Consider the following 448,247-nt stretch of genomic DNA (forward strand, 5'->3'; position numbering starts at 1 on the left):
GTCAGTGCTTTTCCCGCTTCCAGGGCTTCCCGGGCGCAAGTGTCATAGGAAATCGCGATGTCACCCAGCGGGATTTCCCCTGTAAAATCAGCCTCTGGCGCCAGCGGCGTGCCGCCGTCCTCCTCGGCCGCCAGCTCTTCCGCCGGCCAGCTGAGGACATTTGTAGGCTGCGGTTTACTGCGAAATTCGGCGTTAAGTTCAGCAATGCGCGGATCATCACAGGCCAGCAGCGAAATTTCGCAATCCTCCGGGTCCAGTGCAAAATGAGCCAGCACGGCAGCAATGGCCTCTTCGGCCAGCGCCTCAAGCCCGGCATCCTGCCAGCGGCTGTCTTCGATAGTGATATCGAGCGTCATGGTTCGGCTGCACATGCGGGGGGCAGCCCCCGCACCCCCGGAGTATTTTTGCATAGATGAAGCCCGGCGGTTTGTTCGTCAGGCGGGTGGCGTGTCCGCGTCATAAGCCTCAATGATGGCAGCCACAAGCGGGTGACGCACCACGTCGCGGGCCGTGAAATAGTTGAAGCTGATCTTGGGGATTGTTTTCAGCAGCCGTTCGGCGTCCGCCAGTCCGGACTGCACCCCGCGCGGCAGGTCGACCTGCGAGCGGTCGCCAGTTATCACCATGCGCGAACCCTCACCCAGCCGGGTCAGGAACATCTTCATCTGCATGGTGGTGGCATTCTGCGCCTCATCCAGCACCACAAAGGCATTGGACAGAGTGCGGCCGCGCATGAAGGCCAGCGGTGCGATTTCAATCCGCTTGTCCTCAATCAGCTTGGCCAGTTGTTTGCCCGGCAGAAAGTCGTTCAGCGCGTCATAGAGCGGCTGCATGTAGGGGTCGACCTTGTCCTTCATGTCGCCCGGCAGGTAGCCAAGTTTTTCGCCGGCCTCCACCGCAGGGCGGGACAGGATGATGCGGTCGACATGGCCGGTGATGAACATCGAAACGCCCACAGCAACCGCCAGGTAGGTCTTGCCGGTACCCGCCGGGCCGATACCGAAGGCCAGTTCGTGCTCGAACAGGGACTGCACATAGGCCTTCTGCGCCTCGGTGCGCGGCTCCACCAGTTTCTTCCGGGTCTTGATCTCCACCCGGCCGCCGCGGAACATTTGCAGCTGTCCGTCGGGTTCAGCATCGTCGGTGTCCGGCCCCATGCGCAGTTCCCGGTCGATGTCGCCGCTTTCGACGCTGCGGCCGGTTTCAAGCCGGTCGTAAAGCGCGGTGAGCACACCCGCCGCCTGCTCCCGCGCCGAATCCTCACCCATCACTGACAGCTGATTGCCGCGGCGGACAATCTGCACGCCCAGTTTTTGTTCGATGTCAGCCAGGTTGCGGTCATATTCGCCGCACAGGTCGATCAGCAATCGGTTGTCAGGAAATTCCAGCAGCACTTCGTGGGTTGCGGTCTGGGTCTGCGGGTCATTCAGGGCACTGATGGCCAAGCTGATCTCCTCAATCTGGCGTTGCCCTTTCAGTCTGCCTCCGCCGCAGCATTTGCGCAAGCAGGCGCTGCATAAAATCACTTCATTGAAACAAAACAGCCGCCCCGGACGGGCGGCTGCAATTCACGCTGTATGCAATTCTCAGATCGGGTCGCCGAAGGTCGATCCCTTCTTGAATGGGCCAGTTGCCACATTACGCGGGAGGTCACTGTTGCAGACCGGCTTGCCGTCAGGCGTGCGCCGCAGGTCTGCATAACCTTCCAGGCCATCATCGATGATCCAATGCTCGCAGCCTTGGGGATCGACCCAAATACCAGCTTCGAGATTGGACAAATGTTGAGACTTGCCATCAGCGACATGACCGTCGGTAGTCTTGTTAACCGCCGGAGTACAGGCGGAAACACCTGCGACTGCGGCAAGGAGAACGGCTGCTTTCACTGTTTTCATCATCCCTCTCCCTCAGCGCAGGCAGTAAATTTCGACGCGGCGGTTTTGCGCCATGTTGGCCGCGCTGGTGTTGGGCACCCGCGGGTCCCGTTCACCATAGGCGCGGACATCATTTATCCGGGCGCCAACCGATCGGGCAACCTGGGCCACAGCATTGGCACGGCGCTCTGAGAGGCGAATATTGTATTCATCGGAAGCGCGGCTGTCGGTGTGGCCCGCGATCACAAAGGACCGTGCACCATTCGACCTGGCCTGCTGGAAGAATTCGCCCAGCCGCTGCCGGCCGGCGGCATTGATAAAATGCTTGTCAGTGGCAAAGAATTGATCGGTCGGCATCACACCGCAGATTTTCCCGCGGCGGCAGACAGGCTTGCCGTCCGGAGTCACATGCGGCGTCATGAACCCCTCGGCCCCGTCATCCATCACCCAGTGTTCGCAGCCGTCCGGATCAACCCAGATCGTGGGCACATAGCGTTCGCCCTTGATCGTGCGCTGCCCGGTTTGCGCGCTGGCAGGCGCGGCAGCGATGCTGAGCGCAGCCGTGGCAGCGGCAGCCAGCGCCATCGCATTGTTCAGTTTGAGTATCATCACAACCACAATTCCTTTACCTAAAGTTCCCCCCAGGGTGTAGCCGCGCACAAGCGGCCACCGTTCAGGCCATAAGAGCCAAAATACCTGATAGGGACCGCGTATACATGCTAATTTTATTAATATTCCGCGCAAATTAGGCACCCACCACAAACACTCAATGAATTTTTGAAAAATTGTTTACAAGAGCAAAGCAATGAAGAATCGCCTGAATAAGGCGGCCTGTCACGAGAGGACGGTCCACGAAAAAGCCGCCAAGGGATTCGGCCGAAATCCTGCTGATTAGCCGATCAGTTCACCAGCAAGAGAATTGGCGCCGGAAGACACGATCCGGACCCGCGCAAGATCACCAACCTGACGGCTGCAATCAGCAACATGAACAGCGTGCAGATAATCGGACTTGCCGACCATTTGACCCGGCAGGCGGCCTGCCTTCTCAAACAGCACACCAACCTCTCTGCCGACCATGCTGTCCTGAACCTCGCGCTGCTGCCTGGTGAGCAGGGCCTGCAAGCGCTGCAGCCGGTCATCTGCTACCGCCGGGTCGACTTGCGCGCGCTCTGCAGCCGGCGTGCCGGGACGGGTCGAGTATTTGAAGGAATAGGCGGTGCCGTATTTCACCTCCTCAACCAGATCCATGGTGGCCTGGAAGTCTTCCTCGGTCTCTTCCGGGAAGCCAACAATAAAGTCTCCGGAGATCAGGATATCCGGACGCGCGGCTCGAATGCGCTCGATCAGCCGGATGTAGCTTTCGGCGGTATGTGAGCGGTTCATCCGTTTGAGGATCTTATCGGACCCTGCCTGCACCGGCAGATGCAGATACGGCATCAGCTTGGCGCAAGTGCCGTGCGCCTCAATCAGGTCGTCCTGCATGTCGTTGGGGTGCGAGGTGGTGAAACGGATCCGTTCCAGACCGTCGATTTTGTCCAGCTCCCAGATCAACTGTGCCAGGGTCAGGTCGCCGTTGGGACCGGCGCCGTGGTATGCATTCACGTTCTGGCCCAACAGGGTGATCTCACGCACGCCACGCTCCACCAGGTCTTGTGCCTCACGCAGGATGCGGTCCGCAGGGCGCGAGACCTCGGCTCCACGGGTGTAGGGAACAACACAGAAGGCACAGAATTTGTCGCAGCCCTCCTGCACCGTCAAAAACGCGGTTGGGCCGCGTTTGGCCTTGGGCCGGTTCTTGAGCTTTTCGAATTTGTCTTCCTCGGGGAAATCGGTGTCCAGCACCTTTTCCCCTTCACGCGTCTTGGCTTCCATTTCCGGCAGCCGGTGATAGCTTTGGGGGCCAACCACCAGATCGACCAGCGGCTGACGGCGCATGATCTCTTCGCCTTCGGCCTGGGCAACGCAACCGGCAACACCGATCTTCAGGTCCGGTTTTTCAGCCTTGAGCCCCTTGAAGCGGCCAAGTTCGGAATAGACTTTTTCAGCCGCTTTTTCCCGGATGTGGCAGGTGTTGAGCAGGATCATGTCGGCGTCATCTGCCGATTTGGTCTCCACGTACCCCTCACCGCCCAGCGCCTCGGCCATACGTTCGCTGTCGTAGACATTCATCTGACAGCCATAGGTCTTGATAAACAGCTTCTTCGGGGCGCTCATGCGGGTCAGCCTTCCAGCCAGGGTGGGTAAACAGCGGCTTGCAATACAGGCAAATGCCGTTGCTTGCAATGCAGCGGGATTTACCCGATTTTAGCAGCAAAGGCCAGAAAGGCAGGGCAGACCGGCATGATGTATTCTTCGCTGCAGGATTTCCTGAAAGAGGGCAAGCCGCTGCTGGCCAAAGGGCCGGTTGCACTGGTTTTCATCGAAGACGAGGTGGAAATCGCCACCACCCTGCGGCACCATTTGCAAAGCGGCTTCAAGGCGGTCGTAGCACTGATGCCGGATGCCTTTGACCTGCCGCAGGATGTGCGTGCAAGAGTCCACCGGGTCCCCTTTGATTGCGGACCTGAGGGGGCGGTGACCAGCGCCGTCAATGCTGTCATTGCCAGCGCGCAGCCGGGCTGCTGGCTGTACTACTGCTACAATGCGGAATACCTCTTCTATCCATTCTGCGAATCCCGAGGCATCGGCGAGATGCTGACATTCCACACCGAGGAACGCCGCGATGCGATGCTCACCTATGTCATAGACCTTTATGCCGGCGATCTGACTGAGAGCCCCACAGCGGTATCGCTGGAGAAGGCCTATCTCGACAAGTCAGGCTATTACGCACAGTCACGCAAGGATCCGGAAACGGGTCATCCGCGTGAGCGGCAACTGGATTTCTTTGGCGGTGTGCGCTGGCGCTTTGAAGAGCACATTCCAGCCGCCAGCCGCAAGATCGACCGGATTTCACTGTTCCGCGCTAAGCCTGGCCTGCATCTGCAGCCGGATCACACCTTCGACAATCAGGAATACAATACATACGCTTGCCCCTGGCACCACAACCTGACCGCCGCGGTCTGCTCCTTCCGCACTGCAAAGGCTCTCAAGCGCAACCCTGGCTCCACTTTTGATATCGAATCTTTCCGCTGGCATAACTCGGCACCATTTGAATGGCACTCGCGCCAATTACTTGACCTAGGACTGATGGAACCAGGTCAGTGGTTCTGAATGGGCCGGAAAGCCGGAGGTTTCGCACCCTGCATTATGAAGAAGCCAATCACAGAGAGTTTCGCCTGGTACCGCACGGTCCAGCGGCCAAACTTCGGCTATTGCTGATGAATTTGGCAGGTGGTTTGGATCCGCAGGAGCACGCCAAGTGACGCTCTGCATAGCAACTTGCAGCTGTGATGATGCTTCCTCAGACGGCAGCTGAGCGAAGGCAGAATGCAACAATTGATGAGCAGGCACGCCGCGCGCCTGCCACCAGGCTAACCTGCTTGCAGCGGCTTTCGCTCCGCTTGCCAATCACGGGCCCATGCCAGGAATCGCTTGCGGTCCATTGGGCGTCCAAAGGCATAACCTTGCAGGATGTCAGCGCCGATTTCAGAAAGAACCTCCGCCTCGCCGGCGGTTTCCACCCCCTCCACAACCGCTGCCGCTCCGGCGCTGGCGGCCATCTCGATCAGTCCGCGCATCAAGTCGCGGCGGGCCGGTTTGCAATCAATGCCTGTCGTGAACATGCGGTCGATTTTCAACCTGTCGGGCTTAAGCGCCAGCACCCCTGCGATGCTGGCATGTCCTGTTCCGAAATCATCAATCTCAATGCCGATACCCATCGCCTTAAGAGCGTCAATCTGCTTGCCATAATCGTCATTAACATGATCAAGAAAAACCGTCTCAAGAAGCTCGAAGGCGAGGCCGCTTGCCGGGATGTCCGTGCGCTGCCGCAGCTCCTCGATCAGACCGGGGTGGCCAAGCCGCTCTGCAGAGACATTCACTGAGATACTGGGCATTGCAACCCCCTGTTGCTCAAACTCCCAGTAGGCGGCCAAGGCGATATCCAGCACCCGCCGGTCCAAGTCCGCCAGCATGTTCACCTCCCTGGCGATCGGCACAAAGACGTCAGGGCCGACAATGCCGCGGCGGGGGTGGTTCCAGCGCGCCAGGGCCTCGCACCCTGCTAGCACCCCTGTTTTCCCGTCGATCTGCGGCTGAAAAGTAACTTCAATCTCGTTATTGACGAACGCCTGTTTAAAGTCCCGGATGAGGTCCATCTTCTCATCATGTGCAGACCCGATAGAGGCGGAGTATGCGTTCACGCAGGATCGCCCGTCGGCCTTCGAGGCATACAGCGCCAAATCAGCCCGCCGCAGCGCGGACAGCAGGGTTTCATGCGGTTCGCTAAGAGCAAAACCAATGGACGCCCCGACCTGGAGATCGGCATCCTTGTATCTTACCGGCTGAAGCAGCTCGAACAGAAGATCCGAGCAGAACTCAAATGCCTCCGCTTCGCTGCCGGCAAACTCCATCAGCATCGCAAATTCGTCCCCGCCGATACGGAAAGCAAAGTCGCGCCCGGCGTGGATCTTACCGGAAATCCGCTGCGCCGCGTGTTCCAGAACCAGATCACCGGCCTCATGCCCGTAAGTGTCATTGATCTCTTTGAACCGGTCCAGGTCCAGCGCGACAACCAGTGTGCCCGCCTGCTGATCCGCCGCCGGAGCGGAAGCGATTTCCTCCAGGTGCTTACGGTTTCCCAGCCCAGTGAGTTTGTCATGCCGGGCCGACCAGGCGCTTTCCTCCTGCGCCTCCCGCATCGCCTCAAAGGCCTCTTCCGCCAGCACCCGGCTCATCCGTTCTTTGCGGATCGAGTCCACACGCAGGCTGATTTCATCTTCGACCCGGTCCAGCACACGGTTGTAACGGAACGCCAGCACTCCCAGATCAGTGGACCGTTCGACACGCACTCGGCTGCTGAAAGACCCGGACCTCTGATGCCGCTTCATCTCCTCCAGCATTTCCAGCAGCGCATTGCGCTGGTTGTTTTCAGCCAAGTTCAACCCCCGCACCTCGTCTCTGGGACGCGCTCGCAGCAGTCCAGCAGCTTTGAGAATTATAGCAAGCGGAACCGTGCACGAGATAACCCAGGCTGCTACAGCAGAAGCCCCCAAGGCCTGAATTCCGAGCTGGCCCAGCCTGCTCCCGGCAGGGAGCAGCTCCAGCGGGACCGTGAATGCCACCGCGAGCGTGCCGACCAGCCCGGCTGCCAGATGTACCGGTACCGCTCCCACCACATCATCAATTTTCAGTGCATCCAGAATGTCCCGTGCGACGATCACTGTCACCGAACCGACGACCCCTATCAGGAAGGCCATCGGCCCTGTCACAAGATGGATACCCGCGGTTCCTGCCACCAGCCCGCCGAGAAAACCGTTGACCAGGATTTCAGCCCGGACGCAACGGAACAGCCCTAGTCCTATGATTATGCTGGCAATTCCCGCTCCCGCTGCCGACAGCATAGTGCGGGCGATCACCGGACCCACATTTGTGCTGAAAGCCAAAGCTGAGCCGCCGTTGAACGCACCCCATCCGACCCACAGCAACAACCCGCCAAGGGTCACGAGGGAGATGGAGTTCTCTTCGAAAAACCGCTTCTTCGGCCCATAGCGGCCCAGCCGCGGCCCCAAGAGAACGACTGCCACCAGCGCTGTCCAGCCTCCGACACTATGCACCACTGTCGCGCCGGCAAAGTCGATGAAGCCAGCCTGCCGCAACCATCCGGCCTCATTCCAGACCCAATGCCCGGCAACAGGATAAATAAAGGCCCCGAGCATCACGGACATCACTAAGTAGCCCAGAAACCTCTCCCGCTCGGCCACGGCACCGGACACAATCGTTGCAGCTGTGGAAGCAAAAGCCATCTGAAACAGGAAAATTGCGGCTGAATGGCCTGCGGAGTTGTCGAGCTGTGGCCAGAAGCCGCCGGTCCCGAACAGGCCGCCCAAGCTGGGGCCAAACATCAGACCGAATCCGGTCAGCCAGAATGCAGTGCTGACCACGCAGACATCTGACAAGTTCTTGAGTGCGACATTTGCCGCATTCTTTGCCCGTACCGTGCCAGATTCCAAGCATAGAAACCCAGATTGCAGCACAAGCACAAGAAGCGCGGAAAACAGTATCCAGACAGCGTCGGCCTCAGACATTAAACAACCCAAAGATTAAAAATAACACTCGCTAAAGACGTATATTAAATATCAGACGTCAAAAATTGGTTTCCATGATTTAGCACAGCTCAGGCCGGCCCTGGACTTCTGTGTTCATTTTTACTTGCCGGAATTCCACCCAGGCGCTTCCCGCACAAATCCGGCACCTGGAGCCGCTTAAGTTGCGGCAAATGGCAGCTCCACCCAACTCCCGGACGGCCGTGGGCAGCCACGCAACTAACGCCCGCCTTTGCACCGGCAAAGCGCTGCTGTACATGCGAAAGGCGGGCTACCAGCCGGCAATCACAAGGAACTTATGGAAACAAATAGAAATACGCAGAGGAGACACCTATGCCGACCGCGCAGGGCTCCCTACAAGCCTATTTTGTCCGCACTACGCCAAGAGCTTGCCGACAGGGCACCGGCGGCCAAAAGTTCACCACGCGAATCGTGAATTTGCCCGCCAAGTTGGCAATCGCGAAAAGGGTAGCAGCACTTGAAACCCCGAGATCATTTCAAAAAAGAAGACCCCAGTGCATCCAGAAACTGCCTACCCTTTACCGTATGCGAGACCCAAAACTATGGACAATTTGCGCAATAGTATGGGTCAAAAACACGCTGTTGGGCGATCCTACAACGGCCTCAGAAATCCAGATTTTCCACGCTAAGGGCGTTCTTCTGAATAAACTCTCGGCGCGGTTCCACCACATCGCCCATTAGCTTGGTAAACAAATCGTCCGCTTCGACCATATCATCAATACGGACCTGCAGCAGCGTGCGGGCATCCGGATCAAGTGTAGTTTCCCAAAGCTGATCGGGGTTCATTTCGCCCAACCCCTTGTAGCGCTGCAGAGTAAGGCCCTTTTCGCCCTCTTCCAGAATCGCCTGCAAGAGGCCCAGCGGGCCATGGATCATCTGGCTGCGGTCGCGGCGGACCAGTTGGGCGGTGGTGCCGTAAACTTCCTGCAGGCTTTTGGTGAAACTGCCGGTCTTGCGGGCTTCACCCGAGCGCAGCATCGGACCATCCAGGGTACGTACTTCCTCGACTCCGCGCAGGATGCGGGCCAGGCGGATGCCGTGGTCCTGGGTGATCCGGCCCTGCCAGCCGCGTTCATATTCCAATGCGATCAGGTCCAGCCGTTGGGCAACTTTGTCGGCCACGCCCTGCAGGTCGGAATCCACGGCACCGGGTACAAAGGCGCCGGCCACGGCAGCCTGCTCCAGGATGTGGCGCGGGTAATGGGTCGGGAAAGCATCCAGCACGCGTTTGAGCTGCCGCGCCTCGTCCACTACGCGAGTGAGGTCGGCACCGGCCATTTCAGACCCGTCACCCAGCTTGAGAACCGCGCCGTCAACGCCCTGGTTGATCAGGTAATCGTCCAGCGCCGCCTGATCCTTGAGGTAGACCTCTGACTTGCCGCGCGCGACCTTATAAAGCGGCGGCTGGGCAATGTAGAGGTAACCGCCCTCGATCAGCTCAGGCATCTGGCGGTAGAAGAAGGTCAGCAGCAGGGTACGGATGTGGGCGCCGTCGACGTCGGCGTCGGTCATGATGACGATCTTGTGGTAGCGCAGCTTCTCGATGTTGAATTCATCACGGCCGATGCCAGTACCAAGCGCCATCACCAGATTGCCGATTTCCTGAGAGGACAGCATCCGGTCAAACCGCGCACGCTCCACGTTCAGGATCTTGCCGCGCAGGGGCAGGATGGCTTGGGTCATCCGGTCCCGCCCGGTTTGGGCGGAGCCGCCGGCCGAGTCACCCTCGACCAGGAAGACTTCAGTCTTGGAAGGGTCTTTCTCGGAGCAGTCCTTGAGCTTACCGGCTAGGTAGTTCACGTCCATCGCGGTCTTGCGGCGGGTCAGCTCGCGCGCTTTGCGGGCAGCTTCGCGGGCCAGAGCGGCCTCGACAATCTTGCCGACGATCTGCTTGGCCTCGTTCGGGTTTTCCTCGAACCATTCGGCCAGCTTTTCACCCATCAGGCTTTCGACCACCGGGCGCACCTCGGAGGACACCAGCTTGTCTTTGGTCTGGCTGGAGAATTTCGGGTCCGGCACCTTGACCGACAGAACACAGGTCAGCCCTTCGCGAGCATCGTCGCCGGTGAAAGAGACCTTCTCTTTCTTGGCGATGCCCGACGTCTGCGCGTAGTTGTTGATGGTCCGGGTCAGCGCACCGCGGAAGCCCGCGACATGAGTGCCTCCGTCGCGCTGCGGAATATTATTGGTGAAGGGAAGCACCGTCTCGTGGTAGCTGTCATTCCACCACATGGCAATCTCGACGCCAATGTCGTCCTTCTCCCCCACGATGTAGACCGGAGCGTCCATCACCGGGGTCTTGTGCCGGTCAAGGTATTTGACGAATTCCTTGACGCCGCCCTCGTAGAACAGCTCCGCCGAGAGCTTCTCTGCCGGGCGCTCATCCTCCAGAATGATCCGCACACCGGAGTTCAGAAAGGCCAGCTCGCGCAGGCGCTTTTCCAGCGTCTCAAAAGAGTATTCCAGGTTCGAGAATGTATCGGTCGACGCCATGAACCGGACTTCGGTGCCGGTCTGGTCACCACAATCGCCGACCACTTCCAGATGCTTAACGGTATCGCCGCGTTCAAACCGCGCCACGTGCTCCTTGCCGTTGCGCCAGATGCGCAGCTCCAGCCAGTCAGACAGCGCGTTCACCACCGACACGCCCACGCCGTGCAGGCCGCCCGAGACCTTATAGGAGTTGCTGTCAAATTTACCACCAGCGTGTAGCTGGGTCATGATGACCTCGGCTGCCGAAACGCCTTCCTCGGCATGAATATCCACCGGAATGCCGCGGCCGTTGTCGCTGACGGAGACGCTGGAATCCGCATGAATTTTCACGGTTACATGGTCAGCGTGGCCTGCCAGCGCCTCGTCGATGCCGTTGTCCACGACCTCGTACACCATATGGTGCAGGCCCGAGCCGTCATCCGTGTCCCCGATATACATGCCAGGGCGCTTGCGAACCGCCTCCAACCCTTTGAGAACCTTGATGGAATCCGCGCCATATTCTGCGGGGGCCTGCTCGTTTCCGGACATTCACATCTTCCTGTTTTAGCTTCGGGATTTTATACGAAACCCGGGGAGGAATGTCACGAGCAAGCCCCCTTTTTTCATGGGCCCGTCAGGCGATTACGCACCCAGCGCCCCGAGTTCCGCCGCTGTGCGTAGCCAGGCTTTGCGCTCCTCGCTGCTTGACCCCTGCAAAGCGCCGAAATGGCAGGTCTCAACCGGGTCAATTCCGACAAAATTCAGGATCTGGCGTTCCACCTGAACATGCGCGGCATTGTCGTAGTATTGCGCCATCAAATCGGGCGGCGTGTCTGACGCAATCAGGACCCGTCCTGACTTTCCCGTCAACAGCGGCTTGGGCAGGCCATCGGTGACAATGCGGGGATCAAAGGTGCGGCCGGGCAGCAGGATCCGGTCGAACAGCCCCTTCAATTTACCCGGCATGCCGCCCCACCACAGGGGAAAGGCAATGACCACATGGCCCGCCCATTCGAAATCCGAAAGCACCGCCTCAATTTGGGGCTCCAGCTTCTTTGCACCGGAGAACCCGGCCTGCCCGAAATCCGCATCGAACTCCAGCTGCGACAGATTGTGCATGCGCACGTCATGACCGGCGCCGCCAGCGGCAGACGCATAGCTGCCGCACAGCGCCCCGGTAAAGGTATTGGCAGCCGGGTGGCCGTTTAGAATCAGGATTTTCCGGGCAGACATTTCACTCTCCATTGGATAAGTTGACCATGGTCACTTTATTGAATCAAAAATGACCGCGGTCAATTATAAAAATGACCGCGGTCAAAAAATAGCTTGTGAGGCTGATAATGACGCGTGCACCGCAGAAACGGCGGCTGGAAACCAGGGCAAGACTGCAGGAGGTGGCAGCCACCATCGTGCAGGAGCAGGGCTACAGCGGATTGCGGGTGGAGGATGTGGTCGCCCGCGCCGGTGTGGCCAAAGGCACCCTGTTTTCGCATTTCAAGGACAAGGACGGGCTGCTGGCCGTGCTGATCGGGGATGAGGTCATGCGCCTGCTGGACGGGATGGAGGCAGGGGACCCTCCCCAGGATGCGGATGAACTGACCGCCCGACTGGCGCCGCACCTGGACTACGTCGGCCAGGACCGGGTGATCTTTGATCTGCTTTTGCGCTACTCCGGCACCACAGCGGCGGAACCGGATGAGGTGGTCACCGCCAGTTTCATCCGGCAGGTCACGCTGCTGACGCGCTGGCTGCAGGTTCTGCAGACGGCAGGCCAAATTCGCCAGGATCAGCAGCCGGAACTGTTAGCAGAAGGCATTCAGGCCTTCCTGAACCACGTCCTGGGCGTGTGGTTTTGCATGGAACACGATGATGAAACGCCGCCTGCCCGGGCGCTGGCGTCATACCTGAAAGCCTGGCTGCAGCCCGCCCCTTAGGTGAAGGGAATCACCAGCCCGACACAGATCAGCAGCCCGCCGGACACCAGGTTGATCCGCCGCCGGATCCGGGTGGAGGTTACCGCCCGGCGCACGCGGTGCACCATCCCCGCCAGCGCCAGGTTGCCCAAAAGCGGAACCAGGAAGGACAGGGTCACAATTGCAGCGATGTCGCTCCCGGAGATGCCCGACAGGTCAAAGAACCCGGGCAGCACGCCCATGTAGAACAAGATCGCCTTGGGGTTGCCGAGGATCACCGCGATACCGGCCATGAAACCGGCCCAAATGCCGGGACGGGTCAGGGCGCGGTTTTCCTCCACCGCGTCGCCGGCATGGCGGATCAGCAGATACCCCATGCCCAGGAACATCGCGCAGGCCACCCAGCGCAGCACGGTCATGATGCCCTCGATCTCCGAAACCACCCAGGACATGCCCGCAACTGCAATCAGCGGCCAGAAGATGTCGCCGCAGGCGACGCCAACCGCCAGCGGCCAGGCCGCTGGGAACCCGCCGGAAACCGAGCGCGCCATCAGGGCCAGCCACACCGGGCCGGGGGTCAGGAACAGGATCAGCAAGGCCCCGGCATAAAGCGCCAGGTCCCAGGGCGTAACGGTCATTTCTGGGAAACCTCCGATACGCCCTCGTTTTCCGACACTTCCAGCACCTGCGCCCGGCCGCCCAGCTCCGTAAACAGCTCTGGGCCGGTGCCTGTCATCCAGGCCTGGGTGCCAAGCGCGCAGATCTCATCATACAGCGCAGCGCGGCGGCCCGCATCCAGATGCGCCGCAACCTCATCCAGCAACAGAATCGGCGGCGCGCCCTCGCGCTCGGCCAGCGCCCGCGCATTGGCCAGAATCAGCGACACCAGCAACGCCTTCTGCTCTCCGGTGGAGCAGTCCTTGGCCGGGATGCCCTTGGCGCGGTAAGTGCCAATCAGATCGGTGCGGTGCGGCCCTACCAAGGTACGGCCTGCGGCCAGATCGCGGAACCGGCTTTCCTCCAGCGCCTCTTTGAAATCAGCCTCCGAGAACGGCATGCTGCCCTCCGACTGCAACAGTTCCAGCTCCGCAGCCGGAAAGGCGGTCTCCGCCTCGGCCTGTGCCAGCTGCAGCAGCTCCACCGCCTGCACCCGGGCCGCATGAATCCGGTGCCCGGCGGCAGCCATGCGATCCTCCAGCACCCGGTACCAGGCTGCATCGCGGATCTGTTCCTTCAGCAGCCGGTTGCGCTCGCGCATTGCCTTCTCATACGCCAGCGAGGCCTCAGCATGACCCGGCTCGAAACTCAGCGCGATCCGGTCCAGAAACCGCCGCCGCCCCTCTGCAGCCTCAATCCACAGCCGGTCCATTGCCGGAATCAGCCACACCACGCGCGCCACTTGCCCCAGCGCCAGTTGGCTGGCGGACTTGTTGTCGATCTTCACCTGCCGGGCATTACCTCCCTCGGACCAGGTTTCCACCTCGTAAGCCTGCGACGGCGCCTGCAGCTCGCCTCTCAGCTTCCAACCCAAAGCCTCTGGCTGGCGCGCCATATCGGCGGCACTGGCCCGGCGCAGGCCGCGGCCCGGGGAAAACAGAGACACTGCTTCCAGGATGTTGGTCTTGCCCGCGCCGTTGTTGCCGTGAATGGCCACCGGACGCCCGTCCAAACGCAAATCCGCCCGCAAATGCGAGCGGAAATGGGAAAGGGTCAATGCGGTCAGAGCCAGCATGAAGCGCGCGCCCTTTTTCTTCTTTGCAAAATTACTCGCGCTGCAGGCATCGCCGTCAGGCGATCAAACCCGCATCGGCATCACGACGTAAACGGCGCTTTCGTCGTTGCCTTCGCGCATCAGGGTCGGATCGCCGGAGGAGTTGAACATGAACACGGCGTTTTCGCGGTCCACCTGGTTGGCGATTTCCAGCAGGTACTTTGCGTTAAAGCCGATTTCCAGCCGCTCGTCGTTGTAGGCGACGGCCAGCTCTTCCTCCGCCGCACCGCTGTCGGGCGCGTTCACCGACAGGATCAGCCGATCCTCTTCCAACTGCAGCTTCACCGCGCGGGAGCGTTCAGAAGAAACAGTGGCAACCCGGTCAACAGCCTGTGCGAACTCGGCCGCGTCCACTTCCAGGCGGCGGGTGTTTCCGGCCGGGATCACGCGGGTGTAGTCGGGAAAGGTCCCGTCGATCACCTTGGAGGTCAGGGTGATATTCGGGGTGGCAAAGCGCACCTTGGTTTCAGAAACCGAGACCGCGATATCCATGTCGTCATCATCCAGCAGCTTGCGCAGCTCGCCCACGGTCTTGCGCGGCACGATCACGCCGGGCATGTCCTCGGCGCCCAGCGGCAGCTCCGCGTCGATGCGGGCCAAGCGGTGGCCGTCGGTGGCCACGGCGCGCAGAACCTTGCCGCCATCCCCCGACGAAACATGCAGGTAGACACCGTTCAGGTAATACCGGGTCTCCTCGGTGGAGATCGCGAATTTCGACTTGTCGAACAGGCGGCGCAGCACCGCGGCCTTGGCGGCAAAGTTCGAATGGTATTCCGACGAGGCCATCACCGGGAAATCCTCGCGCGGCAGAGTCGCCAGAGAGAAATTGGAGCGCCCGGCCTCGACCGCCAGACGGCCGGTTGCGGCATCGGCGGTCAGGGTGACCAGCGCACCATCAGGCAGCTTGCGGACAATCTCGTGCAGGGTGGTGGCAGCGACGGTGGTCGCGCCGGCGCGTTCCACCTGCGCGGGGGCCTTGTCGACCACCTCGATATCCAGGTCGGTGGCGCGGAACTGGACGCTGTCGCCTTCGGCTTCGATCAGCACATTCGCCAGGATCGGAATGGTGTTGCGGCGCTCGACCACAGACTGCGCCTGGGCCACGGCCTTGAGAAGCGTGCCGCGTTCGATGCTGATCTTCATGTCCCAAATCCTCTTCGTCAGGCGCCCGTGTCACATGCCGGGACAAGCAACCTACCTGTTTACCCCTGCCGCACAAGGCTTTTTATGGATTTCTCCAAGGGATTTCAGGCGGGGTCAAGAGGGGCTGAACGGCTAGGCCGTGAAACCGGGGGAAACGTTGCAGCAGAACCCGGGTCTGTCCCCGCGGGGACAGCAACGAAAAACGCCCCGGCACAAGGCCGGGACGCGATACGGGCAGGTGAATGCACTGGAGAGGTGCTTAGGCCTTCACCCGCTCCGATTTCGGATCGTACATCGGCTTGAGCGAGGCTTCCGCCTGCACCTTCACGCCGCAGACGTCGATCTCATAGGTCGAACCCAGCACATCCGCCGCGCTTTCGCCCTCGCAAGGCACATAGCCCATGCCGATGGCGGCACCCAAGGTGTGGCCGTAGTTGCCGGAGCTGAGATAGCCCACATACTTGCCGTCGCGGATGATCGGTTCGTTGTGGAACAGCAGCGGCTCGGGATCGGTCAGCTTGAACTGAACCATGCGGTTCTTGGGGCCGCTCTCCTTGCGCTCCAGCACCGCGGCCTTGCCGATGAAGTCGTCCTTGCCGGTGGCAACCGCAAAGCCGAGCCCTGCGTCGATCACATTGTCCTCGCAGGTGATGTCGTGGCCGAAGTGGCGGAAGCCCTTCTCGATCCGGCAGCTGTCCATCATGTGCATACCGCAGAGCTTGAGCCCCATATCCTGGCCCGCCTCCCAGAGGGTTTCGAAGGCATGGCCGGACATTTCCGCCGGGATATAGATTTCCCAGCCAAGCTCACCCACATAAGTCACCCGGTGCACACGGGCAAGCCCCATGCCAAGTTCGATCTCTTGCGCGGTGCCGAAGGGGTTCACCTCGTTGGAGAAATCATTGGGCGACACTTTCTGCAGAAGTTCACGGGAGTTCGGACCCATCACGGCCAGCACGCCCTCGCCTGCGGTCACATCGGTGAGCACGACGTTGAAACCGCCCTTGTTGCGCATCATCCAGGTCTGGTCGGCGAGGCGGGTCACCGCGGGAGTCACCACCAGATAGACAGTCTCGCTCAGGCGGGTGACGGTCACATCCGCCTCAATCCCGCCGCGGCTGTTCAGGAACTGAGTGTATACGATCTTGCCCGCCGGGACCGAGACATTGGCACCGCAGATGTAGTTCAGGAACTTCTCCGCATCCGGGCCTTCGACGCGGATCTTGCCGAAGGAGGACATGTCGTACATGCCGACGTTTTCCCGCACGGCACGATGTTCGGCGGCGGAATTCTCGAACCAGTTCTGGCGCTTCCAGCTGTACTGGTACTCGCGCTCCTGGCCGTCGTTGGCAAACCAGTTGGCGCGCTCCCAGCCGCCGATTTCGCCGAATACGGCGCCCTGTTCCTTAAGGTGATAATGGAACGGGGTGCGGCGCACGCCGCGGGCCGTGGCCTTCTGGCGGTAGGGGAAATGGTCTGCATACAGCAGGCCCAGGGTCTCTTTTGAACGCTCGAACAGATAGTGCTTGTTACCCTGGAACGGGTGCATGCGGGAGATGTCCACATCGCCGAGGTCAAACGGCTTCTGGCCGTCTTCCATCCACTGCGCCAGCGCCATGCCGGCGCCGCCTGCGGACTGGATGCCGATCGAGTTGAAGCCTGCGGCAACCCAGAAGTTGTCCATCTCCGGCGCCAGGCCAAGGTGGTAGGCGTCGTCCGGGGTAAAGGATTCCGGGCCGTTGAAGAACGTGTGAATACCGGCCTCCGCCAGCATCGGCATCCGGTTGCAGGCGGCCTCCAGGATCGGCTCGAAGTGGTCGAAGTCCTCGGGCAGCTGGTCGAACTCGAAGCTGTCGGGGATGCCGTTCATCGCCCAGGGTTTGGCGTTGGGTTCAAAGGCACCCAAAAGGATCTTGCCTGCGTCTTCCTTGTAGTAGGCGCATTCATCCGGCACCCGCAGCACCGGCATCTGGGACAGGCCTGCGATGCCTTCGGTCACGATGTAGAAATGCTCACAGGCGTGCAGCGGCACGTTGACGCCTGCCATGCGGCCGACCTCGTGGCCCCACATGCCGGCACAGTTCACCACCATGTCGGCTTCGATGTGGCCTTGGAACTGGCCATCATCGCTGGCCCAGTCAACACCGGTGACGCGGCGGCCGTTTTTGGAGATGCCGGTGACCTTGATCCGTTCCTTGACCAGCGCGCCGCGCTGGCGGGCGCCCTTGGCCAAGGCCAGCGCGATGTTGGCCGGGTCCGCCTGCCCGTCGGTCGGCAGCCAGACACCGCCGGTCACGCCGTCCAGATTGATGTGCTCGTAGCGCTCCTTGACTTCCTTGGGCGACAGTTCCTCCACCGGCACGCCAAAGGCGCGGGCCATTGCGGCGTTGCGATAGAGTTCTTCAAGCCGTTCGTTGGTCAGCGCCGCGGACACCGAGCCGACCTGGCGCATGCCGGTGGCGACGCCGGTTTCTTCCTCAAGCCCCAGGTACAGCTCCGCCGAATAGCGGGCGAGCTTGGTCATGTTGGAGGAGGCGCGCAGCTGTCCGATCAGGCCCGCGGCGTGCCAGGTGGTGCCGGAAGTCAGCTGCTTGCGCTCCAGCAGCACCACATCCTTCCAGCCGAGCTTGGTCAGGTGATAGGCCACCGAACAGCCGATCACGCCGCCGCCGATAATCACCACGCGGGCCTTGTTGGGAAGATCGCTCATGTCATCGCTCCTGAATGAGGGTTTGCGCCTGATTATCACGAACAGGCGGCGCAAAATGCATCAAAAACGTCAGACTCCCGGAGCTATTCTCCGGCCTTTAGGATTTTTTCTGAACCATCCTCGCCCAGTCGGCGGCGCTTGCGCAGAGCAAAGGGAGTAATTCCGAAGAAGCTCTTGTAAAGACTGGAGAACCCATTGGGAAATCCACAGGCAAGACCGATCTCGCGGACGCTCATGGTGGTATTGAGCAACAAGTTGTTGGCCTTGGAAAGCCGCATTTCCCGGTAAAACCCATTGGGAGTGGTCCCCAGGAAAGTCTTGAACTTGCGCTCCAGCGAGCGGGTGGAGATGCCTAGCTCCCCGACGATGTCGCTGATCGGCACCGGTTCCTCGATGTTGTCCTGCATGATGCGGATGCAGTGGTCCAGATCGCTGTCTCCGGTGATGGTCGGCTTGGCGCCGGCAAAAGGCTGCAGCGAGGAGAAATCGCGCACCTGTTCGTGCAGCATGATGTTGCCCACGGTCATCTGCGCCGCAGCAGAGGTCAGCCTGCCGACCAGCGCCAGGATGATATCGACGGTGGACCCCATGCCAGCGCAGGTCACCACCAGCCCGTCCTCGCTGGCCAGCGCGTGGCTGGAATCGTTCAGCCCCATCCGCTCGCGCAGCAGGGCGGAGTTTTCCCAATGAGTCGTCAGCCGCCCGGCGGCGCCACCCTGGTCACGGATATAGCGCGCCGCGGCCTCGGCCAGCAGGTAGACCTTGATATCGCGGCAGGTGTAGCTGGAAATCACCCGTCCCAGGCTGAGGCCTGGATGGTCCGGGTCCGAGTTGCCAAGGAAGAAGGCGAAATCCGCGTCCGGCTTGGCCGCGAAGGGTTCAGTATCCACGCTTAGGCCCGCCCGGCAGCCCACCCGGCCACCCTGCAGCGAGCGGACGGTCCATTTGAACGGCGGCTGGGCCAGCACGCGGTTGGCGATCCGCAGAACCTCCAGGATCGCCGACATCTCGATCAGGACAAATCCTTCGGTGACGATGATGTCGATGTGCCAGACCCGGGCCGGGTCTGCCGCTTTGAGTTTTTCCGGAGCTGCCATGCTGATCCCCTCCCCTGGTCAGACGATCCGATGCCCGGCCGCGCGCAAACAGCGGGCCAGTTCGGCAATATGGTCCGGGCCGACTTCACAGCAGCCGCCGACGATCGTGGCGCCTTGGGCAACCCAGCCCATGGCAAATTCCGCGTAGGCCTTGGGCCCCAGATCCTGACGCTGCTCCAGCGCGTCCACGGTGGGGGCATCTTTCAGAAACCCCTCGGAAATCCGGGTGAACCCGTTGGCATATGCGCCGCAGGGCTTGCCGAAGGTTTTGACAATTTCCAGGCCTGCGCCGACGACCTCGGGGCGCGAACAGTTGAGCAAGACCGCCTCCGGCTGGAAATCCTCGACCACCGCCGCGAGATCCGCCAGCGGCTCGCCGGAACGCAGCAGCGTTCCGTCTTCATCAGAAACAGAAGCCGCCAGCCACACTGGTTTCGCCGTCCCGGCGCAGCCAAGCAGCGCCCCCCTAGCGTGTTCGATAGATGACACGGTTTCGATCAGGTACAGATCCGCCTGCGGGTCCAGCAGCTGAACAATCTCTGCGTAGACCGGTGCGGCCTCCTGGTGCGGCGGGCAGATATCCGGGCGGTAAGAGGCAATCAGCGGCCCCAGCGCAGCGGCGACACGGCCTGAGCCGTGGGCGTCCCGTGCAGCGGTTGCCTGAGCGGCCGCCGTGGACAGCAGTTCTTCGAAATGCTCCTCGATGCCTGCGCGGACCAAGCGGTCGCGCAGCACCGCATAGGTATTCATGGTGGCCATTGTGGCCCCGGCAGCAAAGTAGTCCGCGTGAATGCCGCCGACCACATCCGGCTTTCCGATCATCACGGAGGTTGACCACAGCGGCGTCGCCCGGTCGCCGGACCGCTTGACAACTTCCTGCCCGATTGAGCCGTCAAGAAGGATGATATCTGTCATGGGGCCTCCTGCGGGGGAATCAGGACCAGTTTGCCCGGAAACGCCTTGCTCATGAAATCGGCTTGCGCCCGAGCGATGTCCTGCAGGGGATAGGTTGCCGAGACCAAGGGACGGATTGCGCCGGAATTGATCAGCTCCACCAGTTCAGCAAAGACCGTACGGGGGGAGAAGGTGCAGCCGTGGACAGTGATGTCGCGCAGGTAAATCTCGCGCAGGTCCGCTGTGACGATCGGGCCGGCAATGGCGCCGGAGACCGCGTAATGCCCGCCGGGCCGCAGCGCCTGTATCAGCGCGGGCCAGGCCGGGCCGCCGACCACGTCTATGACGGCGTCGAAACTGCCTGGTTCAGGTGTTTCCACGCGGCCAATGATGCTGCAAGCCCCCATCGCGGTCACCGCATCCGCTTTGGCGGGCGATGTCTGACCAGTCACTTGCGCGCCAAGATGGGCCGCCAGCTGGACCGCAGCCAGCCCGACCCCGCCGGAAGCGCCGGTCACCAGCACCCGGTGGCCACCGGAGACACCAGCACGGTGCAGCAGGTTCCAGGCGGTTCCATAGGCACAGGGCATCGCCGCGATCTCGGTATCGGACAAGGGAGAGGCGCTGACATCGAACAGCTCTGCCGCCTCCATCAGGCAGTATTGCGCGAAAGCGCCATCAAGTTCTGACCCCAGAGCAACGAAGGCCACCGGGTTGTCCGGCTGCGGCCGGGGAATATTGATCTGGCTGGTGACCCGCTGCCCCACGTGGAAGTCACCAACATCTGGGCCGGTCTGAACTACTAGGCCACACAGGTCGCCGCCCTGGATACGGGGAAAACTCAGGGAGCCGCCCCAGCCGCCAGCTTCGACCTCTGCGTCATCGCCCACCGCATCCGTGGCCCCAGTCACGTCTGACGAATACCAGCCGATCCGGGTGTTGATGTCGGTGTTGTTGACGCCAGCCGCCAGAACCTTGACCAGCACCTGCCCCGGCCCTGGGACCGGAACAGGAATGTCTTCACGCCATTTCAGCGCATCCGGCCCGCCATGCCGGGTCAAACAGACGCCTTTCATCATCTTGGCCATCGCTGAAGCCTCCTGAATTAAGCGTGACGGGCCGACCCTAGCACATCAGGCGCGCAGGCGCTCGTTGGCCGGATCCCACAACGGTTCGTCCTTCTGAACCACCGCGCGGCACTTCTCGCCGTAGATCTCTACCTCCAGTTCGGTACCCGGAACGGCCAGCTCAGGACGCACCATGCCCAGCGCGATGGAGGCATTCACACGGTAGCCCCAGTCGCCGGAAGTGGTTTCACCCACGATCTCGCCATCTTTCCAGATGCAGGACATGTAAGGCGCGTCTGCCTCGCCAGCTTCGACAATCAGGGTCACAAAGGACTTTTTCACGCCCTGCTGCTTTTCGTTCTGGATTGCAGCCTTACCCGGGAAATCCTGCGGCTTGTCCAGTTTGACAAACCGCTCCAACCCGCCTTCGAGCAGCGAGTAGTCGGTCGACAGATCACCCTTCCAGGTGCGGTAGCCCTTCTCGATGCGCAGGGAATTCAGCGCATACATGCCGAACGGCTTGGCGCCGCCTGCGAGCAAGGCATCATAGATTGCCGGCTGATGCTCATTGGCGCAGTGCACCTCCCAGCCCAGTTCGCCGGCAAAGGACACCCGCGCCAGGAAGGCGGGTTTGCCCGCGACCGTGGCTTCCTGGTGGGTCAACCAGCCAAGCGACAGGTCGGCGTCGGAGATACCTGCAAACAGCTCACGCGATTTCGGGCCGGTGACGATCATAGTTGCGAATTCGGTGGTGTGGTCGGTCAAGGTCAGGCCGTCAGGCAGCGCCTTCTTCAGGATTTCGAAATCGTGCCACTGGGCCGAGCCTGCGGTGATCATGGTAAAGTGGTCTTCGCCATGACGGACACAGGACATCTCGGTCAGGATACGGCCGCGGTCGTCCGAGAAGTAGACCAGGTTCATCCGGCCCACCTTGGGCAGACCGCCAGTCACCAGGCCGCGCAGGAATTCCGCAGCGCCTTCACCGCTCAGGTTGAAGCGGGAGAAGCCCGGCAGGTCAAGCACACCGGCGCCGTCACGGACCGCTTCGCATTCTTCCTTGATGCGCTGCTGCCACGGGCCGGAGCGGCCCCAGGTGTGGGTGGCCTCTTCCGAGGTATCGTCACCCGGCTGCGCGAACCAGTTGGCGCGTTCCCAGCCGTTGTAGGCGCCCATCACGCCACCCAGTTCTTTGATCTTGGCATGGACCTGGCTGACCTTCTTGTCGCGCGCGGCCGGCCACTCGTGGTGCGGGAAGTGCATGGCATATTCGTTGCCGTAAACTTCCATGCCTTTCTGGTTGCAGTAGTCCTGATCGGTGTAGTCGGTATAGCGGCGCGGATCGACGGCCCACATGTCCCACTCAGTGTGGCCATCGATGATCCATTCTGCCAGCACCTTTCCGGCGCCGCCGCCCTGGGCAATGCCGAAGGTGAAGCTATGCGCTTCGAAGGCGTTTTTCACACCGGGCATCGGGCCGATCATCGGCAGACCATCGGGCGCATAGGGGATCGGGCCGTTGATCACGCTGGAGACACCGGAAGTCGCCATCAGCGGCACCCGCTCCATCGCGTCGGTGACGATATCCTCGATACGGTCTAGGTCTTCCTGCCACAGCTGGAACGAGAAGTCCTCAGGCATCGGATCGTCTTCGGTCAGCCAGTGGCCTTTGCAGTTCGGCTCATAGGGGCCGAGGTTGTAGCCGTGCTTTTCCTGACGCAGGTAGTAAGACACATCCACATCACGGATCAGGGGCAGCTTGCCGCCGTGTTCCTTGGACCAGGCTTCGACCTCGGGGATCTGTTCGGTCAGCAGGTACTGGTGCTCCATCACCATGGCAGGCACGGTCCGGCCGCCGTAGGGCTTGAACATCTCGCCCACGCGCTGCGCGTAGTATCCGGCGGCGTTCACCACATAGTCGCAGTCGATGTCGCCTTTTTCAGTGTGCACGGTCCATGTTCCGTCTTCGTGCTGGGTCACACCGGTTGCCGGGGTGAAGCGCAGGATCTTTGCGCCCATATCGCGCGCACCTTTGGCCAGGGCCTGGGTAAGCTGTGCCGGGTCGATGTCGCCATCGGTCGGGTCATAGAGAACACCTGCCAGGTCATGCGTCTCCAGGAACGGATAGTGTTCCTTGGTTTCTTCCGGGGTCCACATCTCCATCGGGATACCCTGGTAACGGCCCATGGACATGGCGCGTTCGAATTCCTGCATCCGCTCTTTGGTGTGTGCCAGACGGATCGAGCCCGAAACATGGTAGTTCATCGGGTAGTCGACCTCTTCGGCCAAGCCTGAATACAGCTCAGTCGAGTAGCGCTGCATGTTCATGATCGCCCAGGAGGTCGAGAAGGTCGGCACGTTGCCGGCCGCATGCCAGGTCGAACCGGCAGTCAGCTCGTTCTTCTCCAGCAGCACACAATCGGTCCAGCCTTTCTTGGCCAGATGATAAAGCGACGAGCAGCCGACGACGCCGCCGCCGATGATGACCACACGGGCCTTGGTTGGAAAATCAGACATGTTCGCTCCCTAGTCTCAGTCTTCTTGCGGCACGCCGTCCGCAATCCGGTAGTAGTCGCCCTTGGAGGCGGTAAAGATGTGCTTTTCGACGCTGAGACCGGTGTTCCCGTCGACAGCGCCCAAAGCGAAACTGGTGGTGTCTTCCCCCGTCCCCTTCCAGAACAGGAAGGAGCCGCAGCGCGGGCAGATCCCGCGCTTGGCCTGCGGCGTTGCCTCGAACCAGCTCACCGGTCCGGTGATCGTGAGGTCTGCGTCGCGCACCTGCGCAGAGACCCAGATGCCGCCGGATTGCTTGCGGCACTGGCTGCAATGGCACATTGAGGCATTTTGCGGTTTGGCCGCAGTTTCAAAACGGATGTCGCCGCAGAGGCAGGATCCCTTGATCATAACCTTCCTCCTAATAGACCGGCGGCGCGATAACCCAGACAGCCACCGCGGGCTCTTCATAAGGGTTTGACCACTGATACGGCTCATGCTTGATCCGGAAACTGTCGCCAGGGCCAACAGTAAAGCTGCGGCCTCCGATCAGCAGATCCAGCTTGCCCGAGATCATGTAGCCGACCTCCTGTGTCGGCCGGTTCGCCGGGGTCTGCATCCGCGAGTTGGGCTGGAAGGTGGAGTGCACCATCTCGAAATCGTCGGTCAGGTCGGGGGAGAGCAATTCCTCGATCAGCCCTTCCTCACCGGAGCCCATCGGGCGGCGGGAGCCTGCACGCACGATATAGCCATGTTCATCTGCCGGGGCGCCGGAGTGGGCAAACAGCATCGACATCGGTACGCCCAGCGCTTCGGCAATCTGCCGCAGGTCGGAGATCGAGGGCTCGGACATGTCCCGTTCAACTTGGCTCAGCCAGCCGACCGAGCGGTTCAGCATCGCGGCAATATCCGACAGGGTCAGACCGCGCGCCTTGCGCAAGGCCCGGATATCCGCCCCCAGTGTCGCCGTTGCCACCGTCTGATCGTTCACCGGCTCTCTCCCCGCTCCGTGAAAAAATCCTCTCGTTTTTCACGATGGACCGAGTTCGTGAAATTTCCAAGCCCTTTTTCACGGGGCGGAAGAGTGCCATGAAAAAACCCAGCGCCATCAGGCGCCGGGCGGCTTTTTCTGGTCGATTGTCCCTTGGAAGAAGGCTGCAAGGCCGGGGGCAAAGCCCCGAATATGCGAATCAGCCGCGGCTGAACACCTGCCGCAGGATTGCCTCCAGCTGGTCAGCGTCTTCCTGAGTGAAGGCATCGGGCTTGTCGCTGTCAATGTCAAACACCCCGATCAGTTCTCCAGCACCGTTCCAAACCGGCAGCACCAGCTCCGAGCGTGTAGAGGACGCGCAGGCGATGTGGCCGGGAAAGGCATCGACATCCGGTACCAGTTGCACCACACCAGTGCGCGCCGCTGCGCCGCAAACGCCGCGGGAGAATGGGATCTGCAGGCAGCCATGGCCGCCCTGATAAGGCCCGATCTTCAGCAGCTCCGGTGCCACGACGCGGTAAAAGCCGGTCCAGTTGAAGCGGCCGTCCGCGTGGTGCACCTCGCAGGCCACGGTGGCCATCAGCGCCACTTCATCCGTTTCGCCTTCGGTCAGCGCCGCGATGGTCTTGGCCAGGGTTGCGTATTCGACCTGCATGTGCAGCTCTCCTGAAACGTATTGAGGGGGCTGTCTGCCCCCTCTTGACCTCACGGTCAATTCACCCCCGCGAGTATTTCGCAAAAGTGAAGATCAGACCCGCTCAATCGCAATTGCGGTACCTTCGCCACCGCCGATGCAAATCGCTGCCACGCCGCGCTTGAGGCCGCGTTTTTCAAGAGCGTTCAGCAGGGTGACCATGATCCGCGCGCCGGAGGCGCCGATCGGGTGCCCCAGCGCGCAGGCGCCGCCGTGCACGTTCACCTTATCGCGTGGGAGGCCCATTTCATGCATGAAGGCCATCGGCACCACGGCAAAGGCCTCATTCACCTCCCACAGATCAACGTCTTCGACGGTCCAGCCGATTGACTTGAGCAGTTTCTGAGCAGCCGGCACCGGAGCGGTGGTGAACCAGCCCGGCGCTTGGGCGTGGCTGGCGTGACCTAGAATGCGGGCGCGGACTTTCAGGCCTTGCGCTTCGGCAGCTTCAGCGGAGGCCAGTACCAAGGCCGCAGCTCCATCAGAAATGGAGGAGGCATTGGCTGCGGTCACTGTACCGTCCTTGCGGAACGCCGGTTTCAGCGTCGGGATCTTTTCCGGGCGTGCGGATTTTGGCTGCTCATCCGCATCCGTGATGACATCGCCCTTGCGGGTTTTCACGGTCACGGCTGCGATTTCACCGTCAAACGCACCGCTTTCCTGCGCTTCCAGCGCATTGGACAGCGATTTCAGCGCATATTCGTCCTGCGCCTCACGCGTAAACTGGTATTTTTCGGCGCAATCTTCGGCAAAGGTGCCCATCAGGCGGCCCTTGTCATATGCGTCTTCCAGACCGTCCAGGAACATATGGTCGATCACCTGGCCATGGCCAATGCGGGCGCCGCCGCGCATCTTGGGCAGCACGTAGGGCGCATTTGTCATGCTCTCCATGCCTCCGGCAATCATCGTGTCCGCCTGGCCCAGCGCAATCTGGTCAAATGCGATCATCGCCGCCTTCATACCCGAACCGCACATCTTGTTGAGCGTGGTGGCTGGCACTTCTTCGCCCAAGCCAGCAGAGAAGCCTGCCTGGCGCGCCGGTGCCTGACCCTGCCCTGCCGGCAGCACGCAGCCCATCAGCACCTCGTCCACGGTGGCAGTGCCGGCCCCTTCCAAAGCAGCCCGGATTGCCGCGCCGCCCAGCTCTGCAGCCGTCACCCCGTCATACATGCCCTGGAACCCGCCCATAGGCGTCCGGGCCGCTCCGGCGATAACAACATCTTTCATGCAATTTTCCTCCAATCGTCAAAATTATACCTACAGAAAAGTAAGCTTTGCGGTCTAGAGTACAGCCTAATGACGTTACATCCCGGGGGACTAAAATGAGCCTGACCACCACCATGACGGACGGTGCACAGATCGTCAAAGTCAATGCAGAGCGCATTGATGCCGCCATGGCCATCCAGTTCAAGGAAGACATGCGCACCGAAACCGAAGCCGGGGCCGAGCGCGTCATTCTGGACCTGTCCGAGGTGCAGTTCATCGACTCCAGCGGACTTGGCGCGATTGTTGCGGCCATGAAGCAGCTGGGCGGTGGCCGTAAGCTGGATCTGGCCGGGCTGACCCCCATGGTGGAGAAAGTCTTCAGGCTGACGCGCATGGACACGATCTTTGATCTGTATAGTTCGCTGAGTGAAGCAACCGCCCCGGCCAGCGCAAATTCCTGAAGACGACTGCGCTGGCGGCGCAAAGCGAGAAATTGATGGTAAAAACCTTTGCTTGCTCGTTCACAGCCACGAATACAGATGCCCGCTCCAGCATCTCATCGGTCGTGGCCCGGCTGCGGACCTTGGGTATCCCCTCGGCCCGCGCTGACGAGGTGCAAATTGCTTTAACTGAAGCCGTGAACAACGTGGTAGAGCATGCCTATGCAGACGCAACACCTGGGGATGTTCGTATCAAAGCGGAACTTACCCACGATCGGCTTTGGATCAGCATCCAGGACGCTGGTTCTCCTTTCCCGAACGGGCAACTGCCTGAAGGCAAGCCCGCCGATGTCAATGTTCCGGTCAAGAGCCTGCCCGAGGGCGGATTTGGCTGGTTCCTGATCCGGGAATTGGCCAGCCAAGTCCAGTATGAGCGGTCCGAAGGAAGCAATAATCTGACGCTCTGCTTCGAGATTCAGGTTACCAGTCCCTCTGCCGAGGCTTGAACCTGATCTTGCGTTGACGGCCTCCAACACCACTTAAACGCAACTTTAACGTTTCGCCACAATAGCGCCGCATTTCCGGCCCGCCACGGCCCAACAGGTATGCGAAACGTTACTTGTAGCTGAAACGAGCTTCCCCTGGTGCCGTGTGTTCTTGCCCCCACCAGAGCACGGCACCGGGGACATCTCTTTTCAGCGCTTCCTATTCCCCCTCACCACCGTATCTCCAGTTCCTACACCCTCGCTGAGGAATTGGCTTGTTTTCCGGCGCGTGTTGCCTAGGCTCTCGGCGTCAATACGGGAAGCAAGGCCATGCGAGATTTTCATTTACCCGGACGCTCGGCAGTTTTTGCTTCCGCCGGCATGTGCGCCACCTCTCACCCGCTGGCTGCCGGTGTGGCGCTGGACATGCTAAAGCGCGGCGGCAACGCCATGGACGCTGCAGTGGCCGGGGCGGTTCTGCTGGGGATCTGCGAGCCGCAAATGACCGGGATCGGTGGCGACTGCTTTGTGCTGTTTTCGCGCCCGGGGCAAGGAATTCAGGCGCTTAACGGATCCGGCTTCGCCCCAGCAGGAGCCAATGCAGCCGCTCTAAGAGCACAAGGTCTTGGCGCGGTTCCGCTGGGCAGCGCGGATGCCGTTACCATCCCTTGCGCCATTGATGCATTCTGCCGCCTGGCGGAGTCCGAAGGCTGCCTTGGGCTTGATGTCCTGCTGCAACCTGCCATTCAGTACGCAGAAGAAGGCGTGCCCGTAGCGGCACGCACAGCATTTGACTGGCAGAACAGTGCCGGAACCTTAACCGGTGCGGCGCGTGACCACTTTCTGAAAGACGGAAAACCGCTAAACTCGGGTGATCTGTTCCGTGCACCCGGCCAAGCCGAGGTGCTTCGCAGGATTGCAAAGCACGGGCGTGACGCGTTTTACTTAGGTGAAGTAGCTGACGACATGGTGTCAGCACTATCGGCTGTTGGAGGCACGCACTCGCTGCAGGACTTTGCCAGTGCCTGCAGTTTCTTTACCCAACCGGTTGAAGGCTCCTACAAGGATATGGGGTTAGCCGAGCATCCTCCCAACGGCCAGGGCGCTACGGCGATCCTTCTGCTGAATATTCTTAAGCAATTTGACCTTGCAGGATTGGATCCTTTAGGTGTGGAACGCGCGCACATCGAGGCTGAGGCCGCCAAGCTGGCATATGACGCGCGCAACCGGTTTTTAGCAGATCCTGACCACACCTCCCGGCTGGAGCACATGCTGGCGCCGGAAACTGCCTCACGTCTTGCCGCTCTGATCGACCCCAAGCAGGCCATACCTGCCGCCGCGCCACTGACGGAAGCGGTTCACAAGGACACAGTTTACATCACGGTGGTGGACAAAGACCGGATGGCGGTTTCGCTGATCTATTCCATCTTCCACGGCTTTGGCTCTGGAATCGCGTCAGAAAAATTTGGCATTCTCTTGCAGAACCGCGGCGCGGGTTTCACTCTCGAAAAAGGCCACCCCAACGAGCTGGGGCCCGGCAAGCGACCAATGCATACCATCATTCCGGCAATGCTGACGCAAGATGAAGAAGTGACTATGCCTTTTGGCGTGATGGGCGGTGGATATCAGCCTGCAGGTCACGCCCGTCTGGTGTCGAACCTTCTGGATTTCGGCATGGACCTGCAATCCGCCATTGATGCCCCGCGCTGCTTTGCCGATGCTGGCTTGCTGAAGGTGGAGCGAGGCTACTCAGATGCGGTCCGCCAGCAGCTGACGGATTTGGGCCACAAAGTCGAGGTTCCAGACACTCCGCTGGGAGGTGCACAGGCAATCCGCATCCATGCTTCCGGCGTACTGGAAGGCGCCAGCGACCCGCGCAAGGACGGCTGCGCACTGGGATACTGAAAACCCGGCGTCAGACAGGCCCCTCTGAAAAATTCAGTTCAGTTGATAGTGCAGCGCATAGGCGCCGCCATCGAAGTTTCCGAACATTTCAGGCACATCAGGGTGACCAACAGGCTCTCCTGAATAGTCCGCAACCAAGTTCTGTTCGGAAACGTAGGCCACATAATAGCTTTGGTCGTTCTCCGCCAGCAAATGGTAGAAAGGCTGGTCCTTAACGGGACGGCTGTCTTCCGGGATCGCCTCATACCATTCCTCGGTATTCGAAAATTCCGGGTCAACATCAAAGACGACGCCGCGAAAGGGATGCTTCCGGTGGCGGACGACCTGCCCAAGATTGTATTTTGCGCGTGTTCTCATCATGGTCTTTATGCCCCCGTCTTTTCTAAATAGCGCGCGCTTCGGGGAAATGTCCAACTGTTGAGGCAAATTTTCGGGGAAACAGACTGTGGACTCCATTTTGACAGTACCCGGAGACGCCGTCGTGAAACGTGCAGGCAACTGACCTGGCGGATCAACCTCACAGCTGGAACTTTTCCCCGCGTAGCAGACGGCGGAACAGGCAGTTTCACCCCGAAATCACCGATTTTTTTCACCACCGCAGCTGAAATCGTTTCAGGAAATGTGATTTCCTCGCCTGCTGCAATCGGCTAAACTCGCCGCAAAACATACCCAAAACAAAATGGGCAGAGGCAATGAGCAGACTTATCAGCGCCCTCGTTCTCCTCATGGCGGTTGCGTCTTGCGGAGGCGGGCACAAAGCGCCGCCGCGCAATCTGGACAATGCTTGCAGCATCATCCAGCAGCGGCCTGAATACCTGAAGGCATTTCGCGCAACCCAGCGCCGCTGGGGCGTTCCAGTGCATGTGCAGATGGCCACGATTTATCACGAAAGCCGGTTTCGTGGTGATGCCCGCACGCCGCATCAGTACCTTCTGGGCGTGATCCCGATAGGCCGGCAATCAAGCGCCTATGGCTACAGCCAGGCGTTGGACGGCACTTGGGACGATTACCGCCACGACACTGGCCGCCGCCGTGCCAAGCGCGACCGGATCAGCGATGCCACCGACTTCATGGGCTGGTATATGCGCAAGAGCTTGGAGAAGAACGGCATCCCTCTTTATGATGCGCGCAACCAGTATCTGGCCTATCATGAGGGCCACTACGGCTACTCCCGAGGAAGCTACCGATCCAAAGCTTGGCTGATGCGCGTTGCAGGCCAGGTCGAGGCACGCGCACAAACCTATCAAGCACAGCTGGCAACCTGCCGCAAATTCCGGTGACCCGGGCCAAAACTGGATATTGAACGCCTCTCCCCTAACATTCAGGGGGGAGGACACAGAGTATGGAACGCAGGCTCGCTGCCATTCTGGTCGCCGATATGGCCGGATACTCCCGCCTCATGGAAGAGGACGATGAGGGCGTTTTGACGCGGCAGAAAGGCCATCGCAAGGAGCTGATCGATCCCCAGATCGCGGCACACCGCGGCCATATAGTGAAAACCACCGGTGACGGCATGCTTGTTGAGTTTGCCTCTGCGCATGATGCCGTCCGTTGCGCCCTGGCGATCCAGAAGGAGATGGCGATCCGTGAGGCGGATATGCCTGAGAAAATCAGGATCCGCTACCGGATCGGGATCAACATCGGCGATGTGGTCTTCGACGGTGCGGATATCTTCGGCGACGGCATCAATGTGGCTGCCCGGTTGGAAGGTCTTGCGGAACCCGGCGGCATTAGCATCTCTGGTATCGTGCATGAAACTGTGACTGGGCAGCTTGGGGAACGTTTCCGCGACATGGGTTCACAACGGGTCAGGAACATCTCCCGTCCAGTCCGGCTTTGGCAGTGGGTTCCCGAAGCCCGTCCCGAACGTGAACCGCCGGAAGCGGCGCTGCAGCAAAGGGTCAAGTATTGCTCCTCTCCCGATGGAACCCATTTGGCCTATACCACGATCGGTCACGGGCCGCCTGTGCTGAAGGCACCGAACTGGATCAACCATATTGAATACGAGTGGCAAAGCCCTGTGTGGGGTCAGTTTCTGGCTGAATTTGCAGGCAAATGCAGCCTGACCCGCTTTGATCAACGCGGCAACGGGCTGTCGGATTGGGAGGTGGACGAGATTTCCGAAGACCGGATGATCGACGACATGTTCACCGTTGCCAATGCCGCGGGCCTGGACCGGTTTGCCTTGTTTGGAATCAGCCAGGGCGCAGCCTTTTCCATGCGGTTCGCGGCGCAGTACCCGGAGCGGGTCAAATGCCTGATCCTGCTGGGCGGCTATGTGCGCGGACGGATGCGGCGCAAGGACCCGGAGGCGGACCGGTTCTATCAGATCGGCTACAACATGATCCGCGACGGCTGGGGATCACCCGATTCCATCTACCGGCATTTCTTCACGACCACTTACATTCCTGATGCCACTGCGGCGGAAGGTGAGTCCTTCGATGAGTTGCAGCGGCTTTCAACCAACACAAAAAATGCGCTTCGCATAGTGGAGATGAACGCGGAAATCGACGCTGCCCCTCACGCAGAAAAGGTCCGGGTCCCTACCCTTGTTTTGCATTGCGGCGGCGACCGGGCGGTGCCGGTTTCGGAAGGCCGGCTGGCGGCAAGGCTGATCCCAGGTGCCAGCTTTGTAGAACTGCCCGGCAACAATCACGGCATGGTCGGCGGGCACCCGGGATTTCAGGAATTCTTTGACGAGGCTATGCCCTTCATTCACCGCCACGCTTAACAGAGATAAGTCGCTGTTCAGCGGGACCGGCCAGTAGTCGTGAACAAGCTGGAGGACAGCTTTACGCCAGTTTCCATCGCCCCGAGAATGACGGTTGTTTTACCACCTGCGCCGTCGTGGATAACCCATTTGCGCAATTCCACGGGGCTGCCGGTGAACATCATCTCAATACTGCCATAGTCCGGATGCTCCGGGTCCTGCGCCCGCACGATGGTCGAGGTGCCGTCAAAGCTGTGCCCCACCACCATGTTGGCCCGGCCCAAGTCCACCCTGCGGTCCAGAATAATCGACAGCGGCGTCCGCTTCAGCGGGTAGGTTTCAGGCGGCTGGTTCGATTTCGGGTCGTGGATCACCACCGCACCGCCGCCGGCCACCACAGTGCCGCCTCCGTTGCCATCATATTCAAACCGCATCCGCCCTGGCCGGTGCAAATACAGTTTGCCTGTAGACAGGCTGCCATCGTCATTGATTTGCGTGAAAGGCGACGACGCCGTGGAAATCCCGTTCAGATAGCGGGAGATCTCGTTAAGGCTCAGTTTCTCTGCCGCCCAGGAAGCCGGGGCAATGAGGGTCAGCGCAAGCGCAAGTGCAATCCGTTTCATGGGCTCAACATAGGTACGCTGCTACAGAAGTGAAGATGCCGGACCTGCAAGGATCCGGCATCGGCAGTTTTTTGTCAGCTCACTGTTCGGGAACCAGAATTTCCCGTTTACCCACGTGGTTGGCTGCGGAAACGACGCCCTCGTCCTCCATCTGCTCAACAAGCCGCGCGGCCTTGTTGTAGCCGATTGCCAGCTTCCGCTGGATATAGGAGGTGGAACACTTGCGATCCTTGGTGACGATGGCAACAGCCGTGTCATAGAGGGCATCCTCGGTATCGGTATTGCCACCGGTGTTCAGGCCCAGAACCGCATCGATATTGTCGGCCTTGTCCTCATCCGGGCCATCCAGAACGCTTCCGACGTAATCCGGCGGACCGAATTGCTTGAGGTGGTTCACCACTTCCTCGACCTCTTCATCCGAACAGAACGGGCCGTGGCAGCGGGTGATCTTGGCGCCGCCCGCCATATAGAGCATGTCGCCCATGCCCAAAAGCTGTTCAGCACCCATCTCGCCCAGGATGGTGCGGCTGTCGACTTTTGAAGTGACCTGGAAGGAAATCCGGGTCGGGAAGTTTGCCTTGATAGTGCCGGTGATCACGTCGACCGAGGGGCGCTGGGTTGCCATAATCAAGTGGATGCCAGAGGCCCGCGCCATCTGCGCCAAACGCTGAATGCAGGCCTCGATCTCCTTGCCAGCAACCATCATCAGGTCGGCCATCTCATCGACGATTACAACGATATAAGGCAGTGCCTTGGGTTCGAACTCTTCGGTCTCAAACACCGGTTCGCCCGTATCGTCGTCAAAACCGGTCTGCACCGTACGGCTGAACATCTCGCCTTTGGCCAGCGCCTCTTTCACGCGGCCATTGTAGCCCGCGATATTTCGCACGCCCATCTTGGACATCTTGCGGTAGCGATCCTCCATCTCGCCCACCACCCACTTGAGGGCCACGACGGCCTTCTTCGGATCGGTCACAACGGGCGAGAGCAGATGCGGAATGCCGTCATAGACGGAAAGTTCCAGCATCTTGGGGTCGATCATGATCAGGCGGCATTCATCTGGTGTCAGCTTGTAAAGCAGCGACAGGATCATGGTGTTGATCGCCACCGACTTACCGGAGCCGGTCGTACCCGCGATCAGCAGGTGGGGCATTTTAGCGAGGTTCGCGACCATGGCGTCGCCGCCGATGTCCTTACCCAGCGCCAGCGGCAACGCATGGTTGCCGTCGCCGAAGTCGCGGGAGGACAGGATTTCGCGCAAAACCACCTTCTCGCGTTTCTCATTCGGCAGTTCGATGCCGATCACCGTGCGGCCAGGGACGGTCGAAACCCGAGCCGACAGCGCGGACATGGATCGCGCGATGTCATCCGCCAGGCCGATCACGCGGGAAGCCTTGAGGCCCGGCGCGGGCTCCAGCTCATACATGGTGACAACAGGGCCGGGGCGAACCGAGACGATTTCGCCCTTCACGCCATAGTCGTCCAGCACTGTCTCCAGCATCCGGGCGTTTTCTTCCAGCGCCTCATCACTAAGATGGTGGCGTTCGATGCTGACCGGGTTGGTCAGCAGGTTCAGCGGCGGCAGTTCAAAATCGCTGCTGCTGTCATCAAATGCCAAGTTGGGCTGGGCTTCCGCCTTGGCGCGTGCTGAAGGCTGTACCGGCTTCCGCACCGGTTTTTCCACCACCGCCTTGCGCGGCTCTGCCACTGGCAGATCAACGGTCAGCCGCGGTCCGGGAGCCTTGACTGTTTCCCGCGTATCCTGCACCGGAACCGCAACATCTGGGAGCTTTTCGGCCGGCACCTGGTCCGGCGTCAGCATCCGAGGAACCTCATCAAAGTCGCTGCGGGTGTCCTCTTCCTGCGCAGAAACATCCGGCGCCTGAGGGACAAAGGTTTCTTCCATAGGTGCCTGCCAGGACAGCGGCGGTTCTTCCGGCATCGGCGTCACTGCCATTTGCGCAGCAGTCAACGGCGGCTCGACAGGCAGGCCGTCCTGGGCCGCAGCTGGGTTGAAGATCAGCGGTGCCGGACGCTGACCGCGGCCCTTAGTCAGCGGCAGGTTCGGGTCCAGTTCCGGCGGCGTGTCCGCCGCCCGGCGAATCCGCACGGCGTTGGCAATTTTCTGTGAAATCCTGTCTTCGCCCGTGGCGCCATCGGCAAGGCTATCTTCTTCGCCCGCGTACTGCGCTTCTTCCGCATACACATCTTCTGACGCAGCACCAGCCGGCGCGGCCCGGCGGATTAGGCCCGGTACACGCGACAGCAGGCCACCCTTGGCCGGTGTTGCAAATTCTTCCCGATAAGAATCTTCTGCATAAGCGTCTTCCGGATAGTCCTCAAACATATCCGGATCAGCGCCCGCATTAGCGTAGACATCTTCATCCTCGGAACCCGCGCGTTCGGCCCGCTCCTTGCGGTAGGTCATCGCGGCCTGCAACCCACTGGAGGCACCTCGGCCAAGCAAAGCAGCAACTGCGCCATAGCCCAGAATGAGGCCTACCATTACCTTGTGCAGGCCTTTCTTCACCTCAGACCAGGTGAAGCCCAGTACCACGCAGCCGAGCGCAATCATTCCTGCCGCACTCAGAAGGGACATAATCTTGACCATGAAATGCAGGCCAACCGGCAGCAGCGCCAGCAGCGCGCCCAAGAAAGTGTAGCCAACCATGCCGCCAAGGCCGAAGTCATAATTCTGCTGCCAGCTGGTGCTGGCATTCAGGGTCTCCATGTGCAGGGCCACCACAAGCAGCCATGGCACCGACAGCAAAAGCGGCCAGACCACGCGGTCCTCGCCCCGGTGCAGCACAAAGCGCAGGCCCCAAGCCGACAAGAACAGCGGCATCGCCCAGCTTGCCTTGCCGAAAAGGGTGATCAGGATAAAGGAGACAGAAGCGCCCGGGCGGCCCAGCCAGTTCTGTACCGGCGCGTCGGTGGACACCGTCCAGTTCGGGTCCTCGGGCGTGTAAGAACCCAGCATGGCCGCAACCATCAGCCCCACCAGGATCAGGGCAATCCCGATCAGTTCCTTGCCACGCTTTTCAATGGCCGCCTGCATATTGCTGTCGAGCAGCGGATCGCGGCTGCGGGTTTGAAATGCCATGCCTACCTCAGTTCCGTTTCATTTGCCCCTGCCCCGCTGTTCACCGCGGGGTCACGGGCCTGTCCGTTCTTGGTTTTGGCTGCACGGCCCCCAGCCAAGGGCCGCTCAGCAGAATTCAGTAAAGACAGCCGCGCAGCGTGCTCAACGCTTTGCGGGTGTCCTCAGCAGGGGCGACCAGCGCCACCCGGATGTAAGTCTCGCCCGGGTTCTGGCCGGTCGCGCCTTGCGCCAGATAAGCGCCGGGCAGCACCCGCACCCCGGTTTCCTTCCACAGCTTCAGCGCGGCCTGCTCGCCGTTTTCCACCGGAAGCCAAAGGAAGAAGCCCGCCTCGGGCGCCATGTAGCCGTTGAGGCCGTCAAAGACCTCATCCGCAATTTTGTATTTTTCCTGATAGAGCGCACGGTTCTCCGCCACATGCGTCTCATCCGCCCAGACCCTGGCAGCGGCGGCCTGCAAGGGCGCTGGCAGAGGAGCACCTGAATAGGCCCGCAGCTGTTTAACCCGCTTAATGGTCTCCGGTCCGCCTGCAATCATCCCGGAGCGCAGCCCCGGCAAGTTCGAACGCTTTGAGAGCGAGTTGAACAGCACCACCCGCTCGGGATCGGCGCCCAGTTCCTGCGCAACGGTCAGCGCTCCCACGGGAGCTTCATCGCGGTAGATCTCGGAGTAGCATTCATCCGCAAAGATGCGGAAATCATACTTGTCGGCCAGCTGAATCAACCGTTTCCAGTATGCACCTGAGGCCACTGCACCCTGTGGATTCGCGGGAGAGCAGATGTAGGCCACGGCGGTTCGGTTCAGTATTTCCTCTGGCAGGTTCTCATAGTCCGGTAAATGACCTGTTGCCGCGGTCGCGGGGACAAACACAGGCTCTGCCCCAACGGAAATCGTCGCCACCATATAGACTTGGTAGAAGGGGTTCGGGATCAGCACTACGGGCTTTTTCCCGTTCTTCTGCTCCGGGCACAGCGCCATGGCGGCATTGTATAGCCCCTCGCGGGTGCCGTTCAGCGCCATGACCTGCGTTTCGGGGTCAGCGGTCACACCATAGCGGCGGCTGATCCAGTCCGAAATCGCACCGCGCAGTTCCGGCGTGCCGTCGTTGTTGGGGTATTGGTTAAACCCGGCGGCATTTTCTGCGATGACATCGGTGACCCAGGCCGGAAACGCATGTTTCGGCTCGCCAATGGTCATATGCACCACATCCCCGCCAGGGGTGTGATGATCCAATAACGCCCGCAGGCGCGGAAACGCATAGGCTGGCAGGTTCGAAAACCGCTCAGGAAAATCCATATCTTATGCCTCGGTCACGGGATCATTGGCGCCCCGTTTGCGCCTCAGGTTACAGGGGGCGGGCGGACGCGTCCACCCGGTGATGCGGCCGATGGGCCGAATGTGGCTTTCAGGCCAAGGCAGCCTCGATCGCGGCGCCGGTGCGCAGCAGGGCTTCCTCGCAGTCCGGCTGCCCCAGCACCTGCAGCCCGCAGCTGGGGGTGCCGGTGGGCAGCGACAGGCCGCACAGCCCCATCAGGTTGCCGATCCGGGTGTTACGCAGCGCCATCAGGTTGGACTGGATGTAATAGTCGTGGTCGCTCTGCAGCCGGTCCAAATTGGGCGGCAGAATGGGCGAGACAGGGCTGACGATCGCTTCAAATCCGACCACCGCCTGATCCCAGGCCATCCGGCACTGCTCCAGCTTGGCCCAGGCCGCAACATAGTCCGGGCCGCTGAACTGCGCACCGGAGCGGAAGCGTTCCAGGATCTCCGCGTACATCAGCTGCGGAGACGCCTCGATCACGTCCTTCCACAATCCATAGGCCTCTGTCGTGTAGAGAATAGGGCTGAGGCCCATCGCCTCGTCCAGCGCAGGCACCTCCAGCGGCACGATCTCTGCCCCGGCGTTCCTCAGCCTCTGCAGCGTTTCGCAGTGGGCGGCGGCAACTGTTGGATCGAGATCGTCCTGCGCCACATTCTGGAGATCGGCGAAACGGCGGCCCTTAAGGGAGCCAGGATTGCGCAGGTCAGGACCCGCAGTCCCTTCCAGAACGCCCAGCAGCAACCCGGCATCTTCGACTGACCGGGCCAGCGGACCGATGGTGTCGAACTTCAGGCACAGGGGCACGACGCCCTCCAGCGTGATCCGGCCTGAGGTTGTCTTAAGCCCAACAAGATTATTCCACGCAGAGGGAATGCGGACAGAACCGCCCGTATCAGAACCTATGCCGCCCGCCGCCAGCCCATAAGCCACAGAGGCTGCCGCGCCGGAGGACGACCCTCCTGGAGCGGCGTCTTGGTCGTTCACACAGGGCGGTGTTTCCTTGACCGGGTTGAAGCCCAGACCAGAGAACGCCAGCTCGCTCATGTGGGTTTTGCCGAGGCAGACCGTGCCCATGAGGGTTGCATTGGACAGAACGGCCGCATCTTGATCCGGCACCCGTCCTTTCAAGAGGTCAGAGCCGGATTCGGTTGCTGTATCTGCGCTGTCGAACAGGTCTTTCCAGCTGATCGGCACCCCATCCAAGAGCGAGCGGCGCAAACCCAAACGGGCACGCTGCTCAGCCGCTTCCGCCTCCGCCAGCGCGCGGTCATGGGTCACCTGCGTGTAGATCCGGTCTTTCAGGGGATGCGCGTCGATAGCATCCAAATAGCAGCGCGTCAGTGCCACCGGGCCGATTTCACCGGCCGCAATCCCGCGTCCCAGATTGGCGGCACTCATCGTCAGCCAGTCTTGCATCAGCATCTCTCCCCTTAGCAGTTGCCGGTGACGGTAGCGGCAGCGGGACGCAGGCACAATCCCGCGCTTCCTGCATGGACAATCCCGCCAGCAGGCGCATATTGCGGGGCATGAAAAATACGTCCGATATCCTGATCGTAGGCGGCGGGCTGAATGGTCCGGCCCTGGCCCTGGCCCTGGCTCAGACCGGCCACAGCGTTACCGTGGTCGACTCGCTGACTCCAGACAAATTGGCCGACAAGTGTTTCGACGGCCGCGGCTATGCGCTGGCGCTGGCCTCGCAGCGGCTGCTGCAGCAGACCGGTGTCTGGCAGCATGTCGGGGACAACGCGCAGCCCATGCTGGAGATCAAGGTAACGGACGGCCACGCGGGCCACGGGCCATCGCCGTTCTTCATCCACTTCGATCACGCCGAGCTGGAAGAAGGCCCGATGGGATACATGGTTGAAGACCGCTTCCTGCGCCGCGCCTTCCTGCAGGCGATGGAGGATGCGCCCGGGATTACTTTGGTATCGGGCCGCACAGTTGTCGGACAGGCGCCGGATCAGACCGGCGTGACAGTCACTCTGGATGACGGCGGAGAGCTGCGCGGCCAAGTGCTCGTCGGCTCCGACGGGCGCCGCAGCGGCACCGCGCAACGGGCGGGGATCAAGCGCACAGGTTGGGACTATGGCCAGACCGCGCTGGTCTGCGCCATCGACCATGAAAAACCGCACCACGGCATTGCCCACCAGTTCTTCATGCCGCCCGGGCCGCTGGCGATTCTGCCGCTGCCAGGCAACCGGTCGTCTATTGTGTGGAGCGAACGGACCGAAACCGCCAAGGCGATCCACGCGTTGGACGACGCGGATTACATCCAGGCGCTGCGGCCCCGGTTCGGCGATTTCCTGGGGGAGATTTCCCTGGCGGGAAAACGCTTCACCTACCCGTTGAACCTGACCATCGCCAACAGTTTCATCGGCGACCGGATAGCGCTGATCGGCGACGCCGCGCACGGGATGCACCCGATTGCGGGTCAGGGGCTGAACGCGGGCCTGCGCGATGTTGGTGCGCTGGCTGAGGTGATCACCGAAGCCACCCGGCGCGGCGAGGACATCGGTTCCTCTCTGGTGATGGAGCGCTACCAGCAATGGCGCCGCTTCGACACTGCCTCTCTGGCTGCGGCGACAGACGTGTTCAACCGCCTGTTCTCAAACGACAACCCGCTGCTGCGGCTGGGCCGGGATATCGGCATGGGACTTGCGGGCGCGGTCCCCGGCTTGCGCCGCGGTTTTGTGCGCGAGGCAGCGGGCTTGACCGGTGATCTGCCGAAGCTTCTGAAAGGGCAGGCGATTTAAGGGGAATTGGGGCCGCTGGCCGGATCAGTCCAGCTCGCGCGCCTCATCCACCAGCATCACCGGGATGCCGTTGCGGATCGGGAAGGCCAGATTGGCTGCACGCGAAACCAGTTCCTGCGCCTGAGCATCATACTCCAGCACGGCCTGGGTCAGCGGGCAGACAAGTGCTTCCAGCATCCGCCGGTCAAAGGCAGGCGCCTGTGTCTCGGTCATTGCAGGGTTTCCTCCTGAGAGCCGCCGCGCAGGGCAAACTCGATCAAAGTGACAAGTGTTTCCCGCCTTGTGGCAAGGCAAGGCGCCTCAAGCAAGGCCTGTTTGTCCTCAGGGTCGAATTCCAGCAGCATCGCCAGCGAGTTGATCAGCAATTCGTCATCCGCATCCTTCAGCGCTTCCCAGTCCGTGGACAGGCTGCGGGCTGAAAAGAAGCGCTCCAAAAGATCCAGAAAGGAGGGCCGGTCCAAGGTTTCATCCGCCTCGCAGCGGCCCAGATCCCTGTCAAACCCCGCCCAGCTGACGTCACAGCGCCGGTAAGGCGTAAACCCATTGGCCTCCCGGGTGATCCGGAACCGGGAAACTCCCGACAGCGTGACAAGATACCGCCCGTCCTCAGTTTCAGAGAACTGGGTAACACGCCCGGCGCAACCAATGTTATGGAGGTCTTCTCCGTTGCCGTGAGGCGGGGGGCAGGGCTGGACCATGCCGATCAGCCTCTGCCGCGTTTTCAGCGTGTCTTCAAACATTTGCAGATACCGAGGCTCAAAGATGTGCAGCGGCAGGCGTGACCGGGGCAACAATAGCGCCCCGGGCAAGGGAAACACGGCAATCGTGTCCGGCAGATCGGCAGGCTGGATCATGGGACAGAGTGTAGTGCTACCCCGGTTTTAGGCAAATATCATTGAGCTGAGCTTGCGGCGTCCGTTCAGCACCACCGGGTCATTCGGTTTCAACGCATCAAAAATGGTGAACAGCTGCGTCTTTGCGGCACCGTCATTCCACTCGCGGTCGCGGCGGAACAGCTCCAGAAGCTCTGTCACGGCAGCCTCAGCATCGCCTGCCGCATGCAGTGCCTGTGCCAGTTCGAAACGGGCTTGCAGATCGTCCGGGCTGGCATCCACTGCGGCGCGCAGTTCGGCCACTGGTCCGGCATTTTCTGCCTGCCGTGCCAGTTCGATCTGGGCATGGGCTGCTTCAATTTCTGCTGCAGTGGAAATTTCCGCGGGTGCGCCGTTCAGCACCGCCTCTGCCTGATCCAGATCACCCAGCGCGATGTGGGCGCGGGCCAGACCGCCATAGGCGGCAGCATTCTTGTCATCCTCACCCAGAATAGCTGCGAAGGTCTGGGCCGCATCCGCCACCGCGCCTTCGGCCAGCATCTGCTCCGCCGCTTCCAGCGCCTTTCCTAGACCGCCATCGGCAGTGCCGCCTGCGGCTTCGATCACCTTCTTCACAAAGGCATCAATTTCGGACGCCGGCAGCGCGCCCTGGAACATGTCGATGGGGCGGCCCTGCACGAAGGCCACAACTGTCGGGATCGACTGCAGTGGCAAGCCCTGCTGAGCCAGCGCCTGGGCCAAGCGCTGGTTCTCATCCACGTTGATCTTGGCCATAGTGGCCGCACCCTTAGCTTTGGTAACTGCAGCCTCCAGCATCGGGCCGAGGGTCTTACACGGGCCGCACCACGGCGCCCAGAAGTCCACGATTACGGGGGCCTTCATGGATGCGTCTACGACATCCTGCATAAAGGTGGCTTCGGTCACGTCTTTGATCAGGTCATCCGCCGGTGCGGCATTGCCAAGAATTTCGCTCATCAGTTTGTTCTCCGCTAGGAACTTGCCCCCTATATGGAATCCTGCGCGCCGGAAACCAAGAGAGGAGTTTGCCGATGGTCAGCCGCAAGTTTGATATCTTCGCTGCATCAGAGCGGTTGATGAAGATGGATGACGCCGCTTGGGCGCGGCACGCAAACCCGTGGAGCGTCTACAGCCGGATGTCGGTACTGCCACTGATGACACTTGCCGTCTGGTCCAGAGTCTGGCTGGGCTGGGGTGCTCTGCTGCCGGTTCTGCTGGTGCTGGCGTGGATTTGGTGGAACCCGCGCGCCTTTTCCCGGCCTGCCGGCACGGACAATTGGGCCTCTCGCGGCACATTCGGCGAACGGGTATTTCTAAACCGGAAACACGTCCCTATTCCGCCCCATCACGAAAAGTGGGCAAAGGGTCTCGCCTTGGCTTCAGGCGCCGGCGTGATTCCTTGGGTTCACGGCCTGTGGGCTTTGAACCCGGGAACCGCTCTGGCCGGGCTGGTTTTGATGCTTGGCGGCAAGCTGTGGTTCGTGGACCGGATGGCCTGGCTGTATCAGGACATGCAGGATAAACATCCCGACTACGCACGATGGCTGCGCTGACCCAGACTGCTTACGCCCCCGCTGAAGGAGCGGCACAGAACGTCAGCGCAGTACCATGCCCAACTGTCACAGATCGAAGGTTGCAAAAACCGGAGCATGGTCGCTGGGCTTTTCCCAACCGCGGGCAGTTCGCAAAATTCGGCTGGAGTGGGCTGCGTTGCTGATATCAGGTGTCGCCCAGACGTGGTCGAGCCTGCGCCCTTTGTCGGCGGCATCCCAATCCTTGGCCCGGTAGCTCCACCAGCTGTAAAGACGTCCATCGGGGATATCTGCCCGCGTTACATCCGACCAGCCGCCCGCCTCCATAACTTCAGCAAAATGCTCGACCTCAATCGGGGTGTGGCTCACAACTTTCAAAAGCTTCTTGTGGTCCCAGACATCATCCTCGCGCGGGGCGATATTGAGATCGCCAACCAGGATGGACTTCTCAGGCTTCTCCGCGTGGAACCAGTCGCGCATGTCCGTGAGGTAATCCAGTTTCTGGCCGAATTTTTCGTTCTGCTCCCTGTCCGGCACATCGCCGCCCGCAGGCACATAGAAATTGTGGATAACCACTCCGTTCTCCAGCCGGCCCGCAACGTGGCGGGCATGGCCGAGACCGGCAAAATCCTTGTCGCCGGCATCCTCGATCGGCAGCCGAGACAGGATCGCGACACCATTGTAGCCCTTCTGGCCACGGGCAATCATGTGCGTATATCCCAACGCCGCAAAACCCTCCATCGGGATCTTCTCCACCGGGCTCTTGCACTCTTGAAGACACAGCACATCCGGCCCTTCCTCCTGCAAAAGCTTCTGCACAATCGGCTCGCGCAGGCGGACAGAGTTGATGTTCCAGGTGGCAAGAGTAAATGGCATCGCGCGCCTCGTCATGTGATCCGGGTTCAGCGGCGATACTGCCTGCGCGGGGCTGGAAGCGCCAGAGACGTTTTGCAGGCAGCCCTTACAAAAAAGGCCGGGCAGGCAGCCCGGCCAAGTCCAACAGGGAGGTGCATATCGTGACCCGGATATGCGCGGGTTCGGGGTTACTCTAAATATGAACCTCAGGTCCCTCTTTGATCTGGCTCAACGCCAGCCGCATCAGGCAACTAAGCGGTAGCCGCCAGATTCTGTCACCAGCAGGCGTGCATTCGAGGGATCAGGCTCAATTTTCTGCCGCAGGCGGTAGATGTGTGTTTCCAGCGTATGGGTCGTCACGCCTGCGTTATACCCCCAGACTTCATGCAGCAGCACATCGCGCGGCACCACCCCGTCGCTGGAGCGGTACAGAAACTTGAGAATATTGGTTTCCTTCTCCGTCAGCCGGATCTTGCGCTCATCCTCTGTGATCAAGAGCTTCATCGAGGGCTTGAACGTATATGGGCCAAGCGCAAAGACAGCATCCTCTGACTGCTCGTGCTGGCGCAGCTGTGCCCGGATTCTGGCCAAAAGCACAGGAAACTTGAAGGGCTTGGAGACATAGTCGTTTGCGCCAGCATCCAGACCCAGGATCGTGTCCGCATCAGTGTCGTGGCCGGTCAGCATCAGGATCGGCGCTTTTACGCCTTGCTTGCGCATCAGGCGGCACAACTCGCGCCCGTCAGTATCGGGCAGGCCGACATCCAGGATAATCAGGTCGTACAGGGCTTCCTTCGCACGCTCCATCGCGCTTTGACCATTCTCGGCCTCGAACACATCGAAGTCTTCGGTCATCACCAGTTGCTCGCTCAAGGCCTCGCGCAGGTCCTCGTCGTCATCAACCAGCAGAATTTTCTTCAGTTGCGCCATCGGCTCGCCCTCCTGTTCTCCTGACCACACATGCGCATCCCTTGCGCCCGCGGCAAGATTTGCTGCAAAACTCTCACGCCGACGTGTCCATGGCATGGAAAATGTTTCACATCCGTTGCATTTAGGCGTAAAGACAGCGAGCTTCTGTTACAAAATAACACCAGGACCCCCGCATGAGCCTGATGCCCACCATGATCGAACTGCTGGCCCGCGCCCGGGTCGATCTGCGCATGGGTCTTCCGGTAGTATTGACGGACGGCCGCGAGGCTGCGCTGGCAATTGCAGTGGAAGCTTTGACTGAGACGCGCCTGTCTGACATGCGGTCTTTGGGCCCGTTGTCTTTGGCGCTAACGGCCCGCCGGGCGGAAACGCTGAAGGCGCGGGTTTACGACGAGGACACCGCCCGTGTATGCGTCCCGGAGACCGAAGGGCTGAACTGGATCCTGGCCCTGGCAGACCCGGCAGATGATCTGAACACGCCAATGAAAGGCCCGCTGTCCAGCCAGCGCGGCGGCAGCGCGGACCTGCACCGGCTGGCGATTGCCCTAGCGAAATCCGCCCGCCTTTTGCCTGCTGCCGCGCTGGTGCCCATCAGTGATCCGTCGGCCTTTGCTGCATCCCACGGCCTGACCGCCGTTTCACGACTGGCAGCTGAACCGCTGCTGAGCGAAAGCTCTCCGCTGCATCCGGTAGCAGCAGCCCGCTTGCCGATGACGGCCGCCGAAGCTGGCAGGCTCCATATCTTCCGCCCTGAAGATGGCGCTGAGGAGCACTATGCGGTGGAAATTGGCCGCCCCGACCGCAGCAAACCGGTGCTCGCCCGGCTCCATTCCGCCTGTTTCACCGGCGACGTTCTGGGGTCCCTCAAATGCGACTGCGGTCCGCAGCTGCACGGCGCACTGGCACAGATGGGCACCGAAGGCGCAGGCGTACTTTTGTACCTCAACCAGGAGGGCCGCGGCATCGGCTTGGCCAATAAGATGCGGGCCTATTCGCTGCAGGATCAGGGCTTTGACACAGTGGAAGCCAACCACCGACTGGGCTTTGAGGATGACGAGCGGGATTTCCGGCTGGGCGCGGCCATCCTGAAGAAGATGGGCTTTTCACAGGTGAAGCTGCTAACCAATAACCCGAACAAGATCGCCATGATGGAGAAAACGGGCATTCAGGTGGCCGAACGGGTGCCGCTGAAAGTTGGTGAAAATGCCCATAACCAGCATTACCTTGCCACTAAAGCCCGCAAGTCAGGACACATGCTGTAATGACTCCTGCGGATCTTGTCCTGACCCGGGCCGGCGTCCGGTTTATGGGCCGTGTATTGCCCTGCGCAATCGGTAAGGGCGGGCTGTCAGGCAACAAGCGTGAAGGCGACGGCGCAACGCCGGTCGGCACGCACAGAATCGCTGCAATGTTCTACCGCCCGGATCGCTTGTCCCGGCCGGCGCAATGGGCAAAACCCATCGGTCCCAGGGATTTATGGTCGGATGATCCCCGCCATTGCAGCTACAATCTGCAAGTGCGGGCTCCCTACGGTTTCAGTCATGAAAAACTGCGCAGGGCAGATCCGCTGTACGATCTGGTTCTGATTACCGACTGGAACTGGCCGGATGCCATTCCAGGCAGAGGGTCGGCCATTTTCATCCATCAGTGGCGCCGCCCCGGTTACCCCACCGAAGGGTGTGTCGCCTTTTCCAGACAGGACCTCCATTGGCTCGCCGCCCGGGTTCAAATTGGCACACGGGTCATAGTTCCAGAACTGGCCGGGACTTGAAGCAACCCCGGCCTTTCAATGTCTTGGCAAAAGTGTTCTGAGAACTTTTATAACTCAGTAGGTGCGGTCGCCGAAAATTGCCGACCCGACCCGAACGTGCGTTGCACCAAGGGCAATTGCTGACTCGAAATCTCCACTCATACCCATCGAGAGACCTTGCAAGCCGTTGCGCTCGGCGATCTTGGCCAGCAGCGCGAAATGCAGACTCGGCTCTTCATCCACCGGCGGGATGCACATCAAGCCTTTAACCGGCAAGTCCAGCGTGCGGCACTCGGAGATAAATGAATCTGCATCGGCCGGCATCACGCCAGCCTTCTGCTCTTCTTCGCCGGTATTCACCTGCACAAAAAGGTCCGGGCATTTCCCCAGTTCCTGCGCCAGCCGGGCGATTGTATTGGCCAGCTTTGGACGGTCCACTGAATGAATGCTGTTGAACAGCTCCATCGCCTGGCGCGCCTTGTTGGTTTGCAAGGGGCCGATCAGGTGCAGATCAATTCCGTCGAACTGCTCGGCGAACCCCGGCCATTTTCCGGCCGCTTCCTGCACCTTGTTCTCGCCAAAGCAACGATGGCCTTCCTCCAGCACCGCCTGCACCCGCTCGTTCGGCTGCACCTTGGACACCGCAATCAGCTGCACGCTGCCCGGAGCGCGCCCTGCCTTGCTCTCGGCCTTGGCAATTCTGGATTTAATCTCTGCAAGCGGCATGGGTCCGGCCTCATCACTGTTTGGCCGCAAAAAACACTGTTTGGCTGGAAATGTTAAGGGGCAAAAGAAAAGGGCGGATCCCGAAGGAACCCGCCCCGAAAGTCACGCTAGGCGTGCTTCAGCTTAGAAGCTGAAGTGCAGACCTGCCTGCAGGGAGTTTTCGTTGGTCGCAGCTGCGGTCTGAACGTAGCCAGCAACGAAGGTCACGCCGCCGCCGAGGTCATACTCGTAGTTGATGCCGAAGGCGGTGCCGTCGGTGCGGTCCATGCCGGCAACAACGTCGGTTTCGATGTCAGTGGAGTTCACCCAAGCAACGATGGTCGAGGCTGCGCCGATTTCAGCTTCACCCGCCAGAGTCACAGAGTCAGCTGTTTCGGTGGTGCCGTAGGACAGAGTTGCGCCGAACTGGCCGAAGTCACCGCCGACAGCAAAGAAGCCCATGCCGTCACCGGAGCTCTCGGTGGCACCGGAAGCTTTGGTCACAATGGCGCCATTGTCTTCGGACTGGTACGCACCGGTCACGAAGTAGTCACCGAAGGAGTAGCTCAGCATGATTGCGGTGCGCTCCAGGCCCTGTGCGGAACCGGCAACGGTGCCGCCGTTGGACTGCGAGTAGGACACATGGCCGGTGAAGCCGCCAGCGGAGTAGATGGCTTCAATGCCGTTACGGCCGGCACCTGCGGAGGTGAAGGTATCCCAGTTGAAGTTGTTACCGATGGCCAGGGAGTTGAAGCCCATGCCGTCGATGCCGGTGCCAACGGAGGTGGTGTTCAGGTACAGACCCGGTGCGGAGTCGATCGCGCCCCAGATGTTGCCAACGTTCACACGCAGGCCGCCGTATGCGACGTGGAACTGCGGTGCGGACCATGCTGCGGTGCCCGGAGTGCCGTCACGGCTTTCAGCCTGGGCACGGATACGGCCGCCAACGGTCACGCCGCCGTCGGTTTCGGTCGACGCGTCGAACTGCAGACGGAAACGGCTGGTGATGTTGGTGTCGGAACGGCCGGCAACAACGTCGTTTGCTTCGTTCCAGTCCAGACCAAAGCGGCCATAGCCGGACACTTTGACTTCTGCCGCGGCCATGCCTGCGGTGGCGATCAGCGCGGTAGTCGCGAAGAGAACCTTTTTCATGTTTTTCCCTCGGTTTTCTAATCCTATGCCCAAACCGGGGAATCCGGCGTGGGTATGCCAAGGGGTTTCGCTCTTTCACCCCCGTTTTGGCAAGGCTTGGGAAAGTCAGGTGAAACGATGCGGTCCGGGATGGTGCAGCTTTGCCACAGTCCGCCCCGTTCGAGCGCCGGAAACGGCCCTGATCCGCACGCAAGCAAGCTGGTTAACCCGAAAATGCCTCACAGGAGCAGAGTCATAGAAGCCAAAGCCCTTGCTCAGCCGGCGCGGCTTGCGTTAGGTGTTCGCGCAGAAATTGGCTCCGGGAGCGGTTATGAAATACGGAAAGACCCTGCGGGTAACAGTGATCAGCGCGATCTGTCTCAGCCTCGCGGCTTGCGGCGGCCGGGGCGGAAAAGCACCAGCAAGCACGGCCCGGACAACTAGCCACAAGGAAGAGGTGCAGGGTGCTGCCACCAAGTCCTCCGTCTTTGACTTTCTGAATGCCAAGCCGGACCAGACTGTGCAGGTGAACCGCTACCTTTGGACGGCCAGCCTGGATGTGCTGAGCTTCCTTCCGGTGCAGTCGGTTGATCCATTCACTGGTGTCATCGTGACTGGCTATGGCACCCCGCCTGGCGGCGGCCGCTCCTATCGGGCGACGATCCATATCAAGGACCCGGCTTTGGACGCGCGTTCCCTGAATGTCGCGCTGCAGTCCAAGGGCGGTCCGGTCAGCGCCAGCACCACTCGCGCTGTCGAGGACGCGATTCTGTCCCGCGCGCGCCAGCTGCGGATTGCAGACAAGAAACTCTGACCCCGCGCCCTCTGGAAACGCCAGCCAAACCCCATTATCAGAAGCGCCGGGCCCGAAGCCCGGCGTTTTCATGCAAAGGACAGCTCTGATGCCGCGTTACATAGCTCCTGAAATCGAAGCACGATGGCAGAAGGCCTGGGACGAGGCCGGAATATTCCAGGCGAAGCGTACCGGCGGCAAGCCCAAGTATTATGTGCTGGAGATGTTCCCCTATCCGTCGGGCAAGCTGCACATGGGCCATGTGCGCAACTACACGATGGGCGACGTGATCGCGCGTTACAAGCTGTCCACCGGCCATAACGTACTGCACCCGATGGGGTTTGACGCCTTCGGCATGCCGGCAGAAAACGCCGCGATGGCCTCTGGCGGGCACCCCAAGGACTGGACCTATTCGAACATCGACACGATGGTCGAGCAGATGAAACCGCTGGGCCTTTCCCTGGACTGGTCCCGCATGTTCGCAACTTGCGATCCGGAGTATTACGGCCAGCAGCAGGCGCTGTTCCTCGACTTCCTGGAAAAGGGCCTTGTCTACCGCAAGAATGCGGTGGTGAACTGGGACCCCATCGACATGACCGTGCTTGCCAACGAGCAGGTCGAGAACGGCCGCGGCTGGCGGTCCGGCGCTCTGGTGGAGCGGCGCGAGCTCACCCAATGGTTCTTCAAGATTTCCGATTTCTCCGAAGAACTGCTGTCAGCGCTGGACAGCTTGGAGAACTGGCCCGCCAAGGTCCGCCTGATGCAGGAAAACTGGATCGGCAAATCGCGCGGGTTGCAGTTCTCGTTTGAGCGCACTGATGGCGGCGAGCCGATTGAAGTCTATACCACCCGCCCCGACACACTGAATGGTGCGTCTTTTGTTGGCATTTCTCCTGATCACCCGATTGCCAAGACGCTGGAGGCCGACTCGGACGAGGTTGCCGCGTTTGTCGCCGAGTGCCGCAAGGGCGGCACCACTGAGGAAGCCATCGAGACCGCCGAGAAACTGGGCTATGACACCGGCATCCGTGTGAAGCATCCGCTGAACCCGGAGTGGGAACTGCCGGTTTGGATCGCCAACTTCATCCTGATGGATTACGGCACCGGTGCGATCTTTGCCTGCCCGGCGCATGACCAGCGCGACCTGGATTTCTGCCGTAAGTATGATCTGCCGGTCGTCGACGCGTTCTTTGCGCTGGACAACGGCACACCTGTCGAAACTGAAGCCTTTGTACCGGCGAAAACCGAAAAGGTGCGGTGGGTTGATCACTTTGCGGGTCTGACCGAGGCCACCGGCGAAGAGGCGATCAACGCCACTGTCGATTTCGCCGAAAAGGCCGGCTGGGGCCAGGGCGTCACCAAATACCGCCTGCGTGACTGGGGCCTGAGCCGCCAGCGCTATTGGGGCTGCCCGATTCCGGTAGTTCATTGCGAAGACTGCGGCGTGGTGCCGGAAAAGAAAGAGAACCTGCCGATCGCACTGCCCTATGACGAAGACGGCAAGGCCATTGATTTCTCAGTGCCCGGCAACCCGCTGGACCGCCACCCGACTTGGCGCAACTGCGCCTGCCCGTCCTGCGGCAAGCCTGCGCAACGCGAAACAGACACCATGGACACTTTCGTCGATTCCTCCTGGTATTTCGCCCGTTTCACCGCTCCGCGCGCAGAAACCCCCACCGACATGGCCGAGGCCGAATACTGGATGAACGTCGACCAGTACATCGGCGGCATCGAGCACGCGATTCTGCACCTTCTCTATTCGCGCTTCTTTGCCCGCGCGATGCAGATCTGCGGTCACCTGCCGGAGAAATCCATCGAGCCGTTTGATGCGCTGTTTACGCAGGGCATGGTGACCCACGCAATCTACAAGACCACCGGTTCAAACCACCGCCCGGTCTACCACTACCCCGAGGAAGTGGAGCTGCGCGACGGCAAGGGCTTCCTAAAGGACGGCACAGAGGTAGAAATCATACCCTCCGCCAAGATGTCCAAGTCCAAGAACAACGTGGTGGACCCGCTGCACATCATCTCGTCCTTCGGTGCTGACACCGCGCGCTGGTTTGTACTGTCTGATTCCCCGCCCGAGCGTGACGTGGAATGGACCGCAGCAGGCGCTGAGGCGGCCTACAAGCACCTAAACCGGGTCTGGAACCTGTGCGACCGTATTGGGGAGATGGACCCGGAAGCGGCTGGTGAAGGCGACCAAGAATTGCTGCGCGAGATGCACAAGTGCATCCGGGACGTGACCCTGGGTGTTGATTCCTTCGGTTTCAACGCTGCAATTGCCAAGCTCTATGCCTTCACCAACACGCTCGCCAAATCCAAAGCCAGCGCCAAGATTCAAAAACAAGCGATCATGACGCTTGCGCAGCTGATGTCGCCAATGACCCCGCACCTGGCGGAGGACATTTGGAACCATCAGGGCGGCGAGGGCCTTTGCGCCACCGCGCCTTGGCCTGTTGCCGACGAATCGATGCTGGTCGAGAACACAGTCACCCTGCCGATCCAGATCAACGGCAAACGCCGCGGCGAAATCGAAGTCGCCAAGGATCTGGACAAAGCCGAGGTTGAAAAACTTGCACTGGCACACGAAGCTGTGCAGAAGGCGCTGAATGGCGCCGCGCCGAAAAAGGTAATTGTGGTGCCAGGCCGGATTGTGAATGTCGTTGCTTAACTGCAGAACCCTGCTGCTGGCCCTGCCCCTGGTGGCAGCGGCCTGCGGCTTCACTCCGGTTTACGCCCCCGGCGGAACCGGGGCAGAACTGCATGACAATATCGAAGTGCAGGCACCGGAAGAAATCAAAGGCGCAAGCGGCTCTGATGCCTATTTTCTCGTGCAGAACCTGGAACAACGGCTCGGCCGCGGCAGTGGTGCCGCGTACAAGCTGGACCTGACACTCAGCACCCGGGAAGAGGGGCAAGCGATCACAGCGGACAATGAGATCACCCGGTATTCGGTGATCGGCACCGCAGCGTATTCGCTGACCCGTCTTTCGGATGGCAAGGTCACCTCCAGCGGCACAGTTCGGAACTTCACCGGTTACTCTGCTACCGGTTCCACCGTGGAAACACTGGCCGGGGAACGGGATGCGCATGAACGGCTTATGGCCGTACTGGCCGATCAGATCACCGCACAGATCCTGGCAACCGCGGATCTCTCCGCTGCGGCTGAATGAAGCTCTCACCACGCGAAGCGGACGGCTATTTCGCCAAGCCGGATCCGGGCAAGACCGGCATCCTGATCTATGGCGCCGACGCAATGCGCGTGTCCTTGAAGCGGCAGCAGGTGCTGGCGGCGTTGCTTGGCCCCGGCGCAGAAGAAGAAATGCGCCTGACGCGCCTGCCCGGCAGCGACCTGCGCAAAGATCCGGCGCAATTGCTGGACGCGGTCAAGGCGGTCGGGTTCTTTCCCGGTGTCCGTGCGGTGTTTGTCGAGGGCGCAAATGACACAGCCACCCCCGCAATCACTGCAGCGCTTGAAGAATGGCAGCTCGGCGACGCCCAGATCGTGGTTACGGCAGGCCAGCTGAAAGCGTCCTCCAAGCTGCGCAAGGCGTTTGAGGGCCACAGCAACGCCTATGCGGTTGGCATTTACGACGACCCGCCTTCGCGTGCCGAGATCGAACGCATTCTGGGCGAGGCTGGCATCCGCGACGTGCCCGGCGACAGCATGTCGGCGCTGACCGACATCGCCAATGACATCGGCCCCGGCGACTTTTCCCGCATGATCGAGAAGCTGGCGCTTTACAAGCACGGCGACAGCAGCCCGCTGTCACTGGACGACATCGGCGCCGTGGCCCCGCAATCAACCGAAGCTGCGCTGGATGACGTGCTCAATGTGGTGGCTGAGGGCCGCAGCCCCGAAATCGGACCGCTGATCCGCCGTCTGCAGGCGCAGGGCACCAACGCCGTAACCCTCTGCATTGGTGCCACCCGGCATTTCCGCACGCTTTACACCATTGCCTCGGCACCCGGCGGCCCGGCCCAGGGCATCGGCCAGCTGCGCCCGCCGCTTTATGGCAAACGCCGCGACCGGATGCTGCGGCAGGCGCAAAACTGGGGCGCAAACCGGTTGGAAACAGCGCTGACGATCATTACCGACACCGATCTGGCGCTGCGCTCTGCCGGGCAGACTGCCCCAGCGCTGGCATTGATGGAACGCGCCCTGATCCGGCTTGCCATGCTCAGCCGCGCCCGCTGAGCTGCCAACGCTCCGTCCTGCTTGATCCTCCCGCTGTTGCTGCCCATCTTGGACGGGAACCAACAGGAGAAGAATGATGTATACGGTCATTGGCACCCCTCTCACCCGCACTTTCCGGGTGCTGTGGGCGCTCGAGGAGCTTGGGCAGCCCTATCAGCTGAACCTGCATGGGCCCCGCAGCCCTGAAGTGCAGGCGCTGAATGTCTCGGGCAAGGTGCCAGTGCTTCAGGCTGAAGGTGAAGTTATCACCGATTCCACAGCCATTCTTACCTACTTGTCTGACAAACACGGCGCGCTGACGGCTCCTGCGGGAACGATTGCGCGCGCAAGACAGGACGCAATGACCCATCTCCTGCTGGACGAGATCGACGCCGTTCTTTGGGCCGCGGCCCGGCACAGCTTCATCCTGCCTGAGGAGCAGCGGGTGCCGGAAGTGAAAGGCAGCCTGAAGTGGGAATTCGCCCACAACCTGGCCCGTCTCGAAGACAAAATGGCCGGCCCCTTCCTGATGGGGGAAGAGTTCACCATCGCCGATATCATCTGCACCCATTGCCTGAACTGGGCGCGCAGCGCCAAGTTTCCGGTCGAGGGTGAAAAGCTGCAGGACTACGGCAAACGGATGCGGGAACGCCCTGCGTTTCAGCGGGTTGCGGCACTGGCCAAATAATCCGCAGCCCCCCGCCCCGCCCAGCGCCCAGTCGCCAGGCAGGCGGTCAGCAAATAACCGCCCGTCGGGGCTTCCCAATCAAGCATCTCCCCGGCGCAGAAAGTTCCGGGGATTTGTTTCAGCATCAGGTTGCCATCCACAGCATCGCGGCTAACGCCGCCCGCGGTCGAAATCGCCTCGTCCATCGGGCGCAAACCTGCGTGTTTCACCGGCAGCGCCTTGATCAACCGCGCCAGTGCCGCTGGCTCTTGCGGCAGCGGTCGCCCGAATTCCTGCAGCAGCGCCACAGCTGACGGAGCCAGCTTCAAGGTCTTGCGCAGGTGGTTCGTGAAACTCGCCTTGCCACGCTGGCGCGACAGGCGGCGGGCGATTTCCGCCTCTTCCAGATCCGGAAACAGATCCATATGCAGCACCGCACCCTCCCGCACTGCGGCACAGACGGAATAGATGCCGCCGCCCTCCAGCCCGCGCTGCGAAATTACCGCTTCACCGCGCGAAACCTGGCCACCCGCCCGCAGCGCAATCCCTTTAAGCGGCTGGCCGAATTGCGGTGCCATATGCCTGGACCACTCCACCAGCAGCCCGGCATTGGCAGGCTTGAATAGCGAAACTTCTACTGATCGTTCCTGCAACAGCGGCCGCCACGCCCCGTCCGACCCCAGCCGCGCCCAGCTTGCGCCGCCAAGCGCAAGAACGGTAGCGCCTGCCTCAATCCGCACCGAACCACTTGGTGTTTCAAATACAAGAGCCGCGCCGTCCCAACCGGCCCAGCGCCAGCGGGTACGAATCTGCACGCCATACCCGCCCAAGCGCCCCAGCCAGGCCCGCAAAAGCGGCGATGCTTTCATCACCGTCGGGAACACCCGGCCGGTGGAGCCGGTGAACAGCGCGCTCCCCAGCTCCTGCGCCCAGGCCTGTACTGCCTGCGCATCAAAGGCCTGGATCATCGGCGCCAGCCAGTCCGCGGCCTCTCCATAAGATGCAATCAGCTGCTCGAAAGGCTCGTCCTTGGTCAAATTCAGACCGGATTTGCCCGCCATCAGGAACTTTCGGGCAGCTGACGGCTTGGCCTCAGCCACCAGCACCCGGTGCCCGGCGCGGCCCAGTTCTTCGGCAGCCATCAGCCCGGCTGGCCCGGCTCCGATCACCACAGCGTCCCACGCCTCTGTCATGCCATCCCCTTGCCAGCCCTTGCCGCCGACGTGTCTAGTGCCCGCACGAAACCAGCTGAGGCCTGTGCATGTCTGATCCGAACTGCCCGCTGTGCGGCCGCCCAATCCCAAAGGGCGCGCCGCAAAGCCTGCACCATCTGATCCCAAAACTGAAAGGAGGCAAGGGCGGACCAACCGTTCTGCTGCATGACATCTGCCATCGCGAGATTCACGCCACGCTGACCGAGGCGGAGCTGGCCCGCGACTTCAACACTCCGGAAGCGCTGCAGGCCCACCCCCGGCTGGCGAAATTCATCGCCTGGATCCGGAAACGCCCGCCCGAATTCCGCTCCCGCGTGCCCGGCAAACGGCGCAAGCGCTAACTGACCTCAACCCCCATGAAGGCCGGGCTGTCGCGAAACTGCGCCCCGGGAATGTGCTGGAACTCCAGCGTTGTATAGGAGCGCCGCCACAGCCATTCCCGGTTCGCCACGGACTGCAGATCCGGGTTTGGCGGCGTTTCTTCGGTAAAGGCAAGGAAATGCAAGTCAAATCCGAACTCCGCTACATCCTGAACTGACAAGAGTTTCATGTCGGCACGCAAGGCAAGCTCAGCCGCGATGTCTCCGGTCCGCAAAGTGATCTGCCCGACATGCGCACCGCCGCCCAGCGGAAGCGCCGGATCACCAGCGCCGTCTGGCCGGTTGCCTTGGAAATCATGCTGCAGGAGTTCTACCGAAAATCCTTCGGGATCGTGCAGATGCGCCATATAGCCAATGTCGCGGAACTGATGCGGCGCTGACACCTCAATGCCCTTTTGCCGCAGGTGTTCACACGCAATGTCCAGATCGGGCAGGCAAATACCGATCTTCCAGTACCGTTCATCGCGCGTATGCGGAGCCCGTGTGCCGCCAGGCAGCAATACCAGATCCGCATCCTCACCCGCATACCCGGCCCGCCAGGTCTCACCTTCAACCCGCGCTTCCATGCCAAACACATCCGCATAAAATGCAGCCAACCGCTCAGGGTCTTCGACCTGCAACTGAAGTCCGGACAGCCGCTTCACCGGCACATCCTAAGGATCCCGGCCGCAATTTCCGGTTTGGCCTCCAGCGAGTGTGCCAGCATGTCCTCCGCCGTTTCCAGCAAGGCCTCAGGCTCCACAATCCGGTCTACGAGGCCGTAGTCGTATGCCTCCTGCGCGATGATCTTCTGCCCGGCCGCCAGGATCACCTTGGTCCGGGCAGGCCCGATCAGTGCTGCCATCCGGCCCGCGTCCGAAGGCTGTGGCAAATAGCCAAGCTTCATCACAGGGTAGAAGAATTTGGCCGACGGCACCGCAATGCGGATATCGCAAGCCAGCACCATGCCATTGGCGCCGCCCGCCAAGGTACCGTTCAGTGCAGCCACCTTAAGGCAGGGAACAGCAGCCATTGCCGCCGACAGCCGCTCCCATACCGGCGAGGTCGCCAGGCCCGCCCGCGCTTCGTCCAGGTCGGCCCCGGCGCTGAACACCTTGCCGGTTCCGGTCAGGATCAGCCCGCGGGCCTCCTGCGCGCGTTCGGCGATTTCCGCCAGTTCCGTCAGCATCGCTTCTGTCAGCGAGTTCGCCTTGTCCGGCCGGTTGATGGTAACAGTCCACAGACCGTTTTCCGCGATCTCCAGCCCGATCATACCAGGCCCACCCGTTGGCGGATGCTGTCTTCTCGCAGAGAGACTTCCTGACCTATGCAGTCATCCGCATCCGGTCTGCACATCCACATTAGGGTCCGGGCCGGCCATTCAGCCGGAATATGATCCTCCCAGTCCAGCTCGCTCACCGGGTTGATGCCGCTGGCCTTGATCTCGCGCTGCATTTGGGTCGCGACTGTACCCGGCGACAGGCCCATGGCTCGGATGCCATTGCCGCGTTCTTCCAGGTCGAGCGCAGAGGTCAGCATCGCCGCGCCTGCCTTCGACGAACAATAGGCACTCCACCCCTCCAAAGGCCGGTGCGCGGCGCCCGAGCTGACGGTAATTATGGTCCCGCCGCCCGCCGGCTTCATCAGCGGCAGCGCGGCCCGCATCCCGTTGAACACACCTTTCAGATTAATGTCGATCAGCTTACCCCAATCTTCAGGCGAAGCGTCCTCCAGCCTGGCAATCGGTTCAATTACACCCGCGTTGTTGATCAGAACGTCCAGGCTGCCGAATTCCTGATTTGCCTTGCCCAATGCGGCCTCCACGGAAGCGTAATCAGAAACGTCGCATGCAAATGTCAGCACATTTTTGCCGATCTCATCCGCAAGGTCCTGCAGTGCGCCCGCACTCCTTGCCAGCAATGCCAGATTGGCGCCAGCAGCGGCAAAAACACGGGCCGCATCCGCCCCGATGCCGCGGCTGGCGCCTGTAATTGCAACTGTTTTTCCGTTGAATTCCATGCCCGCAACCTCCAAGTGACTGATAACCCAAGTGGTAAAGCGGTTAGGGGGAACGGTCCAGCCCAAGGCCCCCTTGACGGCACCGCCCGCCGGGCCGACGATGCGTTCAATTATCTCTCAGAGAAAGGTTCTCTAATGTCCGTAATTTTTGCGCGCGGCGGTGCCGCAGCGGCAATTTTGGTTGTTTCCGCTCAAGGCGCCCTCGCCGATCTGAGCGCCCAGGACGTCTGGGCCGACTGGAAGGCGTATCTGACCAGCACCGGATACACCGTATCCGGGACTGAGGCCGTTTCGGGCAGCACCCTGACCGTTTCCGATGTGTCGATGGCCATGCCGATCCCCGAAGAAGACGGCTCCGGCACCATCAGCTTCCCGGAAATCCAGTTCGTTGAGAACGGCGATGGCACCGTCAATGTCATGCTGCCTGCCGAGTTCCCGATGGGCTTTGAATTTTCCGGCGACGGCGAAACCTTTGCAGGCAAACTGATCTATGCGCACGACGGCTCGCCGATGAAAGTCGCAGGTGATGCAGAAAACATGAGCTATGACTACAGCTCCTCCACGGTGACCATGACGCTGGATGAACTGTCTGCGGACGGCGAGCCTGTGCCTGCAGAAGTGGCGAAAGTTCAGGTCGTAATGAACGACGTGACCACCAAAAGCACCATGAAGGTTGCAGAGGGGCGCAGCTACGACCAGACCATGACCGCCTCCAGCCTCAGCTATGACATGGGCTTCAACGATCCCGAGGGCGACGGCACAGGTGCGTTCAAAGGCGCCCTGCAAGGCCTGAGCTTCACCGGTACCGGCACCGTTCCAGACGGGCTGGAAAGCCCCGACATGGCCGCGCTGCTGGAAGCCGGCTTTGCCTTCGACGGCACCTTCACCTTCACCGGTGGCAATGGTTCCCTCTCTGGCGTGGACGGCAGCGAAAGCTTCGCCATGGAAAGCAATTCCCAAGGTGGTGCTTTCACCGTTTCGATGGACAAGCAGCACCTGACCTACGATGTGTCGCAGGTTGCAACCAACGTGAACATTTCCGGTTCCGAAATCCCGTTCCCGTTGGCGCTCAGCATGGCGGAGACCGGCTTCAAACTGATGATGCCGCTGGCCAAGTCCGAAGAAGAGCAAGACTTTGCCCTGGGTGTGACCCTGCGCGACTTTGCAGTTCCGGAAATGCTGTGGGGCATGGTCGACCCGACCGGCCAGCTGCCGCATGACCCGGCAACCGTCATTCTGGACCTGGCCGGCAAGGGCAAGGTGCTGTTTGACCTGTTCGATCCGGAAGCCATGGAAGCCGTGGAAAAAGGTGAGGAACAGCCGGGTGAGCTGAACGCGCTGACCGTGAAGCAACTGCAGGTCTCGGCGGCTGGCGCCGAGCTGACCGGCACCGGTGATTTCACCTTCAACAACGAAGACCTGACCAGCTTTGACGGCATGCCGGCACCGGCAGGTGAGGCCAACCTCAAACTGGTCGGCGCCAACACCCTGATTGACAAGCTGATTGGCATGGGCCTGATGTCCGACAGCGACGCTATGGGAGCGCGGATGATGATGGGCATGCTGGCAGTCCCTGGCGAAGGTGAGGACACCCTGACCTCCAAGATCGAAGTCACCGAAGACGGCCAGGTGCTCGCCAACGGCCAGCGCATCAAATAACCGTCAAATCCCGAACCGGATCTCGAAAGGGGCCGCCTGGCGCGGCCCCTTTTTTGCACCCCGCACTTGCGGCATGGCGCTGCACTGGATAGCTCTTTTAGAGAGCAGAACAGAAGGTGCCCATGACCCAGTCCCCCGAAGCGCTTTGCCACGCCCTGATCGACGCCGCCCGCAAGGCCGGCGCAGATGCCGCCGACGCCATGGCCGCTGAGGGCAGTTCTCTCAGCATCGAAGTCCGCGAGGGCAAGCTGGAACACGCGGAACGCTCCGAAGGCACCGATCTGGGCCTGCGGGTGTTTATAGGCAAGCGCCAGGCGCTGGTCTCCTCCTCCGACATGCGGCCCGAAACCATTGCAGCGATGGCCGAACGCGCCGTTGCCATGGCTAAGGAAGCACCGGAAGACCCTTATGCAGGCCTCGCTGACCCGTCTCAGCTTGCGAAGGATTGGAATTTGGCTGCGCTGGAGCTGGAAGACCCGAGCGGCGAGCCTGAGCCGGCAGCCCTGCAAGAGGACGCGCTTGCCGCCGAAGCCGCCTGTCAGGCGGTGGACGGCATCACTCAGGTGCAGTCCGCGGCCGCAGGATATGGCCGCCATGTGGTGCATCTGGCAGCCACCAATGGTTTCTCAGGAGGTTATCAGCGCACTGGCCGGTCCCTGTCCTGCACCGGAATCGCGGGCACCGGCACAGGAATGGAGCGGGACCACGACGGCGATTCCCGTACCTTCCAGTCTGATCTGCGCAGCGCTGAAGAGATTGGCCGCACTGCAGGTGAGCGCGCGGTCGCCCGGCTGGGCGCCCGCAAGCCCAAGACCGGCAGTTTCCCGGTCCTGTTCGACGAACGCATTTCCTCCTCTCTGATCGGCCACCTGATGTCGGCCGCCAATGGCGCCGCAATTGCCCGTGGCTCCTCCTGGCTGAAAGATTGCTTGGATCAGCAGGTTCTGCCAGAAACGCTCTCTGTCATCGAGGACCCGCACCGCCCGCGCATTTCCGGTTCCCGGCCGTTCGACGGCGAGGGGCTGGCGACCCGCAAACGCACCGTGGTGGACAACGGCGTGCTGACCGGCTGGACGCTGGACCTCGCCTCCGCCCGCAAGCTGGGGCTGGACAGCACCGGCAACGCCGCCCGCGGCATCGGCGGGGTGCCCTCCCCCTCGACCTGGAACATCGCGCTGACCCAGGGTGATGCCAGCCGTGAAGACCTGATCGCACAGATGGGTACCGGCCTGCTGGTCACTTCGATGATCGGCTCCACCATCAACCCGAACACCGGCGACTATTCCCGCGGCGCATCCGGTTTCTGGGTGGAAAACGGCGAGATTGCCTATCCGGTCAACGAATGCACTATCGCGGGCAGCCTGCACGATATGCTGCGCCGGATTATCCCGGCCAACGACGCGCGCACGCATTTGTCCACCGTGGTGCCGTCGCTTCTGGTCGAAGGAATGACCCTTGCCGGCAACTGACCTATCCCTGCTTGTAAAAGCGGCGGAACAGGCCGGAGACATTGCGTGCCGCTACACTGGTCCCGACGCCAAGCGCTGGGACAAGCCAGGCGGTGCGGGTCCGGTGACCGAAGCCGACCTGGCCGTTAACACCATGCTCGAGGACATGTTGCAGCAAGCGCGGCCCGGCTACGGCTGGCTGTCGGAGGAGACCGAAGATAGCCCAGCCCGACTGACTCGCGAGAAGGTTTTCATCATAGACCCGATCGACGGCACCCGCAGCTTTGCCGAAGGTTCCCGCACCTGGGCGCATTCCATCGCGGTTGCCGAAGCAGGCGAGGTCACGGCTGCGGTGATTTTTCTGCCGCAACGTGAGCTTATGTATACTGCCGCCAAGGGAAAGGGTGCAGCCTGCAACGGCAGCCCGATCGGGATCTCGGCTGCGGCAGAACTTGCAGATACTGAGGTTCTGGCCGCCAAGCCAAATCTGCAACCGCACCACTGGCAGGGTGGCACTCCGCCTGCATTCATCCGCAGTTACCGGCCCTCGCTGGCCTACCGGCTGGCCAAGGTGGCCGACGGCCGGTTCGGGGCCATGCTGACGCTGCGCCCCAGCTGGGAATGGGACATTGCCGCCGGCGATTTGCTGGTGCGCGAGGCAGGCGGCACCATCTCAGACAGGTCAGGCAAGCCCCTGCGCTTCAACAACCCGCATCCCCGCCTGAACGGCGTGGTTGCCGGAAATACGTCTCTGCACACGGCGCTTATCGCAGCCCTGGACCCGGCAGGCCCCGGCATCGCTGGACATTAAACCTGCCCCGGCTTAAGCGGTCTCAGCTGTCCTGCAATGGCTGGACGTAAACTTTTCACAGACAAACCCGCATGTTGCAGCTACCTTTGGCCGGAAAAATCAAATCGAAACAGATGCAACGGCGAAGCACAAATTCCAGCCGCTCTGCGGTGCTGCAACCCCGTCCAAAGGGTGAAGTGCTCTGGGTGCACGCGACAACACCAGAGCGCTACCTCGCGCTCTGCGACATAGGCCGCCGTCTCAAAACCCTGCGCCCGGACCTCTCTGTGCTGGCCAGCTGGGAGCCTGATCTGAGACTGACCGGCACTGTCGGCTGCGACATTCCAGTTGGCCCGCTGGCGGAGGACACATTGGCAGAAGCCCGCGAATTCGTGGCGCACTGGCGGCCCGATGCCTGTATCTGGACAGGCCCGCCAGCCCGCCGGACCCTGCTGCGGCATCTGCGTGACCAGGGAACCGGTGTACTTCTGGCCGATCTTCTTGACGCTGAAATGCCTCACCGCACCAGCCGCTGGCTGCCGGATCAGCGCCGCAGGATGCTGGAAGGGCTGACATGTATCCTGACGCCATCCAAAACTGTGCGGGACCGGCTGATCAGGCTGGGCTTTCCCGCGGAACGGCTGGAAGTGGCTGGCAAGCTGCGCGTATCGGCCATTCCGCCCGGGTGCAACGACGACGAACTGGCCGCCATGCAGCAGACCCTGGGCAGCCGCCCGGTCTGGCTTGCGGCCCACGTCAAACTGAATGAACTGTCCCGCGTTCTGGACGCTCACCGCAATGCCCTGCGTCTGCTGCACCGCTTGCTGCTGGTCGTTGCGCTGGACGATATTGCGGATCTGGAGGCGGCCCGCGGCCTGCTGCAGAAAAGCGGATTGTCCTTTGCCGACTGGGAAAACGGCGGAGAGCCTGAAGACTTCAACCAGGTTCTGCTCACCGGCGGCGAGGACCTCGGCCTCTGGTACCGGTTGTCACCGGTCGCCCTGCTCGCAAACAGTCTCGATCCGGCTGCCCAGGGTCAATCCCCCCTGGATGCCGCGGCTCTGGGCTCTGCGCTGCTGCATGGCCCCGGCATCCACGCGCACCGTGAACTTTATGACAGGCTGACCAAGGCCGGTGCCGCGGTTCAGGTGCAGACCCACAACGAGATGTCAGACACCGTTGTTGCCTTATCAGCTCCAGACAGAGCCGCCGAAATGGCCCTGGCCGGCTGGCAAAGCGTCACCGAAAGCGCTGCAACCACTGACACACTACTGGAGAAGATCCAGAGCCTTCTTGACCAGCGCGAGGACACAAATGCGGGCACCTGATTTCTGGCACAAGCTGCCGGGGGAATTTGACTTGCGATCCGCCCTGCTGGCACCACTTGGCTGGGCCTATGCCCGTGCAACTGCCTCCCGTCTGTCCAAGGGTAATCCGGTTGCACCCGGTGTGCCGGTTATCTGCGTGGGCAATCTGAATGCCGGCGGCACTGGCAAAACGCCAACCGTGATCTGGCTGCTGGAAGCCCTGCGCAGCCTTGGCCATGATCCGCATGTGGTCACCCGCGGTTATGGCGGAACGCTGGAGGGGCCGGTGCATGTGATGCCCGGAAAGCACAAGGCAGCACAAACGGGAGATGAGCCGCTGCTTCTGGCAGCCTTTGGCGAGGTCTGGGTCGCCAAGGACCGCGCCGCGGGCGCCCGCGCTGCAGCCAACGCCGGGGCGACGGTCATTGTACTGGACGATGGCTTTCAGAACCCTGCGGTCGCCAAGGACCTGTCACTTGTTGTGGTCGACGCCCAGCACGGTTTCGGCAACGGCCGCTGCCTGCCGGCCGGCCCGCTGCGCGAACCGGTTGCCATAGGGCTGAAACGCGCCGGCGCGGTGCTGTCGCTGGGGCCGGAGCCCGCCCAAAAAGCATTCACGGACGTTTGGGGCAGCCATCTGCAGGGGCTGCCGCATTTCACCGGCGCGCTGGAACCGTTGCAGACCGGGATGCCCTGGAACGGCACCCGCGTGCTGGCCTTTGCCGGCATCGGCCATCCGCAGAAGTTCTTCAGCACCCTGCGCAACCTTGGTGCCGAAATAGCCCGGGCCGAGGCGCTGGATGACCATCAGCCGCTGACCCCGGCGCTGCTGAACCGGCTGGACAATGAATCAAAGCTTCTGAACGCCCAGTTGGTCACAACGGAAAAAGACGCCGTCCGTCTGCCGGACAGTTTCCGATCCAAGGTGATCACTCTGCCTGTCCGCCTGCAGATCGCCCGTGACGAAAGCCTGAAAGACATGCTGAAAGCAGCTGCTCCTGCGCCTTGACCGCCGAAAAGAAAGCAATTGCTCAAACAAAAAAGCCCAGGCACATGGCCCGGGCTTTTGCTTATCAGCTTACTGCCGCTCAGCTTTCCAGTTCGGCATCCAGCAGTTTCTTGAACTCGTCGTAGGACTGGTTCGAAACTTTCTCGCCGTTCAGGATGAAGGACGGGGTGGATTCGATCCCATGCTCAGTCGCATTTTCCTGATACCAGGTCACCAGAGTTTGCGCCTTCTCGCCGTCCTGCAAACAGGCCTCCAGCTGGTCGTTTTCGATACCGGCCAGGCGGCCGATCTTGCGCAGTTCATCAATGATCTCGGGTGCACCGCCGGCCCGCGCCCATTCCGACTGCCCTTTGTAGATCAGGTCGGAAATGCCAAAGAATTTCTCCTGTCCGCTGCAACGCGCAATCATCGAAGCCCACAGCCCATAGCGGTCGAAATAGACCTCGCGGTAAATGAACTTCACCTTGCCGGTATCGATGTAATCCGCTTTCAACTGCTTGAAGGTGTTGTTGTGGAAATTCGCGCAGTGCGGGCAGGTGTAGGAGGCATATTCGATCAGCGTGACCGGCGCATCCTCCGCCCCCAGGGTCATTTCGGTGATGGTTGAGGTGTCTACTTCTGCTTCCTGTGCGACCGCCGCGCCGACCAGCGGGTTTGCAGGCAGATTGCTCTGGCTGCCCAAACCCGACAGGGCATAACCGCCCGCAACCACCGCAACCGCGGCCAAGACACCAGACATCAAACGGGTCATTTGAACCCCTTTCCTTGCGTTTTCTGTTTTGTCAGCACATTGCGCCCCAGGCGTTCCAAGGCGGCGCGCAAATCATCGTTTTCCACCCCTTCGGCAGCCTTGCTGGCCTCTGCCGCATCCTGCGGATCCGGCTGCAGCGGCGCTTGCACTTTGGGGGCATATTTGAATTCCACGCGGCCGTCGGAAAATCCCGTCGGTGCCGTTTGCGTGATCCGCACCTTGGAAATGGCGTTAAAGCCATAGACCGCATTCACCCGCTCGCGCAGGCGTTCCTTTTGCATTTCCAGCATTGGCGCATTGGCCCCGGTGGTCAGAACCGTCAGCGTCGCGCCAAAAGAGCCCCGCCCGTAGCCGATGTTCACTGGACGCGCCATCGCAGCGATATCCGGCCCGGCGATCTCCTCCCAATGGGTGAGCAGCCGGGACACCGCGAATCCGCGGCTTTCCCCCGCTTTGCGGATCTGCTCGCTAAGGAGCTTGGAGGTCCGGGAGAACCCGCGTGTGGTGCTGCGCCTGAATGCCATGATCTAGGTTTTGCTCGACTGCCCGCCCTATTGTAAAGAGCGGTTATGCAGGCGCCAGCCAAACCGCCGCCCAAGGAATAACGAATGCGTGACTTAAAGAGCGATTCCGCCACGATGAGCGAAGAACTGCTCGCGTGGTATGACGTGCATGCCCGCGAGATGCCCTGGCGGGTAGGTCCGGCAAGCCGCGCTGCAGGCATCCGCCCGGATCCTTACAGGATCTGGCTTAGCGAGGTGATGCTGCAGCAAACCACTGTCGCCGCAGTGCGCGATTACTTCCTGCGCTTCACCAGCCGCTGGCCATCGCTGCTGGACCTGGCCGCCGCGGAAGACGCAGACGTGATGAGCGAATGGGCCGGCCTCGGCTATTACGCCCGCGCCCGCAACCTGCTGAAATGCGCCCGCGCGGTGGCACAGGATCACGGCGGCAGCTTCCCAAACAGCTACGAGGGTCTGCTCAAGCTGCCCGGCATAGGCCCCTACACCGCTGCGGCCATCGCCTCCATCGCCTTTGACCGGGCTGAGACCGTGCTGGATGGCAATGTGGAGCGGGTGATGGCCCGTGTTCACGACATCCACGACCCGCTCCCAGGTGCCAAACCGGTGCTGAAAGACCGTGCAGCAGAGCTCACTCCGGTGCAGCGGCCCGGCGATTACGCGCAGGCGGTGATGGACTTGGGCGCCACCATCTGCACCCCCCGCAACCCGGCCTGCGGCATTTGCCCCTGGCGCGGCCCGTGCGCGGCCCGCGTTGCCGGAACAGCGGCTGAACTGCCCAAGAAGACACCAAAGAAACCCAAACCCACCCGGCAAGGAATTGTCTATCTGGCGGAATCCGCCGATGGAACCTGGCTGCTGGAACGGCGGCCGGACAAGGGGTTGCTGGGCGGCATGCTGGGCTGGCCCGGCTCGGACTGGAGCGATGCGCCCGTCCCGAACCCGCCCTTTGAAGCAGATTGGCAGGAACTGGCTGGAGAAGTGCGGCACACCTTCACCCATTTTCACCTGATCCTGCGTGTCATGACCGCAGAACTGCCTGGCGGGTTCAATCAAAATGCGGAACAGGAATTGATTTCACGCCACCATTTCCGCCCTTCCAGCCTGCCCACGGTGATGCGCAAAGCCTTCGATCTATACAAAGGCCGCTAGGTTACCCCCTGCCCCTATTGGGTTTTCAAATGTCTGAGCATAGGGTTTCCCCAAACGCGCGCTGACTGATTTGGGAGACCTGGCATGATTGCCCCCGAAACTCTTTCCCGCTGGCAAAGCGCCCTGCCGTTCTGGATGTCATTTCTGCTGCTGCCGCTGGTCTGGATCGCGGCGTTGCAGGGCGGCTGGGCGCTGCTGCTGCCGCCACTCGTGACCTGGCACCTGTTTGCGGTGCTGGATGGGGTGTTCGGGCTCAATCTGAAAAACGCCGACCCGGAAACACCGGACAGCGATCTCAAGTGGTACAAGGCACTGACCGCGGCCTGGGTGCCGCTGCAGTTCATCACGCTGTTCGGCCTGATCTGGTACGTCAGCGGTGCAGAACATCTAAGCGCGTTCGAGAAATTCGCAGCCTTCTTCGGCGTCGGCGTTGTGACCGGCGCCGTCGGTATCAACTACAGCCACGAGCTGATGCACCAGTCCAGCCGGATGGAACGCTGGCTGGGGGACATTCTTCTGGCGATGGTGCTGTACTCGCATTTCCGCTCCGAACATCTGCTGGTGCACCACCGCTACGTCGGCACCCCCCGCGATCCGGTCACTGCACGCTACAACGAGGGTTTCCACCGCTTCTATCCCCGGGTGCTGCGGCAATGCTGGCATTCTGCCTTCCGAGCCGAAAAAGAGAAACTTGCCAAGAAGAACCGCCCCTGGACCGACCGCTCCAACCCGTTCTTCCGCTACTGGGCATTGCAGGCCGCAATGCTGCTGCTGGCACTGATGCTCGGCGGTCTGACCGGTGTCCTCCTCTTCCTGGTTCAGGCAGGCACCGCGATCTGGCAGCTGGAAGTGGTCAACTACGTCGAGCACTACGGTCTGACCCGCAAACACCTGGGCGAGGGCAAATACGAGCCGGTCCAGCCGCGCCATTCCTGGAACGCGGCGCACAAGGCATCGAACTGGCTGCTGATCAACCTGCAGCGCCACTCAGATCACCATTATAAGCCTAACCGCCGCTTTCCGCTGCTGCAGAACTACACCGAGGCTGACGCACCGCAGCTGCCATACGGCTATCCGGTAATGACCATTGCCGCGATGATCCCGCCCTTGTGGCGGCGGGTGATGAACCCGCGGGTGCGCCGCTGGCGGCAGACGTATTATCCCGAAATCACCGACTGGCACGCCTATAACAAGGCGCAGAACCCGATGCCGCGCTAAGGGTCAAGCCCAGGCCAGAACTGTCATCGGCTGATCCAGCCCGCGCACTTCCTGATCCGGATGGCGGGCTGCACCGTCCAGCAGGTCCAGCCCTGCCAGCTCAGCCTTGACTTGCGCGGCCATCGTTTCACTGACAACAATGCCGGCCTGCAGCTTGCGGGTCAGGTTCTCAAGCCGCGCGGCGATATTCACAGTCATGCCCAAGACCGCATATTCCAGCCGGTTGGCACCGATATCACCCAGCAACGCCTCGCCATAATGAATACCGATCCCGGCCCGGATCTCGGGCTTGCCCTGTTTTGCACGGTCCCGGTTCCATCTCGCAAGCGAAGCCCGCATCGCGTGGGCGCAGGCCAGCGCATTCGTGGCGTCCTGCTTGCCAGCCACCGGCGTGCCAAAGGTCGCCATCAGCCCGTCTCCTAGATACTTGTCCAGCGTGCCGTGATGGCGGAACACCTCCCGCTCCATCCGGCCATGGAATTCACGCAAAAGATCAATCACCGCGTGCGGATCCATGCCTGCTGACAGCCGGGTAAAGCCGATAATATCGATAAACAGAACCGCCACGTTCTCGCTGCGCACCTGCTTCAGCGGCTCATCGTTCTGGGACAGCTGTTCCACCACGTTGGGTGAAAAGTAACGCGACAGGTTCGCCCGCTCCCGTTCCAGGCTGGCATTGCTGCGCAAAAGCCCGTTGAACCGGCGCACCGAGAAACCCAGCGTCACTGCCACCAGCACAAAAACAAGCGCTTCCTGCACTCGCAATTTGACCACAAAGCTGTTAGGGTCAAAGAACAGTGCCAGTTCCGGCTCAAAACTAAGGGCGTCGCCAACAGCCTCTGTCAGGCCGGGAACCGGGCTGGAGAACCACCAGACCAGCCCCAGCGTACTCAGCCACATCATCGCGGTCCAGGTTCCGATCGCAATCACCGTGCGCCAGGAATAGGCCATGGTGCCCGCTGCAAGAATGATAAAGAAATACTGAAAGTTGTCGAACCTGTAGTGCATCGCCGCCGGAATTTCGCGGAAATCGAAGGGATTCGGCACGATAAACCCGAATGTCATGATTGCCAGGTCTAAAAAGATCAGGAACAGCTCCAGCCTCGATTTGCCGACCTTTCCGGCGCGGCTGATCAACCAGCCGTTCAGGCACAGAAGCGCAAGAAGCCCGTGGTAGTAAAGGACACTCCAAACGGGATTCAGAAAGACGATGAATACCGCGACTATCGGCAACGCAATCCAACGCGCCCGCACAGCCAGCTGCAGCCCGCGCCGCTTGTGCGCGTCCAAAGCAGCTTCCGCAAACCTGCCTTCCGCAGCAGAGAGCTCCTTGCTGCTTGCTTCTGCTGCTCTGGCAGCTCCGGTTCCAGTTGCAAACGCCGTATCGGTCATTGGTTCTCCCTCTTCCCGCTGGCTGCAGCAGCATTCCTGCTTCAGATAGTCACCTCGCCTCAAACAGGGAATAGCCCATCAGGCCGCAAACATGCAAAAAACCCCGCCTGATCCAGGCGGGGCAAGGTGTGCGCCTGCGCAATTTGCACAGGCACCTGCAATAGACTGTTGTGTTCTGAATAGCTCCGGGGGCGTCAGTTCTGCATTTCCGCCCGGATCTGCTGGCGCAGCACATCGATCGGCACGGTCTTGCCGTCGCGCTTGAAGCACCAGTAGGTCCAGCCGTTGCAGGACGGAGCATTCTCCAGATGCGCACCGACCTGATGGATGGACCCCTTGATGTTGTCGCCGATCAGGGTGCCGTCTGCCCGCACCTTCGCCTTGTGGCGGCGGTTCATCGAGTACAGCTCTTCACCCGGGCGCAGCATGCCGCGCTCGACCAGCTGGCCGAAGGGCACCCGCGGCGCCGCGCGCTTGCTGGCGGAAACCTCCAGCGCCTCGCGGTCGAACTTGCGCACTGCCTTGATCCGTTTCTCTGCTACCTTGCGGTAGGCTTCTTCACGTTCAATGCCGATGAATTCGCGGCCCAGCATCTTGGCGACCGCGCCAGTGGTGCCGGTGCCAAAGAACGGATCCAGCACCACGTCGCCCGGGTTGGTCGCGCCCACCAGGATCCGGTGCAGCAGCGATTCCGGCTTCTGCGTCGGATGCGCCTTGTCGCCGTTTTCGTCCTTCAGCCGCTCATGGCCGGTGCAGATCGGCAGCACCCAGTCGCTGCGCATCTGGATGCCCTCGTTCAGGGCCTTCAGCGCTTCGTAGTTGAAGGTGTACTTCGCGCCCTCGGACTTGGACGCCCAGATCATCGTCTCATGCGCGTTGGTGAAGCGTTTGCCGCGGAAGTTCGGCATCGGGTTCGACTTGCGCCAGATGACGTCGTTCAGAACCCAGTAGCCTTCGTCCTGCAGCACGGCGCCAACGCGGAAGATGTTGTGGTAGGAACCGATCACCCAGATAGAGCCATTCGGCTTTAGTACCCGGCGCGCCGCCTTCAGCCACTCACGGGTGAACTGGTCATAGGCCGCAAAGCTGGAAAACTGGTCCCAGTGATCATCCACAGCATCGACTTTAGAGTTGTCAGGGCGGTGCAGCTGGCCTTTCAGCTGCAGGTTATACGGCGGATCCGCAAAGATCAGATCAACCGAATTGGCCGGCAGACTGTTCATCGCTTCGACGCAGTCACCGCCAATAATCGTGTTTAAAGGGAGCGCTGCCGCGCCCTTTGTCATGGTTTTATTCATTGCTCTGCCTCATAACCGCGGCGCATTTTTGCGCTCATTAGGTTGTCAACAGGATGAGTCATCGCGGATTCGAGGTCAATTTGTTTATTACAACAACGCCTTACGGTTCACTCTTGATACAAGATATTGTGTACCGGTTTGAATGAGCGCCGATGATGTGGGGTTATCCCCAGCTGAACTAGCGCATCCCGATGCTGTTTCGAGGGGTAGCCTGCGTTTTTCTCCCAGCCATATCCCGGAAACTGTTGCGCCAAATCCACCATGATCCGGTCGCGAGCCAGTTTCGCCAGGATCGAGGCTGCGGCGATCGACACCGATTTGGCATCGCCCTTCACCACGGCCTCAGCCGGCAAGGCCAGTCCCTTGGGGATCAGGTTGCCATCGATCAGCAGGTAATCCGGTGCCGGATCCAGCGCTGCTACGGCGCGCTCCATTGCCAGATGCGATGCGCGTAAAATGTTCAGGGAATCAATCTCTTCAACCGTCGCATGAGCAATCGCCGTTTGGGCCGAAGACAGGATATCCCCCTCCAGTGCCTCCCGCTTCTTCAGGCTCAGTTTCTTGGAGTCATTAAGACCCTCAGGAATTGCGCTGATATCCAGAACCACCGCGGCAGCGGTCACCGGGCCGGCCAGCGGACCGCGGCCCACCTCATCCACACCTGCAATTCTAAGGAACCCTTTTTCATGGGCTGCGATTTCGAGACTGTAATCTGGCTGTGTCATGGTTCTGACAAAGCCAATCCCGGCGCCGGATGCAACCCGCACAAAAAGAGGGGGCCGAAGCCCCCAAGTTTGCTGCTGCTCGAAACCGTTGTGCGGGTCACCGGTTCACCATCCGGTAGCCATGTCTTTTCAGGCAGCCGGGTTTAAAGCCGGTGCGGTTGCGCTGGCCGTTCCAGAACGTCACCTTACAGGCCCGCGGCAGTTTGTGCGTGTAGCCATAGTTGCGGTCCAGGCAGCGCTTTGCGGCCAGCGGATAGTTCTGGCTGTAGCGCGGGAAGTAGCGGACGCAATGCGCGGGCAGATCATAACGGCGCACAGATTGCGGCAACGGTTTGACGTGGCCGCCGTGACGGTTGTGCCCGCGGTACTTATTGCCGCCGTGCGAATGGTTCTGCGGCGGATTGTACGTGCGGGTCACCGTACGGTCATCCCGATCCCGGGAATGCTTGATGGCTGCGCCCAGGATCCCGAGCAGCGCCAGGCCACCAAGGATTTTCGCGACATCGTCGTCAGCGCGGGCAGGCGCCGCAGAGAAACCGGTAATGGCAATGGCGGCAGCGACAATTATTGCAATGAATTTGCGGTGCGGCTGGGGGCGGTGAATCTGGGTCATGTCGGGACCTTTCTTTTGAATATGCAGAACACTTGATGCCGCCAGCCTGTCCCGGCCTCTTTCAGACAGGCAATATCTGCGGGTTGTTATCAGATATCAGCTGCTCCAACCCCCTGCGGTTATTGAATTTCACGCACCGCGAACGCAGGATGGCCCCATGAAACAGCACCTTCTGATCCCCGCCCTTGCGGCCGCCCTTCTGGCGCTTTCCTCGCCCGTGTTGGCCGCAGACTGCTATGCCGACTACAAGGCCAAGCAGGACAACCCGCTGCGGCTGCACTATGGTGTGATCCAGCTCTCCGGCGCCTGCCAGAAACAGGCCGCCCGCGGTGAAATCCAGGCCCGCATCGCACCCGCTGGATGGACGCTCCTGAATGTCCTCTCCGTCTTCGGCCCCGAAGGCCTGCAGCAAAGGAAGGCCAATGCCGGACCCTACTATCTCCGTTTCTGAGGCCCGTGCGGCCGGCAGCAAGGTCATCGGCTTTGGCATCGCTGTCATCGTGGCAATTCTGGCCGCGGCCGGCACGGTGCTGCTGCTGACGCTGCCCGATGCAAATGCCTTCAACGCCCGGGTCGAACAGCTGTTTATCGAAAACGACCTGACCACCCAGGCCGAGATCAAGCTGCTGGAAATCCTGGCACAGTCCGGCACCGCCTTTGCCGACACGCTGACCAGCTACCGGATGGTGATCTTTGTGCTGCTGGTCTTCGCCGCGGCGATGATGGTGGCGGCGCTGGCAGTTCTGGGCATGCTGGTGATGCTGAACCGCCGCATGGCCCAGATCGAACGCTCCGGCATCCAGGTGAACGAGCTGCTGATCAGCCGCGATGAAAACACCGTCTATCTAAACAACATGGGGTTCAAGCTGACACCCGCCGCGATGGAAACCCTCTCGGTCCTGGCCGAGGCCCGGCTGGACGACGATGTGCTGTCCGGCGCCGAGATTGAGGCTGTGATTTCCGGCCGCACCTCCGCCGATTGCGAGGAGGCCGCCGGCGCCACCCGGATCAAGCGCCTGCGTGATACCCTTGGGAACCAGATGGTCAGCGAACTGCTGGTGAAGAACATTGCCAAGCGCGGCTATGTGCTGGCCATCAGCAAGGACGTGATCCGCATGGTCTGACCCTTCCGCTCCGTTCTGCTCAATATCCTGTGTCCGGCTCTGGATTTTTCCGGCACAGTCCCCAGATAGTTCAGAACCGGCCTGCGCCGGCCGGTCCTGTTTCCGCCGCCTGAACGGCACATAGGACAAGGATCTCTGGGATGGACACACAGGTGCAGACCCGCAACCGGGGCTACGGCATTGTTGTCGAACCGCTGCAAGGCCTGGTCACCGCCCGGCGCAACGGCACAGTTGTGGCGCAAAGCTCACATGCCAAGGTGATGTACGAAACCCGGCTCCCGCCGGCGGTCTACTTCCCCGCGGCAGACGTGACCGCGCCGCTGTCAGCCCATACTCCCCTGCAAACTTTCTGCCCCTTCAAGGGCACCGCCAGCTACCGCGACATCCTGCTGCCCGGCAGCACAGTGCAAAACGGCGTCTGGGCCTACGAAGACGCAATGCCGGAGGCCGCCGCCATTTCCGGCCACATCGGCTTCATGCCCGGCGCCGAAGTTGAGTTCGACTTTGGCAGAAACACTGTTGAGATGCCGGATTACGGCAATATCTCCGGCCCGGTGATCGACTGGCTGCTGCGCGATGCCTCGATGGTGGCAACTCCGGAAGAGCTGACCGCCGCCTTGGCAGAGAAGTTTGTCGAGCAGGGTATCTACCTGTCCCGCCTGTCGGTCATGGCCTGGTCGCTGCACCCGCTGATCGCGGGCAAGAACTACATCTGGCAGAAGAAAACCGGCGAGGTTACCACCTACGCGCCGTCTTATGAAATCCACGACCATCCCGCGTATCAGAACAGTCCGCTGCGCCATGTCTCCAATGGTCTGGGCGGGGTGCGGCACCGGCTGGACGCCTGCTGCACCGACGATGCCTTTCCCATTCTTGAGGATCTGCGCAAGGAAGGCGCCACCGACTATGTCGCGATGCCGCTGCGGTTCTCCGACGGGCGCATCAATGTGCTGACGCTGACCAGCGATCACCCGAATGGTTTCTCCACCGCCAACCTGGGCCTGATTTTCGAATGCTCCGGGGTGATCGCCCGCTACTACGAGATTTTCATGCAGCGCGAAAACGCCCAAGCGCTGCTGGAGACATACGTGGGCAAACGCACCGGCGCCCGGGTGCTCGGCGGCGAGATCCGCCGCGGTGACGGTGATGAGATCGACGCCGCCATAATGTTCTGCGACCTGCGCGGCTCCACCCGGCTGGAGGAACAGCTGGGCCGCCGGGATTACATCGCGCTCTTGAACCAGTTCTTCGAGACCGCCTCTACCATCGTGCACGATCACGGCGGCGAGGTGCTGAAATTCATCGGTGACGCTGTACTCGCCGTCTTCCCGGCCGGCAGCGACCCGGAACAGGCGCGCACCCAGGCCTTGGGCAGCGCCCGCGCCATCGTTGCCCGGCTGGAGGAAATCGCCCAGGAAGAAGACGGCCACCGCTGCGAGGCCGCCATCGGCATTGCCTATGGCCGTGTGACCTACGGCAACATCGGCTCGCGCGAGCGGCTGGACTTCACGGTGATCGGCCAGGCCGCCAATATCGCCGCCCGGCTGGGCGACTACGGCAAAACCGCCGACCACGCGATTGTCGTCAGCCGCGACATCCTGGGCGACACCTCGCAGGGCGTCTCGCTCGGCGCTGTCAGCCTGCACAATGTCTCCCAGCCGGTCACCTGCTTTGCAATTCAGCCTGCCCGGAAATCCCAAGCAGCCGCCGAGTAGCCCAGCCTTTGCTCAGCACCGGGTAAAGGGCGGCGCAGCCGCCGCTTGCCTCTCGATCAGCCCGCGGCCAGGGACCGCTGCGCCGCATCCCCCATCGAAACCAGCAGGGGCGCCTCCTCCTGGCGCGCCTTGAAATCCGCCTTGGAAGTCATCCCCTGCCAGCCCGCCTGCACCAGCGATTGCGCCACCGCGCCGCCCAGCGTGGTGCCCGGACCGGTTACGATGAACAGATCCGGCGCAAATTCATGGGCGGCATTCTGCACCGCAAGCGTGAAATCATAGGGCTCCACCACCTGATGCCCCAACGTGTAGTCCCGCAAGGCCTGCGTATCCGTGGCACCAGGCCACCAGATCTGCCCGCGCCCGTCGATCAGCGGCACTTCTGGCTGGGTGAACATCCCTTGCCCCAGACGCTTGCGCCCTTCCGCAGCCACCGGTGCCTGCAGGCTGGTGTGAAACGCCGCGTGGTTGGCCAGTCGCATCGGGAACCGCTCCTCGACCACCGGTACCGCGCGCACAAACGCCGCCAGACCGGCCTCGTTCCCAGCCAGCACCAGCATCCCGCCCAGATCAATCGACAGCGCCAGGTCATGCCTCTCGCGGTCATTTATCTCTGCCGCCAGCGCCAGCAGCTCTGCCTTGCGCGCGGGGTCGTTCTGCCAGTCCGGCCCAGCAAAGGGATAGACCAGCTGGCCGCCGATCAGCTGCTCCTGCATCAGCGTGCCCATGGTGTTCACAATCTTGAACCCGTCATCAGCGCTCAGCGCCCCGCCCGCCGCCAGTGCGATATACCAGCCCATCGAATTGCCGGTGACAGCAACCACCTCGATGTCCTCCGCCAGAGACTGCGCATCCGCCAATGCCGAGGCGTAGATCAGCGGCGAGGCAATATCCCCGCGCGAATATTTCGACACGGAAAACCGCGTGGCCCTGTCCAGCGCGGTGACCTCTTCCTGCCCGGCGTCCCGGCGCTGCGCGTCAAAACCCGCAAACAGCGCCGCCTTGTCCGCATGATGGCGGTGCAGATACCCCAGCTCCGCCTTGTTGTAGGTTCCCCGGCCCGGGCAGATCAGAACGGCAGTGCGGGTCATTTCTTGCCTCCTGCCAGCTGCAATGCGGCCGCAACAATGCTGTCCTTCGATGGCAGCGTCGCGCCATAGGCCGGCCCGGTAGCAATGAAGCAGTCGCTGGCGGCTATCCTGGCGGTTGGGATATCGCTCTGTTCAGAAAACAGCGCCATCAGCGCCTCGGACTGGCTGCCGGTGACACGGCATTCATCGACGATCAGCACGTTCTTGCAGCCCTCGACCGCATCAAGCAGCGCCGCCTCCGGCAGGGGCGCCAGCCAGCGCAAATCGACGATCCGCGCATCCACGCCCTGCGCCGCCAGCTCCGCCTGCGCCTGGGCCGACAGGTAGCGCCCGTTGCCATAGGTCACGATCGCCAGATCGCTGCCCTCCCCATGCACGCCAACCTCGCCCAAGCCGATGCGGCGGTCCGGAGAGGGATAGCTGCGCATCCAGCCGCCATCTTTCGCCTCATGCAGGTCCCGCATCGGATACAGCGCAATTGGCTCGACAAAGACCACCACCCGCTGCTCCTCGCGCGCCAGCCGTACTGCCTCGCGCATCATCATCGCAGCCTCCGCCCCGTCCGACGGGCAGGCAATCACCAGCCCCGGAATATCGCGCAGCACCGCCAGCGAATTGTCGTTGTGGAAATGGCCGCCAAACCCCTTCTGGTACCCCAGCCCGGCAATCCGCAGCACCATCGGATTGGAAAACTGTCCGTTGGAGAAGAACGGCAGCGTCGCCGCCTCGCCGCGCAGCTGGTCCTCGGCGTTGTGCAGATAGGCAAGGAACTGGATTTCCGGGATCGGCAGGAACCCGTTGTGCCCCATCCCGATCGCCAGCCCCAGGATTGACTGCTCATCCAGCAATGTGTCGATCACCCGGTCCGGCCCGAACCGCTGCTGCAGCTTCTGGCTGACGCCATAGACCCCGCCCTTGCGGCCCACATCCTCGCCCATCATGACGATTTCGCCGTGCTCCAGCATCAGGTCGGTCAGCGCCCAGTTGATCAGGCGCGACATCGGCTGCGGCTCTTCCATTGCCCGCATGTCGCTGCCAAAGGCCGCGGCGCGTGCCTCGGCACTGGGGCCATTGGTGGGCGCACACTCCCGCTTGGGCGGGATCAGGCTGGCCACGACATCGTTAGCCGTCCGCAAATGCGGCCGGGTCACCGCCTCAGCCCGGATCCGCTCCACCCGCGCGCAGGTGTCCTGGTAGATCTTCAGCGCGTCCTCGGGACGCAGCGCCCCCGCCTCATCCAGCAGCCGCACCGAATGCAGCAGCGGATCATTGGCCTCATCCGCCTCCACCTCGGCCTTGGCCATATAGGTCGTCGGCACATCCGCCCCGGCATGACCGTACAGGCGCACGGTGCGCAAATGCAGGAACGCCGGCTTCTTGCGCGTGCGCACATACTCCGCCGCCTCCTGCGCCACCGCGTAGGCGTTGTAGATATCCAGCCCGTCCGCCTTGAAATACTTGATGCCGGGCCGCCCCGCCATCGAGGCCTCGATCCAGCCTTTCGGCGTCTTGGTCGAAATACCGATACCGTTGTCCTCGCAGACAAACAGCAAGGGCAGCGGCGTCGACTGCACCGAGGTCCAGCCGGCCGTGTTGAACGCTCCCTGCGCTGTCGAGTGGTTGGCAGATGCATCGCCGAATGAACACAGGACAATGGCATCCTCCGGCAGCAGCTGATGCTCCGGCTGGTGCCGTTTGGCGGCACCGATGGAATAGGCTGCGCCCACTGCCTTCGGCAGATGCGAGGCAATGGTCGAGGTCTGCGGCGGGATCATCAGCGCCTTGGACCCCAGCACCTTGTGCCGCCCACCCGAGGTCGGGTCTTCGCTAGAACAGGCAAAGGACAGCAACATATCCCAGGCAATCCGCTGCCCCGGCACCTGATCGGCGCGGGCAATCTGAAACGCTGCATCCCGGTAATGAAGAAACGCCATATCAGTGGGGCGCAGGGCGCGGGCCACCGCTGCCATCCCCTCATGCCCGGAGGAGCCGATGGTATAGAACCCCTGCCCCGCTTTCTGCATGTCCCGGCTGGTCAGGTCCAGCGCCCGGCTCAGCACCTGCGCGCGAAAGGTGAAAACAGCCTCAGCCGCCGCCAGCGTCCCGCTTGGTGCAGCACCTGCGGGGAGCTCCCCGGCCTTGACCCGGTCCAGGAAGTTCTGATGCACGATCTGGGCGCGGTCCATGCGGCCTCCTTACGCTGATTGACCATGTCCTTATCCGCGAATCCGGGACGTGAAGCCAATGAGTTTGCGTACTGGCATCATTCCAAAACGGAATGCCAAATCCGCCAATCAGTCCGGATCGTCACAAAATGGCCGGAAGTGCCGCGCGCACGCCCAAGGCCGCAGACCAATACGCGCGCCACTGTTGGCTTTGCCCGTCTTTTCCGTTTGACGGCCCCGGCAAACCATCTTATACGCCCTCTCCACGACACCTGCCCAGGTGGCGGAATTGGTAGACGCGCTAGCTTCAGGTGCTAGTGTCCGTATGGACGTGGAGGTTCGAGTCCTCTCCTGGGCACCATTCCCCAAGAATGACAATCCGCAGCCTCCTTCGGGTCTCATTGCGTGGATAATCGGCCCGCGTAAACCAGCCTGTCTTCGCGCAGTTGAGTTTGCAGGCCAAAGCGCCTATTTCCTCTGCAACAGCTCCGGTGCGGTGAAAATCAAAAGGGAATTCCAGTGGCCAATTACCTATACAAGAGCGACCTGCCCGACGGGCTGGATCTCGGTCCCGTTGTCGCCATTGACTGCGAGACCATGGGTCTGAACCCCCACCGCGACCGTCTATGCGTGATCCAGATGTCCGGTGGCGACGGCAATGCCCATATCGTGCAGGTGGAAATCGGCCAGACCGATGCCCCCAATCTTTGCCGGATGCTGGAAGATCCCAATGTGCTGAAGCTCTTCCATTTCGGCCGCTTCGACATCGCTGCGATGTACCACGCCTTTGGCGCTTTGGCTGCACCGGTTTACTGCACCAAGATCGCCAGCCGCCTGGTACGCACCTACACCGACCGCCACGGGCTCAAGAACCTGACCCAGGAACTGATTGGCATCGACATCTCCAAGCAGCAGCAGATGAGCGACTGGGGCGCCGAAGAACTGACCGAGGCTCAGCTCGACTACGCGGCCTCCGACGTCCTGCACCTGCACAAGCTGCGCGATGCTCTGAATAAACGCCTGGCCCGCGAAGGCCGCACTGAAATGGCCCAGGCCTGTTTCGACTTCCTTCCCATGCGCGCCAAACTGGACCTGGCCGGATGGCCCGAAACTGACATCTTTGCCCACTCATGACCGATACAGAAAAATTCCTCGTCACCGCCCGTCAGGTGATCACCGATGAAGCCAAGGCACTCAACGCGATGGCCGAAGGCCTGGATGAGCGTTTTGCCGAAGCCGTGCGGCTGATCCTTAAGGCCAAGGGCCGCATCATCGTCAGCGGCATCGGCAAGTCCGGCCACATCGGCCACAAGATCGCGGCAACGCTGGCCTCCACCGGCACGCCTGCTTATTTCGTACACCCGGCCGAGGCCAGCCACGGCGATTTGGGCATGCTGTCGGAAGGCGACGTGGTGCTGGCCATCTCCAACTCGGGCGAGGCACCGGAGCTGGCAAACCTGCTGGCCTTCACCCGCCGCTTTGCCATTCCGCTGATCGGGCTCTCCAGCAAAATGGACAGCACCCTGATGAAACAGGCGGATGTCCACCTGCAGATCCCCTCGATGGGCGAGGCCTGCGGCTTTGGCATGGTGCCCTCAATCTCCACCACGCTGACGCTGGCAATGGGCGACGCACTGGCGATTGCGCTGATGAAACACCGCGATTTCCGCCCTGAGAATTTCCGCGATTTCCATCCGGGCGGCAAACTCGGCGCCCAGCTCAGCAAGGTGCGCGACCTGATGCATGCAGAAGACGCGCTGCCGCTGGTTTCCGAGACAACCCCGATGGCCGACGCGCTGATCGAAATCAGCCAGAAAGGCTTCGGCGTGGCAGGCGTTGCTGCCGCCGATGGCTCCCTCGCCGGCATTATCACCGACGGCGACCTGCGCCGCCACATGGACGGGCTGCTGGACAAGACGGCGGCCGAGGTCATGACCACTGGACCGGCCACCATTGCCCCCGGCGCAATGGCGCAAGAGGCCGTCGCAGTGATGAACCAGCGCAAGATCACCTGCCTGTTTGTGGTCGATCCTGACAACGGGCAAAAGGCCGAGGGGCTTCTCCACATCCACGACTGCCTGCGTGCAGGATTGGGCTGACAAGGGGGCCTGAAAGGAAACTATGGACAGCCATTCCAGAGCCGTCGCCTACCTCAAGGTGCTGCTGCCGCTGGCCGCCCTGGTCCTGCTGTCGACCCTGTTCCTGATTTCCCGCGGCGTAAACACCGATGCGGTAATCCCCTTTGCGCAAAGGGATATCGAGGACCGGATGAAAGGCCAGCAGGTCACCTCGCCCTTTTTCTCGGGCACCACCGCGAAGGGTGATGAGATTATGGTCACAGCGGCACTGGCCCGCCCGGGCGGCGAAGGCGCACCCGCGGTTGCAAGCGACCTATCGGCGGAGTTCAGACTGGCGGAAGGCGGCAAGATCACCCTTGCCTCCGACTCCGGTGCCATCCACCCCGGCCAGGATATGGCGCGGTTTACCGGCCATGTGACCATCACCTCTGCGGACGGCCTGATCGTCGAGACGGAAGAGCTCAATACAGCCCTCAGCGGACTGGAAGCCAGCAGCCCCGGTCCGGTCCGCGCAACCGGTGTTATCGGCGAATTGACCGCAGGTAACATGCAGATCCGTGCAAAAACAGAGGGCGGCCCGGTCCATATGGTGTTCAAAAACGGGGTGAAGCTGCTATATGATCCCCAGCAACCGGAAAGATAACCTGTGTCCTATTTGCGCGCATTGATTTTCTGCCTGCCCCTTGCGGTGCTTCCCGGCCTCTTAATGGCACAAACGGCCTCCGTCGCCTTTGGCGCCGTCAAGGCCGACCCCAGCCAGCCGGTTGAGGTCACGGCCGACAATCTGGCAGTGAACCAGGCAGACGGCTCCGCCGAATTCACCGGCAACGTCCTGATCGTGCAGGGTATCATGCGGCTCTCTGCCGACAAGGTTCTGGTGATCTACAAAACGGCAGGCGAAAGCGGCGGCGAGGCCGGGATCGAACGGCTGGAGGCCACCGGCAATGTGATCCTGGTCAGCGGCCCGGACGCAGCCGAGGCGCAGCGCGCCGAATACACCATCGACCGCGGCACCATCGTGATGACCGGAAATGTGCTGCTCAATCAGGAAAACGGCACCCTGGCCTCCAACCGGCTGGAGGTGAACCTCACCTCGGGCACTGCCCGCATGGCCGGCCGGGTGAAAACCATCCTCAATCCAAACGGCGGCAGCAACTGATGGCGAAACCGGACCTGAAAGTGACCGAGGGCTCCTCCGGGCTGCGCATCGAACGGCTGCGCAAATCCTACCGCAAGAAGGTGGTGATCCGGGATGTCTCCATGTCCCTGAACCGCGGCGAGGTGGTGGCGCTGCTCGGTCCCAACGGCTCCGGCAAGACCACCAGTTTCTACACCATTGCCGGGCTGGTGTTTCCGGAGGCCGGCACCGTCAGCATCGACGGCCAGAACGTGACCGGCCTGCCGATGTACCGGCGCGCGCGCCTGGGCATCGGCTACCTGCCGCAGGAAATGTCGATCTTCCGCGGCCTTTCGGTGGAGGACAACATCTCTGCCGTTCTGGACATCTCGCAAAAGCACGAGCACAAGCGCCGCGAACGGCTTGAAGAACTGCTGTCAGACTTCTCCATCGAACACCTTCGCCGCGCCCCCGCGCTGGCACTGTCGGGCGGTGAAAGACGCCGGGTGGAAATCGCCCGCTGCCTGGCCGCCGACCCCAAGTACTTGCTGCTCGACGAACCCTTTGCCGGCGTCGACCCGATCTCGGTCGGAGACATCCGCCACCTGGTCGCAGACCTCAAGAAACGCGGTATCGGGGTGCTGATCACGGACCACAACGTGCGCGAGACGCTGGAGATTGTGGACCGCGCCTACATCCTGCATGACGGCCAGGTGCTGATGTCCGGCAGCCCCGAAGAAGTGGTGGAAAACGAGAACGTGCGCCGCGTTTACCTGGGCGACAACTTCCGTATTTCCTGATCCTTTTCACGCCTCCGCGGCAGCAAATAACCGCCGCAAACCCAGGCTTCTTTTTTCGCGTTATCCATTGACTCTCCCGCTGTCTTGCCGTGGAATTGACCCATGGCATACGCGCAGTCCGATGCAGTCCGAACACCAGCCTTGGCGACAAGGCCCGGACGGATGCAACCGGACCGCTGGCCTGCCCCCCGGTTCCGGACCTGACGTGACACCGCCAAGGATTGCCTTGGCGGCAGGCCCGGCCGCAATAAATTGTGAAGGAGATCACATGCGTTACAAAATCAGCGGCAAACAGATCGACATCGGCGACGCTCTGCAGGTTCATGTGCAGAACGAGCTCGGTTCGGCCGTTCAAAAATACGCCGAACGGCCCACCGACGCGACTGTGGTCTTTTCCCGTTCGGCGCATGAATATGTGTGTGAAGCCACCGTCCATCTGTCGACCGGGCTGAGTGCTCAGGCGAAAGCCCACGAAACCGAAATCTATGCGGCCTTTGATGCCTGCTGCGAGAAAATGGAAAAGCAGCTGCGCCGCTACAAGCGCCGTCTCAAGGATCACCACAAGGACCGCAGCGAGCCGGTTGAACATCTGGGCGCCAACTCGTATATCCTCGCCTCTGAGGAAGCGGATTCCGAACCGGACTCGCTGCAGCCGATCATCGTCGCCGAAATGGAGACCCGCATCCCCTCCCTGTCTGTCGGGGAAGCAGTGATGCAGATGGAGCTGGCAGGCGCACCGGTGCTGGTCTTCCGCAATGAGGGCAAAGACGGATTGAACGTGGTCTACCGCCGTGAAGACGGCAACATCGGCTGGATCGATCCGTAAACACACTTAAGGCATCGGCGCCCCCGCAGGGGCGCCGGAACGGAGCAGACACATGCAGATTTCCAGCATCCTCAAGCCAGAGGCCGTCCGGGTAATCGGAGCGGTCTCAAGCAAGAAGCGCTTGTTTCAGGAAATCGCAGAGGTCGCTCAATCCGCCTACGGGCTGGATGCCCAGCCCACACTCGAAGCGCTGCTGGACCGTGAAAGCCTCGGTCCCACCGGTGTCGGCCACGGCGTGGCTCTTCCGCATGCCCGGCTCGACACCATCAGCGAGGTCTGCGGCACATTCCTGATCCTGGAGAAACCACTGGATTTCGGCGCGGTTGACCGCCAGCCGGTGGACATCGCATTTGCCCTGTTTGCGCCCGAAGACGCCGGTGTCGAACATCTGAAGGCGCTGGCGCTGGTGTCGCGCACCCTGCGGGAGCAAAGCTTCTGCACCAAGCTGCGGGCCAATCACGACCCGGCCACGCTCTACACCATCCTGACAGAAGGCCAGTCCGTCCAGGCGGCCTGAGGCACGGGCATCGACGATGCTACGGCTCCGGCGCGCAACAGCGGCCGCAGGGCATGTGTTCTTGAAAACCGGCAGGCAGAGCGCCAATCCCGCGCCGCACCCCGTGCGGCGCCCGGCCCAAGGCCGTTCCGGCTGGTCAGCCTGCTGAACATCCGGCGGGCGCGGGAGTACTGAGTTTGCAGCGGGAACGGAAGGGTCAGCCCTGCCGCCAGGGCCCGAACCCAAAGGCCAAGTAGTCACGCTGGTAAACCGAGGCGATCAGCGCCTCCAGTTCCGCATCATAAATATCCGCCAGTGCAAACGGCGTTTCCGGCTCTGCTTCAGGCACTGCACCCGGCTCCATCCGGCCCAGTTTGCGGGCCAGCGCCACCAGATCCTCGCCCATTTCCTCTTCGCGGATCAGCAAATCCGGCGGACCCAGTTCGGCAAATCCGGCCAAAGCCTGGCTCTGGGTTGCCCATTCCGCATCCAGCCGGACTGAGGTCTGCCCGGCCAGGCTGGACCTCACAAACTCCAGAAATCCGGTAAATGCTTCCCGGTGCTGCGACCGGGAATAGCCCGCGTCCGGCCCTTGCTCCGGCAACGGCAAGCCAAACTGCCGCCGCAGCGTATTGCGGATCTGCCGGTAGCTGCCCTCGCCTGCATTCAGGATCCGGCGGCAGAACACCGCATGGGCCCGCGCCGCCGGGTGGCGCAGCACCGTAAAGCTGCGAAACCCCTTGTTGCCGCGCTTCCATTGGCGCAGCTGTTTCTGGTTCATGCCCTGGATCAGCCCCTCTGGTGCCACGTGGTCCAGCCCGGCCATCCAGCGTACCACCTCCGCCTCCGGCCCGCCTTTCAGCGGCAGGTACAAGAGCGGTGTCACCACCCCTGCCGCATATCCTGGCACGGCCGGGCCGCGGCGCGGCTCGAAGTTCGGAGTCCGGGTCAGGTTGAACCGGTCCATGCCGGCCAGCGCCTCCTGCATCTCCTCAGGATTGGCAACCTTGGCCAGCACCGGCGCCGGGTTCTGCCGCTTGAGGCTGCCATCCAGAGCTTCCAACTGGTGCGGCACCCCCAGCCACCGGGCCAGCCCGTTCATCACCTCAACGCTCTGCAGGTCCTCATAGGCCACATAAAACGCTGTCTGGCCCAGCGCCTGCAGCCTGTTCAGCAGTGTGACCTGGAAATCCTGCAGCGCGCCCACATGAGCTGCAAACTCCGCCGCGTCAAACCGCGCCTTGGCATCCTTGCGCCGCTTCACATCGGTCAGCTTCCACTGGCCGGTCTCCTTGGCAATTTTCCACGACACATAACTGTCCAGCGGATTGCGGGTCAGGATGATCTTGGCACAGCGCGGATCCTCCAGCATCAGGTCCAGCACCCGCGGGTCATGATCGTGGAAGTAGCGGAAGCCCCCCAGCGCGCGCGGGTCTTCCTTGATCTTCCGGACCAGCCGCGCCGGGTCTGCTTCCCGCATGGACCGGGTCACGCCCAGGATGTCCGTGCTGTTGGGATAGCCGATAAAATGCGGATTGAAAGCCTCGCCATGACAGACCAGCCCGTCAAAGGCATTCAGGTTGGTCTCCAGGAAATTGGAGCCGGTCCGCATTTCTGCAAAGACAACAAAGTAATCAAAGGAAGAAGGCATCAGGAATTATCGCACCAGATAGGGTTTACGCTGCGGCTTCGGTGGGCTGGCAGGGCTTTGCCCGACCGGGAAATCCCCCATCAGATAGGGATGCATGCCCTGGTTTTTCAGATTCTGCAGGAACTGCCCGAAGCCTTCAAGATCTGTCATCCTCGGCGCCTCACCCAGATGCCGCGCGGCCAGCGGGCCGATCTCGTCAATGATGGTCTGCAAGGGCTCCATCGGCGCCTCGACAAACTCTGCCATCGTCCAGATCCGCACCCGCGCCTTGGTCCATTGCGAGCGCAGGATCTGCAGCTGCTCGGCTTCGCGCTGCTGCAGCCGGGCCGCTTCCTGGCGCAGCTCCGCAAAGCTGCGGCTGGACTTGAACAGCGGAACCGCCCAGGCGCCGCTGATGACCGATACCTGCGCATTGGTGTCCCGCGCCACCAGCCAGTTCACAGCCTGGTTGTCGCGCGGGCCGAACTGGAAACACTGGCGCTCGCCGCGGGTGTTCCAGATCAGGCTGGTCAGAAAGCTCTCAGGATTGTAGTCGCGCAGCTTCGCGTTGCCGTTCAGGCAGCCGTTGATCAGGGTCTGGCCTTCAGAAAACGCCGCCCCCTCGGGCGCAAAGATATGCCCGTGCACCCGGGCGCCGGTTGTCCGGGCCAGCCAGATCTCGAAATCCTCGAACAGCTCGGCAAATCCCTGGAACACCGAATAGGGGCTGGAAGTGATCCCGTTCTCCGATCCGTGGCCGGGAAAACGGCTCTGCATATAGAGGCCCGGCCGCCCGCGGGTGCGCCGCTCCACCGCCTTGGCAAAGATCCGGTCGATCTTGCCCGGATTGGGCTCCGCGCCTTTCATCGCCCCGGCCGGATCAGTCAGAAACGCCTGATAGAGCCGTTCCGCATGGGGCCAGATCTTGCGCGCCACAAAGCAGTCGGAGCGGCGCAACAGCTGCAAGTGGTCGTCATAGAAAATATGCGGCTTGCCCTGGAAATCGAACTTGCTCAGCGTCAGCGAGCGGCTCTCGATATTGCTGGAATACTGCCGCGCCAGGGTCTGAAAGTAGCTTTCATCCGGGATCCACACCTTGCGGAAATAGGCATCATAGGCCGGACGTTCCGGGTCCTGCAGAATTGCCGCCAGGGTCCGCCGGGTCAGGCACCACCATTGGCTGCCCATATGCGGCACCAGCCCCGCCGGGATCCGCCGCTTGAACCGCAGCTTGCGCTGCAAGTTCACGTAGCGGTCGAACAGATAGCGATGCTTCTTCCAGGAAAACGGGAACCGCAGCGTGAACCGCTCATGGCTCAGGCCGCCAACGATCCAGGGCACATCCGCGGTGGTGGCGCTTTCAATGAAATCGGTCTCCGGACGCGCCGCCAGATAATCCGCCAGCTCCTGCACCGGCCTCAGCGGCAGGCATGAGCCGGAGGCCAGATAGACATGCCGCACATCCGGAAACTCCGCCAGCATCACCTCGGAGGCCGACTGCGAAGCCGCCACGATGCCCCAGGTGCCCCATTCACAGCGGTGGCGGGCAGAGAACCGCACCAGCGGGCTGCCATCCAGCGACTGCCGGAACCGGTCAAACACGTCACGCCTGACATTGCGGTCCACATGCAGCACCACCGGGCAGCCCGCTGCGGTCCAGTGGCGCACCACCTGCGCCGCCCGGTCCAGCGCCGTGTGCACCAGCATGACAATCCCAACCGTGCTCATGCCCAGTTCCCCTTGGACATCAGCCCCAGGATCTCAAGCTGGCGCCAGTTGATGTATTTCTCGCTCCACTTGCACCACAGCTCCGGCTGCTCCGCCATCTTGGCGGCATAGGCCTTGTATTCCGCCGACCCGCCATAATGCTGGCCGCGCACCAGCTCCTCTTCAGCCTTGGCGGTGAAGGTATCCAAAAACTTGGTGTGCAGCAGCGCGCCGCTGGCTTTTTCGCCGCCATCACTTTCATAAACCTGGTTCAGCCCGCGCGGCAGCAGCGCGTGGGTGGAACTGGCATAGGCATAGCGCCGGTGCCATTTGACCAGCGGAATCTTGTTCAGCGCCGGTGCCTTCTTGGGCTCATCGGCGAAGAACACCCGCGCCCGCGGCCCGCCCTGGATCCACAGGTTGCCGTATTCCTTGTTGCGGCTGATGGTGTAATTGCCGCTGTCGAACCAGTGGGCAATCTCCAGCGGGTTTTGCCCGGGCTGATACGGCACCTCGCCGATCCGGCCCTTGGGGTACACATCCAGCAGCATCGCCGAGAAGCTGCGGATCGCCGAATTGTCCAGCCAGTCGGTCAGCGCCCGGATCGGCCGCGTGTCGCAGAACGGGTAGATAAAGAACTCATCCGGGTCGACCACCAGCACCCAGTGATCATGCGCGTACTTGCGCTTGAGGTAGTTCATCCAATCGATGCCGAAACCCGCCCGCCTGTAACTGGCGGTGGTCTGCCACAGCGAGACATCTTCCATTCCCTGAAGATAATCTGTGGTGCCATCGGTAGAGCCATTGTCCACGAACAGGAAATGATTGACGCCCAGGCCGCGGTAATACTGCAGGAAGTAGGGCAGGCGTATCTGTTCGTTGCGCATGGTGCAGACCAGCAAGATATCCCCCGGACGGATCGCCCTTGTGTTGTCCTGCACAGGCGACAGCTCACCGGACTTGCGCACCGCGCGGACCAGCCGCCGTTTGCGCCGCAACCGCATCCGGTAAGAATCCCAAAGCCCCACGTCTACTCCAAACCGCTATCCAAGGAGCGCACCTGCCCGGTCCAGCCTTCTGCCAGCGGCAAGTTTCCGCGCAATATGTCACGCACGTAGTCTATTAACAACGGATTTAGAAACAGTTACGCGGGCGCACGGCGCAGTTGCAACAGTTCAGGCGATGCCGCCCAGGCGTCACCAGGCCAGCGGTGTCATCAACCCCAGCGCCGCCAGCTGGTCCGGTCCGCGGTACCGGACCGACCCGGCGTGCCACATATCCGGCGCCTCCGTGATCCGGTCGTAATACACATCAAATTCCTGCGGTGTATGGAAATGCTGCTGGCGCTGCTTTTCCGTTGCCGATTTGGAAACAATCTCCGGCAGGAACTTCGTATGCAGCAGCACGCCGGACGGCGCCTCGCCGCCGGGTCCGTCATACAGCATGTTCAGCTGCCGCGGCAGCATGGAATGGGTTGAATTGATATAGGCATAACGCCGGTTCCAGCGCACCAGCGGCAGCTTGTTCAGCGTCGGCGAGCGTTCCGGCTGATCCTGGAAGAACACTCTTTCCCGCGCCCCTCCCTGTACCCACAGGTTGCCCTTCGGCTGCTGCCGCACTGCCCGGTAGGGGCCTTCGTCGAACCATTGCAGCACCTCGCCGGGATCTTGCCCCGGCGCATAGGTCCGGGCGCCCAGCGGCCCCTTGGGGTAAAGGTCCAGCATCAGCGCCCCGAACCCCGCGCGCCCTTGCTGCTCCAGCAGCCGGGTCAAATCGTCCAGCCCGTGCGCGTCCATGCCGGGGTAGACCAGCAGCTCATCGGCATCCACGGTCAGGCACCAGCGCCCGTGGCCATGGCGGATCAGCAGCCAGCCCAGCCAATCCAGGCCAAAGCGCGTGTCCCGGTAACTGCCCTCAGCGCGCCACAGGGAGACATCCGGCTGCTCCGCCAGCAACTCCGCACTGCCGTCATCGCTGCCATTGTCCACCACAAGGAAATGCGCGGCGCCCAGCCGCCGGTAATGCTCCAGGAAATAGGGCAGCCGGGTGATCTCATTGCGCAGAACGGTAAAAACCAGAACGCCGGCATTGGGGATCTGCCGGGTGCGGTCCGCCGTTTTCTGCATCTGCCGGCGGGCACGCAGCGCCCGCCACAGCATCCGCCGCCGCTTCCACCGCATCCGGTAAGCCCCGGTGAGGCCCAGCGGCGGCAGATCAGGAGCGGCGGGGCCAGTCATGCTTAGCCCTCGTAATGGCCCGTCTTATGCCATTTCCAGGCATCAGCAATCATCGTTTCCAAGGTAGAGCGGCGCGGCTCCCAGCCCAGATCGGTGACCGCGCGGGTCGATCCCGACACCAGCTTGGTGCAGTCGCCCGCCCGGCGCGCGCCGGTGTTGCAGGGCACTTTCTGCCCGGTCACGGCTTCCGCCTTGTCCATCACCTCGCGCACCGAAAAACCGCTGCCGGTGCCCAGGTTGAACACTTGGCTGCCCTTGCCGCCTTCCAGCCACTTCAGGCCCAGCACATGCGCATCCACCAGGTCGCAGACATGCACATAATCGCGGATGCAGGTACCGTCCGGGGTGTCATAGTCAGTGCCGAAGATGGTCAGCGCATCGCGCTTGCCCGCAATCGCATCCAGCACCAGCGGCACCAGATGGGTCTCGGGGCGGTGGAACTCGCCCACCTCGGCCTCAGGATCAGCGCCCGCCACGTTGAAATAGCGGAAGATCACCGACCGCAGCCCGTGTGCAGCGCCGAAATCCTTGAGGATATCTTCAACTGCCCGCTTGGAAGCGCCATAGGCGTTCAGCGGCAGCTGCGGAGTGTTTTCGTCCAGCACCACATTGTCATGCTCGCCATAAGTGGCGCAGGTCGAGGAGAACACGAAATCCAGGCATCCCGCCGCCACCGCAGCCTCGACCAGATTGAGCGACCCGCCGGTGTTGTTGGCCCAGTAGCGGCCCGGCTCGCTCATCGCCTCGCCGACCTGGCTCAGCGCCGCGAAATGCATCACCGCGGCCGGCTGGTACTTGGCAAACACCTCATCCAGCCGCGCGCGGTCGTTCAGATCGCCTTTCTCGAAGGGTCCGAATTTCACCGCATCCTGCCAGCCGGTCACCAGGTTGTCATAGGTCACCGGCGTATAACCCGCCGCCTTCAGCGCCTTGCAGGCGTGCGAGCCGATGTATCCGGCACCGCCGGTCACGAGGATATTGATCACTGTCTCTGCCCCATGCTGGGCCGCCCCGGACGGGCGGCCAGTTTGGTTACTGCGCGGCCTTGCCGACCTGCGCGATCTCGGTGATGTAGCTCATCAGGTCATCCCGCAGCTCATCGCGCGCCAGCGCAAAGGCGACGGTCGCCTGCAGGAAGCCCGCCTTGGAGCCGCAATCGAACCGCTGCCCGTTGAAGCGGTAGCCGTAAACCGGCACGTCCTGGGCGATATCCTCGGCAATCGCATCGGTCAGCTGAATCTCGCCGCCGGCGCCGGACTTCATCTTGTTGAGGTTCTTCAGAACCGACGGCGACAGGATATAGCGCCCGATCACCGCCAGATTCGACGGCGCGTCTTCCATCTTGGGCTTTTCCACCATGCCGTTGGCGGCGACCACCCGGCCCATGTCCTCTTTCACGTCGAGCACACCATAGGAAGAGGTCTTCTCCGGCGGAACCTCCATCGCGGCAACCATGTTGCCGCCGGTTTCTTCATAGGCCTCGACCATTTGCTGCAGGCAGGGTTTCTCTGCCGCAATCACGTCGTCCGGCAGGATCACCGCAAAGGGCTCGTTGGCGATCAGGCGGCGGGCGCACCACACCGCGTGGCCCAGGCCCAGCGCCTTGTGCTGGCGCAGATAGGCAATGGCACCGGATTCCATGTCGGTGCTCTTCAGGATCTCCAGAAGCTCATCCTTGCCCTTCTTGCGCAGCTCCTGTTCCAGAACCGGCGAGTGGTCAAAATAGTCTTCCAGCGCACCCTTGCCGCGCGACGTGACAAAGATGAATTCCTTGATCCCGGCAGCCCGTGCCTCGTCGATGGCGTATTGCACCAGCGGCCGGTCGACCAATGTCATGATTTCCTTGGGCACGGATTTGGTTGCCGGCAGGAAACGGGTTCCCAGACCCGCAACGGGAAAAATCGCTTTGGTTACTTTTTTACGCATGTGGTTCTCTCTGCACTCAAATTCCGGGCTGGCCGCCGCAGCCGCCAAACGGCGCTGATAAGCTGGCGCGCATTATGCCCGGCTGTCTCCAACAAAATGTAAAGCAACTGCCCGTTGCCCCCAGCTGCCGTCTTGCAGCAGCGCCCTTTTCATTCGGCTTCTCTTTAACATAATTCACTCACTCGTGCCGCATTTTCTTCATCATGGCTTCCAGCCGCGGCACATCCTCCGGGTTGTTCAGCTCCCAGAATTCACGGCCGCGCGCCTCAACTTCAACACAGAGCACCTTGCGCCCGTTCTCCAGGAATCGCAGCTGCTCCAGCCCTTCGAGCTGTTCCAGCGGCCCTGTATCCCAATCAGGATACGCTGCCAAGGCATCCGGCCGGTAGGCATAGACCCCGACATGGTGAAAGACCGGCGTGTTTTCGCCATCCCCGTAGACATGCCCGCAATAGGGCACCACCTCCTTGGAGAAATAGAGCGCACTGTGGTCCGCGGCAAATACTGCCGTGGTGCCACCGACCCGGCCGTCTTTCCGGTCCGCCAGCAGGCTGTTCAGCGTTTCGCCGTTGCAACGCAGCACCGGCGTTGCCAGCCCCATTCCGGGAGCAGCCTTAAGCCCGGCCACCAGGTCCTCGACAAACCAATGCGGAGTCAGCGGCGCATCGCCCTGCAGGTTCACCACCACCTCATAGCCGCCGCCCAGCGCCGCATGCGCCTCGGCACAGCGCTCGGTGCCGTTGGCGCACTCCGGCGAGGTCATCACCACCTCGGCCCCGAACGCTTCCGCCGCCTGTTTGATGCGATCGTCATCCGTAGCCACAACCACCCGGTCCACACCCTGCACCGAACAGGCCGCCCGCCAGGAACGCTCCACCAGCGAGCGCTTTTCGCCAGTGGCGCCGGTCAGCGGCACCAGCGGCTTGCCGGGATAGCGGGTCGAGGCATAGCGGGCGGGGATGACAATCAGGACGGACATCAGGCTTCCTTCAGTTCCACAGCTGGTGCATAGGCGATGAAGAACGGGTTGGCATAGCCCTCTTTACCGTATTTCAGCAGGGAATGATCGTCAAAACGCACCACTTTGCCGCCAGCGCCTGCAAGCACCGCATGGCCCGCGGCGGTGTCCCATTCCATGGTGCGGCCGACACGCGGATAAATATCCGCTTCGCCAGTGGCAACCAGGCAGAACTTCAGCGAGGAGCCGGCGCTCTTGCTGTCCTTCACATTGTACTTGCCGATGTAGTCGTCGGTGGCCTGGTCGCGGTGCGATTTCGACGCCACCACCATCAGCGCGGAATTGTCGCTGTCTGCGACCCGGATCACCCGGGTTGCGCCGATGGTTTCCGGATCAAAGCTGCCGGTCTCCTCCACCGCGCTGCCGTCAGCCAGAGTAAAGAACATCCGCTGCCGCGCCGGCGCATAGACCACGCCGCGGGTCGGCACGCCGTTTTCCACCAGCGCGATGTTCACCGTGAAATCGCCGCGGCGGTGGATGAACTCCTTGGTGCCGTCCAGTGGATCGACGATCAGGAAGGTGTCGCCGCGCTCCTTGTGCGAGGCCGCCTGCTCCTCGGTGACCAGCATCACGCCCGGAAATGCCGCCCGCAGACCGGCCGAGATCAGCGCATCCGCCGCTTCATCCGCTTCGGTCACCGGGCTGTCGTCGGATTTCACCTTCACGTCGAAATCGTCGGAATTGTAAATCTCCATGATCTTTGCACCGGCCTCGATGGCCAGCTTGCGGATCACGGGCACCAGGTCTTCATAAGTCACGCAGGTCTCCCCAACACGGGTTTAATTGAAAATTTGCCTGTTGCCCCTTATGATGCGCAGACAGCAGAACGGCAAGCAGCCGCATCAGATAAGAGCAGAGAACGCAGGTTCATGTTTCAGCAGCGCACGCAGCAATCGTGGATGTCCGGATTTCTTTCCCTGAGCGAAGTGGTGTTCCACTCCGCCGTGCGCAGCGTCCGCTCCAAGCACAACAACGCCTTCATCGCACTTGGCCTGAACCTGCTGCAGACGATTCTGTTCGTGCTGGCCTTCTATGTCATGTTTGCGGTGCTGGGCCTGCGCGGCTCCGCCATCCGCGGCGATTTTCTGCTCTATGTGATGTCCGGCGTCTACCTGTTCATGGTGCACACCAAGACTGTCAGTGCCGTTGCCGGCGCTGAGGGCCCCAGCAGCCCTATGATGCAGCACGCGCCGATGAACACGATGGTGGCGCTGCTGTCCGCCGCCATCGGCGCGCTCTATATTCAGGTTCTGTCGCTGATCATCATCCTGTTTGCCTATCACGTCGCCTACACGCCTGTGCATATCGAGGAACCCATTCCCGCCTTCGGCATGGTGCTGCTGGCCTGGATCACCGGGTTCGGCGTGGGGCTGGTGTTTCTGGTTCTGAAGCCTTGGGCGCCAAGCTTTGTCAGCATCCTGATGATGATCTACCAGCGCGCCAACATGATTGCCTCGGGCAAGATGTTCCTGGCCAACACGCTGCCCAGCTTCATGCTGGCAATGTTCGACTGGAACCCGCTGTTCCACTGCATCGACCAGTCGCGCGGCTATGTCTTCATCAACTACAACCCGCATTTCAGCTCCTGGCAGTATGCCGCCTGGGTGGCGCTGGTTCTGATCGTGATCGGCCTGATGGGCGAGTTTTACACCCGCCGCCATGTCTCCCTCAGCTGGAACGCGCGCCGGTGAGGGGGCGGCACGCTGCTGCCCTTCTTTGGCTGGCCTTGCTGGCTCTGCCCGCCGCAGCGCAGGAGTATCCCGCGCTCCACAGTGTCACCGGTGTTGCAGCTGATGACGTGCTCAACATCCGCAGCACCCCCTCCGCCAGTGCTGAAGTCATCGGAACCCTGGCACCGGATCAAACCGGTGTGGAAGTGATTCTAGCGGATGAAAGCGGTAAATGGGGCCAGGTGAACAGCGGCGAGCAATCCGGCTGGGCCGCCCTGCGGTATCTGAGCCTGCAACCCCAAAACGACTGGCGCATGATGCACGGACAGGCGCTGGACTGCTTCGGCACCGAGCCCTTCTGGTCCCTGACCCTGGATGACACCGCCCGCATGACCACCCCGGAGGGCCCGGTCACCGGCTTCACACTGCTGGCAAGGCAGCGGGCAGCAGGCCACAGCGGCAAATCCGGCTTCCACGCTGTCCACCACCCCAGCAACGAAACGTCCGTACCAGGAACCGCCAGCCTGTCCGGCACCCTGACGTCACAACACTGCACCGACGGCATGTCGGACCGCAGCTATGGCATTTCGATCGACCTGCTGCACCTGCGCGGCACGGGCCAGCTCGACGTCCTGACCGGCTGCTGCTCGCTGGTGCCCTAGCCGCCGGCCCCAAGACTTTTCAGCAAAAGTCTTGGCAAAAGTTTTCGGCAAAACTTTTGCGCCCCGCCAGCGTCACGTCACCACCCTGAGCGTCAGGTTGATCCGCCCGCCCTTGGGCAAGAGCCGCGACGACTTGAACCGGATCCGGTCCACCCCGTGATAGGTCAGCCGCGCCTCGCCCCCCATCACCACCACGTCGCCGGAACTCAGCCAGAGCGATTCCGTCCTGCCGCCCCGCGTCTGGCTGCCGATCCGGAACAGCCCGTCATCGCCCAGCGAAATGGAAACCACGGGAAAGGAGAAATCCGCCTCATCCTTATCCTGGTGCAGCCCCATCTTCGCACCCTCGCCATAATAGTTCAGCAGGCAGCATTCCGGCTGCCGCTCCAGCCCGGTCAGCTCCGCCCAGATTTCCAGCACCTCCGCCGGGATCGCCGGCCAGTCCCGCCCCGCCGGGTGCTGCTCCGCATAGCGGTAGCCCTTGGCATCCGAATACCAGCCGAACCGTCCGGCCGAGGTCATCCGCACCGACATCTGCCCGCCGCCCGGCACCTTGGGCGAAAACAGCGGCGCCGCCTTCAGCACCCCCCGCAAGGCCTCGATCAGCGCCGCCTGCCGGACGCCATCGAGATACCCCTTGTGAACATCAAATCCGCGCACCCGCAGCAGGGTCATTGCCGTTCATCCATCCTTAACCATAGCCCTTGCAAAAAAGCGCATTGATTCACGCCTCCGGGCGTGCACTGGCGCTTGCAGGGCCGTTTTCACGTCCCTATATACGCCGGGACGCGGCAAGGTGCAGACCAAACCGCAAAACAATCGGGGCCAGGATGCCGCAACGGGTTCAGGCCTCGGGTAATCGCCTTGAGTAGTAAAAAGGGATCGCAAATGAGCAAAGTTATCGGCATCGACCTGGGTACCACCAACTCCTGCGTGGCCATCATGGATGGCTCCCAGCCCCGCGTGATCGAAAACGCCGAGGGCGCGCGCACCACCCCGTCGATCGTTGCCTTCACCGACGACGAGCGCCTGGTCGGCCAGCCGGCCAAACGCCAGGCCGTCACCAACCCCGACAACACCGTGTTCGGCGTCAAGCGCCTGATCGGCCGCCGGTTCGACGACCCCGCCGTCGAAAAAGACAAGAAGATGGTGCCGTTCTCCATCGTCAACGGCGGCAACGGCGACGCATGGGTGGAAGCCAAGGGTGAGAAATACTCCCCGTCGCAAATCTCCGCCTTCACCCTGGGCAAGATGAAGGAAACCGCGGAATCCTACCTGGGCGAGGAAGTCACCCAGGCGGTGATCACCGTGCCTGCCTACTTCAACGACGCCCAGCGTCAGGCCACCAAAGACGCCGGCAAGATCGCGGGCCTCGAAGTGCTGCGCATCATCAACGAGCCGACCGCAGCTGCGCTGGCCTATGGCCTGGACAAGGAAAACACCCAGACCATCGCCGTATATGACCTCGGCGGCGGCACCTTCGACGTGACCATCCTGGAAATCGACGACGGCCTGTTCGAAGTGAAGTCGACCAACGGCGACACCTTCCTGGGCGGCGAAGACTTCGACATGCGCATCGTCAACTACCTGGCGGATGAGTTCAAAAAGGAAAACGGCGTCGATCTGTCCAAGGACAAGATGGCCCTGCAGCGCCTGAAAGAAGCCGCTGAAAAAGCCAAGATCGAACTGTCCTCCACCTCGCAGACCGAGATCAACCAGCCGTTCATCTCGATGGACCCGTCCTCGGGCCAGCCGCTGCACATGGTAATGAAGCTGACCCGCGCCAAGCTGGAAAGCCTGGTCTCCGACCTGATCAAACGCTCGATGGACCCGTGCAAGGCGGCCCTGAAGGACGCAGGCCTGTCGGCTTCCGACATTGACGAGGTGGTTCTGGTCGGCGGTATGACCCGGATGCCGAAAGTCATCGAAGAGGTCTCCAAGTTCTTCGGCAAGGAGCCGCACAAGGGCGTGAACCCGGATGAAGTGGTTGCCATGGGCGCTGCCATCCAGGCCGGCGTTCTGCAGGGCGACGTCAAGGACGTGGTGCTGCTCGACGTGACCCCGCTGTCGCTCGGCATCGAAACCCTGGGCGGTGTCTTCACCCGCCTGATCGACCGCAACACCACCATCCCGACCAAGAAGTCGCAGGTGTTCTCGACCGCGGAAGACAACCAGAACGCCGTGACCATCCGCGTGTTCCAGGGTGAGCGTGAAATGGCGGCCGACAACAAGATGCTCGGCCAGTTCAACCTCGAGGAAATCCCGCCGGCACCGCGCGGCATGCCGCAGATCGAAGTGACCTTCGACATCGACGCCAACGGCATCGTGTCGGTCGGCGCCAAGGACAAGGCGACCGGCAAGGAACAGCAGATCACCATCCAGGCCTCCGGCGGTCTGTCCGACGACGACATCGAAAAGATGGTCAAGGACGCCGAGGACAACGCCGAGGCGGACAAGGAACGCCGCGAGCTGATCGAAGCCAAGAACCAGGCCGAATCGCTGATCCACTCGACCGAGAAATCGGTGGAAGAGCATGGCGACAAGGTCGACCCGTCCACTGTCGAGGTGATCGAGCTGGCCGTGGCCGCGCTGAAGGACGAGCTGGAGAACGAGAAGGCAACCGCCGACAAGATCAAATCCGGCATCCAGAACGTCACCGAAGCTGCGATGAAACTGGGCGAGGCGATCTACAAGGCGCAGGCCGAAGAAGGCGGCGACGACGAGCCGGCAGCAGCTGACGAAGCCGCAGGCCCGGCAGATGACGACATCGTCGATGCCGAGTTCGAAGACCTGGACAACGACAAGCGCTAACGCCTGAGCACTCAGGCCAAGGCGGGCCGGTCCGACCCCGGACCGGCCCATTTTCGTTGAGGCAGATGGGGTAACCGATGTCAAAACGTGACTATTACGACGTTCTGGGCGTGGCCAAAGGCGCCACCGCAGACGAAATCAAAAAAGGCTTTCGCAAGAAGGCCAAGGAACTGCACCCCGACCGGAACTCCGACAATCCGGACGCCGAGGCGCAGTTCAAGGAAGCCAACGAGGCTTATGACGTCCTCAAGGACGCCGAGAAAAAGGCGGCCTATGACCGCTTTGGCCATGCTGCCTTTGAAAACGGCATGGGCGGCGGCCAGCGCGGCGGCGGCGGCCAGGGCTTTGGCGGCGGCGATTTCTCCTCCGCCTTCTCCGACGTGTTCGACGACCTGTTCGGCGATTTCATGGGCGGCCAGCGCGGCGGCGGTGGCGGACGCCAGCGCGCATCGCGCGGCGCAGACCTGCGCTACAACCTGCGCGTCTCTCTGGAGGAAGCCTTCAGCGGGCTGCACAAGACCATCAAGGTCCCGGCCTCCGTTTCCTGCACCTCCTGCGAGGGCACCGGGGCTGAGGGCGGCGTCGAGCCCACTACCTGCCCGACCTGTTCCGGCATGGGCAAGGTCCGCGCGCAGCAGGGCTTCTTCACCGTTGAACGCACCTGTCCGACCTGCTCGGGCCTGGGCCAGATCATCAAGAACCCGTGCAAATCCTGCCACGGCCACGGCCGGGTGGAAAAAGACCGCTCGCTGTCGGTGAACATCCCGGCAGGGGTGGAAACCGGTACCCGCATCCGCCTCGCGGGCGAAGGCGAAGCCGGCCTGCGCGGCGGCCCTCCGGGCGATCTCTACATCTTTGTCGAGGTCGGCCCGCACAAGCTGTTTGAGCGCGACGGCAACAACCTCTACTGCCGGGTGCCGGTCAGCATGGCCAAGGCATCGCTTGGCGGCTCCATCGAGGTGCCGACCATCGACGGCGGCCGCGGCCGGGTGCAGATCCCCGAGGGCAGCCAGTCCGGCCGCCAGATGCGCCTGCGCGGCAAGGGCATGCCGGCGCTGCGCGGTGGCGCCACCGGCGACATGTTCATCGAACTGGCGGTGGAAACCCCGATGAACCTCACCGCCCGCCAGAAGGAGCTTCTGCGCGAGTTCGAGGACATATCCGAGGAAAACACCAACCCCGAATCCCGCAGCTTCTTCTCTTCGGTGAAAAGCTTCTGGGATGGGATGAAGGGGTGAGGCCCGTCTAGGAAACCGTCCGGGGGACGGTTTCAGGGCCGAACGGGCGGAGCCCCGGGCATTGCCACCTCTCCGACTTTCTGAAAGCGTCCCAGCCGGGGCGCTTTCTTTATAAAGAGGTTCAGTAGTGGCCAACAAAGAATGGAAGATCATCGACGGCAAAATCCCTGATGACGCCATGGCATTTATGGAGGATGGCATCGCCAAGGCGAATGCCGCGTGGGACAAGCGCGTCAATGAAGGAACAATCATACCGCCCTGGTGCGAGATCCCTGGTTACGGCCATACTTCGATGTGCTGGCGCATGGGCGGCGGAGAAGACTACATGAGAAATTTTCGCGCGTGGTTTTCGCAGCTGGAAACCAACGACAGAATTCAGTTTGAAACTAAGTTCCCAGAACCTCAGGATTGGTCTGGGTTCTACAAATCCATCGAAACGGGATCATAGACGCCCGCTCACTATCCCCCACGCCGCGCTGCGGCGGTGCACAGGGGGTGCACAAGGGGTGCACGCCTGTCACCCCCTTACAGCCGCCCCTCCGCCACTCTCGCAGGGCATCCATTAACACTTCCTCAACCATGATGGCGGCACCATGGCGCCATGGCACAGGACCCCGCATTCGAGGACGTCTCCCTGCCGCTGTTTCCCGGCAGCGAGGAGGCCCCTGCGGCCCCGCTCTCCCCCGGCCGCCTGCCCTCCTACATCAAGGACCACCGCGCCCGCCTGCGCGAGCGTTTCATGGCCGGCGGCGCCGCCGCGATGCCCGATTACGAGCTGCTGGAACTGGTTCTCTTCCGCTCCATCCCGCGCCGCGACGTGAAACCCTTGGCGCGTCAACTGCTTGATACCTTTGGTGATTTCAACCGCGTGGTGGCAGCCGCACCGGAACGGCTGGCGCAGGTCAGGGGCATCGGCGACGCGGTCATCACTGACCTCAAGGTGCTGGAGGCCGCCGCGCACCGCATGGCCCGCGCCCGGGTGATGCAGCGCCAGGTGATCTCCAGCTGGGACGCGCTGCTGGACTATTGCCACACCACCATGGCGCATCGCGAGACAGAGCAGTTCCGCATCCTGTTCCTGGACCGCAAGAACGTCCTGATCGCCGACGAGGAACAGGCCCGCGGCACCGTCGACCACGTGCCCGTCTACCCCCGCGAGGTCGCCAAACGCGCCCTGGAACTGAACGCCAGCGCCTTGATTCTGGTGCATAATCACCCGTCCGGAGACCCCACGCCCTCGGACAGTGACATCGGTATGACGGATCAGATCCAGGCCGCCCTCAGCGCCTTGGGAATCACCCTGCACGATCACCTGATCATCGGAAAATCCGCCGAACTCAGCTTCCGCGCTCAGGGATACCTGTAGCGCATTTCTCAGTCATCATCAGCGGTTTTGGGAGGAAGTGGTGAGCCGTGCAGGATTCGAACCTGCGACCCACTGATTAAAAGTCAGTTGCTCTACCAACTGAGCTAACGGCCCACTTCTTCGTCGCGGTCTAAGTGTTTTTCCCAGAAGGTTCAAGCACTTATTTCGCTTTGGTCCGGCGTGGCGGTGTGTGTCACGCTGTCCCGATAGGCGGCGTATCTAGGGCCAGTGCGGCGGGGGGTCAACCCCTTTTTTCAACTTTTCTCACCGAAGGCTGGATTCATCTCCGCGCCGGGTCTATATGCCCGCCATGAGCACCTCGGCAGACATAAAAATCCCCTTCATGAAGATGCACGGGCTGGGCAACGACTTCGTCGTTGTCGACGCGCGCGCGCAGGACATTGCCATCACCCCGGCGATGGCCAAGGGAATCGCGCACCGCCAGTTCGGCGTCGGCTTTGACCAGCTGACGGTGATCTCGAACGGGCCGGGCGACGCGCATCTGACCTTCTACAATGCCGACGGCTCCACCTCTGCGGCCTGCGGCAATGCCACCCGCTGCATCGCCCGCCACCTGATCCTGGAGACCGGCAAGCCGGAGCTGCACCTGACCACGGACCGCGGCGACCTTTATGCCCGCGACGCCGGCAACGGGCTCACCTCCGTCAACATGGGGGCGCCGCAGCTGGACTGGCAGGACATTCCCCTGGCCGAGGAAGCGGACACGCTGGAACTGCCGATCGAGGGCGGGCCCACCGCCACCGGCATGGGCAACCCCCACTGCACCTTCTTTGTCGAGGACGCCGAGGTCATCCCGCTGGCGGAGTTCGGTCCCCGCTACGAGCACCACCCGCTCTACCCGCAGCGCACCAATGTACAGGTCGCCCAGGTCACCGGCCCCGACCGCATCCGCATGCGCGTCTGGGAGCGCGGTGTAGGCGTGACACTGGCCTCCGGCTCCTCCTCCTGCGCAACCGCCGTTGCAGCCGCCCGGCGCGGCCTGACGGGCCGCAAGGTGCAGATCGATCTGGATGGCGGCACCCTGTGGATCGACTGGACCGAGGACGGCGTCTGGATGACCGGCCCGACCATGCATGTGTTCGACGGCACCTTCACCCGCAAATTCCTGGAGTCGCTGGCATGAGCGTGCCCAAGTTCACCACCCTCGGCTGCCGCCTGAATGCCTATGAGACCGAGGCGATGAAGGAGCTGAGCCAGCAGGCAGGCCTGGAGAACGCCGTGGTGGTCAACACCTGCGCGGTAACAGCCGAGGCCGTGCGCAAGGCGCGCCAGGAGATCCGCAAGCTGCGCCGCGAAAATCCGGAGGCGCCGATCATCGTGACCGGCTGCGCGGCCCAGACAGAGCCGGAGACCTTTGCCGCAATGGAAGAGGTCACCCGCGTCATCGGCAACACCGAGAAGATGCAGCCCGAGACCTGGCAGCAGATCGCCAAGGGCCCGGATTTCATCGGCACCACGGAGAAGGTCCAGGTCGACGACATCATGTCGGTGACAGAGACCGCAGGCCACCTGATCGACGGTTTCGGCACCCGCAGCCGCGCCTATGTGCAGGTCCAGAACGGCTGCGACCACCGTTGCACCTTCTGCATCATCCCCTACGGCCGCGGCAACTCCCGCTCGGTCCCCGCGGGCGTGGTGATCGACCAGATCAAGCGGCTGGTGGACAGGGGCTACAACGAGGTGGTTCTGACCGGCGTGGACCTCACCTCCTGGGGCGCTGATCTGCCCGCACAGCCCCGCCTGGGCGACCTGGTGATGCGGATCCTGAAGCTGGTGCCGGACCTGCCGCGGCTGCGCATCTCCTCGATCGATTCGATTGAGGCGGACGAGAACCTGATGCAGGCAATCGCCACCGAGCCGCGGCTGATGCCGCATCTGCACCTGTCGCTGCAGCATGGTGACAACCTGATCCTGAAACGCATGGCCCGCCGCCACCTGCGCGACGACGCCATCGCGTTTTGCGAGGAGGCCCGCCGCCTGCGTCCGGAGATGACATTCGGCGCCGACATCATCGCAGGCTTCCCGACCGAGTCCGACGCCCATTTCGAGAACTCGCTGAAACTGGTCACCGACTGCGATCTGACCTGGCTGCACGTCTTCCCCTATTCCAAGCGCGAGGGCACCCCGGCGGCGAAGATCCCGAACCAGGTGAACGGCAACGTGATCAAGGAGCGTGCTGCCCGCCTGCGCGCGGCCGGCGATGCGCAAGTGGAACGCCATCTGGCAGAGCAGGTCGGCAAGACCCACCGCATTCTGATGGAAAACCCGCATATGGGCCGCACCGAACAGTTCACGGAAGTGGCGTTCGCAGCCCCCCAGGAAGAAGGCCGGATCGTCACCGCCGCCATTACCGGTACGGCAGGCAGCCAGCTGGTGGCCTGACCCAGAGGGGAATTGCTTTCCCCGCTCCTACCCGCTAAATCTCACAACACAGGTCCCGGATACCTGCCGCTCGCGGCCGCTGGCCATGGTGAAATCCGGACAAGGTTTATCCTGACGCCTGGGTGCACGCCCAGACAGCAATGCGAGCCCTGTCTGCAACGGCACATGCACTCTTTCGCGAAAGGTACATCCATGCAGACCAACTCTGCCCTTCCTTCTGTTGCGCAGCTCAAGGCCGAGGCCCGGCTCTTGCGCAAGCATTCCAAAGCCCAGGGCCAGCCCATCCCCCACAGCACCGCCCTGGAGCGGATCGCCCAGTACTACGGTTTCCGCGACTGGAACACGCTCCACGCCCGTGCCTCCAACGCGCCGGAGCTGCAGGTGGGGATGCGGGTCGAGGGGCGCTATCTGGGCCAGCCCTTCACCGGCTATGTCCACGGGCTGGCCGCCTGCGGCGGCAATGGCCACCGGCGGATCACCCTGCAATTCGACGCGCCTGTGGACGTGGTCCAGTTCGACAGCTTCTCCTCCTGGCGTCAGCGGGTGTCCGCGGTGATCAATGCGGACGACCGTTCGCCGCAGAAGACTTCCAACGGCCTTCCGCATCTGACGGTCAGCCCGCTGGCCTAGGCTTCCGGCTTCTTTCTGGTCCGAAATACCCCGGGGTGAATGCGCGTCCGCGCGCAGAGGGGCAGCGCCCCTCCCCGTCAGCAACGAAAAACCCCCGCAAGCATCACTTGCGGGGGTTTGATGTTTCCAAGCTTTAGTCAGCTGCCAGGGATCAGTGCTTGCCCTTGTGCGGCGCCCAAAGGCGCTTGTTGGTCAGATACAGCATCACCGACAGCAGGGTCAGGAACAGCACGCCGACAAAACCGGCCTGCTTGCGCGCCATCATCTTGGGCTCTGCGGTCCACATCAGGAAGGCCGCGACGTCCTGCGACATGGCTTCCACGTCGTTGGCGTGGCCGTCGGCAAATTCCACCTGCTCATCGGACAGCGGCGGCGCCATGGAGATCCAGCCGCCCGGGAAGGCAGTGTTCTCATAGAAGGTGGTGCCTGCTTCTTCCTTGGACTCACCGGTGTAGCCGGCCAGCAGCGAGGCGATGTACTCGGCACCGCCCATGCCCTTGAACAGCTGGTTGATGCCCAGGCCATAGGGGCCGTGGAAGCCCGCACGCGCCTTGGCCATCATGCTGAGGTCCGGGGCGCCGGCGTTGTTGTTCTCCGGGAAGTGATCGACCGGCTTGGCCGGGCGGTCCTCATCCAGTTCCGGATCGTAGACGCTGAAGTTGTCAGCTGCGTAGGCACGCACCTGATCCTCCGGCAGCTGCGGGCCGCCCTCGTCTGCCAGGGTGCGCAGCGGCACCAGCTTCAGCCCGTGGCAGGCCGCGCAGACTTCGGTGTAGATCTGCAGGCCGCGCTGCAGCTGGTTGCGGTCGTAAGTGCCGAACGGGCCTTCAAACGAGAAGGCGTAGTCGGTGATGTGCTGCTCGCCGCCGCCTGCTGCGTAAGACGCAGCAGGGATCATGGCCAGAGCGAAGGCGGCACCGGTTGCCAGTTTCTTGAACATTGTCAGGTGTTCCTTCTTCTTACTCGGCAGGAGTGGCGTCAGCAGAAGACTTCTTGCCGTAGTGGGCGTCGAAATCCTCTTCGATGGTTGCAGGCTGAGCCAGCGGCTTCTCGATCACGCCCAGCAGCGGCAGGATCACGAAGAAGTAGCCGAACCAGTAGGCCGATGCGATCAGCGAGAACGATGCATAAGGCTCTTCCGCCGGCATCGCACCCAGCCACATCAGGGCAAAGAAGTCGACGACCAGCAGCGCGAACCACCATTTGAACATCGGGCGGTAACGGCCCGAACGCACGTTGGAGGTGTCCAGCCAGGGCGCCAGCGCCATGGCCAGGATCGCGCCGAACATGGCGATCACGCCAAAGAACTTCGCATCCACAATGCCGCCGGTCACGAAGGACGCGAACTGCACCACCCAGACCTCGGAGGTGAAGGCACGCAGGATCGCGTAGAACGGCAGGAAGTACCATTCCGGAACGATGTGCGCCGGGGTCACCAGCGGGTTGGCTTCGATGTAGTTGTCCGGGTGGCCCAGGTAGTTCGGCATGAAGCCGACGATGGCCCAGAACACAACCAGCACAACGGCCAGGCCCAGGAAGTCCTTGATCACGAAGTACGGCCAGAACGGCAGGGTGTCTTTCTTGGCTTCTTCCTTGGACCCCTTGCGGACATCAACACCGGTCGGGTTGTTGTTGCCGGTGGTGTGGAAGGCCCAGATGTGCACGATCACCAGCGCTGCAATCACGAAGGGCAGCAGGTAGTGCAGCGAGAAGAAGCGGTTCAGGGTTGCGTTGTCCACTGCGGGCCCGCCCAGCAGCCAGGTCTGGATCGCTTCGCCGATGAACGGGATCGCGCCAAACAGGCCGGTGATAACGGTGGCCCCCCAGAAGGACATCTGGCCCCAGGGCAGAACGTAGCCCATGAAGGCGGTGCCCATCATCATCAGGTAGATCAGCATGCCGACAATCCAGGTGACTTCGCGGGGCGCCTTGTAGGAGCCGTAGTACAGGCCGCGGAAGATGTGGATGTAGACGGCAACAAAGAACAGCGACGCGCCGTTCATATGCAGGTAACGCAGCATATGGCCGCCGTTCACGTCGCGCATGATATGCTCGACAGAGGCGAACGCCAGATCAACATGCGGGGTGTAGTGCATCACCAGGACGATGCCGGTGACGATTTGCAGCGCCAGGCAGAAGGCCAGGACGATGCCCCAGATCCACCACCAGTTCAGGTTCTTGGGGGTGGGGATCATGATGGTGTCATAGATCAGGCCGACGATGGGCAGGCGGCTGTGCAGCCACTTTTCTGCGCCTGTCTTCGGCTCGTAATGGTCGTGCGGAATACCGGACATGAGCGCGTTTCCTTATCCCAGCTTGATGGTGTTGGCGTCGGTGAACTCAGCCACCGGCACGTGCAGGTTCTCCGGCGCCGGGCCTTTGCGGATGCGGCCTGCGGTGTCGTAGTGCGAGCCGTGGCACGGGCAGAACCAGCCGTTGAATTCGCCGGCACCGTCGCCCAGCGGCACACAGCCGAGGTGGGTGCAAACACCCATCATCACCAGCCATTCGCCGGCGTCGTCCATGGTGCGGTTGACGTCAGCCGCGTCGGTGCCCGGCTTGTTGGCGTTTTCCGACCGCGGGTCGATCAGTTCGGACAGCTCCACGGCACGGGCTGCCTCGATCTCTTCCTGGGTGCGGCGGCGGATGAACACCGGCTTACCAAGGAACATGACCGAGATCTGCGTGCCAACTTCCACGCCGCTGACATCGACCAGGATCGAGGACAGCGCTTTCACGTCGGCGGAGGGGTTCATCTGGTTGACCAGGGGCCATACGGCGGCACCCGCGGTCACTGCCCCGGCGCCGGCAGTGGCGTAGTAGAGGAAATCTCTCCGGGTTCCTTCGTGGTCTTCTGCGTGGGACACGAGGTTTTCTCCAATTCCAGCGCCCGTTTAGGGCAAACATGCGCATGCACCGCGATTGCTCGCAGTGACTCAGGCGCGTGTCTAGCGGGGAGAAGCCGCTTCGTCCAGCGGTCATAGGCGCGCAGAAAGCCGCAGACGGCAATTCTGTCACGCCTGTGTGACAGTGCCGCACCCATATCGGCGCGACACCTGTCTGTTTCAAGGGGCCTGCTCAGGCCGCGGGTGGTTTTGTCGCCTGCATCGCGGGGCGCGATTCGAAATCCGCGAACCAGTCCGCCAGCGCCTCATTACCCTGGCGCCAGTTGGTTTCGGGGTGGCGGAAATCCACATAAGCCAGGGCGCAGGCCACCGCGATCTGGCCGATATCCAGCGGCCCCTGCAGGTGGCTCATCCAGCGCGCATTCAGCGCCGCGCAGCCGCCCAGCACCTTGCCCCGCTGCGCGTCCAGCCAATTGTCCCACTGTTTATCTTCGGGACGCAGCCGTTTTTCATAAGACATCAGCACCGCCGCATCCATGATTCCGTCGGCCGTGGCCTCCAGCACCTTGCTGTCCCAGCCGCGGCCGTACAATTTGCCGCCTGCGCGCTCATCCAGGTAGGCGCAGATCACCCGGCTGTCATACAAGGCCGGCCCGTCATTGCGCTCCAGCGCCGGGATCTTGGCCAGCGGGTTGCTGGCCTTCACATCCGGGCTGGGCTTCAGGGGCGTGGTGGTGACGTCCATAATATCAACATCCTCCAGCTGCCCGGTTTCATGCAGCAAAACCACAACCTTGCGGGCAAAGGGGGATGCCTGGGAAAAAGTGAGCTTCATGGAAAATCCTCCGGTGTTTGGCCGCAGCCTACTGCAAGCGGGCCTGAGGGGAAGGGGCAAATGCAGCACTGTGCTAGACTGGGCCCGTGTAACAAGTGACAGGAGCCCCACAATGATCATGCGGATATTCCAGGTTACCATACGGCCCGGCAAAGAAGCCGAGTTCAGCAAGTTCTTTCACGAAACCGCAATCCCGCTGATGAAGGGCACCGAGGGCATCGTCTCGGTCCTGCCCGGCGCGCCGCGCTCTGAGACCCCGCGGGAGTTCAGCTTTGTGATGGTCTGGAGGGATCTGGCCTCGCTCAAGGCATTCGTGGGCGAGGATTACACCAGTCCGCACATCGACCCGGCCGAGGCCGAACTGGTCGAGTCGCGCACCATCAAACACTATGATCTGGTAGAAGCCTGACGCATCAGCACCGCCAGCTCCTCCAGCTCCGCGCCCATGCCGCCGGCTATGGCCTCTGCGGCTCCGGCGCGCGCGGCGTCCGGTTTGTTCTGGCTCAGCTTCCAGGTGCCATCAGAGCCCGTGATCCGCATCCGGGCGGGCACGATCATCCGCATCATCCGCGCCAGCGCCGCTGCATCCATCTTGGCCGTCGTCCAGGGCGGCTTCGGCGCCAGCCGCGCCTCATAGAACGCCGACTGCCGGTCCAGCAGATCGCGCAATTCCTCATCCGGACGCAACTCCAGCTCGCCAGTCAGATGCACCGCGACATAGTTCCAGGTCGGCACCTGATCTGGCACCCCGTACCAGTCCGGCGAGACATAGCCATCCGGCCCGCTGACGGCGATCCTGGCCGGGCGCGCTTCCTTCAGCATCCGCACAATCGGATTGGAGCGCACCAGATGCAGATCCGCCCATTCCCCGTCTTCGGAAATCAGGAACGGCACATGGCTGATCAGCGGCGCCTCCTCCGTGGAGACCGCCAGAACGCCAAAGGCCCGCGCACGGGCAAACGCCAGGTTCTGCGCGGTATCCGCATCGTGAAAAACCGGATTGGGGTGCATGAAAATTCTCCTGTGCCTGCCCGTCCCCCGTACCATGGAATGGGGTCCTGCAATTTGAAAAGCTCCACTTCCCGGCCAAGGAACAATACCAATTTCACTTCCCGGACGGGCCCCCAGCGTTCCGATCTTGAAATCGGCTGCGCCGCTTGGCAATGTCCGCGTGTTCTCAGGGCGGGGCGGAATTCCCCACCGGCGGTAAGCGGGCCAAGTCCCGTAAGCCCGCGAGCGGCTTCCAAGCTTTTGGAAGTGTCAGCAGATCTGGTGCGACTCCAGAGCCGACGGTCATAGTCCGGATGGAAGAGAACGTGCAGGCGAGCCACGGATACGTGCGCCCGTCTGTTCGTGATCGCCTTGGGTGACGTGTCATGCCGTGCTGGCAGCGAAAAGTGGACACCGGTTTTCGCGGCCGCCAGCAGGCCACCAAACTGTATAGGAGATTACGAAATGACACACACCCGCTATGCCTTCATCAAGGCGCAATGGCATGCCGATATTGTCGACCAGGCGCTGGAGGGCTTCCTGCAGCTGATCCCGGCGGAGCAGGTCGACGTGTTCGACGTGCCCGGTGCCTTTGAAATGCCGCTCTTGGCACAGGAGTTGGCAAAGACCGGAAAATACGCCGCCGTGGCCTGCGCTGCGCTGGTCGTCGACGGCGGCATCTACCGGCATGATTTCGTGGCGCAGGCCGTGGTTGACGGTCTGATGCGCGCCGGCATGGATACCGGGGTGCCGGTTCTGTCGGTCTCGCTGACACCGCATCATTTCCAGGAAACGGAGCATCACATGGCCATCTACCGCGCGCACTTCGTGCAAAAAGGCAACGAAGCCGCCAGTGCAGCGCTGATGATCACCAAGACGCGGGAGGCGGCGCTGGCCGCATAAACGCAGCACTTACAGTGCATTATCCCCTGCACCAGCCCGCCGCACCGGCGGCGGGCATCCGGCAAAAAGGCCAAAAAATCAGCTTAACCATTTGTTTATAAACAAGGTTTCGTAGCGAAACCCCTTTTCACTTACACGCCTCCGAAACCGGCTCCCGGCGGCGCGTCAGGCAGATCCCAAATAAGCCTTCAAGGCCGGCGGCGGGTTGTTCAGCAGCTCCGCCGTTGCCTGCGGCTCATGCGCCCTGCCCTCCGCCACCAGCACCACCTGGTCCGCTATCCGGCGGGCGTCATTCGGATCATGGCTGACCATCAGCACCGTGGCGCCGCTTTCGCGGGCCAGTTCCGCCACCAGGTCCAGCATCTCTGCCTTCAGCGCCGGGCCCAGCGCGGCAAAGGGCTCATCCAACAGCAGTATGTCCCGCCCCTGCACCAGCACCCGCGCCAGCGCCACCCGGCTTTGCTGCCCGCCGGACAGGGCCGCAGGCTTGCGTGTGCCCATGCCGCCCAGGCCAACCCGCTCCAGCGCGGCCTCAACCTGGCGCCACTCCGCCGCGCTCAGCCGCAGGTTTGCATGCAGCCCCAGCGCCACGTTCTGCGCCACGGTCAGATGCGGGAACAGGTTGCCGTCCTGAAACAGCATTGCCACCGGCCGCTTGCCCGGCGCCTGGCGGGTCAGCTCCGCGCCATTCCACAAAATACGCCCGCGGGTCACCGGCAGGAAACCGGCCACGGCCTCCACCAGCGTCGATTTCCCGGCGCCAGAAGGGCCGATCACCGCGACGCAGGCGCCGGGCGCGATCTCCAGATCGGCTTCCACCGCGTAGTCGCCGTTCATGATCCGGCAATTCTCAAGCCTCAGCATGCCAGCGTCCCCCGCGGTCCAATATCCAGAATGCGCCCATCGACAGCATCAGCAAGAGCAGCGCCGCACCTGCCGCCGCCTCCATCCGGTAAGCGCCCATCAGCCGGTAGATCTGCAACGGCAGCGTAGCAAAGTCCGGATCGGCAAACAGCGCCACCACACCAAGGTCGCCCATCGACAGCGCCGCTGCTAGCCCGGCCGCAAACCCTGTCTGTGCCCGCATCCGCGGCAGGTAGACCCGGCGCACGAACGCCCATCCCTGCATGTCCAGCGACAGCGACAACCGGCCATAGCGCCCCAGAACCTCCCGCGCCCGCGGCACCAGAATGCGCATGGCAAAAGGCAGCGCCATCACCGCATTGACCAGCGCCGTCACCGGCAGCGCCAGCGCAAACGGGTCCGCAATGGGATAGATCAGAATGAACAACCCGGTGCCGATCACCAGCGGCGAGGCCGCAAGGCCGAGGATACCCGAAAGTTCGGCGATGCCGCTGCGCCCCGCGGCAGCCGCAGCGGCCATCGGCAGGGCCAGCATCAGCAGAATCACGGTGCTGAGCGCGGCAACCAGGATGGAGTTTCCGGCGGCCTGCCAAACGGAGCCTTTTAAGGCAGCCAGCCCCGGCAGACCCGCCAGCACGATTGCCGCCAGCGGCAGCAGCAAAAACGCCGCCGACAAGACAATCCAGAACCCGTCCAATCCGCGCGCCAGCAACCCCTGCCCGTCCCAGCGCTGCACAGCCCGGTCAAGCCCGGCCCCAAATCCTTCGCCCGCCGACACCCGCAACGCCACCAGCGCGGCGGCACCGGTCAGCAGCAGCTGCAGCCCCGACAGAAGCGCCGCGCGGCCGAGGTCGAAATCAAAGCGGAACGCCTGATAGATGGCGAGTTCGATGGTGGTCGCCCGGGGGCCGCCGCCCAAGGTCAGCGCCACCGCGAAGCTCGACAGGCAAATGGCAAAGACCACCGCCAGCGCGCCGGGCGCCACCCGCCGCAGCATCGGCCCTTCCAGCAGCCGCCACATCGCCAGCGGCCCGGCATCCAGCTGCGCCGCCAGACGGAAACGCTCGGCAGGAATTTCCTGCCAGCCCTGCAGGATCAGACGCGTCGCCAGCGGCAGGTTGAAGAACACATGCGCCAGCACCACCCCGTGCAGCCCGTAGATTTGAACAGGCTCTAACCCAAGGAAAATCAACCCTTGGCTCAGCCAGCCGGCCCGGCCAAAGACAGCCAACAGACCAAGGATCGCAACAATTACAGGAAGAATGAAGGGCGCGCCCAGCAGTGCAATCAGCAGCGTCCGCCCCGGGAACCGCCGCCGCGCCAGCCCGCGGGCGACGGGAATGGCAAGGCCGACGCTCAAGAGCGCCGACAGACTCGCCTGGGTCAGCGTGAACCGCAGCGCCGCCCAGTCGCTAACGCCAAACCCGGTGCCGGCCTCGGCCCGCAGGGCAACAGCCCCCAGCGTCCCCAGAATCAGCGCCGCCACCAGCAGGGCAGCGGCGCTTCCGGGAAAGGCGCTTACTGGCTGAGCGCGTCCAGCCATTCGCCCAGCGCCGCATCGCGCACTTCTGCCGCTTCCGTTTCGCTCAGCAGCAACGATTTTTCAGGCGCGATCAGGGTGCCGAATCCTTCCGGCAGGCCTGCCGCCGGGGTCACCGCCGGATACATCCAGTTGGTGGTCGGAATGATCGACTGGAACGCATCCGACACCATGAAGGCCAGGAACTGGTCGGCCAGCTCCGGCTGGTCGCTGTTCGCCAGTTTGCCGGCCACCTCCACCTGCATGTAATGCCCCTCATCAAAGGCCGCTGCCGCCTTGGAGCCGTCTTCCTCGGCAATCAGGTGATAGGCCGGCGAAGTGGTATAGGACAGCACCATGTCGGCCTCACCCTCCAGGAACATGCCATAAGCCTCGGACCAGCCCTTGGTCACGGTCACGACGTTGTCAGACAGGCCCTTCCAGATCTCCGGCGCCTCGTCGCCATAGGCGGCCTTGACCCACAGCAGCAGGCCCAGACCGGGGGTTGAGGAGCGCGGATCCTGGATGACGATCTTCTTGTCGCTCGCCGCCAGCGCCTTGAAATCCGCAGGCGCCGCGGCATCGGCGTTATGGACAAAGGCAAAGTAGCCCCAGTCATAGGGCACAAAGGTCGCGTCGTTCCATTCCACCGGCAGCGCAAACTCGGCGCTCACGGAATGCTCTGCAAACAACCCGGTTTCCTTGGCCGCCGCGGTCAGGTTGGTATCCAGCCCCAGCACCACGTCCGCGTCCGAGCGTTCGCCCTCCAGCTTGACCCGCGCCAAGAGCGCCGCGCCATCGCCTGCGCCAACCAGTTTCAGGTCGCAGCCGCAAACCTCCTCAAACGCCTTTTCCACTGCCGGGCCTGGGCCCCAGTCGGAAACAAAGCTGTCATAGGTATAAACGGTGAGTTCGGGCGTTTCGGCAAAGGCTGCCGAGGCGCCAAGCAGTCCCGCTGCAAATGCAAGATGTTTCATGCCATCCTCCTTTGCGGCTTTGGGCAAGGGTGGAGGCTGTCCAGTACCTTCCCTCCGCCGGTGTGATCCGGTTCAGGTTCAACGGGTGTCATCTCAGCGCTTGCGCGCACCCCGAGGTGGCGCGGACATTATGCCCCGGGCGCGGCAATGACAAGCCAAAGCCCCGTCAGGACCTATGACCCTTTGCAAACTGGACCGCCGCCCGCGCCGATCCTGTGTTCTTCCAGCTGAAAATATCCCGGGGGAGCCGCCCCAGGCGGCGGGGGCAACGCCCCCTCTCGCCTTTGCCGCAGAGGAATCCGCTTGAGGCACAGGCCCCTGCCCGCTAAGCACGTCCCGCAAAGGAGACCGCGCCTCATGTCGATGAACAGCTTTGGACACCTCTTCCGCGTCACCACCTGGGGCGAGAGCCACGGGCCCGCGCTAGGCGCCACCGTCGACGGCTGCCCGCCGAACGTGCCGCTGGAGCCGGAAATGCTGCAGCAGTGGCTGGATAAGCGCCGCCCCGGCCAGAACAAGAATACCACCCAGCGCAATGAGCCGGACGCGGTGAAGATCCTCTCCGGCGTGTTCGACGGCATGTCCACCGGCACCCCGATCCAGCTGATGATCGAAAACACCGACCAGCGCTCCAAGGACTACGGCGAGATTTCCCAGACCTTCCGCCCGGGCCACGCCGACATCACCTATTTCCAGAAATACGGCAACCGCGACTACCGCGGCGGCGGCCGCTCCTCGGCGCGCGAGACCGCGGCGCGGGTGGCAGCCGGCGGTGTTGCACGTGAAGCAATCAAGGCACTGGTGCCGGGGCTGGAGATCAAGGGCTACATGACCCAAATGGGCGAGCTGGAGATCGACCGCAGCCGCTTTGACTGGGACGCGATTGAACAGAATGATTTCTGGATCCCCGACGCTGGCGCAGTGCAGGAATGGGAAGACTACCTGCAGGCCCTGCGCAAGGCGCATGATTCCGTTGGCGCCGTGGTTGAGGTTGTTGCCCGGGGTGTCCCCGCAGGCATCGGCGCGCCGGTTTATGGCAAGCTGGACACCGATCTGGCCGCCGCGATGATGTCGATCAACGCCGTGAAGGGCGTCGAGATCGGCGAAGGCATGAACGCCGCGCGCCTCAAAGGTTCGGAAAACGCCGACGAGATTTTCATGGGCGAAAACGGCCCTGAGTATTCCTCCAACCACGCCGGCGGCATCCTCGGCGGCATCTCCACCGGGCAGGATGTTGTGGTGCGCTTTGCGGTCAAGCCAACGTCGTCAATCCTCACCCCGCGCAAATCGATCCGCAAGGACGGCTCCGCCACCGAGGTGATCACCAAGGGCCGCCACGACCCCTGCGTCGGCATCCGCGCGGTGCCGGTGGCCGAGGCGATGATGGCCTGCGTAATCCTCGACCACCTGTTGCTGCACCGCGGCCAGATCGGCGAAAACCAGGGCCGGATCGGCTGAAGGTAAGGCTCTAATAAGCGCCAATTCGCATTCTCAAGGGTGAAGCGTGCAGATGCAGGCTTCGCCTTTTTCGTTCCTCAGCCGTGGTCGCTGCCGCATTGCCCGTGATCGCCCAGCGCCGACAGCACCTTGCAATCTCCGCCCTGCCCGTGGCCGCACAGATGGGTGATGCGCTCCAACTCCCCCGCCAGCCGCTCCAGCCTGGTTATCCGCGCCCGCACCGCATTCAGCTGCGCCTCGGCGATGCGGTGCACCTCTGAGCAATCCTCTCCCAATTGTCCCTCGATCGACATCATCACCTTGATGTCCTCCAGCGAAAACCCAAGGTCGCGGGCATGTCTGATAAAACCCAGCGCGTCCATGCCGTCCTGCCCGTAGCGGCGCTGGTTGCCGGCATTGCGGCCCGGTTGCGGCAGCAGGCCGATTTCCTCGTAATAGCGGATGGTGGGCACCTTCACGCCGGTGGCCTTGGACAGCTGGCCGATGGAAAACATCGCAATGACCTCTTGATGCTCTAGTGACTAGAGGCCCTACATTGATATCGAATCAGGAATGAGGACAAGAGCAATGGCAGGCTGCTGCAATCACAACGCAAGGTTCGACGGGGTATCGGACGACTACAAACGCAGGCTTTGGCTAGTGATCGCCATCAACGCCGGCATGTTCGCGGTGGAAATGGGCGCGGGGCAGATGTCCGGCAGCCAGGCGCTGAAGGCGGACGCGCTGGATTTTCTGGGTGACGCGCTGACCTATGGCATCTCATTGGCGGTGATCGGCGCCACCCTGCGCACCCGCGCGCTGGCGGCCCTGGGCAAGGGCATCAGCCTGTTGCTGATGGGCGCCTGGGTGTTTGGCTCCACAGTGTACCAGGTGTTTTACGTCGGCGTGCCGCAGGCGCAGATCATGGGTGTGATCGGCTTCATGGCGCTGGCGGCCAACCTGATCTCGGTCATGCTGCTGGCCCGCTACAAGGACGGGGACGCCAATGTGCGCTCGGTCTGGCTCTGCTCGCGCAATGATGCGATCGGCAATGTGGCGGTGATGATTGCCGCCCTGGGGGTCTGGGGCACCGCCACCGGCTGGCCGGACCTCATCGTGGCCGGCATCATGGGCGGGCTGTTCCTGAGCTCTGCCTTCCAGATCCTGGTGCAGGCAGTGCGGGAATGGCGCGAGGAAGAGGCACACGCAGAAGCGCACCAACACTAAGGGCAGCGCCCTCCCGTGGAGAGGGGCGGGCGCGGACCGGTATGCCGGCCGGACGGAACAGTGCTTCAGCCAAACAGCCCTGCGTATTCCTCACGCAGGGCTTTCTTCTGCACCTTGCCCATGGTGTTGCGCGGCAAGGCCTCCAGCAGGATGATCTCCTTGGGCTGCTTGAACTTGGCCAATTGCCCCATCAGCGCCGCCTTGATCGCCTCTGCACTGGTGCCCTTGCCTTCCGGCACAACCACCGCCACCACTGCCTCGCCAAAGTCGGGATGCGGCACGCCAATGACGGCGCTTTCCAGAACCCCCGGCAGATCGTCGATCAAGCTTTCGACCTCCTTGGGATAGACATTGAATCCGCCGGTGATGATCAGATCCTTCTCGCGCCCGACAATGGTGACATAACCGTCAGCGTCGATCTTTGCCATGTCGCCGGTGATGAACCAGCCATCCGGCTGCAGCTCCTCCGCCGTTTTCTCCGGCATCTGCCAATAGCCCTGGAACACATTGGCCCCGCGCACCTCCAGCACGCCGATCTCTCCGGCCGGCACCTCAGAACCGTCCCGCATCACCCGCGCCTCCACCCCCGGCAGCGGGAAACCGACGGTGCCGGCCCGGCGCTCTCCGTCATAGGGGTTGGAGGTGCTCATATTGGTTTCGGTCATCCCGTAGCGTTCCAGGATGCGGTGGCCGGTGCGGGCCTCCCACTGCTCGTGGGTATCGACCAGCAGGGGTGCGGAGCCGGAGATGAACAGACGCATGTTTGCAGCGCGCTCCGGCGTCAGCCGGTCATCCGACAGCAGGCGGGTGTAAAAGGTCGGCACCCCCATCAGCGCCGTGGCCTTGGGCATCGCCTCCAAAATGGCATCCCCATCGAACCCCGGCAGGAACACCACCTGGGCGCCGGCAAACAGCGCCACATTGGTTGCCACAAACAGCCCGTGTGTGTGGAAGATCGGCAGCGCATGGATCAGCACGTCGTCCTTGGTGAACCGCCAGCAATCCCGCAGCGTCAGCGAGTTGGAGGCCAAATTGTCATGGCTCAGCATCGCACCCTTGGAGCGCCCGGTGGTGCCGGAGGTATAAAGGATCGCCGCAAGATCATCCGCCTTTCGGGCAACCGCTTCAAATCCGTTCTGCCCGTCAGCCAGATCGCGCAAGCTCCCCTGCCCCGCCGCATCCAATGTCAGCACCTTGGCCGCGCCGGAGACCGCGCTGATCTCCTCCAGCCGTGCAGGATCGCAAACCACCACCCGGGGCGTTGCGTCGCCAACGAAATAGGCGACTTCCGGCCCGGTATAGGCAGTGTTCAAGGGCAGAAAGATGCCGCCCGCCATCACCGTGCCCAGGTACAGCTCAATCGCCTGAATGGTCTTCTGAACCTGCACCGCCACCCGGTCGCCGGGCTGCACCCCCTGGGCCGCCAAGGCTGCCGCCATCCGCTCCGCTCCGGCAAACAGCGCGCCGAAGGTGACCGTGCCGCCCTCCGGGAGCCGGGCAAAAACATCCTCCTCGCGCCCCAGCGAGGACTCGCGCAGCTGGCGGATCAAGTGGTTGGCGTCATACATCGGCGGCTCCTTCATCTGGCGGCGCCATTTGCGCGGCTTGGCCAGCCAAAATCAAGCCATTGATCTTTGCGGCGCTTGGGCGCAGGGTCGCGCCATGGCAAAATCCTTAACATCGCATCGGCCTGTGCTGGCGGTCCTCTTGAAAGTGACCGCGATTGCGCTGTTCACCGCATTGTCCGGGATCATCAAGGCCACCTCGGAAACCGTGCCCGCAGGAGAGGCGGTGTTCTTCCGCTCCTTCTTTGCGATCCCCGCAATTGTGGCCTGGCTGGCGGCGCGCGGCGAGCTGCGGCACGGGCTGATCACCAAGAAGCCGATGTTTCACGTGTGGCGCGGACTGGTCGGCACCTCGGCGATGGGCATGACCTTCATGGGGCTGGCGCTGCTGCCGCTGCCGGAAGTCACGGCCATCGGCTATGCCACGCCGATCTTCACGCTGCTCCTGGCGGCGCTGTTTCTGGGCGAGACCATCCGGCTGGTGCGGATCAGCGCCGTCGCCATCGGCCTTCTGGGCGTTCTGATCATGATCTGGCCGCGCCTGGGCGGCGATCTGGGCGATGGTGCCATGCTGGGGGTGCTGCTGGTGGTCGGGGCCACCGTGGCCCGCGGCTTTGTGCAGATTCACATCCGCCGCATGGTGCAGTCGGAGCATACCGCGGCCATCGTGTTCTATTTCTCGCTGACCGCCTCGGCCCTCGCGCTGCTGACGGCACCTTTCGGCTGGGTGATGCCGGATGCGCAGACCGCCGCGCTGCTGGTCAGCGCCGGGCTGGTCGGCGGCGTGGCACAGATCCTGGTCACCTCCTCCTACCGCTTTGCGCCCGCCTCGATGCTGGCGCCTTATGACTATGCCTCGATGATCTTTGCCATCGTGATCGGCTACGTCTGGTTCGATGAATGGCCGACGCTGGTGATGCTGGCCGGCGCCGCACTGGTGATTGCCGGCAATGTGCTGGTGATCTGGCGCGAGCACCGGCTGGGCCTGCGGCGCGGCAAGGCCAAGCCGCTGATCGACCCCAAGGGCGGATAACAGGCTCTACCAAGGAGTTTTCCGACAGCTGGGCCTGCTTCCCAATCAGCCTGGCTCAGATTGCGCGGGTCAAACCGCCGTCCACGCGAATGTTCTGCCCGGTGGTATAACCCGCATCATCCGAGGCCAGATAGGCCACCAGCGCAGACACCTCGCGCGCAGTGCCATAACGCCCCATCGGGATCCGCGCCTTGCGGTCCTCAGTCTCCGGCAGGCTGTCGATGAAGCCCGGCAGCACGTTGTTCATGCGCACACCCTGGGCCGCGAACTTGTCGGCAAACAGCTTGGTAAAGCTTGCAAGCCCCGCCCGGAACACGCCGGAAGTCGGGAACAGCGGATCCGGCTCAAACACCGCAAAGGTGGAAATGTTGATGATCGACCCCTTGCCCTGCGCCGCCATGATGGGCGCCACCAGCCGCGCCGGGCGGATCACATTCATCAGGTAGAACTCCATCCCCAGATGCCAGTCCTCGTCACTGATTTCCATGATGTCGCCCTTGGGCCCGTGACCTGCGGAATTGACCAGCACGTCGATCCGCCCCCAGCGGTCCATTGCCTTGTCCACCAGCGCCTGCAGATCGGATTGCTCCAAATTAGAGCCAGTGTGGCCCACCCCGCCCAGCTCCTGCGCCAGCGCCTCGCCCTTGCCGGAGGACGACAGGATCGCAACCTCATACCCTTGTTCGTGAAGGTGGCGGGCGGCATCCGCGCCCATGCCGCTGCCTGCGGCGGTGAAGAGAGCAACCTTGGTCATGTCCATACTCCTTTGCTTGCCTCCAAGATGGCGGTTCAGGCCGCGCTTGACCAATCATGTCTCATCGCGCCAGACTGTAGAAAAACTACTGGCTGTAACCTGATGCGCCTGCCCAACCTCAATGCCCTGCGGATGTTCGATGCCGCCGCCCGCCACCTGAACTTCGGCCGCGCTGCGGAGGAGCTGCACCTGACCCAGGGCGCAGTGGCGCAGCAGGTGCGGCGGCTGGAGGCCGATCTGGGCCACAAACTGTTCCACCGCCACGCCCGCGGGCTGACCCTCACGGACACAGGCCGCAGCTATCATGCGCCAGTCCGGCAGGCGCTGATGCTGATCCGCGAAGCCACAGACCAGCTGGCACCCGCGGTGCAGCGGGTGACGCTGTCGGTGCCGCCTTCCTTTGCCTCGAAATGGCTGGTGCCCCGGCTGCCGGAGTTCGAGGCCCGCCACCCCGGCATCGACCTGCGGGTTGTGGCCGAGGAAAGCCTGACGGATTTCAAGCGCGACGGCATCGACATCGCCATCCGCCAGGGCGGCAAGCCGCAGGAAAGCAGCCTGAACTCTGCGCTGCTGTCGCTGGTGGACCTGGTGGCAGTGGCACGCCAGGATTCGGCTCTAACAAAAGAGGATTCTCCCGAACTGGAGGATCTGGCGCAGCACACGCTGATCCAGGACGGGCACCACCACTGGGACCTTCTGCTGCGGCAGGAGGGTCTCTCTGCCACGGGCCGGGTGCTGCAATTCAACCAGACGGCTCTGGCGATGGATGCGGCAATGAACGGCCAGGGCATCGCCCTTGTGCCCCGCATTTTCCTGGGCAGCCAGCCGCTGGCAGAGCTGTGGCAGGCCCCGCGGCTGGGGGATCAGGGCTTCTATGTGCTTTGGCCCAGCACTCAGGGCCGGGCCAAGACGGTGGTGGACTGGCTGCTGCGCCAATAACATTCAGGCAGAGGCGGCCTCAGCTTCTTCCGGCGCGCTGAGCGAGATCACAGCAACAACCGCCGCGCCATTCAGCCAGTAGAAGGCCGCATCCAGCCCGGCAAAGCCAAAGACAAAAGGCGCCGCCAGAAAGATGAGGCCAACAATCAGGTCAACCGTCAGATGCAGCTTGTAAGGCAGCACCCGGATCAGGCCGAGGTGATGGTCCGTCAGCACCGTCAGGACAAATGCGGCGATGCCGGTTGCCACCGACAGCCACAGCGCCAGCGGATTGCTTTCACCGAGGCCCAGCAGGAACGGCAGCCCCATCAGGGCAATGGCCACCGGGTAGTCGAGATAGGCGTGGATGGTGCGCGTCAAAAAACGGAGGGGCATGTGTCAGGTCCTTTTCTGTTTTTCAGGACCGCAAGGTTTGCGGCCATGAACCCAGAGTGGACTCAAAATCAGGAACGAATAACTCTAGCTAAGACAAGAAACCTTGCAGATCGTTCACATGTGCGACGTTTCGGAAAAATCGACATTGGCATGCTTCTGCCGGTACGCCGCCGGAGAGAGGCCAACCTGCTTGCGGAACACCCTGGAAAACGCAGCTTCGGAAGCGTAGCCCGCCAGTTCCGCCGCGTCGGCGACATTCAATCCCTGCTCCGCCAGCCCCTGGCAGGCAATTTGCATCCGCCAGGACGTAAGATACTGCATCGGCGTCACCTCCATCTTGGCAGTAAAGGTTTGGGCAAACCCGGTCCGCGACATTCCCGCCGTCCGGGCCAGGTCCTCCACCGACCAGTTTGCTGCCGGATTTTTGTGAAACGCCGTCAAGGCGCGGTGGAGCCGGGGGTCTGCAAAACCGGCCAAGGCGCTGTCATCCGACGTCAGGCTTTCCAGGTGCACCCGGATCGCCTGCGCAAAGATCGCTTCGGACATTTTCAGCGCAATCAGGTCACCGCCCATGCGCGCCTGCCCGGCTTCCGCGGCAATGACCCGCAACGTTGCCTCCAGCCAGGCACCGCGGGCTTCGCCATAGTCCTGAATATGCATATAGGGCGGCAAACGGTCCAAAAGCATATGCCCGGCACCGGTATGCCCTTGCGCGCCATAAGAAATATGCCCGCAAATCAGCTGCGTATCCCGGTCGTCCTCATCCCCGCCGTAAACCAGCACGCCTTCGCCCTGATACCCGGACAGCTCCAGCACCCGCTCCAGCGTCAGGACTGCCTCTTTGCCGGTGGTGGAGCAAAACAGCATATGTTCCGCCCCATGCGGGATCACCACCAGATCCCCCTGCGCCAGCCGGATCGTGTCACCGGTCTGCGGCAGATGCACCAGGCATTCACCGCGATGGGCAAAATGGAACCGCGCCACATTCTGGAAGGACGGCACATGCACCCCCCACGGCGGCGTGAACGAGGTGCGGAAATAGAGCGTCCCCTTCAGGGAAAGCCGCGTGAGAATGTCGCTTAACAGATCCAGCATGGCAGGAGGATACCCCTTCGGTGCCACGCGTCCAGAGTGCTGGACGATCTGCAATATCTTTCGGCCTATCACGCATTCAACGCCACAACGTTTTCACGGATCAAGGTGGGACTGACAAAACAAGGAGTCGCAAGATGACATTCCGTTTGCTTTCCGCCGCTGTTCTCGCTGGCGCCGTGGTCCTGCCGGCCCATGCCGCAGAGCCGATGAATGACCTCGAAATCGCCCATACCGCCTATACTGCAGGCCAGCTGGACATACGCTATGCCCATCTCGCACTGGCGGTATCTGAAAATGCCGACGTGCGCAGCTTTGCTGAAACCATGATCCGCGACCACTCCGCGGTCAACTCAGCTGCAGTTGATCTGATCACCGAATTGAACGTCACGCCTCAGGACAACGACCTCAGCCGTGCCCTGGTAAAGGGGGCCGCAGACAAGCGGGCAGAGCTGATGGGCCTCTCCGGCAACGCCTTCGACTGCGCCTATGCCCAAAATGAGCTGGGCTACCATCAGGTTGTCAACAAGACCGTCGAGGAAAGCTTTCTCCCGGCAGTCACGGTTGCGCCGCTCAAAGAGCTGCTGACGGATGCGCTGGCGACATTCAAGGTGCACGAAAGCCATGCGGAACAGATGGTCAGCAATCTGCAATGCAGCTGACACGGCGGCGGCTGATCGCAGCGGGCGGACTGACGGCGGCCGCAGCAGCCTTGCCCGCAGCGGCCGCACCAACAGTCCGGGTCCGGATCCGGAAGTTCGCATTTGACCCGAAAACAGTCTCTATTAAGGCTGGTCAGCGTGTCGAGTGGGTGAATGAGGACATTGCCCCGCATACGGCGACTGAAGATAATCATCTGTGGGACACAGGCGAACTGGAAAGGAACGGGTCTGCCACGCTCACCTTTGATACACCGGGAACGTATGCCTATTTCTGCGCCTTCCATCCAAAGATGAAAGCGCAAGTGATCGTCACCGCGTGACAGGCTGCAACGAAAACGGGCGCCCCGCATCGGGACGCCCGTATCTTCTGTGCAGGTCGTGATCTGCCTCAGGCGCGGACCAGCGCCTCATAGTCTTCGGCGATCTCGCGGGTCAGGTCACCAACTTCAAAGGTATAGTCGCCGATCTGCCCGACCGGCGTGACCTCTGCGGCGGTGCCAGTCAGCCAGCACTGCTCAAAGCCTTCCATCTCTTCCGGCTTGATGCGGCGCTCGTGCACGGTGATGCCCTTGTCCTTCAGCATCTGGATCACGGTCTGACGGGTGATGCCGTTGAGGAAGCAATCGGCCAGCGGGGTGTGCACCTCGCCGTCCTTCACAAAGAACACATTGGCGCCGGTGGCTTCGGCCACATAGCCGCGCCAGTCCATGAACAGCGCGTCAGAGCAGCCCTTGGCCTCTGCCTTGTGCTTGGAGATGGTGCAGATCATGTAGAGGCCCGCCGCCTTGGCGTGAACCGGGATGGTTTCCGGGCTCGGGCGCTTCCATTCCGCAATGTCGAGCTTGGCACCCTTCATCTTGGCGTCGCCGTAATAAGCGCCCCAGCCCCAGACCGCGACCGCCATACGCACCGGGTTCTTGGCCGACGCCACGCCCATGTCCTCACCCGAGCCGCGCCAGACCAGCGCGCGGACGTAGGCGTCCTGCAGGCCGGAGGCTTTCAGCGCCTCTTCCTTGGCCGCCTCGATCTGATCGACGCTATAGGGCATCGGCATGTCCAGCGCTTCTGCGCTCGCGATCAGGCGCTCGGAATGTTCGCGGCTCTTGAAGATCTTACCGTTATAGGCGCGCTCGCCCTCGAACACGGAGGAGGCGTAGTGCATCGCATGGGTCAGGATATGCACCTTGGCATCCCGCCAGTCGACCAGCTCCCCATCCATCCAGATCACACCGTCGCGGTCGTCGTAACCAGCCATGCCGCACCCTCCTGATTTCTGCGGTGATTTTCATTTATTGCGCAAGTTAAGGCCGAACCGGACACAATCTTGCGCCAAAGCTGCGATTCGATACATCTTCACCCTTGGAATGTCAACAACACTGACATAAACTGACCGGTAATACAGACGAGGGGGCACCACATGCCTGAGGGCCGGACAGGGCAGGGATACAGCGGCGAAAGCCTGCTGTTTCTGACAGATGAGCAGCTGCGTCAGGGGATCGAGGCAATGTTTTTTGCCTACCGCGGCTTTACCGCCGATCCGGACCGGATATTGGCCGAAATGTCCTATGGCCGGGCGCATCACCGGGCGATCCACTTCATCAACCGCTCGCCGGGCACCACGGTGAACAACCTTCTCAGCATCCTGGGCGTGACCAAACAGTCGCTGAACCGGGTTCTGCGCACTCTGATCGGCGACGGGCTGGTGATCTCCAAAGTGGGGGAGCTCGATAAACGCGAACGCCACCTCTACCTGACCGACCAGGGCGCAGCGCTGGAGGCGACGCTGTCCGATGCCCAGCGCGCCCGGATGCGCGCTGCGTATAAGGACGCAGGCCCCGAGGCGGTGCAGGGTTTCAAGACGGTGCTTGAGGCGATGATGGACGCGGACATGCGCCGCGCCTATGCCAAGCTGCGGGACTGATCAGGCATGACCACCCATGACGCTCATCTGCTGATCGTCGATGACGACGAGCGCATCCGCGGCCTCTTGAAGAAATTCCTGATGCGCTCCGGTTTTCTGGTGACCGCTGCGCGCGATGCCGCCCACGCGCGCCGGGTGCTGGCGGGGCTGGATTTTGACCTGATCGTCATGGATGTGATGATGCCGGGCGAGGACGGTGTGTCGCTGACCCGCTCCCTGCGCGAAACCATGACCACCCCAATCCTGCTGCTGACCGCCAAGGGCGAAACCGAGGACCGGATCGCGGGGTTCGAGGCCGGGGCGGACGACTACCTGCCCAAACCTTTCGAGCCCAAGGAACTGCTGCTGCGCGTCAACGCGATCCTGCGACGGATGCCGGACACGGTTGCACAAGAGGCCGCGCCCAAGGTGCTGCACCTGGGCGCCATCCGCTATGACATCGAGCGCGGCGAGATGTGGCAGGGCGACGAGCTGATCCGCCTCACCGGCACCGAAAGCCAGCTGATGAAAATCTTTTCTGCCCAGCCGGGTGAGCCGGTCTCCCGCACCAAGCTGGTCGAGGATCTGGGCCGCGACCGCGGCCAGGCGCAGGAACGCGCGGTGGACGTGCAGATCACCCGCCTGCGCCGCAAGATCGAGCCGAACCCGAAACAGCCGCAATACCTGCAAACCGTCCGCGGCGCTGGCTACATGCTGGCACCCGACTAGAACCGGCCCGCCTCTTCTTCTGGCCGGAAATATCCCGGGGGGGTGAGGCCCAGCGCCCCTCCCTTTTCGCCCAAATGCTGCCAAGGCGGTGCACAGGGGGTGCACACCCGGTGCACGCATGTCACCCCCCGGTTTTCCCTTGCAGCCAGACACCGCCCCCACCTAGTGTCGCGCCAAGTCCCGCAGCCGGAGGAACGCGCTTATGACCACCGCCCTGATCACCCACGCGGATTGCCTCAATCACGTCACACCCGAGGGCCACCCCGAACGTGTCGCCCGGCTGGAACACATCCTGCACGCGCTGGAGCCGTTGGACCTGAAGCGGGTGACAGCCCCGATGGCGGCGGAGGATGACATCCTGCGCATCCACCCCGCCGGCTACCTCTCGGACCTGCGCAAGGCCTCCCCGGCAGAGGGCTGGGCACAGATCGACGGAGACACCTTCCTGTCTCCCGGTTCCCTCGACGCCGCCTTCCGCGCTGCGGGGGCCGTGGTACGCGGTGTCGACATGGTGCTGGGCGGCGAGGTGCAGAACGCCTTTGCCGCGGTACGCCCGCCGGGCCATCACGCCGAAACAGACACTGCAATGGGGTTTTGCCTGTTCGGCAACGCCGCGCTGGCGGCCAAGCACGCGCTCGATCACCATGGCCTCAGCCGCGTTGCGGTGGTGGACTTCGACGTCCACCACGGCAACGGCACTCAGGACCTGTTGTGGGACGAGCCGCGCGCGCTGGTGATCACCAGCCAGCAGATGCCGCTCTGGCCCGGCTCCGGCCGCCCGGATGAGGACGGCGCCCATGGCCAGATCCTCAACATGCCGCTGCCGCCGGGTTCGGGCCGGACAGAGATGCAGGCGGCCTATGAGGGCCAGGCCTTCCCGCGCCTGCGCGCCTTCAAGCCGGAGCTGATCATTATCTCCGCGGGCTTTGACGCCCATCAGGACGACCCGCTGGCCAGCCTCAACTGGGCCACCGCCGATTTCGCCTGGATCACCGCGGAACTGGGCAAACTTGCCAGTGAGCTGTGCCAGGGCCGTATCGTCTCGACTTTGGAAGGCGGATATGATCTGAACGCGCTGTCCGCGGCAACCCGCGCGCATGTGGAAGAATTGATGAAGGCACCGGCATGACTGAGACCCCCGTAGACCAGATGAGCTTTGAACAAGCGATGCGCGAGCTGGAAGGCGTGGTGGACCAGCTGGAGCGCGGCGACGTGGCGCTGGACGCCTCGATCGCGCTCTATGAACGCGGCGCGGCGCTGAAGAAACGCTGCGAGGACGAGCTGAAGCGCGCCGAGGAGAAAGTCGCCGCCATCACCCTGGACGCAAACGGCACCCCCAAGGGCACCCAGCCATTGGACGCCGGCTGAGCCATGAGTGCCGCCGCAGACACCCAGTTTTCCCTTGAAACTGCGCGCCCCTTTCCGGAGGCGCTGAAAGACGCACAGACCCGCATCACCGCGCATATGGAAGCGCGGCTCGCAGGCGGTGACGAACTGCACGCCGCGATGCGCTATGCCATTACCGGCGGCAAGATGCTGCGCGGCTTCCTGGTGCTGGAAAGCGCCCGGCTGCATGGGGTCGCGGCAGAGGCCGCACTTGACGCCGCGCTGGCCATCGAATGCATCCATGCCTACTCCTTGGTGCATGACGACCTGCCCTGCATGGATGACGACGACCTGCGCCGCGGCCAGCCTACGGTCCATAAGAAATGGGACGAGGCGATGGCGGTTCTGGCAGGCGATAGCCTTCAAACCTTTGCATTTGAGCTGCTGGCAGACCCCAAGGCTGGCCCCCATGCACTGGAGCTGATCCGCAGTCTGGCGCAATCCTCCGGCAAGGACGGCATGGTCTCCGGCCAGATGCTGGATATTGCGGCAGAATCTGCGGCCGCACCGCTTACACTCGAACAAATCACCAAGCTGCAGGGCCGCAAGACCGGCTGCCTGATCGAATGGTCCGCCACCGCCGGCGCGGTGCTGGCAGGCGGCAACCTGGCCCCGCTGCGGCAATACGCACGCGCCCTCGGCCTTGCTTTCCAGATCGCCGACGACATCTTGGATGTGGAAGGTGATGCCGCCAAGGTCGGCAAGGCCGTGCGCAAGGATGCCGATGCCGGCAAGGCGACCTTTGTCTCATTGCTGGGACTGGCAGAGGCAAAAGCCCGCGCACAGTCGCTTTGCGAGGATGCCTGTGCCGCGCTGTCACCCTATGGTGAAGACGCCGCAACCTTGAAGGAAGCCGCGCGTTTCGTTATTGCGCGCGACAGCTAACCCCGCGCCACGCCGCTAAAAGGCGCAGCCCAAGGAGACACCATGCCCGACCGGCCCAAGACCCCGCTTCTGGACCAGATCACGCGCCCCGCGGATCTGAAGGGGCTGACGGATGCGCAGCTGGTGCAGGTGGCGCAGGAGCTGCGGCAGGAAACCATTTCCGCCGTCTCCGTCACCGGCGGCCATCTGGGTGCCGGCCTTGGCGTGGTGGAGCTGACCACCGCCCTGCACGCGGTGTTCGACACCCCGCGGGACAAGGTGATCTGGGACGTTTCCCACCAGTGCTACCCGCACAAGATCCTGACCGGGCGCCGCGACCGCATCCGCACCCTGCGGATGAAGGACGGGCTCAGCGGCTTCACCAAACGCTCCGAGTCACCCTTTGACCCCTTCGGTGCCGCCCACAGCTCCACCTCGATCAGCGCAGCGCTTGGCTTTGCCGTCGCCCGTGACCTTGGCGGGGTAATCCCGGAGGGCAACGGCGACGCCATCGCGGTGATCGGCGACGGCTCGATGTCGGCCGGCATGGCGTTTGAGGCAATGAACAACGCAGGCCACCTGGGCAAGCGCCTGTTCGTGATCCTGAACGACAATGAAATGTCGATCGCCCCGCCGGTCGGCGCGCTGTCCTCCTACCTGTCCCGCCTTTATGCAGGCGAGCCGTTCCAGGAATTGAAAGCCGCCGCCAAGGGCGCGGTCTCACTGTTGCCCGAACCCTTCCGCGAGGGCGCCAAACGCGCCAAGGACATGCTGAAAGGCATGGCGGTCGGCGGCACCATGTTCGAGGCGCTTGGCTTCTCTTACCTCGGCCCCATCGACGGCCACGACATGGACCAGCTGCTGCCGGTCCTGCGCACCGTCAAGGCCCGCGCCACCGGCCCGATCCTGATCCACGTCCTCACCAAAAAGGGTAAGGGCTACGGCCCCGCCGAACGCGCCCGCGACAAGGGCCACGCCACTGCCAAGTTCGACATGGTGACCGGCGAGCAGAAGAAAGCCCCCTCCAACGCTCCTTCCTATACCTCTGTCTTCGGCAACGAACTGGTGAAGCACGCCGCCAAGGACGACAAGATCTGCGCCGTCACCGCGGCGATGCCCGATGGCACCGGCCTCAATCTGATGGCGGAACGCTACCCCTCGCGCACCTTCGACGTCGGCATTGCCGAACAGCATGGCGTGACCTTTGCCGCCGCATTGGCGGCGGGCGGCATGAAGCCCTTCTGCGCGATGTATTCCACCTTCCTGCAGCGCGGCTATGACCAGGTGGTGCATGACGTGGCGATCCAGCGGCTGCCGGTGCGCTTTGCCATCGACCGCGCCGGTCTAGTCGGTGCCGACGGCGCCACCCACGCCGGCAGCTTTGACATCGGTTTCATGGCCAACCTGCCCGGCATGGTGGTGATGGCCGCCGCCGACGAAGCAGAACTGGTGCACATGGTTGCCACCGCCGCTGCGTATGACGACGGCCCCATCGCATTCCGCTACCCGCGCGGCGAGGGCGAAGGCGTCGAAATGCCGGAGATCCCGGAAGTGCTGGAAATCGGCAAGGGCCGGATGATCCAGGAGGGCAAACGCGTGGCGCTTCTGTCCTTCGGCACCCGCCTGGGTGAGGTCCGCAAAGCTGCCGAGGCACTCTCCGCCAAGGGCATTACGCCGACCATCGCCGACGCCCGCTTTGCCAAGCCGCTGGACCGCGGCCTGATCCTGCAGCTGGCCGCGGACCACGAAGCGCTGATCACCATCGAGGAAGGTGCGGTGGGCGGTTTCGGCTCCCACGTGGCGCAGCTCCTGGCGGAGGAAGGCGTGTTTGACAGCGGCCTCAAATACCGCTCGATGGTGCTGCCTGACACCTTCATCGACCAGGCCAGCCCAGCGGATATGTACGAAACCGCCGCAATGAACGCGCCGCAGATCGAAGCGAAGGTGCTGGATGTTCTGGGCGTGGCGACGATAGGCGAGAAGCGGGCTTAAGCCTAGTCTCTCAGCCTGTCAGTTTCTGGAAAGTCCAGTCAGCCGGCTAAGCAACCGATAGCCCGGCGCTGACCAATGCCTGTTCAAAGCAAAGACAAGCTGCGCAATGGTTTCGTCTCCCATCCACGCGGGCCGTATCTCATCCTGACGGGCAACAAATAGATTCAGCAATGCCGCGCGGTCGGAAACCACGGTAAAAATTGACGGTGAAAACGCAATATCGAGCCTTCTGGTGAAACCCAAATCAGACCAGATTGTTTCCAAGCTGTTTGGATAAACCGCTCTCAATCGCCGACGCAACCGCCCCAGCCTGCGAAACTGCAGGAAAACAAACAGAAGGTGCCAGCTTCCCAAACCCTAAACCCCCGGCGGCTCGGCTGGCGGCACAAAGCTCTCCATATCCTCGGCCTCCAGAACCGCCCTCAGCCCCTCCCGGTAGGTCGGGTAAAGAAGCTCCACCCCCAGCTCATCCTTGATCCGGCGGTTGCGGACCCGCTTGTTCTCCCCATAAAAACTGCGCGCCATCGGCGTCATGCCCGCCTCGTCAAAGGGCACCTCGGCCGGCATCGGCAGGCCCAGAAGTTCGGCGGCGTGGCCCAGCACATCCTGCGGCGGCGCCGGGTCGTCATCGCAGACGTTGTAAATGGCGCCCGGACGCGGCTGCGCAATGGAGGCCGCCAGAACCTGGGCGATGTCGTCCACATGGATACGGGAAAAAACCTGCCCCGGCTTGATGATCCGCCGCGCCTTGCCCGCCATCAGCTTGGCAAAGGGGCCGCGGCCGGGTCCGTAGATGCCGGCCAGCCGGAAGATGTGCAGCGGCAGGTCAGGGATCGCCTGCCATTGCATCTCCGCCAGGGCGCGCCAGTCGCCTCGCTGGCTGGAGGGCTTCACCGGCGTCTCTTCATCCACCCAGGCGCCATCGTGGTGGCCGTAGACGGCTGTGGTCGACAGGTAGCCGACCCACTCCAGATCAGGCGCGGTGGCAATCCGGTCCCCCATGGCTGCCAGCACCGGATCCCCATCCGCATTGGGGCCGATCGAGTTCAGCACATGCGTCACGCCGTCCAGCAGCACGTCCTGCCCGGGCCAGGTGATCATCTCAACACCATCAGCCGCCGCCACCTCACGCGAGGTGCCGATGACACGCCATCCCGCCGCCATCAGGCGCGGGGCAAGCGCCCGGGCGGTATAGCCAAATCCAAGACAAAGCAGCGTTTTTCTCATGCCTCCTAGATGCGTTGGCCGTGCCCGGTGCGCAAGGGTTGATTCGAATCCCCCGCACGGCTTTGATGGCCCGATGAAAAAGCAGACACCCGGATTGGCCGATGCCTATGCGCTGAGCACGCCTGAAGATTCACGGCAGCTCTACGCGGAATGGGCCACCTCCTACGATCAGGATTTTGCTGCCGGGCAGGACTACCTGCTGCCCGGACTGACGGCCAAGGCCTTTGCCGCCGCCGGGGGAACAGGCCCGGTTCTGGACGCGGGCGCGGGCACCGGTCTTTGCGGCCAGGCGCTGCGGGCCCTTGGGGTTGAGCCTGTGGACGCCACCGACATCAGCGCCGCCATGCTGGCCGAGGCGCTGCGCAAGGACGCCTACCGCGACGTGATCGAGGCCAACCTGATAGAGGGCATCCCGGTGCCGCGCGGGTCCTACCGCGGGGTGGTCTCCTCCGGCACCTTCACCCACGGCCACCTGGGCCCTGAAGTGTTGCCTGCGCTGCTGCGGGTGGCCGCGCCGGATGCCTGGTTCGCCCTATCGGTGAATGCAAAGTTCTATGAAAAGGCGGGATTTGCCGCAGCCTTTGACAGGCTGCTGCAGGGGCAATGGATCAAAAGCCTGACCCTGCCTGAGCTGCGCATCTATGGCCCCCGGGCCACCGGCGCGCACAAGGACGATACCGCGATTATTGCGCTGTTCCAGAAGGTTTAGCGCCACCCCGTCAGCGCCGGGTCAAGGGAGGCGCAGCCTCCGCGCGGCACGCGCGGCTTGCCCTTGAGGCGGCGATGGCGGATCACACACTCGATCTGGCTGCTTGAGGAGCAGACCTGCTCCTCAAGAGCTTCTCAGCGGAAAGAAAACGCCGCGCGAAGCGCGGCGCCAGGCCCAACTGCGGAGGGGCATCTTCAGATGTCCCGCAGCAGGCGGGAGAGTTGCGTTACCGCCCCTTCCAGACCGGATCGCGTTTTTCGGCAAAGGCGCGGGCGCCTTCCAGGTTGTCCTCCGAGCCGTAAAGCACATCCACCGTCTTGAGCTGGCGCTGGGTGATACGGTTCATCGCGTCCTGGAACTTGCTGTCTTCGGCGTCGCGCACAATCTCCTTGATCGCCGCGTAGACCAGCGGCGGGCCGGAGGCGAGCAGCCTTGCCAGTTCCCAGGCACGGTCCATCAGCTGATCTGCGGCCACGATCTCATTCACCAGCCCCCAACGGTTGGCTTCTTCGGCATCGAACCAGCGCCCGGTCAGCAGCAGCTCCATGGCGATATGGTAGGGGATGCGCTTGGGCAGTTTGACGCTGGCCGCGTCTGCCACGGTGCCGGAGCGGATTTCCGGCAACGCAAATGTGGCGTGATCGGCTGCAATGATCATGTCCGCCGACAGCGCCAGCTCCAACCCGCCGCCGCAGGCGATGCCGTTCACGGCGGCGATCACCGGCTTGTTCATATCACGCAGCTCCTGCAGCCCGCCAAAACCGCCAACGCCATAGTCGCCATCAACGGCATCACCGTCAGCCGCCGCCTTCAGGTCCCAGCCGGGGCAAAAGAACTTCCCCCCGCCGCCGGTCAGGATCGCCACCCGCAGCTCCGGGTCGTCGCGGAAGTCTCGGAATACCTCGCCCATCACCTTGCTGGTGGCCAGGTCAATGGCATTGGCCTTGGGCCGGTCCAGCGTGACTTCCAGAATGGCGCCGTCGCGGCGGGTTTTTACGGGGCTTTCACTCATGTCGTCTCCTCCTGGCATTTGGCATGCCGTTCTGTTTCAGGGCCGAAGCCTCAGTATTTCCGGCGCATCAGCGCGTCTGCCGCAACCGCATCCTTTGGCGTGCACAGAAGCGGGTTGATCTCGATCTCCTCAAGGCCCAGCGCGTTCTCCACCACGTAGGCCTCAACTGCACGGATGGCGCGCAGGATTGCCTCGCGGTCGGCTGCCGGGGCGCCGCGGTAACCGTCCAGCAGCTTCGCGATGCGCAGCGACTGGAGTGCCGCCTCAATCTCCGCATCCGAGGCCGGCAGCAGGAAAGACGCGCTGTCCTCCATCAGCTCGGTCAGGGTGCCGCCCGCCGCCAGTGTCATGACAAACCCGTGCGCCGGGTCTTTCACCACGCCGATCAGCAGCTCCGCCACCGCGCCAGTAACCATCTCCTCCACCAGGAAACGCTCCGCAGGCATGTTGAAGGCGGCGTCGCTCACCTCCTGGCCTGAGTTCAGGTTCAGCGCCACCGCCCCCGCCTCGGTTTTATGCGCGACACCTTCGCCCTTCAGCACTACTGGGAAGCCGACGTCGACCGCCACCGCGCGGGCATTGGTGGCCGAAGCCGCCCGTTTGGAGCGCGGAGTGCGCAGCCCATAGCTGGAAAGCTGCCATTTGGCTTCGGCCTCCGGCACCAGATCGGGCTCCACAACCGGGGTTGGCAGCAACAACGGCGCAGGCGCTTCCGGCAGCGGCAGGCTGGCCGCCTCGCAGGCGGCAATCGCTTCGCTGAGACCGCAGAAGGGCACCACACCCGCGTCCATCAGCCGGGCCGCCACTTCCTCCGGCAGCAGTTCCGGCAGGGTTGCCACCAGACCGACGTTGGCACCGGTCCGTTCACGCGAACCAATGGCGGCCTGAATGGTGCATTCCCAGTCCGAGGCATCGCAGCGGTCATCGCGCGGGAAATCCACAACCAGCATGGTCATTGCCAGCTGCGGATCCATCATGGCTGAGAACGCCTTGGTCATCGCCTCGGTGTCGCGCCAGATATAGGTGTGATAGTCGAGCGGATTTGCCAGCGCCACCATCGGGCCGAGTGCCGCGCGCAGGTCCGTTTTCTGGCGGTCGTTCAAAGGCGGGAACTCCACCTTGCGCGCATGGCCGGTGTCCGCAGCCAGGCTTGCCTCCCCGCCGGAGCAGCTGATGGTTGCGATGCGGTTCGAAGGCAGCCGCCCCGCCACATGCAGCAATTTCAGCGTCTCCAGGAAGGACGGCAGGTCATCCAGACGCGGAATGCCAAGGCGTGAGAGCAAAGCCCCCGCACCCGCGTCACCGCCCGCAAGCGAGGCGGTATGAGAAACAGTTGCGGCCTGGGCCTCAGCCGATTTGCCAACTTTCAGCGCGATGACCGGCTTGCCCAGCTCGCGCGCCCGGGCGGCCAGCCCCTCAAAGGCGCGCAGGTCGCCAAAACCCTCGATATGAAGGCCCAGCGCGGTCACCCGGTCATCCTCCAGCAACGCCTCGCCAATCGCGGCAATGCCCGACTGCGCCTGATTGCCGGCGGTCACCACATAGGCCAGCGGCAGCCCGCGCTTCTGCATGGTCAGGTTGATGGCGATGTTGGAGCTTTGGGTGACCAGTGCCACACCCTTTTCTGCCCGCTGCCCGCCATGCTGGTCCGGCCACAGCAGTGCGCCGTCCAGGTAGTTGATGAAGCCATAGCAGTTGGGGCCAAGGAACGGCATGCCGCCTGCTGCTTCCAGCAGCTGCGCCTGCAGGTCCGCGCCTTCCGCGTCCTCGGCCGCAGCCTCCAGGAACCCGGAGGCAAAGCACACTGCCCCGCCAGCCCCGCGCGCCGACAGCGCCCGCACCACCTCGATCGTGGCAAAACGGTTCACGCCGATGAAGGCTGCGTCAGGTGCCTCCGGCAGGCTGTCCGCATCCTTGAAGGCAGGCAGGCCCGCGACCTCTTCAGCCTTGGGGTGGACGGGCCAAATGGTGCCCTCGAACCCCATCTTCTGGCATTGCTCGATCACCAGGCGGCACCATGCGCCGCCGCCAATCACAGCAATGGTTTTCGGGCGGAAAAGCCTGTTTAGAGACTGCATATGATCTTATTCACCGGTCTTGCCGCGGTCCAGATGGCCGAGGTCTTGTTCAGGGTTGATCCGGTCGCGCACGCGGGTTTTCAGCTCTTTCACATCAGGAAAGCCGCCGTCCCGTTTGCGTTCCCAGACCAGCTCCTTATCAACATGGATCTCAAAGATCCCGCCCAAATCTCCGGGAACCAGAGTCACCCCGCCCAATTGGTCCTGGAAGGTCTGCAGCAGCTCCTGCGCCATCCAGCCCGCCCGCAGCAGCCAGTTGCAGCCGATGCAGTAGGTAATGGTAACAACGGGTTTCCCGGTCTGGGTCATGGATCAGCCTCCGACGGCGCGCAGCATCTCGCGGCTGATGATGTGCCGCTGGATTTCACTGGTGCCTTCCCAGATACGCTCCACCCGTGCGTCGCGCCAGATGCGTTCCAGCGGCAGCTCGTCCATCAGGCCCATGCCGCCGTGAATCTGGATCGCCTCATCGGCAACCATCGCCAGCATCTCGGTTGCCTTCAGCTTGGCCATCGACATGTCGCTCTCGGTGACGGTGCCCTGGTCGAATTTCCAGCCGGCTTCCCAGGTCAAGAGGTTCGCCGCCTTCAGCTCCAGCGCCATGTCGGCCAGCTTGAAGGAAATGCCCTGGAACTTGCCGATCTGCTGGCCGAACTGCTTGCGCTCGGCGGCGTATTCGATCGAGTGCTGCAGCGCCCGTTCGGCGCGGCCCAGGCAAGTGGCGGCGACCTGCAGGCGGGTGGCGCCCAGCCAGGTGTTGGCCACCTCGAACCCCTTGTCGACCTCGCCCAGAATGGCCGAGGACGGCAGGCGGCAGTCGTCGAATTCCAGCACCGCATTGGTGTAGCCGCGGTGGCTGACGTTGCCGTAGCCGTCGCGCACCTCGAAACCGGGTGTGCCCTTGTCGACAAAGAATGCAGTGATCTTCTTCTTCGGCCCGCGCGGTGTGTCCTCAACCCCGGTTGCCATGAAGCAGATGGCAAAATCAGCAATATCGGCGTGGCTGATGAAATGCTTGGTGCCGTTCAGGATCCAGTCGTCACCGTCCTGACGGGCACTGGCCTTCATACCGCGCAGGTCGGATCCCGCATCCGGCTCAGTCATCGCCAGGCAGTCCCATTTCTCGCCCTTCATGCAGGGGAACAGGTATTTCTCTTTCTGCTCCTCTGTGCCTGCCAGCAGGATGTTCGACGGCCGCGCGACCCCGGTCCAGTGCAGCGCATAGTTGGCGCGGCCCAGTTCCTTTTCATACATCAGCCAGGTCAGGGTATCGAGACCGGCACCGCCCACTTCCTCGGGCATGTTGGCGGCATACAGCCCCGCTTCCATTGCCTTCTTCTGCACGTCGCGGATCACATCCATGTCCAGGTGGCCGGTGCGCTCGATCTCCGCCTCATGCGGATAGAGCTCCTTTTCCACAAAGGCGCGGGTGGTCTCAACGATCATCGACTGTTCTTCGGTCTTCCCGAACTGCATGGCGGTCTTCCTTCGGCAAATCTGTTGCGGATCAGATTACGCCGCTTGCACGCGTTCATCATGCAAGGTTAGAAATAATCATGCGAAGTTGGACAAAAGATGCCGCTGCGGCGCAGCAATTGGATGTGCTGCTGTTTGATGCCTTTTCGGCCCATTGCCTGGCCAACACGGTGGAGCCGCTGCGTGCCGCCAACACCTTCGCCGGGCGGCAGGTCTATGCCTGGCGGTTCCTGACGCTGGACGGCGCGCCGGCGGTTTCGTCCTCAGGCATGGAGGTGCGGGCGCATGGAAAACTGGGTGATTGCAGCGGTGATCTGCTGATTGCGATGCCGTCTTATGACTTCCTGCGCCACGCCAATGCGGCGACCGCCCGGGCGCTGAAATCCGCTGCCCGCCGCTACAAAGTGCTGGCAGGGTTTGACACCGGCGCCTGGCTGCTGGCGCAGGCCGGGCTGCTGGACGGGCGCCGGGCCACCATCCACTGGGAAGAGCTGGGCCGCTTCACCGAGGCTTTCCCGGAGGTTGAGGCCGAAAGAGCGCGGCAGGTCCGGGACGGCGACCGCATCACCTGCACCGGCGCGCTGGCGGCCTTTGACACCATGATGGAGCTGATCGGCGATCAGCATGGCGCCGCGCTGCGGCTGGAGGTTGCCACTCTGTTCATGGCGCCCGAGGCGACGGAGACCCAGGACCCGATCCTGGTGCGCGGCAAATCGGTTGCCCGCGCGGTTGCAGTGATGCAGGCCAATCTGGAAACGCCCTTGCCCATCGCTGCCGTGGCCCGAAAGGCGGGCCGCAGCCAGAAGGACCTGGAGGCGCGGATGAAGGGGGAACTGGGGGCCACGCCGCAGGCGGTCTACCGGCGGCTGCGTCTGATACAGGCCAGAAAGCTCGTGTTAGAAACTGTTCTGAGCGTTTCAGAGATTGCCCTGCGCTGCGGCTACGACGACCCGAGCGCGCTGACCCGAGCCTTCAAGGCGGAGTTCGGAACCACTCCGCGCAGCTTGCGCAGTACCGGTTAGACCTGCTTTGCCGCCATCCACTGATTCAGCCGCCACAATCCCCAGGCCAGCGGGATCGCCGCCAGACCGCCAATGACATAGGCCAGCGGCTCATCGGCGAAGGATTCAAACATCTGCGTGTAGGCATGGATCGCGGCAAAGGTCAGCGCCGCGTTGAACAATCCGCGCTGGTGCCGCTGCGCCGCCCAGAAGATCACCGCCGCCAGCACCGCTGCCCAGAGCACGGAATAGACGTTTTCGGAAATGAACAGTGCGCTGTCGCGGAAGGCATCGCGGGCGGCAGAGTAGGCTTCCCAATCCTCGTAACCGTCGCTGTAGCGGCCTGGCCCCCAAACGGTTTCGCCCACCACGTCCCCCCACAAGGAGCCGACCAGCGCGCAAAGGTTTGCAACCACAAACCCCAATATCGCCAGGATGCGCAGGTGCCGCGCATCACGCTCCGCCAGCCGGGACGCCCCCCATACACAGAGCACGATCAGCAGCACCATTTGCAGGATCGTCAGCGTCGATTCCGGCGAATAGAACACATAGGCCGCATGGAAATAGCTGGTGCCGGTCTCCAGCATCTGGGCAAAGGGCGCAATTGCCAGCGCGGTGACAAAACGCACGTCCACTTGCCAGCCGGCCAGCGCCAGTGCCGCCGCATAATACAGCAGCGCCAGGTTCCGCAACGGTGAGCCGATGCCGTATTGCTGCAGCAGCAGTTCGATCCCCGCCAGATGCATCGCCAGCCCCATCAGCAGGATCGCCCCCAGCACAAAGCCCGCGGACCAGGCCCCGTGCCGCCAGCGCCAGGTGCAGATCAGCGCCACCAGCGCGCCGGCAGGCAGCATCACCCAGCCGGCGATGTCCTCGTACTTGTCCACCAGCTCAATTCCGGCGCCGCCCATCAGCATCCCCGCGCCAATCAGGGTGGCGGAATTGCCGAACATCCGCAGCGTCTCGCTTCCGCGCGCCAGAACCGCCAGCCCGCCGCCCAGCATCAGGATGCCCGTCACAGCTACCGCAAGCGGATCCGCCAGCCAGAAGATGAAGCCGGCGGTGGCGGCGATGATTCCGAAACACAGGATCGCGTTGACCGCCAGCGATACCATAACCTCGCGCGAGCGCGCCTCGATGGTGCGGGCCTGATCCGCGGTCAGCACCCCCTCCTCGACCAGGGCAGTTGTATCGGCAATGGCGTGCATCAGCGGTCCCTCGCGGCATCCAAAAGGTTCCGCCCAGCATGGACCGGTCGTCGCCCGGGTAAAAGGGGAGGAATTCCCAGCCCTTACCCCTTGGGCCTGCTTGGCACCCAGGCATAGCCGTTTTCACACAAGATATAGGCCTCGCGCAGGCCATGCGGCTTGTCCGCGGGTGCCTGCAGGATGGTGAAACCCGCGGCTTCCGCCCGCGCCACAGCCGCATCCGGGTCAGTGTCATAAAGCCGGATCTCAATCCCGGCCCCGCGCGGCGGGTTTTCCGGCAGCAGCCCCAGCAGCGGATTTTCCGCATAGGTGCCGTCGCTGTGCAGCTGAAACACCTGACCGCCATAGGTGACAATGGCAAAATCCTTGCTCACCTGATAGCCTTTCATCGCAAAAACAGTCTCTAAAAAAGCGATTTCTGCCGGCACATCCCGCACCAGAAGATTGATCCCGATGCCCCGCAGGGAGCGGCCGAAACTGTCGGCATCTGTATTTTCGTAATCCATACGGACCAGTGTCGCCCCGTTGCGGCTCTGCGGCAACGCCAAATGCGCCAGCCTTCGGCGCCTTTCCACCATCCGCATGAAGCTTTGATGGCAAAGCCAGCAATCCGCTTGCCTTCCCGCCCGCAATCGGAACAATTGGATTATGTCAGAAAACATTTTTCCGAGCTGGCCCGACTCCGCCCCGCAATTGATCGAAGTAGCCGCAGGCCGCGCGCCCGCTGACACGGTGATCCGCCAGGGCATCTGGGTCAATGTCCACACCCGCGAACAGCTGCCGGGCCATGATATTGCGATCAAGGCCGGGCGTATCGCCTATGTCGGGCCGGATGCCTCCTATTGCACCGGGCCAGACACCCAGATCATCGAGGCCAACGGGCGTTACATGATCCCCGGCCTGTGCGATGCCCATATGCATATCGAGAGCGGCATGCTGACGCCTGCGGAATTTGCCCGCGCGGTTATCCCGCATGGTACCACCTCGATGTTCACCGACCCGCATGAGATTGCCAATGTGCTGGGCCTGGACGGGGTGCGCTATATGCATGACGAGGCGCTGATGCAGCCGGTCAACATCTTCACCCAGATGCCCAGCTGCGCGCCCTCGGCGCCGGGGCTGGAGACTACCGGCTATGAAATCTCTGCCGAGGACGTGGCTGAGGCGATGAACTGGCCCGGCATCATCGGGCTGGGGGAGATGATGAACTTCCCCGGCGTCGCCAACGCCGACCCCAAGATGCTGGCCGAAATCGCCGCAACCCAGCGCGCAGGAAAAACCGTGGGCGGCCATTACGCCTCCCCCGACCTTGGCCCGGACTTCGCGGCCTATGTGGCCGGCGGCCCAGCCGATGACCACGAGGGCACCTGCGAGGCTGACGCCATCGCGCGAGTGCGCCAGGGAATGCGGTCGATGATGCGGCTCGGCTCTGCCTGGTACGACGTCGAAAGCCAGATCACCGCAGTCACCGAGAAGGGGCTGGATCCGCGCAACTTCATCCTCTGCACCGATGACTGCCACTCCGGCACGCTGGTCAACGACGGCCACATGAACCGGGTGGTGCGCCACGCCATTGCCTGCGGCTGCGACCCGGTGATTGCGCTGCAGATGGCGACCATCAACACCGCCACCCACTTCGGGCTGGAGCGGGAGATCGGCTCCATCACCCCGGGCCGCCGCGCCGATGTGATCCTGACCTCGGACTTGAGCGAACTGCCGATCGAGGTGGTCATCGCCCGCGGGCAGATCGTGGCGGAATCAGGCTCTATCAAGGTCGACTGCCCGCATTACGACTGGCCCGCCAGCGCCCGCGGCACCGTACACCTGGGCCATGAGCTGACCGCCAAAGACTTCGAACTGGCCGCGCCGGAGGGCGCCAATGCGGTCACCGCCAATGTGATCGGCGTGGTTGAAAACCAGGCCCCGACCAAGGCGCTGCAGGCAGAGCTGCCGGTGGTCGACGGGCTGGTCGAGGGCAGCGGCGACGTTTGCCAGATCGCGCTGGTGGAACGCCACCGCGCCACAGGCGGCGTCACCAACGCGTTTGTTTCCGGCTTTGGCTACACCGGCAAGATGGCAATGGCCTCCACCGTGGCGCATGACAGCCACCACATGATCGTGGTCGGCACCGACCGCGCGCAGATGGCGCTGGCGGCGAACCGGCTGGCACAGGTGGGCGGCGGCATCACCATTTACAGGGACGGGCAGGAACTGGCGCTGATCGAACTGCCGATCGCTGGCCTGATGTCCGACAGCCCCGCCACCGAGGTTGCCGCCAAGGCGCAGGTGATGGTGGAGGCGATGCAGGCCTGCGGCTGCACCCTCAACAACGCCTACATGCAGCACTCGCTTCTGGCGCTGGTGGTGATCCCGGAACTGAGGATCTCCGACCTGGGCCTGGTCGACGTGCGCACATTCCAGAAAATCCCGGTAATCGAGCCTGCCCAATGATAACAACAAAACACCCCGGCCATCCGCCGGACGAAAGCTTCAACGACGCAACCGAGGCCGTGGACCGGCTGGAGCTGCTTTATAATCAGGCCACCGGGTTCCTCTGCGATGAGTTTATCCGCGCAATGGCGGACGGCGCGCCGGACAACCAGCGCATCCGCGCCTATTACCCGGAGATCCGGTTCTCCACCCTGACCTTCGCACAGGTGGACAGCCGCCTCAGCTTTGGCCACGTCTCCGCACCCGGCACCTATGCCACCACGGTGACCCGGCCGGACCTGTTCCGCAATTACCTGATCCAGCAAATCACCCTGCTGATCCGCAATCACGGCCAGCCGGTCACCATCAGCGTCTCGGACACCCCGATCCCGGTGCATTTCGCAGTGGCCTCGCGCCCGGACCTGACGGTGCCGCAAGAGGGTGCGGCGGGCTTCACCCTGCGCGATGTGTTTGACGTGCCGGATCTGTCGACCACAAATGACGACATCGTCAACGGCACCTACCAGCCGCCCAACGGCACCGGCCCGCTGGCGCTATTTACTGCCCAGCGCATCGACTACTCGCTGGCGCGGCTCAGCCATTACACAGCCACCAGCCCGGAGCATTTCCAGAACCACGTCCTGTTCACCAACTACCAGTTCTACGTGGCAGAGTTCGAAGCCTATGCCCGCGCCCAGCTGGCGGATCCGGACAGCGGCTATACCAGTTTTGTCAGCACCGGCGATCACGAAATAGCCGGTCCTGACGCGGTGATCCCCGAGGCCGGCAAGCTGCCGCAAATGCCCACCTACCATCTGAAGCGCGAGGACGGGAACGGCGTCACCCTGGTCAACATCGGCGTCGGGCCGTCAAACGCCAAAACCGCCACCGACCACATCGCGGTGCTGCGCCCGCACGCCTGGCTGATGGTCGGCCATTGCGCCGGCCTCAGGAACACACAGGCGCTGGGGGACTTCGTGCTGGCGCATGGCTACCTGCGCGAAGATCACGTGCTGGACGACGACCTGCCAATCTGGACCCCGATCCCGGCGCTTGCGGAAATCCAAGTCGCGCTGGAGGAGGCGGTGGCCGAGATCACCGAATACGAAGGCTTCGACCTCAAGCGGATCATGCGCACCGGCACCGTCGCCACCATCGACAACCGCAACTGGGAGTTGCGCGACCAGTCCGGCCCGGTGCAGCGCCTCAGCCAGTCCCGCGCGGTGGCGCTGGACATGGAAAGCGCCACCATCGCCGCCAACGGCTACCGCTTCCGGGTACCCTACGGCACGCTGCTCTGTGTTTCGGACAAGCCGCTGCATGGTGAGTTGAAGCTGCCGGGCATGGCGTCGGACTTTTACCGGACCCAGGTTGCGCGCCATCTGCAAATCGGCATAAGAGCTATGGAACGCCTGCGCGGCATGCCTTTGGAGCGCCTGCACAGCCGGAAATTGCGCTCGTTCGACGAAACAGCCTTCCTCTAAGGCGGTTTTTTGCAGTTTTCCTAGAAAAAATGCCCATTTTGGACTGTGCGGAGCACACAAGAAGTTGTGTTATCATACAACATAACGATAATGTCACGCGATGAGGCCCCACAGTTCGGGCAGTTTAAGGAGACGAAGAATGTCCAAACCGATGACCAAAACCCAGCTTGTTGCCGCTCTGGCAGAGGAAATGGGCAGCGACAAGAAAGTCGCAGGTTCCGCACTGGAAGCGGTCTGCTCGCTGATCACCCGCGAAGTGTCGGGCGGCGGTGCCGTGACCCTGCCGGGCGTCGGCAAGATCTACTGCCGCGAGCGTCCCGAGCGCGAAGTGCGCAACCCGGCCACCGGTGAGAAGTTCACCAAGGAAGCCGACAAGGTGGTGAAAATGACCATCGCCAAAGCGCTGAAAGACAGCGTGAACGGCTGATACCGGACCTGATCCGGACGGTTTGAGGGCTGCCCGCTGCGGGCGGCCCTTTTCTTTTGCCCCCGCACATACGGCCAACAGTTCGCCCGCCGCCGCAGCGTTGCTGATTGCAATGCCGGGTCCAGAGGCGCAGGCTGAGGTCAACGCACAAGAGGGGGCCGCACCATGGAGAACGTCAATCTGCTGCTGATCCTGGGTGCCGCTTTGCTGGCCGGCGCCAGCCCCGGACCTGCCACCCTGACCATCGCCGGCACTGCCATGCAGCGCGGCCGCGCCGCCGGGCTGGCACTGGCGGCCGGCGTCAGCAGCGGCTCACTGATCTGGTCGGTCTCTGCCGCATTTGGCCTGGGTGCGGTGATGCTGGCCAATGCCTGGATGTTCGAAGTGGTCCGCTACTTCGGCGCCGCCTACCTGATGTATCTGGCGGTCCGCTCGGCGCGTTCTGCCCTGCGCTCCGGCGCCCCGGAACTGCGCCCCTCGGCAGCGCCCTCGCTGCGCGCAGCTTACGCCAAGGGGCTGGCGCTGCATCTGACTAATCCGAAGGCGATCCTGTTCTTCGGCTCGCTCTACGCCATTGGCATTCCGCCCGGCACCGCGCCCACGGCGCTGCTGGTGGTGATCGCCGCCATCGCAGTGCAAAGCACGCTGATCTTCCACGGCTACGCGATCCTGTTTTCCAGCGCCGCCGCCAGCCGCATCTACATCCGCCTGCGCCGCGTGTTCGAGGCGCTGTTCGCCGCCGCCTTTGGCGCCGCCAGCTGGCAGATCTTTGCAGCCCGGCTCAGCTGACAGGGCTTGAAGAACGGGGCTTGATCCCGCCGCCCGCTTCCCCGACAGTCCGCCGCAGCAGAAAGGGTTGGGACAATGGACGCACGCGCAATTGCCATGGGGCTGGCCTTTGCCCTGATGTGGTCCTCGGCCTTCACCTCGGCGCGGATCATCGTGCAGGACGCCTCGCCGCTGTTCTCGCTGGCCGTGCGGTTCCTGATCTCCGGCCTGATCGGCGTCGCCATTGCCCGCGCCATGGGCCAGACCTGGCGGCTGACTCCGGGCCAGTGGCGCGCGACGGTGATCTTCGGTGTCTGCCAGAACGCGCTCTACCTCGGCCTCAACTTTGTCGCCATGCAATGGATCGAGGCCTCCCTGGCCGCCATCATCGCCTCCACCATGCCGCTGCTGGTGGCACTGGCCGGCTGGATGCTGTTCGGCGAGCGGCTGCGGCCCCTCGGCTACGCCGGACTGCTCGCAGGCATCTTGGGTGTCGCCCTGATCATGGGCACCCGCCTCAGCGCCGGCGTGGACCTGATGGGTGTGTTTCTCTGCGTGATTGGCGTGCTGGCCCTCACCACCGCAACCCTCGCCCTGCGCGGCGCCACCTCGGGCGGCAATTTCATGATGGTGGTGGGGCTGCAGATGCTGATCGGCTCCGCCATCCTGTTCGTGGCCGCACCGCTGAGCGAGGAAATATTCGTCAACCCCACCTGGCGGCTGGCGGCGGCCTTTACCTACACCACCATCGTGCCGGGACTGATGGCGACCTTCATCTGGGTGCTGCTCCTGAACCGCATCGGCGCGGTGCGCGCCGCCACCTTCCACTTCCTGAACCCGGTATTCGGCGTCGCCGTCGCCAGCGTGCTGCTGGGCGAGAAACTGGGGCCGCTCGACGTGCTGGGCGTTGCTATCGTCACCGGCGGCATTCTGGCGGTGCAGCTCTCCCGCCAGCCTGCACAGCCGCAAACAGGGCCCTCCCGCGCGGCAAAGCCGGGCTGACACCCATCCCTGCCCCTTGGGCCCGGCGCCGCTGCCGCGGCGCGGCCCCGTTGCAAGTCCTTGCGTTTCCGCCGTAACCTGATCTCCAAAGACATAAGCAGGAGGACGCGGCATGAGCGCGCAACTATCCCAGGTGCTGGACGCAATCGACGCCGCCAATGCCAAGGATCCGACCCTGGAAGACGGCCAGCCCGCTGCGCTGCTTTACGGCCAGCGGATGAGCGCAGAGCAGCAACGCCTGTTCCCGGACGCAGCCGAGCCGCTGCAGATTGCCGCCCGCGGCCAGCATGTGGAGCGCTGGAAGCTGGAGCGCAGCGCCTTCCCCGAAGGCCGCGCCGGCTACCTCGCCTGGCGCAAGGCCGAGGCAGAGCACCACGCCGAAGTGGTCACCGCCCTGATGCAGGACGCGGGCTACGGCGCAGAAGACGTGGACGCCGCCGCAAAGATGCTCCGCAAGGAGGGCATCAAGCGCGATGATCAGGTGCAGGCGCTGGAGGACATCATCTGCTTTGTCTTCCTGAAATGGTACTTTGAACCCTTCGCCGCCAAACACCCGGCAGACAAGGTGCAGCGCATCGTCGAAAAGACCGCCCGCAAGATGTCGGCAGAAGCCCGCGCCCGTGTGCTGGGTGAGTTCACCCTGCCCGCAGAGCTGGCCGGCGCCTTCGCCGCCTGAGCCGCCCCGCACACGGCTTTGCGAGCCGCCTGTAACAGGGCTTTGCATTTGCGGCTACAGACCCCATGTTCTGCTGCAACGCGAACAGGCGGGAGGACACCATGACCAAATACTTCAAAAACCCGGACGCCGTTGCAGCACTGTCGGAAGAAGAGTTCTATGTGACCCAGAACGCGGGCACCGAACGCCCCGGCACCGGCAAGCTGCTCTATAACAAGGAGCCGGGCATCTATGTCGACATCGTGTCGGGCGAACCGCTGTTTGCCTCCTCCGACAAATACGAATCCGGCTGCGGCTGGCCCAGTTTCACCAAGCCGATCGAATCCGCGCATATCCAGGAACTGGAAGACCGGACCCTCGGCATGATCCGAACCGAGGTCCGCTCCACCCATGGCGACAGCCACCTGGGCCATGTGTTCCCGGACGGGCCGATGGACCGCGGCGGCCTGCGCTACTGCATCAACTCCGCCTCCCTGCGGTTTGTCCATCTGGACGACATGGAGGCCGAGGGCTATGGCGCCTATATCAACCAAGTGGAGGTCGTGAAATGAGCACCACCGAACGCGCCGTCCTGGCAGGCGGCTGTTTCTGGGGCATGCAGGAACTGATCCGCAAACGCCCCGGCGTCATCAGCACCCGTGTCGGCTATACCGGCGGCGACGTGCCCAATGCCACCTACAAGAACCACGGCACCCATGCCGAGGGAATCGAGATCATCTTTGATCCCACCGTCACATCCTTCCGGGAACAGCTGGAGTTCTTCTTCCAGATTCACGACCCGACCACGCTGAACCGCCAGGGCAACGACCTGGGGATGAGCTACCGTTCCGCGATCTACTATACGGACGAGAGGCAAAAGGCCGTGGCCGAAGACACCATCGCAGATGTGAACGCCTCCGGCCTCTGGCCCGGCAAAGTGGTCACCGAACTGGCGCCGGTTGGCGACTTCTGGGAGGCTGAGCCTGAGCATCAGGACTATCTGCAGCGCCTGCCCAATGGCTACACCTGCCATTTCGCCCGCCCCGATTGGGTGCTGCCGAAACGGAACGCCGCCGCAGAATAGGCTCTAACAAGGCCCTTCCTTCAGCCCCGCCCTCCGGCGGGGCTTTACGCTTCCAGAGCAATCCAATCCCCGCGCTTCTTTCTGGTCAGAAATACCCCCACCGGAGGCCGCGGGTTTTCCACGAAAACCCGCTACCTGGAAACAGGTTCAATCGTGCGCCACTCGCGGCCGCCCGCTGGCTTCCACGGTCAGCGTGCCTTCGACAAACACCTCCCGCGACTCCACCTGCGCGGTGCGGATATCCCGCTCCACATGCACATGGATGTCCTCGGCGCCCGCTTCCTCTGCCGCACCGCGGGCCTCACCTGCCAGCGCCGCCTCCAGCGCTGCCAGCGCCTCGTCTGAGGCCTGGTAGTCCACCGGCCCGCTCTCCAGATGCACCCGGTATTTGCCCTCTGCGGGCGAGGTCACAGTGCCGCTGCGCCGCATGGTCACCCGCCCAACCACTGCACCGATGGCATTGGCCACGCCCGCGTGTTCCGGCAGGATCATGTTGCAATGCAGCCGCTCCCCCACCGCCGGGTAATAGCTGGGGGCAGAGGCCCCCAGCCCCACCACATCCACATTCAGCGCCGCATCCAGCGCCAGCAGCCCGCGGTGCTTTGCCAGCCCGCGTTGCATCAGCACATGCCGCGCCAATTGATCCTCTGGCAGGCCAAAATCCTCGGCTTCTTCCGCAAAAGCAGACTCCAGCAAGGTCAAAGCGGTCTGTTCGGTCAGCTGATCAATGATCATCTGCGCCAGGGTTCCGGCGTCTTTCGAAACCATGTCGCCGCTGCCCACCCGGCGGCGGGCAAACAGCGTCAGCGCCTTCTCTGCCGCCTCGCGGTCCCAGGCCTCCACCCGGCCCAGCACATGGCTGGCATCCGAGGGTGTCACGCCGGAAACCTGCACCAGCCCGCGGTCCACCAGCCGGCCCAATGAGCCATGCTCCATCCGGGTGCGCAGGATCTGCCCCAAGGGATGCACCTGCATCCCGATCCGCGCCAGCAGTCCGGCCTCCCGCTCGCTCAGGCCCGCCACCGGCACCCCCGGCACGGCCCGCACAAAGCGCCCGTCAAACTCGCCCACCGTCGAATTGCGCAGCTGCTCGTCCAGCGCCGCATGCACCACCTCCGGCGCGTCGGTGGCAATCAGCGAGACCGGCACTACCCGGCGCGGCCCCAGGGTCAGCCCGCCGGACAGCCCGCTGGTGTTCAGATGCACCTGGCTGTCACCGCCCAGGCCCGTGGTGCGCATCGCCACCGCCTCCACCATGGTGCGGAACGCCCCGACCCGCGCGCCTGCGGGGTCAATCGCGGGCTTGCCGTCCTTGATCAGCGCCACATCCGTGGTGGTGCCGCCGATGTCGCTCACCAGCGCATGATCCGCCCCGGTCATCCAGCGCGCACCGACAATCGACGCCGCCGGGCCGGACAGGATGGTCTCGATCGGCCGCTCCCGCGCCTGCTCGCCGCTCATCAGCGCGCCGTCGCCGCGCACCACCATCATCGGCGCCTCGATCCCCAGATCGCGCAGCGTGTCCTGCGCCCGCCCGATCAGCCGGTCAATCATGCCGATGAGGCGCGCATTCAGCACTGCCGTCACCGCCCGCTTGGGCCCGTTCAGCTTGGCCGACAGCTGGTGTGAGCAGGTGGCCGGCGCGCCGGTCATCTCATGAATGATCCGCGCTGCTTCCACCTCATGCGCCGGATTGCGGGTGGCAAAGACACTGGCCACGGCAAAACCCGTCACCCCCTGGCCCTCGGTGCGCAGGAACAGCTCCAGCGCCTCTGTGTCCAGGGGCGCAGCCTCGCTGCCCGCGTGGGTATGTCCACCCCCGATCACCAGCGCCGGATCACCCTTCAGCGCGTCCCGCAGCCCGTGCCGGTCCAGATCATCCTCTTTAAAGCCGATATAGATCAGCGCCACCCGGCCGCCCTGCCCCTCGACCAGCGCATTGGTGGCCAGGGTGGTGGACAGCGCCGCCAGCGAGACCTCCTGCGGCTGTACTCCGGATTGCTCCAGCACCGCCCGGATCGCGCCGCCGACACCAATTGCCAAATCCTGGCGCGTCGTCAGCGACTTGGCAGAGGCGATCACCTCCTTCTCGTCGCGGATCAGCACCGCATCGGTATAGGTTCCGCCCGTGTCCACTCCCAGCAGCAACGCCATGCCCAGCCCTCTCAAACTCTGTTCGCCGGACCGGGTGTAACGCCTATTTGCGGCCCGTCCATCCTGTTTGCGTCACGAAAGCCGTTGAACCGCCCATCGCGCCGCATCCGCCACCGCCGGGTCCGGATCCTCCGCCAGCCGCTGCGCCACCGCGCGCAGCTCCGCCAGGCCCGAGTTGCCAATCGCATAGAGCACATTGCGCACAAACCGGTCGCGCCCGATACGCTTGATCGGCGAGCCGGAGAACTTCTCCCGGAATGCCGCATCATCCAGCACCGCCAGCTCCGCCAGCCTCGGCGCCTTCAGCTCGTCGCGCGCGGCATAGCGCATGTCGCTGGCCGCCACCGCAAATTTGTTCCAGGGGCAAGCCGCCAGACAGTCATCGCAGCCATAGATCCGGTTGCCCAGCTTGCCGCGCAGTTCTTCCTCGACCGGCCCCTTGTGCTCAATAGTCAGGTAGGAAATGCAGCGCCGTGCGTCGACCTGATAGGGGGCCGGAAAGGCATCGGTCGGGCAGCTGTCCAGACAGGCCCGGCAGGACCCGCAGCGGTCCGGCTCCGCCACATCCGCCGGCAGCTCCAGCGTGGTGAAAACAGACCCTAAAAAGGCCCAATTCCCCCAATCGCGGCTCACCAGGTTGCTGTGCTTGCCCTGCCAGCCCAGCCCTGCCGCCATGCCCAGCGCCTTTTCCGGCACCGGCGCGGTATCGACAAAAACCTTCACCTCGCAATCCGCCCCGGCCTCGGCAATCAGCCAGCGCGCCAGCCGCTTCAGCCGTTTCTTGACCAGATCGTGATAGTCTTTGCCCCGGGCATAAACCGAGACCGCGCCGCGGTCCGCCTGCCCCACCACCGCCATCGGGTCCTCCTCAGGCGTATAGCTTTCGGCCAGCATGATCACCGAGCGCGCCTCGGGCCACAGCTGCGCCGGGTCGCCGCGCCAATGGCTGCGCTCCGCCATCCACCCCATCTGCCCGTGATAGCCCGCGTCCAGAAACGCCTGCAGCCGCCCCGGCACCTGCGGCACATCCCAAGGCCTGCAAATCCGGCAGGAGACAAACCCCTCGGCCAGCGCCTGAGCGACCAGTTTTTCTTTAAGGCCCGACCCGTCTTTCATCTTTGCCCAAATACTCCGGGGGAGCGGCCCATCAGGGCCGCGGGGGCAGCGCCCCTCAACCGGTTGATATCAGAAATCCAGATCGGTGTAATGCGGCGGCGGCCGGAAGCCCGGAACCTGATCCGCCAGGATCGACCGGAACGCAGGCCGCGACTTGATCTTGGCATACCAGTCCTTGACCACCGCCGAGCGGTTCCAGTCCACATCCGAGATGTAGTCCAGCGACGACAAATGTGCCGCCGCGGCGAAATCCGCCAGCGTCATCATATCCCCGGCCAGCCAGCGCCGGTGGTCCAGCAGCCAGGCCATGTAATCCAGGTGGTACTTGATCGCCTTGGCGCCGGCCTTGACGTTGCGGCTGTCGGGATAACCCTCGCCGGTGATCTTCTTGTTCACCCGCTCATACAGCAGCTTTGACGTGACCTCATGGTGGAACTTGTCGTCAAACCAGCTCACCAGGCGGCGCACCTCATAGCGGCCCTCGGCATCTTTGGGCATCAGCGGCGGCTCGGGCCGGGTTTCCTCCAGGTATTCGCAGATCGCCGCGCTTTCGGCCATCATCTGGCCGTCCAGCCGGATCACCGGCACCTTGGCGGCCGGGTTGCGGCGCAGAAAGTCCGGGTCCTGCTCCCAGTAGCGCTCCTCGACCAGTTCAACCTCGATCTTCTTCTCTGCCAGCGACAGCCGCACCTTGCGGCAATAGGGGGACAGGGGAACGTGGTACAGGCGCGCCATGGCTACAGGGGGTCTCCAGAAAACTTACAACGGTTGTTTCAGCAATGCCTTGGGCAGCAGAAAGATTCAATCCTCGAAACAATCCGCGCGCCCGTCTGCGCGAATGGTGGCCGCCCCATCCTGGATCTGCCGCGCCCGGCGCTGCACAAAGTTTGAGGGCTTGCGGGCCGACCGCTCTTTGGGATTGGGCAGCACCGCGGCAATCAGCGCCGCCTGCCGCGCGCTCAGCTGATCCGGGCCAACCCCGAAATACTTGCGCGCTGCCGCTTCGGCGCCGAACACGCCCTCATCCATTTCGGCCACGTTCAGGTAAACCTCAAGAATGCGCCGCTTGCTCCAGAAGATCTCAACCACCGGCGTCAGCAGCGTCTCCAGCACCTTGCGCGGCCAGCTGCGGCCTTGCCACAGGAACACGTTCTTCACAACCTGCTGCGAGATGGTCGAGCCGCCGCGGCTGCCGCCGGCCTCGATCGCGGCCTGAATGGCACGGGCATCAAAGCCCCAATGGCGGCAGAACTGCGCATCCTCCGCCGCCACGACAGAACGCGCCAGCACCGGCGAAATTTCCTCCAGCGGCACCCACATCCGGTCCACCTCGCCCAGGCGGCGCTGTTCAGCCCAGATGGTGTGGGTGATTGGCGGGTTCACCACGGAATAAAGCAGGATCAGCAGCAGGAACACTGCTGAAACCGCCAGCACCGCGCGCAAAACCCAGCGCCGCAGCCAGCGCAGCGGCTGGACCTTCAGCCTTGCCGCCTTCTTGCTGCTCTTGGATTTCTTTTTCTTTGCCACTGCCTTCGCCATGACTCTCTATAGGCCAGCATGCCCCCGGGAACCAACCGCCAAAAAGAAAACCCCGCAAGCATTTGCCTGCGGGGTTCTGATTTTCGTCTCTAACTTGGCTTATTCCGCCGGAACCGCGGCCTGCTCCTGCATCGCAGGATGCGGCAGCTTGTCGAGCATCTCCTTCGGGCAGACCTGCAGGAAGTTTGCTTTCTCGCTCTCCCAATGCTGCAGGATTTCTGCAGCCTTGCGGCTTCCTGTTTCGTCCAGGTGACGGGCAATCAGGCCTTTCAGCTCCGCCTCCCAATGCGCCACGGTGACCGGGCAGGTGACCAGTGATTCCATGTTCATCAGGCTCGCAGCCTTGCCTTCCGGATCATAGAGATAGGCCATGCCGCCGGTCATGCCCGCGCCGAAGTTGGCGCCGATCGAGCCCAGGATCACCGCAACACCGCCGGTCATGTATTCGCAGCCGTTGGAGCCGCAGCCCTCGATCACCACCTTGGCGCCGGAGTTGCGGACAGCGAAACGCTCGCCCGCGCGGCCCGCCGCAAACAGGTAGCCATCGGTGGCGCCGTACAGCACGGTGTTGCCGATGATGGTGTTTTCGCTCGCCACCAGCGGGCTCACCTGCGGCGGGCGCACCACGATGATGCCGCCCGAAAGGCCCTTGCCGACATAGTCGTTGGCATCGCCCGACACTTCCAGCTTCAGCCCTGGCGCCGCAAAGGCGCCCAGCGCCTGGCCGGCAGAGCCCTGCAGCTTCACTGTCAGGTGATCCGGCTGGAACGAATTCCGCATGCCGAAGTTGCGCACGATGTGGCTGGAGGTGCGGGTGCCCACGGTGCGGTGGGTGTTCTGCACCGCATAGGACAGCTGCATCTTCTCGCCGTCCTGCAGGAAGCGGGCCGCGTCGCGCACGATCTCCGCATCCAGCGTGTCCGGCACCGCGTTGCGGTCCTTGTCGCGGTTGTAGACGATATTGGCGGAGCCATCGACGGTGATCAGCAGCGGGTTCAGGTCCAGGTCGTCCAGATGCGCAGAACCGCGCGACACCTGCGCCAGCAGGTCGGCCCGGCCGATGACCTCATCCAGGCTGCGGGCGCCGATGGAGGCGAGGATTTCGCGCACTTCCTGGGCATAGAAGGTGATCAGGTTCACCACCTTGTCCGCACTGCCGGTGAACTTGGCACGCAAGCTCTCGTCCTGGGTGCAGACCCCCACCGGGCAGGTGTTGGACTGGCACTGGCGCACCATGATGCAGCCCATGGCGATCAGCGCCGCGGTGCCGATGCCGTATTCCTCGGCACCCAGCATCGCTGCCATCACGATATCACGCCCGGTGCGCAGGCCGCCGTCGGTGCGCAGCGTGACCCGGTCGCGGAGGTTGTTCATCGCCAGCACCTGATGCGCCTCGGTCAGGCCCATCTCCCACGGCAGGCCCGCGTATTTGATCGAGGTCGCAGGCGACGCCCCGGTGCCGCCGTTGTGGCCCGAGATCAGGATGATATCGGCCTTCGCCTTGGCCACGCCGGCCGCGATCGTGCCAACGCCCGAAGATGCCACCAGCTTGACCGTCACCTTGCAGCGCGGGTTGATCTGCTTCAGGTCATAGATCAGCTGCGCCAGATCCTCGATCGAGTAGATATCGTGGTGCGGCGGCGGCGAGATCAGGGTCACGCCCTTGGTCGAGTGGCGCAGGCGGGCAATCAGGTCGGTAACCTTCATCCCCGGCAGTTGGCCGCCCTCACCGGGCTTGGCGCCCTGGGCCACCTTGATTTCCAGCTCTTCGCACTGGTTCAGATATTCGGCGGTCACGCCAAAGCGGCCCGACGCCACCTGCTTGATCTTGGCAGAGGGGTTGTCGCCGTTCGGCTCCGGCACGAAATGTGCCGGATCTTCACCGCCCTCGCCGGAGTCGGACTTGGCGCCGATCCGGTTCATCGCCACGTTCAGCGTCTTGTGCGCCTCCGGGCTCAGCGCACCCAGGGACATGCCGGGGGTCACGAACCGCTTGCGGATCGAGGTGATCGATTCCACTTCCTCAATCGGCACCGCCTTGCCCAGCGGCTTGATCTGCAAGAGGTCGCGCAGATGGATCGGGGGATTGCTCTGCATCTTCGCCGAATACTGCTTCCACAGCTCATAAGACGCGCGGTTGCAAGCCATCTGCATCATATGCATGGAGGTCGCTTCCCACGCATGTGTCTCACCCGACTTGCGCGCCTTGTAGAAGCCCCCAATGGGCAGGATGCCTTCCGGTGCTTTCCAGGCCTTGGCGTGGATTTCCTCCGCCTTGGTCTGGATGCCAGTGACACCGATGCCGGAAATGCGTGAGGTCATGCCCGGGAAGTATTCTGCACACATGGCGCGGGACAGACCCACGGCTTCGAAGTTCAGACCGCCGCGGTAGGACGACACGACCGAGATCCCCATCTTGGCCATGATCTTCAAGAGGCCCTGGTCGATGGCTTCGCGGTAGCGGGCAACATTGTCGGTCAGCGACCCGTCCAGCAGCCCGCGCTCAATGCGGTCCGCCAGCGAATCCTCAGCCAGATAGGCATTCACCACGGTGGCGCCGCAGCCGATCAGCACCGCAAAGTAATGCGGGTCGATGCATTCCGCGGACCGCACATTCAGCGAGCAGAAAGTGCGCAGCCCCTTGCGGGTCAGATGCGAATGCACGGCAGAGGTCGCCAGGATCATCGGCATCGCCACCTTGTCCGCGCCGGAATGCTGGTCGGTCAGCACAATGTGGCCGGCGCCGGAACGCACGGCTTCCTCGGCCTCGGCCCGGATCCGCGCCAGTGCGGCGTTCAGCGAGCCGCGGCCCGGCGCAAAGGAACAGTCGATCTCTGCCAGCGGCGCGTTGAACTGCTCCACCAGCTTGTCCCACTGGGCATTGCCGACAAACGGGCTTTCCAGCACGATGATCTCAGTCTGGGAGCTGTCCTCGTCCAGCACGTTCTTCAGGTTGCCGAAGCGCGTCTTGAGGCTCATCACCCGGAATTCCCGCAAGCTGTCGATCGGCGGGTTGGTCACCTGGGAGAAGTTCTGGCGGAAGAAGTGGCTCAGCGGCCGGTACATCTTGGACAGAACCGCAGACGGGGTGTCATCGCCCATCGAAGCCAGCGATTCCTTGCCGTCCTCGGCCATCGGCGCCAGGATCTGCTCCAGCTCCTCAATCGTATAGCCCGCGGCCACCTGGCGGCGGCGCAGCTCCTCGCCGCTGAACAGCGGCTGCTCGGTCACTTGGGCCAGGGTTGCGTCCAGATCGTTGATCCGCTTGACCCAATCGCCGAACGGCAGCGCGCGCGCCAGCTTGTCCTTGATCTCGGTGTCGCGGAACAGCTTGCCCTTGTCCATATCCACGGCCAGCATCTGGCCCGGGCCCAGGGCGCCCTTCTCGACCACCGATGCCTCGTCAACCGGCACCATGCCCGCCTCGGAACCCGCAATCACCAGACCGTCGCCGGTCACCACATAGCGCATCGGGCGCAGGCCGTTGCGGTCCAGACCCGCGCAGACCCAGCGGCCGTCGGTCATCGCCAGCGCCGCCGGGCCGTCCCAGGGCTCCATCACGGAGTTGCAGTAGGAATACATGTCGCGCCAGGCCTGCGGCAGTTCCACCGCCTGCTTGGACCAGCTTTCCGGCACCAGCATGGTCTTTGCCATCGGCGCCGAACGGCCCGCGCGCACCAGAACCTCGAACACCCCGTCCAGCGCGGCGGAGTCAGACGCACCACCCGGCACGATCGGCTTGATGTCCTCGGCATAGTCACCAAAGGTCGCCGACGCCATGCGGATCTCATGGCTCTTCATCCAGTTCAGGTTGCCCTTCAGCGTGTTGATCTCGCCGTTATGCGCCAGCATGCGGAACGGCTGCGCCAGCCACCACTGCGGGAAGGTGTTGGTGGAATAGCGCTGGTGATAGATCGCAAAGGCGCTCTCAAACCGCTCATCCATCAGGTCCGGGTAAAACACCGCCACCTGCTCTGCCAGCATCATCCCCTTGTAGATGATCGAGCGGCAGGACAGCGACGCAATGTAGAGGCCCGAGATAGCCGCGGCATTGGCCGCTTTTTCGATCCGGCGGCGGATCACATACAACTCGCGCTCAAACGTTTCCTCGTCCACGCCCTTGGCGTTGGAAATCAGGATCTGCTCGATTTCGGGACGGGTCGCATTGGCCTTTTCACCCAGACAGGTCACATCGACCGGCACATGGCGCCAGCCGTAGATGGAATAGCCCATGCGCAGAACTTCGGTCTCGACGATGGTCCGGCAGCGCTCCTGGGCGCCGAAATCGGTGCGCGGCAGGAACACCTGGCCCACCGCCATCAGCTCATCCTGGCGCGGCTCGTGGCCGGTGCGGCGGATCTGGTCATAGAAAAAGGGCACCGGGATCTGCACATGGATGCCCGCGCCGTCGCCGGTCTTGCCGTCGGCATCCACCGCGCCGCGGTGCCAGATCGCCTTCAGCGCGTCGATGCCGGCCTCAACCACCTTGCGGCTTTTCTTGCCGTCGACCGAGACCACCAGGCCCACGCCGCAGGAGGAATGCTCTTCCTCCTCGGAATACAGGCCGTTTTCAGCCATCCACTTGCGCTTGGCTTCCTCGGCGCGCACCCAATCGGCATCATATTTGGTCATTGGCTGGTTCCTTCTACGGAGGGGGCAAACATCTCGATCACGTCGGCGCCGGTCAGTTTCCGGCTGCTGCTGTCGAAGGCGTAGCCCGCTGGCTTCTTGTCGATGTAAAGTTCCAGGCGCAACTCGTTGCCGCCTGCGTTTTCAAACAGGCCAGCCGACATTTGCGTCTGGCCCTTATGTTCTCCCGCGGTCATCCGGTACCACAGCGCCGATCCGCATTTGCCGCAGAACGCCCGCTCGGCCCAGCCGGAGGACTCATAGGTTTGCACCGGCCCCAGCGCCGCATAGCCGCTGGCCGCCTGAAAGCTCAGGAACGGGCCGCTGGCCCAGCGCTGGCACATTTCGCAGTGGCAGGCGGAAACGGACGCGCGCGCCGGGGTGGCGGTGACGGTCACCGCGCCGCACATGCATTGTCCCTTCAACTCGCTCATTTCCATGTTCCTTCTGCTGGCTGGGTCAGCATTACTGACCTTGCTGCGGTTCGCTCGCTGCTCCGCCGGTGCACAGGGGGTGCACAGACGGTGTACGGGGGGTGCCGGCTTATTCCGCCGCCACCACGGCCTTGCTGTTGAAATTCTCGAGGATCGCTTCGGCGCAGTCGCGGCCGTCCTTGATCGCCCAGACCACCAGCGAGGCGCCGCGCACGATGTCGCCCACCGCATAGACGCCGTCCAGTTCGGTGGCGCCGGTCTTGAACGCCGCCTTGACGGTGCCCCAGCGAGTCACCGGCAGTTCCGGCTGGTTCCACAGGGTGGGCAGCTCCTCCGGTTCAAAGCCCAGGGCTTTGATGACCAGATCGGCCTCCTCGACGTAGTCCGCGCCTTCGATCACTTCTGGCGCCTGACGGCCCGACGCATCCGGCTGGCCCAGGCGCATCTTTTGCACCATCACGCCAGACACCTTGCCGCCCTCGTCGGTGAAACCCTTGGGCGCCGACAGCCACTCGAAGATCACGCCTTCTTCCTCGGCGTTCTGGGTCTCCCGCTGGGAGCCCGGCATGTTGGCCCGGTCGCGGCGGTAGAGGCATTTAACGCTGGTCGCGCCCTGACGGATCGAGGTGCGCACGCAGTCCATTGCGGTATCGCCGCCGCCGATCACCACAACCTTCTTGCCTTCGGCATTCAGGCTGCCGTTGTCGAACTCAGCAACTTCATCGCCAAAGCTCTTCTTGTTGGAGGCACACAGGAAGTCGATCGCCTTGACGATGCCTTCGGAACCGCTGCCCGGCATTGCCAGATCGCGCGACTTATAAACGCCGGTGGCGATGATCACCGCGTCATGCTTGCCACGGATTTCCTCAAACGAGATGTCCTCGCCCACATTGCAGTTCAGCACAAAGGTCACACCGCCGTCTGCCAGCAGCTTGTTGCGGCGCTCAACCACATCCTTTTCCAGCTTGAAGCTGGGGATGCCGTACATCAGCAGCCCGCCGGCGCGGTCATAGCGGTCATAGACCGTGACCTGCACACCGGCCTTGCGCAGCATATCCGCTGCCGCCAGGCCGCCGGGGCCGGCACCGATGATGCCAACGCTTTCGCTGCGCTCGGCCAGCGGTGCGGCGGGCTTCACCCAGCCGTTTTCCCAGGCGGTGTCGGTGATGTATTTCTCAACCGAGCCGATGGTCACGGTGCCGTGGCCCGACTGTTCGATCACGCAGTTGCCTTCGCACAGGCGGTCCTGCGGGCAGATGCGGCCGCAGATCTCCGGGAAGGTATTGGTGGCCTGGCTGGTGGCATAAGCCTCTTCCAGGCGGCCGGTCGCGGTCAGGCGCAGCCAGTCGGGGATGTTGTTGTGCAGCGGGCAGTGGCTCTGGCAATAGGGCACACCGCACTGGCTGCAGCGGCTGGCCTGCTCCTCAGCCTTGGCAGCAGCGTACTCCGCGTAAATCTCATTGAAGTCTTCCTTGCGTACACTCGCGTCACGCTTTTGAGGCATGTCGCGTTCGATCTGCACAAATTTCAGCATCGGTTGCTTGGCCACGGGCTGGACTCCATCGTTTGTCTGGCTGCGCTGGCACCCTTGCAGGTACGGTTACGCTTTTATGTCAACTTTACTGACCTATTTTGTCAGCGCTTTACTCCTGATATCGTGTTTCGTGGAAATGTACAGAATTTTTAGGTCCACATCGGACCTTAATAATGACTTTCCAATCCAGAGCCGGGATTTATACAGAGTCGCGACAGTTTACGGCCCGTCCGCGGCCCTTGAGGAATGATTTCAGCATGCCGCTTTTCCAGCTGATCCTTGTTGCTTTGATCCAGGGCATCACCGAATTCCTGCCTGTTTCCTCCTCCGGCCACCTGATTCTGCTGCCCGGCCTCACCGGGCTGGAGGACCAGGGCCAAGTGATCGACGTCGCCGTGCATGTCGGCACACTGGCGGCTGTGATGATCTATTTCTGGGGTGATGTGCGCGAGGGGCTGATCGGCCTGCCCCGCGCCCTGACCGGCCGAATGGACACACCCGGCGCGCGGCTGGCCATGGGGCTGATCGTGGCCACCATTCCCACCGTCCTGTTCGGCGCCCTGCTGCATTTCACCGGCCTCAGCGATGCGCTGCGGTCCATTACCGTGATCGGCTGGACCATGCTTGGCTTTGGATTGGTGCTCTACTGGGCCGACCAGAAGGGCGCCGAGGTGAAACAGGCAGGTGATTGGGGCCTGCGCGACGCGCTGATCATGGGGCTGTGGCAAATGCTGGCGCTGATCCCCGGCACCTCGCGCTCCGGCATCACCATCACCGGTGCGCGGCAGCTGGGATATACCCGCGAGGACGGCGCCCGCATTGCCATGCTGATGTCGATTCCGACCATTATCGCCTCCGGCGTTCTGCTGGGAACCGAGGTGGCGCTGGAGGCCAACACCGCGCTGCTGCGCGATGCCGGGATCGCCGCCCTCTTGGCAATGCTATCGGCGCTGGCCGCGCTCAGCCTGATGATGCGGCTGCTGCGCTCCGTCAGCTTCACACCTTATGTGATCTACCGGGTGATCCTGGGTGTTGTGCTGCTGACCGTCGCCTACACCAGCTGAGGCGCAAAGAAAAAGCGCGGGGGAAATCCCCGCGCTCTCAGACCTTGAAATACCTTGCAGATCAGGCGCCGTTGCGCAGGTTGCGGGCAGAGCCAGTCATCTCGTCATACTGGCCGGAGGGGCGGAACTTCCAAAGGTAGTCTGGCAGCACGGAGCCAACCGTCACCGGGTCAATGCCCAGATCCGCAAACCCCTTGGCGCCGTCAGACACCACATTGTCCGACTTCAGGCTTTTCAGCTGGTCACGGGTCAGCATCTTGTTCTCGATCAGCTGGAAGCTGACGAACTGCAGCACGTCAAAGCCAAACGCCACCAGCTTGGCAGCAAAGCCGGGCAGCGAGATGATGACGCGGCGGCGGTGGATCACCTCCAGCATCTGCTCCATCAGCGCACGGAAGGTTTTCACTTCCGGCCCGCCCAGCTCATAGACGCCGCCTTCTGCTTCGCCCAGCGCGCCCTTGACTGCAGCTTTGGCCACATCATCGGAAAACACCGGCTGGAATTTGGTGCCGCCAGCCGCAATCGGCAGGAAGGGTGACAAACGCGTCATGCCGGCAAAGCGGTTGAAGAAGCCGTCCTCGGCCCCGAAGATCACCGAGGGGCGCAGGATCACGGCACCCGGGAAATGCTGCTGCACCGCAGCTTCACCAGCGGCCTTGGTGCGGGAATATTCGCTGGCGGCATCCGCATCGGCACCAATCGCCGAGATATGCACCAGATTGGCAACGCCCTGCTCAGACGCGATGCGGGCGATGCGGCCCGCGCCCTCTGCGTGGATGGCGCCAAAGGTGTTCTTGCCCAGCTCGTTCAGCACGCCGACACAGTTCACAACTGCATCCGCCCCCTGCATCACCGACGCGACCGACATATCGTCGCGGACGTTGCAGAACACCGGCTCCACCTGGCCCGGAACACCGTAGGGCTTCACATGCATGGCTTCATTGGGACGGCGCACGGCGACCCGCACGCGCCAGCCTTCCTTGGCCATGCGCCGTGCGATGTAGCGGCCCACGAAACCGGATCCGCCATAGATCGTGACCAGTTTGGACATCATTTGGCTCCTGAACTTAGCTGCCCCTATGCTGTAGCGCCGCAAGAGACGCCGAACAAGGCGCAAAACGTGGGAATACGGTCACTGTGACGGCTGAAAACGCGGGAAACACCGGTCCTTCGCTGCAATTGCAGCGAATTGGTTAACCCGGCCTTCAGTCCTGCCAGCTAGAAGGAAAATGCTGCAGCAAAATCACATGTTTCTGCGGTTGTTACTGGTGCAGGCAGTTGTTCAGGAGGCCAATCAGAATGACGGACGAAGACAACAAGGACCTGATCCGCAAAAGCATCGAAAACGAGAAGATGGATCTCGACGCATTTGTTCCGGCTTTCTATGCCAAATTCTTTTCCGCCTGCCCGGACATACGGGGTCTGTTTCCAGAGGATCTGGCCCAGCAGGAGGAAAAGCTGCTGGCATCACTGACCCATATTGCAGAAGCATTGGACGATTCTGAACGGCTGGATGCGATCCTGAAGCTGCAGGGCGAAAAGCATCGCAAGCTGGAGGTGTCGGATGACCATTTCGATGGCTTCATCAACAGTTTCACCGGCGCCCTGTCGGACACGCTTGGCCCGGACTGGAACCGCGAAACGCAGCAGGCATGGACCGGTTTCCTGACCGATGTGGCCGTAAAAATGAACTTTATGACGCGGGTCTAAGAACCGGCCGGCTGAATTTTTTTCCCGCCTTGCTGTTCGGCTTGTTTTCCGTTTGACGCTGCCTGCGACTCCGCTTATACGCCGGTTCCACGACACCTGCCCAGGTGGCGGAATTGGTAGACGCGCTAGCTTCAGGTGCTAGTGTCCGTATGGACGTGGAGGTTCGAGTCCTCTCCTGGGCACCATTCCCCGAAATACTATTGAACACTGCCAGCGCAGGACAGTTGTGCCTGCGGGCAGCGTGCCGGTTCAGCTACCCGAAAAGAAAAACGGCAGGGCTCGCCTGCCGTTCTCAAACAGCCTTCTGCTGATCTGCAGCCGGTCTCAGTTCACTTCTTTGACCGTGTCCTGCACATCGCCGCCGGATTCTTCCGCGGCATCCACGATCTCAGCATCCTCCACCGGTTCCGCGCTCTTATCCTCCAGCGCGCCGGTGATCAGCGGCAGCATGTGGGCGGCCGCAACGCTGGCAACCTCCGGCGTCTCCGGGCGCTTCCAGGACAAGGTGTCAAAGCTGGAGCAATGCTCGCAGACCGGTGCCCATTCCGCGTGGATGTGGTTGCAGCTGTCGCAGACCCATTGCGGCCCGCGCGGCGCGGTCAGCGCCTTGGCCAGCCAGCCCTGCACCACCTTGTCGCTGGCGCCTTCGCCGCGCTCAATCGCAGCCATCAGCGTCAGCGCGCGGGCATCCGGGGCCCGTTTGGCCAGGTCATTCAGCCAGCGGCGGGCTTCGGGGAAATCCTCTGCCACGATGTTCACCTCCGCCATCACCAGCCGCGCCTCATCATTGAGCGGCTTGATACGCGCCAGCTGGTCAAACCGCTTGACGCGCTCAGCAGGGGTTTCCTCCGGCTCGATTTCGGCAAAGGCATGAGCCAGATCCGGATGCGGCTGGTTTTCCCAGGCTTTCTTCAAGAGCCGCACAGCCGGGCGTTTCTTGCCCTTGGCGATATAGGCGCGGGCGGCCATGGCGGCAGCCGGGACCAGATCCGGCGACAGGCGGTTTGCTTCGATCGCCTGCTCCTGCTGCTCGACCGTTGCGCCCTCATCCAGAATGCCCTTGGAGGCCGACAGCGCCAGCACGGCATCGCGGCGTTTGTACACATCGCGCGGCAGGGTGCCGGTCTTGAGCTTGGTCGACAGCGTCTTGCGTGCGCCGGCCCAGTCTTCCGCTTGGGCCTGCAAGCGCAGCAGGGTGTCTTGCACCTCCTCATGCTTGGGCCGCAGCGCCAGCGCCTTTTCGGCCAGCTGGCGGGCAGTGTCGGTGTCGCCTTCCGAGAGCTTCTGTTTCATGATGCCGCGCACCCCGACAAACCGGGTCGGCTGGTTCGACAGCAGGCGCTTGTAGGCCTCGGCGGCCTTGTGGGTGTCGCCGCTCATCTCTGCCGCCTGGGCCACCAGCAGATCGGTCAGTTCCGGTTTCTGCAGGTATTTCTCGGCCCGCGCCGCCTTGGCCAGCGCCAGCCGCCCCTCGCCGGAGGCCAGCGCCATCAGCCCGTCGGACAGCGCCTGATAGCCTTTGCGCTCGCGGCCCTTGTCCCAATAGCGCGACAGGGCAGTTTCATCGCCATTCAGGAAATGCAGGGTGGCGACCAGCAGCGACAGCAGCTTGAGGAACAGCCAGACGCCAACAACCAGCACGCCCAGCGCGATGACCGATTGCAGTGCGCTCAGCGTGTATTCGGTGCCGGCGACGGTGATTTGCATTCCGCCGGCAGTTTCCATCAGCAGGCGGCCCCCAAAGGCCAGAAGCGCGACAATTGCGACAAATACGAGGATCTTCAACAACGACCAGAGCATGGCGGCTTCCTTATTTGGCTTGCAGGCTTTGGGCCAGTTCAGCAGCTGCCGTCACAGCAGCCACCCGCGCATTTGCCGCGGCTTCCCAGCTGGACAGGGCGGCACGGGCCGTTTCGGGCAATACGGACAATTCATTCAACGCGTCCGGCAGCTTGCCGGCAGCCACCGCGGCCTCGGCACGGGACAGCACCGCGTCCGGGCCATCGCCCTCCTGCGGGGTGACCGAGCGCGCGCCAAGATGCCGGTTCACATAGTCCAGCAGGCCGCCGCTGCCCTTGGATTCTTCGCGGGCTGCGGCCAGCGCGTCCCGCGCCGCCGGGGCAAAGCTGTCGCGCAGGGCGGAAATGGTGGCAACACCGCTGTCAGCCGGGCCGGACAGGGCCGCGGGCACGTCCACGCCAAGGTTCGAAAGCTCCTGCACGTTAGCGGCATAGCTGTTGCCGCTGTCCAAGGCTGAGCGCAGTTGTGCAAGCTGGGTCTGGGCGCTGGCAATCCGTGCGGCCTCGGCACTGGCGGCATCCATTGCCTGGGCTTCGGCCAGCATCTGTTCGACTTCAGCACGCTGCGCGGCAAGGCTATCCTGCAGCTTGCCCAGCTCGGTTTCAAACGCAGCGACGGCCTCGGGCGAGGCGCCCTCCGGAGGCCGGGTTTCCAATGCGGACACGCGGGCGGCCAATGCGTCCAGATCCGCCCGCAAAGCCGCATCCGGTGCCGGCGCGCTCTTCAGCGGCTCAATTTCAGCGGTCAGGGCATCAATGCGGGACGCAAGCGGCGCAAGGTCGGGCGCCTGATTGGCTTCCACCTGCTGTTTCAAAGCGGCAAGGGCTGTTTCCAGCTCTGCCTGGCCGGTCTCAAGCGCGGTCAGATCAACACCGCCGCGCATAGAGGCAGGCAGCACGCTGTCGAGCCAGCCGCCCTGGCCGGCCACAAAGCCGATTACCGCGGCCACGGCGCCGCCCAGAACCGCAGAGCCGAAGCCGCCGCGTTTTTCCACCACCCGTTCGATTTCGCGGGGCGCCTCAGCCGCGGCAAGCGGCTCAACCGAAGCTTCTTCCCGCTCCGCAGCTTTATCCTGGCCGAAAGACGAAATCCCGGTCTCGGTCTCGGTCTCGGAAACCGCAGACTCTACATCATCAGGGGCGTCAACAGACTCAGCACCGGTTTCCTGCGCCGCATCCTGTTCAGAGGTTTCTGCAGCGTCCTCGGCCGGTTTGTTTTCACCGGGGCCGGGCTCAATCACGTCTTCCGGATTTTTCTTGTCAGCCACGCCGGCCTCCCCCTCGATTCCTAAAATACATTCTTGCGAACACGCTGGACCCTACTCCGCGCGCCCCTTGCCCTCAAGCCGGGACAGCTGCGCTGCGGCATCAAGGACAGCCGCAGCCATGGCCGGTGCATCCGGTGCCTTACTTACGCGCAACACCTTGCAATTCAAGCCTTTCAACGGTTCAGCAACGGCCTGGCTAAGCGCAATCAGATGCAAATGCGGCGCGTCCCCGCACAGATTGGCAAAATGGCGCGCAGTCCTGGGTGAAAATAGCGGCACGATCACATCATTTTGCGCAGCAAGCGCAGCCTGCGCCTCCTCCGTCAGCGGCAAAAGCACCTGATCATACACGATTTGCTCCCCGCAGGGGAGGCCGCCATCCGTCAGAAGCTGGGCAATTTCCCCCCGCGCATGGGCACCGCGCAGATGCAAAAGCGGTGCCTCGGGGCGCTTTTGCAGCAGGGCAGCCGTCAGCTCTTCGGCGCATTGGCCCAGAAACTCCGCCTGCCAGCCCAGTTCTGCGGCGGTCTGCGCCGTGCGCTCCCCGACACAATAGGCAGGCAGCCGAACTGCCGTTTCACGTGAAGCGGCCTCAACTGCATTGGCGGAGGTGAAAACCACGCCCTTCACACTCTGCAAGTTTACCGGTGCCTGAACCGGCTGGATTTCCATCAGCGGAGTGTAGACCACATGCAGGCCCGCAAGCGCTCCGGCTGGCAGGCCGTCAGCAAACCGCTTTGCCGCGGCCAGCGGGCGTGTCATCAGCAAAGGCACCATTGCAAGGCTCCCGGGATTGTTTGCACCCCGCTTCGGTGGTAGCCCCGGCAGCAGATTGATGCAACGGTAAGGCCATGACAAAGACCCTGACAATCCTGGGGCTGGAGAGCAGCTGCGACGACACCGCCGCCGCCGTGGTGCGGCAGGCAGAGGGCGGGAATCCCGAGGTTTTGTCTTCGGTTGTGTTCGGCCAGACCGAACTGCACAGCGCCTTTGGCGGCGTGGTGCCGGAAATCGCCGCCCGCGCCCACGCGGAAAAGCTGGACATCTGCGTCCGCGATGCGCTGGCAGAGGCGGGGCTGTGCCTGAAGGACATGGATGCGGTGGCGGTGACGGCCGGACCGGGGCTGATCGGCGGCGTGATGTCCGGCGTGATGTGCGCCAAGGGCATCGCTGCCGCAACCGGCCTACCGCTGATTGGCGTGAACCATCTGGCAGGCCATGCGCTGACACCGCGGCTGACGGACGGGATCATCTATCCCTATCTGATGCTGCTGGTTTCTGGCGGCCACTGCCAGTACCTGCTGGTGCGCGGGCCGGAGGATTTCACCCGGCTGGGCGGCACCATCGATGACGCACCGGGCGAGGCCTTTGACAAAACCGCCCGCCTTCTGGGGCTGCCTCAGCCCGGCGGTCCGGCGGTGCAGGCCGAGGCGGAAACGGGTGATCCCAAGCGGTTCCGCTTTCCCCGGCCCTTGCTCGACCGGCCGGATTGCAACCTGTCCTTTTCCGGCCTGAAAACCGCGCTGATGCGGATGCGGGATCAGATCGTGGCCGAGAAAGGCGGACTAACCCGCCAGGACCGCGCCGACCTCTGTGCCGGGTTTCAGGCTGCGGTGGTTGATACATTGGCGGAGAAAACCCGCCGCGCAATCCGTCTGTATCTGGAAGAGCAGCCAGCGCAGCCAACCGTCGCCGTGGCTGGCGGGGTGGCAGCAAACACAGCCATTCGGGCCGCGTTGGAGACCGTGTGTGCAGAGGCAGGCGCTGCCTTTACTGCCCCGCCGCTGCGGCTGTGCACGGACAATGCCGCGATGATTGCCTATGCGGGCCTTGAGCGGTTCAAGTCCGGTGCGCGTGATGGTCTGGACCTGACCGCCCGCCCCCGCTGGCCGCTGGATCAAAGCAGCCCGGCATTGATCGGATCCGGCCGCAAAGGAGCCAAAGCATGAGCATTTCGGTACTGGGATCGGGCGCCTTTGGCACCGCCCTGGCAATTTCGCTGGCCGGCAACGGGCCGGTGACCCTGTGGGCGCGCAACCCGATGAAAGCCCAGGCGATGCAGGACAGCCGCCGCAACGGCACCCGCCTGCCCGGTGTGGAACTGCCGGAAAACCTCTCTGTCACCGCGGATATTGCTGAGGCCTGCCAGTCCGAAGTCTTGCTGCTGGCGGTGCCAATGCAGACGCTGCGCGGTGTGCTGGAGGAGTACGGCGCGCATCTGGCAGGAAAGACGCTTGTTGCCTGCTGCAAGGGGATTGAGCTGGACAGCGGGCTTGGCCCGGTGGCCGTTATCCGCGAGGTTTTGCCGGATGCGCAGGCCGCGCTGCTGACCGGGCCGAGCTTTGCGGCGGACATTGCAAGGGGCCTGCCAACTGCACTGACTTTGGCCTGCGGCGATGCGGAGGTGTGCAAAAAACTGCAGGAGCAGCTGACCACGGCCAACCTGCGCCTGTACCGGACCACAGACACCATTGGCGCGGAAATCGGCGGTGCCTTGAAGAACGTGATGGCGATTGCCTGCGGTGCGGTCATCGGCGCCGGGCTGGGCGACAGCGCCCGCGCTGCGCTTATGACCCGCGGTTATGCCGAAATGCAGCGCATGGCGCTGGCCGGCGGCTCCAAGCCGGAAACCTTGGCGGGATTGTCCGGCTTTGGCGACCTGGCGCTGACCTGTACCTCTGACCTGTCCAGGAACTACCGGCTGGGGCTGTCCATTGGCCGCGGAGAGGAGTTTGACCCTAGTGTCACGGTAGAAGGCGCAGCCACCGCGCGGGCGGTTGCGGCACAGGCCCAGCGGATGGGGCTGGATATGCCGGTCACGCTCACGGTAACCAATTTAGTAGATCAGCGCTTGACGATCAGCGAGGCTGCGGCACATTTGCTTAAAAGACCATTAAAAGAGGAATAAAATGCTCATCGCATTGATCGCCCGCGACAAACCCGGCCATCTGCAGACCCGGCTCGACAACCGCGACGCCCATCTGGCCTATATCAACGACACCGGCGCCGTGGCGCAGGCAGGTCCGCTGCTGGATCAGGATGGCAATATGGCCGGTTCCCTGGTTATTCTGGACGTCGAAGACATGGCAGCGGGTGAAGCCTGGGCGGCAAATGACCCCTACAACAAGGCCGGCCTGTTTGAAGCTGTCGAATTGATCACCTGGAAAAAGGTCATCGGCTGATGCGCTATTGGCTGTTCAAATCCGAACCCTCCACCTGGAGCTGGGATGACCAAGTTGCCAAGGGTGATGCGGGCGAGGAATGGGACGGCGTGCGCAACTACCAGGCGCGCAACTTCATGCGCGAGATGAATATCGGCGACCGCGGCTTTTTCTATCATTCGCAGAAAGAGAAATCCGTGGTCGGCATCGTCGAGGTCTGCGCCGAAGCGCACCCGGACAGCACCACTGAAGACGACCGCTGGGAATGCGTCGACATCAAGGCGGTGCGGGCCTTTGCCAAGCCGGTCAGCCTGGATCAGATCAAAGCTGACCCGCGGTTGGAGGACATGGTGCTGGTCAAAAACTCCCGCCTGTCGGTGCAGCCGGTGAGCGAGGCGGAATGGCAAGCCATCTGCGCCCTGGGGGAGACAGACCCCGCCTGATCTGCCACTTTGCTCTCAAGTGGCTGAAACCATTGAGGAGAGCATCATGGAATTCCTGAGTGTGATTGTTGCGGCGGCAGCGGCATTTGTGCTGGGCGCCGTCTACTACGGCGCATTGGCCAAGCCCTGGATTGAGGCTTCCGGCGTTGAATGTGATGAAGACGGCAAGCCGAAGGGCGGGCAAAGCCCGATGATCTTTGCCATGGCCTTTGTCCTGCAGTTGATCGTTGCCGGCATGATGCGCCATGTGTTCAGCCTGTCAGGCATCGAAACCCTGGGCGCCGGCCTGATCGGCGGTGCCGGCATCGGCCTGTTCTTCATCAGCCCCTGGATCGCACTGAACAACATGTATGGAATGCGGCCGGTCAAACTGACGCTGATTGATGGCGGCTATGCGACGCTGGCCTGCGCGGCGGCTGGTCTGGTGCTGACGCTGTTCTAAGCTGCCACACATCTGAAATGAAAAAGGGAAGGACCTGAGGACAATCAGGACCTTCCCTTCCACCCCGCGTGCTCCACTATCCACCACACGCGTATGAAAATCTGGTTCCTGGCCGTCCTGGCCGGTTTCTTAGGTATAGGCCGCCTTGCGCCGATTCCGCAAAGCAATAACCCGGACAATGCGAGCTAAATCAGAACTGACGTGAATGCCGGCAGAGGTTTTCACCTTCAGGTATTACCCGCTGAGCCGATCCCATCCTCCGGGACCAGAAATTCAAATCTCTCAATTGGGTTCCCGCCGCCTTTCGCAGCCAGAGCGGATGCCTTTCCGGACCAGGGACCTATATCGAGGCCTGCGTATCAGTGACACGGAGGAGGTTATCCTATGCAAAGGTTTCTCATCGAACGGGACATCCCGAAGGTCGGCAGCATGAGCGGTGAAGAACTTGGCGGCGCGGCGCGCACCTCCAATGACGCGCTGGCCAAACTGGCCCCCCGGGTCCAATGGCAGCACTCCTATGTTGCCGGCGACAAGACCTTCTGCATCTACCTGGCCGACTCCGAAGACGCGATACACGAGCATTCAAAGCTGAGCGGCTTTCCCGCCAGCAAAATCACCAGAATCGAAACTGTTATCGACCCCACCACCGGCAATTAGGGTCAGGTAAAGAAAAGCGCCGCCGGATTTCCCCGGCGGCGCTGTTTTGTGTTCTGCATTGTCCGCTTAGTAGCGGTAGTGCTCCGGCTTGAACGGGCCTTCGGGCTTGACGCCGATATAGGCGGCCTGTTCGGAGCTCAGCTGGGTCAGCTTGACGCCGATCCGGCCCAGGTGCAGGCGGGCGACTTTCTCGTCCAGATGCTTGGGCAGGATGTAGACGTCGTTTTCGTAGTGGTCACCGCGGGTCCACAGCTCAATCTGCGCCAGCACCTGGTTGGTGAAGGACGCCGACATCACAAACGACGGGTGGCCGGTGGCGTTGCCGAGGTTCAGCAGGCGGCCTTCGGACAGCAGGATCATGCGGTTGCCCGAGGGCATCTCGATCATGTCCACCTGGTCCTTGATGTTGGTCCACTTGTGGTTCTTCAGCGCCGCAACCTGGATCTCGTTGTCGAAGTGGCCGATGTTGCCGACAATCGCCATGTCCTTCATCTCGCGCATGTGCTCGATGCGGATCACATCCTTGTTGCCGGTGGTGGTGATGAAGATGTCGGCGGTGGCGACTTCATCTTCCAGCAGGGTCACTTCAAAACCGTCCATCGCAGCCTGCAGGGCGCAGATCGGGTCGGCTTCGGTGACTTTTACACGGGCGCCGGCGCCGCGCAGGGAGGCAGCGGAGCCTTTGCCGACGTCGCCATAACCGCAGACCACGGCAACCTTGCCGGCCATCATGGTGTCGGTGGCGCGGCGGATACCGTCAACCAGCGATTCCTTGCAGCCGTATTTGTTGTCGAACTTCGATTTGGTGACCGAGTCGTTCACGTTGATCGCCGGGAACGGCAGCTGGCCGTTTTTCTGCAGCTCATACAGGCGGTGGACGCCGGTGGTGGTTTCCTCGGAAACGCCCAGGATGGCGTCGCGGGTCTTGGTGAACCAGCCGGGGGAGGCTTCCATGCGCTTCAGGATCTGCGCCTTGATGACCGCTTCTTCCTCGGACTGCGGCACCGGGATGATCTCTTCGCCCGCCTCAGCGCGGGCGCCCAGAAGCACATAAAGGGTGGCGTCGCCGCCGTCGTCCAGGATCAGGTTCGCGCCTTCGGGGAACATGAAGGACTTGTCGAGGTAGTCCCAATGCTCTTCCAGGGTCTGGCCCTTGATCGCAAAGACCGGAATGCCGGCATCGGCGATGGCTGCCGCTGCATGATCCTGGGTCGAGAAGATGTTGCAGGAGGCCCAGCGCACATCCGCGCCCAGCGCCACCAGCGTTTCAATCAGAACCGCTGTCTGGATGGTCATGTGCAGCGAGCCGACGATGCGGGCGCCCTTCAGCGGCTTGCTTGCGCCGTATTCTTCGCGCAGCGCCATCAGGCCCGGCATTTCAGTTTCGGCGATGTCCAGCTCTTTGCGGCCAAAGCCTGCCAGCGCGATGTCCTTGACGATATAATCCCCGGCCATAGTCTGCTCCATTCCGGTTACGAGTACACTTGGTGCAGGGCCTAGCACTGCATTTGTTGATATTCAACGAAGATACCCGCAACCGGAGCCGGATGGCTCAGGCTTTTCATCAAGTGTCAGGCTGTAGGGGAAGCCCGTCAGGCAGCCAAATTCAGCTTGGCGTGCCCGGGTCCGGCGCTTTTTCCGCGATGTGGAAGAAGGAGGATCCGGTTGCGACAACGCAGCTGATCCCGTTTGCATGTGTAACGAGAACCGTAAAGGTGCCGGTTTCATCCGACGACCATACTTCAATCACTGTCGCTTCGGGGCGGCTTTTCTGCAATCCGCCGGCCGTCAGCCGTTCGGAATATCCGCTTTCCAGCTTCTGCGTCATGACCTCGCGGTCGCCGCAGCTGGCGGCCAGGGCTGGCGGCGCTGTCGCTGCCATGCCGAACAACAGGGAAAGACCAAGTAAACGCTTGAACATGACAAACTCCTTTCTGTTGCGTGTCACGTCGCAAAGGGGTTTGCCGCGGGGAGGGGGCGGTGCCCCTTGTGTACTTATAATATTGGTTCGGGACGCACCTTTTTCAAACTCACAGGGCGTAAACTGCCCGTTTTCATCCGTGTTCGCGCAAACACTCAAACGATGGCAAGCATTGCCCGGGCAACGCGCAGAAGGTAGTCAGAGGGTGAATAGAGCGACAGGAATCCCCATGCCCGCCAAACCCGCCCGCGCCTGGCAGAGAATGCTGTCCGGCCGCCGTCTGGACCTGCTGGATCCGACGCCCGTGGATATCGAGATCGAGGATATTGCCCACGGGCTGGCCTTTGTGGCGCGGTGGAACGGCCAGACGATGGGGGATTTTGCCTACTCAGTCGCAGAGCATTCATTGCTGGTTGAGGACATCTTCACCCGGATGCAGCCCAAGGCGCCGGTTAAATGGCGGCTGGCGGCACTGCTGCACGATGCGCCGGAATATGTGATCGGTGACATGATATCCCCTGTGAAGGCCGCAGTAGGACCGGGCTACGGCGATCTGGATCAGCGGCTGACGGCGGCGATTCACCTGCGGTTCGGGCTGCCGGCGGCGCTGCCCAAGACGGTCAAGGCGCAGATCAAGCGGGCAGACAAGGTCAGCGCCTGGATGGAAGCGGTGCAGATCGCGGGTTTTTCAGAAGCCGAAGCCAGCAAGTTCTTTGGCCGCCCGAATGCAGAGATTGCCAAGGGCCTGCTGATCCGCCTGCGCCCGCCGGTTGAGGTGCGGCAGGAGTTCATTGCCCGGCATCAGGCGCTGTTGCAGCAGATGTGAATGAAACGGGTTTTACCCAGCCAGGGCCGCTGCCCTGCCGGTGGGTCAAATCGGTATCCTGCTGCCTGTCCCGCATTTAAAGGATAGCAAAGTAAGGATGGCGGCGCCGCCAAGGGGCGGAGGCGGGACGGGAGGGTCACTCCCGCACGCGAAACGTCGTCTATGCGTGCCCGTGCCAATGGGCCCAGTTCCAAAGTGCCGGGGGTGTCAGGCCCGGCGGTGACCGCGATCAATTGGAACTTTGCCGCAGGCCGCTTAAGATCCCGTGAGACCAGCGTACGCAGGGTGCGCAACACCCTGCGTTGACGGGCGAGCCCCGTGTTTGAAGTGGAAGGCTCAGCGCGGGCTGCGCTTGGCCAGGATCCGCTGCAGGGTGCGGCGGTGCATGTTCAGCCGGCGGGCGGTTTCCGAGACATTGCGGTCGCACAGCTCATAGATCCGCTGGATATGCTCCCAGCGCACCCTGTCGGCGCTCATCGGGTTTTCCGGCGGCGGCGGCAGCTCATCACCGGTGGACAGCAGCGCATTCATGATGTCGGTGGCATCGGCCGGCTTGGACAGGTAGTCAGTCGCGCCGATCTTGACCGCCGCAACCGCTGTGGCGATGGCGCCGTAGCCGGTCAGCACGACAACCCGGCTGTCGGGGCGTTTCTCGCGCAGCACCTCGACCACATCCAGGCCGTTGCCGTCCTCCAGCCGCAGATCAACCACCGCATAGGCCGGCGGGCGAGCGGTTGCGATGGCGCTGCCTGCGGCGACGGATCCCGCAGTCTCTACCTCGAACCCGCGTTTTTCCATGGCCTTGGCCAGGCGCCGCAGAAACGGCTCGTCATCATCGACGAGCAGCAGTGTCTTGTCAGGTCCGATTTCCTGCAGATCAGTTTCGGCCATGCCCGGTCCTCCGCGCGGTTTTATCTATTGGCGCAAGAATATGTCCGGGCAGGGGAAAAGGTCAAACAGCTATCCTGCTTCAGATTTTCCCGACAAAGCAGGCGGTCTTGTCGGCCATCTGCTCTGCCGTTTCATCGCGGCGGAAGAACTCAACAAACCCTTCCTCGGGCAGCACCAGGTAGGAGAAGGTGGAATGGTCGACGAGATAGTAGTCCTCATCCCCTTCGTTCTTTTTGAAGTAGGTCTTGTAGGCCATGCTGGCCGCCTTCACTTGTTCCAGCGAACCGGTCAGGCCGATCATCTTTTCATGCAGGTTGGCGGCGAAATCGCCAACGGCTTCAGGGGTATCGCGGTCCGGGTCGATGGAGATGAACACCGGCGTCACGCTGACGCCGCGCTCAGCCAGAACGTCGATAGCATCAGCGTTGCGTGCTGCGTCCATCGGGCAGACGTCAGGACAGAAGGTGTAGCCGAAATAGACGATGGACGGCTCGGTGATCACATCCTTGTCAGTGACGGTTTCGCCCTTGGCATTGATCAGTTCGAACGGCCCGCCAATGGTTTCGGTGCCGCCTGCGATCTGGCTGCTGCGGCACTGCGCGAATTTGTCACCCCCGCTGCCTCCGCGGGTCAGAAACCAGGCACCGCCCACCAGGGCAGCGACAAAAGCAGCAGCTAGAAGAGCATAGACGCGGGTCATGGGATCACACTTTTCGTCAGGGAAGGGTTGTTGATCGTTTGCGGCGCCAGACCTATCAAGAAATACAGCCGATGCAACTGGCGCACGGCGTCACATCTGCGGGAGCACCGGAACCGGATGAACGACCGACTTTTCATGCTGGCAAGCAGCCACGATCACAGTCATTGGGTCCGGCTGCGGACACTGATCCTGCTGCGCTGGGTCGCCATTGCCGGGCAGATCACCGCCATTGCTGTGGCGCAGCACCGGTTCAACCTGCAGCTGGAACTGGGGTTGTGCTACCTGGCGATCGGCATCTCCGCCGCCGGCAATTTGATTGCCATCTTTGCCTTCCCGGAAAACAAGCGGCTCAGCGAGTTCGAGAACTTCCTGATGGTGCTGTTCGACCTGCTGCAGCTGGCTTTCCTTGTTTACCTGACCGGCGGGCTGAACAATCCCTTTGCCCTGCTGGTGCTGGGGCCGGTTACGATTTCCGCCGCGGTGATGGGCCTGCGCTCGACCCTGATCATCGGGGCAACGGCCATTATCCTGGTCACGCTGATGGCCGAGTTTCACCTGCCGCTGCGGACCGAGCAGGGATTTATCCTGCGGATCCCGGATGTGTTCATCTTCGGCAACTGGATCGCCATCGTCATCGCCATCCTCTTCATCGGTGCCTATTCCTTCCGGGTCAGCAACGAGATGCGGCTGATGTCGGACGCGCTGAGCGCCACCCAGCTCGCCTTGTCGCGCGAACAGAAGCTGACCGATCTGGGCGGCGTGGTGGCAGCGGCAGCGCATGAGCTGGGCACGCCGCTGGCCACCATCAAGCTGACCAGTGCCGAGCTGATCGAGGAGCTGGACGACCGCCCGGACCTGCGCGAGGACGCCGCGCTGATCCGCGAACAGGCCGACCGCTGCCGGGACATCCTGCGCGGCATGGGCCGGGCCGGCAAAGACGACCTGCACCTGCGCCAGGCCCCTTTCTCGACACTGGTGACAGAAGCGGCAGAGCCGCATATGCACCGCGGCAAAGCAGTCCTCTACCACGAGGAGCCGTTGGAAGGCGGCGATTTCCAGCAGCCTACGGTTTTGCGCAAACCGGAGATCATTCACGGGCTGCGCAATCTGGTTCAGAATGCCGTCGATTTCTCGCAGTCCACTGTCTGGATTGATGCGGCATGGGACAACGACCGCATCGTCCTGAAGATCAGCGACGACGGTTCGGGTTTCCCTCCGCATCTGCTGGGCCGTATAGGCGACCCTTTTGTGCGCCGCCGCCGGGGCGAAAGCGAACTGAAGCAGCGCCCGGAGTACGAGGGCATGGGGCTGGGCCTGTTCATTGCCAAGACGCTGCTGCAGCGCACCGGCGCACAGCTGAGATTCGCCAATGGCTCTGACCCCCACCAGACCATTTCCCCCGGCATTGAACAGACGGGCGCCATTGTCGAGGTTGCCTGGCCACGCGAGAAAATCGACGCCATGGAAGCAGGAGGCCCTGTCACCGGCAAAAATTTACCTTTAGAAATTTAACTATTCACTTTTGGGAAACCAATTAAACTTCATTTAACCATTTTTAGGGAACCATGCGGGTAAACGAGAGCTGAACTAGGCAGGAAGACATGCAGGATTTCGCGTCGATCGAATGGTTTGTACTGGCCGCGCTATGCGCTGCCACGGCTGCCGCCGCAGTTTGGTGGCTGTCCCCCTCCCCCCGCCGCAGTGGCATGGAACACGATCTGCTGGCCGCCGATGGCCGGACTGATGCCGTGTTCCTGTTCGATGACAGCAGCCTGATCGGCTGGTCTTCCGGGGCCCGCAAATTTATCGGCGACCAAGCAGAGAACTTTGATTGGAGCATGCTGCGCGACCAGCTGGCCCGCAGCTATCCTGGCCTGCCGCAGTCGCCTGGTTTTCTCAAGGATGTGGGGCCGCTGGTGCTGTCCGGCACCGCCGCCGCTGAAAGCCGCGAAGCACATTGCGAATGGATTGATGGTGTGACCCGCGTTCAGCTGCGCCGCAGCACCTTGGAGGAACACAATAAATCCCTGGATCAAGAGCTGACCACCCTGCGGGCCGCGGTGCATCAGGCGCCCTATCCGGTCTGGCTTCAGTCGGAAGAAGGCAATGTTACCTGGTCCAACCTGGCCTATGACAATCTCGGCCAGAAGATTCGCGGCCGCAGCGCAGATTTTTCTGATCCTCTGTTCGTGGATCTCCATGATCCGATGACCAGCGGCAAACCGGAACGGATTTCCATCCCGCTGCCGGAAAGCACCAAGAAGCTGTGGTACAACGTCTCAACCACCGAAACCGAGGCCGGCTGGCTGTGCCACGCGGTCGATGTGAACGCGGTGGTCGACGCCGAGGTTGCCCAGCGCAATTTTGTGCAGACGCTGGCCAAGACCTTTGCCCAGCTGTCCATTGGCCTGGCGATCTTTGACCGCAACCGCCAGCTGGTTCTGTTCAATCCGGTGCTGATCGACCTGACCGCGCTGCCGGCAAACTTCCTGAGCTCGCGGCCCAACCTGCTGACCTTCTTTGACCGGCTGCGCGATCAGCGGATGATGCCGGAACCCAAGAGCTACTCCAGCTGGCGCCACCAGATGGCGGACCTGCTGGAGGCTGCCGCCGAGGGGCGTTACCAGGAAACCTGGTCGCTGCCTTCAGGGTCTGTCTACAAGGTCTCGGGCCGACCGCATCCGGATGGCGCCATCGCCTTCCTGTTCGAGGATATCACCGCCGAAGTCACCCTTACCCGCCAGTTCCGCTCTGAGCTGGAAATGGGGCAATCAATCCTGGATCAGATGGACGAAGCCATCGCGGTGTTCGCCAATGACGGCAGCATGAGCTTTTCAAACAGCGCGTATGACACCCTTTGGCAGATGGACCCGAACTCCAGCTTTGCCAAAGTGTCTATCATGGATGCCAGCCGCATCTGGCAGGACACCTGTTCACCAACCCCTGTCTGGGGCGAGATCCGTGACTTCGTGGCAGGCTGCGAAGGGCGCGAGGCCTGGTGGTCCCATGTTCAGCTGCGCGACGGCACCGGGTTGGTCTGCAAAGTGTCCGCTATACAGAACGGTGCCACCATGGTCAGCTTCCGCAAGCCTGAAACCGCTGCTCTGCCGGCTGGCCAGGAACGGTTCCCCGCCTCAAGCAAGGGCTGAGCGGGGAAACCCGCTTGCAGCAGCACCGCGGCGGCGCCATTCTAGCGCCATGACATTTGAAACTGCGTCCTGCACGCTGAATTCACCTGATGAAACGGCCCAGCTGGCCGCCAAGATCGCCGGAGCACTGCGCCCCGGCGATTGCCTGTTGCTGGAGGGTGTTATCGGCGCCGGAAAGACCCATTTTGCCCGCCATCTGATACAGTCGCTGATGGACGTTCCCGAGGATGTGCCCTCGCCCACTTTTACATTGGTGCAGACTTATGACGTGCCCGCCGGCGAGTTGTGGCACACCGACCTTTACCGTTTGTCCTCTTTGGACGAACTGGAGGAACTGGGCCTGACCGAAGCCTTTGACAGTGCGATCTGCCTGGTTGAGTGGCCTGACCGGCTGCAGGAACTGACTCCGCCGCACGCCTTGCATCTGACGCTGGCCCTGGATGCCGAACACGAAGACCGCCGCCACCTGACGCTCCGCTGGAGTGATGCAAAGTGGCAGCCCCTTATGGAGCGCATTTGCGCATGAGCGACCGTAATACCCTGTGCGAGAGTTTTCTTTCGCAAACACCCTATGCCAACTGGCAGCGCGGCCCGCTTGCCGGCGATGCCTCCAACCGGCGTTATGAGCGGCTGACTAGCGCTGAAGGCCAGACTGTTGTGCTGATGGACGCGCCGCCGGAAAAAGGCGAGGACATCCGGCCTTTTGTCCGCATTGCAGACTACCTGCGTGCCCAGGGCCTCAGCGCTCCTGAAATTCTGGCGCAGGATCCCGAAAACGGGTTTCTGCTATTGGAGGATCTGGGCGACGATCTTTATGCCCGCATCATCGAACGCGAGCCGGTGCTGGAAAGAGAGCTTTATGAAGCTGCGACCGACGCGCTGGTTGCCCTTCATCAGGCGCCGATGCCGGAATTGGAGTCCTACGGGCCGCGGCTGATGGCGGAAATGGCCGGGCTGGCCTTTTCGAAATACCGCGCCGGCATTCTTGGTGAAGGCGACGCGGATCTGCAGGCCCGGTTCGAAAACCAGTTCGAGGATATCCTGCGCGAAACAGTCAAGGGCGATCCGGTCCTGGTGCAGCGCGACTACCACGCCGAAAACCTGCTGTGGCTGCCGGACCGGGATGGTGTCGCCCGTGTCGGCCTGCTGGATTTTCAGGACGCACGCGCGGGCCACCCGGCCTATGATCTTGTGTCGCTCCTGCAGGACGCCCGACGCGACGTGCCCGCCGGTATCGAGATGCAGATGATCAGCCGCTACATCACGGCTGCCGGCGCGGACGAATCCGGCTTCCGCACTGCCTACACTGTGCTGGGCGTGCAGCGGAACCTGCGCATTCTGGGTGTCTTTGCCCGGCTCAGCCTCGACTACGGAAAACCGCACTACGTGGACCTGATCCCGCGGGTTTGGGATCATTTTTTTCGCGGGCTGGACCACTCTGCATTGGCTCCGGTGGCAGGGCTTCTGCGTGACAGCCTGCCAGCCCCGACCCCGGAGAACCTGGACAGGCTGAGGCCGTGATGCAGCGTTCACCCGAAGCCGTCATGCTGTTTTCCGCAGGCTTTGGCACCCGGATGCGGGAGCTGACCCGCGACAAGCCAAAACCGATGATCGAAGTTTCCGGCCGGCCGTTGATTGCCCATGCATTGGAACTGGCCCAAGCGGTGCAGCCGGTCCGGATTGCAGCCAATGTGCATTACAAGCCAGAACCGCTGAAGGCCTTTTTAGAGCCTGAAAACGTGCTGATCAGCCATGAGATGCCCGAGATTCTCGATACCGGCGGCGGGTTGCGCCATGCCCTGCCCATGCTGGGCGGCGGCCCGGTTTTCACCATGAACACGGATGCCATCTGGAAAGGCCCGAACCCGCTGCAATTGGCGCAAAAGGCCTGGGACCCGGACCGGATGGATGCGCTTTTGGTCTGTGTGCCGCTTGCGAATGCCATCGGCCGCAGTGGGCAGGGCGACTTTTCAGCCGATGCCGAGGGCCGTATCAGCCGCGGCGGAAATCTAGTCTATGGCGGGGTGCAGATCCTGAAAACACAAGGGCTGCAGGACGTTGAGGAGCAGGTGTTCTCGCTTAATGTCCTGTGGAACCGGATGGCTGCAGCCGGGCGGCTGTTTGCACTGGAATATCCTGGCCGCTGGTGCGATGTGGGCCATCCCGAAGGGATCAAACTGGCCGAGGACCTGATAGCCGCAGATGATGTTTGAACCGTCCGCCAAACCGCGCGTCTTTGCCGTGCCCTGCGGCGTGGATTTCCCGCAGGCGCTGGTCGAGGGACTGCGTGAGCGCGCCCGGAAGCTGCCGCCGGAAGCACTGGCCAGGGCAGAGCTGATCGTCAACACCTCCCGCATGGCGCGGCGTATCCGCAGCCTGTTTGACGACGGCCCCGCGATGCTGCTGCCGCGGATGCTGATGCTGAGTGATTTGGCACAACGGGCCGCATTGGACGGGCTGCCGCCTGCCCTGCCCCCGCTGCGGCGCCGGCTGGAGCTGTCGCAGCTGATCGCCAAGCTACTGGACGCGCAGCCCGATCTTGCCTCCCGCGCGTCTCTCTATGATCTGTCCGACAGCCTTGCCGCACTGATTGACGAGATGCAGGGCGAAGGTGTCAGCACGGATGCCATCCGGGAACTGGACGTTTCGGACATGTCCGGCCACTGGGCACGGGCGCAGGCCTTCATCGGCATCGCGGACGAGTTCACCGGCCTGCATGAGGGCGCGATGGACGCACAGGCACGGCAGCGGCAGGTGGTCCTGAACCTGATTGAGGAGTGGCAGGAAAACCCGCCTGCCCACCCGGTCATTCTGGCCGGCTCCACCGGGTCGCGCGGCACCACCTTGATGCTGATGCAGGCCATTGCCCGCCTGCCGCAGGGCGCCGTGGTGCTGCCCGGTTTCGATTTCGACCAGCCGGATCATGTCTGGGGCGGGCTGGATGACCCGATGATCTCGGAAGATCACCCGCAGTACAGGTTTCACAAGCTGATGAAGGACCTGGAACTGGCCCCGGGCGACGTGCAGCCTTGGACCGATACGCGGCCGGTCTCTCCCGAACGGAACCGGCTGGTCTCGCTGGCCTTGCGCCCGGCCCCGGTGACCGACGCCTGGATGAGCGAAGGCCCCAAGCTGACCGGATTGGACAAGGCCACGGAAAACCTCACCCTGGTCGAGGCTCCCAGCCCGCGGGCCGAGGCGCTAGCGATTGCGCTGCGCTTGCGTCAGGCGGCAGAGGACGGCCAGACCGCTGCGCTGATCACGCCTGACCGGATGCTGACCCGTCAGGTTTCCGCCGCGCTGGACCGCTGGAACATCCTGCCGGATGATTCCGCCGGCCTGCCGCTGCAGTTGTCGCCACCAGGCCGGTTTCTGCGCCATGTGGCAGGGCTGTTCTGCAAGCCGCTGGCCTGCGATAGCCTGCTGACGCTGCTGAAGCACCCGCTGACCCATGAAGGTGCGGACCGCGGCAATCACCTGCGCCAGACCCGCGAATTGGAACTGTCGCTGCGCCGCAACGGACCGCCCTTCCCCGATGCCGCGGCCTTTGCCGGCTTTGAAAAGGGCCGTCAGCTGACACAGGGCTGGACCGGCTGGTTGAGCGCCTGTTTCGCGGATCAGGAGATCGCCGGCACCCTGCCCCTGACCGATTGGGTCGAACGGCTGCGCGATCTGGCCGAGCGTATCGCTGCCGGCAGCCAAACGGACGGCGCCGGCACGCTGTGGGACAAGAAGGCGGGCCAAGCCGCCCTCGCCTGTATCGAAAATCTGGAGAGTGAGGCCCCCTATGGCGGCGAGATGACCGCCCGCGATTTTGCCGACCTGCTGGGCGCGCTGCTGAGCCAGGGTGAAGTGCGCGACCGCGATGCGCCATATGGCTCTATCATGATCTGGGGCACGCTGGAGGCGCGTGTGCAGGGCGCCGATCTGGTCATTCTGGGCGGCCTGAACGAAGGCAGCTGGCCTGAGGCCGCCAGTCCCGATCCCTGGCTGAACCGCCAGTTGCGCAATCAGGCAGGTCTGTTGCTGCCCGAACGCCGCATCGGCCTGTCGGCGCATGACTTCCAGCAGGCAATTGCCGCAACTGAGGTCTGGCTGACCCGCGCCGAACGGTCAGAGGAAGCCGACACCGTACCGTCACGCTGGCTGAACCGCCTGTCCAACCTGCTGTCCGGCCTGCCGGACCAGGGCGGCCGGGATGCGCTGGACGCGATGCGAGCCAAAGGCCGGCAATGGCTGGGCTGGGCAGACGCGCTGGAGGAGCCTACGCCCATTCCGCAGATGCCGCGTCCCTCGCCGCGTCCGCCGGTTGCGGCCCGCCCGCGGCGCCTGACCATTACGGAAATTCCGCGGCTGATCCGCGACCCTTATGCGATTTACGCCAAACATGTGCTGCGGCTGAAGCCGCTGAACCCGCTGGTGCAGGAACCCGACGCCCTGCTGCGCGGGATTGTGGTGCATGAGGTATTTGAGCATTTCATCAAGGAAGCCCAGGTGGATCGAAGCCTGCTGACTGCCAGCCAGCTGATCGAAAAGACCCGGGAGCTGCTGGATGCCCATGTGCCTTGGCCCGTTGCCCGTATCCTGTGGCACAGCCGCATCCGCAAGATTGCCGGCGACTTTGTGCTGGCAGAACAGGAACGCCAGGCCCGCGCCAAACCTGTTGCCTTTGAGGCCAAGGGCAGCGCCCGGCTGGATCCGCTGGATTTCACCATCGCCTGCCGCGCCGACCGGATCGACATGGATGAGCGCGGTTTCCTGCATCTGTATGACTACAAGACCGGCGCGCCGCCCAGCGAGTCCCAGCAGAAGAAGTTTGAAAAGCAGCTGCTGATCGAAGCCGCCATGGCTGAGGAAGGCGCCTTTGACGATCTTGGCCCGGCGGAGGTTGCCCGCGCCCTGTTCATCGGTCTTGGCTCCAGCATGAAAGAGGTTCGCGCACCGTTGGAAGAGGAGCCGCCCGCCAAGGTCTGGGACGAGCTGCGCACCCTGATCGGCGCCTATTTCGAGCCTGAGCAGGGCTATTCGAGCCGCCGCATGGTGTATCGGGACGACCTCGCCGGCGACTACGACCACCTGGCGCGCTACGGCGAATGGGACCGCAGCGCCGAACCGCAGCCGGAGGATCTGGCATGACCATCCGCGACGCCGCCTCTGAGGCGCAGTTCCGCGCCGCCCGGCCCGATGCCTCCACCTGGCTGGCGGCAAATGCCGGCTCCGGCAAGACCAAGGTGCTGACCGACCGGGTGGCCCGGCTGCTGCTGAAGGGCGTGCAGCCGCAGCACATCCTGTGCCTCACCTATACCAAGGCCGCCGCCAGCGAGATGCAGAACCGGCTGTTCAAGCGGTTGGGCGAATGGGCGATGCTGGAAGACCCGGCGCTGATTGCGGCCCTGACCGATTTGGGGGAGGTCAACACCGCAGCCGAGGACCTGGCACAAGCACGCACCCTGTTTGCCCGCGCGATTGAGACGCCGGGCGGGCTGAAGATCCAGACCATCCACTCCTTCTGTTCGTCTCTGCTGCGCCGCTTCCCGCTGGAGGCCGGCGTCAGCCCGCAGTTTTCCGAAATGGACGACCGTGCAGGCCAGCTGTTGCGTGCAGAAATCATGGAGGATTTTGCGCAAGGCGCTGATGCCCCGCTGGTCGATGCCCTGGCGCGGCATGTGAGCGACAGCGACTTCGAAACACTCACTTCCTCAATTTGCAATCGCCGGGCCGACTTCGGAGAGACGCTGGACTGGGACGGGCTGCTGGACCTGTTTGGCCTGCCCAAAGGTTTCGATGAAACAGCGCTTGAATCGCTGGTGTTTCTGGGCGGCGAGGAAGAGCTTCTGCAGCGTACCCGGGAGATGCTGGGACAGGGCGGTTCAACCGACCTGAAGGCGGCGGAGAAACTGGCGGGGATTACTAAACCGGCAATCGCCGATCTTGGCGCGCTCGAAAGCGTGTTCCTGACCGGCGCCGGCGCCAAGGAGCCGTTCACCGCCAAAATAGACAAGTTCCCAACTAAGAAACTGCGCGAATCCCACCTGTCGCTGATGGACCAGCTGGAACCGCTGATGCTGCGGGTTGAGGACGCGCGCGCCAAACGTCTGGCGCTGACTGCCGCGCGCAAGAGCCACGACCTGCACCGCTTCGCAGCCGCCTTCCTGCCGGAATATGAACGGCGCAAGCAACTGCGCGGCTGGCTCGACTTTGACGACCTTATCCTGAAGGCCCGGAAACTGCTGAACGATCCCGGCGTGGCTGCCTGGGTGCTGTACCGGCTGGACGGCGGTATTGACCACATTCTGGTGGACGAGGCACAGGACACCAGCCCGGTGCAATGGGACGTGATCGAGAAGCTGGCGCAGGAGTTCACTGCCGGCGAAGGCGCGCGCTCGGATGTGGAGCGCACCATTTTTGTCGTCGGTGACAAGAAGCAGTCGATCTATTCGTTCCAGGGCGCTGACCCGGATGCGTTTGACCGGATGCAGCAGGAGTTCGGCAACCGGCTGGCGGAAACCGGAGCAGGGCTGCAGGATGCCTCGCTCGATTTCTCCTTCCGCTCCTCTGCGGCAATCCTGAAGCTGGTCGATCTGGTGTTCAAGGACAGCCCGCGCGCCGGTTTCCGCAAGGACGCGCTGCATAGGGCCTTCAAGTCGGACCTGCCAGGCCGGGTGGACCTGTGGCCGGTGGTAGAAAAGGTGGAGGATGACGAGGATCCCGATTGGACCAGCCCCGTCGACCGTCCCAGCAGCCGCCATCACACGGTGATCCTGGCAGAACGGATTGCCGGGTCGATCAAGCAGATGATTGAAACCGGCGTCACCATTCCGGAGGATGGGCCCGAACGCGGCACCTTTCAGCGCCGTCCGGTGCAGGCCGGCGATTTCCTGATCCTGGTGCAGCGCCGCTCCGATCTGTTCTCGGAAATCATCCGCGCCTGCAAGAAGGCTGAACTGCCTATCGCCGGCGCTGACCGGCTGAAGGTCGGTGCGGAGCTGGCGGTCAAGGACATTGCCGCGCTGCTGCGGTTCCTGGCGCTGCCCGAGGACTCCTTGTCATTGGCAGAGGCACTGAAATCGCCGCTGTTCGGATGGACCGAGCAGGCGTTGTTTGATCTCGCACACCGGCGGGAGGCGATGTACCTGTGGCCCGCGCTGCGGGAGCGGGCACAGGAGTTCCCGGAGACCATGGCGGTGCTGGATGACCTGCGCGCCAATGCGGATTTCCTGCGGCCCTTTGATCTGATTGAGCGTATCCTGACCCGCCACGGCGGCCGCCAGAAACTGCTGGGCCGGCTGGGGCCGGAAGCGGAAGACGGTATCAACGCGCTGCTGTCGCAGGCGCTGGCCTATGAGCGCACCGATGTGCCCAGCCTCACCGGGTTTCTGGTCTGGATGCAGACCGATGATCTGGAGATCAAACGCCAGATGGGCGCGGCCGGCAATATGATCCGGGTGATGTCGGTGCATGGATCCAAAGGTCTGGAGGCGCCGATCGTGATCCTGCCGGACACCGCCAAACGCCAGGCCCCGCGGGACACGGAGATCATGCTGGCCGAAGGCACACCTGTCTGGAAGCTGCCCAAGGACCAGATGCCTGCTACTATGCTGGCGGCCCGTGAAGCTGCCCAGGAAAAGCTGCAGAATGAACGCCTGCGGCTGCTCTATGTGGCTCTGACCCGGGCGGAAAAGTGGCTGATTGTCGCTGCCGCGGGCGACGCGGGCGAACAGGGCGACAGCTGGTACCGCATGACAGAGGGCGCCTTGCGCGAGGGTGGCGCAGTGGAGTTCGACTGTCCCGGCGGGGCAGGATTACGCCTGCAGCACGGGGATTGGGACGGGCTGCCACGGATTGAAAAGCCGGTGGGGGAAGTCGTGAAATACAGCTTGCCGGAGGTTTTTTCCCGCGCGGCCGGAGCCTATGAGGCCCCGGCGCCGGCACTCAGTCCTTCGGACCTGGGCGGGGCGAAGGCCTTGCCAGGTGACCTGGGCCTGGATGAGGAAGCCGCCAAGGCTCGCGGCAGCCGGCTGCACCTGCTGCTGGAGCACCTGCCGGGCCGGCCTGAAGACCACTGGCCGCAGCTTGCCGGCAACCTTCTGCAGGAAGCCGAGGATATTGCAGAGCTGCTCGCCGAGGCGTCCGGCGTTCTGAAAAACGCCGGCTTGTCCCATATTTTCGCCCCTGAAACCCTGGCAGAAGTGCCCATCACCGCCGACCTGAACGAGGGCCGTCTGCATGGCATCATTGACCGCCTGATCGTCACACCGGACAGGGTTCTGGCGGTGGACTTCAAATCCAATGCCACCGTACCGGAAGTGCCGGAACAATGCCCCGAAGGTTTGCTGCGCCAGATGGGTGCCTATGCCCATGCGCTGGCACAGATTTACCCGGGCCGCACTATCGAAACCGCGCTTCTTTGGACCCGAACGGCCACGCTGATGCCGCTGCCGCACGAACTTGTGACAGCGGCGCTGATGCGGCGTCTGGAACCTTGACGATCCGTTAAGCCGTACATAGGTTCCAACTCCAGTTGCCACACACTCATGGAGACATGCATATGTCCACCGTAGCCGTCACCGACGCCACCTTTGACGCCGAAGTCAAGAACTCCGATATCCCCGTTGTGGTGGATTTCTGGGCCGAGTGGTGCGGTCCCTGCAAACAGATTGGCCCGGCTCTCGAAGAGCTTGCCGCGGAATTCGGCGGCAAGGTGAAAATCGCCAAGGTCGACGTTGACAGCAACCCGAACTCCGCAGCCGCCATGGGCGTGCGCGGCATTCCGGCGCTGTTCATCTTCAAGGACGGCCAGGTGATCTCCAACCGTGCCGGCGCCGCCCCCAAGGCCGCGCTGCAGAGCTGGATCGAAGAGTCGATCTGAGCCGGATCCAAACCGGATTTCCTAGGGCTGTCCCCACGGGGACGGCCCTTTTTTGTTTTGAGCGCTGGCGTACCGGCTGGCGGCAAACTGGCACTGTCCTTTGAGCTGATACCCTGCGACGGTTCGCCTTGAGACAGGTAAAGGAGGCAAAATGGCCAAGACACGGGTACTGGTGGAATTCGGCATGGGCACGTCGCTGAGGCGCGAGGACTATACTGAAGCCGCTCGCCGGGCGATCAAGGACGCGCTGTGGCACAACTCCGTCAACATGGCGGAACTGTTTGATTTCCGTAAGGAAGACATGATTATCGACGCGGAGATCGGTGTGCAGAAACCAGAAGCGGTAGACAGGGACGCACTGCTGGAGATTTTTCCCTACGGCCAGCCCAGCATCCGGGTTGTGGAAGGCGGGCTCAACATTGAAAAACCGCAGGGCGGATGCACGGTGATAGCCAATGCGGCTGTGGTGGTTTCCTTTGACATGGAGACGGTGGAATGAGCGAGAAACGCATCATCCTGGAAATGGGCACCGGCAACGACCTTTACGGCCAGGATTACACCAAGGCGGCGCGGCGCGCGGTGCAGGACGCACTGCATCATTCGTCGATCACCCTGTTTTCCAAGCTTGGCATCGATCACAGCGAAATGCGTGTTGACGTGACCATCGGGGTGCAGCGGCCGGAGGCGGTGGATTGCGATCTGGTAGCGCAGGATCTGCCGCGGGGCAGGGCCAGTGTGCGGGCCGTCAAAGGCGGGCTGGATGTGGAGGATGCGGAAGCCGGCAGCCGCCATGTAGTGGCCACCGCTGCAATCGAGGCCTGGCTGCCGGATCAGGCCGGGAAATACAAAATCACAGCCCCGAAATGAACAAAGCCGCCCGTTTCTGGGCGGCTCATTCAATGTCTTCGACCAATTTAGTCTCAGATCTTGGCGATGTCGGCGCGGCTCATGCCGATGTCGTCCAGCTGTGCGTCGGTCAGCCGGGCCAGAGCCTTGCGGGTCTCGCGGGCTTCATACCACTCCACGATGGAGGTTTTCACATTGGTCATAGCGTCGACCACGCGGAGAACGGTGACTGCTCCGAGCGGCGCATGAATGTTTGCGGTCGTCATTTGCGCATATCCTTCTAAGAAACAGCCGACCCTGTGCCGGTTGTGAGCCCCATGTAGGATGCGTAGCTGAGTCCCGCAATTGCCGGTTCGACAGCCCCGCCTTGCGCTTTCTGCATAGCGGCGAAACCCCTTGCAGTCCTTGCAAAGCCTGTGATCCGGCCCGCTCTCTTGTGCCGGCGGGGGGATGGTTCCATATAGGGGGCAACTTAACGGAGGCATTTATGGCAGACGATCAATTCCCCGGCTGGCACGGCACCACCATCATCGGCGTCAAGAAGGACGGTCAGGTGGTCATCGCCGGCGACGGCCAGGTGTCGCTGGGGCAGACAGTGATCAAGGGCACCGCCCGCAAGGTGCGGCGCCTGTCGCCCGGCGGTTTTGATGTGGTGGCAGGCTTTGCCGGCTCGACCGCCGATGCATTCACCCTGCTGGAGCGTCTTGAAGCCAAGCTGGAAGCAACCCCGGGCCAGCTGGCCCGCGCCAGTGTGGAACTGGCCAAGGACTGGCGCACCGACAAATACCTGCAGAAGCTGGAAGCGATGCTGATCGTCACCGACGGCACCGATATGTTTGTAATCACCGGCGCCGGCGATGTGCTGGAGCCCGAACATGATGTGGCGGCCATCGGATCCGGCGGCAATTTTGCCCTGGCCGCAGCCCGCGGCATGATGGACAGCGATAAATCCGCGGAATCCGTTGCCCGCGACGCCATGGCCATCGCCGCCGATATCTGCGTCTACACCAATGGAAACCTGACCGTCGAGACCATTGGACGGGAAGCCTGAGGTGGGCAGGGTCAACCAGGATGATCTGCGCGCCGCCGTTGGCTCAGGCCTGCTGAGCGAAGCTCAGGCGGCCTCGCTGCTGGCATTGGCCGACAGCCGCCGGGGCGCCAGGGAAAACCTGGCTCCGGGCGATGAACCCTTTGAACTGTTTAAAGGGTTCAACGAGATATTCATCGTCATCGGCCTGTTGATCCTGGCCTCCGGCTGGATGGCTTTTACAGCCGTCGATCTGGCAGGCTCGCTGGGCGGCTATCAGCAGAAGGCGGTCTATTCCGCCATCGCAGGGGCCGCGGTTCTTTGGCTGCTGTCCGAATACTTCATCCGCCGCCGCCGCATGGTTGCACCTGCCATCGCCCTGTCGCTGCTGTGGGCCGGCAATGCAGGCACCGGGTTTACAGCATATTTCTCGCAACCTTTCATGATTGCGCAGAACGACTTCTCCAGCCTGCCGCTGCCTGTTGCAGCCGCAACCGCTACAATCGCGGTGTTCTGGATGCGCTTCCGGGTCCCCTTTGCCATGGCATTGATTGCTTTGGGGGTCTTTGCGGTTGCACTTCTGTCGGGCGCCATACGGGCCGGCACCCCAGCAGGAATAAGCGATCTGTTCCTGCTGTCAGCTAGTGGCCCCTTTGCCTGGATCACTCTGGCCGTCGGGTGTTGCGTTTTTGCGGTTGCGATGGTTTTCGATCTCAGCGACCCGCACCGGGTGACGCGGCGGTCGGCGCAGGGGTTCTGGCTGCATGTCGTTGCCGCACCGGCCCTGGTCAACACCATTGCTCTCAGCCTTCTGGACAGTGGCACCTCCAGTTCAAATTTGCTTTTGTTTGCCGTCCTTGTGCTATTTGCCCTCATAGCAATCATCATCGACCGCCGGTCCTTCCTGATTGCCGCCATCGGCTACAGCGTCACCCTGGCCGGCACCGTGTTCAGCGGCGAAGGCACCGCCATCACCATACTGGCGCTTGGTGTGTTTCTGGTTGCCCTCGGCGCCTTCTGGAGCCGCATCCGAGCGGTCCTGCTTACCCCCTTGTCCGGTGTGCTGCCACTTGACCGGCTGCCGCCCTCACACTGAAACGGAAAGACCCATGACTGATCTGACCCCCCGCGAAATCGTCTCGGAACTGGACCGCTTCATCATCGGCCAGAAGGAAGCCAAGCGCGCCGTCGCCGTGGCGCTGCGCAGCCGCTGGCGGCGCAAGCAGCTGGCCGACGACCTGCGCGATGAAGTGTACCCCAAGAACATCCTGATGATCGGCCCCACCGGCGTCGGCAAAACCGAGATTTCCCGCCGTCTGGCGAAGCTCGCGCGCGCGCCTTTCATCAAGGTTGAGGCCACCAAGTTCACCGAGGTCGGCTATGTCGGCCGGGATGTGGAACAGATCATCCGCGATCTGGTGGACAGCGCCATTGCCCAGACCCGCGAGTACATGCGCGAAGACGTGAAGGCCAACGCCCATAAGGCCGCAGAGGACCGGGTTGTGGAAGCCATCGCCGGCAGCGATGCCCGTGAGGCCACCCGCGAGATGTTCCGCAAAAAACTGAAGGCGGGGGAGCTGGACGACACGGTGATCGAACTGGATGTGGCCGACACCTCCAATCCGATGGGCATGTTCGAAATCCCCGGCCAGCCCGGTGGCGGCAACATGGGAATGCTGAACCTGGGCGATCTGTTCGGCAAGGCGATGGGCGGGCGCACCACGCGCAAGAAGATGACCGTTGCCGAAAGCTATGAGGTGCTGATCAGCGAGGAAGCAGACAAGCTGTTGGATGACGAAACCGTCACCCGCACCGCGCTGGAGTCGGTGGAGCAGAACGGCATCGTCTTCCTGGACGAGATCGACAAGGTTTGCGCGCGCCAGGAAACCCGCGGCGGCGACGTCAGCCGGGAAGGCGTGCAGCGCGACCTGCTGCCGTTGATCGAAGGCACCACCGTCAGCACCAAGCACGGGCCGGTGAAGACCGACCATATCCTGTTCATCGCCTCCGGCGCGTTCCATATCGCCAAGCCGTCGGATCTACTGCCAGAACTGCAGGGCCGGCTGCCGATCCGCGTCAACCTGCGGGCGCTGACCGAAAAGGACTTTGTCCGCATCCTCACGGAGACCGACAATGCGCTGACACGGCAGTACACCGCGCTGATGGGCACCGAGGAAGTTGAAGTGACCTTCACGGAAGACGGGATTGCCGCGCTGGCCAAAATCGCGGCTGAGGTGAACCAGACTGTCGAAAACATCGGCGCGCGGCGGCTTTACACCGTGATGGAGCGGGTGTTCGAAGAACTCTCCTTCACAGCGCCTGACCGCTCGGGCGAGGCGGTCACGGTAGACGCGGCTTTTGTGAAAAAGAACCTGGGTGAGCTTGGCCGCTCTGCGGATGTTAGCCGTTACGTGCTGTAAACTGCCCAAGCCGCGCTGAGCCACTGGACAATGGCGGCAGGTCGGATAGCCTGCCGCTATTTGAATTCGGGGGCAAATATCATGCAGGTTCTGCGCGTAGTTTGCGTATTCTTCGTGACCGTCCTCGTAGGCTGCACGGACAGGTCTTACTCGCCCACAGTTCCTGGAGCTTTGCAGCTGGGTACTGCCAAGACCATTTTTGCAGCGACCAACCGCGATCCCCTGCCGGATGGGACCTTTGGTTCTGACCGGACGGAAGGATTCAGCCTGCTTGAGCTTACGGTTTCAATTCCGCCCAACCGGCAGCCTGGATCCTTGGAATTCGGGTACCAGGATCCCGATCCAGCCACTGAGTTCACCATGGCCGGACGCCGGAAATTCGAGAGCGAAGCTGCTTTTTCTTCACGCCTGAACCAGGAACTGGCCAAGTTTCCGCCGCAGGAGCGGGACGTCACTGTATTTGTGCACGGCTTCAATTCCACCCAGGCCGAAACCGCGTTCCGCGCGGCGCAACTGACCCATGACATCAACGTCCCCGGGGCAACTGTCATTTATTCCTGGCCCAGCAAGGGCAAGGCGCTTGGCTACGCATATGATGCAGATAGTGTCCTGTTTGCCCGCGACGGGCTGGAGATGCTGCTGCGCAAGCTGCGTTCGCCAGGCACCGGCCGGGTTGTGGTGGTGGCGCATTCCATGGGCGGGCTGCTGACCATGGAGGCGCTGCGCCAGATCGAAATCAAGACACCGGGATGGACCGCCCGCAACCTGGGCGGCGTGGTGCTGATGTCTCCGGACCTGGACGTTGATGTGTTCAAATCGCAGATGCAGCGCTTTGCCGAAGTTCCGCAGCCGTTTGCCATCTTCGTTTCGCAAAAAGACAATATCCTGACCCTGTCGCAACGGCTGCGCGGATTGAACGGGCGGGCAAGGCTGGGCAATCTCAACAATATTGAGGAAATCAGCGACCTTCCGGTAGAAGTCATTGATACGACGGCCTTTGCCGACGAAGCGGAATCGCAGCATTTTGTTGCTGCCAGCTCACCGGCGCTGCTGGCGCTGCTGAAAGGCGCCCGGCAAACGGCGCAGACATTCGAACGTGATCAGGACCGTCTGCGCAGGATTTTACCGGGCCAGATCGTTATCCGGGACAGTGCCATAGAAATCGCGCTGGAAGGCCCCCCATCCAATAACCGGTGACAGCCGTCAGCGGCCCCGCCGGAGATAGACGTAATATGCACCTTCTCCGCCATGGCTGATGTGAGCCGGCGTGACCTGCAGAACCGCCTGCGACAACGGCGGCAGGGCAAGCCATTGCGGCACCTTGTGGCGCAGCACCCCGCGCGGCACCGGCATCGGGCCCGGCTCGTCCCGGTCCTTTCCCTTGCCGGTTACCACCAGCACCAGCCGCTTGCCCGATGCCTGAGCCGAAAGGATAAAGCGCGTCAGGGCAGGGTGCGCGGTGTCGATCCGCATGCCATGCAGGTCCAGCTTGCCTTCCGGCCTGATCTTGCCGCGTTTCATCCGGCGGAAGGCCTTTTCGTCCATCTGCAGCGGATCACTGGCCAGGCTACGGGCAATCGACGGCTTCAGATCATGTTTCACCGGCTTGGGTTTGGCATTGCTGCCAACCTTGAACGGCGCCAGGCGCGGTTCCGGTTGCTTGACCGGTTTGGGTTTCGGCATCGGCGCAGCTGGCGGCGTGGAGTGGGTACCCGGGTGCAACCGCTCTGTGTGCTTCACGACCTTGTGCCAAAGGTCGATCTCATCTCCTGTCAGTTTGCGCCGTGTCATTTAGATGTCTTCCGGCAGCATCGCATAGGCCCGCTGGATCGGCAGCAGAACCACCATCCGGCCCGGGTCTTTCATCGTGCCGGCGGTTTCGCCCGCCGCATCCCCTGTGCCGACAAAAATGTCAGCCCGCTGGGCACCTTTGATAGCAGAACCGGTATCTTGCGCCACCATCAGCCGCCGCAGCGGCAGATGCCCGTCCTTTTCCACCCAGACCGGCGCACCAAGAGGTGTATAGGCTGGATCGGCGGCAATAGTCCGCATTGGGGTGACGGAGCGGTTCATGGCGCCAAGCGGCCCCTTGGAAGCCGCGACCTTACGCACCTCACGGAAAAACACATAAGACGGGTTGTGGAACAGCAGCTCCTTGCCGTCCGCCGGATTTCGCCGCACCCAGGACTTGATCACCTGCGCGCTGACCTGATGGGCATTGTAGACGCCGCGGCGCACCAGTTCCTTGCCGATCGACTTGTACGGATGGCCGTTGGCGCCTCCGTATCCGACGCGGATGGTCGAGCCATCCGGCAGGCGGATGCGCCCTGATCCCTGAATCTGAAGAAAGAACAGCTCTACCGGATCATCGACCCAGGCGATTTCCAGCCCGCGGCCCTGCATCACGTCACTGCTCAGGATATCCCGGCGCGGCAGCCACTGATCTGTTGCACGCGCCTCTGGGGGCATCTTGTAGACCGGATAGCGGAACCGGCCCGTGGGGTAGCGTGACCCTGTCAGTTCCGGCTCAAAATATCCGGTAAACAGGGCAGGGTTGCCGTCCTCGATCAGAACCGGACGGAAAAACAGCTCAAAAAACGCACGGGCGCCATCAGGTGACTGGGAGCGAGCCGCCTTGCACAATGCGGCCCAATCCGGATCCTTGAGGTCCCGGCAGGTTCCCAGAAAAACCTCCAGCGCGGCTGCGTGGTCATCATGTGCCCAGCCGTCAAGCTGAGCAAAGTCCAGAATGCTGGACACAGTTTCGGAGTGCGCCCCGGAGGCGGTCATCGCGGCACCTGCAATTGCAGCTGCCCCAAGTGCCCCCCGAAGCGCCGCAATCATGCGTCCGTCGCAACAAGCTGCCAGTTGGGATCATCGCTGCCCATGTTGCGAGCAAAGACCCAAGTGTCTTTCTGGCGTTTCACCGCCTTGGGGTCGCCCTCGACAATATCGCCGCCGCGGTCGCGCACGACGGAGGTAAGCTCACCCACGAAGCGCATGGTAATCTCAGCCCGGCCAGACTGCGCATCAAATTGCGCATCGGCCAGCGTCGTTTCACGCACTCCAATGAATTCGGCTTCGATCTTCAGCCCCTGGTCCTCGCGGTGCGCGACGGCTTCCACGAAGCTATCAAAAACATCCTCCGCCAGGAACGGCTGGATGTCATCCAGATTGCCGTGCTCGAATCCCATCAAGATCATCTCGTACGCACCGCGGGCGCCCTGAACGAAATCCTGCACTTGGAACGAGGGTTCAGCCCGTTTCATCGCAGCCAGGGCCTGAGCCTGCGGGCTGCCTTCAGCAACATAATCGGTGATGTCGCGGTCCGGGCCGCCTTCGATCACTTCCAGATCCGGGCGGCGGCTCTTGGTTTCGGACTTCGGCAGCGGCGGCTTTTCAAAGCCTTCGCGTGTTCCCAGAACGCTTTTCAAGCGCAGGATCAGAAACACGGCAATACCGGCCAGAACCAAAAGCTGAATCACAGGCGACTCCATGGATACCTCATGCTAGGCGTTCGTGCTTTGTTTGAAACCAAAGCGGTCAGACCTTATGTAGGTGACGGGCGGGGGCAAGTCTACCGCCCGGGTGTATGATCGCAAGGAAACCCCCATGTATCTCCTCTTGGCCTTTCTGATGGTTCCCATCATTGAAATTGCTTTGTTTATTCAGGTCGGCGGCGCCATCGGCCTGTGGCCGACCCTGGCCATCGTGGTTCTAACCGCAGTACTGGGCACCTGGCTGGTGAAAACACAGGGACGCATGGCGATGGGACAGCTGCGGTCGTCTTTTCAGCAATTGTCCGATCCGGCTGAACCTTTGGCCCATGGGGCCATGATCCTGGTTGCTGGTGCATTGCTGCTGACCCCCGGTTTCTTCACTGATGCTGTTGGCTTTGCGCTTTTGATGCCGCCGGTCCGGCTGGCGGTCTATCGCTATCTGCGTGCCCGCATCACCGTGGCGCAATTCCAGATGGGACCAGGCAGCATGCAGGGCCGCCACTATCCGGGAAGCGCTGGAAAACCGGATGACATCATCGACGGAGACTACGAAGATGTGACTCCCGGGCAGCGCCCAAGCAGCCCGTCCGGCTGGGTTGACGGGCCCCGTTGAGGTGTCCGGGCCAAGCTGTTAAGCACGGTCCAAAGCATATTTCAGGAGTATCCCGATGGCCGAAAACGGCGAAGCCCAGCAGCAGCCGCAAGTCCAGATGAACGTTCTGGCACAGTTCATCCGCGACATGTCGTTCGAGAACGTGATGGCGCAAAAAGGCACTGGCGGCGAGGTTCAGCCCGACGTCAGCGTGCAGGTTAACCTGGATGCGAAAAAGCGTTCGACTGAGAACCAGTACGAGGTGATCACCAAGCTGACCGTCGAGTCCAAGAACAAGGAAGGCGGCAACGTCCTGTTCGTGCTTGAGCTGGAATATGTCGGCGTCTTTAACATCGTCGGCGTGCCGGAAGACCAGCTGCACCCGTTCCTGCTGATCGAATGCCCGCGCATGACCTTCCCGTTCCTGCGCCGCATCGTGTCCGATGTGACCCGCGACGGCGGCTTCCCGCCGCTGAACCTGGACAACATCGACTTTGTCGGGATCTACCGCAACGAACTGGCGCGCCGCCAGCAAGAAGCGGCTGCAGCCGAACCCACACAGTAAAGTCTTCGGTCTCTGAAGCAGAAAACGCCGCTGGTCTCAGCGGCGTTTTTTCGTTTCCAGCCAATTTGGAGTCAGGTGGCCTTCCACAAGGCATCTTCTCCCATTTTGCCGACAAAGGCCTCGTGTGCCGCCAGTTCATCGGCCGTGATCCGCGGTGGAAGCGGAGATTGCCGCGGGGCAGGGCGCCAGTCATCCTCAACCTGTGCAGAGCCTGACGAGGCGGCTTGAGTGGACAGGCCAAAATCCGGCTGCCGCCCGCCAATAAGCTCAAGATACACATCTGCCAGGATTTCGGAGTCGAGCAGCGCGCCGTGCAGGGTCCGGTTGGAGTTGTCGATATTGAACCGGCGGCAGAGCGCATCAAGCGTCGCCGGCGAACCGGGAAACCGCTGGCGCGCCATTGCCAGAGTATCGATTGCCTGGTCCATCGGCAGCTTTGGCAGCCCCATCCAGTCAAGTTCCGCGTTCAGGAATTTCATATCAAAACTGGCGTTGTGAATGACCATCTTGGAGTCTTTCACAAAATCCAGGAACTTCTGGCCAACTTTGGCAAAAACCGGTTTGTCGCGCAGAGTAACCGCACCGGGTTCCGGTTTCTGGGGCGGCTCCAGCAGGTCCGGGCCGATGCCATGAACCGAGAACGCCTCTGCCGGCATCGAACGTTCCGGATTTATGTAAACGTGAAACGTTTCCCCGGTGGGCATGTGGTTGAACAGCTCCACTGCCCCGATCTCGACGATCCGGTCCCCGGAAAACGGATCAAATCCGGTGGTTTCGGTATCGAGAACGATTTCACGCATGGCCCGGCTTGCTCCTGATATCTGCGAGGACCTCTGCCACCTGTGCCTCTGCGTGGTCGAGCGTGTCTGTCTCGATCACATAGTCAGCCCGGGCTATTTTTTCCTCAATCGGCATCTGTTTTTGCAGGATATGCCGGAATTGCTCAACCGTCATCGTGCCGCGGGCCAGAACCCGTTCCTGCTGAGTTTCTGCATCCACTGTCACACAAGCCACTGCATCCATTTCCGCATCGCCGCCGGTTTCGAACAACAGGGGGATGTCGAAAACCAGGACGTCACTGATTGCCTGCGCCCGGAAAGCGGCCCGGTCCTGAGCCACCAGCGGATGCACGATACTTTCAATCCGTTTCAGAGCGTCCGGGGATTGGCCGATGATCTGTTTCAGGGCAATACGGCTGACTGCGCCATCCTCGATTGCCTCCGGGAAGGCAGCACCCATCGGCGCCACCGCGGCACCGCCTCGGCCGTAAAGCCGGTGAACGGCCGCATCGGCATCCCAAACAGCGCAGCCCTGGGCCGCAAACAGTTTGGCAGTGGTGCTTTTTCCCATACCGATAGAGCCGGTGAGGCCAAGGCTGAAACTCATCTGAGTGCCGCCGCGCGCGTGGCAGCGTCAACCTCAGGCCGGTGTCCAAACCAGCGTTCAAATCCCGGAACCGCCTGATGCAGCAGCATACCCAGACCGTCAACCACAGTGCAGCCCGCATCCTCGGCAGTTTGCAGCAAGTCGGTTTTCAGCGGCGCATAGATGAGGTCGGTCACAACAGCATTTGACCGCAGCCCGTCCAGCGGAACCCTCAGACGCGGCTTGCCCACCATGCCGAGCGAGGTTGTGTTCACGATCAGCGCGCCTTCTTCCACGATATTGCCGGCCTGAACCCATTCCACCACTTTGACACGGTTGCCAAAGTCCTTCTGCAGCTGGTCCGCCCGCTCACGCGTGCGGTTGGTCAGCAGGATTTCCGGCACACCAGCCTCCATCAAGGAAGCGACCACTGCCCGGCATGCCCCGCCAGCCCCCAAAACTACAGCCGGCCCGGACTGCGGATCCCAATCCGGCGCGCCCTGATGCAGGTTGGTGATAAAACCGTAACCGTCCGTATTATCGGCCATGATCGTTCCATCCTTGCGGAAGATCAGCGTATTAGCCGCACCGATCAGCCGCGCCCGGTCCGTCACTTTGTCAGCAATCTCCATCACCGCTTCCTTGTGCGGAATGGTGACATTCGCCCCGACAAACCCCATCTTCGGCATCGTCCGGATGGTTTCGGCAAGATCTTCCGGCTCTACATGCATGGGAACATAGTAACCGGCGATGCCGTGAGTCTTCAGCCAATGGCCATGCAGCTGCGGGGATTTGGAATGCGCCACCGGGCAGCCGATCACGCCGGCGAGCGGGATTTTTGCTTCTGTCATTGCTTGATCACCCCTTGCAAACCCAGGTAACTGATAAGCTCCATCAGCGGCAATCCCAAGACATTAAAGTAGCTGCCGTCGATGCTGGCAAACAGCCGCACACCTTCTTCTTCCAGTTTGTAAGCCCCGACCGCATGGCGAATGCTATCCCAATTGCGGGCGACATAGTCCTCAAGGTAACTGTCCGAACATTTACGCATTACCAGCCGGACCTGGCCCACATGCCGCCAGATCGGTTCACCATCCCGGTAGATCACGGCAGCTGACAATAGCAAATGACGTTTGCCGCGCATCTCCTTGAGCTGGTGCAGTGCGTCCTCAGGACTGACTGGCTTGGAAAGAAGGCTCCCCTCGAATTCAAGCACCTGATCACAGCCTAGAACCAGCTTTCCAGAATGCTTCCCGCTGATTTTGCGCGCCTTTGCCTCTGCCAGCGCATCCGCGATGTCCCGCGGCGGAGCCTCTTCGGCCAATAGGGCTGACTTAATCGCATCCTCATCCAAGCGCGGTACATCGCATTCGAAATCAATACCCGCCTGACGCAGCAGATGCGCCCGGATTTCGGAACCGGAAGCCAGCACAATGTGGGCAGTCATGTGGAAAACCCCGTGGGAAAGACGCAGATCGTTTCAGGACGTTTTGTATGGTTTTCCGCGGTTAAGTAAAGACTCCAGGGGTTGACGCAAATCTCGGGATTCTGCCGGCTGAGTCGTCCTTTGTGAGTCAGGATAACTTTGAAATCGTGGATATGCCGGCTCTCCCCGGATCATCCCGTGGTTATCCCCAAGTTCAGATAGGTAAACTGATCCTTAACAACCCTTATTTTAAGAGCGTTAACCAAATTTCCACGACTCCTGTCCCATGCACGCTGGAATCTTATCCCTGCTGGGGATAAGCGAAGGAAGATTCACTTATCCACTGGAATCCACGCACACTACAAAAACATCATCCTTCTAATATTTCTTTATTTATTAGGGTGGTCAGATCTGAACGGGGAGAACTGCCCATGGACTTGAGCGATCTGATGTTCGCGCTCTACCCATATGCCAAGTCACTTCACATCATGGCAGTACTCAGCTGGATGGCCGGTCTCTTCTACCTCCCCCGTCTGTTCGTGTATCACGTGGAGCAGGCAGAGAAGGTTCAGGAAGCAGTACCGATTTTCCTGACTATGGAAGAGAAGCTTCTCAGGATCATCATGCGCCCTGCAATGTATGTTTCATGGACTGCAGGTCTGTTCATCGTACTGACACCCGGCATTGTCGACTGGAGCTACCTCTGGCCTTGGACCAAGGGTCTATCCGTCATCGCCATGACATGGTTCCACCACTGGCTGCTGTTCCGCCACCGGGATTTCAAAGACGGGCGCAATACGCTGACGGGGCGGCAGTTCAGGATGATGAACGAGGTGCCGACGGTGCTGATGGCAGTGATTGTGATCTCGGTCATCTTCAAATTCTGACGCAGCGGCGCTGGGGTGGGGGCTGTGGCTGCGAAACGTTTTCAGCCGGCGTTTGACTCATCTGAAACGAGTCCCTATGTATGGCTCTCAGCGGGCCCGTCCGGGCAACCGTGTTTTCCTAACCTGTCGTGTGACCGACCCCCGGGTAAGCGGGGAGTAGAGGCCGTATCTATATGACCGTGCAATCCCTGAATCTGTCTGATCTCAAAGCCAAGAGCCCTAAAGCCCTGCTGGCGATGGCTGAGGAGCTGGAGATCGAAAACGCCTCGACCATGCGCAAGGGTGAGATGATGTTCCAGATCCTGCGGGAACGCGCGGATGAGGGCTGGGACATCGGCGGCGACGGTGTGCTGGAAGTGCTGCAGGACGGCTTTGGCTTTCTGCGCTCTCCTGAGGCAAACTATCTACCGGGTCCGGACGACATCTATGTCTCTCCCGACATGATCCGCCAGTATTCTTTGCGCACTGGCGACACGGTCGAAGGCCAGATCAAGGCGCCGCTGGAGTCGGAGCGCTATTTTGCACTGACCAATGTCACCAAGATCAACTTCGAGGAGCCTGAAAAGGCCCGTCACAAGATCGCTTTTGACAACCTGACACCGCTCTATCCGGATGAGCGCCTGAAGATGGAGATCGAGGATCCCACCATCAAGGACCGCTCTGCCCGGGTGATCGACCTGGTGGCCCCCATCGGCAAGGGGCAGCGTTCGCTGATCGTGGCGCCGCCGCGCACCGGTAAGACGGTGATCCTGCAGAACATCGCGCACTCGATCGAAAAGAACCATCCGGAGTGCTACCTGATCGTTCTGCTGATTGACGAACGTCCGGAAGAGGTGACCGACATGCAGCGCTCGGTGAAGGGTGAGGTTGTGTCCTCCACCTTTGACGAACCGGCAACCCGCCATGTTGCAGTGTCCGAAATGGTCATCGAAAAGGCCAAGCGCCTGGTGGAGCATAAACGAGATGTTGTGATTCTTCTCGACTCGATCACAAGACTTGGTAGGGCGTTTAACACGGTGGTTCCGTCTTCAGGTAAAGTTCTGACCGGTGGCGTTGACGCAAACGCGCTGCAGCGGCCCAAGCGCTTCTTTGGTGCCGCGCGGAATATCGAGGAAGGCGGTTCGCTGACCATCATCGCCACCGCGCTGATCGACACCGGCTCGCGCATGGACGAGGTGATCTTTGAAGAATTCAAAGGCACCGGTAACTCGGAGATCGTGCTGGACCGCAAGATTGCCGACAAACGCGTGTTCCCGGCAATCGACATTCTCAAATCCGGCACCCGGAAAGAGGATCTGCTGGTCGACAAGGGCGATCTGGCCAAGACCTTTGTGCTGCGCCGGATCCTGAACCCGATGGGCACTACCGATGCTATCGAGTTCCTGCTGTCGAAGCTGAAGCAGACAAAGTCGAACTCCGAATTCTTCGACTCTATGAACACCTGATCCGGGCCGGCAAGAAAGAAGGGCCATCCCATGGACACGATCTTTGCGCTGGCCTCCGCACAAGGGAAGGCCGGGGTCGCGGTAATCCGCATCTCTGGCCCATTGGCGCTTGACGCTGGCGCGCAGATTTGCGGCGGTGAACTGCCGGCGCGGGGCACCGGTCTGCGAATCTTGCAAGACGAATCAGGTGAACGCCTGGACGAAGCTCTGGTTCTAAGCTTCTCAGCTCCAAAAAGCTTTACGGGTGAAAATACCGTTGAATTTCAAACACATGGAAGTACGGCGGTGGTCTCTGCTGTGTTGGATTCCCTGGGGCGAATCAACGGGCTTCGCATGGCTGAACCGGGGGAGTTCACCCGCCGCGCTTTGGAAAACGGCAACTTGGATCTGGCGCAGGTCGAAGGGCTCGCCGATCTGATAGATGCTGAAACCGAAGCGCAACGCAGACAAGCACAGGTCGTTCTTGCCGGCGGGCTGGGGCGATTGGCCGAATCCTGGCGTACAAGCCTGATCCGTGCCGCATCCTTGATCGAAGTCACAATCGATTTTGCTGATGAAGAGGTGCCGGTTGACGTGACCCCGGAAGTCTCTGAGCTGCTGGCACATGTTCAAGCCGGCCTCGAAAAGGAGACCGCCGGCGTTAGAATAGCAGAACGGATTCGCAGCGGGTTTGAAGTTGCTATTGTTGGTGCTCCGAATGTGGGAAAGTCCACGCTGCTGAACGCGCTGGCCGGCCGGGAAGCCGCGATCACGTCAGAGTATGCCGGCACGACGCGCGATATAATCGAAGTGCGGATGGATCTAGCCGGCCTGCCGGTCACGCTTTTGGATACTGCCGGCCTTCGCGACACGGATGACCATGTCGAGGGCATCGGCATTGCCCTGGCCCGAAAGAGGGCTGAGGAAGCCGATCTGCGTGTGTTTCTTGCGGAAGACAGTGAAGTTCTGGACGTCGAGATGCGCGCCGGCGACATTCGCTTGCGGCCAAAGGCTGATTTGCGCGCAGAACAAGGAAATGCAATCTCGGGCCGGTCGGGGCAGGGTGTCGATCAGCTTGTTGATCATGTGTCCTCTGTCCTCAAGAGCCGTTCAGCACAGGCGGGAATTGCAACGCGTGCCCGTCACCGGGATGCGATGTTGTCGGCTCTGCTCAGCTTGACTGAAGCCCAAGACATTCTGCGGCGCGGACCGGAGTATTATGATATAGCTGCCGAAGAAATGCGTTCGGCAATCCGATCCTTGGAGATGCTTGTTGGCCGGATCGGGGTTGAAAATCTTCTTGATGAGATTTTCTCTAGTTTCTGTCTCGGAAAGTGAAGGAGTGTTTCACGTGAAACATTCATCGTATGACGTGATTGTAGTTGGCGGCGGCCACGCCGGTACCGAAGCTGCCCATGCTTCGGCGAGAATGGGCGCCGCAACTGCACTGGTGACCTTGAACCGTGACGGCATCGGAGTAATGTCATGCAACCCGGCAATTGGTGGCTTGGGCAAAGGGCACTTGGTCCGGGAAATTGACGCAATGGATGGCGTCATGGGCCGTGTTGCTGATTTGGCAGGAATTCAGTTCCGGTTGCTGAACCGCAGAAAGGGACCTGCCGTACAAGGGCCGCGGGCCCAATCGGATAGAGCTATCTATCGCCTAGAAATGCTTCGACTGACGGAGTCTCAACAGAACCTGGACATCGTGGAAGGCGAAGTAACAGACTTTCTGATGTCCGGAGAAACTGTTGCCGGCGTTGTGCTGGCTGACGGCAGCGAAATCCCAGCTAAGTCGGTTGTGCTGACCTCAGGCACGTTTCTTCGCGGCGTTATTCACATTGGAGATGTGTCGAAGCCAGGCGGCCGGATGGGAGATAAACCGTCTGTCAAATTGGCTGAGCGCCTTGATAGTTTTGAACTTCCGCTCGGTCGACTTAAAACTGGCACGCCGCCACGCTTGGATGGGCGGACCATTAACTGGGAGAGTTTGGACGCCCAGCCTGGAGATGATGATCCTGTATTCTTTTCCTTTCTGTCTAAAACCCTGAATGCGCAGCAGGTGTCTTGCGGCATTACGCATACCAATGCCAAAACCCACGACATAATCCGCCGGAACTTGGAACGATCCGCGATGTATGGCGGACATATCGAAGGGGTCGGACCGCGGTATTGCCCCTCGATTGAAGACAAAATTGTGAGGTTCTCGGACAAGGAAAGCCATCAGATCTTTCTGGAGCCAGAAGGGGTGACGGATCACACCGTGTATCCCAATGGCATCTCCACCAGCCTGCCTGTGGAGGTGCAGGAGGAATATGTCCGGTCGATTTCAGGTCTTGAGCACGCAGACATCCTGCAGCCGGGGTATGCGATTGAGTATGACTATGTCGATCCAAGAGCGCTCCAGTTAGATCTATCGCTAAAGGATGTTCCTGGCCTCTATCTTGCAGGACAAATCAACGGAACGACTGGCTATGAGGAAGCTGCTGCGCAGGGACTGGTCGCGGGGCTGAACGCGGCGCACCGGGCCAGGGAAAGAGAGCCTATCACCTTCAGCCGGTCGAACAGCTACATCGGTGTAATGATCGATGATCTTACGACCAACGGCGTTACTGAGCCTTACCGGATGTTCACCTCAAGGGCGGAGTTCAGATTGTCCCTTCGGGCTGACAATGCAGATCAAAGGCTGACACCAAAGGCGATTGATCTGGGGTGTGCCGGAGAAGCACGTCGGCGGGCCTTTGAGAAGAAGAATGAACAACTAGTCTCAGCACGAAAGAGACTTGAGTCCGAGACTTTTACACCCAAACAGGTGGCAACTGCAGGTATCCGGATCAATCAGGATGGCAATAGGCGGACTGGTTTGGATGTTCTGGCTTTTCCTGATGTCACTTTTGAAGATGTGATCCAGCTGATGCCTGACTTGGATGAAGTGGATCCGGAGATTCGCCGGCAGATGGAGCGGGACGCCCTCTATGCAAATTATATTGCGCGTCAGGAGCGGGAAATCTCCGCAATGAAGCGTGATGAAGGTCATGTGATCCCGAAGGGCTTTGTTTTTGAAGATGTCGACGGTCTTTCCAAAGAGCTACAACAGAAGCTAGCGCGAGTGCTTCCGGAAACCCTGGCTCAAGCCGCCCGGATCGACGGAATGACTCCCGCTGCCCTTGCGCTGATCCTTGCCCGTCTTCGCAAGGGAAAATCGGGGCAGGAGAAGACTGCATGAGCAGCAAGAAGCTCCTAGATGACCTCAGTGTTTCACGTGAAACATTTGAACGCCTCGAGATCTTTGAAAGAGTTATTCGCAAGTGGAATCCGAAGATCAACTTGGTCTCCCGTTCCAGTCTTGACGAACTCTGGACGCGTCATATAGCTGATTCTGTTCAAGTTTTCCGCAGTGTCGACGCGCCGAAGCATTGGGTCGACATCGGCAGCGGCGGAGGATTTCCTGGAGTTGTGGTTGCGTTGCTCGCCGCGGATGAAACTCCGGAAACCAAGATAACGTTGATCGAGAGTGATCAACGCAAGTCTGCCTTCCTTCGAACAGCGGCCAGAGAGTGCGGCGCATCGATTACAGTCCTGAGCAGCCGGATTGAACAGGTTGAACCGCAGAGCGCAGATGTATTGTCTGCCAGGGCACTTGCCGGATTGAGTGATCTTTTGGGTTTCGCAGAGCGTCATCTCGCGTCCGATGGCGTTTGCGTGTTCCCCAAAGGTGAGAACTGGAAAAAAGAAGTGGATAACGCTCGGCAGCAATGGCGATTCGAGTTGGAAACGACTAAAAGTTTGACTGAGCCAGAAGCAGTAATCCTGAAAATCAGGGGAGTAGAACGTGTCTGATTTTTCCCGCCCGGAGGGGCCTCGGATCATCGCGGTCGCAAATCAGAAAGGCGGGGTAGGGAAGACAACAACAGCCATAAATCTTGCAGCAGCGCTGGTGGAATGCGGGCTGCGGGTACTGGTTGTCGACCTGGATCCGCAAGGCAATGCCTCCACAGGATTGGGTATTGAACCGTCGGATCGGGACCTGACGACTTATGATCTCCTTGTTGAGGACGCATCTTTGTCGGATGTTATCCGGCAAACGGAGATTGAGGATCTTTGCATTATTCCAGCGACTGTTGATCTCAGTTCTGCCGATATCGAACTATTCACCAATGAGAAGCGCAGCTTCCTATTGCACGATGCTCTTCGGCAAACGGCTATGGATGAATATGATTGGGATTATGTTCTGATTGATTGTCCGCCATCCCTGAATTTGCTGACAGTTAATGCGATGGTTGCTGCGCATTCAGTCCTAGTGCCATTGCAAAGTGAGTTCTTTGCGCTGGAAGGCGTGACACAGTTGATGCTGACGATCCGGGAAGTCCGGCAGTCGGCGAATCCGAATCTGCGGATTGAGGGAATCGTTCTGACCATGTTCGACCGGCGCAATAACCTGTCGCAACAGGTTGAGCAGGACGCACGGGATAATTTGGGTGATCTTGTGTTCCAAACGAAGATCCCGCGCAACGTGCGTGTGAGTGAGGCACCGTCTTACGCACAGCCCGTATTGAACTATGACAGCAACTCCCAGGGTGCACAGGCTTATCGCGCACTGGCAGAAGAAATCCTGAATAAACATCACAAGATAGCGGCGTAAATGCAGAATACGGACCGGAGGCAACCATGGCAGACAAGAAGACAAAACCACGCGGACTTGGCCGGGGGTTGTCGGCGTTGATGGCAGATGTGAACCCTGCGCCAGTCAGCACGCAGGCTGAAGCACCACGAAATGCGGAAATACTGGTGCCAATCGAAAATGTCATTGCCAACCCGAACCAGCCGAGGCGCCAATTCCTGCAGGAAGACCTGGATGACCTGACGGCTTCCATCAAGGAGAAGGGGGTTCTTCAGCCACTGATCGTTCGGCCCCGTCCTGGCGGGAAGTACGAGATTGTTGCTGGTGAGCGCCGCTGGCGCGCGTCGCAGGCAGCCCAGTTGCACGAAGTTCCGGTTCTGATCCGCGATTATTCCGACCTGGAGATGATGGAAGTTGCCATCATCGAAAACATCCAGCGCTCGGATCTGAACGCGATGGAAGAGGCGCAGAGCTACAAGCAACTGATGGAAAAATTCGGGCATACGCAGGAAAAAATGGCAGAGGCGCTGGGGAAAAGCCGTAGCCACATCGCCAATCTTGTGCGCCTTCTGCACCTTCCGGAAGATGTCCAAATCCTGGTTCAGGAACGCAAACTGTCCGCGGGCCATGCCCGCGCTCTGATCACTTCGGATCATGCCTCAGAATTAGCGGCAAAGATCGTGAAGGGTGGTTTGTCCGTTCGTGCTACTGAAGCATTGGTGAAAAAAGACGCGGCTGGCATTCAGGTGGCCGGTGCCAAGAAACCTCGTAAAGCTCCAGAAAAGGACGCCGATACCCGGGCACTGGAAGGCGACTTGTCAGCGATGCTGAAAATGAAGGTCTCGATCGATCACAAGCCTGGCGGTGAGGCGGGTGCGGTGACGATCAGCTATGAGAGCCTGGATCAGTTGGACGAACTGTGCAATCTGCTCAGCCGTTAGGCCTGGTCCAGATGAAGAGAAGCACGGTTGACAGAACTACTGTTTGAATCCCCAGCACGTGACCGGGGACGCCCAACAGCAGAGACAGGCCAAAGACGGCGGCAATCGACAGGGTTGCCGCCTTTTTTGCACCCGGCCGGATAGCGCCATGATCGCGCCAGTCCATGATCATAGGACCAAAGACGTTGTGATCAACGATCCAGTTGTGCAGGCGCTCAGAGGAATTTGCGAAGAAGAACGCTGCAAGAAGTAAGAATGGAACGGTGGGAAGCAGGGGGAGAACAATGCCAATGACGGCCAAGGCGACGCAGAATAATCCCAGGCCGGCGTAGAGGAAACGCATTGCTTCAATCCATCAACAGTTCGCGGAGTACCGCATTCAATACCGCGCGGCCCTGGTCAGTCGCGCGAAGCCTCTGGCCAGAGATAGTCACCATACCCATTTGTGCAAGATCATGCAGCCGGTCTTCTGGCAATTTGCACCCCGAAAGCTGGCTGTATCGCCCCATATCCAGACCTTCAGACAGGCGCATCCCCATCATGAGGTATTCAGCCGCAGCATCTACCCGGTTTAGTTTCTCTCGAAGGGATTCCCCGTTGCCACTACTCACCGCATTCAACCAGGCCCCGGGCGCCAGATGGGTTTCAGTGGCATGACGCAGGCCGTTCAAGGTCAGACGTCCGTGGGCCCCGGGGCCGATGCCGGCATAGTCGCCATAGCGCCAGTAGATCAGGTTGTGGCGTGATTCTGCTCCGGGCTTGGCGTGGTTCGAGATTTCATAGCCAGCCATACCGAAGCCGGCGCAGACCTCCTGGGTAGCCTGGTACATATCTGCTGCCGTGTCGTCTTCCGGCAACCCGCGCAACTTGCCGCGGGCATACCGGTCGCCAAAGGCAGTGCCTTTTTCGATGGTAAGCTGATAGAGCGACAGGTGGTCGATGGCCATGGAGAGCGCTTCGCGCAGTTCCGCCTGCCAAGATTTTAATGTTTGCCCCTGACGCGCGTAGATGAGGTCAAAGCTCACGCGATCGAAACATTTACGGGCTATGTCGAAAGCTGTTTTGGCCTCTGCAACGCTGTGAATACGACCAAGCCGGCGCAGGTCTTCGTCGTTCAGGGCCTGTATGCCCATGGAGACCCTGTTTACGCCTGCGTCGCGGTAGCCCGCAAAACGGCCGGCTTCAACAGATCCAGGGTTTGCTTCAAGAGATATCTCTATGTCATTGGCGAAAGGCCAAATTTCACGTGCGCGCTCAATAACAGCGGCCACAGTGTCCGGCCGCATGAGGGAAGGGGTGCCGCCGCCAAAGAAAATCGAGTTCAGAACACGACCGGAAAGCTGCTCTGAGAGTCTGTCAAGCTCGCTCAGATAGGCTCTAACCCAGAGCTTTTGGTCTATGCTTGCCGAAACATGGCTGTTGAAATCGCAATAGGGGCATTTGGCCTGGCAAAAAGGCCAATGCACGTAAAGGCCAAAGCCCCCATTGCGCCAGTCATCCACCGAAACAGCCCTGGACGAACTGGGCCACCGCCTTGCCGCGGTGGCTGATCTTGTTCTTCTCCGCCGGGTCCATTTCGGCGCAGGTGATGTCAAAGCCGTCAGGCTGGAACATCGGGTCGTAGCCAAAGCCGTGTTCGCCGCGGATCGGCCAGACCAGCTGACCTGGCATCACGCCCTCGAACACTTCGTCATGTCCGTCGGGCCACGCAATCACCAGGGTGCAGCGGAACTGGGCAGTGCGCGGCGCGCTGGCTCCGGCAGCGGTTAGCTCATCATTGGCGCGGGTCATTGCCAGCTTGAAGTCGCGGCCGTTCGGTGTTTCGGCCCAGTCGGCAGTGTAGACGCCGGGCGCTCCGTTGAGTGCGTCGATGGTGATGCCGGAATCATCGGACAGGGCCGGCAGGCCGGTTGCCGTGGCGGCAGCGTGGGCCTTGATGCGGGCATTGCCGACAAATGTGTCCTCGGTTTCCTCGGGTTCCGGCAAATTCATCTCGCCGGCGCCAACAACCTGCACGCCGAAGGGGGCGAGGATTTCGGAGATCTCGTTCAGCTTGCCCTTGTTATGGGTGGCGACAAGCAGCTTGCCGCCTTCCAGTTTGCGGGTCATTTGCAGGCGGCCTTCTGCATTTCTGCCAGCTCGGAGGTGCCTTTAGCGGCCAGGTCCATCAGCTGGTTCATCTGGTCGCGGGAAAAGACGGAGCCCTCGGCAGACATCTGTACTTCGATCAGCTTACCGGATCCGGTCATGATGAAGTTGCCGTCCACGCCGGCCTCAGAATCTTCGGGGTAATCCAGATCCAGCACCGGCTGGCCGGCATAGATGCCACAGGAAACGGCCGACACAGGATCCACCAGCGGATCGATATGCACATCACCAGCTTTCATCAATTTGTTGACGGCCAGACGCAGGGCAACCCAGCCGCCTGTGATCGAGGCGCAGCGGGTGCCGCCGTCGGCCTGCAGGACGTCGCAGTCGATGGTGATCTGGCGCTCGCCCAGGGCAACGCGGTCGACGCCGGCCCGAAGCGCGCGGCCGATCAGGCGCTGGATTTCCACTGTGCGCCCGCCCTGCTTGCCAGAGGCTGCTTCGCGGCGCATCCGGGTGTTTGTGGCACGGGGCAGCATGCCGTATTCGGCGGTAACCCAGCCCAGGCCGGTACCCTTTATGAAGGGCGGCACGCGGTCTTCGATGGTGGCGGTGCACAGGACATGGGTGTCGCCGGCCTTGATCAGGCAGGAGCCCTCGGCGTGTTTGGTGAAGCCGGTCTCGATCGAGACAGGGCGCATTTCATTCAGTTCTCGTCCTGAGGGTCGCATGGCACTTCCTTTTGCTGTTGGCTTGGGGATATCCCCCGGACGCGGGGCTATGCAAGCCCGATTGACCTTTTCCCGAAGTGCTCTTTAATGACATTTTGGAGCCGGGTTCCTATGTTTAGACCGGAAGAAATGCTGGCAGGCTGATGAGCGATCCGAACAACATTCTGAAGGACTTGAATGACCGCTCCCGGGACGTGTTCCGCGCAGTGGTGGAAAGCTATCTAGAGAGCGGCGATCCGGTTGGCAGCCGCACGCTGACCCGTTCGCTGAGTGAAAAGGTCAGCGCAGCTACCGTGCGTAACGTTATGCAAGATCTTGAATACCTTGGCCTGCTGGACAGCCCGCACGTCAGCGCCGGCAGGGTACCCACGCAGATGGGCCTCAGGATGTTTGTTGATGGTCTTTTGGAAGTTGGCGATCTCAACGTAAAAGACCGTGAGAAGATTGATGCGACTCTAGGCCGGAATGCAGGTGACGTTGGCGGGATGCTCGACCGGGTTGGCGCTGCACTGTCTGGTGTCACGCAAGGCGCTTCCCTTGTGCTGACACCCAAGCATGAAGCGGAGATCCGGCACATTGAGTTTGTCTCTTTGGCGCATGACCGCGCACTGGTGGTTCTGGTATTTTCTGACGGTCATGTGGAGAACCGGCTATTCACACCGCCGCCAGGGCAGACGCCCAGTTCGATGCGTGAAGCCGCAAATTTCCTGAATGCACTGATCGAAGGCAAGACACTGAGCGAGGTGCAACGGCAGATCCAGAGAGAGATTTCCGCCCGGCGTCAGGAAATCGACAGTCTTGCACATGCGATGATCGAAAGCGGACTGGCTGTCTGGGAAGAGGAAGGCAGCGAACAGGCACGACTGATAGTGCGAGGCCGCGCGAATCTTTTGGCCGAGACTGGAGCAGCCGAGGAGTTGGAGCGGATCCGCACGCTGTTCGATGATCTGGAACGCAAGCGGGACATTGCCGAATTTCTGGAACTGACCGAAGAAGGCGAGGGTGTGCGCATTTTTATCGGGTCGGAGAACAAACTTTTCTCACTTTCGGGTTCCTCTTTGGTGGTGTCTCCCTATATGAACGCGGATCGAAAGATCATCGGTGCGGTTGGGGTGATTGGCCCAACGCGCCTGAATTACGGACGGATTGTGCCGATCGTGGACTACACGGCACAGCTGGTCGGCAAACTGTTGTCCGACCGGAGTTAGAGGTGAAACATGGCAGAGCTCAAGGACGAAGACTTTCTGGATGACATCGCCGCCGCCGAAGCTGAAGAGCTGGCTGCGCAAACCGAGGAATTTGATGATGCCTCGCTGGAACTTGATGCGCTCCGGGCGGAACGGGATGAGCTGAAGGACCGCTTCATGCGGGCGCTGGCGGATGCGGAAAACGCCCGCAAGCGCGGCGATAAGGCGCGCCGCGAAGCAGAGAACTATGGCGGGTCGAAACTGGCCCGTGACATGCTGCCGGTCTATGACAACATGAAGCGCGCGATTGAAGCGGCCACCGACGAGCAGCGCGAGGTGTCCGCCGCCCTGATTGAGGGCGTGGAACTGACAATGCGTTCGCTGCTTGGCGTGTTTGAGAAGCACGGAATCCGGATTGTGTCGCCCGAGGTTGGCGACAAGTTCGATCCGCAAGTACATGAGGCAATGTTCGAAGCGCCTGTACCGGGCACCAAGGCGGGTGACATCATTCAGGTCTCAGCGGAAGGATTCATGCTGCACGACCGTCTGCTGCGCGCGGCGCAGGTGGGTGTGTCCTCGACCCCGGCCAGCTGATGAGCAGACCCTGGCGGGCCTGCGCCTCCGGCGGGAGTATTTTTGAAAGATGAAAGGGCGGGTCCGTTTGGACCCGCCCTTTGCTTTAGTTCGCAGCTTCCTTGAGCTTGTAGAGCACTTCAAGTGCTTCCCTGGGAGAAAGCTCGTCCGGGTGAATGCTGGCGAGGAGCTCTTCGGTCGGCGAGGGGCCCGCCGGTGCCTTGGGCTGTGGTGGCGGGGCGGCTGCGAACAACGGCAGGTCGTCGATCTGGATCTTGGACCCGCCTTCGCGGCTGCCTTGCTCCAGCATGTCGAGGACGTCGCGGGCGCGGGCGACAACAGTTGCAGGCAGGCCGGCGAGCTGGGCCACTTGAACGCCATAAGAACGGTCAGCGGCGCCCTTGCGCACCTCATGCAGGAAGATCACTTCGCCCTCCCATTCCTTGACTGCTACGGTGGCGTTCTCAACACCTTCCAGTTTGGCGGCAAGCTGGGTCAGCTCGTGGTAGTGGGTGGCAAAGAGTGCACGGGAGCGGTTCACCTCGTGCAGATGCTCCAGTGTCGCCCAGGCGATGGACAGGCCGTCATAGGTGGCAGTGCCGCGGCCGATTTCATCGAGAATGACCAGAGCGCGGTTATCTGCCTGGTTCAGAATCGCGGCGGTCTCGACCATTTCCACCATGAATGTGGAGCGGCCGCGGGCCAGATCATCAGAGGCACCGACGCGGCTGAACAGCTGGCTGACAAGGCCGATATGTGCGGCTTCGGCCGGGACATAGCTGCCCATTTGGGCGAGCAGGGCTATCAATGCGTTCTGACGCAGGAAGGTCGATTTACCAGCCATGTTGGGACCGGTCAGCAGCCAGACTGCGGCGCCGCCCTGCGCGGTCAGATCGCAGTCGTTGGCGACGAAAGCTTCTCCGCCTTGCTGGCGCAGGGCCTGTTCCACAACCGGGTGACGGCCGCCTTCCACGTTAAACGCACGGCTGTTGTCGACCTTGGGGCGGATCCAGTTTTCGCCGCGTGCCAGATCGGCCAGTGCCGTCAGCAAGTCCAGTTCTGCCAGTCCCCGCGCAGCAGTGTTGAGGCGCGCGGCATTGTCCAGAATGGCGCCAGAAAGCCTTGCGTAGAGCCTTTTTTCGATCTCTAGCGCCAGGTTGCCCGCGTTGAGAATACGGGTTTCGATCTCACTCAGCTCTACCGTGGTGAACCGGACCTGGTTTGCTGTGGTCTGGCGGTGGATGTAGGTCTCGTTGAGGGGGGGCGACATCATCTTGTCGGCGTGGGTTGCGGTGGTTTCAATGAAGTAGCCCAGCACGTTGTTGTGCTTGATCTTCAGCGAGGCGACGCCGGTGTGCTCTGCGTATTGCTTTTGCATTGACGCGATTACCGATCGGCCCTCGTCGCGCAGAGTGCGGGCCTCGTCCAGCTCAGGGTCATAGCCGGCTGCAATGAAGCCGCCATCGCGGGCCAGCAGCGGTGGTTCTGCTACAAGTGCAGCGTCAAGCAGTGATACCAGATCATCGAACCCTTGCAGATTGGATATGGCGCCGGATATCAGGTCCGGCAGATCCAAACTGGTGCAGAGGTCCGCGATTACTTCTGCCTGTGACAAACCGTTTCGGATGGCGGCCAGATCGCGAGGGCCGCCGCGTTCCAGCGCGAGACGCGAGAGCGCACGGTCAAGGTCCGGTGTCTTGCGCAGTGCAGCGCGCAGGTCTTCGGCTTTGCGCGTATTTTCAACAGCAAAGTCGAGGGCGGTCAGCCGCTGATGAATGGTGTCCAGATTGCGCGATGGGCTGGACAGCCGCTGTTCCAGCAAGCGGGCGCCGCCGGGGGTGACGGTCCGGTCTACGACAGACAGAAGAGAACCGGCCCGGCCGCCGGATAAGGACCGGGTCAGTTCCAGATTGCGGCGAGTGGCGGCGTCGATTTGAACCACCCGGTCCTGTGCCTCTTGCTGGGGAGGCTGCAGCAGCGGCAGTTTGCCCTTCTGGGTGATCTCCAGATAGTCGATCAGTGCACCCATTGCGGAGACTTCAGCGCGGGTGAAGGTGCCAAAGCCGTCCAGAGCGCTGACGCTGAACAGGGTGCAGATGCGCTTTTCCGCAGCGGTGCTGTCAAAGCTTGATTTGCCCAGCGGGGTCAGCGGGATCTTGTATTCATCGGCCAGCGGGCGGGCGGCCTCGTAGGCTGGGCCATCTGCAACAATCAGCTCTGAGGGCGCGAGGCGGGCCAGCTCTGGAGACAGGCGCACCCGTGCAACCGGCATCACGTGAAATGCGCCGGTGGAGATATCGGCCCAGGCCAGCGCAGCCTCATCGCGCAGTTCGGAGTAGGACACCAGGAAGTTGTGACGGCGGGCTTCCAGCAGGGAATCCTCGGTCAGGGTACCTGGGGTCACCAGTCGAACCACATCTCGCTTCACAACAGATTTGGAGCCGCGTTTTTTGGCTTCGGCTGGGCTTTCCAGCTGTTCACCTACCGCAACGCGGAATCCCTTGCGGATCAGAGTCAGTAGATACCCTTCGGCTGCATGCACCGGCACACCGCACATCGGGATGTCTTCACCGTTGTGCTTGCCGCGTTTGGTCAGTGCGATGTCCAACGCTTCGGCTGCGTTGATGGCGTCCTCAAAGAACATTTCGTAGAAGTCGCCCATCCGGTAGAAAAGCAGCGCATCCGCATGCGCTTCCTTGATCTCGAGATATTGCGCCATCATGGGCGTTACGGTCATTGGAGGTCCCCCGGGGTCGTCTTTGCAAGACATCTACAATGGGGGCGGAGCGAGGAAAACCCGGATATGGCTGCCGCCAGCGCGCCGGCGGCAGCCTGCTGTCAGTAGAGATTGCGCAGAGTGTCAGGCATCGTGTTGACGATGGAGAGCGAGAGGGTGCTCAGCTGTTGCTGTGCTTGCAACGCCAGTATTTTGGTTGCAGCTTCCTCCATGTTGGTGTCGATCATGGAGCTGACACCGCGGGTGAGCGCATCAGATTGCTTGCTGACATAGTCGCCCTGGCCAGCCAGCTGATTGGCACTCGACCCCAAAGCCGCCGAGCCTTCGATTGCGTAGGCAAGAAAGCCTTCGATTTCGCCCAATGCAGTTAGAGCACTTGCGCTGTCTGTGATTGCGGTTCGGCCACCGAGATCGAACAGCGGGCTGCCTTCAAAGTCCACACCGTCCACGCTGAGGGTGCTGAGGGTGCCGTCGCTGGAAATCGCTGACGGTACTGTCAGTCCAGCGCCGCCGGCCCCGTCGACATCGGTTTTCAGCAGGTTCACCCCGTTGAAGCCGGAAGACGAGATGATCGAATTGATCTGCTCGGTCTTCTTTGCCATGGCCGCTTCATATTTGCTGAAGTCGCCCATTCCGCTGCTGGCCATGATTGCAAGTGACCGCATTTCAGTCAGGGTTTCGGTGATCTGCTCTGCCCCGGCTGAGGCAACCGCCACGGTAGCTTCGCCCAGCGACAATGAGTCCGACACCGAGCGTAAGCCGGAAATATCCGAGTTCATCAGCTCGGAAATTGCCCAGAGGGCCGCGTTATCTTGCGCTGAGTTAATGGTCTGACCGGTGGAAATGCTGTCTTGCGTTTGATTGAGCTGAGAATTGACTCCGCCCAATGTCTGCAAGGCCACCATCGCACCGGAATTGTTGTGGAAGCTTATCATTCCTCACTTTTCCTTTGATCCTATGCCCTTTGCGGGCGGACAAACGCCGTTCTGGCCCTTGCTTGCAGGCCTCTGAATTCCTGGCCATAGCGCCACCTGGGAGGCAGGTGCGCGTTAATACCTATTAAGAAATTACAGCATTCCGCGGTCTGCTTTGAGGCGAAAACCTGACGGAATCTATCGTCTTTTAGCCGCTTTTTTCTAAAATCTGGCGATACAGATTCTTGAAACCGCGGATTGAGGGGCGCCGTGGGCTGGGCTAAGACGGTCCGCGACGAGGAGAGGACACGTAATTAAATGCCCAAGAACAAGATCACCGATGAAGAAGCCCTGGCGTTCCACCTGGAGCCGTCTCCGGGTAAGTGGGAGATCAATGCCACCGTCCCGATGACCACACAGCGGGATCTGTCGCTGGCTTACTCTCCGGGCGTAGCGGTGCCTTGTGAAGCGATCGCCGAAAATCCAGAGACAGCCTATGATTATACCAACAAAGGTAACCTGGTTGCGGTGATCTCCAACGGCACGGCTGTTTTGGGTCTGGGCAACCTCGGCGCACTGGGCTCCAAGCCGGTGATGGAAGGCAAATCCGTCCTGTTCAAACGGTTCGCTGACGTCAACTCAATCGACATCGAGCTGGACACTGAGGACCCGGACAAGTTCATCGAAGCGGTTAAGCTGATGGGGCCGACGTTTGGCGGCATCAATCTGGAAGATATCAAGGCACCCGAATGTTTCATCATTGAGCAGAAGCTCAAGGAAGAGATGGACATTCCGGTGTTCCACGACGACCAGCATGGCACCGCGGTGATCTGCGCAGCGGGTCTGATCAACGCTTTGCATCTGTCGGGGAAAAAGATCGAGGATGTGAAGATCGTCCTCAATGGCGCCGGCGCAGCGGGCATTGCCTGTATCGAACTGCTGAAAGCGATGGGTGCGCGGCATGAAAATTGCATCGTCTGCGACACCAAGGGTGTAATCTACCAAGGCCGCACCGAGGGTATGAACCAGTGGAAATCGGCGCATGCGATCAGCACTGATCTGCGCAGCCTGGAGGAAGCGATGCGCGGAGCCGATGTGTTCCTTGGCGTTTCGGTCAAAGGCGCGGTGACCCAGGAGATGGTCGCCTCCATGGCCGACAATCCGGTGATTTTCGCCATGGCAAACCCGGATCCGGAGATTACACCGGAAGAGGCGCATGAAGTGCGGGTGGATGCCATTGTTGCCACTGGCCGGTCGGATTACCCGAACCAGGTCAACAACGTTCTGGGCTTCCCGTATCTGTTCCGCGGTGCACTGGATATTCATGCCCGCGCCATCAATGATGAGATGAAGATTGCCTGCGCCCATGCGCTTGCGGCGCTGGCACGTGAGGATGTGCCGGACGAGGTGGCGCTGGCCTATGGCAAGTCGCTGACCTTTGGCCGCGATTACATCATTCCGACTCCGTTTGATCCGCGGCTGATCCACCGGATTCCGCCGGCTGTGGCCAAGGCAGGTATGGATACCGGCGCGGCGCGGCGCCCCATCGTGGACATGGATGCCTATGAGGTTGGCCTGAAATCTCGCATGGATCCGACGGCGTCGATCCTGCGCGGCCTGAACGCCCGTGCGCGCTCCGCCCAGTCGCGAATGATCTTTGCTGAGGGTGACGATCCCCGGGCGCTGCGGGCCGCGGTTATGTACCAGCGCTCCGGTTTCGGTAAATCGCTGGTTGTGGGCCGCCAGGAAGACGTGCGCGTCAAGCTGGAAAAAGCCGGACTTGGCGATGCGGTGCGTGAACTGGAGATTATCAACGCTGCCAACACGCCGCATTTCGAGGCATACAAGGATTTCCTGTATAACCGCCTGCAACGCAAAGGGTTTGACCGAAAGGACATCCACCGCCTGGTTGGCCGCGACCGGCATGTGTTCTCCAGCTTGATGCTGGCGCACGGGCATGGTGATGGCCTGGTTACCGGCGCAACTCGCAAGTCGGCGCATGTTCTGGACCGGATCAACCATGTGTTTGATGCCGATGCCGACCACGGTGTGGCTGGTGTGACCGCGCTGCTGCACAAGGGCCGGATCGTGCTGATCGGCGACACGCTGGTGCACGAATGGCCGGATGAAAACCACCTGGCCAACATCGCAGAGCGCGCCGCCGTGGTTGCCCGTCACATGGGGCTTGAACCGCGGGTGGCCTTTGTCAGCTTTTCCACCTTCGGCTATCCGGTTTCGGAGCGTGCTGAAAAGATGCATGTCGCGCCGACTGTTCTGGACCAGCGCGGGGTGGATTTCGAGTATGAAGGCGAGATGACCGTGGACGTGGCATTGAATGAGCGCGCGCAGCGGTATTACCCGTTCCAGCGCCTGACCGGTCCTGCCAATATCCTGATCGTTCCGGCCCGACACTCGGCTTCGATCTCGGTCAAGCTGATGCAGGAGATGGGCGGTGCCACCGTGATCGGTCCGATTCTGTCCGGTATCGACAAGCCGATCCAGATCTGCTCGACCACCTCCACGACCAATGACATTCTGAACATGGCGGTGCTGGCGGCCTGCAATATCGGGTGATCTGACATGGCGATCTGGAATCTCGGCTCTATCAATGCGGACATGGTTTATAGCATGCCGCATCTGCCGGCGGCGGGGGAAACCCTTGCCGCCCGCGGCCTTGACCGTTTCCTTGGCGGTAAAGGTGCCAACATGTCTGTTGCTGCCACTCGCGCCGGCAGTGACGTGTACCATATCGGTGCTGTGGGGCCTGACGGTGAATGGGCGGTGGAGCGTCTTAAGGAGTATGGGGTCGGCATCGGCCACATTGTCCAGACGGACACTCCAACCGGGCATGCCATCATTGCGGTGGAACCTGAGGGAGAAAACCAGATCATCCTGTTCCCCGGTGCCAACCGGGCGCTGAGTCTAAAGCAGGTAGAGAAGGCTCTGTCCATGGCGAAGTCTGGTGACATTCTTGTCATGCAGAACGAAACCAGCATGCAGGCAGAGGCGGCGCAGCTGGGCCGCCTCAAAGGGTTGCGCGTCTGCTACGCTGCTGCCCCGTTTGATGCAGACGCTGTGCAGTCGGTCCTTCCATACTTGGATTTCCTGATCTTGAATGAGGTCGAAGCGCAGCAGCTTCAGCAAGCTACGGGAAAGGAACCCGGTGAGCTTGGCATCAAAGACGTGATCATCACTTTAGGTGCCAAGGGTGCGCGGCATATTAACGGGGAGACGGGCGCTGTCAGTGACGTGCCAGCCTTGCCGGTCACGCCGATTGATACAACCGGCGCCGGCGATACCTTTACCGGCTACGTTCTGTCTGGTCTGGATCTGGGGCTGACAGTGGCAGAGGCAATGGCGCAAGCCAGCCGCGCGGGGGCTCTTATGGTCACACGGCACGGTACGGCTGATGTCATCCCTACCTTGGCGGAACTACAAGCCGCCCGGTTCTGAAACCGGACGGCTCCGGCTCAATGCCCTTTGGCAAAGGGCGCAGTATCACCCCACAGCTGGATTACTCTTGCGTCGCGGCCGCAGGCCTGGCGGTAGCGTTTGTAAGCCTCCGCCTGACGCTTGGGACCAAACCGGGTGAATACCAGACTGTCGCCCTTGTAGTAGTCCTGATGGTAATCTTCAGCCTGAAAAAAGGTCTTGGATGAGAGTATTGGGGTCACAATCTTCTGCCCCAACGCCTGCTGAGCCTGTGCCTTTGTTTGTTCGGCTAGGGACCTTTCTTCGCCGTTAGAAACAAATACTGCGGTGCGGTAGCTGTCGCCACGGTCGCAGAACTGGCCTCCAGGGTCGGTGGGGTCTACTGAGCGGAAGAACAAGTTTATTAGGTGCCCGCGAGAGACTTTTGCGGGATCGAAGACGATTTGCACCGCCTCATAATGGCCGGTGCCGCCTTTGGTGACATCTTTATAGGTGGGGCTTACCGTAGTGCCACCAGTATAGCCGGATATGGCTTCAACCACACCCGGCACGCTTTCGAAATCGCTTTCCACGCACCAGAAGCATCCGCCGGCAACGGTCAGAGTTTCTGTGGACTGCGCTTGAACCGGAATACCATGCGCGGCGAACCCGGCAGCAATCAGACCGCTCAGAACCAGGGGTTTAATCTTCTCCAGAACTCGCATTCCCGACTCCTTGAATAGCTTGGGGCCAGACTGCCGGCTGCAGTGGGTTCTCTCAACCCGGCAAGTCAGGATTTCACGGACTGGTGACAGCACGTTATCGTTTGGATTCCGGATCCAGTATCAATAACGTGCCGGCCAAGGAGGACCCCATGACCGAAAAGATGAGCACCCACCAGGCCGAAGAAGATCAGCGCAACGAAGAGATCCTGATTTATCTGAACGGTGAAATTGTGCCCAAGGCCGAGGCCAAGGTCAGTGTATATGACAGCGGTTTCATGCTGGGTGACGGCGTGTGGGAAGGGTTGCGCCTGTATAACGGCACCTGGGCCTTCATGGATGAGCATATGGACCGGCTGTTCGAGGCGGCCAAGGCCATTGATCTGGACATTGGCCTGGACCGAAATGGTGTCAAAAATGCTGTGTTGGAGACTCAAAAAGCCAATGGAATGACGACCAATGCTCACGCCCGGCTGATGGTGACGCGCGGCGTGAAAACCCGGCCGTTCCAGCATCCTTCACTGTCGCGCCAGGGGCCGACGATGACCATTATCATGGAGCACTCCCGCCCCAATCTTCCGCGCCCGATCAAACTGGCGACGGTGCCGCATCTCCGCGGGCTGCCGATGACCCAGGATCCCAAGCTTAACTCCCACTCCAAGCTGAACTGCATCCTCGCCTGTATTGCGGCAGAGAAGGCCGGCGCGGATGAGGCGCTGATGCTGGATGTGAATGGCTTTGTGAACACCACCAACGCCTGCAACTTCTTCATCGTGCGCAAGGGGGAGGTTTGGACTTCCACTGGTGACTACTGCATGAACGGCATCACCCGGCAAAAGGTGATTGATCTCTGCCGTGCAAACAGCATTCCGGTCTACGAGCGGAACTACTCTTTGGTGGATACTTATGGCGCAGACGAGGCCTTTCTCACAGGGACTTTTGGTGCCCAAACCCCGGCCGGCAGCATAGATGGCAGGCAAATCGGCAGCGGCCAGATGGGACCGATGACTGAACGTATTCGCGGCCTTTACAAGGCGCTGATCGAGAAGGAGTGCGCCTGATGCGGATTGCCATGTGGTCCGGGCCAAGGAACCTGTCGACGGCGATGATGTATGCCTTTGGCAACCGCGGCGACTGCGCCGTGGTGGATGAGCCGTTTTATGCAGCCTATCTGGCGATGACCGGACTCGATCACCCTATGCGTGCGGAAATTCTGGAAAGCCAGCCGCAGGACCCTGAAACCGTGGCGCAGGCATTGCTGGGAGCGGTGCCGGCGGCCAAGCCGTTTTACTACCAGAAGCACATGACGCAGCACATGATTCCTGGGGTTCCGAGGGAATGGATGCGGGAGGTCACCAACGTCTTCCTGATCCGCCACCCGGCACGGGTGATCGCCTCATATGCCGCCAAGAGGGAAAACCCGGTTCTGGAAGACATCGGCTTTCGCCAGCAGGCGGAGCTGTTTGATTTGGTGCGAAGCTGGGGGCAGTTGCCGGTTGTGGTGGACAGCCATGACATCCGCGAGGATCCGGCCGCCAAGCTGGAACAACTGTGTGAGATGATCGGGATGCCCTATTCACCAAAGATGCTGAGCTGGCCCAAAGGCGGCCACAGGGATGACGGTGTCTGGGCGGCGCATTGGTACGGCGCTGTCTGGACTTCCACCGGATTCGCCGGCCCTGAAGGCCCTTTGCCGGAGGTGCCGGAGGTATTGCAGCCGGTCCTGCAGGCGGCGATACCCTACTATGAACAAATGAAGGCTGCAAAGATCTGACTTGCCGAGAGGGGTGCCCGGCGCCCCTGCGGCGCGCAGCCCGGGAAACTTGCGGCCAGCAAAGCTGATCAGCTGATCAGCTTGCTCAGTTTCATGGCAACGCCAATATCTCCGGAAACCTTGATCTTGCCCATCATGACAGCGGTCATCGGATTGAGGTTTCCGTTCAGCAGCTTTTTCAGGTTTTCAGCCGACAGCCGCAGCGTGCAATCTGTTTCACGGTCGTCTGTGCCGGCGCTTCCCTCCGACAGGACAATCACACCGTCCGGTCCGCAATCGAACTTCAGCGACCCGTCGAAACTCTTCCCGGCCAGACCGTCCCGGATTCCTGCCGCAATATCGTCCAATGCCATCTTCTTCTCCCTCGCTTAGCGAGAGGGTTAGGCAGAGGGATAAATCCGGGCAAGATTGACCGCGGGAGAGGCGGAAGGATTACGCCGCGGCAAGTGCGGCCTTGGTCAGCGGGCAGGGCTGGCCGCCGTAGAAAGCATCCAGAACCCGCTGGAATTCCACCGGTGCGCCGGGGACCGCGGCAAACAGCGTCATTGAGGAGCGCAGTTTCTTGGCATCAATTCCACCGAGGATCTGCTCGGCATCCTTGTCCTGATGAGACAGCATCAGTTGGCTGACCTCGACCAAGCGCGCGCGCAGTATCTCATGCTTCAAATAGGCCGTGGCTTCAGCCTGATCTTCGATCCCGTAGAGCTGGGCCAAGTGGGAGCGGCCAAGTTCGGCAAGCTGGGGAAAGACGAACCACATCCAGTGGCTCGTCTTCTGTCCTGCGGAGAGTTCACTCAGGACATCAGCCCATACGGTGTCCTGAGCTTCGACGAACATATCCAGCTCTTCCGCGAAATCGTCCTCGAATTCGCCGTCTATGTCGTCGTATTCGCTCACTTTTTGATCCGGCGCTCGCGGGCGGCCAGCAGTTTGAGACGCAGCGCGTTCAGCTGGATGAAGCCTGCGGCGTCTTTCTGGTCATAGGCGCCGGCGTCTTCCTCAAAGGTCACATGCGCCTCGGAGTAGAGCGAGTTTTCGGACCAGCGGCCGACGGTGTTCACCGAACCTTTGTAGAGCTTCACGCGCACGGTGCCGGAGACATGTTTCTGGCTGGCGTCGATGGCTGCTTGCAGCATTTCGCGCTCGGGGCTGTACCAGAAGCCATTGTAGATCAGCTCTGCGTACTGCGGCATCAGCTGGTCCTTAAGGTGCATCGCGCCGCGGTCCATGGTGATGGATTCGATACCGCGGTGGGCTTCCAGCATGATGGTGCCGCCCGGGGTTTCGTAGATGCCGCGGGACTTCATGCCGACGAACCGTCCTTCGACCAGGTCAAGGCGGCCGATGCCGTGCTTGCGGCCGTACTCATTTAGCGCGGTCAGGATGGTTGCCGGGCTCATTGCTTCGCCATTGATGGCAACCGGGTCACCCTTTTCAAAGGTGATCTCGATGAATTCCGGGGTGTCCGGCGCCTCTTCGGGGTGAACGGTGCGCTGGTAGACGTAATCGGGCGCCATTTCCGCCGGATCCTCCAGCACTTTACCCTCAGACGAGGTGTGCAGCAGGTTGGCGTCGACGGAGAAGGGAGCCTCACCACGCTTGTCCTTGGCGATCGGGATCTGGTGCGCCTCGGCAAACTCCAGCAGCTTGGTGCGCGAGGACAGGTCCCATTCGCGCCAGGGTGCGATCACCTTGATGTCGGGGTTCAGCGCATAGGCTGCCAGTTCGAAACGGACCTGGTCGTTGCCTTTGCCGGTGGCGCCGTGGGCAACGGCATCTGCACCAGTGGCTTCGGCGATCTCAACCAGGCGCTTGGAGATCAGCGGGCGCGCAATGGAGGTGCCCAGCAGGTATAGACCCTCATAGACCGCATTGGCGCGGAACATCGGGAAGACGAAGTCGCGGACGAATTCCTCGCGCACATCTTCGATGAAGATGTTTTCCGGCTTGATGCCCAGCATTTCCGCTTTCTTGCGGGCGGGCTCCAGTTCCTCACCCTGGCCGAGGTCGGCGGTGAAGGTGACAACTTCGCAGCCGTATTCGGTCTGCAGCCATTTCAGGATGATCGAGGTGTCGAGGCCGCCGGAATAGGCGAGCACAACTTTCTTGGGCGCGGACATGGAATTCCCTCTCAGGTCAGAACGCCTGCGGCGTAGCGGGTTTTGCCCGGAAGGGCAAGGTTTTCCGGGGTTTCGCACAGCCTGTGCGGCAACTAAGGTCCGCGCTGAACAAGATTTTCAAACTGGAGCGGATTTTCATGAAACCTTGGGCGCTGTTCAGCCATTCAGTGGGAATGCTGACCCGGAATTTCGGCGATATGCTGCGCGTGTTTTTGGTCCCAACGCTGCTGATCGTTGTGGTTTGCGGAGTATTTTTGAAAGTGACGGGCCTTTTGGATGTCTTGCAATTGGGAGTCATGACTCCCTTACAAGAAGATTCAGGCTTGGGCGGCCCACTGTTTATTGTAGCTATACTCTCGCTACTGATCGGGATGTGGAGCGTTGTTGCTTGGCATAGATTTGTACTACTTGAGGAATTGCCGCAAGGCTGGGTACCGCAACTGCGAACCGATAGGGTAATGGCCTACTTCGGCCGGTCTTTGCAGATTGCATTAGTTCTGTTCTGCATGATGCTTCCCGTGCTCTTGGTTATTCTGTTCCTCACAATGGCACTCAGCGGAGCAGGGTCTGCTACCCTACACTTGATCAACCTTCCGATTGCGATCTTCATCACCTATCTGGTTCTCAGGCTTTCGGTGATCTTGCCCGCGGCAGCTCTTGGGAAGGATATGGGCCTGCGTGACGCTTGGAATTCCACCGCAAACTCATTTGGAGATCTGCTGGGACTGGCGGCCATAATGGTTGCGGCACAGTATGCTGGCCAATTCATTGCTGAATCCCTGGATGGATCCTCCCTCGTGGCCATCGGTGTTTCATTTTTTGTGTCCGCTGCATTGGCGCTTTTGAACATCAGTCTGCTGACCACACTTTACGGCCATTACGTCGAAGGCCGCCCGGTCTGATCCCCAGTATTCTTATGTATGCTTTGATGCCCGCCTCTTGCCTTAGCGGCGGGCATACGCCACTGAAGAATGCATGAGCGATTTCAAGATCCAGGCCCGCGCCGCCGAACAGGCGATGCGCGATGTGTTTCCCGCGACACCGCTGCAGCGCAATGTGCATCTTTCCGAACGGTTTGGCGCCGACATCTACCTCAAGCGCGAGGATCTGAGCCCGGTCCGATCCTACAAGATCCGCGGCGCGCTGAATGCGATGCGCAAGCAGCCTGATCAGGAGCTGTTTGTCTGTGCCTCTGCTGGTAACCATGCGCAGGGGGTGGCCTTCATGTGCCGCCACATGGGTAAGCGCGGGGTGATCTTCATGCCCGTCACCACGCCGCAGCAAAAGATCCAGAAGACCCGGATGTTCGGTGGCGACAATATCGAAATCCATCTGGTAGGCGACTACTTCGATGTGTGCCTGGCTGCCGCACAGGAATGGTGCGCCCAGGAGGGCGGGCATTTCCTGTCGCCGTTTGACGACGCCGATGTGATCGAAGGTCAGGCCTCCATCGCGGTGGAGATCGAAGAGCAACTGGGTAAGGCACCGGATCATGTATTGCTGCCAGTCGGAGGCGGTGGCATGTCGGCGGGCGTTTCCTCGTGGTTTGGCGAAGAGGTCCACAGCCTGTTTGTTGAACCTGACGGTGGCGCTTGCCTGCGCGCTGCCTTGGCGGCGGGAAAGCCGGTGCCGCTGGACACGGTCGATACCTTTGTCGATGGCGCCGCGGTAGGACGGATCGGCGAACTGCCTTATGATATTTTGAAGGACGTGCCTTTGCCTGATGTGCTGGCAATTTCCGAAGACAGGATCTGCGCCACTATCATCGAGATGCTGAATGTAGAAGGAATCGTTCTGGAGCCTGCCGGTGCGCTGTCAGTTGAGGCTCTGCAGGATGTGCGCTCATGGATTCGGGGCAAAACCGTTGTTTGCGTTACATCCGGCGGAAATTTTGATTTTGAGCGGCTGCCCGAGGTCAAGGAACGTGCGCAGCGCTATTCTGGAGTGAAGAAATACTTCATTCTGCGGCTGCCGCAGCGGCCCGGCGCGTTGAAGGAATTCCTCGGGATTCTGGGCCCGGAAGACGACATTGCCCGCTTTGAATATATGAAGAAGTCAGCCCGCAATTTCGGTTCTGTTCTGATCGGGATCGAAACAAAACGGCCGGAGAATTTTGAGCAGCTGTTTGCGCGCCTGGATGCTGCCGGGATGACTTTCACGGATATCACCCAGGATGAGACACTCGCGCAGTTCGTGATCTGACGGCGCCGGAGTCAGAACTTCTCCGAAAGGCCGGTCAGAAACACGGACTTGGAAGCTTGGAAGTTCGCAATGATGGCCGGGACATCGACTCCGTCCGCTCCGCCTTGCGCAGAGCGCCGCTCGCCGTCCAGGCACATGGAAGAAAACTCATCAAATCCAAGGTTGAGTGCGCTGCCTTTCAGGAAGTGCAGGTCCTGCTCAAGCTGGCCGCGGTCGCCGCCTTCCAGCTTGCCGATTACTTCTTCGACTTCTTCCAGAAAGATTTCAACAACTTCACCGAAGTCCTCGGCGCCGACTTCTTCACGCAGCTCGGTCACGCGTGGCCAGTCAATCATGTGATACGTCCTTACGATCTTTCGCTGAGTGCACTTCTTAAGTTGATTGCAGTAAAAATATGGTGAAATAAAGGAGGAAGCTCAAATTTTAGGCTTCACCGCCTGTTAAATCTCTGGACCGATAGTATCACAAGATCTTCTGATTTTGCCATTTGTGAGGTGCCTTCGGTGCTGCCAGAAAGTTCGATGGACGACGAGGACCAGACAGTGGCCGGATCAATACGCCGTGTGCTGGTTGTAGACGACAGCCGCCTGCAAAGACGCATCCTTGTGGCCTCTCTCAAGAAGTGGGGATTTGAAGTTGTCGAGGCTGACAGCGGCGAGGCAGCAATGGAAATTTGCCAAGCGGACCCCCCCGACCTGATTCTCAGCGATTGGATGATGCCCGGCATGAACGGGCTGGAGTTCTGCCGCGCGTTCCGCGCGCGCGCCACTGAGGACTACGCTTATTTTATCCTGCTGACCTCAAAGAGCGAAAAAAACGAGGTGGCCGAGGGCCTTGATGCTGGCGCTGATGACTTCCTGACTAAACCTGTCAGCTCTGATGAGCTGCGGGCTAGGATTTCAGCGGGTGAGCGCATTTTGCGGATGCAACGGGAACTGTATGAGAAGAACCGTATCGTGTCAGAGACCCTGGGTGAGCTGCAGCGGGTGTACGACGCAATCGACAAGGACTTGATCCAGGCTCGTAAAATCCAGGAATCACTGGTGCCGGAATTGTCCAAGGATTTCGGCTCTTCCACAGTCAGCCTGCTGTTAAAGCCATGCGGACATATTGGCGGGGACCTGGTTGGGATGTTTTCCCCCGGTGTGAACCGAATCGGCTTCTATTCTATTGACGTGTCCGGCCATGGCATCACCTCTGCAATGATGACGGCGCGGTTGGGTGGTTACCTGTCGTCAAACTACTTCGACCAGAACGTAGGGATGGAGAAACGGTTCAATCGCTTCTATGCATTGCGCCAGCCAGAGGAAGTTGCCAGCCTGCTGAATGCCCGGTTGATTGCTGATACGGGGATCGAAGAGTATTTCACCATGGCCTATTGCATTGCGGATCTGCGCAGTGGTGTCGTCAAGATGGTGCAGGCAGGCCACCCGCATCCGCTGTTATTGCGAAAGAACGGCGAGCTGGAGTTCATCGGCAAAGGCGGTGTCCCAGTAGGCTTGGTCCCGGACATCGGCTACAGCCAGGAAGAGTTCACAATGGAGCGGGGCGATCGCCTGCTGCTGTTTTCTGACGGGTTTACCGAAGCACGGCTGGAGAACGGGGCAATGCTGGAGCCTGAAGGCTTGCTCGACTTGGTTCAGAAATGCGGACCGCAGCAGAACGGCAAGGAGTTCCTTGACGATCTTTACTGGCACTTGACCCAGATGATGAGCAAGGAGCATGGGCTGGAGGATGACGTTTCCGCCACCCTGTTCGAATACCAAGGCCCCTAAACAAGCTTTTATTCTGTCCGATGTGTCCTGGCCTTTGCCGGGATTGTTTGCGTTTTGCAGAATAGGCTGATCTGACTACATGCGGGCCGCCAGTTGGGAGGCAAAATGGCGGTCGCCGGCGTTGCCCAGGCAGACGGCCGCCTCTGCAGGAGCCATCCAAAGCGCTTCATGCCCTTGTTCTGCCGGCGGACCGAGCCTGCGAAGGGGGCGGGCCACATAGATGTGGCACAGCTTTTCTGCCCACAGATCGTATTCCGGCATATAGGCAAACCGCCGGAAAGCACCCAACTTGCGCGGGGGGGAGATCTTCCAGCCGGTTTCCTCGTACACCTCGCGGTGCAGGGCAGGGATTGGTGATTCGCCGGGATCAATACCGCCACCCGGAAGCTGCAGATCGGGGTGCGGATCATACTGGCAAGTAACCAGCAGCTTTCCGTCTCGTGGCAGCAGAGCATAGACCCCGGGACGTATCCGGTAATTCCGGCCCTTCTGAGGTGTGTCGCCAAAACGTCTGATCACAGGCCGGCCTCTTCACTCTTGTGTCGTTTCTCCTATATAGCCCCGGTATGCCAATCCCCGGCGCGTAAGGAAACCCCATGACACTTGGTTCTAAAATCGCGTGGGACGACACCGTCCTGCCTTTCCAGCTTGATGCATCCGACATGCGCGGCCGTGTGGCGCGGCTGGATGGCGTGCTGGATGGTATTCTGAAACAGCATGACTACCCGCCGGTTGTCGAGGCGCTGGTTGCCGAGATGGCGTTGCTGACAGCACTGATCGGGCAAACAATCTCTCTGCGCTGGAAGCTGTCGCTGCAGGTGCAGTCCAAGGGTGCGGTGCGGATGATTGCAACCGATTACTATGCGCCTCAAAAGGAAGGTGAGATCGGCCAGATCCGTGCTTATGCGAGCTTTGACCGCGACCGCCTTACCGACAGCAACCCCTTTGACCAAGTGGGCGAAGGCTATTTTGCCATTCTGATTGACCAGGGCAATGGCACCCAGCCCTACCAAGGGATCACACCGCTGTCCGGCGAATCGCTGAGCGCCTGTGCAGAGGCCTATTTCGCGCAGTCCGAACAATTGCCGACCATGTTCAAACTGAGCTTTGGAAAGTCGGCGGAACCGGGCGTTGCCGAGCATTGGCGTGCGGGAGGTGTGATGCTGCAGAGCATGCCCAAGGCTTCTCCATTTGCGGCGCAAGGCGAAGGTTCCGGCGAAGTCCTGCAGGCCAGCGACCTAGTGTCCGGGGACGAGGAAGAGAACTGGAACCGGGCCACCACACTGCTGAGCACGGTGGAAGAGCTCGAACTGATCGGCCCGTCTGTCACCCCTACCGATCTGCTGATCCGATTGTTTCACGAGGAACAACCGCGGGTCTATGACACCCAGCCTGTGCGCTTTGGCTGCACCTGTTCCGAGGACCGGGTACGTCAAAGCCTGTCGATCTACTCTGCCAAGGACATCGAGAAGATGACCACGGATGATGGCCGTGTGACTGCAGACTGCCAATTCTGCGGAGCGCACTACGATCTGGACCCGTTGAGTGTGGGTTTCGACGCGGAAAACCCGCCCAGTGAGTGACCCTGCCCAGGATCTGACGGACAGGATTGCCGTCGCCCTGAACCGTGAGGGCGGCGGCTCCTCCGATTTTGACCTGAACCCTGGCACTGTGCTGCCGGAGGGGCGCAAGCTGCGCCCGGCTGGTGTGCTGGTTCCGGTTTCCATTGCTTCGGGCGCTCCGCGGCTGATCCTGACCAAACGGTCCTCGGCGCTGAAGCATCATCCGGGGCAGATCGCCTTTCCTGGCGGCAAAGTGGATCCGGGCGACAAGGACGCCTGTGCGGCGGCGCTGCGCGAGGCGTGGGAAGAGATAGGCTTACCGCAGGACGTGCCCCGGATCATCGGCTGCCTGCCGGAGCATGAAACCGTAACTGGCTTCTCCGTGACACCAGTTGTAGCGCTGATCCGTGACCGTTTTGACGAATGTCCCGAGGCGGGCGAGGTGGCAGAGGTGTTTTCAGTTCCTCTGGCGCATGTTTTGGAACCGCAAAACTACATCATCGAATCCCGCCGTTGGCGCGGCACGCGCCGCCGGTACTATACCGTGCCCTATGGTCCCTATTACATTTGGGGCGCTACCGCCCGTATGTTGCGCGGGCTCGCGGCACGGATGGAGGGAGAATGCGGCTAGATCAGCCATGGCTGGAGGACCCGGCTACGCAGGCGGTTTGCGAAGCTGTTTCGGCAGACGGTGCGGAGGTATTGTTTGTTGGCGGCTGCGTGCGCAATGCCTTGCTGGGTGAACCGGTTTCTGATCTGGACATTGCCACCGATTCGCAGCCGGAGCAGGTGATGGAGCTGGCTGCTCGTGCCGGGATCAAGGCAGTGCCGACCGGGATCGACCATGGCACAGTGACATTGGTAAAGAACGGCATCCCGCATGAAATCACCACTTTCCGCAAGGATGTGGCGACCGATGGCCGCCGGGCAGTGGTGGCATTTTCCACCGATATTGCCGAGGATGCCCGCCGCCGCGATTTCACAATGAACGCGATTTATGCGCGCCCGGATGGTGAAGTCGTCGACCCTCTAGGCGGGCTGACGGATATCGCTGGGCGCCGGGTGCGTTTTATCGGCACCGCGGAAAACCGTATCCGGGAGGATTACTTGCGCAGCCTGCGCTACTTCCGCTTTCACGCCTGGTATGGCGATCATGCCTTGGGCTTCGATCCGGACGCGCTAGCGGCGATTGCAGCCAACTTGGACGGACTGGGTTCGCTGTCTAAGGAGCGGGTTGGGGCGGAACTGCTGAAGCTGCTGGCGGCTCCCGATCCTGCTCCTTCGGTTGCGGCGATGCGGCAGGCAGGCGTGCTGGCGCAGGTTCTGCCTGGCGCCGATGACCGTGCGCTGGCGCCGCTGATTCACCTGGAAGCCGGAAGGGCGGCCTCGGGCATCCGGCGCCTTGCCGCGCTGGGCGGCGATGGCTTGCAGGAGACCCTTCGGCTGAGCAAGGCTCAGGCCTCGCATCTGGTGGCAATCCGTGCGGCAGCGGCTGGAACTGCCGGGGCAGGGGAACTGGGATTCAGGCTGGGTGCAGAAATGGCGCTGGACGCATTGCTGTTGCGTGCTGCGCTGCTGGAACAGCCGCTTTCATCCAATTTAGAGACTGATATCGCGCAAGGCGTGGACGCGGAGTTTCCAGTTAAGGCCCGGGATCTGCTGCCGGAACTGAAGGGGCCGGCACTGGGAAAAGCGTTGAAAAAACTGCAAGCGGATTGGATTGCGTCGGGGTTCTCCCTCAGCCGAGAGGAACTGCTGAATTCCTTCCGCTGACAAGGGATGTCAGCAGCGTCACAACCTTGGGGGGTGACAAAACCGCAAATCTTGCGTACGCATGAGGCAGCCACCACATGACGGAGGAATGCTGATGTATTACGGGATCTGGTTTCTTTAACGCCTGAGACCTTGCCCCGTTTGACGTGGGAGCCTTGGGCGACCCGCAGTCTGCATCTGTTTTCCGATTTGCTCGAACACCTGGAGCACCCGCATGTTTCGCTATTTTGAAAATCTCATTGACCCCTATTGCGCCTACCCGGAAGTCAACACGCCACCGACACGGCTGTGGCCTTTCTTGCGCGACTATTCCAAGCCATTCAAAACCATCTTTGTCCTGACTGCGCTGATGTCGGTTGTGGTCGCAGGGATTGAGGTCGGGCTGATCTACTACATGGGCCGGATTGTCGACCTGATGTCGGGCACGCCGGCCGAAGTGTGGGAAGAGCATGGCACTGAACTTATCCTGGTTGCCTTGTTCATACTGCTGCTGCGGCCGCTGATCCAGCTGCTGGATGTCGCGCTGCTGAACAACGCGATTCTGCCGAATTTTGGCACTCTGATCCGCTGGCGGGCGCACAAGCATGTTTTGCGCCAGTCGGTCGGCTGGTTCGAGAACGATTTTGCCGGGAGGATTGCCAACCGGATCATGCAGACCCCGCCTGCCGCGGGGGAGGTGATCTTTCAGGTATTTGACGCAATCACGTTTTCGCTGGCCTATCTCGTAGGCGCGGCAGTTCTGCTGTGGGTCGCGGATATACGGCTGATGCTGCCGCTGGCGCTTTGGTTCGCCCTCTACGCAGTTTTGGTACTGTGGACGGTCAAGCGGGTCGGGCCGGCCAGTCAAGCGTCTTCCGACGCACGCTCGACCGTGACAGGGCGGGTGGTCGACAGCTATTCCAACATCCACTCGGTCAAGATGTTTGCCCATCACAACCGCGAACTGACCTATGCCCGCGATGCGATTGAGAACACCCGCAAGACGTTCCAGACGGAGATGCGGATATTCACCATCATGGACGCCACGCTGGTTACGCTGAACGGGCTGCTGATTGTCGGAGTGGTGGGCTGGGCCGTGATGCTGTGGATGCAAGGCTCTGCTTCGGTTGGGCTGGTTGCTGCAGCGACGGCGCTGACACTGCGCCTGAATGCGATGACCGGCTGGATCATGTGGGCGCTGACGTCCTTTTTCCGGCAGCTGGGTGTTGTGGCTGAGGGAATGGAGACCATTGCGCAGCCGATCGACCTGGTGGATGCGGCCAATGCGGAGCCGCTGCAGCTGGTAAAGGGGGAGATAGAGTTGCGCAACCTCTCGCACCACTACGGGCGTGAGGCTGGCGGGCTGGACAGGATCAGCCTGGTCATTCAGCCGGGGGAGAAGGTAGGCCTGATCGGGCGTTCCGGCGCCGGGAAATCAACCCTGGTCAAACTGCTCTTGCGGTTCTACGACGCCGAAAGTGGACAGATTCTGATCGACGGTCAGGACATCCGCTGTGTGACACAGGACAGCTTGCGCAGCCATATCGGCATGGTGCAGCAGGACAGCTCTCTGATGCACCGCTCGGTTCGGGACAACCTGCTGTACGGACGTCCGGAGGCCACTGAGGAGCAGATGATAGCTGCTGCCAAACAGGCGCAGGCGCATGAGTTCATTCTGGATCTGGAGGACCCGCAGGGGCGCAAGGGGTATGAGGCCCACGTGGGCGAGCGTGGCGTCAAACTGTCCGGTGGGCAGCGTCAGCGGGTGACACTGGCCCGGGTGATCCTGAAGGACGCGCCGATCCTGGTTCTGGATGAGGCGACCTCAGCACTGGATTCAGAGGTTGAAGCGGCGATTCAGGAGACACTGTATGGCATGATGCAGGGCAAAACGGTGATCGCCATCGCACACCGGCTGTCCACCATCGCGCAGATGGACCGTATCCTGGTGATGGATCAGGGCCGTATAGTTGAAGAAGGGTCTCATGAGGCGCTATTGCAGGCGCAGGGGCTTTATGCACAGCTTTGGGCGCGCCAGTCCGGCGGCTTCCTGAACATCGAGGCAGCAGAATGACCATAGGCAACCTGATCGACGCCTTCCGCCCGGCAGACGGTCCGCCACCGCAGCGGCTGGGAGCTTTCTTGCGCTGGTGCCTGGCCGGCGCTTGGCCGATGCTGCTGCTGGCTGCGGCCTTTTCAGCACTGGCAGGCGGGATGGAGGCGGGCACCGCCTTTATCCTGGGCATGGTCATCGACACCGCCATCGCCAGCGGGCCGGAACAGTTCTTTTCGGCTGGTAATGTGGCAGTGATCGCATTGGCGCTGGGCTTTTTCCTGCTTGTGCGTCCGGTGCTGTTCGGCCTGTCCGCAGCCTCCAACGCCATTGTGGTGCAGCCGAACGTGAACCCGCTGGTTCTGTCGCGGCTGAATCGATGGACATTGGGCCAGTCGGTGCGGTTCTTTGACGATGATTTTGCAGGCCGGATAGCGCAGAAACAGATGCAAACGGCAAATGCCGTGACCTCCGTGACCACTGAGGTGATCAATGTTGTGGCCTTTGCGCTGGCCTCTCTTGCGGGCTCTTTGGCCTTGTTAGGGTCTATTGATTGGCGCATCACTGGGGTGTTTCTGATTTGGCTGGTGGGATACTTCGCATTGATCCGCTGGTTCCTGCCAAGAATCCGCAAGAGGTCAGGAAAGCGGGCCGGGGCGCGGGCGATGGTAACCGGCCAGGTCGTCGATTCGATCACCAACATCAAGACGGTGAAGCTGTTTGCCCATGCTGACCATGAGGAACGGACTGCACAGGATGCAATGGTCGAGTTTCGTGAAAAATCGCTGCACTTCGGCTATCTCTCTGCCAGCTTCCGGTTCTTTCTGATGTGCCTTGCAGGCATTCTGCCGGTGCTGCTGATCGGAGCAACCTTGCACCTGTGGCAGTCGGGGAACGCGACCGAGGGCGACATTGTGGCTGCGGGTGCGGTTTCGATACGGATTGCACAGATGACTGGCTGGGTGAGCTTCACGCTGATGGCGATCTACTCCAACATTGGAGAGATCGAAAACGGCATGAAGACTTTGTCCGTCCGCGACAGGGTGGAAGATGCGCCCGGAGCCAAACCGCTGGAAGTGCGAGAGGGCGGGATTGTTTTTGATCAGGTGGAATTCGCCTATGGCCGCGATGTGGGCGGGGTGCAGGGGATCAGCCTGCACATTCATCCGGGGGAGAAACTAGGCATTGTCGGGGCTTCCGGTGCTGGGAAGTCGACACTCGTTTCGCTTCTTCTCAGGCTCTATGAGGAAGAAAACGGGCGTATTTTTGTCGACGGGCAAGAGATCTCGGAGGTTACCCAAAATTCCTTGCGCAGTCAGATCGGCATGGTCACGCAGGAGACTGCAATGTTCAACCGGTCTGCGCGTGAAAATATCCTGTATGGGCGGCCGGATGCGTCTGAGGAAGATCTGATTGCCGCGGCCAAGAAGGCTGAAGCGCATGAGTTCATCACGGAACTGGAAGATGGTCAGGGCCGTACGGGCTATGATGCATATCTTGGCGAACGCGGGGTGAAACTCTCTGGCGGGCAGCGGCAGCGGATTGCCCTGGCCCGCGCCATCCTCAAGGACGCACCGATCCTGGTTCTGGATGAGGCGACCTCGGCCCTGGATTCCGAGGTTGAAGTTTCAATACAGGCTGCGCTGCACCGGGTCATGGAGGGCAAGACGGTTCTGGCCATTGCGCACCGGTTGTCAACGCTGAGCGAAATGGACCGGATTGTCGTGATGGACAAGGGTCGGATCGCCGAAAGCGGCAGCCATCAAGAGTTGCTGGCCAAGGGTGGTCTTTATGCCTCGTTCTGGGCGCACCAGTCCGGCGGGTTTATCTGCACCGATGATGAGCGGACAGCGGCAGCTGAATAAACTTCCCAGCGCATTTTGCTTTTGCTGGCTGGATTGCCGGGGTAATGAGCGCGCATGACTGACACAGCCAGAACCAAAGCAACGATCAGCCGGCTGGGCCATCAGGGTGATGGTGTGGCCGATGGTCCATTGTTTGCCCCTCGGACACTGCCGGGCGAGGTAGTCAGCGGTATTGCCAATGGCAGCCGTTTGACACATATCCGCATCGAAACGCCTTCCGAACACCGTGTGCAACCGCCCTGCCGACATTACAAGGCCTGCGGCGGATGCCAGCTGCAGCACGCCAGCGATGCGTTTGTGGCAGAGTGGAAAACGGATGTGGTGCGCAATGCACTGTCAGCACAAGGTCTGGAGACGGATTTCCGGCCTATACACACATCACCGCCCAGATCCCGCCGTCGAGCCACCTTGTCGGTACGGCGGACCAAAAAAGGGGCGATGGCCGGTTTTTATGGCCAGGCATCAGACGTGATCACGGAAATTCCGGATTGCCAGCTGCTGGAGCCTGAATTGCTGGCCGCCATTCCTGTAGCAGAAGCATTGGCACTTGCAGGAGCCAGCCGCAAGACGCCGCTGGCTGTGACAGTTACTACGTCTGATGCGGGACTCGACATGCTGGTTCGCAATGGCAAGCCGCTGGATGGCCCACTGCGGATCGGACTGGCGCAGCTGGCTGAAAAGCACCGGATTGCGCGACTGACCTGGGATGACGAGCCGGTGGCGATGGAGCAGCCGCCCGTGCAGCCCTTTGGCCCGGCACTGGTCTGCCCGCCGCCGGGCGCATTCCTGCAGGCAACGCGTGAAGGGGAAGCTGCTTTGCTGGCAGCGGTTCTGGAAATCATCAAGGACGCCAAGCGGGTTGTGGACCTGTTTGCCGGCTGCGGGACCTTCTCTCTCCCGATTGCGCAAACGGCAGAAGTTCATGCGGTTGAGGGCGAGCGGGATATGGTAAAGGCCTTGGATGCGGGCTGGCGGGCGGGGAAAGGGCTGAAGAAAATCAGTACTGAAGCTCGCGACCTGTTTCGTAATCCCTTGCTGCCAGAGGACCTCAACCCCTTTGGTGCCGTATTTGACGCCGCGGTGATTGATCCGCCTCGAGCCGGTGCCGAAGCGCAGGTAGCGCAACTGACTAAGGCGCGCACGCCGTTGATTGCTTATGTATCCTGCAATCCGGTTAGCTTTGCCCGTGATGCCAAGACACTGGTTTCAGCAGGCTACGATTTGAACTGGGTTCAAGTTGTTGACCAGTTTCGCTGGTCAGCCCATACCGAGCTGGCCGCAAGGTTTACCCTGAAAGACTGAAATGACGGATATTCAAGTGATGACACCGACCCGACGCATGGAAGCCATTCTGGACAGCAGCCGCTTTGGCCGCTTCATAACCGCTGTCATTTTGGTCAATGCCGTTACTCTTGGGTTGGAAACCGCTCCGTCGGTTATGGAAAAGGCTGGCGGGCTGATTCATCTGATTGACAAAGTTTGCCTGACAATCTTTGTCGTTGAAATTCTGGCAAAGCTTTTGGTGCGCCGGCTGCGGTTCTTCCTGAGCGGATGGAATGTGTTTGACTTCGCAATTGTCGGCATTGCGTTGGCGCCAGGTACACAAGGCCTGTCGGTACTGCGGGCTTTACGTATCCTGCGTGTGCTGAGGGTGATCTCCGTCGCGCCGCGGCTGCGCCGAGTGGTCGAAGGGTTCATCACCGCCCTGCCGGGGATGGGCTCGGTCTTTTTGCTGATGGCGATCATCTTCTATATCGGCTCAGTTATTGCGACCAAGCTGTTCGGCCAGGACTTCCCGGAATGGTTCGGGAACCTTGGCCTCAGCGCCTACTCGCTGTTCCAGATCATGACACTTGAAAGCTGGTCCATGGGCATTGTGCGTCCGGTTATGGAAGTGCATCCGCATGCCTGGGCATTCTTTGTGCCTTTCATCATGGTGACGACCTTTGCCGTGGTGAACCTGTTGGTTGGCCTGATCGTGAACTCTATGCAGGATGCCCACGGCGAAGAAGAAGGTGAGCGCACAGATGCTTACCGGGACGAGGTGCTGAGCCGGCTGGAAGCGATCGAGCAAAAACTGTCCAGTCAGACGGTCCAGGACAGGAAATTGTGAATTTCCTTAACAGCAATTTCGCGCTAAAGCCTGAATAGAGGCAAAAGAAAAATACAGGCTGGGACAATGAACAGAAGGGCATTTGGCATTGGTGCCGCCGCAAGCCTTGCGCTGGCTGGCTGCAGCACCACAGGCGGAGCAGTAAGCAGATTCAAGACTTATAACGGTCCACAAGTCACATCGATCGTGATCAATAAAGGTGCGCGCAAGCTGTACTTGATGAACAACGACGAAATCCTGCGGGAATATAAGGTCGATTTGGGTTTTGCACCGCTTGGGCCGAAGCAGTTTGAGGGTGATGGCAAGACGCCGGAAGGCACTTATTTGATCAACCGGCGCAACCCGAACAGCCGGTACCATCTGTCGGTTGGCATCTCATATCCCAACAACCAAGACCGCGCTCATGCGCAGGCCAATGGCAAGCGGCCTGGCGGAGAGATATTCATCCATGGGCAGCCGAACAACCCGAAGGAACGCAAGCGAGCGGCCAGGGTTGACGACTGGACTGCTGGCTGCATCGCTGTAACCAATGAAGAAATCGAAGAGATTTACGCGATGGTACAGGATGGCACCACTATCGCACTGCGGCCCTGATCGGAGCCAATGATGAGAAGTGAAGGTCCGCTGCGGTTGCGCCGGACCTTTCCCTTTCGTGCAGTTTTCAAGCGAAACGCTGCGCTAAAGCACGGCGTAGTGGCTTAGTTCGCCATAACCAATGTCCACCAGATCTTGCCGTTCGGCTCCTGGAACCAAGAAAAGCCCATGTTCACGGCCTTGGGATCCAGTATCACTGCACGAGTGGCCGGTCTTTCCAGCCAGGCAGTCAGGGTCTGCTGCTCATTCTCGTAGGTTTCGGATATGTTTTCACCCAGCAGTGTGCCCGTGTAGCCAGCACGGGCAACCCGGTCCAGCGGCGACGATCCGTCTGAACCGAAATGCCAAGGACGGTTCTGCACCGACATGTCACGGGAATGGGTGGCTGCGGCGGCAGTCAGTTCAGCGTTCAGTTGCACGTTTTGAGCGCCTGAAGCCTGGCGCAGTGCATTCACCGAGTCGAGCATCCGCAGTTGCACTTTGTCCGCATTCCTGATGCGGTAGGATCCGCCGGATTCCGATGACGGGGTACAGGCGGCTGCCACCGTGAGAATTGCAGCTGCCATCAGCAGAAAAACGCGATTCATAATGCTCTCTCGCTCCATCAGTTGCTGAAGCATGTATCCTTCCTGTGGCAGCTGTGCAAACGGGCCGGCAGAATTATGCAGACTAAGCTTCCGGATTGATTTGCGACTGCGGCTTTCCGGCCATAAAATGCTTCAATCTTGGATCCTCAATGCGCAAGTTGGTAGAAGTGATGCCCCGAAAACCTTTTGAAATATTCAGCCGAAGGCAGTTTCTTGCTGGCAGTGCTGCTTTGATATCCTCCTCCGCGCTTGCGCAGGAGGCTGGCGATACCGCGGAGCAGGCATTTGATCCCCTGCGCCCGCCGCCAGAGCCAGAGCCGCCGGTTCAGCGCAATATCTCAGCTTTCCGTGCTAAATCCTGGCGGCCCTATTTTGATAACCTGCGCAATGGGGCGATACTTGTCGATATAGACAGCCGTGCGCTGCACTATTGGTCACCAGATGAAGGCACCTACAAGCTGTTCCCGTCTTCCGTGCCGCTGTCAGACGATCTGACCCGCCGCGGCCGCACGCAGGTTGTGCGCAAGGTGGAGGGGCCTAGCTGGGCACCAACACCCAATATGCGCAAGCGCAACCCGGAATGGCCGGCCTATATTCCACCGGGGCCGGATAACCCGCTGGGCACTCATGCTTTGTACCTGGGCTGGAAGTACTACCGGATCCACGGAACCCACGATACGCGCAAAATCGGACGCAAATCGTCGAACGGATGCATTGGCCTTTACAATGAGCATATCGCCGAACTGTTCGGCTTGGCGAAAGTCGGCACTCAGGTGTTGCTAATTTGACGACACGCAGCGGGGCGCTAAGCTGTTAACTATAACAAGCAATTGCAATCCCGCGTTTTTGCTGGTTAGAAAAAAATACGAGGTAAGTCTTGGGTGCGCGGTTCAGATGTTTGATCCGCGCAAATTCTGGAGGTTAACATGAAAAAACTCGTTATCGCTGCTGCGCTGACCGCTGCTGCTTCCACTGCCACCGCTGGCAACCTGTCCGAGCCGGTTGTTGAACCGCCGGTCATCGTGGAAGAAGCTCAGGGTTCTTCCAGCGGCATCCTGCTGCCGCTGCTGCTGCTGGTTCTGGTCGGCGCAGCTGTTGCATCGAGCTAATTTCGATACACAGTTACAGAAAAGGCGGTGGGGCAACCCGCCGCCTTTTTTCGTTGCCCGAAGGAATTGCCGGAGGGACTGTCAGACCGCTTCCACCTCCTGCAAAATGTTATCCAAGATTTTGACGATCATGTCTGTATCGTCAGAATCAATAGTCATTGGCGGCCGGATCTTCAGAGTATTGTCCTTGGGGCCTTCACTGCCGATAAGGATGCGGTGATCCCGCATCCGGTTTTTAACGTAGGAGCAGATCTCTGTGGCTTGTGAGCCATCCAGATTGATAAGTTCCAGCCCAAGAAACAACCCCATACCACGGACGTCACCTACGCAGGCATATTTCTGTTCCAGTTCCTTCAGGCCTTCAAACAGCCGCTTGCCTTGGATACGGGCGTTTTCCTGAAGTCCCTCGTCATCAACGATATCCAGAACTTCTTTGCCAATCCGGCAAGAGAGTGTGGAACCGCCAAAAGTAGAGAAAAACTCGATCCCGTTGTCGAAGCTTTCGGCAACTTCTTTTGTGGTGACAAGCACGCCCAAGGGATGGCCGTTGCCGATTGGTTTGCCCAACACAACGATATCAGGCAGGGCACCTTGATGTTCAAACCCGAAGTAGAAGTCGCCGAGTCTGCCCAATCCGGTTTGCACCTCATCGGCAATGCAGACACCGCCTGCAGCGCGAATCTTCTGATAAACCGCACCCAAATACCCCTTGGGAGGAATGATTTGGCCACCGACTGACGGAAAGGTCTCTGCGATGAAGCCGGCAACGCCGTGCCCTCTCTCCTGGAGGCGTGCGATCGCTGGATCTATGAGGCCGGCGTATTTTTTCGCCCGGTCCAGGTCATCCCGGCGGAAGGAGCCGCGGTAGTCATCGGCAACTTCAACAAGTTCTACCCAGTCTGCCTGACCGGTTCCCCCGGGTTTGTTGAATTTGTAGGCTGAAATGCTGATCGCACCGGTGGTGTTGCCATGATAGCCGTGATCCGGCGTCACCATACCCTTGGCGCCGGTATGCGCGCGGGCCAAGCGCAGGGCTAGCTCGTTCGCCTCTGTCCCGGAGTTTACGAAGAAACAGACCTCGAATTGATCCGGCAGCTTGGACAGAACTTTTTTGGCAAAGGCCGTCTGGGCGGGGTGCAGATAGCGTGTGTTTGAGTTCATCCGCTTCAACTGGTCGGCGGCAACTGCCTGGATGCGGGGATGGGCGTGGCCTACATGCGGCACGTTGTTGTAAGCATCCAGATACGGTCGCCCCCATTCGTCAAACAGATGGTGCTTCCAGCCGCGCACTAGCATGACGGGGTCTTTGTATGTCAGGCTCAGGTTGCCGCCGAAATGTGAGCGGCGTTCTGATAGAACTTCTTCCTTGCTGGTAGGCTGAAAAAGAACCTTTTCTTCCGGCAGATTAAGCAGCGCAGCCGGGTTCGGGCAAAGCGCGCGCCACAGGTACATTTCGTCCGGATCACCGACACCGGGCCAGTCGGCTTCGATTCCTTCAGTGGTCAAGGCCAGTTGGAAATGGACATGCGGCGCCCAGCCGCCGTTTTGGCTGGGGTCGCCAAGGCGGCAAAATTCTTCACCTTTCTCGACGACATCGCCAGATTTCAAACGAGTCAAGAATTCGGGGTCCAGATGGCCATAAAGGGTATAGAACGAATCGCCGTCGGGCGTTTCATGCCTCAGGATGATCACCCCACCATAATCCAGATGCCCCTTGCGGTACTCAGCAACAAACACTGTGCCGCGTAACGGCGCGAACATCGCCTTGCCTGCCGGAGCAAAAGCGTCCACCGCCAGATGCACCGTCCGGCGGTTGCTGGCTTTCCACGGACCTTTGCGGAAGGCTGGGTCCGTATAAATAAGCCGCGGCTCGTGGTAGTAGCCTAGCCAGATGCGTCCATTATCCTCAAACTCTTCGCCGACCTTGGCGGCCTCTTCGAAGGGCAAGTGGAAAGGGTTTTGCGGCCAGGTAGACTCTTCAACTGACAGCGTCCCCATCGGCGCATCTGCCAAGTCTTCCCCCATCAGCGGGGCGAAACTTCCGTTTTCCTGCTTGAGCCAGGCCACCACACGGTCCGCACCCTCAACCACCGGCAGGCCGCAGGCAGCGCGCAGCCGGGCATTCAGCAACCCGCCATGTAGCGTATTGCTCTCCAGAAACCGCCAGGCTGGCGCTTGGGAAACTGTCACATAAGGATCATCCGGGTTTTCCGCGGCCATGAGAGTGGAGTTCACCACGCTTACCGCCAGCCGCATCCGAAGCAGCTTCCAGACCATGTCGACCTCGGCGGTGGTCAGCGGATAGGCCTCGTGGTAACCCGCGACCAGTGACGCAAGAGCGGCCTCCGGTGCCGGGTGATCCAATACGATGTAGGCCGCGGCAATTGCCAGATCGCAGATGCGCGGCGCCGCGCACATGTCGCCAAGGTCGATCAGGCCGGATACCCGCCGCGGTTCGTTCAATTCGCCTGCTACCATGATGTTGTAGTCATTGGCGTCATTGTGGATGGCTTGCTTGGATAACTCTGCCAAAGCAGGCTCTAACTTTGAAAATTCTGCGGATATTTCTTCAAGAATTGCATGGCGCGCGGGGTCTTTGATGCAGGAGAGCTGAGCTGTAATCCAGCCGGCGCGCATCAGGTCCCACTTGAAGTTGCGTTCCAAGCCTTCATGGTGGAAGTCCGTCAAAGCTTTTGCAGTGCCGCCCAGCGTCTGGCCGATTTCATGGATCAGCATATCGCTTTTGGGCTCCGCCTTGGCATAGCAGCGCCCCGGCAACTTGTTCAGCAGCCAGACCAGCCGGTTCTGCCCATCTTCATCCGGAAGGGTTAGCAGGGATCGCCGGGAAAGAGAGGCAATGACCCGCGGGCAGGGCAGGTCTGGCTGGCATTCCTGGATATGCTCAAGCGCCTTCACTTGCATATCAACCAGCCATTCTTCGCAGCCGGGGCGCATGGCCTTGAGGATATAGCCTTGGCCATCCTGCCCCGTGGCCAGGAAGTTCAGGTCGTATTCCCCGTCCAGGCGGGTCAGTTCCGCCTCAATGCCCCAGTGCTCCCGGAGGGCTTTGGCCCAATGCGCAAGCGTCATCCAATATCTCCCAGTTTTCCGGTTGGGCCGGAAATTGAATATTGGATACTTTTTGGACTGAGGCGGACGGTTAGTCCAGCCAGCCTTTCAGGTTTTCCTCAATCACATCTGCCAGTGCCGCAACGTGATCGTCATCGTCATTGAGGCAGGGGATATAGAGGAAGTCTTGCCCGCCAGCGTGCTCAAAGCTCTCGCGGATCTCTTCGTTGATTTCTTCCAGTGTCTCGATGCAGTCCGCAGAGAAGGCCGGTGCAATTACTGCGATGCTCTTCTTGCCTTCCTTGGCAAGCGTGGCGACGTGGTCCACTGTGTAGGGTTTAAGCCATTCCTCGGGTCCGAAAACGGACTGGAAAGTGCTGGTGATTTGGGTGTCGTCCCACCCAAGCCGCTCCTTCAGCAACCGAGTCGTTTTCTGGCACTGGCAGTGATACGGGTCCCCCTGCATCAGATACCGCTTTGGCATCCCGTGATAGGAAACTACCAGAATATCCGGGCGTTTCCCGGCTTTGGCATATGCTTCTTCCACCGAGCGCGCCAAAGCATCGATATAGGCGGGCTGATCGAAATAGGGAGCGATCGTGCGCGCGGCAGGCTGCCAAGGTTCCTCCATCAAAGCACGGAAAAACTGATCGTTTGCGGTGCCGGAGGTCGCGCCAGCATATTGCGGATAGAGCGGGACAAACAGGATCTTCTGACAGCCTGCCTCAACCATCTGCCGCACCTTGGACTTGGTGGAGGGATTGCCGTAGCGCATGCAGAAATCGACCATAACCTGATCGCCGTAACGCGCCTTCATCACCTCCGCCATCTTGGTGGTCTGGTCCTTGGTGATGGTCATCAGAGGGCTTTCGCCCGTGTCGTGATTCCAGATCGATTTATAGGCCGCACCGGAAGAGAACGGACGTTTGGTCAGGATGATTAGCTGCAAAAGCGGCTGCCATTTCCATGACGGATAGTCGATGACCCGCTTGTCAGACAGGAACTCACTCAGATACCGGCGCATTGGCCAGTAGGAGTAATCATCCGGAGTGCCGAGGTTGGCCAGCAGGATGCCGACTTTTTCTGCCGGGATCCTGGGGTGATCGGCTGGGGCGTGGGCAGGGCATTTGGCGGTCCGGGCGGCGTCCAGCATGGGCAGGTCCTGTGCGGCTGAGATTTTTGTTGGCGGATAACTACTGTGTTTACGCGCGGAAGGCCAATTGGATCACATTGGCGCAGCAATAGCTTTGTCCAATCAAGGCTAGAGCTTTGATTCAGGCACCTTGAGCGCGTCGGCCAGACGCATCTGGGCTGAACCAGGGCGCAGGGGTTTCTGCTGGTTGTCCGATGGCGACCAGCCGGTCAGGCAGACAAGTTCGAACGTCGCGGGCAGGCGGCCTTCGGCGTTGGCGAAATGCTCCCGGTAGATGTGATCGGCGAGGTGGAAGAGGCCGCGCGGAGGAGTACGTTTCAAGCGTTGGGCGAGCGTGTTGGTCTCTCCCATACCGCGCAGGTCGTGGACCAGGTGGGTCAGGTCGCGGTATTCGGCTGTCAGCGGCACCAAATCAGCAACCGGCAGGGCGAAACCCGCACGTTGCAGCAGGCCGCCCAGATCGCGGATCTCGCCCATCGGCGCAATGCGTGGCGAAAGACCGCCCAGAACAACGGTCTCGGCTTCGGCCATAGCAACACGCAGTTCGTGCAGGGTCTGCCCGCCCAGCAGGATGACCAGAAGCAGCCCGTCTTCCTTCAAAGCGCGGCGGCATTGGATTAGTTGCCCGACAGGATCATTGGACCAATGAAGGCACATGGCGTGGATCACCACATCATGCGTGCCTTCCTTCAGGTCGAGGACATCCTCGTCTGCAACGACCTTTGCTTGTGGATGAAAACCTTCCCAGACTTCGGGGAAAGGGCAAACCACTGCCGGTGCTGTAAAGGTTCTGTTAACCAAGCCCAGGCGATCCTCAGCTTCGTCCCGTGCCATCTGGTGCAGGAACAGGGCGTCCGGCCGCCGTCGTGATCGGCGGGCGTTCAGGGCGCGGCGGTCGAAAAGCTGCATGGGTGCTTGTGTCATGGGTGCTATTTAGATGCTGCCGGCTTGGATTCAAACTGCTGTTTCGCTGATTTATCCGTCCCAGTGCCTGGGTTGCGGCGGGCTGGTTGGCAGTGACTTCGGGCTGTGTGCAAATTGCTGGGCAGATATGTATTTCATCAGTGGAACGGTTTGTGAAGGCTGCGGCGCTCCGCTGCCAGGCGAAGCGGACGGGTTCCGCCTGGAGTGCGACAGTTGCCTGCGCCATCCGCGGCCCTGGAGCCAAGGGCGGTCTGCTTTGCTCTATGAGGGGCAGGGACGCAAACTGGTGTTAGCCCTAAAACATGGTGACCGCACGGAAATTGCCGTTCCGGCTGCTAACTGGCTGCAACGGGCGGCAGAACCTTTGCTGGAGGGGGATCCATTGATTTGCCCGGTGCCACTGCATTGGACCCGGCTGCTGAAGCGAAAGTACAACCAATCCGCCCTGCTGGCTGATGCATTGGCGCGCAGAAAGAACTTGCATCACTGTCCTGATTTGTTGCGGCGCATCCGGCGTACACCTGCACTGGAGGGGAAAACCCGGGACCAGCGTTACCGGCTCTTGGGATCAGCCGTGGGTGTACCGCAAGACCGGAAAGAAAGGGTCAAAGGACGGATTGTGCTGATTGTAGACGATGTGATGACCTCTGGAGCCACTCTCAGCGCGTGCAGCGATGCCTGTTTGCAGGCGGGGGCGGCAGAGGTGCGGGTGGCGGTGCTGGCCCGGGTCACGCAAGCGTGAGGCCATGGGTTGGCCACTGGCAATTGTTGCAATGAATGCCCAATTCCTCCACAACCTTCGAAACCTGAACATGGGGTCCTGAATGAAACCGGTTGAAATCTACACCTCTCCGCTCTGCGGCTTCTGCCATGCGGCCAAGCGGCTGCTGAACCAGAAAGGTGTTACCTTTTCGGAAATCAATGTGCTGGCGCAGCCGGGACGCAAGGCAGAGATGATCCAGCGTGCCAATGGCGGCCGCACCGTGCCGCAGATCTTTATCGGCGACACGCACGTCGGCGGTTGTGACGACCTTTATGCTCTTGAGCAAGCGGGTAAACTTGACCCGTTGCTGGCGGCTTAAAACCGGAGAAATTATATGCGCGCTGCTCTGCTTCAGATGACATCTACTGATATTCCGGCTGAAAATCTGGAAACGGTGAAGGCATTGATGGCGGAAGCTGTGCGCGGCGGGGCGGGCTTTGTACTGACGCCAGAAGTTACTAACTGCCTGTCAGGCAGCCGGACGCATCAGAATGGTGTGCTGTGCCACGAGGAGGATGATCCAACTCTGGCGGCCTTGCAGGAAGAAGCGGCTAGGCATGGCGTGTGGTTGCTGCTCGGATCGCTGGGAATCAAGACACATGACGATGACGGCCGTTTTGCCAACCGCCAGTTCCTGATTTCGCCGGAGGGCGAAATCAAGGGGCGTTACGATAAGATTCACATGTTCGATGTGGAGGTCACCCCAGAAGAAACGTATCGCGAGTCAGATGGATACCGTCCTGGAACCAAGGCAGTGGTGGCGGAAACGCCTTTTGCCAAAATTGGCATGACCATCTGTTATGATGTGCGCTTCCCGCATCTGCATCGCGCTTTGGCCAAGGGAGGAGCACAGATTGTCACTGCTCCCGCCGCCTTTTCCTATGTGACTGGAGCTGCGCATTGGCATTCTCTGTTGCGCGCCCGTGCCATAGAAACCGGCTGTTTTGTGTTGGCGCCCGCACAAACCGGCAAGCACCCGGCCTCCAGGGGGCCGAGCCGCAAGACCTTTGGCCATTCACTGGCAGTTGCTCCATGGGGTGAAATTCTGGCGGATGCAGGTCAGGAACCAGGCGTGACTTACGTTGATCTCGACATGGAAAAAGTGGCAGAAGCGCGCAAGCGTGTGCCTTCTTTAACTCATGACCGGGAGTTCGACGGACCCTGATGGACGAAACCCATTCCCTGGCAGTATCGCTGTTCAGCGAAATTTTGATGGCTGACCAGCTGGCCCGGTCACGCCTCAGCAAAGTGCTGCCCAAGGGGATGGAGCTGTCGCATTTCTCTGTGTTGAACCATCTGGCCCGAGCCGGGCTGGAACGGTCGCCTGCACAGCTGGCCAAAGCGTTTCACGTGACACGCGGCGCAATGACCAACACCTTGAACAAGCTGGAAGTGGCAGGCTATATCCACGTCCGCCCCGACTGGGATGACGCGCGGCGAAAGATGGTTGCTATCAGCCCAGCAGGAAAACAAGCCCGGGATGCAGCCCTGGCGGGTATCATTCCTGTGATTTCGGAAGTGGTGGGGGAGCTGGGCAGCGACCGGGTCCGCGCCACGCTGCCAATTCTGCGTGAGCTTCGCGGTAAACTGGAAGAGAGCGGCTGAGCGAAATAGCCGTCCTCCTAAACATTTTGACCTTAAAGTAAAAAGAAAGACGCCCGCTAGCAGGCGCCTTTCCTCCCCATCAGTCCCCATCAGTCCGTGAGTGGCGGTTCCGGTAACCTTTGGGCGGACCCACCATCATTGCAGTGGCAAGCATTCACTCGATTCAGGAGCTTGCACCCCTGTAGCGAAGCGAAATATTCCAATTCCGCAATCTGACGATAACAAGCAGTGGATAAGCGAAAAAGTGCGCATAGGGATTACCACCTATCCTTTCGGATAGATGGCAGTATCAACGGAAATTCAGGCTGATTCTTCAATCAGGCTTTACGCTGGCGGTTACATAGTTCACCGACAAGTCCCGCTCAGAAATTGACCAATTCCAGGTTATTGGGTTGAATACGAACCCCTTGCGGTCTACCGGCTTCAGCCCGGCCTTGTGCAACAATTCGAACAGTTCGTCGGGAGTGATGAATTTGGACCATTCATGGGTGCCGCGCGGCAGCCAGCGCATGATTACTTCGGCTCCGACAATTGCCATGGCGAAACTCTTGGGGTTTCGGTTGATGGTCGAGCAGATTTCCAAACCGCCAGGTTTCAGAAGTTTCTGCGTGGCGGTCAGGTAGCTGAGCGGATCGGCAACATGCTCGACAACTTCCATATTCAGTACCACGTCGAATTGCTCGCCGGCTTCGGCTAGCGCTTCGGCGGTGGTGTGGAGGTAATCGATTTCCAGTCCGGATTGCTCTGCATGAATGCGGGCGACTGGCAGGTTGCCTTCAGCGGCATCTGCGCCAACCACTTTCGCTCCCAGCCTTGCCATGGGTTCGCTCAGCAGCCCGCCACCGCAGCCAATGTCCAATAGCCGCAGCCCTTCGAAAGGGCGCTGTGACGTCAGGTCGCGGCCAAACTCGCCGGCGATCTGGCTGGTTATGTAGTCGAGTCTGCACGGGTTCAGCATATGCAGTGGCTTGAACTTGCCGTTCGGATCCCACCACTCTGCCGCCATCGCCTCGAATTTGGCGATTTCCGCAGGGTCGACCGTGGATTGAGGCGCTTGCATTCCTGTCTCCGTGTGCTCTTTTGTAGTGTGACGTTTCACTAAGGTCAGTAATGGATAGATACCCGGATCAAAAGCGCGCTGTGCATTATCTTTACCCGCCGGTTGAGCCTTTTGACCAGCGTATGATCGACGCAGGCCAGGGCCACCGCATCTATGCGGAACAAAGCGGCAATCCGAATGGAATTCCGGTGATCGTTTGTCATGGCGGGCCCGGCGGGGGCAGCAGCCCGGCGATGCGGCGCTATTTTGATCCGCATGTCTTTCGAATCATCCTGTTCGACCAGCGCGGATGCGGCCGCTCGCGCCCCTATGCTTCCTGCGAGAACAACACCACATGGCATCTAGTTGCCGATATGGAGTTGATTCGAACCCAGCTGGGAATTGACGCTTGGATCCTGTTCGGCGGCAGTTGGGGGGCAACCCTTGCGCTGATCTATGCCCAGACCCATCCGGACCGGGTGCAGCAAGTCATCCTGCGCGGTGTCTTTCTGATGACCAAGGCGGAGCTGGACTGGTTCTATGGCGGCGGAGCGGGAAAATTCTGGCCAGAGACCTGGGCTAAGTTTGTCTCGCTGATTCCGGACGCAGAGCGCGGCGACATGATTGCGGCATACAAAAAGCGCTTATTCTCGGGCAATCTGGAGGAAGAAGTGCGCTATGGCCGGGCCTGGTCCGCTTGGGAGAACGCCTTGGCCTCCGTCCATTCAAACGGTCAGTGCGGTGAAAGCCCCGGCGATTATGCGCGCGCGTTTGCCCGGCTGGAAAACCACTATTTCAGCAACGGCGGTTTCCTTGACTACGACGGCCAAATTCTCGCCAGCATGGGGCGGATTTCACATATTCCCGGTGTGATCGTACAGGGACGTTATGACATGATCTGCCCGCCGTCCTCCGCCTGGCGCCTGAACGAGCTGTGGCCAAATGCGGAGTTGAAGATGGTGCGCAATGCCGGCCATGCTCTGTCCGAGCCGGGAATCAGCGCAGAACTGGTCCGGGCGATGGACCGGATTGCAGGAGAGCTTGTGCCATGACGCGCATCGACCGCCGCGCGCTGTTCACCTCTGGTGCTGCTGCTGCCTTGCTGGCGGCGGCTGGCGGTTCGGTTCATGCGTCACCCAAGGCTGGCGGCGTGCTGCGCCTGGCGGTTCCGCGTGAGGGCGGCATGCTGGAGCAGGCCGCCCGCGGCGCGGTCTATGAAACGCTGACTGAAATCGCGCCTGACGGGCTCCTGCGCGGCGAGCTTGCAACCAGCTGGCAATCCGCGCCGGATGCACGCGCCTGGACCCTTGATCTGCGAGAAGATGTCACTTTCCACGATGGCATACAGTTGACAGCGGAAGATGCCGCGGCCTCGCTTGATGCGCTGGGCGTAACCGGTGCAGACCTACGGGCTGTTACCGCGTTAGGCGGTCATCAATTGCTGCTGGAACTGGCACAGCCCAATCCGCATCTGCCATATTTGCTGGCCAGTGCTGATCACTATATAGCTCCGGGCGGAGAAATGCCTGCCGCGCTTGATGAAGCGGTTGGAACCGGCTGCTACCGCGTTGAACGTGCTCAAGAAGACCGCCACTTCCGCGCGTCCAAAGTGGCAGGGCATTATAAAGGCAGCACAGCGGGCTGGGCAGACACGGTGGAAATCATCGTGATTCCGGATGCTTTGGTCCGTGCTGAGGCTCTGCGCGACGGTTATGTCGATGTGGCGGCCCTGCCGGAACCGCGCGGCCTGCTGAAGCGCGGTGAGTTTCTGTATCATCCGTCCTCCAAAGACATGGCTTTGGCGGCACGACACGATGTCGGTATTCCACGAAAGGTGGGCCAGCGCGCACCACTGGACGATGGCCGCATTGCAGAACGGTGGTGGCGGCTGTAAGGCCACCGGGAGGCTCTGCACAACACAAGCCTTGCAGTTTTCCCCAATCCCGCCTATATGCCTTTGACAACAGCGGCGCGTTGAACCTCTGGCTCAAGGCTCCACCGGGAATTTCGACGGGCCGCGCGCCCGTTTTTTTGTGTTTGCAGGCCTTTGTCTGCACGCTCCAAGTGGAGGTCTGATGACCAACGACCTGATTGCCAAAGCTGCCATCGACAGGCGCCTGGCCGAGATCGTCACCCCGGTGATCGAGGATCTGGGTTACGAGCTGGTGCGAATCCGGCTGATGTCTGGTAAGGCGACGACGCTGCAGATCATGGCCGATAAGCCTGATGGCGGCATTGAAGTGGACGATTGTGCTGCGATCTCGAACGCGGTCAGTGCGACGTTGGACGTCGAAGATCCGATCATTGACGCCTATGCACTGGAAGTTTCGAGCCCGGGTATCGACCGGCCGCTGACCCGGCTGAAGGACTTTGACATGTTCGAAGGCTACGAGGCCAAGCTGGAGACCGAAGAGCTGGTCGGTGGCCGCCGCCGTTTCAAGGGTGAGCTGGCAGGCACTGAAGAAGATGAGGTTCTGATCAATATTAACGATCAGGGCGAGACCGTGACCATTGGTCTGAAATTTGACTGGCTGAGCGACGCCAAGCTGGTTCTGACTGATGATCTGATCAAAGAAATGCTGCGGCAGCGCAAAGAGGCCGGCACGCTGAACGAAGACGCATTCGACGAAATCGAGACCGAAGAGTCTGACGAGGAGAACAAGTAATGGCTATCACCTCTGCAAACCAGCTGGAGCTGTTGCAAACCGCCGAGGCCGTGGCGCGCGAAAAGATGATCGACCCGGGTCTGGTGATCGAGGCGATGGAAGAGAGCCTCGCCCGCGCGGCCAAGAGCCGCTATGGCGCCGAGATGGACATCCGCGTGTCGATTGACCGCAAGACCGGCCGCGCCACCTTTACCCGAGTGCGCACCGTTGTGGCGGATGAGGAGCTGGAAAACTACCAGGCTGAAATGACCGTCGAGCAGGCGCGCCAGTACATGGCGGAGCCCGAGGTCGGCCAGACCTACGTCGAAGAAGTGCCGCCGGTGGAAATGGGCCGGATTGCCGCCCAGTCGGCCAAGCAGGTGATCCTGCAGAAAGTTCGCGAAGCTGAGCGTGACCGCCAGTATGAAGAGTTTAAAGACCGCGCCGGCACTATCATCAACGGCCTAGTCAAGCGCGAGGAATACGGCAACGTTATCGTAGATGTCGGCGCTGGCGAAGCGATCCTGCGCCGCAATGAGAAGATCGGCCGTGAAAGCTACCGCCCGAACGACCGCGTACGCTGCTACATCAAGGACGTGCGCCGCGAGCCGCGCGGCCCGCAGATTTTCCTGTCGCGCACCGCGCCGGAATTCATGGCCGAGCTGTTCAAGATGGAAGTGCCCGAAATCTATGATGGCATTATCGAGATCAAGGCCGTTGCTCGTGACCCTGGGTCGCGCGCCAAGATTGCGGTTATTTCCTATGACGGCTCGATCGACCCGGTTGGTGCCTGTGTCGGTATGCGCGGTTCCCGCGTGCAGGCCGTTGTGAACGAGCTTCAGGGCGAAAAGATCGACATCATTCCGTGGAATGAGGATCAGCCGACCTTCCTGGTGAACGCGCTGCAGCCGGCCGAAGTGTCCAAGGTTGTTCTGGACGAAGAAGCTGGCAAGATCGAAGTTGTGGTGCCGGAAGAGCAGCTGAGCCTGGCCATCGGCCGCCGCGGCCAGAACGTGCGCCTGGCGTCGCAGCTGACCAACCTCGACATCGACATCATGACCGAGGAAGAGGAATCGGCCCGCCGACAGAAGGAATTCGAAGCGCGTACCAAGTTGTTCATGGAAACCCTGGACCTTGACGAATTCTTTGCCCAGCTTCTGGTGTCCGAAGGCTTCACCAATCTGGAAGAAGTTGCCTATGTCGAACTGGACGAACTGCTGGTGATCGACGGTGTCGATGAAGGCACCGCCGAAGAGCTGCAGGCCCGTGCCCGCGACTTCCTGGAAGCCCAGGCCAAGGCGGCGCTGGACGCGGCGCGCGCTCTGGGTGCCGAAGACAGCCTTATCCAGTTTGAAGGCCTGACCCCGCAGATGGTCGAGGCGCTGGCGAAGGACGACGTGAAATCGCTGGAAGACTTCGCCACCTGTGCCGATTGGGAACTGGCCGGCGGCTGGACCAATGACGGCGGTGAGCGGGTCAAGGACGACGGCATCCTGGAACCCTTCGGCATGTCGCTTGAGGAAGCACAGGATCTGGTGATGACCGCGCGCATCATGCTGGGCTGGGTTGATCCTGAAGAGCTGGAAGCGGAAGCAGCTGAAGGCGAAGAAGCTGGTGAAGAGGAAGGCGAGGCCTGATTTCGGGCCTTGCACAGGAGACCTGCATGACACGCGGCGGCACAACAAAAGACCGGACCGGCGAAAGCGAACGCAAATGCATCGCGACCGGCGAGTCCCAGCCTAAACAGGGCCTCATCCGATTTGTGATGGGGCCTGACGGGCAGGTTGTGCCAGATGTGATGGGCAAGCTGCCCGGCCGCGGTGTCTATGTCGCCTCCAGCCGGGAGGCTCTGGCTGCAGCAGTCAAAAAAAAGCTGTTTGCCCGCGGTTTCAAGGCGCAGGTGCAGGTGCCGGATGAGCTGGTACAGGAAGTCGAGCGGCAGGTAGTCCGCCGCCTGATCGAACTGATCAGCCTGGCGCGCAAATCGGGCGACGCAGTGTCCGGGTTTGAGCGGGTCAAGGATTGGCTGGCCAAGGAAGAGGCCCGGGTGCTGATCCAGGCTTCTGACGGATCCGGGCGCGGGAAGTCGAAGCTGAGCACGCCCTACAAGGGCAAATTCATCGGCTGCCTCACGGCGGACGAGCTGGGAATGGCATTTGGGCGCCAAACTGCGATCCATGCCGCCCTCGCCTCTGGCGGACTCAGCAAACGTGTTGTAGATGAGGCGCAACGACTGCAAGGTTTGCGCGAAATGGTGGGCGGCAACGGCCGCACGGAAGGATAAGTAGCTTTATGAGCGATAGTGACGGCAAAAAGACACTGGGTCTGCGTGGGGGTTCCCGTCCGGGGAACGTGAAACAAAGTTTCAGCCATGGACGGACCAAGAATGTCGTGGTGGAAACCAAGCGCAAACGCGTTGTGGTTCCCAAGCCGGGTGCGGCCAAGGGGGGCAGCGGCGCTGCACCTTCCACATCCGGATCGCGCCGGCCAGCCGGCATCAGCGACGCGGAAATGGAGCGCCGCCTGAAGGCACTGCAGGCTGCAAAAGCCCGCGAAGCTGAGGAAGCCGCGCAGCGCGAAGCCGAAGAAAAGGCCCGCGCTGAAGAGCGTGAGCGCCGCCGGGCCGAGGCTGAAGCCAAGGAACGCGAGCAGCGCGAAGCGGAAGAACGCGCGCGTGCTAAAGCCGAAGAAGAAGAGCGTCAGCGTATTGCAGCCGAAGAAGCCGCGAAGCGTGCTGCAGCCGCGCCGGCACCGGAAGCCGCGAAAGCTGAGCGTGCTGCGCCGAACAAGCCTGCCCCTGCTGCAACACCGCGCAAATCCGAACGCGAGCGCGAGCAACGCCCGTCCCGCGGCAAGGGCCGTGACGACAACCGCCGCTCCGGCAAGCTGACTCTGGGCCAGGCAACTGGCGGTGAAGGTAACCGCCAGCGCTCGATGGCAGCCATGAAGCGTAAGCAGGAACGTGCGCGGCAGAAGGCCATGGGAGGCTCGGTCGAGCGTGAAAAGGTTGTGCGTGACGTGCAGCTGCCGGAAACCATTGTGGTGTCCGAGCTGGCGAACCGTATGGCTGAACGCGTTGCAGATGTGGTGAAATCGCTCATGCAGATGGGTATGATGGTCACCCAGAACCAGTCGATCGACGCCGATACCGCGGAGCTGATCATCGAGGAATTCGGCCACAAGGTAACCCGTGTTTCCGATGCTGACGTCGAGGACGTGATCAAGGAAGTCGAGGACAAGGAAGACGACCTGAAGCCGCGTCCTCCGGTCATCACCATCATGGGTCACGTCGACCATGGCAAGACATCGCTGCTGGACGCTATCCGAGATGCGCGTGTTGTGGCAGGCGAGGCGGGCGGTATTACCCAGCACATTGGCGCCTATCAGGTGACCACCGAAAGCGGCACGGTGCTGAGCTTCCTGGACACCCCTGGCCACGCGGCCTTTACTTCGATGCGCTCCCGCGGCGCGCAGGTGACGGATATCGTGGTTCTGGTTGTGGCTGCGGATGACGCGGTGATGCCGCAGACCGTCGAAGCCATCAACCACGCCAAGGCTGCGCAGGTTCCGATGATCGTGGCGATCAACAAGATCGACAAGCCGGCAGCCGATCCGACGAGGGTCCGCACCGACCTGCTGCAGCACGAGGTGATCGTGGAGCAGATGTCAGGTGAAGTGCAGGACGTCGAAGTTTCCGCCGTTACCGGACAGGGCTTGGATGAACTGCTGGAAGCCATTGCGCTGCAAGCGGAAATCCTGGAACTGAAAGCCAACCCCGACCGCGCTGCCCAAGGCGCCGTGATCGAGGCGCAGCTGGACGTGGGCCGTGGCCCGGTTGCCACCGTTCTGGTTCAGAACGGCACCCTGCGCCAGGGCGACATCTTTGTTGTGGGTGAGCAGTACGGCAAGGTCCGTGCGCTGATCAACGACAAGGGTGAGCGCGTGCAGGAAGCCGGTCCTTCGGTCCCGGTCGAGGTCCTTGGCCTCAACGGCACCCCGGAAGCGGGTGACGTTCTGAACGTGACGGAGACCGAAGCGCAGGCGCGCGAGATCGCCGCCTACCGCGAGCAGGCCGCCAAGGACAAGCGCGCCGCAGCTGGTGCTGCGACCACGCTGGAGCAGCTGATGGCCAAGGCAAAGGAAGACGAAAACGTCTCCGAACTGCCAATCCTGGTCAAGGCCGACGTGCAAGGTTCCGCCGAAGCCATCGTGCAAGCGATGGAGAAGATCGGCAACGACGAGGTACGTGTGCGCGTGTTGCATTCTGGTGTTGGTGCGATCACTGAAACCGATGTGGGCCTGGCCGAAGCCTCTGGTGCGCCGATTATGGGCTTCAACGTCCGTGCCAATGCTTCGGCCCGCAACACTGCAAACCAGAAGGGTGTGGAGATCCGCTATTACTCGGTGATCTATGACCTGGTGGACGATGTGAAAGCGGCGGCTTCCGGCCTGCTGTCTGCCGAGATCCGCGAGAACTTTATCGGTTACGCCCAAATCAAGGAAGTCTTCAAGGTTACCGGTGTTGGCAAGGTTGCTGGCTGCCTGGTTACCGAAGGTGTCGCCCGCCGTTCGGCTGGCGTGCGCCTGCTGCGCGACAACGTGGTGATCCACGAAGGCACGCTGAAGACCCTGAAGCGCTTCAAGGACGAAGTGTCCGAGGTTCAGTCCGGCCAGGAATGCGGTATGGCGTTCGAAAACTACGACGATATCCGTCCAAACGATGTGATCGAGATCTTCGAACGCGAAGAAGTCACGCGTACGTTGGATTGATAGCTGCGGAAAACGGAATGAATGAGGGCTCTGGTTAGTAACCGGGGCCCTTATTTTCTTACTCGGGTCACTAAGGTGTTCGCGGGAATAAAAGGGCAGCCTTGCAGCTGCCCTTTGTGGCGTTGCCTGGCATGTGTGAGTGGCGGCTCAGGCAGAGGGGGTTACCGGGTGGCCCTTGTATGTTTTGCTACCGACCTGCACCGCTATTTTCCCATCTGGGAATGCCCGTATGAATATGCCCTGAACCAGTGAAAAACTTCCAACCGCGATAGTTCTTAGCATGATCGCCTCATAATCCGCTGTAGTACAGCCTACTGAGTTGGTTTGCTTTTTCAGGTTTGACCAGAATGGTTAACAAAAAGTTCACACGTATTGCCGAGGCGCAGTTAAACACCCGGCAAAAATGCGGAATTTATCATCGAAAGCGTGGCGTGTGACGGCTCTGGTGTTACCACTGTGCCGTAGCGTCTTTCGCTTTAGAGCCAGTCGCGCAGGATTGGGATAAGCGGAATATCAGCTGGCGGCATCGCAAAATCGCGAAGGTCCTGCGGGCGGACCCACTTTAAGGTTTGACCTTCCTTTGCCTGTGGAATGCCCTCCCATTTTCGGCAAGCAAACAGCGGCATCAGCAAGTGGAAATCCGCATAGGAATGGCTGGCAAAGGTAAGCGGAGCCAGGCAGGAGGCCCAGGTATCAATGCCCAGCTCCTCGTGCAACTCGCGGATCAGTGCGGCCTCCGGTGTTTCACCCGGCTCGATCTTGCCGCCAGGAAACTCCCACAGGCCAGCCATGGACTTGCCTTCCGGCCGCTGCGCAAGAAGCACGCGTCCATCCGCATCGATGAGCGCAACCGCGGAAACCAGAACTGTTTTCATGACCGGTAATCCGCGTTGATTGAGATGTACTGATGGGTGAGATCGCAAGTCCAAACGGTTGCTGAGCCGCTGCCGAGGCCAAGATCGACCTTTATGGTGATTTCCTGCTTTTTCATCTCCGCCGCGCCTAGCTCCTCATTGTAGCCCGGCGAGACCCAGCCCTTTTCAGCAACTAGAACATCGCCAAAGCGAATCGACAGAAGATCGCGGTCTGCGGCGGCGCCGGATTTACCGATTGCCATCACTACTCGGCCCCAGTTGGGATCCTCTCCGGCTAAAGCGGTTTTTACCAAGGGCGAGTTGGCAATTGCCATGCCATGTACTTTGGCATCCGGATCCGAAGCCGCGCCTGTGACCTGAATTTCCACGAACTTTGTGGCGCCTTCACCGTCTCGTACGACCTGGTGCGACAGGTCTAGCATGACCCGTTCCAGTCCAGCCGCAAACTCGGCATTGCCGGTTGCGTCCACGCCAGAGGCGCCAGTAGCGCAGAGCATCAGGCTGTCTGAAGTGGAGGTGTCGCTGTCCACTGTGATGCAATTGAAGCTCCGGTCGCAAATCGCGGCCAGCTGAGCTTGCAGCGCTGCCTGTTCAACCTTTGCGTCAGTGAAGATGTAGACCAGCATTGTCGCCATGTCCGGTGCAATCATGCCGGAGCCCTTGGCAATACCGGCTATTTTGACCGTTTTACCGTCTATGCCAACGGTGGCGCAGCAGCCTTTGGCAAAGGTGTCAGTGGTCATAATGGCTTTGGCGGCACCCTCCAGTGCAGTTTCATCAACGGAGTTGTGCAATTCGCTGATCTTGGCAACGATCCTGTCATGGGGCAGTGGTTCGCCAATCACACCGGTGGAGGCGGTAAAGACCCTTTCTGCCGGAATGCCTGTTCGAGCAGCCACAGCCGAAGTTATCTCCGCAACCGAAGTTTGGCCGTAATGGCCTGTGAAGGCGTTGGAGTTGCCCGAGTTCACCAAAATTGCCGCGCCTGCGTTTGTTGCGCCACCCAGCTTGGCCTGGCAATCCAACACTGGCGCAGAACGGGTCTTGGACCGTGTAAAGACACCAGCGACGGATGTCCCTGGCTCCATGACTGCTAGCATCACGTCTGTACGGCCTTGGTATTTGACTCCGGCAGCTGCGGACGCAAATCGCACACCCTTGATCACGGGAAGGTCGGGAAAGCCGGCAGGCGCCAGCGGCGAAACGGGCATGGATTTGGCCATGATCAATTCCTAACCAGGCTAAGGTCTTTGAGAATGGCCGGGTCCAGATCCTCGATCTCAGGCCGTTCAATTTCTGCGGCAGCTGTCAGTTCGTTCACCCGGTCCTCAACCGCTTTCTGGCGCAGTTCACCGGCCAGTTCGGCACGCACTTCTTCGAACTCGGGCGCTTCCGTTTTGCGGCGCTGGTTCAACAGGATAATATGCCAGCCGAACTGTGTCTGGACCGGACCGGAGACCTCGCCCGAACGCAGTTTCAGGACAGCCTGTTCGAACTCAGGCACCATGCGGCCTGTGGTGAACCAACCTAGATCGCCTCCATTGGGGCCGGAAGGTCCGGTGGAGCGTTCCTTGGCCAGAGTGGCAAAATCAGCGCCTGCGTCCAGCTCAGCCTTTACGTCCAGCGCGTCCTCTTCACTTTCGACCAGGATATGGGCCGCATGAAACTCGTCGCCGCCTTCACCGGTGGAGTATTTCTCGTCATAGGCTGCCCGCAGCTGGTCCTCGCCGCTGGCTCTGTCCATGACCGTTTCGATCACATCCGCTGCCAGCATCGCGCGTTCCTCGTTTTCAACTGCAAGCTCGACGTAGTGGGGCACTTCGCCACGCAGTTGCTGTTTAAGCGCGGTCTGCTGGACAAGTTGGTCCAGAATAGCGTTGTAGAGCACCTCGTCGGGCAGTTGTTTGTACTGCTCCGGCAAATTTTCGCGCGCCATGACCATGTGGCCGATGGTGATTTCTTCACCGTTGACGGAGGCAACCACTGTATTGGCGTGCGGCGCTGCTGATACGGCTAGCGGCAGCGCAGCACTGGCGGCAACCGCCATACCGCGCAGAAATGTGAGACCTTTACGCATTGAAACCTTCCTATTCCCCGGCCGCAAGGGGCCGTGCCGTTGACACTCTATACCCTGCCGCTTACATCGCCTTGAGGCCATTGGCAGGACCGTCTTTGCACCATTGTTTATGGGTTGCGGACACGGCGGGCAAGCCTGCCCGATGCAAAGGCCGGACATAGGATCGCTGGAGAAGATATGCTGGGTTTCGGAACACTCGCCAAAAAGGTTTTCGGCACGCCGAACGACCGTAAAGTCAAGGCGACACGGCCGCTGATTGCGCAGATCAACGGGCTGGAAGATGAGTTCGCGAAGCTCAGCGATGATGGGCTGATTGCTAAGACCGAAGAACTTCGCAAACGGGCGCTGGACGGTGAAAGCCTGGACGCGCTGCTGCCCGAAGCCTTTGCCAATGTGCGTGAGGCCGCAAAGCGGGCCCTGGGCCTGCGTGCCTTTGACACCCAGCTGATGGGCGGAGTCTTTCTCCATCAGGGTAACATTTCCGAGATGAAGACGGGCGAGGGTAAGACACTAGTGGCGACCTTCCCGGCTTACCTGAACGCGCTGACCGGCAAGGGCGTGCACGTGGTTACCGTGAACGAATACCTGGCCAAGCGCGACAGCGAATGGATGGGCAAGGTGTTTGCTCAGTTGGGTATGACCACCGGCGTGATCTGGTCGGGCCAGCCCGATGCTGAGAAGATGGCCGCCTATCAAAGCGACGTCACCTATGCGACGAACAACGAGCTGGGTTTCGACTACCTGCGCGATAACATGAAACCTTCGCTGGATCAGGTGTTCCAAAAGCAGCACAACTTTGCGATCGTCGACGAGGTGGATTCAATTCTGATCGACGAGGCCCGCACCCCGCTGATCATCTCCGGTCCGGCAGAAGACCGTTCGGAGCTGTACTCTACCATCGACAAAGTGATCCCGCTGCTGGCGGAGGACCATTACGAGATCGACGAGAAGACACGCGGCGTGACCTTCACGGAGGATGGCAACGAATATCTGGAACAGGTCCTGCGTGAGCATGGGCTGCTGGAGGCTGAGGCGTCGCTATACGACCCCGAAAGCACCACAGTGGTGCACCACGTGAATCAGGCGCTGCGTGCACACAAGCTGTTCCAAAGGGACAAGGACTATATCGTCCGCGACGGCCAGGTGGTTCTGATCGACGAATTCACCGGCCGGATGATGCCGGGCCGCCGATTGTCCGAAGGCCTGCATCAGGCCATCGAAGCCAAGGAAGACGTTCAGATCCAGCCGGAGAACACCACGTTGGCCTCCGTCACCTTCCAGAACTACTTCCGTCTCTATGAAAAGCTGTCCGGTATGACCGGCACGGCGATGACCGAGGCTGAGGAATTTGCCGAAATTTATGGTCTTGGTGTGGTAGAAGTGCCGACCAACCGACCGATTGCCCGGGCAGACGAGGACGATCAAGTCTACCGCACCGCCCGTGAAAAATACGAAGCGATGATCAAGGAAGCCACGAAGGCGCATGAAAAGGGCCAGCCGGTCCTTTTGGGCACCACCTCGATCGAGAAATCTGAACTGCTGAGCCAGATGCTGCAGCAAGAAGGTATTCCGCATAACGTTTTGAACGCCCGCCACCACGAGCAGGAAGCGCAAATTGTCGCCGATGCCGGCCGCTTTGGCGCGGTGACTATCGCCACCAACATGGCTGGCCGTGGCACCGACATTCAGCTCGGCGGCAACGTGGAGATGAAGGTACTGGAGGCGCTGGCGGCAAACCCAGAAGCCGATCCAGCAGAACTGCGTGCGGCTGAAGAAGCCAAACACGCGGAAGAGAAGCAAAAGGTGCTGGATGCTGGCGGTCTGTTCGTAATGGCGTCTGAGCGGCACGAAAGCCGCCGCATCGACAATCAGCTGCGCGGCCGCTCCGGCCGTCAGGGCGACCCGGGTCGCACGCGCTTCTATCTCAGCCTCGAAGACGACCTGATGCGCATCTTCGGTTCCGAGCGTCTGGACAAGCTGCTGTCGTCTCTGGGCATGAAAGAGGGTGAAGCGATCATCCACCCCTGGGTGAACAAGTCGCTGGAACGCGCTCAGGCCAAAGTCGAGGGCCGCAATTTCGACATGCGCAAAAACGTGTTGAAATTCGACGACGTGATGAACGATCAGCGTAAGGTGATTTTCAAGCAGCGCCGCGAGATCATGGCGGCAGAAGACTTGTCTGAAATCACCAATGACATGCGCCATGAGGTGATCGACGATCTGCTGGATGTTCACATGCCGCCCAAGACCTATGCTGACCAGTGGGATACACAGGGTTTGCAGGAACAGGTCCGCGAAATGCTGTCCATTGATGCTCCGGTAGCCGATTGGGCCGCGGAGGAAGGTGTCGACGACGAGCAAATCCGCGAGCGGCTGGTAGATGCGTCAGACAAGATGATGGCGGAGAAGGCTGAGGCCTTTGGTCCGGAGAACATGCGGAACATCGAGAAGCAGGTGCTGCTGCAGACCATCGACAAGAAATGGCGCGAGCACTTGCTGACGCTGGAGCATCTGCGTTCGGTCGTAGGTTTCCGCGGCTATGCGCAGCGCGATCCCTTGAACGAGTACAAGAACGAAAGCTTCCAGCTGTTTGAGAGCATGCTTGACAGTTTGCGGGAGGAAGTCTCCCAGCAGCTCAGCCGGGTGCGTCCGATGACTGAGGAAGAGCAGCAGCAGATGCTGATGGAGATGGCTGCGCGCCAGGCAGCCATGCAGCAGATGGCTGCACAGGCTTCGGGGGCAGAGGCCCCGGCGGAGGCTGCGGCTCCCGGTTTTGTTGAAGATGATCCTTCGACTTGGGGAAATCCTTCGCGCAACGACAAGTGCCCTTGCGGATCCGGCAAGAAGTTCAAGCACTGCCACGGCAGCCTAGCCTAACTGATACACTTAAGTCGCCTAGTATCAATTATCGGAGGCACGCTTAGAAGCAAAAGGGGGGGAGTGCCCCTACAGGTTTTCTCAACTTACGGCCTTGGCTTGAAGTGGCGCTGCATTTGCGTGCAGCGCCATAGCTGTCTTTAAAAGGAGAGATAAGGCCGAGCCGGAACGCCCGCAGCGCAGCTAAGTGCGTCTGTATTGTTTCCTAGCGAGCAACGAAGATGGGGGAATTGCCGGATTCTCTCCTGTATGCGGCCACAAACTGGCCGTCTTTTCCGGGCAGGCTTCCTCCACCAAGCTGGTTCAGGAGGTGCCCATGCTGACGAAACAGGTGATGCTGACAAGTGCGCTGACGCTGGCATGCGCCTTGGGGATCGGGGTCTATATGCAGGCATTCGGAACAGACCGTGAAGCTGGTTCTGCCCTTAAAGCTGCCGGTGCTGAATTGCCATCGGAACCTAGCGGGGCGGAACTGCAAATCGAAAAAATTGCTTTGACCTCTGCTAATCCAGCATCTGCCCGGGAATCTGCGGACCACCAGAGTTCAGAGCCGGAGCCTGAGAGCTCTTGCCGTATGACAGCCGCAGCCAAGGCAGCTCCGCTGGCGATGGTTGCTTTCTCGGTTGATGCTGCATGCCGCGCAAACGAACGCCTTACAGTGCACCACAGTGGTATGAGTTTTACTGTCTCTCTGGACGAAGCCGGGCATTATGAAGGGCTTGTGCCGGCCTTAACTCAGACGGCAGTCTTTATCGCTGAAATTTCCGGTGGCGCAGGTGCGGTTGCTGTCGTCGAAGTTCCCGATATTGGGGCTGTGGAACGTGTGGTCGTACAATGGAGTGGCCACAGTGGGATTGAACTGCACGCGCGGGAGTTTGGAGCTGCTTACGGCAGTGCGGGTCATGTCTGGCACGGTGCCGGCGACCAAGCCGGGATTGGCCGGGTCATGCGGCTCGGCGATGAAAGCCAGTTAGCACCGCGCATTGCCGAGATGTACAGCCTGCCGTCCAGATTGCCCGGACAGGACGGGAGAGTTTCCTTGACCGCCGAGGCCGAAATTACCGCCAGAAATTGCGGGCGGGATATCTATGCTCAGGCGCTGCAGCTGCATAGCGGCAGACTCAGCAGCCGTGATCTGGTTATGGCAATGCCGGATTGCGATGCACAAGGCAGTTTTCTGGTGTTGAATAATCTGATGGAAGACCTGAAGATTGCCGCCAACTGATTTGCGGTAATTTCAGGTATCAACATGACCTTCTTCCGTGCGGCCGTTTGCGCCGCACTTTTTCTGGCAGCTCTTGCGCGCGCACTCGCGGCCCAGGACGTCACATTGTCTTCCCCGGACGGCGCCGTTGAAATCACAGGCACTCTGCTGGGTTTTGATGGTGAGTTCTACCGGGTGCAGACCCAATTCGGCGAACTGACTGTTGATGGGTCAGGTGTTTCCTGTGACGGGCCGGGGTGTCCAAGCCTGTCTGGATTTGTTGCGGAGATCACTTTCGCCGGTTCCTCTGCGATGTCGGAAGTTCTGCTGCCTGCGCTGATCGAGGGATTTGCACTGCGCAATGGGTATCAGACGCGCAGGGAAGCTCTTCCTGCAGGGAACTTCAGCCATGTGCTTTTGCGCGGGCAGAAGCCTGCGGCGCGGTTCACTTTTACTGCCAGCAATACTGACGCAGGATTTGCGGCTCTTATCGCTGATGAGGCGGATATTGCTATGGCGCTTCGGGAAATACGTCCCCTTGAACGCAAGGCTGCACGGGCGGCAGGTTTAGGGGATCTAACAGGGGTGGGACGCAGCCGTGTGCTGGCGCTGGATGCCTTTGTGCCAGTGGTGGCGCCGAGCAATCCGGTGCGCGAAATCACTCTGCCGCAGCTGGCTGGCATCTTGTCAGGACAAATCACCAATTGGCGGGAGCTTGGCGGCCCCGATGCTCCCGTTTCGATCCATATGCCGGTGTCCGCTTCCGGTTTGTCTCAGGCGGTCGAAGACAAGCTGATGAACCCATCCGGGACTGCGTTTACTTCTGCCATCCAGAGACATGACCGCAGCAGCTTGCTGGTCCGTAGGGTGATGATTGACCCCTTTGCCATAGGTATCGCTAGCTATGCTGAGAAAGGCGCAGCCCGGGTTCTGACGCTGACTGGGCCCTGCGGATTTTTCCTGCAAGCCGGCCGTCGGGCAGTGAAAACTGAGGACTACCCGCTGACAGTTCCGATGTTCCTGTACCTGCCGGCCCGGCGTCTTCCCAAAGTGGCGCGGGACTTTCTCGCCTATGTGCGCGGACCGGCAGCGCAGGCAGTGATCCGCCGTGCCGGATTTGTGGATCAGGCTCCAGAACTGATCCCGGTCAGCCGTCAAGGCAACCGGCTTGCTAATGCCATTCAAGCAGCGGAAGAAAACGGCGGCCTGGCGGAATTGCAGCGTTTGGTGACTGAGTTGGGTGGAATGCGGCGGCTGACCGTCTCTTTCCGTTTCGAACCTGGCTCCTCGCGCCCGGACGCTCAGTCCCGCTCCAACATTGAGCAACTGGCCAGGGCGCTGGAAGCAGGGGAGTTTGACTCAAAGGAAGTTATCTTTGCAGGATTTTCAGATGGTGTTGGGCCCGCGGCAGGCAACCGGCAAATTGCGTTGAAGCGGGCTGGAGCGGTACGTGATGCGGTGATCAAGGCCGCGGAAACAGCAGACACTGGCCGTGTCAAAATCCGAGCTGAAGGATTTGGTGAAGTTTTGCCAATGGCCTGTGATGACAGCGATTGGGGCCGCGAGATCAATCGCAGGGTAGAGGTCTGGGTGCGCTAGAAAAGAGTATTTAAGAAATTGGTCAACAGTTTGCCGCTGGCTAGGCTGTTGTTGTTCCGAGAAGATAGCGGTAGTCGCGAAGAACTGTCTGCAGCAGTTTAAACCGATTCACTCAACTAGCTAGCTAACCGAGTGGCCCACAGCAGCGGCTGGTCGAAGTTATACATTACAAGTTTTCCATCCCCGGTGACCTCCACACGGTTGGTTAGGCTGATCTGTTGCATGAACTCCCGTTCGGTAATCATGATTGCTTCATCGCACAGCCCTCCACCGATTTGGAACGGTGAGAACATAAAGTTCTCGAGGTCAGGGCCGAAAGTTGTGGTGAAGCTCCGGCAAGGGCTGGAGCCGTAGAGTGTGCCATCTTCGAAATCAAATCGCAGATTTTCAGATGGGTCCAGATCGACGTCCTTAACCTTCTGGACGATCCAGGCACCGTCGAGATCTGCTGCCGTGGTTGTGACCATGGGTATTCCTCCGCTTTGTCCGCTCCCGCCATCAGAGGCAAATGAGAAAACGGCCAACCCGACGCAAACCCCTGAAAACGCCGTAAGAAACACGGCGCCGGCTAAGCGCGAACCCCTCACGTGCCACAACCAGTCGGTCGGATAATCATTTATGCCTCTCTTTAATGCACATGGACCTTTAGTCTGCGCAGCCAGCCAGAATTGACAAGAAAAAATCTTGCTGGAATCCGGCTTCTATGCAACGCTTGATGGTGGCAGAGATAACCTACTGTTTTAAAATAGTTTTTAGCCCTGGGAGTGTCCCCATGCCACTTGACGCATCCGCCGCAAAAGAAATCAAACAGCAGATGACACTCGCCCGCAAACGCGCGTTGTCCTTCGGGTTGTGCTTTGGCAAGAAGATCGAGAATTCGGTGTTCCTCACTCACAAGACCAAGGCTGCCAAGGTGCTGGGCAAGCAAGCGAAATCCGATGGCGAAACCCCGCAGTTCAGCTTCGGCACTCTGAAGCTGGACGGCAAGGAACTGTCGATGTCGGTCGAGGGCAAGATCGTGCCTGGCATGGCCCGCAAGGCCAAGAAGATGTTCATGGTGGTCGGGCTCAAGTACAAGATCCTTATTCTCGACCCCTCCGGCAATGTCGTCGAGTCGGAAGCCGATGATGAGGATGAAACGGCAGAGGACGTCCCCCAGGCCGCCCCGGCCGCCAGCGGCGACACCGCCACCGAAGCGTCGGCTGAGGCGCCGGCCGCCCCCTCCGCCGAACCGGATCCGGCAGAGGCCAAGTGGAAAACCACCGCTGCCAAGGTCGAGACCAACATGGCGAAGCTCCGCGACATCGCCGGCATCGACCTCTCCAAGGCAGAGACGCTGTGGAAGGCGATCCAGGCCAAGGCCGAGGGCAGCGGCTTTACCGCCGCGCTGGAGCATGTCGCCAAGCTCTCCGCCGAGATGAAGACCGCCGCTCAGGATGCCGCCGCCCGCGCCAAGCGGCAGAGCCTGCTGGAAGGCAAGTGGCAGCAGGCGGCAGCCAAGCTGGAGCCGCTGATCGATGAGGTGCTGGCACTGAAGACTGCGCAGTCGGAGAAGATTGAAACCGTCTGGACCCAAATCAAGGCCCGCGTGGCCGCCAGCCCGCCGGATTATGAGGGCGCGCTCAAGGCAGTCGGCCCGCTGGCGCAGGCGATTTCCAAGGCCCGCCAGACCGCCACCGATGCAGGCGGCGGGGAGGCGGCTCCTGCCAGCACCGAGGCAGCAGCAGGCGGTGATACCGCGACCGCAACCAAACCCGAAGCCCCGGCCAAGGCGCCGGAACAGGCCGCACCACCCTCCGGCGACACCGGCAGCGAGACCGGGGACGCCACCGTCGACGAACAGATCGCCCGGATCGAGGCCGCGCTCAAAGCACTAAAGGACGGGCCGGTCAAGACCTACAACACCATGGTGCCGGAAGCGGTCAGCCAGACCCCTGACAAGTGGAAAGCCGCGCTCGACAAGGTTGCGGCGCTGGCCGCGCAGGCCAAGGCCAAGCCCGAGGATGCCAGCGGCGCCAAGCTGGATGCCGGCGAAAAGGCGCTGGACGCTCTGGAAAAGGCGGTTGCCGCCGACACTCAGGCCAAGACCGCGTTCCAAAAGGCTCTGGAAATCTTCGATCTGCGCATGGTGCCTCTGACCAGCCACCCCAAGGCCACGGCGCCCGAAATCGCACCTGAAATCACCCGCATTACCGGACTGCGCACCGCCGCGGCGGACAAGGCCAAAGCGCATGATCTGAAAACGGCCACCGCCGACTTGACTGCGGCCGAAGCGGAGATTGCCAAGGCCGAAATCCTGGCCGATGAGTTCGCCCATTTCATGGCGCTCGATCCCGACCGCAAGGCGCTGGCCGACGCGGCCCGCGGCGTAACAGTCGGCGATCCGGCAGTGGATGACGCCGCGCGCGAGATGGAGCGGCTTTATGATGCCGCGCAGCAGGACAAGGCCGCCAAGAAATTCAAGGATGGCATCCAGAAGCTGGACGAAGTCGCCAAGGTCTATGAACGAACCGCCAAGGTGCGCAAACAGCGCAAGCTGTATGAGGACTGGCGCCCCAAGGTCAAACAGTGGATCGACCACTGGGCGGGCCTCACAGCGGCGATCAAGAACCTGCTCAAGGATAAGTTGGACGAGGCCAAGGGTTATTACACCGATTCAGATGTTGCCACGAGCAAGGATTACACCGAGTCGATCAAGCTACTCAGCAAGTTCTGGGGCCTCCTGCCCTTCCTCAAAAAGGAAATCCCGGTTGTTCAGCAGTATGCTCCGAAGCTGACGGCCTTTGAGGCCAAGCTGAAAGAGTTCAAAGACCACGATGGTGCTTCGGGCATTCAGGTGATCATCCTCAAGATGGAGGCGGACCTCGCCTCGGCAAAGGCCGAAGCGGTGCTGCACAAGTACTCCACCGCCCTGACCCTGCTGGACGCCACCCAGGGCGATTGGCCCGCTGCGACCGCCCAAGCGGACGCCTGTAAGGCCTACAAGGAAAAACGCGTGGCAGTTCAGGGCAAGATCGACCCGCTCAAGAACGTGCCGCAGGCTGCAACCATGCTGGAAGATGCCAAGGCCCTGATGGCCGAGGCGGCAGCAGCGGCGCTGAAGCTGGACTTCACCACCGCCAGCAACTGTGTGGCAGATGCCGAGAAACGCGCCGACAGCGCCAAGGCCGCGGCAGAGGCCGCTGTGGAGCTGGACGGGATGACAGACACCGCCGCGCTCGACGATCTGAAAAAGAAGTGGGATCCGGCATTCAAGGTATTCACTGATGTCCGCGATAAGGTGGTAGCAGCCGATACCGGCAATGACTTCACCGCGCTGATCGCCAAGGCTCAATTGCCCGCGGCGGAGGCCGAAAAAGCCAAGACGGCCAAGAAGTTCGATGATGCCCGGGCGCACCTGGACAGCGCCATCTCCAATCTCAAGATGGCAATGGTGCTGATCCACCAGCACCGCGCCTACGGCGAATTGAAGGCCTCGCTGGCGGCGCAGATTGCGGCGCTGGCACCGCTGAACGATGCCAATTGCCTGCAGCCGCATATCGACGACGCTAACAAACTGAGCGGCGAAGCGGACGATCTGATCAAGCCGGAAGGCTATGATTATAAGGGTGGTGAGGCAAAGATCGCCGCCGCGCGCAAGATTGTAGAGGAAGCCCGCGCCGATGGCGAGCTGTTCAAAACCATCAAGGCGGACCGCACCAAGGCCGCTGCTATCATCGCCAAGATCACCACCGAAGGCGGCGATGTCGAAGCCCAGCTGACCCACCGCAAGACCGAAGTTCAGGACCTGCTCGACGAAAGCACCTCCAAGCAGACCGCCCGCGATTTCAAGGGTGCCGCGGAGAAGGCCAAGGCGGCGGCGGGCTGGGAGAAAGCAACAGACGAGGATCTGAAAAACCTGAAAACCGTGCTGGGCTGGGAAACCCCCTTCTTCAAGACGCCCCGCGCTACCCTGATCGGCCCCGGCAAGGAGGCCGGAGTGCATCAGATCGCCCGTGCCGATGCGGATTTCGCCAAGTATGAGGCGATGAAGGCTGCGCATACCTATTCTGCCGCGCTGCGGATGTTCGAAAAGGCGTATCAGAAGATTGAGGCCTGCAAGCTGCTGATCGCGGCAGCGGCACCTTACAATCAGACCGTGACAGATGCCCAGGCGGCGGTGGATGCGCTGGCGCCGGAAAACAATGATGCCACCAAGGACCGGATTAAGGCGCTATCCGACCGGCTCGATGCCGCAAAACTGGATCTCGCGCGGACTGATCTGGCTGACAACGATTATACCCAGGCAATAAAGCTTCTGAAACAGATTGCCGAAGACGCCAAGGCACTGCTGAAAATCATCAAGGGGTCTTCTGATTATGAACCCGCCCGCGCCGCTGCCGAGGCCAAGCTGGCCGAAGCCAGGGGCCACAAGCACGCAGACGCGATCCAGGCCCAGTTGACCCGGCTGACGGCGAAATACGACAACCTGGTCAAGCTGGCCCCCAGCGATTACGCCACCGCCAAGACTATGGCCGAGGAAGTCACGAAATCCGCCGAGGAGGCAATCAGCTCCGCCAATACCCACGGTATCCTCGAAGCGGTGAACTCCGCCATCGGCGGCGACGAGGACAGCGCCCCCTGGTGGCCGCAGGTGCAGGCGGCGAAACTGTCGATCAAGGCAGTGGGCAGCCGCGACAACGCGGACGTCGCCAAGCCCCATTTGGACACCGCCAATACCGAGATTGAGAACTGCCAGAAGGACGGGCTGGACGCCAAGACCGCCAAGGGCCATCTCAAGGCAGCGCTGGAGGCCTGCAACACTGCCAATGAGGTAATCTCGCAATATGCCTTCATCGCGCAGGAAATCGTCCGCGCCCGCGCCGCCCTGCCGCCGGTTACCGGCCACGCTGAGGCGGCCTATGTGAAGGATGAGACGGACGCGGTTGAAAAACTGCTGGATGGAGCCGAAACCGCGGCCAAGGGCGGCCAGAACTATGCCAAGGTCAGCAGCGATATCGAGGCGGCCATTGCCCAGACCAAGATCGCGCTGGAAATGGCGGGGCAGCACAAGCAATACAAGGAGCTGCGCGCCAAACCGGAGGTCGAGCCGCGCCTGGCAGTGCTGGAAAAACACGAGCACCGCTACGCTATCAAGCCCAGTATCGACACTATGCGCAAGAAGCTGGGTGATGCTGCGGCAGCTGTGGCCGGCAAGAAGCCGGACGAGGGCGTCAAGCTTCTGGAGGAGGCCCGCGCCATTGGCACCAGCGCCTTTGTGATGGCGGAAATGCGCGCCAACACTCCACCCAAGGAAGACGACATCAAGGAAATCCTGTCGCGCCCCAATGGCACGGCTGAACTGGACGCAATGATCGACAACCTGGAGCCGGAAGCTCAGCGTGCCGTGGTCAAGGTCGCGTTCAAGGCGCGTTTTGGATGCGATATCAAGAACTTCAGCAACGAGAACCTGGCCCCGGCCTCGGAAATTGCCGACAACAACCTGAAAGGGCCGAACATCGTCGCCTTCTACAAGGCGATGCAGGACCTGCCGCTGGATCACACGCTGAACAACGACTCGCTGCAAAGCTTTGCGGTGAACGAGGCCGCCAAGGGCGGTTCCAAGTACCAAAGCGACAAGAAGCGGATCGTGATGCACGAAGGCGATGCCGGGGCCTCGCCCAATTACGCCTTTGGTAGCGACGATGCGGTCGGCAGCCTGGACGATGCCGCCACCCCGGAAGAGCGCGCAGAGCTGGAGAAATGCAAACCCGCCAACGAGGAACCGGTCACCTTCTTCAATTGGAACACCCTGCATGAGGTCGGCCATGCGGTCGACGACAAGCAGAGCTTCATGAAGAACAACGGCAAGAAGAAGGACTTTGGCGGCTGGACCGAACACGGCATGGATATTTCTGGCATCGCAGACAAGATTGCCAAGAAATTCAGCTATGATACGGCCTATGTCACTGAATACATGGCCCATAACAAAAGCGCCCATGTGCCGCCCAGGCCGGAGGATGAAACCTGCTCGGATGAGGACTGGGAAAGCCGCCGGATCAAGATGGAGGCCTTTGTCGATATGGCCTCGGAACCGGCCAAACCCTGGTCCAGCATGGCCACCGCCAAGAAGCTGGCAATCGGCGGGGTGGTCTATCAGGAAAGCTACCCCAACAGCTGGAACTCCTATCTGCTCAGCGAGCGCGCCAAGGGGATCACCGGCTACCAATTCCGGGCGCCGGGGGAGTGGTTCTCGGAGCTGTATGCCGCCTTTCATTCCGGCAAGCTGAAGCCGAACCACCCTGCCGTTGGCTGGCTGGAAAAACTCTGACCTATTGAAAGGCTTCTGACCGATGTCCCTATTTCACCCCGTCAATCTGGTCTGCCCGCAGTGCGAGGCGCCGGTGACCATGATGGCCGTGGGCAGCGTAAACGCCGACCGGCGGCCTGACCTGCGCGACGATATCCTGCAAGATCGGTTTCAGGACTGCGCCTGCGATGCCTGCGGCGAAAGCTTCCGGCTGCAGCCTCAGTTCAACTATCTGGATGCAGGCCGCGGCCAGTGGATTGCCGCGATGCCTGCCAGCCGCCTGCGCGACCATCTGGAACTGGAGGATGAGGCCAGGGAGCTGTTCGGCGCCAGCTATGGTGCCAGCGCCCCGGCGGCGGCCCGCGACGTCGGCAGCGGCCTGGCGGCGCGCCTCACTTTCGGCTGGCCTGCAGTGCGGGAGAAGCTGCTGATTAAGCAGCTGGGACTTGATGACGTGATCGTCGAAATGATGAAGCTGCACATCCTACGCAGCGTGGAAACGGTTCCGCTGGCAGAAGGCATCGAACTGCGTCTGACCGAAGCGGATGAAGAGGAAGACAGCTATGTGTTCGCCTGGCTGGAAACGGCGTCAGAGCAATACCTTGAATACATGACCGTCCCGGCAGAGCTCTACCGTGCCATCCAGGGCAACCCGGAGGGCTGGGCCGCCGTCCGCGGGCGGCTGGACAACGGTTATTTCGTGGACATGCAGAAGCTGTACATGGGCGAAGGGCGCCAGGCAGAGTGATCTAGTTCTGTCTGACCAGGCAAGCGTCACGAGTTCAGGTCAGTTTTGCAGTAAATAGGTTTCAGCTAAGGGCAGCCAGACGTTCCTGCAGAACAGGTCTTCTGACAAGGCCTGCAGCTTTGCTCATGGGGGAAACCTTCAGGGATGGCATGCACTGGTGCGGTCTGCAATAATGCCGGCTGGACGGTCCGGCGTCTGCGCAGAAATCAAGCCTTGACCGGGTACCGGAACCCGGCAGTCCAGGTAACCCCGGAAGCAGACCAATGAGCCAGCAAACTGTTCTTGTTACCGGGTCTTCCGGCTTTATCGGCTACCATCTGTGCCAGCGGCTGTTAGCAGACGGATATCGCGTCGTTGGTATCGACAACCTGTCTGACTACTACAGTGTCCAGCTCAAGCGGGACCGCCAGGAGATGCTGGAACGGCATCCGGCTTTCAGCGTCATCAACCGCAGCATCGAAGAGCGCGGTGTCATGATGGAACTTTTCTCGGCGCACAGGCCTGACTTTGTGGTGCATCTCGCGGCCCAGGCTGGGGTACGTTATTCGATCGAAAACCCGCGTTCTTATCTAGATAGCAACATAACCGGCACCTTTGAGATCCTGGAGGCCGCTCGCGCCTATCCACCGCGGCACATGCTGCTGGCCTCCACTTCCTCGGCTTTTGGCGCCAACACCGAGATGCCCTACAAGGAGACCCAAAAGGCCGATCACCAGATGTCCTTCTATGCCGCAACCAAGAAGGCGACGGAGAACATGGCGCATTCCTATGCGCATCTGTTTGAACTTCCGGTCACCATGTTCCGGTTTTTTACAGTCTATGGTCCCTGGGGACGGCCGGACATGGCGCTGTTCAAATTCACCAAGGCGATCCTCGAAGGGAAGCCGATTGATGTTTACAATTACGGCGACATGAAGCGGGATTTCACCTATGTCACCGATTTGGTCGAAGCGATCCGGCTGCTGCTGGATGCCGTTCCGCAACGCCGGCCGGACGGTGTTGTGCCGGAGGGCGACAGCCTGTCGCCTGTAGCACCGCATCGTGTGGTCAACATCGGCAATTCTGAATCCGTGCGGCTGACCGCCTTTATCGAGGCGATCGAGGCGGCTACCGGGCGTAAGGCAGAACAGAACCTGATGCCGATCCAAGCCGGTGATGTTCCGGCGACTTGGGCGGATGCTTCGCTGCTTCACAGGCTCACGGGATACAAACCTCAAACTGCCGTGGCTGAGGGCGTAGAGCATTTCGTCAACTGGTACCGGGAGTATTATGACGCTCCATTCCCTGCAAAAGACGGCAGCTAAAGCGGTCTGTGCGGCACCACGGGAAAGGGCAGGCCCAGTAAGGCAGTTGGTGCCGTTATCGGAGCAATGCCTGACGACTATGCTGGCTGTGTGATTTGGAAGGAAGCCGTTGACGCGAGTGACCTTGGTCATGTTGAAGACAAGCAAAGGTTTATAGCCGATGGTTTTGTAGTTCTGTTTTTAGGGGCTGGCTACAGGCCGCAAAGCAAGAGGAATTTCCGATGAATAAAGTTCTGTTTCCACTTCCAGAGACACCGGTCGTTCCAGTGATGGGAGAGGAGGCTGGCTACCAGGTGGGGCGGATCTTTTGTGTTGGACGCAACTATGCAGCACATGCCGCCGAGATGGGTAACGAAGTGGACCGGGAAGCGCCGTTCTATTTCACCAAGGCGGCTGCCAATGCTGTTCTGACGGATGAAGTTGTGCCTTATCCTCCGGGTACAGATGACTTTCACTATGAAATGGAGCTTGCGGTGGCAATCGGGGCACCGGTTTTCCGGGCCGGGCCGGCAGAAGCAGCGGCTTCCGTATTTGGCTATGGCTGTGCATTGGATATGACCCGGCGTGACCTGCAAATTCGGGAGCGAAGGAAACAGCGTCCATGGGATCTGGGGAAAGATCTGGAGAATGGCACCGTGTTGGCCCCGATGAGCAGGGCGGGTGATTGGGAGGGTCCGGCCGGCCAGCAGATCTGGCTGGAGGTGAATGGGGAGATCAGGCAGGACGCTACGCTGGCGGAGATGATCTGGTCTGTGACTGACATCATTGGTCACCTATCGGGGTTCTACCATCTGCGGCCGGGCGACATAATCCTGACTGGCACACCTGCCGGTGTCGGAGCGGTTCAGACTGGCGATCGGATTCGTGGAGGGGTGGACGGGCTTGCGCCGGTTGAGCTGACATTGGCTGCTGCGGAATGACGCAGGATGTCCCGTGCCGCGATAGTTGTTGCCATGCGGCGGTTTCCATATGTATCAATTTGGATGTGATTTATGGCCGTTTCGTAACGTATTGAGTGGTGAATCCCGCTGACAATGGGGCGAGCGGACAGATTTCATGAGTAAAAAATGCATAATCTGCTGTTGATGGTTACAAACGCACCTAATAGCAGGGAAGCAGTCGGTTCGTTAAACGAACCCGAATGAGGGTTCTGACGGCAGAAACGGAAAGAAAATCGCCGGGCGCCGCAGCAATCTTGCGACGGTGGAGGTCCGGTAAATGATTTGGTCAAAGGGAGGACACACATGACCACTCGCAGAAAGCTTTTGGGGGCAGCGGGCGCAGCGGCCCTGGCGGTGTTTGGCGCGATGCCGGCATTTGCCCAGGAAGTGACCTTGAAACTGCACCAGTTCCTGCCGGCGCAGGCAAACGTGCCGAAACTGATCCTGGATGTCTGGGCGGACAATGTCGAGGAAGCCTCGGGCGGGCGGATCAAGATCGACCGCTTCCCTTCGATGCAGCTGGGCGGCAAGCCGCCGGAGCTGATGGATCAGGCCATTGACGGCGTGGCCGACATCGTCTGGACCGTGGTGGGATACACGCCTGGACGCTATCCCTCGACCGAAGTGTTCGAACTGCCGTTCATGATGACCAATGCGCGCGCTGTTTCACATGCCTATTGGGAAATGTTCGACAAGCACATGAAGGACACTGAGTTCAAGGATGTGCACATCCTGGGCACCTGGGTGCATGGCCCCGGCATGATCCACACCTCTGATCCGGTGGAAACGCCCGAAGATCTGGAAGGCATGAAAATCCGCGGCGGCGGCCGCTCGGTCAACGCACTGCTGACCGAACTGGGCGCAACTCCGGTGGGTATGCCGGTTCCGGCGATTCCGGAAGGCCTGTCCAAAGGCGTGATCGACGGCACCACCATTCCGTGGGAAGTGACCGCGGCGCTGAAGGTTCCGGAACTGGTGGAGAACCACACCGAGTTCACTGGCAAAGCCCTTTACACCCTGACCTTTGTTTTGGCGATGAACAAAGATAAGTATAAAAGCCTGCCGGATGATCTGAAGAAGGCCATCGACGACAACTCCGGCCTGGAGTTCTCGGTCTTTGCCGGCGGCACACAGGCGGATTCCGATGGCCCGTCGCGCGAAATGGCGCTGGACTTGGGTAACAACGTGATCACCCTGGACGAAGAGCAGACCGCTATCTGGCGAGAGCGTGCGCAGCCGATTTACGACCAGTGGATCGCTGACATGAAGGAAAAAGGCATCGACGGTGCCGCGCTGATCGAAGAAGCCAGCGGGCTGATCGAGAAATACACGCCGCAGTACCAGTAAGGCGTTTGAATTGATAAAAGTGAAGGGCCGCGCGGCATTGGCACTGCGGCCCTTTGCATACCGGAACAAGGCAACTGAACCATGCACAAGCTCATGATGCGGCTGGCCAAATCAATGGCCTACCTGGGCGGTGCAGTCCTCACTCTTCTGATCATTCTGACATGTGTTTCAATCGCTGGGCGCCTGCTCAACGGTTTCTTCCATGGCGATTTGATGGAGCGGATTGCGCCCGGGTTTTCGAAATGGATGACAGGCTGGGTCGGGCCAGTGAACGGCGACTTTGAGCTGGTCGAGGCAGGGGTGGCCTTTGCAATCTTCGCCTTCCTGCCGTTGTGCCAGATCACTGCTGGTCATGCCTCGGTCGATGTGGTGGCCAATGCGTTTCCGCGCGGTGTCAAACGGTTCCTTCGGATGGTCACCGAAGTTGTTTTTGCTGCTGTTCTGGTGCTGATCGCCTGGCGGTTGGCTGAAGGCCTTGCAGGCAAGTTTTCCAATGGCGAGACCTCCTTCCTGCTCGAGTTCCCGGTCTGGTGGGCCTACGCCATCAGCCTGCTGGCAGCTGTCGTTGCCGCCATAGTTGGCATCTTTATGGGTGCAATCCGCACCATTGAATTCTTTACCGGCCGGATCCTGATCTGGGACGGCGTGGAGGGTGAACAGTGACGGCTCTTGAAATTGGCATCGCCTCCTTCCCGGTTCTGATGCTTCTGATTTTTTTGCGGGTGCCTATCGGGCTTTCGATGTTTCTTGTTGGCCTCGGCGGACTTATCTGGGTGACAGACGGGACTCAGGTTGCCTTTGGCCGCTTGAAAAGCGAGACCTATACTACCTTTTCCTCCTACTCGCTGACCATCGTGCCGATGTTCCTGCTGATGGGGCATTTCGCAACGCTGGGCGGCATGTCCACCGCGTTATTCAAGGCAGCCGAAGGGTTCCTGGGCCACCGCAAGGGCGGTGTCGCCATGGCGGCAATTGGTGCTTGCGCAGGTTTTGGTGCAATTTGCGGGTCCTCACTTGCGACAGCTGCCACTATGGGCCGGGTCGCACTGCCGGAACTGAAGCAATACGGCTATGCCGGCGGGTTTTCGACGGCGACACTGGCTGCAGGCGGTACGCTGGGCATTCTAATCCCGCCATCCGTGGTGCTGGTGATCTATGCAATTCTGACTGAGCAAAACATTGCCAAGCTGTTCTTGTCGGCCTTCATCCCCGGCCTGCTGGCAGCGCTTGGCTATGTGATTGCGATTTCCATCTATGTCCGCCTTTTCCCGGAAAGCGCAGGCACCCGCCCACCAGTTCCCTGGGGCGAGCGCTTTGCCGCGCTGTTCCATGTATGGCCGGTGCTTCTGGTGTTTGGCCTTGTGGTTGGCGGTATCTACCTGGGCTGGTTCACCCCGACGGAAGGTGCAGCGGTAGGGGCGTTTGGCACCGGCCTGATTGCTTGGCTCAATGGCGGTCTGAACCGCGAAACCCTGGCAGATAGTTTCCTAGTGACCGCGCGCTCCACCGCGATGATCTTCTTCATTGTGCTGGGCGCAGGTTTCTACAACGGCTTTCTGGCGCTGACCAAAGTGCCTCAGGAACTGGCCGACTTCGTGGTAAGTCAGGGCCTTAGCCCCTGGATGGTGCTGACGCTGATCCTCGCCTTCTACTTGGTGTTTGGCTGCCTGATGGATTCGCTGTCGATGATCCTGCTGACTATCCCGATCTTCTTCCCGGTGATTTCCGCGATGGACTTTGGCCTGCTGTCGCTGCCCGCGATGCAGGCGGATGCAGCCATGGAGGTCCTGAGGGCGGGAGTTCCTGAAGGGATGGGGGCTGAGATGCTGGCCTCTATACAGGATGCCATCGCCACTGGTGCCGAACTGACCCGCGAGCAGATGAAGGAACTGGGCATCCGCGTCACAGAAGGCCGGGTAAACCGGATCGAGGCGGAGTATGTCGCCATCTGGTTTGGCGTGCTGGTGCTGATCGTTGTTGAAGTGGGCCTGATCACTCCGCCAGTTGGTATGAACCTGTTCATCATCAACGCGATGGACCGCAAGACCCGGATGATCGACACCTACAAGGCGGTGATGTTCTTCGTCGCTTCCGACATCATCCGGGTGATCATCCTGGTGGCGTTCCCGGTGATTACTCTGCTGCCGCTGATGCTTATGCAGTAAACATAACGGCCCCTTTCCGGTTGTCCGGGGAGGGGCGTGCCAAAGCTTGTGCAGGAAATGGAAATATTATGTGACGCAGGTTTGGATTGACCTGAATCACGTTTCCGGGTTCCGCTTGCGGGAATATGATGCACCAGATGGGGAGACCCGCCATGCAAATCAGCAGAAGCAAAGCCGCCGCGCCGAAGGTTCAGGCGCTGGCAACGGAAGTTTCCGCGCTGCAGGGACCTTGTGTCGGCTGCACCAATTGTGTCGGGCTGTGTGACGCGCTGATAGACGCGCTAGTGCTGCCGGATCTGATTCTGTCCCGGAAGCGCGGCAGTTCGTAAGGCGGACTTGCCTGCCATTGCGGTTTGATACCTCGGACAGGCGCCGGTAGGGTGCTCCTGCAGAGGTATGCGAGGCAGTGAAAATGGCAGAGCAGGACACATTCACCCATGAAATCCGCGTGGGCTGGGGCGATTGCGACCCGGCACGGATTGCCTATACCGGGCGGCTGCCGGCCTTTGCGCTGGAGGCAATCGACGCCTGGTGGGAGCATCACCTGGACGGCGATGGCTGGTATCAGATGGAGCTGGACCGCGGCACCGGCACTCCCTTTGTGCACATGAGCATTGACTTCCGCTCGCCGGTCACCCCGCGGCACCGGTTGCTGTGCGAGGTTTGGCCCTCGGCGCTGGGCAGCAAGTCGGTCACCTTCAGGGTGAACGCACGGCAGGCCGGTACCCTGTGTTTCGAGGGTAAGTTTGTCTGCGTCTTCATTGCTCCGGAAACCTTTACTGCAAGGCCCGCGCCGGACGATTACCGTCGGGTGATCGAGGCGCAGCTGAGGCCGGAGTGAAGCGAATCATCGCAGCCAGCCGTCAGCAAAAAACACGCCGCCAACGCCTGCAAACCTCGCCACCCTGACCAGCTCAGCCTCCAGCCGTTTGGTGCGGGCTGCTGACCACTTAATATCCTGCTCCGGCCAGACTGCAGTAACGCGCAGGAGATCCGCGTCGCGGTCCGCCTTCATGTCAATGCGGCCTACCAGCCGCGTGCCTTCCATCAGCGGAAAGACGTAGTATCCGTATTGCCGTTTGGGAGCGGGGGTGAAGACCTCGATCCGGTAGTGGAACCCGAATAGCCTTTCCGCCCGCTTGCGGTCACGCAGGGCAGGGTCGAAGGGGCTGAGCACGCGTATCCGTCCTGGCGCAGGTCCTAGTTCCGCTGCAGTGTCAACTGTCCCTGGACGGGCGAACACCTTGCGCAGCTTGCCATCCGCCTGTTCGAATTCGATTTCTTCCAGATCACCGAGCCGCATCTGCCCGGCGCACCAGGCCTTGGCTTCTGTTGGTGAGGCCGTGTCCCAGAAAGCGGCGATTTCTCCAGACGTGGCAAAGCCCAACCTGTCCAGCGCGGCGGAACACAGCCAATTGAGAGATGCAGCTTCATCGTAGGAGGAACTGGAGCGCAGATGTTCCTCTATCACCCGGTCCGTCAGATCATAGCGTTTCTGAAATCCTTCGCGCCCGATCACAGTCAGCGCGCCGGAGCGCCATAGGTATTCCAGTGCGGTCTTGGACGGGTGCCAGTCCCACCAGCCGCCAGAGCCTTTCTTCTCATCCTTGCCGACATCGGAGGAGCTGACCGGCCCGTGATCGCGGACATGTTTTAGTACGGCTTCGAACCGCGCCTCGAACCCGTCCCGGCGCCAATTGCGCCAGCGTTTGCGCAGCAGGTCCTTGTCGCGCTCAAAACGCAGGTGCCAGTGCGGATAAAATGCCATCGGAATAACGGCGGCATCATGGGTCCAGTGTTCAAACAGCTCCCGGTCGCGCTCGTAAAGCTGTTTGAGGTTTTGCGCCCTGTAGCCTGGCCGACGCGAGAACAGGATCACATCATGGGCTCGCGCCACGGTGTTGATGCTGTCAAGCTGCACAAATCCAAGTCGTTGGATCAGCGCTAGAAGATCGCTACCCTTGGCAGGGCCTGCGGGCTTCTCCAGCAGGGCGTGGCGGTTCAGGAACAACCGCCGCGCCTTTTGATTGCCAAGCCGCTGAAGCGCCATCAGCGCCGTTTCAGAGTATCGCCATAGGAAATGGTCGGGGTCAGCGTGACATGTTTTTCGATCTCAGTGTCCGGATCTTCCAACTGGGCCGCGATAATCTCTGCAGCTTTGCGTCCGATTTCCAGCCGGCACGCGTCCATAGTAGCGAGCTGCCGGGGCAAACCCTGCAACAGTTCTACACCATTGAAGCCGGCCAAACCAATCTGGCCGGGAACGCTGATGCCCTGCTCCTGAAGGTACAGCAAGCCGCCTGCGCCGATCATATCATTGGAGTAATAGAGAAAATCCAGCTCAGGGGAACGATCCAGCATGACCTGGGTCATCTCACGCCCCTTGGCAAGCGCCGAGCCGCCGGAATAAAACTCCCGGTCCTCGATCTCCACACCTTCTTTGGCCAGCACCTCGGTGAAACCCTCGAAGCGTTTGCGCGCGCGGTGGTCCAGCGGCATCTTGGTGCCCATGAAGCCGATGTGTCGGTACCCGGCCTTGAGGATAGCCTTGGCCATTTCGCGGCCAGCGCGGCGGTGGGAGATACCGACCATAGCGTCCACCGGCTTGCCATCAGTATCCATGATCTCCACCACCGGTATCCCGGCGCTGCTCAGCATGGCGCGGGCGGCGTCCGTATGTTCCAGGCCTGCGATGATTACTCCCGAAGGGCGCCAGGAGAGCATCTCGTAGAGGACTTTTTCCTCCTTCTCAGGCTGATAGTCAGTCACGCCGACGACGGGCTGAAGCTCAGTGTTTTCCAGCACCTTGTTGATGCCGGTCAGCACCTCGGGGAACACCATGTTCGAAAGCGAGGGAATGATCACTGCCACCAGGTTCACCCGGTTCGAGGCCAGCGCGCCGGCAATCTTGTTGGGAACATAGCCCAGTTCCTTGGCGGCAGTCAGCACCTTGGTGCGGGTCTTCTCCGAGACGTCGCCGCGGTTGCGCAGAACCCGGCTCACAGTCATTTCGGAAACACCGGTTGCTTCGGATACATCGCGAAGTGTGAGCGGGCGCTTGCTGTCCGTGGTCACGTTCCTGAGCCTCTTGTTTTGTCTGCCCCTAACGTTAGCGCAGACATGACTTGCTGCACAATGGAAACTGCGCGCGGCAAATCGGCTTTGGCCTGTCCCCATCCCATTGTGATCGCAGGTGGGATTTGCTATCGCGGAAAGACGCGGCCCCGTGGCTCAACTGGATAGAGCAGCCCCCTCCTAAGGGGCAGGTTGCAGGTTCGAATCCTGCCGGGGTCGCCAAATTTTTATTGCAAAACAATACATTGCCCTGTTCTTGTTGATGCAACTTGCAGAAATTTGCACCACAAAGCAGCACTTTACGGTCTGCGATTACTATTGTTCCGTACAAAACCTGTACAGTTTCTCCACGATTTACTGACCTCTAGCGGCCAAAAAGCAAACAGAAACCCCGGCTCGGCGGCAACCGAAGCCGGGGCTAAAGCTCACTTGAAAGCTTCCAACTTTCCTCGCCTGAATAGCATGATTTCGGGTCCTGCTGCAATCGCGGGAGGTGCGCATGCCTATGGGCGCCGATGCGCGAGCGGTAACCTTTGCAACAAGTACATCCAGCGAAACTTTGCTTTACCCAAGCATTGAAGAGCTTGCCGAGTATAAGGTGACTACACCTAAAGGATTTGGGAAATGGTTCCTTGAACCTTATAAGGGCGGTTTGGTGGCCGCTGCCCGCCCCGACCTGCCAACCTCGCTTTTGGTTCAGGCAACTACCTTTTGCCGTAGTAGCGGAGAACCCAAGCTATTGCTGACAATGAAAGGCTTCAGCACCTACTCAATGGCAAGTGGTACCCTTCCTATCGATGGGGCAGAGCTGACTCTGGATGGGGTGATGATCAGTCTAAGTAGCGATCACCTAAGCGCCAGAATTGAAGGGGAGATTCTTTACCTAACCGTGAACCTGCCAACGCGTGTTGCACACGCACTCACTAGGTCTGAAACGGTTGGGTTCCGCCTAATTGTTTCAAGGGCTTTCGGGAACTTCAATGAAACAAGTTCGCTGGATGATCTGGCTAGGAAGTCCATCGCCCTGTCTTGGCGGAATTGCTTTTGATCGATCTGAGAGTGCATGGTTCCCACGCCCTCTCGCCAATGCGTGTCCACAATTGGTGGAGAGAGGATCACGGCTAGAAGGAGCAGGAAGGGCAAAAGAATTTGTAACACAAGCTGTTACACACGTCTTTCCTGCGATGTTGTAACCTATTGATAATGCTTGTATTGATTGAGGTGAAACTGCAACCTAGTCCTGCCGGGGTCGCCAGAGTTCTGGCGAGGAAACAGGCTGCGCGTTCCGTTTTTTCGTACTTTATCGGATCATTTTTGCGCTGGCTGGATCGTGCGAGGCAGGAGGGCATGGATGCTAGTTAAGGGGATGCTATCCGGCCGCATCCGGATAGATTTTTACTAGGCATATTTGTGGTATACGGTGGTGCACCTAAAGCGACAAACTTCAAACCAAATCTTCGAGGAGTTTACTCTTTGGGAGAGCCACTTGGTGTCAGTTAACGATAGCGTCTCCAGTGTCTTTGAGCCTGACTAGCGTTCGCCTATGCTCCCTGAGATCAAGACCTCGGGGTTATCCTTCAAGAATCGAACTAGTGATCAGCTTCTGTCAGTGCCTCCTACCTAGATGCAGCCGGGCTAGCTCCAGAGCTTTGCAAGGTCCACATCACGGCTGTCTGGTTCGCGCTCACCAGTGAGCTTTTCGACTTGGAGAAGCATAGGAATATCAAAAGTGGTTCCGGTAACCACGCAAGCTCCCTTCGGGAGTGTTGGAATCTGGCTCCTAGAGACCGTATCCAGCGTCGAAATAGCATTGTCTAATAATGCTAGGTCCCGATCATTTACGAGGCGGTGAATGAAATAGTTGTGAACTTGAGATACGATTGTAGGCGAGATATCAGAAGGTCGTTGACTGGCGAGCGTTATAAAGAATCCAAACTTTCTACCTTCCTTGATGATCTCCTCAAACAGCTCAAGCCTATAGTCCTTCCAGCTTTCTGCTTCGCGGGAGGACTGTGTGGACAAAATGTTGTGTGCTTCATCGATAATCAAATGAGCTGTTGTCTCTGGGGGAGACGCGACCTCATCTTTATGAGACTCGTAGTAATGTTTCGCTATGAGGATTGGCAGTATCTTCTTGACTTCCTGGCGTGTCTCTCGAAGCGAGATCACTGTAACTGGCAGTTCTGGTAGACCTGCACCTTCTCCAACACGAATTACTTTTGAAAGATCATCTTTCAGAGCATCAATCCTGCGAAGCAGCGGATGAATATGTTCATATTGAACAGAACCTGACAGGACATCCCGAATTATTTGAAGTGACGCACGGACTTGCAATTCGTCAAAACCGTTCAAGTTCGTAACGCTTAGATCATCGACCTTTGTCAAAAACTCCTGCTCTACAAAGCTCTCATCATTTGCAAGCCAGCGCCAATTTCCCTGTGAAACTATGTAGTGAAACGTTTCCACATCGTGACCTCTCTGTAGACCTACTCTGTCCAATGAGGCCATCAGTTCGCTCTCATCTCCAAACGTTCGAGCCAAATGCTTAAGTTGCTCTAACGCTTCCAAGCTCGGGTCTTTTGAGCGCAAAACTCGCTCGAAAGTTGATCTGAGATACCGGGAAAGACTATCCTCAATGGCCGCGAACTTATTTCTCCCTGTAACAACACGGCGCAAGAACGGTTTTTGTGTGTTCTGTGTGGCTTGAAATAAGATTCCAAGGGTTTCAGCATCCCAGAACTCTGAGGCCCTTAGACCAAAGTACCCATCCGCCTCACCTTTTGTTCTTAACTTTGTTACGGACTTGTAGTTATTTGAAGTCAATTGATCCCCAGTATACTCCCCATTGAAGTCAAGGAAGATAAACTTACTACTGGGTGAAATTTTCTCAATCTTCATTTCAAATAGGGCGGTGTATAACTTTGCCAAGGTGTTGGACTTGCCGCTTCCGGTGTTTCCAAAAATTCCGATATGCGTATTAAACAAATCCTTCCATGGGAGTGATATTCGCAAATCCTCTTTTAAAAGGGTTCCTATAACAAGGTCGGAATCTGAATGTTTTTCAAATACCGCCTCAACTTTTTTCTGGGGAAGTAAAAAGACAGCATCTCCAATCTTAGGGAGAAACTTGATGCCGTCTTGAAATTTATTGTCTTCGAAGAATCCGACAGGTCGAGCTTTCAATTTTCGTACATATTGAGTACTGGGTCCTTCGCCTTCAGTAAGTTTCTCATCCAAGAACTCACCTTCGATTAGGCAGATAATTTCTCTGAATCCATGCGAGATGCTGACGAATTCCCGGATTGATATCCCCTTATAAGCTTCTCCCTCATAGAAGTGTGTTTCTAAGTTTGAGTCTTCATTTGCCCTTATTGTTATCTCTACTCCAACTACGGCGGTTACACGTCCAACTTCAATCATCGTCAGGGTTCTCCGCTGTAGTTGGATCTACAGAGAAAACTTCATCGTTGAAGGCGGTGAAGTTTAATTTTCCTTTCACTCGCAGAAAGTCGATGTTTCTTGCGCCTTCAAATTTTTCCTGTAGAGCTTCCTTAGTGGCGTCACTAAAGCAGCAAATAAAAACTTTTAGGGTGGGGTTGGATAGCGACCGCTTCACCAAATTGAGGATGTGTTCGTCAGCAAACGAGAAACCGAACACGACGAATACAGAGTTTGGTCGCTCGAGTTCATAGCTGAGCAATCTGAGAGCTTGGTAATAATGCTCCTCAAAGACGGTCTCGTGAAACTTCCACTTGGTTGGGTTTACAACAGGCAGCGTTTCGTAATGATTCCAAAAATTCTCAATTCGTTTCTCGTCAAAGGCATTTTTAGTTTCTTTTTCAACTTCTTTTTCTGGGGTCTTCAAATTCAAATTGGATGGTTTTTCTTTTTTTGCTGCGCTTGCTTTTATTATGCCGTCTATATCTTTCTCAGTCAGACTCTCATTACTTAGTGCTTTTTCAAAATCTTCGTGTGATAGTAGGGGGACACCCACGACTCGACTTCGTGCTTTTTTCAAGTCGTAGGACACTTCAATTTGCTCGCCTTCCTTGTACCAATAAACAGATCCGTGCGGCTGGATTAAGTTTACTTGCGGAACACTTCTTTCGTGCCGATCAAATACCCCTTGCTCCTTCACGTAGCGGCTGAAGTTTTTCACCTGAAGCTTTCGTTTCGAAAAGCCCACACCACCGTCGTTCAGCGTGAAGTCCCAACGTTCGGAGTGGATTAGGTTTTCCGCCGCATGAGCAACCATTCCATCATAATTTGTTGTGAATATGTTTGCTCTCTTGAAGGATGATTTTTTTTCGATCAGCGTGAGGACGGATTTTAAGAATTTCTCATAGTTGGCAACTGCTTCTTTGGCATCTTCGCTGAGCGCAGATGTGTCGTATGCGTTGAATGATGCGGCTGGCAGGATCACATCTCTTACGTAGTAGGAGAACAAGAGGGCCATAATCTCCTTGTTGTCAGCAAAGTGCGCTGCCAACGTTTCAAACGTATGGCTTTCTGATGTAGAAGAATTCTTAATGCTTAAAGAAAGCGTTGGCAGCAATCCAACGGACGCACCTGAACCAAGGAGAAAGTTCAAGTGCTTGTCGTATATGTCACTCCGATTTATTTTTGCCATCAATAGTTCCAGTTCATTTGGGTTCACCACATCCTGTGGAAGTTTCCGGCGGCACCGGAACCACAAGGCGAGTGCCTTGTTTCGCTCAATCCTTATACGAGCGTGTCCACTCAGGATAGCCTTGCATGCGAAGGAGGATAGTTTTGCGCTCTCGTGAACCAAAGGTGATCTTAGGCCTCTAGCCTCAAGGCAGAACGCCTCCCCCACAAGCACGGCAAGACACCAGGGCAAAGAAGCGGTGATTCGTGTGACGTTTTATGGCAACGCGCTATCCAGCGTCTCACTAACTTGAAGCGCCCCGAAGGGGGCAGTCCGCACATTTTCTGCTTCTTGACGACACCGGTCCGCGAGGAGCTTGAAGTCTAACAGATAAGGAGGACGGACGGCGCTATCTTGCGTTACAAATTTGTGATTTAAGATAACAAAAACAAAGCTTTACATTCCACCTTCCCCCAATGCAAGAATCGTAATCAGGCACCGCTTCGCCTAGTAACCAGTTCTGAAAGGAGGGTTTGAACATGGAAGAATATGGTTCGAAGTGCACCCCCTCAACGTCTAATACCGTGAACGAAGCCGGTCCTCCCGGCAATGATGCTACGGACTCCGATCACCAGCAGTTTATGCAAGATTGTCCCGAGGCGTTCACAGCACTGGAGGCCATCATCTCTGCTTTTGTCGATCTTGGATTTGAGGCTTCTGCAGGCCACCATGCTCAACATGCTGTACGAAAAGATCGCCGTATCAATTCTCTCGCCAAGAAGTTCAGTCGAAACGCAACCTGATATTTCTGTGAAAGAAAGGGTAAGCCATGACTAGCAAAACTACCCAAACCCCACTCAGAAAGAAATGCATCATCTATGCGCGGGTGTCATCGGCTAAGCAAACTATAGATGGTTCCGGGTTGTCCAGCCAAGAGCGAACCTGCCGCGATTTTGCAGAGCGCAACAGTTACGAAGTCGTCGAGGTCTTCACAGATGTAATGTCAGGGGGGGCTGCTGAGCGCCCCGGCATGAATGCTCTTCTTGCCTATCTCCGTCACGTTAATACAAAGGAATTTGTAGTTGTTGTAGACGACATCGCAAGGTTCGCACGTGATGTCTCCATACATACCGCACTAAGGGACAAGATTATTTCCAGTGGGGCTAAGATCGAAAGCCCCAGTCAGAAGTTTGATGAAGATGCAGGAAGTCGATTTATAGAAACGGTCATGGCAGCCATCGCCGAGCACGAGCGTCTAAAAAACGCGGAGCAATCACGTCGCCGAAGCATTGCTCGAATGCAAAACGGATACTGGGTTCTACGCGCGCCCTTCGGTTACCGATACGAGAAGGACCCAAGGGGAGGGAAAAGGCTAGTAAAAGCGGAGCCTGTGGCGAGCATCGTCAAAGAGGCCCTAGAGGGGTTCGCTTCTGGCCGGTTTCAGTCACAATCCGAAGTAAAGCGTTTCCTTGAAGCTAAGCCAGAGTTCCCCAACAACTATAACAAGCGCAACGAAGTCAACTGGGACACGGTGAAGGCGATCCTCACAAACATACTCTATGCTGGGTACATAAAATACCCGAAGTGGGACATCCCGCTCACCAAGGCACAACATGAACCACTCATCACCTATGCGACGCATGAGTTAATTCAAGTACACCTTGATGAACGCAGCGTAGCTCCTGCTCGAAAAGGCATCAGCAATGACTTTCCCCTACGTGGCTTTCTAATTTGTGAGGCTTGCGGTCACGCGCTGACCGCCTGTTGGGCAAGGAGTCATACTGGCAAACGGTACCCCTACTACCTTTGCCAATATCGTGGCTGTTCCGAGAAAGGAAAATCCTCCCCACGGGATAAGGTTGAAAAGCAGTTTTGCGATTACCTCAAAAGGCTTGTTCCAACTCAAACCACGTTCGAACTTGCGAAAGGTCTGTTTCGGAGAGCATGGGAAGCCAGAAACAGTTCCGCTGTCTCCGAAACCAAGCGCTTAAGAACTAAAGCCCGTCAGATTGAGCGTGACGTCAACAAGTTAGTCCAATCTCTTGTTCGATCCGAAAGCGCTCGAGCTAGGGTTGCGTACGAGAAGCGCATCGAGGAACTTGAACAGGAGAAGGCCCTTATCGAAGATGAAGTAGCCAAAACCTCCAACCCCAGACATCCCTTTGAGAAAATGTTCGAACTCTCGATGAGGTTTCTCGCAAACCCTTATGAAATATGGGAGAATGGTGACTTGGCAACCAAGAGAACTGTGCTTCGGCTAGTTTTCGCTAAGCCATTAAGCTTCAATCGGAAAAAGGGCATTCAAACCGGGGAAACCACTTTTCCCTTCAAAGCTTTACGGTTCTTGGAAGGTACGGATGTTAGTTTGGTGCCGCTGAAGGGACTCGAACCCCCGACCCCATCATTACGAATGACGTGCTCTACCAGCTGAGCTACAGCGGCACCGGCCTTGCGCTCGAAGCGTGGCAAGTGATGCTCATTTAAACTTTGCGCATTTGCCGCGCAAGTGTGGATCACACCGAAAAAACTGGAAGGCCCGTCGTGGCGCTGGGCAGCTCACCAAAGCGGGCGCGGTAAAGCTGGGAAAACCGGCCAAGGTGGGAGAACCCGCAGTCATAGGCAATGCTGCAGACCGGTGTTTGCGGGCTCCGCGACAGCATCAGGTAGCGTGCCAGGTCGAGCCGCAAGTCGCGCACGTATTCCATCGGTGTAAGGCCAAAATGCTTGCGGAACCCGGCCTGCAGTGACCGGATGCTGCAGTCTGCGGCGGCAGCTATGGCCGGGACGGAAAGCGGCTCGCCGATATTGGCGTGGATGTAATCGCGGGCGCGCCGGATCTGGCTGCTGCACCCGGATACACGGGATGCCAGCAGGTGGCGGACATTGCTTTGCTGATGGCTCAGCAGGCCAAGGATCAGCTGCTCTTCAATCACTTGCTGCTGTATTGTGCTCCAGCTGCCGAAGCCGGCCTGGTTTTCCGTGGCGTTGACACAGGCTGCGAACTGGCGTGCCCAGCCCTGCAAGGCGCCGCCGGACACGGGGAGCGCGGTGTCAAAGACAACAGCCTCGCGCAGGGACAAGCCGGCAGCCTGTTCGGCAAGTGAATGCAGGTCGCTCCGCCTGATTTGCAGCAGCAGCATCCGGCAATCGGCGTGCCATGTCATCCGGGAATCCCGGGTCGGGTTGAGCACGGTGGCGGTGTGGCGGTCAGATGCCACCGGTGTGGAGCCATTGGCCACCAGAGCCCGGCCGCTGAGCGGCATCTGCACCAGGTAAAAATCCTGCAACTCGCCCGGGTCGATCTGCACCGTGGATCCGTAGCTGAGGTAATTGAGTGACAGGGCCTGACCGCGCACATAGTTGTGGCGGGCACCGGTTCCTCGGGAAGGGCCTGCTGGCTGCAGACTGTGGTCGCAGAACTTTTGCGCCACCAGCGTGCGCACTTCGTCGATGTCGCGGCTGTGGAACTGCCGCCATGCGCGCAGCGGCTCGCGTGCTCCTGAAGACTGCGGTGCTGTCATTTCCGCAGCCTAGCACGGTTTGCAACTCAGGCAATCACGCCGGGCTGCGCTTATTTGCGCATTTTGGATAATCCTTTTCCAGCACTGCCCATAGGCTTTGGGGACGAGCTGATAAGGGAGGAACAAATGGCTCTGGATCAGGGAATCACCAAGGCCGCCGACGGATTGGGCGGCACGTCCTGGAATGTGGTTGGTCACACCTATACGCCCAAGCTGCACAGTGAGAACGCCTTTATCTGGCACGCAGTAATTCCAGACAGCACCTTCGTGCCGCCGCATGTGCATCCAACACAGGATGAATGGATAACCATGCTGGAGGGCACGCTGGACGTGGAATTTGGCGGCGATGTTTACCAGGCGGGGCCGGGTGACACCGTGCGGATGCCGATGGGCGTTGCGCATGGGATCTTCAACCGCTCCGGCATTACTGCGTCCTGTGTTTTCGGCGTAGCGCCTTCACGCAAGCTATATGACCTCTTCTGCGCCCTGGACGGCGTGACCGACCCGGAAGAACTGGTGCGATTGTCGGCTCTGCATGAGGTCGACTTCCTGCCGCCGCCGGCGGAATAAGGGAGGCGGACATGGTGAAGCAAAAAACGATCGCCGTGATCGGCGGCGGGGTAAGCGGGCTGGCCGCGGCCAAGGCCTTTGCGGAAAAGGGGCATCAGGTTCTGGGGTTTGAGCGCAGTCACGACTTGGGCGGGGTGTGGGAGCCTTCGCGATCCTACCCAGGGGTGCAAACGCAATCGCCCAAGGACCTGTATTGCTATACTGACCATCCGATGCCGGAGGAGTATCCGGAATGGCCCAAGGGGCCGCAGGTGCATGCCTATCTGCATTCCTATGCGGACAAGCACGATCTGCACCGCCTGTTCCAGCTGAACACCAACGTGCTGGAGATGGACCGGCGCCCGGACGGGCAGCCGGGCTGGCGGCTGGTGATCGAGACAGGCGGCGAGACCCGGGTGCAGGACGTCGATTTCGCGGTGATCTGCACCGGGCAGTTTTCCGAGAAGAACATCCTGACCCATCCTGGGCAGGAGGCCTTCACCGCGCAGGGCGGGGAGGTGATGCACTCCTCGGAGTACCTGGATCCCGAACACGCGCGCGGCAAGCGGGTGGTGGTGCTGGGCGGCTCCAAATCCGCGACCGACGTGGCGGTGAATGCGGCGCAGAACGGCGCCAGGCAGGTGCATCTGGTCTACCGGCAGAATGTCTGGCGGGTGCCGTATTTCGTCGGCGGCATTAACTTCAAGAAGCTGCTCTATATGCGGGCGCAAGAAGTGCAGTTCAACGGCTGGGGGCGCAGCTGGCTGCATAAGGCATTTTACGGGCTTGCCAAGCCGCTGATATGGGCGAACTTCCGTGGGTTAGAGACGCTATTGAAGCTGCAGCTGGGCTTGAAAAAATGGGATATGGTGCCGGATATTCCGATTGAAAAGGATGTCTCGTGTTCGGTGCCGATCGTGACGCCCGGCCTGTTCGAGGGTTTCAAGGACGGCTCGATCCTCCCGCACCGCACTACCTTCTCGCGGTATGAACGCGATGAAATCGTGCTGGAAAATGGCGTGCGAATCGGCGCGGACTTGGTGATTTCTGCCGTCGGCTGGAAGCTAGGTATTCCCTATCTGGCGCAGCAGCACCTAGATAAGCTGATCGAGGCGGACGGCCAGTACCGGACCTACCGGCTGGCGGTGAACCCGGATCTGCCGGAAATGGGTTTTGTCGGGTTTAACTCCAGCTTCTGCACGATTCTGTCTGCAGAGATGGTGGCGAACTGGCTGGTGCGTTATGCCGACGGCAAGCTGGCACGGCAGCCGTCGCGGGCAGACATGGAGGAAAACATCCAGATGATGCTCGAATGGCGCCGTAAGGAGCGCCCGGCGGCGCAGATCTATGGAGGGCTGTGCTCGGCCCCGTTCCATTTCAAGCATTTCGACGAGCTGCTGATGGATATGGGCGCGACGCAATGGAAACGGTCGAATCCGCTGGCCGAGCAATTTGCGCCGCCTGACGCCAGCGCCTATGGCCGCTTTCTGGCGACGGCGCCGCAATATCAGGCGGCCTGAGGCCCGCCCCTGTGCCTGCCGGAAACGGCGGGCGCACATGCTTTAGCGGTCACGCAGTTACTGCTGCGATGCGCTGCTATTCGAGTGAGGGGGGATGGTGCCCAGGAGAGGACTCGAACCTCCACGTCCATACGGACACTAGCACCTGAAGCTAGCGCGTCTACCAATTCCGCCACCTGGGCAGGTGTCGTGAGGAGGGCGTATAAGCGGAGTCGCGGGCAGCGTCAAACGGAAATTCTGCCTCTTGGGAAATTTTTCCGGAAAACGCGAAGAGTTCCGTTTTCCCATTTAAATCCAGTGCATTGGAGAACTCAGCCGGAATTTCTCCGATCCGTATTTCCGTGTGCCGGTTTGATCCTGCGCAAAGTGGCGGATCTGCAAAAGAGGCATAGGAAAGTCATGAAACAGATTGACCGCCTCCAAGCCCTTGGGCTGTTCGACAGCCGGGTGCCCCGCTACACATCATACCCGACCGCGCCGGTGTTTTCTGCAGCCGTTGGTGCTGCGGAGCAGGCCCTCGAACTGCAGGCATTGAATCCAGATGTGCCGGTCTCGGTCTATTTGCATATCCCGTTCTGCGAGCGGTTGTGCTGGTTCTGCGCCTGCCGCACTCAAGGCACCCAGACGCTGAGCCCGGTCGAGAGCTACATCGGTACGCTGGAACAGGAGCTAAAACTGGTAGCCCCGTTTTTGCCTAAGGGGCTTCGAATGGGGCGGATGCATTGGGGGGGTGGGACACCGACCATTTTGCCGCCCCACCTGATCCACCGGCTGGCGCAGGCGGTGAAGGCGGTTTTTCCGCATACTGAGGATTGGGAATTCTCTGTTGAGATTGACCCCACCATGGTGGACCGCGACAAAATTGAAGCGCTGGCCGCGGAAGGCATGAACCGCGCCAGTATCGGCATCCAGGACTTCGACCCGCTGGTGCAGCAGGCAATCGGCCGGGCGCAGCCGTTCGAGGTGACCAAGGCCTGTGTCGAAGATCTGCGCGCGGCAGGGATCAATTCGCTGAACGCTGATCTGGTCTATGGGCTGCCGCATCAGACGCAGGCGCGGATGGCGGATACGGTGGAGAAGGTGCTGAGCCTCAGCCCTGACCGGCTGGCGCTGTTCGGCTATGCGCACGTGCCTTGGGTGGCCAAACGGCAGAAGCTGATCAAGGAGGAGACGCTGCCCGACGATCTGGCGCGCTATCATCTGGCCGGGATGGCAGCGGAGAAATTTGCTGAGGCCGGGTTTGCGGCAATCGGCATCGACCATTTCGCCAAACCTGGTGACGGGCTGGAGGTTGCGGCCCGCACCGGCCACCTGCGCCGGAACTTCCAGGGCTATACAGACGATACCTGCCCGACGCTGATCGGGTTCGGTGCGTCCTCGATCTCCCGTTTTGCCGGCGGCTTCATCCAAAATGCAGCGGCGACGCCTGCTTATGTGCAGCGGGTCGAGGCCGGGCTTCTGACCGGCGCGCGCGGCCATGTGATGAGCCAGGACGACCTGCTTCGGGGCCGTGCCATCGAGATGCTGATGTGCGAGTTCCGGCTGGACCGGGTAGAGCTGCGGCAGCGGTTCGGAGATCTGGCGGGAAGTCTCGATGCGGATCTGGCTCAGGTTGCAGCCCGGTTTGGTGATCTGGTGAACCTGGATGAGGACGCGCTGGAGATCGTTCCCGAGGGCCGCCCGCTGACCCGGATTATTGCCAGCAGCTTCGATGCCCATGTGCCCGAAGGCGTGCGTTACAGCAGGGCCTCCTAATCTGAAGACGAGCCGCTCCCGCCTGTTCCTGGGCCTCTTGCCGGAGGCTCTTCGAAGTTGGGCTTAGCGCTGCGCTGGCGCACAGCTCGGACAGGCATGGAGCTTTTTAGCGCAGGGCTGAGAGTATGGCTTGCAGCCCGGCGAAGGTGCCAATTGCACTAGGGAGTGGGGCTGCATCACGGTAAGAACGGCTGGTCACGGCAGACCCGGTTCTATGAGATATTCGTTATAAGGCGCAGCGCAGCTGCAGGGCCCAAGGTTGCCAAGGGGGCGGGCGCAGCCGGTGCACCTGCTGGCGGGGGAGATCTCCGGCAGCGTTGATGTCAGCCGTCTTTCACCAGCCTGAACCCCAGATAATCCGGTGGCAGACCAACCGCGCAGCCGCCGACGCTGGCGTCCCGGATGAAGTCGATAACCACCGCCCGGTGGCGGCCGCCGGTGATGCGGGCGCTGCAATAGGGATCGCCAAGCACTAGGCTGCCATCCTTGTTCACTTCGCCATTTTGCATGCAGCCGTCGGTCCATTCCCAGATGTTGCCGCCAAGACCAGCGAGGCCGTTGCTATTGGCACCGGGTTCGCTTTTGGGACCCTGCGCAGGCCCTGGCAGTCCGCGCAGGGTCACGCCGCGCGCATATTGGCGCAGCCAGCGCTGGGCCGGGTCCCTGTTATCCGTTTCAACAGCTTCATCACCAAAAATTTCGGCTGAGGCGAGTTGCCATTCGGCCTCGTCCGGCAGGCGCCAGCGCTGGCCGGTCTGCTTTGAATACCACTGGGCATAGGCGGTTGCGTCGTGCCAGCTGACGTGTGTCTGCGCCTGTCCGCCGTCCGCCGGTGCTCTGTCTGCCTTCTTGCAGGCGCCCGCAGTCACGCAAGCGGCGTATTCACTGCCGGAGACCTGGTCTTTCATGATTTCAAAAGCCGCCACCTGGCGCTGCTGTTCCGGTGGCACCACACTTTTCCCGTTTCTGTGAAAGTTCCCGATTGGACGGTAGGCGATTGTGTCTGCTTCGATGAACACAGTTTCGGCCAGGGGGGCTGGATCCTTAACCGTCGAAAACCAAAGGCCCGGAACGCCAATGGCGGCGGCCAATCCGGCGGCAATCAGCTCAAATTTCATGTCAGCGTCCCTTCAAGCAAAAACGGGCGGCCGCATTGCGCAGCCGCCCGGTCCAGTTTCACGTCCAGCCTAAATTTAGGAGCCGGAGTATTCGGTCGGGGCGACCACCTGTTCCATAAGGTCGTTGTTCCATTCGCCTTCGACCACCACATGTGCGGTTGCGCCAAGGTTTACCGCCTCGATCAGGTTGTGGTTCACATAGGCATAGACGCCTGGCTGCAGGAACTCATAGAGCGCTGCCCCGGCAGAGCCGCCGCGGATGAACCAGGTTTCCAGATCGCGGTCCGGCACGTTGTTGAATTTGCCGGCTTCCCAGACCAGGTCGCCGTGGCCGCCGATCAGGTGCGGCCGGCTGTCGCGGTTGGCTTGGCTGTGGACAAACAGCACTTTCTCGCCTTGCTTTGCCTTCATGGCGTTTTCGCCAGTGAGAGCGCCCACTGCGCCGTTGAAGACCACATGGCTGGGGATCAGCCCGTTCATGACTTCCAATGTATCCGGATAGCTTTCTCCGACGTCCTCATAGCGGATGTAGTCGCCGTTTTCGTCCTTTGGAATGTAGAACTCGTTTTCGCCGATGTAGTAGACGCGGTCGTATTTCACCGGATCGCCATTGTGGTCCGACAGCCCTTCGCGCGGCAGCACCATGATGGTGCCCGCCATGCCGGAGGCGACGTGCCACGGGATCATGGGGCCGCCCGGGGCGCAGTGGTAGACAAAGGTGCCTGGGCGGGTGGCCTTGAAGCGCAGCACGGTTTTTTCGCCCGGGTTCACCAAGGTCAGTGCGCCGCCGCCCAGGGCACCGGTTGCAGCGTGGAAGTCGATATTGTGCTGCAGCATGTTTTCCGGCGGGTTGACCAGCGTCAGTTCGACATAGTCGCCCTCATGCACCACCATCATCGGGCCGGGGATGGAGCCGTCAAAGGTCATGCCCTGCAGGTAGGCACCCTGGTCGACCTCGATTTCCTTTTCGACGATCTTCATTTCGAATTCGACGATCCGGGGTTCGCCGGGGGCCACTTGCTCGTGCTCATGCACGAAGGGCGGTGCGACCAGCTCGCGCTTGATACGCTGCAGGCTGGACAGGTCCACAGGCGCGGCGGCCTCGTGAACTGTGGTGCTTTCGGCTTTGGCGGCTTTGGCAAGTACAGGCAGCGCTGCTACGCCGGCTGCCCCCATCAGTGCGGCTCTGCGGGTCAGCATGATATTCTCCTTTCGGTGTCTCATATGCTGTGTTGCCCGGACTTTAGGCCTGTGGCCGGGGGCTGATATTGCTCTTGATCAACCTTCAATCAGGTTTCTCGATGTCGAGATAAAGAGCTTTTAAGATGCAGGTTTTAACACTGCTGCGGGGATTTCCAGACATTGCTGGCAAGCGCCTGAAATCCAGGTGAAGGAGTACGCACTCCGCAGGGGAACTGCCGGCAAATTTAACTGTTAAGGTCAGTTTAACGCGCCGCCTGCTATTCCGGGGATGGGTGAAAATAGTGGTGGTGGACATGAGCGCACAGAGCAATGTGGCGCCCATTATCATCAAGAGGAAAAAAGTCAGTGGTGGCGATGGCCATCACGGCGGCGCATGGAAGGTGGCCTATGCCGACTTCGTGACCGCGATGATGGCCTTCTTTATGCTGATGTGGCTGCTGAACGCGACGACAGAGAAACAACGCAAAGGGCTGGCGGATTATTTCTCGCCGTCGATTCCGCTGAGCCGGATTTCAGGCGGCGGTAATGGTGCATTCCAGGGGGACAGCATGTTCACCGAGGATATCAGACCGCAGTCCGGCACTGGGGCGACGGACAGAAATCCTATGGACGCCCAGAAAGCGCAAGGGAACACCGGAGTCGAATCCGACGATAAGCGTGAGCAGGAAGACGACAAGTTCCGCGCCCTCGAGGAACAGCTTTCCGGCCGCGGCGGTGAAAGCATGGTGTCGACTGCGATGGCCCGCCACATCGTCACCCGCGTCACCGACGAAGGGCTGATCATTGAGCTGTTCGCCGCAGAAAATGCACCGCTGTTCGAAGAAGGCCAGGCTGTTCCCACTGCATTGTTCCGAGATCTGGTCAGAATGATTGCGCGTGTGTCCGAAGGTGTGACCAACAATATCGCTGTTGGCGGCCACATCCGTTCGCATCCGGTGGTTCTGGCAAAGAACCCGGTCTGGGAATTGTCCCATGACCGGGCTGATGAGACCCGTCAGCTTCTCGAATCGGGTGGGCTGGCGGCGGCACGTATTGACCGGGTGACTGGCCATGCCGACCGTAAGCTGGCCGTCAGAAACCCGATGGCGGCACGTAACGACCGGATAGAAATCATCCTTTTACGCGAATAAACCGCTGAAAACAGGGGAACCGGCGGCTGGCAGATGAGTCATTTTTTATCTGTTAGCCGCCCGTTAATGGCTCCTGCGCTAGCTGTTGCATCCAGAATGATTAGATGCAGCAGAAAGGCGTGCTATGACCATTTCTTCGTCGCTGAACGCGGGCGTTTCAGGATTGAGCGCCAACGCCAGCCGGTTGGCTTCCATTTCCGACAACATCGCCAACTCCTCGACCCGCGGCTACAAGCGGGTTGAAACTGACTTCCACTCCATGGTCTTGTCCGGGTCCGGCGGCACCTACTCGGCGGGCGGTGTTCGCACCACTAATGTCCGCCTGATTGATGAGCGCGGCCCGCTGGTCTCGACCAATAATGCCACCGACTTGGCAGTTCGCGGCCGCGGCATGCTACCGGTTGCCTCGATCACCGAGGTGGAAGCCGGCGGCAGCCCTTCTATGCTGTTAACCTCGACGGGGTCCTTCCGTACCGACTCGAACGGGTATCTCTCGACGGAATCCGGCCTGGTTCTGATGGGGTTCCCGGCGCTGGCGGACGGCACTATCCCTGATGTTGCGCGCGACACCAGTAACTCTCTGGAGCCTGTCCACATCGACCTGAACCGCCTGTCGGCGGAGCCAACAACTGAGATCAGCCTGACCGCAAACCTGCCTGCCTCCGAAACTGATCCGGGTGCAAGCGGCGACCCGGTGGAGCATGTTGTCCAGTACTTTGACAATATGGGCCGGTCGGAGGAACTGGCGATTACTTACACGCCAACGGTCGCAGTGGCGCCTGCAACGACCGGCACCAATGAATGGACGATGCAGATCGTCGATTCGGCAACCGGTGCAACAGTGATCGGCGAATACACACTGACATTTGATGACAGCGCAGCCTCTGCCGGCACGCTGCAAAGCGTGGCCACCACGACCGGCGGCGCCTATGACGCTACGGCCGGCTCAGTCACCATCACCACTGCCAGCGGCCCGGTTGAGATCAACATCGGCGTCATTGGCGAACAAAACGGGATGAGCCAGCTGGGCGACGAGTTTGTTCCAGGCACGACCGTGAAGGACGGCACCGCGGTTGGCTCCTTTGTATCCGTTGAAATCAACGAATCCGGGGAAGTCATTGCCAAGTATGATTCCGGTGACACCCGAGTTATCTATCAGGTTCCGCTGGCGGATGTGTCGAACCTGAACGGCATGCAGTCTCTGGACTCCCAGACCTACAAGCCGACCGATGACTCCGGGGCGTTCTACCTGTGGGATGCTGGCGATGGCCCGACCGGTGAAATCCTGGGCTATGCCCAAGAGGAATCTGCTGTCGACGTAGCGACCGAGCTGACCGACATGATCCAGACTCAGCGGGCCTATTCGTCCAACGCCAAGGTTATTCAAACCGTTGACGAGATGCTGCAGGAAACCACCAACATCAAGCGCTAACGCGCTTGATGGCCCTCTGACACTGGCTTCATGAAAGCAGGCTGAAAATGTCTATTTACTCCGCCCTAAACAGTGCGATGAGCGGCCTGTCTGCGGCCAGCCGCTCTTCGCAGATCGTTTCAGAGAACCTCGCCAATGCCTTGACACCGGGGTACACGCGCCGCGTTCTGGATCTTAATAGTCCCGGTTCCGGTGTTCCCGGAGTCCGGATTGGTGACGTCCAGCGTCTAAACGACCCGGTAGTGATTTCAAACCGCAGGGTTGCCGAAGCGGACTTTGGCGCGGCCAAGGTTCAGGCTGATTTTTTTGAACGGATGTCCGATCTGGTTGGTACCGTGGATGACGAGATGTCTCTTGCATCCCAGCTATCTGAGTTTGAGTCTTCCTTGATTGAAGTCGTATCGCGTCCGGATTCACAGCCTCGGCTGAACGATCTTTCGGTAAAGGCGGAGACATTGGCGGATTCGATTTCCCGCACGGCTGAAGGGCTGCGCGGCCTGAGGATAAACGCTGATAGTGCGATCAACAGCCAGGTTGACACGGTGAACCAGGCGTTAAAGGAAATTGAAAAGCTGAATGCCCGCATCATGGTCGTGGAAGCTGGTGGCATGGATGCTGTCTCAATGCACGACCAGCGGGACCAGCTGATCGACCAAGTGAACAAGATCATTCCAGTTAATGTTGTCCGGCGCGATAACGGGCAAGTGACGCTCTACTCTACCGGTGGGGTGATGCTCTTGGATGGCAAAGCGTCCGAGCTGAGCTTTAATCCTTCGCGGGATATCATGCCGCATATGACGCTTGGCAACGGTATGCTGTCCGGTCTTGAGGTCAATGGCAGGCTGATCGATACCAGCCCGGAGGGGCCGCTGCGTGGCGGCACGCTGACCGCGCAGTTCGAGATCCGCGATGTGACCGCCGTGGAGGCCCAGGAAGATCTGGATGCGATGGCCCGAGACCTGATCGAACGGTTTCAGGACCCGGCTTTGGATGGCACAATCGGCGTGACCGATGCCGGCATCTTTACTGACGACGGCGGCGTCTTTGATGCTTCCAATACCGTCGGTATTTCCAACCGGATCGAATTGAATGATCTGGTGTCCCTGACCGGCAGCGCGGAGACATGGCGTTTTCGTGATGGGCTTTATGCGGCGGCGCCTGGCGACCCCGGCGACTCTAGCCTGCTGCAGGCCTATTCCGATGCGCTCAACACCACCCGTACGGTGTCATCGGTTGGTCTCGGAACGTCGGATCTGACGGCAAGTACATTGAGCGCAAATCTGTTATCGCGTTTTGCGCAGGACAACGAAACTGCCGCCCGAGGCTCCGCTTTTGCGGCCACCAGCTTCAACGAGTTGAGCCAGGCGGAACTCGCACTCGGGGTTGATACTGACGCCGAACTTCAGAATCTGCTGCTGGTGGAAAAGTACTACGCTGCCAACGCACGGGTGATCTCCGTTGTCGATGAGCTTATGGAAACACTTCTGAGGATCTGACGCATGATTATTAATTCTTACGGCGATATGGCGCAGCACCTCTTTCTCCGCAGCCGCAACGCTGATCTGAAGGAAAACGTCACAACGCTTTCCGAGGAATTTGCCACAGGTAAAACTTCCAACTTGACCGAACGGCTGGGGGGAGACTTCACTTACCTGGCGGACCTGGAAAGCAATCTGAACCGGCTTGACAGCTACATGGTTACCAACAGCGAAGTGCAGCTGTTTGCCACCACTATCCAGGGCAGCCTTGAAAAGGTGCAAAGCCAAGTTCAGGCCATGCGCAATGATATCCTGACGCTGTCGCCAGCTATGGATGAGTATAACGCCGAACAGTTCGGCAGCCAGGCCAAGCAAAGGATATCCAGCGCCATCAATCTGATGAACACTTCTGTGGGTGGCCGTACCATTTTTGCTGGTACGGCAACGGATACCAAACCGCTCAACAATTCCGGAACCCTGATGGGCGCAGTGCTGACGGAAGTGTCGGGGCTGACAACAGCCAATGACATCATTCAGGCAGTCAAGGATTGGTTTGACGACCCGGCTGGTTTTGACGCGGTGATGTACAATGGTTCGGCAACTCCTTTGCAGCCGGTAACGGTGGGTGAAGGAGAGCAGGTCTCGCTGGGTATCCAGGCCACAGATCCCAGCCTTAAGCACGCGCTGCAAAGTTATGTCATCACGGCACTGGCTGACGAACCCAGCCTCGGCCTGAGCGAGGACGTGAAAATCGATCTGGTCATCGAGGCCAGCAGCGAGCTGACTGAAAGCGAAGACCGGCTGATCAAGGTACAGGCCGATGTCGGCTTTATCGAAGGGCGGCTGGATGCGATCAACACCCGGAACGAGGCTTCGAAGACCAGCCTGAGCATCGTCAAGAACAACCTGGTTTCTGCTGACCCGTATGAGACATATACCCGGCTGCAGGAAGCGCAAACACAGCTTGAGGGGCTCTACACAGTAACCTCGCGCAGTTCCCAACTTTCCCTGCTGAAGTATATCTCATGATCGGAATTCTGCGTCTCCTTATTGCTTGCCTGTTCCTGCTGCCGGCAGTGGCACAGGCAAACACCATACGCCTCAAGGACTTGGTGGAATTTGACGGTGTCCGTGGTAACGATTTGGTCGGCTATGGCTTGGTTGTCGGTTTGGACGGTACCGGTGACGGTTTGCGCAATTCGCCCTTTACCGAAGAAATCATGTCCAACATTCTGGAGCGCCTCGGCGTCAACGTGACTGGCGAGCAATTCCGGCCAAAAAATGTTGCCGCGGTGTTTGTGACTGCAACTTTGCCGCCCTTTGCCCGTGTCGGAAGCACCATTGATGTCACGGTATCCGCTATCGGCGATTCCAAGAGCTTGCTCGGCGGAACCCTGATCATGACCCCGCTGAATGCGGCTGACGGGCAAATTTACGCGGTTTCCCAGGGCACGATCCTGGCGGGCGGGGCAGTTGCCGAAGGTGATGCGGCTAGTGTGACCCAAGGGGTGCCGACAGCCGGTGTAATTCCTTCAGGCGCCCGGGTTGAGCGGGAGATTGATTTCGATTTGGCTTCGCTCAGCTCAATGAGGCTGGCACTGCGCGAACCGGATTTTACGACCGCCGGGCGGATCGAGCGGGCAATCAATGCCGAATTTGGCGGTAACGTTGCACTTATGCGTGATTCCGGCACGGTTGAGGTAGATATCCGCCGCACTAATACCCGCTCAACTGCCCACGCAGTGGGGCGGATCGAAAACATCCTTGTCGAGCCGCAGCGCAAAGCGCGCGTCGTTGTGGATCAGCGTTCCGGCACGATCGTGATGGGCAGTGATGTGCGGATCTCTCGTGTGGCCGTAGCCCAGGGGAATCTGACCTTGCGGATCGAGGAAACTCCGCTGGTTGTGCAGCCAAATCCGTTCTCTGACGGCGAGACTGTAGTCGTGCCGCGCACTGGCGCGGCAATTGAGGAAGAGGAAGGCATTCAATTGGCGGAAGTTCCGGAGACTACTTCACTGTCTGAAGTTGTTGCAGGATTGAACGCCTTGGGCGTTTCGCCACGGGACATGATCGATATTCTCAAGAGCCTGAAGGCGGCCGGAGCCCTGCATGCGGAATTCGTGGTTCGCTGACCCAAAGTACTGAAGGTGAAAACTGGCCCGGCCCCTTACAAAAAGGGCCGGGTTTTTATTGTCAGCTGCTGTCGCACGCAGCCGTAGTTGGTGAGGAGACCGGCTGGAAATGGCTAGTTGAACTGTATTGCTCACCGGGACTTCGGGCATGTCGCAGACAGAGTGCAATGCAGGGTTTATCCCAAAGGACGTTGGAGACTGAGTGACGAATCCGGGTTCGCACGTCTGCAACATGCTGGAACTGCTGTGGTAAACTTGCCCGAAGGCTACTGGCTTGGAAGCAGTGTCCCTGGCAAGCAGAGTGTTTACGGGCGTAATAGAAAGCCGCAGGTGCTGCTGCTCCGGCCGTAAAAATCGCCGGGCACTGCAGGTGCCCGGCATTTCCAGTCGTATTTTATTAAGTCTTAGGGGTAATAGCTGCGCACCAGTGCCGTGGCGATCAGGCTCCAGCCATCTGCGACAACGAAGAACGCCAGTTTGAAGGGCAGGGAGACGATGGCAGGAGGAACCATCATCATGCCCATCGACATCAGGATCGCGGCAACGACGAGATCGATGACGAGGAAAGGCAGAAAAACCAGAAAACCGATCTGAAAAGCGCGGGCGATCTCAGACAGCAGGAAACTCGGCACCAGCGCCGAAAGTGGCGCTTCCGGTACCGGGTCAAGGCCCTGGGTTTCCGGCCTGAGATCCGCAATTGCATAGAAAGTATCCGGATCCAGCCGGTTGGCCATGAATGCCCGGAACGGCTCCAGACTGCGGGTAATGGCCTCACCTGGTTCCAGCCGCTCTTCCAGAAGCGGGTTGATTCCGGTGGTCCAGGCTTCAGTGAAGACCGGCTCCATCACGAAATAGGTCAGAAAAAGAGCCAAGCTGATAATCAGCATGTTGGGGGGCGCCTGCTGCAGGCCGATGCCTTGGCGAAGGATCGACAGAACTGTCACCAGGAACGGGAAGCAAGTGATCATGATCAGAAGGCCAGGGGCCAGACTGAGCACCGTAATCAGAAGGATCAGCTGGATTGAGCGGGCGGAGATTGACTGCCCGTCTGCCAGCGAGAGGCTCAATTCTTGAGCCAGGGCGGTGTGCGGCAAGGCCAGCAGAAGCACTGAGACCAGAGCCGCCCGCACAAATGTAGTATGTGTCATCCCAAACCGCTTTGCAGATCGGCAATTTCCGTCAGGCGCACGGCCAACTGGCCTGCTTGGTCACCTTCCAGCTCTTCCAACTGGCCGCGGGCAACCAACCGGTCACCGACATATAGATCCACCGGGTCTTCGACGCGTTTGTCCAAGGTCAGGATGGCATTTTCGCCGAGGCTGACCAGGTCGCGGATCAGCGGCCGGGCCTTGCCGACCGAGACGACCACTTCGACCGGAACTGAAACGAAAGGGTTGCTTGCGTCAGCGGATTTCATGTTGAGATCGGCAGCATCATCCATAGTGGCTGTCCTCATTTGCGTGATAGGTAAAGGCCTCAATCGAGTCCTGGATCGATTCGAGAAGGGCATCGCAGTTGATCTCGCACTCAGCGCTTCCGACTCTCAGATAGGCTTGGCCTGCAGACAGCACGCCGTCCTCCTTTACAGTCACCGGCACCGAGAAATTTTCCGGTAGTAGGCTGCGCACCGCAGCGCTCTCGCCAGGAGCCACCACGATCTGCATCGGCTGGTCTGTCTGGCCCTTGGCCATGCCTGCTAGCTGGTCGACAATGTGGTGCCCGAAAGAGGCCGCCATCGTGTCAGGCAGTACCGCGCTGGTTAGCACCTTAAACATCGGATCCAGCGAATCGAGCAGCTGGTTTTGCGCTTCTTGATAAGTGAAATTGAGGTCTTCCAGCGAGCTGGCCAGTTCGGCAGAAATTCTCGTGTTCTCCTGATCCTTGGCCGTCACCGCGTCATCCCAGCCAGCGCTGTAGCCATTCTCGAAAGACGCGAGTCGCTGTTCCTCGATGAGTTCCTCGGAAATTGCAGGTGCAGCTGGCTCCACCAGTGTTTTCATTCCGAAATCTTCAAGCAAGTGTGCAATTGTCATCAGGCCTGCTCCTTATTTTCTTCCAGCCATCCGCGCAGAATCTGAACCGTTTCTTCCTGCCGTTCACCGATTAGGCTGCGCAGGCGATCGACGGGATCATCCGTGCTGCCGCCCAGAGCCGGCAGGCCGACGGCCCCCATCATGTCACCAGTACCCATTGCCGGCAGTCCGCCGAGAGGCTCAAACTGGCCGGTTTCGTTATTCTCAATTTCGCCATCCAAGGCCAAGCCGGCACCCAAGTCTGGCGCGGTCATGAAGCCATCTCCGCCCATTCCGGGAAGGCCAGGCAGGGCATCGGGACCCGCACCAGGGGCAGGAAGTGCTGCTGCCGATGCTCCCTGGTTCGACAGGATCGGCCGAACAACAAAAAGGCCTAGGATCAGGCTAACGATGGCCAGCGCTGCGATTTGAACCAGAGACATGGCGTCAAAGTTGAGCGTGTCCAGGAAAGAAGAGGTCGCCACAACACCCTGCGGTTCCACGGCAGGCAGTTCCATCGACTTGAGGGTGATTACGTCGCCCCGGTTTTCATCGAAACCGACGGCTGCTGAAATCAGCTCCCGCATTGCTGCGAGTTCTTCTTCCGGGCGCGGCTGGAATACTGTTTCCCCTGCGTCGTTAGTGGCGGCGGTGCCATTGATCAGAACGGCAACGGTCAGGCGCTTAATCGCGCCGGGGCCGCGCAGAATTTCTTTTTCAGTTTCCGAGATCTCGTAGTTGATTCGCTCCCGGGTCGCGCTGGTGTTGGCTTTGGATCCCTGGCCCGACGCGGCGTCGCCATCGGGAATATTTGAAGCAACCGTGACTTCCCCGGACTGGTTGGTAGAGGAATCTGCGCGTTCTTCGACATCGGTGCTGACCGCGACACGGCTTTTGGGGTCCACCAGCTTTTCACGGATCGATTCGGTATCGGTGACGGTTTCCACGCTCACCTCGACAACGGCATTGCCCTGGCCAACGCGGGCTTCAACCAGCCTCAAAACCCGCTCGCGAATCGTCTGTGAGCGGTCATCCGTTCCGGCGCCCGCCGCTGCCGTCGCGTCCGTCGAACCGATCAGAGCGCCATTGGCGTCGATCACGGCCACATTGTCCACGGCCAGGCCGGTAACGGCAGACGAAACCAGGAAACGAATTGCATTGGCCTGAGCTGGTGTGATCGGTGACCCCATGGGCACAATTGATACAGAAGCCGTGGGTTCAACAGTGCGCTGAAAGGGGTTCGATCCGGTATTGGCAATATGCACCCGAGCCTGGCTGACATGCGGGCTGGCAACAATGGTACGGGCCAATTCGCCTTCTTTCGCGCGCCAATATGCTGCATCGAACATCTGAGAGGTTGTGCCGAACCCGCTAAGCGAATCAAGCAGTTCGTAACCTTTGCCGCCGTTGGCCGGCAGTCCTTCACTGGCCAGTGTCATGCGAAGTTCGTCGCGTTGCGTGGACGGTACGTAGATAGAGCCGCCGCGCACCTCAAATTGAGTGCCGCGCTGCTCGAGCGACCGCACCACATCTCCGGCCGAGCCGCTTTCCAGCCCGGCATAGAGCAGTGTCATTGTTGGCTTGCTTGCCACATGGGACATGGCGATGACGCTAAGAATCATGATTACCGTGGCCCCCACGGCAATCAGACGCTTCCGCATGTCCATTTCTGCCCAGACATTCTTGATCTGCTGCACATTAACCTCCGTCGCACCGGCGTTCTCTCCGGCATGCAACCGTTTTGACGGATCGGCCTTAACATTCGGTTAGTTCCTCGCAGGTTATGAAGAGGCTGCACGACGTTTTAGGGATAGCCATGACAGATGCTGCAGTAGATATCGAAGCAGATGCCCCGGCCAAGAAAGGCAAATTGCCCCTCATCATTGGGGCGGTGCTGGCTTTGGCGGGCGCGGGCGGCGGATTCTTTGCCGTTCAGTCTGGCCTTCTTCCCTTTGGTCAGAAAGCGGCACCAGAAACGGTGCACGCGGCCGAAGTGGCGCCAGAAGGCGTGGACACTGGTGAGACGGCGGAGGATATCGCGAATCTCGCCTTTATCGAAATGGACCCGATTGTGATTACCCTGCGCAAAGCCAGCGGTTTGAGGCATTTGAGGTTCCGTGCGCAACTTGAGGTCGGCCTGGTGCACCAGGCTGAGGTCGAAAGAGTCCTCCCGCGGGTTGTCGATGTCCTGAACAGCTACCTGAGAGCACTGGAGCTTGAGGATCTTTCTGATCCGATGGCGCTGCCGAAACTGAGGGCACAGATGCTGCGGCGGATCAATATTGCCACCGGCCAGGGCCGGGTGCGTGATCTGCTGATTATGGATTTCGTACTGAACTAGGAGGACAGGATGGACATTATTGCTGATATCCTGCTTGCAGCCGGAGCGCTGGGCGCCGGATTCTACTGTCTGGTGCTGTCGCGCCGGCTGAAGCGGTTCAATGACCTGGAAAAAGGTGTGGGCGGTGCGGTTGCCGTTCTGTCTGCGCAGGTTGATGACCTGAACAAATCGCTGCAATCGGCCCAGCAGGTGTCGGACGGATCCAGCAAGGCGCTGCAGCAGCTGACGGGCCGAGCCGAATCGGTGGCCCAGCGGTTGGAGCTTATGATGGCTTCCATGCATGACATTCCAGACACAGGCGCTGCACCGGCTGCGGCCGCAACTGCAGCGGAGGACGAGGCGATGGCAACTGCCTATGAAGCTGACCCGCAGCCCGCTGCCGAGACGCAGGAAGAACCCAAATCTTCCGGCTTGATGTTTGTGCGTCACAACCGCAGCCAGAACCGGGTGGCGTGATGGCGAAGGCGGTAAAGAAGACCAAACGCTTCAGGCGCAGCGGAACGCTGATGATGCTGGCACTGCTGCTGATGGGCTCTGCTGTTGTGCGGTTGGGGCTTGAAGCAGGACCGGCTATCGCTCGAGAGGTGGCGAGCCTGAACGAAAGTGGCCAGAAAGAGGCCGCGCACAAAGGTGAGCCGCATCGTGATGCAATGCCTACCTCTGCAGAACTGCAGACCATGCTGGCTGCGTTTCAGCAGAGGGAAGAGGTCTTGGCCGCCCGGGAGGCGGAAATCCAGGACCGGATGAAAGCGCTGGAAATAGCCGATCAGGCAATCGAGAAGAAACTGGCCGCTCTGGAGCAGGCAGAAGAAAACCTGCGCGCCACCTTGGCGCTTGCGGATGGTGCGACAGAGGCGGATGTAACCCGGTTGACCACGGTCTACGAGCAAATGAAGCCTAAAGAAGCATCCGCGTTGTTTGAGGAAATGGACCCGGCCTTTGCGGCTGGTTTCCTGGCCCGGATGCAACCTGAGGCCGCAGCTGGAATCATGGCCGGTCTCAGCCCTGAAGCCGCCTATACTATCAGCGTGGTGCTGGCCGGCCGCAACGGTTCCGTGCCCAAGGAGTAACTTGGGCGCGACGGCTTAGTCTTTCCTTAGGAAGACTCACCTAAACTAATAAAAACCAACGAAATTCGGAGTGGACCTATGATCGGGATTGTAGGCATTGTGGTGATCTTTGCCATGGTGTTCGGCGGATACCTTCTGGCCGGCGGCAAGATGGCGATCATTCTGAAGTCGCTGCCGTTTGAGATGATGATGATTGGCGGTGCCGCGGTCGGGGCGTTCCTGATTGCCAATGACATGGGCGGCGTCAAACACACTCTCAAGGATATCGGCAAGGTGTTCAAAGGCCCCAAATGGAAGCCGGATGACTACCGCGACCTGCTGTGCCTGCTGTTTGCTCTGATCCGCATCGCCCGGGCAAATCCGGTTGAAGTGGAACAGCATATCGAGGACCCGGAGAATTCCTCAGTCTTCAACAAGTACCCCAAGATCCTGGCCGACAAGGAGGCCGTGAACCTGATCTGCGACACCATGCGTTCGGCCTCGATGAACTACGACGATCCGCATCAGGTCGAAGAGGTGCTGGAAAAGCGGATGGAAGCAAATCTGCATCATGCGCTGCACTCAAGCCACGCCTTGCAAACTATGGCTGACGGCCTGCCGGCGCTTGGAATTGTTGCGGCGGTTTTGGGTGTGATCAAGACCATGGGGTCAATTGACCAGCCGCCCGAGGTGCTGGGTAAGCTGATCGGCGGTGCTCTGGTTGGCACGTTCCTTGGGGTTTTCCTGTCTTACGGCCTTGTTGCCCCTTTCGCAGGTAAAGTGAAGGCCGTGGTCGAGGAAGACTCACACTTTTATCAGCTGATCCGAGAGGTTCTGGTTGCCAATCTTCACAACCACGCAGCGGCGATCTGCATTGAGGTCGGCCGTCAGAATACGCCCTCGCATTTCCGGCCCGGCTTCTCGGAACTTGAAGAAGCTCTCAAATCGGTGAAACAGGACGCAGCATGATCTGGCGAGCATTTGCCATTGCAGCCGTTCTTCTGACGGCAGGCACTGCCCAAGCGCAAACAATCGTAACCCGCTCAGGCGAGCACAAGGGGTTCACGCGCCTGGTGATGCGGCTGCCGAACGGCGCGGACTGGTCGCTGACGCAAAGCGGCATGACGGCCACGGTGAATATTGATGCTCCAGAGGCTGTTTTTGACACCTCTCGAGTGTTCAATCTTATTCCCCGCACAAGATTGCAATCTTTAGCGCAAAATGGTCCAGGCAAACCACTGCGGTTGCAGTTGGGTTGCGATTGCTCTGTTACGTCATACGTTCAAAAAGACGGTTATCTGGTGGTAGATATCCGCGACGGCGGCAAACCGGCGCGAACGCCGCAGTTCCGTTCTGCCGCAGGTGTTTTGCCGCTCACCACTCCGGCACCGCAGTCCGGCTACCGGTTCGGGTTTACCCAATCGGCTGCTGCGGATGCACGTCTGGCGCTGGAACTGGCTGCGGCGGTAGCCAGGAAACAGGACGGAGTACAATTGGCTCCGCCGCAAAATGGATCTGCTCCGGAAGTTTCGGGGTCGGCCTCTACCACTGCACTGGCGCCCGGTGCCGGGCAAATGGATGTGGAACTGCCTTTGTACGGCGGTCAAGCACCCGTAGAAGAAGCAGATGCAGAATCAGATGCCGTAGTTGAGGCTGAAACGGTTCCTGCCGGTCTCCCCGAAACCGCCTTGCTGCTGGACATGGAGGAGTCGGAACGCGCCGCTGTTGTGGGCAAATCCGAACAACGCTTGTTGCAACAGATTGGCCGGGCGGCCAATCAAGGTCTGCTGACAGTAGCGGTAGATGAGCTTTCGGTTGCGGTCACGTCTTCCGGGCTAGACCCGCTCAGCGGTGCTGACCGGCCGCTCAATCCGCTTGACCACATTTCCGTAACTTCGGCAATTGACCGAGAAACCGGGCTGATCGCAGCTCTGTCTGATGCCAGTAACGAGGCGTCACACTGCCTCAAGAATCAGGATGTTGCTATCCAGACTTGGGGTAATGAAAGCACCTTTACGGACCAACTCTCGCCGCTGCGCAGTGCTCTGGTCCAGGAATTTGATGATGTAAACCCGGCAAGCGTTCATGCACTCGCCAGGCTCTATCTGTTTTTCAGCTTCGGGGCCGAGGCCCGTCTGATCATGACCATCCTGCCCCCTGAACAGCAGGAAAGTCCTGAAGTGTCTGTACTGAACACCATGGCGAAGCTGATGGATGGCATCGCGTTGCCAGTCAATCATGTGTTTTCCGGCCAGCAGGGTTGTGAAGGCGACAGTGCCTTGTGGGGGGCCTTGGCTGACGGCGCGGTCAAGAAAAGCGCCAATACCGACGCCATTCAGCAAGCGTTCTCCAAACTGCCGATCCATCTTCGTGTGCATCTGGGGCCGCGGCTCAGCAAGATGTTTGCCGAAGCTGGGAACCACCACATCGCTGAAGCGGTGCTGCGGGCGGTTGACCGGACAGGTGTTGAAGAGGTTCCGGAGATCAATCTGGCTGAAGCGGCGATTGCAGAGCTGGAAGGCGACAGCGAGAAGATGGCTGAGGAACTGACCAGCGAAGTGGCCGAGAGGACAGGCAACGCCCCGGAAGCTCTCATTGACTTAGTGGCGCTGAGCGTAAAGGAGCGCAAAGCTCTTTCACCCGATGTACCGGACCTGATCGCCTCTTATGAGCTCGAACACCGCGAAACGGAGCTTGGTGCGGAACTGCGCCGCTCTCTGGTATCCTCCCTGGCATTGATGGGGCAGTTCCACGAAGCGTTCCAGGAACTGCAAGGGGTGACCGAGAGGGACGGGCCAAATGCGCGCGCAGCGGCGCTAGAGCCGTTGATGCTGTTGCTGGCTGAACGTGCGGATGATGTGACATTCCTGCAGTACTCTCTGGTTTTTGCTAAGCAGGCAACACCAGCTGAGGCTGCGCCAGTGGCTGCTCAGGTGTCACGCCGGCTTCTTGATCTTGGCTTTGCGCAACAGGCACAGGAGCTTCTTACGAAGCTTGCTCTGGAGCCGGAAAATGAAACCCGCCGCCTGCTGATGGCGGAGGCCGCATTGGTGCTGGAAAAACCGCATCGGGCGCTTGTTGAACTGATGGGTTTGGAAGGGTCGGCCGCCAATCATATGCGGGCTCAAGCCTTGTGGCGGAACGGTGAATACGGCCGAGCCGGTGAGTACCTGCTGGCCGAAGAGGAAGCCGACGCGGCTGCCCGCGGTTTCTGGCATTCAGAAAACCTGAGCGCCATTGAAACCATCGAAGAAGAATCTGCTGTGCCGTTTGGGGCCGTTGCATCTGTCACAACACAGATCGGAGAGACTGCACAGGATCCTGTCGGTTTGACGCCGCTGGCTCACGCTAGGGCACTGGTAGAAAGCAGCGAAGGCACGCGCGGGGGCATTGCGGACCTGCTGGACCAAGTCGGTACAGGTCTGGAGAAACCAACTGACAATCAGTGATCTGAGCAGATTTGATGGATTTCGGCGGCCGTCTCACCCAGGGGCGGCCGCTGACAATTCTGCTAACACTTTGTCAACTGGTGGCCGGTAACGTCACAAGCGGGTGAATCCTGACTTGGAACGGGCAGAATGCCAGACAACAAAAATATTAGTTGCCCGCATGGGCCGATTCCGCGCGCAGCAGGCGCAGCCACCGGCTTAGCGTGCACGCATGTGCAAACTCTCTACACAGCAATTCTGCAGAACTCCTGGTTGGCTGCCTGGGCTGTATTTGCCGCTCGCCTATTGCCGCAGTCAGCCAACAGCATTTTTCCTGTGCTTGTGCTGAGAGCGTTTCTGGGAGGTTTTGACGATACGCCGTCCGTCCGGCCGGCCAGAACGCGAAACCACGCCTTCACCCGATCCAGTAGGACAAAATTGCGGGGCGTGACCATTGCCTAAATTGACTACAGAACAACTTTTCAGCCCAACGGTCCTCCTGGCGCTGGCGCTGATGGCGATCATTGTGATGATGATCCTCCCTATGCCGGCCTGGGTGCTGGACGTGGGTCTGGCGGCATCCTTTGCACTGGCAATTTTGATTTTCACCATCACACTGTTCATCGAGCGGCCTTTGGATTTTTCTTCGTTTCCGACGATCCTGCTGGCTTCTCTGATGCTTCGGTTGTCATTGAATGTGTCTTCAACCAAGCTGATCATTGGCCAGGGGCACTCGGGGACTGATGCGGCAGGCAACGTTATCGAAGGCTTCGCACAGTTTGTCATGGGCGGAAGTGTTTTCCTCGGTCTTGTGGTGTTTGGCGTATTGCTGATCGTTAACTTCATGGTGATCACCAAGGGTGCGGCGCGGATGGCCGAAGTGGGCGCCCGCTTTGCTCTGGACGGGATGCCGGGTAAGCAATTGGCGATTGATGCTGACATGTCGGCGGGGGCAATCGACCACCAGACTGCCAAGGAGCGCCGAGAGCGCGATCAGCAGGAAACCACGTTCTTCGGCTCGCTGGACGGTGCCTCGAAGTTCGTCAAGGGTGATGCAGTTGCCGGTCTGCTGATCACTCTGCTGAACCTTGTGATGGGGTTGATCATGGGCGTTCTGGTCCATGGCATGCCGGTCGGCAGCGCGTTTGAGACTTACGCCATTCTGACCGTGGGCGACGGTTTGGTGTCGCAGATCCCGTCAGTGATCATCTCCATCGCCGCTGCCCTTCTGTTGGCTCGCGGCGGCACAACCGGCGCCACCGACATCGCACTTTTCGATCAGTTCGGCCGCCACCCAGCCGCGCTGACCACTGTTGCGGTTTTGATGGTTCTGTTTGCACTGGTTCCCGGTTTGCCGTTTCTGCCTTTCGTGACAGGCGGTGGCGTATTGGGTTTCATCGCGTTCCGAATGGCCAAGAAAAAGATGAATGATGCCGAGGCTGAGATCGAGGAGAAGATCGAAGAAGCCTCTGATCCTGCGGCATCGCGGCCGCTCGGTGATATTCTGGACCTGGACGACCTTCACCTGGAGTTCTCGCCTGATCTTGTGAGCATGGTTTTGGATGCAGGCACTGGGCTGGACGCACGGATCGCCAATATGCGGTCCCATATCGCCACAACTTTTGGCCTTATCCTTCCAGAAATTCGGCTTACGGATCAGCATGAACTGGAAAGGGGCACATATGTGATCAAAGTTCAGGGTGTTGAACAGGTGCGCGGCACGCTGCATCCAGACATGGTTCTGGCACTGATGCCAGACAACCACGAAGCACTGCCGCCCGGAACTGACGTGACTGAGCCGGTTTACGGCGCGCCGGCCCGTTGGATCTCTTCTAAGTCGCAGGAACAGGCGGCGCTGGCCGGCGCCACAGTTGTCACCCCGCCGGAAATCCTGGCCACTCATCTGCTGGAGATTATCAAGCAGAACTTCTCCCGCCTGTTGACGCTCAAGTCACTGCGCCGCCTGCTCGACGAGATGACGCAGTTGTCCGATGGCTTCCGGGCAGAGGCGAACCGCAAACTTCTGGATGCTCTGGTGCCGGAAAAGGTGCCGATGGATACACTGCATGCGGTGTTGCGGCTGCTGCTCGAGGAGCGGGTTTCGATCCGCAATATGCCGTTGATCCTTGAATCGATTGCCGAGGCGCGGATGCACACCACACAGCCGGAACTGATCTGCGAGCATGTGCGCCAGCGTCTGGGGTTCCAGCTGGTTGCAGAAATGAAGCGCGAGGACGGCACCATTCCATTGATCCAGCTGGCGCCGGAGTGGGAAGACAAGTTTTCGACTTACCAAGTGGACGCGCAGGGTGCGGGGCTGGATATCGCCTTGCCGCCTGACTTGTTCAACCTGCTTGCCGATGGGCTGAGCGACAAGCTGGGCTCAATCACCGATCAGGGGATTTTTGCTGCGGTTGTGACTTCTACACGCCGCCGCCGGTACCTGAAGACGATTCTGAAATCGCGTGGAATCACCAACCCAGTTCTGTCGTTCGAGGAAATCGGTCTCGAGGCGCGGCCGGCTTTGGTTGGGATGGTCCAGGCATGAACATGAACTTCCTGCCACCAGAGCTGGTACTGCTGCTGGGGGCAGGATTCTGGCATGCTGCCATCGTTTTCCTACGGGTTTCTGCTATGGTTTCGGTTTTGCCCGCGATGGGGGAACTTTATGTTCCCACCCGCGTGAAGCTGGCGATCGCGGTTGCCTTTACATTTGTGGTTGCCCCGGCATTGCCGCCCTTCCCGGAACCGGACGGGGTCATGGGCTATGCCCGGTTTGCGGTAACCGAAGCGATCATCGGCCTGGCACTTGGCATCGGCGCTCGGATTTTTGTTCTGGCGCTGCAAACTGCTGGGGCTATGGCGGCGCAAAGTACCTCCTTATCGCAGGTTTTGGGAGGAATCGGAGCTGAACCGATGCCGGCGCTTGGGGCTGTTCTAATGATCTCCGGCGTGACCCTGGCAGTGATGCTGGGGCTGCATGTCCGGGTGGCAGAGTTGCTGATCGGATCCTACCGGATGTTTCCCGCCGGCCAGTTTCCTGCCGCAGCAGGACTGACGGAATGGGGCGTGTTTCGGGTGTCGGAGAGCTTTTCGATGGCCTTCACGCTGGCAGCTCCGTTCGTCATCACCGCGGTCATCTACAACTTGGCGCTTGGGGTGATTAACCGGGCAATGCCGCAGCTGATGGTCGCCATGGTCGGCGCACCGGTCATCACCTTCTTTGGATTGTTCATCCTGATGGTCGGCAGTCCGATGATTCTGGATGTCTGGTCCCGGGCCTTGATGACTTTTCTGGCAAATCCAGGAGCAGGAATGCCATGAGCGGCCAGGACGACGACTCTGACAAGTCATTCGAGCCGACGGAGCAGAAGCTCCGGAAGGCCCGGGAGAAGGGCGAAGTTGCCAAATCCACCGACCTGTCTGTGGCCGCGGCTTACCTTGGGCTAATCGTAGCATTTTATGCGGCCGGAAGCAGTAGTGTTGAAGGGACCGGTACCGCTCTGATGGCTTTTCTGGACCAGCCCGACAGACTGGCGCCGCTGTTCTTTGATGGCGGGTCCGCGGCGGCACCAGTGGGGGGCTTTGCCAGCAGCGTGCTGCGGCCAATTCTGCCGTGGTTCCTAGTGCCATTTGCTCTTGTTCTTCTGTCGATCGTCGGTCAGCGCGCCTTGGTTTTTGCCCCCAGTAAGCTGGAGCCGAAACTGTCGCGTGTCTCAATTATTTCCAATGCCAAGAACAAATTCGGCAGGTCGGGCCTGTTCGAATTCCTGAAAAGCTTTCTGAAGCTGATGCTCTATTCGATATGCTTGGGTGTCTATTTAAGCCATCGGCTGCCTGACATGATTTCGTCGTCTGGCACCGGGCCGCAATCGGTCGTGCTGATGCTGTCGCAACTGGCGTTGGAGTTTCTGTTCCTTGCACTGGTGATTTCTTTGGCGATCGGAGTTGTGGATGCTGTCTTCCAGCATGCTGAACACCGCCGTAAAAACATGATGTCGCGCAAGGAAATCCAGGACGAAATGAAGGATGCCGAAGGGGATCCCCATATGAAAGGCAAGCGGCGTCAGCGTGGCCAGGAGATCGCGTTGGGCCAGATGATGGCCGAGGTGCCGAATGCGGATGTGGTGATCGTCAACCCAACCCATTACGCAGTTGCCCTGAAATGGAGCAGAGAGAAGGGTGCCGCGCCGGTTTGTATAGCCAAAGGGGTTGATGAAGTTGCCGCAGCAATCCGGCGCGTGGCCAATGAAAATGCCGTCCCGATCCACAGCGACCCGCCAACCGCCCGTGCGTTGCATGCCACAATCGAAATTGGCGACGAAATCCTGGAAGAACACTATGCGCCAGTGGCTGCGGCAATCCGTTTTGCCGAGGAAATGCGTAAGCGCGCCAAAGGAAAAATCACATGAAGCAAAAGATGCTCGACCAAATGGCGGCAGTGACTGCTGCGCAGTACATGCAGGAGCATGCCAAAATCCAGCCGGCACTTGCGCGTGAAGCAGAACTGCGCGGCCAGCTGGCCAAGCTCAATGAACAAGTGCAGGCCACCCGGGAACAAGCAGATGGCGACCACGCTATGAAAGCTATGGGTGCGGATCTTCTTTGGCAGGGTTGGCATACACGCACACGGCGCCAGCTGAACATGGATCTTGCTAAGGCTACAGCGCAAAAACTGCGGATGATGGATCAGTTGCGCAAGGCATTCGGGCGGAAGCATGCTGTTGAAACTATGGCCGCCGCAGAGCGTAAACGCCAAAAGACCGCGCAGAACAAGGCCTTTATGGACAAACTTCTGGAAGGTTGAAGCGTGCGGTTTCGGGCAGACGGAAAAGGCCGGTCCCTATGGACCGGCCTTCGTGCTTAACACGTTCCTGCCTGGTCAGACGTCCTGACGGGATATCTCCATGATCAGCACATCATAAATTCCCTTACCGACATGCTTCTGTGCGGCTTCGCGCAGGGCGGTGCGCAGCGGCTCCAGCACGTCCGAACGGGTGAAGGCGCCACGGAAGCCGCCCATATTCGCATGATCGAACAATACTTGCAGGAAGACATCGCGCAGCTTGGGCTCATAGGCACGCACCTTCTCGCTGGTTCCCTTTGCAGTTTCCAGGCTTAGGGAAATGACCACCAGTGAAGTCAGCTGGTCGCGATCAACAACCGGCACCACGAACTGGTTGTTGATCTTGATGTATTCGCGCAGGTCCTCTTCGCTTTCTTCAGAGGGATCCTCGGCAACCGCTGCGGGGACATGGCTTGGGTCCGTTCCGGACGCGGCGTGGTTTTCCTCAGGTGCTGGCGCCAGCATGATGCCGGCGCCGATGCCGCCCCCGGTTCCCAGGATCAGCAGAATGACTGGCAGGAGTTTCGAAAGCATGGCAATCCTCAGAACGGCAGGACAACATCAAGCAGCTGCTGGCCGTAGCGTGGCTGCTGCACATCGGTGATTTGACCGCGGCCGCCATAGGACACACGGGCAGAAGCGATCTTGTCATACGTAATTTCGTTTTGGCGGCTGATATCCTGAGGCCGGACATAACCCGTAACCAGAAGCTCGCGCAGTTCGAAATTCACGCGCAGTTCCTGGGTGCCGCTGATTGCCAGCACCCCGTTGGGCAGCACGTCGACAACTGTTGCTGCGACCCGCAACTCCAGCTTCTCACTGCGCTTGACAGATCCCTTACCGCCGGAGGCGCTAGAGCTGCCAAGTTCTACTGCGTCAGCCGAGGAGGCGCCTTCCGGCAGTTTCCGGTCAAGCCGTTGCGGCAGACCCAGAAGCTGCGGCATGTTCAGGGTCTCGGAACCCGAGCGCGACCTCTGGGTGTCGTTGGAAATTTCCGCCTCTTCGTCGATTTCGATCACCACCGTCAGGATGTCGCCGCGCTTGATGGCGCGGCGGTCGCCGAGCAGCGACTGCTGAGAGCCGCTCCAAAGCGAGGAGCCATCGACGGTGCGCCGTGTCTGGGTTTGCGTCGGCAGGCCTTGGTAAAGCATAGCAACATGCTCAGGCGATTCATTGGCCGGGGTGAAGGACGGCGCCTTGCCCAGATGATCCATCCGGCCGCAGGCCCCAAGAAGGGCCAGTCCAAAGAGAAGCGGTTTTACGGGGGAGAATTTCTTAGACATCAGTTTACCTCTACGGAGCCGTCGTTGGTGATCCGCCCGGTGACGGTTGTGCGGGAAGAAAGGTTCATGACCCGGAGAGCTTCGCCTGCAGCGCCGCGGCCTAAGGCACGGCCCTCGGCTGCGATGGTCAGACCGCCCTGGCGGAATATCAAAGTCACAAGGTCATTACGTTCGACAATGGCAGGCGGGCCGATATCGCCCGGCCGCATAGGCCTGCCTGCATAAAGCGCCACGCGTGCTTCCATGCCGATCACGTCTGAAGGATCTGATAGCGCGCCAAGAATTTCGCCCTTTTTCAGAGCCAGATCCTCTGCGTTCACGATAGCTTTTGCCCGGATTGTGCGCAGCGGAACCAAGTACTCCGCCCAAGCAGGCGGGGTACAAAGCGCAGCGGCAGTCAGGCAGGCAAGGGCAAGTTTCATCAGCGCACCTGTGTGGTTGCACCCATCATCTGGTCGACAGCCGAGATGACCTTGGCATTCATTTCGTAGCCGCGCTGGGCTTCGATCAGCTCGGTGACTTCACGCACCGCATCAACCGAGCTGGCTTCCAGGTAACCCTGGCGGAAAGTGCCCAGTCCGTCCTCGCCCGCCGTGGAAACCGCCGCATTTCCGGAAGCCTCGGTCTCGGTGAACAGGTTGCTGCCGATTGCCTCAAGCCCTTTGGGATTGGTGAAACTGGCCAGGGACAGCTGGCCCAAAAGCTGGCCTTCGGTGGTTTCGTTGAAATACCCGTAGACTTCGCCCTCGGCATTAATCGAGATGCTGGTGGCGTCGTCGGGGATGGTGATTTCAGGCGAAACCGCAAACCCGTCCGAAGTCACAATCAGCCCTTCTGCCGTGCGTTTCAGCGCGCCATCGCGTGTATAGGCGCTTTGGCCGGACGGCAGGGTCACCTCCAGGTACCCTTTGCCGTCGATGGCGACATCCAGGTCGTTGTTGGTCTGTTGCAGCGCGCCCTGTGCCAGATGCACCGAGACGGCAGCCGCACGCACACCGAGCCCCACCTGGACGCCGGTTGGCAGCACCGTGCCGTCGGAAGCATTCACGGTACCAGCCCGCGAAATCTGCTGATAATGCAGGTCGGCAAATTCGGCGCGCCGTGCGTTGTAGGCGGTGGTGTTCATGTTGGCGAGGTTGTTGGAGATGGTCTCCACCCGCAGCTGCTGGGCGCTCATGCCGGTCGCGGCGATCTTCAGGGCACGCATCTGGATTCTCCTAGGTCTTGATCAAGTTCTTGATGGCGTTGCGGATGCGCTCGTCTTCCGATTGGAGGAAGCTCTGGCCCATTTCATAGGCGCGCTGCACTTCGATCATCCGGGTCACCTCGGATATCGCGTTCACGTTGGAGCCTTCGAGGAAGCCTTGCAGGACTTTTGCGTCCAATGTTTCTTCAATTTCCCCATCGACGCGGAACATTACCCCGTCCTCACGCACCAGCGTGTGGCTCTCCACAGGCTTGAAAAGCCCCAGCTGCCCCAGCAACCGTCCGTTTGCGCTGATGGAGCCATCAGCACCCACTTCAATCTTGCCTGCGTCCGGCGGGACAAAGACTGGCGCGCGGCCAGCATCCAGGACCCGGAAACCATCCATGGTCACAAGATCGCCTGCGGCATTGGGAGAGAATGCACCGGAGCGGGTCAACCGCTCACCCTGGGGTGTTTCGACCATGAAGAAGCCGTCACCCTCAACTGCGAAATCAAAGTTTCCGCCGGTTTCTGTGAGCTGACCCTGCTCCATGGAAGTGTTGAAAATGTTCGCACGCGACATCGACAGTGATTGCTGCCCCTGAGAGGACTGCACGAATTCTGAGAAGATCAGCCCTTCCTGCCGGTAACCTGTTGTCGCTGAGTTGGCGATGTTGTTTGCAATGACACGCATTTCGCGCATCAGCCCCGACTGGCGGGAAAGTGTAGCGTAGCCTGCAGTTTCCATTACGAGCCTCCCGCAATCATCGGAATGACGTGGCCATTAAAAAAGGCCACCAGTGTTTGTGTCATGAAGCCCATGGTCATCCAGAACACGACTATGATTGCTGTCAACTTGGGCACGAATGTCAGGGTCATCTCCTGCACCGAGGTCAGCGCCTGGAACAGGCCGATGGACAGGCCGACAACCAGGGCGACAACCAGAATCGGAGTCGACATGGTGACAGCCGCCCACATGGCCTGGCGCAGGGTGTCATAGAAGAGGCTCTCGCTCATCATGGCTCAGACCGGCATCCTCAGGATTTCCTGGTAGGCCTCTACAACCTTGTTGCGCACGGTGACGGCGGTCTCGACCGCCAGCTCGGTTTGGGCGAGTGCCTGCACAAGTGCATGCGGGTCAGCCTGAGAGGTCATTGCTTGCACGGAAACCTGCTCGCTGCTCTGAAGGGTTGCTGCGAAGCTCTCGAAGCTTTCTTTCAGACGTGCGCCTGCCCCCGCGCCAGCGGCGTCATGATTGGGGTCGACTTTGGTGGCGGGCCGGGCGGCGGCATAGCCGCTGGCGGCGGAAAGACTGCGAATATCCATTCTGGATCTCCAAAAATTTCAGTTATCGTCTCAAAAGGTCCATCAAGGAGGCCGACATCGAGCGGGTCTGCTCAAACATTTTCAGGTTGGCCTCGTAGCTGCGCTGTGCTTCGCGGGCATCGGCGATCTCGATCATCAGATCGACATTCGAGCCCTCATAATGCCCGCTTTCATCCGCCAGCGGATGGGAGGGGTCATAGACCTCCTCCAGGTCCCGCCGGTCCAGGGTGACCTTGCCGGTGCGCACATGCTCCACGTCCGTTTGCAGCTCGCGCACGGCTTCAAATGGTACGGTTTTGCGGCGGTAGCCCGGGGTGTCGGCGTTGGAAATGTTCTCGGACACGTGCCGCAGCCGCGAAGCCTGGGCCTTGAGGCCGCTGGCAGTGACGGAAAGGGCTCTGGAAAACTCACTCATCGCTCATCCTCCTCAGTTCTTGCCCAGGCTGGTGCGCAAAATGTTCATGGAGGATTTGTAGATCGCCATGGCGCGCTTGTGCTGGCGGGCGACCTCCACCCCTTTCAGGAGTTCGGTCTCGACAGAAACCGAATTGTCATTGGGATCGCTGCCGGCATCAGTTGAGGTGACAGCCCAGTCCATGCCGCTGCCAGCGGTGCCATTCAGATGGCTGCCGCGGGACGCGATCATGCTGGCCGGGCGGGCACCGGCAGCGAAGACTTCTTTGAAGGGTTTGATATCCTTGGCGTGGTAACCCGGTGTATCGGCATTGGCGATATTCTGGGAAACCAGAGCCTGGCGTTTGCCGGCATGGGTCGCCATGGAATAGGCGATTTTGAATACGTTCAATTCTGTGAACACCAGGGCTTCTCCCTTGATCGATTTCAATCAAGGCTTAACCCCGATTCCTTTAGAAATTGTTTTCAGGACACCAAGGGAGGCCGCTGCGATGAAAGCAGAGCTGCAAGCACTGACCCGTCAAATTGCCGGAAAACGGCTGGTAACCCAAGTCGGCCGGGTGACAGGGATTTCGGGCGGGGAAATCGAAATCAGCGGCCTGGCTGCAGCGGCGCGAATCGGTGATCGGCTGGTGCTGCGCCGTGGGCCGCAGGACGCGTTGCATGGCGAAGTCCTGAAGATTAATGGTAGCAATATCAGTATGTTGCCTGACCGGTCTCCGGATGGTGCTGCGATCGGGGATCCGGTTTTGCTGCACCCGTCACCGGAGTTTTCCCCCAGCGACCATTGGATCGGTCGGGTTATTGATCCGTTTGGCGAGCCGCTGGATGGCCGCCCAATGCTGCCGGGCAGCACACCGCGCGATCTGATGGCACCGCCCCCCAAGGCTGCAGGCCGCCGGTCCATGGGTGAGCGGCTGGCCACCGGGCAGGCAGTCTTGAACACGATTCTCCCGATTGTGCGCGGGCAGAGGGTTGGTCTTTTTGCCGGCTCCGGGGTCGGGAAGTCCTCGCTTCTGGCAAAACTGGCGCAAAGCATGGAAGCCGATGTGGTGGTAATGGCACTGATTGGCGAGCGCGGGCGAGAGGTGAATCACTTTGTCGAACAGGTGCTGGGGCCTGAGGGCATGCGCCGGGCCGTTGTGGTGGCTGCGACGTCCGACCAGTCCGCACTGGTGCGCCGCCGCTGTGCCTGGGCGGCCATGACGGTGGCGGAACACTTCCGCGATCAAGGCAAAAACGTGCTTTTCCTGGCTGATTCCGTCACCCGTTTTGCTGAGGCGCACCGGGAAATCTCCGCGGCCTCCGGCGAGGCACCTGCGCTGCGCGGATACCCGCCTTCAGTGACACCGCTGATTACCGGGCTCTGCGAACGGGCCGGGCCTGGGGGCGAAGGGCAGGGCGATATTACAGCCGTTTTCAGTGTTCTTGTCGCCGGATCCGATATGGATGAACCGATTGCGGATATTCTACGCGGTGTTCTGGATGGGCACATTGTCCTGAACCGCGAAATCGCCGAACGCGGCCGGTTTCCCGCGATCGACGTTTCACGTTCGGTGTCACGCAGTCTGCCTGCGGCTGCCTCTGCTGATGAAAACGAGGCGATCAAAGATGTGCGAAAATACCTGGGCGCTTATGAGCAGTCAGAGGTGATGATCAGGGCTGGGCTGTACGCCGAAGGCAATGACGCAGTGCTGGATCAGGCAGTAAAATTGTGGCCAGAACTGGATGCGTTCTTCGGACGTGAGGACCCGGAGGGCATTACCAGCAGTTTCAATCGCCTGCTCCTGATGTTGCGCCGGGCCAAGGCTGGGCGTTGAAACCAATTACGAAGATACGATGAGGTGGAATCCGCAAAGGTAGCAAGCTGATGCCTTAGCCGCGCTGTTCTGCCCGTGTTCGGCTGCCTAACAGGGTTGCTTCAGCAAAACTCATTAAGCCGCTTGGCTGTGCGGGGCTCCTTTCTGCAAAAGGGCAGTGCCATCCAGCTAGTCCGCTGCCCGTGGATTAAGGACAAAGGTTTCCGTAAGCAGGAGACATAACCCGCTTTCTGTGAATTGCCGTCTGCGGATCTTCTGGGCAAGGTTGACGAGGACAGGTTGCTGGCCTCAACGAGTATGCAGTCAAGCTGCGGTGCGCCGGTTTGTAAACACCGGAGGTGTCTCTGGAGCATCAATAGATTGCGATTTTGCACTGCTGAAGGAGAATGTTTCCATCATTTCCGGTAAGTTTGGCCGTTGTCGCATGATGACAGTAGGCCGCCGCAGCAGACGGTCACTCGGCTGGCAATCACTTGTTTTCAAGCTGATACTTAACTTCAGGAGTTAAGTTTTGCGCCTTATTCTTATCAAGAAGTCTCTCTTGCGAATGGGATAACTTGCAACCTGGCCACAGCAAGTGTTTCGGCAGAGAAAAGAACTTTCTGAATACTCTGTTTCAAGCGGGTTTTTACCGGCTTTGACGTGAAAACCAGGATGTTCAGCGGGGTGTGAGGATACCGGAAGCTTGAGCAGGCGCTATCGGCACAGCCTAATCCCGAAAGACGACAGGAAAGCAGTCATGGTGTTCATTAGGCAAGTTCAGCCCGCCTTTGCCTCGATAGGCCAGGCGGGCGGACGATTATGATGGCCGGACCGCAAACAAGCGGTCTTCCCGCGGCAGCAATGTGCGCAAAGCTTTCAGGCAGCGGTAATGGTTGTTGCTGATCAGGGCATCGGTTGCTTCAGCAATTGATGACCGGCTGTCCGGGTCGGTGAAAACCTGACTCAGTTCCTCGATCCGGCGCAGCATCGGCAGGCGTTCCTCTTCGGGATCCGCATCACCGGACAAGATCAGTTGTGCTGCATAGCATACGCGGCGCACCGGAGTGTTGGCTTCTTCCGGATGAATTGCGTCGCGCAAACGCAGGATATTGGCATCCGGTGTTACAATGGACAGGCGGCTGCGGCGGTCGCCGTTTTCAATTACCGCGCCATTCACAAGGACACGCTCCTTGGGGGCAAGTTTCAGGACAAGTCCGCTCATATTCAGGATGCTCCGCTGCGGAGGCCACGCATGATGGCCGTATTGATTTCCACCAGCGGCCGGACATCGGCCTTGCGCTGAAGCACTTTGGTGGTGTGTTGTCTTGTGAATTCTCCCAGCTCGAACAAGTTCTGCTTGAGATCATCGGGCAGAGGATTGCCTTTCGAAGCGATGTCGACAGTGAAAATGGACCAAAGCTTCCGGTTGTCATTCAAGGCTGTTGCGAGTTCATTGAAGCCGCCACGGCCCTTTTGTGTCGCCGTGATCATCCTGCGGGTAATGCGGGCAATCACTTCATATTCGAAATTCTTTGCTGTCCGGGTCGGGGTCTTTGCCGCCGAATAGGCACTCTTCGCCTTCAGAAGGGCATTCACGTGTTTTCCTAACGTATTATTCTTCAGGTTCTCTGAGAGGGGAAGACCGGGGCGCCATCAGCGCCCCGGTAAGGGCTGTTAACGGAACAGCTGCTGCAGGGTCTGCGGCGCCTGGTTTGCGATCGAGAGCGATTGCACCGCCAGCTGCTGCTGGGTCTGCAAGGCCTTCAGCCGGGCCGACGCTTCTTCCATATTGGTGTCTGCCATGGTGCTGACACCGGATTTCAGCGAGTCGGTCAGTTTCGACACAAAGTCGTTCTGGTCAGACAGGCGGTTGCTGTCCGCACCCAGCTGGGCCGCAGAGTCGATTGCAAAGGTCAGCAGCGCTTCGATCTGGGTCAGAACGTCGTCGGCGTTGGCCGAAGTCAGCGCGTCAATGGTGCCGGTGCTCAGGGAAGCGCCGGTGTCGATCGCGGAAACGGTGATCACGTCGGCGGTTGCGCTGATGCCGCCCAGGACGTCGAGCTGCGAGGTTACTGCTGTATCCAGCAGGTTGGCGCCGTTGAAGCTGGCCGAGTCGATGATCGAATCGATCTGCTCTTTCTTCTTGGCCAGGTCAGCCTCGATCTTGGCGTGGTCGACGTTCTGCGAAACGCCGGCAACTGCCAGTTCACGCATTTCCTTCAGGGTTTCAACGATCTGCTCCATGCCGGAGGAGGCGACAGCCACGGTTGCTTCGCCGAAGTTCAGGGCGTCGCCCACCGCTTCGTAAGCCTGGATGTCGGATTCCATGGTCTTGGAGATGGCCCAGACAGCGGAGTTGTCCTTCGCCATGCCGACCTCTTTACCGGTCGAGATCTGGTTCTGGGTTTCTTCCAGATTGTTGTTCACGGACTTCAGGGTCTGCAGTGCAACCATTGCGCCGTTGTTGGTCAGAATGCTGGTCATAGCTTTTTCCTTTAGCTGCGGGGCGCTTTGGCCCCTGAATTACTTGCCCCTCCGGGGCGCTGTGTGACGTCTTTCTGACTGTGCGTTCCACCGTCCGGTTTCCGCGCCACCCTTCATCAGGTGCAAGGCGACTTTGGCGCAGGAGTTGCTAAGGGAGTGCTAATGACCGGATTTGGTTTTTTAGAATTTTCCCCAAATTTATTTTACGCCCGTTTTTCCAGCTTGGCGCCGTTGCGGGTGCCGTAGCGGGTTCTGCGGCCGGATTGATCATATACGTCCAACCCTTTGCGGATACGGCGCAATTCCGCCATCCGGGCGGCAACGGTGCGGATCCCGTCCATTGCGCTGTCCAGAAGATTCTGATTACGGGACAATTTGGTCTGCACCTGTTCCAGCGCCTCGCGTTCCAGCTCAGAAACAGAATTCAGCTTGCCGATGATTTTCTCTTTCTTGGTAAGCAAACTTTCCAGCTTACCAAGGTCGCCGGCCATCAGGGCGGTGCGTTCTTTGTCCAGGATCTCATCCAGCTCATCAATGAGCTGCTGCGGTTCAGGTTTACTCACCTTGGGTCTCCTTCAGTGCATGATAAAGTGATTCGGCCAGACCGATGCCGCCCGCGCGGGCGATCTGGTTGGCTTGTTCGCGGATGAGAAAACTGGAGAATTGTTCTTCGCCGGCACCGCCGCCAAAGGCCTCGCTGGCGTCACCCAGGCCAGCTGATTTCAGCATTTCCGCAAGAAAAGAGGCTTCCAGTTCGATTGCAGCCTCCCGCAGCGGGTCGCTTTTTGCTGGCCGCACCGGGGTTGTTGCAGACGTGGTCTGAAGCGGGATCGGCAATAGATCTGACATGTCCGGTTCTCCGGTTTGCATTCGAATTCCATCGATTTTTCAGAGACTGCCCTGCAACCGGTTAAAATTGCCGTAACCGCTTTGGGGTAACTCTGACCGGGTCGAGATAGAATGTCTGGAACAGAACATGATGATGAATCCGATCCTTGGTATTGAGCCTACTGCTGGCGGAAAGGCACCGCCTGCGTCCGCAAGGCTTCAAAATAAAATGAATAATTCCAATGACTTTTCGGATTTCGTGGCTGCAGAGGCCGGACGCGAAACTGTGACCGGTGATCCTTCCTCAACAGATCGCGAATCTGCCGTGCCGAAAGCGGAGACGGAAGATTCGGTGAGCCTTTCCGTAGCTGCGGGAGAAAACGGAAACGCAGCCGGCGCGGACGCTACGACGGAAGAAACTGTGTTGCCGGAAAGTGCTGTTGAAGCAGAACCGGATGTTTCCCTACTGGGTCAGGAAGCGGTTGAAACAGCAGGAACGGATGAATCCGAACTAGACGGAACAACACAGGTGGAAACTGGTGGCCAAGGCACCGGTGGCAGCGCCAAGCAATCTATGGACGGTGCTGATGCAGACGAGGACGCAAGCGTCAAAGAGGCTGCAGATGTCACAGGGGCGCAGGAGATACCCAAGACAACGGCACTGCCTGCCAGCGAACCGGAGTCTGGAACGCAAGGTATGCCTTTGGACCGGAGCAAGACCCCAGCCGAAAGCGGCCTTCCCAAGAAAAGCATGTTTGGGGATACGTCCAAACTAGCCTCGCCCGCTGGAACGGTTGGGGGGCAGGGAAATGAACGGGTCGGCACGAACGAACAAGGTGCGCAACGGCAGCCTCTTCAGGCTACGCCAGAATCCGTGTCAGAAAGTGCGGTGGCGGCGCCGGAAGCTGAGGCCGGTAAAAGGTCTGCAACAGGCGCCGGCGCCAGCACCAAGCCGGAGTTTGCAGGACAAGCGGCTTTGGGTTCGAAGGGCAGCGTTTCGGCAGCAATGAGCACAAAAGCCCCTGGCGCAGGCACAACAGTTTCGGGTTTTCCAAATGAGAAAGCAGTCGAGCAGATTGTCTCACGGCAGCCGGAAGGCGTTACGCGCGCGATTGCAGCTGGTACGCAAGGCGCAGTGCAGGTGCTTGCAGCGGGTCAGCCGGCCTCTCGTGAAGGAGCTGGGAAAGCAGAGCTCGGTACGGTTAGCGTAACGGTCCCCGAAGAGGATTCGGCCAAAGATTTTGCCGCGGGAAAGTCTGGTTCAGGAGCGGTTCGGAATGGGGATTTTCAAGCCGCGCAAACTCCTCAGGCGGCCCAACAGGGTGCGGCGATGTTCCAGCCATTGCTGGCGGCGGGGCTCGCCGAAGCAGCAGGCGAGGCAAATCCGCTTTCTCAGGCTCTTGGCCTGACCGGCGAAGCGCCAGGGCTAAGCCAGCTTTTGACTGAAGCCTCCATCGGCACGCAGGCAGCACACCGTCCGGAAATGCCGCGAATGATTGCAGCCCAGATTGCAGAGGCATTTGCTGCCAAGGGCGAACAGAAGGTTGAGGTGAGCCTGAATCCGCAGGAGCTGGGGCATGTAAAAATGCGCGTCGTGACCAGCGAGACGGGTATAACGATGATTATCCAAACAGAACGCCCGGAAACGGGGGATCTGATGCGCCGCCATATCAATGAGCTGGCTGAGGAGTTCCGCCGAATGGGCTATGAGGACATCTCGTTCGAATTTAGCGGCGGTCAGACGGGCAGTGGCGGCACAGGAGACGGTGGCGAGGACGGAACCGGACAAGCAGGCAGTATGGCAAATTCGCAACCCGGAACTGAACCTGTCGCAGAACAAGCAACACAGAATCTCCGGCTCGGAACCGCCGGTGTGGACATGAGGGTCTGATCAAATGACAACAGCAGTTACCTCCGCGACCAGCCCGGCAGTACAATCCAATACAGCGCCGGCGGCCTCCCAGAAAACGTCCGGGCTGACGTCGGATTTCGAGACATTTGTGAAGATGCTGACAGCCCAGGCAACAAACCAGGATCCTCTGGAGCCAATGGATTCGACGGAGTATGCAGCGCAGCTTGCGCAATTCTCGATGGTCGAACAGCAGACAAAGAGCAACACGCTGCTGGAGGGGCTGCAATCGCAGCTTGGGCTGGCGAACATGGCAGCACTATCAGGCTGGGTGGGGATGGAAGCCCGTGCTGTGGCTCCTGGTTACTTCGATGGCAGTAACACTGTCACTATTGCACCTAACCCGGCCGCCGCCGCAGATTCGGTGACATTGGTTGTGAAGAATGCAAGCGGTACTGAAGTTCAGCGCGTCACCCTGCCTGTCTCGGCTGAGCCTTATGAATGGAATGGGCTGGATGGTGATGGAAACCCAGTAGAGGCTGGTGAGTATTCCTTTGTTGTTGAAAGCCGGAAAGGCGATGAACTTCTGCTGGAAGAATATGCCGAAGTTTACTTCAAGGTGAACGAAACCAGGATGCAAGGCGGTGAAGTGGGGCTGATCACAAAAGGTGGTTCGGTCGTTTTGGCGTCGTCCGTCAGTGCGTTGCGTGACCCCGCGGGATAACCCGGCTGTATCAACAGGCAGAAAAACTGTCTAAGAACGGGGCGGCTTAACTCTGGAGACCGCTCTGCAACCGTTGCCTGATCACTTTGTAGCCCGTTTCTTTGCGAATTTATCCGCAAAAGGGCTGCATGTGCCCGCCCCCCGGCGTTTGACCGGCGGGCGGTCAAATCATGTCTGGCGGTCTGGGGGGCTGGTGATCAAGCTTTATGCCTCAGATGGGGCTAACCCGCTGTTTGCTAATGACCCGGCGAGGGAAGGAGTGATCCTTGCGGCATTGTCCGGCACAGGCATGGTGCCGCCGCTGGTTCAAACCGGAACCTTCGAGGGGCATAGCTGGCTGAGCTATGCTCATGTCAATGGCAGCCCCTGGCAGGAAGACACCAGCCATGTGGCGCGGCTTTTGGGGCGGCTGCATGATCTGGCAGCCCCGTCCGGATTGCCGAAAGGCGTGAACGGCAGCATAGCCTTGGAAGCGCAAACACAGGCAATTCTTCAAGAATGCAAAAATGGCGAGCAGCTGGCCGACTTGCGTCCTTTGGGCCGGGTTCCGCCGTTGTCGCAACTGCAGCTTATTCATGGTGACCCGGTGCCAGGCAACCTTCTGGCGCATGATGGCACATTGACACTGATCGACTGGCAATGCCCGCAGATCGGCGATCCGGCAGAAGACTTGTCGCTGTTTCTTTCGCCCGCGATGCAGCTGATGTACCGCGGTGCGCCGCTGACGCAGCCGGAGGAAGACAGCTTTTTGCAGGCCTATCCCGATCCGCGGATTGCGGGCAGAACTTTGGCCTTGAAACCGTGGTTCCACTGGCGAATGGCAGCGTATTGCCTGTGGCGGGCGGAACGCGGCGGGGAAAGGGACTGGCAGGCTTTTGAACTGGAGCGTGCAGCGCTTCAGTCCATCAGGCCCAGAACTGCATAAGCCGGCGGCATCAATACCCGCCGGGCGCGGCCAAATGGGAAGCGCGGCATTTTTTGCACTGCAGGCGAATAGGGCAATTCTGGCCTGCGCCCTTGCACCAGATCGCTGAGCAGGCGCCCGGCATAGCTGCCCATTGCAACGCCGTTGCCGTGATAGCAGAGACCTGCAAACAGGCCCGGATGATCGGGCACCGGCCCGATGAAAGGCACCAGGTTGCGCGACAGGCAGACCATGCCGGACCAGCAATGGGTGGTTTCCACATTCCGCCACTTCGGGAACATGGCCTCGAAGTCTTGCCGCAGCTTGGCCCGGATTCCGGCCTCGGCCCGGGGTGAGGCCAGCAGCCCGCCGCGCATGCCGAACAGGAAGCGCCTGTCCGGCATCAGCCGGAAGTAATGCAGCAGGTTGCGGGTATCATAGGCCATCTGATGCGAAAACCAGCCTTGTGCTTGCAGTTCCTGGTCCGTCAGGGGGCGGGTTACCATGACCGTGGATTGTGCCGGCATGTACCGCCCGGCCAGCCAATCTGGCAAATCCTCAGAGGAATAGCCGTTGGTGGCAATGATGACCTTGGATGCTTTCAGATGACCCTTATTAGTCTCTATTTCATGCCCGCCACCCACATGCCGAACAGAGAGGGCCGGGCTCCGCTGGTACAGTCTTGCTCCGGCATCTGCCGCGGCGGATGCCAAGCCGAACAGGTATTTGCGCGGGTTCAGCGCAAAGCCCGTCGGCGTTGTCAGCGCGGCCTGAAAACTGCCATTCAGCCCGTGATCCGCCAGCTGATGACGAGAGAGGAACTCCGGTTCTTCACCAGTTTTCCGCAACTCCTCTGCGAGGGCTGACAGACGGCGCGCGGCTTTCTCATTGTGGGCCAGTTGGGTTTCCCCGTGCGAATGGGTGTCTGCGTCAATGGCGTGAGCTTCCAGCAGCCCCTTCACAAGGTTCACAGCGGCCACTTCGCTGGCGTCATAGGTGTCAGCGGCGGGCTTGCCGAAAACCTTACGCATCGTGCCGCTGGACAGTTTCGAACCGCCGAGGCAGCAGAACCCGCCATTGCGACCGGAGGCGCCCCAGCCGGGAGTTTCAGCTTCCAGCAGGACTACTGAAGCACCGCTTTCAGCCAAATGCAGGGCCGCTGACATTCCAGTGAAGCCGCCGCCGATGATTGCTACATCGGCAGAAGCTTCCCCTTCAAAAACCGGCCAGTCCGGTGCTGAGGCGGTCTCGTCCCACCAGCAGTTGCTGCGCGGGCCGGGACCATAGGCGTAGCCGGAGAAGATCCGGCGCATCAGGCCCGCTCCGCGGCCTGTTCCTCGCGCTTCTGGCGGGCCACCTGGTGCTTGGTCACCAGCGAGGCGGTGATGACGCCCACGGTGACGATCGAGATCATGATCGTCGACAGAGCGTTGATCTCAGGGCTGACGCCCAGGCGCACGGCGGAGAAGATCTTGATCGGCAGGGTGGTGGCCGAAGGACCGGAAGTGAAGGAGGCAATCACCAGATCATCCAGCGACAGGGTGAAGGCCAGCAGCCAGCCGGAAATCACCGCGGGAGCAATGATCGGCAGGGTCACCAGCCGGAACGCTTCAGCGGGTGAACAGCCCAGGTCCAGTGCGGCTTCCTCCAGCGAGCGGTCGAATGTCACCAGACGAGAGGACACCACCACCGAGACATAGCACATCGCGAATGTGGTATGGGCCAGAACGATGGTGAATACACCGCGGTCCAGACCGATGCCGATGAATAGCAGGAGCAGTGACAGGCCGGTGATCACCTCGGGCATCACCAGCGGCGCATAGATCATGCCGGAGAACAGCGTCCGCCCCATGAACCGCCCGCCGCGCACCAGCACATAGGCCGCAATGGTGCCCAGAACGGTGGCCATGGTTGAGGAGAACACCGCCACCTTGATGGTCACCCAGGCGGCGTTCAGGAACGCCTCATTCTGGAGCAATTCGCCGTACCACTTGGTCGAGAACCCGGCCCAAACGGTGACCAGCTTGCTTTCGTTGAAGCTGAAAATCACTAGGATCACCATCGGGATATAGAGGAAGGCGAAGCCAAGGGTCAGCGATACGGCGTTAAACCAGCTCATACGGTTCATTGCTCGGCCTCCTGCTGTTTTTGCTGGTTGCGCTGGAACAGCACGATCGGGATCACCAGCAGCAGCAGCAGAACCACTGCCACCGCGGATGCCACGGGCCAGTCGCGGTTGGAGAAGAACTCCTCCCACAGAACCTTGCCGATCATCAGCGTGTCGGAACCGCCCAGCAGCGACGGGATCACAAATTCACCGAGCACCGGGATGAAAACCAGGAAGCTGCCTGCAATGATGCCGGTTCTAGACAGCGGAATGGTCACCAGCCAGAAGGCCGTGAGGCGCGAGCAGCCAAGATCCTCTGCCGCTTCAATCAACGAGCCGTCCAGCCGTTCCAGCGCCGAATAAACCGGCAGGATCATGAACGGCAGGTAGGTGTAGACGATGCCGATATAGACTGCCGAATTGGTGTTGAGGATGGTCAGCGGTTCAGAGATCACTCCTATCCACATCAGGAACTGGTTCAGGAACCCCTCGTTCGACAAGATCCCCATCCACGCATAGACGCGGATCAGGAAGGACGTCCAGAAAGGTAGGATCACCAGCATCATCAGGGTCGGGCGCCACTCCTCAGGTGCGCGGGCCATGCCATAGGCAATGGGGTAGCCGGCCAGCAGTGTAAAGAAGGTCGAGATGACCGCAATTTTCAGGGAACTGAGGTAGGCCTTCCAATAGAGGTCATCTTCAGTCAGCCAGACAAAGTTCTCGAAATCCAGCTCTGCGATGAAGGCGGCGATGCCCTCAGCCCAGTCGAACTGCGGGAAATAGGGCGGGCGGGCAATCGCTGCGTCCGACAGCGAGATTTTCAGAACGATGGCAAATGGCACCAGGAACAGGGCCAGCAGCCAGACATAGGGGATGGCGATCAGGACAAAGCGGCGCATCAGTCAGCCAGCAGAACGCCTGCCGTGGCGGTCCAGGACAGCCAGACAGTGTCTTCCCAAGTATAGGCACGGCGGGCGATGCGGCGGGTGTTGGCGGTCTGCGCCTTGATCACTGCACCGGTTGGCAGTTCCACATGATAGGTGGAAATGTTGCCGAGATAGGCGATATCCAGAATGCGGCCCTGAACGGCGTTGTCCGCGTCGGCCGGCTTTTCGGCGCTGATCGCCACTTTCTCTGGCCGGATCGCCAGATGGCACTTTTGCCCGTCGGAAAACGCGTTCGGCGATTTGACAGTCAACGGTTCGTGGCCCTCGTGCCAGGACATGGCGTAGGCTTCGCTGCCATTGAGCTTGGCGGTGCCTTCAATCAGGTTCACGTCGCCAATGAAATCAGCCACATAGACGGAGTTCGGGCTTTCATAGATCCGGTCGGGCGTCGCCACCTGGATGATCTTGCCGTGGTCCATAACTGCCACGCGAGACGCGACAGTCATCGCCTCTTCCTGATCGTGGGTTACGATCACAAAGGTAGTGCCAGTCTTTTCCTGAATGTCCATCAGTTCGAACTGGGTTTCCTGGCGCAGCTTTTTGTCCAGCGCGCCCAGAGGTTCGTCGAGTAGCAGCAGCTTCGGGTGTTTCGCAAGCGAACGGGCGAGGGCAACGCGCTGGCGCTGGCCGCCGGAAATCTGATGCGGCTTGCGGCGGGCGAATTTCTCCAGCCGGGTCAGCCGTAGCATTTCTTCAACGCGGTCGTTGATGTCGTGCTTGGGCATCTTTTCGCGCTTCAGGCCAAAGGCGATGTTCTCCCAGATCGACAGATGCGGGAACAGCGCATAGGATTGGAACATCATGTTCACCGCGCGCTTGTTCGGCGGAACCGGCGCAATGTCTTGTCCGGCAAGAAAGATCTTGCCCTCGGTCGGGGTTTCGAACCCGGCCAGCATCCGCATCAGCGTGGTCTTGCCACAGCCGGATGGGCCCAGAAGCGCGTAGAATTCCCGCTCGTAGATGTCGATGGTCAGATTGTCGATGGCGGTGAACTCACCATAGCGTTTGGTGACGTTCTGGAAGTGGATCAAGGGCTTAGCCTCAGGATCGTTCCAGGGTTCGAATACGGAAGCAGTCAAGCCGGGCCTCTTCTGCGAAATATCACGCGGATGTATGGGATGGGCGCGCTTGGAGGACCCAGGCGCGTTACGATAGGCGGGGCGGCTGGAGCGCGCCCCGCGGGTCAGGCAACGGCTGATCAGGTGCCGGACTTGACCTTGGTCCACATGCGGGTGGCCTTGCGCTGTACTTTCGGCGGGTAGCCTTCCTTGATGTACAGGTTCTGGACGGTTTCTTCGTTCGGATAGATAGCGGGATCGCCAATCACATCCTCTTCGAGGAATTCCTGGGAGGCCTTGTTGCCGTTGGCGTAATAGACGTAGTTGGACGCAGCCGCCATGTTCTGCGCGTCCATGATGAAGTTCAGGAACTTGTGGGCGCCTTCCGGGTTCGGAGCATCAACCGGAATGGTCATCTGGTCGAACCACATCAGCGCGCCTTCCTTGGGCGCGTTGTATTCGATCTCGACACCGTTCTCGGCTTCCGCCGCGCGGTCACGCGCCTGCAGAATGTCGCCGGACCAGCCGAAGGCCACGCAGATATCGCCGTTGGCCAGGGCGTTAATGTATTCGGAGCTGTGGAACTTGGTGATATAGGGGCGAACACCCAACAGAACCGGCTCAGCCTTGGCGACCACATCCGCGTCCATGCTGTTGGGATCTTCGCCGATGTACTTGAGCGCTGCCGGGATCATTTCATCCGGGGCATCGAGGAAATGCACACCGCAGCTTGAGAGCTTTTCCATGTTGGCTGGGTTGAACACTAGCTCCAGCGAGTCGATCGGGGCGTCATCACCCAGGACTTCCTTCACTTTGGCGACGTTCACGCCGATGCCGGTGGTGCCCCACATGTAGTTGATGGAGTATTCGTTGCCGGGGTCATATTTTCCGGTACGCTCCTCGATTGCGTCCCACATGTTTCCTTTGTTTGGCAGTTTCGACGGGTCCAGCTTCTGGAAGGCACCGGCCTGGATCTGGCGCGCCATGAATGAGCCGGTCGGCACCACCACATCATAGCCGGAACCGCCTGCTAGCATTTTGGTTTCCAAAACCTCGTTGCTGTCGAAGACGTCATAGATCAGGTCGATGCCGGTTTCTTTCTCGAATTTCTCCAGCAGGCCTTCGTCGATATAGTCCGACCAGTTATAGACGCGCACTTCTTCCGCGGTTGCGGCCGCAGCGGTACCAAGAGCGACGACAGCGGTCATGGTCAACGTTTTAAGTGTCATGAATTTCTCCCTGTGGGTGCCGGCTTCCAGGTCCGGCTGCAAATAGATTTGATCAAGTTTTGAGGCGTTCGGCAATACTCTTTATGTTTTCACTTGGCTCAGGATGGTGCAAGCTGGCCAAAATCGAGGAGGAAAACCCCAGGTGACAGAGACCACTTCGCCCCCCGCAGCGGCGCAGGAAAACCCCGCAAAATTGCCTGCGCATGAGATCGTTTACCAGAAGCTGAGAGCACAGGTTCTGTTCGGCGAGCTGGTGCCCGGGCAGGCGGTAACGATCCAAGGCTTGGTCGAGGCGCTGGAGGCCGGCATGACACCGGTACGAGAGGCGATCCGGCGGCTGATCTCGGACGGAGCTCTGATGTTCCAGGGCAACCGCCGTGTGTCGGTGCCTCTGCTTGGCCCGCAGGAACTTGAAGAGTTGATTTTCGCAAGAAAAACAATAGAATGCGAGCTTGCACGCCGGGCAACTTTGCAGATCTGTGCAACAGATATCGAGGAGCTTGTGGCTATCGATAACGCGCTGGACAAAGCGATCTCGACCGGCGATGTCGCAGGGTATCTGGTGCAGAACTACAGCTTTCACACAGCTCTGTACGCGCACGCAAACGCGCCGATTCTCAGCGACATTGCCGACCGTCTGTGGCTGCGTTTCGGACCTTCGCTGAGGGTGGTCAGCGGTCGTCTTGGCACTCAAAGCTTTCCGGACCGCCACAAGGACATCCTTGATGCGCTGCGGCGTCAGGACCCGGAAATGGCTGCTTTGGCAATGGAGCGCGATGTTTTTGAGGGCATGGAACATGTGGTTCAGGGATTGAAGGCCGCTAACTGATTCGATTGACACCTGAGAATTTGATCATATTCTGGTGCCAATCAGTCATTCTCAGGAGCGAGTCTCATGACCGTTATCACCAATCACATGCCGACGGCCGAGTTGCAGGCGCTGGATGCCGCCCACCACATGCATCCGTTCACCGCAAATGGTGAGTTGTCGCAAAAAGGCGCGCGCATCATCACCCGCGCAGATGGCGTGCACCTGACCGACAGCGAAGGTCACCAGATTCTCGACGCGATGGCGGGCCTCTGGTGCGTCAACATCGGTTACGGCCGCGAGGAGCTGGCGGAAGTTGCCGCCCGCCAGATGCGTGAGCTGCCCTATTACAACACCTTCTTCCAGACCACCCATGTGCCGGCCATCGCGCTGGCGGCCAAAATTGCAGAGCTGGCGCCGGGCGACCTGAACAATGTGTTCTTTGCCGGTTCCGGGTCTGAAGCAAATGACACCAACATCCGTATGGTGCGCCACTATTGGGCGCTGAAGGGCAAGTCGACCAAATCCGTCATCATCAGCCGAAAGAACGCGTATCACGGGTCTTCGGTCGGCAGCGGCTCGCTGGGCGGCATGAGCGGCATGCATGCCCAGGGCGGAATGCCGATCCCGGATATCCACCATATCAATCAGCCGAACTGGTGGGCGGAGGGCGGCGACATGCCGCCGGAAGAATTCGGTCTGCAGCGCGCGCGTGAGCTGGAAGAGGCAATCCTGGAGCTGGGCGAAGACCGGGTTGCGGCTTTCATCGCTGAGCCGGTGCAGGGCGCAGGCGGGGTGATCGTGCCGCCGGACAGCTACTGGCCGGAAATCCAGCGCATCTGCGACAAGTATGAAATCCTGCTGATCGCAGATGAGGTGATCTGCGGCTTCGGGCGCACGGGCAACTGGTTCGGCAGCGAAACCCTGAACATCCGGCCTGACATCATGACAATCGCCAAGGGCCTCAGCTCCGGCTATGCGCCGATCGGCGGGTCGATTGTGAGTGATGAGGTCGCTTCGGTTATCGCAAGTGATGAGTTCAACCACGGTTACACCTATTCCGGCCACCCGGTCGCAGCGGCGGTTGCCTTGGAAAACCTGCGCATTCTGGAAGAGGAAAACATCCTTAGCCATGTGCGCGACGTGGCGGCCCCCTATCTGAAACAGAAATGGGAAGCACTGACCGACCACCCGCTGATCGGCGAAGCCAAGATCGTCGGCATGATGGGATCGATTGCGCTGACCCCGAACAAGGAAACCCGCGCCGCGTTTGCATCTGACGCCGGCACCGTAGGGTATATCTGCCGTGAACGCTGCTTTGCCAACAATCTGGTGATGCGCCATGTCGGCGACCGGATGATCATCTCACCGCCGCTGGTGATCACGCCGGAACAGATCGACGTGCTGATCAAGCGTGCCGTGAAGTCGCTGGATGAGTGCTACGCTGAACTGAAAGAAAAGGATCTGCTGCACAGCGCCTGATTCCATTTTCCCACCCCGGCATGGGGCGACTCACCAAGGTCCGGCAATAATATTGCCGGGCCTTTTTCTTCGTTTCCGGAGGTGAAAGAGTCGGTTTTTGGCTGGGAATACAAACTCTGCGGCGCAAAATGTCATAGAGGCGTCGCAAAAAGTCCGATCAAAGGACGCGGAACATGACTAGGGTTCAATCAAGGTATTCTTTGTCCGCTTGAAGTGGTTCGAAGTATGAATTTCGTACGTTCACCGGTGAAAGAATATTTTTTTCATATCTAGCGCAGGATAGCGTTGGTGTGATTAACTTCAAACAAGTGCAGAGCAAATCTGCCGGAATGACAAAACTACGGGGAGCCTGCTTTGGCTGATGCGTCAAACGTTGATGCGTTCGTTGAATTCGAACGTGTCCAAAAGAGCTATGATGGCGAAAATCTCGTTGTCAAAGACCTCAACCTCACCATGCCCAAAGGTGAATTCCTGACAATGCTTGGCCCGTCCGGGTCCGGGAAGACAACCTGCCTGATGATGCTGGCTGGTTTCGAGACCGCGACCCATGGCGATATCCGTCTGGACGGGACGTCGATCAACAACATCCCGCCGCACAAGCGCGGCATCGGCATGGTGTTTCAGAACTACGCGCTGTTTCCGCATATGACGATTGCGGAAAACCTCTCTTTCCCGCTGGAAGTCCGCAAGATGGGCAAATCCGAGCGCGAGGAAAAAGTGAAACGGGCGCTGGACATGGTGGAAATGGGCGCCTTCGGCGGCCGCCGCCCGGCGCAGCTTTCGGGCGGTCAGCAGCAGCGGATCGCGCTGGCCCGCGCGCTGGTGTTCGAGCCCGAGCTGGTTCTGATGGACGAACCGCTGGGCGCGCTCGACAAGCAGCTGCGCGAGAAGATGCAGTTCGAGATCACCCATCTGGCACACCGTCTGGGGATCACCGTGGTTTATGTGACCCACGACCAGACCGAAGCGCTCACCATGTCCGACCGTGTTGCGGTCTTTGACGACGGCCGCATCCAGCAGATCGCGCCGCCGGACCAGCTGTATGAAAGCCCGGAAAACAGCTTCGTGGCCCAGTTCATCGGCGAAAACAACACGCTCGAAGGCACCGTCAAGGAAATCAACAACGGTATCGCGCTGGTGCAGCTTGACGATGGCGAGCTGATTGACTGCAAACCGGTCAATGTCTCGCAGCCCGGCGAGCGCACCCGCGTTTCAATCCGCCCCGAACGGGTGGAATACAACAAGGACCGCCTGCAAGCAGGCGTCCATACGCTCAAGGCGGAAGTTCTGGAGTTCATCTACATGGGCGACATCTTCCGCACCCGTCTGCGGGTGGCCGGCAATGATGAATTCATCATCAAGACCCGGAATGCCCCGGACCAAGTCCGTCTTCAGCCCGGTCAGCAGATCGAAATCGGCTGGCTGCCGGAAGACTGCCGCGCGCTGGACGCCTGATCCGCGCGCGCCGAACCCCCGGCAGAAGAACGACCGGGGGAACCTCACTTCTGTGAATTTCAACAAGGAGAGACTCTCTATGAAACTCAGCAAACTGTCTGCATTGGCAATGACAACTGCCCTTTGCGCTCCTTCGGCTTTTGCCGAAGAAATGGCCAATGAGCTGACCCTGGTGTCCTGGGGCGGTGCCTATCAGACCAGCCAGCACAAGGCTTATGTTGAGCCCTATATTGCGGCCAACCCTGATGTGAAAGTGGTTTGGGATGAAAGCTCGGCAGAAGCCGTGGCTAAGATCCGCGCCATGAACGAAGCCGGCAATGTCACCTGGGACCTGGTTGACGTTGTGGCCTCCGACTCCATGCGTCTTTGCGACGAAGGTCTGGCGGAAGAAATCAACCATGACGAGGACCTGGCAGCGGCACCGGATGGCACCGCGGCCACCGAAGACTTCGGCGACCTGATCGTAAGCGACTGCTTCGTCCCGCAGATCGTTTACTCAACCACTTTCGGCTACCGCACCGACCTGATCGACCAGCCGGATTCGGTTTGCGCGATCTTCGACACAGAGAAATATCCGGGCAAGCGTTCGCTGCAGAAACGTCCGATCGACAACATGGAGTGGGCGCTCTACTGCGACGGCGTGGCCAAGGATGAAATCTACGACGTGCTGGGCACCGACGAAGGTGTGGCACAGGCTCTGGCCAAGCTCGACACCATCAAGGACCAGGTGGTCTGGTGGACTGCTGGCGCGGAAACCCCGCAGCTGCTGGCTGACGGCGAAGTGGTTATGGGCTCTACCTTCAACGGCCGCCTGTTCTCTGCAATTGCCGAACAGGGCCAGCCGATCGGCATGCTCTGGGACATGCAGTCCTTTGACCTCGACGGCTGGGTTGTTCCGGCAGGCCTGCCCGCGGACCGCAAGGCGCGCGTGATGGACTTCCTGAAGTTCGCAACCGACACCCAACGTTTGGCTGACCAAGCTGCCTACATCTCCTATGGCCCGGCCCGTGCCTCTTCGGCACCGCTGGTTGGCAAGCACGCCGAACTGGGTATCGACATGGCACCGCACATGCCGACCGATCCGGCAAACGCCGGCAACGTGCATGTCTATGACTACGAATGGTGGGCAGACAACCGCGATGATCTGGACGCCAAGTTCCAGGCATGGCTGGCAAACTAATCTGACCTTTCCAAGATTGCAGGGGGCCTGCTGCGCCCAGGCCCCCTGCCCAAAAAAATAAAGACCCGACGGGGAACCCTATGACTGACATTAGCCAATCCGGCCCTGTGCTGGCCGCGGACGGCACACCGCTGAAGCGGAGCCTGTCGCGGGCATTGCGGATGCAGAAATTGCGCGCGCTGATGCTGATTGCGCCGCTTCTGCTGTTCATCCTTGTGACCTTCATCTTGCCGGTGGCTGACATGCTGTTCCGCTCGGTGGAGAACCGGATTGTCCAGGACACGCTGCCCCGAACGGTTGAGGCGCTGGCGGATTGGGATCCCGCTTCGGGGCAACTGCCCGAAGAGGCCGTGTTTGCCGCGATGGCCGCGGACCTCCAGATTGCCGCCAAAGAAAAGACACACACCAGAGTCGCCAAGCGCCTGAACTATGAAAACCCGGGCGTGTCCTCTGTGTTCCGTAAATCGGGCCGCAAAGTCGGAAAATGGGACCTCGCGACCGACGGTCCGTTCCGGGAAAAACTAATCGAAATTGATGATGGCTGGGGTGACGTTGAACTGTGGCGCACCATCAAGACTTATTCCGGGTCCTTCACGTCCGGCTACTTCCTGAACGCCGTTGACATGCAACTGGGCGCCGAAGGCCCGGAGATCCGGCCCGAGAATGAGCGGATCTACAACACCATGCTGGTTCGCACCATGCGGATGTCCCTGATCATCACCTTCAGCTGCATTCTGCTGGGCTATCCGGTGGCGTGGATTCTGGCCAACCTGCCGGCACGCAAGGCGAACCTGCTGCTGATCCTGGTGCTGCTGCCCTTCTGGACCTCTCTGCTGGTGCGGACATCAGCCTGGAAAATCCTGCTGCAGCAGCAGGGCGTGATCAACGACACCCTTGTCTGGATCGGCCTTGTGGATGATGCCAACCGATTGGTTCTGATCAACAACGAGCTCGGCACCATTATCGCGATGACGCACATCCTGCTGCCGTTTATGATCCTGCCAATGTACTCAGTGATGCAGACCATCAATCCGTCCTACCTGCGCGCCGCCAAATCGCTGGGCGCGACCGACTGGACCGCTTTCTGGCGGGTCTACTTCCCGCAGACCGTGCCGGGCATCGGCGCTGGCTCGATCCTCGTCTTCATACTGGCCGTTGGTTACTACATCACTCCGGCCCTTGTCGGCGGCACCAAAGGCACCTTCATCTCCAACCTGATTGCCTACCACATCTCGACGTCGGGCAACTGGGGCCTGGGTGCGGCGCTGGGCGCAATCCTTCTGGCGGTCGTCCTGCTCCTCTACTGGGTCTACGACAAGGTCGTCGGCATCGACAACGTTAAGCTGGGATAACCGATATGAGCGCACTTCCTCCTTATGCGACCGTTGGCCAGCGCACCTGGCACTATACCTTCCGGGTGATCTGCGGTCTGGTCTTCTTCTTCCTGATCGCACCGATCGTGGTGATTATCCCGCTCAGCTTCAACGCGCAGGACTTCTTCACCTTTACGCCGGAAATGCTGCGGCTGGACCCGGAAGGCTACTCGCTGAAGCACTACCGCGATTTCTTCAACAATGACTCCTGGCAGTCTGCGATGTGGAACTCGCTCAAGATCGCGCCGATGGCGACTATCGTTTCAGTCACCTTCGGCACGCTGGCCGCCATCGGCCTCAGCCAGCCGCATGTGCCGTTCCGCCGTGCGATCATGGCGATCCTGATTTCGCCGATGATCGTGCCGCTCATCATCTCCGCGGCGGGCATGTACTTCTTTTACAGCCGCATCGGCCTGCAGGGGACCTACATTGGCGTGGTTCTGGCGCATGCCGCGCTGGGCATTCCCTTCGTGATCATCACGGTGACGGCGACGCTAGTGGGCTTTGACCGCTCGCTGACCCGCGCCGCGGCCAACATGGGGGCAGACCCGGTCACCACCTTCTTCCGGGTGCAGATGCCGCTGATCCTGCCGGGGGTGATCTCGGGCGGCCTGTTCGCCTTCATCACTTCCTTCGACGAAGTGGTTGTGGTGCTGTTCGTCGGCTCGGCCGGGCAAAAGACGCTGCCTTGGCAGATGTTCATCGGCCTGCGCGAGCAGATCTCGCCGACCATCCTGGCGGTGGCGACAATCCTGGTAGCGATCTCCATCATGCTGCTGGCGACGGTGGAAATGCTGCGCCGCCGCTCCGAGCGCCTGCGCGGGATGTCTCCTGGCTAAACAGTACCCGCTTTGCCAGACACAAAGAGGCCCCGCGTTGCGGGGCCTTTTGCTTGAAGCCGGGTCAAAAGGGAGACGGCTCGCTCCCTTGGTTCTACCGCAGCCGCTGCAACAGATGCAGCGAGGCATAGCCATCCGGCGTCAGCCCGTTTGCCACCTGATAGGCGCGCACTGCCCCGATGGTCTTGGGCCCGATCTTGCCGTCGATACCGTCTGTGTCGAAACCAGCGCTTGTCAGCCGCTCTTGCATTTCCTCCCGTTCGGACAGCGTCAGCGCCCGGTCACCGCGCGGCCAATTCGCCTTGATCGGCGAACCACCCTTGATCCGGTCCGCCAAATGCCCGACGCCGATCACATAGGCATCTGCCGTGTTATAGCGTTCCAGTACAGCGAAGTTTTGGAAGATCATAAACGCAGCACCCTCGCTGCCCGCAGGCAGCAGGATTGAGGCGGGCCCGTGATCCTTCACCGCACGCCCATCCAGCCCCTTGATGCCTAAAGCCGCCCAGTCGGCGGGCGATTTCTCAATGTCGCGATCAGCCAGGGTATAATCAAACCCCTTGGGCAGGGTCACCTCCACCCCCCAAGGCTGCCCTTTCACCCAGCCAAACTGCTTCAGATACGCGGCGGTTGAGGCCAGCGCATCAGCCGGGTTGTCCGACCAGATGTCCCGCTTGCCGTCACCGGTGAAATCCACCGCATAGTCCAGATAGGACGTAGGGATGAATTGGGTATGTCCCATCGCCCCGGCCCAGCTGCCGGTCATCTTGCGGGCGGCAACATCGCCTGCCTGCAGGATCTTCAGCGCCGCAAACAGCTGACCCTCAAAGAACTCTCCGCGCCGCCCGTCAAAGGCGAGGGTCGCAAGCGAGCGGACCACATCCATCTTTCCGCGGAAGGTGCCATAGCTGCTTTCCAGCCCCCAGATCGCCACCACGATCTCTTTCTCGACGCCGTATTTGCCCTCGATCTGATCCAGCCGCGCCTGCTGGTCGCGCAGCGCTGCCTTGCCGTTCTTCACCCGCAGGTCCGACGCCGCGCTGTCCAGGTAGTCCCAGATCGTCTTGGTGAACTCCGACTGGTTGCGGTCGCGGCGGATCACTTCGGGGTCATAGCTCACACCGTCAAAGGCACTGTCCAGCACCGGCACGCTGATCCCTTGTGCCCCTGCGCGGTCTTTGAATTCCATGATCCAGTCTTTGAAACTGACTTCAGCTGCAGCCTGTTCCACCGCGGCCTGCTGGAGCGCGGCTGGCCTAGCGACCGGTCTCAAAGTTGTGGCAGACGCCAGCAAATAGCTTTCACCTTGCCCCTCCTGTTTCGCGGCCCCGGGCCGCTCGGCGGGCCTCAAGGAGTTGTCCGTCGCGGCCTCTGCCGCCATTGCGCTGCCTGCTACCAGCGATACAGCCATCCATTTGCGCATGATGCACCTCGTTATTCACTGCCCAGCTCCAGTTTAGCGGCAGCGCGAACCGGGTAAAGAGGTCAGTCCCGGCGTGTGCGGGGCGCCGCCTGCCATTGCTACTGCCGGTGCTCCTGGCGCAGCTGGTCCAGGGCGTCGCGCAGCATGGGCACCCGGTGCGGACGAAAGCTTTGATCCGTCACTTGCAGGCCGCGCATCCGGTCCAGCCGGAACACCCGCACCGCCTGACGCAGGCAGCACCAGGCGATCAGCACGGTCGAGCGGTCGAAGTACACCACGCTCAGCGGTTTCACCTGCCGCTCGGTCACCGCGCCATACCCGTCTGTATAGCCGAAACGCACCTCGACCTCGTCCCAGGCAGCCTGGCGCAGGTCCTGCGCCGAGATTGCTGGCGGGATCGGGCGCTCAAACCGGTAAGGTGCCAGCACCGCGTGGCGCAGCCGGTGTGCCTGCCTTGGCGGCAGCCGCGCCTGCAGCTTGCGTAATGCTTCAGAGGCTGCGGTGGCCAGCTCCGGGTCGCCGATCAGCTCCACTTCCCGCAGGCCAAGCACCAGTGCCTCCAGTTCCGTGTCCCGGAAACCCATCGGCGGCAGCGCATTGTCCTCAATCAGGGTAAAGCCGTACCCCGCCTCGCCATCAATCACCGCCCCCATCTCGCGCAGAGTCGCGATGTCGCGGTGGATGCTGCGGGCTGACACGCCCAGTTCCTCCCCCAGCCGCGCCGCGGTATGCGGGCCGGGCCCCAGGCGCAGGGCCTGCATCAGCTGAAAGAGGCGGTGAGTTCGGGACATGCCTGATCATCCTATGCCCTGATGACACTATCTGTCATCAGGCGGGTTTAGAGAAAGGCGAGTAAACGCAACGAACAGGATTTGACAAATGCTTTCCCTCCTCACCTTCCCTAAAGGCTTCGGCTTGTTCAGCATGAGCCCCTTCTGCATAAAATCTGCTCTGATGCTGGAGCTGTCCGGCCAGCCCTGGCAGCGCAGCGACATGCTGGACCCGACCGAAATGCCGCACCGGAAGCTGCCGGTTCTTGCGACGCCTGACGGGCAGATTGCTGACAGCGACGGCATCCGCGACTGGCTTGAGGGGCAGGGGGCCGACTTCGACGAAGGTCTGACCACTGCAGATCGCGCCCACACTCGTGCCTGGGTCCGGCTGGCGGAATACCACCTGGGCCTGCACCTGCTGCAAATGCGCTGGAATGACGATGCGGTCTGGCCCGAGGTGCGGGATCAGATCTTCCAGCCGGTTCCCGAACCCATGCGCGAAGAGATCAGCGCCCCGGTCAGGAAGGAAATCCAGAACGGGCTTCAGTGGCAGGGCCTCGCACGTTTCACCGATGCGGAGCGGATGCACCGGCTGGAACAGGATCTGAAACCCATAAAAGCACTTACCAGTGAACGTCCGTACTTGATGGGGGACCGCATCACCTCGGCTGACTTGAGCGTGGCTCCGTTCCTGATCTCCATGCTGCAGACGTCTGAGGCGTCACAGATCAGCAAACGCTTGCGCGATGATGCGGTTCTGTGCGCCTATCTAAGCCGTGTAACCGAAACGGTGCCCTTGCCATGAAACCTGCCTTTGCCAACCCGGAGATCGAGGCCGCCTTTGCGGTCTCCGACCCGCTGGCGCGGGAGGGGTTGCTTAGGCTCCGGCAGCTGATCTTTGAAACCGCCGCCGAAACGCCGGAAGCGGGCCGGGTGGAGGAAGTGCTGCGCTGGGGCCAGCCTTCTTACGTCACGCCAGAAACCAGAACGGGGTCCACCATCCGGTTGGGGGTGCCGAAGGGTGCACGCTTTGCGCTCTTTGTGCATTGCCAAAGCCGCCTGATCTCGGAGTTCGCCTTGGCATTCCCTGCCTGGGACCGGTTTGAGGGGACCCGCGCCGTCCTGTTTGACGACCCGCAGAATGTGGAGCCGCTGCGTCACGGCTGGCTGATCAAGCGGGCGCTGACCTACAAGATCCGCGCGCCGCTGGAAATTCCGGCATAGACCCGATCAGGTCTGCCCTATCGGGGCAGACTTTATTTGCGCCGCTTGCGCTCCACCTTGCGCTTCACCTTGGCAGCCTTGTGTTTGGACTTGGCCGCCTTCCGCTTCACCGTGCGGCCTGCCGGGCTGCGGCGGCCGCGCTGGCCTCCGCCTGCGGGTATCGGGACCTCTTCCAGCGCCAGCAGTTCCAGCTCCAGCCCGCCAGTGACAGGTGCCGCCTGAGTCAGCCGCACCGTCACACGCTGGCCGATAGTCAGGGTCATGCCGGTGTCCGCCCCTGTCAGCGTGCCGGACTGGGCGTCAAAGTGGAAGAACTCCCGTCCGATGGAGCGCACCGGCACCAGACCGTCAGCGCCGGTCTCGTCCAGCTTCACAAAGGCACCAAATCGGGCAATGCCGCTGATCCGGCCTTCGAACTCGTTGCCCACACGCTCGCTGAGGTAAGAGGCCAAATAACGGTCCGTGGTGTCCCGCTCCGCAATCATTGAGCGCCGCTCGGTATCCGAGATATGGGTTGCAGTATCTTCCAGCAGCTCGATCTGGGTCTCATCCAGCCCGTCGTCGCCCCAGCCGTGCGAGGAGACCAGCGAGCGGTGCACGATCAGGTCGGCATAACGGCGGATCGGCGAGGTGAAATGCGCGTAGTTCCTAAGCGCTAGGCCAAAGTGCCCGAAGTTCTCCGGGTTGTAATAGGCCTGCTGCATCGATCTCAGGGTGGAGATATTGATCAGTTCCGCATCGTCCGTTCCTGCCGCCTGGTTCAAAAGCGCATTCAAATGCCGGGTCTGCAGCACCTGCCCTTTGGCCAGGCTGAGGCCCGCCGCCTGCGCGGTCTCGCGCAAACTTTCCAGTTTCTCCTGTGCCGGCTCCTCGTGCACCCGGAACAGCAAGGGCGAGCGTTTCTTGATCAGCGTTTCAGCTGCGGCCACATTGGCGAGGATCATGAACTCCTCGATCAGCTTGTGCGCATCCAGCCGGTCACGGAAGGCAACCGAGGTCACGTTGCCATCCTCATCTAGCACGATCTTGCGTTCCGGCAGGTCCAGATCCAGAGGCTCGCGCGCGGCTCTTGCCTTTGTTAGAGCCTTGTATGCGGCAAACAGCGGCTGGATAACATCATCGAGCAGGGGTGCTGTCTTGTCGTTCGCATTGCCGTCCTGCGCCTCCTGCACTTCGGCGTAATTGAGTGAGGCTACAGACTGCATCAGCCCGCGCACGAATGTGTGGGCAATCTTGTTGCCCTCGGCGTCCACCTGCATCCGCACCGCGATACAGGCGCGCGGCACGCCTTCGTGCAAACTGCACAGGTCGCCCGACAACCGGTCCGGCAGCATCGGCACCACGCGGTCGGGGAAATAGCTGGAATTGCCGCGCTTCTTCGCCTCGCGGTCCAGCGCCGAGCCGGGGCGCACATAGGCGGCCACATCGGCAATCGCCACCCAGATCACATGGCCGCCCGGGTTTTTGGGATCGTCGTCGGCGTGGGCATAACACGCGTCGTCATGATCGCGCGCATCCGCCGGGTCGATGGTGACCAGCGGCAGTTCCCGCAGATCCTTGCGGCCCTTCAGGCCCGCGGGTTTTGCGGCATCAGCCTCTGCCATCACCGGATCGGGGAAATGGTCGGGAATGCCATGCTGGTGAATGGCGATGAGCGACACCGCCTTGGGGGCGGTCGGGTCGCCCAGCCGTTCCACGATACGCGCGCGCGGCAGGCCCATGCGGCCCTTGGGGCCTGCCTGCTCAGCCTCGACCAGTTCGCCGTCCTTGGCGCCATTGACCGCGTCCGGCGCCACCATCCACTCATTCGACGCGGCCTTGTCGATTGGAACAATCCGCCCGCCCTCGGAGCCTTTGCGGAAGATGCCCAGAACCCGCTTGGGGTTGGTGCCGATCCGGCGGATCAGCCGCGCCTCGTAATTGTGGTCCTGATCCGGGACCATCTGCAGCTTGGCCAGGATCTTATCGCCCTCGCCCAGTGCCGGGTCCGAGGGTTTGGTCAGGATCAGAATAATGGGTTCCACACCCTCGCCGTGCCATTCCAATGGACGTCCGTACAGGTCGCCATCCTCATTCGGCGCCTTTACCTGCAGGACCGTTACTGGCGGCAACTGGTCCGGGTCGCGGTAGGTCTTCTTGCGCTTCTGCAAATGCCCTTCGGCCTCCAGCTCCTTCAGGATGCGCTTGAGGTCGATGCGGTCGGCGCCCTTGATGCCAAAGGCCTTGGCAATGTCGCGCTTGGAGGTATGGGGCGGGTTGGCGGAGATCCAGTCGAGGATTTCGGCCTTGGAGGGAATGCGGCTCATACCTCCCGCCTAGCATGGCGCGGGGGCGGCGTCATTGTGAAAAGCGAAACGTCAGCGCCGCGGCAGGTCCGCCACGGTGTCGACGTCCTGCAGGGTATCGGTCAGCGCAATGCGCCAGCCGGGCAGGGTGTTCAGCGTATCGGCCAGCGCATGTTCGCTGGACCAGCGGACATTTTCGAACATGCCATGCGGAAGGCGGGTGGGGTGCTTGGCGCCCACCAGCCAATAACCGCCGTCCGCTGCCGGACCAAAAACCGCGTCATGACCGCCAAGGGCTGCAAAGGCGCGGGCGATATGGGCGCGGGTGATGCCGGGGATGTCGGCACCGATCAGGCAGACAGGCCCAGGAACGGCCCGCAGCATCCGCTTCATGCGTGCGCCCAGATCGCCTGGCCCTTGCGGCCAACGCGGCAAATCAGCAGGCCAGACCTTGGAGCGCACCGCCAGGTCTGGCGCCACCGCCAATACGATCTGCCAGCGCGGATCCCGCAAGGACCGGACCAACCGTGCGGACTGATGGCGGAACCACCAGGTGGCCGGGATCACGCCGATATCCCGTCCCAGCCGGGTCTTGACTCGTCCGGGACGAGGTTCCTTGACCATGATGATCAGGGTGCGTTTCACGTGAAATCACGCACCATGTCCCGATGATCGATACCGGCATCGTCATAGACTGGGCCAAAGGCGGTGAAGCCAAGCTTCTCATAGAACCCGAGCGCATGGATCTGCGCACCAAGTTTGGCCTTGGTTACCCCGGGACGCGCCCGGGCGGCATCCACTGCAGCTTCAATCAATTTGGCGCCAAGCCCGGTGCCGCGGGTCGAGGACAGCACGCAAACCCGGCCGATCTTGGCGGTGTTCCCATTGAACACAATCCGCGCCGTCCCAACCGGGACACCGTCCTGCAGCGCCAGAAGATGGGTGGCAGAGCCGTCCAGCGCGTCTTGCTCCTCCTCCACCGGCACCCCTTGCTCCTCCACGAACACTTGGTGGCGCAAGGCAAAGCATGTCTCTAGATCCTCGGTGACTGAAATGCTCAGACTCATGCGAAATAGTCCTGCAGGATGCGGGTATAGATGGCTTTCAGCTGGTGGATATGTGCGACCTCCACGCGCTCATCCACCTGGTGCATGGTCTTGCCAACCAGCCCGAACTCCACCACCGGGCAGTGGCTCTTGACGAACCGCGCATCCGAGGTGCCGCCAGTGGTCGACAGTTCCGGCTTGCGGCCGGTCTCCGCCTCGACCGCTTTTGAAACCAGATCCGAGAGCGCGCCCGGCGGGGTTATGAAGCTCTCACCTGAGATCTTCACCTTCATCCCGATATCAACGCCGAACTCCGCTGCTGCCTTGTCCGCCTCGCTTTGGAGCCAGTCCGTTAGGCCGGCACCTGTGTGGGCGTCGTTGAAACGGATATTCACGGCTGAAGTGGCCTGAGCCGGGATCACGTTGGTCGCGGTATTTCCGGTGTCGATAGTGACAACAGCCAGGGTGGAGGCGTCAAAGTGTTCAGTGCCTTGATCAAGCTCATGGCTCGCCAGCCGGTCCATCAGCCGCGCCATTGCGTTCAGCGGATTGTTGGCCCGGTGCGGGTAGGCCGAATGGCCCTGCACACCGGTCACCGTGAACCAGGCCGTCATCGACCCGCGGCGGCCGATCTTGATCATCTCGCCCATCTCATTGGGGCAGGTCGGTTCGCCCACAAGGCAGACCGACATCTGTTCACCTTCGCGGTCCATGTAATCCAGCAGCGCAGTGGTGCCGTCCACGGCAGGGCCTTCCTCGTCGCCGGTGATGGTCAGGATGATGGCACCCTCCGGCGGTGTGTGCCGCACAAAGTCCACGGCCGCCGCCGCAAAGGCCGCAACCCCCGATTTCATGTCGGTGGCGCCGCGCCCGTACATGAACCCGTCCTTCTCATCGGCGCCGAAGGGCGGCATGGTCCAGGCGGCCTCGTCCCCCAGCGGCACCACATCGGTGTGGCCGTTGAAGCCAAAAGTCTTGGCGTGGCCCTTGGCGCCCCAGCGGGCAAACAGGTTGCTGACCTCGCCACGGTCGGTGCGGGTGCAGGTGAATCCGGCCTCGCTCAGCAGTTTTTCCAGCAGCACCAATGCGCCGCCTTCCTTAGGCGTGACCGACGGGCAGCGGATCAGGTCGGCAGTCAGGCGGGCGGGATCGGTTTGCGGCATTGGCGGGCTCCTCAGGTTCCGGTTGCCACAGGCCTAGCGCGGAACGGAGCGCTGTGCAATTCGCAGGGAGGCCCGTAAATGTGGCGCAAAAGCAGCGGTTTCACGGCCCTGCAAAGGAGAGCCTGCCCAGTATCCGGGAATCATGTTAATGATTTGTTAATCATAATTAACCCGAGGCAGGGTATCCCGAGAGCAGCACCACCGTAACAGCGGGGCGCGCAGAACTGACTGGCGGCGGGTCCGCTGGCGACGCGGCAGTGGCAGCTGTCTGCGCGGGACGCTTGTCCGGATGGCGGGAGCAGGCGGCGCAATGGTCAGGGCACGAGAGCTTAATTACGATACCAATGCATCCGCATTGGAGATGGCAGACACCATCTTTGGTGACGGGATTACCGTTTTAGATGCCAGCTATACCGGTGACAGCCGTTCTTCAGCGATTTATTCCAACGGCGATGCGCTGGCACCCGGTGCGACACCCAGTGACACAGGCGTAATACTGTCGACGGGGCGCGCCGATCAGTTCACCAATTCGCGCGGCCAAGCCAATCAGGACACCAACCAATCCACCAACACCTGGGGGCCAAGCAACCAAGCCGATTTCAATGAAATCGCCGGCACCAGAACCTATGACGCCTCCTATCTGGATGTGAGCTTTATTCCGGATTCGCAGGTGATGACGCTGCAGTTTGTATTCTCTTCTGAGGAGTTTCCCGAATTTCAGAACTCCGTTTACCAGGACATGGTTGCGGTTTGGGTGAATGGCGAACCGGCCCAATTGGAAATTGCAGGCGGTGCCGCGAACCCGGCAAATGTAAGTGCCTCAATTAATGAGAACCTATATCTCGACAACACCAGCGATGATTTCAACACGGAGATGGACGGCCTGACGGTCACCATGACCCTGACGATGCGGGTGAACCCGGATCAGGTGAACAACATCCGGATCGGCATAGCCGACGTTGGCGACAGCAGCTATGACAGCAATCTCCTGATTGCAGGCAAGTCGGGACAGACCAATCTGATTGCCATTACAGACAAAGTGTTTGTAACGCCGGATGGCAGCAAGACCATCGAAATTCTGGAAAACGATATCAACATATGGGACGGCGGCACGGATGGAGCTGACGGCAGCACTCTGACCGTGACACACATCAACGGGGTTGCAGTCACCGCAGGGTCCGTAGTCACGCTGCCCTCAGGCCAGCAGGTGACGCTGAACGAAGATGGCACAATCACCCTGGCGGGTGACGGTGATACCGAGCATTTCAATTTCACTTATACAGTCAGCAACGGCACCATCAGCGACACCGGCTTTGTCAACGCAAGCTCAATCCCCTGTTTTGTGGCCGGAACTCTTATCCGCACTCCGCTCGGAGAAGTGCCGGTTGAGGATCTGATGCCAGGTGACCTGGTTGAAACCCGCGACGAGGGGGCCCAGCCGCTAAGCTGGACCGGTGGCCGCTCGGTTGCAGCTGTAGGGGATTTTGCACCAATTCGTATTGCTGCGGATACCTTTGGGCGGCATGGCGCGCTGCTGGTCTCGCCGCAGCACCGGGTGCTTGTGCGCGGGGCCCATGCTGAGCTGTTCTTCGGTGAAGAAGAGGTTCTGGTAGCGGCCAAGGATCTGGTGAACGGCCGCAGCGTTACCTGCTGTCCGGGCGGTGAGGTCACCTATGTGCACCTTATGTTCGATAGCCACCAAGTGATCTACTCGGAAGGATTGGAGACGGAAAGTTTCCTGCCGGGACCGCAGATCGTTAATCTTTTCGAACAGGCGGTGGCTGAGGAGATTTGCGCGCTGTTTCCCGAATTGGACCCGGAAACCGGCGCGGGCTACAGCGCTGCTGCCCGGCCTGCGCTTAAGTCTTATGAGGGCCAGCTTTTGGCCGCAACGCAGGCGGCCTGAGGAAGGTGTCCTGGTTTTCGGCCTCTGGCAGCGGGCTCGATTGGTGCAATACGCAGGCGCTGCGCTCTGGCGGGACAGCCGACGGAGACAGTTTGCTTGTGTGCGGCACAATCATGCTTGAATGCCACTTGCCGGAAATCACCCGTCCTGAGCCATTGCTCCTTTATTCCCAGGGCGGAGACTGGCCTCTGCGGCTGGCAATTCAGGCGGTTCCGGGCGGCGGTCTGAGTTTCGTTCTGGAGCAGTGCGGGGCCGTTCTGCATCAGACACTGAATCCGACCAGTTCTGGACGCGCCGGACGGTTGCGGCTGAGCTACGCCTGGGATGCCCCTGCAAGAACAGGGCAGCTGACATTGGAACAGCCGGATGGCGGGCAGATGCAGATTGCCGCGCTGGCGGATCCAAAACCTTGGCGGCTGCGTGATCTGCAGGCGCTGGCGGGGCCGCTGGGCTACAGGGGAGCTTCAGTGGAATATCTGGCCCTGTCCGCCAAGGTTGAGCCAGCTGGTCCAGCCCCCGGGCTGCTGCCAGCCACGCCAATTGCCGTACCGCAAGGCTACCGCGCACTGGGCTGCCTGAAACGGGGGGACCTGGTGCTGACCAGCGGCGGTGCGGCAGTACCCGTGCTGCAGGTGGTGGAGCGCCAGGTGCCTGCGCTGGGCTCCTTCGCTCCAGTGCGTCTCAGAGCACCGTACTTCGGATTGCTGCAAGACATTCAGGTCGCGCCGTTTCAACGGCTGGTATTGACCGGCTCAGAGGTCGAATACCTGTTTGGCAAGCCCGCGGTTCTGGTGCCAGCCGGCAATCTGCTGGGCACCGGCACCGCGCAGCCGGGCCAGGCTGGTGCGCCTCTGATAACCTATTGCCAGGCGGTCCTGCCGGACCATGAGCCGCTGATTGCTGCAGGGGCGATGACTGAAAGCCTGTACCTGGGCCGCTTGCGCCGCGACCCGCAGCGCCTGGCGGCCAGTCTTGTGGCGCCGCACGGTGCCGCTGCTCTTCCGGAACACCGGCAGCCGAAATTCCCGGTTCTGCGTGCCTTTGACGCTGCGGTGCTGGCTGACAGGCGGACGGCCTGACACAGTCTTTGACGCAATTTCTGCCTCTGCATCCTTGATGCTTGCGTGAAAACCGTGATCCGCCTAAGGACGTTAAAACCCTTTCAGAGGCCAATCCGAGCGTTTCCGTGCCGTATCTCCGCCTGATCTCAGCCGTCCTGTTTATGCTATGGGGGCAATTGCTTTCCGCGCAGGTGCTGACGGTCAATACCGTCACCCGGCCGCCCTTTTCAATGGTGGAAGAGGGGCGCGACACCGGCTTCTCACTGGAATTGTTCAAAATCTTGGCAGAGCGGCTGGATTTGGACTACCGCGTCAGCCGCGCTGACAGCTTTTCGGACATGCTGGAAGGCGTGCGGAGCGGAGAGGCCGATCTGGCAGCCGCCAATATCTCGATCACCGCCTCGCGGGAGATCGAAATGGATTTCAGCCACCCGATTTTTGAAAGCGGTTTGCAGATCATGGTGCAGGCTGATGACGTCCGCGAGCCATCGCTGCTGCGGGCGATCATGTCCTGGGACCTGGCAGCGGCGATCGGGATCGCCTTTCTGCTGCTGTTTGGCGGCGGCATGATGATGTGGACGTTCGAACGCCGCGCACAGCCCTATTTCGACCGCCCTCTGAAAGAGGCATGGTTCCCCTCTTTCTGGTGGGCGCTGAACCTTGTGGTGAATGGCGGCTTCGAGGAACGGGTGCCGCGCACACCCATTGGCCGGATGTTCGGCGTGGTGCTGGTGGTATCTTCGCTGTTCATCGTCTCAATCTTCGTCGCCAAGATCACAGCGGTTATGACAGTGGAGGCAATCACCGGCTCAGTGAACTCCGTGAATGACCTCTATGGCAGATCCGTCGGCACCATCGGCGGCTCCACAGCCGCCGGTTTCCTGGACCGGCGCGAGATCGACTATGCTGCCTTCTCCGGATTGGAGGAGATGCTGGCTGCCTTTGAAGCGGGGGAGATCAAGGCCGTAGTCTTTGATGCGCCGGTACTGAATTTCTACGTGCAGCAAGGCGGCCATCAATACGGCCACACCATCGGCCAGCCGTTCCTGCGGGAAAACTACGGGCTGGTGTTCCCGGCCGGCTCGCCGCTGGTGGAAGAGGTCAACCAGGCGCTTTTGACGATGCAGGAGGACGGCAGCTATGACGCCCTCTACCGCAAATGGTTCGGCAGCCAGAACTGAAGTTAGTGAAAAACAGGCTCTTCACCGTCAAAGAACGGGGTCATTTGAGCGACAATCACCGCGTTTTCCTCCAGTGCCCGCTGCATCAGATCGCGTTCCTCATCGCCGATTTCATGGCCTTCGGCCTCGCGCTCTTCCAGCGTACCGTATCCGGTCACGTCCAGCGGTGCAGTATCGGCTTGCTTTAGGATCGCCACTGTTTCCCGCACCGCCTCGGCTTCATCAATACCGGAGGCATAGATCATCAGCGCAGCGCCGGTGGCGCCGTCGGGCAGGCCGTCCCCCTCCTTGCGTCCGATCTGGACAAGCAGGGTATAGACTTGCTGGCGGGAGGGTTTCTTCTTTTCCATGCCGCCGCCATAGCGTCGGGGCAGGGGGATGGTCAATCCATTTGACACACCGGTACCGGAGTGATGAGCAATCAACTGAAGGCTTGCGGCGGTTTGCAGCCGGGCTCTATGTCTAAGCTTGTTGAATTGAACCCCGAGGATGCCCGATGCGTTTTTCCGCCCTGACTGCCCAGCCGGTGCCCTGGAAAAACGGCGGCGGCATTACCCGCGAACTGGCCGTGCACGAAGAAGACGGCCAAATTGTCTGGCGTCTCAGCCTGGCAGAAATTGAGCGAAGCGGCCCGTTTTCAGCCTTTTCAGGATACGCCCGCATTCATTGCATCGTCGAAGGCGCCGGCCACACCCTGTCGGATGGGCACATCCGGCTGGAGGCCCGGCCGCTGAAACCGGTGTCTTTTGATGGCGGGCTGGCATTGGATTGCCGACTGCGCGATGGCGTCTGCAAGGCGTTCAATGTGATTTATGATCCGAACCGTGTCACGGCAAAGGCGGAAATTCTGAGTGGAGGTGCCGTGCGTGACTGTGAGGGCATCCAAGCCTTCTTTGTGGTTTCCGGCAGTCTGGAGATGCACGGCCAGGGACGTTTTCTCCCAGGCGAGGGTGTTACAGCAAAAGGTGCCGCCACCGGAGAGGTTTCCGATGGCGGCGCGGTTATCCATGTGCAGTTTTTGCCGGTTTAGAGACTATTCAGCAGCTCTTTGATGGCTGTCTGATATCCCGCAACCACAGTGTCGCGGGCAATGTGGCGGCCCTGCTGCACTACGTGGCGGCCTGCGCTCCAGACGTCTGTTACGGTGTCATCGCCCGCGGCAAAACACAGACCGTCCAGCAACTGCTCCGGCTTCAGCGCGCAGAGGGCGGGCACTGTGCTGTCTATCGCCACCAGATCTGCCAGCGCGCCTTCCTCGATCCGCCCGGCATCGCGTCCCAAAGCCTGCGCACCGCTTTTCGCCGCGCCTAGGTACAACGTTTCGCCCACCGAGCCCTCACCCGGCACCAGCACATTGCGCGCCAGGTCCCTCAGCCGCTGGGAATATTCCAGCGTTCGCAGTTCCTCTGGCAGCGATATACGCACGTTTGAGTCTGAACCAACCCCAAATGCCCCGTTATGCGCCAGGTATTCCACCCCGTTGAACGGCCCGTCGCCCAGGTTCGCCTCTGTGATCGGACAGAGACCTGCAACGGCACCGGACCGCGCCATGGCGATAGTTTCGGTGCTGGTCATGTGGGTGGCGTGGATCAGGCACCATTTGCCATCCACGGGCGCGTTTTCCAGCAGCCATTCCACTGGCCGCGCCCCCAGCCAATCGCTGATATCGGCCACTTCCTTGGGCTGCTCTGCGATGTGGATATGCACCGGCAGCCCGTCCTGGATCTGCAGCACTTCCGCCAGATCCTTGGGGCAGGTAGCACGCAGCGAATGCGGCGCAATGCCGACACAGGCATCCGCGGGCAGATCGCGCGCTGCAATCCCGCGGGCGCGGCTGACGAGATCAGAAAAGTCCGCCACGGAGTTGCCAAACCTCTGCTGACCACCGCTCAACTCCTGCTTGCCGGCACCGCCATAGGTGTAAAGCACCGGCAGGTGCGTCAGGCCGATGCCTGTCTGGCTGGCCGCCGCAAACACCCGCTCGCTCAGCTCTGTCACCGACGTAAAACGCGCACCGCCGGGCTGGTGGTGGACGTAGTGGAACTCGCCGACAGATGCATACCCTGCCTCCAGCATTTCCATGAACACCAGTGCGGCGATGGCCTCATACTGCTCAGGCGTGATGCGGTCCATGAAGCGGTACATCAGCTCGCGCCAGGTCCAGAAGCTGTCCTTGCCGGCCGCGCGGTATTCGGTCATGCCCGCCATCGCGCGCTGGAAGCTGTGTGAGTGCAGGTTGCCCAGCGATGGCAGCAGCACATCCGCCCGCGCGTCCCCGGGTTGCGGCCCGGCACCGGTTTCCAATGCGGTGATCCGGCCGCTATCAACTGTCAGCCGGAGGTTCTCAGCCCATCCCTGGGGCAGGCGGGCGCGCTGGGCGAAAATGGTTTGCATCTGACTCTCTTATGTGTAGATGTAATATCATTAGCGCCAGGTTTATTGCGCGGCAAGGGTTTTGAACAGAAGGGGCGCTGCCCCTCGGCCTAGCAACATCACACAGGGACATTTATGTGCCAGAAGAATACAGGATCTAGGTTTCATCTGGCTGAAAATATCCTGGGGTTTGGGGTAAAGCCCCAATGAAAAACGCGCCCGGATGGGGCGCGTTTTGTCTTGTCAGCTATGAGGTGCGGATCAGTCGCGCAGCAGCTCGTTGATGCCGGTCTTGGAACGGGTCTTCTCATCAACGCGCTTCACGATCACCGCGCAGTAGAGGCTGATGTTGTTCTTGGACGGCATCGAACCCGCCACCACAACCGAGTAGGGCGGCACTTCGCCGTACATCACTTCGCCGGTTTCGCGGTCGACGATCTTGGTCGATTTGCCGATGAACACACCCATGCCCAGGACAGAGCCTTCGCGCACGATGCAGCCTTCGACCACCTCGGAACGGGCGCCGATGAAGCAGTTGTCTTCAATGATAGTGGGGCCGGCCTGCATCGGCTCAAGCACACCGCCGATGCCGACGCCGCCCGACAGGTGCACGTTCTTGCCGATCTGAGCGCAGGAGCCGACGGTGGCCCAGGTGTCGACCATGGTGCCTTCGTCGACATAGGCGCCAAGGTTCACGAAGGAGGGCATCAGCACCGCGCCCGGCGCGATATAGGCGGATTTGCGGACCACGCAGTTCGGCACCGCGCGGAAGCCTGCGGATTTCCAGTCGGCCTCGCCCCAGCCGTTGAACTTGCTGTCGACCTTGTCCCACCAGCCGCCGGCCTGCGGGCCGCCTTCGTGGATTTCCATGTCCTTGATGCGGAAGCCCAGCAGCACGGCCTTCTTGGCCCACTGGTTCACATGCCAGTCGCCGCTGTCCAGTTTCTCGGCCACCCGCAGCCTGCCTGAGTCAAGCTCGTTCAGGGTGTCTTCGATCGCTTCTCGCTGTTCGCCGGTGGTGGCGGGGGTGATGGTGTCGCGCGCCTCCCAGGCGGCTTCGATTGCTGCTTCCAGCTGGGCGTTGGACATGGATGTTCCTCCGGCATCGGTTAGATTCGGAGCTTCATACCGGCAAACTGCCCGCAGGTCATGTCCGGATTGCGTCCAAATTGCCGCCCCTGACGGCGTTTTGCCGGGTTCCAGCCGGTCAGCGCACCCGGCGCAAGTGGCGGCGCAGGATCTCACAGGCTCCTGCAGCATCGCGCCGGGTCATCGCCTGGACAATGGCGGCGTGATCGGCGTCCACCCGGCGGCTCCACTGGTGCTGCCAATTGGCGAACAGATGCCGGGCTGCGGCGATATGCAGATCGTCGATCGATGCCAGTAGCCTTGGCATTGCGCAGGGCGCCAGAATCACGCGGTGGAAGGCGCGGTTCAAGCGCTCCCAGCTGGCCATGTCCTCGGCTGCATCGCATGCCAGACGGGCAGCCTCGGCGGCTTTGACATCGTCAGAGGTGAGCCGGCCAAAGGCGTGCGTCAAAGCCAGCACTTCCAGCGCCACCCGCATCTCGATCACTTCGCGGATCTCAGCAGGGTTCAGGGCGCTGACCCGTGTGCCGCGCCGCGGTTCGGACACCGCCAGCCCGTGCGCCTCCAGCCGCAGCAGCGCCTCGCGCACCGGCACATGGCTGGCCGCAAACTCCCGCGCGATATGGTCCTGGCGCAACTTTTCGCCAGCCGGAAGCGCACCGGTAATGATGCGTTCGCTCAGGCTCAGATAGATTGTATCGGCGATGGTTGCGGACATGCTATTCCGATAGGGCTGCCTGGGGATTGCTGCAAGAGTTATCCCAGCGGATCCGGGGCAATGTTGCCGCCGCAGACCAGTACCGCCACGCGTTCGCCTGGCTCCGGCCGGTAGGCACCGCACATCAGCGACGCCAGCGCGGTAGCGCCCGCAGGCTCTACCAGGATCCGGCGTTCGCGCCAGAGCGCCGTCTGGGCCTGGGTGATCGCACTGTCCGGCACGGTGAGGGATGTGACACCCTGCGCAGCGGCCAGCTCAAAGCAGATATTGCCAATCTGCTTGGCACCCAGCGCGTTGGCGGCAACGCCTGAAACCTCTACATCTACCGGCTGCCCGGCTGCCAGCGCCGCGTTCAAAGCGCAGGAGGTTTCCGGCTCCACGGCGATGATCTTACGGGCGCCCTGAAACCAAGCCAGCGCGCCGGCAATCAGCCCGCCGCCGCCTACTGCAATCAGCAGGGTGTCGGCTTGCAGCCCCTGTGCCAGCCATTCGGCGAAGCAGGTGCCTTGCCCTGCGACGGTGGCAGGCGCGTCATAGGCATGGACCTGCATGGCACCGGTTTCAGCCTCATAGGCCTGCGCTTGCTCCAACGCATTGGCATAGGCGCCGGGCACCACCTGCAGATCGGCACCGGTGCGTTCGATCAGCGAGATTTTGGCGGGGCCTGCCATTTCCGGAACGTAGATACGCGCCCTGTGGCCCAGTTGATGCGCAGCATGGGCAACCGCCGCCCCGTGATTGCCGCCAGAGGCCGCGACCAGGCCGCCGGCAGGCACTTCCTGGCTCAGCAGCGTGTTGAAGGCGCCGCGCGCCTTGAAACTGCCGGTGTGCTGCATGTGCTCCAGCTTCAGTTCCACCGGGTAGTCCAGGCCGAACCCGCGGGTCTGCATTACGGGCGTTTGCTGCACATGGGGGCGGATGCGTTCTGCCGCTGCCTTGATTTCATCCTGCCAGTTCATGCGCGGTCCTCCTTGCCTGCTTGGCCGGAACCTTATCCGCACCGGGCCGCCGTGCAAGCGGAACGGCGCGTTCTGATGCATTCTTGATTGGCGCTAACGGCCAAGGACGGTTACAAAGGAGATCCTGTTATTTTTATTTGGATTGCTTATGACCGAAGACCGCCACAGCCGTTTCCGCGACGCACACTCAGACCGGGACCGGGCCGAACATGTGCCCGCCACGCCGCAGACCCAGGCGCCGGCCTACCGGCTGGCCTTTGCCGATGAGGAATTCCTGTGCCGCGAGGAACTGCGCCCGGTGCGCTTGCAGCTGGAGCTGTTGAAGCCGGAGCTGATGCTGAACGAGCATGGCATAGAAAGCACCATCGTGATGTTCGGCGGCGCCCGCATTCCGGATCCTGCGCATAAGGACAAGGCACGCACCCAGACGCTGGCCGATCTGTCGCATTTCTACGATGAAGCGCGTGAGTTTGCCCGGCTGATGACCGAAAAGTCCAAGGAGAGCGGCGGCCGCCATAACGTCGTGGTGACCGGTGGCGGTCCGGGTGTGATGGAGGCAGGCAACCGCGGCGCGCTGGATGCGGGCGGCCATTCCATCGGCCTGTCTATCGTGCTGCCGCATGAGCAGGCGCCCAACGGCTATGTGACGCCGGACCTCAGCTTCAACTTCCACTATTTCGCGATCCGCAAGATGCATTTCCTGATGCGGGCGCGGGCGATCACGGTGTTTCCGGGCGGCTTCGGCACCCTGGATGAGCTGTTTGAGAGTCTGACCCTGATCCAGACCGGGCGCATGGAACGGGTGCCGTTCCTGCTGTTCGGAAAGGAATTCTGGAATAAGATCGTCAACTGGGAGGCGCTGGCCGATGCCGGCACCATTTCCGATCAGGACCTGGACCTGTTCCGTGTGGTCGATACCGCACAGGAAGCGGTACAGATCATCGACAATTGGGAGCCCGCGCCGCCGCGCGACAGCCTGCCAGGCCGCGAGCGCTGAACGCCGCAATAACCGCTGCTGCCGGGATCAGGCGAATTCCGGCGGCAGCTTGCCGACTTCATCGCCGGTGGTCAGCCGGGTGAGGATCTGGGCGCCTCCCACGGTTTTCACGGCATAACCGTATCCGCGCAGGCGGAATTGCCATTCCCGCGGGCTCAGCGCCTTTTGGCGTTCGCTGCGGATCAGGTCCAGAACACTGGGGTCAATCGGGGCGGTCTTTCGTTCCATCGGAGCCATCGGTGATTCCTTCTGAAAATTGGATTGTCCGTAATCTGGAAACTGTTTGCGCCAAGCGGCGGAATTGAAGCTGGATTGGGGAAAGAATGCGGCAGCACGTGCTGCGGTTGCCGCTGTGCCCGTCAGGCAACAGTCGGGCTTATAAGCGGTCTGAAGGCTGTCGCCCTGGAAATTAGGCGGGAAGCCGCGGTCCGCCAGAGCGTGAACACGCTGGTATTTGCCTTTTGCAGAAAACTCTTCGGTGTTTGCACCTTCTGCGCCAGGAAACCGGCCAAACTTGGCCACATTTGCAAACAAAAACTTATCGGCGGTGGAGCAGTGGAGATTTCCGATGTCCGAAGTAACAGACTACACGGCGCTTTTGGCCTATACCTCGAACAGCAACTACCGCTGGAACAGCCAGGTCAAGCTCGGCACCCAATCTGTTGTGACATACAGTTTTCTCGGCAGTGGTGAATTGGGAAACGCGTCCGATGACCCTTACGGCGCAACCAGCTACTGGTCATTCAACAGCACCCAGCGCAGCTACTTCAGGCAGGCACTGGAAGAGTTCGAGGAAGTCTCCGGGCTGCTCTTCGTCGAAACCGACGGTCCGGCGATGATTGATGTATTCGGCTACAACGGCGGCTCAGCGGCCGGCTGGGCAAATTACTCCTGGGCCAGCGCCACTTCTACCGGCAAGGGGGATCTGGCAATCCAGGGCAGCAGCATGGCGCCGGGCACCTATGGCTATGAAACGATCCTGCATGAGATCGGCCACGCAGTAGGTTTGGAACATCCGCATGATGGCGATCATACGCTGGCCGATCATCTGGACGATCAGGCGCACACCGTGATGACCTACAATTATGCCGGCTACAATGCCACGGAACTTGGCACTTTGGATGTTCAGGCGCTGCAGCATATCTATGGAAACTCGTCAAAGACCGAAGGCTGGAACGCGTACAAAAACTCTGACGATATCGTAGTGATCAAGACCAGCGGCCGGTCCGAAGTCATTCTGGCAACCGGAGAGGACACCAGGATTTTCGCGCATGGCGGCAATGACACGGTCAAAGGCCGCGAGGCTGATGACATGCTTGCCGGATGCAAAGGAGCAGACAAGCTTTTTGGCGGCTATGGCAATGATACGCTGAAGGGCGGCGGCGGTGCCGATATCCTGATTGGCGGGATCAACACGTCGAAATATTCAGGCGCCAGCGGTGAACACGATGACCTGCGCGGCAATTCCGGAAATGACAAGCTGTATGGCGGCCGCGGCAACGACACACTGCATGGCGGCAGCGGCCGGGACCGCCTCTCCGGCGGTGACGGCTCTGATGTCCTGACGGGCGGAACAGGCGACGATGTCTTTGTTTTTGTTTCCGCTGACTATTGGGATTCGAACACAATCACCGACTTCGGCAATGGCAATGACAGGATCCGGTTCTCCGGAACCAGCCCTGACAGTTTCAGTGACCTGACCATCACCCAGCAAGGCGGCGATACGCATATTAGCTACTACGGCAATCACAACGTCGAGCTCACCGGCTACACCGGCGGGCTGTCCGCAGACGATTTCCTTTTCAGTTAAGGCAGCCGGGGACCTGCCGCAGCGGGGCCGGAGCCGGGTCACTTCATCCCGGCTTCGGCCTCAATCTGTTTGCGGCTCTTGCGGGCGCGTTCGGTGGCTGATTTCAGCTGGCCGCAGGCCGCCATGATGTCCTCGCCGCGGGTCTTGCGGATCGGCGACGCATAGCCGGCCTGATAGATGATATTGGCAAACGCCCGGATCCGGTTGTTGGAGCTGCGCTTATAGGGTGCGCCCGGCCATTCGTTGAACGGGATCAGGTTGATCTTCGCCGGGATGTTGTAGCGCTTGATGTGGTCGATCAGCCGGTGCGCGTCCTCATCGCTGTCATTCACCCCGTCCAGCATCACATATTCAAAGGTGATCCGTTCCGAGTTCGACGCCTTGGGATAATCCGCCAGTGCCTGCAGCAGCTCGTCGATATTCCAGCGCTTGTTGATCGGCACCAGCACATCACGGGTTTCGTTGGTGGTGGCATGGAAGGAAATCGCCAGAAGGCAGCCGATTTCCTCGGCTGTCCGTGCAATCTCCGGCACCACGCCGGAGGTCGACAGGGTGATACGGCGGCGGGACAGTGAGATGCCTTCCGGGTCCATCGCAATCTTCATCGCGTCGCGCACGTTGTCGAAGTTATAAAGCGGCTCACCCATGCCCATCAGCACGATGTTGGAGAGCAGCCGGGTTTCTTCCTTTGGCGCGCCCGGCACCGGCCATTCCTCCAGGTCGTCGCGCGCCATCATCACCTGGCCGACGATTTCCGCCGGGGTCAGGTTGCGCACCAGCTTCTGGGTGCCGGTATGGCAGAAGGAGCAGGTCAGGGTGCAGCCCACCTGGCTGGAGATGCATAGGGTGCCGCGGTCATCCTCGGGGATATAGACCACCTCGACCTCGTGGCCGCCGTTGATCCGCACCAGATACTTGCGGGTGCCGTCGGTCGACACCTGCTTGCTCACCACCTCGGGGATGCGGATCTCAAAGGTCTCCGCCAGCTGCGCGCGGTAGGCCTTGGCCAGGTTGGTCATGTCACCAAAGTCACGCTTGCCCCATTGGTAGATCCACTGCCAGATCTGGCCGACCCGCATCTTGGCCTGCTTCTCCGGTGTGCCGTGCTCAATCAGCACTTCGCGCATGCGCTCGCGGGTCAGGCCCACAAGATTGATCTTGCCGCCCTCGGGCTCCTTGCGGGGCAGGGTCATTACATCCTGAGTGATCGGCGCGCTGGCGGTCATGGCAAAAGCCTCGGGTCATGGTGAGCGGATGCGGCTCTATATAGGATTTCGAACAGAGATCAAAAGGAATCCGCGGAAATCTGCTTTCACATCGGGTTTCAGGCGGTCACTGGCCCAGACGCACCAGCTCGTCAACTCGCGCCCGCCCCAAGGTTGTCCAGCAGGCCCGGGTAGCAATCCCGGCGTCTTCCGGCACCGGATGCGCCGTCCCGATAAAACTGCAATGCGCGGCGCGAAACGCTTCCCAGGCTGTTTGGCTCGCCATGAGCGCGGCCTCTGTGTTTGTCCCGCCAGTGTCGTTGTCCCGCTCCGCGGCGGCAATCATGGCCGCCTCCAGTGCGTTGAACAGCGCCGCTTCCACACCTTCCTCGTCATCAGCCACGCAAGAGCCAACCTCCTCCTGGCTGCCGGTGCCGCATTCCAGTGCCGGATTGGCATTGGCGGGCAGGGTTAACAGCGCAACCGCAAGGATAGGGACCGGAAGAAAGGCAGAGTTCAGCATGGCAGACACCTCCTGCCCCTATGCTACGCCCCCTGCGCCTTTCAAACAAGAAAACCCCGGCGCAGGCCGGGGTTTCGTGTGTTTCCGCACATGCAGAGGGTTACTTGCTGCAGCGCTTTTCCGCATCTTCAATCGCCGCGGTGAAGCCCAGCAGCGAGAAAGTATCCTTGGTCTGGGTGCCCCGCGCCGACCGCGCAGTCAGCACCGCACTGGCGCCGCGTTTCATGGCGGTGACGATCTTGGAATCGTCCGCTGGCGTTGCCGGCCAGGCCCATTCGCCTTCGGTGAACAGCTCAAACTCGGACTCGCCGATTGCCATGTTCACGGTGGACCCCGGCGCAAACGGATAGCCGCCGGTAAAGCTCACCTCGCCCTTGGGCGCATCGCTGCTGCGGAAGGTGACAAACAGCTGGATCTCGCTGCGGCGCACCGCCACGACACGGCCGTCACGGGTGTTCACGGTCTCCTTCGGTGCGGAAACCCCCCAGCACTCGTTGGGGTCATTGCCCTCGAAAACGCTCCAATCGACCTTGGCCGCAACCCGGTTGTTCGACGTTTCCTGTGCAGTTGCTGCGGTTGCCAATGCTGCCAGACACAGGCCCGCAGCCACGCGGGCGAGTTTCAATGCCATTTGTCCCGACTCCAAGACTGTTCTTTCATACCTCAAAACCAAGCAAAGGGCCCGCAGCGTTCTTCCGCTGTCTGGTCCCGATCCCTTCGCTTGCGCTACACAAGCACACTAACGTAACTAGCACCACGGGCGAAAGTGCGTTTTGGCAGGAATTCGCCCAGAAAACATGAGGGGAGACATCATGCCGAATCCAGTGCCCATGGCCGAAGTCTGGCGCGGCCCGCTGCTGGAAAGCCTGCATCTGGGCCATGCCGTCATTTGTGACGACAGCGGCCAGGTGGTGCGCAGCTGGGGCGATCCGGACGCAGTGATCTATCCGCGCAGCTCCGCCAAGATGATCCAGGCGCTGCCACTGATCACCTCTGGTGCTGCCGCGCGGTATGGTTTGAACCCGGAACAGCTGGCGCTGGCCTGCGCCTCGCACAACGGCGCGCATATTCACACGGACCGGGTTAACGCCTGGCTTAGTCAGCTGGGTATGACTGATGACGACTTCCGCTGCGGCCCGCAGCTGCCGGACGACATCCCCGCCCGCAATGAGCTGATCAAAACCGACAACAGCCCCTGCCAAGTGCACAACAACTGCTCCGGCAAGCACGCGGGCTTCCTGACTCTGAACCAGTACCTGGGCGGCGGTACTGAATACATCGAGGTGGACCACCCGGTGCAGCAGGCCTGTCTGGCTGCGTTTGAGGAAACCACCGGGCAGGACAGCCCTGGCTATGGCATCGACGGCTGCTCAGCGCCGAACTTTGCAACCACCGTCACCGGGCTGGCGCGCTCAATGGCCTGGTTTGCCAGCGCCGCGGACCGCTCCGATCGCGCGTCTGAGGCGGCGCAGCAGCTGGTTGCTGCAATGACAGCGCATCCCGATCTGGTGGCCGGCGAAACCCGCTGCTGCACCAACCTGATGCGCGCCATGGGCGGCAAAGTGGCGATCAAGACCGGGGCTGAGGCGGTGTTCATCGCCATCCTGCCGGAACAAAAATTGGGCGTGGCGCTGAAGATCTCCGATGGCAGCACCCGCGCCAGCGAATGCGCGATTGCGGCACTGATGGTCAGCCTCGGCGTGCTGGATGCAGATCACCCGGAGACCGCCAAATACATGAACAAGATGCTCTACAGCCGCCGCGGGCTGGAATGCGGTTCCATCCGCCCCGCCGCCGAACTGCTGTTCTGAAAACAAATGCCCCGGTTCAGGACCGGGGCATTTTCTTACATTTCCATGTCGATGATTTCAGCGACTTCAACCGAGCCGCTGCCGTCTGCCACCATCGGGCAGCCCTTGGCCATCTCGCATGCCGCGTCCTGATCGGCGGCTTCCACCACGGAATAGCCTGACAGCGGATTGGCGCCGCCATTATCGACCACCCCGCCGGCGCTGACGGTCTTGGACATCCCAACCGGTGCACCTGGCACCTTCAGGGCATCGCCCATACCCCCCATCCAGTCCTTCCAGGCCTGCATGACCCTGGCGCCCTCTTCCTCACTCTCCGGGGTCTTGCCGCCGTGATAGGCAAAAACGAACTGTGGCATTGGTCTACTCCCTTGGTTTCGTTGATGGTTCAGTCTTCTGCGGACAGCAGCGCCTCCAGCTTTCGCAGGGTTGAGGTCCAGCCGTCTTCGTGGCGCGCGGCAATGCCGTCATCGCCCAGATCCCGGTGGTCGACCACCAGCATGGCGCCATCCCCAGTGGCTGCAACGGTCAGAGTGACATGGCTCTCATCGCCGCGGCTGCCGTCGTCGCCGTGCCAGGCCCAGGTGAAGCCAACCGATTTCGGCGCATCCACATGGGTCACCTGGCCGGAAACATGGAACCGCTGGCCGTCGCTGTTCTGCATGACCGAGTACCAGGGGCCGGTGCGGCTCAGGTTCAGGTCATGTTCCGGAATGGTAACCCCTTCCGGCCCCCACCATTGAAGCAGCTTGTCCGGCGTTGTCACCCAGGCAAACAGTTTCTCCGGGCTGACCGGAAATGTCCGCTTCAGCTGCAGGTCGCTCATGCCTCGTCCTCCATCAGGGCCGCTTCCAGCCTGTCCAGGCTCCCTTCCCAGAAGGCGCGCCGCGATTGCGTCCATTCGGCGATCATCCGCAGCCCTTCAGGCCGGGCAGAATAGAGCCGCTTAGTGCCCTCAGCCCGTTGGGTTATCAGCCCGGCCTCGCGCAGGACTTTCAGATGGCGCGAGATCGCCGGAGCCGAAATGCCTGCTCCGGGGGCCAGATCCCCGGCGGGCAGTTCGCCCTCAGTAATTAACTGATCCACGATCATCAGCCGGGTTTCGTCTGACAGCGCGGCAAAGGATTTCAGAATCGGTACCATGCTATTTATTAGCATGTTTGTTAATTAATGGAAATGTTAAATATGGGGCAAAGCCAGAGCCGACCTTACATCATATCCCACAGCAGCTTGGCCGCGAGCGAGACAGAGGTCACCACCAGCAGCGGCTTGATCACCTTTGCCCCCTGCTTCTTGGCCAGCCCCGCTCCCGCCCGCGCACCGGCAATCTGGGCGCAGCCCATCAGCAGGCCGGTGATCCACCAGGGCGTCGCAAAGAAGGAAAACGCCAGCAGACCGCCTGCATTGGAGGCGAAATTCAGCAGCTTGGTATGGGCGGTTGCACGCAGGATGCCGTAGCCCGCCAGCGACACAAAGGCGAGCATGTAGAAGCTGCCCGCGCCAGGCCCCAGCAGCCCGTCATAGGCCCCGCACAGCGGAACGATGAGGGCGGTGAACAGGGCGGGGGACAGGCGGCGGTGCCGGTCGAGATCATCCAGCCCCTTCTTCAACGCAAAGAAAATGGCGATCCCGATCAGCAGCACCGGCAGGATCAGCCGGATCCATTCGGTGGGCAAGTAGGCCACCAGAAACGCACCCGCAACTGCCGCCGCAAAGGCAATCAGCGCAGGCCCGACCTGGGCCTTCAGGTCTACATGCCCGGCGCGCGCATAGGTGAAGGCGGCGGTCGCTGAGCCGAACAGCCCCTGGATTTTGTTGGTCGACAGCGCCGTCACCGGATTGGCCCCGGCCAGCAGCAGAACCGGCACCGTGATCAGCCCGCCGCCGCCTGCAATTGCGTCAATGAACCCGGCAGCAAACCCCGCCGCCAGCAACAGCAGCAGGGTCTCGAAACCCACTTCCAGCATCTAATTGATCAGCCTTTGAATTCGTCCTGGGCGTAGCCCTGGATGTACAAGAGCGCCGTCAGGTCGCCGTGATTGATGCGGATATCGCATTCCGCCGCGACCGAGGGCTTGGCATGCAGCGCCACACCTGCGCCCGCGCGCTTTAGCATGCCCAGGTCATTGGCGCCGTCGCCCACCGCAATCACATCCGCCTCCGCGATACCAAGCCGGGTGGAGATCTGCTCCAGCGCCTCCACCTTGGCCTCCCGCCCCAGGATCGGCCGGCCCGCCTCGCCGGTCAGCTTGCCGTCCTCGGTCAGCAGCGTGTTTGCGCGGTTCTCGTCAAATCCCAGTACTTCTGCGACCCGCGCCGTGAACGCCGTGAAGCCGCCAGAAACAAGCGCCGCATAGGCGCCCTCCGCCTTCATCGTCGCCAGCAGCTGCTTGCCGCCGGGCATCAGGGTAATGCGCTCTTCCAGAACCTTGGCGATTACCGTCTCCGGCAGCCCCTTCAGCAGCCCGACCCGCTCTGTTAGCGCGCCTTCGAAATCCAGTTCGCCGTTCATCGCCCGCGCGGTGATGTCCTTCACCCGCGCGCCGACGCCTGCCTCCTCGGCCAGCTCGTCAATGCATTCCTGCTGGATCATGGTGGAGTCCATGTCGGCCAGCAGCATCTTCTTCTTCCGTCCGGCGCTGGGCTGAATGACCAGATCCACGCCCATGCCCTGCAGGTCCGCCCAGACGTCCCATCGGTTGTCGGGCATCTGCTTCAGCGGAAATTCTGCCGCCGCCCCCAGCGCCAGCCACACCGCTTCATCACCGCCCCAGGCATTGCGCAGCGATTCGATCAGCGCGGGCTCCAGCACCGGTCGGGCAGGGTTGCAAAGCAGGGTGGCGGTGTACATCGGCAGGCTCCGTTCCGGCGCTATCTGCCTATGTCATAGCGCCCTGCCGCGGGAACAGCCAGACAGCAAAAAACTGCGGAAATCCGGGGGTATCATAAGGAACGGCCCTTTGCGCCATTTTAGCGCAGCTGTTTCCGATGGTGGAAATTCATGTCGCAAAAAACAGATGAACAGCCGCATTTTTCTGAAATTTCTGTTGCGTGCCGCGCTGCAGCACACTAGCTCTGATCACGGGACACCCCTCCCCAACGAGGGGCGCTTATCTGGAAGGGTAGCATTTATGGCTATTGAACAACCTGCCGCGCGGCCGGCCAATCCGCGTTTTTCGTCCGGCCCTTGCGCCAAACCCCCCGTCTTTGATCTGAGCAAACTTGCAGGCGCGCCGCTGGGCCGCTCGCACCGCGCTGCGGTGGGCAAGGACAAGCTGAAAGCAGCGATCGAAGGCACCCGCGAGATCCTGAACATCCCCGCTGATTACAAGATCGGCATCGTGCCTGCCTCCGACACCGGCGCGGTGGAAATGGCGATGTGGAACCTGCTCGGCGCCCGCGGAGTTGAGATGCTGGCCTGGGAAAGTTTCGGCTCCGGCTGGGTCACCGACGCAGTTAAACAGCTGAGGCTCGACGCCACCGTCAAAACCGCCGACTATGGCCAGATCGTGGACCTCGGCACCGTCGATTTCACCAACGACGTCGTCTTCACCTGGAACGGCACCACTTCCGGCGTGCGCGTCCCCAACGGCGACTGGATCCCGGCGGACCGCGAAGGTCTGACCATCTGCGACGCCACCTCCGCCGCCTTTGCGCAGTATCTGCCGTGGGACAAGCTGGATGTGACCACCTTCTCCTGGCAGAAGGTGCTGGGCGGCGAAGCTGCGCACGGCATGATCATCCTCAGCCCCCGCGCAGTGGAGCGTCTGGAGAGCTACACCCCCGCCTGGCCGCTGCCCAAAATCTTCCGCCTGACCAAGGGTAGCAAGCTGATCGACGGCATCTTCCAGGGCGCGACCATCAACACCCCCTCGATGCTGGCGGTGGAGGACTACCTGCTGGCGCTCGACTGGGCCCGCTCGGTAGGCGGCATGGAAGGCCTGCGCGAGCGCGCTTATGCCAACCTCGCGGCGGTGCAAAGCTTTGTGCAGGACAACCCCTGGATCGCCTTCCTGGCCGAGCAGCCGGAATACCGCTCCAACACGTCTGTTTGCCTCAAGTTCACCGACGAGCGCATCCAGGACGGCGCTGCCTTTGCCAAGGCCGTGGCCAAACGTCTGGAAGCTGAAGGAGTCGCCTACGACATCGGCGCCTACCGCGACGCGCCTCCGGGCCTGCGCATCTGGTGCGGCGGCACGGTGGAAGCCTCTGACGTGGCAACCCTGATGCCCTGGATCAAATGGGCCTTCGAGGCCGAGATCGCCGCGCAGACCGAAGCGGCCTGAGCACTCTTTTAAGGCGGGCGGCTGCGCCCGCCGTCCCAGCACAGACATTCTAAGGACCACAGACATGGCTCCCAAAGTACTCATCTCCGACAAGCTGTCCGAGGCCGCCGTTCAGATCTTCCGCGACCGCGGCATTGACGTCGACTTCCTGCCCGACGTGGGCAAGGACAAAGATAAACTGGCGGAAATCATCGGCCAGTACGACGGCCTCGCGATCCGCTCCGCCACCAAGGTGACCGACAAGATCCTCGAGAACGCCGAGAACCTCAAGGTGATCGGCCGCGCCGGCATCGGCACCGACAACATCGACAAGGAAGCCGCCTCCAAGCGCGGTGTCATTGTGATGAACACTCCGTTCGGCAACATGATCACCACCGCCGAACATGCGATTGCGATGATGTTCGCGGTTGCCCGCCAGCTGCCGGAGGCCTCCGCCTCCACCCATGCTGGCAAGTGGGAAAAGTCCAAGTTCATGGGGGTCGAACTGACCGCCAAGACCCTGGGCGTTATCGGCGCCGGTAACATCGGCGGCATCGTCTGCGACCGCGCCCGCGGCCTCAAGATGAAGGTGGTGGCCTATGACCCCTACCTGAGCACCGAGAAAGCCGACAAGATGGGCGTCGAGAAGGTGGAGCTGGATGAGCTGCTGGCCCGTGCCGATTTCATCACCCTGCACGTGCCGCTGACCGACCAGACCCGCAACATCCTGTCCAAGGAGAACCTTGAGAAGACCAAGAAGGGCGTGCGCATTATTAACTGCGCCCGCGGCGGCCTGGTGGACGAGGGCGCGCTGGCGGAACTGCTGACCTCCGGTCATGTGGCCGGCGCCGCCTTTGACGTGTTCTCGGAGGAGCCGGCCAAGGAAAACGCCCTGTTCGGCCTGCCCAACGTGGTCTGCACCCCGCACCTGGGCGCCGCCACCACCGAGGCGCAGGAAAACGTCGCCTTGCAGGTGGCAGAGCAGATGTCCAACTACCTGCTGACCGGCGCGGTTGAAAACGCGCTCAACATGCCCAGCGTCACCGCTGAGGAAGCCAAGGTCATGGGCCCCTGGATCAAGCTGGCCGATCATCTGGGCAGCTTCGTCGGCCAGATGACAGATGAGCCGATCAAGGCGATCAACATCCTCTATGACGGTGTCGCAGCCGGCATGAACCTCGACGCGCTCAACTGCGCGGTGGTTGCCGGCATCATGAAACGCGCCAACCCGGAGGTGAACCTGGTCTCCGCGCCCGTTGTTGCCAAGGAGCGCGGCGTGCAGATTTCCACCACCAGCCAGGACAAATCCGGCTCCTTCGACGGCTATGTCAAAGTGACCGCGGTGACCTCCAAGCGCGAACGCTCGGTGGCCGGCACTGTGTTCTCCGACGGCAAGCCGCGGTTCATCCAGATCAAGGGCATCAACATCGACGCCGACGTCGGCGCGCATATGCTCTACACCACAAACGAGGACGTGCCCGGCATCATCGGCACCTTGGGCCACACCCTGGGCGACCACGGCGTCAACATCGCCAACTTCACCCTGGGCCGCTCCGAGGCCGGCGGCGAAGCCATTGCGCTTCTCTATGTGGATAATGAAGTCCCGGCAGAGGTGCGCGCCAAACTGGCGGAAACCGGTCTGTTCAACCAGATCAAGCCGCTGCAGTTCGACGTCGTCTGACCCGTCTGGCATAATCTTGCAAAAGCCCCCGCCATTGCTGCGGGGGCTTTTCCGTTGTCACCTCTGATGCGCGATCGTTGCCTTCTCCGGCCGGCTGCGCAGAACAATAACGCCGAAAACCAGCATCGACACCAGCGCCGCCAGTGATCCGGCCTGGGCCAGCACCTCTGTGCGCTCCTGGATCGCCAGCGGGATACCCGGAACCAGCAGCCCCAGCGACAGCACTGTGGCAGTCAGATGCAGCCGCGGCAGCCTACCTTCACCGGCGCTTGGCACCAGATGATAATAAAACGCATAGATCGCGCAGCTGACCCAGCCCAGCAGGTTCAGATGCCCGTGCGCCGGCGACAGCAGGTGATCCTGGCTCGCCGACATCTGGATCCCCCAAACCATGCCGCCCAGGGCACACACCACTGCAATCAGCATGAACGGCCGTGCAATTCCATTCATCACTTGTCCCTCCCATGTCGCTGTTCCGTTTCTCCCATCATCGGAACACCGCGGATTTCGAAACGCCAGCCTAGCATACTTCACTGATCTTTTGGGAAAACCGGCGGGGTGGGACCTTTCTGCGGGGTTGAGGTGCAAGGCTTGATCCGGCATCAAAACATCAGCAGCAAAGGACATGTGATGACTTCCCCGATCTACGCCATTGGCGATATCCACGGCCAGCTTGTCATGCTGGAACAGGCGCTGGCGCTGATTGAGGCGGACGGCGGCGCAGATGCCCGCATTGTGTTCCTTGGCGATTACACCGACCGGGGCCCGGACAGCCGCGGCGTGATCGAACGGCTGGTCCAGGGCCAGGCCGCGGGCCGAAACTGGGTCTTCCTCAAGGGCAACCACGACCGGATGTTCTCAATGTTCCTCGAGGACTACCCGCGCAACGACGCCCGGCTGCTGGTCGGCTACCACTGGCTGCACGAACGCATCGGGGGCATCGAGACCCTGCAATCCTATGGGGTGGAGGTCGAAGAGGGCGACCGCATCTACCAGACCCACGCCCGCGCCCGAGTCGCAATCCCGCAGGCGCATCTGGATTTCCTGGCAGGCCTCAAACCCTTCCATCAGGAGGGCGAACTGCTGTTCGTCCACGCAGGCATCCGCCCCGGCCTTCCGCTGGAGAGCCAAAGCGAGGACGACCTGATCTGGATCCGGCAGGAGTTCCTGACCGACGAACGCGCCCACCCCTGGCTGGTGGTGCATGGCCACACCCCGGCGAAACAGGCAGAGCACCGGATAAACCGCATCAACCTCGACAGCGGCGCCGGTTACGGCCGCCCGCTTACTGCCGCAGTGTTTGAGGGCCGGGAATGCTGGCTGCTGACAGATGCTGGCAGGGTGCCGCTAGAACCCTGATCCGTCTGTTCATCTTTCTGGAAATACTCTGGGGGTGAGGGTCGTCCTGGAAATGATCCGGGGGATCATTTCAGACCCGAACGGGCGAAGCCCAGCCAAAAGGCGCGAGGGGGCAAAGCCCCCTCAACCGGTCATCACGTCCAGTCCAGCACCACCTTGCCGCTGGAGCCGGATTTCATCGCCGCAAAGCCTTCGGCGAAATCATCGACGCCGAACCGGTGGGTGATCACCCGGCTCACATCCAGCCCGTTCTGCAGCATCGCGATCATCTTGTACCAGGTCTCGAACATCTCGCGCCCGTAGACGCCCTTGATGGTGATCGCTTTGAACACAATGCGCGACCAGTCGACCGGCGATTTGCCCGGTGGAATGCCCAACAGGGCAATCTTGCCGCCCATCACCAGTGCCTCCACCATCTGGTCGAGGGCCGCCTGCGACCCGGACATCTCCAGCCCGACGTCGAAGCCCTGTTTCAGACCCAACTCGCGCACCACATCCTGCAGGTCCTCCTGCGCCACATTCACCGCACGCACCGCCGGCACCACATGTTCTGCCAGTGTCAGCCGGTCCGGGTTGATGTCGGTGATCACCACATGCCGCGCGCCGGCATGTTTCGCCACCGCCGCCGCCATGATGCCGATGGGGCCCGCGCCGGTGATCAGCACGTCCTCGCCCAGCAGATCAAAGCTCAGCGCGGTATGCACCGCATTCCCGAGCGGATCGAGAATGGCGCCGATCTCATCCGGGATATCCTCCGGCAGCGGCACCACGTTGAAGGCCGGCAGTTTCAAATACTGTGCAAAGGCACCCTGCTCATTCACCCCGATGCCGCGGGTGCCCGGGTCCAGGTGGAACTTCCCGGCCCGGCTCTGGCGCGAGTCGGTCTTGATCAGATGCCCCTCGCCGGAACAGCGCTGCCCCACCGCCAGATCGGTGACATTGCGCCCGATCTCGACAATTTCGCCGGCAAACTCATGGCCGGTGATCATCGGCACCGGCACGGTATGCGATGCCCATTCATCCCAGTTCCAGATGTGGATATCGGTGCCGCAGATGCCGGTCTTGTTCACCTTGATCAGCACCTCATCGGGGCCGATCTCCGGCACCGGCGCCTGCACCATCCACAGACCCTCCTGCGGATGGCTCTTCTCCAGCGCCTTCATCGTGTTCGGACGGCTCATGATACAATTCCCAATTCCTTGCCCACCTTGCCAAAGGCGGCCAATGCCCGGTCCAGCTCTTCCCGCGTCAGAGCCGCATTCATCTGGGTGCGGATGCGCGCCTGGCCGCGCGGCACCACCGGGAAGAAGAAGCCGGAGACATAAACGCCCTCATCAAACAGCTTGGCCGCCATGTCCTGCGCCAGCTGCGCCTCGCCCAGCATCACCGGGATGATCGGATGCTCACCCGGCAGCAGGTCAAAACCTAGCTTTTCCAGCCCCGCGCGCCAGTACTTGGCATTCTCGAACAGCTGCGCCCGCAGCCCGTCCCCTTCCTCCACCAGCCGGATCGCCTCCAGCCCGGCAGCAACAATCGATGGCGGCAGCGAATTGGAGAACAGATAGGGCCGCGCCCGCTGCCGCAGCAGGTCGATCACTGGCTGCGGCCCGGCGATATAACCGCCGATGGCCCCCCCAAGTGCTTTGCCCAAAGTTCCCGTCAGGATGTCCACGTCCACCCCGAAATGCTCCGGCGTGCCGGCGCCTGTCGCACCCATGAAACCGGTGGCGTGGCAGTCATCCACCATCACCACCGCATCGTATTTGTCCGCCAGCGCCCGGATCTCCGGCAGCTTGGCCAGATAACCGTCCATCGAGAACACGCCGTCGGTTGCAATCATGATATGCCGTGCACCGTCCTCGCGGGCCTGCTTCAGCCAGGCCTCCAGATCGTTCATGTCGCTATTCAGGTAGCGGTAGCGCTTGGCCTTGCACAGCCGGATCCCGTCGATGATCGACGCATGGTTCAGGCTGTCGGAGATGATCGCATCCTCCGGCCCCAACAGCGGCTCGAACAGCCCGCCATTAGCGTCGAAACAGGCGGCAAACAGGATCGCATCATCCTTTCCGAGGAACTTCGCCAGCCGCTGCTCCAGCTCCCGGTGAATGTCCTGTGTGCCGCAGATGAACCGCACCGACGCCATGCCAAAGCCCTTCGGCTCCATCGCGTCCTTTGCAGCCTTGATCAGGGCGGGGTGGTCGGCCAGACCCAGATAGTTGTTGGCGCACAGGTTGATCACTTCGCGCCCGCCAACCGTGATCTCGCCCCCCTGCGGGGAGGTGATCATTCGCTCGCGCTTGTACAGCCCCTCGCCCTCGATCTGGGCCAGCGTGTTGGAGATGTCGGTCAGAAAAGCAGTGGACATGCGCAAACTCCCTTGGTGTCTCGAGTCGCGTGTCTATCATAGCGGATGCGTTTCCGGAATACAGGATTTCAGGATTGCGGAAAAAAATCCGTGAAACTGGAATGTGTGAGTGGAAATCCGCCAAACCGGACTATCTGCCACTGAAACAGGGAGGCGTGCGTCCATGGCAAAGGTCACAGGAATCGGCGGGGTATTCATCAAGGCACGCGGCGACGCCAGAGCACTGGCCAAGTGGTACAGCGACCATCTGGGACTGGACCTGCAGGAATTCGGCGGTGCGGTCCTGAACTGGCAGGACGACACCGCAGAGGATGGCGGTCTGACCGTCTGGGGCACCGCAGATGCGGACGGCACCTGGTTTGACCCCAGCACCGCCGGTTTCATGATCAACTACCGGATCGACGATATGGACGGGATGATCGCACAGCTCACGGACGCAGGCATCCCGGTGCTGAAAGGGCCGGATGCCCATGAAAACGGCCGCTTCGCCTGGATCATGGATCCTGAAGGCAACAAGGTTGAACTGTGGGAACCCAAGCTCTGGGATGAGAAGAACAAAGGCTGACACCCGCACAAAAGAAAACGCGGCCCCTTTTCAGGGACCGCGCTTCTGATCAGTACTGCTGCGAGGCTTATGCCAGCTGCAGGTTCACCGCCGACTCGCGGCCGTCACGGCCGGGCTCGATGTCGAAGGTAACTTTCTGGTTGTCCGCCAGGCCGGTCAGGCCGGAACGCTCTACAGCGGAAATGTGCACGAACACATCTTTGCTGCCGCCCTCGGGCGCGATGAAGCCGTAGCCTTTGGTGGTGTTGAACCATTTTACGGTGCCGGTGGCCATATCCGTAGTCTCCTTTTTGATGCTGCCCGCGGAAGTGCGGCAGCCTGGCGTAGTCGGTCTGGATCGAGAGACTGAAAGCGCCGGTAAACGGGAGACAGTGGATCGACAAGAATAACGTTAGCGGACCACATATGGGCCGGTCTCCCGAGTCGTTCAAGGGGAATGTGCATAAAAGGCACAAGGTGGGGATTTCCTGCCGAAAAGTGCAGGCAAAACTTACCAGTACGGCTGGAACGGGGTTGGATTACGCATTCTTCACAATCAGAAACACCCGCGCAGGCCCCTCGGGCGCGGTGATCGAATGGGCCACATCGGCGGCATAGCGCGCGGTGTCGCCGGCCTGCAGCTGGTCCCTGGCATTGCCGGAGCTGACTGCAATCTCGCCTTCCAGCACCGTCAGCTGCTCCACCGCGCCGCGGGTGTGCGGTTGGCTGACCAGCGCGCCGCCCTGATCGAACCGGATGTCATAGACCTCATGGCCCCCGGCCTCCTCTGGCGGTGATAGGATGCGGATACGGCAGCCCTGGCCCATGTTCTCGATCTTGGGCACATCCGACGCGCGCAGCACCTCGATCCGGTCCTGCATGTCGCCCGCTTCCAGAAGGCCCGCAAAATCCACCTGCAGCGCGCGCGTGAGGTTCCACAGCGTTGCAATGGTGGGGGAGCTTTCGCCGCGCTCGATCTGGCTCACCATCGAGCGGCTGACGCCCGACAGGTTCGCCACCGCCTCCAGGCTCAGCCCTTGGGCGCGGCGCGCCTCCTTCAGGCGGGCGGGCAGCAGGGTCAGGATATCGTCTGTGTTTTCCGTCATGACGGATTCTCTGCGCCGATGGGCGGCATTTGTCAATTGATCCGGCAAATCGCGGATGCTGCGCCGCGGCGGTGCACAAGGGGTGTACAAGGGGTGCACGGGGGGTGACGCCGCGTTTCCATGACGGCACGTCCCGGCAGACAGGCCCAGGCTGCGGGCGCATACTGGCGCCAACGCAGGAGTTGAGGAGTAAGACCAATGACAGAGATCGTGATCCTGGACGGCGCCCGCACCGCCATCGGTACCTTCGGCGGCGCGCTGGCAAACACCGCGCCGATCGACCTGGCTGCCACCGTTTCCAAGGCAGCACTTGAACGCTCCGGGGTGGAGGGCGGCCAGATCGGCCATGTGGTGTTCGGCCATATCATCAACACCGAACCCCGCGACATGTACTTGAGCCGGGTTGCGGCGATGCAGGCAGGCGTCCCGGACGTGGTACCTGCAATGAATGTGAACCGCCTCTGCGGCTCCGGCGTGCAGGCAATTGTCTCAGCCTTTCAATCGCTTGCCCTAGGGGATGCGGAGTTTGCCCTAGCCGGCGGCGCCGAGAATATGTCGCGCAGCCCCTATATCCTCCAGCAAAGCCGCTGGGGCGCCAAGATGGGTGATGTGAAATCGCTCGACATGATGCTGGGCGCGCTGAACTGCCCCTTCGGCACCGGCCATATGGGGGTGACGGCTGAGAACGTCGCCGATGAGCACGGCATCACCCGCGCGCAGATGGACGAGTTTGCCCTCACCAGCCAGACCCGCGCCGCGGCGGCGATCGAGGCGGGCCATTTCAAGTCCCAGATCACGCCCGTGGAGGTGAAGGTGAAGCGCGACATGGTGCCCTTCGAAGTGGACGAGCACCCCAAGCCCACCACGCCAGAGGCGCTGGCGGGCCTGCGCGCTGTGTTCCAGAAGGACGGCCGGGTAACTGCCGGAAATGCCAGTGGAATCAACGACGGCGCCGCGGCCATGGTACTGGCCACTGCCGCCGCTGCAGAGCGGGCCGGGCTGAAACCCAAGGCGCGGATTCTGGGCTATGCCCATGCAGGTGTGCGCCCCGAGGTGATGGGCATCGGCCCGGTGCCCGCGGTGCGCAACCTGCTGGCGAAGACCGGGCTGTCTGCCGGCGATTTCGACGTGGTCGAGTCGAACGAGGCCTTTGCCTCGCAGGCGTTGGCGGTGAACAAGGAGCTGGGGCTGGATCCGGCCAAGGTGAACCCCAACGGCGGCGCCATTGCGCTGGGCCACCCGGTGGGGGCCACAGGTGCCATTATCACCTTGAAAACACTGTATGAACTGGAGCGAACCGGCGGTTCCAAAGGGCTGATCACCATGTGCATTGGCGGCGGTCAGGGTATCGCACTGGCGGTTGAGCGCATTTGATTGCAAACGGCATGGGATTGCGAATGACGGGGTCCCATGTCTGGCCTTCACCATTGGGAGCTCTTTGTTTAACGGGCATATTACGCTTCTTTCATATACAGGAGATGCAATTCAAAGTAGAAATAAAGAAACGGTAGGAATCAAAGAATATTAACAACTTCTTACCGAAGCTTCGCTGGAATAACTTCTACGGGATAGTTGACCAGCGATCCGGCACAAGGCTCGCGCGCTGCCAGGGCAGCCTGCTGGATGGTAAGGGGGTAAAATGACAGCCAAGGTCCTGCTTCTGGAAGACGACAAGGGTGTTAGGTTCACGTTCGAGATGGCTTTGCGGGACGCCGGATATGATGTCACCGCCGTTGCCAGTTGCTCCGAAGCCATCTCAGCTCTTTCCGGCATCGAGACGGGTATTTTGATCCTTGATCTGAAGATCGGGGAGGAAATGTCCTTACCGGTGGCGGATTATGCCGCGCTCATGCGCCCCGATATTCCGGTGGTCTACATCACCGGCAGCCGGCTGTTCACCGGCGGCGAACTCTTTGGCCTGAGCCGGAATATCAGATGGGTGCTGCACAAGCCGGTTAACCTGCCGGACCTAGTAAGCATGGTCGACTATGTAACCGGTCAGAGTGTTACCGCAGAAGCAAGCTGAGCAGGTTCCAGGATCTAGTTGCAGGCAATTGTAAAGATGGCGCCTTTGCCTTGGTCTGCATCGGCTGTGAACTGCCAGTTGTGGCGGCGGCAAATCTCCGCACAAGTCGACAATCCGATGCCGCTGCCTTCGATTTCACGGTGCGCGCGATGAAATGGCTGGAGAATCAAGAATTTGTCTTTGGGGTCAAAGCCGGTTCCATTGTCCGAAACTGACAGTTCCCAATTGTCCCGCCCTGCGGAAGATTGACTGATTTTGATTTCCAGAGGGCGCTCAGGGTGCCGGTACTTGATTGCGTTGGTCAACAGGTTGGTGAGGACGAGGTGCAGCAGGGTAGGGTCGGCATGCAGCCGGAAACCGTTGCCTGACACGCTGATTTGGCCACCGCAGGCTTGCAGTTCCTGGGCAAGGCCTGCGCAGGCCTCTGATACTGCGTCCTGAATTGAAATTTCCTGAATGTTGATCCGGGCGGACGTTGAAACCGAATGTTCCAAAAGCTCCGTTGTCAGCCGGTCCATCTGGCTGGTGGCCCGGCTCATGTGCTTCAGGAATTCCTGGGCTGTCTCCGGCAGACCGGCGGCATAGTGCTGAGAGAAGTAGTGCAAGGCGCCATTCAAGGTGCTGATCGGTGTTCGCAGATCATGAGAGGCGGCGTGGGCAAAGGCCTCCATCGACAGCAAGGTTTCCTGCAGTTTCAGGTTGGCTTCCTTGGCGCTGCGCAGCTCATCGTTGAGCTTGCTGCGCAGGTCATTCATTTGCCGGAACGACTCAGCGGTGACTCGCAGCTGGTCATGGGTCAACATGATCAGCCGCTCACCCTTGGCGTCAGACTTTAACAGCGAAACGCGGAAATCCGTTTCTGGCGCCGTGGACGGGCGGATGTTCGCATTCATGGGCAAAGTCGTTGCGCCATGCGCTGTGCCTTGCCTGAGCCTTGCAATCACCCGGTCCGGATCCAGCAGGGTCAGGCCGCTGATGCATGTGCCTTGAAGCGCACCGCTGCCGGGTTCGCAACCCGGTGCGAAACTGCGTTCGGCCCTGCGGTTGCACGCAAGAATGCGGCCATTCCAATCGAGGACAAAGGACGCATAGGGAGACCAGAAAAAGGCGTTTCCCAAGACCTCAGCGTCCAGGTTGTTCCCATCCGGCATCAATGCAGTCACCGCCTAGGGGCCGGTTTGTCCGCGGGTGCAGGCTGCAAAATGCGGGCGGACGAGGGATGAGCCTGGTCCGCCTGCATGACCTTGAAAGGTTCAGTGCAACACAACACGTGCGTTTTACTCCGGTTCACGCCGGTAAAGCTGCAGGCCGCCAAAGACATGGGTTATGCGGTCTGCATCGCCGCTCCGGGCTTGTGCAAACAGTTCTGCTGCGGCGTAGCTGCCATCGCTGGTCTGCAGGCGCAGCGGGTAGTGGAACGGCTGTCCCATCGTCAGGACATCCTGCAGCCCGTCCTTGGCAAAATCCCGGTCCTCAGGGTGGATGCGCTCAAGCATCACTTCCACCGAAGGGACGTGCTTGCCCTGAGCATACCCCAGAAGATCGTACATCGGCGGGTTCCAGGACGGCACATTGTTCACCACATCAAAGGAGAAAATGCCAACGGCAAAATGATTTTGCACCGCCGCGCTGCAGCCCAGCATAAGGTCGCGCTCGTCAAACTTTGCCTTGTCCCAGCACACGCCGATCAACTGGATGTTTTCGCCATGGGAATCCTGGAAAACCATCAGGCTGCCCCCGATGTTCAGGGTGTTTCCGCTGTCATCGAAGAAGCGTGCATCAAATTCGAAGGAGCCGCCGTCCTTGAACAGAGGGTCAAGCTGCAACTGCAAGCTTGCACGGTCTTCGGGGTGGGCGCGCGCCAGAATCGTGTCAAGGCTCAGGCCGGCTGCGGTGTCATCCATCCCCAGAATGGCATGCACCTCTGGCGAGACGTAGGTATCGTTGGATTGCAGGTTCTGCGTCCAGAACCCGACCCTGGTTACTTTGCTGATCTGCCGGAGGACATCATTGAAAGGTTCGTTGTCGAACCGGGACACAGTGATAGAGATGCCGATGAGCCTTTGGTGCATGTCCAGAACGGGTGACAGGATCAGGGTGTAGTAGTCGCTGCCTGACAGGACGGGAATGCGGCGCGTTTCCTGCAGCCGCAGCACAGTGTTGGCAATCGGCGCAAGTGCCGGGAAGCCATTGGGCAGGTTGCAATGGCTGAGGTGCAGGCCGGTCGGAGGAAGCTCGCCAATGCCAAAAACCTCCTGCGCGACGCGCGACAGCCGCCGGATGATCAGCGCCTGATCCGCCAGCGCAATGGCATAAGGCGAAGAGACCAGCATCGCTTCCAGCTCGGAGGCCAGCGCCTGGCGCTCTGCTGAGCTGATCTGCAATTCCTCGTTGACGGTCAGCAGCTCTTCATTGGTGGATTGCAGCTCCTCGTTGGAGGTTTCCAGTTCTTCATTTGTGGCCTGGAACTCCTCGTTGGTGGACTGCAGCTCCTCGTTTGAGGATTGCAGCTCCTCGTTGGCGGTCTGAAGTTCCTCGATCGTCTGCTGCAGCGCCTCCTGGGTGGAGCGGATTTCCAGCTCCATCCGCTCGACATAGTCCCGCTGTTCCCGGTCGGAAATTTCGCTGAAGTTCAGCTCCTTTTCCTCCTCGAACTTGGAATTGATCGCCAGCAGGCAATGCAGTTCGCCGCCCTTGTGGTTGAAGAAGGGGAAGGCCTGCAGCTGAACGCGGTTGCCATTGGGCAAGGAGGCTTTATGCCAGCGCCCGTCCCGCCGTTCTTCGGTGCGGGTGGCCACCGCAATCAGGCTGGCGGCCTCGGTGCGCAGCGGGTCGATCAGCATCCTAACGTTCAGCGACGTCGACATGCCGGCCCGGATTTCGCTGTAGACGCTGATATCCCCGAGGATTTCGATAATGTCGCCGTTACGGGTGCAAATAACGCCATTCGGCGCAACTGCCCGGGCAAGCGAAAGGTCGGCCTGCGCAGCCTGATCGGCTGCCGCTTGCGCCGCTGACCGCCGCATGCTCTGCGACCGCAGGTAGGAGCTGCCCGGCGTGCTGGGCAATACGGTCAGTTCCCTGGAAATGCCGCGGCGCTTGCCAAAAATCTTGTCGGCCCCCTGGCGGGCTTCGAAGTAGATGCCCATTTCGCCCACTGTTTCCGAAGTGCCCAGAAACAGCAGCCCGCCCGAGGCCAGGGAATAGTGCAGGCGGGTCAGCACACGTTCCTGCAGTGCGAGGTTAAAATAGATCAGGACGTTACGGATGGTGACCAGGTTGAGATTGATGAAGGGCGGGTCCTGGAACACATTGTGCTGCGAAAACAGTGTCACATTTCGAAGCTCCTGGCGGACCGAGATGTCGTTTTCGCCGACGGTGAAGTATTCCTTCAGATATTGGGGCGGAATGTCCTGCGCTGCTGAAATGGGGTAAATCCCCTTTCGCGCAACTTCGATGGCATTCTGGTCGATATCCGTGGCGAAGATCTGAACATTGGTCTTGGTCAGCGCGTGGAGCCCGCCGAGCAGTTCCGCGATAAGGATCGCGATGGAATAAGCCTCTTCGCCGGTCGCACATCCCGCGACCCACACCCGAACGGGGCCCGGGCCGCTGTTTGCCAGCTGTTTTTCCAGCTGTTCATTCAATTTCCGGAACTGTTCAGGATCGCGGAAGAACCGGGTCACCGAAATCAGCAAATCGCGGTGCAGCGCGTCGACTTCGTCCACGTTTGACCTGCAATAATCGACATAGCCGTCGTAGTCTTCGATACCCAGTGCCGTCATCCGCCGGGCAATGCGGCGGTTCAGTGTGTTTTCCTTATAGTTGGCAAAGTCGACCTGGGTGCGGGCTAGAAGGATGCCGAACAGTTCGCTGAGCTTGCTGGGTTCATCCGTTTCGGGGCGCAGCAATGCCAGATCGCGCGGCCGGGTCAGAATTTTCTCGAAATGGTCGCCGATTTGCCCCGGTGTCAGGGTCAGATCGATACAACCGGTTTCAATCGCCGAAGCTGGCATGCCATCATATTTCGCGGAGCTGGGATCCTGGGCGATGGTGATTCCGCCGCATTCACGGATCGCTTGCACGCCATAGCTGCCGTCGCTTCCAGTGCCCGACAGCACGATACCTACACAGTTTTCTCCGCACTCTTGAGCAATGCTCTTGAACAGCCGGTCAGCGGACGGCTTCGGGGATGCCGGGTGCCCTGCAGGGTTGCGCAAGCGCAGCTTTCCACCCTCAAGCATCACATCAGTATCTGGCGGGGTAATGTAGATGGTTCCCGGCACGGGGTCGGTTTCCCGGCCCAGCTCTTCTACTGGCAGGGAGGTTTCGCGGGCGAGCAAAGATGTCAGCACGCTTTTATGGGTTGGCGACATATGCTGCGCAATCACGTAGATTGCGTTGGCGGATTGCGGGAGGTGCTGCACCAGTTGCGAAAGCGCTTCCAGCCCGCCCGCCGAAGCGGCCACACCGACCACGTGAAGGCCGCTGTCTTCAGCTGAGGCATCCGCGCTATCATTTTCCGGTGAGGCTGCTGACGTTTCGGTGGACATGCGCTTTTCTAAGTCTTCCATGAATATTCAACCGTAATGCAAAGTAGCGGTGCAAAAAATCTTCCTGCACTCGTTGTGCCTGAAAGGCGGCGCTTGCGGCCTATGCAGCAGCGCAAAATTTGTCGATTAGGTTCAGAATCTGGCCGGGTGTCACTGGCTTTGGTGCAAACCCGTTCATGCCCAAGTCCTTGACGATCGTATCATCGTGATAGGCAGCATCAGCAGTCACGGCGATGATAGGCACGCTGCTGGGAGGATCCATCGGAGCTTCCCGGATTTGCTGTGTCGCCTCAATCCCCGACAGCCGCGGCATGTGCAGATCCATCAGCACCAGGCCATACTCGTTCGGCGCGCTGCTGAGCATGTCGATGCTGGCCTGACCGTCTTCGGCAATCTCAACGTCAACCCCAAGCGCCACAATGATCTCTCGCATCATGTATCGCGTGAATTCGTCATTTTCGACGAGCAGGACTTTCCGCGGGTTGTTCATCAGCTGATTCCGTCTGTGCTGCGGCTGCGATCAGAAACAGGGATCCGGTCACGGCATTGTCTCGAGGGTGACCAAGCCGGCTCCTAATCGGTTCCGCAAAGTCAGGTATTTCAGCGGGGTGGCCGGATTTGGGTCCCTTTGGCATCATGGGACTCTTTCAACCTCCGGTCAACGTGTCCGAGCTGGCTGATAATCTTCTTTTGCGAGTTTTTTAGTTTGAGACACACGTCTTGCGTTGCTGACGTGGTAACACCTTCAATCCGCGGCCTTTATCAAGTCAGCAAGGCAATGACAGCGAAGAGGCTGGTGGCGCCGGCAGCACCCAGAACGGCGGGGACGGCCCAGCTTCTGCTGCTGCGTGGCCGTGCACCGTTCTGTGCAGCCTGCGCGATCAGCGCCTGTTCCACCAGTGCAGGCAGACGGGGGCCAAAGCGGGCCATCACCTTGGCGGTGTCCAGCAGGTCGGTAACGACTGCGCGGGGCCCGATGGATTTCTTGATGTAATCCTCGACCACCGGCCGGGCGGCTTCCCAGATGTTGATACGCGGATCCAGTGAGCGGGCAACGCCCTCAACCACCACCATGGTGCGCTGCAAGAGGATCAGCTCAGTGCGGGTTTCCATGCCGAAGCGTTCAGTCACCTCGAACAGGTAGTTCAGCAGCCGGCCCATTGAAATCTGCGAGGCGTCCATGCCGAAGATCGGCTCACCCACCGCGCGCAGGGCGCGGGCGAATTCATCGACGTCACGGTTGGCAGGCACGTAGCCGGCCTCGAAATGCACCTCGGCCACGCGTTTGTAGTCGCGCTTGATGAAGCCGTAGAGAATTTCGGCATAGACCCGGCGGGTATATTCGTCGATGTGGCCCATGATCCCGAAATCATAGGCGATTATATCGCCGTTGCTAGCCACCTTGAGGTTGCCCTGGTGCATGTCGGCGTGGAAGAAACCGTCGCGCAGCGCATGGCGCAGGAACAGCGACAGCACCCGGTTGGCCAGCAGCTTGCGGTCGTGGCCGGCTGCATCCAGCGCCTCATTGTCGCCCAGTGGAATGCCATCGGCCCAGCCCATGGTCATCACCCGGCGCGCTGAATAGCCCCAGCGGATTTCCGGCAGCTGGAAACCTTCGTCCTTGGCGGTATTGGCGGCGAACTCCGAGGCGGCGGCGCTTTCCAGCCGCAGGTCCAGTTCGCCCTGCACCACACCGTCGAAGTGCTCAATCACATCCATCGGCTTCAGGCGGCGGGCGCCGGGGGCGAAGAGGTCCACGATGCGGGCCGCGAAATAGAACGCATCCACATCCTTGTTGAAGGCGCGCTCAATGCCGGGGCGCAGCACCTTGACCGCCACTTCCTCGCCGGTTTCCGCAAGCGTCGCCCGGTGCACCTGGGCGATGGAGGCGGCGGCGATCGGGTCGCTGAAGTCCGAGAATATCTCGGAGACCGGACGGCCCAGCTCCTTTTCCACCTCAGCCAGCGCCTGGGCGCGGGAAAACGGCGGCAGCTTGTCCTGCAGCACGCGCAGCTGGTTGGCCAGATCCTTGCCCACCACGTCCGGCCGGGTCGAAAGCACCTGTCCGAACTTGATATAGGCAGGCCCCAGCGCGTTCAGTGCGCGGGTTTCGGGCGGCATTGCCGGATCGCCCTTGTAGCCCAGCCATTTGAACGGCCAGCCCAAGGTGCGGGCGAGTATGCGCAGGGGTTTTGGCGCCTCAAACGCCTCCAGCACGGAATGCATGGCGCCGGTGCGTTCGAATGTGGCGCCTGTTCGGATCAGGCGCAGGATATTATGGGGGCCGCGCATGGGTCAGATCTTCCAGCCGGAATGCAGGCAGGCGATGCCCAGCGACAGGTTGCGGTATTTGGCGTTCTCGAACCCCGCCTGTTTCACCATGCCCAGGAAGGTTTCCTGATCCGGGAAGTTGCGGATCGATTCCACCAGATACTGGTAGCTGTCGTAATCATTGGCGATCAGCTGACCCATCCGCGGGATCACGTTGAAGGAATAGAGGTCGTAAAGCTTTTGCAGCCCGTCGTTCGGCAGTTGCGAGAATTCCAGCACCATAAGCCGCCCGCCGGGGCGCAGCACCCGGTAAGCCTCGTTCAGTGCCTCCTGCGGCCGCGTTACATTCCGGATTCCAAAGGAGATGGTATAGACGTCGAAAGTGTTGTCCTTGAACGGCAGCTTCATCGCGTCGCCGGTGACCCAGTCGAGGCTGTCGGCCATCTGCTCGGCTTCGGCGCGCTTGCGGCCTTCCTCCAGCATCGGGCGGGTGAGGTCGAGCACGGTGGAGTGGCCGGAGCCTGCGCGTTTCAGGAAGCGGAAGGAAATGTCGCCGGTGCCGCCCGCCACATCCAGAAGCCGCTGACCGGGACGCGGCGCCAGCCAGTCCATCATCGCGTCCTTCCAGACCCGGTGGATGCCCACGCTCATCACGTCGTTCATGATGTCATATTTAGAGGCGACCGAGTTGAAGACCCCCTGCACGCGGCCTGCCTTCTCCTCCTCGCGGACGGTTTCGAACCCGAAATGGGTGGTGTTGTCGCTCGTGTTGCTCATCAGGCTTGCCGTTTGCTGAGTTTCGCCCTTGTTATAAGGCGCTGTGGGGCAGGCACAATGCGGCCCGTTGGTTCAGGAGGGGTGTAATGCCAGAATTGCCCGAGGTCGAGACGGTGAAACGCGGTTTGGCGCCTGCGATGGAGGGCGCAGTGATCGTGAAGGCGCAGGTGAACCGCCCGGATCTGCGCTGGCCGTTTCCGGAGCGGATGGCCGAGCGGCTGACAGGCGCGCGGGTCAATGCCCTCAGGCGGCGGTCGAAATACATTCTGGCTGATCTCGACACAGGCGAGACGCTGCTCATTCACCTCGGCATGTCCGGGCGGATGACGGTGTCGGGCGACCCTTTGGGGCAGTTCGTGCATGAGCACCCGCAGGCGGAGAAGCACGACCATGTGGTTCTGGACATGGACAATGGCGCGCGCATCACCTTCAACGATCCGCGCCGGTTCGGGGCGATGGATCTGCTGGAGACCGCTACCGCCGACTCCCACAAGTTGCTGGCGGTGCTGGGGCCGGAGCCGCTGGGCAATGACTTTCACGAGGATCACCTGGTGGCTGCCTTCAAGGGGCGTAACACGCCGGTGAAATCCGCATTACTGGATCAGGGAATCATTGCTGGTCTCGGTAACATCTACGTCTGCGAAGCGCTGTTCCGTGCGGGAATTTCGCCACGCCGCAGGGCCGGGCAGATTGCCGCGCATCGGGTAGCGGCGTTGGTGCCGATCATCCGGAAGGTGCTGCAGGATGCCATCCAAGCGGGCGGTTCATCGCTCAAGGATTTCAGGCAAGCCTCTGGAGAACTTGGGTATTTTCAGCATAGTTTCGATGCCTACGGCCGCGAGGGCGAGGCCTGCCGCCGAGAGGGCTGCGCCGGGTCAATTGCCAGAATCACCCAGTCGGGGCGTTCCACCTTCTACTGTGTAAAGTGCCAAAGATAGCTTGATCAGAGGGACCCTTTTGGTAAGGACTCAGGACTGAACGGAACAACCGAAAGAGAAATCATGGCCTACGAGACGATCAACGTCGATGTGCAGGACCACGTTTGCCTTATCAAGCTGAACCGCCCTGAGGCGATGAACGCTCTCAACAAGGAGCTCATTGGCGAGCTTTGCGATGCTCTGGAAGAGGCCGATGCCAGCGACAAGGTGCGCTGCATTGTCCTGACCGGCTCGGAGAAGGCCTTTGCCGCCGGTGCCGACATCAAGGAGATGTCGGAGCTGAGTTTCACCGAGGTGTTTTCCACCAATCTGTTTGCCGACGCCAATGACCGCATTTCGGCGATCCGCAAGCCGGTGATCGCCGCGGTGGCCGGCTACGCGCTGGGCGGCGGCTGCGAGCTGGCGATGCTGTGCGATTTCATCATCGCTGCCGAGACCGCCAAGTTCGGCCAGCCGGAAATCAACTTGGGTGTAGTAGCTGGCATCGGCGGCACCCAGCGCCTGACCCGGTTCGTGGGCAAGTCCAAGTCGATGGACATGAACCTGACCGGCCGCTTTATGAACGCCGAAGAGGCTGAACGCGCAGGCTTGGTGTCGCGCGTGGTGCCCGCGAAGAAGCTGATCGAGGAAGCCACAGCGGCAGCACAGAAGATCGCCGAGAAATCGCAGCTGACGGCTATGGCAGTGAAGGAAGCGGTGAACCGCTCCTATGAGCTGCCGCTGAGCGAAGGCATTCTGTTCGAACGCCGCGTGTTTCATTCGATGTTTGCGACCGAAGACCAGAAAGAGGGCATGGCCGCCTTTCTTGAAAAGCGCGAAGCGCAGTTCCGCGACAAGTAAGCGGCACATCAGACACCGGAAAGGCGGGCCGCCCAGCCCGCCTTTTTGCATTTGGGGCCGGCGCCCTTGCAATTCCATGCAGAGTTGGATAGATGCCGCCCTCATACATGCGCGTGCAGCCCGCTTTGGCTAGAATCACACCGGTGAATGATCCGGGGCTGGCTGGCATTGCGTCCGATAGAAACAGAACCCGAAGATAAGGTCAGACACCATGGCAAATTCGCCCCAGGCCAAGAAGCGCGCACGTCAGAACGAGAAGCGCTTTGCCGTCAACAAAGCCCGTCGTTCGCGCATCCGCACCTTCCTGCGTAAAGTTGAAGAAGCCATCGCTTCCGGAGATAAAGAAGCTGCAACCGCGGCTCTGCGCGCGGCTCAGCCCGAGCTGATGCGCGGCGTCACCAAGGGGGTGTATCACAAAAACACCGCTTCCCGGAAAATCTCGCGCCTGTCCGCACGCGTGAAGGCGCTGGCCTGAGATTCGCTCCGCTGAGCAGGCTCACGGGCCGTCAAAAAGTTGTCAGGGCGCTGCAGATTGCAGCGCCTTGTTTTTTGGGAAAACCCTTGCCGGGACTCGCTGGGCGCAGGAGATTCTTTGCTGCCAAAGACTGAGTCAACATCATAGTTTCGTTGCCGCTGCCCCCCTCAAATTGCTACCACTGTTTCAGCGATTCACTCGCTGGGGGGACAGGCTGCTCGAGGCGATCTTGACGGGCATCAAGATTGCCAGGTTGCTCGGCACGACGCGCATCTGATGCGCGCTAGTTGCCGGGATCCACTGCTGTATCGTTAAGGGTCAGCAGCCTTGTCTCAATTGTGTGCGATACTGTTCGTGACGGCAAATCCGCCGCTTTTTGCGGCCGTTTTTGCTGTTCAAGGCGAACGTCAAGCCTTCGGGTAATGCGGCCACTGCTGGCCCGCACACGATAACCCTGTGCGTGGATGCCCCCCGGGTGGTTGGGGGTAAGAATAGAACTGGCCCGGCAAATGGGCCGCTGCTTTTTGGGGATGCGTGAGGCGCAGCATGACAGAAGAAAAATGGGGACAGCTCAGAAACCGGCTGTTGAAAACGGTCGGCCAGAACAATTTCACGACCTGGATCGAGCCGCTTGAATTTGACGCCGTGGACGGTGGGGTTGCCGTCTTCAAGGTGCCGACGAATTTCATGGGCAACTATGTCAGCCAAAACTTTGCAGATCTGATTCTGCATGAGCTGACGATGTCCGGGGAACAGGTCCAGCGGCTGGCTTTCCGGGTTGCTGCTAACAGCCCGGTCCGCCCGGCAGAGCCCGCAGCTGGCGCAGAGGCTTACAGCAGCGCCGATGGTGATGTGGCCGTCATGACTGCGCCCGCGGCTTCTTCCGCTGGCAAGGACACGTTGGAAGCGCTGCAGGCTGCACCGCTTGATCCGCGCTTTACCTTCGACAGCTTTGTTGTCGGCAAGCCGAACGAACTGGCCCACGCTGCCGCACGCCGCGTCGGAGAGGGCGGTCCGGTCACTTTCAACCCGCTGGTTCTGTATGGCGGAGTGGGTCTGGGTAAGACCCACCTGATGCACGCCATCGCTTGGGAACTGAAGGAAAAGAACCCGTCGCTGAACGTGCTGTACCTGTCGGCGGAACAGTTCATGTACCGCTTTGTGCAAGCTCTGCGTGAGCGTAAGATGATGGACTTCAAGCACCTGTTCCGCTCGGTCGATGTGCTGATGGTGGATGATGTTCAGTTCATCGCCGGCAAGGATTCGACCCAGGAAGAATTCTTCCACACCTTCAACGCGCTGGTGGATCAGAACAAGCAGATCATCATCTCGGCCGACCGCGCCCCGGGTGAGATCAAGGATCTGGAAGACCGGGTGAAGTCACGCCTGCAGTGCGGTCTTGTCGTGGACCTGCACCCGACCGATTATGAACTGCGTCTGGGCATCCTGCAGACCAAGGTGCAGCAGCAGCGTGAGACCTACCCCGACCTGCGCATCGCGGATGGTGTGCTGGAATTCCTGGCACACCGGATCTCGACCAATGTGCGCGTGCTTGAAGGCGCCCTGACCCGTCTGTTCGCATTTGCGTCTCTGGTCGGCCGTGAGATCGACATGGACCTAACCCAGGACTGTTTGGCAGACGTGCTGCGCGCCTCCGAGCGCAAGATCACCGTCGAGGAAATCCAGCGCAAGGTCTCCGAGTATTACAACATCCGCATGTCCGATATCATCGGCCCCAAGCGCCTGCGCTCTTATGCGCGCCCGCGTCAGGTGGCGATGTATCTGTGCAAACAGCTGACCAGCCGCTCCCTGCCAGAGATCGGCCGCCGCTTTGGCGGGCGCGACCACACCACCGTGATGCACGGCGTGAAGCGCATCGAGGAGCTGAAGCTGACCGACGGCCAGATCGCCGAGGACGTCGAAATGCTGCGGCGTTCGCTGGAAGCCTGACGAGCAAAAAAGCTAGAACTGCAAACCCCAAATTGCACTGCGGCCCCGGTTTCCGGGGCCGTTTTTTGTTGGCTCAACGGCGGCCGCCAAGACCCATAACAGCGGTGAATGCCCGGTATCACAGAAAACGAAGTTTCATGACGCGGAAAACCGGTCATAACAGCGCCCTGGATGAGGAGCGCGGCATGACTGATCAGACGCCACAGAACTTGGACACGCCCCGCGGGCTGGCCTTCGCCGTCACCGCCTACTTGCTGTGGGGATTTCTGCCGCTCTACATGAAGGCACTGTCGCATATTCCGGCGGCTGAGGTTGTTACCCACCGGGTGATTTGGTCGGTGCCGGTGGCCGGCGCACTGCTGATAGTCCTGCGCCGCACCAAAGATCTGCGCGCTGCGTTGAAAAATACCCGCATGCTCGGCATGGCTTGCATCACCGCGGCGCTGATTTCCGTCAACTGGGGGATCTATGTCTGGTCCATCGCAGCAGGGCGGGCGCTGGATGCCGCGCTTGGCTATTATATCAACCCGTTGTTCAGCATTGCGCTGGGCGCTCTGCTGCTGCGGGAGCCTCTTGGCAAGGCGCAAATGGCCGCCGTGGCGTTGGCCGCGGCGGCGGTGCTGGTGCTGACATTGGAGGCGGGCAGGGTGCCCTGGGTGGCAGTTGGCCTGACCTTGTCCTGGGGGTTTTATGCCTTCTTCAAGAAGTCTCTGCCGATCGGCCCCAACCAGGGCTTCCTGCTTGAGGTGCTGATCCTGCTGGCGCCGGCACTTGGGTATTTCGCATATCTGGCTGCCACGGGCAGCGGCAGCTTTGGTGCCTCTTTGACGGACACTTGGCTGCTCCTGGGCTGCGGTTTGGTGACCGCCGTGCCGCTGATCGTCTATGCCAATGGCGCCAAGCTGGTCAGGCTCTCAACCATGGGAATCCTGCAGTACATTGCGCCGACGATGATCATGCTGGCGGCGGTGCTGCTGTTCGGCGAGGAATTCGGCAGCGCCCGGATGATCGCCTTTCCGATGATCTGGGCGGCGCTGGTGATCTACTCAGTGCCGATGATTCGTCAGATGCGCAAGCGAACAGGCTGAGGGGTTCAATCGGACGGCTGCGCGTCCTCGATCACACCCACAATCGGGCCCATCATGAAACCGGCATCGCTGCGGCCAAGTTCCGGCGCGTGCAGGCGCGAGATATTTCCATCGAAGTAAAGCGCATTGGGCAGCTTCAGATAGTCGCGGAACAGGCTGCCGAACTGGTGAAACGTCACTGCATTGCGCGAGATCGCAAAGACTGCGCGGCTGCCATCTGCCGAGGTGCCTACACCGTTGCGGATGTAATAGCTGTCTGAATCCGCCAGGAAGCGCGGATGCAGTTCCCCGTCGATCACCAGCATCGGTCCGGACTGGGTAGCATAGGTGCAGGCGGGCGCTCTGTGTTCGAAATCCAGGGTTTCGAACACATCGGCACGGCGTTCACCGATGCATAGTACCCCGTTTGGCAGCAGGCCAAAGTTGCCTGGACCGGCATTGGTCACCAGCCGCATCGCCTCACCGTTTTCATCTACATACAGGCCGACGGGGGAGCGGTCCGTGTGATACATGCCGGCGTTCGTCGCAAAGGCCAGCGTCTTGCCGTCCTTTGCCAGCGCATCCTCCAGCGAGGAGAAGTGTCCGTAGACCTGGTTTTCGCCATCCTTCAGGAACAGCTGAAGCTGTTCCTGTGCGGCGTCGACTTCGCAGATCGAGTACCGGTTGCCCTCATAGGCCACATCGCTGCACTCGACCGCGCCGGCCGCGGGTGCGGTCCATAGCGCCGTCAGCAGAAATGCGGCCTTGCGGATCACTCTTCCACGTCGCGGCGCACCGCGTCCTGACTCAGCATCCGGCGGGTTTCGTCCATCTGGTCGAAGGTCTCATCCAGCCGGAACCGCAGATCCGGGGTGAATTTCAAGCCCAGCTTCTTGCCGACCATGCGGCGCAGTTCGCTCTTGTTGCGGGCCAGAAGTTTCAATACATCCTCCTGCCCTTTGCCGCCCAAGGGCAGCACAAAGGCAGTGGCGATTTTCAGATCGGGTGAGGTGCGTACCTCGCCCACGGTGATCGACATGCGGTTCAGGTCCGGGTCATGCACATCGCCGCGCGCCAGCACTTCAGAGAGCGAGCGGCGGATCAGTTCGCCGACGCGAAGCTGGCGCTGGGAGGGGCCGGGCCCATCGTGGAATTTGTTCTTTGCCATAGTTCCGATCTATGCCGGATCGCAGGCTTTGCCAAGCGCTGCCCGGCGATGTAGGACAAAACCAGCTTGAACAAGGAAATGGGCCAATGACTCACAAACCAGGGATCGTGATTACCGGCGCATCGGGCCGCATGGGGCAGATGCTGATCAAGACGGTGCTGGAAAGCGACAAGGCCACGCTGGCCGGAGCCGTGGAGCGTGAGGGTCACGATTGGGTTGGCCGTGATGTGGGCGAAGCCATGGGCGGGGCGCCGGTTGGAGTTACCGTGACCTCGGATGCGCTGGAGGCGTTTTCCAAGGCGCAGGCGGTGATCGACTTCACAGCGCCTGAGGCAACGCTGGCGTTTTCCAAGCTCGCGGCGCAGGCCCGCGCGGTGCATGTGATCGGCACAACCGGCATGACGGATGAGCAGATCGCCCAGCTGGAACCGGCATCGCGCCACGCGGTGATCGTGCGCGCGGGCAACATGAGCCTGGGGGTGAACCTGCTGGTGCAGTTGACCAAAAAGGTCGCCGCCGCGCTGGACGAAGATTTCGACATTGAGGTGATCGAGGCCCATCACCACCACAAGGTGGATGCGCCTTCCGGCACCGCGCTGATGCTGGGCGAGGCCGCTGCCGAGGGCCGCGGTGTGAAACTGGCGGATGTACGCGACTCCGGCCGCGACGGGATCACTGGCGCCCGCAAACGGGGCGACATCGGCTTCACCGCCATCCGCGGCGGCGACATCGTGGGTGAGCATGACGTGCTGTTTGCCGCAGCGGGTGAGCGGATCGTGCTGCGCCACCTGGCCACCGACCGTGCGATCTTTGCCCGCGGCGCGCTGAAAGCCGCGCTGTGGGGCCAGGACAAGGGCCCTGGCCAGTACGACATGGTGGATGTGCTGGGGCTTTAAAGTCTGAACGGCGGCCCTGATGGGCCGCTGCCCTTAGGGAGCGTTAGAGCTGGCACCCGCGATTTATCAGAAATCGACAGCGATTCCCTTTTTCTCCCAGTCGCCGTAACGTGCCGGATCAGGGCCATCGCGCCCGCCTAGTTCCTTGGGGCGCGGTTCCTCAGCCTCGGCGGCTTTCCGGCGCTCCTCTGCCTCCGCCAGCGCGCGTTGTGCGGCGGGCGGCAGGTCTTTCTTCACAGGCGCAGTGTCGTCGCTCATCGCGGGTTCCTTTATTCTTTGCGCATGATATACGCCCCTGTCCCGCGTGCACAAGGCGCGCCCTAAGGAGTTGCCCCATGTCCGATGCCAACCACGCCCGCCGCACTGCGGTCTACCTGCTGGATCAGGTGCTGGGAGAGGGGCGGCTGCTGGCGGAATGTTATGCAGCCGGGGCGCTGGAAAAGCTGGCACCGGAAGACCGAGCCCGTGCACAGCGGCTGGCAGCGGCAACCCTGCGCAGCCTGGAACGCGCCGACCGGGTGCTTAAGAAACACCTGAAGAAATCAACTCCGCTCACTGTCATGAATGCCTTGCGGCTGGGGACGGTGGAGCTGTGCTCGGGCGCCGCCGCGCATGGGGTGGTCAATGCCATGGTGGCGATTGTCTCCAAGCACCGCCGCCATGGGCAGCTCAAGGGGCTGGTCAATGCTGTTTTGCGCAAGGTGGCTGACGAAGGTCCGGCGGAATGGGCCAAACTGCGCACGCCGCGCCTGCCGAACTGGATCCGGAAACCCCTGGTGCAGGCCTGGGGCGCTGAGGTAATGCTGGCCATCGAGGCCGCGCATTTTGCCGGCGCGCCGCTGGATATCACCGGCAAACCCGGTGCTGATCTGGTCGAGCTTGGCGGAGAGGTGCTGCCAACCGGTTCTGTCAGACTCGCCAATGCAGGCCAGGTTTCCGCCCTGCCGGGTTATGAGGCTGGCGATTGGTGGGTCCAGGACGCCGCCGCGTCGTTGCCTGCCCGCATTCTGAACGTCCAGCCTGGTGAACGCGTGCTGGAACTATGCGCGGCGCCAGGTGGTAAGACCATGCAAATGGCAGCTGCCGGAGCACAGGTGACGGCTGTTGATGTTTCGGAGAGCCGGGTTGCCCGGCTCAGGGAAAACCTGGAACGCACCGGGCTGCAGGCGGAACTGATCGTGGGGGACGCGCTGGCGCAGACCGGCAAGTATGACGCCGTGCTGCTGGACGCGCCTTGCTCTGCGACTGGCACTATCCGCCGCCACCCGGATCTGCCGCAGGCCAAAGACGGCAGCGAATTCGGAGAGCTGATTGAGCTGCAGGCGCAAATGCTGGCCCATGCCTGGACTTTGGTGAAACCCGGCGGGCGGCTGATGTTCTGCACCTGCTCGCTGCTGCCGGATGAAGGCGAATGCCAGGTGGAGGAGGCGCTGGACATGTACCCGGAAATGGCCGCAGACCGTGAGGCGCTGACAGTGCCTGGCGTCAATGCGGACTGGATCACCGAGGAAGGCGGCCTGCGCCTGCGCCCGGATTACTGGCCGGAGCGTGGCGGCATGGACGGTTTCTACATGGCCCTTTTGCGCAAATCCGCGTGACCCCGGGGCGTCTCCGGCATTCGCCGGTGACTTGGCCCGAAGCCCGCGCTATGCTCCCGCCAAAACGCCCTGGCACAATCCGGCGTGAGGCAACAGAGCATGTCCACTTATGACAGAATGGCAGGCCGCGGTACCCGCCTGCTGAACCGGTATTTCGCTTGGCGCGCGCGCAGCCAGCCAGCGGCAACCGGTTTTGTCTCGCAGCCGGAGCCACGTACCATTGGCAGCTTTGCCCGCGGGCGGCAGCTAGTTGCGGGCAATCTGCTGTTTGCCGGCTACCTGGTCGAATCGCCAGACACTGGCCTGTGGGAGGTTGCCGCGCCGGACACGGCCTTTGACGCGGAACGGCACGGGTTTGCCTGGCTCGACGATCTGGCGGCTGTTGGCGATTTCAAGGCCCGGCTCAAGGCGCAGAAATGGGTCTGGGGCTGGATCGAACAGCACGGTCGCGGCGGAGGGCTGGCCTGGCTGCCGGACCTGACCGGGCGGCGGGTGATCCGCTGGATCAACCACGCGCTGTTCCTGCTAAGCGGCAAGGATAAGGACGAGACCGAAGCCTTCTATGGCTCCCTGGCGCAGCAGACATGGTATCTGGCGCAACGCTGGCAAGGGGCTGCGCCCGGGCTGCCGCGGTTTGAGGCGCTGTGCGGGCTGATCTATGCAGGTCTTTCATTGCAAGGCCGCGAGGAGTTGGCCGATCCGGCGGTCAAGGCGCTGGCGGCGGAATGCGAGGCCCAGATCGACGAGCAGGGCGGCTTGCCGACCCGCAACCCGGAAGAACTGCTGGAGGTGTTCACCCTCCTGACCTGGGCGGCGGCGGCGCTGCATGAGGCCGGCCGGATGGTGCCGCCTGCCCATATCGCCGCCATCGAACGGATCGCGCCGACCCTGCGCACGTTGCGCCACAGTGACGGCGGGCTGGCGCGATTCCATGGTGGCGGCCGCGGGCTGGAGGGGCGACTGGACCATGCGCTGGCAGCCAGCCATGTGGCCGAGCGCCATGCAGACGGGCTGGCAATGGGCTTTACCCGGCTGTCGGCGCGGCGGACCTCTGTAATCGTGGATGCCTCGGCGCCGCCCACGGGCAAGGCCTCCTATAATGGCCATGCCTCGACTCTTGCGTTTGAACTGACCTCTGGCCGGAGGCCGCTCGTTGTTAACTGCGGGTCGGGCGAGTCCTTTGGGGTGGAGTGGCGCCGCGCCGGCCGGGCGACGCCCTCGCACAGCACGTTGTGCATCGAAGGCCACTCCAGCGCCAGGCTGGCCGCGCCGCATAAAACCACCGGCCATGAGGAACTGATCGAGGCGCCTGATGATGTGCCGCTTGACCTTGCTGAACTGACCGATGGCTTGCGTTTCCAGGGCGGCCACAACGGCTATGCCGCGCATTTCGGCCTGACCCATGCCCGCACCTTGGATCTATCCTTTGACGGCCGCGCCCTGGCCGGGGAGGACATGCTGCTGGCGCTGGAAGATTCGGCCAAGGCCCGCTTTGACAAGGCCAGCAGCAGCAACCCGGATGGTGGTGTCAGCTTTGATATCCGCCTGCATCTGCACCCTGAAGTCGATGCAACCCTTGACTTGGGCGGCGCAGCAGTATCCATGGCGCTCAAGAGCGGTGAAATCTGGGTGTTCCGGCATGACGGCGCCTGCCATCTGCGGCTGGAGCCAAGCGTTTTCCTGGAAAAGACCCGCTTGAAGCCGCGTGCGGCAAAGCAGATCGTTTTATCCGGGCGGGCGATGGGATATGCCACCCGCGTCCGGTGGACGCTCAGCAAAGCGCAGGAGACTGCCATTGCCGTGCGAGACCTGAACCGGGACGAACCCGAGACGTTTGACTGAGCCTTTAAAAGGACCTGCCCTGCCATGACCGACCTTCACCCCGTACGCCGTGCGTTGCTTTCCGTATCCGACAAGACCGGCCTGATTGAGCTGGGCCAGGCGCTGGCCGCGCGCGGTGTCGAGCTGCTTTCGACCGGCGGTTCCGCCAAGGCGCTGCGTGACGCAGGGCTCGCCGTGAAGGATGTCTCCGAAGTGACCGGCTTCCCGGAAATGATGGACGGCCGGGTCAAGACCCTGCACCCGATGGTGCATGGCGGCCTGCTGGCGCTTCGCGACAACGACACCCATATCGCCGCGATGAATGAGCATGGCATCGGTGCCATCGACCTGCTGGTTGTGAACCTCTACCCGTTTGAGGCGACCGTGGCCAAAGGCGCGGACTATGATACCTGCATCGAGAACATCGACATCGGCGGCCCGGCGATGATCCGTGCGGCGGCCAAGAACCACGCCTTTGTGAACGTGGTCGTGGATGTCGAGGATTACGAAAAGCTGCTGGGCGACATGGATCAGCACGACGGCGCAACCTGCCCGCGCTTCCGCCGCAAGCTGGCGCAAAAGGCCTATGCCCGTACCGCGGCCTATGACGCGGCTGTGTCCAACTGGCTGGCGGGTGAACTGGAACTGCAAGCACCCAAGCGCCGCGCCTTTGCCGGCGAGCTTAAGCAGACCCTGCGCTATGGCGAAAACAGCCATCAGGAAGCTGCCTTCTATACTGATGGCTCGAACCGCCCGGGCGTTGCCACCGCCGTGCAGCTGCAGGGCAAGGAGCTGAGCTACAACAATATCAACGATACGGACGCAGCGTATGAGCTGGTGGCGGAATTCGACCCGTCCGAAAGCCCGGCCGTTGCGATCATCAAACACGCCAACCCCTGCGGCGTTGCCAAGGGCGCAACCCTGGCAGAAGCCTATCAGAAGGCTTTCGACTGCGACCGCACTTCCGCTTTCGGCGGCATCGTGGCGCTGAACCAGCCGCTGGACGCGGAGACCGCCGCCAAGATCACCGAGATCTTCACCGAGGTGGTAATTGCTCCGGGCGCGTCGGACGAAGCCAAGGAAATCTTTGCCGCCAAGAAGAACCTGCGCCTGCTGCTGACTGACGGCCTGCCGGATCCGCGCAAGCCCATCGTAGCCTACAAGCAGGTGGCCGGCGGCATGCTGGTGCAGGACAAGGATGTTGGCTATGTCGGCATGGACGATCTGAAGGTGGTGACCGAAAAGGCACCGTCTGACGCCCAGATGCAGGACCTGCTGTTTGCCTGGAAGGTTGCCAAGCACGTCAAATCCAACGCCATCGTTTATGTCAAAGACAACGCAACCGTCGGCGTCGGCGCGGGCCAAATGAGCCGTCTGGACAGCGCCAATGTGGCTGCCGCCAAGGCAGGCCGCATGGCTGCTGAACTGGGCCTCGAGGAAAGCCTCGCCAAGGGCTGTGCGGTGGCATCGGACGCGTTCTTCCCCTTTGCGGACGGTTTGCTGGAAGCGGCGGCTGCGGGCGGTGCCTGCGTGATCCAGCCGGGCGGCTCGATGCGCGATGACGAGGTGATCAAGGCGGCCAACGAAAAAGGCCTCGCCATGGTCTTCACCGGCATGCGCCACTTCCGCCACTAAGCAGAGCGACTGGTCATGGCAGCACGTTGGATGATCTGGGGCGCAGTCCTCTCCTTCCTGGCGGATCAGGCCAGCAAATACCTGGTGATCCACTGGATGGGGCTGGATCAGCGCCACCGGATTGACGTGCTGCCGCCGTTTCTCAACTTCCGCTACGGTGAGAACACCGGTATCAACTTCGGCCTGTTCGGCGGCGGCGACGAGGCCGCCCGCTGGATCCTGATCGGGCTCTCTGTGGTGATCTGCATTGCTCTGGCCGTGTGGTTATTGCGGGGGCAGAGCAAGTCCAGAGGCATGCAGCTGTCAGCCGGCCTTGTGATCGGCGGTGCGTTGGGCAACGTCGCGGACCGGCTGCTTTACGGCTATGTCCTGGATTTCCTCAACACATCCTGCTGCGGCATCCAGAATCCTTTTGTGTTCAATGTTGCGGACATCTTCATTTTTGCGGGCGCAGCGGGGCTAATCTTCTTTGACGGGCGCCGTAAAAAGCCTGCGTAGACCTCGCCAGGCAATTGCGTTAAAAGCGCTGGGAAACAGGCAGGAGTTTGGGGCAATGCGGATCCCGTTCGGAGTGATCGTTCTTGCAGGCGCGCTGGCAGTGTCCGGCTGCGCGCAAAAAGGGCTGCGTGTCCTGCAGAAACCCGGATCCGGCCCCGATGAGTTTTTGATCCTGCCATCCAAGCCTCTGACCGCACCGGACAGTTATGCGGCCCTTCCCGCACCGACCCCCGGTGGCAGTAATCTGACCGACCCAAATCCGAGCGCTGACGCAGTTGCCGCGCTGGGCGGCAAGCCTGGCGCGCTGGTGCCTGCGGCCGGTGTGCCATCCGGTGATGCCGCATTGGTCACCGCTTCCAGCCGGTACGGAGTAGAGGCAGGCGTGCGGGAGACATTGGCCTCGGAAGATGCAAAATTCCGCCACCGCAACCGTAACCTGGGCCGGATCAAGATCGTGCCAGTGGACCGCTACGAGCAGCTGTACCGCAAGCAGAGCATTGATCCCTTCGCAGTCAGCGAACAATTCCGCAAGGCAGGTGCGGCTACGCCCTCTTCGCCGCCTGAAGAAGAGTCCTGAACGCTCACTTTTCCGCCAGCCAATCTTGCATGACGCCAGCGGCGGCGTAGGTTGACAGCAGTCTTTCTGCTGGCAATGGGCGCCGATTTGTGGCTGCATTGACCAAAATGAGCAAAAGAGCAGTAACCGCACCCTGCCGGGCAAGGGCAAACGTGCAAAAATTGGAGGATGCCAGATGATCCCAAGGATCACATTGGCCGCCGCAGCGCTGAGTGCTGCCTTATCCGCCCCGGCACAGGCTGAGGATGAGGCGGTAACCGCGTTTACCTTGGACAATGGCATGGATGTGGTGGTGATCGAGGATCACCGCGCCCCAGTGGTGCAGCAGATGGTCTGGTACCGGGCCGGTTCCGCGGATGAACCGCCAGGCCAGTCCGGTGTCGCCCATTTCCTGGAACACCTGCTGTTCAAAGGCACTGACAAGCTGGCACCGGGCGAGCTGTCTTCAACGGTGCGCGCCAACGGCGGCCAGGACAATGCCTTCACCAGCTATGACTACACCGCCTATTTCCAGCGTGTCGCCGCCGACCGGCTGGAGCTGATGATGCAGATGGAGAGCGACCGGATGACCAACCTCCGCCTCCACGAGGAGGATATCGTCACCGAACGAGAGGTCATTCTGGAGGAGCGCAACCAGCGCACCGACAACGACCCGGTTGCGCTGTTCCGCGAACAGCTGCAGGCGGTCCAGTATCTCAATCACCGCTACGGCCAGCCGGTGATCGGCTGGCGGCACGAGATGGAAAGTCTCGACATGGAGGACGCGCTGTCCTTCTACCGGACCTACTATGCGCCCAACAACGCCATCCTTGTCGTGTCCGGGGATGTGCAGCCGGACGCGGTGAAGGCGCTGGCAGAGAAATATTATGGCGTGATTCCGGCCAATCCGGATTTGCCCGAACGCTTCCGCAGCCAGGAACCGCCGCAAACCGCTGCCCGTCGTCTGACCTTCGAGGACCCGCGCGTGGCGCAGCCATATGTGCAGCGTTCGTACCTGGCCCCCGAACGTGATAGCGGCGATCAGCAGAAGGCTGCGGCGCTTTACTTGCTGGCGGAACTTCTGGGCGGCGGTAACACATCCTACCTGGCAAATGCGCTGCAATTCGACCAGCAGGTCGCAGTCTACACCGGTGCTTTCTATTCCGGCAGCACGCTGGATGATACGTCTTTCACCCTGCTGATCGTGCCTGCAGAGGGCACGGGCATGGAGGCAGCTGAGGCGGCTCTGGACGCCACTATTGCGCGGTTCCTGGAGGAAGGCGTGGACGAAGCCCAACTGGAGCGGATCAAGCTGCAGCTGCGCGCCGCTGAAATTTATGACCGGGACAATGTGAACGGCATTGCCAACCGCTATGGTCAGGCGCTGAGCATCGGTCTGACGGTGCAGGACGTGCAGGAGTGGCCGAAAATTCTGCAATCGGTCACCGCAGATGAGATCATCGCTGCCGCAAGTGAAGTCCTGCGGCCGGAAACATCGGTGACAGGCTGGATGACACGCAGCCAGGAGGTGACCCAATGAACCTGCTGAAGCTTGCCGCCGCTGCGCTGTTCGCCTGGTTCCTGGCGCTGCCCGCCTGGGCTGAAATCAAGATCCAGGAAGTGACGTCGCCCGGTGGCATCACTGCGTGGCTGGTAGAGGATCATACGATTCCCTTCTCAGCGCTCGAACTGCGGTTCCGCGGCGGTACCTCCCTGGACGCGCCGGGCAAGCGCGGCGGGGTCTACCTGATGACTGGATTGCTGGAAGAGGGTTCAGGCGATTTGCGCGCGCAAGACTATGCGCGGGCGCTGGAATCCCTGGCCGCCGAATTCAGCTATGACGCTGACAAGGATTCCGTCTCCATCTCTGCCCGTTTCCTTACCGAGAACCGGGATGACGCGATGGAGCTGCTGCGGCAGACGCTGTTTGAGCCGCGGTTTGACCAGGACGCGCTGGACAGGGTGCGGGCGCAGGTGCTGGCCGGGCTACGCTCTGATGCCAAGAACCCCAACAATATTGCCGGCCTGGCCTTCGCCAAAATGGCTTATGGCGATCACCCCTATGGCAGCGATGGCAAGGGCACTCAGGACTCGGTTACCGCGCTCAGCCGGCAGGACATATTCGACGCTTATGAGGCGGTATTTGCCCGCGACAGGCTCTATGTCAGTGCAGTCGGTGATATCACTGCCGAAGAGCTTGGGACATTGTTGGACGACCTGCTGGGGACGCTGCGCGAAAAGGGCGCGCCGATTCCCGGCCCTGCCGACGTGACGATCGAGGGCGGCGTGACTGTAGTTGATTTCGATACCCCCCAATCGGTGGCGCTGTTTGGCCAAAAGGGTATCGAGCGCGAACATCCGGACTTTTTCACGGCCTATGTGATGAACCAGATTCTCGGCGGGGGCTCCTTTGAAACCCGGCTGATGACCGAAGTGCGGGAGAAGCGCGGGCTGACCTACGGTGTTTACTCCTACCTGGTGCCGCGCGATCTGGCGGCCGTTTACATGGGGTCTGTGGCCTCCGCCAACGGCAAGATGGCCGAGGCTGTGGAGGTAATCCGGAACGAATGGCGCCGCATGGCAGAAGAAGGCGTTACGGAGAAGGAGTTGAAGGACGCTCAGACTTACCTGACCGGCGCCTACCCGCTGCGGTTCGACGGCAACAGCCGCATCGCTTCCATTCTGGCGGGAATGCAGATGGATGATCTACCGATCAGCTACGTGGAGACCCGCAATGACCGCATCAACGCGGTTACTCTGGAAAATGTGAAGCGTTTTGCCGCGGAATTTCTGGATCCGGACGGGCTGCACTTCACCATCGCGGGCCGCCCGGAAGGACTGGAAACAACCAACTGACCCGGACCTGGCGCAAGCAACTGCAGCGCCTGTAGCCTGACACAGCGCGCTGCCGCCCATGGCGGCGGGGTGCTGCCGCTTTCTCTTTCATTTTGCCTGAAACTCCTGTATGGGCGGGCCTGTCTGAGACGATGTGCCAGGGCCCCGGCACGCGAAAGAAAGATAGATGGGGCCGGCGGCAATGGGGCCGCCACGCAAACGGGAGACCCGGAGGGCCGGGAGTGCTCCCAATTAGGATACGCTAGATGTTTAACGTCACCAAAAAATCGATGCAGTGGGGCGAAGAGACGCTCACACTGGAAACCGGCAAGGTTGCCCGCCAGGCTGATGGCTCCGTGATCGCCACCCTGGGCGAAACCTCGGTCATGGCCAACGTGACCTTTGCCCGTCAGCAGAAGCCCGGCCAGGACTTCTTCCCGCTGACCGTGCACTACCAGGAAAAATACTATGCTGCGGGCAAGGTGCCCGGCGGCTTCTTCAAGCGCGAAGCGCGCCCGACCGAAAAAGAAACCCTGACCGCGCGCCTGATCGACCGTCCGATCCGCCCGCTGTTCGTCCCCGGCTTCAAAAACGAAGTTCTGGTGATGTGCACCGTGCTGTCGCACGATCTGGTCAACGACCCCGACATGGTTGCAATGATCGCGGCGTCGGCGGCTCTGACCCTGTCTGGCGCACCGTTCATGGGCCCGATCGCAGGCTGCCGCGTTGGCTTCGAGGGTGGCGAATACGTCCTGAACCCGACCGTCGATGACATGCAGGACCTGCGCCTGAACCCGGAACAGCGTCTGGACCTGGTTGTTGCCGGCACCAAAGACGCCGTGATGATGGTGGAATCGGAAGCTTACGAACTGTCCGAAGCAGAAATGCTGGGTGCCGTGAAATTTGCCCACGAACAGATCCAGCCGGTCATCGACCTGATCATCTCGCTGGCCGAAGAAGCTGCAAACGAGCCGTTCGACTTCACCCCGCCGGATTACTCCGAGCTGTATGAAGCCGTGAAGGCCGCCGGTGAAACCGAGATGCGCGCAGCCTTCGCGATCAGCGACAAACAGGAGCGCACCGCCGCTGTTGCCGCTGCCCGCGAGACCATCAAGGGCGCTCTGACCGAAGAGCAGCTGGAAGATGCCAATCTGGGTTCCGCGCTGAAAAAGCTGGAAGCCGGCATCCTGCGCGGCGACGTTGTCAAAACCGGCAAACGGATCGACGGCCGCAAGACCGACGAGATCCGGGACATCGTGTCCGAAACCGGCCTGCTGCCGCGGACCCATGGTTCTGCCCTGTTCACCCGCGGTGAAACCCAGGGTCTGGTCGTGACCACTCTGGGCACCGGCGACGACGAGCAGTTCATCGACGCGCTGCACGGCAACTTCAAATCCAACTTCCTGCTGCACTACAACTTCCCGCCGTACTCGGTTGGCGAAGTGGGCCGTGTCGGTTCCCCGGGGCGCCGCGAAATCGGCCACGGCAAGCTGGCATGGCGTGCGCTGCAGGCGGTTCTGCCCGCGGCAACCGACTTCCCCTACACCATCCGCGTTGTCTCCGAGATCACCGAATCGAACGGTTCGTCCTCGATGGCATCGGTCTGCGGCGGTTCGCTGTCGATGATGGACGCAGGCGTGCCGTTGAAAGCACCGGTTGCCGGCGTTGCGATGGGCCTGATCCTGGAAGACGATGGTTCCTACGCGATCCTGTCCGACATTCTGGGTGACGAAGACCACCTGGGCGACATGGACTTCAAAGTGGCAGGCACCGAAAACGGCATCACCTCGCTGCAGATGGACATCAAGGTTGCCGGCATCACGCCCGAGATCATGGAGAAAGCCCTGGCACAAGCCAAAGACGGCCGTATCCACATCCTGGGCGAGATGGCGAAAGCTCTGACCGAAGCGTCCGAGTTCTCGGTCCACGCACCGCGCATCGAAACCATGCAGATCCCGACCGACAAGATCCGCGAAGTGATCGGTTCCGGCGGCAAGGTGATCCGCGAGATCGTCGAAGTGTCCGGCGCCAAGGTCGACATCAACGACGATGGCGTGATCAAGATCGCCAGCCCGAACGGCGAGGCCATCAAGAAGGCTTACGACATGATCTACTCGATCGTGGCAGAGCCGGAAGAAGGCCAGATCTACACCGGCAAGGTCGTGAAGATCGTCGACTTCGGCGCCTTCGTGAACTTCTTCGGCAAGCGCGACGGCCTGGTGCACGTCTCCCAGATCGAAAACCGCCGCCTGAACCATCCGTCAGACGTTCTGAAGGAAGGCCAGGAAGTGAAGGTTAAGCTGCTGGGCTTCGACGACCGCGGCAAGGTCCGCCTGTCGATGAAGATCGTGGATCAGGAAACCGGCGAGGAAATCCAGCCGGAGAAGAAAGAGAAGGCTGAGCAGGACTAATCCTTCTCTGACCGGACATAAACAGCCCGGGGCGCGCATAAGCCGTGCCCCGGGCTATTCAATTTCTGCCGGGACGCTTATGGACCAGCCTTTGAATTCCCGAATTTCCATCATCACGGTCACCTATAACTCCTCGGTGATTGTCGAGAATCTGCTGCGCTCCATCCCGTCCGGGATTCCCGTGGTTCTCGTCGACAACGCTTCACGCGACGCGGAGGCAACCCGGATCCTGGCCACAGACCATGGCGCCCGCTTCATTGCCAACTCTGAAAACGCCGGATTTGGCCGCGCCTGCAACCAGGGTGCGGAGCTGGCAGATACCGAATTTCTGTTCTTTGTGAACCCGGATGCTGAGCTTTTCCCGGACACGCTGGAGCACCTGCTGGCTTCTGCTGATGCCCATCCTGAAGCTTCAGCCTTTAACACCCGGATCGTCAAAGGCGACGGTTCGCTGTTCTTCAAACGCCGCAGCAAGCTGATTGCGAAATCGCTTTGGCTAAGCCGCGATGCCGCGAAACAGGATGGAGAGGTGCCCGTTCTGTCCGGCGGTGCTTTGCTGGTGCGCAAGGCGGCATTTAACAAGGTCGGCGGCTTTGACCCCAAGATTTTTCTGTTTCACGAGGACGATGATCTTAGCCTGCGGCTGAAGGCAGAATGCGGCCCGCTTCGGTATGTCTACGGCGCGCAAGTCCGTCACCTGCTGGGCCATTCCACCGAGCGTTCCGCTAAAACTGCAGCGCTCAAGGCCTGGTACATGGGGCAGTCGCGGGTTTATGCCGCCCGCAAGCATGGCCAGCCTTTCGGCTTTCTGCGTGCTCTGGGAGAGGCTGTACTGCAGCTGATCTCGCCGGTTAACCTCCTGTCGGCCCGCAAACGGGCCAAGGCCTGGTATTACTTCCGCGCTATACTCAGCAGCCCCGGACGGGAAAAGGCTGACCAGCTTCCGCCTTGGGCCTAACAGCCAGTGCGCGAGTACCAGGGTCTTTAATAATTAAAGAGGCCAGAGACGATGAAACTGCCCCCGCTTTGGAAAATTACCCGGGAATTGAAGCGCCCGTTTCAACAGCTGCCCAGTCTGCCTGGTCATGTCGGCTCCTTTTTGTTCGGGGCCAGATTTTATGACATGTTTCTCGCTGGCCGGATCAGGCAGACAGATGGTGGTGTTCCAGCGGGATCGCGTGTTGCGATTTACCTGATCTTCCCGCAAGGCGGGCTGCTCGAAAGCCATAAGCTGGCACTCCGGTACCTCCGCGAAAACAACTATGCGCCTCTGGTTGTTTCAAATCTGCCTGTTACGGGCGAGGATGCGGAGTACCTGAAGGCAAACTGCTGGCGCCTGCTGGAGCGACCGAATGTCGGTTATGACTTTGGCGGCTACCGGGACGGTGTTCTGTCGCTTCAAGGCAGCCTGGAAACTCTGGATCGCTTGGTGCTTCTTAACGATTCCAGCTGGTTTCCGTTGCCGGGGTCCCGCAATTGGTTGCAGGATGCCGAGGATCTGGGTGTGGACTACGCAGCAGCTGCGACCAGTTTTGGAATATCTCGGGTGACGCCGGATCAATATGAACAGATACAGTGGGAATTTGATCCTGGATTGCGTCACTTTCACTACGGATCTTATGCGTTGTCCGTTGGTCCCAAACTGCTGCGAAGCAAGCGCTACAAGCAATATTGGCAAAAGTATCCCCTGACCAAGAAAAAGAACAAGGTGGTTCGCCGGGGAGAAATTGGTATGACCCGCTTTGCTTTGAAAAACGGATTCTCGCACGGGGCAACCTATGACATTCGCAGTTTGCCAGAGGTTTTGCAGAGCTGCTCAAATGCCGAAATCAACAAGCTGGCCCGCTCGTTGACCTATCTCGATGACGCGGTCAGCCAGGAGTTTCTTACGCGTTCTGTTCCTGGATTGGACGCGGAAAGATCGAAAGAGGAGCGGGAAAAACTTATAAAGCTCATGCTGACAATCGCGGCGCGTATCGGGGTCAGTTATGTTCTGCCAAGCCTGCTTCACAAGAAGCATGGCTTTGCGTTCCTCAAGAAATCTTTGGTATCAGCAGACCAGGAAAACTCCGACAGGGTTTACGATTTTGCCAAGACGCTTGATGGACCTGAAGGCAGGGTGATCTTGAAGGAAATCGAAGATATCAGGCGGCACAAGGGCTTTTGAGCCTGATTGATGCGGCCGCGCCAGCGTGCTGACAAGGCCGCATCCTGGTAGCTTTATTCCGGCGCTTTCACCTTGCGCAGGTAGGGGAAGATGGTCTCGAAGTCGCCGAACTTCGCCTTGGCATCCTCATTCGAAACCGCAGGCGGGATAATCACGTCCTCGCCGGGCACCCAGTTCGCCGGGGTGGCGACGCCCTTGGCCGTCATCTGCAGCCCGTCCAGTGCCCGCAGGATCTCGGCAAAGTTGCGGCCCACGGTCATTGGGTAAGTCATCGAAAGCTTCAGCTGCTTGTCCGGGCCGATAATGAAAACCGAGCGCACGGTGGCGCTGTCGGCAGGGGTGCGGCCATCGGGCAGATAGGCTTCGGCAGGCAGCATGTCGAACGCCTTGGACACCGCTAGTCCGTCGTCGGCAATGATCGGGAAGCCCGGCGCAGCCTTGCCGTATTCCTCGATGTCCTTTTTCCACTTCTTGTGGTCCTCGACACCATCAACCGAAACGCCGATCACCTTGGTGTTACGCTTGGCCCATTCGTCGCCCAATTGCGCAACCGCTGAGAATTCGGTGGTGCAGACAGGGGTGAAGTCCTTGGGGTGGGAGAACAGAATCGCCCAGCTGTCGCCGATCCAGTCATGGAATGTAATGCTGCCCTGATCCGTTTCCGCGGTAAAATCCGGGACCGTGTCGTTAATGCGCAAACCCATGGCGGTATCTCCTTGTCAGTTAAATATTGAGTCGTCTTGACTGCTACCTAAGTACTCTAACGCAACGATAAAGTAGCCGTGCAAGGAAACCGCAAAATATCTCTGCTCGCCGGGCCGGCAGCCGCCTGGCACGGGTCTTGACAGGGCTTGCAATAATTTGATCAAATTATGTAGCAAAGACCCTTGCTCCCTTCTGGGTGCAGTGACAGAGTGGCCGCAAAACCGGCAAGCCGGTGCCAGGAATACGTCTGAATTGGGAGTTCCCAGATGATCGAAAAACGTGACTTTTACATCAACGGCCAGTGGGTCGCCCCCGCCGCCGCAAATGATTTTGAGGTGATCAACCCCTCGACCGAAGAACCCTGTGCAGTGATTTCGCTGGGTTCTGAAGCCGACACCAACGCCGCGGTGGCCGCTGCCAAGGCGGCGCTGCCAGGCTGGATGGCGACGCCGGTGGAAGAGCGCATCGCGCTGGTCGAGAAGCTGATCGACGTCTATGAGGCCCGTGCCGAGGACCTTGCCCAGGCAATGTCGCTGGAAATGGGCGCGCCGATCGACATGTCGCGCTCCTCGCAGGTTGGCGCCGGCAGCTGGCACCTGCGCAACTTTATCGCCGCGGCCAAGGAGTTTCCCTTTGACGCACCGCTGAATGACCGGAGCCCCAACGACCGCATCATTCACGAGGCTGTGGGCGTCTGCGCCCTGATCACGCCTTGGAACTGGCCGATGAATCAGGTGACACTCAAGGTCGGCGCCGCCGCAGTCGCTGGCTGCACCATGGTGCTGAAACCGTCGGAACAAAGCCCGCTCAATGCAATGATCTTTGCCGAGCTGATGGATGAGGCGGGCTTCCCTGCCGGTGTGTTCAACCTGGTGAATGGCGACGGCCCGGGGGTCGGCTCGCAGCTGACCACCCATCCGGATGTGGACATGATTTCCTTCACCGGCTCTACACGCGCAGGCGTCGCCATTACCCAGGCCGCCGCACCGACCCTCAAGAAGGTGGATCTGGAGCTGGGCGGCAAAGGCGCCAACGTGATCTTTGAAGATGCCGATGAAAAGGCCGTGAAGCGCGGCGTGCTGCACATGATGCAGAACACCGGCCAGAGCTGCAACGCGCCCAGCCGGATGCTGGTTCAGAACAGCATTTATGACCGCGTGGTTGCCGAGGCTGCGGAAGTGGCAGCCAAGGTGGAGGTCGGCCCGGCCGATCAGGAAGGCCGCCACATTGGCCCGGTGGTCAATGAACTGCAGTGGAACAAGATCCAGGACCTGATCCAGGCGGGTATCGACGAAGGCGCCAAACTGGTTGCCGGCGGCACCGGCCGTCCGGACGGGCTGAACAAGGGCTTCTACGTGAAGCCGACGGTTTTTGCCGATGTGAACAACCAGATGACCATCGCGCGGGAGGAGATCTTCGGCCCGGTGCTGTCGATCATTCCTTTCGAGACCGAAGAGGAAGCGATCGAGATCTCCAACGACACGCCTTATGGCCTGACAAACTACGTGCAGACCCAGGATGGCGCCCGCGCCAACCGCATGGCCCGTGCGCTGCGGTCCGGCATGGTGGAGATGAACGGCAAGTCCCGCTCGGCAGGCTCGCCCTTTGGCGGCATGAAACAGTCCGGCAAGGGCCGCGAAGGCGGCAAATGGGGCATTGAGGACTTCCTGGAAGTGAAAGCCGTCGGCGGCTGGGCTGCCGAGTAAGCTTAATACGTTCGAAGCAATGGAGAGCCGCCTTCCGAGGCGGCTTTCTTTTTGCGCCATTGTGCGCGACGGGGCGGTGCTCCCGCGCCTTCAGGCCGCCCGGCTGCGCCGGACCGCATTCAGGCTCGGGCGTGGCCCGTGCTGCGCATGGGCAGGGGGCTGCTGAGCGGTGCTTAACCCTCAATGGGTGCTGAGAGTTCTGGTCAGAAATAGGCTCTAAGCAGGCAGATTACTGCAATTCCGGTGCCCATTGTCAGCGGCAGGCTGCGGGTGATCAGCGCCACCATAAAGGCGGCTGTGCCAGCGATCCATTCATCCGGTCCGCCCTGCATCAGCAGATAGGTGACCAGCGAAAGGATCAGGCAACCCGGCAGTGCTTGCAGCCCGCGTGCCCAGGGGCCGTGATCCGGCAGCCTCCGGCCCAGCAGATAGCCCGACAGACGCACCGCAAAGGTTGCCGTTGCCAAGCCAAGGATCAGGGTCCACGTCTCAGTCATGGCCAAATGCTCCTGCGATGGCCGCACCGCTGACGCCGCCCAGGATCAGTGTCCAGGTGGGATCCAGCGGAGACAGCAAACCTGCAAGCAACACGATGGCAACGGATCCGGCCCATGGCAGCAGCATGGCGTTGCCGCTCCATAAGGAGCGCAAGATGGCGATAAAGGCGGCAGTGAAGGCAAAGTCCATGCCCAAGGCGCGAGGTTCCGGTACGGCCGCCGCGAACCCCGCACCTGCAACCGTGGCCAGAACCCAGACCGCGACCAGCGCCAATCCGCCGCCCACCAGATACCAGTAGCCCGCTATGCTGCCGCGGGCGCGCGTTGCGTGCATCAGCGCCCAGTTCTCATCCGTGGCCAGATGCACACCAAGCAGCACCTGCCACCAGGGGCGCCCGGCCAGTTCATCCCGCAATGAGGCCGTGATCAGCAACAGCCGAAGGTTCAGCGCAAGCCCCGCCAGCAGGGCGGCACCCGCACCGGCGCCTGCCACCAGCCGCTCTACCGCGATGATCTGCGAGGACCCGGCAAAGACGATGGTCCCCATCACACCTGTCTGCAGCCCGCTCATCTGCGCCTGAGCGGCCAAAAGGCCAAAGGCCACGCCATAGACAGCGACGCCGACTGCCAGCGGCAGGATGTCCCGCAACCCGGCCAGCAGCTGGCCGCGGGCAGGGGGCTGAGCAGTTATGTCCTGAACGGTCATTGCAAGGCTCCTCTGGAAAAAGGCGGGATGTTCATTTAAGCCGAACGTGAGGCTTCTTTACCGAACGAACGAATTGTTCGTCAAGGTGAACGATGGGATGAAATAATGAACACATCAGCGCCCCACAAGATGATAGCCGCGGCCATCCAGCGCGAACGCAGCCGCGCGGGAAAGTCGCTGTCGGCACTCGCGGCCGAGGCGGGAATTGCAAAATCGACCCTGTCTCAGCTGGAGGCAGGCAATGGAAACCCCAGTGTAGAGACGCTTTGGGCGTTGGCGGCAGCGCTGGATATCCCGCTAAGCCTGCTGTTTGAAACCGAGGCGCCGGCCACAAAGCTGATCCGCGCAAGCGAAGGAGAGGTGCTGGAGTCAGAACAGTCGGACTTTGCCGCGGTCCTGCTGTCGCGCAGCCCGCCGAATGTGCGCCGGGATGTCTACCGCGTGGTGATGCAGCCGGGAGAGATCCGCCGCGCCCAGCCGCATCCGCGCGGCACGGTGGAGCATATGCTGATTTGTTCCGGGCAGATGCGGGCTGGGCCGGAAGGGCAGGAGGAGCAGCTGTGGCCGGGCGATTACTTTACCTATCCGGGGGATCACCCCCATACCTACGAGGCGCAGCAAGCGGACACTGTGTTCCTGATGGTGATGGAAGCGCCGTGAACAGGCTCTAAAACTGGGGTTTTACCCGGAATTTCAGCGACTCGCCGCTGTCAGGATGCTTGATCCGCAGCTCCTCTGAATGCAGCATCAGGCGCGGATGCTCCAACGCGGCGCCAGTGGCATAGAGCGGATCGCCCAGGATCGGGTGCCCAAGTGACAGCATATGCACCCGCAGCTGATGCGAACGCCCGGTTTTGGGGGTCAGCCGCACCCGCGTGGCAGCGTCCTCATATTTCATCACCCGCCAGTCGGTGACGGCAGGCTTGCCGGTCTCGTGGCAGACCATTTGTTTGGGCCGGTTCGGCCAATCGACGATCAGCGGCAGGTCCACGGTACCGCTGCGCGGCTCCAGCCGGCCTGCCACCCGCGCGACATAAGCCTTTTTAGCAGTGCGCTTTTCAAACTGCATCGACAGGTGCCGCTGTGCATGGGGGGTCAGGCCAAAGACCATCACGCCGGAGGTATCCCGGTCCAGCCGGTGCACCAGCAGGGCCTCAGGGAAGGCTGCCTGGATCCGGGTGATCAGGCAGTCGGACAGATGCTCGCCGCGCCCCGGCACAGACAACAGGCCGGCAGGCTTGTTCACCGCCAGCAGTTCGGCGTCGTGGTGCAGGATCTCCAGCGGGTCCTGCGGCGGGGTGTATTCGCTTGATACGGCCATGGGCGTTTGCCTACTGCGGGAGCCGGCCAAGGGCAAGCGGTGCCGCGCCGCTTTCCCGCCTGCAGCACCTTTGATAAATTGACACTGTCCCGGCGATCCGGTAACCGGCGCGCCTCACTGACACATGGGGACGATGCATGGCACGCAAACGCAAAGGGCGCGATATTTCCGGCTGGCTGGTGGTGGACAAGCCCGCGGGGCTGACCTCGACGGCGGTTGTGAACAAGGTGCGCTGGGCGCTGGAGGCCAAGAAGGCCGGCCATGCGGGCACATTGGACCCGGAAGCAACCGGTGTTCTGGCCGTTGCGCTGGGCGAGGCGACCAAGACCGTTCCCTATATCACCGATGCCTTGAAGGCCTATACCTTCACCGTGCGGCTGGGCGAGGCAACCAACACAGACGATGCCGAGGGCGAGGTGATTGCCGAAAGCGCCGAACGTCCCAGCGATGAGCAGATCAAGGAGGCGCTGTTGCCCTTCCTGGGCGAGATCATGCAGGTGCCGCCCAAGTTCTCCGCGGTCAAGATCGACGGCCAGCGCGCCTACAAGCTGGCGCGCGATGGTGAGGATGTGGAGATCGAGGCCCGCCCGCTGTGGGTCGAGGAGCTGATCATGCTGGATCGCCCCGATGCGGACCACGTGGTGCTGGAAATGACCTGCGGCAAGGGCGGTTATGTGCGTTCCATCGCCCGGGACCTGGGCGCGGCGCTGGGTTGCCACGGCCACGTCAAGGAACTGCGCCGGATCTGGTCCGGCCCCTTTGATGCGGCAGAGGACGGGATTTCGCTGGAAGAGATCGACCGCTTGGCCCGCACTCCGGAGCTGGACACGTATCTGCGCCCGCTGGAAGAAGGCCTGGCCGATCTGCCGGAGGTCAAATGCACACCAGAGGGCGCGGTGAAGCTGCGCAACGGCAACCCGGGCATGGTGATGCCCAATGATGAGGTTGAATATGGCGATGAGGCCTGGGCTTCACTCAATGGCCAGGCGGTTGCGGTCGGCGTCTACAAATCCGGCAGCCTGCATCCCTCCCGGGTCTTCAACCAGGACGGCAGCGCCGGTTAACAAAGCGTATCTTTTTGGGTCAGCAGCGGTGACCGGATGTTTCGCGCGCGAAACATTTGGGCAGCAAGGCTGACCTAATATCCTTGGGGTATTCTGCGGTCTTGCCTAGGCTGGCCTGGCTGTTCCGTTGTCTCCGAATACGGAGTAATACTCTTGTGCGGTCAGGATGATACTGGCCTGAGCGCCCTCTTCGGCGCTGATCTGGTTACCCGACGCATCACGCCAACGGTCCTCGCTGGTGGAGTAGTCGTCATGGAAAGCAATGCTGACCCCTGACTGATCCCCGGGCAATGATGCGATGGCAATACCGTCCATGGCGATCTGAGTGCTGTCCTGATCCGCGTCGTAACTGACGCTCAGCCCGTCTATGGCATCTTCGAAGCTGTAGCTGGGAATGGACCCGAAGCCGGCAATAACCGGGAAATCGATCCGCAATTGATCTTCCGCCGGATCGAAATCGGTGATTTCCGCCGCCGGAGTTCCGGCCTCATACACATTTGCAAAGGCGTGGAAGGTGTCCGCCCCTGCGCCGCCGGTGGCCGTTGTCCCGGGACCGATCCACAGGCGGTCATCTCCTGTGCCACCGTCGAGGACGTCATCGTTGTCACCCACACGGGTCAGTTCGCCCGGAAAATGGTTGTAGGAGTTGTCGTAGAAGACCGTGCCGCTCCCGCTGAACAGCGAGTCATTGCCGTCACCGCCCGTGAGCGTGTCAGCGCCGTCTTCGCCAAAGATCACATCATCGCCTGCGGTGCCGTCCAGTGTGTCACTGCCCGAAGTGCCGCGGATCGCATCTAGGGCAAAGGGGGCGCTGAAGCCGGGAATTTCAAACTGTTCAGTCCGTTCAATGTCTCCATTTCCACGCAGAAAATCCACTTCAAGAACCTCCCCCTCTGCGAGCGAAACGCCTGGCAGGGTCAGGATCGTTTGGTTGTTGAGAGTGTCGATAAAGCGCAGGCCGTTGCCGTCTTCGGTCTCGATCAGCCTTACGTTACCCGAATGATACGGTGTCAGTGCCAGCTGGTCGGTACCCAGTTCAAAATCCTCGACCACCGTTTCACGGCTGCCCTCATCGTCCAGGATGAAGCGGTCCGCGCCTTCGCCGCCGGTGGCAGTATTGCCTGCACCTAGATGCAGTTCATCATCACCGCTGCCGCCCGTCAGCAGATCCTGATCACCGGCATTTCCCGTCAGCGTGTCGTTTCCATCTCCGCCGTTAAGCGTGTCATCCGTTCCAGCGGTGCCGGACAAATTGGCGGCCTGGGGTTGCGGGTCAGGTTTAACAGGTGTTTACGGCTCAACAGGTCTTTCCGGTTCAGCCGTTTCTTCGCCGGAGTTTTCGGCCCCGTCGAAGCCAACAGCAATGGCAGAGCCTGCAAGTGCAAGAAAAATCAGAAGTTCCATGTTGCCCGGATCATTTAATCGAAAAAAGCCATCGCGGTAAAAATACGTCCGCGGTTCTGCCAGAGGCTGCAGGAAACGCCCTTGGAATGCAATCTGTGCCGTTCTAAAACCGCCGCCATGATCACCCGCAGCCACACCAAGGGCGACGCGCCCTCCACCGCCGTCTATTCCGATTGCGAAAACTACCGCTACAGCCTAACCCGGGTCTGGGACCCGGCAGGGCAGCGGGTGATGTTTGTGATGCTGAACCCGTCGACCGCAACCGAGGTCCAGAACGACCCGACCATCGAACGCTGCGAGCGCCGCGCCCGCGCCTTGGGATTCGGCGGCTTCCGGGCCACCAACATCTTTGCCTGCCGGGTGACCGACCCGCGGGAGATGCGCAGGCTGGAGGCGCCGGAGGGGCCGGACAACATGGCCGCCATTCTGGAGGGCTTGGCATGGGCGGATATGGTGATCTGCGCCTGGGGCACCCACGGCGCACATCGCGGCCAGGGTGTGCGGGTGGAGGCTGCGTTGCGGGCATCCGGCAAGCCGCTTCATCATCTTGGTCTCAGCAAGGCCGGCCACCCCAAGCACCCGCTCTACATTGCCTACAGCCAGCAACCGCAGCCCTGGCTGGCAGGCGCAATCAGCTGAACTCCGTTAACCGGTGTTCTCCTTTTGTTTTGAATACGCCGCGGCAATGTGAGAGTGTGGGCGCAATTTGGTTTGCGTGTTAGGGTTGAGTGGTAATGTTGTGGCTGGCGAGCATGTTGGGGCTGATGGCAGTAGGCGGAGCGGTTCTGGCGGACACCTCCGCAGAGGAGGAAGAGGGCAGCGGTGCTTCCTCTGGTCCGGAAGCCGAAGATGACGGTTTGGACGGCGGCTACATCGAGCCCAGCGGCGAAGCGGCGGCAGACAGCGGCGGCGGGGATACAGTGTCCGGCGCCAGTAGCAGCGAAACTGTGACCGGCACGGATGGCGGAGACGTGCTGGCGGGCAGCGGCTTGCCTGACAGCATCAGCGGCGGCAGCGGAGACGATCAGATCGCAGGCTATGGCGGCGACGACTGGCTGGACGGCGGCGCGGGCAATGATGTGCTGCATGGCGACGCCGGAGACGACAGCCTGTATGGCGGCTCCGGGAACGACCTGCTGCATGGCGAGGACGGCGCCGATGCTCTGGACGGCGGCGAGGGGGCTGACAGGCTGTACGGGCATTTTGGAGCAGACAGCCTGCTTGGCGGCAGCGGCAATGATGTGCTGCACGGCGGTCAGGACGGCGACTGGCTGGAGGGCGGCGAAGGGGCGGATTCGCTGCATGGCAATGATGGTGATGATAGCCTGACGGGCGGTGGCGGCGAAGACGTGCTGTTTGGCGGTGCTGGCGATGACGTGGTATCCGGCGCCGGGGATGGCACTGAGCAGGACTTTGTAAACGGCGGCGGCGGCGACGACACGCTGATTGCCGGGGCTGGCGACGTGCTGACCGGCGGCGCAGGCGCGGACCAGTTTACTGCAGGCAACTGGACCGGCACGGCAGAGGCCGTTCAACTGATGGATTATGTTGCTGCAGAGGATCAGCTGGTTCTGGTCTGGGATATTGAGAGCGGCGCGGAACCCTCGGTCGAGGTGCAGCAAAATCCGGGCGCGGAAGATGAGCAGCTGATACTGGTGGATGGGGAACCGGCCCTGCGGGTGTCTGGCGCCGGGGCGCTGACCGCGGCGGATCTGGTGCTGATTGACACGGATTCAGCGGCGGCTGTGGGGATGCTGCCGCAATAGCCAGATGCCTGCATCCCTGCACCAGGCACATAATCTTTGCCTTTGCAGCGGAAACATCATATACGCCCGCATCTGCCGCGATTCTGCGGCGGATTTCTCCACGGGCCTGTGCTGGACGACATCCCGGCCTGAGCCATCCACTCTAACCTTATGAAGGAGACCCCGATGTCGATCACTGCGGAAGAAAAAGCGCGCCTGATGAAAGAATTCGCAACCAAAGAAGGCGACACCGGTTCCCCGGAAGTCCAGGTTGCAATCCTGACCTCGCGCATCAACACCCTGACTGAGCACTTCAAAACCCACAAGAAGGACAACCACGGCCGCCGTGGCCTCCTGAAAATGGTTGCTCAGCGCCGCAAGCTGCTGGACTACACCAAAGGCAAGGATGAGGCCCGTTACCAGGACCTGATCAAGCGTCTGGGCATCCGCCGCTAATCCGCGCTTATCCGGATTTTCTGCGCCCGTTCCGAAAGGAGCGGGCGTTTTCTTTTCTTCTAGAGGCGTCAAGCCGCGAAGTGCTCCCGCGTCCGCTGGCTCCCCGGCGGCGCCGGGCAGCCTTTGGCCATGGGCATGGCCCGTGCTGCGCACGGGCGGGTGCGGTCCGCCGCAAGGCAGATACTTGCAGACCAGGGAGGGCATGAAAAGAAACGCCGCCCCGGTTGGAGCGGCGTATTGTTTTGCAGGATGCCGAAGGGGCTTACTCGCCGTAAGGAACCCAGATGTTCTTCACCTCAGTGGCTTCCTGCAGGAACCGCTTCGTCTGGTCCTGTGTCCAGTCGGTTGCAGTGCCGTTGTTGACCCAGGTGCGTTTGAGGTTGCCCGCAGACGCGGTCTCGATCCCAGCAGACAGGTCGGAAGACGAGAAACTCCAGACCGCGTCGACATTCAGATGCGACGCCATCGGTTTCGCCAGCTCCGCATGGCTGCCGGTCAGGATGTTGACCACACCGCCGGGCACGTCCGAGGTGTCCAGAACCTGGTAGAAATCGGTTGCCGCCAGCGGGAACGGCTCGGAGGCCGCCAGCACCACCCGGTTGCCCATGGCAATGGCTGGCGCCATCACCGAGACCAGACCCAGCAGCGGCGCCTCATCCGCGCAGAGCGCGCCGATCACGCCCACCGGCTCTTTCATTGCCAGCGCCACGCCGCGGATCGGCACGCCATGCACCTGGCCGTCGTATTTGTCGGCCCAGGCCGCAGCGGAGAACAGGCGCTGGATCGAGGCTTCGACCTCTGCCGTGCCGCCCTTCTTGCCGGTCATCGCGTCGATGCGGGCCGCGAACTCTTCTGCGCGGGCCGAGAGGTTTTCGCCGATGTAATAGAGGATCTGCGCCCGCAAGTGACCGGTGGTCTTGGACCACTTGCCGGCGCCCGCCGCAGCCTCAACCGCGTTGCGCACGTCCTTGCGGTTGGCAAGGCCAACGTGGCCCAGAAGTGCGCCGGACTTGCCGTGGACGGCCTGGCTGTAGCCGCCATCCGGGCGCGCCTGCTTGCCGCCAACATACAGCTTGGCAGTGCGGTCCAGCGGGTCCACGGGGGCGCCATTGCCAGCAAACGCCTCGACTTTGGCCAATTGCTTGGCCTTGGTCCTCGGGCGAGTGTAGGCGGCAAGCCCCTCCCAGCCGCCTTCGCGTCCGAAGCCGCTTTCGCGCACGCCACCGAAACCGGCAGCGGCGTCGAACATGTTGGTGCCGTTGACCCAGACCACGCCGACCGCCAGTTGCGGTGCCATGTCGAGGGCCAGGTTCACGTTCTCGGTCCAGACAGTTGCTGCGAGGCCATAGCGGGTGTTGTTGGCCAGCTCCACGGCTTCCGCCGGGGTGCGGAAAGTGCAGGAGACCAGCACCGGGCCAAAGATCTCCTCCTGCATCAGCGGATCGGCGGGCGACAGCCCCTCGATCAGGGTCGGCGGATAGAAACAGCCGCCTGCGGGCATCTCGACCTGCGCCTGGTGCATGCTGCCGGCAGTATTGGCCGCAACCATGCTGCTGATGGTGTCGAGCTGCACCGGGTCCACCACGGCGCCCACGTCGATGCATTTATCCAGCGGATTGCCGACACGCAGCCCGTCCATGCGGGCCTTCAGCTTGTTGTGGAAACGCTCCGCGATGCCTTCCTGGACCAGCAGGCGCGAGCCTGCGCAGCAGACCTGGCCCTGGTTGAACCAGATTGCATCCACCAGACCTTCGATGGCGGAATCGATGTCAGCGTCGTCAAACACGATGTAGGGCGACTTGCCGCCCAGCTCCAGCGTCAGCGCCTTGCCGCTGCCTGCAGTGGCTTCGCGGATCCTGCGGCCAACGGAGGTGGAACCGGTGAAGGCGATTTTGTCCACTTCGGCTGCGGTGATCATCTCGCCCACAGCTCCGTCGCCGGTGACGATGTTCACCACACCCTTGGGCAGGCCTGCCTGGCGGCAGATGTCCGCAAACAGCAGCGCAGTCAGCGATGTATATTCCGCAGGCTTCAGCACCACGGTATTGCCCATGGCAATGGCCGGAGCGATTTTCCACGCCAGCATTAGCAGCGGGAAGTTCCACGGAATGATCTGGCCGCAGACACCGAGGGCCTCGGCATCCGGCAATTCGCTGTCCATTAGCTGGGCCATGCCGGCGTGATAGTAGAAATGCCGCTGCGCCAGCGGGATGTCGATGTCGCGGCTCTCACGGATCGGCTTGCCGTTGTCCAGGGTTTCCAGGACCGCAAACAGGCGGGCGTGCTTTTGCAGCAGGCGCGCGATGGCATAAAGATACTTGGCGCGGCCTGCGCCACCCAGACCGGCCCAGCCGCCCTGCGCCTTGCGTGCGGCCGCAACCGCCGCATCCACATCCGCTTGCGTTGCTTGCGTCAGTGTCGCCAGCACTTCGCCGGTGGCTGGATTCTTACTGTCAAAGCCGTCGCCGGGGGCGGTGAACTCACCGTTGATGAAATGGCCGAACCGGCTGCCCTGATCAACCAGCCAGGCCAGTGCCTCGGCAGCGCTTTCGGGGGCGGGACCGTATTCCATGGTGTCGAAAATCTCTTTGATGGTCATCTGTTCAGCCCTCAGCCCATGGAGTGGCGGTAGCCGGCGGAGTATGCCCCGGTGACATAGTGTTCCAGCTGGCGCTCGATATCGCCCAGCAGCGAGGAGGCGCCAAAGCGGAAAAGGTCGGGCTGCAGCCAGCGGTCGCCCAGCTCATCTTTCATCAGCGCCAGATAGACCAGGGAATCCTTGGCCTTGGAAATACCGCCTGCCGGCTTGTAGCCGACGCGGTAGCCGGTGCGGTCGTAATAGTCGCGGATGGCGCGGATCATAACCAGCGACACCGGCAGGGTGGCGTTGATGCTTTCCTTGCCGGTGGAGGTTTTGATGAAATCGGCGCCAGCCATCATGCAGACCAGCGAGGCGCGCGCCACGTTGCGCAAGCTGCCTAGCTCGCCGGTAGCCAGGATCGCTTTCACATGGGCGTCGCCGCAGGCCTGGCGGAAGGCTTTCATCTCGTCGTACAGCGCCTGCCAGTTGCCCTGCAGCACATGACGGCGGGTGATCACGATGTCGATCTCCTCGGCGCCGTCCTTGACGCTTTCCTCGATCTCCGCGACCCGCAGATGGAACGGCGACAGGCCGGCCGGGAAGCCGGTGGAAACCGCGGCAACCGGGATGCCGGTGCCTTCCAGCGCCTTGACCGCGGTCGGGATCATGTCGTGGTAGACGCAGACTGCGCCAGTGGTGAGGCCCTCCATTCCCAGCGTGCGCAAAAGTCCCGCGCTGACCGGTTGGCGCGCTTTGGCGCACAGACGGCGCACCCGGCCCTCGGTGTCATCACCGGACAGGGTGGTGAGGTCGATCAGGCTGATCGCCTTCAAGAGCCAGGCGGCCTGGTGGTCCTTCTTGACACTGCGGCGGCCCGGCAGGGTGGCGCAGCGGCGTTCGATGGCCGACGTGTTGGCCTGCACGGCTGCGACCCAGTCCAGGTCCAGCTCCATGCCCGGATTGCGCGGCTCTGCCAGCTGCGGCAGCTGCGCGCTTCGTTCAGCGGTTTGGCTATCCATTGGAATTCCTCGGAAGAGTTCCGTGCGAAAATCGCACGGGTGCGGCATATTGGCAAGCGAGCGGCCTCGCAGACGGGCATGTTTTTTGACTAAATGGACAAAAAATGCAAGGGGCAGGGCCAGTGGCCGCGCGGAATGCTGCTTGGCCAGTGCCGGGTGGCGGCAGTAATCCTCTTTTGCGCTACTGCTGCGGGGCTGCAGTGCATTCCGGTGGCAGAATCGGTCATACATGCTAAATTTAGGGGTATGAGCAGTGCAAAACCCCATATCGGCGAAAATACCGCCTCAAACGTCCGGCCAATCATCCGTCAGCTGGACGATAGCGCCATCAACCGGATTGCCGCGGGCGAGGTGGTGGAACGCCCCGCCTCCGCCGTGAAAGAACTGGTAGAAAACGCCATTGACGCGGGTGCCACCCGCATCACGGTGGAGATTGCAGATGGCGGCAAGACGCTGATCCGGGTAACGGATGACGGCTGCGGCATGACACCGGAGGACCTGCCGCTGGCGCTGAGCCGCCATGCGACATCCAAGATCGACGGCTCTGACCTGCTGAACATCCACACCTTCGGCTTCCGGGGCGAGGCGCTGCCCTCTCTGGGTGCTGTCGGGCGGCTGACCATCACCAGCCGGGCCGAGGGCCATGAGGCGGCGCAGATCCGGGTGTCGGGCGGCAAGCAGGAGCCGGTGAAGCCGGCAGCCTTGCGGGCGGGCACCATTGTTGAGCTGCGCGACCTGTTCTTTGCGACGCCAGCAAGGCTCAAATTCATGCGCACCGACCGGGCCGAGGCGCAGGCGATCGGGGACACGGTAAAGCGTCTGGCGATGGCAGAGCCTTCGGTGGGCTTCACCTTGCGCGATGTCTCCGGTGGTGGAGAGGGCCGGGTCACCTTCCGCGCCGATCCGTTGTCAGGCGACCTGTTCGATGCGCTGCACGGGCGGCTGGCCTCGGTGCTGGGGCGCGAGTTTGCCGAGAACGCGCTGAAGATCGACGCCACCCGCGAGGGTATCCGGCTTTATGGCTATGCGGCGCTGCCGACCTATTCCCGCGGCGCGGCGGTGGCGCAGTTCCTGTTTGTGAACACTCGGCCGGTGAAGGACAAGATGCTAACCGGGGCGCTCAGGGCAGCCTATTTCGATTTCCTCAGCCGTGACCGGCATCCGGCGGCGGCGCTGTTCATTGATTGCGACCCGCAGCTGGTGGACGTGAACGTGCATCCTGCGAAATCCGAAGTCCGGTTCCGCGACCCCGGCCTTGCGCGTGGGCTGATCGTCTCCTCCCTGCGCCATGCACTGGCAGAAGCCGGTCACCGGGCTTCAACCACTGTGGCAGGCGCCACGCTGGGCGCGATGAAGGCGGAGCAGCCCACGGCGAACGGTGCGCCAAGGATCTATCAGATGGACCGGCCCTCTTACGGTGCGCGGACGGCATCCTATGCGGCGCAGCAGCCGGAGAGCTTTGCGCCCGCACCCGCCTACCAGCCGCCGGCGTCTCCGGGCTTTGCAGAGCTGGCTGGCGCCTACAGCGGCCAAGTGACTGAAACCCCGGAGGTCCCGATGGCCCCGGTTCAGCCTGCGGATGCGCCCGAGGCCACCGCGCCCGGGGCCGAGGCTCTGCCGCTGGGTGCGGCGCGCGGCCAGGTGCACGAGAACTACATCATCGCCCAGACCGCCGACGGCATGGTGATTGTCGACCAGCACGCCGCGCATGAGCGGCTGGTCTATGAGAAGCTGAAACGTCAGATGGCGGAGAATGGCGTCGCCGCACAGGCGCTGCTGATCCCGGAGATCGTTGAGCTGAGCGACAATGATTGCGCCTGCCTTTTGGGTGTGGCGGATGAGCTGGCGAAATTTGGCCTTGGCATTGAGGCCTTCGGTGGCAATGCCATTGCGGTGCGGGAAACCCCGGCGATCCTCGGCGAAGTGAATGCCGAGGCGATGATCAAGGACATCCTGGATGAGCTGTCGGACCAAGGCGAAAGCCAGCTGGTGCAGGCGCGCGTCGAGGCGATCCTGAGCCGGGTGGCCTGCCATGGCTCGATCCGCTCCGGCCGCCGGATGCGGGGGGAGGAGATGAATGCGCTGCTGCGGGAAATGGAGGCAACGCCCCATTCCGGCCAGTGCAACCATGGCCGCCCGACCTATGTGGAATTGAAACTGGCAGATATCGAGCGCCTGTTCGGGCGCACATGAACAAGAACCCCCGTTTAAGGGAGGACGAGCAGTGACACTGGAACAGGCCCAATGGGCGATCTACGCGCTGGCCGGATTGGCCGCGCTTCTGGCGCTGGCAGGGCTGCGGCTGCGCAGCACGGTGCGGCAGCTGGAGCAGGCGAACGCAGATCAGCGCAGCCATATTGCCGGGCTGAAGGCAGAAGCGACCCGGCTGCCGGAATTGACGGACGAGCTGGCCACCCTGCGCCGCGTGCATGAGAATGAGCGCGCTGGCCGCTATCAGGCCGAGGCGCAGGTGCAGGCGCTGAAGGCAGAGCACGCCGCGCGGCTGGAAGAACTGCAGCACATGAACCAGCAGATTGAGCACAAGTTTGCCTCGCTGGCTTCGGGCGTTTTGAAGCAGAACTCCGAAAGCTTCCTGAGCCTGGTCAGCGAACGGTTTCAGGCCCACAGCAAGACAGCGGATGAGGATCTGGCCAAGCGCCACACCGCGATCGAAAATCTGGTGAAGCCGCTGGACCAGAAGCTGGGCCAGTTCGGTGAACGGATCAAGGAGATCGAACAGGCCCGCAATGAGGCCTATGGCGCGATCCAGACTCAGGTGAAGCATCTGGCCGAAGGCCAGGCTGCGCTGGGTGGCGAGACCCGCAAGCTGGTGCAGGCCTTGCGCGCGCCCAAGACCCGCGGCCGCTGGGGCGAGATGCAGCTGCGGCAGGTGTTCGAGATGGCCGGCATGGCTGAGCATGTGGATTACGAGCTGGAAAAAAGCGTCGGCACCGACGAGGGCCTGCGCCGGCCTGATGCGGTGGTGCGCATTCCCGGCGGCAAGAGCATCGTGGTGGACGCGAAGACCCCACTGGAGGCCTATCTGGATGCGCTGGAGGCGGAGACGCCCGACGCTCAGCAGGCGGCACTTGCCCGCCACGCAAACCATGTGAAGACCCATGTGCGGCAGCTGGCCTCCAAGTCCTATCAAAGCGCACTGGGCGAGACGCCGGATTTCGTGGTGATGTTCATCCCCGGCGAAACCTTTGTCTCGGCTGCGGCGGAAGCGGACCCAGGCCTGATCGAATATGCTTTCGAAAACAAAGTTCTGATCGCCACTCCGACCACGCTGATGGCTTTGGTCAAATCGATTGCTTACGGCTGGCAGCAGGAGAAGATGGCGGAGAACGCTGTTGAAGTGCAGAAGACCGCCAAGGAGCTTTACGACCGGCTGGCGACTTTCTCCAAGAACCTGGCCTCGGTCGGGCGCTCGCTGTCGTCCTCGGTCAACAACTACAACAAGGCGGTTGGCTCGCTGGAAGCCCGGGTGCTGCCCTCGGCCCGCCGGTTCGAGGCGATGGGCGTCGTCGCCAACGGGGCTGAACTGGAGGATCCCGGCCAGGTGGAGGTCGAGCCGCGCCAGGTGGCGCTTCTGGCGGAAGAGTAGATGCAGCTGCTGCCGGCGCTGAAGGCTCTGAAGCCGCAGGAAACAGCCCTGTTGCGCGCAGCGGAAGTTGAAGCGGAACGCATCGTTGCGCTTTTGCGGATTGCTGTGGCGCTGGGCCTTATGCTGGCGATGGTGCTGGCCATTGAGGCCGTTCGGGTGATTGAGGAACCGCATTTGCGGCGTCAGGTCGGGCTGGCAACAGCCACCATGTTATCTTACCTGGCGGTGGGCGTGCTGATCTATTGGGCGATCAGCAAACAGTTGTTCAAGCCCTGGATGATCTGGTTGGCGGTATTTGCCGATTGCGCCTTTCTGCTGCTGAACACCTTTTTGTCGCTGCTGAACACCGGCGTGCCGGGCGGGGCGGTCTTTGCCATGCCAGCCGTGTGGATGGCCCCTGTCGTGCTGGCCTTTGGCGTCCTCAGGCTGAACCCATTGCGGCTGGCCGTGATGCTGCTGCTGATTGCGGCCGGGTTTGGCTGGATGATCCTGTGGCAGCCGCCGGAAGCTGCACCGGACCTGATAGAAAGGATCAGGCTCACCTTGGACTCGCCGCCCAACTTCATGCGCCTGGTCATGCTGTGCCTGGCAGGCGGTGTTCTGGTGGTGGCTGCGCTGCGGATGCGCGGGCTTTTGCATCGCTCACTCGACGAAGCCCGTCAGAAAGCAAACCTGACCCGCTACCTGCCGGCGCAGCTGGCAGACCGCCTTGCGGGCGGCGGGCTGGCGGAGATGCAGGCAGGCCGGCAGCAAAAAATGGCGATACTGTTCATTGACATCCGCGGGTTCACCACCTGGTGCGAGGGGCGAGAGCCGCAGGAGGTAAGCCGCCTGATTACGGAGTTCAGGACCCGGGTGGAAGAGGTGTCGGCCCTGACTGGAGGTTTGATCGACAAATACATCGGCGATGCGGCGATGATCCTGTTCGAAGGCGAGCGCGCTGCGGCCCGGGCGCTGGAGTGCTCCGAGGGGCTATTGGCGCAAATGAAGGACTGGCGTCACACTCGGGACCAGGCAGGGGATGCCGGCCTGGGTGTTGGGATCGGGCTGCACTGGGGAGAGGTGTTTTCGGGGGTGACCGGAACGCCAGAGCGGTTGGAGTACTCGGTATTTGGCGACACGGTGAACACCGCCGCGCGGCTGGAGCAGCTGACCAAGGCGCAGGGCATGGCCGTGATTGCGTCAGCGGACTTGCTCCAAGCTGCTGGCACAGAGCCAGCGCAAGAGGGCTGGGCTTCTCTGCCGGAGGAGGTCTTGCGCGGACGCAGCAAGGGACTCGCGCTCTTCGGCAAGGCTCAAGGTTAGCCACCGCTCCATTTGCCTCAGATCAAAGACTTAGGCGTTTTGCCTGCGGTTTGATATGCTGAGGCAGCGAACAGAAGGAATGGAGCAATGCTGGAGATCTCAGTCCGCAAGGTGGCACAGGTGGCGATGATGGCCCGGGAGCTGGACCGGGCTGAAGGCGAGCTGCGTGCCTTCATCGACCGGATGAGCGAGGACCAGCAATCGGAACTGGTCGGCATCATGTGGGTCGGCCGCGGCAGTTTCGAACCGGAGGAGCTGGCAGAGGCGATCTATACCGCCCGGCAAGAAGCGACCACTCCGACCGTGGACTATCTGCTTGGCACGCCGCATCTCGCTGACAATCTCGAGGCCGGTCTGGAGGCGCTGGGGATCGATGTGAACGATGTCGAGGATGACGTGATCGGCCGCTGAAGCCGCTGCACCGGTTCGCAATGAAAAAGGGCGCCGCAACCGGGCGCCCTTGGTTCTTTCAATCTGCTATCAGGCTTTGCTGTCAACGATTTCGAGGTGTTGGGCCAGTTTGCCGATCGCGGCCATCCACTTTTCAACCAGGGCAGGGTCGCTGGGCGCGGCGTGGACGCCGGCGGCGATCTTGCCGTTCATAGCGGCCTCAATGGCGAAGGACACCGGGTAGGACACCAGACGCGCCATGGCGGTGCCGCGCGCGTCACCCCAGGCGTCCATGACATAGGTCTTGTGCCAGACCTCAGCACCGTCTTTCTCGGCCTTCAGGCCGACACACAGCACCACCCTGTCCGGTTCGCCCTCGTCATAGGCGTTCTCGGCCCAGAACTGGTCCGACATTTCCTTGAGCCGGGCGTCGCCTTCGGTACCGGAGAGGGTCTCGACTTCCTTGAATACATCCGCCCAGGCATCTGCCCAGCCGTTGAGGCGCAGGGTGCCGCGGACAAATTCCTTCACCTTCCAGTCTTCGCCGAATTCGTACTGGCCCATGAAGGGGATCGAGTCGCGGTTCGGGTAGACCTCGAAGCTTTCGGGGGCGGGCAGCGGTGCCTCATACGAGGAGATCGCATCCCACGGGCGGGCGACATCCAGTTCCTTGAAATCGCGGATCGACTTCGACGGCGAGCGCAGCGCCTTCAGCACGCCAAGCGGCGACCAGCTGAATTTGTAACGGAATGGGTTCGGGGTCTTGGGGATGCCGCCGCAGTAGGAGATGAAGCTGATCTCGTTAGCCGGGTCGAAGGCATCGGAGGCCTTGTAATCCGCGACCAGCGCATGGGCCATCAGATGGTCGATACCCGGATCCAGGCCAACCTCGTTGATCAGGCAGACGCCCGCATCCTTGGCCTTCTGGTCCAGCGCCCGCATTTCCGGCGCGATGTAGGAGGAGGAGACGAAATGCGCGCCGTGCTCGATGGCCAGCTCCGCCAGCGGCACATGCCAGTCGCCGGGCAGCATCGAGACGATGACGTCCTTGGGGCTCAGCATCTGGCCCAGGTTGGCGATGCTGAAGGCGTGAATGTTGGTGGTCAGGTCGCCCACGGCCTCGCGCGCCTTGTCGGTGGTCCGGTTCCAGACCGCCACGTCATGGCCCGCTTCCAGCAGACGGCGCAAGCCGGGGATTGCCGACAGGCCGGTGCCGCACCAGTGAATAGTCATGTGTCAGTCCCTTTCTTGTATTTCAGGATCGCTGCGATGATCGCCAGAACAATGACGATGGTGCAGGCATTGGCAAGAATGATGGGCGCATCGCCCACCAAAAGCCCATAGATCAACCACAGGCTGACGGTTCCGAGAAACATCATGTTTGCGGGCAGCGATAGACCGGCGGTGTCCCGGGTTGCCCAGGCTTTCCAGGCCTGCGGCAGCCAGCAGATGGTGCCGAGGAGGGCCGCCAGAAATCCGATGTATGTCGCGTTCATTGGGGCAAGTGCTCCAGGAATGTGGCCTTGGCCCGGCCCCACACGCCGCTATCCAGATCGGTTAGCGTCAGTAGCGAGGGCAGCAGCTGAGCTGCGTAATCCTGGGAGCTCTCCACCGGCAGCATCGACGGCAGATTGTCGATTGCCATCACGTCGAGCATCGGGTTTTCGGCAACGCGCAGTGCTGGGGCCTCCCAGGTGGTTGCGCGGTCATAGACCGGCACCGGGTTGTAATCGCTGTCCGGGTCACAGGCGACATCGCCGATGGCGGTCAGCTTGCGGTCCGCCGTCAGGGCCTCTCGCGGGACAAAGACCGGGGTGCCCGGACGTGCGAAGATACAGTTCAGGAACAGGTCATGGGCCAGGATCTCCGGGAACGGGCCGCCGCTGGCGGTTTCCGCCATGTCCCATTTGGTGACAGCGACTCCCATCGCCTCGCAGAGGTCGGCCGCACCGGTGCCGACCCGGCCAAGCGCGCCGATCACGATCGCGGTGGGGCGGTCCATGTTCAGGGCGTCAAGCTCCGCGCCCAAGTCTGCCAGCAAGGCATCCTTGCCGCCGTAGACACCAACCGGGCCGCAGAGTTCTCCGCGCTGCTGCGCGGCCCAGGCTTTCAGCGTCACCGCGGCGCCGGCATAGCCCGCCCAGTAGCCAAAGGCGGCAACCCGGCGGCCGGTCTCGTCGACCAGGTATTCCAGATCATAAAGCGTGCCGCCGCCGGACTTGAACCGCTCCAGCAAAGCCTTGCCGGAGTGCTGGCCCTTGAAGGCATGGCCGAACATGATGTGGCGGTGCGGCAGCCGGGTGCCGTCCTCGGGCAATTCCTTCAGGCCAAAGATGATCGCGTCTGCAGGCGCGCCGGGCCAGGAGTTTTCTGGCACGATTTCGCAGCCAGCATCGACATAGCCCTGCAGCGGGATTGCCCGGACAGAACTTTCTTCGACCGTGACCTTGATGCCTGCGGCCTGCAGAGCCTTGGCGCCTTCGGGCGTCAGGCCCACCCGGTCTTCGTTGGGGCGCTGCTCGGCCCGTACCCACAGATGCGTCATTGTCATGTCCTTCAAAGCATTCCCTTGGCATAGACCGCGCGTACAGACTCGCGCTGTTCCATTGCCGTCATGAAGTTCTGGATTTTCGGGAAGTCTGCCACGCTCACCCCGTCACCTTCCAGCCATGTGCAAACCACGTAAAGGTAGCAATCGGCGAGGCTGACCTCGTCCCCCAGCACAAATGGCCCGCGCAGGCCAAACTGGCTGAGGTATTCGCAGGAGGCCGTCATGGTCTGCGGCACCATCTTCTGCATGTCCTTCCAGCTGGTCCGTTCCTTGGCCCAGCGGGCGCCGCGCAAGCGGTGCGCGTGGTTCACATGCATGGTGGAGGCGAGGTAAAACATCACCTCGCGCATCCGTGCCAGCAGAACCGGGTCCTGCGGCCGCAAGCCCGCCTCCGGAGCCATGTCAGCGATGTACTCCAGCAGCGCGCCGGTTTCTGTCAGGATGCCGCCCTCGACCGCCAGCGCAGGCACCCGGCCCTTGGGGTTGATCTGGGCATAGGCCGCACCGGTCTGTTCCTTGGCGGCAAAGTCGATCTTGACCGCCTCATAGTCTATTCCGGCTTCTTCAAGCGCGATGGCGACGGCCACCGAGATGGTATTGGGGGCATAGTAGAGCTGCATGTCGTCCCTCCCGTTTATGTCTCAGAGATGTGTCTGGGCAAAATGCCGGTCCGGCGCTTCCAGATGCGGCACCGCATTGAACAAAACCGGGCTCCAGTGGCCGCCGATGGGGAACAGCCGGTGCATGGAGGTGTTCATCACCGCCAGGGCAATCCGGGCCATGCCTGCGGTGTCCAGCCCCAACGCCTGCCGCATTGCCATGGAGATCAGCCCGCCAGACGTCACCACCAAGGCCGGGCCGTCGCCTACGGCGATCTCTTCCAGCGCTTGGCGGGTGCGGGTTTCGAATTGCGACCAGCTCTCGTAAGGCTCTGCAATGTCGCCGGCTGCCCAGGCGGCGAAGACCTTTGGCAGATGGTCGACAAACCCCTCACGCTCTTCCGGAATGGGCAACCCGTGCTGATCGCGCATTGCCTCGGCGAGGGTGAAGTACTCCATTTCGTTCAGCCGCGCGTCCTGTACCGGTTCTGCAAAGCCCATTGAGGCTGCGGTCTCGATATGGCGGGTCAGAGTACCGCAATAGACACGCGGATGATGGCTGCCGCTGGCCCGCAGGTGGTCGCCCAGCCAGGCCGCCTGCTGGTGGCCCAGATCGCTGAGCCGGTCATAGCTGGCCTCGTCGCGGGCCTGGGTGTTGGCCTGGCCGTGGCGGATCAGCGTGATGTGGGACATGGGGCAGCGGCTCCGTTGTTACCGGGGGAGTCTTAGGGGAGCTTGCAGGCAGAGGGAAGGGCGGCTTGAAACTGCGTCTGCCAAATTCATTGTAGGCGCGAAAGACATGGCGCAGGGTGCATCTGCCAGATTGGAGACTTGCCATGCCCCTTGATCCTCAGAGATTTCTTGATGACCTGCATAAGCTGCGCAGCTTTGGCGCGTCAGGTGCGGGCAAGGGCGTGGTGCGGCAGGCCTACTCGGACGCTGACATCGCCGCGCGCAAATGGTTGGCGGAACGTATTAAAGGCGCCGGGTTAGAGCCGCATTTCGACCCGCTCGGCAACCTTTTCGGACTGGCGGCCGGGAAGAGCCTGCTGCTGGGGTCGCATAGTGACACCCAGCCCGAAGGCGGCTGGCTGGACGGCGCGCTGGGCGTGATTGCCGGGCTTGAGGTTGCCCGCGCCGCCAAGGAGGATGGCGGGCCGCCCATTTCCTGCGTCAGCTTCCAGGATGAAGAGGGGCGGTTCGGGGTGCTGACCGGCTCTGATGTCTGGACCGGCAAGCTGGAACTGGAAGAGGCGGACGGGTTTGCTGACACTCAGGGCAACAGCCTTGCGGACATGCGGGCGCAGATGGCGGATCTGGCCGGGGATTTCCTGCCGCATGACAGGTTCACCGGGTTCCTTGAAATGCATATCGAGCAGGGCCCTTATCTGGAGGAAACCGGCCTGAGGATCGGGGTGGTGACGGACATTGTCGGCATCCGGGATATGCGGATCACGTTTGAGGGCCGGCAGAACCATGCAGGCACTACGCCGATGCACCTGCGCCGGGACGCGTTCCAGGCGCTGTCTTCCTTCAATGCGGCTCTAAACAGCCGTTTTTTGAATGTGGTGACACCCGCCACGGTCTGGACCATCGGCCATGTGGCGCTGCACCCCAATGCGTCCTCCGTGGTTCCGGGGCGGGTGGAGTTCTCCATGCAGTGGCGGGATGCAGATGCCGGTCGGCTGGCAAGTATGGAGGGCATCATCAAGGAGACCGCGCGGGAGATTGCTGCGGATCAAGGTGTAAAGGCTGAGCTTGGCCCGGTGATGGGTATAGAACCGGCGGCGATGGATGCACGGTTTCAGGCGGAACTGGCCGAGGCAGCGCAGGCTCTGGCACCCGGCAAGTGGCAGAAGATGCCCTCCGGCGCGCTGCATGATGCGGCCAATCTGGCAACGGTTATGCCTGCTGGGATGCTGTTTGTGCCGTCGATTGGCGGTATCAGTCATGCCTTTGACGAGGATACGGACGAGGAGGACCTGGTGCTGGGGCTGCAAGTTCTGGACCGCGCTGCCCGCGCCCTGGCCGGGTGATCTCCCGCCTGTTCCCGGCCTCCTGTCAGAGGCCCGTCACAGTTTGGCCGGGCGCCGCTGGAGCGGCGCGGGTCAGGCCCGGCCGTAGCCGCGCTTGATCATCCGGTTGCGGTGCCTGTCAGCGGCCAGCGAAGCCTCGCGCAGGTTGGCGTAGATATTGATCACGCTTTGCCCGTTGCCGCCGGCCACGCCCCATTCCCGCAGCACGGAGACTTCGGAGAACAGATTCATCGCCAGCTCAATGCGGTAGAACCGCGACGGGCGCGAGGGGGCTTGGCGGTAGAGCAGACAGGTGGCCATGGGGTGATTCTATGCCAAGTGATTCGCCCGGGCAAGAATCTCTATGCAGTGCCCAGCAGCGTAAGCCCCAGCAGCGCGGAAGACAGCGCCGCCACCGCAAAGGCCAGCGTGCGCAGCACCGGAATGCCGATGGCGTAGACGACATAATGCGCTGCCATGCCGAGGAAGAAGCTGAGGCCCAAGGTGCCGGGCTGATCCTCTGGCGGCAGCACCAGCATCGCCAGAACGGAAAGCGGCGCAAAGGCGGCAAATAGTTCTACTCCAACGATATGCGCCCGGTGCGCGCGCTGCGCCCACAGCGATTGCGGCAGGTCGCTGGGGCCGGGATTGGCCATTGCTCCCATCAGCCCGCGGACCATGACCCGGTCAAGGATATAGGGCAGCCAGGCCAGCGCCACCCAAAGCCCCGAAAGGGCGGTAAAATACTGCAACTGCGTCATCTTTCGCTCCTTTTGTCTATCAACAGGAGCGTAGTGCGGTCTGGGTGCTTTTCTACCTGAGCGGGGTCAGGCCCAGTCGACATCGCCCAAAAAGATATAGCCTGCGCCGTAAATCGTCTTGATCAGCCGCGGGTTTTTAGGGTCTTCGCGCAGCTTGGTGCGCAGGCGCGAAATGCGCACGTCCATCGCCCGGTCAAAGCTGTCACCGGCCGCGCCACCCAGCATCTCCTGCATCTGTGCGCGGGAGATCAGCCGTTTGGGGCTGTCCAGGAACAGCCGCAGCACCTCACCTTCGGCATGGGAGAACGGGGTCTCGGTGCCCTCGGAATCCTCCAGCACGTAGCGGTCGAAATGGGCGGTCCAGCCGGCAAACCTTGCGGTGTTGCTGGCGGGCGCTGCGGTTCGCGGGCCAGCACGCAGGCGGGCCCGGACGCGGGCCACCACCTCTGCCGGATCGAAGGGCTTGGTGATATAATCGTCAGCGCCCAGTTCCAGGCCGGTCACCCGGTCCTGCACCTGCGCCCGGCCGGAAATGATGATGACTGCCGCTCCCTGTTCCAGCGCCAGCCGGTGCACCAGCGCCAACCCGTCGGTATCAGGCAGCGACAAGTCCACCAGGCAGACGTCCGGTGTGACCCGGTTCAGGGCTGCCTCGAATTCGCGGGCGCGGGCAAAGCTCTGGGTGCGGAAGCCTGCATCCTCCAGCGTGTCGGTCAGGATCTGCCGGATTTCCGGCTCGTCATCCAATATGGTGACCAAGGGGGATGTCATGCGGCGGGCTCCGGTTGGATCAGCTCAGAGAGCTGGTGGATGGTGAAAGGTTTGCGCAAAACCGGACCGCATTTCAATGCCTTGCGGAACAGCGGATCGCTGACGGGCAAGGACGTCATCAGGATGCAGGGCAGGCCGGAGCCGTCGAGCCGGACGGCCAAGTCAACGCCGGTTGCGCTGCCCTCCAGCATGATATCCGATAGCACCAGCGCGATGTCCGGCAGGTCGGCGGTCAGTGCGCAGGCCTCGTCCACGCTGGCAGCCTCAATCACCGAATAGCCGAGGTCGATCAGCATATCGCGGAAGGCGGCCCGCAGTTCCTCGCTGTCTTCAACCAGCAGCGCCATGCCGCCGCCGGCATCCGGGGCCGGGCGGTAGGGCAGGCGCAAGGTGATCGCGGCACCGCTGATGCCGTTGCCAATCCGCATGTCGCCGCCCGCGAGTTTTGCCATGTCATAGACCATCGGCAGGCCTAGGCCGGAGCCCTCGCTGCCCTTGGTGGTGAAGAACGGGTTCAGAGCTTTTTCCAGTGCTTCCGGCGAAAAACCAGGGCCAGTATCGGTGACGGTGATTTCAACCCACGTCTGGCCGACCGAGTGGGCGCTGACCGTGATTTGGCCGGAAGTGCCGCAGGCGTCGCGGGCATTCAGGATCAGGTTCAGCAATGCATCCTGCAGCTTGCCCGCGTCCAGCAGCAGCGCCTGATCCGGCAGGTTGTCGAGAATGCTGAGCCCCAGTCCTTGCGGCAGTGAAGGTGATGCCAGCACTTTCAGTTCGTCCAGCAGCGCGTGCATATCCGTCGCTTGCGGGCGCAGGGTGCGCTGGCTGGTCATCTCGGCAATCCGGTTCAAAAGCCGCCCGCCACGCCGCGCTGCAGATAGGGTGCCTTGCACCAGATCGCTGGCTTCACCGCCCAGCCCCATCTTCTCCAGCTTGCCCTGCATGCCCAGAATGATGGTTAGAAGGTTGGAGAAATCATGTGCCAGACCGCTGGTCATCTGCGCCGCCATCTCGCGGCGCCGTGCCTGCTGCAGCGCCACGCGGGCCTGGGTTTCCTCGGTCACATCCATCGACAGGATATAGACGCCGCCCTGCTGGTCAGGGGTGAAAGCGACCCTGATGCGGCGGCTGCCGTGGCTTTCGGTGAACTCGAAAACCGGGCTGCCGCCCTTGTAGGCAGCCAGCAGATGCGGCTCGATCCGCTCGAATGCGGCCTCCCCCAATGCATCCGAAATATGCATGCCCAGGATATCCGACGGGCGCCCCGGAAACACTGCACTGAGGCGGCGGTTGGTATAGGTGTAATAACCGTCCGCATCCACATGGGCGATATGGGCAGGCATCATTTCCGTTGTCAGGCGGGTGCGGCCCTCAATTTCCGTCAGCTGGCGCTTGGTCTCTTCCAGTGCGGTGTTGGCGGCCTCAAGCTGCCGGTTGGCGGCGGACAGTTCCTCAGTATGGGTAATCAGTTTCTCCGACAGTTCTTCGGAGCGGGAGCGCAGCAGCTGCTCGGCGCGCTTGGCGCGGGTGATATCCGTATAGACCGTAACCCAGCCGCCCTGCGGCAGCGGCGAGCCTTCGATCGAGATCATCTGCCCGTTGGGCCGCTCGCGTTCCAGGTAATGCGGCACGAAATCCAGCGCCTGCTCAACCCGGCTTTGAACGATCTCCTCTATGTCACTTTCCGGCGCATATTCCCCGGCTTCAGCGAGAAAACGGATTGTCTCGGCAAAGGAGGCACCGGGCTGCACCAGGTGGTCCGGCAGGTTGAACATTTCCTGAAAGCGCCGGTTGCTGACCGACAGCCGCAGGTCGTTGTCATAGATCGACAGCGCCTGGGCGATCAGGTTCAGCCCGGCGGTGGTCATTGCGGCGTGTTGTTTGCTTGTCCGGTTCATGGCTCTCCCCGGATCATGGCTAGCACCGGGGCAGGTTCAGGGCAAATTGCCATTCGGCCGCGGGGTGTCCCGGTGCTGCGGCGTTAAAACAGTGATCACGTTATGGTTGTTGAAAGTTTCTGGGTGCCGTTACTAAACGTAGGCAGGCTGATCAAAAGTTTCATAAATCCACCAGTAGAGCTTGATTCGAAACACTGTCCATTCGTTCGTATCCCGCGCGAATGCGGGCGGACTGTTACCTTGCGCTGCAAGGTTTCGCTCATGCAACCTTACGAAGGCTAGCGTAACAGCCTTTAAAATAAGGCGAAACGGGCTGTTACAATTCGTAAGATTTGGGAAAACATCAGGAAAAAGTTGACGGGCTACTCTACCGCTGTCCCTAATCGGGGCCAGAGCCGCGGGCAGCGGCCAGTCCGGCAGTAACGCCGGAAAGGGAGGAGAGAAAGTTGGCTCAGATGCAGACGGGCGCCCAGGGTATGCAATCCCTGCCGGCGCTGCTTCAACGCAATGCGGCGCAATTCGGGGATGCGCCGGCCTACCGGGAAAAGGAATTCGGCATTTGGCAATGCTGGACCTGGTCCGAAACGGCAAAGGAAATCGAGGCGCTGGCGCTGGGCCTCATCAACCTTGGCGTGAAGGAAGGCGACTTTGTCGCCATCATAGGGCGCAACCGTCCCTATCTCTACTGGTCGATGGTTGCCGCTCAAGCGGTGGGCGCTGTGCCGGTGCCGCTCTATCAGGACGCGGTAGCCGAGGAGATGGCCTATGTGCTGGGTCACTGCGGCGCGCGCTTCGTGATCGTTGGCGATCAGGAGCAGGCCGACAAGGTGATCGAGATCCAGGATCAGCTGCACCAGTTCGAGCATATGATCTATCTCGATCCGCGCGGCATGCGGAAATACGACCACACCCAGCTGCACCAGTTCAGCCATATTCAGGATCAGGGCCGCGCCGCCCATGATGAGCTGATCGGTGAGCTGCAGTCGCGGCAGGCCAAGCTGGATTATGACAGCACTTGCGTGATGCTCTATACCTCCGGCACCACCGGCAAGCCCAAGGGCGTGGTGCTGTCGAACCGCAACGTGATCCAAAGCGCCAAGAACTCTTCAGAGTTCGATCATCTGACCCAAGGCGAAAACATACTCTCCTACCTGCCGATGGCCTGGGTGGGCGACTTCATCTTCTCGATCGGCCAGGCCTACTGGTGCGGCTTCTGCGTGAACTGCCCGGAGAGCCAGGACACTATGATGACCGACCTGCGCGAAATCGGGCCGACCTATTTCTTTGCGCCGCCGCGGGTGTTCGAAGGCCAGCTGACCAATGTGATGATCCGGATGGAGGACGCAGGCGCCCTGAAGCGCAAGATGTTCCACCACTTCCTGGCGCACGCCAAGAAAGTCGGCGGCGACATTCTGGACGGCCGCCCTGTGGGCCTGATGGACCGGCTGAAATACGCGCTGGGCAATGTGCTGGTCTATGGCCCGCTGAAGGACACGCTGGGCTATGGCCGCATCCGTGTGGGCTACACCGCCGGCGAGGCGATCGGGCCGGAGATCTTTGATTTCTACCGCTCGCTGGGCATCAACCTGAAACAGCTTTACGGCCAGACCGAGGCCACCGTGTTCATCACCGTCCAGCCGGATGGCGAGGTGCGGGCCGACACCGTTGGCGTGCCGGCGCCGGAGGTCGAGATCAAGATCGACGACAGCGGCGAGATCCACTACCGCTCGCCCGGCACCTTTGTTGAATACTTCAACAACCCGGACTCCACCGCCTCAACCAAGGATGCTGAGGGCTGGGTTGCCACCGGCGATGCGGGCTTCTTCGAGGAAGGCTCCGGCCATCTGCGGATCATCGACCGCGCCAAGGACGTGGGCAAGATGGCCGACGGCAGCATGTTTGCGCCCAAGTATGTGGAAAACAAGCTGAAGTTCTATCCGGACATTCTGGAAGCGGTGCTGTTTGGCAATGGCCGCGACCGCTGCGTGGCTTTCATCAACATCGACCTGACGGCGGTCGGCAACTGGGCGGAACGCAACAATATCGCCTATGCCTCCTATCAGGAGCTGGCAGGTCATCCGAAGGTGCTGGAGACCATCCGGTCGCATGTCATAGCGGTGAATAAGTCAGTGGCGGAGGACCCGATGCTGTCGGGCTGCCAGGTGCACCGCTTTGTGGTGCTGCACAAAGAACTGGATGCCGATGACGGTGAAATGACCCGTACCCGCAAGGTGCGCCGCCGCATCGTGGAAGAGAAGTTCGACGACATCATTACCGCGCTGTACGACGGCTCGGAAAAGGTCTCGACAGTGACGGAAGTGACCTATGAGGACGGCCGCAAGGGCTCCATCAAGGCGACGCTGACAATTGTCGATGCGGACGTGAAGCCTGGGGCGGTTCACAAGGTGGCCGCGGAATGATGCACGTTTCACCGGATAATTTCCCGCCCCGTGCCGGGCAGGCCGGGTCACCCTCAGATCAGGTCGGGGTTGAGGCCGGGATTGTAGGCCGTGTTGACCACCTGCTGGATCTTGAAGGGGGAGCTGAACCCGTGAGTCTGCTCCATGATGGAGGCCAGGCTTTCGGATTGGCTGAGGCCCATCTGCTTGCATTCAAGTGCCATCTTCAGAAGGCAGGAATGCTCAAGTTCGCCGAACATAACGTCGATCTCCTTGCTGCTCGTTTTGAACAAGTATCGCATGGAAATCTTAAAATTTCTATGCGGCAGAAATATGGAGGCCGTTGTTATGCTTGACAATTCCTTAAGCTATGTGACTGACGACGGCCGCACCATCGGCGGTGTGGTGATGGAGATGAAGAACATCACCCTGCGCTTTGGCGGTGTGGTGGCGATCCAGGACATCTCCTTTGACATCCGCGAGGGCGAGATCCGCGCAATCATCGGGCCCAACGGCGCTGGCAAGTCGTCGATGCTTAATGTGATCTCCGGCTTCTATGTGCCGCAGGAAGGCGAAGTGCTGTTCCACGGCAAGAAACGCCCGCCGATGCGCCCCTATGAGGTGGCGCGCCAGGGCATCGCCCGCACCTTCCAGAACATCGCGTTGTTCGAAGGTATGAGCGTTCTGGACAACGTTATGACGGGCCGCCTTAACTATATGAAAACAGGCTTGTTTTCGCAGGCCCTGTGGAAGGGGAAGGCCGAGGCCGAAGAGACCGAGAACCGCGAAGTGGTGGAGCGGATCATCGACTTCCTGGAGATCCAGCACATCCGCAAAACCCCGGTGGCACGGCTGCCCTATGGCCTGAAGAAACGGGTCGAACTGGCGCGGGCGCTGGCGGCGGAACCGAAGCTTTTGCTGCTGGACGAACCGATGGCCGGCATGAACGTCGAGGAGAAGGAGGACATGTCCCGCTTCATCCTGGATGTGAACGACGAGTTCGGCACCACCATCGCCCTGATCGAGCACGACATGGGTGTGGTGATGGACCTCTCCGACCGGGTCGTGGTGATGGATTACGGCAAGAAAATCGGTGACGGCACCCCGGATGAGGTGCGCAACAACCAGGATGTGATCGACGCCTACCTGGGGGTCAGCCATGACTGAGTTGCACCGCAGCAACACCCGGCTCCGGCAGGGTGACACCCGTACACCCCCTGTGCACCCCCTGTGCACCGCCGCAGCGCAGAATTCCGAGGAGAGCCTCTAATGCCCGAACAACTCGTCTTTGCGATGGAAGTGACGCTAAATGGCCTGATGGCGGGCGTTCTCTATGCGCTGGTCGCGCTGGGGTTTGTCCTGATCTACAAGGCCTCCGGCATCTTCAACTATGCCCAGGGCGTTCTGGCGCTGTTTGCGGCGATGACGCTGGTGGGGATCATGCAGGGGCAGGTGCCGTTTTCGCATCTGATCAATGCGGTCTTTGGCGGCCATGTCACCCACTTTGGATGGAATGTTCCTGGCGTCGTTGCGATTGCCTTGACGGTCGCGGTGATGGTGCTGCTGGCCTGGCTGGTGCAAGTGCTGGTGATGAAGCATCTGGTCGGGCAGGAGCCGATCATCCTGTTCATGGCCACCATCGGGCTGGCCTACTTCCTGGAAGGCGTCGCCGATCTGATGTGGGGCTCCGAGATCAAGACGCTGGACGTCGGCCTGCCGCAGGGCATCAACCTGTGGATCGACGAGACCACCTTCAACATCTTCGGCTACGGTTTCTTTATCGACAATCTGGATATCGTGGCGACGGTGATCGCGGCGCTCTTGGTGGCGGGCCTGGTGGCCTTCAGCCAGTACACCAAGCAGGGCCGGGCGATGCGCGCGGTTGCGGATGACCACCAGGCGGCGCTGTCGGTCGGCATCTCGCTGAACTTCATCTGGGTTCTGGTGTGGTCGGTCGCAGGTTTCGTGGCGCTGGTTGCGGGCATCGTCTGGGGCACCAAGTCCGGCGTGCAGTTCTCACTGTCGCTGATCGCGCTGAAGGCGCTGCCGGTTCTGATGCTGGGCGGCTTCACCTCGATCCCCGGCGCTATCGTTGGCGGCCTGATCATCGGCGTGGGCGAGAAACTGTTCGAATTCGCGGTTGGCCCGCTGGTGGGCGGCGCGACTGAGAACTGGTTTGCCTATGTGCTGGCGCTGTTGTTCCTGGTGTTCCGTCCGCAGGGTCTGTTCGGGGAGAAGATCATTGAACGGGTCTGAGGCTCATATGATCTGCTCCGGGAACACTCAGCCCTCGAGCCGGCGGAAGGCGGCGACAACGATGGCGGCGCAGACCGTGGCGACCAGAGTGAAGGCGATGGTGATGTTGCCGATCAGCTGCCCGGCCACAAAGGTCAGCAGCCCGGCCATCAGCAGCCCGATCAGCACCGTACCCCACGGGCCGGGCGCTGCTTTGGAAGCCTGCCGCCGCGGCGGCTCAAACTCAAAGGGCGGCAGCACGGTTGCGTCTTCCACCGTTTCCAGCAGCCGGCCCTTGGCCTTGGAAAATTCGGCCTCGGATATGTCACCCTTCTTCAGCGCGGCCTCCAGCCGCCGGATTTCCTCGAAAATCACGGTCATTTGTTCCACTCACTCTACCCGCGAACAGGGTTCCACAAAGAAGTGGGCAAAATGTGTCCAAGCCGGGAAATCTGACAAAGTGGTTAACGCCGGGGGTGCGGTATGACCAAGCTGATCGCCGTCATCAACGTGATTGCCTGGGCCGGTTTCTGGGCCTTCGGCTACCTGGCGCTGACGGCGGAAAGCTACAGCGAAACCCAGGTGGTGACCGCGGCGCTCTTGGCCTCGGCCGGGCTGATTACCGGCATCATCGCCTATTTGCGGCTGGTGCGCGGCAGCGAGCGCAGCGGCTATGCCAAACCTTCGAACCGGATGACGCGCGATCAGCGCGACGCGGCGCAGGCCCAGTGGGGGCAAATCGAATGAGCGCCGCAGCAACCAACAACAGTATCCGCGCAGGCAAGAGTGCCAACGCGCAACAGAAAGGGAGCATCTGAGACATGTTCTACCGTGAAGCCGGGGATTTCAAAGTCTCCTATGCCGATGACAGCCAGACGTTTCCGATCAAGTTCGACCGTTACCGGTACTATGTGGTGCTGGCGGTGGCCTTTGGCCTTATCCCCTTCCTGATCAATGACTACTGGGCCAATGCGATCCTGCTGCCCTTCCTGATCTATTCGATCGCGGCGATCGGGCTGAACATCCTGGTCGGCTACTGCGGGCAGGTCAGCCTTGGCACCGGCGGTTTCATGGCGGTGGGCGCCTATGCCTGCTACAAGCTGATGACCGCCTTCCCGGAGGTCAGCATGTTCATCCATGTGATCCTGGCGGGCGGCATCACCGCGTTTGTCTGTGTGCTGTTCGGCCTGCCGTCCCTGCGCATCAAGGGGTTCTACCTGGCGGTGGCAACGCTGGCGGCGCAGTTCTTCCTGGTGTGGCTGTTCAACCGGGTGCCGTGGTTCTACAACTATTCCGCCTCGGGCCAGATCAACGCGCCGGAGCGTGATACCTTCGGCATCATCATCACCGGCCCCAACGCGCCGGCCTGGGCCACCTATCTGTTCTGCCTGATCTTCCTGACGGTCTGCGCGCTGATTGCCCGCAACCTGACCCGCGGCACCGTGGGCCGGACCTGGATGGCGATCCGCGACATGGATATCGCTGCCGAAATCATCGGGGTGAACCCGCTGAAAGCGAAACTGACGGCCTTTGCGGTCTCCGGCTTCTTCATCGGCATCTCCGGCGCGCTGTTCTTTGCCGTGTACCTGGGCGCGGTCGAGGTTGGCGAGGCCTTCGGCATCCAGAAATCGTTCCTGGTTCTGTTCATGGTCATCCTGGGTGGGCTGGGGTCGATCTTCGGATCCTTTGCAGGTGCGGCCTTCCTGGTGCTGCTGCCGGTGATCCTCAAGGTGGTTGGCGTCGATCTTCTGAATTGGCCCACCGATATCGTGGCGCATTTCCAGCTGGTGATCGTCGGGGCGCTGATCATTGTCTTCCTGATCGCGGAACCGCACGGCATGGCGCAGCTGTGGCGCGTTGCCAAGGAGAAACTGAGACTGTGGCCTTTCCCGCACTGATGCGGGCGGCCTCGAGAGCTGGCGGGGAGAAAAGTAAGACCACCCCCGTTTTTGGAAACCATCGGATAAGACCAAAGGGAGGATTTAAGCCGATGAAAAAGACACTGACCACACTGGCGCTGGGCGCCGCGATGGCAGCCGGTCCGGCAATGGCGGACCTGGTGTTCCCGGACCTCAGCTACCGGACCGGGCCTTATGCGGCGGGCGGCATCCCGTTCTCGGACGGCTACAACGACTATTTCACCCTGCTGAATGAGCGCGATGGCGGCATCGGCGGCGTCAAGGCCAAGGTGATCGAATGCGAGACCGGCTATAACACCGAAAAGGGTGTGGAATGCTACGAGTCCACCAAGGGCCAGGGCGCGCTGATCTATCAGCCGCTGTCCACCGGCATCACCTATCAGCTGATCCCCAAAGTGACCGCGGACAACATCCCGCTGCACACTATGGGCTATGGCCGGACCTCGGCTGCCAACGGTGAAGTGTTCAGCCACGTGTTCAACTACCCGGCCAACTACTGGAACGGCGCCTCGGGCGTGGTGAACTACCTGCTGGAATCCAATGGCGGCGACATCAGCGGCAAGAAGATTGCGCTGATCTACCACAATTCCGCCTATGGCAAGGAGCCGATCCGCACCCTGGAAGAGCTGTCCAAGAAGCACGGCTTTGAGCTGATTGCTCTGCCGGTCGACCATCCCGGCCAGGAGCAGAAATCGCAGTGGCTGCAGATCCGCCGTGACCGTCCCGACAACGTCGTGATGTGGGGCTGGGGCGTGATGAACCAGGTGGCGATCCAGGAAGCCGCCAACATCCGCTTTCCGATGGAGAACTTCATCGGCGTGTGGTGGTCCGGTGCCGAGCATGACGTGATGCCGGCAGGCGCCAAGGCCGACGGCTACAAGGCGGTGACCTTCCACAACGTGGGCCGTGACTTCCCGGTGTTTGACGACATCCAGAAGTACGTTGTTGATGCGGGCAAGGCCGCGGGCGCCGGCGATCAGGTGGGCAACGTGCTGTATAACCGCGGCATGTACGCGGCGATGCTGGCAGCAGAGGCCGCCAAGACCGCGCAGGAGATTCACGGCACTGCGGACATCACCGCGGCGATGATGCGCGACGGCATGGAAGCGCTGGTGATCGATGAGGCCAAGATGGAAGCGCTGGGGATGCCGAACTTCGGCCCGACCTTCAACGTCTCCTGCGAGAACCACGGCGGCCCGGGCCTGGTGGGCGTGACCCAGTGGGATGCGGAGAGCAAGACCTGGTCGCTGATCTCGGACTTCAAACCGTCCGACACCGAAGTGATCGGCAAGCTGATCGAAGAAGACTCCGCCGCCTACGCGTCTGAGAACAACATCGAGCCCGGCTGCAGCTAAGGGCTCTGTCCGGCCCTGCCTTGGCGGGGCCGGGAAGAAACGGTGCGGCGGGGAGCCGCCGCGCCACGCAAACAGGGTCCCGGAGAAGAACCGGGACAGGTATGAGGACACGCTTTGATGCTGGATGCAGCGAACACCGCCGCCGATACTTCCGATGTGCAGGCCGAGACCCTGCTGGAGGTCAACAATATCGAGGTGATCTACAATCACGTGATCCTCGTCCTGAAGGGCGTGAGCCTGAATGTGCCCAAGGGCGGCATCACGGCGCTGCTGGGCGGCAACGGGGCCGGCAAGACCACGACGCTGAAGGCAATCTCAAACCTGCTGCATTCGGAACGCGGGGAAGTGACCAAGGGGTCGATCAAGTACCGCGGTGCGCATGTGCATGAGCAGGACCCGGCGGAACTGGTGAAAAAGGGCGTCATCCAGGTAATGGAAGGCCGCCACTGCTTTGAGCACCTGACGGTGGAGGAAAACCTGCTGACCGGCGCCTATACCCGCCGTGACAGCGGTGCCGACATTCAGAAAGACCTGGAGATGGTCTATCACTATTTCCCGCGCCTGAAGGAGCGCCGCAAGTCGCAAGCTGGGTATACCTCGGGTGGCGAGCAGCAGATGGTGGCGATGGGCCGCGCGCTGATGTCGCGGCCGGAGACAATCCTGCTGGACGAGCCCTCGATGGGCCTGGCGCCGCAGCTGGTGGAGCAGATTTTCGAGATCGTGAAGTCGATCAACGAACAGGAAGGCGTGACCTTCCTGCTGGCGGAGCAGAACACCAACGTCGCTCTGCGTTATGCCCATTACGGATACATCCTGGAATCCGGCCGGGTGGTGATGGACGGGCCTGCAGCAGAGCTGCGGGAGAACCCGGACGTGAAGGAATTCTACCTCGGCATGTCGGACGAAGGGCGCAAGAGCTTCCGCGACGTGCGGTCCTACCGCCGCCGCAAGAGGTGGCTGAGCTGATGCGGGGAGATGATGTGATGAGCTTTTTTGACACGCTTGAAACCCGCAGCGCAGATGAACGCGCCGCCGGCCTGGCCCAGGCGCTGCCGGAGCAGATCGCCCGCGCCAAATCCGCCCCCGGCTACGCCAGCCTGCTGGACGGGGTGGACCCCGCAGCCGTGACCTCGGTGGAGGCGCTGGCCGCGCTGCCGGTGCTGCGCAAATCCGAACTGAGCCGCGCACAGGCGGCGCATCCGCCCTTTGGCGGCTTCACCGTCAAGCCCGCAACCGGCTTTGCCCATATCTTCCAGAGTCCGGGCCCGATCTATGAGCCGGGCGGCGTGGATGGCGACTGGTGGCGCATGGGACGGTTCCTGCATGCAGCTGGCATCGGCCAGGGCGATGTGGTGCAGAACTGTTTCGGCTATCATCTGACGCCTGCCGGCATGATCTTTGAAAACGGTGCGCGGGCGGTTGGCGCCGCGGTGCTGCCGGCCGGAACCGGCCAGACCGAGCTGCAGGTGACGGCGGCGCATGATGTAGGTGCCACCGCCTATGCAGGGACGCCGGATTACCTGAAGGTGATCCTGGACAAGGCCGATGCCATGGGCGTGGAGCTGATGTTCTCCAAGGCCGCAGTGGGGGGCGGTGCGCTGTTCCCCAGCTTGCGCCAGGAGTACCTCGACCGCGGGATTTCCTGCCTGCAGTGCTATGCCACTGCCGATCTGGGCAATATCGCCTATGAAAGCCCGGCAATGGAGGGGATGATTGTCGACGAGCATGTGATCGTCGAGATCGTCACCCCCGGCACCGGCAACCCGGTGGCGGCGGGTGAGGTCGGCGAGGTTGTGGTGACAACGCTTAATCCCGATTACCCGCTGATCCGCTTTGCCACTGGTGATCTGTCGGCGGTGATGCCGGGTGTCTCGCCCTGCGGCCGCACCAACATGCGGATCAAGGGCTGGATGGGCCGGGCAGATCAGACCACCAAGATCAAGGGCATGTTCGTGCGCCCGGAGCAGGTGGCTGCGCTGGTTGAGAAGCATGACGAGATCGTCAAGGCGCGGGTGATTGCCAGCCGCGACGGCGAGATGGATGCGATGACTGTGCAGATCGAAGCCAAGGGCGGCGACGAGGCGGTCTTTGCCCGGTCGGTGATCGAGGTTCTGAAGCTCAAGGGCAAGGTCGAAGTGGTGGCGCCGGATGCTCTGCCCAAGGACGGTCTGGTGATTGAGGATCAGCGGACCTACGACTGAGACCGTCATGGAAGCAGTTGATGCGGGCGCCGTTATCCGGCGCCCGTTTGCTGTTTTGGAAGGGCCGGTCCGTGCCGCGCTTTCGGCTGGAATTTCTGACTGGAATAGTCGAAATAGGGCGGTGAGACCTATCAGCTGGACCCAGACTGCCGCACATGACCGCTGCCAATGATCCCATAGAATACGCGCCGCACGGGCGCCGCCGCGGCGGCAGAACCGGGGGCAGTGTCTTTGCTGTGCTGGCCTGGGCGGTGGCGCTGTCCTGCCTGCTGCCGATGGTGGCAGTGGCGCTGGCGGCGGCCTTTGGCGGCACGGAGACGATCAGCCACCTGGCCGGGACTGTGCTGCCGGGCTATTCGCTGACGACGCTGGCGCTGGTGGCGCTGGTGGCGCTTGGCACCTTTGCAATCGGCACAGGCGCCGCCTGGCTGGTGACGATGACCCGGTTCCCCGGTGCCCGGCTGCTGGAAGTCGCGCTGGTGCTGCCGCTGGCCTTTCCGGCCTATGTTCTGGCCTATGCCTATACCCATATCCTGGATCATCCCGGCATTGTGCAGTCCACGTTGCGCGAGGTGACCGGCTGGGGGCCGCGGGACTACTGGTTCCCGGAGATCCGTTCCACCGGCGGGGCGGCGGCGATGCTGGTGCTGGTGCTTTACCCCTATGTCTACTTGCTGGCGCGGGCGGCCTTCATGCAGCAGAGCGCAGGCGCCTTTCTGGCGGCGCGGGCGCTTGGCAAGAATTCCTGGCAAGCGTTCTGGCTGGTCAGCCTGCCGATGGCGCGGCCGGCCATTGCCTCGGGCGTTTTGCTGGCGGTGATGGAGACCATCGCGGACTTTGGCACGGTCAGTTATTTCGGGGTGCAGACCTTTGCCACCGGCATCTACACCAGCTGGTTCTCGCTGGGCGACCGCGGCGGCGCGGCGCAGCTGGCACTGTGCCTGCTGGGGTTTGCGCTGACGCTGGCGGTGGTGGAGCGGGCGACGCGCGGGCGGGCGAAATACCATCACGCGGGCAAGCATCACAGCCAGATGGCGCCAGCCGAGCTGGGCGGCATCAAGGCGGCGATTGCCGTGTTCTTTTGCGCCGTGCCGGTGGTGCTGGGCTTCCTGCTGCCGGTGGCGGTGCTGTTCGCGATGAGTTTTGACTCCGAACAAAACCTGTTCAGCCGCCGTTACATCGATTTCACAACCAATTCGATCACCCTGGCCACGGCGGCGGCGGTGCTGACCGTAACGGCGGCGGTGTGCCTGGGCTTTTACCAGCGGCTGCGGCCCGGGCGGCTGTCCGCGACCGCGGCCTATTTCGCTCGGCTGGGATATGCGGTGCCGGGCGGGGTGATTGCGGTGGGGCTGATCGTGCCTTTCGCCGCCTTTGACAACGCGCTGGACGCCTGGATGCGCGAAGCCTTCGGGATCCGTACCGGGCTTTTGGTGACAGGTTCAATCTGGCTGCTGGTGGCGGCTTATGGGGTACGGTTCATGGCGGCGGCGCTTGGCGCCTATGAGGGCGGCCAGGCGACGATGCATTCGAACATGGATGCCGCGGCGCGGTCGCTGGGGCAGGGGCCGATGGGGATGCTGCGGCGGGTGCATCTGCCGATCCTGACACCCAGCCTGCTAACGGCGCTGCTGATTGTCTTTGTCGATGTGATGAAGGAGCTGCCGGCAACGCTGATCATGCGGCCGTTCAATTTCGACACGCTGGCGGTGCAGGCGCACCGGCTGGCCGCGGATGAGCGGCTGGAAGGTGCGGCAGTGCCGTCGCTGGTGATCATGGCGGTGGGGCTGCTGCCGGTGATCCTGATCTGCCGCCAGGTTGGACGGCGGCGGTAGGCGCAAGAATTTTGGAAAATTCTTGCCAGGAAAATTCGAATTTTCCTGGCGCGTCTCTGCAAAGGGGACGGCTTATGCCGCCCACCAGGCCTCGATTTCGTCGCGGGTAATCCGGTCTGCCGGGCCGAGGCCGACCAGCAGCGTCTCCTCCGCCTCGCAGCGTTTGGCCTCCACATGGCGGCCCACGACGTGCAGCTCATAGGCGCCGCCGGTGGTCAGCACGAAACCTTTCATCCGGTAAAGCCCGGCTGGCCGCTCTGCCAGTTTGTCCCCCAGCGTGCGGCGGTCCAGAACGGTGCTGCTGCGGTGCTGCCAGGTGGTATAGGAGGGGTGCGCCGCGACCGCGCGGCCCTTGGGCAGCGGCACCACGTCAAACAGAAGTTCTGCCACCGGAGAGGTGTTGAGCACGGTGGGGGTGCGGGCGCCGGCCTTGGCCAGAAGTGCTGAAAGCTCTGCATTCAGGTCATCGCATTTGGTAGCGATCACCAGATCGGCCGTGCGGATCTGCTGTTCTGCCTGCGGGGCTACCAGCGGATCGTTCAGCAGGGTCGCGGCGTTTTCCGCATCCACCAGGGAGACGATGCCGCCGTAGCTGAGGCCGGATTCATTCAGGACGGAATTGGCGATGGCAACGGGATCGGAGATGCCGCTGGCCTCGATCACCAGGTGGTCGGGCTGTTCCGGGCGGTTTAGTACGGTGCGCAGCGCCAGAGACAGGTCATCCCCCATGGTGCAGCAGACGCAGCCGTCGGTCAGGGCGATCTTGCCGCCTTCAGTGTCCTGGATCAGGGCGTCATCAATGTTGACCGCGCCGAAGTCATTGACGATCACGGCCAGTTTCAACCCGTGATCCTCTGCCAGGAGGCGGTTGATCAGCGTTGTCTTGCCCGCGCCCAGATAGCCGCTGATAATCGTTACTGGCAACCGGTTCATAGGCTCTGTTCCTCCAGAGCGCGGCGTGCTCCCGACTGCATGTTTCCCCCCTAATTTCAAGATGCGCGAACCTATAGGCATGTGGTGGTGGCGGGTCTAGGAAAAGCTGGGATTGCTTCGAACTTTCGCCAAACTGGCGGCTGCTGTGCCATTTGGGAAACGTACAGGCAAAAAAAAAGCGCGGCCAGAGCCGCGCTTTTCCAGTTTCTTTGAAGGCTGGCGTTACTTCCAGCCGACGTCGTTGAAGATCTTCTGTGCCTCGGGCAGGTTCTTGGCGACCTCGGACAGGTTCACGTCATCCGGTTTGAAATGGCCAAGGGCCGCGATCGACGGGGCCAGGCCGACACCGGACACCGCCGGGTATTCGTCATTGCCGGCGGAGAAATACGCCTGGGCGGAATCGCTGGAAAGGTATTCCAGGAACTTGATGGCGTTCTCCTTGTTCGGGGCATGCACGGCCACGCCGCCGCCCGACAGGTTCATATGTGCGCCTTCCGCGTTCTGGGAGGGGAACAGCCAGCCGATCTGATCGCGGTTTTCGGAGATGCCCTTGACGTCTTTGCGGATCGAGCGGGCAAAGTAATAGCTGTTTGCAACGGCAATATCGCATTCGCCGGAGATGATGCCGCGCATCTGGTCCGTGTCGCCGCCCTGCGGATCGCGGGCCATGTTGGCGACCACGCCCTCGGCCCAGCCGCGGGCTTTTTCAGCGCCGTGGTGGGTCACGATCGAGGCCAGCAGGGTCTGGTTGTAGGTGTTCTTGGACGACCGGATGCAAACCTTGCCTTTGTAGGCAGGGTCGGCCAGATCCAAATAGGTCTGCGGCGGGTTTGCCACCTCATTCTTGTCGTAGAAAATGATGCGCGCGCGCTGGCTGAAGCCGAACCATTGGTTGTCCTGATCCTGCAGGTAGGCGGGGACGCGGGCTTCCAGCACGTCGCTGTCGATGCTTTGCAGGACACCCGCCTCCTTGGCGCGGGTCAGGCGCGAGGTGTCAACGGTTATCAGGATGTCAGCAGGGGAGTTTTCGCCTTCGGCATTCATCCGGGCAATCAGCTCATCGGCGTTGCCTTCGATGCGGTTGATGGTGATGCCGGTGGCCTGTTCGAAATCCGAATAGAGCTGCTCGTCGGTGTCATAGTGGCGCGAGGAGTAGATGTTCAGCTCGCCCTCGGCAGCAGCGGCGGTGGCAACAGCTGCGCTCAGCGCGCCGGCCATTACGGTTGTGGCTTTCAGCATTGGATGTCCCGTTCTTGGTTAGATCAGTTTTCCGACTGAAACAGTCGATTAAAGCATCTGGCGGCAGATGCAATGAATTTCCGACTGAAACAGTCAGAAAGTCGCAATCAGCTGTTGCCTTGCCCGGCCTGGAACGCGCTCTGTCTTTGCATCGCTTGTCCGGACTGACCCCCCAAACGCAAAAAAACCGCATCGGATGATGCGGTTTTCTGCATGTCGCTGTGGTGGATCTTAGCCCTGGCGCGCTTTGAACTTGCGCTGGGTCTTGTTGATCACATACACGCGGCCTTTACGGCGCACAACCCGGCAATCGCGGTGCCGGTTCTTCAGCGAACGGAGCGAGTTCTTGACCTTCATGGTCTCTCTCCTTGTCTGCGGCGCGAACCAGCGCCTGGGTTAGCGGGTGCTTGGGCCGGAGCCGAAGCAGTGAATTGAATGGTGGGCGATACAAGGATCGAACTTGTGACCCCTTCGATGTCAACGAAGTGCTCTACCGCTGAGCTAATCGCCCACTCTGGCCTGCGCTGCGTTCCTGCCCCTTAGAAGTGAAAGGGGCGCGGGGTGCCGCGCCGGTGAGGGGGTCTATAAATAGAGTCGCCGGCGTGCGCAAGAGCTTTTGACCGCAGAAATTTCCGCGATATGCTGTTTCTTGCACAAGAAGCACCGGAGCAAGGATGCCTGATACAGCGTTTTCCGTGATTTCCCCGCAGAAACTGGCCTCGGCAGTGGTTTTTGCCTCTCCGCACAGCGGCGCGGACTATTCCGATTCCTTTCTGTCACAGTCGATTCTGGGGCGGAAAGAGATCCGCAGCTCAGAAGATGCCTTTGTGGACCAGCTGTTCCGGGCAGCGCCGGAGTTTGGGGCGCCGCTGCTGCGGGCCCTGAAGCCAAGGGCCTATCTGGATCTGAACCGCGCGCCGGATGAGCTGGACCCGGCGGTGATCGAAGGGGTGCAGCGGCGCGGCCAGAATCCGCGGGTGGCCTCTGGACTTGGGGTGATTCCGCGGGTGGTGGCCAATGGCCGGGCGATCTACAGCGGCAAGCTGCCGCGGGCGGAGGCGGAGCGGCGGATCAAGGACTGCTGGCAGCCTTACCACAAGGCGCTGAAGGGGCTGCTGGATCAGTCGCACCGGCAGTTCGGGCAGGCGATTCTGGTGGATTGCCATTCGATGCCGCACGAAGCGGTGGAGGCGATGGCACCGCAAGGCACGGGCAGGCCGGAGATCGTGCTGGGTGACCGGTTCGGGGCAGCCGCGGACAGCAGAGTTGTTGACCGGATTGAGGCGGCTTTTGCTGCGGCCGGGCTGAAGGTGGCGCGCAACACGCCCTTTGCCGGTGCCTATATTGCCCAGACCTATGGCCGCCCTTCGCGGCGCCAGCATGCGGTGCAGATTGAGATCGACCGGGCGCTTTATATGGACGAGGCCAATATCCGGCCCAATGCGAATTTTGAAGCGCTGCAGCAGCTGCTGCGCCAAGTGGTGGCCGAAATTGCGGCAATCGGGCGGGAGGAGCTGCCGCTGGCAGCGGAGTAGCTGCGTCACCTTCAGCGCAGGGCGCGGCCTTTCAGGATGGCGCTGTCGCCGAATCTCTTGCGGATGGCATCCGTGGCGCGTTCGGCCTCTGCCCGTTTGCCCGCATTCGGGTCCAAGAGGTCGCCGGTTTCATCAGCGTGCGATTCGGGAACCAGGTCTGATATCCCGCAGCCCAGTAGCCGGTAGGGGCCTTCGTCGCCGACCTGATCCAGCAGGCCGCGGGCGGTGCGGTAGATGCGGTCTGCAATCTGGGTCGGGCTGCGCAGGGTCACGCGCCGGGTCAGTGCCGAATGGTTGGCGCGTTTCAGCTTGAGCGTCACCACCCGGCCCGCCAGCTCCCGCGCCTTGGCCCGGTCCGACACTTTCTCAGCCAGCCGCCACAGGTGGCCGTCGAGCACCTCCAGACTGGCGGTATCCTCAAAGAAGGTGGTCTCATTGGAGATCGACTTGATCGGCTCATGCGCCGAGACCCGGCGCCGGTCCTGGCCGCGGGCCAGATGCCAGAGCCGGTCGCCCATGGAACCGAAGCGGACGTGCAGGGCCTCGCGGTCCCAGCGCAAGAGGTCGGAGAAGGTGCGGATGCCGGCCTTGTCCAGGCTTTCCTGGGCGGCAGGGCCGATGCCCCAGATCAGCCGCACCGGTTTTTCACGCAGGAAATCACCCGTCTCGGCCTTGCCGATCACCGAAAAGCCGCGCGGCTTGTCGAGGTCGGAGGCAACCTTGGCCAGGAACTTGTTGTGGGAAAGGCCGATGGAGCCGGTGACACCCAGCTCATCCTTCATGCGCTTGACCAGCCGGGCCAGCATCACTGCGGGCGGCGCGCCGTGCAGCTTTTCGGTGCCGGTGAGGTCCATGAAGGCCTCGTCCAGCGACAGCGGCTCCACGTCCGGGGTCAGTTCGTTCATCATCTTGCGAATCTCGCAGCTGACCTCGACGTAGACGCTCATCCGCGGCTTGATCACCACGGCGTCAGGGCAGAGCTTCAGCGCCTGGAACATCGGCATGGCAGAGCGCACGCCTCGGATACGGGCGACATAGCAGGCGGTGGAAACCACGCCGCGCTTGCCGCCGCCGATGATCACCGGCTTGGTGGCGAGCTCCGGATTGTCGCGTTTTTCGACGCTGGCATAGAAGGCGTCGCAATCCATGTGGGCGATGGTGAGGGCAAACAGCTCCGCATGCGCCTTGATCCGCGGGCTGCCGCAATGGGGGCAGCGCCGGGCAGGGGCGATCTGGCTGAGGCAGTCTCGGCAAAGGGCGTGCATGGGTATGGCGGGCTGTGGTCTTGGATGGGCAAGTTTAACTTGCGGCGGAAGGCTTGTCTTTAGCGCGGCCGGTTGCCAAGTGACAGATCATGACAACAGCAGGCGAAGATTTTGCCGGCGCAAAGCTGGCGGTGTTTCTGGGGCAGGATCTGCTGGTCATCCAGCGCGATGACAAGCCGGATATTCCCTATCCCGGGCATTGGGATCTGCCGGGCGGGGGGCGTGAGTCGGGTGAAAGCCCGGCAGCCTGCGCGCTGCGCGAGACCTATGAAGAGGTGGGGTTGGTGCTGAAGCCTGATCTGCTGATCTGGTCCAGAGCGTACCAGCGGCCGCACGGGCGGGTCTGGTTCTTTGCTGCGCATCTGCCTGCTGAGACAGTCAGCGCGGTTCGGTTCGGGGATGAGGGGCAGGGCTGGGCGCTGATGGCGCCAGAGACCTATTGCGCACACCCGATGGCAGTGCCGCATTTTGCGGACCGGCTGCGGGAATATCTTGCGGTGCGGCCAGTGTGACTGCGGCTGAAAAGAAAGATCCCCCGCTGGTGTGCGGGGGGAAAGGTGACGGGTCTCAGGAAGAAAAGCCCGTCTGGGGAGTGTCTCAATATGAGAATCTCCCACATGGCGCTGTTTCGCAAAGTTTGCGGGGCCGTGCATTGGCTGCGGGTTTGGCGGGTGTGCTTTTTGAGGCACAGGACGATTTGGCGCAGAAATAGCCCTGACTGCGGGTTTCGTCAGCGAAAAGAGCAACTTGACGTTACGTCACCGGCGGGCGGTGAGGCGCCTGGCCGGGAAATGGTGCACCTGCCGCACATTTTTCTTTCTGCCTAATTTTTAGGCAATCTGATGGGGGGAGAGCTTGCAGCAAGGCGATACACCCGTTGCTGCCTGTGCCGGAAGCGATATGGCTTGTTACGCTTTTACGCCTGCCAGCTCCGCCAGGATGGCTTCGGCTGCGGCGCGCGGGCTGTTCGCTTTCCAGATCGGACGGCCCACCACGATATGGTCAGCGCCGTCTGCAATGGCGCTGGCCGGGGTGGCGACGCGCTTCTGGTCGCCCAGGTCCGCACCGGCCGGGCGCACGCCTGGGGTGACGATCAGCTTGCCTTCAGCCTCGGGCAGGGCGCGGATCAGGGCGGCCTCCTGCGGGCTGGCGATGACGCCGTCGGCGCCCGCGGCAAAGGCATTGCCTGCGCGTTCCAGCACCAGGTCCTGCACTGCGCCGTCCTTGATCAGCGCCCCGTCCAGGTCCTGACGGTCGAGCGAGGTCAGGATGGTGACGGCGAGGATCTTGAGGTCCTTGCCGGCCGCGCCTTCCTTGGCCGCGCGCACCACATAGGGGTCGCCATGCACGGTGAGGAAGTCGAGGTCGAACTGCGCCAAGCCCCGCACTGCGCTTTCCACGGTGGCGCCGATGTCGAACAGTTTCATGTCGAGGAAGATGCGCTTGCCGTGCTCCTGCTTGAGCTCATTGGCCAGCGCCAGGCCGCCGCCGGTGAGCATGCCAAGGCCGATTTTGTAGAAGGAGACCGCATCGCCGAGCTGTTCGGCGAGTTTCAGACCGTCCAGCGCATTGGGGACATCCATGGCAACAATCAGGCGGTCGTCGGCGCGCGGGGCTTGGGTCATGGCGGGGTCCTTTGGTGGCGGTTCGGCGTGAAACTGGCGTTTCATACGCAAGGGGCGGCGGTTCGGCAAGGCGCAGCGGGGTGCTCCCGCAACTGAAGCTGTCCCGGCGGGACAGATTACAGTTTTGGGCATGGCGCCGCGCTGGTGCGCGGCGCGGCTGCGCCTGGGGGGGCGTCCGGGTATAAAGTTGACGCAGGTCAGGGATTTGCTCACCTTTTCCGGCGAATATGGGTTGAAGCGGCAGGATCGCTTCCCAAATTGAACCTTGAGGCCCGGACCGGGGCGTGCCGCCTAGCGGGCGCTGCCAAGAACAGGGCGCTTGATAAAGGAGAGCAAGATGGACTTGAACAAGTTCACGGAGCGTGCACGGGGGTTCGTGCAGGCAGCGCAGACCATTGCAATGCGCGAGGGGCACCAGCGGCTGGTGCCGGAGCATATTCTGAAAGCATTGATGGATGACGATCAGGGGCTGGCGAGCAACCTGATTTCCCGCGCGGGCGGTGCGCCTGCCCGTGTCGTGGAGGCGGTGGAGGCCGCCGTTGCCAAGCTGCCCAAGGTGAGCGGTGACGCGGCCCAGATCTATCTGGACGGGCAGACCGCCAAGGTGCTGGATGAGGCCGCAAAGATTGCCGAGAAGGCGGGCGACAGTTTTGTGCCGGTCGAGCGTCTTCTGATGGCGCTGTGCATGGTGAAGTCCAAGGCGAAGGACGCGCTGGAGGCTGGTGCGGTCTCCGCGCAAAAGCTGAATGAAGCCATCAACGATATCCGCAAGGGGCGCACGGCTGACTCGGCAACAGCTGAGGAAGGCTATGACGCGCTGAAGAAATACGCCCGCGACCTGACTGAGGCGGCGCGCGAGGGCAAGATCGACCCGATCATCGGACGCGACGAGGAAATCCGCCGCTCGATGCAGGTGCTGTCTCGCCGGACCAAGAACAATCCCGTCCTGATCGGTGAGCCGGGCGTGGGTAAGACCGCAATTGCCGAGGGCATGGCGCTGCGCATCATCAACGGCGATGTGCCGGAGAGCTTGCGCGACAAGAAACTGCTGTCGCTGGACATGGGGGCGCTGATTGCCGGTGCGAAATACCGCGGCGAATTCGAGGAGCGGCTGAAGGCGGTGCTGACCGAGGTCACTGAGGCTGCGGGCGAGATCATCCTGTTCATCGACGAGATGCACACGCTGGTCGGTGCCGGTAAATCCGACGGTGCGATGGATGCGGCCAACCTGATCAAGCCGGCTTTGGCGCGCGGGGAGTTGCATTGCGTTGGTGCGACCACGTTGGATGAATACCGCAAGTATGTGGAGAAGGACGCGGCGCTGGCCCGCCGGTTCCAGCCGGTGATGGTGACGGAGCCGACGGTGGAGGACACCGTCTCGATCCTGCGTGGCATCAAGGAAAAGTATGAGCTGCACCACGGTGTGCGCATTGCCGATGCGGCGCTGGTGGCGGCGGCAACGCTGTCGAACCGTTATATCACCGACCGCTTCCTGCCGGACAAGGCAATCGACCTGATGGATGAGGCGGCCAGCCGCTTGCGTATGCAGGTGGACAGCAAACCGGAGGAGCTGGATGCGCTGGACCGGCAGATCCTGCAGATGCAGATCGAGGAAGAAGCGCTGAAGCTGGAAGACGATGCCGCCTCCAGAGACCGGCTGGAAAAACTGCAGAAGGAACTGGCCGAGCTGCAGGAGCAGTCCGCCGAGATGACCGCGCAGTGGCAGTCGGAGCGGGACAAGCTGGCTTCTGCCCGTGACCTGAAGGAGCAGCTGGACCGTGCCCGCGCGGAACTGGATATCGCCAAGCGGGAGGGCAATCTCGCCAAGGCGGGGGAGCTGTCTTATGGCGTCATTCCGGGGCTGGAGAAGCAGCTGGCGGATGCCGAGAGGAAGGAAGAGCAGGGGCTGATGGTCGAGGAGGCCGTGCGGCCCGAGCAGATCGCAGCTGTTGTCGAGCGCTGGACCGGTATCCCGACCTCCAAGATGCTGGAGGGCGAGCGCGAGAAACTGTTGCGCATGGAAGATGAGCTCCACCGCCGGGTGATCGGCCAAAACGCGGCTGTAACCGCGGTGGCCAATGCGGTGCGCCGGGCGCGGGCAGGTCTGAATGACGAGAACCGGCCGCTGGGCTCTTTCCTGTTCCTTGGGCCCACCGGTGTCGGCAAGACGGAGCTGACCAAGGCGGTGGCGGGCTTCCTGTTCGACGATGAGCACGCGATGGTGCGGATCGACATGTCGGAGTTCATGGAGAAGCATTCGGTGGCCCGCCTGATCGGCGCGCCTCCGGGCTATGTCGGCTATGACGAGGGCGGGGTGCTGACCGAGGCGGTGCGCCGCCGCCCCTATCAGGTGGTGCTGTTCGACGAGGTCGAAAAGGCGCATCCGGATGTGTTCAACGTGCTGCTGCAGGTGCTGGATGACGGCGTTCTGACCGACGGCCAGGGCCGCACCGTGGACTTCAAGCAGACGCTGATCGTGCTGACCTCCAACCTCGGCGCGCAGGCCCTGAGCCAGCTGCCAGAGGGCGCCGATGCCTCTGACGCGCGGCGTGACGTGATGGATGCAGTCCGGGCGCATTTCCGCCCGGAGTTCCTGAACCGTCTGGACGAGACGATCATCTTCGACCGTCTGGCACGGGGTGACATGGACGGCATTGTCGAGATTCAGCTGGCACGTCTGCTGAAACGCCTGGCAGGGCGCAAGATCGCGCTGGAGCTGGACGAGGCGGCCAAGACATGGCTGGCGGATGAGGGCTATGATCCGGTGTTCGGTGCCCGGCCGCTGAAGCGGGTGATCCAGCGCGCGCTGCAGAATCCGCTGGCAGAGGCCTTGCTGGCGGGAGAGATCAAGGACGGCGATACCGTTCCGGTCTCGGCCGGCTGCGACGGGCTGATCATCGGCGACCGGCTGGGGACGTCGGACCGGCCCAAACCCGATGATGCCGTGGTGCATTGAGAGGTAGAGATTGAGAAAGGCCCGCCAGAGATGGCGGGCCTTTGATTTGCGAAGAGGTGCGTTACAGCTCCAGCCGGTGCGCACCGGTGTGGGAGCGCTCGCCGGCGAGAACCAGGCAATAGCCCTCACCTTCCAGTACCAGTTGGCTGAAGGACGACTGGTTCCGGCGCAGTTCCTGCAGATACCCTGCGGTGCTGGACTTGCGGAGTTTCACGAAACGGAACCGCACTTCTGCCGGAGCTGCCGCTGAAGCAAATGATGGAAGCGTGCCAACTGCCACAGCCGTTGCAACGGTGCTGGCCATGAAATCACGGCGCGAAATGCCGGCGCAGGTTCCTGCCACTAGATTACCAGCCTCTTGAAGTACTGCACCTTTGGAGGTGCAGTCATAAAGGAGACAAGCTGGTTCATGACGCCGTTTTCGGAAATTGCCTGGATGTAGCTGGCATGATGCGCTTTGGAGAGCCACTCTTCGGCAATCAGCAGGCTGCGTGTTTCCTCGTCATAATAGACAGTGACTGACAGGGCGCCGTCAAAGCCGCGCACTGCCGGCAATCGTTCCGCCAGGAAGGGTTCCAGTTTTTCGAACTGTCCTTCGGCCACTTCCATCTCAAGCGTTACCCAAATGCTCATCGGGGTCTCCTTTTCTCATTGGATGACCCGTTCTTTGCCTGCAGTGCCCAGCCGCCGCTAACGCGATCCGATCAAGGATATTGCAATCGGATCAGAAACCTTCATTAGTTTGCGGTATGTGTAAAAAGCTGCTTGCCGCGGCCTGCACGGAACAACCTGTGGAACAGTCGCGTGACCCGCACACAGAACAAGCTGATTGTTATTCCTGAGGCTTTGGCGGCCTTTTCCTTTGCCAGGGAAATCCTGTCGAGCAGGCATGGCCGGCTGTTGCATAAGGTTTTGCACGCAGATCTGCGGGACTTGGAATTTGTCTGCAGCGAAATCTGTATTTGCTACTTGCTGAAGGGGCGTGAGCGTTTTTTTGACACTGGCGGAGCCTGCACTGAAATCCAAGCAGGCGAACTTGTCATCATTCCACCGAATGTTCGTTTGCAGTCTGATTTCCGCAGCCATGATGGCCCGTTGGAAGCTATGATGATCTTTCTGTCCCCGGCGCTGGTCAGCGATGTGCTGCCACGATTGGGCGGCGGGCAGGCAGCTGAACAGGCAGGTCTGGCAACCGTTCCAGCGAGTCAAAGCCTGGCAGCCTTCATGAGCGGAATCGTGGAGGTCTACGACAGCTTGCAGGTGGATGCGGATCTGGCGCGCCTGAAACTGGTTGAACTGATCATGCTGCTTGCCTTGCTGCATGACCGCAGCAAGCTGGCCGGTACGCTCGCGGGCAGTTTGGGAACGCAGCACCACCGCTCGGTTGCTCATGTTGCCCGGGCTTTTGCGGATCACGATTTGCGCACTGAGGACCTTGCGGCGCTGTCCGGGCGCTCAGTTCCAACTTTCAACCGGGAGTTCCGGCGGATCTTCGGCGCGTCACCCGCAAAATGGCGCAAGCAGCGCCGGCTGGAGCAGGCAAAGAAGATGCTGGAAAGCACCGACGATGCGATTACCAGTATTGGTCTGGCGGCGGGGTACGAAAGCACATCCAATTTTATCAGCGCCTTCAAGAAGGAATACGGGCTGACGCCTGGCCAGTTCCGGGCGGCAGCCTTGGCGGCAGGTCTCTAGCTGCGCTGAAGGCGGCTTAACCAGCCGCGGCCTCCTTGG

The 448,247-nt window shown here is 61.0% G+C and carries 434 protein-coding genes, 7 tRNA genes, 2 pseudogenes and 2 riboswitches (2 of these 445 only partly in view); of the genes and pseudogenes, 228 read left to right on the forward strand and 215 right to left on the reverse strand.

What is annotated here, in order from left to right; genetic code table 11:
* From ybeY to miaB, 5 genes are all read right to left on the reverse strand, one after another.
* A protein-coding gene (ybeY, locus tag RA21_RS06325) for an rRNA maturation RNase YbeY (RefSeq protein WP_029204967.1) crosses the window boundary here: on the reverse strand, positions 1-356 show its 5' portion. Its footprint begins 157 nt before the window's first position; 356 of the gene's 513 nt are visible here — the first part of the coding sequence; the start codon lies at positions 354-356; its stop codon lies beyond the left edge, outside the window.
* Positions 357-434: 78 nt separating this feature from the next.
* Positions 435-1,445: a PhoH family protein gene (locus tag RA21_RS06330; RefSeq protein ID WP_029204966.1), complete on the reverse strand. Its 1,011-nt coding sequence runs from the start codon at positions 1,443-1,445 to the stop codon at positions 435-437.
* Positions 1,446-1,586: 141 nt separating this feature from the next.
* Positions 1,587-1,892: a hypothetical protein gene (locus RA21_RS06335; RefSeq protein ID WP_029204965.1), complete on the reverse strand. Its 306-nt coding sequence runs from the start codon at positions 1,890-1,892 to the stop codon at positions 1,587-1,589.
* Between the two features lie 12 nt (positions 1,893-1,904).
* Positions 1,905-2,480 (reverse strand): OmpA family protein, encoded by a 576-nt coding sequence (locus RA21_RS06340; RefSeq protein WP_029204964.1) that lies wholly within the window; start codon positions 2,478-2,480, stop codon positions 1,905-1,907.
* A 282-nt stretch (positions 2,481-2,762) separates the two neighbouring features.
* Positions 2,763-4,085 carry a tRNA (N6-isopentenyl adenosine(37)-C2)-methylthiotransferase MiaB gene (miaB, locus tag RA21_RS06345; protein WP_039147398.1) on the reverse strand — a complete coding sequence of 441 codons (1,323 nt, stop codon included), beginning with the start codon at positions 4,083-4,085 and terminating at the stop codon, positions 2,763-2,765.
* Positions 4,086-4,211: 126 nt separating this feature from the next.
* Here miaB and RA21_RS06350 point away from each other — a divergent pair, with 126 nt between their 5' ends.
* Complete coding sequence (locus tag RA21_RS06350; protein ID WP_029204963.1) at positions 4,212-5,081, forward strand: hypothetical protein; 870 nt, start codon at positions 4,212-4,214, stop codon at positions 5,079-5,081.
* 260 nt (positions 5,082-5,341) lie between these two features.
* Here the strand turns inward: RA21_RS06350 and RA21_RS06355 are convergent, their stop codons facing one another.
* The 3 genes from RA21_RS06355 to RA21_RS06365 all read right to left on the reverse strand — a co-directional run bounded on the left by RA21_RS06355 (position 5,342) and on the right by RA21_RS06365 (position 11,800).
* A complete protein-coding gene (locus RA21_RS06355; protein ID WP_039147401.1) occupies positions 5,342-8,056 on the reverse strand; it encodes an ammonium transporter in 2,715 nt (904 codons plus the stop codon).
* Positions 8,057-8,698: 642 nt separating this feature from the next.
* Positions 8,699-11,116, reverse strand: a complete 2,418-nt coding sequence (gyrB, locus tag RA21_RS06360) for a DNA topoisomerase (ATP-hydrolyzing) subunit B (RefSeq protein WP_019297656.1) — start codon at positions 11,114-11,116, stop codon at positions 8,699-8,701.
* Positions 11,117-11,209: 93 nt separating this feature from the next.
* A complete protein-coding gene (locus RA21_RS06365) occupies positions 11,210-11,800 on the reverse strand; it encodes an NAD(P)H-dependent oxidoreductase (RefSeq protein WP_039147795.1) in 591 nt (196 codons plus the stop codon).
* 107 nt (positions 11,801-11,907) lie between these two features.
* Here RA21_RS06365 and RA21_RS06370 point away from each other — a divergent pair, with 107 nt between their 5' ends.
* Positions 11,908-12,501: a TetR/AcrR family transcriptional regulator gene (locus tag RA21_RS06370; RefSeq protein WP_039147403.1), complete on the forward strand. Its 594-nt coding sequence runs from the start codon at positions 11,908-11,910 to the stop codon at positions 12,499-12,501.
* Here RA21_RS06370 and RA21_RS06375 read toward each other — a convergent pair.
* The 12 genes from RA21_RS06375 to RA21_RS06430 form a co-directional block, all read right to left on the reverse strand.
* Entirely contained in the window at positions 12,498-13,118 is a 621-nt protein-coding gene (locus RA21_RS06375; protein WP_019297653.1) for a LysE family translocator, read from the reverse strand. The genes RA21_RS06370 and RA21_RS06375 overlap by 4 nt on opposite strands.
* Entirely contained in the window at positions 13,115-14,212 is a 1,098-nt protein-coding gene (gene recF, locus RA21_RS06380; protein ID WP_019297652.1) for a DNA replication/repair protein RecF, read from the reverse strand. Before recF ends, RA21_RS06375 begins: the two co-directional genes overlap by 4 nt.
* A 63-nt stretch (positions 14,213-14,275) precedes the next feature.
* The gene (gene dnaN, locus RA21_RS06385) at positions 14,276-15,394 is read right to left on the reverse strand and encodes a DNA polymerase III subunit beta (protein ID WP_019297651.1); all 1,119 of its coding nucleotides are present in this window, start codon (positions 15,392-15,394) and stop codon (positions 14,276-14,278) included.
* 259 nt (positions 15,395-15,653) lie between these two features.
* Positions 15,654-18,104: a GcvT family protein gene (locus tag RA21_RS06390; RefSeq protein ID WP_039147406.1), complete on the reverse strand. Its 2,451-nt coding sequence runs from the start codon at positions 18,102-18,104 to the stop codon at positions 15,654-15,656.
* A gap of 83 nt (positions 18,105-18,187) precedes the next feature.
* On the reverse strand, positions 18,188-19,201 hold the full coding sequence (locus RA21_RS06395) for a GlxA family transcriptional regulator (protein ID WP_152610503.1): 1,014 nt from the start codon (positions 19,199-19,201) through the stop codon (positions 18,188-18,190).
* Between the two features lie 18 nt (positions 19,202-19,219).
* Positions 19,220-20,116 carry a homocysteine S-methyltransferase family protein gene (locus tag RA21_RS06400; protein WP_039147412.1) on the reverse strand — a complete coding sequence of 299 codons (897 nt, stop codon included), beginning with the start codon at positions 20,114-20,116 and terminating at the stop codon, positions 19,220-19,222.
* Positions 20,113-21,183: an alcohol dehydrogenase family protein gene (locus RA21_RS06405; RefSeq protein ID WP_039147414.1), complete on the reverse strand. Its 1,071-nt coding sequence runs from the start codon at positions 21,181-21,183 to the stop codon at positions 20,113-20,115. Before RA21_RS06405 ends, RA21_RS06400 begins: the two co-directional genes overlap by 4 nt.
* 45 nt (positions 21,184-21,228) lie before the next feature.
* The gene (locus RA21_RS06410; protein WP_039147416.1) at positions 21,229-23,676 is read right to left on the reverse strand and encodes a GcvT family protein; all 2,448 of its coding nucleotides are present in this window, start codon (positions 23,674-23,676) and stop codon (positions 21,229-21,231) included.
* A 15-nt stretch (positions 23,677-23,691) separates the two neighbouring features.
* Positions 23,692-24,063 (reverse strand): GFA family protein, encoded by a 372-nt coding sequence (locus RA21_RS06415; RefSeq protein ID WP_019297645.1) that lies wholly within the window; start codon positions 24,061-24,063, stop codon positions 23,692-23,694.
* A 10-nt stretch (positions 24,064-24,073) separates the two neighbouring features.
* Complete coding sequence (locus RA21_RS06420; protein ID WP_019297644.1) at positions 24,074-24,643, reverse strand: helix-turn-helix domain-containing protein; 570 nt, start codon at positions 24,641-24,643, stop codon at positions 24,074-24,076.
* 199 nt (positions 24,644-24,842) lie between these two features.
* Entirely contained in the window at positions 24,843-25,298 is a 456-nt protein-coding gene (locus RA21_RS06425; RefSeq protein ID WP_019297643.1) for a GAF domain-containing protein, read from the reverse strand.
* 93 nt (positions 25,299-25,391) lie between these two features.
* The gene (locus RA21_RS06430) at positions 25,392-26,564 is read right to left on the reverse strand and encodes a thiolase family protein (protein ID WP_039147418.1); all 1,173 of its coding nucleotides are present in this window, start codon (positions 26,562-26,564) and stop codon (positions 25,392-25,394) included.
* Positions 26,565-26,659: 95 nt separating this feature from the next.
* Between RA21_RS06430 and RA21_RS06435 the strand changes: the two genes are divergently transcribed.
* From RA21_RS06435 to RA21_RS06445, 3 genes are all read left to right on the forward strand, one after another.
* The gene (locus tag RA21_RS06435; protein WP_019297641.1) at positions 26,660-27,004 is read left to right on the forward strand and encodes an STAS domain-containing protein; all 345 of its coding nucleotides are present in this window, start codon (positions 26,660-26,662) and stop codon (positions 27,002-27,004) included.
* 35 nt (positions 27,005-27,039) lie between these two features.
* Positions 27,040-27,489, forward strand: coding sequence for an ATP-binding protein (locus tag RA21_RS06440; RefSeq protein ID WP_019297640.1), 450 nt, complete (start codon positions 27,040-27,042; stop codon positions 27,487-27,489).
* Positions 27,490-27,798: 309 nt separating this feature from the next.
* Complete coding sequence (locus RA21_RS06445; protein WP_039147421.1) at positions 27,799-29,373, forward strand: gamma-glutamyltransferase family protein; 1,575 nt, start codon at positions 27,799-27,801, stop codon at positions 29,371-29,373.
* Between the two features lie 33 nt (positions 29,374-29,406).
* Here RA21_RS06445 and hspQ read toward each other — a convergent pair whose 3' ends face one another.
* Positions 29,407-29,733, reverse strand: a complete 327-nt coding sequence (gene hspQ / locus RA21_RS06450) for a heat shock protein HspQ (protein WP_039147423.1) — start codon at positions 29,731-29,733, stop codon at positions 29,407-29,409.
* Positions 29,734-30,065: 332 nt separating this feature from the next.
* On the opposite strand from hspQ, the gene RA21_RS06455 reads away from it, so the two are divergent.
* Together RA21_RS06455 and RA21_RS06460 are read left to right on the forward strand one after the other, a co-directional pair.
* Entirely contained in the window at positions 30,066-30,653 is a 588-nt protein-coding gene (locus tag RA21_RS06455) for a transglycosylase SLT domain-containing protein (RefSeq protein WP_019297637.1), read from the forward strand.
* A gap of 62 nt (positions 30,654-30,715) precedes the next feature.
* A complete protein-coding gene (locus RA21_RS06460) occupies positions 30,716-32,104 on the forward strand; it encodes an alpha/beta fold hydrolase (protein ID WP_019297636.1) in 1,389 nt (462 codons plus the stop codon).
* 17 nt (positions 32,105-32,121) lie between these two features.
* On the opposite strand, the gene RA21_RS06465 is transcribed toward RA21_RS06460, so the two are convergent.
* The 4 genes from RA21_RS06465 to RA21_RS06480 form a co-directional block, all read right to left on the reverse strand.
* Positions 32,122-32,706, reverse strand: coding sequence for a LolA family protein (locus RA21_RS06465; RefSeq protein WP_039147426.1), 585 nt, complete (start codon positions 32,704-32,706; stop codon positions 32,122-32,124).
* Positions 32,707-32,785: 79 nt separating this feature from the next.
* Positions 32,786-35,809 (reverse strand): DNA translocase FtsK, encoded by a 3,024-nt coding sequence (locus RA21_RS06470; protein WP_039147429.1) that lies wholly within the window; start codon positions 35,807-35,809, stop codon positions 32,786-32,788.
* Positions 35,810-35,924: 115 nt separating this feature from the next.
* On the reverse strand, positions 35,925-37,103 hold the full coding sequence (locus tag RA21_RS06475) for an aminotransferase class I/II-fold pyridoxal phosphate-dependent enzyme (RefSeq protein WP_019297633.1): 1,179 nt from the start codon (positions 37,101-37,103) through the stop codon (positions 35,925-35,927).
* 109 nt (positions 37,104-37,212) lie between these two features.
* Entirely contained in the window at positions 37,213-38,544 is a 1,332-nt protein-coding gene (locus RA21_RS06480) for an amidase (protein ID WP_039147797.1), read from the reverse strand.
* Positions 38,545-38,654: 110 nt separating this feature from the next.
* Here RA21_RS06480 and RA21_RS06485 point away from each other — a divergent pair, with 110 nt between their 5' ends.
* Positions 38,655-39,881, forward strand: a complete 1,227-nt coding sequence (locus RA21_RS06485; protein WP_039147433.1) for an FAD-dependent monooxygenase — start codon at positions 38,655-38,657, stop codon at positions 39,879-39,881.
* Positions 39,882-39,905: 24 nt separating this feature from the next.
* On the opposite strand, the gene RA21_RS06490 is transcribed toward RA21_RS06485, so the two are convergent.
* Genes RA21_RS06490 through RA21_RS06500 form a run of 3 tightly spaced genes read right to left on the reverse strand, consistent with a single transcriptional unit; the run spans position 39,906 to position 41,689 of the window.
* Positions 39,906-40,094: a Trm112 family protein gene (locus tag RA21_RS06490; RefSeq protein WP_029204960.1), complete on the reverse strand. Its 189-nt coding sequence runs from the start codon at positions 40,092-40,094 to the stop codon at positions 39,906-39,908.
* Entirely contained in the window at positions 40,091-40,735 is a 645-nt protein-coding gene (locus RA21_RS06495) for an LON peptidase substrate-binding domain-containing protein (RefSeq protein WP_019297629.1), read from the reverse strand. Before RA21_RS06495 ends, RA21_RS06490 begins: the two co-directional genes overlap by 4 nt.
* Positions 40,736-40,762: 27 nt before the next feature.
* Complete coding sequence (locus RA21_RS06500) at positions 40,763-41,689, reverse strand: tetratricopeptide repeat protein (protein WP_039147434.1); 927 nt, start codon at positions 41,687-41,689, stop codon at positions 40,763-40,765.
* A 74-nt stretch (positions 41,690-41,763) separates the two neighbouring features.
* Here RA21_RS06500 and RA21_RS06505 point away from each other — a divergent pair, with 74 nt between their 5' ends.
* Positions 41,764-42,285, forward strand: coding sequence for a DUF6653 family protein (locus RA21_RS06505; protein WP_039147435.1), 522 nt, complete (start codon positions 41,764-41,766; stop codon positions 42,283-42,285).
* 66 nt (positions 42,286-42,351) lie between these two features.
* On the opposite strand, the gene RA21_RS06510 is transcribed toward RA21_RS06505, so the two are convergent.
* On the reverse strand, positions 42,352-43,140 hold the full coding sequence (locus RA21_RS06510; RefSeq protein WP_019297626.1) for an exodeoxyribonuclease III: 789 nt from the start codon (positions 43,138-43,140) through the stop codon (positions 42,352-42,354).
* A 222-nt stretch (positions 43,141-43,362) separates the two neighbouring features.
* On the reverse strand, positions 43,363-44,049 hold the full coding sequence (locus RA21_RS06515; protein ID WP_019297625.1) for a response regulator transcription factor: 687 nt from the start codon (positions 44,047-44,049) through the stop codon (positions 43,363-43,365).
* Between the two features lie 173 nt (positions 44,050-44,222).
* Here RA21_RS06515 and ribA point away from each other — a divergent pair, with 173 nt between their 5' ends.
* Both ribA and RA21_RS06525 read left to right on the forward strand, forming a co-directional pair.
* Positions 44,223-45,311, forward strand: a complete 1,089-nt coding sequence (gene ribA / locus RA21_RS06520) for a GTP cyclohydrolase II (RefSeq protein ID WP_019297624.1) — start codon at positions 44,223-44,225, stop codon at positions 45,309-45,311.
* Positions 45,311-45,820: a L,D-transpeptidase family protein gene (locus RA21_RS06525; RefSeq protein ID WP_039147436.1), complete on the forward strand. Its 510-nt coding sequence runs from the start codon at positions 45,311-45,313 to the stop codon at positions 45,818-45,820. Before ribA ends, RA21_RS06525 begins: the two co-directional genes overlap by 1 nt.
* Positions 45,821-45,874: 54 nt before the next feature.
* Here RA21_RS06525 and RA21_RS06530 read toward each other — a convergent pair whose 3' ends face one another.
* Both RA21_RS06530 and RA21_RS06535 read right to left on the reverse strand, forming a co-directional pair.
* Positions 45,875-46,525 (reverse strand): YggS family pyridoxal phosphate-dependent enzyme, encoded by a 651-nt coding sequence (locus RA21_RS06530; protein ID WP_039147437.1) that lies wholly within the window; start codon positions 46,523-46,525, stop codon positions 45,875-45,877.
* Positions 46,526-46,648: 123 nt separating this feature from the next.
* Positions 46,649-47,656, reverse strand: coding sequence for a porin (locus RA21_RS06535; protein WP_039147439.1), 1,008 nt, complete (start codon positions 47,654-47,656; stop codon positions 46,649-46,651).
* Between the two features lie 310 nt (positions 47,657-47,966).
* Between RA21_RS06535 and RA21_RS06540 the strand changes: the two genes are divergently transcribed.
* The 5 genes from RA21_RS06540 (at position 47,967) to RA21_RS06560 (ending at position 53,296) form a co-directional block, all read left to right on the forward strand.
* Entirely contained in the window at positions 47,967-48,449 is a 483-nt protein-coding gene (locus tag RA21_RS06540) for a DUF3576 domain-containing protein (protein WP_039147440.1), read from the forward strand.
* 88 nt (positions 48,450-48,537) lie between these two features.
* Positions 48,538-51,102 (forward strand): leucine--tRNA ligase, encoded by a 2,565-nt coding sequence (leuS, locus tag RA21_RS06545; RefSeq protein WP_039147441.1) that lies wholly within the window; start codon positions 48,538-48,540, stop codon positions 51,100-51,102.
* The gene (gene lptE / locus RA21_RS06550) at positions 51,089-51,604 is read left to right on the forward strand and encodes an LPS assembly lipoprotein LptE (protein WP_039147444.1); all 516 of its coding nucleotides are present in this window, start codon (positions 51,089-51,091) and stop codon (positions 51,602-51,604) included. Before leuS ends, lptE begins: the two co-directional genes overlap by 14 nt.
* On the forward strand, positions 51,601-52,629 hold the full coding sequence (holA, locus tag RA21_RS06555) for a DNA polymerase III subunit delta (RefSeq protein ID WP_039147446.1): 1,029 nt from the start codon (positions 51,601-51,603) through the stop codon (positions 52,627-52,629). Before lptE ends, holA begins: the two co-directional genes overlap by 4 nt.
* A 76-nt stretch (positions 52,630-52,705) precedes the next feature.
* Positions 52,706-53,296: a glutathione S-transferase family protein gene (locus RA21_RS06560; RefSeq protein ID WP_039147799.1), complete on the forward strand. Its 591-nt coding sequence runs from the start codon at positions 52,706-52,708 to the stop codon at positions 53,294-53,296.
* Here the strand turns inward: RA21_RS06560 and RA21_RS06565 are convergent.
* The gene (locus tag RA21_RS06565; RefSeq protein ID WP_039147447.1) at positions 53,269-54,468 is read right to left on the reverse strand and encodes a TIGR03862 family flavoprotein; all 1,200 of its coding nucleotides are present in this window, start codon (positions 54,466-54,468) and stop codon (positions 53,269-53,271) included. The two genes, RA21_RS06560 and RA21_RS06565, sit on opposite strands and share 28 nt — an antisense overlap.
* A gap of 68 nt (positions 54,469-54,536) precedes the next feature.
* Here RA21_RS06565 and RA21_RS06570 point away from each other — a divergent pair, with 68 nt between their 5' ends.
* A complete protein-coding gene (locus tag RA21_RS06570; protein WP_019297614.1) occupies positions 54,537-54,830 on the forward strand; it encodes an HNH endonuclease in 294 nt (97 codons plus the stop codon).
* Here RA21_RS06570 and RA21_RS06575 read toward each other — a convergent pair.
* The 3 genes from RA21_RS06575 to RA21_RS06585 are packed head-to-tail and all read right to left on the reverse strand — an operon-like array spanning position 54,827 to position 56,867.
* Positions 54,827-55,513 (reverse strand): VOC family protein, encoded by a 687-nt coding sequence (locus RA21_RS06575; protein ID WP_039147802.1) that lies wholly within the window; start codon positions 55,511-55,513, stop codon positions 54,827-54,829. The genes RA21_RS06570 and RA21_RS06575 overlap by 4 nt on opposite strands.
* Entirely contained in the window at positions 55,510-56,121 is a 612-nt protein-coding gene (locus tag RA21_RS06580; RefSeq protein ID WP_019297612.1) for an enoyl-CoA hydratase/isomerase family protein, read from the reverse strand. The genes RA21_RS06575 and RA21_RS06580 overlap by 4 nt, the downstream gene beginning before the upstream one ends.
* The gene (locus tag RA21_RS06585) at positions 56,118-56,867 is read right to left on the reverse strand and encodes an SDR family oxidoreductase (protein ID WP_039147803.1); all 750 of its coding nucleotides are present in this window, start codon (positions 56,865-56,867) and stop codon (positions 56,118-56,120) included. The genes RA21_RS06580 and RA21_RS06585 overlap by 4 nt, the downstream gene beginning before the upstream one ends.
* 135 nt (positions 56,868-57,002) lie before the next feature.
* On the opposite strand from RA21_RS06585, the gene RA21_RS06590 reads away from it, so the two are divergent.
* The 5 genes from RA21_RS06590 to lpxK all read left to right on the forward strand — a co-directional run bounded on the left by RA21_RS06590 (position 57,003) and on the right by lpxK (position 63,080).
* The gene (locus RA21_RS06590; protein WP_039147449.1) at positions 57,003-58,526 is read left to right on the forward strand and encodes a DUF2125 domain-containing protein; all 1,524 of its coding nucleotides are present in this window, start codon (positions 57,003-57,005) and stop codon (positions 58,524-58,526) included.
* Between the two features lie 122 nt (positions 58,527-58,648).
* Entirely contained in the window at positions 58,649-59,995 is a 1,347-nt protein-coding gene (locus RA21_RS06595) for a TldD/PmbA family protein (protein ID WP_039147451.1), read from the forward strand.
* A complete protein-coding gene (locus RA21_RS06600) occupies positions 59,982-60,785 on the forward strand; it encodes an inositol monophosphatase family protein (RefSeq protein ID WP_019297608.1) in 804 nt (267 codons plus the stop codon). The genes RA21_RS06595 and RA21_RS06600 overlap by 14 nt, the downstream gene beginning before the upstream one ends.
* Positions 60,786-60,898: 113 nt before the next feature.
* Entirely contained in the window at positions 60,899-62,092 is a 1,194-nt protein-coding gene (locus RA21_RS06605; RefSeq protein ID WP_039147804.1) for a 3-deoxy-D-manno-octulosonic acid transferase, read from the forward strand.
* Complete coding sequence (gene lpxK / locus RA21_RS06610; protein ID WP_039147454.1) at positions 62,079-63,080, forward strand: tetraacyldisaccharide 4'-kinase; 1,002 nt, start codon at positions 62,079-62,081, stop codon at positions 63,078-63,080. The genes RA21_RS06605 and lpxK overlap by 14 nt, the downstream gene beginning before the upstream one ends.
* Before the next feature lie 79 nt (positions 63,081-63,159).
* Here lpxK and RA21_RS06615 read toward each other — a convergent pair whose 3' ends face one another.
* Both RA21_RS06615 and RA21_RS06620 read right to left on the reverse strand, forming a co-directional pair.
* Positions 63,160-63,831 carry a DsbA family protein gene (locus tag RA21_RS06615; protein WP_039147456.1) on the reverse strand — a complete coding sequence of 224 codons (672 nt, stop codon included), beginning with the start codon at positions 63,829-63,831 and terminating at the stop codon, positions 63,160-63,162.
* On the reverse strand, positions 63,828-64,355 hold the full coding sequence (locus tag RA21_RS06620; protein WP_019297604.1) for a DUF721 domain-containing protein: 528 nt from the start codon (positions 64,353-64,355) through the stop codon (positions 63,828-63,830). The genes RA21_RS06615 and RA21_RS06620 overlap by 4 nt, the downstream gene beginning before the upstream one ends.
* A gap of 84 nt (positions 64,356-64,439) precedes the next feature.
* Here RA21_RS06620 and RA21_RS06625 point away from each other — a divergent pair, with 84 nt between their 5' ends.
* Together RA21_RS06625 and RA21_RS06630 are read left to right on the forward strand one after the other, a co-directional pair.
* A complete protein-coding gene (locus tag RA21_RS06625; protein WP_039147457.1) occupies positions 64,440-65,504 on the forward strand; it encodes an A/G-specific adenine glycosylase in 1,065 nt (354 codons plus the stop codon).
* Between the two features lie 84 nt (positions 65,505-65,588).
* Positions 65,589-66,722, forward strand: a complete 1,134-nt coding sequence (locus RA21_RS06630; protein WP_039147458.1) for an alkane 1-monooxygenase — start codon at positions 65,589-65,591, stop codon at positions 66,720-66,722.
* Positions 66,723-66,725: 3 nt separating this feature from the next.
* On the opposite strand, the gene RA21_RS06635 is transcribed toward RA21_RS06630, so the two are convergent.
* The 4 genes from RA21_RS06635 to RA21_RS06650 form a co-directional block, all read right to left on the reverse strand.
* Positions 66,726-68,114: an adenylate/guanylate cyclase domain-containing protein gene (locus RA21_RS06635; RefSeq protein ID WP_039147459.1), complete on the reverse strand. Its 1,389-nt coding sequence runs from the start codon at positions 68,112-68,114 to the stop codon at positions 66,726-66,728.
* A 194-nt stretch (positions 68,115-68,308) separates the two neighbouring features.
* Complete coding sequence (locus tag RA21_RS06640) at positions 68,309-69,412, reverse strand: site-specific DNA-methyltransferase (RefSeq protein ID WP_019297600.1); 1,104 nt, start codon at positions 69,410-69,412, stop codon at positions 68,309-68,311.
* Positions 69,413-69,519: 107 nt separating this feature from the next.
* Entirely contained in the window at positions 69,520-70,137 is a 618-nt protein-coding gene (locus RA21_RS06645) for a ribonuclease HII (protein WP_019297599.1), read from the reverse strand.
* Between the two features lie 97 nt (positions 70,138-70,234).
* Positions 70,235-70,750 (reverse strand): hypothetical protein, encoded by a 516-nt coding sequence (locus RA21_RS06650; RefSeq protein WP_039147460.1) that lies wholly within the window; start codon positions 70,748-70,750, stop codon positions 70,235-70,237.
* Between the two features lie 157 nt (positions 70,751-70,907).
* On the opposite strand from RA21_RS06650, the gene RA21_RS06655 reads away from it, so the two are divergent.
* The 3 genes from RA21_RS06655 (at position 70,908) to RA21_RS06665 (ending at position 73,589) form a co-directional block, all read left to right on the forward strand.
* On the forward strand, positions 70,908-71,201 hold the full coding sequence (locus tag RA21_RS06655) for a hypothetical protein (protein ID WP_019297597.1): 294 nt from the start codon (positions 70,908-70,910) through the stop codon (positions 71,199-71,201).
* Positions 71,173-71,874: a winged helix-turn-helix domain-containing protein gene (locus RA21_RS06660; protein ID WP_039147461.1), complete on the forward strand. Its 702-nt coding sequence runs from the start codon at positions 71,173-71,175 to the stop codon at positions 71,872-71,874. Before RA21_RS06655 ends, RA21_RS06660 begins: the two co-directional genes overlap by 29 nt.
* A gap of 140 nt (positions 71,875-72,014) precedes the next feature.
* Complete coding sequence (locus RA21_RS06665) at positions 72,015-73,589, forward strand: DUF427 domain-containing protein (RefSeq protein WP_052257607.1); 1,575 nt, start codon at positions 72,015-72,017, stop codon at positions 73,587-73,589.
* A 56-nt stretch (positions 73,590-73,645) separates the two neighbouring features.
* On the opposite strand, the gene RA21_RS06670 is transcribed toward RA21_RS06665, so the two are convergent.
* A complete protein-coding gene (locus RA21_RS06670) occupies positions 73,646-74,680 on the reverse strand; it encodes an acyl carrier protein (RefSeq protein WP_039147463.1) in 1,035 nt (344 codons plus the stop codon).
* Complete coding sequence (locus RA21_RS06675; protein ID WP_039147464.1) at positions 74,677-76,866, reverse strand: dehydrogenase E1 component subunit alpha/beta; 2,190 nt, start codon at positions 76,864-76,866, stop codon at positions 74,677-74,679. Before RA21_RS06675 ends, RA21_RS06670 begins: the two co-directional genes overlap by 4 nt.
* Before the next feature lie 253 nt (positions 76,867-77,119).
* Between RA21_RS06675 and RA21_RS06680 the strand changes: the two genes are divergently transcribed.
* The 8 genes from RA21_RS06680 to RA21_RS06715 all read left to right on the forward strand — a co-directional run bounded on the left by RA21_RS06680 (position 77,120) and on the right by RA21_RS06715 (position 82,183).
* Positions 77,120-77,206 (forward strand) — tRNA-Leu (locus tag RA21_RS06680).
* Positions 77,207-77,364: 158 nt separating this feature from the next.
* Positions 77,365-77,979 (forward strand): ribonuclease D, encoded by a 615-nt coding sequence (locus tag RA21_RS06685; protein ID WP_039147465.1) that lies wholly within the window; start codon positions 77,365-77,367, stop codon positions 77,977-77,979.
* Positions 77,976-78,944, forward strand: a complete 969-nt coding sequence (locus RA21_RS06690; protein ID WP_039147466.1) for a KpsF/GutQ family sugar-phosphate isomerase — start codon at positions 77,976-77,978, stop codon at positions 78,942-78,944. The genes RA21_RS06685 and RA21_RS06690 overlap by 4 nt, the downstream gene beginning before the upstream one ends.
* Before the next feature lie 22 nt (positions 78,945-78,966).
* Complete coding sequence (gene lptC / locus RA21_RS06695; RefSeq protein ID WP_019297590.1) at positions 78,967-79,566, forward strand: LPS export ABC transporter periplasmic protein LptC; 600 nt, start codon at positions 78,967-78,969, stop codon at positions 79,564-79,566.
* A gap of 63 nt (positions 79,567-79,629) precedes the next feature.
* On the forward strand, positions 79,630-80,082 hold the full coding sequence (gene lptA, locus RA21_RS06700) for a lipopolysaccharide transport periplasmic protein LptA (RefSeq protein ID WP_241477386.1): 453 nt from the start codon (positions 79,630-79,632) through the stop codon (positions 80,080-80,082).
* Positions 80,082-80,840 carry an LPS export ABC transporter ATP-binding protein gene (lptB, locus tag RA21_RS06705; protein WP_019297588.1) on the forward strand — a complete coding sequence of 253 codons (759 nt, stop codon included), beginning with the start codon at positions 80,082-80,084 and terminating at the stop codon, positions 80,838-80,840. The genes lptA and lptB overlap by 1 nt, the downstream gene beginning before the upstream one ends.
* Positions 80,841-81,108: 268 nt before the next feature.
* Complete coding sequence (gene hpf, locus RA21_RS06710) at positions 81,109-81,666, forward strand: ribosome hibernation-promoting factor, HPF/YfiA family (RefSeq protein WP_019297587.1); 558 nt, start codon at positions 81,109-81,111, stop codon at positions 81,664-81,666.
* Between the two features lie 52 nt (positions 81,667-81,718).
* Positions 81,719-82,183 carry a PTS sugar transporter subunit IIA gene (locus RA21_RS06715; RefSeq protein ID WP_019297586.1) on the forward strand — a complete coding sequence of 155 codons (465 nt, stop codon included), beginning with the start codon at positions 81,719-81,721 and terminating at the stop codon, positions 82,181-82,183.
* Between the two features lie 196 nt (positions 82,184-82,379).
* Here RA21_RS06715 and RA21_RS06720 read toward each other — a convergent pair whose 3' ends face one another.
* The 8 genes from RA21_RS06720 to cysQ form a co-directional block, all read right to left on the reverse strand.
* Complete coding sequence (locus RA21_RS06720) at positions 82,380-83,813, reverse strand: sulfotransferase family 2 domain-containing protein (RefSeq protein ID WP_039147468.1); 1,434 nt, start codon at positions 83,811-83,813, stop codon at positions 82,380-82,382.
* Between the two features lie 6 nt (positions 83,814-83,819).
* Complete coding sequence (locus tag RA21_RS06725) at positions 83,820-85,520, reverse strand: DUF5927 domain-containing protein (protein ID WP_019297584.1); 1,701 nt, start codon at positions 85,518-85,520, stop codon at positions 83,820-83,822.
* Entirely contained in the window at positions 85,517-86,503 is a 987-nt protein-coding gene (locus RA21_RS06730; protein WP_039147469.1) for a glycosyltransferase family 2 protein, read from the reverse strand. The genes RA21_RS06725 and RA21_RS06730 overlap by 4 nt, the downstream gene beginning before the upstream one ends.
* 192 nt (positions 86,504-86,695) lie before the next feature.
* Positions 86,696-87,736 carry a glycosyltransferase family 2 protein gene (locus RA21_RS06735; protein ID WP_019297582.1) on the reverse strand — a complete coding sequence of 347 codons (1,041 nt, stop codon included), beginning with the start codon at positions 87,734-87,736 and terminating at the stop codon, positions 86,696-86,698.
* A gap of 2 nt (positions 87,737-87,738) precedes the next feature.
* Positions 87,739-88,722, reverse strand: a complete 984-nt coding sequence (gene galE / locus RA21_RS06740) for a UDP-glucose 4-epimerase GalE (RefSeq protein WP_039147470.1) — start codon at positions 88,720-88,722, stop codon at positions 87,739-87,741.
* Positions 88,723-88,768: 46 nt separating this feature from the next.
* Positions 88,769-89,662, reverse strand: a complete 894-nt coding sequence (gene galU / locus RA21_RS06745; RefSeq protein WP_019297580.1) for a UTP--glucose-1-phosphate uridylyltransferase GalU — start codon at positions 89,660-89,662, stop codon at positions 88,769-88,771.
* A gap of 178 nt (positions 89,663-89,840) precedes the next feature.
* Positions 89,841-90,641, reverse strand: coding sequence for a 3-deoxy-manno-octulosonate cytidylyltransferase (locus RA21_RS06750; protein ID WP_019297579.1), 801 nt, complete (start codon positions 90,639-90,641; stop codon positions 89,841-89,843).
* Complete coding sequence (gene cysQ / locus RA21_RS06755) at positions 90,641-91,438, reverse strand: 3'(2'),5'-bisphosphate nucleotidase CysQ (protein WP_039147471.1); 798 nt, start codon at positions 91,436-91,438, stop codon at positions 90,641-90,643. Before cysQ ends, RA21_RS06750 begins: the two co-directional genes overlap by 1 nt.
* Before the next feature lie 111 nt (positions 91,439-91,549).
* Here cysQ and RA21_RS06760 point away from each other — a divergent pair, with 111 nt between their 5' ends.
* A complete protein-coding gene (locus RA21_RS06760; RefSeq protein ID WP_019297577.1) occupies positions 91,550-92,371 on the forward strand; it encodes an ABC transporter permease in 822 nt (273 codons plus the stop codon).
* A gap of 35 nt (positions 92,372-92,406) precedes the next feature.
* Positions 92,407-93,012: an SH3 domain-containing protein gene (locus tag RA21_RS06765; protein WP_019297576.1), complete on the forward strand. Its 606-nt coding sequence runs from the start codon at positions 92,407-92,409 to the stop codon at positions 93,010-93,012.
* Between the two features lie 72 nt (positions 93,013-93,084).
* On the opposite strand, the gene RA21_RS06770 is transcribed toward RA21_RS06765, so the two are convergent.
* Positions 93,085-93,687: an alpha-ketoglutarate-dependent dioxygenase AlkB family protein gene (locus RA21_RS06770; RefSeq protein ID WP_039147472.1), complete on the reverse strand. Its 603-nt coding sequence runs from the start codon at positions 93,685-93,687 to the stop codon at positions 93,085-93,087.
* Positions 93,688-93,876: 189 nt separating this feature from the next.
* Here RA21_RS06770 and dnaK point away from each other — a divergent pair, with 189 nt between their 5' ends.
* The 4 genes from dnaK to radC all read left to right on the forward strand — a co-directional run bounded on the left by dnaK (position 93,877) and on the right by radC (position 98,427).
* Complete coding sequence (gene dnaK / locus RA21_RS06775) at positions 93,877-95,823, forward strand: molecular chaperone DnaK (protein ID WP_275041405.1); 1,947 nt, start codon at positions 93,877-93,879, stop codon at positions 95,821-95,823.
* 77 nt (positions 95,824-95,900) lie between these two features.
* Positions 95,901-97,061: a molecular chaperone DnaJ gene (gene dnaJ, locus RA21_RS06780; RefSeq protein WP_019297573.1), complete on the forward strand. Its 1,161-nt coding sequence runs from the start codon at positions 95,901-95,903 to the stop codon at positions 97,059-97,061.
* A 127-nt stretch (positions 97,062-97,188) separates the two neighbouring features.
* Positions 97,189-97,509 carry a hypothetical protein gene (locus RA21_RS21955; protein WP_052257608.1) on the forward strand — a complete coding sequence of 107 codons (321 nt, stop codon included), beginning with the start codon at positions 97,189-97,191 and terminating at the stop codon, positions 97,507-97,509.
* Between the two features lie 153 nt (positions 97,510-97,662).
* Positions 97,663-98,427 (forward strand): RadC family protein, encoded by a 765-nt coding sequence (radC, locus tag RA21_RS06790; RefSeq protein ID WP_039147474.1) that lies wholly within the window; start codon positions 97,663-97,665, stop codon positions 98,425-98,427.
* A 38-nt stretch (positions 98,428-98,465) separates the two neighbouring features.
* Here radC and RA21_RS06795 read toward each other — a convergent pair.
* Positions 98,466-98,541 (reverse strand) — tRNA-Lys (locus tag RA21_RS06795).
* A gap of 187 nt (positions 98,542-98,728) precedes the next feature.
* Here RA21_RS06795 and dapF point away from each other — a divergent pair.
* From dapF to RA21_RS06810, 3 genes are all read left to right on the forward strand, one after another.
* Positions 98,729-99,571, forward strand: coding sequence for a diaminopimelate epimerase (dapF, locus tag RA21_RS06800; RefSeq protein ID WP_039147475.1), 843 nt, complete (start codon positions 98,729-98,731; stop codon positions 99,569-99,571).
* Positions 99,568-100,830 carry a tRNA (N(6)-L-threonylcarbamoyladenosine(37)-C(2))-methylthiotransferase MtaB gene (mtaB, locus tag RA21_RS06805; RefSeq protein WP_039147476.1) on the forward strand — a complete coding sequence of 421 codons (1,263 nt, stop codon included), beginning with the start codon at positions 99,568-99,570 and terminating at the stop codon, positions 100,828-100,830. Before dapF ends, mtaB begins: the two co-directional genes overlap by 4 nt.
* A 192-nt stretch (positions 100,831-101,022) precedes the next feature.
* Positions 101,023-101,460, forward strand: a complete 438-nt coding sequence (locus RA21_RS06810; protein WP_039147477.1) for a glyoxalase superfamily protein — start codon at positions 101,023-101,025, stop codon at positions 101,458-101,460.
* A 151-nt stretch (positions 101,461-101,611) separates the two neighbouring features.
* Here RA21_RS06810 and RA21_RS06815 read toward each other — a convergent pair whose 3' ends face one another.
* The 4 genes from RA21_RS06815 to RA21_RS06830 all read right to left on the reverse strand — a co-directional run bounded on the left by RA21_RS06815 (position 101,612) and on the right by RA21_RS06830 (position 105,141).
* Positions 101,612-102,400 carry a cytochrome c1 gene (locus RA21_RS06815; protein WP_019297568.1) on the reverse strand — a complete coding sequence of 263 codons (789 nt, stop codon included), beginning with the start codon at positions 102,398-102,400 and terminating at the stop codon, positions 101,612-101,614.
* 19 nt (positions 102,401-102,419) lie between these two features.
* A complete protein-coding gene (gene petB / locus RA21_RS06820) occupies positions 102,420-103,754 on the reverse strand; it encodes a cytochrome b (RefSeq protein ID WP_019297567.1) in 1,335 nt (444 codons plus the stop codon).
* A 12-nt stretch (positions 103,755-103,766) separates the two neighbouring features.
* Positions 103,767-104,327, reverse strand: a complete 561-nt coding sequence (gene petA, locus RA21_RS06825) for a ubiquinol-cytochrome c reductase iron-sulfur subunit (RefSeq protein ID WP_039147478.1) — start codon at positions 104,325-104,327, stop codon at positions 103,767-103,769.
* A gap of 211 nt (positions 104,328-104,538) precedes the next feature.
* Positions 104,539-105,141: a glutathione S-transferase gene (locus RA21_RS06830; protein WP_039147479.1), complete on the reverse strand. Its 603-nt coding sequence runs from the start codon at positions 105,139-105,141 to the stop codon at positions 104,539-104,541.
* 112 nt (positions 105,142-105,253) lie between these two features.
* Between RA21_RS06830 and RA21_RS06835 the strand changes: the two genes are divergently transcribed.
* Entirely contained in the window at positions 105,254-105,550 is a 297-nt protein-coding gene (locus RA21_RS06835) for an antibiotic biosynthesis monooxygenase family protein (RefSeq protein WP_019297564.1), read from the forward strand.
* On the opposite strand, the gene RA21_RS06840 is transcribed toward RA21_RS06835, so the two are convergent.
* Positions 105,529-106,152, reverse strand: a complete 624-nt coding sequence (locus tag RA21_RS06840; protein ID WP_039147480.1) for an FMN-binding negative transcriptional regulator — start codon at positions 106,150-106,152, stop codon at positions 105,529-105,531. The genes RA21_RS06835 and RA21_RS06840 overlap by 22 nt on opposite strands.
* Positions 106,153-106,310: 158 nt before the next feature.
* Positions 106,311-106,461, forward strand: a riboswitch (FMN riboswitch).
* Between the two features lie 135 nt (positions 106,462-106,596).
* On the opposite strand from RA21_RS06840, the gene RA21_RS06845 reads away from it, so the two are divergent.
* Complete coding sequence (locus RA21_RS06845) at positions 106,597-107,034, forward strand: 6,7-dimethyl-8-ribityllumazine synthase (RefSeq protein ID WP_019297562.1); 438 nt, start codon at positions 106,597-106,599, stop codon at positions 107,032-107,034.
* A 165-nt stretch (positions 107,035-107,199) separates the two neighbouring features.
* On the opposite strand, the gene RA21_RS06850 is transcribed toward RA21_RS06845, so the two are convergent.
* Genes RA21_RS06850 through thiB form a run of 3 tightly spaced genes read right to left on the reverse strand, consistent with a single transcriptional unit; the run spans position 107,200 to position 110,394 of the window.
* The gene (locus tag RA21_RS06850; RefSeq protein ID WP_039147481.1) at positions 107,200-107,898 is read right to left on the reverse strand and encodes a thiamine ABC transporter ATP-binding protein; all 699 of its coding nucleotides are present in this window, start codon (positions 107,896-107,898) and stop codon (positions 107,200-107,202) included.
* A complete protein-coding gene (locus RA21_RS06855) occupies positions 107,885-109,441 on the reverse strand; it encodes a thiamine/thiamine pyrophosphate ABC transporter permease ThiP (RefSeq protein WP_052257609.1) in 1,557 nt (518 codons plus the stop codon). The genes RA21_RS06850 and RA21_RS06855 overlap by 14 nt, the downstream gene beginning before the upstream one ends.
* Positions 109,417-110,394: a thiamine ABC transporter substrate binding subunit gene (gene thiB, locus RA21_RS06860; RefSeq protein ID WP_039147482.1), complete on the reverse strand. Its 978-nt coding sequence runs from the start codon at positions 110,392-110,394 to the stop codon at positions 109,417-109,419. Before thiB ends, RA21_RS06855 begins: the two co-directional genes overlap by 25 nt.
* 32 nt (positions 110,395-110,426) lie before the next feature.
* Positions 110,427-110,518: riboswitch (TPP riboswitch) on the reverse strand.
* A gap of 233 nt (positions 110,519-110,751) precedes the next feature.
* Here thiB and aroC point away from each other — a divergent pair.
* Positions 110,752-111,852: a chorismate synthase gene (gene aroC / locus RA21_RS06865; RefSeq protein ID WP_019297559.1), complete on the forward strand. Its 1,101-nt coding sequence runs from the start codon at positions 110,752-110,754 to the stop codon at positions 111,850-111,852.
* Between the two features lie 77 nt (positions 111,853-111,929).
* On the opposite strand, the gene RA21_RS06870 is transcribed toward aroC, so the two are convergent.
* Positions 111,930-112,346 carry a MerR family transcriptional regulator gene (locus tag RA21_RS06870; protein WP_039147483.1) on the reverse strand — a complete coding sequence of 139 codons (417 nt, stop codon included), beginning with the start codon at positions 112,344-112,346 and terminating at the stop codon, positions 111,930-111,932.
* A gap of 73 nt (positions 112,347-112,419) precedes the next feature.
* Between RA21_RS06870 and RA21_RS06875 the strand changes: the two genes are divergently transcribed.
* Positions 112,420-113,058, forward strand: coding sequence for a cation transporter (locus RA21_RS06875; RefSeq protein ID WP_039147484.1), 639 nt, complete (start codon positions 112,420-112,422; stop codon positions 113,056-113,058).
* A gap of 65 nt (positions 113,059-113,123) precedes the next feature.
* Here RA21_RS06875 and RA21_RS06880 read toward each other — a convergent pair whose 3' ends face one another.
* A complete protein-coding gene (locus tag RA21_RS06880; RefSeq protein ID WP_039147807.1) occupies positions 113,124-114,626 on the reverse strand; it encodes a malonate--CoA ligase in 1,503 nt (500 codons plus the stop codon).
* 94 nt (positions 114,627-114,720) lie between these two features.
* Between RA21_RS06880 and RA21_RS06885 the strand changes: the two genes are divergently transcribed.
* Positions 114,721-115,656 (forward strand): DMT family transporter, encoded by a 936-nt coding sequence (locus RA21_RS06885; protein WP_039147485.1) that lies wholly within the window; start codon positions 114,721-114,723, stop codon positions 115,654-115,656.
* Between the two features lie 55 nt (positions 115,657-115,711).
* Here the strand turns inward: RA21_RS06885 and RA21_RS06890 are convergent, their stop codons facing one another.
* Positions 115,712-116,416, reverse strand: coding sequence for an SDR family oxidoreductase (locus tag RA21_RS06890; protein WP_039147486.1), 705 nt, complete (start codon positions 116,414-116,416; stop codon positions 115,712-115,714).
* A gap of 96 nt (positions 116,417-116,512) precedes the next feature.
* Between RA21_RS06890 and RA21_RS06895 the strand changes: the two genes are divergently transcribed.
* On the forward strand, positions 116,513-117,349 hold the full coding sequence (locus RA21_RS06895; RefSeq protein ID WP_039147487.1) for a LysR substrate-binding domain-containing protein: 837 nt from the start codon (positions 116,513-116,515) through the stop codon (positions 117,347-117,349).
* 3 nt (positions 117,350-117,352) lie between these two features.
* Here the strand turns inward: RA21_RS06895 and RA21_RS06900 are convergent, their stop codons facing one another.
* Both RA21_RS06900 and RA21_RS06905 read right to left on the reverse strand, forming a co-directional pair.
* Positions 117,353-117,724 carry an SPW repeat domain-containing protein gene (locus tag RA21_RS06900; RefSeq protein ID WP_039147488.1) on the reverse strand — a complete coding sequence of 124 codons (372 nt, stop codon included), beginning with the start codon at positions 117,722-117,724 and terminating at the stop codon, positions 117,353-117,355.
* Positions 117,725-117,838: 114 nt separating this feature from the next.
* Complete coding sequence (locus tag RA21_RS06905; RefSeq protein ID WP_039147489.1) at positions 117,839-118,819, reverse strand: AraC family transcriptional regulator; 981 nt, start codon at positions 118,817-118,819, stop codon at positions 117,839-117,841.
* A 134-nt stretch (positions 118,820-118,953) separates the two neighbouring features.
* Between RA21_RS06905 and RA21_RS06910 the strand changes: the two genes are divergently transcribed.
* A complete protein-coding gene (locus RA21_RS06910) occupies positions 118,954-119,478 on the forward strand; it encodes a DUF4142 domain-containing protein (RefSeq protein ID WP_039147490.1) in 525 nt (174 codons plus the stop codon).
* Positions 119,469-119,798, forward strand: a complete 330-nt coding sequence (locus tag RA21_RS06915) for a cupredoxin domain-containing protein (RefSeq protein WP_039147491.1) — start codon at positions 119,469-119,471, stop codon at positions 119,796-119,798. Before RA21_RS06910 ends, RA21_RS06915 begins: the two co-directional genes overlap by 10 nt.
* A 68-nt stretch (positions 119,799-119,866) precedes the next feature.
* Here RA21_RS06915 and RA21_RS06920 read toward each other — a convergent pair whose 3' ends face one another.
* Positions 119,867-120,733, reverse strand: a complete 867-nt coding sequence (locus RA21_RS06920; RefSeq protein WP_019297548.1) for a branched-chain amino acid aminotransferase — start codon at positions 120,731-120,733, stop codon at positions 119,867-119,869.
* A gap of 162 nt (positions 120,734-120,895) precedes the next feature.
* On the opposite strand from RA21_RS06920, the gene RA21_RS06925 reads away from it, so the two are divergent.
* The 6 genes from RA21_RS06925 (at position 120,896) to dxs (ending at position 126,349) form a co-directional block, all read left to right on the forward strand.
* The gene (locus RA21_RS06925) at positions 120,896-121,399 is read left to right on the forward strand and encodes a MarR family winged helix-turn-helix transcriptional regulator (protein ID WP_029204953.1); all 504 of its coding nucleotides are present in this window, start codon (positions 120,896-120,898) and stop codon (positions 121,397-121,399) included.
* A gap of 6 nt (positions 121,400-121,405) precedes the next feature.
* A complete protein-coding gene (locus tag RA21_RS06930; RefSeq protein ID WP_039147492.1) occupies positions 121,406-122,107 on the forward strand; it encodes a response regulator in 702 nt (233 codons plus the stop codon).
* Between the two features lie 202 nt (positions 122,108-122,309).
* Positions 122,310-123,236 (forward strand): histone deacetylase family protein, encoded by a 927-nt coding sequence (locus RA21_RS06935; protein ID WP_039147493.1) that lies wholly within the window; start codon positions 122,310-122,312, stop codon positions 123,234-123,236.
* A complete protein-coding gene (locus RA21_RS06940; RefSeq protein WP_019297546.1) occupies positions 123,233-123,475 on the forward strand; it encodes an exodeoxyribonuclease VII small subunit in 243 nt (80 codons plus the stop codon). The genes RA21_RS06935 and RA21_RS06940 overlap by 4 nt, the downstream gene beginning before the upstream one ends.
* Before the next feature lie 3 nt (positions 123,476-123,478).
* A complete protein-coding gene (locus RA21_RS06945; RefSeq protein ID WP_039147494.1) occupies positions 123,479-124,378 on the forward strand; it encodes a polyprenyl synthetase family protein in 900 nt (299 codons plus the stop codon).
* A 42-nt stretch (positions 124,379-124,420) separates the two neighbouring features.
* A complete protein-coding gene (dxs, locus tag RA21_RS06950) occupies positions 124,421-126,349 on the forward strand; it encodes a 1-deoxy-D-xylulose-5-phosphate synthase (protein WP_039147495.1) in 1,929 nt (642 codons plus the stop codon).
* A gap of 18 nt (positions 126,350-126,367) precedes the next feature.
* On the opposite strand, the gene RA21_RS22570 is transcribed toward dxs, so the two are convergent.
* Together RA21_RS22570 and RA21_RS06955 are read right to left on the reverse strand one after the other, a co-directional pair.
* On the reverse strand, positions 126,368-126,592 hold the full coding sequence (locus RA21_RS22570; RefSeq protein ID WP_206540047.1) for a hypothetical protein: 225 nt from the start codon (positions 126,590-126,592) through the stop codon (positions 126,368-126,370).
* Positions 126,593-126,706: 114 nt separating this feature from the next.
* The gene (locus RA21_RS06955; RefSeq protein ID WP_039147496.1) at positions 126,707-127,576 is read right to left on the reverse strand and encodes an SDR family oxidoreductase; all 870 of its coding nucleotides are present in this window, start codon (positions 127,574-127,576) and stop codon (positions 126,707-126,709) included.
* A 73-nt stretch (positions 127,577-127,649) separates the two neighbouring features.
* On the opposite strand from RA21_RS06955, the gene RA21_RS06960 reads away from it, so the two are divergent.
* Positions 127,650-128,285: a class I SAM-dependent DNA methyltransferase gene (locus RA21_RS06960; protein WP_039147498.1), complete on the forward strand. Its 636-nt coding sequence runs from the start codon at positions 127,650-127,652 to the stop codon at positions 128,283-128,285.
* 226 nt (positions 128,286-128,511) lie between these two features.
* Here RA21_RS06960 and RA21_RS06965 read toward each other — a convergent pair whose 3' ends face one another.
* From RA21_RS06965 to RA21_RS06980, 4 genes are read right to left on the reverse strand one after another with little or no spacing between them, the layout of a single operon-like run.
* A complete protein-coding gene (locus RA21_RS06965) occupies positions 128,512-129,297 on the reverse strand; it encodes a carnitinyl-CoA dehydratase (RefSeq protein WP_039147499.1) in 786 nt (261 codons plus the stop codon).
* A gap of 50 nt (positions 129,298-129,347) precedes the next feature.
* Positions 129,348-131,375, reverse strand: coding sequence for an acetate--CoA ligase family protein (locus RA21_RS06970; protein WP_039147501.1), 2,028 nt, complete (start codon positions 131,373-131,375; stop codon positions 129,348-129,350).
* Between the two features lie 6 nt (positions 131,376-131,381).
* Positions 131,382-131,684 carry a SelT/SelW/SelH family protein gene (locus tag RA21_RS06975; RefSeq protein ID WP_039147503.1) on the reverse strand — a complete coding sequence of 101 codons (303 nt, stop codon included), beginning with the start codon at positions 131,682-131,684 and terminating at the stop codon, positions 131,382-131,384.
* Between the two features lie 3 nt (positions 131,685-131,687).
* Positions 131,688-132,851: an acyl-CoA dehydrogenase family protein gene (locus RA21_RS06980; RefSeq protein WP_039147505.1), complete on the reverse strand. Its 1,164-nt coding sequence runs from the start codon at positions 132,849-132,851 to the stop codon at positions 131,688-131,690.
* An 80-nt stretch (positions 132,852-132,931) separates the two neighbouring features.
* Between RA21_RS06980 and RA21_RS06985 the strand changes: the two genes are divergently transcribed.
* Positions 132,932-133,873, forward strand: coding sequence for a GlxA family transcriptional regulator (locus RA21_RS06985; protein ID WP_019297537.1), 942 nt, complete (start codon positions 132,932-132,934; stop codon positions 133,871-133,873).
* On the opposite strand, the gene RA21_RS06990 is transcribed toward RA21_RS06985, so the two are convergent.
* Positions 133,870-135,060 (reverse strand): hypothetical protein, encoded by a 1,191-nt coding sequence (locus tag RA21_RS06990; RefSeq protein ID WP_193748053.1) that lies wholly within the window; start codon positions 135,058-135,060, stop codon positions 133,870-133,872. The genes RA21_RS06985 and RA21_RS06990 overlap by 4 nt on opposite strands.
* Positions 135,061-135,143: 83 nt before the next feature.
* Positions 135,144-135,566, reverse strand: coding sequence for a glyoxalase (locus RA21_RS06995; RefSeq protein ID WP_039147809.1), 423 nt, complete (start codon positions 135,564-135,566; stop codon positions 135,144-135,146).
* Positions 135,567-135,708: 142 nt separating this feature from the next.
* Here RA21_RS06995 and ade point away from each other — a divergent pair, with 142 nt between their 5' ends.
* The 8 genes from ade (at position 135,709) to msrA (RA21_RS07035) (ending at position 142,910) form a co-directional block, all read left to right on the forward strand.
* On the forward strand, positions 135,709-137,511 hold the full coding sequence (ade, locus tag RA21_RS07000; protein WP_039147507.1) for an adenine deaminase: 1,803 nt from the start codon (positions 135,709-135,711) through the stop codon (positions 137,509-137,511).
* Positions 137,508-138,974 carry an AMP nucleosidase gene (locus tag RA21_RS07005; protein ID WP_039147509.1) on the forward strand — a complete coding sequence of 489 codons (1,467 nt, stop codon included), beginning with the start codon at positions 137,508-137,510 and terminating at the stop codon, positions 138,972-138,974. Before ade ends, RA21_RS07005 begins: the two co-directional genes overlap by 4 nt.
* Before the next feature lie 139 nt (positions 138,975-139,113).
* Positions 139,114-139,401 (forward strand): HU family DNA-binding protein, encoded by a 288-nt coding sequence (locus RA21_RS07010; protein WP_019297532.1) that lies wholly within the window; start codon positions 139,114-139,116, stop codon positions 139,399-139,401.
* Positions 139,402-139,566: 165 nt separating this feature from the next.
* The gene (locus RA21_RS07015) at positions 139,567-140,190 is read left to right on the forward strand and encodes a LysE family transporter (protein WP_039147511.1); all 624 of its coding nucleotides are present in this window, start codon (positions 139,567-139,569) and stop codon (positions 140,188-140,190) included.
* A gap of 75 nt (positions 140,191-140,265) precedes the next feature.
* Positions 140,266-141,171: a DMT family transporter gene (locus tag RA21_RS07020; protein WP_039147513.1), complete on the forward strand. Its 906-nt coding sequence runs from the start codon at positions 140,266-140,268 to the stop codon at positions 141,169-141,171.
* Between the two features lie 112 nt (positions 141,172-141,283).
* A complete protein-coding gene (locus RA21_RS07025) occupies positions 141,284-141,847 on the forward strand; it encodes a DUF4202 domain-containing protein (RefSeq protein ID WP_039147515.1) in 564 nt (187 codons plus the stop codon).
* Between the two features lie 101 nt (positions 141,848-141,948).
* The gene (gene msrB / locus RA21_RS07030) at positions 141,949-142,398 is read left to right on the forward strand and encodes a peptide-methionine (R)-S-oxide reductase MsrB (RefSeq protein WP_019297528.1); all 450 of its coding nucleotides are present in this window, start codon (positions 141,949-141,951) and stop codon (positions 142,396-142,398) included.
* Positions 142,395-142,910: a peptide-methionine (S)-S-oxide reductase MsrA gene (gene msrA / locus RA21_RS07035; RefSeq protein WP_039147517.1), complete on the forward strand. Its 516-nt coding sequence runs from the start codon at positions 142,395-142,397 to the stop codon at positions 142,908-142,910. The genes msrB and msrA (RA21_RS07035) overlap by 4 nt, the downstream gene beginning before the upstream one ends.
* A 147-nt stretch (positions 142,911-143,057) precedes the next feature.
* Here the strand turns inward: msrA (RA21_RS07035) and RA21_RS07040 are convergent, their stop codons facing one another.
* From RA21_RS07040 to RA21_RS07070, 7 genes are all read right to left on the reverse strand, one after another.
* On the reverse strand, positions 143,058-145,064 hold the full coding sequence (locus RA21_RS07040; RefSeq protein ID WP_039147519.1) for a hydantoinase/oxoprolinase N-terminal domain-containing protein: 2,007 nt from the start codon (positions 145,062-145,064) through the stop codon (positions 143,058-143,060).
* Positions 145,065-145,136: 72 nt separating this feature from the next.
* The gene (gene queG / locus RA21_RS07045) at positions 145,137-146,180 is read right to left on the reverse strand and encodes a tRNA epoxyqueuosine(34) reductase QueG (protein WP_039147521.1); all 1,044 of its coding nucleotides are present in this window, start codon (positions 146,178-146,180) and stop codon (positions 145,137-145,139) included.
* Positions 146,181-146,249: 69 nt separating this feature from the next.
* A complete protein-coding gene (gene fzlA / locus RA21_RS07050) occupies positions 146,250-146,915 on the reverse strand; it encodes an FtsZ-binding protein FzlA (RefSeq protein WP_019297524.1) in 666 nt (221 codons plus the stop codon).
* Positions 146,916-146,981: 66 nt separating this feature from the next.
* The gene (gene mtgA / locus RA21_RS07055) at positions 146,982-147,719 is read right to left on the reverse strand and encodes a monofunctional biosynthetic peptidoglycan transglycosylase (protein WP_019297523.1); all 738 of its coding nucleotides are present in this window, start codon (positions 147,717-147,719) and stop codon (positions 146,982-146,984) included.
* 99 nt (positions 147,720-147,818) lie between these two features.
* Positions 147,819-152,351 carry a glutamate synthase large subunit gene (gltB, locus tag RA21_RS07060; protein WP_039147523.1) on the reverse strand — a complete coding sequence of 1,511 codons (4,533 nt, stop codon included), beginning with the start codon at positions 152,349-152,351 and terminating at the stop codon, positions 147,819-147,821.
* Positions 152,348-152,782: a GFA family protein gene (locus tag RA21_RS07065; RefSeq protein WP_036762486.1), complete on the reverse strand. Its 435-nt coding sequence runs from the start codon at positions 152,780-152,782 to the stop codon at positions 152,348-152,350. The genes gltB and RA21_RS07065 overlap by 4 nt, the downstream gene beginning before the upstream one ends.
* A 109-nt stretch (positions 152,783-152,891) precedes the next feature.
* Positions 152,892-154,331 carry an NAD(P)-dependent oxidoreductase gene (locus RA21_RS07070; RefSeq protein WP_019297520.1) on the reverse strand — a complete coding sequence of 480 codons (1,440 nt, stop codon included), beginning with the start codon at positions 154,329-154,331 and terminating at the stop codon, positions 152,892-152,894.
* Between the two features lie 242 nt (positions 154,332-154,573).
* Between RA21_RS07070 and RA21_RS07075 the strand changes: the two genes are divergently transcribed.
* Positions 154,574-155,380, forward strand: a complete 807-nt coding sequence (locus tag RA21_RS07075) for an undecaprenyl-diphosphate phosphatase (RefSeq protein ID WP_019297519.1) — start codon at positions 154,574-154,576, stop codon at positions 155,378-155,380.
* Between the two features lie 61 nt (positions 155,381-155,441).
* Here RA21_RS07075 and RA21_RS07080 read toward each other — a convergent pair whose 3' ends face one another.
* Positions 155,442-156,431, reverse strand: a complete 990-nt coding sequence (locus RA21_RS07080; RefSeq protein WP_039147810.1) for a complex I NDUFA9 subunit family protein — start codon at positions 156,429-156,431, stop codon at positions 155,442-155,444.
* A 248-nt stretch (positions 156,432-156,679) separates the two neighbouring features.
* Here RA21_RS07080 and RA21_RS07085 point away from each other — a divergent pair, with 248 nt between their 5' ends.
* Both RA21_RS07085 and RA21_RS07090 read left to right on the forward strand, forming a co-directional pair.
* Positions 156,680-157,090: a globin domain-containing protein gene (locus RA21_RS07085; protein WP_019297517.1), complete on the forward strand. Its 411-nt coding sequence runs from the start codon at positions 156,680-156,682 to the stop codon at positions 157,088-157,090.
* Between the two features lie 98 nt (positions 157,091-157,188).
* A tRNA-Leu gene (locus RA21_RS07090) sits at positions 157,189-157,275 on the forward strand.
* A gap of 139 nt (positions 157,276-157,414) precedes the next feature.
* On the opposite strand, the gene RA21_RS07095 is transcribed toward RA21_RS07090, so the two are convergent.
* From RA21_RS07095 to RA21_RS07105, 3 genes are read right to left on the reverse strand one after another with little or no spacing between them, the layout of a single operon-like run.
* Positions 157,415-158,890, reverse strand: a complete 1,476-nt coding sequence (locus RA21_RS07095) for a heme biosynthesis protein HemY (protein ID WP_039147524.1) — start codon at positions 158,888-158,890, stop codon at positions 157,415-157,417.
* 10 nt (positions 158,891-158,900) lie between these two features.
* Entirely contained in the window at positions 158,901-160,157 is a 1,257-nt protein-coding gene (locus RA21_RS07100) for a COG4223 family protein (protein ID WP_039147526.1), read from the reverse strand.
* A 51-nt stretch (positions 160,158-160,208) separates the two neighbouring features.
* Positions 160,209-160,919, reverse strand: coding sequence for a uroporphyrinogen-III synthase (locus tag RA21_RS07105; protein ID WP_241483479.1), 711 nt, complete (start codon positions 160,917-160,919; stop codon positions 160,209-160,211).
* 89 nt (positions 160,920-161,008) lie between these two features.
* Here RA21_RS07105 and tsaD point away from each other — a divergent pair, with 89 nt between their 5' ends.
* The 6 genes from tsaD (at position 161,009) to RA21_RS07135 (ending at position 164,860) form a co-directional block, all read left to right on the forward strand.
* Positions 161,009-162,106: a tRNA (adenosine(37)-N6)-threonylcarbamoyltransferase complex transferase subunit TsaD gene (gene tsaD / locus RA21_RS07110; protein ID WP_039147530.1), complete on the forward strand. Its 1,098-nt coding sequence runs from the start codon at positions 161,009-161,011 to the stop codon at positions 162,104-162,106.
* Entirely contained in the window at positions 162,103-163,065 is a 963-nt protein-coding gene (locus RA21_RS07115; protein WP_039147532.1) for an NAD(P)H-dependent glycerol-3-phosphate dehydrogenase, read from the forward strand. Before tsaD ends, RA21_RS07115 begins: the two co-directional genes overlap by 4 nt.
* Position 163,066: 1 nt before the next feature.
* Entirely contained in the window at positions 163,067-163,339 is a 273-nt protein-coding gene (locus tag RA21_RS07120) for a YciI family protein (protein ID WP_019295350.1), read from the forward strand.
* Positions 163,339-163,761 carry an EVE domain-containing protein gene (locus RA21_RS07125; protein ID WP_039147534.1) on the forward strand — a complete coding sequence of 141 codons (423 nt, stop codon included), beginning with the start codon at positions 163,339-163,341 and terminating at the stop codon, positions 163,759-163,761. The genes RA21_RS07120 and RA21_RS07125 overlap by 1 nt, the downstream gene beginning before the upstream one ends.
* A 46-nt stretch (positions 163,762-163,807) precedes the next feature.
* Entirely contained in the window at positions 163,808-164,203 is a 396-nt protein-coding gene (locus RA21_RS07130; RefSeq protein ID WP_039147812.1) for a DUF1761 domain-containing protein, read from the forward strand.
* A 384-nt stretch (positions 164,204-164,587) separates the two neighbouring features.
* Positions 164,588-164,860, forward strand: a complete 273-nt coding sequence (locus RA21_RS07135) for a DUF4242 domain-containing protein (protein ID WP_019295347.1) — start codon at positions 164,588-164,590, stop codon at positions 164,858-164,860.
* Positions 164,861-164,926: 66 nt separating this feature from the next.
* Here RA21_RS07135 and ahcY read toward each other — a convergent pair whose 3' ends face one another.
* Both ahcY and RA21_RS07145 read right to left on the reverse strand, forming a co-directional pair.
* Positions 164,927-166,315, reverse strand: coding sequence for an adenosylhomocysteinase (ahcY, locus tag RA21_RS07140; protein ID WP_019295346.1), 1,389 nt, complete (start codon positions 166,313-166,315; stop codon positions 164,927-164,929).
* A 151-nt stretch (positions 166,316-166,466) separates the two neighbouring features.
* Entirely contained in the window at positions 166,467-166,781 is a 315-nt protein-coding gene (locus tag RA21_RS07145; RefSeq protein WP_019295345.1) for a hypothetical protein, read from the reverse strand.
* 229 nt (positions 166,782-167,010) lie between these two features.
* Between RA21_RS07145 and RA21_RS07150 the strand changes: the two genes are divergently transcribed.
* The gene (locus RA21_RS07150) at positions 167,011-167,607 is read left to right on the forward strand and encodes an HD domain-containing protein (protein WP_019295344.1); all 597 of its coding nucleotides are present in this window, start codon (positions 167,011-167,013) and stop codon (positions 167,605-167,607) included.
* 336 nt (positions 167,608-167,943) lie between these two features.
* Here the strand turns inward: RA21_RS07150 and RA21_RS07155 are convergent, their stop codons facing one another.
* Both RA21_RS07155 and RA21_RS07160 read right to left on the reverse strand, forming a co-directional pair.
* Entirely contained in the window at positions 167,944-168,498 is a 555-nt protein-coding gene (locus RA21_RS07155) for an ActR/PrrA/RegA family redox response regulator transcription factor (protein WP_019295343.1), read from the reverse strand.
* A gap of 79 nt (positions 168,499-168,577) precedes the next feature.
* On the reverse strand, positions 168,578-169,198 hold the full coding sequence (locus tag RA21_RS07160) for an SCO family protein (RefSeq protein WP_019295342.1): 621 nt from the start codon (positions 169,196-169,198) through the stop codon (positions 168,578-168,580).
* 117 nt (positions 169,199-169,315) lie between these two features.
* Here RA21_RS07160 and regB point away from each other — a divergent pair, with 117 nt between their 5' ends.
* From regB to RA21_RS07210, 10 genes are all read left to right on the forward strand, one after another.
* Positions 169,316-170,710: a sensor histidine kinase RegB gene (gene regB, locus RA21_RS07165; RefSeq protein ID WP_019295341.1), complete on the forward strand. Its 1,395-nt coding sequence runs from the start codon at positions 169,316-169,318 to the stop codon at positions 170,708-170,710.
* Between the two features lie 89 nt (positions 170,711-170,799).
* Positions 170,800-172,347: a PAS-domain containing protein gene (locus RA21_RS07170; RefSeq protein ID WP_039147536.1), complete on the forward strand. Its 1,548-nt coding sequence runs from the start codon at positions 170,800-170,802 to the stop codon at positions 172,345-172,347.
* Positions 172,348-172,396: 49 nt separating this feature from the next.
* Complete coding sequence (gene tsaE / locus RA21_RS07175) at positions 172,397-172,873, forward strand: tRNA (adenosine(37)-N6)-threonylcarbamoyltransferase complex ATPase subunit type 1 TsaE (protein WP_019295339.1); 477 nt, start codon at positions 172,397-172,399, stop codon at positions 172,871-172,873.
* Positions 172,870-173,868, forward strand: coding sequence for an aminoglycoside phosphotransferase family protein (locus RA21_RS07180; RefSeq protein ID WP_039147538.1), 999 nt, complete (start codon positions 172,870-172,872; stop codon positions 173,866-173,868). The genes tsaE and RA21_RS07180 overlap by 4 nt, the downstream gene beginning before the upstream one ends.
* A complete protein-coding gene (locus tag RA21_RS07185) occupies positions 173,868-174,560 on the forward strand; it encodes a nucleotidyltransferase family protein (RefSeq protein ID WP_241483480.1) in 693 nt (230 codons plus the stop codon). The genes RA21_RS07180 and RA21_RS07185 overlap by 1 nt, the downstream gene beginning before the upstream one ends.
* A complete protein-coding gene (gene addB / locus RA21_RS07190; protein WP_193748054.1) occupies positions 174,550-177,483 on the forward strand; it encodes a double-strand break repair protein AddB in 2,934 nt (977 codons plus the stop codon). Before RA21_RS07185 ends, addB begins: the two co-directional genes overlap by 11 nt.
* Positions 177,480-180,833 (forward strand): double-strand break repair helicase AddA, encoded by a 3,354-nt coding sequence (gene addA / locus RA21_RS07195; RefSeq protein WP_039147542.1) that lies wholly within the window; start codon positions 177,480-177,482, stop codon positions 180,831-180,833. Before addB ends, addA begins: the two co-directional genes overlap by 4 nt.
* A gap of 62 nt (positions 180,834-180,895) precedes the next feature.
* Entirely contained in the window at positions 180,896-181,216 is a 321-nt protein-coding gene (gene trxA, locus RA21_RS07200; RefSeq protein ID WP_019295334.1) for a thioredoxin, read from the forward strand.
* Positions 181,217-181,367: 151 nt separating this feature from the next.
* A complete protein-coding gene (locus tag RA21_RS07205; RefSeq protein ID WP_039147543.1) occupies positions 181,368-181,715 on the forward strand; it encodes a Lin0512 family protein in 348 nt (115 codons plus the stop codon).
* A complete protein-coding gene (locus tag RA21_RS07210; protein ID WP_039147545.1) occupies positions 181,712-182,083 on the forward strand; it encodes a Lin0512 family protein in 372 nt (123 codons plus the stop codon). The genes RA21_RS07205 and RA21_RS07210 overlap by 4 nt, the downstream gene beginning before the upstream one ends.
* A gap of 53 nt (positions 182,084-182,136) precedes the next feature.
* On the opposite strand, the gene RA21_RS07215 is transcribed toward RA21_RS07210, so the two are convergent.
* Positions 182,137-182,328 (reverse strand): DUF1127 domain-containing protein, encoded by a 192-nt coding sequence (locus RA21_RS07215; protein WP_019295331.1) that lies wholly within the window; start codon positions 182,326-182,328, stop codon positions 182,137-182,139.
* A 221-nt stretch (positions 182,329-182,549) separates the two neighbouring features.
* Between RA21_RS07215 and hslV the strand changes: the two genes are divergently transcribed.
* The 4 genes from hslV to RA21_RS07235 all read left to right on the forward strand — a co-directional run bounded on the left by hslV (position 182,550) and on the right by RA21_RS07235 (position 186,706).
* On the forward strand, positions 182,550-183,113 hold the full coding sequence (gene hslV, locus RA21_RS07220; protein WP_039147547.1) for an ATP-dependent protease subunit HslV: 564 nt from the start codon (positions 182,550-182,552) through the stop codon (positions 183,111-183,113).
* A gap of 1 nt (position 183,114) precedes the next feature.
* Positions 183,115-184,185, forward strand: coding sequence for a hypothetical protein (locus RA21_RS07225; protein WP_039147813.1), 1,071 nt, complete (start codon positions 183,115-183,117; stop codon positions 184,183-184,185).
* Positions 184,186-184,198: 13 nt separating this feature from the next.
* Entirely contained in the window at positions 184,199-185,509 is a 1,311-nt protein-coding gene (gene hslU / locus RA21_RS07230; protein ID WP_019295328.1) for an ATP-dependent protease ATPase subunit HslU, read from the forward strand.
* An 81-nt stretch (positions 185,510-185,590) separates the two neighbouring features.
* Positions 185,591-186,706: an alpha/beta hydrolase gene (locus tag RA21_RS07235; protein WP_039147549.1), complete on the forward strand. Its 1,116-nt coding sequence runs from the start codon at positions 185,591-185,593 to the stop codon at positions 186,704-186,706.
* 6 nt (positions 186,707-186,712) lie between these two features.
* Here RA21_RS07235 and RA21_RS07240 read toward each other — a convergent pair whose 3' ends face one another.
* Genes RA21_RS07240 through RA21_RS07250 form a run of 3 tightly spaced genes read right to left on the reverse strand, consistent with a single transcriptional unit; the run spans position 186,713 to position 189,006 of the window.
* Positions 186,713-187,300, reverse strand: a complete 588-nt coding sequence (locus RA21_RS07240) for a Smr/MutS family protein (protein WP_019295326.1) — start codon at positions 187,298-187,300, stop codon at positions 186,713-186,715.
* Positions 187,301-188,353 carry a murein transglycosylase A gene (gene mltA, locus RA21_RS07245; RefSeq protein ID WP_039147550.1) on the reverse strand — a complete coding sequence of 351 codons (1,053 nt, stop codon included), beginning with the start codon at positions 188,351-188,353 and terminating at the stop codon, positions 187,301-187,303.
* The gene (locus RA21_RS07250; RefSeq protein ID WP_019295324.1) at positions 188,350-189,006 is read right to left on the reverse strand and encodes a Tim44/TimA family putative adaptor protein; all 657 of its coding nucleotides are present in this window, start codon (positions 189,004-189,006) and stop codon (positions 188,350-188,352) included. Before RA21_RS07250 ends, mltA begins: the two co-directional genes overlap by 4 nt.
* Positions 189,007-189,121: 115 nt before the next feature.
* On the opposite strand from RA21_RS07250, the gene RA21_RS07255 reads away from it, so the two are divergent.
* Positions 189,122-189,622 (forward strand): FxsA family protein, encoded by a 501-nt coding sequence (locus RA21_RS07255; protein WP_039147552.1) that lies wholly within the window; start codon positions 189,122-189,124, stop codon positions 189,620-189,622.
* 55 nt (positions 189,623-189,677) lie between these two features.
* Positions 189,678-190,166 carry a protein-export chaperone SecB gene (gene secB / locus RA21_RS07260; protein ID WP_019295322.1) on the forward strand — a complete coding sequence of 163 codons (489 nt, stop codon included), beginning with the start codon at positions 189,678-189,680 and terminating at the stop codon, positions 190,164-190,166.
* Positions 190,167-190,237: 71 nt separating this feature from the next.
* Here the strand turns inward: secB and dnaQ are convergent, their stop codons facing one another.
* The 4 genes from dnaQ to RA21_RS07280 are packed head-to-tail and all read right to left on the reverse strand — an operon-like array spanning position 190,238 to position 192,978.
* The gene (gene dnaQ / locus RA21_RS07265; protein ID WP_039147554.1) at positions 190,238-190,966 is read right to left on the reverse strand and encodes a DNA polymerase III subunit epsilon; all 729 of its coding nucleotides are present in this window, start codon (positions 190,964-190,966) and stop codon (positions 190,238-190,240) included.
* Positions 190,959-191,552, reverse strand: a complete 594-nt coding sequence (gene coaE, locus RA21_RS07270) for a dephospho-CoA kinase (RefSeq protein ID WP_039147556.1) — start codon at positions 191,550-191,552, stop codon at positions 190,959-190,961. Before coaE ends, dnaQ begins: the two co-directional genes overlap by 8 nt.
* Positions 191,549-192,382 carry a shikimate dehydrogenase gene (locus RA21_RS07275; protein WP_019295319.1) on the reverse strand — a complete coding sequence of 278 codons (834 nt, stop codon included), beginning with the start codon at positions 192,380-192,382 and terminating at the stop codon, positions 191,549-191,551. Before RA21_RS07275 ends, coaE begins: the two co-directional genes overlap by 4 nt.
* On the reverse strand, positions 192,379-192,978 hold the full coding sequence (locus tag RA21_RS07280; RefSeq protein ID WP_039147557.1) for a Maf family protein: 600 nt from the start codon (positions 192,976-192,978) through the stop codon (positions 192,379-192,381). The genes RA21_RS07275 and RA21_RS07280 overlap by 4 nt, the downstream gene beginning before the upstream one ends.
* Before the next feature lie 410 nt (positions 192,979-193,388).
* On the opposite strand from RA21_RS07280, the gene RA21_RS07285 reads away from it, so the two are divergent.
* The 7 genes from RA21_RS07285 to RA21_RS07315 all read left to right on the forward strand — a co-directional run bounded on the left by RA21_RS07285 (position 193,389) and on the right by RA21_RS07315 (position 200,830).
* Positions 193,389-193,844: a CopD family protein gene (locus tag RA21_RS07285; RefSeq protein WP_039147559.1), complete on the forward strand. Its 456-nt coding sequence runs from the start codon at positions 193,389-193,391 to the stop codon at positions 193,842-193,844.
* Positions 193,845-194,017: 173 nt separating this feature from the next.
* On the forward strand, positions 194,018-195,289 hold the full coding sequence (gene rho, locus RA21_RS07290; protein WP_019295316.1) for a transcription termination factor Rho: 1,272 nt from the start codon (positions 194,018-194,020) through the stop codon (positions 195,287-195,289).
* 30 nt (positions 195,290-195,319) lie between these two features.
* Entirely contained in the window at positions 195,320-196,606 is a 1,287-nt protein-coding gene (gene mnmE / locus RA21_RS07295; RefSeq protein ID WP_039147561.1) for a tRNA uridine-5-carboxymethylaminomethyl(34) synthesis GTPase MnmE, read from the forward strand.
* Positions 196,607-196,619: 13 nt separating this feature from the next.
* The gene (gene mnmG, locus RA21_RS07300; RefSeq protein WP_039147815.1) at positions 196,620-198,494 is read left to right on the forward strand and encodes a tRNA uridine-5-carboxymethylaminomethyl(34) synthesis enzyme MnmG; all 1,875 of its coding nucleotides are present in this window, start codon (positions 196,620-196,622) and stop codon (positions 198,492-198,494) included.
* A complete protein-coding gene (gene rsmG / locus RA21_RS07305) occupies positions 198,491-199,108 on the forward strand; it encodes a 16S rRNA (guanine(527)-N(7))-methyltransferase RsmG (RefSeq protein WP_039147563.1) in 618 nt (205 codons plus the stop codon). The genes mnmG and rsmG overlap by 4 nt, the downstream gene beginning before the upstream one ends.
* The gene (locus tag RA21_RS07310; protein ID WP_019295312.1) at positions 199,101-199,910 is read left to right on the forward strand and encodes a ParA family protein; all 810 of its coding nucleotides are present in this window, start codon (positions 199,101-199,103) and stop codon (positions 199,908-199,910) included. The genes rsmG and RA21_RS07310 overlap by 8 nt, the downstream gene beginning before the upstream one ends.
* 26 nt (positions 199,911-199,936) lie before the next feature.
* On the forward strand, positions 199,937-200,830 hold the full coding sequence (locus RA21_RS07315) for a ParB/RepB/Spo0J family partition protein (RefSeq protein ID WP_039147564.1): 894 nt from the start codon (positions 199,937-199,939) through the stop codon (positions 200,828-200,830).
* Here RA21_RS07315 and RA21_RS07320 read toward each other — a convergent pair.
* The 4 genes from RA21_RS07320 to rph are packed head-to-tail and all read right to left on the reverse strand — an operon-like array spanning position 200,820 to position 203,649.
* Positions 200,820-201,173: a YbaN family protein gene (locus tag RA21_RS07320; RefSeq protein ID WP_019295310.1), complete on the reverse strand. Its 354-nt coding sequence runs from the start codon at positions 201,171-201,173 to the stop codon at positions 200,820-200,822. The genes RA21_RS07315 and RA21_RS07320 overlap by 11 nt on opposite strands.
* A 4-nt stretch (positions 201,174-201,177) precedes the next feature.
* The gene (gene hemW / locus RA21_RS07325) at positions 201,178-202,332 is read right to left on the reverse strand and encodes a radical SAM family heme chaperone HemW (RefSeq protein ID WP_039147566.1); all 1,155 of its coding nucleotides are present in this window, start codon (positions 202,330-202,332) and stop codon (positions 201,178-201,180) included.
* The gene (gene rdgB / locus RA21_RS07330) at positions 202,325-202,939 is read right to left on the reverse strand and encodes an RdgB/HAM1 family non-canonical purine NTP pyrophosphatase (protein ID WP_019295308.1); all 615 of its coding nucleotides are present in this window, start codon (positions 202,937-202,939) and stop codon (positions 202,325-202,327) included. Before rdgB ends, hemW begins: the two co-directional genes overlap by 8 nt.
* Entirely contained in the window at positions 202,936-203,649 is a 714-nt protein-coding gene (rph, locus tag RA21_RS07335; protein ID WP_019295307.1) for a ribonuclease PH, read from the reverse strand. The genes rdgB and rph overlap by 4 nt, the downstream gene beginning before the upstream one ends.
* Before the next feature lie 143 nt (positions 203,650-203,792).
* Here rph and hrcA point away from each other — a divergent pair, with 143 nt between their 5' ends.
* Together hrcA and RA21_RS07345 are read left to right on the forward strand one after the other, a co-directional pair.
* Positions 203,793-204,857, forward strand: a complete 1,065-nt coding sequence (gene hrcA, locus RA21_RS07340; protein WP_019295306.1) for a heat-inducible transcriptional repressor HrcA — start codon at positions 203,793-203,795, stop codon at positions 204,855-204,857.
* A 9-nt stretch (positions 204,858-204,866) separates the two neighbouring features.
* Positions 204,867-205,430 carry a nucleotide exchange factor GrpE gene (locus RA21_RS07345; protein WP_019295305.1) on the forward strand — a complete coding sequence of 188 codons (564 nt, stop codon included), beginning with the start codon at positions 204,867-204,869 and terminating at the stop codon, positions 205,428-205,430.
* An 85-nt stretch (positions 205,431-205,515) separates the two neighbouring features.
* On the opposite strand, the gene mutS is transcribed toward RA21_RS07345, so the two are convergent.
* Together mutS and RA21_RS07355 are read right to left on the reverse strand one after the other, a co-directional pair.
* Entirely contained in the window at positions 205,516-208,146 is a 2,631-nt protein-coding gene (mutS, locus tag RA21_RS07350; RefSeq protein ID WP_039147568.1) for a DNA mismatch repair protein MutS, read from the reverse strand.
* 101 nt (positions 208,147-208,247) lie between these two features.
* Positions 208,248-209,081: a flagellin gene (locus RA21_RS07355; RefSeq protein ID WP_039147570.1), complete on the reverse strand. Its 834-nt coding sequence runs from the start codon at positions 209,079-209,081 to the stop codon at positions 208,248-208,250.
* Between the two features lie 297 nt (positions 209,082-209,378).
* Between RA21_RS07355 and RA21_RS07360 the strand changes: the two genes are divergently transcribed.
* The gene (locus tag RA21_RS07360; RefSeq protein WP_039147571.1) at positions 209,379-211,634 is read left to right on the forward strand and encodes an NADP-dependent malic enzyme; all 2,256 of its coding nucleotides are present in this window, start codon (positions 209,379-209,381) and stop codon (positions 211,632-211,634) included.
* A 6-nt stretch (positions 211,635-211,640) separates the two neighbouring features.
* Positions 211,641-212,513, forward strand: a complete 873-nt coding sequence (locus RA21_RS07365; RefSeq protein ID WP_039147573.1) for a ribokinase — start codon at positions 211,641-211,643, stop codon at positions 212,511-212,513.
* A 17-nt stretch (positions 212,514-212,530) separates the two neighbouring features.
* Here the strand turns inward: RA21_RS07365 and msrA (RA21_RS07370) are convergent, their stop codons facing one another.
* On the reverse strand, positions 212,531-213,196 hold the full coding sequence (msrA, locus tag RA21_RS07370) for a peptide-methionine (S)-S-oxide reductase MsrA (RefSeq protein ID WP_019295300.1): 666 nt from the start codon (positions 213,194-213,196) through the stop codon (positions 212,531-212,533).
* A gap of 149 nt (positions 213,197-213,345) precedes the next feature.
* Between msrA (RA21_RS07370) and RA21_RS07375 the strand changes: the two genes are divergently transcribed.
* Both RA21_RS07375 and RA21_RS07380 read left to right on the forward strand, forming a co-directional pair.
* Complete coding sequence (locus tag RA21_RS07375; RefSeq protein WP_039147817.1) at positions 213,346-214,254, forward strand: D-amino acid aminotransferase; 909 nt, start codon at positions 213,346-213,348, stop codon at positions 214,252-214,254.
* Entirely contained in the window at positions 214,254-214,967 is a 714-nt protein-coding gene (locus RA21_RS07380; RefSeq protein WP_039147575.1) for a sulfotransferase-like domain-containing protein, read from the forward strand. The genes RA21_RS07375 and RA21_RS07380 overlap by 1 nt, the downstream gene beginning before the upstream one ends.
* A 68-nt stretch (positions 214,968-215,035) precedes the next feature.
* On the opposite strand, the gene RA21_RS07385 is transcribed toward RA21_RS07380, so the two are convergent.
* From RA21_RS07385 to RA21_RS07395, 3 genes are all read right to left on the reverse strand, one after another.
* The gene (locus tag RA21_RS07385) at positions 215,036-215,320 is read right to left on the reverse strand and encodes an SCP2 sterol-binding domain-containing protein (RefSeq protein WP_019295297.1); all 285 of its coding nucleotides are present in this window, start codon (positions 215,318-215,320) and stop codon (positions 215,036-215,038) included.
* 79 nt (positions 215,321-215,399) lie between these two features.
* Entirely contained in the window at positions 215,400-215,864 is a 465-nt protein-coding gene (locus tag RA21_RS07390; RefSeq protein ID WP_039147577.1) for a DUF1810 domain-containing protein, read from the reverse strand.
* Positions 215,861-217,087 (reverse strand): argininosuccinate synthase, encoded by a 1,227-nt coding sequence (locus RA21_RS07395; protein ID WP_019295295.1) that lies wholly within the window; start codon positions 217,085-217,087, stop codon positions 215,861-215,863. Before RA21_RS07395 ends, RA21_RS07390 begins: the two co-directional genes overlap by 4 nt.
* 137 nt (positions 217,088-217,224) lie before the next feature.
* Between RA21_RS07395 and RA21_RS07400 the strand changes: the two genes are divergently transcribed.
* Together RA21_RS07400 and ilvA are read left to right on the forward strand one after the other, a co-directional pair.
* Complete coding sequence (locus RA21_RS07400) at positions 217,225-217,989, forward strand: hypothetical protein (protein ID WP_152610506.1); 765 nt, start codon at positions 217,225-217,227, stop codon at positions 217,987-217,989.
* 73 nt (positions 217,990-218,062) lie between these two features.
* Positions 218,063-219,289 (forward strand): threonine ammonia-lyase IlvA, encoded by a 1,227-nt coding sequence (ilvA, locus tag RA21_RS07405; protein WP_039147581.1) that lies wholly within the window; start codon positions 218,063-218,065, stop codon positions 219,287-219,289.
* An 11-nt stretch (positions 219,290-219,300) separates the two neighbouring features.
* On the opposite strand, the gene RA21_RS07410 is transcribed toward ilvA, so the two are convergent.
* Positions 219,301-219,624, reverse strand: coding sequence for an Hpt domain-containing protein (locus tag RA21_RS07410; RefSeq protein ID WP_019295292.1), 324 nt, complete (start codon positions 219,622-219,624; stop codon positions 219,301-219,303).
* 186 nt (positions 219,625-219,810) lie between these two features.
* On the opposite strand from RA21_RS07410, the gene RA21_RS07415 reads away from it, so the two are divergent.
* Entirely contained in the window at positions 219,811-221,064 is a 1,254-nt protein-coding gene (locus RA21_RS07415) for a PP2C family protein-serine/threonine phosphatase (protein ID WP_152610507.1), read from the forward strand.
* A gap of 75 nt (positions 221,065-221,139) precedes the next feature.
* Here the strand turns inward: RA21_RS07415 and RA21_RS07420 are convergent, their stop codons facing one another.
* Entirely contained in the window at positions 221,140-221,583 is a 444-nt protein-coding gene (locus tag RA21_RS07420; protein WP_039147583.1) for an NUDIX hydrolase, read from the reverse strand.
* 77 nt (positions 221,584-221,660) lie between these two features.
* Between RA21_RS07420 and hslO the strand changes: the two genes are divergently transcribed.
* The 8 genes from hslO (at position 221,661) to RA21_RS07460 (ending at position 231,003) form a co-directional block, all read left to right on the forward strand.
* Complete coding sequence (hslO, locus tag RA21_RS07425; protein WP_039147585.1) at positions 221,661-222,647, forward strand: Hsp33 family molecular chaperone HslO; 987 nt, start codon at positions 221,661-221,663, stop codon at positions 222,645-222,647.
* Positions 222,640-223,257: a CoA pyrophosphatase gene (locus RA21_RS07430; RefSeq protein ID WP_019295288.1), complete on the forward strand. Its 618-nt coding sequence runs from the start codon at positions 222,640-222,642 to the stop codon at positions 223,255-223,257. The genes hslO and RA21_RS07430 overlap by 8 nt, the downstream gene beginning before the upstream one ends.
* Positions 223,248-224,399, forward strand: coding sequence for a CCA tRNA nucleotidyltransferase (locus RA21_RS07435; protein WP_039147587.1), 1,152 nt, complete (start codon positions 223,248-223,250; stop codon positions 224,397-224,399). The genes RA21_RS07430 and RA21_RS07435 overlap by 10 nt, the downstream gene beginning before the upstream one ends.
* Positions 224,400-224,613: 214 nt before the next feature.
* Positions 224,614-226,452 (forward strand): ABC transporter ATP-binding protein, encoded by a 1,839-nt coding sequence (locus tag RA21_RS07440; protein ID WP_039147589.1) that lies wholly within the window; start codon positions 224,614-224,616, stop codon positions 226,450-226,452.
* On the forward strand, positions 226,449-228,296 hold the full coding sequence (locus tag RA21_RS07445; protein WP_039147591.1) for an ABC transporter ATP-binding protein: 1,848 nt from the start codon (positions 226,449-226,451) through the stop codon (positions 228,294-228,296). Before RA21_RS07440 ends, RA21_RS07445 begins: the two co-directional genes overlap by 4 nt.
* Before the next feature lie 54 nt (positions 228,297-228,350).
* The gene (locus RA21_RS07450; RefSeq protein WP_039147593.1) at positions 228,351-229,598 is read left to right on the forward strand and encodes a class I SAM-dependent RNA methyltransferase; all 1,248 of its coding nucleotides are present in this window, start codon (positions 228,351-228,353) and stop codon (positions 229,596-229,598) included.
* Position 229,599: 1 nt separating this feature from the next.
* Positions 229,600-230,409: an ion transporter gene (locus RA21_RS07455; RefSeq protein WP_019295283.1), complete on the forward strand. Its 810-nt coding sequence runs from the start codon at positions 229,600-229,602 to the stop codon at positions 230,407-230,409.
* Between the two features lie 66 nt (positions 230,410-230,475).
* Complete coding sequence (locus RA21_RS07460) at positions 230,476-231,003, forward strand: L,D-transpeptidase family protein (RefSeq protein WP_019295282.1); 528 nt, start codon at positions 230,476-230,478, stop codon at positions 231,001-231,003.
* A 104-nt stretch (positions 231,004-231,107) separates the two neighbouring features.
* Here the strand turns inward: RA21_RS07460 and RA21_RS07465 are convergent, their stop codons facing one another.
* The gene (locus RA21_RS07465) at positions 231,108-231,590 is read right to left on the reverse strand and encodes a CAP domain-containing protein (protein ID WP_029204728.1); all 483 of its coding nucleotides are present in this window, start codon (positions 231,588-231,590) and stop codon (positions 231,108-231,110) included.
* Between the two features lie 170 nt (positions 231,591-231,760).
* Between RA21_RS07465 and RA21_RS07470 the strand changes: the two genes are divergently transcribed.
* Both RA21_RS07470 and RA21_RS07475 read left to right on the forward strand, forming a co-directional pair.
* Positions 231,761-232,378 (forward strand): L,D-transpeptidase, encoded by a 618-nt coding sequence (locus RA21_RS07470; protein WP_029204727.1) that lies wholly within the window; start codon positions 231,761-231,763, stop codon positions 232,376-232,378.
* Positions 232,379-232,516: 138 nt separating this feature from the next.
* A complete protein-coding gene (locus tag RA21_RS07475) occupies positions 232,517-232,699 on the forward strand; it encodes a hypothetical protein (RefSeq protein ID WP_019295279.1) in 183 nt (60 codons plus the stop codon).
* Positions 232,700-232,780: 81 nt separating this feature from the next.
* On the opposite strand, the gene RA21_RS07480 is transcribed toward RA21_RS07475, so the two are convergent.
* The 3 genes from RA21_RS07480 to RA21_RS07490 all read right to left on the reverse strand — a co-directional run bounded on the left by RA21_RS07480 (position 232,781) and on the right by RA21_RS07490 (position 237,845).
* Positions 232,781-235,789, reverse strand: coding sequence for an aminotransferase class III-fold pyridoxal phosphate-dependent enzyme (locus tag RA21_RS07480; RefSeq protein ID WP_039147594.1), 3,009 nt, complete (start codon positions 235,787-235,789; stop codon positions 232,781-232,783).
* Positions 235,790-235,859: 70 nt separating this feature from the next.
* On the reverse strand, positions 235,860-236,921 hold the full coding sequence (gene hemH, locus RA21_RS07485) for a ferrochelatase (protein ID WP_039147596.1): 1,062 nt from the start codon (positions 236,919-236,921) through the stop codon (positions 235,860-235,862).
* A gap of 108 nt (positions 236,922-237,029) precedes the next feature.
* Entirely contained in the window at positions 237,030-237,845 is an 816-nt protein-coding gene (locus tag RA21_RS07490; RefSeq protein WP_019295276.1) for a methyltransferase domain-containing protein, read from the reverse strand.
* 13 nt (positions 237,846-237,858) lie between these two features.
* On the opposite strand from RA21_RS07490, the gene RA21_RS07495 reads away from it, so the two are divergent.
* The 4 genes from RA21_RS07495 (at position 237,859) to RA21_RS07510 (ending at position 240,213) form a co-directional block, all read left to right on the forward strand.
* Entirely contained in the window at positions 237,859-238,587 is a 729-nt protein-coding gene (locus RA21_RS07495; RefSeq protein WP_039147599.1) for a ComF family protein, read from the forward strand.
* Between the two features lie 82 nt (positions 238,588-238,669).
* On the forward strand, positions 238,670-238,927 hold the full coding sequence (gene grxC, locus RA21_RS07500) for a glutaredoxin 3 (RefSeq protein WP_019295274.1): 258 nt from the start codon (positions 238,670-238,672) through the stop codon (positions 238,925-238,927).
* Positions 238,928-238,942: 15 nt separating this feature from the next.
* The gene (locus RA21_RS07505; RefSeq protein ID WP_019295273.1) at positions 238,943-239,773 is read left to right on the forward strand and encodes a carbon-nitrogen hydrolase family protein; all 831 of its coding nucleotides are present in this window, start codon (positions 238,943-238,945) and stop codon (positions 239,771-239,773) included.
* Positions 239,773-240,213: a MarR family winged helix-turn-helix transcriptional regulator gene (locus tag RA21_RS07510; protein ID WP_019295272.1), complete on the forward strand. Its 441-nt coding sequence runs from the start codon at positions 239,773-239,775 to the stop codon at positions 240,211-240,213. The genes RA21_RS07505 and RA21_RS07510 overlap by 1 nt, the downstream gene beginning before the upstream one ends.
* A gap of 313 nt (positions 240,214-240,526) precedes the next feature.
* On the opposite strand, the gene ubiG is transcribed toward RA21_RS07510, so the two are convergent.
* Complete coding sequence (gene ubiG, locus RA21_RS07515; RefSeq protein ID WP_039147601.1) at positions 240,527-241,273, reverse strand: bifunctional 2-polyprenyl-6-hydroxyphenol methylase/3-demethylubiquinol 3-O-methyltransferase UbiG; 747 nt, start codon at positions 241,271-241,273, stop codon at positions 240,527-240,529.
* Positions 241,274-241,323: 50 nt separating this feature from the next.
* On the opposite strand from ubiG, the gene pip reads away from it, so the two are divergent.
* From pip to infB, 6 genes are all read left to right on the forward strand, one after another.
* Positions 241,324-242,304: a prolyl aminopeptidase gene (gene pip, locus RA21_RS07520; protein WP_019295270.1), complete on the forward strand. Its 981-nt coding sequence runs from the start codon at positions 241,324-241,326 to the stop codon at positions 242,302-242,304.
* Positions 242,301-243,146, forward strand: a complete 846-nt coding sequence (locus RA21_RS07525; protein ID WP_039147603.1) for an ABC transporter substrate-binding protein — start codon at positions 242,301-242,303, stop codon at positions 243,144-243,146. Before pip ends, RA21_RS07525 begins: the two co-directional genes overlap by 4 nt.
* 181 nt (positions 243,147-243,327) lie before the next feature.
* A complete protein-coding gene (gene rimP / locus RA21_RS07530) occupies positions 243,328-243,918 on the forward strand; it encodes a ribosome maturation factor RimP (RefSeq protein ID WP_019295268.1) in 591 nt (196 codons plus the stop codon).
* Complete coding sequence (nusA, locus tag RA21_RS07535; protein WP_039147605.1) at positions 243,918-245,534, forward strand: transcription termination factor NusA; 1,617 nt, start codon at positions 243,918-243,920, stop codon at positions 245,532-245,534. Before rimP ends, nusA begins: the two co-directional genes overlap by 1 nt.
* A 26-nt stretch (positions 245,535-245,560) precedes the next feature.
* Positions 245,561-246,181 carry an RNA-binding protein gene (locus RA21_RS07540; protein ID WP_019295266.1) on the forward strand — a complete coding sequence of 207 codons (621 nt, stop codon included), beginning with the start codon at positions 245,561-245,563 and terminating at the stop codon, positions 246,179-246,181.
* Between the two features lie 8 nt (positions 246,182-246,189).
* Positions 246,190-248,667, forward strand: coding sequence for a translation initiation factor IF-2 (gene infB / locus RA21_RS07545; protein WP_019295265.1), 2,478 nt, complete (start codon positions 246,190-246,192; stop codon positions 248,665-248,667).
* Positions 248,668-249,143: 476 nt separating this feature from the next.
* On the opposite strand, the gene mutT is transcribed toward infB, so the two are convergent.
* The 3 genes from mutT to RA21_RS07560 are packed head-to-tail and all read right to left on the reverse strand — an operon-like array spanning position 249,144 to position 251,619.
* A complete protein-coding gene (mutT, locus tag RA21_RS07550; protein WP_019295264.1) occupies positions 249,144-249,542 on the reverse strand; it encodes an 8-oxo-dGTP diphosphatase MutT in 399 nt (132 codons plus the stop codon).
* A complete protein-coding gene (gene argJ / locus RA21_RS07555) occupies positions 249,539-250,765 on the reverse strand; it encodes a bifunctional glutamate N-acetyltransferase/amino-acid acetyltransferase ArgJ (protein ID WP_039147607.1) in 1,227 nt (408 codons plus the stop codon). Before argJ ends, mutT begins: the two co-directional genes overlap by 4 nt.
* 2 nt (positions 250,766-250,767) lie before the next feature.
* Entirely contained in the window at positions 250,768-251,619 is an 852-nt protein-coding gene (locus RA21_RS07560) for a foldase protein PrsA (RefSeq protein ID WP_019295262.1), read from the reverse strand.
* Between the two features lie 177 nt (positions 251,620-251,796).
* On the opposite strand from RA21_RS07560, the gene secA reads away from it, so the two are divergent.
* The 3 genes from secA (at position 251,797) to RA21_RS07575 (ending at position 257,299) form a co-directional block, all read left to right on the forward strand.
* Entirely contained in the window at positions 251,797-254,496 is a 2,700-nt protein-coding gene (gene secA / locus RA21_RS07565) for a preprotein translocase subunit SecA (RefSeq protein ID WP_039147609.1), read from the forward strand.
* Between the two features lie 316 nt (positions 254,497-254,812).
* Positions 254,813-255,721, forward strand: a complete 909-nt coding sequence (locus RA21_RS07570; protein ID WP_039147611.1) for a hypothetical protein — start codon at positions 254,813-254,815, stop codon at positions 255,719-255,721.
* A 24-nt stretch (positions 255,722-255,745) separates the two neighbouring features.
* The gene (locus tag RA21_RS07575) at positions 255,746-257,299 is read left to right on the forward strand and encodes a phosphate ABC transporter substrate-binding/OmpA family protein (protein ID WP_039147613.1); all 1,554 of its coding nucleotides are present in this window, start codon (positions 255,746-255,748) and stop codon (positions 257,297-257,299) included.
* 116 nt (positions 257,300-257,415) lie between these two features.
* On the opposite strand, the gene RA21_RS07580 is transcribed toward RA21_RS07575, so the two are convergent.
* Positions 257,416-257,766, reverse strand: a complete 351-nt coding sequence (locus tag RA21_RS07580; RefSeq protein WP_039147615.1) for an META domain-containing protein — start codon at positions 257,764-257,766, stop codon at positions 257,416-257,418.
* A gap of 305 nt (positions 257,767-258,071) precedes the next feature.
* Between RA21_RS07580 and RA21_RS07585 the strand changes: the two genes are divergently transcribed.
* From RA21_RS07585 to RA21_RS07620, 9 genes are all read left to right on the forward strand, one after another.
* Complete coding sequence (locus RA21_RS07585; RefSeq protein WP_039147616.1) at positions 258,072-263,609, forward strand: hypothetical protein; 5,538 nt, start codon at positions 258,072-258,074, stop codon at positions 263,607-263,609.
* A gap of 22 nt (positions 263,610-263,631) precedes the next feature.
* Entirely contained in the window at positions 263,632-264,336 is a 705-nt protein-coding gene (locus tag RA21_RS07590) for a CpXC domain-containing protein (protein ID WP_019295256.1), read from the forward strand.
* Positions 264,337-264,599: 263 nt separating this feature from the next.
* Positions 264,600-265,640: an NAD-dependent epimerase/dehydratase family protein gene (locus RA21_RS07595; RefSeq protein WP_039147618.1), complete on the forward strand. Its 1,041-nt coding sequence runs from the start codon at positions 264,600-264,602 to the stop codon at positions 265,638-265,640.
* Between the two features lie 221 nt (positions 265,641-265,861).
* Entirely contained in the window at positions 265,862-266,560 is a 699-nt protein-coding gene (locus RA21_RS07600) for a fumarylacetoacetate hydrolase family protein (protein ID WP_019295254.1), read from the forward strand.
* 324 nt (positions 266,561-266,884) lie between these two features.
* Positions 266,885-267,928 (forward strand): TRAP transporter substrate-binding protein, encoded by a 1,044-nt coding sequence (locus RA21_RS07605; protein WP_019295253.1) that lies wholly within the window; start codon positions 266,885-266,887, stop codon positions 267,926-267,928.
* A gap of 81 nt (positions 267,929-268,009) precedes the next feature.
* Positions 268,010-268,591 (forward strand): TRAP transporter small permease, encoded by a 582-nt coding sequence (locus RA21_RS07610; protein WP_039147620.1) that lies wholly within the window; start codon positions 268,010-268,012, stop codon positions 268,589-268,591.
* Positions 268,588-270,093 carry a TRAP transporter large permease gene (locus RA21_RS07615; RefSeq protein WP_019295251.1) on the forward strand — a complete coding sequence of 502 codons (1,506 nt, stop codon included), beginning with the start codon at positions 268,588-268,590 and terminating at the stop codon, positions 270,091-270,093. The genes RA21_RS07610 and RA21_RS07615 overlap by 4 nt, the downstream gene beginning before the upstream one ends.
* 152 nt (positions 270,094-270,245) lie before the next feature.
* The gene (locus RA21_RS22820) at positions 270,246-270,422 is read left to right on the forward strand and encodes a hypothetical protein (RefSeq protein WP_019295250.1); all 177 of its coding nucleotides are present in this window, start codon (positions 270,246-270,248) and stop codon (positions 270,420-270,422) included.
* A gap of 83 nt (positions 270,423-270,505) precedes the next feature.
* On the forward strand, positions 270,506-270,934 hold the full coding sequence (locus RA21_RS07620) for an acyl-CoA thioesterase (protein WP_019295249.1): 429 nt from the start codon (positions 270,506-270,508) through the stop codon (positions 270,932-270,934).
* Positions 270,935-270,940: 6 nt separating this feature from the next.
* Here the strand turns inward: RA21_RS07620 and RA21_RS07625 are convergent, their stop codons facing one another.
* On the reverse strand, positions 270,941-272,143 hold the full coding sequence (locus RA21_RS07625; protein WP_019295248.1) for a winged helix-turn-helix domain-containing protein: 1,203 nt from the start codon (positions 272,141-272,143) through the stop codon (positions 270,941-270,943).
* Positions 272,143-273,168 carry a LacI family DNA-binding transcriptional regulator gene (locus tag RA21_RS07630; protein ID WP_019295247.1) on the reverse strand — a complete coding sequence of 342 codons (1,026 nt, stop codon included), beginning with the start codon at positions 273,166-273,168 and terminating at the stop codon, positions 272,143-272,145. The genes RA21_RS07625 and RA21_RS07630 overlap by 1 nt, the downstream gene beginning before the upstream one ends.
* A gap of 145 nt (positions 273,169-273,313) precedes the next feature.
* Here RA21_RS07630 and RA21_RS07635 point away from each other — a divergent pair.
* Positions 273,314-273,390 (forward strand) — tRNA-Arg (locus RA21_RS07635).
* A gap of 277 nt (positions 273,391-273,667) precedes the next feature.
* Complete coding sequence (locus tag RA21_RS22580; RefSeq protein WP_152610509.1) at positions 273,668-274,216, forward strand: hypothetical protein; 549 nt, start codon at positions 273,668-273,670, stop codon at positions 274,214-274,216.
* A 587-nt stretch (positions 274,217-274,803) separates the two neighbouring features.
* Here the strand turns inward: RA21_RS22580 and RA21_RS07645 are convergent.
* Positions 274,804-276,588: an ATP-binding protein gene (locus RA21_RS07645; RefSeq protein ID WP_039147624.1), complete on the reverse strand. Its 1,785-nt coding sequence runs from the start codon at positions 276,586-276,588 to the stop codon at positions 274,804-274,806.
* On the reverse strand, positions 276,581-277,759 hold the full coding sequence (locus RA21_RS07650; protein ID WP_206540048.1) for an SIR2 family protein: 1,179 nt from the start codon (positions 277,757-277,759) through the stop codon (positions 276,581-276,583). Before RA21_RS07650 ends, RA21_RS07645 begins: the two co-directional genes overlap by 8 nt.
* A gap of 557 nt (positions 277,760-278,316) precedes the next feature.
* Here RA21_RS07650 and RA21_RS22585 point away from each other — a divergent pair.
* Together RA21_RS22585 and RA21_RS23495 are read left to right on the forward strand one after the other, a co-directional pair.
* Positions 278,317-278,580 carry a hypothetical protein gene (locus RA21_RS22585; RefSeq protein WP_152610510.1) on the forward strand — a complete coding sequence of 88 codons (264 nt, stop codon included), beginning with the start codon at positions 278,317-278,319 and terminating at the stop codon, positions 278,578-278,580.
* A gap of 26 nt (positions 278,581-278,606) precedes the next feature.
* Positions 278,607-279,650, forward strand: a pseudogene (locus RA21_RS23495) (recombinase family protein); the annotation flags it as partial.
* A gap of 493 nt (positions 279,651-280,143) precedes the next feature.
* Here RA21_RS23495 and RA21_RS07655 read toward each other — a convergent pair.
* Positions 280,144-280,219: transfer RNA gene (locus tag RA21_RS07655), tRNA-Thr, on the reverse strand.
* A gap of 71 nt (positions 280,220-280,290) precedes the next feature.
* Positions 280,291-281,298, reverse strand: coding sequence for an AraC-like ligand-binding domain-containing protein (locus tag RA21_RS07660; protein ID WP_039147628.1), 1,008 nt, complete (start codon positions 281,296-281,298; stop codon positions 280,291-280,293).
* Positions 281,299-281,424: 126 nt separating this feature from the next.
* Here RA21_RS07660 and RA21_RS07665 point away from each other — a divergent pair, with 126 nt between their 5' ends.
* Complete coding sequence (locus RA21_RS07665; protein ID WP_039147630.1) at positions 281,425-281,868, forward strand: cupin domain-containing protein; 444 nt, start codon at positions 281,425-281,427, stop codon at positions 281,866-281,868.
* A gap of 11 nt (positions 281,869-281,879) precedes the next feature.
* Positions 281,880-283,367, forward strand: coding sequence for a flavin-containing monooxygenase (locus RA21_RS07670; protein WP_019295244.1), 1,488 nt, complete (start codon positions 281,880-281,882; stop codon positions 283,365-283,367).
* 95 nt (positions 283,368-283,462) lie between these two features.
* On the opposite strand, the gene RA21_RS07675 is transcribed toward RA21_RS07670, so the two are convergent.
* Positions 283,463-283,549 (reverse strand) — tRNA-Leu (locus RA21_RS07675).
* Positions 283,550-283,766: 217 nt separating this feature from the next.
* Here RA21_RS07675 and hemN point away from each other — a divergent pair.
* Positions 283,767-285,122, forward strand: coding sequence for an oxygen-independent coproporphyrinogen III oxidase (gene hemN / locus RA21_RS07680; RefSeq protein ID WP_019295243.1), 1,356 nt, complete (start codon positions 283,767-283,769; stop codon positions 285,120-285,122).
* A 323-nt stretch (positions 285,123-285,445) separates the two neighbouring features.
* Here the strand turns inward: hemN and RA21_RS07685 are convergent, their stop codons facing one another.
* The 3 genes from RA21_RS07685 to RA21_RS22980 all read right to left on the reverse strand — a co-directional run bounded on the left by RA21_RS07685 (position 285,446) and on the right by RA21_RS22980 (position 287,738).
* Entirely contained in the window at positions 285,446-286,240 is a 795-nt protein-coding gene (locus RA21_RS07685; RefSeq protein WP_039147632.1) for an SUMF1/EgtB/PvdO family nonheme iron enzyme, read from the reverse strand.
* 75 nt (positions 286,241-286,315) lie between these two features.
* Entirely contained in the window at positions 286,316-287,440 is a 1,125-nt protein-coding gene (gene nirK / locus RA21_RS07690; RefSeq protein ID WP_039147634.1) for a copper-containing nitrite reductase, read from the reverse strand.
* An 85-nt stretch (positions 287,441-287,525) separates the two neighbouring features.
* Positions 287,526-287,738, reverse strand: coding sequence for a hypothetical protein (locus tag RA21_RS22980; RefSeq protein ID WP_206540049.1), 213 nt, complete (start codon positions 287,736-287,738; stop codon positions 287,526-287,528).
* On the opposite strand from RA21_RS22980, the gene RA21_RS07695 reads away from it, so the two are divergent.
* From RA21_RS07695 to RA21_RS07715, 5 genes are all read left to right on the forward strand, one after another.
* Positions 287,737-288,573, forward strand: coding sequence for a flagellar motor protein MotB (locus tag RA21_RS07695; protein WP_039147635.1), 837 nt, complete (start codon positions 287,737-287,739; stop codon positions 288,571-288,573). The two genes, RA21_RS22980 and RA21_RS07695, sit on opposite strands and share 2 nt — an antisense overlap.
* 124 nt (positions 288,574-288,697) lie before the next feature.
* A complete protein-coding gene (locus RA21_RS07700; RefSeq protein ID WP_019295239.1) occupies positions 288,698-290,005 on the forward strand; it encodes a flagellar hook protein FlgE in 1,308 nt (435 codons plus the stop codon).
* Between the two features lie 47 nt (positions 290,006-290,052).
* The gene (flgK, locus tag RA21_RS07705) at positions 290,053-291,501 is read left to right on the forward strand and encodes a flagellar hook-associated protein FlgK (RefSeq protein WP_039147637.1); all 1,449 of its coding nucleotides are present in this window, start codon (positions 290,053-290,055) and stop codon (positions 291,499-291,501) included.
* A gap of 3 nt (positions 291,502-291,504) precedes the next feature.
* The gene (locus RA21_RS07710) at positions 291,505-292,512 is read left to right on the forward strand and encodes a flagellin (RefSeq protein WP_019295237.1); all 1,008 of its coding nucleotides are present in this window, start codon (positions 291,505-291,507) and stop codon (positions 292,510-292,512) included.
* A complete protein-coding gene (locus tag RA21_RS07715; protein WP_019295236.1) occupies positions 292,509-293,615 on the forward strand; it encodes a flagellar basal body P-ring protein FlgI in 1,107 nt (368 codons plus the stop codon). The genes RA21_RS07710 and RA21_RS07715 overlap by 4 nt, the downstream gene beginning before the upstream one ends.
* 404 nt (positions 293,616-294,019) lie before the next feature.
* On the opposite strand, the gene fliP is transcribed toward RA21_RS07715, so the two are convergent.
* The 4 genes from fliP to fliF are packed head-to-tail and all read right to left on the reverse strand — an operon-like array spanning position 294,020 to position 297,324.
* Positions 294,020-294,763, reverse strand: a complete 744-nt coding sequence (fliP, locus tag RA21_RS07720; protein ID WP_019295235.1) for a flagellar type III secretion system pore protein FliP — start codon at positions 294,761-294,763, stop codon at positions 294,020-294,022.
* Positions 294,760-295,056 carry a FliM/FliN family flagellar motor switch protein gene (locus RA21_RS07725; protein WP_019295234.1) on the reverse strand — a complete coding sequence of 99 codons (297 nt, stop codon included), beginning with the start codon at positions 295,054-295,056 and terminating at the stop codon, positions 294,760-294,762. The genes fliP and RA21_RS07725 overlap by 4 nt, the downstream gene beginning before the upstream one ends.
* Positions 295,049-295,648 (reverse strand): hypothetical protein, encoded by a 600-nt coding sequence (locus tag RA21_RS07730; RefSeq protein WP_019295233.1) that lies wholly within the window; start codon positions 295,646-295,648, stop codon positions 295,049-295,051. The genes RA21_RS07725 and RA21_RS07730 overlap by 8 nt, the downstream gene beginning before the upstream one ends.
* Positions 295,648-297,324 (reverse strand): flagellar basal-body MS-ring/collar protein FliF, encoded by a 1,677-nt coding sequence (fliF, locus tag RA21_RS07735; RefSeq protein ID WP_039147640.1) that lies wholly within the window; start codon positions 297,322-297,324, stop codon positions 295,648-295,650. Before fliF ends, RA21_RS07730 begins: the two co-directional genes overlap by 1 nt.
* Before the next feature lie 119 nt (positions 297,325-297,443).
* Between fliF and RA21_RS07740 the strand changes: the two genes are divergently transcribed.
* The 9 genes from RA21_RS07740 to RA21_RS07780 all read left to right on the forward strand — a co-directional run bounded on the left by RA21_RS07740 (position 297,444) and on the right by RA21_RS07780 (position 307,252).
* Positions 297,444-297,968, forward strand: a complete 525-nt coding sequence (locus RA21_RS07740) for a flagellar basal body-associated FliL family protein (RefSeq protein WP_039147642.1) — start codon at positions 297,444-297,446, stop codon at positions 297,966-297,968.
* Between the two features lie 9 nt (positions 297,969-297,977).
* On the forward strand, positions 297,978-298,424 hold the full coding sequence (locus tag RA21_RS07745) for a hypothetical protein (protein WP_019295230.1): 447 nt from the start codon (positions 297,978-297,980) through the stop codon (positions 298,422-298,424).
* Positions 298,424-299,038, forward strand: coding sequence for a MotE family protein (locus tag RA21_RS07750; RefSeq protein WP_019295229.1), 615 nt, complete (start codon positions 298,424-298,426; stop codon positions 299,036-299,038). Before RA21_RS07745 ends, RA21_RS07750 begins: the two co-directional genes overlap by 1 nt.
* Positions 299,039-299,116: 78 nt before the next feature.
* Entirely contained in the window at positions 299,117-299,986 is an 870-nt protein-coding gene (motA, locus tag RA21_RS07755; protein WP_019295228.1) for a flagellar motor stator protein MotA, read from the forward strand.
* Positions 299,983-302,466, forward strand: a complete 2,484-nt coding sequence (locus tag RA21_RS07760) for a hypothetical protein (RefSeq protein ID WP_193748055.1) — start codon at positions 299,983-299,985, stop codon at positions 302,464-302,466. The genes motA and RA21_RS07760 overlap by 4 nt, the downstream gene beginning before the upstream one ends.
* Before the next feature lie 493 nt (positions 302,467-302,959).
* Positions 302,960-304,993, forward strand: coding sequence for a flagellar biosynthesis protein FlhA (flhA, locus tag RA21_RS07765; RefSeq protein ID WP_446720193.1), 2,034 nt, complete (start codon positions 302,960-302,962; stop codon positions 304,991-304,993).
* Positions 304,990-305,769 carry a flagellar biosynthetic protein FliR gene (locus tag RA21_RS07770; RefSeq protein ID WP_039147645.1) on the forward strand — a complete coding sequence of 260 codons (780 nt, stop codon included), beginning with the start codon at positions 304,990-304,992 and terminating at the stop codon, positions 305,767-305,769. The genes flhA and RA21_RS07770 overlap by 4 nt, the downstream gene beginning before the upstream one ends.
* Entirely contained in the window at positions 305,766-306,857 is a 1,092-nt protein-coding gene (gene flhB / locus RA21_RS07775) for a flagellar type III secretion system protein FlhB (RefSeq protein ID WP_019295224.1), read from the forward strand. The genes RA21_RS07770 and flhB overlap by 4 nt, the downstream gene beginning before the upstream one ends.
* Positions 306,854-307,252 (forward strand): hypothetical protein, encoded by a 399-nt coding sequence (locus RA21_RS07780; RefSeq protein ID WP_019295223.1) that lies wholly within the window; start codon positions 306,854-306,856, stop codon positions 307,250-307,252. Before flhB ends, RA21_RS07780 begins: the two co-directional genes overlap by 4 nt.
* 75 nt (positions 307,253-307,327) lie before the next feature.
* Here RA21_RS07780 and RA21_RS07785 read toward each other — a convergent pair whose 3' ends face one another.
* From RA21_RS07785 to RA21_RS07825, 9 genes are read right to left on the reverse strand one after another with little or no spacing between them, the layout of a single operon-like run.
* Positions 307,328-307,825, reverse strand: coding sequence for a flagellar basal body-associated FliL family protein (locus RA21_RS07785; RefSeq protein ID WP_039147646.1), 498 nt, complete (start codon positions 307,823-307,825; stop codon positions 307,328-307,330).
* Positions 307,826-307,833: 8 nt separating this feature from the next.
* Positions 307,834-308,574 carry a flagellar basal body L-ring protein FlgH gene (gene flgH, locus RA21_RS07790; protein WP_019295221.1) on the reverse strand — a complete coding sequence of 247 codons (741 nt, stop codon included), beginning with the start codon at positions 308,572-308,574 and terminating at the stop codon, positions 307,834-307,836.
* Positions 308,574-308,996 (reverse strand): flagellar basal body P-ring formation chaperone FlgA, encoded by a 423-nt coding sequence (gene flgA, locus RA21_RS07795; protein WP_019295220.1) that lies wholly within the window; start codon positions 308,994-308,996, stop codon positions 308,574-308,576. The genes flgH and flgA overlap by 1 nt, the downstream gene beginning before the upstream one ends.
* Complete coding sequence (gene flgG, locus RA21_RS07800; RefSeq protein WP_019295219.1) at positions 308,996-309,781, reverse strand: flagellar basal-body rod protein FlgG; 786 nt, start codon at positions 309,779-309,781, stop codon at positions 308,996-308,998. The genes flgA and flgG overlap by 1 nt, the downstream gene beginning before the upstream one ends.
* A gap of 10 nt (positions 309,782-309,791) precedes the next feature.
* The gene (locus tag RA21_RS07805) at positions 309,792-310,508 is read right to left on the reverse strand and encodes a flagellar hook-basal body complex protein (RefSeq protein ID WP_019295218.1); all 717 of its coding nucleotides are present in this window, start codon (positions 310,506-310,508) and stop codon (positions 309,792-309,794) included.
* Entirely contained in the window at positions 310,508-310,780 is a 273-nt protein-coding gene (locus RA21_RS07810; RefSeq protein ID WP_019295217.1) for a flagellar biosynthetic protein FliQ, read from the reverse strand. Before RA21_RS07810 ends, RA21_RS07805 begins: the two co-directional genes overlap by 1 nt.
* Before the next feature lie 3 nt (positions 310,781-310,783).
* Positions 310,784-311,086, reverse strand: coding sequence for a flagellar hook-basal body complex protein FliE (fliE, locus tag RA21_RS07815; RefSeq protein ID WP_019295216.1), 303 nt, complete (start codon positions 311,084-311,086; stop codon positions 310,784-310,786).
* A gap of 22 nt (positions 311,087-311,108) precedes the next feature.
* Complete coding sequence (gene flgC / locus RA21_RS07820; protein WP_019295215.1) at positions 311,109-311,501, reverse strand: flagellar basal body rod protein FlgC; 393 nt, start codon at positions 311,499-311,501, stop codon at positions 311,109-311,111.
* Between the two features lie 12 nt (positions 311,502-311,513).
* On the reverse strand, positions 311,514-311,903 hold the full coding sequence (locus RA21_RS07825; protein WP_039147821.1) for a FlgB family protein: 390 nt from the start codon (positions 311,901-311,903) through the stop codon (positions 311,514-311,516).
* A gap of 88 nt (positions 311,904-311,991) precedes the next feature.
* Between RA21_RS07825 and RA21_RS07830 the strand changes: the two genes are divergently transcribed.
* Positions 311,992-313,320, forward strand: coding sequence for a FliI/YscN family ATPase (locus tag RA21_RS07830; protein ID WP_019295213.1), 1,329 nt, complete (start codon positions 311,992-311,994; stop codon positions 313,318-313,320).
* 799 nt (positions 313,321-314,119) lie between these two features.
* On the opposite strand, the gene flbT is transcribed toward RA21_RS07830, so the two are convergent.
* The 5 genes from flbT to RA21_RS07855 form a co-directional block, all read right to left on the reverse strand.
* Positions 314,120-314,524 (reverse strand): flagellar biosynthesis repressor FlbT, encoded by a 405-nt coding sequence (flbT, locus tag RA21_RS07835; RefSeq protein ID WP_019295212.1) that lies wholly within the window; start codon positions 314,522-314,524, stop codon positions 314,120-314,122.
* A 2-nt stretch (positions 314,525-314,526) separates the two neighbouring features.
* Complete coding sequence (gene flaF / locus RA21_RS07840; RefSeq protein WP_019295211.1) at positions 314,527-314,898, reverse strand: flagellar biosynthesis regulator FlaF; 372 nt, start codon at positions 314,896-314,898, stop codon at positions 314,527-314,529.
* 78 nt (positions 314,899-314,976) lie between these two features.
* Entirely contained in the window at positions 314,977-315,786 is an 810-nt protein-coding gene (locus RA21_RS07845) for a flagellin N-terminal helical domain-containing protein (protein WP_019295210.1), read from the reverse strand.
* Between the two features lie 203 nt (positions 315,787-315,989).
* Entirely contained in the window at positions 315,990-316,349 is a 360-nt protein-coding gene (locus RA21_RS07850; protein WP_039147648.1) for a flagellar export chaperone FlgN, read from the reverse strand.
* A complete protein-coding gene (locus tag RA21_RS07855) occupies positions 316,342-316,635 on the reverse strand; it encodes a rod-binding protein (RefSeq protein WP_241480967.1) in 294 nt (97 codons plus the stop codon). The genes RA21_RS07850 and RA21_RS07855 overlap by 8 nt, the downstream gene beginning before the upstream one ends.
* A 127-nt stretch (positions 316,636-316,762) precedes the next feature.
* Here RA21_RS07855 and RA21_RS22245 point away from each other — a divergent pair, with 127 nt between their 5' ends.
* The 3 genes from RA21_RS22245 to RA21_RS07870 all read left to right on the forward strand — a co-directional run bounded on the left by RA21_RS22245 (position 316,763) and on the right by RA21_RS07870 (position 320,112).
* Positions 316,763-318,505, forward strand: a complete 1,743-nt coding sequence (locus RA21_RS22245) for a flagellar hook-length control protein FliK (protein ID WP_152610511.1) — start codon at positions 316,763-316,765, stop codon at positions 318,503-318,505.
* Between the two features lie 4 nt (positions 318,506-318,509).
* Positions 318,510-319,187 carry a flagellar hook capping FlgD N-terminal domain-containing protein gene (locus RA21_RS07865; RefSeq protein WP_019295206.1) on the forward strand — a complete coding sequence of 226 codons (678 nt, stop codon included), beginning with the start codon at positions 318,510-318,512 and terminating at the stop codon, positions 319,185-319,187.
* A gap of 148 nt (positions 319,188-319,335) precedes the next feature.
* Complete coding sequence (locus tag RA21_RS07870) at positions 319,336-320,112, forward strand: aminoglycoside phosphotransferase family protein (RefSeq protein WP_082008902.1); 777 nt, start codon at positions 319,336-319,338, stop codon at positions 320,110-320,112.
* On the opposite strand, the gene RA21_RS07875 is transcribed toward RA21_RS07870, so the two are convergent.
* The 5 genes from RA21_RS07875 to RA21_RS07895 form a co-directional block, all read right to left on the reverse strand.
* Positions 320,085-321,404, reverse strand: coding sequence for an NAD(P)/FAD-dependent oxidoreductase (locus RA21_RS07875; protein ID WP_193748056.1), 1,320 nt, complete (start codon positions 321,402-321,404; stop codon positions 320,085-320,087). The genes RA21_RS07870 and RA21_RS07875 overlap by 28 nt on opposite strands.
* The gene (locus RA21_RS07880) at positions 321,404-322,219 is read right to left on the reverse strand and encodes an ABC transporter permease (protein WP_019295203.1); all 816 of its coding nucleotides are present in this window, start codon (positions 322,217-322,219) and stop codon (positions 321,404-321,406) included. Before RA21_RS07880 ends, RA21_RS07875 begins: the two co-directional genes overlap by 1 nt.
* Positions 322,216-323,097: an ABC transporter permease subunit gene (locus RA21_RS07885; protein WP_039147655.1), complete on the reverse strand. Its 882-nt coding sequence runs from the start codon at positions 323,095-323,097 to the stop codon at positions 322,216-322,218. Before RA21_RS07885 ends, RA21_RS07880 begins: the two co-directional genes overlap by 4 nt.
* A complete protein-coding gene (locus RA21_RS07890) occupies positions 323,097-324,224 on the reverse strand; it encodes an ABC transporter ATP-binding protein (protein ID WP_019295201.1) in 1,128 nt (375 codons plus the stop codon). Before RA21_RS07890 ends, RA21_RS07885 begins: the two co-directional genes overlap by 1 nt.
* Positions 324,225-324,343: 119 nt before the next feature.
* Entirely contained in the window at positions 324,344-325,432 is a 1,089-nt protein-coding gene (locus tag RA21_RS07895) for a polyamine ABC transporter substrate-binding protein (protein ID WP_029204720.1), read from the reverse strand.
* A 142-nt stretch (positions 325,433-325,574) separates the two neighbouring features.
* Here RA21_RS07895 and RA21_RS07900 point away from each other — a divergent pair, with 142 nt between their 5' ends.
* The 6 genes and pseudogenes from RA21_RS07900 to RA21_RS07925 form a co-directional block, all read left to right on the forward strand.
* Positions 325,575-326,261, forward strand: coding sequence for a GntR family transcriptional regulator (locus RA21_RS07900; protein WP_193747144.1), 687 nt, complete (start codon positions 325,575-325,577; stop codon positions 326,259-326,261).
* A 66-nt stretch (positions 326,262-326,327) separates the two neighbouring features.
* On the forward strand, positions 326,328-327,722 hold the full coding sequence (locus RA21_RS07905) for an aspartate aminotransferase family protein (RefSeq protein WP_039147657.1): 1,395 nt from the start codon (positions 326,328-326,330) through the stop codon (positions 327,720-327,722).
* A gap of 354 nt (positions 327,723-328,076) precedes the next feature.
* Positions 328,077-329,177: an ABC transporter ATP-binding protein gene (locus RA21_RS07910; protein ID WP_019295197.1), complete on the forward strand. Its 1,101-nt coding sequence runs from the start codon at positions 328,077-328,079 to the stop codon at positions 329,175-329,177.
* 79 nt (positions 329,178-329,256) lie between these two features.
* A complete protein-coding gene (locus RA21_RS07915; RefSeq protein ID WP_019295196.1) occupies positions 329,257-330,357 on the forward strand; it encodes an extracellular solute-binding protein in 1,101 nt (366 codons plus the stop codon).
* 80 nt (positions 330,358-330,437) lie between these two features.
* Entirely contained in the window at positions 330,438-331,709 is a 1,272-nt protein-coding gene (locus RA21_RS07920) for an ABC transporter permease (protein WP_019295195.1), read from the forward strand.
* Positions 331,710-331,723: 14 nt separating this feature from the next.
* Positions 331,724-332,569: pseudogene (locus RA21_RS07925) on the forward strand (ABC transporter permease); the annotation flags it as partial.
* A gap of 94 nt (positions 332,570-332,663) precedes the next feature.
* Here the strand turns inward: RA21_RS07925 and RA21_RS07930 are convergent.
* Together RA21_RS07930 and RA21_RS07935 are read right to left on the reverse strand one after the other, a co-directional pair.
* Positions 332,664-333,992 carry a lytic murein transglycosylase gene (locus RA21_RS07930; protein WP_039147659.1) on the reverse strand — a complete coding sequence of 443 codons (1,329 nt, stop codon included), beginning with the start codon at positions 333,990-333,992 and terminating at the stop codon, positions 332,664-332,666.
* A 98-nt stretch (positions 333,993-334,090) separates the two neighbouring features.
* On the reverse strand, positions 334,091-334,783 hold the full coding sequence (locus RA21_RS07935; protein WP_019295192.1) for a helix-turn-helix transcriptional regulator: 693 nt from the start codon (positions 334,781-334,783) through the stop codon (positions 334,091-334,093).
* A gap of 133 nt (positions 334,784-334,916) precedes the next feature.
* On the opposite strand from RA21_RS07935, the gene RA21_RS07940 reads away from it, so the two are divergent.
* Complete coding sequence (locus RA21_RS07940; RefSeq protein ID WP_275041407.1) at positions 334,917-335,570, forward strand: glutathione S-transferase family protein; 654 nt, start codon at positions 334,917-334,919, stop codon at positions 335,568-335,570.
* Positions 335,567-335,989, forward strand: a complete 423-nt coding sequence (locus tag RA21_RS07945; RefSeq protein ID WP_039147661.1) for a DUF1801 domain-containing protein — start codon at positions 335,567-335,569, stop codon at positions 335,987-335,989. Before RA21_RS07940 ends, RA21_RS07945 begins: the two co-directional genes overlap by 4 nt.
* 32 nt (positions 335,990-336,021) lie before the next feature.
* On the opposite strand, the gene rnr is transcribed toward RA21_RS07945, so the two are convergent.
* Genes rnr through dapE form a run of 4 tightly spaced genes read right to left on the reverse strand, consistent with a single transcriptional unit; the run spans position 336,022 to position 340,483 of the window.
* Positions 336,022-338,295, reverse strand: a complete 2,274-nt coding sequence (gene rnr / locus RA21_RS07950) for a ribonuclease R (RefSeq protein ID WP_039147663.1) — start codon at positions 338,293-338,295, stop codon at positions 336,022-336,024.
* Between the two features lie 51 nt (positions 338,296-338,346).
* Positions 338,347-338,919 carry a TIGR04282 family arsenosugar biosynthesis glycosyltransferase gene (locus RA21_RS07955; RefSeq protein WP_039147665.1) on the reverse strand — a complete coding sequence of 191 codons (573 nt, stop codon included), beginning with the start codon at positions 338,917-338,919 and terminating at the stop codon, positions 338,347-338,349.
* Complete coding sequence (locus RA21_RS07960) at positions 338,916-339,341, reverse strand: GNAT family N-acetyltransferase (protein WP_019295187.1); 426 nt, start codon at positions 339,339-339,341, stop codon at positions 338,916-338,918. Before RA21_RS07960 ends, RA21_RS07955 begins: the two co-directional genes overlap by 4 nt.
* Complete coding sequence (dapE, locus tag RA21_RS07965) at positions 339,338-340,483, reverse strand: succinyl-diaminopimelate desuccinylase (protein WP_039147666.1); 1,146 nt, start codon at positions 340,481-340,483, stop codon at positions 339,338-339,340. Before dapE ends, RA21_RS07960 begins: the two co-directional genes overlap by 4 nt.
* Before the next feature lie 310 nt (positions 340,484-340,793).
* On the opposite strand from dapE, the gene RA21_RS07970 reads away from it, so the two are divergent.
* The 3 genes from RA21_RS07970 (at position 340,794) to RA21_RS07980 (ending at position 344,631) form a co-directional block, all read left to right on the forward strand.
* Positions 340,794-342,389, forward strand: a complete 1,596-nt coding sequence (locus RA21_RS07970; RefSeq protein WP_039147827.1) for a Hint domain-containing protein — start codon at positions 340,794-340,796, stop codon at positions 342,387-342,389.
* Between the two features lie 155 nt (positions 342,390-342,544).
* Positions 342,545-343,468: a Hint domain-containing protein gene (locus RA21_RS07975; protein WP_241483483.1), complete on the forward strand. Its 924-nt coding sequence runs from the start codon at positions 342,545-342,547 to the stop codon at positions 343,466-343,468.
* Positions 343,469-343,611: 143 nt separating this feature from the next.
* Complete coding sequence (locus tag RA21_RS07980; RefSeq protein ID WP_039172367.1) at positions 343,612-344,631, forward strand: transporter substrate-binding domain-containing protein; 1,020 nt, start codon at positions 343,612-343,614, stop codon at positions 344,629-344,631.
* 2 nt (positions 344,632-344,633) lie between these two features.
* On the opposite strand, the gene RA21_RS07985 is transcribed toward RA21_RS07980, so the two are convergent.
* Entirely contained in the window at positions 344,634-344,981 is a 348-nt protein-coding gene (locus RA21_RS07985) for a hypothetical protein (protein WP_029204715.1), read from the reverse strand.
* 146 nt (positions 344,982-345,127) lie between these two features.
* Here RA21_RS07985 and RA21_RS07990 point away from each other — a divergent pair, with 146 nt between their 5' ends.
* Positions 345,128-345,661, forward strand: a complete 534-nt coding sequence (locus tag RA21_RS07990) for a HutD/Ves family protein (RefSeq protein ID WP_039147670.1) — start codon at positions 345,128-345,130, stop codon at positions 345,659-345,661.
* Here the strand turns inward: RA21_RS07990 and RA21_RS07995 are convergent.
* From RA21_RS07995 to RA21_RS08010, 4 genes are all read right to left on the reverse strand, one after another.
* Positions 345,658-347,025, reverse strand: coding sequence for a formimidoylglutamate deiminase (locus RA21_RS07995; RefSeq protein WP_039147671.1), 1,368 nt, complete (start codon positions 347,023-347,025; stop codon positions 345,658-345,660). The genes RA21_RS07990 and RA21_RS07995 overlap by 4 nt on opposite strands.
* Positions 347,026-347,265: 240 nt before the next feature.
* Positions 347,266-348,093, reverse strand: a complete 828-nt coding sequence (gene dapD / locus RA21_RS08000; protein ID WP_039147673.1) for a 2,3,4,5-tetrahydropyridine-2,6-dicarboxylate N-succinyltransferase — start codon at positions 348,091-348,093, stop codon at positions 347,266-347,268.
* A 118-nt stretch (positions 348,094-348,211) separates the two neighbouring features.
* Positions 348,212-348,811 carry a GntR family transcriptional regulator gene (locus RA21_RS08005; protein ID WP_039147675.1) on the reverse strand — a complete coding sequence of 200 codons (600 nt, stop codon included), beginning with the start codon at positions 348,809-348,811 and terminating at the stop codon, positions 348,212-348,214.
* 38 nt (positions 348,812-348,849) lie between these two features.
* A complete protein-coding gene (locus RA21_RS08010; RefSeq protein WP_039147677.1) occupies positions 348,850-349,770 on the reverse strand; it encodes a threonine/serine dehydratase in 921 nt (306 codons plus the stop codon).
* Positions 349,771-349,918: 148 nt separating this feature from the next.
* Here RA21_RS08010 and RA21_RS08015 point away from each other — a divergent pair, with 148 nt between their 5' ends.
* The gene (locus tag RA21_RS08015) at positions 349,919-350,767 is read left to right on the forward strand and encodes an LOG family protein (protein WP_019295176.1); all 849 of its coding nucleotides are present in this window, start codon (positions 349,919-349,921) and stop codon (positions 350,765-350,767) included.
* A gap of 27 nt (positions 350,768-350,794) precedes the next feature.
* On the opposite strand, the gene RA21_RS08020 is transcribed toward RA21_RS08015, so the two are convergent.
* Positions 350,795-351,004, reverse strand: a complete 210-nt coding sequence (locus RA21_RS08020) for a hypothetical protein (protein WP_029204713.1) — start codon at positions 351,002-351,004, stop codon at positions 350,795-350,797.
* Between the two features lie 331 nt (positions 351,005-351,335).
* On the opposite strand from RA21_RS08020, the gene RA21_RS08025 reads away from it, so the two are divergent.
* Positions 351,336-352,577 (forward strand): reprolysin-like metallopeptidase, encoded by a 1,242-nt coding sequence (locus tag RA21_RS08025; RefSeq protein WP_019295174.1) that lies wholly within the window; start codon positions 351,336-351,338, stop codon positions 352,575-352,577.
* A gap of 38 nt (positions 352,578-352,615) precedes the next feature.
* Here the strand turns inward: RA21_RS08025 and rlmN are convergent, their stop codons facing one another.
* The 3 genes from rlmN to RA21_RS08040 all read right to left on the reverse strand — a co-directional run bounded on the left by rlmN (position 352,616) and on the right by RA21_RS08040 (position 354,936).
* Positions 352,616-353,803, reverse strand: coding sequence for a 23S rRNA (adenine(2503)-C(2))-methyltransferase RlmN (rlmN, locus tag RA21_RS08030; RefSeq protein ID WP_039147679.1), 1,188 nt, complete (start codon positions 353,801-353,803; stop codon positions 352,616-352,618).
* A gap of 106 nt (positions 353,804-353,909) precedes the next feature.
* Complete coding sequence (locus tag RA21_RS08035) at positions 353,910-354,305, reverse strand: lysozyme inhibitor LprI family protein (RefSeq protein ID WP_052257616.1); 396 nt, start codon at positions 354,303-354,305, stop codon at positions 353,910-353,912.
* Between the two features lie 100 nt (positions 354,306-354,405).
* Entirely contained in the window at positions 354,406-354,936 is a 531-nt protein-coding gene (locus tag RA21_RS08040; RefSeq protein WP_029204711.1) for an invasion associated locus B family protein, read from the reverse strand.
* Positions 354,937-355,117: 181 nt separating this feature from the next.
* On the opposite strand from RA21_RS08040, the gene RA21_RS08045 reads away from it, so the two are divergent.
* On the forward strand, positions 355,118-356,116 hold the full coding sequence (locus RA21_RS08045; protein ID WP_039147681.1) for an asparaginase: 999 nt from the start codon (positions 355,118-355,120) through the stop codon (positions 356,114-356,116).
* Positions 356,117-356,151: 35 nt separating this feature from the next.
* Here the strand turns inward: RA21_RS08045 and RA21_RS08050 are convergent, their stop codons facing one another.
* From RA21_RS08050 to serB, 5 genes are all read right to left on the reverse strand, one after another.
* Positions 356,152-356,472: a YciI family protein gene (locus RA21_RS08050; RefSeq protein ID WP_039147683.1), complete on the reverse strand. Its 321-nt coding sequence runs from the start codon at positions 356,470-356,472 to the stop codon at positions 356,152-356,154.
* 29 nt (positions 356,473-356,501) lie between these two features.
* Positions 356,502-356,939 (reverse strand): SRPBCC family protein, encoded by a 438-nt coding sequence (locus RA21_RS08055; protein ID WP_039147685.1) that lies wholly within the window; start codon positions 356,937-356,939, stop codon positions 356,502-356,504.
* Positions 356,936-357,256 (reverse strand): ArsR/SmtB family transcription factor, encoded by a 321-nt coding sequence (locus tag RA21_RS08060; protein WP_039147687.1) that lies wholly within the window; start codon positions 357,254-357,256, stop codon positions 356,936-356,938. The genes RA21_RS08055 and RA21_RS08060 overlap by 4 nt, the downstream gene beginning before the upstream one ends.
* 65 nt (positions 357,257-357,321) lie before the next feature.
* A complete protein-coding gene (locus tag RA21_RS08065; RefSeq protein WP_019295166.1) occupies positions 357,322-358,080 on the reverse strand; it encodes a TSUP family transporter in 759 nt (252 codons plus the stop codon).
* An 8-nt stretch (positions 358,081-358,088) separates the two neighbouring features.
* Positions 358,089-358,964, reverse strand: coding sequence for a phosphoserine phosphatase SerB (serB, locus tag RA21_RS08070; RefSeq protein ID WP_039147689.1), 876 nt, complete (start codon positions 358,962-358,964; stop codon positions 358,089-358,091).
* Between the two features lie 280 nt (positions 358,965-359,244).
* Between serB and RA21_RS08075 the strand changes: the two genes are divergently transcribed.
* Both RA21_RS08075 and serA read left to right on the forward strand, forming a co-directional pair.
* Positions 359,245-360,399: a phosphoserine transaminase gene (locus tag RA21_RS08075; RefSeq protein WP_039147691.1), complete on the forward strand. Its 1,155-nt coding sequence runs from the start codon at positions 359,245-359,247 to the stop codon at positions 360,397-360,399.
* Between the two features lie 64 nt (positions 360,400-360,463).
* The gene (serA, locus tag RA21_RS08080; RefSeq protein WP_039147693.1) at positions 360,464-362,059 is read left to right on the forward strand and encodes a phosphoglycerate dehydrogenase; all 1,596 of its coding nucleotides are present in this window, start codon (positions 360,464-360,466) and stop codon (positions 362,057-362,059) included.
* A 57-nt stretch (positions 362,060-362,116) separates the two neighbouring features.
* On the opposite strand, the gene RA21_RS08085 is transcribed toward serA, so the two are convergent.
* The gene (locus RA21_RS08085; protein ID WP_019295161.1) at positions 362,117-362,509 is read right to left on the reverse strand and encodes a hypothetical protein; all 393 of its coding nucleotides are present in this window, start codon (positions 362,507-362,509) and stop codon (positions 362,117-362,119) included.
* A 180-nt stretch (positions 362,510-362,689) separates the two neighbouring features.
* Here RA21_RS08085 and RA21_RS08090 point away from each other — a divergent pair, with 180 nt between their 5' ends.
* The gene (locus RA21_RS08090; RefSeq protein WP_039147830.1) at positions 362,690-363,418 is read left to right on the forward strand and encodes a metallophosphoesterase family protein; all 729 of its coding nucleotides are present in this window, start codon (positions 362,690-362,692) and stop codon (positions 363,416-363,418) included.
* A gap of 134 nt (positions 363,419-363,552) precedes the next feature.
* On the opposite strand, the gene tdh is transcribed toward RA21_RS08090, so the two are convergent.
* Both tdh and RA21_RS08100 read right to left on the reverse strand, forming a co-directional pair.
* A complete protein-coding gene (gene tdh, locus RA21_RS08095) occupies positions 363,553-364,581 on the reverse strand; it encodes an L-threonine 3-dehydrogenase (RefSeq protein ID WP_039147695.1) in 1,029 nt (342 codons plus the stop codon).
* A gap of 14 nt (positions 364,582-364,595) precedes the next feature.
* Entirely contained in the window at positions 364,596-365,783 is a 1,188-nt protein-coding gene (locus RA21_RS08100) for a glycine C-acetyltransferase (RefSeq protein ID WP_039147697.1), read from the reverse strand.
* A 163-nt stretch (positions 365,784-365,946) separates the two neighbouring features.
* Between RA21_RS08100 and RA21_RS08105 the strand changes: the two genes are divergently transcribed.
* On the forward strand, positions 365,947-366,348 hold the full coding sequence (locus RA21_RS08105) for a VOC family protein (RefSeq protein WP_019295157.1): 402 nt from the start codon (positions 365,947-365,949) through the stop codon (positions 366,346-366,348).
* Between the two features lie 67 nt (positions 366,349-366,415).
* On the opposite strand, the gene RA21_RS08110 is transcribed toward RA21_RS08105, so the two are convergent.
* Both RA21_RS08110 and RA21_RS08115 read right to left on the reverse strand, forming a co-directional pair.
* A complete protein-coding gene (locus tag RA21_RS08110; protein WP_019295156.1) occupies positions 366,416-366,622 on the reverse strand; it encodes a cold-shock protein in 207 nt (68 codons plus the stop codon).
* 244 nt (positions 366,623-366,866) lie between these two features.
* The gene (locus RA21_RS08115) at positions 366,867-367,433 is read right to left on the reverse strand and encodes a helix-turn-helix domain-containing protein (protein ID WP_039147698.1); all 567 of its coding nucleotides are present in this window, start codon (positions 367,431-367,433) and stop codon (positions 366,867-366,869) included.
* Positions 367,434-367,631: 198 nt separating this feature from the next.
* Between RA21_RS08115 and RA21_RS08120 the strand changes: the two genes are divergently transcribed.
* Both RA21_RS08120 and RA21_RS08125 read left to right on the forward strand, forming a co-directional pair.
* Positions 367,632-368,807, forward strand: a complete 1,176-nt coding sequence (locus tag RA21_RS08120; protein ID WP_039147699.1) for an acetyl-CoA C-acyltransferase family protein — start codon at positions 367,632-367,634, stop codon at positions 368,805-368,807.
* Positions 368,808-369,072: 265 nt separating this feature from the next.
* Positions 369,073-369,459, forward strand: coding sequence for a response regulator (locus RA21_RS08125; RefSeq protein WP_019295153.1), 387 nt, complete (start codon positions 369,073-369,075; stop codon positions 369,457-369,459).
* Between the two features lie 14 nt (positions 369,460-369,473).
* Here the strand turns inward: RA21_RS08125 and RA21_RS08130 are convergent, their stop codons facing one another.
* The 5 genes from RA21_RS08130 to ubiE all read right to left on the reverse strand — a co-directional run bounded on the left by RA21_RS08130 (position 369,474) and on the right by ubiE (position 377,060).
* Positions 369,474-370,403 (reverse strand): sensor histidine kinase, encoded by a 930-nt coding sequence (locus tag RA21_RS08130; protein WP_241483484.1) that lies wholly within the window; start codon positions 370,401-370,403, stop codon positions 369,474-369,476.
* Between the two features lie 333 nt (positions 370,404-370,736).
* Positions 370,737-374,033: a chemotaxis protein CheB gene (locus RA21_RS08135; RefSeq protein WP_039147702.1), complete on the reverse strand. Its 3,297-nt coding sequence runs from the start codon at positions 374,031-374,033 to the stop codon at positions 370,737-370,739.
* A 79-nt stretch (positions 374,034-374,112) separates the two neighbouring features.
* A complete protein-coding gene (locus tag RA21_RS08140) occupies positions 374,113-374,502 on the reverse strand; it encodes a response regulator (protein WP_019295149.1) in 390 nt (129 codons plus the stop codon).
* A 272-nt stretch (positions 374,503-374,774) separates the two neighbouring features.
* The gene (gene ubiB / locus RA21_RS08145) at positions 374,775-376,304 is read right to left on the reverse strand and encodes a 2-polyprenylphenol 6-hydroxylase (RefSeq protein WP_039147703.1); all 1,530 of its coding nucleotides are present in this window, start codon (positions 376,302-376,304) and stop codon (positions 374,775-374,777) included.
* Positions 376,305-376,307: 3 nt separating this feature from the next.
* Positions 376,308-377,060 carry a bifunctional demethylmenaquinone methyltransferase/2-methoxy-6-polyprenyl-1,4-benzoquinol methylase UbiE gene (gene ubiE / locus RA21_RS08150; RefSeq protein WP_039147704.1) on the reverse strand — a complete coding sequence of 251 codons (753 nt, stop codon included), beginning with the start codon at positions 377,058-377,060 and terminating at the stop codon, positions 376,308-376,310.
* 86 nt (positions 377,061-377,146) lie between these two features.
* Between ubiE and mutM the strand changes: the two genes are divergently transcribed.
* The 5 genes from mutM (at position 377,147) to rarD (ending at position 382,351) form a co-directional block, all read left to right on the forward strand.
* Positions 377,147-377,998 (forward strand): bifunctional DNA-formamidopyrimidine glycosylase/DNA-(apurinic or apyrimidinic site) lyase, encoded by an 852-nt coding sequence (mutM, locus tag RA21_RS08155; protein WP_039147707.1) that lies wholly within the window; start codon positions 377,147-377,149, stop codon positions 377,996-377,998.
* 63 nt (positions 377,999-378,061) lie between these two features.
* On the forward strand, positions 378,062-378,838 hold the full coding sequence (locus RA21_RS08160) for an enoyl-CoA hydratase (RefSeq protein ID WP_019295145.1): 777 nt from the start codon (positions 378,062-378,064) through the stop codon (positions 378,836-378,838).
* 211 nt (positions 378,839-379,049) lie between these two features.
* Positions 379,050-379,313 (forward strand): 30S ribosomal protein S20, encoded by a 264-nt coding sequence (gene rpsT, locus RA21_RS08165; RefSeq protein ID WP_019295144.1) that lies wholly within the window; start codon positions 379,050-379,052, stop codon positions 379,311-379,313.
* Between the two features lie 546 nt (positions 379,314-379,859).
* Positions 379,860-381,263 carry a chromosomal replication initiator protein DnaA gene (gene dnaA / locus RA21_RS08175; RefSeq protein ID WP_019295142.1) on the forward strand — a complete coding sequence of 468 codons (1,404 nt, stop codon included), beginning with the start codon at positions 379,860-379,862 and terminating at the stop codon, positions 381,261-381,263.
* Positions 381,264-381,448: 185 nt separating this feature from the next.
* Entirely contained in the window at positions 381,449-382,351 is a 903-nt protein-coding gene (rarD, locus tag RA21_RS08180) for an EamA family transporter RarD (protein ID WP_039147831.1), read from the forward strand.
* A gap of 5 nt (positions 382,352-382,356) precedes the next feature.
* Here the strand turns inward: rarD and RA21_RS08185 are convergent, their stop codons facing one another.
* Together RA21_RS08185 and rbfA are read right to left on the reverse strand one after the other, a co-directional pair.
* Positions 382,357-383,106 (reverse strand): phosphodiester glycosidase family protein, encoded by a 750-nt coding sequence (locus tag RA21_RS08185; protein ID WP_019295140.1) that lies wholly within the window; start codon positions 383,104-383,106, stop codon positions 382,357-382,359.
* The gene (gene rbfA / locus RA21_RS08190) at positions 383,103-383,498 is read right to left on the reverse strand and encodes a 30S ribosome-binding factor RbfA (protein WP_019295139.1); all 396 of its coding nucleotides are present in this window, start codon (positions 383,496-383,498) and stop codon (positions 383,103-383,105) included. Before rbfA ends, RA21_RS08185 begins: the two co-directional genes overlap by 4 nt.
* An 86-nt stretch (positions 383,499-383,584) precedes the next feature.
* Between rbfA and dapB the strand changes: the two genes are divergently transcribed.
* Complete coding sequence (gene dapB, locus RA21_RS08195; protein ID WP_019295138.1) at positions 383,585-384,394, forward strand: 4-hydroxy-tetrahydrodipicolinate reductase; 810 nt, start codon at positions 383,585-383,587, stop codon at positions 384,392-384,394.
* Positions 384,395-384,460: 66 nt separating this feature from the next.
* Here dapB and RA21_RS08200 read toward each other — a convergent pair whose 3' ends face one another.
* Entirely contained in the window at positions 384,461-384,652 is a 192-nt protein-coding gene (locus RA21_RS08200; RefSeq protein WP_019295137.1) for a DUF1674 domain-containing protein, read from the reverse strand.
* A 77-nt stretch (positions 384,653-384,729) separates the two neighbouring features.
* Between RA21_RS08200 and RA21_RS08205 the strand changes: the two genes are divergently transcribed.
* The 10 genes from RA21_RS08205 to RA21_RS08250 all read left to right on the forward strand — a co-directional run bounded on the left by RA21_RS08205 (position 384,730) and on the right by RA21_RS08250 (position 397,915).
* Positions 384,730-385,992 (forward strand): RsmB/NOP family class I SAM-dependent RNA methyltransferase, encoded by a 1,263-nt coding sequence (locus RA21_RS08205; RefSeq protein ID WP_019295136.1) that lies wholly within the window; start codon positions 384,730-384,732, stop codon positions 385,990-385,992.
* A gap of 99 nt (positions 385,993-386,091) precedes the next feature.
* The gene (locus RA21_RS08210) at positions 386,092-387,834 is read left to right on the forward strand and encodes a heparinase II/III family protein (RefSeq protein WP_019295135.1); all 1,743 of its coding nucleotides are present in this window, start codon (positions 386,092-386,094) and stop codon (positions 387,832-387,834) included.
* 24 nt (positions 387,835-387,858) lie between these two features.
* Entirely contained in the window at positions 387,859-389,448 is a 1,590-nt protein-coding gene (purH, locus tag RA21_RS08215) for a bifunctional phosphoribosylaminoimidazolecarboxamide formyltransferase/IMP cyclohydrolase (RefSeq protein ID WP_039147709.1), read from the forward strand.
* A gap of 15 nt (positions 389,449-389,463) precedes the next feature.
* Positions 389,464-389,946 (forward strand): signal peptidase II, encoded by a 483-nt coding sequence (lspA, locus tag RA21_RS08220; protein ID WP_019295133.1) that lies wholly within the window; start codon positions 389,464-389,466, stop codon positions 389,944-389,946.
* 55 nt (positions 389,947-390,001) lie between these two features.
* Entirely contained in the window at positions 390,002-390,523 is a 522-nt protein-coding gene (locus RA21_RS08225; protein WP_019295132.1) for a DUF3035 domain-containing protein, read from the forward strand.
* Between the two features lie 175 nt (positions 390,524-390,698).
* Positions 390,699-392,042 (forward strand): M16 family metallopeptidase, encoded by a 1,344-nt coding sequence (locus RA21_RS08230; RefSeq protein ID WP_039147711.1) that lies wholly within the window; start codon positions 390,699-390,701, stop codon positions 392,040-392,042.
* Positions 392,039-393,358: a M16 family metallopeptidase gene (locus tag RA21_RS08235; RefSeq protein WP_039147713.1), complete on the forward strand. Its 1,320-nt coding sequence runs from the start codon at positions 392,039-392,041 to the stop codon at positions 393,356-393,358. The genes RA21_RS08230 and RA21_RS08235 overlap by 4 nt, the downstream gene beginning before the upstream one ends.
* Positions 393,359-393,603: 245 nt before the next feature.
* On the forward strand, positions 393,604-395,748 hold the full coding sequence (gene pnp / locus RA21_RS08240) for a polyribonucleotide nucleotidyltransferase (RefSeq protein ID WP_039147715.1): 2,145 nt from the start codon (positions 393,604-393,606) through the stop codon (positions 395,746-395,748).
* Between the two features lie 79 nt (positions 395,749-395,827).
* On the forward strand, positions 395,828-396,706 hold the full coding sequence (locus RA21_RS08245; protein ID WP_039147716.1) for a glycosyltransferase family 2 protein: 879 nt from the start codon (positions 395,828-395,830) through the stop codon (positions 396,704-396,706).
* 51 nt (positions 396,707-396,757) lie between these two features.
* Positions 396,758-397,915 (forward strand): rhamnan synthesis F family protein, encoded by a 1,158-nt coding sequence (locus RA21_RS08250; RefSeq protein WP_019295127.1) that lies wholly within the window; start codon positions 396,758-396,760, stop codon positions 397,913-397,915.
* Positions 397,916-397,968: 53 nt separating this feature from the next.
* Here RA21_RS08250 and RA21_RS08255 read toward each other — a convergent pair whose 3' ends face one another.
* The gene (locus RA21_RS08255; RefSeq protein ID WP_019295126.1) at positions 397,969-398,619 is read right to left on the reverse strand and encodes a peroxiredoxin; all 651 of its coding nucleotides are present in this window, start codon (positions 398,617-398,619) and stop codon (positions 397,969-397,971) included.
* A 267-nt stretch (positions 398,620-398,886) separates the two neighbouring features.
* Between RA21_RS08255 and RA21_RS08260 the strand changes: the two genes are divergently transcribed.
* On the forward strand, positions 398,887-400,326 hold the full coding sequence (locus RA21_RS08260; RefSeq protein ID WP_039147717.1) for an aldehyde dehydrogenase family protein: 1,440 nt from the start codon (positions 398,887-398,889) through the stop codon (positions 400,324-400,326).
* 203 nt (positions 400,327-400,529) lie between these two features.
* Here RA21_RS08260 and RA21_RS08265 read toward each other — a convergent pair whose 3' ends face one another.
* A complete protein-coding gene (locus tag RA21_RS08265; RefSeq protein ID WP_039147719.1) occupies positions 400,530-400,823 on the reverse strand; it encodes an AzlD family protein in 294 nt (97 codons plus the stop codon).
* A complete protein-coding gene (locus RA21_RS08270) occupies positions 400,816-401,529 on the reverse strand; it encodes an AzlC family ABC transporter permease (RefSeq protein ID WP_019295123.1) in 714 nt (237 codons plus the stop codon). The genes RA21_RS08265 and RA21_RS08270 overlap by 8 nt, the downstream gene beginning before the upstream one ends.
* Before the next feature lie 105 nt (positions 401,530-401,634).
* Here RA21_RS08270 and RA21_RS08275 point away from each other — a divergent pair, with 105 nt between their 5' ends.
* A complete protein-coding gene (locus RA21_RS08275) occupies positions 401,635-402,189 on the forward strand; it encodes a helix-turn-helix domain-containing protein (protein WP_039147721.1) in 555 nt (184 codons plus the stop codon).
* Between the two features lie 7 nt (positions 402,190-402,196).
* Here RA21_RS08275 and RA21_RS08280 read toward each other — a convergent pair whose 3' ends face one another.
* Complete coding sequence (locus tag RA21_RS08280) at positions 402,197-402,850, reverse strand: RluA family pseudouridine synthase (protein WP_039147723.1); 654 nt, start codon at positions 402,848-402,850, stop codon at positions 402,197-402,199.
* 137 nt (positions 402,851-402,987) lie between these two features.
* Between RA21_RS08280 and truB the strand changes: the two genes are divergently transcribed.
* A complete protein-coding gene (truB, locus tag RA21_RS08285; RefSeq protein WP_039147725.1) occupies positions 402,988-403,914 on the forward strand; it encodes a tRNA pseudouridine(55) synthase TruB in 927 nt (308 codons plus the stop codon).
* A gap of 105 nt (positions 403,915-404,019) precedes the next feature.
* Here the strand turns inward: truB and RA21_RS23415 are convergent, their stop codons facing one another.
* Both RA21_RS23415 and RA21_RS22985 read right to left on the reverse strand, forming a co-directional pair.
* On the reverse strand, positions 404,020-405,165 hold the full coding sequence (locus RA21_RS23415; protein WP_039147727.1) for a calcium-binding protein: 1,146 nt from the start codon (positions 405,163-405,165) through the stop codon (positions 404,020-404,022).
* A gap of 39 nt (positions 405,166-405,204) precedes the next feature.
* Positions 405,205-405,453: a hypothetical protein gene (locus RA21_RS22985; protein WP_206540050.1), complete on the reverse strand. Its 249-nt coding sequence runs from the start codon at positions 405,451-405,453 to the stop codon at positions 405,205-405,207.
* Here RA21_RS22985 and RA21_RS08295 point away from each other — a divergent pair.
* From RA21_RS08295 to rpsO, 3 genes are all read left to right on the forward strand, one after another.
* Entirely contained in the window at positions 405,436-405,957 is a 522-nt protein-coding gene (locus RA21_RS08295; RefSeq protein WP_039147729.1) for a DUF1643 domain-containing protein, read from the forward strand. The two genes, RA21_RS22985 and RA21_RS08295, sit on opposite strands and share 18 nt — an antisense overlap.
* A gap of 125 nt (positions 405,958-406,082) precedes the next feature.
* Entirely contained in the window at positions 406,083-407,084 is a 1,002-nt protein-coding gene (locus RA21_RS08300; RefSeq protein ID WP_241483485.1) for a calcium-binding protein, read from the forward strand.
* Between the two features lie 165 nt (positions 407,085-407,249).
* Entirely contained in the window at positions 407,250-407,519 is a 270-nt protein-coding gene (gene rpsO / locus RA21_RS08305; protein WP_019295116.1) for a 30S ribosomal protein S15, read from the forward strand.
* Between the two features lie 262 nt (positions 407,520-407,781).
* Here the strand turns inward: rpsO and RA21_RS08310 are convergent, their stop codons facing one another.
* Both RA21_RS08310 and deoC read right to left on the reverse strand, forming a co-directional pair.
* Complete coding sequence (locus RA21_RS08310; RefSeq protein ID WP_039147732.1) at positions 407,782-410,118, reverse strand: aldehyde dehydrogenase family protein; 2,337 nt, start codon at positions 410,116-410,118, stop codon at positions 407,782-407,784.
* Between the two features lie 11 nt (positions 410,119-410,129).
* Positions 410,130-411,119 carry a deoxyribose-phosphate aldolase gene (deoC, locus tag RA21_RS08315; protein WP_039147733.1) on the reverse strand — a complete coding sequence of 330 codons (990 nt, stop codon included), beginning with the start codon at positions 411,117-411,119 and terminating at the stop codon, positions 410,130-410,132.
* A 246-nt stretch (positions 411,120-411,365) separates the two neighbouring features.
* On the opposite strand from deoC, the gene mutL reads away from it, so the two are divergent.
* The 4 genes from mutL (at position 411,366) to RA21_RS08335 (ending at position 416,442) form a co-directional block, all read left to right on the forward strand.
* On the forward strand, positions 411,366-413,312 hold the full coding sequence (gene mutL / locus RA21_RS08320) for a DNA mismatch repair endonuclease MutL (protein WP_039147734.1): 1,947 nt from the start codon (positions 411,366-411,368) through the stop codon (positions 413,310-413,312).
* Positions 413,313-413,343: 31 nt separating this feature from the next.
* A complete protein-coding gene (gene rmuC, locus RA21_RS08325; RefSeq protein WP_039147736.1) occupies positions 413,344-414,726 on the forward strand; it encodes a DNA recombination protein RmuC in 1,383 nt (460 codons plus the stop codon).
* Positions 414,727-416,031 (forward strand): adenylate/guanylate cyclase domain-containing protein, encoded by a 1,305-nt coding sequence (locus RA21_RS08330; protein ID WP_052257612.1) that lies wholly within the window; start codon positions 414,727-414,729, stop codon positions 416,029-416,031.
* An 87-nt stretch (positions 416,032-416,118) separates the two neighbouring features.
* Positions 416,119-416,442 (forward strand): DUF3775 domain-containing protein, encoded by a 324-nt coding sequence (locus RA21_RS08335; protein WP_039147737.1) that lies wholly within the window; start codon positions 416,119-416,121, stop codon positions 416,440-416,442.
* Positions 416,443-416,511: 69 nt separating this feature from the next.
* On the opposite strand, the gene RA21_RS08340 is transcribed toward RA21_RS08335, so the two are convergent.
* The 5 genes from RA21_RS08340 to RA21_RS08360 are packed head-to-tail and all read right to left on the reverse strand — an operon-like array spanning position 416,512 to position 420,264.
* Positions 416,512-417,654: a saccharopine dehydrogenase family protein gene (locus RA21_RS08340; protein ID WP_039147739.1), complete on the reverse strand. Its 1,143-nt coding sequence runs from the start codon at positions 417,652-417,654 to the stop codon at positions 416,512-416,514.
* On the reverse strand, positions 417,651-417,917 hold the full coding sequence (locus tag RA21_RS08345) for a SemiSWEET family sugar transporter (protein ID WP_039147740.1): 267 nt from the start codon (positions 417,915-417,917) through the stop codon (positions 417,651-417,653). Before RA21_RS08345 ends, RA21_RS08340 begins: the two co-directional genes overlap by 4 nt.
* On the reverse strand, positions 417,914-418,966 hold the full coding sequence (locus RA21_RS08350; RefSeq protein ID WP_039147742.1) for a saccharopine dehydrogenase: 1,053 nt from the start codon (positions 418,964-418,966) through the stop codon (positions 417,914-417,916). Before RA21_RS08350 ends, RA21_RS08345 begins: the two co-directional genes overlap by 4 nt.
* Positions 418,967-418,977: 11 nt before the next feature.
* Complete coding sequence (locus RA21_RS08355; protein ID WP_039147744.1) at positions 418,978-419,592, reverse strand: glutathione S-transferase family protein; 615 nt, start codon at positions 419,590-419,592, stop codon at positions 418,978-418,980.
* Positions 419,593-419,613: 21 nt separating this feature from the next.
* Positions 419,614-420,264, reverse strand: a complete 651-nt coding sequence (locus RA21_RS08360; protein WP_039147746.1) for a histidine phosphatase family protein — start codon at positions 420,262-420,264, stop codon at positions 419,614-419,616.
* A 143-nt stretch (positions 420,265-420,407) separates the two neighbouring features.
* On the opposite strand from RA21_RS08360, the gene RA21_RS08365 reads away from it, so the two are divergent.
* Positions 420,408-421,607 (forward strand): hydantoinase/carbamoylase family amidase, encoded by a 1,200-nt coding sequence (locus RA21_RS08365; protein WP_039147748.1) that lies wholly within the window; start codon positions 420,408-420,410, stop codon positions 421,605-421,607.
* A 72-nt stretch (positions 421,608-421,679) separates the two neighbouring features.
* Here the strand turns inward: RA21_RS08365 and RA21_RS08370 are convergent, their stop codons facing one another.
* The 4 genes from RA21_RS08370 to RA21_RS08385 form a co-directional block, all read right to left on the reverse strand.
* A complete protein-coding gene (locus tag RA21_RS08370; RefSeq protein ID WP_019295103.1) occupies positions 421,680-421,907 on the reverse strand; it encodes a WGR domain-containing protein in 228 nt (75 codons plus the stop codon).
* Between the two features lie 41 nt (positions 421,908-421,948).
* Positions 421,949-422,347: an MAPEG family protein gene (locus RA21_RS08375; protein WP_019295102.1), complete on the reverse strand. Its 399-nt coding sequence runs from the start codon at positions 422,345-422,347 to the stop codon at positions 421,949-421,951.
* A gap of 66 nt (positions 422,348-422,413) precedes the next feature.
* Entirely contained in the window at positions 422,414-423,118 is a 705-nt protein-coding gene (locus RA21_RS08380) for a response regulator transcription factor (RefSeq protein WP_039147750.1), read from the reverse strand.
* Entirely contained in the window at positions 423,115-425,016 is a 1,902-nt protein-coding gene (locus tag RA21_RS08385) for a hybrid sensor histidine kinase/response regulator (RefSeq protein ID WP_039147752.1), read from the reverse strand. The genes RA21_RS08380 and RA21_RS08385 overlap by 4 nt, the downstream gene beginning before the upstream one ends.
* Before the next feature lie 455 nt (positions 425,017-425,471).
* Between RA21_RS08385 and RA21_RS08390 the strand changes: the two genes are divergently transcribed.
* Positions 425,472-427,436: an AMP-binding protein gene (locus RA21_RS08390; RefSeq protein ID WP_039147753.1), complete on the forward strand. Its 1,965-nt coding sequence runs from the start codon at positions 425,472-425,474 to the stop codon at positions 427,434-427,436.
* 53 nt (positions 427,437-427,489) lie between these two features.
* On the opposite strand, the gene RA21_RS08395 is transcribed toward RA21_RS08390, so the two are convergent.
* The gene (locus RA21_RS08395; protein WP_019295098.1) at positions 427,490-427,675 is read right to left on the reverse strand and encodes a hypothetical protein; all 186 of its coding nucleotides are present in this window, start codon (positions 427,673-427,675) and stop codon (positions 427,490-427,492) included.
* 88 nt (positions 427,676-427,763) lie between these two features.
* On the opposite strand from RA21_RS08395, the gene RA21_RS08400 reads away from it, so the two are divergent.
* The gene (locus tag RA21_RS08400; protein WP_029204703.1) at positions 427,764-428,582 is read left to right on the forward strand and encodes an ABC transporter ATP-binding protein; all 819 of its coding nucleotides are present in this window, start codon (positions 427,764-427,766) and stop codon (positions 428,580-428,582) included.
* A 102-nt stretch (positions 428,583-428,684) separates the two neighbouring features.
* Positions 428,685-429,671, forward strand: a complete 987-nt coding sequence (locus RA21_RS08405) for a branched-chain amino acid ABC transporter permease (RefSeq protein ID WP_019295096.1) — start codon at positions 428,685-428,687, stop codon at positions 429,669-429,671.
* A gap of 27 nt (positions 429,672-429,698) precedes the next feature.
* Here the strand turns inward: RA21_RS08405 and RA21_RS08410 are convergent, their stop codons facing one another.
* Positions 429,699-430,031 carry an SHOCT domain-containing protein gene (locus RA21_RS08410; protein WP_039147756.1) on the reverse strand — a complete coding sequence of 111 codons (333 nt, stop codon included), beginning with the start codon at positions 430,029-430,031 and terminating at the stop codon, positions 429,699-429,701.
* A 102-nt stretch (positions 430,032-430,133) separates the two neighbouring features.
* Between RA21_RS08410 and RA21_RS08415 the strand changes: the two genes are divergently transcribed.
* The 6 genes from RA21_RS08415 to RA21_RS08440 all read left to right on the forward strand — a co-directional run bounded on the left by RA21_RS08415 (position 430,134) and on the right by RA21_RS08440 (position 436,960).
* On the forward strand, positions 430,134-430,397 hold the full coding sequence (locus RA21_RS08415) for a hypothetical protein (protein ID WP_039147757.1): 264 nt from the start codon (positions 430,134-430,136) through the stop codon (positions 430,395-430,397).
* Between the two features lie 74 nt (positions 430,398-430,471).
* Positions 430,472-431,548 (forward strand): branched-chain amino acid ABC transporter permease, encoded by a 1,077-nt coding sequence (locus tag RA21_RS08420; RefSeq protein WP_019295093.1) that lies wholly within the window; start codon positions 430,472-430,474, stop codon positions 431,546-431,548.
* Between the two features lie 92 nt (positions 431,549-431,640).
* On the forward strand, positions 431,641-432,924 hold the full coding sequence (locus RA21_RS08425; protein ID WP_019295092.1) for an ABC transporter substrate-binding protein: 1,284 nt from the start codon (positions 431,641-431,643) through the stop codon (positions 432,922-432,924).
* A gap of 117 nt (positions 432,925-433,041) precedes the next feature.
* Entirely contained in the window at positions 433,042-433,890 is an 849-nt protein-coding gene (locus tag RA21_RS08430; RefSeq protein ID WP_019295091.1) for an ABC transporter ATP-binding protein, read from the forward strand.
* Between the two features lie 17 nt (positions 433,891-433,907).
* Complete coding sequence (locus tag RA21_RS08435; protein WP_039147835.1) at positions 433,908-435,125, forward strand: phenylacetate--CoA ligase family protein; 1,218 nt, start codon at positions 433,908-433,910, stop codon at positions 435,123-435,125.
* Between the two features lie 155 nt (positions 435,126-435,280).
* Positions 435,281-436,960: an ABC transporter permease gene (locus RA21_RS08440; protein ID WP_039147760.1), complete on the forward strand. Its 1,680-nt coding sequence runs from the start codon at positions 435,281-435,283 to the stop codon at positions 436,958-436,960.
* A 72-nt stretch (positions 436,961-437,032) separates the two neighbouring features.
* Here RA21_RS08440 and RA21_RS08445 read toward each other — a convergent pair whose 3' ends face one another.
* From RA21_RS08445 to RA21_RS08460, 4 genes are all read right to left on the reverse strand, one after another.
* The gene (locus tag RA21_RS08445) at positions 437,033-437,893 is read right to left on the reverse strand and encodes a CobW family GTP-binding protein (protein ID WP_019295088.1); all 861 of its coding nucleotides are present in this window, start codon (positions 437,891-437,893) and stop codon (positions 437,033-437,035) included.
* 222 nt (positions 437,894-438,115) lie between these two features.
* Positions 438,116-439,132: a Fe(3+) ABC transporter substrate-binding protein gene (locus tag RA21_RS08450; protein WP_039147762.1), complete on the reverse strand. Its 1,017-nt coding sequence runs from the start codon at positions 439,130-439,132 to the stop codon at positions 438,116-438,118.
* Positions 439,133-439,363: 231 nt separating this feature from the next.
* A complete protein-coding gene (gene ykgO / locus RA21_RS08455) occupies positions 439,364-439,489 on the reverse strand; it encodes a type B 50S ribosomal protein L36 (protein WP_005648635.1) in 126 nt (41 codons plus the stop codon).
* Between the two features lie 79 nt (positions 439,490-439,568).
* A tRNA-Val gene (locus RA21_RS08460) sits at positions 439,569-439,643 on the reverse strand.
* Positions 439,644-439,806: 163 nt separating this feature from the next.
* Between RA21_RS08460 and RA21_RS08465 the strand changes: the two genes are divergently transcribed.
* The gene (locus tag RA21_RS08465) at positions 439,807-440,667 is read left to right on the forward strand and encodes an N-formylglutamate amidohydrolase (RefSeq protein WP_019295086.1); all 861 of its coding nucleotides are present in this window, start codon (positions 439,807-439,809) and stop codon (positions 440,665-440,667) included.
* 11 nt (positions 440,668-440,678) lie between these two features.
* Here RA21_RS08465 and RA21_RS08470 read toward each other — a convergent pair whose 3' ends face one another.
* A complete protein-coding gene (locus RA21_RS08470) occupies positions 440,679-441,932 on the reverse strand; it encodes a DNA polymerase IV (RefSeq protein WP_039147764.1) in 1,254 nt (417 codons plus the stop codon).
* Between the two features lie 89 nt (positions 441,933-442,021).
* On the opposite strand from RA21_RS08470, the gene RA21_RS08475 reads away from it, so the two are divergent.
* The gene (locus RA21_RS08475; RefSeq protein ID WP_019295084.1) at positions 442,022-442,444 is read left to right on the forward strand and encodes an NUDIX hydrolase; all 423 of its coding nucleotides are present in this window, start codon (positions 442,022-442,024) and stop codon (positions 442,442-442,444) included.
* Between the two features lie 396 nt (positions 442,445-442,840).
* On the opposite strand, the gene pyrF is transcribed toward RA21_RS08475, so the two are convergent.
* Complete coding sequence (gene pyrF / locus RA21_RS08480; RefSeq protein WP_039147837.1) at positions 442,841-443,557, reverse strand: orotidine-5'-phosphate decarboxylase; 717 nt, start codon at positions 443,555-443,557, stop codon at positions 442,841-442,843.
* Between the two features lie 337 nt (positions 443,558-443,894).
* Between pyrF and clpB the strand changes: the two genes are divergently transcribed.
* Positions 443,895-446,513, forward strand: coding sequence for an ATP-dependent chaperone ClpB (gene clpB / locus RA21_RS08485; RefSeq protein WP_039147766.1), 2,619 nt, complete (start codon positions 443,895-443,897; stop codon positions 446,511-446,513).
* A 61-nt stretch (positions 446,514-446,574) separates the two neighbouring features.
* On the opposite strand, the gene RA21_RS22830 is transcribed toward clpB, so the two are convergent.
* The 3 genes from RA21_RS22830 to RA21_RS23130 form a co-directional block, all read right to left on the reverse strand.
* A complete protein-coding gene (locus RA21_RS22830) occupies positions 446,575-446,727 on the reverse strand; it encodes a hypothetical protein (RefSeq protein WP_193748058.1) in 153 nt (50 codons plus the stop codon).
* A 128-nt stretch (positions 446,728-446,855) separates the two neighbouring features.
* Positions 446,856-447,146 carry an antibiotic biosynthesis monooxygenase gene (locus RA21_RS08495; protein ID WP_019295080.1) on the reverse strand — a complete coding sequence of 97 codons (291 nt, stop codon included), beginning with the start codon at positions 447,144-447,146 and terminating at the stop codon, positions 446,856-446,858.
* Positions 447,147-447,203: 57 nt separating this feature from the next.
* The gene (locus tag RA21_RS23130; RefSeq protein WP_241483487.1) at positions 447,204-447,599 is read right to left on the reverse strand and encodes a hypothetical protein; all 396 of its coding nucleotides are present in this window, start codon (positions 447,597-447,599) and stop codon (positions 447,204-447,206) included.
* Between RA21_RS23130 and RA21_RS08500 the strand changes: the two genes are divergently transcribed.
* Positions 447,483-448,208 (forward strand): helix-turn-helix transcriptional regulator, encoded by a 726-nt coding sequence (locus RA21_RS08500; protein WP_241483486.1) that lies wholly within the window; start codon positions 447,483-447,485, stop codon positions 448,206-448,208. The two genes, RA21_RS23130 and RA21_RS08500, sit on opposite strands and share 117 nt — an antisense overlap.
* A 16-nt stretch (positions 448,209-448,224) precedes the next feature.
* Here the strand turns inward: RA21_RS08500 and RA21_RS08505 are convergent, their stop codons facing one another.
* Positions 448,225-448,247: the end of a hypothetical protein gene (locus RA21_RS08505; protein ID WP_019295078.1), read on the reverse strand. 544 nt of this gene lie beyond the right edge of the window; 23 of the gene's 567 nt are visible here — the last part of the coding sequence; the start codon falls outside the window, past its right edge; it ends in the stop codon at positions 448,225-448,227.

It is taken from the genome of Leisingera sp. ANG-DT, from assembly GCF_000813785.1.
Taxonomy (GTDB): domain Bacteria; phylum Pseudomonadota; class Alphaproteobacteria; order Rhodobacterales; family Rhodobacteraceae; genus Leisingera.

What these genes read in the sequence shown, in the direction of transcription:
- RA21_RS06335 (WP_029204965.1), bottom strand. Translation starts at nt 1,892, where the DNA reads ATGAAAACAGTGAAAGCAGCCGTTCTCCTTGCCGCAGTCGCAGGTGTT.
- RA21_RS06340 (WP_029204964.1), bottom strand. Translation starts at nt 2,480, where the DNA reads ATGATACTCAAACTGAACAATGCGATGGCGCTGGCTGCCGCTGCCACG.
- miaB (WP_039147398.1), bottom strand. Translation starts at nt 4,085, where the DNA reads ATGAGCGCCCCGAAGAAGCTGTTTATCAAGACCTATGGCTGTCAGATG.
- RA21_RS06350 (WP_029204963.1), top strand. Translation starts at nt 4,212, where the DNA reads ATGATGTATTCTTCGCTGCAGGATTTCCTGAAAGAGGGCAAGCCGCTG.
- RA21_RS06355 (WP_039147401.1), bottom strand. Translation starts at nt 8,056, where the DNA reads ATGTCTGAGGCCGACGCTGTCTGGATACTGTTTTCCGCGCTTCTTGTG.
- gyrB (WP_019297656.1), bottom strand. Translation starts at nt 11,116, where the DNA reads ATGTCCGGAAACGAGCAGGCCCCCGCAGAATATGGCGCGGATTCCATC.
- RA21_RS06365 (WP_039147795.1), bottom strand. Translation starts at nt 11,800, where the DNA reads ATGTCTGCCCGGAAAATCCTGATTCTAAACGGCCACCCGGCTGCCAAT.
- RA21_RS06370 (WP_039147403.1), top strand. Translation starts at nt 11,908, where the DNA reads ATGACGCGTGCACCGCAGAAACGGCGGCTGGAAACCAGGGCAAGACTG.
- RA21_RS06375 (WP_019297653.1), bottom strand. Translation starts at nt 13,118, where the DNA reads ATGACCGTTACGCCCTGGGACCTGGCGCTTTATGCCGGGGCCTTGCTG.
- recF (WP_019297652.1), bottom strand. Translation starts at nt 14,212, where the DNA reads ATGCTGGCTCTGACCGCATTGACCCTTTCCCATTTCCGCTCGCATTTG.
- dnaN (WP_019297651.1), bottom strand. Translation starts at nt 15,394, where the DNA reads ATGAAGATCAGCATCGAACGCGGCACGCTTCTCAAGGCCGTGGCCCAG.
- RA21_RS06390 (WP_039147406.1), bottom strand. Translation starts at nt 18,104, where the DNA reads ATGAGCGATCTTCCCAACAAGGCCCGCGTGGTGATTATCGGCGGCGGC.
- RA21_RS06395 (WP_152610503.1), bottom strand. Translation starts at nt 19,201, where the DNA reads ATGGCAGCTCCGGAAAAACTCAAAGCGGCAGACCCGGCCCGGGTCTGG.
- RA21_RS06400 (WP_039147412.1), bottom strand. Translation starts at nt 20,116, where the DNA reads ATGACAGATATCATCCTTCTTGACGGCTCAATCGGGCAGGAAGTTGTC.
- RA21_RS06405 (WP_039147414.1), bottom strand. Translation starts at nt 21,183, where the DNA reads ATGGCCAAGATGATGAAAGGCGTCTGTTTGACCCGGCATGGCGGGCCG.
- RA21_RS06410 (WP_039147416.1), bottom strand. Translation starts at nt 23,676, where the DNA reads ATGTCTGATTTTCCAACCAAGGCCCGTGTGGTCATCATCGGCGGCGGC.
- RA21_RS06415 (WP_019297645.1), bottom strand. Translation starts at nt 24,063, where the DNA reads ATGATCAAGGGATCCTGCCTCTGCGGCGACATCCGTTTTGAAACTGCG.
- RA21_RS06425 (WP_019297643.1), bottom strand. Translation starts at nt 25,298, where the DNA reads ATGCAGGTCGAATACGCAACCCTGGCCAAGACCATCGCGGCGCTGACC.
- RA21_RS06430 (WP_039147418.1), bottom strand. Translation starts at nt 26,564, where the DNA reads ATGAAAGATGTTGTTATCGCCGGAGCGGCCCGGACGCCTATGGGCGGG.
- RA21_RS06435 (WP_019297641.1), top strand. Translation starts at nt 26,660, where the DNA reads ATGAGCCTGACCACCACCATGACGGACGGTGCACAGATCGTCAAAGTC.
- RA21_RS06440 (WP_019297640.1), top strand. Translation starts at nt 27,040, where the DNA reads ATGGTAAAAACCTTTGCTTGCTCGTTCACAGCCACGAATACAGATGCC.
- RA21_RS06445 (WP_039147421.1), top strand. Translation starts at nt 27,799, where the DNA reads ATGCGAGATTTTCATTTACCCGGACGCTCGGCAGTTTTTGCTTCCGCC.
- hspQ (WP_039147423.1), bottom strand. Translation starts at nt 29,733, where the DNA reads ATGATGAGAACACGCGCAAAATACAATCTTGGGCAGGTCGTCCGCCAC.
- RA21_RS06455 (WP_019297637.1), top strand. Translation starts at nt 30,066, where the DNA reads ATGAGCAGACTTATCAGCGCCCTCGTTCTCCTCATGGCGGTTGCGTCT.
- RA21_RS06460 (WP_019297636.1), top strand. Translation starts at nt 30,716, where the DNA reads ATGGAACGCAGGCTCGCTGCCATTCTGGTCGCCGATATGGCCGGATAC.
- RA21_RS06465 (WP_039147426.1), bottom strand. Translation starts at nt 32,706, where the DNA reads ATGAAACGGATTGCACTTGCGCTTGCGCTGACCCTCATTGCCCCGGCT.
- RA21_RS06470 (WP_039147429.1), bottom strand. Translation starts at nt 35,809, where the DNA reads ATGGCATTTCAAACCCGCAGCCGCGATCCGCTGCTCGACAGCAATATG.
- RA21_RS06475 (WP_019297633.1), bottom strand. Translation starts at nt 37,103, where the DNA reads ATGGATTTTCCTGAGCGGTTTTCGAACCTGCCAGCCTATGCGTTTCCG.
- RA21_RS06480 (WP_039147797.1), bottom strand. Translation starts at nt 38,544, where the DNA reads ATGCAAGACTGGCTGACGATGAGTGCCGCCAATCTGGGACGCGGGATT.
- RA21_RS06485 (WP_039147433.1), top strand. Translation starts at nt 38,655, where the DNA reads ATGAAAAATACGTCCGATATCCTGATCGTAGGCGGCGGGCTGAATGGT.
- RA21_RS06490 (WP_029204960.1), bottom strand. Translation starts at nt 40,094, where the DNA reads ATGACCGAGACACAGGCGCCTGCCTTTGACCGGCGGATGCTGGAAGCA.
- RA21_RS06495 (WP_019297629.1), bottom strand. Translation starts at nt 40,735, where the DNA reads ATGATCCAGCCTGCCGATCTGCCGGACACGATTGCCGTGTTTCCCTTG.
- RA21_RS06500 (WP_039147434.1), bottom strand. Translation starts at nt 41,689, where the DNA reads ATGAGCGAAATTCTTGGCAATGCCGCACCGGCGGATGACCTGATCAAA.
- RA21_RS06505 (WP_039147435.1), top strand. Translation starts at nt 41,764, where the DNA reads ATGGTCAGCCGCAAGTTTGATATCTTCGCTGCATCAGAGCGGTTGATG.
- RA21_RS06510 (WP_019297626.1), bottom strand. Translation starts at nt 43,140, where the DNA reads ATGCCATTTACTCTTGCCACCTGGAACATCAACTCTGTCCGCCTGCGC.
- RA21_RS06515 (WP_019297625.1), bottom strand. Translation starts at nt 44,049, where the DNA reads ATGGCGCAACTGAAGAAAATTCTGCTGGTTGATGACGACGAGGACCTG.
- ribA (WP_019297624.1), top strand. Translation starts at nt 44,223, where the DNA reads ATGAGCCTGATGCCCACCATGATCGAACTGCTGGCCCGCGCCCGGGTC.
- RA21_RS06525 (WP_039147436.1), top strand. Translation starts at nt 45,311, where the DNA reads ATGACTCCTGCGGATCTTGTCCTGACCCGGGCCGGCGTCCGGTTTATG.
- RA21_RS06530 (WP_039147437.1), bottom strand. Translation starts at nt 46,525, where the DNA reads ATGCCGCTTGCAGAGATTAAATCCAGAATTGCCAAGGCCGAGAGCAAG.
- RA21_RS06535 (WP_039147439.1), bottom strand. Translation starts at nt 47,656, where the DNA reads ATGAAAAAGGTTCTCTTCGCGACTACCGCGCTGATCGCCACCGCAGGC.
- RA21_RS06540 (WP_039147440.1), top strand. Translation starts at nt 47,967, where the DNA reads ATGAAATACGGAAAGACCCTGCGGGTAACAGTGATCAGCGCGATCTGT.
- leuS (WP_039147441.1), top strand. Translation starts at nt 48,538, where the DNA reads ATGCCGCGTTACATAGCTCCTGAAATCGAAGCACGATGGCAGAAGGCC.
- lptE (WP_039147444.1), top strand. Translation starts at nt 51,089, where the DNA reads ATGTCGTTGCTTAACTGCAGAACCCTGCTGCTGGCCCTGCCCCTGGTG.
- holA (WP_039147446.1), top strand. Translation starts at nt 51,601, where the DNA reads ATGAAGCTCTCACCACGCGAAGCGGACGGCTATTTCGCCAAGCCGGAT.
- RA21_RS06560 (WP_039147799.1), top strand. Translation starts at nt 52,706, where the DNA reads ATGTATACGGTCATTGGCACCCCTCTCACCCGCACTTTCCGGGTGCTG.
- RA21_RS06565 (WP_039147447.1), bottom strand. Translation starts at nt 54,468, where the DNA reads ATGACAGAGGCGTGGGACGCTGTGGTGATCGGAGCCGGGCCAGCCGGG.
- RA21_RS06570 (WP_019297614.1), top strand. Translation starts at nt 54,537, where the DNA reads ATGTCTGATCCGAACTGCCCGCTGTGCGGCCGCCCAATCCCAAAGGGC.
- RA21_RS06580 (WP_019297612.1), bottom strand. Translation starts at nt 56,121, where the DNA reads ATGATCGGGCTGGAGATCGCGGAAAACGGTCTGTGGACTGTTACCATC.
- RA21_RS06585 (WP_039147803.1), bottom strand. Translation starts at nt 56,867, where the DNA reads ATGGAATTCAACGGAAAAACAGTTGCAATTACAGGCGCCAGCCGCGGC.
- RA21_RS06590 (WP_039147449.1), top strand. Translation starts at nt 57,003, where the DNA reads ATGTCCGTAATTTTTGCGCGCGGCGGTGCCGCAGCGGCAATTTTGGTT.
- RA21_RS06595 (WP_039147451.1), top strand. Translation starts at nt 58,649, where the DNA reads ATGACCCAGTCCCCCGAAGCGCTTTGCCACGCCCTGATCGACGCCGCC.
- RA21_RS06605 (WP_039147804.1), top strand. Translation starts at nt 60,899, where the DNA reads ATGCAACGGCGAAGCACAAATTCCAGCCGCTCTGCGGTGCTGCAACCC.
- lpxK (WP_039147454.1), top strand. Translation starts at nt 62,079, where the DNA reads ATGCGGGCACCTGATTTCTGGCACAAGCTGCCGGGGGAATTTGACTTG.
- RA21_RS06615 (WP_039147456.1), bottom strand. Translation starts at nt 63,831, where the DNA reads ATGACCCGTTTGATGTCTGGTGTCTTGGCCGCGGTTGCGGTGGTTGCG.
- RA21_RS06620 (WP_019297604.1), bottom strand. Translation starts at nt 64,355, where the DNA reads ATGGCATTCAGGCGCAGCACCACACGCGGGTTCTCCCGGACCTCCAAG.
- RA21_RS06625 (WP_039147457.1), top strand. Translation starts at nt 64,440, where the DNA reads ATGCGTGACTTAAAGAGCGATTCCGCCACGATGAGCGAAGAACTGCTC.
- RA21_RS06630 (WP_039147458.1), top strand. Translation starts at nt 65,589, where the DNA reads ATGATTGCCCCCGAAACTCTTTCCCGCTGGCAAAGCGCCCTGCCGTTC.
- RA21_RS06635 (WP_039147459.1), bottom strand. Translation starts at nt 68,114, where the DNA reads ATGACCGATACGGCGTTTGCAACTGGAACCGGAGCTGCCAGAGCAGCA.
- RA21_RS06640 (WP_019297600.1), bottom strand. Translation starts at nt 69,412, where the DNA reads ATGAATAAAACCATGACAAAGGGCGCGGCAGCGCTCCCTTTAAACACG.
- RA21_RS06645 (WP_019297599.1), bottom strand. Translation starts at nt 70,137, where the DNA reads ATGACACAGCCAGATTACAGTCTCGAAATCGCAGCCCATGAAAAAGGG.
- RA21_RS06650 (WP_039147460.1), bottom strand. Translation starts at nt 70,750, where the DNA reads ATGACCCAGATTCACCGCCCCCAGCCGCACCGCAAATTCATTGCAATA.
- RA21_RS06655 (WP_019297597.1), top strand. Translation starts at nt 70,908, where the DNA reads ATGAAACAGCACCTTCTGATCCCCGCCCTTGCGGCCGCCCTTCTGGCG.
- RA21_RS06660 (WP_039147461.1), top strand. Translation starts at nt 71,173, where the DNA reads ATGCCGGACCCTACTATCTCCGTTTCTGAGGCCCGTGCGGCCGGCAGC.
- RA21_RS06665 (WP_052257607.1), top strand. Translation starts at nt 72,015, where the DNA reads ATGGACACACAGGTGCAGACCCGCAACCGGGGCTACGGCATTGTTGTC.
- RA21_RS06670 (WP_039147463.1), bottom strand. Translation starts at nt 74,680, where the DNA reads ATGACCCGCACTGCCGTTCTGATCTGCCCGGGCCGGGGAACCTACAAC.
- RA21_RS06675 (WP_039147464.1), bottom strand. Translation starts at nt 76,866, where the DNA reads ATGGACCGCGCCCAGATCGTGCATCAGAACTTCCTGGACCGGGTCAAG.
- RA21_RS06690 (WP_039147466.1), top strand. Translation starts at nt 77,976, where the DNA reads ATGACCGATACAGAAAAATTCCTCGTCACCGCCCGTCAGGTGATCACC.
- lptC (WP_019297590.1), top strand. Translation starts at nt 78,967, where the DNA reads ATGGACAGCCATTCCAGAGCCGTCGCCTACCTCAAGGTGCTGCTGCCG.
- lptA (WP_241477386.1), top strand. Translation starts at nt 79,630, where the DNA reads ATGGCACAAACGGCCTCCGTCGCCTTTGGCGCCGTCAAGGCCGACCCC.
- lptB (WP_019297588.1), top strand. Translation starts at nt 80,082, where the DNA reads ATGGCGAAACCGGACCTGAAAGTGACCGAGGGCTCCTCCGGGCTGCGC.
- hpf (WP_019297587.1), top strand. Translation starts at nt 81,109, where the DNA reads ATGCGTTACAAAATCAGCGGCAAACAGATCGACATCGGCGACGCTCTG.
- RA21_RS06715 (WP_019297586.1), top strand. Translation starts at nt 81,719, where the DNA reads ATGCAGATTTCCAGCATCCTCAAGCCAGAGGCCGTCCGGGTAATCGGA.
- RA21_RS06720 (WP_039147468.1), bottom strand. Translation starts at nt 83,813, where the DNA reads ATGCCTTCTTCCTTTGATTACTTTGTTGTCTTTGCAGAAATGCGGACC.
- RA21_RS06725 (WP_019297584.1), bottom strand. Translation starts at nt 85,520, where the DNA reads ATGAGCACGGTTGGGATTGTCATGCTGGTGCACACGGCGCTGGACCGG.
- RA21_RS06730 (WP_039147469.1), bottom strand. Translation starts at nt 86,503, where the DNA reads ATGCGGTTGCGGCGCAAACGGCGGCTGGTCCGCGCGGTGCGCAAGTCC.
- RA21_RS06735 (WP_019297582.1), bottom strand. Translation starts at nt 87,736, where the DNA reads ATGACTGGCCCCGCCGCTCCTGATCTGCCGCCGCTGGGCCTCACCGGG.
- galU (WP_019297580.1), bottom strand. Translation starts at nt 89,662, where the DNA reads ATGCGTAAAAAAGTAACCAAAGCGATTTTTCCCGTTGCGGGTCTGGGA.
- RA21_RS06750 (WP_019297579.1), bottom strand. Translation starts at nt 90,641, where the DNA reads ATGTCCGTCCTGATTGTCATCCCCGCCCGCTATGCCTCGACCCGCTAT.
- RA21_RS06760 (WP_019297577.1), top strand. Translation starts at nt 91,550, where the DNA reads ATGTTTCAGCAGCGCACGCAGCAATCGTGGATGTCCGGATTTCTTTCC.
- RA21_RS06770 (WP_039147472.1), bottom strand. Translation starts at nt 93,687, where the DNA reads ATGACCCTGCTGCGGGTGCGCGGATTTGATGTTCACAAGGGGTATCTC.
- dnaJ (WP_019297573.1), top strand. Translation starts at nt 95,901, where the DNA reads ATGTCAAAACGTGACTATTACGACGTTCTGGGCGTGGCCAAAGGCGCC.
- radC (WP_039147474.1), top strand. Translation starts at nt 97,663, where the DNA reads ATGGCACAGGACCCCGCATTCGAGGACGTCTCCCTGCCGCTGTTTCCC.
- dapF (WP_039147475.1), top strand. Translation starts at nt 98,729, where the DNA reads ATGCCCGCCATGAGCACCTCGGCAGACATAAAAATCCCCTTCATGAAG.
- mtaB (WP_039147476.1), top strand. Translation starts at nt 99,568, where the DNA reads ATGAGCGTGCCCAAGTTCACCACCCTCGGCTGCCGCCTGAATGCCTAT.
- RA21_RS06810 (WP_039147477.1), top strand. Translation starts at nt 101,023, where the DNA reads ATGCAGACCAACTCTGCCCTTCCTTCTGTTGCGCAGCTCAAGGCCGAG.
- RA21_RS06815 (WP_019297568.1), bottom strand. Translation starts at nt 102,400, where the DNA reads ATGTTCAAGAAACTGGCAACCGGTGCCGCCTTCGCTCTGGCCATGATC.
- petB (WP_019297567.1), bottom strand. Translation starts at nt 103,754, where the DNA reads ATGTCCGGTATTCCGCACGACCATTACGAGCCGAAGACAGGCGCAGAA.
- RA21_RS06830 (WP_039147479.1), bottom strand. Translation starts at nt 105,141, where the DNA reads ATGAAGCTCACTTTTTCCCAGGCATCCCCCTTTGCCCGCAAGGTTGTG.
- RA21_RS06835 (WP_019297564.1), top strand. Translation starts at nt 105,254, where the DNA reads ATGATCATGCGGATATTCCAGGTTACCATACGGCCCGGCAAAGAAGCC.
- RA21_RS06840 (WP_039147480.1), bottom strand. Translation starts at nt 106,152, where the DNA reads ATGCACCCCAATCCGGTTTTTCACGATGCGGATACCGCGCAGAACCTG.
- RA21_RS06845 (WP_019297562.1), top strand. Translation starts at nt 106,597, where the DNA reads ATGACACACACCCGCTATGCCTTCATCAAGGCGCAATGGCATGCCGAT.
- RA21_RS06850 (WP_039147481.1), bottom strand. Translation starts at nt 107,898, where the DNA reads ATGCTGAGGCTTGAGAATTGCCGGATCATGAACGGCGACTACGCGGTG.
- RA21_RS06855 (WP_052257609.1), bottom strand. Translation starts at nt 109,441, where the DNA reads ATGGCTGGACGCGCTCAGCCAGTAAGCGCCTTTCCCGGAAGCGCCGCT.
- thiB (WP_039147482.1), bottom strand. Translation starts at nt 110,394, where the DNA reads ATGAAACATCTTGCATTTGCAGCGGGACTGCTTGGCGCCTCGGCAGCC.
- aroC (WP_019297559.1), top strand. Translation starts at nt 110,752, where the DNA reads ATGTCGATGAACAGCTTTGGACACCTCTTCCGCGTCACCACCTGGGGC.
- RA21_RS06870 (WP_039147483.1), bottom strand. Translation starts at nt 112,346, where the DNA reads ATGTTTTCCATCGGCCAGCTGTCCAAGGCCACCGGCGTGAAGGTGCCC.
- RA21_RS06875 (WP_039147484.1), top strand. Translation starts at nt 112,420, where the DNA reads ATGGCAGGCTGCTGCAATCACAACGCAAGGTTCGACGGGGTATCGGAC.
- RA21_RS06880 (WP_039147807.1), bottom strand. Translation starts at nt 114,626, where the DNA reads ATGTATGACGCCAACCACTTGATCCGCCAGCTGCGCGAGTCCTCGCTG.
- RA21_RS06885 (WP_039147485.1), top strand. Translation starts at nt 114,721, where the DNA reads ATGGCAAAATCCTTAACATCGCATCGGCCTGTGCTGGCGGTCCTCTTG.
- RA21_RS06890 (WP_039147486.1), bottom strand. Translation starts at nt 116,416, where the DNA reads ATGGACATGACCAAGGTTGCTCTCTTCACCGCCGCAGGCAGCGGCATG.
- RA21_RS06895 (WP_039147487.1), top strand. Translation starts at nt 116,513, where the DNA reads ATGCGCCTGCCCAACCTCAATGCCCTGCGGATGTTCGATGCCGCCGCC.
- RA21_RS06900 (WP_039147488.1), bottom strand. Translation starts at nt 117,724, where the DNA reads ATGCCCCTCCGTTTTTTGACGCGCACCATCCACGCCTATCTCGACTAC.
- RA21_RS06905 (WP_039147489.1), bottom strand. Translation starts at nt 118,819, where the DNA reads ATGCTGGATCTGTTAAGCGACATTCTCACGCGGCTTTCCCTGAAGGGG.
- RA21_RS06910 (WP_039147490.1), top strand. Translation starts at nt 118,954, where the DNA reads ATGACATTCCGTTTGCTTTCCGCCGCTGTTCTCGCTGGCGCCGTGGTC.
- RA21_RS06915 (WP_039147491.1), top strand. Translation starts at nt 119,469, where the DNA reads ATGCAGCTGACACGGCGGCGGCTGATCGCAGCGGGCGGACTGACGGCG.
- RA21_RS06920 (WP_019297548.1), bottom strand. Translation starts at nt 120,733, where the DNA reads ATGGCTGGTTACGACGACCGCGACGGTGTGATCTGGATGGATGGGGAG.
- RA21_RS06925 (WP_029204953.1), top strand. Translation starts at nt 120,896, where the DNA reads ATGCCTGAGGGCCGGACAGGGCAGGGATACAGCGGCGAAAGCCTGCTG.
- RA21_RS06930 (WP_039147492.1), top strand. Translation starts at nt 121,406, where the DNA reads ATGACCACCCATGACGCTCATCTGCTGATCGTCGATGACGACGAGCGC.
- RA21_RS06935 (WP_039147493.1), top strand. Translation starts at nt 122,310, where the DNA reads ATGACCACCGCCCTGATCACCCACGCGGATTGCCTCAATCACGTCACA.
- RA21_RS06940 (WP_019297546.1), top strand. Translation starts at nt 123,233, where the DNA reads ATGACTGAGACCCCCGTAGACCAGATGAGCTTTGAACAAGCGATGCGC.
- RA21_RS06945 (WP_039147494.1), top strand. Translation starts at nt 123,479, where the DNA reads ATGAGTGCCGCCGCAGACACCCAGTTTTCCCTTGAAACTGCGCGCCCC.
- dxs (WP_039147495.1), top strand. Translation starts at nt 124,421, where the DNA reads ATGCCCGACCGGCCCAAGACCCCGCTTCTGGACCAGATCACGCGCCCC.
- RA21_RS06955 (WP_039147496.1), bottom strand. Translation starts at nt 127,576, where the DNA reads ATGAGAAAAACGCTGCTTTGTCTTGGATTTGGCTATACCGCCCGGGCG.
- RA21_RS06960 (WP_039147498.1), top strand. Translation starts at nt 127,650, where the DNA reads ATGAAAAAGCAGACACCCGGATTGGCCGATGCCTATGCGCTGAGCACG.
- RA21_RS06965 (WP_039147499.1), bottom strand. Translation starts at nt 129,297, where the DNA reads ATGAGTGAAAGCCCCGTAAAAACCCGCCGCGACGGCGCCATTCTGGAA.
- RA21_RS06970 (WP_039147501.1), bottom strand. Translation starts at nt 131,375, where the DNA reads ATGCAGTCTCTAAACAGGCTTTTCCGCCCGAAAACCATTGCTGTGATT.
- RA21_RS06975 (WP_039147503.1), bottom strand. Translation starts at nt 131,684, where the DNA reads ATGACCCAGACCGGGAAACCCGTTGTTACCATTACCTACTGCATCGGC.
- RA21_RS06980 (WP_039147505.1), bottom strand. Translation starts at nt 132,851, where the DNA reads ATGCAGTTCGGGAAGACCGAAGAACAGTCGATGATCGTTGAGACCACC.
- RA21_RS06985 (WP_019297537.1), top strand. Translation starts at nt 132,932, where the DNA reads ATGCGAAGTTGGACAAAAGATGCCGCTGCGGCGCAGCAATTGGATGTG.
- RA21_RS06990 (WP_193748053.1), bottom strand. Translation starts at nt 135,060, where the DNA reads ATGCACGCCATTGCCGATACAACTGCCCTGGTCGAGGAGGGGGTGCTG.
- RA21_RS06995 (WP_039147809.1), bottom strand. Translation starts at nt 135,566, where the DNA reads ATGGATTACGAAAATACAGATGCCGACAGTTTCGGCCGCTCCCTGCGG.
- ade (WP_039147507.1), top strand. Translation starts at nt 135,709, where the DNA reads ATGTCAGAAAACATTTTTCCGAGCTGGCCCGACTCCGCCCCGCAATTG.
- RA21_RS07005 (WP_039147509.1), top strand. Translation starts at nt 137,508, where the DNA reads ATGATAACAACAAAACACCCCGGCCATCCGCCGGACGAAAGCTTCAAC.
- RA21_RS07010 (WP_019297532.1), top strand. Translation starts at nt 139,114, where the DNA reads ATGTCCAAACCGATGACCAAAACCCAGCTTGTTGCCGCTCTGGCAGAG.
- RA21_RS07015 (WP_039147511.1), top strand. Translation starts at nt 139,567, where the DNA reads ATGGAGAACGTCAATCTGCTGCTGATCCTGGGTGCCGCTTTGCTGGCC.
- RA21_RS07020 (WP_039147513.1), top strand. Translation starts at nt 140,266, where the DNA reads ATGGACGCACGCGCAATTGCCATGGGGCTGGCCTTTGCCCTGATGTGG.
- RA21_RS07025 (WP_039147515.1), top strand. Translation starts at nt 141,284, where the DNA reads ATGAGCGCGCAACTATCCCAGGTGCTGGACGCAATCGACGCCGCCAAT.
- msrB (WP_019297528.1), top strand. Translation starts at nt 141,949, where the DNA reads ATGACCAAATACTTCAAAAACCCGGACGCCGTTGCAGCACTGTCGGAA.
- msrA (WP_039147517.1), top strand. Translation starts at nt 142,395, where the DNA reads ATGAGCACCACCGAACGCGCCGTCCTGGCAGGCGGCTGTTTCTGGGGC.
- RA21_RS07040 (WP_039147519.1), bottom strand. Translation starts at nt 145,064, where the DNA reads ATGGCGTTGCTGCTGGGAGTGGACACGGGCGGAACCTATACCGATGCG.
- queG (WP_039147521.1), bottom strand. Translation starts at nt 146,180, where the DNA reads ATGAAAGACGGGTCGGGCCTTAAAGAAAAACTGGTCGCTCAGGCGCTG.
- fzlA (WP_019297524.1), bottom strand. Translation starts at nt 146,915, where the DNA reads ATGGCGCGCCTGTACCACGTTCCCCTGTCCCCCTATTGCCGCAAGGTG.
- mtgA (WP_019297523.1), bottom strand. Translation starts at nt 147,719, where the DNA reads ATGGCGAAGGCAGTGGCAAAGAAAAAGAAATCCAAGAGCAGCAAGAAG.
- gltB (WP_039147523.1), bottom strand. Translation starts at nt 152,351, where the DNA reads ATGACCAAATATGATGCCGATTGGGTGCGCGCCGAGGAAGCCAAGCGC.
- RA21_RS07065 (WP_036762486.1), bottom strand. Translation starts at nt 152,782, where the DNA reads ATGAGCGAGTTGAAGGGACAATGCATGTGCGGCGCGGTGACCGTCACC.
- RA21_RS07075 (WP_019297519.1), top strand. Translation starts at nt 154,574, where the DNA reads ATGCCGCTTTTCCAGCTGATCCTTGTTGCTTTGATCCAGGGCATCACC.
- RA21_RS07080 (WP_039147810.1), bottom strand. Translation starts at nt 156,431, where the DNA reads ATGTCCAAACTGGTCACGATCTATGGCGGATCCGGTTTCGTGGGCCGC.
- RA21_RS07085 (WP_019297517.1), top strand. Translation starts at nt 156,680, where the DNA reads ATGACGGACGAAGACAACAAGGACCTGATCCGCAAAAGCATCGAAAAC.
- RA21_RS07095 (WP_039147524.1), bottom strand. Translation starts at nt 158,890, where the DNA reads ATGCTCTGGTCGTTGTTGAAGATCCTCGTATTTGTCGCAATTGTCGCG.
- RA21_RS07105 (WP_241483479.1), bottom strand. Translation starts at nt 160,919, where the DNA reads ATGACACGCCCGCTGGCCGCGGCAAAGCGGTTTGCTGACGGCCTGCCA.
- tsaD (WP_039147530.1), top strand. Translation starts at nt 161,009, where the DNA reads ATGACAAAGACCCTGACAATCCTGGGGCTGGAGAGCAGCTGCGACGAC.
- RA21_RS07115 (WP_039147532.1), top strand. Translation starts at nt 162,103, where the DNA reads ATGAGCATTTCGGTACTGGGATCGGGCGCCTTTGGCACCGCCCTGGCA.
- RA21_RS07120 (WP_019295350.1), top strand. Translation starts at nt 163,067, where the DNA reads ATGCTCATCGCATTGATCGCCCGCGACAAACCCGGCCATCTGCAGACC.
- RA21_RS07125 (WP_039147534.1), top strand. Translation starts at nt 163,339, where the DNA reads ATGCGCTATTGGCTGTTCAAATCCGAACCCTCCACCTGGAGCTGGGAT.
- RA21_RS07130 (WP_039147812.1), top strand. Translation starts at nt 163,808, where the DNA reads ATGGAATTCCTGAGTGTGATTGTTGCGGCGGCAGCGGCATTTGTGCTG.
- RA21_RS07135 (WP_019295347.1), top strand. Translation starts at nt 164,588, where the DNA reads ATGCAAAGGTTTCTCATCGAACGGGACATCCCGAAGGTCGGCAGCATG.
- ahcY (WP_019295346.1), bottom strand. Translation starts at nt 166,315, where the DNA reads ATGGCCGGGGATTATATCGTCAAGGACATCGCGCTGGCAGGCTTTGGC.
- RA21_RS07145 (WP_019295345.1), bottom strand. Translation starts at nt 166,781, where the DNA reads ATGTTCAAGCGTTTACTTGGTCTTTCCCTGTTGTTCGGCATGGCAGCG.
- RA21_RS07150 (WP_019295344.1), top strand. Translation starts at nt 167,011, where the DNA reads ATGCCCGCCAAACCCGCCCGCGCCTGGCAGAGAATGCTGTCCGGCCGC.
- RA21_RS07155 (WP_019295343.1), bottom strand. Translation starts at nt 168,498, where the DNA reads ATGGCCGAAACTGATCTGCAGGAAATCGGACCTGACAAGACACTGCTG.
- RA21_RS07160 (WP_019295342.1), bottom strand. Translation starts at nt 169,198, where the DNA reads ATGACCCGCGTCTATGCTCTTCTAGCTGCTGCTTTTGTCGCTGCCCTG.
- regB (WP_019295341.1), top strand. Translation starts at nt 169,316, where the DNA reads ATGAACGACCGACTTTTCATGCTGGCAAGCAGCCACGATCACAGTCAT.
- RA21_RS07170 (WP_039147536.1), top strand. Translation starts at nt 170,800, where the DNA reads ATGCAGGATTTCGCGTCGATCGAATGGTTTGTACTGGCCGCGCTATGC.
- tsaE (WP_019295339.1), top strand. Translation starts at nt 172,397, where the DNA reads ATGACATTTGAAACTGCGTCCTGCACGCTGAATTCACCTGATGAAACG.
- RA21_RS07180 (WP_039147538.1), top strand. Translation starts at nt 172,870, where the DNA reads ATGAGCGACCGTAATACCCTGTGCGAGAGTTTTCTTTCGCAAACACCC.
- RA21_RS07185 (WP_241483480.1), top strand. Translation starts at nt 173,868, where the DNA reads ATGCAGCGTTCACCCGAAGCCGTCATGCTGTTTTCCGCAGGCTTTGGC.
- addB (WP_193748054.1), top strand. Translation starts at nt 174,550, where the DNA reads ATGATGTTTGAACCGTCCGCCAAACCGCGCGTCTTTGCCGTGCCCTGC.
- addA (WP_039147542.1), top strand. Translation starts at nt 177,480, where the DNA reads ATGACCATCCGCGACGCCGCCTCTGAGGCGCAGTTCCGCGCCGCCCGG.
- trxA (WP_019295334.1), top strand. Translation starts at nt 180,896, where the DNA reads ATGTCCACCGTAGCCGTCACCGACGCCACCTTTGACGCCGAAGTCAAG.
- RA21_RS07205 (WP_039147543.1), top strand. Translation starts at nt 181,368, where the DNA reads ATGGCCAAGACACGGGTACTGGTGGAATTCGGCATGGGCACGTCGCTG.
- RA21_RS07210 (WP_039147545.1), top strand. Translation starts at nt 181,712, where the DNA reads ATGAGCGAGAAACGCATCATCCTGGAAATGGGCACCGGCAACGACCTT.
- RA21_RS07215 (WP_019295331.1), bottom strand. Translation starts at nt 182,328, where the DNA reads ATGACGACCGCAAACATTCATGCGCCGCTCGGAGCAGTCACCGTTCTC.
- hslV (WP_039147547.1), top strand. Translation starts at nt 182,550, where the DNA reads ATGGCAGACGATCAATTCCCCGGCTGGCACGGCACCACCATCATCGGC.
- hslU (WP_019295328.1), top strand. Translation starts at nt 184,199, where the DNA reads ATGACTGATCTGACCCCCCGCGAAATCGTCTCGGAACTGGACCGCTTC.
- RA21_RS07235 (WP_039147549.1), top strand. Translation starts at nt 185,591, where the DNA reads ATGCAGGTTCTGCGCGTAGTTTGCGTATTCTTCGTGACCGTCCTCGTA.
- RA21_RS07240 (WP_019295326.1), bottom strand. Translation starts at nt 187,300, where the DNA reads ATGACACGGCGCAAACTGACAGGAGATGAGATCGACCTTTGGCACAAG.
- mltA (WP_039147550.1), bottom strand. Translation starts at nt 188,353, where the DNA reads ATGATTGCGGCGCTTCGGGGGGCACTTGGGGCAGCTGCAATTGCAGGT.
- RA21_RS07250 (WP_019295324.1), bottom strand. Translation starts at nt 189,006, where the DNA reads ATGGAGTCGCCTGTGATTCAGCTTTTGGTTCTGGCCGGTATTGCCGTG.
- RA21_RS07255 (WP_039147552.1), top strand. Translation starts at nt 189,122, where the DNA reads ATGTATCTCCTCTTGGCCTTTCTGATGGTTCCCATCATTGAAATTGCT.
- secB (WP_019295322.1), top strand. Translation starts at nt 189,678, where the DNA reads ATGGCCGAAAACGGCGAAGCCCAGCAGCAGCCGCAAGTCCAGATGAAC.
- dnaQ (WP_039147554.1), bottom strand. Translation starts at nt 190,966, where the DNA reads ATGCGTGAAATCGTTCTCGATACCGAAACCACCGGATTTGATCCGTTT.
- coaE (WP_039147556.1), bottom strand. Translation starts at nt 191,552, where the DNA reads ATGAGTTTCAGCCTTGGCCTCACCGGCTCTATCGGTATGGGAAAAAGC.
- RA21_RS07275 (WP_019295319.1), bottom strand. Translation starts at nt 192,382, where the DNA reads ATGACAGAAGCAAAAATCCCGCTCGCCGGCGTGATCGGCTGCCCGGTG.
- RA21_RS07280 (WP_039147557.1), bottom strand. Translation starts at nt 192,978, where the DNA reads ATGACTGCCCACATTGTGCTGGCTTCCGGTTCCGAAATCCGGGCGCAT.
- RA21_RS07285 (WP_039147559.1), top strand. Translation starts at nt 193,389, where the DNA reads ATGGACTTGAGCGATCTGATGTTCGCGCTCTACCCATATGCCAAGTCA.
- rho (WP_019295316.1), top strand. Translation starts at nt 194,018, where the DNA reads ATGACCGTGCAATCCCTGAATCTGTCTGATCTCAAAGCCAAGAGCCCT.
- mnmE (WP_039147561.1), top strand. Translation starts at nt 195,320, where the DNA reads ATGGACACGATCTTTGCGCTGGCCTCCGCACAAGGGAAGGCCGGGGTC.
- rsmG (WP_039147563.1), top strand. Translation starts at nt 198,491, where the DNA reads ATGAGCAGCAAGAAGCTCCTAGATGACCTCAGTGTTTCACGTGAAACA.
- RA21_RS07315 (WP_039147564.1), top strand. Translation starts at nt 199,937, where the DNA reads ATGGCAGACAAGAAGACAAAACCACGCGGACTTGGCCGGGGGTTGTCG.
- RA21_RS07320 (WP_019295310.1), bottom strand. Translation starts at nt 201,173, where the DNA reads ATGCGTTTCCTCTACGCCGGCCTGGGATTATTCTGCGTCGCCTTGGCC.
- rdgB (WP_019295308.1), bottom strand. Translation starts at nt 202,939, where the DNA reads ATGACCCGCAAACTGGAAGGCGGCAAGCTGCTTGTCGCCACCCATAAC.
- rph (WP_019295307.1), bottom strand. Translation starts at nt 203,649, where the DNA reads ATGCGACCCTCAGGACGAGAACTGAATGAAATGCGCCCTGTCTCGATC.
- hrcA (WP_019295306.1), top strand. Translation starts at nt 203,793, where the DNA reads ATGAGCGATCCGAACAACATTCTGAAGGACTTGAATGACCGCTCCCGG.
- RA21_RS07345 (WP_019295305.1), top strand. Translation starts at nt 204,867, where the DNA reads ATGGCAGAGCTCAAGGACGAAGACTTTCTGGATGACATCGCCGCCGCC.
- mutS (WP_039147568.1), bottom strand. Translation starts at nt 208,146, where the DNA reads ATGACCGTAACGCCCATGATGGCGCAATATCTCGAGATCAAGGAAGCG.
- RA21_RS07355 (WP_039147570.1), bottom strand. Translation starts at nt 209,081, where the DNA reads ATGATAAGCTTCCACAACAATTCCGGTGCGATGGTGGCCTTGCAGACA.
- RA21_RS07360 (WP_039147571.1), top strand. Translation starts at nt 209,379, where the DNA reads ATGCCCAAGAACAAGATCACCGATGAAGAAGCCCTGGCGTTCCACCTG.
- RA21_RS07365 (WP_039147573.1), top strand. Translation starts at nt 211,641, where the DNA reads ATGGCGATCTGGAATCTCGGCTCTATCAATGCGGACATGGTTTATAGC.
- msrA (WP_019295300.1), bottom strand. Translation starts at nt 213,196, where the DNA reads ATGCGAGTTCTGGAGAAGATTAAACCCCTGGTTCTGAGCGGTCTGATT.
- RA21_RS07375 (WP_039147817.1), top strand. Translation starts at nt 213,346, where the DNA reads ATGACCGAAAAGATGAGCACCCACCAGGCCGAAGAAGATCAGCGCAAC.
- RA21_RS07380 (WP_039147575.1), top strand. Translation starts at nt 214,254, where the DNA reads ATGCGGATTGCCATGTGGTCCGGGCCAAGGAACCTGTCGACGGCGATG.
- RA21_RS07385 (WP_019295297.1), bottom strand. Translation starts at nt 215,320, where the DNA reads ATGGCATTGGACGATATTGCGGCAGGAATCCGGGACGGTCTGGCCGGG.
- RA21_RS07395 (WP_019295295.1), bottom strand. Translation starts at nt 217,087, where the DNA reads ATGTCCGCGCCCAAGAAAGTTGTGCTCGCCTATTCCGGCGGCCTCGAC.
- RA21_RS07400 (WP_152610506.1), top strand. Translation starts at nt 217,225, where the DNA reads ATGAAACCTTGGGCGCTGTTCAGCCATTCAGTGGGAATGCTGACCCGG.
- ilvA (WP_039147581.1), top strand. Translation starts at nt 218,063, where the DNA reads ATGAGCGATTTCAAGATCCAGGCCCGCGCCGCCGAACAGGCGATGCGC.
- RA21_RS07410 (WP_019295292.1), bottom strand. Translation starts at nt 219,624, where the DNA reads ATGATTGACTGGCCACGCGTGACCGAGCTGCGTGAAGAAGTCGGCGCC.
- RA21_RS07415 (WP_152610507.1), top strand. Translation starts at nt 219,811, where the DNA reads ATGGACGACGAGGACCAGACAGTGGCCGGATCAATACGCCGTGTGCTG.
- hslO (WP_039147585.1), top strand. Translation starts at nt 221,661, where the DNA reads ATGACACTTGGTTCTAAAATCGCGTGGGACGACACCGTCCTGCCTTTC.
- RA21_RS07435 (WP_039147587.1), top strand. Translation starts at nt 223,248, where the DNA reads ATGCGGCTAGATCAGCCATGGCTGGAGGACCCGGCTACGCAGGCGGTT.
- RA21_RS07440 (WP_039147589.1), top strand. Translation starts at nt 224,614, where the DNA reads ATGTTTCGCTATTTTGAAAATCTCATTGACCCCTATTGCGCCTACCCG.
- RA21_RS07445 (WP_039147591.1), top strand. Translation starts at nt 226,449, where the DNA reads ATGACCATAGGCAACCTGATCGACGCCTTCCGCCCGGCAGACGGTCCG.
- RA21_RS07450 (WP_039147593.1), top strand. Translation starts at nt 228,351, where the DNA reads ATGACTGACACAGCCAGAACCAAAGCAACGATCAGCCGGCTGGGCCAT.
- RA21_RS07455 (WP_019295283.1), top strand. Translation starts at nt 229,600, where the DNA reads ATGACGGATATTCAAGTGATGACACCGACCCGACGCATGGAAGCCATT.
- RA21_RS07460 (WP_019295282.1), top strand. Translation starts at nt 230,476, where the DNA reads ATGAACAGAAGGGCATTTGGCATTGGTGCCGCCGCAAGCCTTGCGCTG.
- RA21_RS07465 (WP_029204728.1), bottom strand. Translation starts at nt 231,590, where the DNA reads ATGAATCGCGTTTTTCTGCTGATGGCAGCTGCAATTCTCACGGTGGCA.
- RA21_RS07470 (WP_029204727.1), top strand. Translation starts at nt 231,761, where the DNA reads ATGCCCCGAAAACCTTTTGAAATATTCAGCCGAAGGCAGTTTCTTGCT.
- RA21_RS07475 (WP_019295279.1), top strand. Translation starts at nt 232,517, where the DNA reads ATGAAAAAACTCGTTATCGCTGCTGCGCTGACCGCTGCTGCTTCCACT.
- RA21_RS07480 (WP_039147594.1), bottom strand. Translation starts at nt 235,789, where the DNA reads ATGACGCTTGCGCATTGGGCCAAAGCCCTCCGGGAGCACTGGGGCATT.
- hemH (WP_039147596.1), bottom strand. Translation starts at nt 236,921, where the DNA reads ATGCTGGACGCCGCCCGGACCGCCAAATGCCCTGCCCACGCCCCAGCC.
- RA21_RS07490 (WP_019295276.1), bottom strand. Translation starts at nt 237,845, where the DNA reads ATGACACAAGCACCCATGCAGCTTTTCGACCGCCGCGCCCTGAACGCC.
- RA21_RS07495 (WP_039147599.1), top strand. Translation starts at nt 237,859, where the DNA reads ATGCTGCCGGCTTGGATTCAAACTGCTGTTTCGCTGATTTATCCGTCC.
- grxC (WP_019295274.1), top strand. Translation starts at nt 238,670, where the DNA reads ATGAAACCGGTTGAAATCTACACCTCTCCGCTCTGCGGCTTCTGCCAT.
- RA21_RS07505 (WP_019295273.1), top strand. Translation starts at nt 238,943, where the DNA reads ATGCGCGCTGCTCTGCTTCAGATGACATCTACTGATATTCCGGCTGAA.
- RA21_RS07510 (WP_019295272.1), top strand. Translation starts at nt 239,773, where the DNA reads ATGGACGAAACCCATTCCCTGGCAGTATCGCTGTTCAGCGAAATTTTG.
- ubiG (WP_039147601.1), bottom strand. Translation starts at nt 241,273, where the DNA reads ATGCAAGCGCCTCAATCCACGGTCGACCCTGCGGAAATCGCCAAATTC.
- pip (WP_019295270.1), top strand. Translation starts at nt 241,324, where the DNA reads ATGGATAGATACCCGGATCAAAAGCGCGCTGTGCATTATCTTTACCCG.
- RA21_RS07525 (WP_039147603.1), top strand. Translation starts at nt 242,301, where the DNA reads ATGACGCGCATCGACCGCCGCGCGCTGTTCACCTCTGGTGCTGCTGCT.
- rimP (WP_019295268.1), top strand. Translation starts at nt 243,328, where the DNA reads ATGACCAACGACCTGATTGCCAAAGCTGCCATCGACAGGCGCCTGGCC.
- nusA (WP_039147605.1), top strand. Translation starts at nt 243,918, where the DNA reads ATGGCTATCACCTCTGCAAACCAGCTGGAGCTGTTGCAAACCGCCGAG.
- RA21_RS07540 (WP_019295266.1), top strand. Translation starts at nt 245,561, where the DNA reads ATGACACGCGGCGGCACAACAAAAGACCGGACCGGCGAAAGCGAACGC.
- infB (WP_019295265.1), top strand. Translation starts at nt 246,190, where the DNA reads ATGAGCGATAGTGACGGCAAAAAGACACTGGGTCTGCGTGGGGGTTCC.
- mutT (WP_019295264.1), bottom strand. Translation starts at nt 249,542, where the DNA reads ATGAAAACAGTTCTGGTTTCCGCGGTTGCGCTCATCGATGCGGATGGA.
- argJ (WP_039147607.1), bottom strand. Translation starts at nt 250,765, where the DNA reads ATGGCCAAATCCATGCCCGTTTCGCCGCTGGCGCCTGCCGGCTTTCCC.
- RA21_RS07560 (WP_019295262.1), bottom strand. Translation starts at nt 251,619, where the DNA reads ATGCGTAAAGGTCTCACATTTCTGCGCGGTATGGCGGTTGCCGCCAGT.
- secA (WP_039147609.1), top strand. Translation starts at nt 251,797, where the DNA reads ATGCTGGGTTTCGGAACACTCGCCAAAAAGGTTTTCGGCACGCCGAAC.
- RA21_RS07570 (WP_039147611.1), top strand. Translation starts at nt 254,813, where the DNA reads ATGCTGACGAAACAGGTGATGCTGACAAGTGCGCTGACGCTGGCATGC.
- RA21_RS07575 (WP_039147613.1), top strand. Translation starts at nt 255,746, where the DNA reads ATGACCTTCTTCCGTGCGGCCGTTTGCGCCGCACTTTTTCTGGCAGCT.
- RA21_RS07580 (WP_039147615.1), bottom strand. Translation starts at nt 257,766, where the DNA reads ATGGTCACAACCACGGCAGCAGATCTCGACGGTGCCTGGATCGTCCAG.
- RA21_RS07585 (WP_039147616.1), top strand. Translation starts at nt 258,072, where the DNA reads ATGCCACTTGACGCATCCGCCGCAAAAGAAATCAAACAGCAGATGACA.
- RA21_RS07590 (WP_019295256.1), top strand. Translation starts at nt 263,632, where the DNA reads ATGTCCCTATTTCACCCCGTCAATCTGGTCTGCCCGCAGTGCGAGGCG.
- RA21_RS07595 (WP_039147618.1), top strand. Translation starts at nt 264,600, where the DNA reads ATGAGCCAGCAAACTGTTCTTGTTACCGGGTCTTCCGGCTTTATCGGC.
- RA21_RS07600 (WP_019295254.1), top strand. Translation starts at nt 265,862, where the DNA reads ATGAATAAAGTTCTGTTTCCACTTCCAGAGACACCGGTCGTTCCAGTG.
- RA21_RS07605 (WP_019295253.1), top strand. Translation starts at nt 266,885, where the DNA reads ATGACCACTCGCAGAAAGCTTTTGGGGGCAGCGGGCGCAGCGGCCCTG.
- RA21_RS07610 (WP_039147620.1), top strand. Translation starts at nt 268,010, where the DNA reads ATGCACAAGCTCATGATGCGGCTGGCCAAATCAATGGCCTACCTGGGC.
- RA21_RS22820 (WP_019295250.1), top strand. Translation starts at nt 270,246, where the DNA reads ATGCAAATCAGCAGAAGCAAAGCCGCCGCGCCGAAGGTTCAGGCGCTG.
- RA21_RS07620 (WP_019295249.1), top strand. Translation starts at nt 270,506, where the DNA reads ATGGCAGAGCAGGACACATTCACCCATGAAATCCGCGTGGGCTGGGGC.
- RA21_RS07625 (WP_019295248.1), bottom strand. Translation starts at nt 272,143, where the DNA reads ATGGCGCTTCAGCGGCTTGGCAATCAAAAGGCGCGGCGGTTGTTCCTG.
- RA21_RS22580 (WP_152610509.1), top strand. Translation starts at nt 273,668, where the DNA reads ATGCCTATGGGCGCCGATGCGCGAGCGGTAACCTTTGCAACAAGTACA.
- RA21_RS07645 (WP_039147624.1), bottom strand. Translation starts at nt 276,588, where the DNA reads ATGATTGAAGTTGGACGTGTAACCGCCGTAGTTGGAGTAGAGATAACA.
- RA21_RS22585 (WP_152610510.1), top strand. Translation starts at nt 278,317, where the DNA reads ATGGAAGAATATGGTTCGAAGTGCACCCCCTCAACGTCTAATACCGTG.
- RA21_RS07660 (WP_039147628.1), bottom strand. Translation starts at nt 281,298, where the DNA reads ATGACAGCACCGCAGTCTTCAGGAGCACGCGAGCCGCTGCGCGCATGG.
- RA21_RS07665 (WP_039147630.1), top strand. Translation starts at nt 281,425, where the DNA reads ATGGCTCTGGATCAGGGAATCACCAAGGCCGCCGACGGATTGGGCGGC.
- RA21_RS07670 (WP_019295244.1), top strand. Translation starts at nt 281,880, where the DNA reads ATGGTGAAGCAAAAAACGATCGCCGTGATCGGCGGCGGGGTAAGCGGG.
- hemN (WP_019295243.1), top strand. Translation starts at nt 283,767, where the DNA reads ATGAAACAGATTGACCGCCTCCAAGCCCTTGGGCTGTTCGACAGCCGG.
- RA21_RS07685 (WP_039147632.1), bottom strand. Translation starts at nt 286,240, where the DNA reads ATGAAATTTGAGCTGATTGCCGCCGGATTGGCCGCCGCCATTGGCGTT.
- nirK (WP_039147634.1), bottom strand. Translation starts at nt 287,440, where the DNA reads ATGCTGACCCGCAGAGCCGCACTGATGGGGGCAGCCGGCGTAGCAGCG.
- RA21_RS07695 (WP_039147635.1), top strand. Translation starts at nt 287,737, where the DNA reads ATGAGCGCACAGAGCAATGTGGCGCCCATTATCATCAAGAGGAAAAAA.
- RA21_RS22980 (WP_206540049.1), bottom strand. Translation starts at nt 287,738, where the DNA reads ATGTCCACCACCACTATTTTCACCCATCCCCGGAATAGCAGGCGGCGC.
- RA21_RS07700 (WP_019295239.1), top strand. Translation starts at nt 288,698, where the DNA reads ATGACCATTTCTTCGTCGCTGAACGCGGGCGTTTCAGGATTGAGCGCC.
- flgK (WP_039147637.1), top strand. Translation starts at nt 290,053, where the DNA reads ATGTCTATTTACTCCGCCCTAAACAGTGCGATGAGCGGCCTGTCTGCG.
- RA21_RS07710 (WP_019295237.1), top strand. Translation starts at nt 291,505, where the DNA reads ATGATTATTAATTCTTACGGCGATATGGCGCAGCACCTCTTTCTCCGC.
- RA21_RS07715 (WP_019295236.1), top strand. Translation starts at nt 292,509, where the DNA reads ATGATCGGAATTCTGCGTCTCCTTATTGCTTGCCTGTTCCTGCTGCCG.
- fliP (WP_019295235.1), bottom strand. Translation starts at nt 294,763, where the DNA reads ATGACACATACTACATTTGTGCGGGCGGCTCTGGTCTCAGTGCTTCTG.
- RA21_RS07725 (WP_019295234.1), bottom strand. Translation starts at nt 295,056, where the DNA reads ATGGATGATGCTGCCGATCTCAACATGAAATCCGCTGACGCAAGCAAC.
- RA21_RS07730 (WP_019295233.1), bottom strand. Translation starts at nt 295,648, where the DNA reads ATGACAATTGCACACTTGCTTGAAGATTTCGGAATGAAAACACTGGTG.
- RA21_RS07740 (WP_039147642.1), top strand. Translation starts at nt 297,444, where the DNA reads ATGACAGATGCTGCAGTAGATATCGAAGCAGATGCCCCGGCCAAGAAA.
- RA21_RS07745 (WP_019295230.1), top strand. Translation starts at nt 297,978, where the DNA reads ATGGACATTATTGCTGATATCCTGCTTGCAGCCGGAGCGCTGGGCGCC.
- RA21_RS07750 (WP_019295229.1), top strand. Translation starts at nt 298,424, where the DNA reads ATGGCGAAGGCGGTAAAGAAGACCAAACGCTTCAGGCGCAGCGGAACG.
- motA (WP_019295228.1), top strand. Translation starts at nt 299,117, where the DNA reads ATGATCGGGATTGTAGGCATTGTGGTGATCTTTGCCATGGTGTTCGGC.
- RA21_RS07760 (WP_193748055.1), top strand. Translation starts at nt 299,983, where the DNA reads ATGATCTGGCGAGCATTTGCCATTGCAGCCGTTCTTCTGACGGCAGGC.
- flhA (WP_446720193.1), top strand. Translation starts at nt 302,960, where the DNA reads ATGGCGATCATTGTGATGATGATCCTCCCTATGCCGGCCTGGGTGCTG.
- RA21_RS07770 (WP_039147645.1), top strand. Translation starts at nt 304,990, where the DNA reads ATGAACATGAACTTCCTGCCACCAGAGCTGGTACTGCTGCTGGGGGCA.
- flhB (WP_019295224.1), top strand. Translation starts at nt 305,766, where the DNA reads ATGAGCGGCCAGGACGACGACTCTGACAAGTCATTCGAGCCGACGGAG.
- RA21_RS07780 (WP_019295223.1), top strand. Translation starts at nt 306,854, where the DNA reads ATGAAGCAAAAGATGCTCGACCAAATGGCGGCAGTGACTGCTGCGCAG.
- RA21_RS07785 (WP_039147646.1), bottom strand. Translation starts at nt 307,825, where the DNA reads ATGCTTTCGAAACTCCTGCCAGTCATTCTGCTGATCCTGGGAACCGGG.
- flgH (WP_019295221.1), bottom strand. Translation starts at nt 308,574, where the DNA reads ATGTCTAAGAAATTCTCCCCCGTAAAACCGCTTCTCTTTGGACTGGCC.
- flgA (WP_019295220.1), bottom strand. Translation starts at nt 308,996, where the DNA reads ATGAAACTTGCCCTTGCCTGCCTGACTGCCGCTGCGCTTTGTACCCCG.
- flgG (WP_019295219.1), bottom strand. Translation starts at nt 309,781, where the DNA reads ATGCGTGCCCTGAAGATCGCCGCGACCGGCATGAGCGCCCAGCAGCTG.
- RA21_RS07805 (WP_019295218.1), bottom strand. Translation starts at nt 310,508, where the DNA reads ATGGAAACTGCAGGCTACGCTACACTTTCCCGCCAGTCGGGGCTGATG.
- RA21_RS07810 (WP_019295217.1), bottom strand. Translation starts at nt 310,780, where the DNA reads ATGATGAGCGAGAGCCTCTTCTATGACACCCTGCGCCAGGCCATGTGG.
- fliE (WP_019295216.1), bottom strand. Translation starts at nt 311,086, where the DNA reads ATGGATATTCGCAGTCTTTCCGCCGCCAGCGGCTATGCCGCCGCCCGG.
- flgC (WP_019295215.1), bottom strand. Translation starts at nt 311,501, where the DNA reads ATGAGTGAGTTTTCCAGAGCCCTTTCCGTCACTGCCAGCGGCCTCAAG.
- RA21_RS07830 (WP_019295213.1), top strand. Translation starts at nt 311,992, where the DNA reads ATGAAAGCAGAGCTGCAAGCACTGACCCGTCAAATTGCCGGAAAACGG.
- flbT (WP_019295212.1), bottom strand. Translation starts at nt 314,524, where the DNA reads ATGAGCGGACTTGTCCTGAAACTTGCCCCCAAGGAGCGTGTCCTTGTG.
- RA21_RS07845 (WP_019295210.1), bottom strand. Translation starts at nt 315,786, where the DNA reads ATGACCAGCATTCTGACCAACAACGGCGCAATGGTTGCACTGCAGACC.
- RA21_RS07855 (WP_241480967.1), bottom strand. Translation starts at nt 316,635, where the DNA reads ATGTCAGATCTATTGCCGATCCCGCTTCAGACCACGTCTGCAACAACC.
- RA21_RS22245 (WP_152610511.1), top strand. Translation starts at nt 316,763, where the DNA reads ATGATGATGAATCCGATCCTTGGTATTGAGCCTACTGCTGGCGGAAAG.
- RA21_RS07865 (WP_019295206.1), top strand. Translation starts at nt 318,510, where the DNA reads ATGACAACAGCAGTTACCTCCGCGACCAGCCCGGCAGTACAATCCAAT.
- RA21_RS07875 (WP_193748056.1), bottom strand. Translation starts at nt 321,404, where the DNA reads ATGCGCCGGATCTTCTCCGGCTACGCCTATGGTCCCGGCCCGCGCAGC.
- RA21_RS07880 (WP_019295203.1), bottom strand. Translation starts at nt 322,219, where the DNA reads ATGAACCGTATGAGCTGGTTTAACGCCGTATCGCTGACCCTTGGCTTC.
- RA21_RS07885 (WP_039147655.1), bottom strand. Translation starts at nt 323,097, where the DNA reads ATGCGCCGCTTTGTCCTGATCGCCATCCCCTATGTCTGGCTGCTGGCC.
- RA21_RS07895 (WP_029204720.1), bottom strand. Translation starts at nt 325,432, where the DNA reads ATGACACTTAAAACGTTGACCATGACCGCTGTCGTCGCTCTTGGTACC.
- RA21_RS07905 (WP_039147657.1), top strand. Translation starts at nt 326,328, where the DNA reads ATGACCGTTATCACCAATCACATGCCGACGGCCGAGTTGCAGGCGCTG.
- RA21_RS07915 (WP_019295196.1), top strand. Translation starts at nt 329,257, where the DNA reads ATGAAACTCAGCAAACTGTCTGCATTGGCAATGACAACTGCCCTTTGC.
- RA21_RS07920 (WP_019295195.1), top strand. Translation starts at nt 330,438, where the DNA reads ATGACTGACATTAGCCAATCCGGCCCTGTGCTGGCCGCGGACGGCACA.
- RA21_RS07930 (WP_039147659.1), bottom strand. Translation starts at nt 333,992, where the DNA reads ATGCGCAAATGGATGGCTGTATCGCTGGTAGCAGGCAGCGCAATGGCG.
- RA21_RS07935 (WP_019295192.1), bottom strand. Translation starts at nt 334,783, where the DNA reads ATGTCCCGAACTCACCGCCTCTTTCAGCTGATGCAGGCCCTGCGCCTG.
- RA21_RS07940 (WP_275041407.1), top strand. Translation starts at nt 334,917, where the DNA reads ATGAGCCCCTTCTGCATAAAATCTGCTCTGATGCTGGAGCTGTCCGGC.
- RA21_RS07945 (WP_039147661.1), top strand. Translation starts at nt 335,567, where the DNA reads ATGAAACCTGCCTTTGCCAACCCGGAGATCGAGGCCGCCTTTGCGGTC.
- rnr (WP_039147663.1), bottom strand. Translation starts at nt 338,295, where the DNA reads ATGAGCCGCATTCCCTCCAAGGCCGAAATCCTCGACTGGATCTCCGCC.
- RA21_RS07960 (WP_019295187.1), bottom strand. Translation starts at nt 339,341, where the DNA reads ATGAGTCTGAGCATTTCAGTCACCGAGGATCTAGAGACATGCTTTGCC.
- dapE (WP_039147666.1), bottom strand. Translation starts at nt 340,483, where the DNA reads ATGCCGCAAACCGATCCCGCCCGCCTGACTGCCGACCTGATCCGCTGC.
- RA21_RS07970 (WP_039147827.1), top strand. Translation starts at nt 340,794, where the DNA reads ATGGTCAGGGCACGAGAGCTTAATTACGATACCAATGCATCCGCATTG.
- RA21_RS07980 (WP_039172367.1), top strand. Translation starts at nt 343,612, where the DNA reads ATGCTATGGGGGCAATTGCTTTCCGCGCAGGTGCTGACGGTCAATACC.
- RA21_RS07985 (WP_029204715.1), bottom strand. Translation starts at nt 344,981, where the DNA reads ATGGAAAAGAAGAAACCCTCCCGCCAGCAAGTCTATACCCTGCTTGTC.
- RA21_RS07990 (WP_039147670.1), top strand. Translation starts at nt 345,128, where the DNA reads ATGCGTTTTTCCGCCCTGACTGCCCAGCCGGTGCCCTGGAAAAACGGC.
- RA21_RS07995 (WP_039147671.1), bottom strand. Translation starts at nt 347,025, where the DNA reads ATGCAAACCATTTTCGCCCAGCGCGCCCGCCTGCCCCAGGGATGGGCT.
- dapD (WP_039147673.1), bottom strand. Translation starts at nt 348,093, where the DNA reads ATGTCCAACGCCCAGCTGGAAGCAGCAATCGAAGCCGCCTGGGAGGCG.
- RA21_RS08005 (WP_039147675.1), bottom strand. Translation starts at nt 348,811, where the DNA reads ATGTCCGCAACCATCGCCGATACAATCTATCTGAGCCTGAGCGAACGC.
- RA21_RS08010 (WP_039147677.1), bottom strand. Translation starts at nt 349,770, where the DNA reads ATGAACTGGCAGGATGAAATCAAGGCAGCGGCAGAACGCATCCGCCCC.
- RA21_RS08015 (WP_019295176.1), top strand. Translation starts at nt 349,919, where the DNA reads ATGACCGAAGACCGCCACAGCCGTTTCCGCGACGCACACTCAGACCGG.
- RA21_RS08020 (WP_029204713.1), bottom strand. Translation starts at nt 351,004, where the DNA reads ATGGCTCCGATGGAACGAAAGACCGCCCCGATTGACCCCAGTGTTCTG.
- RA21_RS08025 (WP_019295174.1), top strand. Translation starts at nt 351,336, where the DNA reads ATGTCCGAAGTAACAGACTACACGGCGCTTTTGGCCTATACCTCGAAC.
- rlmN (WP_039147679.1), bottom strand. Translation starts at nt 353,803, where the DNA reads ATGACCGCCAGCGCGCCGATCACTCAGGATGTAATGACCCTGCCCCGC.
- RA21_RS08035 (WP_052257616.1), bottom strand. Translation starts at nt 354,305, where the DNA reads ATGCTGAACTCTGCCTTTCTTCCGGTCCCTATCCTTGCGGTTGCGCTG.
- RA21_RS08040 (WP_029204711.1), bottom strand. Translation starts at nt 354,936, where the DNA reads ATGGCATTGAAACTCGCCCGCGTGGCTGCGGGCCTGTGTCTGGCAGCA.
- RA21_RS08045 (WP_039147681.1), top strand. Translation starts at nt 355,118, where the DNA reads ATGCCGAATCCAGTGCCCATGGCCGAAGTCTGGCGCGGCCCGCTGCTG.
- RA21_RS08050 (WP_039147683.1), bottom strand. Translation starts at nt 356,472, where the DNA reads ATGCCACAGTTCGTTTTTGCCTATCACGGCGGCAAGACCCCGGAGAGT.
- RA21_RS08055 (WP_039147685.1), bottom strand. Translation starts at nt 356,939, where the DNA reads ATGAGCGACCTGCAGCTGAAGCGGACATTTCCGGTCAGCCCGGAGAAA.
- RA21_RS08060 (WP_039147687.1), bottom strand. Translation starts at nt 357,256, where the DNA reads ATGGTACCGATTCTGAAATCCTTTGCCGCGCTGTCAGACGAAACCCGG.
- RA21_RS08065 (WP_019295166.1), bottom strand. Translation starts at nt 358,080, where the DNA reads ATGCTGGAAGTGGGTTTCGAGACCCTGCTGCTGTTGCTGGCGGCGGGG.
- serB (WP_039147689.1), bottom strand. Translation starts at nt 358,964, where the DNA reads ATGTACACCGCCACCCTGCTTTGCAACCCTGCCCGACCGGTGCTGGAG.
- RA21_RS08075 (WP_039147691.1), top strand. Translation starts at nt 359,245, where the DNA reads ATGGCTATTGAACAACCTGCCGCGCGGCCGGCCAATCCGCGTTTTTCG.
- serA (WP_039147693.1), top strand. Translation starts at nt 360,464, where the DNA reads ATGGCTCCCAAAGTACTCATCTCCGACAAGCTGTCCGAGGCCGCCGTT.
- RA21_RS08085 (WP_019295161.1), bottom strand. Translation starts at nt 362,509, where the DNA reads ATGAATGGAATTGCACGGCCGTTCATGCTGATTGCAGTGGTGTGTGCC.
- RA21_RS08090 (WP_039147830.1), top strand. Translation starts at nt 362,690, where the DNA reads ATGACTTCCCCGATCTACGCCATTGGCGATATCCACGGCCAGCTTGTC.
- tdh (WP_039147695.1), bottom strand. Translation starts at nt 364,581, where the DNA reads ATGAAGGCGCTGGAGAAGAGCCATCCGCAGGAGGGTCTGTGGATGGTG.
- RA21_RS08100 (WP_039147697.1), bottom strand. Translation starts at nt 365,783, where the DNA reads ATGTCCACTGCTTTTCTGACCGACATCTCCAACACGCTGGCCCAGATC.
- RA21_RS08105 (WP_019295157.1), top strand. Translation starts at nt 365,947, where the DNA reads ATGGCAAAGGTCACAGGAATCGGCGGGGTATTCATCAAGGCACGCGGC.
- RA21_RS08110 (WP_019295156.1), bottom strand. Translation starts at nt 366,622, where the DNA reads ATGGCCACCGGCACCGTAAAATGGTTCAACACCACCAAAGGCTACGGC.
- RA21_RS08115 (WP_039147698.1), bottom strand. Translation starts at nt 367,433, where the DNA reads ATGACGGAAAACACAGACGATATCCTGACCCTGCTGCCCGCCCGCCTG.
- RA21_RS08120 (WP_039147699.1), top strand. Translation starts at nt 367,632, where the DNA reads ATGACAGAGATCGTGATCCTGGACGGCGCCCGCACCGCCATCGGTACC.
- RA21_RS08125 (WP_019295153.1), top strand. Translation starts at nt 369,073, where the DNA reads ATGACAGCCAAGGTCCTGCTTCTGGAAGACGACAAGGGTGTTAGGTTC.
- RA21_RS08135 (WP_039147702.1), bottom strand. Translation starts at nt 374,033, where the DNA reads ATGGAAGACTTAGAAAAGCGCATGTCCACCGAAACGTCAGCAGCCTCA.
- RA21_RS08140 (WP_019295149.1), bottom strand. Translation starts at nt 374,502, where the DNA reads ATGAACAACCCGCGGAAAGTCCTGCTCGTCGAAAATGACGAATTCACG.
- ubiB (WP_039147703.1), bottom strand. Translation starts at nt 376,304, where the DNA reads ATGCGCGGCCCCCATAATATCCTGCGCCTGATCCGAACAGGCGCCACA.
- ubiE (WP_039147704.1), bottom strand. Translation starts at nt 377,060, where the DNA reads ATGAGCAACACGAGCGACAACACCACCCATTTCGGGTTCGAAACCGTC.
- mutM (WP_039147707.1), top strand. Translation starts at nt 377,147, where the DNA reads ATGCCAGAATTGCCCGAGGTCGAGACGGTGAAACGCGGTTTGGCGCCT.
- RA21_RS08160 (WP_019295145.1), top strand. Translation starts at nt 378,062, where the DNA reads ATGGCCTACGAGACGATCAACGTCGATGTGCAGGACCACGTTTGCCTT.
- rpsT (WP_019295144.1), top strand. Translation starts at nt 379,050, where the DNA reads ATGGCAAATTCGCCCCAGGCCAAGAAGCGCGCACGTCAGAACGAGAAG.
- dnaA (WP_019295142.1), top strand. Translation starts at nt 379,860, where the DNA reads ATGACAGAAGAAAAATGGGGACAGCTCAGAAACCGGCTGTTGAAAACG.
- rarD (WP_039147831.1), top strand. Translation starts at nt 381,449, where the DNA reads ATGACTGATCAGACGCCACAGAACTTGGACACGCCCCGCGGGCTGGCC.
- rbfA (WP_019295139.1), bottom strand. Translation starts at nt 383,498, where the DNA reads ATGGCAAAGAACAAATTCCACGATGGGCCCGGCCCCTCCCAGCGCCAG.
- dapB (WP_019295138.1), top strand. Translation starts at nt 383,585, where the DNA reads ATGACTCACAAACCAGGGATCGTGATTACCGGCGCATCGGGCCGCATG.
- RA21_RS08200 (WP_019295137.1), bottom strand. Translation starts at nt 384,652, where the DNA reads ATGAGCGACGACACTGCGCCTGTGAAGAAAGACCTGCCGCCCGCCGCA.
- RA21_RS08205 (WP_019295136.1), top strand. Translation starts at nt 384,730, where the DNA reads ATGTCCGATGCCAACCACGCCCGCCGCACTGCGGTCTACCTGCTGGAT.
- RA21_RS08210 (WP_019295135.1), top strand. Translation starts at nt 386,092, where the DNA reads ATGTCCACTTATGACAGAATGGCAGGCCGCGGTACCCGCCTGCTGAAC.
- purH (WP_039147709.1), top strand. Translation starts at nt 387,859, where the DNA reads ATGACCGACCTTCACCCCGTACGCCGTGCGTTGCTTTCCGTATCCGAC.
- lspA (WP_019295133.1), top strand. Translation starts at nt 389,464, where the DNA reads ATGGCAGCACGTTGGATGATCTGGGGCGCAGTCCTCTCCTTCCTGGCG.
- RA21_RS08225 (WP_019295132.1), top strand. Translation starts at nt 390,002, where the DNA reads ATGCGGATCCCGTTCGGAGTGATCGTTCTTGCAGGCGCGCTGGCAGTG.
- RA21_RS08230 (WP_039147711.1), top strand. Translation starts at nt 390,699, where the DNA reads ATGATCCCAAGGATCACATTGGCCGCCGCAGCGCTGAGTGCTGCCTTA.
- RA21_RS08235 (WP_039147713.1), top strand. Translation starts at nt 392,039, where the DNA reads ATGAACCTGCTGAAGCTTGCCGCCGCTGCGCTGTTCGCCTGGTTCCTG.
- pnp (WP_039147715.1), top strand. Translation starts at nt 393,604, where the DNA reads ATGTTTAACGTCACCAAAAAATCGATGCAGTGGGGCGAAGAGACGCTC.
- RA21_RS08245 (WP_039147716.1), top strand. Translation starts at nt 395,828, where the DNA reads ATGGACCAGCCTTTGAATTCCCGAATTTCCATCATCACGGTCACCTAT.
- RA21_RS08250 (WP_019295127.1), top strand. Translation starts at nt 396,758, where the DNA reads ATGAAACTGCCCCCGCTTTGGAAAATTACCCGGGAATTGAAGCGCCCG.
- RA21_RS08255 (WP_019295126.1), bottom strand. Translation starts at nt 398,619, where the DNA reads ATGGGTTTGCGCATTAACGACACGGTCCCGGATTTTACCGCGGAAACG.
- RA21_RS08260 (WP_039147717.1), top strand. Translation starts at nt 398,887, where the DNA reads ATGATCGAAAAACGTGACTTTTACATCAACGGCCAGTGGGTCGCCCCC.
- RA21_RS08265 (WP_039147719.1), bottom strand. Translation starts at nt 400,823, where the DNA reads ATGACTGAGACGTGGACCCTGATCCTTGGCTTGGCAACGGCAACCTTT.
- RA21_RS08270 (WP_019295123.1), bottom strand. Translation starts at nt 401,529, where the DNA reads ATGACCGTTCAGGACATAACTGCTCAGCCCCCTGCCCGCGGCCAGCTG.
- RA21_RS08275 (WP_039147721.1), top strand. Translation starts at nt 401,635, where the DNA reads ATGAACACATCAGCGCCCCACAAGATGATAGCCGCGGCCATCCAGCGC.
- RA21_RS08280 (WP_039147723.1), bottom strand. Translation starts at nt 402,850, where the DNA reads ATGGCCGTATCAAGCGAATACACCCCGCCGCAGGACCCGCTGGAGATC.
- truB (WP_039147725.1), top strand. Translation starts at nt 402,988, where the DNA reads ATGGCACGCAAACGCAAAGGGCGCGATATTTCCGGCTGGCTGGTGGTG.
- RA21_RS08295 (WP_039147729.1), top strand. Translation starts at nt 405,436, where the DNA reads ATGATCACCCGCAGCCACACCAAGGGCGACGCGCCCTCCACCGCCGTC.
- RA21_RS08300 (WP_241483485.1), top strand. Translation starts at nt 406,083, where the DNA reads ATGGCAGTAGGCGGAGCGGTTCTGGCGGACACCTCCGCAGAGGAGGAA.
- rpsO (WP_019295116.1), top strand. Translation starts at nt 407,250, where the DNA reads ATGTCGATCACTGCGGAAGAAAAAGCGCGCCTGATGAAAGAATTCGCA.
- RA21_RS08310 (WP_039147732.1), bottom strand. Translation starts at nt 410,118, where the DNA reads ATGACCATCAAAGAGATTTTCGACACCATGGAATACGGTCCCGCCCCC.
- deoC (WP_039147733.1), bottom strand. Translation starts at nt 411,119, where the DNA reads ATGGATAGCCAAACCGCTGAACGAAGCGCGCAGCTGCCGCAGCTGGCA.
- mutL (WP_039147734.1), top strand. Translation starts at nt 411,366, where the DNA reads ATGAGCAGTGCAAAACCCCATATCGGCGAAAATACCGCCTCAAACGTC.
- RA21_RS08330 (WP_052257612.1), top strand. Translation starts at nt 414,727, where the DNA reads ATGCAGCTGCTGCCGGCGCTGAAGGCTCTGAAGCCGCAGGAAACAGCC.
- RA21_RS08335 (WP_039147737.1), top strand. Translation starts at nt 416,119, where the DNA reads ATGCTGGAGATCTCAGTCCGCAAGGTGGCACAGGTGGCGATGATGGCC.
- RA21_RS08340 (WP_039147739.1), bottom strand. Translation starts at nt 417,654, where the DNA reads ATGACTATTCACTGGTGCGGCACCGGCCTGTCGGCAATCCCCGGCTTG.
- RA21_RS08345 (WP_039147740.1), bottom strand. Translation starts at nt 417,917, where the DNA reads ATGAACGCGACATACATCGGATTTCTGGCGGCCCTCCTCGGCACCATC.
- RA21_RS08350 (WP_039147742.1), bottom strand. Translation starts at nt 418,966, where the DNA reads ATGACGCATCTGTGGGTACGGGCCGAGCAGCGCCCCAACGAAGACCGG.
- RA21_RS08355 (WP_039147744.1), bottom strand. Translation starts at nt 419,592, where the DNA reads ATGCAGCTCTACTATGCCCCCAATACCATCTCGGTGGCCGTCGCCATC.
- RA21_RS08360 (WP_039147746.1), bottom strand. Translation starts at nt 420,264, where the DNA reads ATGTCCCACATCACGCTGATCCGCCACGGCCAGGCCAACACCCAGGCC.
- RA21_RS08365 (WP_039147748.1), top strand. Translation starts at nt 420,408, where the DNA reads ATGCCCCTTGATCCTCAGAGATTTCTTGATGACCTGCATAAGCTGCGC.
- RA21_RS08370 (WP_019295103.1), bottom strand. Translation starts at nt 421,907, where the DNA reads ATGGCCACCTGTCTGCTCTACCGCCAAGCCCCCTCGCGCCCGTCGCGG.
- RA21_RS08375 (WP_019295102.1), bottom strand. Translation starts at nt 422,347, where the DNA reads ATGACGCAGTTGCAGTATTTTACCGCCCTTTCGGGGCTTTGGGTGGCG.
- RA21_RS08380 (WP_039147750.1), bottom strand. Translation starts at nt 423,118, where the DNA reads ATGACATCCCCCTTGGTCACCATATTGGATGACGAGCCGGAAATCCGG.
- RA21_RS08385 (WP_039147752.1), bottom strand. Translation starts at nt 425,016, where the DNA reads ATGAACCGGACAAGCAAACAACACGCCGCAATGACCACCGCCGGGCTG.
- RA21_RS08390 (WP_039147753.1), top strand. Translation starts at nt 425,472, where the DNA reads ATGCAGACGGGCGCCCAGGGTATGCAATCCCTGCCGGCGCTGCTTCAA.
- RA21_RS08395 (WP_019295098.1), bottom strand. Translation starts at nt 427,675, where the DNA reads ATGTTCGGCGAACTTGAGCATTCCTGCCTTCTGAAGATGGCACTTGAA.
- RA21_RS08400 (WP_029204703.1), top strand. Translation starts at nt 427,764, where the DNA reads ATGCTTGACAATTCCTTAAGCTATGTGACTGACGACGGCCGCACCATC.
- RA21_RS08405 (WP_019295096.1), top strand. Translation starts at nt 428,685, where the DNA reads ATGCCCGAACAACTCGTCTTTGCGATGGAAGTGACGCTAAATGGCCTG.
- RA21_RS08410 (WP_039147756.1), bottom strand. Translation starts at nt 430,031, where the DNA reads ATGACCGTGATTTTCGAGGAAATCCGGCGGCTGGAGGCCGCGCTGAAG.
- RA21_RS08415 (WP_039147757.1), top strand. Translation starts at nt 430,134, where the DNA reads ATGACCAAGCTGATCGCCGTCATCAACGTGATTGCCTGGGCCGGTTTC.
- RA21_RS08420 (WP_019295093.1), top strand. Translation starts at nt 430,472, where the DNA reads ATGTTCTACCGTGAAGCCGGGGATTTCAAAGTCTCCTATGCCGATGAC.
- RA21_RS08425 (WP_019295092.1), top strand. Translation starts at nt 431,641, where the DNA reads ATGAAAAAGACACTGACCACACTGGCGCTGGGCGCCGCGATGGCAGCC.
- RA21_RS08430 (WP_019295091.1), top strand. Translation starts at nt 433,042, where the DNA reads ATGCTGGATGCAGCGAACACCGCCGCCGATACTTCCGATGTGCAGGCC.
- RA21_RS08435 (WP_039147835.1), top strand. Translation starts at nt 433,908, where the DNA reads ATGAGCTTTTTTGACACGCTTGAAACCCGCAGCGCAGATGAACGCGCC.
- RA21_RS08440 (WP_039147760.1), top strand. Translation starts at nt 435,281, where the DNA reads ATGACCGCTGCCAATGATCCCATAGAATACGCGCCGCACGGGCGCCGC.
- RA21_RS08445 (WP_019295088.1), bottom strand. Translation starts at nt 437,893, where the DNA reads ATGAACCGGTTGCCAGTAACGATTATCAGCGGCTATCTGGGCGCGGGC.
- RA21_RS08450 (WP_039147762.1), bottom strand. Translation starts at nt 439,132, where the DNA reads ATGCTGAAAGCCACAACCGTAATGGCCGGCGCGCTGAGCGCAGCTGTT.
- ykgO (WP_005648635.1), bottom strand. Translation starts at nt 439,489, where the DNA reads ATGAAGGTCAAGAACTCGCTCCGTTCGCTGAAGAACCGGCACCGCGAT.
- RA21_RS08465 (WP_019295086.1), top strand. Translation starts at nt 439,807, where the DNA reads ATGCCTGATACAGCGTTTTCCGTGATTTCCCCGCAGAAACTGGCCTCG.
- RA21_RS08470 (WP_039147764.1), bottom strand. Translation starts at nt 441,932, where the DNA reads ATGCACGCCCTTTGCCGAGACTGCCTCAGCCAGATCGCCCCTGCCCGG.
- RA21_RS08475 (WP_019295084.1), top strand. Translation starts at nt 442,022, where the DNA reads ATGACAACAGCAGGCGAAGATTTTGCCGGCGCAAAGCTGGCGGTGTTT.
- pyrF (WP_039147837.1), bottom strand. Translation starts at nt 443,557, where the DNA reads ATGACCCAAGCCCCGCGCGCCGACGACCGCCTGATTGTTGCCATGGAT.
- clpB (WP_039147766.1), top strand. Translation starts at nt 443,895, where the DNA reads ATGGACTTGAACAAGTTCACGGAGCGTGCACGGGGGTTCGTGCAGGCA.
- RA21_RS08495 (WP_019295080.1), bottom strand. Translation starts at nt 447,146, where the DNA reads ATGAGCATTTGGGTAACGCTTGAGATGGAAGTGGCCGAAGGACAGTTC.
- RA21_RS23130 (WP_241483487.1), bottom strand. Translation starts at nt 447,599, where the DNA reads ATGGCTGCGGAAATCAGACTGCAAACGAACATTCGGTGGAATGATGAC.